The 448,715-nt window shown below is 72.8% G+C and carries 428 protein-coding genes and 8 pseudogenes (2 of these 436 cut by a window edge); 196 read left to right on the top strand and 240 right to left on the bottom strand.

What is annotated here, in order from left to right; translation table 11 throughout:
• The 6 genes in view from ACNF49_RS25405 to ACNF49_RS25380 are tightly spaced (at most 23 nt apart) and all read left to right on the top strand, a layout consistent with a single transcriptional unit that may run on beyond the window.
• Window positions 1-659 carry the 3' end of a CRTAC1 family protein gene (locus ACNF49_RS25405; protein WP_482945216.1) on the top strand. The gene continues 1,288 nt to the left of window position 1, outside the view, so 659 of the gene's 1,947 nt are visible here — the last part of the coding sequence; its start codon lies off the left edge, out of view; its stop codon occupies window positions 657-659.
• A gap of 4 nt (window positions 660-663) precedes the next feature.
• The gene (locus ACNF49_RS25400; RefSeq protein ID WP_357982024.1) at window positions 664-1,635 is read left to right on the top strand and encodes an enediyne biosynthesis protein; all 972 of its coding nucleotides are present in this window, start codon (window positions 664-666) and stop codon (window positions 1,633-1,635) included.
• Complete coding sequence (locus ACNF49_RS25395; protein WP_482945215.1) at window positions 1,632-7,373, top strand: type I polyketide synthase; 5,742 nt, start codon at window positions 1,632-1,634, stop codon at window positions 7,371-7,373. The genes ACNF49_RS25400 and ACNF49_RS25395 overlap by 4 nt, the downstream gene beginning before the upstream one ends.
• Before the next feature lie 3 nt (window positions 7,374-7,376).
• Window positions 7,377-7,805, top strand: a complete 429-nt coding sequence (locus ACNF49_RS25390) for an acyl-CoA thioesterase (RefSeq protein ID WP_352329445.1) — start codon at window positions 7,377-7,379, stop codon at window positions 7,803-7,805.
• Window positions 7,806-7,828: 23 nt separating this feature from the next.
• On the top strand, window positions 7,829-8,368 hold the full coding sequence (locus ACNF49_RS25385) for a flavin reductase family protein (RefSeq protein ID WP_482945214.1): 540 nt from the start codon (window positions 7,829-7,831) through the stop codon (window positions 8,366-8,368).
• Window positions 8,365-9,735: a cytochrome P450 gene (locus tag ACNF49_RS25380; RefSeq protein ID WP_357982033.1), complete on the top strand. Its 1,371-nt coding sequence runs from the start codon at window positions 8,365-8,367 to the stop codon at window positions 9,733-9,735. The genes ACNF49_RS25385 and ACNF49_RS25380 overlap by 4 nt, the downstream gene beginning before the upstream one ends.
• 76 nt (window positions 9,736-9,811) lie before the next feature.
• Here the strand turns inward: ACNF49_RS25380 and ACNF49_RS25375 are convergent, their stop codons facing one another.
• Complete coding sequence (locus tag ACNF49_RS25375) at window positions 9,812-10,567, bottom strand: helix-turn-helix domain-containing protein (RefSeq protein WP_357982036.1); 756 nt, start codon at window positions 10,565-10,567, stop codon at window positions 9,812-9,814.
• Between the two features lie 217 nt (window positions 10,568-10,784).
• Window positions 10,785-11,636 carry a metallophosphoesterase family protein gene (locus ACNF49_RS25370; RefSeq protein ID WP_357982039.1) on the bottom strand — a complete coding sequence of 284 codons (852 nt, stop codon included), beginning with the start codon at window positions 11,634-11,636 and terminating at the stop codon, window positions 10,785-10,787.
• Between the two features lie 210 nt (window positions 11,637-11,846).
• Here ACNF49_RS25370 and ACNF49_RS25365 point away from each other — a divergent pair, with 210 nt between their 5' ends.
• From ACNF49_RS25365 to ACNF49_RS25345, 5 genes are read left to right on the top strand one after another with little or no spacing between them, the layout of a single operon-like run.
• Window positions 11,847-12,374, top strand: coding sequence for a sigma-70 family RNA polymerase sigma factor (locus ACNF49_RS25365; RefSeq protein ID WP_357982041.1), 528 nt, complete (start codon window positions 11,847-11,849; stop codon window positions 12,372-12,374).
• Between the two features lie 14 nt (window positions 12,375-12,388).
• Complete coding sequence (locus tag ACNF49_RS25360) at window positions 12,389-12,949, top strand: DUF5987 family protein (protein WP_357982044.1); 561 nt, start codon at window positions 12,389-12,391, stop codon at window positions 12,947-12,949.
• On the top strand, window positions 12,946-14,598 hold the full coding sequence (locus tag ACNF49_RS25355; protein WP_482945213.1) for a GMC family oxidoreductase N-terminal domain-containing protein: 1,653 nt from the start codon (window positions 12,946-12,948) through the stop codon (window positions 14,596-14,598). The genes ACNF49_RS25360 and ACNF49_RS25355 overlap by 4 nt, the downstream gene beginning before the upstream one ends.
• A gap of 10 nt (window positions 14,599-14,608) precedes the next feature.
• Window positions 14,609-15,682, top strand: coding sequence for a carboxymuconolactone decarboxylase family protein (locus ACNF49_RS25350; protein ID WP_482945212.1), 1,074 nt, complete (start codon window positions 14,609-14,611; stop codon window positions 15,680-15,682).
• A gap of 13 nt (window positions 15,683-15,695) precedes the next feature.
• Window positions 15,696-16,499, top strand: coding sequence for a TIGR03084 family metal-binding protein (locus ACNF49_RS25345; protein ID WP_482945211.1), 804 nt, complete (start codon window positions 15,696-15,698; stop codon window positions 16,497-16,499).
• A gap of 64 nt (window positions 16,500-16,563) precedes the next feature.
• Here the strand turns inward: ACNF49_RS25345 and ACNF49_RS25340 are convergent, their stop codons facing one another.
• On the bottom strand, window positions 16,564-18,066 hold the full coding sequence (locus ACNF49_RS25340) for a benzoate-CoA ligase family protein (protein ID WP_357982056.1): 1,503 nt from the start codon (window positions 18,064-18,066) through the stop codon (window positions 16,564-16,566).
• A gap of 231 nt (window positions 18,067-18,297) precedes the next feature.
• Here ACNF49_RS25340 and ACNF49_RS25335 point away from each other — a divergent pair, with 231 nt between their 5' ends.
• Both ACNF49_RS25335 and ACNF49_RS25330 read left to right on the top strand, forming a co-directional pair.
• Window positions 18,298-19,386, top strand: coding sequence for a hypothetical protein (locus tag ACNF49_RS25335; RefSeq protein WP_482945210.1), 1,089 nt, complete (start codon window positions 18,298-18,300; stop codon window positions 19,384-19,386).
• A gap of 96 nt (window positions 19,387-19,482) precedes the next feature.
• Window positions 19,483-20,469 (top strand): LuxR C-terminal-related transcriptional regulator, encoded by a 987-nt coding sequence (locus ACNF49_RS25330; RefSeq protein WP_357982062.1) that lies wholly within the window; start codon window positions 19,483-19,485, stop codon window positions 20,467-20,469.
• Window positions 20,470-20,614: 145 nt separating this feature from the next.
• Here ACNF49_RS25330 and ACNF49_RS25325 read toward each other — a convergent pair whose 3' ends face one another.
• Window positions 20,615-20,785 (bottom strand): hypothetical protein, encoded by a 171-nt coding sequence (locus tag ACNF49_RS25325; protein WP_482945209.1) that lies wholly within the window; start codon window positions 20,783-20,785, stop codon window positions 20,615-20,617.
• 274 nt (window positions 20,786-21,059) lie between these two features.
• Between ACNF49_RS25325 and ACNF49_RS25320 the strand changes: the two genes are divergently transcribed.
• Window positions 21,060-22,646 (top strand): acyl-CoA carboxylase subunit beta, encoded by a 1,587-nt coding sequence (locus ACNF49_RS25320; RefSeq protein ID WP_482945208.1) that lies wholly within the window; start codon window positions 21,060-21,062, stop codon window positions 22,644-22,646.
• A 9-nt stretch (window positions 22,647-22,655) separates the two neighbouring features.
• On the opposite strand, the gene ACNF49_RS25315 is transcribed toward ACNF49_RS25320, so the two are convergent.
• The gene (locus ACNF49_RS25315) at window positions 22,656-24,095 is read right to left on the bottom strand and encodes an MFS transporter (RefSeq protein WP_482945207.1); all 1,440 of its coding nucleotides are present in this window, start codon (window positions 24,093-24,095) and stop codon (window positions 22,656-22,658) included.
• Window positions 24,096-24,464: 369 nt separating this feature from the next.
• Here ACNF49_RS25315 and ACNF49_RS25310 point away from each other — a divergent pair, with 369 nt between their 5' ends.
• Genes ACNF49_RS25310 through ACNF49_RS25300 form a run of 3 tightly spaced genes read left to right on the top strand, consistent with a single transcriptional unit; the run spans window position 24,465 to window position 26,310 of the window.
• Window positions 24,465-24,800, top strand: coding sequence for a hypothetical protein (locus ACNF49_RS25310; protein ID WP_357982071.1), 336 nt, complete (start codon window positions 24,465-24,467; stop codon window positions 24,798-24,800).
• Window positions 24,797-25,567 carry a 4'-phosphopantetheinyl transferase family protein gene (locus ACNF49_RS25305; protein WP_352354829.1) on the top strand — a complete coding sequence of 257 codons (771 nt, stop codon included), beginning with the start codon at window positions 24,797-24,799 and terminating at the stop codon, window positions 25,565-25,567. Before ACNF49_RS25310 ends, ACNF49_RS25305 begins: the two co-directional genes overlap by 4 nt.
• Window positions 25,568-25,584: 17 nt before the next feature.
• On the top strand, window positions 25,585-26,310 hold the full coding sequence (locus ACNF49_RS25300; RefSeq protein ID WP_357982074.1) for an alpha/beta fold hydrolase: 726 nt from the start codon (window positions 25,585-25,587) through the stop codon (window positions 26,308-26,310).
• Here the strand turns inward: ACNF49_RS25300 and ACNF49_RS25295 are convergent.
• The 4 genes from ACNF49_RS25295 to metK all read right to left on the bottom strand — a co-directional run bounded on the left by ACNF49_RS25295 (window position 26,254) and on the right by metK (window position 29,481).
• Entirely contained in the window at window positions 26,254-26,796 is a 543-nt protein-coding gene (locus tag ACNF49_RS25295; protein WP_482945206.1) for a hypothetical protein, read from the bottom strand. The two genes, ACNF49_RS25300 and ACNF49_RS25295, sit on opposite strands and share 57 nt — an antisense overlap.
• Entirely contained in the window at window positions 26,793-27,350 is a 558-nt protein-coding gene (locus tag ACNF49_RS25290; protein ID WP_482945205.1) for a hypothetical protein, read from the bottom strand. The genes ACNF49_RS25295 and ACNF49_RS25290 overlap by 4 nt, the downstream gene beginning before the upstream one ends.
• Before the next feature lie 145 nt (window positions 27,351-27,495).
• Window positions 27,496-28,143: an isochorismatase family protein gene (locus tag ACNF49_RS25285; protein WP_352354837.1), complete on the bottom strand. Its 648-nt coding sequence runs from the start codon at window positions 28,141-28,143 to the stop codon at window positions 27,496-27,498.
• Between the two features lie 150 nt (window positions 28,144-28,293).
• Window positions 28,294-29,481 (bottom strand): methionine adenosyltransferase, encoded by a 1,188-nt coding sequence (gene metK, locus ACNF49_RS25280; RefSeq protein WP_482945204.1) that lies wholly within the window; start codon window positions 29,479-29,481, stop codon window positions 28,294-28,296.
• Window positions 29,482-29,886: 405 nt separating this feature from the next.
• Here metK and ACNF49_RS25275 point away from each other — a divergent pair, with 405 nt between their 5' ends.
• Window positions 29,887-30,705: an S-methyl-5'-thioadenosine phosphorylase gene (locus ACNF49_RS25275; protein ID WP_357982086.1), complete on the top strand. Its 819-nt coding sequence runs from the start codon at window positions 29,887-29,889 to the stop codon at window positions 30,703-30,705.
• Window positions 30,706-30,788: 83 nt separating this feature from the next.
• Here ACNF49_RS25275 and ACNF49_RS25270 read toward each other — a convergent pair whose 3' ends face one another.
• The 3 genes from ACNF49_RS25270 to ACNF49_RS25260 form a co-directional block, all read right to left on the bottom strand.
• Complete coding sequence (locus ACNF49_RS25270; protein ID WP_482945203.1) at window positions 30,789-31,052, bottom strand: acyl carrier protein; 264 nt, start codon at window positions 31,050-31,052, stop codon at window positions 30,789-30,791.
• 53 nt (window positions 31,053-31,105) lie between these two features.
• On the bottom strand, window positions 31,106-31,348 hold the full coding sequence (locus ACNF49_RS25265) for a phosphopantetheine-binding protein (protein WP_357982092.1): 243 nt from the start codon (window positions 31,346-31,348) through the stop codon (window positions 31,106-31,108).
• Between the two features lie 123 nt (window positions 31,349-31,471).
• The gene (locus ACNF49_RS25260) at window positions 31,472-32,404 is read right to left on the bottom strand and encodes a prephenate dehydrogenase (RefSeq protein WP_482945202.1); all 933 of its coding nucleotides are present in this window, start codon (window positions 32,402-32,404) and stop codon (window positions 31,472-31,474) included.
• Between the two features lie 157 nt (window positions 32,405-32,561).
• Between ACNF49_RS25260 and ACNF49_RS25255 the strand changes: the two genes are divergently transcribed.
• Entirely contained in the window at window positions 32,562-33,347 is a 786-nt protein-coding gene (locus ACNF49_RS25255; RefSeq protein WP_482945201.1) for an alpha/beta hydrolase family protein, read from the top strand.
• Here ACNF49_RS25255 and ACNF49_RS25250 read toward each other — a convergent pair.
• Window positions 33,328-33,921, bottom strand: a complete 594-nt coding sequence (locus ACNF49_RS25250; protein ID WP_482945200.1) for a TetR/AcrR family transcriptional regulator — start codon at window positions 33,919-33,921, stop codon at window positions 33,328-33,330. The genes ACNF49_RS25255 and ACNF49_RS25250 overlap by 20 nt on opposite strands.
• Window positions 33,922-33,984: 63 nt before the next feature.
• Entirely contained in the window at window positions 33,985-35,217 is a 1,233-nt protein-coding gene (locus ACNF49_RS25245) for a serine hydrolase domain-containing protein (RefSeq protein ID WP_357982103.1), read from the bottom strand.
• A 241-nt stretch (window positions 35,218-35,458) separates the two neighbouring features.
• Between ACNF49_RS25245 and ACNF49_RS25240 the strand changes: the two genes are divergently transcribed.
• Window positions 35,459-36,235 carry a MerR family transcriptional regulator gene (locus tag ACNF49_RS25240; RefSeq protein WP_482945199.1) on the top strand — a complete coding sequence of 259 codons (777 nt, stop codon included), beginning with the start codon at window positions 35,459-35,461 and terminating at the stop codon, window positions 36,233-36,235.
• A 28-nt stretch (window positions 36,236-36,263) separates the two neighbouring features.
• Here the strand turns inward: ACNF49_RS25240 and ACNF49_RS25235 are convergent, their stop codons facing one another.
• From ACNF49_RS25235 to ACNF49_RS25215, 5 genes are all read right to left on the bottom strand, one after another.
• Window positions 36,264-37,073, bottom strand: coding sequence for an NAD(P)H-binding protein (locus ACNF49_RS25235; protein ID WP_482945198.1), 810 nt, complete (start codon window positions 37,071-37,073; stop codon window positions 36,264-36,266).
• A gap of 78 nt (window positions 37,074-37,151) precedes the next feature.
• Window positions 37,152-38,099, bottom strand: a complete 948-nt coding sequence (locus tag ACNF49_RS25230) for a cytochrome P450 (protein ID WP_482945197.1) — start codon at window positions 38,097-38,099, stop codon at window positions 37,152-37,154.
• Between the two features lie 9 nt (window positions 38,100-38,108).
• Window positions 38,109-38,423 (bottom strand): hypothetical protein, encoded by a 315-nt coding sequence (locus tag ACNF49_RS25225; protein WP_482945196.1) that lies wholly within the window; start codon window positions 38,421-38,423, stop codon window positions 38,109-38,111.
• 642 nt (window positions 38,424-39,065) lie between these two features.
• On the bottom strand, window positions 39,066-40,001 hold the full coding sequence (locus ACNF49_RS25220; RefSeq protein ID WP_482945195.1) for a MarR family winged helix-turn-helix transcriptional regulator: 936 nt from the start codon (window positions 39,999-40,001) through the stop codon (window positions 39,066-39,068).
• 60 nt (window positions 40,002-40,061) lie between these two features.
• Window positions 40,062-41,036, bottom strand: coding sequence for a TetR/AcrR family transcriptional regulator C-terminal domain-containing protein (locus ACNF49_RS25215; protein ID WP_482945194.1), 975 nt, complete (start codon window positions 41,034-41,036; stop codon window positions 40,062-40,064).
• 168 nt (window positions 41,037-41,204) lie between these two features.
• On the opposite strand from ACNF49_RS25215, the gene ACNF49_RS25210 reads away from it, so the two are divergent.
• The 3 genes from ACNF49_RS25210 (at window position 41,205) to ACNF49_RS25200 (ending at window position 44,056) form a co-directional block, all read left to right on the top strand.
• Window positions 41,205-42,449: an FAD-dependent monooxygenase gene (locus ACNF49_RS25210; RefSeq protein ID WP_482945193.1), complete on the top strand. Its 1,245-nt coding sequence runs from the start codon at window positions 41,205-41,207 to the stop codon at window positions 42,447-42,449.
• Window positions 42,450-42,460: 11 nt separating this feature from the next.
• Window positions 42,461-42,910 carry a VOC family protein gene (locus ACNF49_RS25205; protein WP_482945192.1) on the top strand — a complete coding sequence of 150 codons (450 nt, stop codon included), beginning with the start codon at window positions 42,461-42,463 and terminating at the stop codon, window positions 42,908-42,910.
• 213 nt (window positions 42,911-43,123) lie between these two features.
• On the top strand, window positions 43,124-44,056 hold the full coding sequence (locus ACNF49_RS25200) for a hypothetical protein (RefSeq protein ID WP_498702980.1): 933 nt from the start codon (window positions 43,124-43,126) through the stop codon (window positions 44,054-44,056).
• Here the strand turns inward: ACNF49_RS25200 and ACNF49_RS25195 are convergent.
• The gene (locus ACNF49_RS25195) at window positions 44,038-47,310 is read right to left on the bottom strand and encodes a zinc metalloprotease (RefSeq protein ID WP_482945191.1); all 3,273 of its coding nucleotides are present in this window, start codon (window positions 47,308-47,310) and stop codon (window positions 44,038-44,040) included. The genes ACNF49_RS25200 and ACNF49_RS25195 overlap by 19 nt on opposite strands.
• Window positions 47,311-47,391: 81 nt before the next feature.
• On the bottom strand, window positions 47,392-50,103 hold the full coding sequence (locus tag ACNF49_RS25190) for a helix-turn-helix transcriptional regulator (protein ID WP_498702978.1): 2,712 nt from the start codon (window positions 50,101-50,103) through the stop codon (window positions 47,392-47,394).
• 263 nt (window positions 50,104-50,366) lie between these two features.
• On the opposite strand from ACNF49_RS25190, the gene ACNF49_RS25185 reads away from it, so the two are divergent.
• From ACNF49_RS25185 to ACNF49_RS25155, 7 genes are all read left to right on the top strand, one after another.
• On the top strand, window positions 50,367-51,137 hold the full coding sequence (locus ACNF49_RS25185; protein WP_482945190.1) for a class I SAM-dependent methyltransferase: 771 nt from the start codon (window positions 50,367-50,369) through the stop codon (window positions 51,135-51,137).
• Window positions 51,138-51,730: 593 nt separating this feature from the next.
• On the top strand, window positions 51,731-51,883 hold the full coding sequence (locus ACNF49_RS25180) for a hypothetical protein (RefSeq protein WP_482945189.1): 153 nt from the start codon (window positions 51,731-51,733) through the stop codon (window positions 51,881-51,883).
• A gap of 67 nt (window positions 51,884-51,950) precedes the next feature.
• The gene (locus tag ACNF49_RS25175; protein ID WP_482945188.1) at window positions 51,951-52,316 is read left to right on the top strand and encodes a hypothetical protein; all 366 of its coding nucleotides are present in this window, start codon (window positions 51,951-51,953) and stop codon (window positions 52,314-52,316) included.
• Window positions 52,309-52,671: a hypothetical protein gene (locus ACNF49_RS25170; protein WP_482945187.1), complete on the top strand. Its 363-nt coding sequence runs from the start codon at window positions 52,309-52,311 to the stop codon at window positions 52,669-52,671. Before ACNF49_RS25175 ends, ACNF49_RS25170 begins: the two co-directional genes overlap by 8 nt.
• Window positions 52,672-53,027: 356 nt before the next feature.
• Entirely contained in the window at window positions 53,028-53,531 is a 504-nt protein-coding gene (locus ACNF49_RS25165; protein ID WP_482945186.1) for a hypothetical protein, read from the top strand.
• A gap of 27 nt (window positions 53,532-53,558) precedes the next feature.
• On the top strand, window positions 53,559-54,209 hold the full coding sequence (locus tag ACNF49_RS25160; protein WP_482945185.1) for an Lsr2 family DNA-binding protein: 651 nt from the start codon (window positions 53,559-53,561) through the stop codon (window positions 54,207-54,209).
• A 58-nt stretch (window positions 54,210-54,267) separates the two neighbouring features.
• A complete protein-coding gene (locus ACNF49_RS25155; RefSeq protein WP_482945184.1) occupies window positions 54,268-55,242 on the top strand; it encodes a hypothetical protein in 975 nt (324 codons plus the stop codon).
• A 24-nt stretch (window positions 55,243-55,266) separates the two neighbouring features.
• Here the strand turns inward: ACNF49_RS25155 and ACNF49_RS25150 are convergent, their stop codons facing one another.
• Window positions 55,267-55,572, bottom strand: a complete 306-nt coding sequence (locus ACNF49_RS25150) for a hypothetical protein (RefSeq protein WP_482945183.1) — start codon at window positions 55,570-55,572, stop codon at window positions 55,267-55,269.
• Between the two features lie 45 nt (window positions 55,573-55,617).
• On the opposite strand from ACNF49_RS25150, the gene ACNF49_RS25145 reads away from it, so the two are divergent.
• Together ACNF49_RS25145 and ACNF49_RS25140 are read left to right on the top strand one after the other, a co-directional pair.
• Window positions 55,618-55,980 carry a PadR family transcriptional regulator gene (locus ACNF49_RS25145; RefSeq protein ID WP_482945182.1) on the top strand — a complete coding sequence of 121 codons (363 nt, stop codon included), beginning with the start codon at window positions 55,618-55,620 and terminating at the stop codon, window positions 55,978-55,980.
• Window positions 55,977-56,510 carry a helicase-related protein gene (locus ACNF49_RS25140; protein ID WP_482945181.1) on the top strand — a complete coding sequence of 178 codons (534 nt, stop codon included), beginning with the start codon at window positions 55,977-55,979 and terminating at the stop codon, window positions 56,508-56,510. The genes ACNF49_RS25145 and ACNF49_RS25140 overlap by 4 nt, the downstream gene beginning before the upstream one ends.
• Here the strand turns inward: ACNF49_RS25140 and ACNF49_RS25135 are convergent.
• The 3 genes from ACNF49_RS25135 to ACNF49_RS25125 form a co-directional block, all read right to left on the bottom strand.
• Entirely contained in the window at window positions 56,500-56,856 is a 357-nt protein-coding gene (locus ACNF49_RS25135; RefSeq protein WP_498703835.1) for a DNA adenine methylase, read from the bottom strand. The two genes, ACNF49_RS25140 and ACNF49_RS25135, sit on opposite strands and share 11 nt — an antisense overlap.
• Window positions 56,857-57,094: 238 nt before the next feature.
• Window positions 57,095-57,229: a hypothetical protein gene (locus ACNF49_RS25130; RefSeq protein ID WP_482945179.1), complete on the bottom strand. Its 135-nt coding sequence runs from the start codon at window positions 57,227-57,229 to the stop codon at window positions 57,095-57,097.
• 1,052 nt (window positions 57,230-58,281) lie between these two features.
• Complete coding sequence (locus ACNF49_RS25125; RefSeq protein WP_482945583.1) at window positions 58,282-58,464, bottom strand: helix-turn-helix domain-containing protein; 183 nt, start codon at window positions 58,462-58,464, stop codon at window positions 58,282-58,284.
• A gap of 662 nt (window positions 58,465-59,126) precedes the next feature.
• Between ACNF49_RS25125 and ACNF49_RS25120 the strand changes: the two genes are divergently transcribed.
• The 5 genes from ACNF49_RS25120 to ACNF49_RS25100 all read left to right on the top strand — a co-directional run bounded on the left by ACNF49_RS25120 (window position 59,127) and on the right by ACNF49_RS25100 (window position 62,627).
• Window positions 59,127-59,909, top strand: coding sequence for a hypothetical protein (locus ACNF49_RS25120; protein ID WP_482945178.1), 783 nt, complete (start codon window positions 59,127-59,129; stop codon window positions 59,907-59,909).
• A 421-nt stretch (window positions 59,910-60,330) separates the two neighbouring features.
• On the top strand, window positions 60,331-61,233 hold the full coding sequence (locus tag ACNF49_RS25115; RefSeq protein WP_482945177.1) for an IS5 family transposase: 903 nt from the start codon (window positions 60,331-60,333) through the stop codon (window positions 61,231-61,233).
• Between the two features lie 36 nt (window positions 61,234-61,269).
• Entirely contained in the window at window positions 61,270-61,494 is a 225-nt protein-coding gene (locus ACNF49_RS25110) for a hypothetical protein (protein WP_482945176.1), read from the top strand.
• Window positions 61,461-61,658 (top strand): DUF6461 domain-containing protein, encoded by a 198-nt coding sequence (locus tag ACNF49_RS25105; protein ID WP_482945582.1) that lies wholly within the window; start codon window positions 61,461-61,463, stop codon window positions 61,656-61,658. The genes ACNF49_RS25110 and ACNF49_RS25105 overlap by 34 nt, the downstream gene beginning before the upstream one ends.
• 399 nt (window positions 61,659-62,057) lie before the next feature.
• Window positions 62,058-62,627: a helix-turn-helix domain-containing protein gene (locus tag ACNF49_RS25100; RefSeq protein WP_482945175.1), complete on the top strand. Its 570-nt coding sequence runs from the start codon at window positions 62,058-62,060 to the stop codon at window positions 62,625-62,627.
• A gap of 537 nt (window positions 62,628-63,164) precedes the next feature.
• On the opposite strand, the gene ACNF49_RS25095 is transcribed toward ACNF49_RS25100, so the two are convergent.
• A complete protein-coding gene (locus ACNF49_RS25095; RefSeq protein ID WP_482945174.1) occupies window positions 63,165-63,533 on the bottom strand; it encodes a hypothetical protein in 369 nt (122 codons plus the stop codon).
• 254 nt (window positions 63,534-63,787) lie between these two features.
• Here ACNF49_RS25095 and ACNF49_RS25090 point away from each other — a divergent pair.
• From ACNF49_RS25090 to ACNF49_RS25080, 3 genes and pseudogenes are all read left to right on the top strand, one after another.
• A pseudogene (locus tag ACNF49_RS25090) lies at window positions 63,788-63,883 on the top strand (IS5/IS1182 family transposase); the annotation flags it as partial.
• A gap of 272 nt (window positions 63,884-64,155) precedes the next feature.
• A complete protein-coding gene (locus ACNF49_RS25085; protein ID WP_482945746.1) occupies window positions 64,156-64,371 on the top strand; it encodes a hypothetical protein in 216 nt (71 codons plus the stop codon).
• Window positions 64,372-64,406: 35 nt separating this feature from the next.
• Window positions 64,407-64,943 carry a hypothetical protein gene (locus tag ACNF49_RS25080; protein WP_482945745.1) on the top strand — a complete coding sequence of 179 codons (537 nt, stop codon included), beginning with the start codon at window positions 64,407-64,409 and terminating at the stop codon, window positions 64,941-64,943.
• A gap of 237 nt (window positions 64,944-65,180) precedes the next feature.
• Here the strand turns inward: ACNF49_RS25080 and ACNF49_RS25075 are convergent, their stop codons facing one another.
• Entirely contained in the window at window positions 65,181-65,612 is a 432-nt protein-coding gene (locus ACNF49_RS25075) for a hypothetical protein (RefSeq protein ID WP_482945173.1), read from the bottom strand.
• A 354-nt stretch (window positions 65,613-65,966) separates the two neighbouring features.
• On the opposite strand from ACNF49_RS25075, the gene ACNF49_RS25070 reads away from it, so the two are divergent.
• Together ACNF49_RS25070 and ACNF49_RS25065 are read left to right on the top strand one after the other, a co-directional pair.
• Window positions 65,967-67,439, top strand: a complete 1,473-nt coding sequence (locus ACNF49_RS25070; protein WP_498702972.1) for an MFS transporter — start codon at window positions 65,967-65,969, stop codon at window positions 67,437-67,439.
• Window positions 67,440-67,474: 35 nt separating this feature from the next.
• A complete protein-coding gene (locus ACNF49_RS25065; RefSeq protein ID WP_482945171.1) occupies window positions 67,475-67,894 on the top strand; it encodes a MarR family winged helix-turn-helix transcriptional regulator in 420 nt (139 codons plus the stop codon).
• 15 nt (window positions 67,895-67,909) lie between these two features.
• Here the strand turns inward: ACNF49_RS25065 and ACNF49_RS25060 are convergent, their stop codons facing one another.
• Both ACNF49_RS25060 and ACNF49_RS25055 read right to left on the bottom strand, forming a co-directional pair.
• Window positions 67,910-68,470, bottom strand: a complete 561-nt coding sequence (locus tag ACNF49_RS25060; RefSeq protein WP_357988436.1) for a GNAT family N-acetyltransferase — start codon at window positions 68,468-68,470, stop codon at window positions 67,910-67,912.
• Window positions 68,471-68,502: 32 nt separating this feature from the next.
• Window positions 68,503-68,934 (bottom strand): MerR family transcriptional regulator, encoded by a 432-nt coding sequence (locus ACNF49_RS25055; RefSeq protein ID WP_482945170.1) that lies wholly within the window; start codon window positions 68,932-68,934, stop codon window positions 68,503-68,505.
• 53 nt (window positions 68,935-68,987) lie between these two features.
• Here ACNF49_RS25055 and ACNF49_RS25050 point away from each other — a divergent pair, with 53 nt between their 5' ends.
• Window positions 68,988-69,935, top strand: coding sequence for an SDR family NAD(P)-dependent oxidoreductase (locus ACNF49_RS25050; protein WP_482945169.1), 948 nt, complete (start codon window positions 68,988-68,990; stop codon window positions 69,933-69,935).
• A gap of 114 nt (window positions 69,936-70,049) precedes the next feature.
• Here the strand turns inward: ACNF49_RS25050 and ACNF49_RS25045 are convergent, their stop codons facing one another.
• Entirely contained in the window at window positions 70,050-70,481 is a 432-nt protein-coding gene (locus tag ACNF49_RS25045; RefSeq protein WP_498702969.1) for a peptidase inhibitor family I36 protein, read from the bottom strand.
• Window positions 70,482-70,609: 128 nt separating this feature from the next.
• Between ACNF49_RS25045 and ACNF49_RS25040 the strand changes: the two genes are divergently transcribed.
• The 8 genes from ACNF49_RS25040 to ACNF49_RS25005 all read left to right on the top strand — a co-directional run bounded on the left by ACNF49_RS25040 (window position 70,610) and on the right by ACNF49_RS25005 (window position 78,858).
• On the top strand, window positions 70,610-71,095 hold the full coding sequence (locus ACNF49_RS25040; RefSeq protein WP_482945168.1) for a MarR family winged helix-turn-helix transcriptional regulator: 486 nt from the start codon (window positions 70,610-70,612) through the stop codon (window positions 71,093-71,095).
• Window positions 71,096-71,174: 79 nt separating this feature from the next.
• A complete protein-coding gene (locus tag ACNF49_RS25035; protein ID WP_482945167.1) occupies window positions 71,175-72,614 on the top strand; it encodes a DHA2 family efflux MFS transporter permease subunit in 1,440 nt (479 codons plus the stop codon).
• Between the two features lie 33 nt (window positions 72,615-72,647).
• Window positions 72,648-73,124, top strand: coding sequence for a TIGR03618 family F420-dependent PPOX class oxidoreductase (locus ACNF49_RS25030; RefSeq protein WP_482945166.1), 477 nt, complete (start codon window positions 72,648-72,650; stop codon window positions 73,122-73,124).
• A 76-nt stretch (window positions 73,125-73,200) separates the two neighbouring features.
• Window positions 73,201-74,487, top strand: coding sequence for a hypothetical protein (locus ACNF49_RS25025; protein WP_482945165.1), 1,287 nt, complete (start codon window positions 73,201-73,203; stop codon window positions 74,485-74,487).
• Window positions 74,488-74,555: 68 nt separating this feature from the next.
• Complete coding sequence (locus ACNF49_RS25020) at window positions 74,556-75,638, top strand: NAD(P)H-dependent amine dehydrogenase family protein (RefSeq protein ID WP_482945164.1); 1,083 nt, start codon at window positions 74,556-74,558, stop codon at window positions 75,636-75,638.
• Window positions 75,635-76,171, top strand: coding sequence for a carboxymuconolactone decarboxylase family protein (locus tag ACNF49_RS25015; protein ID WP_357988463.1), 537 nt, complete (start codon window positions 75,635-75,637; stop codon window positions 76,169-76,171). The genes ACNF49_RS25020 and ACNF49_RS25015 overlap by 4 nt, the downstream gene beginning before the upstream one ends.
• A gap of 1 nt (window position 76,172) precedes the next feature.
• Window positions 76,173-77,777 carry a GMC oxidoreductase gene (locus ACNF49_RS25010; RefSeq protein ID WP_482945163.1) on the top strand — a complete coding sequence of 535 codons (1,605 nt, stop codon included), beginning with the start codon at window positions 76,173-76,175 and terminating at the stop codon, window positions 77,775-77,777.
• Between the two features lie 97 nt (window positions 77,778-77,874).
• A complete protein-coding gene (locus ACNF49_RS25005) occupies window positions 77,875-78,858 on the top strand; it encodes an alpha/beta fold hydrolase (protein WP_482945162.1) in 984 nt (327 codons plus the stop codon).
• 48 nt (window positions 78,859-78,906) lie between these two features.
• Here the strand turns inward: ACNF49_RS25005 and secD are convergent, their stop codons facing one another.
• From secD to ACNF49_RS24985, 4 genes are all read right to left on the bottom strand, one after another.
• Window positions 78,907-81,144, bottom strand: a complete 2,238-nt coding sequence (gene secD, locus ACNF49_RS25000; protein WP_482945161.1) for a protein translocase subunit SecD — start codon at window positions 81,142-81,144, stop codon at window positions 78,907-78,909.
• 38 nt (window positions 81,145-81,182) lie between these two features.
• A complete protein-coding gene (locus tag ACNF49_RS24995) occupies window positions 81,183-81,560 on the bottom strand; it encodes a hypothetical protein (protein ID WP_357988475.1) in 378 nt (125 codons plus the stop codon).
• Window positions 81,561-81,615: 55 nt separating this feature from the next.
• Window positions 81,616-83,226: an amidase gene (locus ACNF49_RS24990; RefSeq protein WP_498702964.1), complete on the bottom strand. Its 1,611-nt coding sequence runs from the start codon at window positions 83,224-83,226 to the stop codon at window positions 81,616-81,618.
• A gap of 147 nt (window positions 83,227-83,373) precedes the next feature.
• A complete protein-coding gene (locus tag ACNF49_RS24985; protein WP_357988481.1) occupies window positions 83,374-84,501 on the bottom strand; it encodes an esterase-like activity of phytase family protein in 1,128 nt (375 codons plus the stop codon).
• Window positions 84,502-84,707: 206 nt separating this feature from the next.
• Here ACNF49_RS24985 and ACNF49_RS24980 point away from each other — a divergent pair, with 206 nt between their 5' ends.
• Window positions 84,708-86,570, top strand: coding sequence for an ABC transporter ATP-binding protein (locus tag ACNF49_RS24980; protein WP_357988484.1), 1,863 nt, complete (start codon window positions 84,708-84,710; stop codon window positions 86,568-86,570).
• Between the two features lie 23 nt (window positions 86,571-86,593).
• Here the strand turns inward: ACNF49_RS24980 and ACNF49_RS24975 are convergent, their stop codons facing one another.
• Window positions 86,594-87,136, bottom strand: a complete 543-nt coding sequence (locus ACNF49_RS24975) for a GtrA family protein (protein ID WP_358010678.1) — start codon at window positions 87,134-87,136, stop codon at window positions 86,594-86,596.
• 393 nt (window positions 87,137-87,529) lie between these two features.
• On the opposite strand from ACNF49_RS24975, the gene ACNF49_RS24970 reads away from it, so the two are divergent.
• From ACNF49_RS24970 to ACNF49_RS24925, 10 genes are all read left to right on the top strand, one after another.
• Window positions 87,530-88,540, top strand: coding sequence for an ABC transporter substrate-binding protein (locus ACNF49_RS24970; protein ID WP_482945159.1), 1,011 nt, complete (start codon window positions 87,530-87,532; stop codon window positions 88,538-88,540).
• On the top strand, window positions 88,537-89,577 hold the full coding sequence (locus ACNF49_RS24965) for a methyltransferase (protein ID WP_357988493.1): 1,041 nt from the start codon (window positions 88,537-88,539) through the stop codon (window positions 89,575-89,577). Before ACNF49_RS24970 ends, ACNF49_RS24965 begins: the two co-directional genes overlap by 4 nt.
• Window positions 89,578-89,726: 149 nt before the next feature.
• Window positions 89,727-90,809, top strand: a complete 1,083-nt coding sequence (locus tag ACNF49_RS24960; protein ID WP_357988496.1) for a hypothetical protein — start codon at window positions 89,727-89,729, stop codon at window positions 90,807-90,809.
• Window positions 90,806-91,144: a hypothetical protein gene (locus tag ACNF49_RS24955; protein ID WP_482945158.1), complete on the top strand. Its 339-nt coding sequence runs from the start codon at window positions 90,806-90,808 to the stop codon at window positions 91,142-91,144. Before ACNF49_RS24960 ends, ACNF49_RS24955 begins: the two co-directional genes overlap by 4 nt.
• 20 nt (window positions 91,145-91,164) lie before the next feature.
• On the top strand, window positions 91,165-91,899 hold the full coding sequence (locus ACNF49_RS24950) for a DUF8832 domain-containing protein (RefSeq protein ID WP_482945157.1): 735 nt from the start codon (window positions 91,165-91,167) through the stop codon (window positions 91,897-91,899).
• Entirely contained in the window at window positions 91,884-92,084 is a 201-nt protein-coding gene (locus ACNF49_RS24945) for a DUF8832 domain-containing protein (protein WP_482945156.1), read from the top strand. The genes ACNF49_RS24950 and ACNF49_RS24945 overlap by 16 nt, the downstream gene beginning before the upstream one ends.
• Entirely contained in the window at window positions 92,081-92,467 is a 387-nt protein-coding gene (locus ACNF49_RS24940) for a FixH family protein (protein WP_357988502.1), read from the top strand. Before ACNF49_RS24945 ends, ACNF49_RS24940 begins: the two co-directional genes overlap by 4 nt.
• A 45-nt stretch (window positions 92,468-92,512) precedes the next feature.
• A complete protein-coding gene (locus ACNF49_RS24935) occupies window positions 92,513-93,121 on the top strand; it encodes a TetR/AcrR family transcriptional regulator (RefSeq protein WP_357988506.1) in 609 nt (202 codons plus the stop codon).
• Complete coding sequence (locus ACNF49_RS24930) at window positions 93,118-93,318, top strand: ferredoxin (protein ID WP_357988509.1); 201 nt, start codon at window positions 93,118-93,120, stop codon at window positions 93,316-93,318. Before ACNF49_RS24935 ends, ACNF49_RS24930 begins: the two co-directional genes overlap by 4 nt.
• Window position 93,319: 1 nt before the next feature.
• Complete coding sequence (locus ACNF49_RS24925) at window positions 93,320-94,591, top strand: cytochrome P450 (protein WP_482945155.1); 1,272 nt, start codon at window positions 93,320-93,322, stop codon at window positions 94,589-94,591.
• 122 nt (window positions 94,592-94,713) lie between these two features.
• On the opposite strand, the gene ACNF49_RS24920 is transcribed toward ACNF49_RS24925, so the two are convergent.
• Together ACNF49_RS24920 and ACNF49_RS24915 are read right to left on the bottom strand one after the other, a co-directional pair.
• Window positions 94,714-95,487: a methyltransferase domain-containing protein gene (locus tag ACNF49_RS24920; protein ID WP_482945154.1), complete on the bottom strand. Its 774-nt coding sequence runs from the start codon at window positions 95,485-95,487 to the stop codon at window positions 94,714-94,716.
• A 168-nt stretch (window positions 95,488-95,655) separates the two neighbouring features.
• The gene (locus ACNF49_RS24915; RefSeq protein WP_482945153.1) at window positions 95,656-96,939 is read right to left on the bottom strand and encodes a methyltransferase; all 1,284 of its coding nucleotides are present in this window, start codon (window positions 96,937-96,939) and stop codon (window positions 95,656-95,658) included.
• 370 nt (window positions 96,940-97,309) lie between these two features.
• On the opposite strand from ACNF49_RS24915, the gene ACNF49_RS24910 reads away from it, so the two are divergent.
• Window positions 97,310-98,314 carry a hypothetical protein gene (locus tag ACNF49_RS24910; protein ID WP_482945152.1) on the top strand — a complete coding sequence of 335 codons (1,005 nt, stop codon included), beginning with the start codon at window positions 97,310-97,312 and terminating at the stop codon, window positions 98,312-98,314.
• An 8-nt stretch (window positions 98,315-98,322) separates the two neighbouring features.
• Here the strand turns inward: ACNF49_RS24910 and ACNF49_RS24905 are convergent, their stop codons facing one another.
• From ACNF49_RS24905 to ACNF49_RS24860, 10 genes are all read right to left on the bottom strand, one after another.
• A complete protein-coding gene (locus ACNF49_RS24905) occupies window positions 98,323-98,778 on the bottom strand; it encodes a MarR family winged helix-turn-helix transcriptional regulator (protein WP_352354937.1) in 456 nt (151 codons plus the stop codon).
• Window positions 98,779-98,785: 7 nt separating this feature from the next.
• On the bottom strand, window positions 98,786-99,412 hold the full coding sequence (locus ACNF49_RS24900) for an HPP family protein (RefSeq protein WP_498702959.1): 627 nt from the start codon (window positions 99,410-99,412) through the stop codon (window positions 98,786-98,788).
• Window positions 99,409-100,098 carry a respiratory nitrate reductase subunit gamma gene (narI, locus tag ACNF49_RS24895; RefSeq protein WP_482945150.1) on the bottom strand — a complete coding sequence of 230 codons (690 nt, stop codon included), beginning with the start codon at window positions 100,096-100,098 and terminating at the stop codon, window positions 99,409-99,411. The genes ACNF49_RS24900 and narI overlap by 4 nt, the downstream gene beginning before the upstream one ends.
• Window positions 100,095-100,712: a nitrate reductase molybdenum cofactor assembly chaperone gene (gene narJ / locus ACNF49_RS24890; RefSeq protein WP_482945149.1), complete on the bottom strand. Its 618-nt coding sequence runs from the start codon at window positions 100,710-100,712 to the stop codon at window positions 100,095-100,097. Before narJ ends, narI begins: the two co-directional genes overlap by 4 nt.
• Entirely contained in the window at window positions 100,709-102,289 is a 1,581-nt protein-coding gene (gene narH, locus ACNF49_RS24885; RefSeq protein ID WP_357981326.1) for a nitrate reductase subunit beta, read from the bottom strand. Before narH ends, narJ begins: the two co-directional genes overlap by 4 nt.
• Window positions 102,289-105,966 carry a nitrate reductase subunit alpha gene (locus ACNF49_RS24880; protein ID WP_482945148.1) on the bottom strand — a complete coding sequence of 1,226 codons (3,678 nt, stop codon included), beginning with the start codon at window positions 105,964-105,966 and terminating at the stop codon, window positions 102,289-102,291. The genes narH and ACNF49_RS24880 overlap by 1 nt, the downstream gene beginning before the upstream one ends.
• A gap of 289 nt (window positions 105,967-106,255) precedes the next feature.
• Window positions 106,256-106,672: a MarR family winged helix-turn-helix transcriptional regulator gene (locus tag ACNF49_RS24875; RefSeq protein WP_397174501.1), complete on the bottom strand. Its 417-nt coding sequence runs from the start codon at window positions 106,670-106,672 to the stop codon at window positions 106,256-106,258.
• A 256-nt stretch (window positions 106,673-106,928) separates the two neighbouring features.
• The gene (locus tag ACNF49_RS24870; protein ID WP_482945147.1) at window positions 106,929-107,876 is read right to left on the bottom strand and encodes a CU044_5270 family protein; all 948 of its coding nucleotides are present in this window, start codon (window positions 107,874-107,876) and stop codon (window positions 106,929-106,931) included.
• Complete coding sequence (locus tag ACNF49_RS24865) at window positions 107,876-108,445, bottom strand: RNA polymerase sigma factor (RefSeq protein WP_357981338.1); 570 nt, start codon at window positions 108,443-108,445, stop codon at window positions 107,876-107,878. Before ACNF49_RS24865 ends, ACNF49_RS24870 begins: the two co-directional genes overlap by 1 nt.
• A gap of 102 nt (window positions 108,446-108,547) precedes the next feature.
• Window positions 108,548-109,381 (bottom strand): SAM-dependent methyltransferase, encoded by an 834-nt coding sequence (locus tag ACNF49_RS24860; protein WP_357981341.1) that lies wholly within the window; start codon window positions 109,379-109,381, stop codon window positions 108,548-108,550.
• Window positions 109,382-109,591: 210 nt separating this feature from the next.
• On the opposite strand from ACNF49_RS24860, the gene ACNF49_RS24855 reads away from it, so the two are divergent.
• The 8 genes from ACNF49_RS24855 to ACNF49_RS24820 all read left to right on the top strand — a co-directional run bounded on the left by ACNF49_RS24855 (window position 109,592) and on the right by ACNF49_RS24820 (window position 117,688).
• A complete protein-coding gene (locus ACNF49_RS24855) occupies window positions 109,592-110,797 on the top strand; it encodes a CoA transferase (protein WP_482945146.1) in 1,206 nt (401 codons plus the stop codon).
• A 397-nt stretch (window positions 110,798-111,194) separates the two neighbouring features.
• Window positions 111,195-111,878, top strand: coding sequence for a hypothetical protein (locus ACNF49_RS24850; protein WP_482945145.1), 684 nt, complete (start codon window positions 111,195-111,197; stop codon window positions 111,876-111,878).
• Between the two features lie 4 nt (window positions 111,879-111,882).
• Window positions 111,883-112,671 carry a glycosyltransferase family 2 protein gene (locus tag ACNF49_RS24845; RefSeq protein ID WP_482945144.1) on the top strand — a complete coding sequence of 263 codons (789 nt, stop codon included), beginning with the start codon at window positions 111,883-111,885 and terminating at the stop codon, window positions 112,669-112,671.
• Complete coding sequence (locus ACNF49_RS24840) at window positions 112,668-113,831, top strand: 2-phospho-L-lactate transferase CofD family protein (protein WP_482945143.1); 1,164 nt, start codon at window positions 112,668-112,670, stop codon at window positions 113,829-113,831. Before ACNF49_RS24845 ends, ACNF49_RS24840 begins: the two co-directional genes overlap by 4 nt.
• A gap of 5 nt (window positions 113,832-113,836) precedes the next feature.
• Entirely contained in the window at window positions 113,837-114,460 is a 624-nt protein-coding gene (locus ACNF49_RS24835; RefSeq protein WP_482945142.1) for an HAD family hydrolase, read from the top strand.
• Between the two features lie 8 nt (window positions 114,461-114,468).
• Window positions 114,469-115,215, top strand: a complete 747-nt coding sequence (locus ACNF49_RS24830; protein WP_357981361.1) for an NTP transferase domain-containing protein — start codon at window positions 114,469-114,471, stop codon at window positions 115,213-115,215.
• A complete protein-coding gene (locus tag ACNF49_RS24825; protein ID WP_482945141.1) occupies window positions 115,203-116,456 on the top strand; it encodes a lipopolysaccharide biosynthesis protein in 1,254 nt (417 codons plus the stop codon). Before ACNF49_RS24830 ends, ACNF49_RS24825 begins: the two co-directional genes overlap by 13 nt.
• Window positions 116,453-117,688 (top strand): glycosyltransferase family 4 protein, encoded by a 1,236-nt coding sequence (locus tag ACNF49_RS24820; RefSeq protein ID WP_482945140.1) that lies wholly within the window; start codon window positions 116,453-116,455, stop codon window positions 117,686-117,688. Before ACNF49_RS24825 ends, ACNF49_RS24820 begins: the two co-directional genes overlap by 4 nt.
• Window positions 117,689-117,691: 3 nt before the next feature.
• On the opposite strand, the gene ACNF49_RS24815 is transcribed toward ACNF49_RS24820, so the two are convergent.
• The 7 genes from ACNF49_RS24815 to ACNF49_RS24785 all read right to left on the bottom strand — a co-directional run bounded on the left by ACNF49_RS24815 (window position 117,692) and on the right by ACNF49_RS24785 (window position 124,634).
• Window positions 117,692-118,663 (bottom strand): glycosyltransferase family 2 protein, encoded by a 972-nt coding sequence (locus ACNF49_RS24815; RefSeq protein WP_482945139.1) that lies wholly within the window; start codon window positions 118,661-118,663, stop codon window positions 117,692-117,694.
• A gap of 82 nt (window positions 118,664-118,745) precedes the next feature.
• Window positions 118,746-119,747, bottom strand: a complete 1,002-nt coding sequence (locus ACNF49_RS24810; protein ID WP_482945138.1) for a hemolysin family protein — start codon at window positions 119,745-119,747, stop codon at window positions 118,746-118,748.
• Complete coding sequence (locus ACNF49_RS24805) at window positions 119,744-121,054, bottom strand: hemolysin family protein (protein ID WP_357981376.1); 1,311 nt, start codon at window positions 121,052-121,054, stop codon at window positions 119,744-119,746. Before ACNF49_RS24805 ends, ACNF49_RS24810 begins: the two co-directional genes overlap by 4 nt.
• A gap of 147 nt (window positions 121,055-121,201) precedes the next feature.
• Complete coding sequence (locus tag ACNF49_RS24800) at window positions 121,202-121,639, bottom strand: pyridoxamine 5'-phosphate oxidase family protein (RefSeq protein WP_357981379.1); 438 nt, start codon at window positions 121,637-121,639, stop codon at window positions 121,202-121,204.
• Between the two features lie 27 nt (window positions 121,640-121,666).
• Window positions 121,667-122,359: a DNA-binding response regulator gene (locus tag ACNF49_RS24795; protein WP_352354967.1), complete on the bottom strand. Its 693-nt coding sequence runs from the start codon at window positions 122,357-122,359 to the stop codon at window positions 121,667-121,669.
• Complete coding sequence (locus ACNF49_RS24790; protein ID WP_357981382.1) at window positions 122,329-123,447, bottom strand: hypothetical protein; 1,119 nt, start codon at window positions 123,445-123,447, stop codon at window positions 122,329-122,331. Before ACNF49_RS24790 ends, ACNF49_RS24795 begins: the two co-directional genes overlap by 31 nt.
• Window positions 123,444-124,634: a sensor histidine kinase gene (locus ACNF49_RS24785; RefSeq protein WP_482945137.1), complete on the bottom strand. Its 1,191-nt coding sequence runs from the start codon at window positions 124,632-124,634 to the stop codon at window positions 123,444-123,446. Before ACNF49_RS24785 ends, ACNF49_RS24790 begins: the two co-directional genes overlap by 4 nt.
• 287 nt (window positions 124,635-124,921) lie before the next feature.
• On the opposite strand from ACNF49_RS24785, the gene ACNF49_RS24780 reads away from it, so the two are divergent.
• The gene (locus ACNF49_RS24780) at window positions 124,922-125,686 is read left to right on the top strand and encodes a PP2C family protein-serine/threonine phosphatase (RefSeq protein WP_357981388.1); all 765 of its coding nucleotides are present in this window, start codon (window positions 124,922-124,924) and stop codon (window positions 125,684-125,686) included.
• 74 nt (window positions 125,687-125,760) lie between these two features.
• Here ACNF49_RS24780 and ACNF49_RS24775 read toward each other — a convergent pair whose 3' ends face one another.
• A complete protein-coding gene (locus ACNF49_RS24775; protein WP_482945136.1) occupies window positions 125,761-126,294 on the bottom strand; it encodes a hypothetical protein in 534 nt (177 codons plus the stop codon).
• A 45-nt stretch (window positions 126,295-126,339) separates the two neighbouring features.
• Between ACNF49_RS24775 and ACNF49_RS24770 the strand changes: the two genes are divergently transcribed.
• The 4 genes from ACNF49_RS24770 to ACNF49_RS24755 all read left to right on the top strand — a co-directional run bounded on the left by ACNF49_RS24770 (window position 126,340) and on the right by ACNF49_RS24755 (window position 130,002).
• Complete coding sequence (locus ACNF49_RS24770; RefSeq protein WP_357981394.1) at window positions 126,340-127,950, top strand: PucR family transcriptional regulator; 1,611 nt, start codon at window positions 126,340-126,342, stop codon at window positions 127,948-127,950.
• Between the two features lie 151 nt (window positions 127,951-128,101).
• Window positions 128,102-128,716 (top strand): type III PLP-dependent enzyme domain-containing protein, encoded by a 615-nt coding sequence (locus ACNF49_RS24765; RefSeq protein WP_482945135.1) that lies wholly within the window; start codon window positions 128,102-128,104, stop codon window positions 128,714-128,716.
• Window positions 128,713-129,471: a type III PLP-dependent enzyme domain-containing protein gene (locus ACNF49_RS24760; protein ID WP_482945581.1), complete on the top strand. Its 759-nt coding sequence runs from the start codon at window positions 128,713-128,715 to the stop codon at window positions 129,469-129,471. Before ACNF49_RS24765 ends, ACNF49_RS24760 begins: the two co-directional genes overlap by 4 nt.
• Window positions 129,472-129,654: 183 nt before the next feature.
• Complete coding sequence (locus ACNF49_RS24755) at window positions 129,655-130,002, top strand: WGxxGxxG family protein (RefSeq protein WP_357981400.1); 348 nt, start codon at window positions 129,655-129,657, stop codon at window positions 130,000-130,002.
• An 85-nt stretch (window positions 130,003-130,087) separates the two neighbouring features.
• On the opposite strand, the gene ACNF49_RS24750 is transcribed toward ACNF49_RS24755, so the two are convergent.
• Complete coding sequence (locus ACNF49_RS24750) at window positions 130,088-130,879, bottom strand: putative protein N(5)-glutamine methyltransferase (protein ID WP_482945133.1); 792 nt, start codon at window positions 130,877-130,879, stop codon at window positions 130,088-130,090.
• A 404-nt stretch (window positions 130,880-131,283) separates the two neighbouring features.
• Here ACNF49_RS24750 and ACNF49_RS24745 point away from each other — a divergent pair, with 404 nt between their 5' ends.
• Window positions 131,284-133,383, top strand: a complete 2,100-nt coding sequence (locus tag ACNF49_RS24745) for a S9 family peptidase (protein WP_482945132.1) — start codon at window positions 131,284-131,286, stop codon at window positions 133,381-133,383.
• A gap of 62 nt (window positions 133,384-133,445) precedes the next feature.
• Window positions 133,446-134,063, top strand: coding sequence for a hypothetical protein (locus tag ACNF49_RS24740; protein ID WP_482945131.1), 618 nt, complete (start codon window positions 133,446-133,448; stop codon window positions 134,061-134,063).
• 75 nt (window positions 134,064-134,138) lie between these two features.
• On the opposite strand, the gene ACNF49_RS24735 is transcribed toward ACNF49_RS24740, so the two are convergent.
• Window positions 134,139-135,137 (bottom strand): ArsR/SmtB family transcription factor, encoded by a 999-nt coding sequence (locus tag ACNF49_RS24735; RefSeq protein WP_482945130.1) that lies wholly within the window; start codon window positions 135,135-135,137, stop codon window positions 134,139-134,141.
• Between the two features lie 160 nt (window positions 135,138-135,297).
• On the opposite strand from ACNF49_RS24735, the gene ACNF49_RS24730 reads away from it, so the two are divergent.
• A complete protein-coding gene (locus ACNF49_RS24730) occupies window positions 135,298-135,738 on the top strand; it encodes a hypothetical protein (RefSeq protein ID WP_357981415.1) in 441 nt (146 codons plus the stop codon).
• Between the two features lie 11 nt (window positions 135,739-135,749).
• Window positions 135,750-136,178, top strand: coding sequence for a hypothetical protein (locus ACNF49_RS24725; RefSeq protein ID WP_482945129.1), 429 nt, complete (start codon window positions 135,750-135,752; stop codon window positions 136,176-136,178).
• Between the two features lie 61 nt (window positions 136,179-136,239).
• On the opposite strand, the gene ACNF49_RS24720 is transcribed toward ACNF49_RS24725, so the two are convergent.
• The 9 genes from ACNF49_RS24720 to ACNF49_RS24680 form a co-directional block, all read right to left on the bottom strand.
• A complete protein-coding gene (locus ACNF49_RS24720; protein ID WP_482945128.1) occupies window positions 136,240-136,746 on the bottom strand; it encodes a DUF1707 SHOCT-like domain-containing protein in 507 nt (168 codons plus the stop codon).
• A complete protein-coding gene (locus ACNF49_RS24715; RefSeq protein WP_482945127.1) occupies window positions 136,743-137,546 on the bottom strand; it encodes an ABC transporter permease in 804 nt (267 codons plus the stop codon). The genes ACNF49_RS24720 and ACNF49_RS24715 overlap by 4 nt, the downstream gene beginning before the upstream one ends.
• Window positions 137,543-138,508, bottom strand: coding sequence for an ATP-binding cassette domain-containing protein (locus ACNF49_RS24710; protein ID WP_482945126.1), 966 nt, complete (start codon window positions 138,506-138,508; stop codon window positions 137,543-137,545). Before ACNF49_RS24710 ends, ACNF49_RS24715 begins: the two co-directional genes overlap by 4 nt.
• A 17-nt stretch (window positions 138,509-138,525) precedes the next feature.
• A complete protein-coding gene (locus ACNF49_RS24705) occupies window positions 138,526-139,458 on the bottom strand; it encodes a DUF4097 family beta strand repeat-containing protein (protein ID WP_482945125.1) in 933 nt (310 codons plus the stop codon).
• Window positions 139,459-139,463: 5 nt separating this feature from the next.
• A complete protein-coding gene (locus ACNF49_RS24700; protein ID WP_482945124.1) occupies window positions 139,464-140,015 on the bottom strand; it encodes a toxin-antitoxin system HicB family antitoxin in 552 nt (183 codons plus the stop codon).
• A 59-nt stretch (window positions 140,016-140,074) separates the two neighbouring features.
• Window positions 140,075-140,473, bottom strand: a complete 399-nt coding sequence (locus ACNF49_RS24695; protein ID WP_482945123.1) for a YunG family protein — start codon at window positions 140,471-140,473, stop codon at window positions 140,075-140,077.
• A gap of 258 nt (window positions 140,474-140,731) precedes the next feature.
• Window positions 140,732-141,238: an FBP domain-containing protein gene (locus ACNF49_RS24690; RefSeq protein WP_482945122.1), complete on the bottom strand. Its 507-nt coding sequence runs from the start codon at window positions 141,236-141,238 to the stop codon at window positions 140,732-140,734.
• A complete protein-coding gene (locus ACNF49_RS24685; protein WP_482945121.1) occupies window positions 141,235-142,596 on the bottom strand; it encodes a DHA2 family efflux MFS transporter permease subunit in 1,362 nt (453 codons plus the stop codon). The genes ACNF49_RS24690 and ACNF49_RS24685 overlap by 4 nt, the downstream gene beginning before the upstream one ends.
• Complete coding sequence (locus ACNF49_RS24680; protein ID WP_357981746.1) at window positions 142,593-143,165, bottom strand: TetR/AcrR family transcriptional regulator; 573 nt, start codon at window positions 143,163-143,165, stop codon at window positions 142,593-142,595. The genes ACNF49_RS24685 and ACNF49_RS24680 overlap by 4 nt, the downstream gene beginning before the upstream one ends.
• A 131-nt stretch (window positions 143,166-143,296) precedes the next feature.
• On the opposite strand from ACNF49_RS24680, the gene ACNF49_RS24675 reads away from it, so the two are divergent.
• The 3 genes from ACNF49_RS24675 to ACNF49_RS24665 are packed head-to-tail and all read left to right on the top strand — an operon-like array spanning window position 143,297 to window position 146,130.
• Window positions 143,297-143,497, top strand: coding sequence for a ferredoxin (locus tag ACNF49_RS24675; protein ID WP_352355003.1), 201 nt, complete (start codon window positions 143,297-143,299; stop codon window positions 143,495-143,497).
• Complete coding sequence (locus ACNF49_RS24670) at window positions 143,490-144,866, top strand: NAD(P)/FAD-dependent oxidoreductase (RefSeq protein ID WP_357981446.1); 1,377 nt, start codon at window positions 143,490-143,492, stop codon at window positions 144,864-144,866. Before ACNF49_RS24675 ends, ACNF49_RS24670 begins: the two co-directional genes overlap by 8 nt.
• Window positions 144,867-144,882: 16 nt before the next feature.
• Complete coding sequence (locus tag ACNF49_RS24665) at window positions 144,883-146,130, top strand: cytochrome P450 (RefSeq protein ID WP_357981449.1); 1,248 nt, start codon at window positions 144,883-144,885, stop codon at window positions 146,128-146,130.
• Between the two features lie 44 nt (window positions 146,131-146,174).
• On the opposite strand, the gene egtE is transcribed toward ACNF49_RS24665, so the two are convergent.
• The 8 genes from egtE to ACNF49_RS24625 form a co-directional block, all read right to left on the bottom strand.
• Window positions 146,175-147,311, bottom strand: coding sequence for an ergothioneine biosynthesis PLP-dependent enzyme EgtE (gene egtE, locus ACNF49_RS24660; RefSeq protein WP_482945120.1), 1,137 nt, complete (start codon window positions 147,309-147,311; stop codon window positions 146,175-146,177).
• Window positions 147,308-148,288 (bottom strand): L-histidine N(alpha)-methyltransferase, encoded by a 981-nt coding sequence (egtD, locus tag ACNF49_RS24655; RefSeq protein ID WP_482945119.1) that lies wholly within the window; start codon window positions 148,286-148,288, stop codon window positions 147,308-147,310. Before egtD ends, egtE begins: the two co-directional genes overlap by 4 nt.
• 19 nt (window positions 148,289-148,307) lie before the next feature.
• On the bottom strand, window positions 148,308-149,018 hold the full coding sequence (egtC, locus tag ACNF49_RS24650) for an ergothioneine biosynthesis protein EgtC (RefSeq protein ID WP_482945118.1): 711 nt from the start codon (window positions 149,016-149,018) through the stop codon (window positions 148,308-148,310).
• Window positions 149,019-150,314 carry an ergothioneine biosynthesis protein EgtB gene (egtB, locus tag ACNF49_RS24645; RefSeq protein WP_482945117.1) on the bottom strand — a complete coding sequence of 432 codons (1,296 nt, stop codon included), beginning with the start codon at window positions 150,312-150,314 and terminating at the stop codon, window positions 149,019-149,021.
• A complete protein-coding gene (gene egtA, locus ACNF49_RS24640; RefSeq protein ID WP_357981464.1) occupies window positions 150,311-151,576 on the bottom strand; it encodes an ergothioneine biosynthesis glutamate--cysteine ligase EgtA in 1,266 nt (421 codons plus the stop codon). The genes egtB and egtA overlap by 4 nt, the downstream gene beginning before the upstream one ends.
• An 86-nt stretch (window positions 151,577-151,662) precedes the next feature.
• A complete protein-coding gene (locus ACNF49_RS24635; RefSeq protein ID WP_357981467.1) occupies window positions 151,663-151,908 on the bottom strand; it encodes an anti-sigma factor family protein in 246 nt (81 codons plus the stop codon).
• A 40-nt stretch (window positions 151,909-151,948) separates the two neighbouring features.
• Window positions 151,949-152,542 (bottom strand): RNA polymerase sigma factor, encoded by a 594-nt coding sequence (locus tag ACNF49_RS24630; protein ID WP_357981470.1) that lies wholly within the window; start codon window positions 152,540-152,542, stop codon window positions 151,949-151,951.
• Between the two features lie 229 nt (window positions 152,543-152,771).
• Entirely contained in the window at window positions 152,772-153,170 is a 399-nt protein-coding gene (locus ACNF49_RS24625; RefSeq protein ID WP_357981472.1) for a VOC family protein, read from the bottom strand.
• A gap of 66 nt (window positions 153,171-153,236) precedes the next feature.
• Between ACNF49_RS24625 and ACNF49_RS24620 the strand changes: the two genes are divergently transcribed.
• On the top strand, window positions 153,237-153,725 hold the full coding sequence (locus tag ACNF49_RS24620) for a DinB family protein (RefSeq protein WP_482945116.1): 489 nt from the start codon (window positions 153,237-153,239) through the stop codon (window positions 153,723-153,725).
• Window positions 153,726-153,741: 16 nt separating this feature from the next.
• Here ACNF49_RS24620 and ACNF49_RS24615 read toward each other — a convergent pair whose 3' ends face one another.
• Together ACNF49_RS24615 and ACNF49_RS24610 are read right to left on the bottom strand one after the other, a co-directional pair.
• Complete coding sequence (locus tag ACNF49_RS24615; RefSeq protein ID WP_482945115.1) at window positions 153,742-154,605, bottom strand: SMP-30/gluconolactonase/LRE family protein; 864 nt, start codon at window positions 154,603-154,605, stop codon at window positions 153,742-153,744.
• A 37-nt stretch (window positions 154,606-154,642) separates the two neighbouring features.
• Complete coding sequence (locus ACNF49_RS24610; RefSeq protein WP_482945114.1) at window positions 154,643-155,554, bottom strand: EamA family transporter; 912 nt, start codon at window positions 155,552-155,554, stop codon at window positions 154,643-154,645.
• A gap of 76 nt (window positions 155,555-155,630) precedes the next feature.
• Between ACNF49_RS24610 and ACNF49_RS24605 the strand changes: the two genes are divergently transcribed.
• Window positions 155,631-156,128, top strand: a complete 498-nt coding sequence (locus tag ACNF49_RS24605) for a MarR family winged helix-turn-helix transcriptional regulator (protein ID WP_482945113.1) — start codon at window positions 155,631-155,633, stop codon at window positions 156,126-156,128.
• Window positions 156,129-156,204: 76 nt separating this feature from the next.
• On the opposite strand, the gene ACNF49_RS24600 is transcribed toward ACNF49_RS24605, so the two are convergent.
• The 6 genes from ACNF49_RS24600 to ACNF49_RS24575 form a co-directional block, all read right to left on the bottom strand.
• The gene (locus ACNF49_RS24600; RefSeq protein ID WP_482945112.1) at window positions 156,205-157,416 is read right to left on the bottom strand and encodes an MFS transporter; all 1,212 of its coding nucleotides are present in this window, start codon (window positions 157,414-157,416) and stop codon (window positions 156,205-156,207) included.
• Window positions 157,417-157,460: 44 nt separating this feature from the next.
• Window positions 157,461-157,940, bottom strand: coding sequence for an RrF2 family transcriptional regulator (locus ACNF49_RS24595; protein WP_357981488.1), 480 nt, complete (start codon window positions 157,938-157,940; stop codon window positions 157,461-157,463).
• Between the two features lie 29 nt (window positions 157,941-157,969).
• The gene (locus tag ACNF49_RS24590) at window positions 157,970-158,857 is read right to left on the bottom strand and encodes a pentapeptide repeat-containing protein (protein WP_482945111.1); all 888 of its coding nucleotides are present in this window, start codon (window positions 158,855-158,857) and stop codon (window positions 157,970-157,972) included.
• A gap of 44 nt (window positions 158,858-158,901) precedes the next feature.
• Window positions 158,902-159,669: a GNAT family N-acetyltransferase gene (locus tag ACNF49_RS24585; protein WP_482945110.1), complete on the bottom strand. Its 768-nt coding sequence runs from the start codon at window positions 159,667-159,669 to the stop codon at window positions 158,902-158,904.
• 14 nt (window positions 159,670-159,683) lie between these two features.
• The gene (locus tag ACNF49_RS24580; RefSeq protein WP_357981495.1) at window positions 159,684-160,658 is read right to left on the bottom strand and encodes a small ribosomal subunit Rsm22 family protein; all 975 of its coding nucleotides are present in this window, start codon (window positions 160,656-160,658) and stop codon (window positions 159,684-159,686) included.
• Between the two features lie 184 nt (window positions 160,659-160,842).
• On the bottom strand, window positions 160,843-161,406 hold the full coding sequence (locus ACNF49_RS24575; protein WP_357981497.1) for a TetR/AcrR family transcriptional regulator: 564 nt from the start codon (window positions 161,404-161,406) through the stop codon (window positions 160,843-160,845).
• A gap of 57 nt (window positions 161,407-161,463) precedes the next feature.
• Here ACNF49_RS24575 and ACNF49_RS24570 point away from each other — a divergent pair, with 57 nt between their 5' ends.
• A complete protein-coding gene (locus tag ACNF49_RS24570) occupies window positions 161,464-162,423 on the top strand; it encodes a DsbA family oxidoreductase (RefSeq protein WP_482945109.1) in 960 nt (319 codons plus the stop codon).
• Window positions 162,424-162,482: 59 nt separating this feature from the next.
• A pseudogene (locus ACNF49_RS24565) lies at window positions 162,483-163,226 on the top strand (alpha/beta fold hydrolase); the annotation flags it as partial.
• 134 nt (window positions 163,227-163,360) lie between these two features.
• On the opposite strand, the gene ACNF49_RS24560 reads toward ACNF49_RS24565, so the two are convergent.
• Window positions 163,361-163,675, bottom strand: a complete 315-nt coding sequence (locus ACNF49_RS24560; RefSeq protein ID WP_482945580.1) for a MarR family transcriptional regulator — start codon at window positions 163,673-163,675, stop codon at window positions 163,361-163,363.
• A 249-nt stretch (window positions 163,676-163,924) separates the two neighbouring features.
• Between ACNF49_RS24560 and ACNF49_RS24555 the strand changes: the two genes are divergently transcribed.
• Window positions 163,925-165,361, top strand: coding sequence for an LLM class flavin-dependent oxidoreductase (locus ACNF49_RS24555; protein ID WP_498702942.1), 1,437 nt, complete (start codon window positions 163,925-163,927; stop codon window positions 165,359-165,361).
• On the opposite strand, the gene ACNF49_RS24550 is transcribed toward ACNF49_RS24555, so the two are convergent.
• Window positions 165,285-166,544 carry an MFS transporter gene (locus tag ACNF49_RS24550; protein WP_482945107.1) on the bottom strand — a complete coding sequence of 420 codons (1,260 nt, stop codon included), beginning with the start codon at window positions 166,542-166,544 and terminating at the stop codon, window positions 165,285-165,287. The two genes, ACNF49_RS24555 and ACNF49_RS24550, sit on opposite strands and share 77 nt — an antisense overlap.
• 55 nt (window positions 166,545-166,599) lie before the next feature.
• Here ACNF49_RS24550 and ACNF49_RS24545 point away from each other — a divergent pair, with 55 nt between their 5' ends.
• The 4 genes from ACNF49_RS24545 (at window position 166,600) to ACNF49_RS24530 (ending at window position 169,203) form a co-directional block, all read left to right on the top strand.
• Window positions 166,600-166,989 (top strand): MerR family transcriptional regulator, encoded by a 390-nt coding sequence (locus ACNF49_RS24545; protein ID WP_482945106.1) that lies wholly within the window; start codon window positions 166,600-166,602, stop codon window positions 166,987-166,989.
• A 66-nt stretch (window positions 166,990-167,055) separates the two neighbouring features.
• Entirely contained in the window at window positions 167,056-167,691 is a 636-nt protein-coding gene (locus ACNF49_RS24540) for a GNAT family N-acetyltransferase (protein WP_482945105.1), read from the top strand.
• Between the two features lie 219 nt (window positions 167,692-167,910).
• Window positions 167,911-168,261 carry a hypothetical protein gene (locus ACNF49_RS24535; protein ID WP_357981522.1) on the top strand — a complete coding sequence of 117 codons (351 nt, stop codon included), beginning with the start codon at window positions 167,911-167,913 and terminating at the stop codon, window positions 168,259-168,261.
• A 132-nt stretch (window positions 168,262-168,393) separates the two neighbouring features.
• Complete coding sequence (locus ACNF49_RS24530; protein ID WP_357981525.1) at window positions 168,394-169,203, top strand: TetR/AcrR family transcriptional regulator C-terminal domain-containing protein; 810 nt, start codon at window positions 168,394-168,396, stop codon at window positions 169,201-169,203.
• Here ACNF49_RS24530 and ACNF49_RS24525 read toward each other — a convergent pair.
• The 6 genes from ACNF49_RS24525 to ACNF49_RS24500 form a co-directional block, all read right to left on the bottom strand.
• A complete protein-coding gene (locus ACNF49_RS24525) occupies window positions 169,190-170,320 on the bottom strand; it encodes an aminotransferase class I/II-fold pyridoxal phosphate-dependent enzyme (protein ID WP_482945104.1) in 1,131 nt (376 codons plus the stop codon). The two genes, ACNF49_RS24530 and ACNF49_RS24525, sit on opposite strands and share 14 nt — an antisense overlap.
• Window positions 170,317-170,943, bottom strand: a complete 627-nt coding sequence (locus tag ACNF49_RS24520) for a helix-turn-helix transcriptional regulator (RefSeq protein ID WP_482945103.1) — start codon at window positions 170,941-170,943, stop codon at window positions 170,317-170,319. Before ACNF49_RS24520 ends, ACNF49_RS24525 begins: the two co-directional genes overlap by 4 nt.
• A gap of 114 nt (window positions 170,944-171,057) precedes the next feature.
• A complete protein-coding gene (locus ACNF49_RS24515; RefSeq protein WP_482945102.1) occupies window positions 171,058-172,182 on the bottom strand; it encodes a winged helix DNA-binding domain-containing protein in 1,125 nt (374 codons plus the stop codon).
• 399 nt (window positions 172,183-172,581) lie between these two features.
• Entirely contained in the window at window positions 172,582-173,823 is a 1,242-nt protein-coding gene (locus ACNF49_RS24510) for an RNA polymerase sigma factor (protein WP_482945101.1), read from the bottom strand.
• On the bottom strand, window positions 173,820-174,191 hold the full coding sequence (locus ACNF49_RS24505) for a YciI family protein (RefSeq protein WP_482945100.1): 372 nt from the start codon (window positions 174,189-174,191) through the stop codon (window positions 173,820-173,822). The genes ACNF49_RS24510 and ACNF49_RS24505 overlap by 4 nt, the downstream gene beginning before the upstream one ends.
• A 39-nt stretch (window positions 174,192-174,230) precedes the next feature.
• The gene (locus tag ACNF49_RS24500; protein ID WP_482945099.1) at window positions 174,231-174,878 is read right to left on the bottom strand and encodes a DUF998 domain-containing protein; all 648 of its coding nucleotides are present in this window, start codon (window positions 174,876-174,878) and stop codon (window positions 174,231-174,233) included.
• A gap of 160 nt (window positions 174,879-175,038) precedes the next feature.
• Here ACNF49_RS24500 and ACNF49_RS24495 point away from each other — a divergent pair, with 160 nt between their 5' ends.
• From ACNF49_RS24495 to ACNF49_RS24480, 4 genes are all read left to right on the top strand, one after another.
• Window positions 175,039-175,464 (top strand): hypothetical protein, encoded by a 426-nt coding sequence (locus ACNF49_RS24495; protein ID WP_357981540.1) that lies wholly within the window; start codon window positions 175,039-175,041, stop codon window positions 175,462-175,464.
• 165 nt (window positions 175,465-175,629) lie between these two features.
• Window positions 175,630-176,220 (top strand): RNA polymerase sigma factor, encoded by a 591-nt coding sequence (locus tag ACNF49_RS24490; protein WP_357981543.1) that lies wholly within the window; start codon window positions 175,630-175,632, stop codon window positions 176,218-176,220.
• Window positions 176,213-176,437, top strand: coding sequence for a hypothetical protein (locus ACNF49_RS24485; protein WP_482945098.1), 225 nt, complete (start codon window positions 176,213-176,215; stop codon window positions 176,435-176,437). The genes ACNF49_RS24490 and ACNF49_RS24485 overlap by 8 nt, the downstream gene beginning before the upstream one ends.
• Entirely contained in the window at window positions 176,374-177,228 is an 855-nt protein-coding gene (locus ACNF49_RS24480) for a CU044_5270 family protein (protein WP_482945097.1), read from the top strand. Before ACNF49_RS24485 ends, ACNF49_RS24480 begins: the two co-directional genes overlap by 64 nt.
• Before the next feature lie 119 nt (window positions 177,229-177,347).
• Here the strand turns inward: ACNF49_RS24480 and ACNF49_RS24475 are convergent, their stop codons facing one another.
• Together ACNF49_RS24475 and ACNF49_RS24470 are read right to left on the bottom strand one after the other, a co-directional pair.
• On the bottom strand, window positions 177,348-180,464 hold the full coding sequence (locus ACNF49_RS24475) for a hypothetical protein (protein WP_498702937.1): 3,117 nt from the start codon (window positions 180,462-180,464) through the stop codon (window positions 177,348-177,350).
• Complete coding sequence (locus ACNF49_RS24470; protein ID WP_357981552.1) at window positions 180,461-180,847, bottom strand: hypothetical protein; 387 nt, start codon at window positions 180,845-180,847, stop codon at window positions 180,461-180,463. Before ACNF49_RS24470 ends, ACNF49_RS24475 begins: the two co-directional genes overlap by 4 nt.
• A gap of 285 nt (window positions 180,848-181,132) precedes the next feature.
• Between ACNF49_RS24470 and ACNF49_RS24465 the strand changes: the two genes are divergently transcribed.
• Both ACNF49_RS24465 and ACNF49_RS24460 read left to right on the top strand, forming a co-directional pair.
• On the top strand, window positions 181,133-184,501 hold the full coding sequence (locus ACNF49_RS24465) for an OmpL47-type beta-barrel domain-containing protein (protein ID WP_482945095.1): 3,369 nt from the start codon (window positions 181,133-181,135) through the stop codon (window positions 184,499-184,501).
• An 89-nt stretch (window positions 184,502-184,590) separates the two neighbouring features.
• Entirely contained in the window at window positions 184,591-186,006 is a 1,416-nt protein-coding gene (locus ACNF49_RS24460; RefSeq protein WP_482945094.1) for an amino acid permease, read from the top strand.
• A gap of 15 nt (window positions 186,007-186,021) precedes the next feature.
• On the opposite strand, the gene ACNF49_RS24455 is transcribed toward ACNF49_RS24460, so the two are convergent.
• Together ACNF49_RS24455 and ACNF49_RS24450 are read right to left on the bottom strand one after the other, a co-directional pair.
• Entirely contained in the window at window positions 186,022-187,962 is a 1,941-nt protein-coding gene (locus ACNF49_RS24455; protein WP_482945093.1) for a hypothetical protein, read from the bottom strand.
• Window positions 187,959-189,011, bottom strand: coding sequence for a protein phosphatase 2C domain-containing protein (locus ACNF49_RS24450; protein ID WP_482945092.1), 1,053 nt, complete (start codon window positions 189,009-189,011; stop codon window positions 187,959-187,961). The genes ACNF49_RS24455 and ACNF49_RS24450 overlap by 4 nt, the downstream gene beginning before the upstream one ends.
• 232 nt (window positions 189,012-189,243) lie before the next feature.
• Between ACNF49_RS24450 and ACNF49_RS24445 the strand changes: the two genes are divergently transcribed.
• The 3 genes from ACNF49_RS24445 (at window position 189,244) to ACNF49_RS24435 (ending at window position 194,271) form a co-directional block, all read left to right on the top strand.
• On the top strand, window positions 189,244-192,249 hold the full coding sequence (locus ACNF49_RS24445) for a M4 family metallopeptidase (protein ID WP_498702933.1): 3,006 nt from the start codon (window positions 189,244-189,246) through the stop codon (window positions 192,247-192,249).
• A 170-nt stretch (window positions 192,250-192,419) separates the two neighbouring features.
• On the top strand, window positions 192,420-193,754 hold the full coding sequence (locus tag ACNF49_RS24440) for a hypothetical protein (RefSeq protein WP_482945090.1): 1,335 nt from the start codon (window positions 192,420-192,422) through the stop codon (window positions 193,752-193,754).
• A 31-nt stretch (window positions 193,755-193,785) separates the two neighbouring features.
• A complete protein-coding gene (locus ACNF49_RS24435; protein WP_482945089.1) occupies window positions 193,786-194,271 on the top strand; it encodes a DUF4232 domain-containing protein in 486 nt (161 codons plus the stop codon).
• 18 nt (window positions 194,272-194,289) lie between these two features.
• Here ACNF49_RS24435 and ACNF49_RS24430 read toward each other — a convergent pair whose 3' ends face one another.
• The 3 genes from ACNF49_RS24430 to ACNF49_RS24420 form a co-directional block, all read right to left on the bottom strand.
• Entirely contained in the window at window positions 194,290-194,412 is a 123-nt protein-coding gene (locus tag ACNF49_RS24430) for a hypothetical protein (protein WP_357981576.1), read from the bottom strand.
• 51 nt (window positions 194,413-194,463) lie between these two features.
• Window positions 194,464-194,946, bottom strand: coding sequence for a dienelactone hydrolase family protein (locus ACNF49_RS24425; protein WP_482945088.1), 483 nt, complete (start codon window positions 194,944-194,946; stop codon window positions 194,464-194,466).
• Between the two features lie 141 nt (window positions 194,947-195,087).
• Window positions 195,088-195,405 carry a helix-turn-helix transcriptional regulator gene (locus ACNF49_RS24420; RefSeq protein ID WP_357981582.1) on the bottom strand — a complete coding sequence of 106 codons (318 nt, stop codon included), beginning with the start codon at window positions 195,403-195,405 and terminating at the stop codon, window positions 195,088-195,090.
• 229 nt (window positions 195,406-195,634) lie between these two features.
• Between ACNF49_RS24420 and ACNF49_RS24415 the strand changes: the two genes are divergently transcribed.
• Complete coding sequence (locus tag ACNF49_RS24415; protein ID WP_357981585.1) at window positions 195,635-196,018, top strand: STAS domain-containing protein; 384 nt, start codon at window positions 195,635-195,637, stop codon at window positions 196,016-196,018.
• Complete coding sequence (locus ACNF49_RS24410; RefSeq protein WP_357981588.1) at window positions 196,018-196,413, top strand: STAS domain-containing protein; 396 nt, start codon at window positions 196,018-196,020, stop codon at window positions 196,411-196,413. The genes ACNF49_RS24415 and ACNF49_RS24410 overlap by 1 nt, the downstream gene beginning before the upstream one ends.
• Window positions 196,414-196,434: 21 nt before the next feature.
• Here the strand turns inward: ACNF49_RS24410 and ACNF49_RS24405 are convergent, their stop codons facing one another.
• The 3 genes from ACNF49_RS24405 to ACNF49_RS24395 are packed head-to-tail and all read right to left on the bottom strand — an operon-like array spanning window position 196,435 to window position 198,926.
• Complete coding sequence (locus ACNF49_RS24405) at window positions 196,435-197,001, bottom strand: YciI family protein (RefSeq protein WP_357981591.1); 567 nt, start codon at window positions 196,999-197,001, stop codon at window positions 196,435-196,437.
• A gap of 41 nt (window positions 197,002-197,042) precedes the next feature.
• On the bottom strand, window positions 197,043-198,230 hold the full coding sequence (locus tag ACNF49_RS24400) for a macrolide family glycosyltransferase (protein ID WP_482945087.1): 1,188 nt from the start codon (window positions 198,228-198,230) through the stop codon (window positions 197,043-197,045).
• 39 nt (window positions 198,231-198,269) lie between these two features.
• Window positions 198,270-198,926: a CatB-related O-acetyltransferase gene (locus tag ACNF49_RS24395; protein ID WP_387674139.1), complete on the bottom strand. Its 657-nt coding sequence runs from the start codon at window positions 198,924-198,926 to the stop codon at window positions 198,270-198,272.
• Window positions 198,927-199,017: 91 nt separating this feature from the next.
• Between ACNF49_RS24395 and ACNF49_RS24390 the strand changes: the two genes are divergently transcribed.
• Window positions 199,018-199,638, top strand: a complete 621-nt coding sequence (locus ACNF49_RS24390; RefSeq protein ID WP_482945086.1) for a TetR/AcrR family transcriptional regulator — start codon at window positions 199,018-199,020, stop codon at window positions 199,636-199,638.
• Window positions 199,639-199,695: 57 nt separating this feature from the next.
• On the opposite strand, the gene ACNF49_RS24385 is transcribed toward ACNF49_RS24390, so the two are convergent.
• From ACNF49_RS24385 to ACNF49_RS24345, 9 genes are all read right to left on the bottom strand, one after another.
• A complete protein-coding gene (locus tag ACNF49_RS24385) occupies window positions 199,696-200,151 on the bottom strand; it encodes an SgcJ/EcaC family oxidoreductase (RefSeq protein WP_482945085.1) in 456 nt (151 codons plus the stop codon).
• Between the two features lie 161 nt (window positions 200,152-200,312).
• A complete protein-coding gene (locus tag ACNF49_RS24380; RefSeq protein WP_482945579.1) occupies window positions 200,313-201,314 on the bottom strand; it encodes a Gfo/Idh/MocA family protein in 1,002 nt (333 codons plus the stop codon).
• 47 nt (window positions 201,315-201,361) lie between these two features.
• Entirely contained in the window at window positions 201,362-202,102 is a 741-nt protein-coding gene (locus tag ACNF49_RS24375) for a carbohydrate ABC transporter permease (protein WP_482945084.1), read from the bottom strand.
• Window positions 202,095-202,970: a carbohydrate ABC transporter permease gene (locus ACNF49_RS24370; RefSeq protein WP_482945083.1), complete on the bottom strand. Its 876-nt coding sequence runs from the start codon at window positions 202,968-202,970 to the stop codon at window positions 202,095-202,097. Before ACNF49_RS24370 ends, ACNF49_RS24375 begins: the two co-directional genes overlap by 8 nt.
• An 84-nt stretch (window positions 202,971-203,054) precedes the next feature.
• Window positions 203,055-204,227 (bottom strand): ABC transporter substrate-binding protein, encoded by a 1,173-nt coding sequence (locus ACNF49_RS24365; protein WP_482945082.1) that lies wholly within the window; start codon window positions 204,225-204,227, stop codon window positions 203,055-203,057.
• A 136-nt stretch (window positions 204,228-204,363) separates the two neighbouring features.
• Entirely contained in the window at window positions 204,364-205,203 is an 840-nt protein-coding gene (locus ACNF49_RS24360; protein ID WP_482945081.1) for an IclR family transcriptional regulator, read from the bottom strand.
• A gap of 92 nt (window positions 205,204-205,295) precedes the next feature.
• Window positions 205,296-206,984 carry a dihydroxy-acid dehydratase gene (locus ACNF49_RS24355; protein ID WP_482945080.1) on the bottom strand — a complete coding sequence of 563 codons (1,689 nt, stop codon included), beginning with the start codon at window positions 206,982-206,984 and terminating at the stop codon, window positions 205,296-205,298.
• Window positions 206,984-208,432 (bottom strand): NAD-dependent succinate-semialdehyde dehydrogenase, encoded by a 1,449-nt coding sequence (locus ACNF49_RS24350; protein WP_482945079.1) that lies wholly within the window; start codon window positions 208,430-208,432, stop codon window positions 206,984-206,986. Before ACNF49_RS24350 ends, ACNF49_RS24355 begins: the two co-directional genes overlap by 1 nt.
• Window positions 208,433-208,436: 4 nt before the next feature.
• A complete protein-coding gene (locus ACNF49_RS24345) occupies window positions 208,437-209,825 on the bottom strand; it encodes a thiamine pyrophosphate-dependent enzyme (protein ID WP_482945078.1) in 1,389 nt (462 codons plus the stop codon).
• A gap of 275 nt (window positions 209,826-210,100) precedes the next feature.
• Between ACNF49_RS24345 and ACNF49_RS24340 the strand changes: the two genes are divergently transcribed.
• Window positions 210,101-210,526, top strand: a complete 426-nt coding sequence (locus ACNF49_RS24340; protein ID WP_482945077.1) for a MerR family transcriptional regulator — start codon at window positions 210,101-210,103, stop codon at window positions 210,524-210,526.
• Window positions 210,527-210,574: 48 nt separating this feature from the next.
• On the opposite strand, the gene ACNF49_RS24335 is transcribed toward ACNF49_RS24340, so the two are convergent.
• On the bottom strand, window positions 210,575-212,011 hold the full coding sequence (locus ACNF49_RS24335; protein ID WP_482945076.1) for an MFS transporter: 1,437 nt from the start codon (window positions 212,009-212,011) through the stop codon (window positions 210,575-210,577).
• 128 nt (window positions 212,012-212,139) lie between these two features.
• Between ACNF49_RS24335 and ACNF49_RS24330 the strand changes: the two genes are divergently transcribed.
• Window positions 212,140-212,493, top strand: coding sequence for an ArsR/SmtB family transcription factor (locus tag ACNF49_RS24330; protein WP_357981636.1), 354 nt, complete (start codon window positions 212,140-212,142; stop codon window positions 212,491-212,493).
• Window positions 212,494-212,813: 320 nt separating this feature from the next.
• Here the strand turns inward: ACNF49_RS24330 and ACNF49_RS24325 are convergent, their stop codons facing one another.
• The 3 genes from ACNF49_RS24325 to ACNF49_RS24315 all read right to left on the bottom strand — a co-directional run bounded on the left by ACNF49_RS24325 (window position 212,814) and on the right by ACNF49_RS24315 (window position 215,651).
• The gene (locus tag ACNF49_RS24325) at window positions 212,814-213,185 is read right to left on the bottom strand and encodes a hypothetical protein (RefSeq protein ID WP_482945075.1); all 372 of its coding nucleotides are present in this window, start codon (window positions 213,183-213,185) and stop codon (window positions 212,814-212,816) included.
• Window positions 213,186-213,482: 297 nt separating this feature from the next.
• Window positions 213,483-214,433: a TerD family protein gene (locus ACNF49_RS24320; protein WP_482945074.1), complete on the bottom strand. Its 951-nt coding sequence runs from the start codon at window positions 214,431-214,433 to the stop codon at window positions 213,483-213,485.
• Between the two features lie 15 nt (window positions 214,434-214,448).
• Window positions 214,449-215,651 carry a hypothetical protein gene (locus ACNF49_RS24315; RefSeq protein WP_482945073.1) on the bottom strand — a complete coding sequence of 401 codons (1,203 nt, stop codon included), beginning with the start codon at window positions 215,649-215,651 and terminating at the stop codon, window positions 214,449-214,451.
• A gap of 553 nt (window positions 215,652-216,204) precedes the next feature.
• Between ACNF49_RS24315 and ACNF49_RS24310 the strand changes: the two genes are divergently transcribed.
• Window positions 216,205-217,215 carry a hypothetical protein gene (locus tag ACNF49_RS24310; protein ID WP_482945072.1) on the top strand — a complete coding sequence of 337 codons (1,011 nt, stop codon included), beginning with the start codon at window positions 216,205-216,207 and terminating at the stop codon, window positions 217,213-217,215.
• Here ACNF49_RS24310 and ACNF49_RS24305 read toward each other — a convergent pair.
• Complete coding sequence (locus tag ACNF49_RS24305; RefSeq protein WP_357981650.1) at window positions 217,202-217,747, bottom strand: YceI family protein; 546 nt, start codon at window positions 217,745-217,747, stop codon at window positions 217,202-217,204. The two genes, ACNF49_RS24310 and ACNF49_RS24305, sit on opposite strands and share 14 nt — an antisense overlap.
• Window positions 217,748-217,836: 89 nt before the next feature.
• On the opposite strand from ACNF49_RS24305, the gene ACNF49_RS24300 reads away from it, so the two are divergent.
• A complete protein-coding gene (locus tag ACNF49_RS24300; protein WP_357981653.1) occupies window positions 217,837-218,292 on the top strand; it encodes a MarR family winged helix-turn-helix transcriptional regulator in 456 nt (151 codons plus the stop codon).
• A 124-nt stretch (window positions 218,293-218,416) separates the two neighbouring features.
• On the opposite strand, the gene menC is transcribed toward ACNF49_RS24300, so the two are convergent.
• The 13 genes from menC to ACNF49_RS24235 form a co-directional block, all read right to left on the bottom strand.
• Window positions 218,417-219,535: an o-succinylbenzoate synthase gene (menC, locus tag ACNF49_RS24295; RefSeq protein WP_482945071.1), complete on the bottom strand. Its 1,119-nt coding sequence runs from the start codon at window positions 219,533-219,535 to the stop codon at window positions 218,417-218,419.
• Window positions 219,532-220,290, bottom strand: coding sequence for a GNAT family N-acetyltransferase (locus ACNF49_RS24290; protein ID WP_357981659.1), 759 nt, complete (start codon window positions 220,288-220,290; stop codon window positions 219,532-219,534). Before ACNF49_RS24290 ends, menC begins: the two co-directional genes overlap by 4 nt.
• A gap of 53 nt (window positions 220,291-220,343) precedes the next feature.
• Window positions 220,344-221,951, bottom strand: a complete 1,608-nt coding sequence (locus ACNF49_RS24285; RefSeq protein ID WP_482945070.1) for a PucR family transcriptional regulator — start codon at window positions 221,949-221,951, stop codon at window positions 220,344-220,346.
• On the bottom strand, window positions 221,948-223,498 hold the full coding sequence (locus ACNF49_RS24280; protein WP_482945069.1) for an N-acyl-D-amino-acid deacylase family protein: 1,551 nt from the start codon (window positions 223,496-223,498) through the stop codon (window positions 221,948-221,950). Before ACNF49_RS24280 ends, ACNF49_RS24285 begins: the two co-directional genes overlap by 4 nt.
• 41 nt (window positions 223,499-223,539) lie before the next feature.
• The gene (locus ACNF49_RS24275; RefSeq protein ID WP_482945068.1) at window positions 223,540-225,252 is read right to left on the bottom strand and encodes an oligopeptide/dipeptide ABC transporter ATP-binding protein; all 1,713 of its coding nucleotides are present in this window, start codon (window positions 225,250-225,252) and stop codon (window positions 223,540-223,542) included.
• Complete coding sequence (locus tag ACNF49_RS24270; protein ID WP_357981671.1) at window positions 225,245-226,102, bottom strand: ABC transporter permease; 858 nt, start codon at window positions 226,100-226,102, stop codon at window positions 225,245-225,247. Before ACNF49_RS24270 ends, ACNF49_RS24275 begins: the two co-directional genes overlap by 8 nt.
• Window positions 226,099-227,046 (bottom strand): ABC transporter permease, encoded by a 948-nt coding sequence (locus ACNF49_RS24265; RefSeq protein WP_357981674.1) that lies wholly within the window; start codon window positions 227,044-227,046, stop codon window positions 226,099-226,101. Before ACNF49_RS24265 ends, ACNF49_RS24270 begins: the two co-directional genes overlap by 4 nt.
• Complete coding sequence (locus tag ACNF49_RS24260; protein ID WP_357981676.1) at window positions 227,046-228,605, bottom strand: ABC transporter substrate-binding protein; 1,560 nt, start codon at window positions 228,603-228,605, stop codon at window positions 227,046-227,048. Before ACNF49_RS24260 ends, ACNF49_RS24265 begins: the two co-directional genes overlap by 1 nt.
• A gap of 121 nt (window positions 228,606-228,726) precedes the next feature.
• The gene (locus ACNF49_RS24255) at window positions 228,727-228,945 is read right to left on the bottom strand and encodes a hypothetical protein (protein ID WP_482945067.1); all 219 of its coding nucleotides are present in this window, start codon (window positions 228,943-228,945) and stop codon (window positions 228,727-228,729) included.
• Window positions 228,933-230,282 (bottom strand): serine hydrolase domain-containing protein, encoded by a 1,350-nt coding sequence (locus ACNF49_RS24250; RefSeq protein ID WP_482945066.1) that lies wholly within the window; start codon window positions 230,280-230,282, stop codon window positions 228,933-228,935. Before ACNF49_RS24250 ends, ACNF49_RS24255 begins: the two co-directional genes overlap by 13 nt.
• Window positions 230,283-230,341: 59 nt before the next feature.
• Window positions 230,342-231,196: a M55 family metallopeptidase gene (locus tag ACNF49_RS24245; RefSeq protein WP_357981682.1), complete on the bottom strand. Its 855-nt coding sequence runs from the start codon at window positions 231,194-231,196 to the stop codon at window positions 230,342-230,344.
• A gap of 2 nt (window positions 231,197-231,198) precedes the next feature.
• On the bottom strand, window positions 231,199-232,632 hold the full coding sequence (locus tag ACNF49_RS24240) for an MFS transporter (protein ID WP_482945065.1): 1,434 nt from the start codon (window positions 232,630-232,632) through the stop codon (window positions 231,199-231,201).
• 63 nt (window positions 232,633-232,695) lie between these two features.
• A complete protein-coding gene (locus tag ACNF49_RS24235; RefSeq protein ID WP_482945064.1) occupies window positions 232,696-233,307 on the bottom strand; it encodes a TetR/AcrR family transcriptional regulator in 612 nt (203 codons plus the stop codon).
• Between the two features lie 69 nt (window positions 233,308-233,376).
• Between ACNF49_RS24235 and ACNF49_RS24230 the strand changes: the two genes are divergently transcribed.
• Window positions 233,377-234,708: a M14 family zinc carboxypeptidase gene (locus ACNF49_RS24230; RefSeq protein WP_482945063.1), complete on the top strand. Its 1,332-nt coding sequence runs from the start codon at window positions 233,377-233,379 to the stop codon at window positions 234,706-234,708.
• Here the strand turns inward: ACNF49_RS24230 and ACNF49_RS24225 are convergent.
• From ACNF49_RS24225 to ACNF49_RS24210, 4 genes are read right to left on the bottom strand one after another with little or no spacing between them, the layout of a single operon-like run.
• Window positions 234,674-235,360, bottom strand: a complete 687-nt coding sequence (locus ACNF49_RS24225) for an alpha/beta hydrolase family protein (RefSeq protein WP_357981694.1) — start codon at window positions 235,358-235,360, stop codon at window positions 234,674-234,676. The genes ACNF49_RS24230 and ACNF49_RS24225 overlap by 35 nt on opposite strands.
• A gap of 2 nt (window positions 235,361-235,362) precedes the next feature.
• A complete protein-coding gene (locus tag ACNF49_RS24220) occupies window positions 235,363-236,697 on the bottom strand; it encodes an FAD-dependent oxidoreductase (RefSeq protein ID WP_482945062.1) in 1,335 nt (444 codons plus the stop codon).
• On the bottom strand, window positions 236,694-237,959 hold the full coding sequence (gene kynU, locus ACNF49_RS24215; protein WP_357981700.1) for a kynureninase: 1,266 nt from the start codon (window positions 237,957-237,959) through the stop codon (window positions 236,694-236,696). Before kynU ends, ACNF49_RS24220 begins: the two co-directional genes overlap by 4 nt.
• A gap of 14 nt (window positions 237,960-237,973) precedes the next feature.
• Window positions 237,974-238,834 carry a tryptophan 2,3-dioxygenase gene (locus tag ACNF49_RS24210; RefSeq protein WP_482945061.1) on the bottom strand — a complete coding sequence of 287 codons (861 nt, stop codon included), beginning with the start codon at window positions 238,832-238,834 and terminating at the stop codon, window positions 237,974-237,976.
• Window positions 238,835-238,999: 165 nt separating this feature from the next.
• Here ACNF49_RS24210 and ACNF49_RS24205 point away from each other — a divergent pair, with 165 nt between their 5' ends.
• Window positions 239,000-239,449 carry an Lrp/AsnC family transcriptional regulator gene (locus ACNF49_RS24205; RefSeq protein WP_357981706.1) on the top strand — a complete coding sequence of 150 codons (450 nt, stop codon included), beginning with the start codon at window positions 239,000-239,002 and terminating at the stop codon, window positions 239,447-239,449.
• On the opposite strand, the gene ACNF49_RS24200 is transcribed toward ACNF49_RS24205, so the two are convergent.
• The 7 genes from ACNF49_RS24200 to ACNF49_RS24170 are packed head-to-tail and all read right to left on the bottom strand — an operon-like array spanning window position 239,427 to window position 245,585.
• A complete protein-coding gene (locus ACNF49_RS24200; protein WP_482945060.1) occupies window positions 239,427-240,665 on the bottom strand; it encodes a carboxylesterase family protein in 1,239 nt (412 codons plus the stop codon). The genes ACNF49_RS24205 and ACNF49_RS24200 overlap by 23 nt on opposite strands.
• A complete protein-coding gene (locus tag ACNF49_RS24195) occupies window positions 240,662-241,639 on the bottom strand; it encodes an amidohydrolase family protein (RefSeq protein ID WP_482945578.1) in 978 nt (325 codons plus the stop codon). The genes ACNF49_RS24200 and ACNF49_RS24195 overlap by 4 nt, the downstream gene beginning before the upstream one ends.
• A 2-nt stretch (window positions 241,640-241,641) precedes the next feature.
• On the bottom strand, window positions 241,642-242,184 hold the full coding sequence (locus tag ACNF49_RS24190; protein ID WP_357981713.1) for a 3-hydroxyanthranilate 3,4-dioxygenase: 543 nt from the start codon (window positions 242,182-242,184) through the stop codon (window positions 241,642-241,644).
• Entirely contained in the window at window positions 242,181-242,606 is a 426-nt protein-coding gene (locus ACNF49_RS24185; RefSeq protein WP_352325096.1) for a RidA family protein, read from the bottom strand. The genes ACNF49_RS24190 and ACNF49_RS24185 overlap by 4 nt, the downstream gene beginning before the upstream one ends.
• Window positions 242,603-243,349, bottom strand: a complete 747-nt coding sequence (locus tag ACNF49_RS24180; protein ID WP_357981719.1) for a 2-keto-4-pentenoate hydratase — start codon at window positions 243,347-243,349, stop codon at window positions 242,603-242,605. Before ACNF49_RS24180 ends, ACNF49_RS24185 begins: the two co-directional genes overlap by 4 nt.
• A complete protein-coding gene (locus ACNF49_RS24175; protein WP_358001374.1) occupies window positions 243,346-244,143 on the bottom strand; it encodes a 2-keto-4-pentenoate hydratase in 798 nt (265 codons plus the stop codon). Before ACNF49_RS24175 ends, ACNF49_RS24180 begins: the two co-directional genes overlap by 4 nt.
• 8 nt (window positions 244,144-244,151) lie before the next feature.
• The gene (locus tag ACNF49_RS24170; RefSeq protein WP_482945059.1) at window positions 244,152-245,585 is read right to left on the bottom strand and encodes a 2-hydroxymuconic semialdehyde dehydrogenase; all 1,434 of its coding nucleotides are present in this window, start codon (window positions 245,583-245,585) and stop codon (window positions 244,152-244,154) included.
• Between the two features lie 173 nt (window positions 245,586-245,758).
• Between ACNF49_RS24170 and ACNF49_RS24165 the strand changes: the two genes are divergently transcribed.
• From ACNF49_RS24165 to ACNF49_RS24155, 3 genes are read left to right on the top strand one after another with little or no spacing between them, the layout of a single operon-like run.
• Window positions 245,759-247,069: an MFS transporter gene (locus ACNF49_RS24165; RefSeq protein ID WP_357981728.1), complete on the top strand. Its 1,311-nt coding sequence runs from the start codon at window positions 245,759-245,761 to the stop codon at window positions 247,067-247,069.
• 31 nt (window positions 247,070-247,100) lie between these two features.
• A complete protein-coding gene (locus tag ACNF49_RS24160) occupies window positions 247,101-248,072 on the top strand; it encodes a LysR substrate-binding domain-containing protein (protein ID WP_482945058.1) in 972 nt (323 codons plus the stop codon).
• Between the two features lie 5 nt (window positions 248,073-248,077).
• On the top strand, window positions 248,078-248,737 hold the full coding sequence (locus ACNF49_RS24155; RefSeq protein ID WP_357981734.1) for a GntR family transcriptional regulator: 660 nt from the start codon (window positions 248,078-248,080) through the stop codon (window positions 248,735-248,737).
• Window positions 248,738-248,748: 11 nt separating this feature from the next.
• Here the strand turns inward: ACNF49_RS24155 and ACNF49_RS24150 are convergent, their stop codons facing one another.
• Window positions 248,749-249,942: an amidohydrolase gene (locus ACNF49_RS24150; protein WP_482945057.1), complete on the bottom strand. Its 1,194-nt coding sequence runs from the start codon at window positions 249,940-249,942 to the stop codon at window positions 248,749-248,751.
• Window positions 249,943-250,083: 141 nt separating this feature from the next.
• Here ACNF49_RS24150 and ACNF49_RS24145 point away from each other — a divergent pair, with 141 nt between their 5' ends.
• The 11 genes and pseudogenes from ACNF49_RS24145 to ACNF49_RS24095 all read left to right on the top strand — a co-directional run bounded on the left by ACNF49_RS24145 (window position 250,084) and on the right by ACNF49_RS24095 (window position 262,633).
• On the top strand, window positions 250,084-251,040 hold the full coding sequence (locus ACNF49_RS24145) for a helix-turn-helix transcriptional regulator (protein WP_482945056.1): 957 nt from the start codon (window positions 250,084-250,086) through the stop codon (window positions 251,038-251,040).
• Between the two features lie 374 nt (window positions 251,041-251,414).
• Window positions 251,415-251,789 (top strand): STAS domain-containing protein, encoded by a 375-nt coding sequence (locus tag ACNF49_RS24140; protein ID WP_482945055.1) that lies wholly within the window; start codon window positions 251,415-251,417, stop codon window positions 251,787-251,789.
• 178 nt (window positions 251,790-251,967) lie between these two features.
• On the top strand, window positions 251,968-256,233 hold the full coding sequence (locus tag ACNF49_RS24135; RefSeq protein WP_482945054.1) for a HAMP domain-containing protein: 4,266 nt from the start codon (window positions 251,968-251,970) through the stop codon (window positions 256,231-256,233).
• Between the two features lie 24 nt (window positions 256,234-256,257).
• Window positions 256,258-258,111, top strand: a pseudogene (locus tag ACNF49_RS24130) (PAS domain-containing protein); the annotation flags it as partial.
• 37 nt (window positions 258,112-258,148) lie between these two features.
• Window positions 258,149-258,607 carry a PP2C family protein-serine/threonine phosphatase gene (locus ACNF49_RS24125; RefSeq protein ID WP_482945577.1) on the top strand — a complete coding sequence of 153 codons (459 nt, stop codon included), beginning with the start codon at window positions 258,149-258,151 and terminating at the stop codon, window positions 258,605-258,607.
• A gap of 114 nt (window positions 258,608-258,721) precedes the next feature.
• Window positions 258,722-259,201: an ATP-binding protein gene (locus ACNF49_RS24120; protein WP_482945053.1), complete on the top strand. Its 480-nt coding sequence runs from the start codon at window positions 258,722-258,724 to the stop codon at window positions 259,199-259,201.
• Between the two features lie 19 nt (window positions 259,202-259,220).
• Window positions 259,221-259,565, top strand: coding sequence for a YciI family protein (locus ACNF49_RS24115; protein ID WP_352331477.1), 345 nt, complete (start codon window positions 259,221-259,223; stop codon window positions 259,563-259,565).
• Entirely contained in the window at window positions 259,562-260,788 is a 1,227-nt protein-coding gene (locus ACNF49_RS24110; protein WP_482945052.1) for an RNA polymerase sigma factor, read from the top strand. Before ACNF49_RS24115 ends, ACNF49_RS24110 begins: the two co-directional genes overlap by 4 nt.
• 31 nt (window positions 260,789-260,819) lie before the next feature.
• Window positions 260,820-261,407 carry an ArsR/SmtB family transcription factor gene (locus ACNF49_RS24105; protein ID WP_357977567.1) on the top strand — a complete coding sequence of 196 codons (588 nt, stop codon included), beginning with the start codon at window positions 260,820-260,822 and terminating at the stop codon, window positions 261,405-261,407.
• 1 nt (window position 261,408) lies between these two features.
• A complete protein-coding gene (locus ACNF49_RS24100; RefSeq protein WP_482945051.1) occupies window positions 261,409-262,143 on the top strand; it encodes an SRPBCC family protein in 735 nt (244 codons plus the stop codon).
• 7 nt (window positions 262,144-262,150) lie between these two features.
• Complete coding sequence (locus tag ACNF49_RS24095; RefSeq protein ID WP_482945050.1) at window positions 262,151-262,633, top strand: metallophosphoesterase family protein; 483 nt, start codon at window positions 262,151-262,153, stop codon at window positions 262,631-262,633.
• Here ACNF49_RS24095 and ACNF49_RS24090 read toward each other — a convergent pair.
• The 6 genes and pseudogenes from ACNF49_RS24090 to ACNF49_RS24065 all read right to left on the bottom strand — a co-directional run.
• Entirely contained in the window at window positions 262,626-264,731 is a 2,106-nt protein-coding gene (locus ACNF49_RS24090; protein ID WP_482945049.1) for a molybdopterin-dependent oxidoreductase, read from the bottom strand. The genes ACNF49_RS24095 and ACNF49_RS24090 overlap by 8 nt on opposite strands.
• Before the next feature lie 93 nt (window positions 264,732-264,824).
• Window positions 264,825-266,120, bottom strand: a complete 1,296-nt coding sequence (locus ACNF49_RS24085; RefSeq protein WP_482945576.1) for a M1 family metallopeptidase — start codon at window positions 266,118-266,120, stop codon at window positions 264,825-264,827.
• Entirely contained in the window at window positions 266,117-269,899 is a 3,783-nt protein-coding gene (locus tag ACNF49_RS24080; RefSeq protein WP_482945048.1) for a Pls/PosA family non-ribosomal peptide synthetase, read from the bottom strand. The genes ACNF49_RS24085 and ACNF49_RS24080 overlap by 4 nt, the downstream gene beginning before the upstream one ends.
• Before the next feature lie 217 nt (window positions 269,900-270,116).
• Window positions 270,117-271,055 (bottom strand): adenosine deaminase, encoded by a 939-nt coding sequence (add, locus tag ACNF49_RS24075; protein ID WP_482945047.1) that lies wholly within the window; start codon window positions 271,053-271,055, stop codon window positions 270,117-270,119.
• An 11-nt stretch (window positions 271,056-271,066) separates the two neighbouring features.
• On the bottom strand, window positions 271,067-271,825 hold the full coding sequence (locus tag ACNF49_RS24070) for a class I SAM-dependent methyltransferase (RefSeq protein ID WP_357977548.1): 759 nt from the start codon (window positions 271,823-271,825) through the stop codon (window positions 271,067-271,069).
• Window positions 271,826-272,194: 369 nt separating this feature from the next.
• Window positions 272,195-273,097, bottom strand: a pseudogene (locus ACNF49_RS24065) (RNA polymerase sigma factor); the annotation flags it as partial.
• A 388-nt stretch (window positions 273,098-273,485) separates the two neighbouring features.
• On the opposite strand from ACNF49_RS24065, the gene ACNF49_RS24060 reads away from it, so the two are divergent.
• Window positions 273,486-273,764 (top strand): hypothetical protein, encoded by a 279-nt coding sequence (locus ACNF49_RS24060; protein WP_482945046.1) that lies wholly within the window; start codon window positions 273,486-273,488, stop codon window positions 273,762-273,764.
• A 42-nt stretch (window positions 273,765-273,806) separates the two neighbouring features.
• On the opposite strand, the gene ACNF49_RS24055 is transcribed toward ACNF49_RS24060, so the two are convergent.
• The gene (locus tag ACNF49_RS24055) at window positions 273,807-274,166 is read right to left on the bottom strand and encodes a hypothetical protein (RefSeq protein WP_357977542.1); all 360 of its coding nucleotides are present in this window, start codon (window positions 274,164-274,166) and stop codon (window positions 273,807-273,809) included.
• A gap of 201 nt (window positions 274,167-274,367) precedes the next feature.
• On the opposite strand from ACNF49_RS24055, the gene ACNF49_RS24050 reads away from it, so the two are divergent.
• Window positions 274,368-275,360, top strand: a complete 993-nt coding sequence (locus ACNF49_RS24050) for a hypothetical protein (protein WP_482945045.1) — start codon at window positions 274,368-274,370, stop codon at window positions 275,358-275,360.
• A gap of 519 nt (window positions 275,361-275,879) precedes the next feature.
• Entirely contained in the window at window positions 275,880-276,107 is a 228-nt protein-coding gene (locus tag ACNF49_RS24045) for a hypothetical protein (RefSeq protein ID WP_482945044.1), read from the top strand.
• 87 nt (window positions 276,108-276,194) lie between these two features.
• Here the strand turns inward: ACNF49_RS24045 and ACNF49_RS24040 are convergent, their stop codons facing one another.
• From ACNF49_RS24040 to ACNF49_RS24020, 5 genes are all read right to left on the bottom strand, one after another.
• Window positions 276,195-276,761 carry a DUF4291 domain-containing protein gene (locus ACNF49_RS24040; protein WP_482945043.1) on the bottom strand — a complete coding sequence of 189 codons (567 nt, stop codon included), beginning with the start codon at window positions 276,759-276,761 and terminating at the stop codon, window positions 276,195-276,197.
• A gap of 72 nt (window positions 276,762-276,833) precedes the next feature.
• On the bottom strand, window positions 276,834-277,211 hold the full coding sequence (locus ACNF49_RS24035) for an SMI1/KNR4 family protein (protein WP_482945042.1): 378 nt from the start codon (window positions 277,209-277,211) through the stop codon (window positions 276,834-276,836).
• Window positions 277,212-277,294: 83 nt separating this feature from the next.
• The gene (locus tag ACNF49_RS24030; RefSeq protein WP_482945041.1) at window positions 277,295-277,894 is read right to left on the bottom strand and encodes an SMI1/KNR4 family protein; all 600 of its coding nucleotides are present in this window, start codon (window positions 277,892-277,894) and stop codon (window positions 277,295-277,297) included.
• An 82-nt stretch (window positions 277,895-277,976) separates the two neighbouring features.
• Window positions 277,977-278,552, bottom strand: coding sequence for a 3'-5' exonuclease (locus ACNF49_RS24025; RefSeq protein ID WP_357977523.1), 576 nt, complete (start codon window positions 278,550-278,552; stop codon window positions 277,977-277,979).
• Window positions 278,553-278,663: 111 nt separating this feature from the next.
• Entirely contained in the window at window positions 278,664-279,719 is a 1,056-nt protein-coding gene (locus tag ACNF49_RS24020) for a winged helix DNA-binding domain-containing protein (RefSeq protein ID WP_482945040.1), read from the bottom strand.
• Window positions 279,720-279,728: 9 nt separating this feature from the next.
• On the opposite strand from ACNF49_RS24020, the gene ACNF49_RS24015 reads away from it, so the two are divergent.
• Window positions 279,729-280,907, top strand: coding sequence for a cysteine desulfurase-like protein (locus ACNF49_RS24015; RefSeq protein ID WP_482945039.1), 1,179 nt, complete (start codon window positions 279,729-279,731; stop codon window positions 280,905-280,907).
• Between the two features lie 55 nt (window positions 280,908-280,962).
• The gene (locus ACNF49_RS24010) at window positions 280,963-281,559 is read left to right on the top strand and encodes an NUDIX hydrolase (RefSeq protein WP_357977514.1); all 597 of its coding nucleotides are present in this window, start codon (window positions 280,963-280,965) and stop codon (window positions 281,557-281,559) included.
• A gap of 59 nt (window positions 281,560-281,618) precedes the next feature.
• On the opposite strand, the gene ACNF49_RS24005 is transcribed toward ACNF49_RS24010, so the two are convergent.
• The 3 genes from ACNF49_RS24005 to ACNF49_RS23995 all read right to left on the bottom strand — a co-directional run bounded on the left by ACNF49_RS24005 (window position 281,619) and on the right by ACNF49_RS23995 (window position 285,756).
• On the bottom strand, window positions 281,619-283,274 hold the full coding sequence (locus tag ACNF49_RS24005) for an acetolactate synthase large subunit (protein WP_482945038.1): 1,656 nt from the start codon (window positions 283,272-283,274) through the stop codon (window positions 281,619-281,621).
• 115 nt (window positions 283,275-283,389) lie between these two features.
• Window positions 283,390-283,701, bottom strand: coding sequence for a hypothetical protein (locus tag ACNF49_RS24000; protein WP_357977509.1), 312 nt, complete (start codon window positions 283,699-283,701; stop codon window positions 283,390-283,392).
• Window positions 283,702-283,794: 93 nt separating this feature from the next.
• Complete coding sequence (locus ACNF49_RS23995) at window positions 283,795-285,756, bottom strand: HelD family protein (RefSeq protein WP_357977507.1); 1,962 nt, start codon at window positions 285,754-285,756, stop codon at window positions 283,795-283,797.
• Window positions 285,757-285,822: 66 nt separating this feature from the next.
• Between ACNF49_RS23995 and ACNF49_RS23990 the strand changes: the two genes are divergently transcribed.
• The 5 genes from ACNF49_RS23990 to ACNF49_RS23970 all read left to right on the top strand — a co-directional run bounded on the left by ACNF49_RS23990 (window position 285,823) and on the right by ACNF49_RS23970 (window position 290,318).
• Window positions 285,823-286,437 (top strand): TetR family transcriptional regulator, encoded by a 615-nt coding sequence (locus ACNF49_RS23990; RefSeq protein ID WP_482945037.1) that lies wholly within the window; start codon window positions 285,823-285,825, stop codon window positions 286,435-286,437.
• 239 nt (window positions 286,438-286,676) lie between these two features.
• Window positions 286,677-287,354 carry a lysophospholipid acyltransferase family protein gene (locus tag ACNF49_RS23985; RefSeq protein ID WP_357977502.1) on the top strand — a complete coding sequence of 226 codons (678 nt, stop codon included), beginning with the start codon at window positions 286,677-286,679 and terminating at the stop codon, window positions 287,352-287,354.
• A gap of 79 nt (window positions 287,355-287,433) precedes the next feature.
• Window positions 287,434-289,008: a penicillin-binding transpeptidase domain-containing protein gene (locus tag ACNF49_RS23980; protein ID WP_357977499.1), complete on the top strand. Its 1,575-nt coding sequence runs from the start codon at window positions 287,434-287,436 to the stop codon at window positions 289,006-289,008.
• Between the two features lie 201 nt (window positions 289,009-289,209).
• Window positions 289,210-289,854 (top strand): GntR family transcriptional regulator, encoded by a 645-nt coding sequence (locus ACNF49_RS23975; RefSeq protein ID WP_357977495.1) that lies wholly within the window; start codon window positions 289,210-289,212, stop codon window positions 289,852-289,854.
• Window positions 289,851-290,318 (top strand): OsmC family protein, encoded by a 468-nt coding sequence (locus tag ACNF49_RS23970; protein WP_357977493.1) that lies wholly within the window; start codon window positions 289,851-289,853, stop codon window positions 290,316-290,318. The genes ACNF49_RS23975 and ACNF49_RS23970 overlap by 4 nt, the downstream gene beginning before the upstream one ends.
• Before the next feature lie 79 nt (window positions 290,319-290,397).
• On the opposite strand, the gene ACNF49_RS23965 is transcribed toward ACNF49_RS23970, so the two are convergent.
• Complete coding sequence (locus tag ACNF49_RS23965) at window positions 290,398-290,676, bottom strand: DUF3040 domain-containing protein (protein WP_357977490.1); 279 nt, start codon at window positions 290,674-290,676, stop codon at window positions 290,398-290,400.
• Between the two features lie 134 nt (window positions 290,677-290,810).
• Between ACNF49_RS23965 and ACNF49_RS23960 the strand changes: the two genes are divergently transcribed.
• From ACNF49_RS23960 to ACNF49_RS23925, 8 genes are all read left to right on the top strand, one after another.
• A complete protein-coding gene (locus ACNF49_RS23960; RefSeq protein ID WP_482945036.1) occupies window positions 290,811-291,854 on the top strand; it encodes an Rv2578c family radical SAM protein in 1,044 nt (347 codons plus the stop codon).
• Window positions 291,855-292,003: 149 nt separating this feature from the next.
• Window positions 292,004-293,971, top strand: a complete 1,968-nt coding sequence (locus ACNF49_RS23955) for a GTP-binding protein (RefSeq protein ID WP_482945035.1) — start codon at window positions 292,004-292,006, stop codon at window positions 293,969-293,971.
• Window positions 293,972-294,144: 173 nt separating this feature from the next.
• Window positions 294,145-294,696 (top strand): hypothetical protein, encoded by a 552-nt coding sequence (locus ACNF49_RS23950; RefSeq protein ID WP_482945575.1) that lies wholly within the window; start codon window positions 294,145-294,147, stop codon window positions 294,694-294,696.
• 273 nt (window positions 294,697-294,969) lie between these two features.
• The gene (locus ACNF49_RS23945; RefSeq protein WP_482945034.1) at window positions 294,970-298,080 is read left to right on the top strand and encodes a S41 family peptidase; all 3,111 of its coding nucleotides are present in this window, start codon (window positions 294,970-294,972) and stop codon (window positions 298,078-298,080) included.
• A gap of 134 nt (window positions 298,081-298,214) precedes the next feature.
• A complete protein-coding gene (locus ACNF49_RS23940; protein WP_357977480.1) occupies window positions 298,215-299,549 on the top strand; it encodes a glycosyltransferase family 4 protein in 1,335 nt (444 codons plus the stop codon).
• A 100-nt stretch (window positions 299,550-299,649) separates the two neighbouring features.
• Window positions 299,650-299,976, top strand: coding sequence for a PadR family transcriptional regulator (locus tag ACNF49_RS23935; protein WP_498702914.1), 327 nt, complete (start codon window positions 299,650-299,652; stop codon window positions 299,974-299,976).
• Between the two features lie 162 nt (window positions 299,977-300,138).
• Window positions 300,139-300,852 (top strand): HNH endonuclease family protein, encoded by a 714-nt coding sequence (locus tag ACNF49_RS23930; RefSeq protein ID WP_357977474.1) that lies wholly within the window; start codon window positions 300,139-300,141, stop codon window positions 300,850-300,852.
• A 93-nt stretch (window positions 300,853-300,945) separates the two neighbouring features.
• The gene (locus tag ACNF49_RS23925) at window positions 300,946-304,125 is read left to right on the top strand and encodes a S8 family serine peptidase (protein WP_482945032.1); all 3,180 of its coding nucleotides are present in this window, start codon (window positions 300,946-300,948) and stop codon (window positions 304,123-304,125) included.
• A gap of 133 nt (window positions 304,126-304,258) precedes the next feature.
• On the opposite strand, the gene ACNF49_RS23920 is transcribed toward ACNF49_RS23925, so the two are convergent.
• The 3 genes from ACNF49_RS23920 to ACNF49_RS23910 form a co-directional block, all read right to left on the bottom strand.
• Window positions 304,259-305,125: a CU044_5270 family protein gene (locus tag ACNF49_RS23920; protein WP_357977468.1), complete on the bottom strand. Its 867-nt coding sequence runs from the start codon at window positions 305,123-305,125 to the stop codon at window positions 304,259-304,261.
• Window positions 305,118-305,681 carry an RNA polymerase sigma factor gene (locus ACNF49_RS23915; RefSeq protein WP_357977465.1) on the bottom strand — a complete coding sequence of 188 codons (564 nt, stop codon included), beginning with the start codon at window positions 305,679-305,681 and terminating at the stop codon, window positions 305,118-305,120. The genes ACNF49_RS23920 and ACNF49_RS23915 overlap by 8 nt, the downstream gene beginning before the upstream one ends.
• 154 nt (window positions 305,682-305,835) lie before the next feature.
• Complete coding sequence (locus ACNF49_RS23910) at window positions 305,836-306,666, bottom strand: GDSL-type esterase/lipase family protein (RefSeq protein ID WP_482945031.1); 831 nt, start codon at window positions 306,664-306,666, stop codon at window positions 305,836-305,838.
• Between the two features lie 217 nt (window positions 306,667-306,883).
• Between ACNF49_RS23910 and ACNF49_RS23905 the strand changes: the two genes are divergently transcribed.
• Entirely contained in the window at window positions 306,884-308,119 is a 1,236-nt protein-coding gene (locus ACNF49_RS23905; protein ID WP_357977459.1) for an isochorismate synthase, read from the top strand.
• Between the two features lie 6 nt (window positions 308,120-308,125).
• On the opposite strand, the gene ACNF49_RS23900 is transcribed toward ACNF49_RS23905, so the two are convergent.
• Window positions 308,126-308,746: a YigZ family protein gene (locus ACNF49_RS23900; protein ID WP_482945030.1), complete on the bottom strand. Its 621-nt coding sequence runs from the start codon at window positions 308,744-308,746 to the stop codon at window positions 308,126-308,128.
• A gap of 135 nt (window positions 308,747-308,881) precedes the next feature.
• Between ACNF49_RS23900 and ACNF49_RS23895 the strand changes: the two genes are divergently transcribed.
• The 3 genes from ACNF49_RS23895 (at window position 308,882) to ACNF49_RS23885 (ending at window position 313,916) form a co-directional block, all read left to right on the top strand.
• The gene (locus ACNF49_RS23895) at window positions 308,882-310,909 is read left to right on the top strand and encodes a hydantoinase/oxoprolinase family protein (RefSeq protein WP_482945029.1); all 2,028 of its coding nucleotides are present in this window, start codon (window positions 308,882-308,884) and stop codon (window positions 310,907-310,909) included.
• A complete protein-coding gene (locus ACNF49_RS23890; RefSeq protein WP_482945028.1) occupies window positions 310,906-312,570 on the top strand; it encodes a hydantoinase B/oxoprolinase family protein in 1,665 nt (554 codons plus the stop codon). The genes ACNF49_RS23895 and ACNF49_RS23890 overlap by 4 nt, the downstream gene beginning before the upstream one ends.
• Before the next feature lie 125 nt (window positions 312,571-312,695).
• Window positions 312,696-313,916: a right-handed parallel beta-helix repeat-containing protein gene (locus ACNF49_RS23885; RefSeq protein WP_357977448.1), complete on the top strand. Its 1,221-nt coding sequence runs from the start codon at window positions 312,696-312,698 to the stop codon at window positions 313,914-313,916.
• 21 nt (window positions 313,917-313,937) lie between these two features.
• Here the strand turns inward: ACNF49_RS23885 and ACNF49_RS23880 are convergent, their stop codons facing one another.
• The 9 genes from ACNF49_RS23880 to ACNF49_RS23840 form a co-directional block, all read right to left on the bottom strand.
• On the bottom strand, window positions 313,938-315,443 hold the full coding sequence (locus ACNF49_RS23880) for a PucR family transcriptional regulator (protein WP_357977445.1): 1,506 nt from the start codon (window positions 315,441-315,443) through the stop codon (window positions 313,938-313,940).
• The gene (locus tag ACNF49_RS23875; protein ID WP_357977443.1) at window positions 315,440-316,495 is read right to left on the bottom strand and encodes a DUF917 domain-containing protein; all 1,056 of its coding nucleotides are present in this window, start codon (window positions 316,493-316,495) and stop codon (window positions 315,440-315,442) included. The genes ACNF49_RS23880 and ACNF49_RS23875 overlap by 4 nt, the downstream gene beginning before the upstream one ends.
• On the bottom strand, window positions 316,492-317,433 hold the full coding sequence (locus ACNF49_RS23870) for a hypothetical protein (RefSeq protein WP_482945027.1): 942 nt from the start codon (window positions 317,431-317,433) through the stop codon (window positions 316,492-316,494). The genes ACNF49_RS23875 and ACNF49_RS23870 overlap by 4 nt, the downstream gene beginning before the upstream one ends.
• The gene (locus ACNF49_RS23865; RefSeq protein WP_357977439.1) at window positions 317,430-318,749 is read right to left on the bottom strand and encodes an MFS transporter; all 1,320 of its coding nucleotides are present in this window, start codon (window positions 318,747-318,749) and stop codon (window positions 317,430-317,432) included. The genes ACNF49_RS23870 and ACNF49_RS23865 overlap by 4 nt, the downstream gene beginning before the upstream one ends.
• Window positions 318,750-318,926: 177 nt before the next feature.
• On the bottom strand, window positions 318,927-319,343 hold the full coding sequence (locus ACNF49_RS23860) for a nuclear transport factor 2 family protein (protein ID WP_357977436.1): 417 nt from the start codon (window positions 319,341-319,343) through the stop codon (window positions 318,927-318,929).
• 88 nt (window positions 319,344-319,431) lie between these two features.
• The gene (locus ACNF49_RS23855) at window positions 319,432-320,391 is read right to left on the bottom strand and encodes an alpha/beta hydrolase (RefSeq protein WP_357977433.1); all 960 of its coding nucleotides are present in this window, start codon (window positions 320,389-320,391) and stop codon (window positions 319,432-319,434) included.
• Between the two features lie 108 nt (window positions 320,392-320,499).
• Window positions 320,500-321,255: an ATP-binding cassette domain-containing protein gene (locus tag ACNF49_RS23850; protein ID WP_482945026.1), complete on the bottom strand. Its 756-nt coding sequence runs from the start codon at window positions 321,253-321,255 to the stop codon at window positions 320,500-320,502.
• Entirely contained in the window at window positions 321,252-322,292 is a 1,041-nt protein-coding gene (locus tag ACNF49_RS23845; protein ID WP_357977427.1) for an ABC transporter permease, read from the bottom strand. Before ACNF49_RS23845 ends, ACNF49_RS23850 begins: the two co-directional genes overlap by 4 nt.
• Before the next feature lie 40 nt (window positions 322,293-322,332).
• Window positions 322,333-323,310: a sugar ABC transporter substrate-binding protein gene (locus ACNF49_RS23840; protein WP_482945025.1), complete on the bottom strand. Its 978-nt coding sequence runs from the start codon at window positions 323,308-323,310 to the stop codon at window positions 322,333-322,335.
• Between the two features lie 130 nt (window positions 323,311-323,440).
• On the opposite strand from ACNF49_RS23840, the gene ACNF49_RS23835 reads away from it, so the two are divergent.
• A complete protein-coding gene (locus ACNF49_RS23835; protein WP_357977421.1) occupies window positions 323,441-324,079 on the top strand; it encodes a TetR/AcrR family transcriptional regulator in 639 nt (212 codons plus the stop codon).
• Here ACNF49_RS23835 and ACNF49_RS23830 read toward each other — a convergent pair.
• Together ACNF49_RS23830 and ACNF49_RS23825 are read right to left on the bottom strand one after the other, a co-directional pair.
• Window positions 324,076-324,921 (bottom strand): HpcH/HpaI aldolase/citrate lyase family protein, encoded by an 846-nt coding sequence (locus tag ACNF49_RS23830; protein ID WP_482945024.1) that lies wholly within the window; start codon window positions 324,919-324,921, stop codon window positions 324,076-324,078. The genes ACNF49_RS23835 and ACNF49_RS23830 overlap by 4 nt on opposite strands.
• Window positions 324,918-326,105, bottom strand: coding sequence for a CaiB/BaiF CoA transferase family protein (locus tag ACNF49_RS23825; RefSeq protein ID WP_357977415.1), 1,188 nt, complete (start codon window positions 326,103-326,105; stop codon window positions 324,918-324,920). The genes ACNF49_RS23830 and ACNF49_RS23825 overlap by 4 nt, the downstream gene beginning before the upstream one ends.
• A gap of 60 nt (window positions 326,106-326,165) precedes the next feature.
• Here ACNF49_RS23825 and ACNF49_RS23820 point away from each other — a divergent pair, with 60 nt between their 5' ends.
• On the top strand, window positions 326,166-326,819 hold the full coding sequence (locus ACNF49_RS23820) for a GntR family transcriptional regulator (RefSeq protein WP_357977412.1): 654 nt from the start codon (window positions 326,166-326,168) through the stop codon (window positions 326,817-326,819).
• Window positions 326,820-327,096: 277 nt separating this feature from the next.
• Here the strand turns inward: ACNF49_RS23820 and ACNF49_RS23815 are convergent, their stop codons facing one another.
• Entirely contained in the window at window positions 327,097-327,339 is a 243-nt protein-coding gene (locus ACNF49_RS23815) for a hypothetical protein (RefSeq protein ID WP_482945023.1), read from the bottom strand.
• A gap of 144 nt (window positions 327,340-327,483) precedes the next feature.
• Between ACNF49_RS23815 and ACNF49_RS23810 the strand changes: the two genes are divergently transcribed.
• The 3 genes from ACNF49_RS23810 to ACNF49_RS23800 are packed head-to-tail and all read left to right on the top strand — an operon-like array spanning window position 327,484 to window position 329,121.
• Entirely contained in the window at window positions 327,484-327,654 is a 171-nt protein-coding gene (locus ACNF49_RS23810; protein ID WP_482945022.1) for a hypothetical protein, read from the top strand.
• Complete coding sequence (locus tag ACNF49_RS23805; RefSeq protein WP_357977406.1) at window positions 327,651-328,352, top strand: HAD family hydrolase; 702 nt, start codon at window positions 327,651-327,653, stop codon at window positions 328,350-328,352. Before ACNF49_RS23810 ends, ACNF49_RS23805 begins: the two co-directional genes overlap by 4 nt.
• A 28-nt stretch (window positions 328,353-328,380) precedes the next feature.
• Window positions 328,381-329,121, top strand: a complete 741-nt coding sequence (locus ACNF49_RS23800; RefSeq protein ID WP_357977403.1) for a GntR family transcriptional regulator — start codon at window positions 328,381-328,383, stop codon at window positions 329,119-329,121.
• Here the strand turns inward: ACNF49_RS23800 and ACNF49_RS23795 are convergent.
• The 3 genes from ACNF49_RS23795 to ACNF49_RS23785 form a co-directional block, all read right to left on the bottom strand.
• Entirely contained in the window at window positions 329,065-329,712 is a 648-nt protein-coding gene (locus ACNF49_RS23795) for a DedA family protein (protein ID WP_357977400.1), read from the bottom strand. The genes ACNF49_RS23800 and ACNF49_RS23795 overlap by 57 nt on opposite strands.
• A gap of 114 nt (window positions 329,713-329,826) precedes the next feature.
• Window positions 329,827-330,330: a MarR family winged helix-turn-helix transcriptional regulator gene (locus ACNF49_RS23790; protein WP_352364113.1), complete on the bottom strand. Its 504-nt coding sequence runs from the start codon at window positions 330,328-330,330 to the stop codon at window positions 329,827-329,829.
• Between the two features lie 84 nt (window positions 330,331-330,414).
• On the bottom strand, window positions 330,415-332,265 hold the full coding sequence (locus tag ACNF49_RS23785) for an FUSC family protein (protein ID WP_482945021.1): 1,851 nt from the start codon (window positions 332,263-332,265) through the stop codon (window positions 330,415-330,417).
• Between the two features lie 297 nt (window positions 332,266-332,562).
• Here ACNF49_RS23785 and ACNF49_RS23780 point away from each other — a divergent pair, with 297 nt between their 5' ends.
• Complete coding sequence (locus tag ACNF49_RS23780) at window positions 332,563-332,961, top strand: DUF3592 domain-containing protein (protein ID WP_357977393.1); 399 nt, start codon at window positions 332,563-332,565, stop codon at window positions 332,959-332,961.
• Window positions 332,962-333,291: 330 nt separating this feature from the next.
• Here the strand turns inward: ACNF49_RS23780 and ACNF49_RS23775 are convergent, their stop codons facing one another.
• Together ACNF49_RS23775 and ACNF49_RS23770 are read right to left on the bottom strand one after the other, a co-directional pair.
• Window positions 333,292-335,382, bottom strand: a complete 2,091-nt coding sequence (locus tag ACNF49_RS23775; RefSeq protein WP_482945020.1) for an alpha-galactosidase — start codon at window positions 335,380-335,382, stop codon at window positions 333,292-333,294.
• 16 nt (window positions 335,383-335,398) lie between these two features.
• Complete coding sequence (locus ACNF49_RS23770) at window positions 335,399-335,569, bottom strand: hypothetical protein (RefSeq protein WP_482945019.1); 171 nt, start codon at window positions 335,567-335,569, stop codon at window positions 335,399-335,401.
• 81 nt (window positions 335,570-335,650) lie between these two features.
• Here ACNF49_RS23770 and ACNF49_RS23765 point away from each other — a divergent pair, with 81 nt between their 5' ends.
• Both ACNF49_RS23765 and ACNF49_RS23760 read left to right on the top strand, forming a co-directional pair.
• Window positions 335,651-335,980 carry an STAS domain-containing protein gene (locus ACNF49_RS23765; RefSeq protein ID WP_357977387.1) on the top strand — a complete coding sequence of 110 codons (330 nt, stop codon included), beginning with the start codon at window positions 335,651-335,653 and terminating at the stop codon, window positions 335,978-335,980.
• 39 nt (window positions 335,981-336,019) lie between these two features.
• On the top strand, window positions 336,020-337,435 hold the full coding sequence (locus ACNF49_RS23760) for an RNB domain-containing ribonuclease (RefSeq protein ID WP_482945574.1): 1,416 nt from the start codon (window positions 336,020-336,022) through the stop codon (window positions 337,433-337,435).
• 79 nt (window positions 337,436-337,514) lie between these two features.
• On the opposite strand, the gene ACNF49_RS23755 is transcribed toward ACNF49_RS23760, so the two are convergent.
• From ACNF49_RS23755 to ACNF49_RS23710, 10 genes and pseudogenes are all read right to left on the bottom strand, one after another.
• On the bottom strand, window positions 337,515-337,685 hold the full coding sequence (locus ACNF49_RS23755) for a hypothetical protein (protein WP_352331507.1): 171 nt from the start codon (window positions 337,683-337,685) through the stop codon (window positions 337,515-337,517).
• Window positions 337,686-337,876: 191 nt separating this feature from the next.
• On the bottom strand, window positions 337,877-338,455 hold the full coding sequence (locus ACNF49_RS23750) for a TetR/AcrR family transcriptional regulator (RefSeq protein ID WP_482945018.1): 579 nt from the start codon (window positions 338,453-338,455) through the stop codon (window positions 337,877-337,879).
• Window positions 338,456-338,583: 128 nt separating this feature from the next.
• A complete protein-coding gene (locus ACNF49_RS23745; RefSeq protein ID WP_357977378.1) occupies window positions 338,584-340,233 on the bottom strand; it encodes an ABC transporter ATP-binding protein in 1,650 nt (549 codons plus the stop codon).
• A gap of 578 nt (window positions 340,234-340,811) precedes the next feature.
• Window positions 340,812-343,539, bottom strand: a pseudogene (locus ACNF49_RS23740) (DEAD/DEAH box helicase).
• Window positions 343,540-343,618: 79 nt separating this feature from the next.
• A complete protein-coding gene (locus ACNF49_RS23735) occupies window positions 343,619-344,506 on the bottom strand; it encodes a diacylglycerol/lipid kinase family protein (protein ID WP_482945017.1) in 888 nt (295 codons plus the stop codon).
• Between the two features lie 16 nt (window positions 344,507-344,522).
• The gene (gene tatC / locus ACNF49_RS23730) at window positions 344,523-345,392 is read right to left on the bottom strand and encodes a twin-arginine translocase subunit TatC (RefSeq protein WP_357977369.1); all 870 of its coding nucleotides are present in this window, start codon (window positions 345,390-345,392) and stop codon (window positions 344,523-344,525) included.
• Between the two features lie 34 nt (window positions 345,393-345,426).
• Window positions 345,427-345,771: a Sec-independent protein translocase subunit TatA gene (tatA, locus tag ACNF49_RS23725; protein ID WP_482945016.1), complete on the bottom strand. Its 345-nt coding sequence runs from the start codon at window positions 345,769-345,771 to the stop codon at window positions 345,427-345,429.
• Between the two features lie 13 nt (window positions 345,772-345,784).
• Entirely contained in the window at window positions 345,785-346,003 is a 219-nt protein-coding gene (locus ACNF49_RS23720; RefSeq protein WP_357977363.1) for a hypothetical protein, read from the bottom strand.
• Window positions 346,000-346,968 carry a helix-turn-helix transcriptional regulator gene (locus tag ACNF49_RS23715; protein WP_357977361.1) on the bottom strand — a complete coding sequence of 323 codons (969 nt, stop codon included), beginning with the start codon at window positions 346,966-346,968 and terminating at the stop codon, window positions 346,000-346,002. Before ACNF49_RS23715 ends, ACNF49_RS23720 begins: the two co-directional genes overlap by 4 nt.
• Complete coding sequence (locus ACNF49_RS23710; protein WP_482945015.1) at window positions 346,965-347,927, bottom strand: helix-turn-helix transcriptional regulator; 963 nt, start codon at window positions 347,925-347,927, stop codon at window positions 346,965-346,967. Before ACNF49_RS23710 ends, ACNF49_RS23715 begins: the two co-directional genes overlap by 4 nt.
• Window positions 347,928-347,965: 38 nt before the next feature.
• On the opposite strand from ACNF49_RS23710, the gene ACNF49_RS23705 reads away from it, so the two are divergent.
• The gene (locus ACNF49_RS23705; RefSeq protein ID WP_482945014.1) at window positions 347,966-349,033 is read left to right on the top strand and encodes a DUF3866 family protein; all 1,068 of its coding nucleotides are present in this window, start codon (window positions 347,966-347,968) and stop codon (window positions 349,031-349,033) included.
• On the opposite strand, the gene ACNF49_RS23700 is transcribed toward ACNF49_RS23705, so the two are convergent.
• From ACNF49_RS23700 to prcB, 8 genes are all read right to left on the bottom strand, one after another.
• Complete coding sequence (locus ACNF49_RS23700; protein WP_357977352.1) at window positions 348,979-349,458, bottom strand: DUF3291 domain-containing protein; 480 nt, start codon at window positions 349,456-349,458, stop codon at window positions 348,979-348,981. The genes ACNF49_RS23705 and ACNF49_RS23700 overlap by 55 nt on opposite strands.
• 33 nt (window positions 349,459-349,491) lie before the next feature.
• On the bottom strand, window positions 349,492-350,139 hold the full coding sequence (locus tag ACNF49_RS23695; protein ID WP_352331511.1) for a helix-turn-helix transcriptional regulator: 648 nt from the start codon (window positions 350,137-350,139) through the stop codon (window positions 349,492-349,494).
• Between the two features lie 19 nt (window positions 350,140-350,158).
• Window positions 350,159-351,082 carry an FKBP-type peptidyl-prolyl cis-trans isomerase gene (locus ACNF49_RS23690; RefSeq protein ID WP_357977346.1) on the bottom strand — a complete coding sequence of 308 codons (924 nt, stop codon included), beginning with the start codon at window positions 351,080-351,082 and terminating at the stop codon, window positions 350,159-350,161.
• Between the two features lie 94 nt (window positions 351,083-351,176).
• Window positions 351,177-352,085 (bottom strand): FKBP-type peptidyl-prolyl cis-trans isomerase, encoded by a 909-nt coding sequence (locus ACNF49_RS23685; RefSeq protein WP_357977343.1) that lies wholly within the window; start codon window positions 352,083-352,085, stop codon window positions 351,177-351,179.
• Between the two features lie 119 nt (window positions 352,086-352,204).
• Window positions 352,205-353,563, bottom strand: coding sequence for a Pup--protein ligase (gene pafA / locus ACNF49_RS23680; RefSeq protein WP_125642647.1), 1,359 nt, complete (start codon window positions 353,561-353,563; stop codon window positions 352,205-352,207).
• Window positions 353,564-353,699: 136 nt separating this feature from the next.
• Window positions 353,700-354,260 (bottom strand): hypothetical protein, encoded by a 561-nt coding sequence (locus tag ACNF49_RS23675; protein WP_482945013.1) that lies wholly within the window; start codon window positions 354,258-354,260, stop codon window positions 353,700-353,702.
• Between the two features lie 161 nt (window positions 354,261-354,421).
• Window positions 354,422-355,300: a proteasome subunit alpha gene (gene prcA / locus ACNF49_RS23670; protein ID WP_482945012.1), complete on the bottom strand. Its 879-nt coding sequence runs from the start codon at window positions 355,298-355,300 to the stop codon at window positions 354,422-354,424.
• Between the two features lie 21 nt (window positions 355,301-355,321).
• A complete protein-coding gene (gene prcB, locus ACNF49_RS23665; protein ID WP_482945011.1) occupies window positions 355,322-356,188 on the bottom strand; it encodes a proteasome subunit beta in 867 nt (288 codons plus the stop codon).
• Between the two features lie 152 nt (window positions 356,189-356,340).
• Here prcB and ACNF49_RS23660 point away from each other — a divergent pair, with 152 nt between their 5' ends.
• Genes ACNF49_RS23660 through ACNF49_RS23640 form a run of 5 tightly spaced genes read left to right on the top strand, consistent with a single transcriptional unit; the run spans window position 356,341 to window position 361,531 of the window.
• Window positions 356,341-357,705, top strand: a complete 1,365-nt coding sequence (locus tag ACNF49_RS23660) for an extracellular solute-binding protein (RefSeq protein ID WP_482945010.1) — start codon at window positions 356,341-356,343, stop codon at window positions 357,703-357,705.
• Window positions 357,680-358,606 carry a carbohydrate ABC transporter permease gene (locus ACNF49_RS23655; RefSeq protein WP_482945009.1) on the top strand — a complete coding sequence of 309 codons (927 nt, stop codon included), beginning with the start codon at window positions 357,680-357,682 and terminating at the stop codon, window positions 358,604-358,606. Before ACNF49_RS23660 ends, ACNF49_RS23655 begins: the two co-directional genes overlap by 26 nt.
• Window positions 358,603-359,421, top strand: coding sequence for a carbohydrate ABC transporter permease (locus ACNF49_RS23650; protein WP_352364067.1), 819 nt, complete (start codon window positions 358,603-358,605; stop codon window positions 359,419-359,421). Before ACNF49_RS23655 ends, ACNF49_RS23650 begins: the two co-directional genes overlap by 4 nt.
• Window positions 359,418-360,464: an ABC transporter ATP-binding protein gene (locus ACNF49_RS23645; protein ID WP_482945008.1), complete on the top strand. Its 1,047-nt coding sequence runs from the start codon at window positions 359,418-359,420 to the stop codon at window positions 360,462-360,464. Before ACNF49_RS23650 ends, ACNF49_RS23645 begins: the two co-directional genes overlap by 4 nt.
• Before the next feature lie 32 nt (window positions 360,465-360,496).
• On the top strand, window positions 360,497-361,531 hold the full coding sequence (locus ACNF49_RS23640; RefSeq protein WP_482945007.1) for a DNA polymerase IV: 1,035 nt from the start codon (window positions 360,497-360,499) through the stop codon (window positions 361,529-361,531).
• A gap of 99 nt (window positions 361,532-361,630) precedes the next feature.
• Here the strand turns inward: ACNF49_RS23640 and ACNF49_RS23635 are convergent, their stop codons facing one another.
• Window positions 361,631-361,840 (bottom strand): ubiquitin-like protein Pup, encoded by a 210-nt coding sequence (locus tag ACNF49_RS23635; protein ID WP_132622197.1) that lies wholly within the window; start codon window positions 361,838-361,840, stop codon window positions 361,631-361,633.
• A 149-nt stretch (window positions 361,841-361,989) separates the two neighbouring features.
• Here ACNF49_RS23635 and ACNF49_RS23630 point away from each other — a divergent pair, with 149 nt between their 5' ends.
• Complete coding sequence (locus ACNF49_RS23630) at window positions 361,990-362,394, top strand: hypothetical protein (protein WP_357977321.1); 405 nt, start codon at window positions 361,990-361,992, stop codon at window positions 362,392-362,394.
• Window positions 362,395-362,419: 25 nt separating this feature from the next.
• Here the strand turns inward: ACNF49_RS23630 and dop are convergent, their stop codons facing one another.
• The 6 genes from dop to ACNF49_RS23600 all read right to left on the bottom strand — a co-directional run bounded on the left by dop (window position 362,420) and on the right by ACNF49_RS23600 (window position 371,602).
• Window positions 362,420-363,937 (bottom strand): depupylase/deamidase Dop, encoded by a 1,518-nt coding sequence (dop, locus tag ACNF49_RS23625; protein WP_357977319.1) that lies wholly within the window; start codon window positions 363,935-363,937, stop codon window positions 362,420-362,422.
• A 193-nt stretch (window positions 363,938-364,130) separates the two neighbouring features.
• A complete protein-coding gene (locus ACNF49_RS23620) occupies window positions 364,131-364,937 on the bottom strand; it encodes an acyltransferase family protein (protein ID WP_482945573.1) in 807 nt (268 codons plus the stop codon).
• A gap of 230 nt (window positions 364,938-365,167) precedes the next feature.
• A complete protein-coding gene (locus tag ACNF49_RS23615) occupies window positions 365,168-366,187 on the bottom strand; it encodes a pyridoxal-phosphate dependent enzyme (protein WP_357977313.1) in 1,020 nt (339 codons plus the stop codon).
• Between the two features lie 65 nt (window positions 366,188-366,252).
• Window positions 366,253-368,511, bottom strand: coding sequence for a carbamoyltransferase HypF (hypF, locus tag ACNF49_RS23610; RefSeq protein ID WP_482945006.1), 2,259 nt, complete (start codon window positions 368,509-368,511; stop codon window positions 366,253-366,255).
• Window positions 368,512-368,782: 271 nt separating this feature from the next.
• On the bottom strand, window positions 368,783-370,546 hold the full coding sequence (gene arc, locus ACNF49_RS23605) for a proteasome ATPase (protein WP_125642617.1): 1,764 nt from the start codon (window positions 370,544-370,546) through the stop codon (window positions 368,783-368,785).
• A gap of 204 nt (window positions 370,547-370,750) precedes the next feature.
• Window positions 370,751-371,602, bottom strand: a complete 852-nt coding sequence (locus ACNF49_RS23600) for a tRNA (adenine-N1)-methyltransferase (protein WP_357977307.1) — start codon at window positions 371,600-371,602, stop codon at window positions 370,751-370,753.
• A 55-nt stretch (window positions 371,603-371,657) separates the two neighbouring features.
• Between ACNF49_RS23600 and ACNF49_RS23595 the strand changes: the two genes are divergently transcribed.
• Together ACNF49_RS23595 and ACNF49_RS23590 are read left to right on the top strand one after the other, a co-directional pair.
• The gene (locus ACNF49_RS23595) at window positions 371,658-372,749 is read left to right on the top strand and encodes a GNAT family N-acetyltransferase (protein ID WP_482945005.1); all 1,092 of its coding nucleotides are present in this window, start codon (window positions 371,658-371,660) and stop codon (window positions 372,747-372,749) included.
• Window positions 372,750-372,937: 188 nt separating this feature from the next.
• Window positions 372,938-373,408 (top strand): hypothetical protein, encoded by a 471-nt coding sequence (locus tag ACNF49_RS23590; protein ID WP_357977302.1) that lies wholly within the window; start codon window positions 372,938-372,940, stop codon window positions 373,406-373,408.
• A 339-nt stretch (window positions 373,409-373,747) separates the two neighbouring features.
• Here the strand turns inward: ACNF49_RS23590 and ACNF49_RS23585 are convergent, their stop codons facing one another.
• Both ACNF49_RS23585 and ACNF49_RS23580 read right to left on the bottom strand, forming a co-directional pair.
• Window positions 373,748-375,283 (bottom strand): FHA domain-containing protein, encoded by a 1,536-nt coding sequence (locus tag ACNF49_RS23585; protein ID WP_482945004.1) that lies wholly within the window; start codon window positions 375,281-375,283, stop codon window positions 373,748-373,750.
• A 268-nt stretch (window positions 375,284-375,551) separates the two neighbouring features.
• Complete coding sequence (locus ACNF49_RS23580) at window positions 375,552-376,736, bottom strand: site-2 protease family protein (protein WP_482945003.1); 1,185 nt, start codon at window positions 376,734-376,736, stop codon at window positions 375,552-375,554.
• 116 nt (window positions 376,737-376,852) lie between these two features.
• On the opposite strand from ACNF49_RS23580, the gene ACNF49_RS23575 reads away from it, so the two are divergent.
• From ACNF49_RS23575 to ACNF49_RS23565, 3 genes are all read left to right on the top strand, one after another.
• Entirely contained in the window at window positions 376,853-377,713 is an 861-nt protein-coding gene (locus tag ACNF49_RS23575; protein WP_352364040.1) for a RecB family exonuclease, read from the top strand.
• A gap of 86 nt (window positions 377,714-377,799) precedes the next feature.
• Entirely contained in the window at window positions 377,800-378,975 is a 1,176-nt protein-coding gene (locus ACNF49_RS23570) for a sensor histidine kinase (protein WP_482945002.1), read from the top strand.
• Window positions 378,972-379,655 carry a response regulator gene (locus ACNF49_RS23565; protein WP_357977289.1) on the top strand — a complete coding sequence of 228 codons (684 nt, stop codon included), beginning with the start codon at window positions 378,972-378,974 and terminating at the stop codon, window positions 379,653-379,655. The genes ACNF49_RS23570 and ACNF49_RS23565 overlap by 4 nt, the downstream gene beginning before the upstream one ends.
• 105 nt (window positions 379,656-379,760) lie before the next feature.
• On the opposite strand, the gene ACNF49_RS23560 is transcribed toward ACNF49_RS23565, so the two are convergent.
• The 8 genes from ACNF49_RS23560 to metH form a co-directional block, all read right to left on the bottom strand.
• Complete coding sequence (locus tag ACNF49_RS23560) at window positions 379,761-380,792, bottom strand: ABC transporter ATP-binding protein (RefSeq protein ID WP_357977286.1); 1,032 nt, start codon at window positions 380,790-380,792, stop codon at window positions 379,761-379,763.
• Complete coding sequence (locus ACNF49_RS23555; protein ID WP_357977283.1) at window positions 380,789-381,817, bottom strand: ABC transporter ATP-binding protein; 1,029 nt, start codon at window positions 381,815-381,817, stop codon at window positions 380,789-380,791. Before ACNF49_RS23555 ends, ACNF49_RS23560 begins: the two co-directional genes overlap by 4 nt.
• A complete protein-coding gene (locus ACNF49_RS23550) occupies window positions 381,814-382,827 on the bottom strand; it encodes an ABC transporter permease (protein ID WP_352364030.1) in 1,014 nt (337 codons plus the stop codon). Before ACNF49_RS23550 ends, ACNF49_RS23555 begins: the two co-directional genes overlap by 4 nt.
• A gap of 93 nt (window positions 382,828-382,920) precedes the next feature.
• Window positions 382,921-384,687, bottom strand: coding sequence for an ABC transporter substrate-binding protein (locus ACNF49_RS23545; RefSeq protein ID WP_357977280.1), 1,767 nt, complete (start codon window positions 384,685-384,687; stop codon window positions 382,921-382,923).
• Between the two features lie 63 nt (window positions 384,688-384,750).
• Window positions 384,751-385,749 carry an ABC transporter permease gene (locus ACNF49_RS23540; protein WP_357977277.1) on the bottom strand — a complete coding sequence of 333 codons (999 nt, stop codon included), beginning with the start codon at window positions 385,747-385,749 and terminating at the stop codon, window positions 384,751-384,753.
• Between the two features lie 274 nt (window positions 385,750-386,023).
• Window positions 386,024-386,488, bottom strand: coding sequence for a cellulose synthase (locus ACNF49_RS23535; RefSeq protein ID WP_482945001.1), 465 nt, complete (start codon window positions 386,486-386,488; stop codon window positions 386,024-386,026).
• Window positions 386,489-386,573: 85 nt separating this feature from the next.
• Entirely contained in the window at window positions 386,574-387,215 is a 642-nt protein-coding gene (locus tag ACNF49_RS23530; RefSeq protein ID WP_482945000.1) for an HAD family hydrolase, read from the bottom strand.
• A gap of 21 nt (window positions 387,216-387,236) precedes the next feature.
• On the bottom strand, window positions 387,237-390,701 hold the full coding sequence (gene metH, locus ACNF49_RS23525) for a methionine synthase (protein WP_482944999.1): 3,465 nt from the start codon (window positions 390,699-390,701) through the stop codon (window positions 387,237-387,239).
• Between the two features lie 307 nt (window positions 390,702-391,008).
• Between metH and ACNF49_RS23520 the strand changes: the two genes are divergently transcribed.
• Window positions 391,009-391,863, top strand: a complete 855-nt coding sequence (locus tag ACNF49_RS23520) for a PAC2 family protein (RefSeq protein WP_352325653.1) — start codon at window positions 391,009-391,011, stop codon at window positions 391,861-391,863.
• Window positions 391,864-392,505: 642 nt separating this feature from the next.
• Here ACNF49_RS23520 and ACNF49_RS23515 read toward each other — a convergent pair.
• Together ACNF49_RS23515 and ACNF49_RS23510 are read right to left on the bottom strand one after the other, a co-directional pair.
• The gene (locus ACNF49_RS23515) at window positions 392,506-393,243 is read right to left on the bottom strand and encodes a sirohydrochlorin chelatase (protein WP_482944998.1); all 738 of its coding nucleotides are present in this window, start codon (window positions 393,241-393,243) and stop codon (window positions 392,506-392,508) included.
• A 340-nt stretch (window positions 393,244-393,583) separates the two neighbouring features.
• Window positions 393,584-394,741: a uroporphyrinogen-III synthase gene (locus ACNF49_RS23510; protein WP_482944997.1), complete on the bottom strand. Its 1,158-nt coding sequence runs from the start codon at window positions 394,739-394,741 to the stop codon at window positions 393,584-393,586.
• Between the two features lie 248 nt (window positions 394,742-394,989).
• Here ACNF49_RS23510 and ACNF49_RS23505 point away from each other — a divergent pair, with 248 nt between their 5' ends.
• On the top strand, window positions 394,990-395,454 hold the full coding sequence (locus ACNF49_RS23505) for a peptide deformylase (RefSeq protein ID WP_357977258.1): 465 nt from the start codon (window positions 394,990-394,992) through the stop codon (window positions 395,452-395,454).
• Here the strand turns inward: ACNF49_RS23505 and ACNF49_RS23500 are convergent.
• From ACNF49_RS23500 to ACNF49_RS23490, 3 genes are all read right to left on the bottom strand, one after another.
• The gene (locus ACNF49_RS23500; RefSeq protein ID WP_449923197.1) at window positions 395,390-395,668 is read right to left on the bottom strand and encodes a WhiB family transcriptional regulator; all 279 of its coding nucleotides are present in this window, start codon (window positions 395,666-395,668) and stop codon (window positions 395,390-395,392) included. The genes ACNF49_RS23505 and ACNF49_RS23500 overlap by 65 nt on opposite strands.
• 93 nt (window positions 395,669-395,761) lie before the next feature.
• Window positions 395,762-396,682 (bottom strand): glycosyltransferase, encoded by a 921-nt coding sequence (locus tag ACNF49_RS23495; protein ID WP_357977255.1) that lies wholly within the window; start codon window positions 396,680-396,682, stop codon window positions 395,762-395,764.
• Entirely contained in the window at window positions 396,679-397,272 is a 594-nt protein-coding gene (locus ACNF49_RS23490) for a D-glycero-alpha-D-manno-heptose-1,7-bisphosphate 7-phosphatase (protein ID WP_357977253.1), read from the bottom strand. The genes ACNF49_RS23495 and ACNF49_RS23490 overlap by 4 nt, the downstream gene beginning before the upstream one ends.
• A gap of 173 nt (window positions 397,273-397,445) precedes the next feature.
• Between ACNF49_RS23490 and ACNF49_RS23485 the strand changes: the two genes are divergently transcribed.
• Genes ACNF49_RS23485 through ACNF49_RS23445 form a run of 9 tightly spaced genes read left to right on the top strand, consistent with a single transcriptional unit; the run spans window position 397,446 to window position 406,923 of the window.
• Complete coding sequence (locus ACNF49_RS23485) at window positions 397,446-399,077, top strand: carbamoyltransferase family protein (protein ID WP_357977250.1); 1,632 nt, start codon at window positions 397,446-397,448, stop codon at window positions 399,075-399,077.
• Window positions 399,074-400,135 (top strand): glycosyltransferase family 2 protein, encoded by a 1,062-nt coding sequence (locus tag ACNF49_RS23480; protein WP_482944996.1) that lies wholly within the window; start codon window positions 399,074-399,076, stop codon window positions 400,133-400,135. The genes ACNF49_RS23485 and ACNF49_RS23480 overlap by 4 nt, the downstream gene beginning before the upstream one ends.
• Window positions 400,132-401,349 (top strand): glycosyltransferase family 9 protein, encoded by a 1,218-nt coding sequence (locus tag ACNF49_RS23475; protein WP_482944995.1) that lies wholly within the window; start codon window positions 400,132-400,134, stop codon window positions 401,347-401,349. The genes ACNF49_RS23480 and ACNF49_RS23475 overlap by 4 nt, the downstream gene beginning before the upstream one ends.
• Entirely contained in the window at window positions 401,346-402,536 is a 1,191-nt protein-coding gene (locus ACNF49_RS23470; protein WP_482944994.1) for a glycosyltransferase, read from the top strand. The genes ACNF49_RS23475 and ACNF49_RS23470 overlap by 4 nt, the downstream gene beginning before the upstream one ends.
• A gap of 2 nt (window positions 402,537-402,538) precedes the next feature.
• Window positions 402,539-403,087, top strand: coding sequence for a D-sedoheptulose-7-phosphate isomerase (locus ACNF49_RS23465; RefSeq protein WP_357977238.1), 549 nt, complete (start codon window positions 402,539-402,541; stop codon window positions 403,085-403,087).
• Entirely contained in the window at window positions 403,087-404,430 is a 1,344-nt protein-coding gene (locus ACNF49_RS23460; protein WP_482944993.1) for a PfkB family carbohydrate kinase, read from the top strand. The genes ACNF49_RS23465 and ACNF49_RS23460 overlap by 1 nt, the downstream gene beginning before the upstream one ends.
• Window positions 404,427-405,101 carry an SDR family oxidoreductase gene (locus ACNF49_RS23455; RefSeq protein ID WP_357977232.1) on the top strand — a complete coding sequence of 225 codons (675 nt, stop codon included), beginning with the start codon at window positions 404,427-404,429 and terminating at the stop codon, window positions 405,099-405,101. The genes ACNF49_RS23460 and ACNF49_RS23455 overlap by 4 nt, the downstream gene beginning before the upstream one ends.
• Entirely contained in the window at window positions 405,092-405,964 is an 873-nt protein-coding gene (locus ACNF49_RS23450) for a glycosyltransferase family 9 protein (RefSeq protein WP_357977229.1), read from the top strand. Before ACNF49_RS23455 ends, ACNF49_RS23450 begins: the two co-directional genes overlap by 10 nt.
• Entirely contained in the window at window positions 405,961-406,923 is a 963-nt protein-coding gene (locus tag ACNF49_RS23445) for a UDP-glucuronic acid decarboxylase family protein (RefSeq protein WP_357977226.1), read from the top strand. The genes ACNF49_RS23450 and ACNF49_RS23445 overlap by 4 nt, the downstream gene beginning before the upstream one ends.
• A 120-nt stretch (window positions 406,924-407,043) precedes the next feature.
• Here the strand turns inward: ACNF49_RS23445 and mshC are convergent, their stop codons facing one another.
• From mshC to ACNF49_RS23415, 6 genes are all read right to left on the bottom strand, one after another.
• Complete coding sequence (mshC, locus tag ACNF49_RS23440; protein ID WP_357977223.1) at window positions 407,044-408,261, bottom strand: cysteine--1-D-myo-inosityl 2-amino-2-deoxy-alpha-D-glucopyranoside ligase; 1,218 nt, start codon at window positions 408,259-408,261, stop codon at window positions 407,044-407,046.
• Window positions 408,258-408,596, bottom strand: a complete 339-nt coding sequence (locus ACNF49_RS23435; RefSeq protein ID WP_482944992.1) for a hypothetical protein — start codon at window positions 408,594-408,596, stop codon at window positions 408,258-408,260. Before ACNF49_RS23435 ends, mshC begins: the two co-directional genes overlap by 4 nt.
• Before the next feature lie 62 nt (window positions 408,597-408,658).
• Window positions 408,659-408,913, bottom strand: coding sequence for an NRDE family protein (locus ACNF49_RS23430; RefSeq protein ID WP_482944991.1), 255 nt, complete (start codon window positions 408,911-408,913; stop codon window positions 408,659-408,661).
• A 31-nt stretch (window positions 408,914-408,944) separates the two neighbouring features.
• Window positions 408,945-409,709, bottom strand: a complete 765-nt coding sequence (locus ACNF49_RS23425; protein WP_482944990.1) for an SCO1664 family protein — start codon at window positions 409,707-409,709, stop codon at window positions 408,945-408,947.
• Window positions 409,706-410,254, bottom strand: a complete 549-nt coding sequence (locus tag ACNF49_RS23420) for a DUF3090 domain-containing protein (protein WP_482944989.1) — start codon at window positions 410,252-410,254, stop codon at window positions 409,706-409,708. The genes ACNF49_RS23425 and ACNF49_RS23420 overlap by 4 nt, the downstream gene beginning before the upstream one ends.
• A gap of 9 nt (window positions 410,255-410,263) precedes the next feature.
• A complete protein-coding gene (locus ACNF49_RS23415; RefSeq protein ID WP_352327878.1) occupies window positions 410,264-410,950 on the bottom strand; it encodes a histidine phosphatase family protein in 687 nt (228 codons plus the stop codon).
• 146 nt (window positions 410,951-411,096) lie between these two features.
• Between ACNF49_RS23415 and ACNF49_RS23410 the strand changes: the two genes are divergently transcribed.
• Window positions 411,097-412,044, top strand: coding sequence for an aldo/keto reductase (locus ACNF49_RS23410; RefSeq protein ID WP_352363413.1), 948 nt, complete (start codon window positions 411,097-411,099; stop codon window positions 412,042-412,044).
• 127 nt (window positions 412,045-412,171) lie between these two features.
• Window positions 412,172-413,056 (top strand): hypothetical protein, encoded by an 885-nt coding sequence (locus ACNF49_RS23405; protein WP_357977215.1) that lies wholly within the window; start codon window positions 412,172-412,174, stop codon window positions 413,054-413,056.
• Window positions 413,057-413,063: 7 nt separating this feature from the next.
• Here the strand turns inward: ACNF49_RS23405 and fabI are convergent, their stop codons facing one another.
• Both fabI and ACNF49_RS23395 read right to left on the bottom strand, forming a co-directional pair.
• Window positions 413,064-413,828, bottom strand: a complete 765-nt coding sequence (fabI, locus tag ACNF49_RS23400; protein WP_352327881.1) for an enoyl-ACP reductase FabI — start codon at window positions 413,826-413,828, stop codon at window positions 413,064-413,066.
• Window position 413,829: 1 nt separating this feature from the next.
• Window positions 413,830-414,525 carry a beta-ketoacyl-ACP reductase gene (locus tag ACNF49_RS23395; protein WP_352363417.1) on the bottom strand — a complete coding sequence of 232 codons (696 nt, stop codon included), beginning with the start codon at window positions 414,523-414,525 and terminating at the stop codon, window positions 413,830-413,832.
• A 77-nt stretch (window positions 414,526-414,602) separates the two neighbouring features.
• On the opposite strand from ACNF49_RS23395, the gene ACNF49_RS23390 reads away from it, so the two are divergent.
• Both ACNF49_RS23390 and ACNF49_RS23385 read left to right on the top strand, forming a co-directional pair.
• Window positions 414,603-416,096: a TldD/PmbA family protein gene (locus ACNF49_RS23390; RefSeq protein WP_357977211.1), complete on the top strand. Its 1,494-nt coding sequence runs from the start codon at window positions 414,603-414,605 to the stop codon at window positions 416,094-416,096.
• Window positions 416,097-416,110: 14 nt separating this feature from the next.
• Window positions 416,111-417,469, top strand: a complete 1,359-nt coding sequence (locus ACNF49_RS23385; RefSeq protein ID WP_482945572.1) for a metallopeptidase TldD-related protein — start codon at window positions 416,111-416,113, stop codon at window positions 417,467-417,469.
• A gap of 184 nt (window positions 417,470-417,653) precedes the next feature.
• On the opposite strand, the gene ACNF49_RS23380 is transcribed toward ACNF49_RS23385, so the two are convergent.
• The gene (locus ACNF49_RS23380) at window positions 417,654-417,866 is read right to left on the bottom strand and encodes a dodecin (protein WP_125642491.1); all 213 of its coding nucleotides are present in this window, start codon (window positions 417,864-417,866) and stop codon (window positions 417,654-417,656) included.
• A 99-nt stretch (window positions 417,867-417,965) separates the two neighbouring features.
• Between ACNF49_RS23380 and ACNF49_RS23375 the strand changes: the two genes are divergently transcribed.
• On the top strand, window positions 417,966-418,280 hold the full coding sequence (locus tag ACNF49_RS23375) for a DUF3099 domain-containing protein (RefSeq protein WP_357977208.1): 315 nt from the start codon (window positions 417,966-417,968) through the stop codon (window positions 418,278-418,280).
• A gap of 314 nt (window positions 418,281-418,594) precedes the next feature.
• Here the strand turns inward: ACNF49_RS23375 and ACNF49_RS23370 are convergent, their stop codons facing one another.
• The 3 genes from ACNF49_RS23370 to ACNF49_RS23360 all read right to left on the bottom strand — a co-directional run bounded on the left by ACNF49_RS23370 (window position 418,595) and on the right by ACNF49_RS23360 (window position 420,885).
• Window positions 418,595-419,296: a DUF6457 domain-containing protein gene (locus ACNF49_RS23370; protein ID WP_482945571.1), complete on the bottom strand. Its 702-nt coding sequence runs from the start codon at window positions 419,294-419,296 to the stop codon at window positions 418,595-418,597.
• 90 nt (window positions 419,297-419,386) lie between these two features.
• Complete coding sequence (moaA, locus tag ACNF49_RS23365) at window positions 419,387-420,376, bottom strand: GTP 3',8-cyclase MoaA (RefSeq protein ID WP_482944988.1); 990 nt, start codon at window positions 420,374-420,376, stop codon at window positions 419,387-419,389.
• Between the two features lie 143 nt (window positions 420,377-420,519).
• Window positions 420,520-420,885, bottom strand: a complete 366-nt coding sequence (locus ACNF49_RS23360) for a winged helix-turn-helix transcriptional regulator (protein WP_357977199.1) — start codon at window positions 420,883-420,885, stop codon at window positions 420,520-420,522.
• A gap of 113 nt (window positions 420,886-420,998) precedes the next feature.
• Between ACNF49_RS23360 and ACNF49_RS23355 the strand changes: the two genes are divergently transcribed.
• Window positions 420,999-421,652: an NAD(P)-dependent oxidoreductase gene (locus tag ACNF49_RS23355; protein ID WP_482944987.1), complete on the top strand. Its 654-nt coding sequence runs from the start codon at window positions 420,999-421,001 to the stop codon at window positions 421,650-421,652.
• A gap of 129 nt (window positions 421,653-421,781) precedes the next feature.
• Here the strand turns inward: ACNF49_RS23355 and ACNF49_RS23350 are convergent, their stop codons facing one another.
• The 3 genes from ACNF49_RS23350 to ACNF49_RS23340 form a co-directional block, all read right to left on the bottom strand.
• A complete protein-coding gene (locus ACNF49_RS23350; RefSeq protein ID WP_482944986.1) occupies window positions 421,782-422,276 on the bottom strand; it encodes a hypothetical protein in 495 nt (164 codons plus the stop codon).
• A gap of 153 nt (window positions 422,277-422,429) precedes the next feature.
• Entirely contained in the window at window positions 422,430-423,530 is a 1,101-nt protein-coding gene (locus tag ACNF49_RS23345; protein WP_357977190.1) for a hypothetical protein, read from the bottom strand.
• Window positions 423,531-423,619: 89 nt separating this feature from the next.
• On the bottom strand, window positions 423,620-425,482 hold the full coding sequence (locus tag ACNF49_RS23340) for an AMP-dependent synthetase/ligase (RefSeq protein WP_482944985.1): 1,863 nt from the start codon (window positions 425,480-425,482) through the stop codon (window positions 423,620-423,622).
• Between the two features lie 148 nt (window positions 425,483-425,630).
• Here ACNF49_RS23340 and ACNF49_RS23335 point away from each other — a divergent pair, with 148 nt between their 5' ends.
• Both ACNF49_RS23335 and ACNF49_RS23330 read left to right on the top strand, forming a co-directional pair.
• A complete protein-coding gene (locus ACNF49_RS23335) occupies window positions 425,631-427,121 on the top strand; it encodes a peptide MFS transporter (protein WP_357977185.1) in 1,491 nt (496 codons plus the stop codon).
• A gap of 68 nt (window positions 427,122-427,189) precedes the next feature.
• Window positions 427,190-427,558 (top strand): annotated as a pseudogene (locus tag ACNF49_RS23330) (trimeric intracellular cation channel family protein); the annotation flags it as partial.
• Window positions 427,559-427,572: 14 nt separating this feature from the next.
• Here ACNF49_RS23330 and ACNF49_RS23325 read toward each other — a convergent pair.
• The gene (locus ACNF49_RS23325; RefSeq protein WP_482944984.1) at window positions 427,573-427,761 is read right to left on the bottom strand and encodes a hypothetical protein; all 189 of its coding nucleotides are present in this window, start codon (window positions 427,759-427,761) and stop codon (window positions 427,573-427,575) included.
• Window positions 427,762-427,804: 43 nt separating this feature from the next.
• Window positions 427,805-429,235 carry a MocR-like transcription factor YczR gene (yczR, locus tag ACNF49_RS23320; protein ID WP_482944983.1) on the bottom strand — a complete coding sequence of 477 codons (1,431 nt, stop codon included), beginning with the start codon at window positions 429,233-429,235 and terminating at the stop codon, window positions 427,805-427,807.
• Between the two features lie 62 nt (window positions 429,236-429,297).
• Here yczR and yczE point away from each other — a divergent pair, with 62 nt between their 5' ends.
• From yczE to ACNF49_RS23305, 3 genes are all read left to right on the top strand, one after another.
• Window positions 429,298-429,900 (top strand): membrane protein YczE, encoded by a 603-nt coding sequence (yczE, locus tag ACNF49_RS23315; RefSeq protein WP_357977176.1) that lies wholly within the window; start codon window positions 429,298-429,300, stop codon window positions 429,898-429,900.
• 76 nt (window positions 429,901-429,976) lie between these two features.
• Entirely contained in the window at window positions 429,977-431,737 is a 1,761-nt protein-coding gene (locus tag ACNF49_RS23310; protein ID WP_482944982.1) for a glycoside hydrolase family 15 protein, read from the top strand.
• A 50-nt stretch (window positions 431,738-431,787) separates the two neighbouring features.
• Window positions 431,788-432,951: an NAD(P)/FAD-dependent oxidoreductase gene (locus tag ACNF49_RS23305; RefSeq protein WP_357977170.1), complete on the top strand. Its 1,164-nt coding sequence runs from the start codon at window positions 431,788-431,790 to the stop codon at window positions 432,949-432,951.
• 103 nt (window positions 432,952-433,054) lie between these two features.
• On the opposite strand, the gene ACNF49_RS23300 is transcribed toward ACNF49_RS23305, so the two are convergent.
• Entirely contained in the window at window positions 433,055-433,927 is an 873-nt protein-coding gene (locus ACNF49_RS23300) for a UbiA family prenyltransferase (RefSeq protein ID WP_482944981.1), read from the bottom strand.
• Window positions 433,928-434,053: 126 nt separating this feature from the next.
• On the opposite strand from ACNF49_RS23300, the gene ACNF49_RS23295 reads away from it, so the two are divergent.
• The 4 genes from ACNF49_RS23295 to ACNF49_RS23280 all read left to right on the top strand — a co-directional run bounded on the left by ACNF49_RS23295 (window position 434,054) and on the right by ACNF49_RS23280 (window position 437,702).
• Window positions 434,054-435,166: a type III polyketide synthase gene (locus tag ACNF49_RS23295; protein ID WP_482944980.1), complete on the top strand. Its 1,113-nt coding sequence runs from the start codon at window positions 434,054-434,056 to the stop codon at window positions 435,164-435,166.
• Window positions 435,167-435,200: 34 nt separating this feature from the next.
• Window positions 435,201-435,722 carry an isoprenylcysteine carboxyl methyltransferase family protein gene (locus tag ACNF49_RS23290; RefSeq protein ID WP_357977162.1) on the top strand — a complete coding sequence of 174 codons (522 nt, stop codon included), beginning with the start codon at window positions 435,201-435,203 and terminating at the stop codon, window positions 435,720-435,722.
• A gap of 45 nt (window positions 435,723-435,767) precedes the next feature.
• Entirely contained in the window at window positions 435,768-436,781 is a 1,014-nt protein-coding gene (locus ACNF49_RS23285; protein ID WP_482944979.1) for an NAD(P)/FAD-dependent oxidoreductase, read from the top strand.
• 66 nt (window positions 436,782-436,847) lie between these two features.
• Window positions 436,848-437,702 (top strand): dioxygenase family protein, encoded by an 855-nt coding sequence (locus ACNF49_RS23280; protein ID WP_482944978.1) that lies wholly within the window; start codon window positions 436,848-436,850, stop codon window positions 437,700-437,702.
• A gap of 69 nt (window positions 437,703-437,771) precedes the next feature.
• Here the strand turns inward: ACNF49_RS23280 and ACNF49_RS23275 are convergent.
• A pseudogene (locus ACNF49_RS23275) lies at window positions 437,772-438,275 on the bottom strand (TetR/AcrR family transcriptional regulator); the annotation flags it as partial.
• 99 nt (window positions 438,276-438,374) lie between these two features.
• Here ACNF49_RS23275 and ACNF49_RS23270 point away from each other — a divergent pair.
• Complete coding sequence (locus ACNF49_RS23270; protein WP_482944977.1) at window positions 438,375-439,337, top strand: NADP-dependent oxidoreductase; 963 nt, start codon at window positions 438,375-438,377, stop codon at window positions 439,335-439,337.
• 50 nt (window positions 439,338-439,387) lie between these two features.
• On the opposite strand, the gene ACNF49_RS23265 is transcribed toward ACNF49_RS23270, so the two are convergent.
• Together ACNF49_RS23265 and ACNF49_RS23260 are read right to left on the bottom strand one after the other, a co-directional pair.
• Window positions 439,388-439,729 carry an RICIN domain-containing protein gene (locus ACNF49_RS23265; RefSeq protein ID WP_482944976.1) on the bottom strand — a complete coding sequence of 114 codons (342 nt, stop codon included), beginning with the start codon at window positions 439,727-439,729 and terminating at the stop codon, window positions 439,388-439,390.
• A 128-nt stretch (window positions 439,730-439,857) separates the two neighbouring features.
• A pseudogene (locus tag ACNF49_RS23260) lies at window positions 439,858-440,856 on the bottom strand (glycoside hydrolase family 27 protein); the annotation flags it as partial.
• A 454-nt stretch (window positions 440,857-441,310) separates the two neighbouring features.
• On the opposite strand from ACNF49_RS23260, the gene ACNF49_RS23255 reads away from it, so the two are divergent.
• Entirely contained in the window at window positions 441,311-441,904 is a 594-nt protein-coding gene (locus ACNF49_RS23255) for a hypothetical protein (protein WP_482944975.1), read from the top strand.
• Window positions 441,905-441,964: 60 nt separating this feature from the next.
• On the opposite strand, the gene ACNF49_RS23250 is transcribed toward ACNF49_RS23255, so the two are convergent.
• Window positions 441,965-443,425 (bottom strand): serine/threonine-protein kinase, encoded by a 1,461-nt coding sequence (locus ACNF49_RS23250; RefSeq protein ID WP_482944974.1) that lies wholly within the window; start codon window positions 443,423-443,425, stop codon window positions 441,965-441,967.
• Window positions 443,426-443,659: 234 nt separating this feature from the next.
• Between ACNF49_RS23250 and ACNF49_RS23245 the strand changes: the two genes are divergently transcribed.
• Together ACNF49_RS23245 and ACNF49_RS23240 are read left to right on the top strand one after the other, a co-directional pair.
• Window positions 443,660-444,628, top strand: coding sequence for an NAD-dependent epimerase/dehydratase family protein (locus ACNF49_RS23245; RefSeq protein ID WP_482944973.1), 969 nt, complete (start codon window positions 443,660-443,662; stop codon window positions 444,626-444,628).
• Window positions 444,629-444,661: 33 nt separating this feature from the next.
• Window positions 444,662-445,552, top strand: coding sequence for a M24 family metallopeptidase (locus ACNF49_RS23240; protein ID WP_482944972.1), 891 nt, complete (start codon window positions 444,662-444,664; stop codon window positions 445,550-445,552).
• Window positions 445,553-445,582: 30 nt separating this feature from the next.
• Here ACNF49_RS23240 and ACNF49_RS23235 read toward each other — a convergent pair whose 3' ends face one another.
• Together ACNF49_RS23235 and ACNF49_RS23230 are read right to left on the bottom strand one after the other, a co-directional pair.
• The gene (locus tag ACNF49_RS23235; protein ID WP_482944971.1) at window positions 445,583-446,713 is read right to left on the bottom strand and encodes a helix-turn-helix domain-containing protein; all 1,131 of its coding nucleotides are present in this window, start codon (window positions 446,711-446,713) and stop codon (window positions 445,583-445,585) included.
• 57 nt (window positions 446,714-446,770) lie between these two features.
• Window positions 446,771-448,715 carry the 3' portion of a S8 family peptidase gene (locus ACNF49_RS23230; RefSeq protein WP_482944970.1) on the bottom strand. Its footprint extends 491 nt past the window's final position, so only the last 1,945 of its 2,436 coding nucleotides appear in the window; its start codon lies beyond the right edge, outside the window — the gene reads right to left on this strand; its stop codon occupies window positions 446,771-446,773.

Raw genomic sequence — 448,715 nt, 5'->3', positions numbered from 1 at the left:
AGATCGTCCAGGCGACCGGGTTCGTCAAGGGCGACGTCAACCGCTGGCCGCCGCTGCAGGAGCTGGCCGCCGCCAACGACGGCGTGACCAGCAACCCCAAGTCGTGGCCGAACGTCACCGAGGGCGCCGACATCGCCGGCGCGCAGACGCTGGCCTTCTTCGCCAAGGGCCCCGACGGCCGCTACGCCAACCTGTCGGAGCAGCTCGGCCTGGCCGTGCCCGTGCCGACGCGCGGCATCGCGACCGGGGACGTCAACGGCGACGGCCTGATCGACTTCGCGGTGGCCCGCCAGTGGGAGGCCCCCGCCTTCTACCTCAACACCAGCCGGTCGGCGGGCTCGTTCCTCGGGCTGCGCCTGCAGTACGACACCCCCTCCGCGGCCGGCCCGCTGCCCGCCGCCGGGTCGCCGGTGATCGGCGCGACGGTGACCGCGACCACGCCCGACGGCCGCTCCTTCGTCGGCCGCGTGGACGGCGGCAGCGGCCACTCCGGCAAGCGCGCGCACGCGGTGCACATCGGCCTCGGCGCGAACGTCACCGGCCCCGTGCGGGTCAAGCTGAGCTGGCGCGACCGCGCCGGACAGCGGCACCAGCAGGAGCTCACGCTCACCCCCGGCTGGCACACCCTCCAGCTCGGCTCGCAAGCGAAGGAGAAGTGACGGCATGGCCGCCAAGACGATCACCCCGCCACGTCACGATCCCAAAGTGATCACGGCGCTGCGCCGGTTCGCGATCTCGATCACCATCTTCAACATCCTTGGCTACACCGTGCTGGGGTTCGAGCAGCCGTGGTCGTGGCCGTTCGTGGCGCTGGCCACCGGCTACACCGTGGAGATCATCCTTGAGGTGATCGGCGCCCGCCAGGAGGGCCGCGCGCCGCGCTTCCTCGGCAACGGCCCGCGCGGGCTGATGGAGTTCCTCTATCCCGCGCACATCACCTCCATCGCGCTCAACATGCTGATCTACGTCAACGACCAGGTGCTGGTCATGATGTTCGGCGTGACCGTCGCCGTGGGCGCCAAGTGGGTGCTCAAGGCTCCGGTGCGCGGGCGGATGCGGCACTTCATGAACCCGTCCAACTTCGGCATCGCGATCATCCTGCTGCTGCTGCCGTGGGCCAGCATCGCGCCGCCCTACCACTTCACCGAGAAAGTCGACAACCCGATCGACTGGATCATCCCGGGGATCATCATCATCGGCGGGACCATGATCAACGGGAAGCTGACCGGCCGCATGTGGCTGATCGGCGGATGGGTGGGCGTCTTCGCCCTCCAGGCCGTGGTGCGCGGGCTGATCATCGACGACATCTCCATCCTCGGCGGGCTGTCGATGATGACGGGGGTGGCGTTCATCCTGTTCACCAACTACATGATCACCGACCCGGGCACGAGCCCGTCCAGACCGCTGTCCCAGGTCGCCTTCGGCGGCGGCGTGGCCGTGGTGTACGGCCTGCTCATGGGGATGAACATCCCGTACGGGATCTTCTTCGCCACGGCGGCGGTCTGCCTGATCCGCGGCGGCTTCCTGTGGGCGCTGCACATCGTCAACAAGGCGCGCGAGCTCGACGCCGCCAGGGTCAGCGCAGCCGCCGCCCAGGCGCTGCAGCACGCGCGGGAAGAGGTCGCGAAGGCATGACGAGGATCGCGATCGTCGGCATGGCCTGCCGGTACCCTGACGCCGCCTCGCCCAGGGAGCTGTGGGAGAACGCGGTGGCCGGCCGCCGCGCCTTCCGCCGGCTCCCGGACGAGCGCATGCGGCTGGAGGACTACTGGGACCCCGATCCCGCAGCGCCGGACCGCTTCTACGCCAAGACCGCCGCGGTCATCGAGGGCTACGCCTTCGACCGGGTGGCACACAAGATCGCCGGTAGCACGTACCGGTCGACCGACCTGGCCCACTGGCTGGCCCTGGACATGGCCGGCCGGGCCCTGGCCGACGCCGGGTTCGCGGGCGGCGAGGGGCTGCCGCGCGAGCGCACCGGGGTCGTCGTGGGCAACACGCTCACCGGCGAGTTCACCCGCGCGAACGTGCTGCGGCTGCGCTGGCCGTACGTGCGGCGCACCCTGGCCGCGGCCCTGAAGGAGCAGGGCTGGGACGACGAGCGCCTGGCCGCGTTCCTGGCCGACTACGAGGCCGCCTACAAGAGCCCCTTCCCGCCGGTGGACGAGGACACGCTGGCGGGCGGGCTGTCCAACACGATCGCCGGGCGCATCTGCAACCACTTCGACCTCAACGGCGGCGGCTACACCGTGGACGGCGCCTGCTCCTCGTCCCTGCTGTCGGTGGTGACGGCCGGCAAGGCGCTGGCCGACCACGACGTGGACGTGGCCGTCGCGGGCGGCGTGGACCTGTCCATCGACCCGTTCGAGGTGATCGGGTTCGCCAAGACCGGCGCGCTGGCCAAGAGCGACTTCCGCCTGTACGACCGGCACTCCAACGGCTTCTGGCCGGGCGAGGGCTGCGGCATCGTCGTGCTGATGCGCGAGGAGGACGCGCTGGCCGCCGGGCGGCGGATCTACGCCACGATCGCCGGCTGGGGCGTCTCCTCCGACGGCAAGGGCGGGATCACCCGTCCGGAGGTGAGCGGCTACCTGCTCGCGATGCGCCGCGCGTACGACAAGGCCGGGTTCGGCCCCGAGAGCGTCGAGCTGTTCGAGGGCCACGGGACGGGCACGGCGCTCGGCGACGCGACCGAGCTCACGGCCCTGTCGCGGGCCAGGGCCGCGGCCGCGCGCCCGGCCGCGGTCGGCTCGATCAAGGGCATGATCGGCCACGCCAAGGCGGCGGCGGGCGTGGCGGGCCTGATCAAGGCGGCCATGGCCGTGCACGAGCAGGTGCTGCCGCCGACCATCGGGTGCGTCGACCCGCACCAGGTGCTCACCGACGAGGGCGCCACGCTGCGGGTGCTGCGCACGGCCGAGCCGTGGCCGCAGGGCGCGCCGCTGCGCGCCGCGGTGACCGCCATGGGCTTCGGCGGCATCAACACGCACGTGGTGCTGGAGAACACCGGCCCGCGGCGGCGGGTGTCCAGCCGCGTCAAGGCGCTGGCCGCCGCGTCCCAGGACGCGGAGCTGTTCCTGCTGGACGGCGGCACCTGGGACGAGCTGCGCGGCCTGGTGTCGGAGCTGCTCGACTTCGTGCCCAAGGTGTCCTACGGCCAGCTCGCCGACCTGGCCGCCACGCTGCGCGGGCGGCTGCGCGGCCTGCCGTTCCGGGCGGCCGTCGTGGTCTCCTCGCCCGACGACGCCGTACGGCAGCTCACCCGCGTGCTGACGGCGCTGGAGTCCGGCGAGAACACGCTGTCCACCCCCGACGGCAAGGCGTTCGTCGGCCGCGCCTCGGCACGGCCGCGGATCGGCTTCCTCTTCCCCGGGCAGGGCTCGGGCCGCGGGACCGACGGCGGCGCGCTGGCCAGGCGCTTCGCCGACGTCGCCGAGGTGTACACCACCGCGGCGCTGCCCGCCGACGGCGACATGGCGGCCACCGAGGTCGCCCAGCCGCGCATCGTCACCGGCTCGATGGCGGGCCTGCGCGCGCTGTCGCTGCTCGGCATCGAGGCGGACGCGGCCGTCGGGCACAGCCTGGGCGAACTGTCGGCCCTGCACTGGGCGGGCGCGATGGACGAGGACGCGCTGCTGCGCGTGGCGACCAAGCGCGGCCGGGCGATGCGGGAGCGCAGCGAGCCGGGCACGATGGCCGGCGTGCGGGCCGCGCCGGAGACCGTGCTGGAGCTGGCCGGCGACCTGCCGGTGGTGATCGCCGGGTACAACGGGCCGCTCCAGACCGTCGTCGCCGGGCCGGTGGCGGCGGTGGAGGAGGCCGGGCGCGCGGCCGAGCGCGCCGGGCTGACCTGGACCAGGCTGAACGTCTCGCACGCCTTCCACTCGCCCCTGGTCGCCCCGGCGGCCGAGGCGCTGGCCGGATACCTGGCGGAGGAGCGGTTCGGGCCGGTCGCCCGGCGGGTCGTCTCCACCGTCACCGGTGACGACCTGGCCGCCGGGACCGACGTCCCGGCGCTGCTGCACCGGCAGATCACCGCGCCCGTGCTGTTCGCCCAGGCGCTGGCCGCGCTGGCCGCGGACGCGGACCTGCTGGTCGAGGTGGGCCCCGGCCGGGTGCTCAGCAGGCTGGCGGCCGAGCTGACCGACGTGCCGGCCGTCGCGCTGGACACCGACAGCGAGTCGCTGGCCGGGCTGCTCGGCGTGGCCGGCGCCGCGCACGTGGCGGGCGTGCCCGTCGCCTGCGAGGAGCTGTTCCACGGGCGGCTGGTCAAGCCGCTGGAGATCGGCGCGACGTTCTCGTTCTTCACCAGCCCGGCCGAGCAGGCGCCGCAGGTGCGCGTCAAGGCCGCCGCCCCGCAGCCGGCGGAGCGGGCGGCCGAGCCGGACGGCGGGACGGGCGGCGGGACGGCGGCGCGGCCCGGCGAGTCCACGGTCGAGCTGCTGCGGCGGCTGGCCGCCGAACGCGCCGAGCTGCCGCTGGAGATGGTGACCGAGGACAGCAAGCCGCTGGACGAGCTGCACCTCAGCTCGGTCACCGTCATGCACATCATCGATCAGGCCACCCAGCATCTGGGCGTGCCCGCGGGCATGGCGCCGGCCAACGTCGCCACCGCGACGCTCCAGGAGCTGGGCGAGGCCCTGGACCGGCTGGCCGCGCAGCCGCGCGCGCAGTCGGCGCGGGGCGTGGCCGGCGCGGCGCCGTGGGTGCGCCCGTTCGCCGTGGACCTGGACGAGCAGCCGCGGCCCCGGCGGGCGGCCGCGGAACGCGCGGGATCGTGGCAGGTGTTCGCGCCCGCCGGTGCGCCCCTGGCGGGGCCGCTGCGCGAGGCACTCGAAGGGGAGAAGATCGGTTCCGGTGTCCTGGTGTGCCTACCCGCGCGGTGCGCGGCCGACGACCTGGAGCAGGCGCTGCTCGGCGCCAAGGCGGCCCTGGCCGGCGGGCCGGGCACCCGGTTCGTCCTGGTCCAGCACGGCCGGGGCGCGGCGGGGCTGGCCAAGACGTTCCACCTGGAGAGCGGCCTGCCCACCACGGTCGTGCACCTGCCGCAGGACGCGCCGCAGGCCGCCGCCTGGATAGCGGCGGAGGCGGCGGCCACGACGGCGTTCAGCGAGGTGCACTACGACGCCGGCGGCGTGCGGCGGGTGCCGACGCTGCGGGCGCTGCCGTACCGGCAGGAGCGGGCGGAGGAGCCGCTGACCGGCTCCGACGTGCTCCTGGTGACCGGCGGCGGCAAGGGCATCACCGCCGAGTGCGCCATGGCCATGGCCGGTGCGGCCAAGGTGGCCGTGCTCGGCCGCTCCGACCCGGCCCAGGACGAGGAGCTGGCCGCGAACCTGCGGCGCATGGCCGCGACCGGGCTCACCGTCCACTACGCCAGGGCCGACGTCACCGACGCCGCCCAGGTGCGGACGGCCGTGGCCGCGGCCGAGCAGGCGCTCGGGCCGGTCACCGCCGTCCTGCACGGCGCCGGGCGCAACGAGCCCGAGGGCATCGCCGGGCTGGACATGGACGCCTTCCGCCGCACGTTCGCCCCCAAGGTGGACGGCCTGCGCAACGTGCTGGAGGCGGTCGAGCCCGGACGGCTGCGGCTGCTGGTGACGTTCGGCAGCATCATCGGCCGGGCGGGCCTGCACGGCGAGGGCCACTACGCCACCGCCAACGAGTGGCTGGCCGACCTGACCCGCGAGGCGGGCGAGCGGCACCCGGGCTGCCGGGCGATCTGCATGGAGTGGTCGGTCTGGTCCGAGGTCGGCATGGGCGAGCGGCTGTCGGTCGTGGACCGGCTGGTCGAGCAGGGCATCACGCCGATCCCGGTGGACCGGGGCGTGGAGATCATGCGCCGCCTGGTGAGCGACCCCGACGCGCCCGGCGTCGTGGTGATCAGCGGGCGCACCGAGGGCATCCACACCGTGCGCCGGGAGGAGCCGGAGCTGCCGCTGCTCCGCTTCGTCGGCGCGCCGCTGGTCCGCTACCACGGCGTGGAGCTGGTCAGCGAGGTCGAGGTGAACGCCGGGACCGACCTGTACCTGGCCGATCACCTGCTGGACGGCAACCTGCTGTTCCCGGCGGTGTTCGGGCTGGAGGCCATGGCGCAGGTGGCGTACGCGGCCACCGGCCGTGCCGGGACGCCCGTCGTGGAGCAGGCGGAGTTCGTCCGGCCGATCATCGTACCACCCGACGGGAGCACCACGCTCCGGGTGGCGGCGGCGGTCACCGGGCACGACACGGTCGCGGTCGCCATCCGCAGCCAGGAGACCGGCTTCGACGTCGACCACTTCACGGCCGTGCTGCGCCTGGACGCCGGCGCACCGCCCGCGGGCCCGCCCGAGCAGTCCGGCGACGAGCTGCCGCCGGTCGCGCTGGACCCCGACACCCAGCTCTACGGCGAGGTGCTCTTCCAGGGCCGGCGCTTCCAGCGGCTGCGCCGCTACCACCGGGCCGCGGCCCGCGAGGTGGACGCCGACCTCCAGGTGGCGCAGGAGTGCGACTGGTTCGCCGGGTACCTCCCGCCGGACCTGCTCCTGGGCGACCCCGGCATGCGGGACGCGCTGATGCACGGCAACCAGGTGTGCGTGCCCGACGCCACCCTCCTGCCGACCGGCATCGAACGCGTCCACCCGGCCGGGGCCGCGCTGTCCGGCGCGGACGAGGTGCGCTACTGCGCCTCCGAGCGGTCCAGGGACGGCGACGCCTACGTCTACGACGTCGCGGTCCGGACGAAGGACGGCGAGGTCGTCGAACGCTGGGAGGGGCTGCGGTTGCAGGCCGTGCGGAAGAAGGGCGGGGCCGGTCCGTGGGCGGCGCCGCTGCTCGGCCCGTACCTGGAGCGCACGCTGGAGGACCTGACGGGCGCGCGGGTCGCGGTCGTCGTGGAGCCGGGCGAGGGCACCGGCGACCTGGCCGTGGCCCGGCTCGGCGCGACCCCGGCCGCGACCTCCGGCACCCCGGCGGGCACGGCGGAGGCCGTGCGGACGGTGTCGGCGCACGTGCCGGGGCTGACGGTGTGCGTGGCCGCCCCAGGGCCGCTGGCCTGCGCCGTCGAGCCCGTCACCCCCGCCGGGCCCGGCGACCCGGGCGGCGACCCGGGCGACGGCCGGGACGCGCTCGCCGGCGAGATCGCCGCGGCCTCCGGGGAGGACGCGGACACCGCCCGCGCCCGCACCCGCGCCGCGCTCGCCTGCCTGCGCACCGCCGGAACGGCAGCGGGAACGGCGGCGGGGACGGACGTGCCGCTCGCGGTGACCCGGGCCGGGGCCGACGGATGGGTAGTGCTGACCGGCGGCGGCGCGGCCGTGGCCACGCTCGCCACCCGGGTGAACGGCCTGCCCGCCCCCGTCGTCGTCGCGATACTCACCGAAGGGCGGTCCTAGCCCATGGGCACCTACTACGAGTACCTGCACACGGTCGGCTTCGAGGAGACCAACCTCGTCGGCAACGTCTACTACGTCAACTACCTGCGCTGGCAGGGACGCTGCCGGGAGATGTTCCTCATGGAACGGGCCCGGGACGTGCTGGCCGACCTGCAGGACGACCTCAAGCTGTTCACGCTCAAGGTCGACTGCGAGTTCTTCGCGGAGATCACGGCCTTCGACCAGCTGTCCATCCGGATGCGCCTGATCGAGCTGGCGCAGACGCAGATCGAGTTCGGCTTCGACTACGTCCGGGTCACCCCGGGCGCGCCCGAGGTCCTCGTCGCCCGCGGCAGGCAGCGGGTGGCCTGCATGCGGGGGCCGAACACCAAGACCGCGCCGGCGAGGGTGCCCGAGCCCCTGGTCAGGGCGCTCGAACCGTACCTGGCCTAGAAAACCGGACCCAGGAGGTCACCGTGCAACTCCACTCATCGGCCCCGGCGCCGCAGGTCGCGGACGCCAAGACGCTGCGCGACGCGTTCGGGGCGTTCGCCACGGGCGTCACCGTGATCACCACGGGCGGCGAGGTCCCGCACGCCATGACGGCCAACTCCTTCACCTCGGTCTCGCTCGACCCGCCGCTGCTGCTGGTGTGCGTCGGCAAGGGCGCCGTGATGCACCAGTGCATCACCGCGGCCACGTCGTTCGGGGTGTCGGTGCTGGCCGGGCACCAGGAGGCCGAGGCGCGGCACTTCGCCGACCGCTACCGTCCGCTCGGCCTGGCCCAGTTCGCCGACGTCGAGGTGACGCCGGGCGAGGTCACCGGGGTGCCGCTCATCGCGGGCGCGGCGGCCCGCTTCGAGTGCCGGGTCTGGCGCGCCTACGACGGCGGCGATCACACGATCTTCGTCGGCGAGGTGCTGTCCCTGAGCCGGCGGGACGACTGCGACGGCCTGCTGGTCTACCGGGGCCGTTTCGGGGAGACCTCCCCTGCCCTGCAGGGGGTGTCGGCGTGACCACGCTGGGCACCCGCCCGGTGGCGCTGGGCGGCCGCGTGCCGCCCGGCCCGCCGCCCTGGGCGGCGCCCGTCCTGTACCGGCGGCTGGTCGGCGACCGGCTCGCGCTGCTGTCGAAGGCGACCGCCCGGTACGGCGACGCGGTGCGCATGACGATCGGCCCGAAGAGCATCTACCTGTTCAACCATCCCGACCACGCCAAGCACGTACTGGCCGACAACAGCGGCAACTACCGCAAGGGCATCGGCCTGGCCGAGGCCCGGCGGGTGATCGGCGACGGGCTGCTGACCAGCGACGGCGAGCGATGGCGGCAGCAGCGCCGGACCATCCAGCCGCTGTTCCAGAACAAGCGGCTGGCCCAGCAGGACACCGTGCTGGCCGAGGAGGCCGGCCGTCTGGTCGAGCGGCTGCGGGCCCGGGTGGGCGGCGGGCCCGTGGACGTGGCCGGGGAGATGACCGGCCTGGCGCTCGGGGTGCTCGGCCGCACCCTGCTGGAGGCCGACCTCGGCGCGCACGGCTCGGTCGGGCACGCCTTCGAGGGCGTCCAGGACCAGGCCATGTTCGAGATGGTCACGCTGGCCATGGTGCCGTTATGGCTGCCGCTGCCGCTGCACCTGCGTTTCCGCCGGTCCCGGCGGGAGTTGTACCGGGTCGTGGACCTGCTGGTGGCCGAGCGGCTGGCGAACCCGACCGGCGGCGGCGACCTGCTGTCCCTGCTGATCGAGTCCACCGGGCTGCGGAAGGACCCGCGGGCCGCCCGGCAGCGCCTGCGGGAGGAGGTGGTCACGGTCCTGCTGGCCGGGCACGAGACCACCGCCAGCACCCTGTCGTGGGCCTTCCACCTGCTGGACCGGCATCCGGAGGTGCGCGAGCGGGTGCGGGCAGAGGCCGTCTCGGTGCTGGGCGACCGGCCGCCGGTGTACGAGGACCTGCGCAGGCTCACCTACACGGCGGCGGTGCTGGAGGAGGTCATGCGGCTGTACCCGCCGGTGTGGGCGCTGACGCGGGTGGCGCGGGAGGACGACGAGGTGGGCGGGTACCGGGTCCCGGCGGGCGCGGACGTGCTCATCAGCCCGTACACGCTGCACCGGCATCCGGCGTACTGGCGGGAGCCGGACGCGTTCCGTCCCGAGCGGTTCGAGCCCGGTGCGCCCGCCGACCGGCCGCGGTACGCCTACATCCCCTTCGGCGCGGGCCCGCGCTTCTGCGTGGGCAACCACCTGGGGATGATGGAGGCCACGTTCGTGCTGGCGATGGTCACCCGGGAGCTGCGGCTGACCGGGCTGCCCGGCCGCCGGGCGGTTCCGGAGGCCATGTTGTCGCTGCGGGTGCGCGGCGGGCTGCCGATGACGGTGAGCCCGGCCTAGAGATCGGCCCCGAAGATCACGGAAGGGCCCGCGGACATCGTCCGCGGGCCCTTCCGCACGTGCCGCCCCTTCTTTCTCAGGTGTGGGTGTCGGTCCAGGCCAGCAGGTCGCGCAGGGCGAGCAGGACGGGCGGGTCGAGCGCGTTCATGGGACGCAGCCGCAGGTCGGCGCGCTCGCTGCCGCCGCCGCCCACCTCGATCGGCCCGATCCGCGCGATGCACGTCGCGGCGTCACCCTGGGGCGGGTGGTGCACGGCGTCCTCGCGGGACTCGGCCACGGACTGGGCGATCAGGTACCAGGTGCCCTTGGGCACGTTCTCCAGCACGTACGGGCCGGGCCGGCCGATCAGGGTGAAGCTCGCCGGTCTGCCCTCCAGGATCTGGCCGGGGAACACGCCGGCGAACACCGGCCGGTCGGCCAGCGGCGAGGTCACGACGCCGTGCAGGGTCGCCGCCGGGCCGCCGAACGCGCGCTCGCCGCCGGCCAGGTCCGCCGCCGTGACGCTCAGGAACTGCCGGTACCTGCTCGGCGACAGCCCCACGCTGTGGGTGAAGCGCGAGCTGAAGGTGCCCACGCTGGAGTAGCCGACCTGGTGGCTGATGTGGGTGATGCTGAGCGAGGTGGACACGAGCAGGCGTTTGGCCTCGCGCAGCCGCACCGCGGACAGGAACCGTCCAGGGGACAGCCCGGTCACGCGCTGGAAGACGCGCGAGAAGTGGAACTTGCTGAACATCGCGGTCCGCGCCATGTCGTCAATGGTGAGCTGCTCGCCGTGGTTCTCCTGCATGCTCTCGATGACCCGCAGGACCGCTCGTTCGATGACGTCGTCCATATGGTCTCCCGGAACCCGGAAGCCCTCGGGCGCGCGTCCCCCGTCGATTCTCCGGCCGGAGAATTCCCGGGGGGCGCGACGATTCCGCGGCGCTCCGGATGCATTGCCTTTCGGTTGCCACCTGGTACACGCTCTCGGGCGCGCAGTACGCTGCATGACAAATCGCCCTTTTTTGGGAAATTTTCGGAAATCTCGGCAATTTATCTGAGAATGCGATTTATAGGGCCCATTCGCGGCGGGGGGCCGGCAGCAGTTGCCTGAGCACCCGGCCGTCGCGGTGGTGCGGCCGCCGCTCGTGCGGGTAGCCGAGCGAGACCTCCTCGAAGCGCACCCCGTCGTGCCAGCTCGTGCCCGGGATGTGCAGGTGGCCGTAGACGACCGCGGCGGCACGGAAGCGCAGGTGCCAGTCGGCCGTCTGCTCGGTGCCGCACCACTGCGCCAGCGCCTGGTGCCGCAGGACGCGGGTGGGGGCGCGCAGCAGCGGGAAGTGGTTGACCAGGACCGTGGGCAGGGCGGGGTCGAGCGCGTCCAGCCGCAGCTCGCTCTCGCGCACCCGCGCCCGGCACCACGCCTGCCTGCTGGGATAGGGCTCGGGATGCAGCAGGAACTCGTCCCTGCACACCACCCCCTGTTCGCGGGCCAGGCCGAGCGCCTGCTCCCGGGTGGTGCCGGGCGGGCGGAAGCTGTAGTCGTACAGCAGGAACAGGGGGACGACGGCCACCGGGCCGCCCTCCCCCGTCCAGACCGCGTACGGGTCCTCGGGCGTGAGCACGCCGAGGCGCCGGCAGATCTGCACCAGGCGCCGGTAGCGCTCCTCGCCGCGCAGGCCGGGGTCGCCGGGCGTGGTCCACAGCTCATGGTTGCCCGGCGCCCACACCACCTTGGCGAAGCGCTCGCCGAGCAGGCCGAGCGTCTGCTCGAACGCGTCCAGCCGCTCGGCGACGTCCCCCGCCACCAGCAGCCAGTCGTCCGCGGTGCGCGGGCGCAGCTCCTCGACGGCCGCCCTGTTCTCGGGAAATCCGACGTGGAGGTCGCTGATCGCCAGTAATGCCGCACCGGAGGCGCTCACGTCGCGAGCGTATGTGCGCGAGAACGGGCCGGGCAGCGTACGGAGAGAAGAACAGGGGTCCACGGGGGGCGAATAGGGGGTGGCGCCGGCGCCTTTGTGGATAAGGGCGCGGGGGCGTCCGTTAGGGGTTGTTGCGGCGCACCGCGCATTCAATTCTGAGCATGCCGAAGAAAGCGGAAATTGCACGGCCGTGTTCCGGGGGTGAGGGTGATGGCCGATGTACGGGGGCAGGAATTCGCTGATTTCGCGCGGGAGGCCAGGCCCATGCTGCGCCGGGTGGCCTTCCGGCTCTCCGACGACTGGCACGAGGCCGACGACCTCGTCCAGCGCACCCTGCTGGCGCTGCACCGGCACTGGGACGGCCTCGACCGGCGCGACCGCGCCGAGGCGTACGCGCGGCAGATCATGCGGCGGCTGCTCATCAGCGACCGCAGGTCGCTGCGCTGGTCGCGGGAGGTGCTCAGCGGCGCGCCACCCGACGCGGCCGCGGCGCTGGACCCCTACGACCTGGTGGGCGAGCGCATCGTGCTGATGGGCGCGCTGGCCAGGCTCGGGCCGCGGCAGCGGGCGACGATCTTCTTCCGGTTCTGGGAGGGGCGCAGCGCCGAGGACACGGCCCGGGTCATGGGCAACGAGTCCTCCACGGTCCGCAGCCAGACCGTCAGGGCGCTGAGCACCCTGCGGGCCGCGCTGGCGCGCACCGACCCCGCCGACCGTACCGACCGAAAGCCGACCTGAACGAGGGAGTACCCATGGGTCCACTGCTCTACGAGACGAGGGTGGAGACGCTGGAGGCGCTCGCGGACACCATCGTGCCCGGCCCCAAGCGCGGTCCGGACGACCGGGCGGTGGCCGGCATGAGCCCGACGGGCGGCGCGGTCGCGGCGGGCGCCGTCGAGCTGCTGGAATGGGACGCCACCGGTGTCTCCGAGGGCCTGGACGACTACGCCCGCTCGCTGAACGAGCACGCCCGCGCCCACGCCGACCAGCACGGCATCCTGCTGGAGGCGGGCGTGCCCGCGTTCGTGGCCCTGCCGTTCGAGGAGCGCGGCGCGCTGGTGCGCACGCTGACCGCGCCCGGCCACCCGGAGAAGGCGCTGTGGGTGCTGCTGGTGCTGTTCTGCTACATGGCCTACGACTCCGCCGCCCACCTGCACACCGCCGACGCCATCAGGGCCGGGCATCCCGGCCTGACCGCCATGGGCATCACTCCGCCCGACGCGGACGGGCTGTGGCGCTTCCCCGCCTACTCCTACGGCCGTCCCCTCGCCGACCTCCACCCGGACACGACAGCTTCAGGGAGCCCCGCATGAACGGCGTCGAACGCACCGACGTGCTGGTGATCGGCAGCGGCTTCGGCGGCGCGATCCCCGCCTACCACCTGGCCGCCGGCGGCGCCGACGTGGTCATGCTGGAGCGCGGCCCGTGGCTGGAGTCGGCCGACTACGAGCACGACTTCAAGCTGGGCTCGTCCTACACCCGCATCTTCGACTTCACCGTCGGCGACGGCATGAGCGTGCTGGGCGGCAACTGCGTGGGCGGCGGCAGCGTGGTCTACTTCGCGGCCATGCCCCGCGCGCCGCGGTTCGTCTTCGAGCGCCGCGGCAGCATCAGGCGCCGCATGTGGCCGGCCGCGATCAGCCGCGACACCCTCGACCCCTGGTACGACCGGGTCGCCGAGTCGATCTCCATCACCCAGCAGGGCTGGGAGGACGTCTCGTACTCCGGCGGCCTGTGGGCGGCGGCCTGCCGGCACGCGGGCCGCACCGCCAACCCCGTGCCCGCGGCCGTGGACACCGGGTCCTGCGTCAACTGCAACTGGATGATGGCCGGCTGCCGGTTCGACGCCAAGCAGTCGCTGCTGGTCAACTACCTGCCGGCGGCGCTCGCCCACGGCGCCAGGATCAGGCCGCTGCACGAGGTGCAGAGCATCGAGCGGACGCCCGACGGCTCCTACCGGGTGCACTACAAGATCGTCCATGGCGAGGACTACCGCCTGACCGAGGGCGAGGGCACGATCGAGGCCAAGGTGGTGGTCCTCGCCGCCGGCGCCGCCGCCACGCCGGTCATCCTGCAGCGCAGCGAGGCCGCGCTCGGCGCGATGCCGCACGCCGTGGGCCGCTACTTCTCCGGCAACGGCGAGCGGCTCAACACCGCCGTGCTGAACGAGGAGCGCGTGCGCGAGGTGCTGGGCCTGGAGCGCGGCGACGGCCTGGCGTACGCGGCCAACCAGATCGGCAAGGGCCCGACGGTGGCCAACTGGGACCGGCTGGACGGCTCGCTGCCCGAGTACACCCGCTACTCGCTGGAGCAGCTCTACTTCCCGCCCGGCCTGGGCACGATCCTCGCGCTGGCCGGCGGGCCCGACCCGGCGTGGTTCGGGCTGCGCAAGAAGGAGATGCTGGAACGCTGGCGGTCCTGGCTGATCATCTTCCAGATGATCGAGGACGACAACGAGGGCGTCTTCGGGCCACCGCCCGTACGCGGCAACGCCGACCGGGTCTCCCAGCAGATGCTGGGCGTCGGCCGGCTGTCGTACAAGCCGACCGCGAACACCTCGGCCGCCTGGGCGATGGCCGACGCCGAGTGCAAGGAGATCCTGGAGCGCGACGGGCTGGCCACGGTGACGCCGTGGACGAACGACCTGGTCGGCGCGTACACGGTGCATCCGCTGGCCTCGTGCCGGATCGGCGACGACCCGTACACCTCGGCGCTGGACGACGGGCACGAGCTGCGCGGGCACCCGGGGATCTTCGTCACGGACGGCTCGGCCGTGCCGGGCGCGCTGACCGTCAACCCGGCGATGACCATCTCCGCGCTGGCCGAGCGGGCCGTGCCGGGGATCGTCAGGGCCGCGCGGGAGCGGGGCGTGCAGGTCTCCTACGGCGCGCCCGCCCCGGACGGCTCCACCGCCGGCCGCCGGGCCACCGCGTCGCTGGCCGCCGCCGCGCTGCGCGGGTAGGGCGCCGGCGATGGGACGGCTGCTCAGCCGGATGACGGCGCCCGGCGCGCTCGCCCAGGTGCGGCACGTCCGCCCGGTGCGGCCGGGCGCCGCCCGCGGCCTGGTGGCCCGGGTGTACGAGCAGGTCGAGCGGGACTTCGGCATGCTCGCGCCGCCGGTGGCCCTGCACTCCCCCGCGCCGCGCGCCCTGGCCGCGTGCTGGCTGGTCCTGCGCGAGTCGCTGCTCGCCGCCGGGGCGGCCGGCCGGGTGGCCGGGGAGCTGGTGGCGAGGGAGGTCTCGGCCGGCAACGCCTGCCCGTACTGCGTGGACGTGCACGGCGCGACCCTGCGCGCGCTGACCCCCGCCGATCCCCGGCTGGGGCCGCTGGCCGACTGGGCCAGGGCGAGCGCCGCCCCCGGGGCCGGCGGCCCGCCGGTGACGGGGGCGGCGGCCGTGGAGCTCGTGGCGGTCGCGGTGACCTTCCAGTACCTCAACCGCATGGTCAACGTGTTCCTCGGCGACTCGCCGCTGCCGCCGGAGCTGCCGGCCGGGGCGCGCGGGCCCGTGCTGCGCGTGTTCGGCGCGCTCATGCGGCCCGCCGCGCGGCGGCCCGCGACCCCCGGCGGCTCGCTGGGCCTGCTGCCCGGCGCGCCGCTGCCGGACGACCTGGCCTGGGCGGGCGGCGTCCCGCGGCTCGGCGAGGCGTTCGCCAGGGCCGCGGCGGCGATCGAGGAGGGCGGCGCGCGGCGGCTGCCCGTCCCGGTCCGCGAGCTGGTCGCCGAGCGGGTGTCCGGCTGGGACGGCGTCCCGCCGGGCCCCGGCAGCGGCTGGGCCGGGCAGTCCGCCGCCGTACTGCCGCCCGCGCATCGTCCGGCCGCCCGGCTGGCGCTGCTGACCGCGCTGGCCTCCCACCAGGTGGACGCGCGGACGGTCGGCGAGTTCCGGGCCGCGACGCCGGGCTCGGCCGCGCTCGCCGACACCGCGCTCGCCGACACCGCGCTCGTCGAGGCGGCCTCCTGGGCGGCCATGACCGCCGCCCGCCGGACCGGCGCCTGGTCCGGGCTGCCCGCCACCCCGCTTCCGACCGTATCGACAGCCGACTGAAAGGAACGAGGACGTGACCGAGCTAGAGGTAGTGCTCGACGACCTGGCGGCCGACGGCGACCAGCTCGACGCGCTGGTGTCGGGCCTGGACGCCCAGCAGTGGAAGCTGCCCACCCCCGCGCCGGGCTGGACGATCGCCGACCAGATCGCCCACCTGGCCTTCATCTTCCGCCTGGCCACCGCCGCCGCCACCGACGCGGAGGCGTTCACGGCCATGACGGCCGGCGCCGAGAAGAACTTCGACGGCGCGGTGAACGCCGCGCTCAAGGCGTTCGAGAACGACTCGCCGGCCACGCTGCTGGCCAAGTGGCGGGCCGGACGGTCGGAGGTGCACGCCGGTCTGGCCGCCGTGCCCGCGGGCGAGGTCGTGCCGTGGCTGGTCAACCCGCTGCCGCCGATCGTGCTGGCGTGCGCGGGCATCATGGAGACCTTCGCCCACGGGCAGGACGTCGCCGACGCGCTCGGCGTGCGGCTGGAGCGCACCGACCGGCTGCGGCACCTGGTCGTCTTCGCGGTGCTCACCCGGGACTTCGGCTACCTGTCGCGCGGGCTGACCCCGCCGGCCGAGCAGTTCCGCTTCGAGATCACCGGCCCCTCCGGCGAGGTGTGGGCCTACGGCCCCGAGGACGCCGCCCAGCGGATCAGCGGCCCGGCCGAGGACTTCTGCCTGCTGGTGACCAGGCGGCGGCACCGTGCCGACGTGGCGGTCACGGCGACCGGCGAAGAGGCCGACCGCTGGCTGGACATCGCGCAGGCCTACCGCGGGCCGGCCGGCGCCGGCCGGCGTCCCGGCCAGTTCGCCCGCGCCGGCGTCTGAGAAGCCTCCCCGAACCGCGGGCGCGCCCGTCCGGAACTCCCCCAGTCCCGGGCGCGCCCGCTTCTCACGTCCCCGCCTCCAGCGCGCGGCGGTCCACCTTGCCCGAGGCCGTCTGCGGCAGGCGCTCCACGAACGTGATCCGCCGGGGGAACTTCTGCGCCGCCAGCCGGGCCCGGACGAACGCCTTCAGCTCGGCCGCCTCGACCGCCGCCGAGGCCACCACGTACGCGTGCGGCCGGGTCAGCCCGCGCAGCCGGTGCCCGACCACCGCGCACTCGACCACGGCCGGGTGCTCGCGCAGGCAGTTCTCGATCTCGGCGGGCGCCACCCAGGACCCGCCCACCTTCAGCAGGTCGTCGGCCCGTCCCCGGTAGCGGAAGTAGCCGTCGGCGTCCCTGGTCACCAGGTCGCCCGAGCGCACGGTCCGCTCGCCCACGAACGTGCTCGCGGTCCGCTCCGGGTCCTGCCAGTACTCCAGCGCGACGGCGTCGCCGGTGACCTCCAGCCGCCCGGTCTCGCCGTCGGCGACCTCCTGCCCCTCGGGGTCCACGACCCGGGCGCGGTAGCCGGGGACGACCTGGCCGAGCGTGCCGGGCCGGACCCGTCCCGGGCGGTTGGACAGGAAGATGTGGTACGCCTCGGAGGAGCCGAGCCCGTCCACCACCTCCACACCGAAGGTGTCGCTCCAGCGGCGGTGCAGCTCGGGCGGCAGCGCCTCGCCCGCCGACGTGCACAGCCGCAGGCAGCTCAGGTCCTGCCGGTCGGCGTCGGGGTGGGCGAGCATGGCGCTCATCATCGTGGGCACGTTCACCAGGACCGTGGGCCGGTGCTCGGCGATCAGCTCGAAGATCGTCTCGACCCGGCTGCGCTCGGGGAAGATCACGCCGGCCGCGCCGACGCCGAAGGGGAACAGGGCGGTCAGGTCGCGGGCGTAGCCGAAGAAGAGTTTGGGCACGGGCAGCACCACGTCGTCCGGGCGCAGGTCCAGCACGCCGCGGGCGTAGGAGTCGAAGCTGACGTGCGGGCTCCTGGCGGGCAGCACGCAGGCGCGCGGCGCGCCGGTGCTGCCGGTGGTGAACTTCCACAGCGCCACGTCCCCGGCGGCGACCGGCACCGGGTCCAGCCGCGCCTCCTGCGCGGCGACCAGGGTGTCGAAGTGGTGCTCGCCGGGGCGCAGCAGGTGACGCGGCACGCCGGTGACGAGCAGGCCGGTCAGCCCCGCCGCGCGCAGGCTCTCCAGCGCGGACGGCCCCGCCACCACCAGGCTCGGCCGGGCGTAGCCGGCGAAGTAGCGGTAGTCCTTGGGCCGCAGGAACGTGTAGACCTCGGCGGTGACCGCGCCGATCTTCTGGGCGCCGTACCAGGTGGCGACCGACTCCACGCTGTCGTCGGCGGCGATGAGCACCCGGTCGCCGCGGCGTACGCCGAGCTCGCGCAGCGCGTTGCCGGCGCGGTCGGCCAGGGCGCGCAGCGTCGCGTAGTCGACGCGGCCCTGGCGGGTGACGAGCGCGGTCCTGGCGCCGTCGGCGCGGTCGAGGAATCGTGCGGCGATGTTGAAAGAGTCCATGACATGCCTTCTCGCTGCTCTGCTCGCGGGCTGGTTCCGCCTTCCACGGTGCCGGGCGCGGGCCGTCCGCAGGGGGTCCGGCGGCGTCAGCAAGCTGGCGGTCGTGGCAGCTTGCTGACGGGTTTCTCCCGGATTGCGGGATGGCCGCCGGAGCGTTGACGGGCCCGTCGGGCCGCGCGTGTACTGGGGATGCGGCGGCCGCGACGGCCGTCGCGCTCCGGAGGAGAAGCGATGGCATCCACGCCCGCGGGCTCGTGGCCGGTGACGGAGACGACCGGTGAGGCGCCCGGTGACATGGCCCGCGACATGGCCGGTGACATGGCCGGTGAGACGGCCGCTGGGACGACCGGTGAGATGTTCGCGCCGATGGCCGACTGCCTCGGCGGCGCCGTCCATCTGGCCTGCGCCGAATCCCCGCAGGACGAGCTCGCCGTCATCGTCGCCGGGTTCGCCGGCTACGAGGCCCAGAGCAGGGCGCGCGCCCTGGCCCGGCTCGCCGCGCTGCGCCGCCTGCGCCGCCTGCCCGGCGACGGCCCCCAGACCGCGTGGACGGGGACGGAGCTGCGTCTGTCGGACTTCCTCGCCGACCCGCCCGCGAGCCTGCGGCGGCACGTGCCCGGCACCGGCCTGCTCAGCGGGCGGCGCTACCGGCTGCCCGTCGAGGTCGTCTGGACGGGCGGGCACGAATGCCTGGTCGAGCCGGCCACGAGCGGCGTGGTGGACAGCGGCGTGCCGGAGGCGATCGCCGAGGTGGTCGCCCATGACGTGGTGGCGCGCTGGTGGGCCGAGCCGCGCGAGCCGCTGCTGCGGGTCTCGGGCGCGCTGGACCGCCTGCTGCCGCCCGGCGTGACGGCCGCGGCCGCGGGGCTGGGGCTGCGGATGTCGGCGTTCGTGTTGTCGGTGCCCGACCTCCGAGTCGCCCTGGTGACCGTCGGCGGCGAGGGCGCGACGCTGGCCGCGGCGGCCGGCCGTACCGTGAAGTCGGCCGTGTGCGAGGCGTTCCTGCGCGCGATGGCGGCCAGGGCGCAGCCGTGGAGCACGCTGGAGCTGCCCGACTGCCTGCGCCGGTTCGCCGTGTGGCAGCGGGAGGGCGACTACGCCGCCCACCTGGAGCGCCTGGCCGTCGACGCCGATCCGCGGCTGGTGGACGAGGTGAGCGGGCTGCGTCCGTCCGGCTGGCCGGAGATCGCCGCGCGCCGGTTCGGGCACGAGCCGGTCGCCGTGCGGGCCGACGGCGAGGTCGTCAAGGTGCTGTGCCCGGGGGCCCTGTGCTACCGGGCCGCGCCCGGGGCCACCGTGCTGCCGTGTCCCGTGCCCTGACCTCAGCGAACACCGCAACCTGCGAGGAGCGCCGGCCGTCTGGATTCCGATAATGGAACTGCAAGCTCCGGCCGCCGAACCCCCGGGAGGTGGGGCGTGGATCTGTCCGTCATTGGAGTCACCCCCGAAGCGGAGGCGGTCTACCGCTATTTCCTGCGCCATCGGGGCGAGAGCGTCGGCTCGGTGCCCGAGGCCCTGGACCTCGATCCCGAGACGGTGGAGTCGGCGGTGGAGACGCTCGACCGGCTCGCCATGCTCGACCTAAACGACCGCCACCGGGTCACCGCGACCGAGCCGCGGATCGCCATCGAGCGCCTGGTCGAACAGCGCCTGGAGGAGCTGAACGCGGAGATCCGCCGGGTGTTCGGCGCCCGCGACGCCATCTCCAGCTTCCTGGAGGACAAGCGGGAGGGCGACCGTTCCAACGCGGTGCTGGACATCGAGCGGGTGGAGAGCGGCGCGCGGGTCCGCCAGCGCCTGGACGACCTGGCCTTCTTCTCCTACAAGGAGACGCTCTGCCTGCACCCGGGCGGCCCGTTCAACGAGGTGATGATCGAGTCGGCGCTGCCGCTCGACACGCGCTCTCTGCGGCGCGGCCTGGCCCTGCGCGAGATCTTCCACCCCAAGGCGCTGGAGGACCAGCGCATGGTGTCGTACCTGCGCGAGCTGGCGCACCTGGGCGCCGAGATCCGCGTCACCGACCAGCCGATGGACCGCATGCTCATGTACGACCGCAGCGTGGCCGTCGTCCCGATCGACCCCAAGGCGCACTCCACGGGCGCGCTGCTGGTCCGCGAGCCGGGCCTGATCTCCCAGCTCGTCATCTACTTCGAGGGCCTGTGGAAGGCGGCCGTGCCGCTGGCCGACCACCTCGACCCGCCCGGCGAGGAGCCGACGCTGTCGAAGATGGAGCAGCGGGTGCTGGCGGTCATGGCCACGGCCGACAAGGACGAGATCGCCGCCCGCGAGCTGGACATCTCGGTGCGCACCTACCGCCGTTACGTCGCCGACCTGATGGCCAGGCTCGGCGCGGTCAACCGCTTCCAGGCCGCGCTGCGCGCCAAGGAGGAGAACTGGATCTGACGCGTTTCTTCCGTCGTTTCCTGTAGTACGACATGACGAACCCCCGCGACCCGGTCGCGGGGGTTCTCTCGTGTTCGACCCTTGTTTCTATAAGCAAACCTCCTCGGCGAAATTCACGGTCAATTCCTTTCCGGTGTCGGGGCTTTTACGGCCAGGTGTTGCCCTGCGGGGAGGGCAGCGGGGTGGGCAGCGGCCAGGTGTGGCCGTCAGGGCCGGCCGGCGCGGGCCAGGTGTTGCCGTCCGCCTGCAGCACCACCGTGTCGGCGGCAGCGGCGGCGGCCTGCGCGGCGGTGGCGCCGACGGCCCAGACGAGCATCCCGGAGACAATCGCGATAATCCACTGGGAAATCCTCTTGGCAACAATGCTGTTCGTCATTTCACTGCCTCTTTCTCGGCGGTCCTTGTCGCTGCTTCCTTGCACTTCCAACTTTGCGCCGCGGCGGGGGCGCGAACCAGGCTTCGGCGAGGCAGCAAGCTGCAGGGCGTTTCCGCTTCCTGCCACCTCCGGCGCGGTCAAGCACTGCAGGAGGTGACATGGAACGGCCATCGATCTTTAACTGGACGTACCGGAAGAGTCCGAGGAGGAAACGATGACCATCTCCCCCGAGGTCCTCCAGGAAGCCCCGCCGTCGGCCATGGACCGCCTGCGCGAGGAGCTCGCCGGCGCGCGCGAGGACATCGCGCGCGGCCGCCCGCAGGCCGTGGAGCGGCAGCACGCACTGGGCAAGCGCACCGCGCGCGAACGGCTCGACCTGCTGCTGGACGAGGGCTCGTTCCTGGAGATCGAGATGTTCCGGCGGCACCGGGCCCAGGGGCTCGGCATGGAGGCCCAGCGGCCGCACACCGACGGGGTCGTGGCCGGATCCGGAACCATCGACGGCCGCCGCGTCTTCGTCTACGCGCAGGACTTCACCGTCTTCGGCGGCTCGCTCGGCGAGGCGCACGCGCAGAAGATCCACAAGGTGATGGACCTGGCGCTGTCCAGCGGGTCGCCGTTCATCGGGCTCAACGACAGCGGCGGGGCCCGCATCCAGGAGGGCGTGCTGTCGCTCAACGGCTACGGCGGCATCTTCCAGCGCAACGTGCAGGCGTCGGGGGTGATCCCGCAGATCGCCGTCGTGCTCGGCCCGTGCGCGGGCGGGGCCGCGTACTCGACGGCGCTGGCCGACTTCACGTTCATGGTGCGCGACACCGCCCAGCTCTACCTGACCGGCCCGGACGTGGTCGAGGCGGTCACCGGCGAGCGCATCACGCACGCCGAGCTGGGCGGCGCGCAGGTGCACGCCAGCCGGTCGGGGCTGGCCACGTTCGTGCACGACGACGAGGAGAGCTGCCTGGCCGCCGTGCGCGACCTGGTCTCGATGCTGCCGAGCAACAACATGAGCCGCCCGCCGGCGCTGCCCGCGCGGGCCGCGGCCGGCGACGCCCGGCCCCGGCTGGCCGAGATCGTGCCGGTGGAGCCGAACAAGCCGTACGACATGCGGCTGGTCATCGCCGAGGTGGTGGACGACGGCGACTTCCTCGAACTGCACCAGAGCTGGGCGCCCAACGTGATCTGCGCGCTGGCCCGGATCGACGGCCAGGTGATCGGCGTGGTGGGCAACCAGCCGACGGTGCTGGCCGGCGTGCTGGACGTGTCGGCCGCGGAGAAGGCGGCCAGGTTCGTCAGGTTCTGCGACGCCTTCTCCATCCCCCTGGTCACGCTCGTGGACGTGCCCGGCTTCCTGCCCGGCAAGGAGCAGGAGCACTCGGGCGTCATCCGGCACGGCGCCAAGCTGCTGTACGCCTACTGCGAGGCGACCGTGCCGCGCGTCCAGGTCATTGTCAGGAAGGCCTACGGCGGGGCGTACATCGTGATGGACTCCCGCTCGATCGGCACCGACCTGTCGTTGGCCTGGCCGACCAACGAGATCGCGGTGATGGGCGCCGAGGGGGCGGTCAACATCATCCACCGCAGGGAGCTGGCCGTCGCGGCCGACCCCGCCGCCCGGCGGGCGGAGCTGCTGGAGCAGTACACCCGCGAGCTGGTCCATCCGGCGTACACGGCCGAGCGCGGCCTGGTCGACGCCGTGATCGACCCGGTGGAGACGAGGTCGGCGGTGGCGCGCGGGCTGGCCATGCTGCGCGACAAGCGCAAGCACGTGGCGCCGCGCAAACACGGCAACCTTCCCTTGTAGGGCCGCCCGTCAGCCCTGGTCGGCGCAGGGGACGGCCGCGGCCGTCCGGGCGCGCCGGCCGGGGAGCCCGAGCGCGGCCAGGACGCCCGCCAGCATGACGGCGCCCAGGACATGGACCGCCGCGCGCATCCCCTCGGCGGAGGCGTCGCGCAGGGCCTGCCCCGCGAGCCCTTCGATGCCGTGGTTGGCGACGGCCACCAGGACCGCCAGGCCCGCCGCGGTGCCCACCTGCAGCGCGGTGGAGGCCACCCCGGAGGCCAGGCCCTGTTCGTCCGCCGGGACGCCGGTGCCGGCCGCGATCCACATGGCCTCGTACGTGATGCCCATGCCCAGGCCGATGACGACGACCCCGGGCAGGACGGTGAGGAGCGATCCGTCCCCCTGCATGCCGGGGGCCAGCAGCACGGCGCCCACGGCGTTGACGACGATTCCGGCGATCAGCGTGCCGCGGGTGCCGAGCCGGTGGACCAGCCGCTCGCTGAGGAAGTTGCCGGCCGTGATCGACAGGGTCGGGCCGAGGAACGCCAGGCCGGTCTCCAGGGCGTTGAAGCCGAGGACGTCCTGGAGGTACAGGGTCAGGAAGTACGGCACGGCCTGCATCGTCAGGCCGAAGACGAGGATGACCACGACCGCGCCGCTGAGCGCCCGGTTGCGGAACAGCCGCAGCGGCATCAGCGGCGTCCGTCCGCGGGCCTGGACGCGCAGGAACACCGCCACCAGGACCGCCGCGAGCACGGCCGCCGCGACCACCTCGGCCCGCGCCCACCCGGCCTCCGAGCCGTGCGCGACCGCGAAGATCAGCAGCGTGATGCCGGCGGTGCCGGTCAGCGTCCCGGGCACGTCCACGCTGCCCCGGGTGGCGCGGCCGTCGGGAGGCAGCAGGGCGAAGGCCGCGACGGCGCCCACGGCGGTCAGCGGGACGTTGACGTAGAACACGGCCTGCCAGCCCAGGGCCTGGGTGAGCACCCCGCCGGCCAGCGCGCCCGCCGTGAGCCCGCCGGCGCCCGCCATGGCCCAGACCGTCAGCGCGCGGTTGCGCTCCCTGCCCTCGGCGAAGGCGGTGTTGACCAGGGCCAGCACCGCGGGGAACAACACCGCGCCGGCCAGGCCCTGCAGGCCGCGCGCGGCGAGCAGCACCCCCGGCGCCGTGGCCAGGCCGCCCAGCACGGAGGCCACGCCGTACAGCGCCATGCCGAGCACGAACATCCGCCGGCGTCCGGCCAGGTCGGACAGGCGCCCGCCGAGCAGCAGGAAACCTCCGTAGAGGACGGCGTACGCCGTGACCACCCATTGCAGGGCGTGCGGGGTGAAGCCGACATCGGAGGCGATGTCCGGCAGGGCCACGTAGATGATGGTGAAGTCGAGACTGATGATCAGATGCCCCAGCGCGAGCAGCGCGAGGCTCCACCCCGGCCGCCGGATGCGGGCCGGGGAGCGGGTGATGGACATGGATATGCCTTTCGTCCGTACGGGGTTCGGTGGCCTGTCATGGCTGCACCGGAACCGGCGGACACTTGTTGGCACACCCCCTGAGGGCACTGGGGTGGGCGGCGCCCGGGCTCGGGCCGTCCGGTCCGGTCATCGCCCCTCCCCAGGTGTTCCGCGCCGTCTCCGGGACGACTATGCCGCCCGCCGCGGTCCGCGGGATCGGCCGTCCGGTCAGCGTGCCCCGGGACCTTGGACCTAGGACCAGGAGCGGGCCGGTGACAACATGCGGCGGCGGCCTGCAGCTTCCTGACGTCCCCATCCCTGGATCGCGCCCTTCCCGGATCCCACAGTGGAGGTACGAGAGACAGACCTCCGGCAGACGAGATGGAGATGAGACCCCATGTTCGCCCCTTCACGCCGCACGGCGACGAGGAAGCCATGCTGATCCAGGTGACGATGCGCCAGGTGCGCGGGATGCCGATCCTCGGCTCCCCGATCGACGGGATCCGCATCATGGCGCTCCTGCCGGGCCACTGGCACAAGGACCTCACCCAGGCCGGCGGGGACATCGTCATCCGGATGCGCGTGGACGAGCCCCTGACCAGCGCGCAGGTGCGCGCCGAGGTGACGCAGACCCTCGCCAACCCCGAGGTGGACCGGTGGGAGCTGGTGGCCTGCCGCGTCCTGTCCCACAGCAGCACAGCCGCAAGGGAGGAAGACCAGTGATCGCATCTGTGGTGGCGCCCGGAGAGTGCCAGGTCTGGTGGGCCGGTCCGCGGGACCATCCGGAGGGGACCCTGCTGTCGGTGCTCAGCGAGCCCGAGCTCGAACGGGCCGCGCGGTTCCGCCGCGAGCCCGACCGCAGGCGCTTCCTGACCGGCTCGTGGCTGCTGCGCACCGCGAGCGCCGTGCAGCTGGGTGTGCGTCCAGAGGACGTCGTGGTGGACCGGTCGTGCCCCGACTGCACCCGGTACCACGGCAAGCCGCAGGTCCGGGCGCCCGGCTTCCCGCTGCACGTGTCGGTCTCGCACTCCGAGGACCGGGTCGCGGTGGCCGTGACGACCGAGGGCCCCCTCGGGGTGGACGTGGAGGCCGTGCCCGCCGACCCGGTGGACGACCTGGCCCGCTGCGCGCTCACCGAGGCCGAGCTGGCCGTCCTGGAGGCGTTCCCCCAGGAGGACAGGTACGAGGCGTTCGCGAAGGTCTGGGTGCGCAAGGAGGCGGCGCTCAAGGCCACCGGGCACGGCCTGCGGGTGCCTCCGACGGAGGTGGCGGTCAGCGGGCCGGCCGACGACCCGGCCCTGCTGAGCTGGCCGCTGGACATCCCGCCGGAGAGCCTGCGGTTCCGCGTCCTGTCGCCGGGCCGCGGCTACGTCGCCGCGGTCGCGGTGATCACCGGCCGTCCGGTCGAGGCGGTGGAGTTCCACCTGCCCGCCGCGCGGGCAGACTTCGCACGGGGCCCCCTGCCGGGGCCGCTGGCCGGCGTCGCGTGACGAGGAGGACGATCCAGATGCGAAGGACCTTCCTCCTCCTGCCGGGCTCCTGGTCGGGCGCGTGGATCTGGGAGCCCGTCGTCCGGCGGCTGCGCCTGCTCGGGCACGACGCCCGCGCCGTCACCCTGCGCGGCCTGTCCGGGCCGCGCGACGACGTCGCCGGCGTCGGCCTGCAGACGCACGTGGACGAGGTGCTGACCCTGCTGAAGAACGAGGGGCTGCGCGACGTCGTGCTCGTCGGGCACAGCTACTCGGGGCTGGTGGCCGGTCAGGTCGCCGACCGGGCGCCGGGCCGCGTCGCCCACACCGTCTACGTCGAGGCGTTCCTGCCGCACGACGGCCGTTCGATGCTGCACGCCTTCCCCGACCGGCAGCGGGAGCAGGAGCTGCGCCTGATCGAGACGGGCGGGGGCCGCTGGCCCGCCCCCGACCACACCCTGGTGGCCGAGGGACAGGGCCTCACGGCGGCGCAGGCGCGCTGGCTGGCCGCCCGGTTCGTCGGCCACCCCGGCCGCGCCGTGGCCGAGGCCGCCGTGCTCAGCACGCCGCTGGAGCGGCAGCGGGCCAGCTACGTGGTGTGCGACCTGGACCACTTCCAGGGCAGCCTGTCGCCCGACGTGTCCGCGCTGCGCGCGGCGCCGTCCTGGGACTTCCACACCCTGGACACCGGCTGCTGGCCGATGGTCTCAGCGCCCGGCCCGCTCAGCGCTCTGCTGTCCGACGCCGTCGCCGGCCGCCACTGAGTGGCCGGCGGCCTCCGGGCCCGGTGCTAGCCCGGGCCGCGAGGACGCGGGAAGCAGCCGCCGCAGCGAACCGGCGTGCAGGAACCACAGCAGGCCCAGCGCCACGGCCGGGAGCAGGGCGCTGAAGACCCACTCGTTCGACCCGCCCGGCCCGTAGACGCGGCCGCCGGAGCCGATGTCCACCGCGCGGACCGGCTGCCCGGCCCGGTGGGTGTAGCGGTCGCTGCCGTACATCTCGATGCCCGTCCGGCCGGTGGTGCCGTCGTCGGAGCGGAAGTCGCCCGTCCAGACGCAGGACTCGTGCCCCGGATGCGTGATGCACGCCAGCGCGCGCGGCACGAACACCCCGGGCACGCCGTCGGCGCGGGCGGCGCGGACGACCGTGCCGAGGTTCGGCACGGTCAGGAACAGCAGGAAGCCCGCCACCAGGCTGAGCGCGAAGGAGAAGGCCGGGGAGACCCCGCGGCGCCCGGAGCCCGCCATCACGCGGGCGACACCGCGCAGGCGCAGCGCATGGCCGCCCGCTCGGACGGACGAGGGCTGCGGTGCAGGAGCATGGCCACCACCATGGGCACGAAGACCAGCCCGTTGTAGAACAGGTGCAGCTCCATGCGCGGGACGAGGAGCTGGATGATGCTTGTCGGCACCGGACGGCCCGCCAGGTTGTTCCCGGTGAGCGCCTGCAGGAGCAGCAGCAGGTGCTCCAGGTGGTGCCAGACCTGGATGCCCAGGGAGATGTTCCACCACGTACGGGACCTGCCGGTGAAGCCGGAGCGCAGCATGAGCAGGCCGATGAGCATCAGCAGCGCGTAGCCGTAGTGCATCCACTCGGAGCTGACGAGCCACGGGAAGGGCATGCCGAGGACGCCGCGCGCCTCCTTCAGCGGCCAGCCCAGCACGTAGACCTGGACGGCTCGGGCGACGTGCTCGGCCCAGTGGGCGAGCACGACGACGAGGTAGAGGGTGAGGGCGGGCTTGTGGTAGCGGGTGTTGAGCGCGCTCAACAGGCCGCCGGACGTCGACACCGTGTGGGTGGCCATGCGGGAACCTCGGCTTCCGGGATCGTCGGTCACGCGTCGTCCCGGCACGGCGAGGTCGCCGGCGATTGGTCTTCGGTCCCCTTCGGTTGCGCCTGCTCCGGGAGATCGCGAGTTCAGTGTCCGCTGCGATTCCGGGCCTGACAACTCACAAATTGCGCGGCAGTCCGGCGAGCAGTTGCTTGGTCGTCAGGGTGACCCCGCAGCGGCCGGCGACGTAGCCGAGCGCCTGCCGGTGGTCGGCGGCGGTGAGGTCGGCGACGGCGTCGGCCACCACGTACGGCTGGATGTCGTGGGTGAAGGCGTCGAGCGCGGTGGTCAGGACGCCGATGTGGGCGTAGACGCCGGCGATGAGGAGCTGGTCGCGTCCCGACTCGCGCAGCCACCACAGCAGGGTGGTCTCGTGGAAGGCGCTGTAGCGCCGCCGGGTGAAGATCCAGTCGCCCGGTCCCGGGGCCATCGGCTCGGGGAAGCCGCGCCGGGCGGGCTCCAGCCGGTCGCTGCGCCGCCAGAAGTCCTTGGCCAGCCCCTGCTGCTCGCCGGTCAGCAGGCCCGGCTGGGCCGCGTAGGCGACGGGCACGCCGAGGCGCGCGCACAGCTCGCGCAGCGCCGTCACGTTGCGCACCAGGTCGGTGAGCGGCGCCTCGCCGGGCGGGAAGAGGTCGAGGCAGGCGTGCTGCAGGTCGACCAGCAGCAGGACGGCCCGGCGCGGGTCGGGCGTCCAGGTGACCGCGGCGGGCGGCAGCTCGGCGGCGTCCGGCATCGGGTAGGGCTCGATCTCTGAAACGACCGGCACGGCGACCTCCGAATTTCTCGCAGCTGTTTGAGGCTGTTTCCATGATGTGCCGCCACGGCGTCCGGTGAAATGCGGAACGGCGGCAGGAAGCTGACTTCCCGCCGCCGTTTCCAGCCATTTTCTTTTCCTCGGAGTTCACCGGGGCCACGGTCACACCCCGGCCGCCGCCCGCAGTTCCTCCGTCCGGTTCACCCGCTCCCAGGTGAACTCGTCGCGGCCGAAATGGCCGTAGGCGGAGGTGCCCGCGTAAATGGGACGCAGCAGGTCCAGGTCCCGGATGATCGCGGCCGGCCGCAGGTCGAACACCTCGCGCACGGCGTCGTGGATGCGCCGCTGAGGAACCCGTTCGGTGCCGAAGCACTCCACGAACAGGCCCACCGGCCGCGCCTTGCCGATCGCGTACGCCACCTGCACCTCGCACCGCCCGGCCAGCCCCGCGGCCACCACGTTCTTGGCCACCCAGCGCATGGCGTAGGCGCCCGACCGGTCCACCTTGGAGGGGTCCTTGCCGGAGAAGGCGCCGCCGCCGTGCCGGGCCATGCCGCCGTACGTGTCGATGATGATCTTGCGTCCGGTCAGGCCCGCGTCGCCCATCGGGCCGCCGACCTCGAACCGGCCCGTCGGGTTGACCAGCAGCCGGTGGCCGGTGGTGTCGATCCCCGCCTCGGCCAGCACCGGCTCGACGACCTCACGCGTGACGTCGGGGGTCAGCATGTCGGCGAGGTCGACGTGCGCGGCGTGCTGGGTGGACAGCACGACGGTGTCCAGGCGGACCGGCCGGTCGCCCTCGTACTCGACGGTGACCTGCGTCTTGCCGTCCGGCCGCAGGTAGGGCACCGTCCCGGACCTGCGGACCTCGGCCAGCCGCCGGGCCAGCCGGTGAGCCAGCATGATCGGCAGCGGCATCAGCTCGGGCGTCTCCTCGCACGCGTAGCCGAACATCAGGCCCTGGTCGCCGGCGCCCTGCCGGTCCAGCTCGTCGGCGGCGTCCGCGCCGCGGTGCTCGTAGGCGTCGTCCACGCCGCGGGCGATGTCGGGCGACTGGGTGCCGATCGACACCGACACGCCGCAGGAGGCGCCGTCGAAGCCCTTCTGGGAGGCGTCGTAGCCGATCTTCAGGATCGTCTCCCTGACCAGGCCGGGGATGTCCACGTACGTCTGCGTGGTGACCTCGCCCGCGACGTGCACCATGCCCGTGGTGATCAGCGTCTCGACCGCGACCCGGCTGCCGGGGTCCTTCGCCAGCAGGGCGTCCAGGATGCCGTCGCTGATCCTGTCGGCGATCTTGTCGGGGTGGCCTTCGGTGACCGATTCGGAGGTGAACAAACGACGTGACACCGACGCCTCCTAGTAGGGCAGCCGGCGCCCGGCGGGCGTGCGCAGGTCGAGTGCGGTCACGGGGGTACGCGGTTTCTTCGGCCTCTGCACGCGAATCACTTTGGGCATGGAATGGCTCCACATCTCGGTGGCGGGAAAACTCGAATTTCCCGGACACAGATCATCCAAGATTTCGCGTCGAGCATTCTTCTCCGATGACCTGCGCGACGAAGGTTCGTTTTCGAGAATAACCACGGCCGGGCGCGGCGGGTTCTTTCCCTGTGCGGCGTCGGCACCGGTCGGGCAATCCAGGAGATGCCCCGGACGCGCCGGGAGGCCACGATGCTCCTGATGCCCGGACGGCTCCTTCCGCCGGGCGGATCACCTACGCCGGGTCCCGGCCGCACCGGCGACGAAAGGCTGATCATGAACGGAATCGGCGCGGAGATCGGGATCATCGGCGGGAGCGGGTTCTCCTCGGTCGCCGACGGGGCCCGGGAGGTCGCGCTCACCACCCCGTACGGCGAGCCGTCGGCGCCGCTCTCGCTGGCCCGGGTGCGCGGCCGCACGGTCGCCTTCCTGCCCCGGCACGGTCGCGACCACCGCCGGCCGCCGCACCGGATCAACTACCGGGCCAACCTGTGGGCGCTGCACTCGGTGGGCGTGCGCCAGATCCTCGCGCCGTGCGCGGTCGGCTCGCTCCGGCCCGAGCTGGGGCCGGGCGTGATGGTGGTGCCCGACCAGCTCGTGGACCGGACCTGCGGTCGGGTCCGGACCTACTTCGACGACGCGGCGGTGCACGTGCCGTTCGCGGACCCGTACTGCCCGGTGGGCCGCGAGACGGTGCTCGACGCCGCGGCGGCGACCGGCCAGGACTGCGTGGACGGCGGGACGACGGTGGTGGTCGACGGCCCGCGCCTGTCCAGCCGGGCCGAGGCCCAGTGGTACGCCGCGCAGGGATGGTCGCTGCTCGACATGACGGCCTGCCCGGAGGCGGCGCTCGCCCGCGAACTGGCCCTGTGTTACGTGCCGGTCGCGCTGGTGACGGACCTGGACGCCGGGCTCGGCGTGGGCTCCGGCGCGCGGCGCGACGAGCTCTTCACGATCTTCCACGAGGGGCTGGACCGGCTGCGGGCGCTGGTGCTGGCGACCGTGGCCCGGCTGCCGCGCACCCGTACGTGCGGCTGCGCGCGGGCCCTGGAGGACGCCGCCCTGCCCGCCGACGCGGACCACCTTCCCGCCTGAACCGCTTGCGGTTCGTCGAGTTGCGGTTCGTCGAGCACACGGAAACCCGGGTCCCCGCGGGAACCCGGGTGTGAGCGCGGGGTCTACACCGCCATCGGCACGTGCGCGTCCAGGGCGACGCGTTCGACCAGCGCCTCCAGGTTCGGGTCCGCGTCGAAGACGTCGCCGACGTCGATGGAGATGCCCAGCTCCTCCTTGATCCGCCCGACCAGCCGCGCCGCGGCCGCGAACTCCCCTTCGAGGTCGGAGAACGTCGCCGCCTCCAGCCCCTTGGGCACGTCGAGCACCTCGTACCAGATGTCGCCGACCTTCTCGCGAAGCTCGGCGAGGCTGAGTTCGCCGGTCATGGGCCGTCCCTTCTCAAGGTCTGCTGGTGATTGTCGCAACGGCGCCGCGGCGGCTACATCTTCGAGGATGCCCTGGCCCTGACCTGGCCGAGCAGCGCGTCGAGCGTCCCGTCGCACAGCAGGACGGCCGGTTCGACGGCCACCCCGAGCCGGTCCTCGATCCGGGCGGCCATCCGCAGCGCGGCGAGCGCCGTGCCGCCGAGCTCGCCGAAGGTGGCGCCGGCCTCGTCCGGGCCGGCGCCGAGCACGGTGTTCCAGATGTCGGTGACGTGCCTGTCGACGTCCGCCGGGTCCACGTCGCGCGTCCTCCCGTGAGGCTCCCTTGGGGGGACCATAAGCCGCGGGGGCGGCGGACGCTTGTCCTCACGTGCGCACTCGGGACCGTTCGTCCGCGCGGGCCCGTCAGTCGCGCGGCGGGGTCAGGACGCGGCCCGTTCCGCCTCCCGTGTGCGCGACAGCGCCCGGACGATGCGCGCGTGCCCCTCGTTCCCCCTGGCCAGCACCTCGGCCACCGGGCCGTCGTCGGCGGCGCGCAAAGCGGCGGCGACGCGGCTCAGGTCGCGGGTCAGCGCGTCCAGCAGGTCGGCCACGGGGATCGCGTTGTGGGCCAGGATGTCCCGCCACATGCCGGCGGGGCTGCCGGCCACCCGCGTCACGTCCCGCAACGCCCCGGCGGCCAGCGACAGCCCGCCGGCCTCCTCACCCGCGCTCCCGTCCGCGTTCCCACCGGCGGCCGGTTCGGCGGGCCCGTCCTGGTCGCCGGTCGCGAACCGGGCGGCGAGCGCGGCCGACAGGACGAGCGGCAGGTGCGACACGGCCGCGGCGGCCCGGTCGTGGGCGTCCGGCGCGAGCAGTCGCACCTCGGCCCCGCACGCGGCCGCCAGCGCCGCCACCGTGCGCAGCGCGCGCGGCGACAGGGCCGGATGGGGGCACAACGCCCACGTCCTGCCCTCGAACAGGCCCGCCCGCGCGGCCCCGGGCCCCGACACCTCCCGCCCGGCCATCGGATGGCCGGGCACGTAGCAGGACAGGTCGCAACCGCTGCGCTCCGCCTCGGCGAGGATCCGCGTCTTGGCGCTGGCCACGTCCGTGTAGACCCTCCCCAGCCCGCGGGCCTGCGCCTCCCGCAGCACGGCGGCCACCGACGAGGGCGGCGTGGCGATCACGACGACGTCGGCCGGGCCGGCCCCGGCCCGCAGGGCGGTGCCCGCGCCCATCCGCGCGGCCTGCGCCAGCGCCCACGGATCGTGGTCGGCCAGCTCGACCCGGACGCCCGCCCGCCGCAGCGCGCACGCCACGGACGTGCCGATCAACCCACAGCCGATCACCACGACACGGCGGATTGGGGACATGGCCGAACCTCGCTTCCCTCGGACGTCACTCCCCCATGGTCGCGGCGCGAGGCGCCCGGCGGCGGTACGCGGCCCGTCTTCTTGCTGCCGCCCCGCGGCACGTTCCTGCCAGCGCAACCCCAGGTCAAGCCCCTGGACACGCTCCTACGATCACGACATGTCCTACCAAGACCTGCTGTCCCGACCGGTACGCCCGCCCGACCGCGTGCTCCGCTACGGCGACCGCCACCCCGACCAGGTGATCGACCTCTACGAGGGGACCGGCCGCCCGCCCCTCGTCCTGCTGCACGGCGGCTACTGGATGGCCGAGTACGACCGCAGGCACGCCCGTCCCATGGCCGTCGCCCTGGCCGCGCTCGGCCACCAGGTCTGGCTGCCCGAGTACCGCCGGGTGGGCCAGGAGGGCGGCGGCCACCCGGGCACGTTCGACGACGTGGCCGCCGCGCTCGACCTCGTAGGGGCGCAGTGCCCGTCCGGGGTGCTGCTGGTGGGCCATTCGGCGGGCGGTCACCTCGCGCTCTGGTCGGCGCTGCGGCACCGCCTGCCGCCCGGCTCCCGCTGGCACGCCGAACCGGCGGTCCGCGGCGTGGTGGGGCTGGCCGCCGTCTGCGACCTGGGCGAGGCGTACACGGCGGGGCTCGGCGGCGGCGCGGCCCGCGCCCTGCTCCACGACCGCGCCGACCTGCTGGACGAGGTCGACCCGGCGCGCCTGCTGCCCTACGACCGGGGCCCGCTGGTGCTGGTGCACGGGGTCAAGGACCGCGTGCTGCCGGTGTCGATGAGCCGCCGGACGGCGGCGGCCGAGCCGTCGGCGATGCTGATCGAGCCATCGGACGCCGGCCACTTCAGCCTGATCGACCCCCTGTCGAGCACCTGGCCCCTGATCACCGCGGCCATGGAGGCCGCGGCGGGGCGGAGCGCAATCAGGACGGTCCGGGCGTGAGCGCGCCGACGACGCGGGCGAGCAGGGCGGCCCACTCCTCGTCGTCGACGGCGTGCAGGTCGGGCGTGACCAGGGCGCTGCCCATGGACAGCAGCAGGCAGAAGTGGGCCAGCGCGGCGGGCGACAGCGCCGGGTCGAGCTCGCCCCGGTCCTGGGCGAGGCGGCCCAGCGCGGCCATCGACCCGGCCCGCTCGCCGACGTAGTCACGCATGGGCCGGGCGACGTCCTCGTCCCGGCGGGCGGCGACGAGGGCCTCGACGATGAGGTAGCTGCGGGCGTCGCGCCGCTGCGGCAGCCAGCGTCCGATCTCCAGCAGCAGGTCGGGGACGGACCGGTCGGGGTCGGCGGCGAACAGGTCGGCCAGCCCTCGCCGCCCGTGCGCGCGCAGCGCCGCCACCAGCAGCTCGGCCTTGGAGCCGAAGTGCGCGTACAGCGCGCCGTTGCTCACCCCGGCGGCGGCGGCGATGTCGGCGACGCGGGTGCCGTCGTACCCGCGTTCGGCGAACGCCTCCGCGGCGGCGCGCAACAACCGTTGACGAGTCTCGGCGGCGGTGACGCCGGCGATTCGGCCCATGGCAGCATTAAACAGCCCGTCCACCCGGGGCGTGACCATCGACGGCACCCCCGCTCAAGCCGGTCAGTCGTCGAGGGCCTGGTAGAGCGTGGTCCAGAAGTCGTTGATGAGCCGCATCGAATCCGGGGTGGACATCCCGACCTGGGTGAGCAGGATCCCGGTGAGCCGCCTGGCCGGGTCGGCGTAGGCGGTGGTGCCGGTCCCGCCGTCCCAGCCGAACTGGCCGGGGGAGGCGTAGTCGCCGCGGTGGGTGCGCACCGCCATCCCGAAGCCCCAGCCGCCCTGGAGCCCCTGGCCGGCCGACACGTGGACGATGTTCCCGTACATGGCGTCCCGGGCGGCCTGCTGCGCCGGGGTGAGGCGGTTGGTGGTCATCAGCTCGACCGCGGGCCTGGACAGGATCCGTTCGCCGTCGTGCACGCCGTGGTTCAGCAGCATCCGGAAGTAGGCGTGGTAGTCGTCCACGGTGGAGACCAGCCCGCCGCCGGCTCCCTGGAAGGCCGGGGGCCGCGATGTTCTGCCGCCCTCCGCCTCGTCCCACACCAGGAACTCCCCGGTCGCCGGGTCGGGCCCGTACAGGGGCGGCAGCCGGTCGATCTTCGCGGCGGGTACGTGGAAGGCGGTGTCCTTCATCCCCAGCGGGTCGAGGACGCGTTCGCGCAGGAACGCCTCCAGGGACCGGCCCGCGACCCTGGCGACGAGCACGCCGACCACCTCGTTGCTGAGGTCGTACTGCCACCGCTCCCCCGGCTGGTACGACAGCGGCAGCTCGCCGAGGCGGCGCATCCACTCGTCCGGGTCGGGCGCCGGCCCGGACGCGATGCTGTAGTCGGTCCGCTCGAAGGTGGCGGCCCGGATCGGGGAGTCCAGCAGCGTGAAGTCCATGCCGAGCCCGAACGTGGAGGTCAGCAGGTCCCGCACGGTGATCGGCCGGCGCGCCGGCACGGTGTCGTCCAGCGGGCCGTCGGGACGCCGCAGCACCCGCCGGTCGGCCAGTTCGGGCAGCCAGGGATCGACCGGGTCGTCCAGCCGCAGCCGGCACTCGTCCAGCAGGACCATCGCCGCCGCCATCGTGACCGGCTTGGACGTGGACGCCATCCGGAAGATCGTGTCCCGGCTCATCGGCGCGCCGCCCTCATGGCGCATGGTCCCGAGCGCCTCGACGTGCGTCTCCTCGCCCCGGCCGACCAGGGCGACCAGCCCGGGGATCCGCTTGGACGCCACGTGCCGGGCCAGCACCTCGCGCAGCCGGCGCAGCCCTGCTTCGGAGAAGCCGCTGTCGTTCGCAACCGTCATGGTCCCTCTTTCCGTGGTGGTGGTCGTCGTCCGGCACGGCTCGAAGGTGTGGCGGACGAGGCCACCGGCTCCTTCGAGGTGGCCGTACGACGAGCCTGGACCCTGACCCAAGGTCAAGGTCAACCTCCGGCGCCCGCATTCAAGGCCGCGCGCGCTACCCTCGGCCCTGTGAATGCCCGCAACCCGTACCCGGACGGCGACCGGCGCGCGTCCGCCTGCCGTCCGCAGATGCGCTGAGCCGATGAGGGACGGGCTCACGATCGGTCAGACGGCGGCCTTCGTCGGCGTCACCGTCAAGACCGTGCGGCACTACCACCGGCTCGGCCTGGTCGCCGAGCCCGAGCGCGACGGCTCCGGCTACCGGCGTTACCGGTCGGCCGACCTGGTCCGGCTGGTCCAGGTCCGGACCCTCGCCGCGGCCGGCGTGCCGCTGGCCGAGATCGGCGACCTGCTCGACGCCGATCCCGAGCCGTTCGCCGCCGCCCTGGACGACGTCTGCCGCCGGCTGACCGAGCGGATCGAGGACCTGACTGCGCGCCGCGACACGCTGCACCGCCTGGCCCACGGCGACCGGGTCCTGCTGCCCGACCGGGCCTGCGCCGTCCTGGACCGGCTGACCGCCGCCGGCTTCGACGCCGACTACGTCTCCACCCAGCGGGAGGCCATGGTGCTGACCAGGGCGCTGATGCCGGCGATCTTCGACAGCTTCCTGACCCGGCTCGAACACTCGCTGGACGACCCCGAGCACGTCGAGCTGACCATGCGCGCCCTGGAGGCGAGGTCCTGGGACCCGGACGACCCGCGCATCGAGGAACTGGCCTCCGCCCTGGCCGCCAAGCTGCTGACCGGCCCGGGGGCGCGGGCGATGCCGGCCGGGTTCTGGAACCGGTCCGACGCCGCCGCCCGCTACGAGCTGGTCAACCACCACGGCGAGGGCCGGGAGCCGTCCATCGCCCGGCTGAACGCCCTGGTCGAGGCGGAGCTGCGAGCGGCCGGCATCGACCTCCTCCGCCAGTGACGGCCCCGGCGGGAGCCGTGTGCCTTCGCTACCCCAGGAACTCCCGCAGCGAGCGCGGCGGGCGGCCCAGGAGGTCGGTCACCGTCGTGGTCGTGGTCGCCCAGCGCCCGTCCCCGAGCTGCGACATGAGGGTGGCCAGGTCGTGGGCCGCGGCAGCGGGCATGCCGCGTTCCGCCAGGTGCACGGCGGCCTCCTCGACGGGCAGGTCCACGTAACGCACGTCCCGCCCGAGCGCCCGGGTCAGCTCGGCGGCGATCTCGTCATGGGTGGGCGCCACCGGGCCGGTCAGCTCGTGGACCGCGTCGGCCCCGACGGGGCGCCTCAGCAGCACGGCGGCGACCGCCCCGATGTCACGCGCGTCGATGTACCCCACCCTGCCCCTGCCGTACGAGCCGACGATCCGCCCCTCCTCGTCGACGTCGCCCGCGAGATTCTGCATGAAACCGACGGGCGCCAGGATCGACCACGGCACCCCGGAGGACTTGAGGTGCTCGTCGACCTGCCCGTGCAGGCCGAACCCGAGCAGGCTGCCCGGCGTGACCCCACGTACGGACACGGTCACCACCTGGGCGACCCCCGCGGCCGCCGCGTGATCGATGACCGCCTGGTGGGCGCGCGCGAAGCCCGGCCACAACGCGCTGTTGAGAAAGAGCCTGTCCCCCGGCTCGACCGGGATGCTCTCCGGCCGCTCCAGGTCGCCGACCACGTAGTCGCAGCCCAGCTCCGCAGCCAGTTCCACGCCCTGCTCCGCGCGCCGCACCACGGCCCGCGCCGCGCCGCCCAGCTCCTCGATCAGCGCGCGCCCGATCGTGCCCGTCGCGCCCGTCACCACGATCATCACGCAACCCCCTGAACGGAATGCCGGCTTCCCGTTCTACACCAAGCGGAAGGCCGTCGTCCACTTAGGTGGGGACGGTCAGCCGATGCGCAGGGGCAGGGTGCGGGGGCCCCGTACCTGGCTGGCGGCCCAGGTGACGGCGTCGGGGTCGGCGAGGGTGAAGGTGGGGATGCGCTGGAGCCAGACGTCGAGGGCGGTGCGGAGTTCCATGCGGGCCAGGTGGGAGCCGACGCAGCGGTGGATGCCGAGTCCGAAGGCGGCGTGGCGGTTGATGTCGCGGTCGATGCGGATGTCGGTGGGGTGGTCGAAGTGGTCGGGGTCGCGGTTGGCGGCGGGGAAGGAGAGCAGGACCCAGTCGTCGGCTTTCATGTCGACGCCGTTCCAGTGCATGTCGTGTTTGACGAGGCGGGCCATGGTGACGGGGGCGTAGGCGCGCAGGAACTCCTCCATGGCGGTGGGGAGCAGGGCGGGTTCGGCGACCAGGCGTTCGCGGTCGGCGGGGGTCTTGGCCAGGTGCCACAGGGACGCGCCGATCGCGCTCCAGGTGGTGTCGATGCCCGCGATGAGCAGCAGCGTCATCGTCCCGACGACGTGGACGGGGTCCAGCTTCGCGCCGTTGAGCTCGGCGCCGAGCAGGTACGTCGTGAGGTCGTCCCGCGGGTGGGCCAGGTGGTCGTGGATCTGCTCGACCAGGTAGGACGACAGGTCGGCGAAGCGCTCCAGCCGTACCTCGGTGGGCTCGTTCACGCTTTCCAGGGCGTTCTCCACGAACCCCCGGAACCGGTCGGCGTCCTCGGGCGGGAAGCCCAGCATGTCGGCGATCACCCGCATCGGGATGTACTGGGCGTACTCGCGGGCCGCGTCCACGACCTCCCGCCCTTCCAGGCCGTCGATCAGCTCGTGACACAGCGCCCTGGTGCTCGCCTCACGCCTGGCGACCGCCGTCTTGGTGAAGGCCGGCAGCAGTAACTTGCGCGCGTCGTGGTGGAAGGGCGGGTCGGACGAGATCGGCGGGACCCCGCCCACCGGCGCGAGCTACCGGGGCGGCTTGACGTTGCCGACGACTACGGCCCGGGAGGAGAACCGCTCGGTGTCGTAGGCGACGGCCGCGATGTCGTCGTAGCGGGTGGGCAGCCACACCCCGCCGAACCGGTCGGTGTGCGCGATCGGGCAGCGCCGCCGCAGGTCGTCCTGGATGGGGTACGGGTCGGCGGCCCACTGGGGGTCGACGTGGGAGAAGTCGGTGGCCCAGTCGGAGACCGGATCGGTGACGATCTCGCTGACGGTACCGCGCAGCCGGTTCCTGCGCGCCTCTTCCAGCTCCGGGCCGAAGCGGTCGTCCACGGTCATCTCGCAGCTCCATCCCTGACGTCGATGAACCGGTCGGAGTCGATCCGAGGTGAATCGCACCCTCACCCGAATTAAAAAAGCATTCATTTGATACGTCAAGACACCCCCACGAACGACGCCGATTGTCTGGCATCGCTCAACTTCGGTCCTGGATCTGACAGGCGCCGCGCAGGCGATAAGGAGTCGGTCCGCCGGACCGAGGGCCGTGAGTGGGCGCAGTTCTTCGGCAGCCGGTTATGCCCGACGTGTCTGGTGGCGCCGGAGGGAGCGAGTCTCGCTCACGGATGCCGGCTCCGTTACGATGCGGTGCGCTCCTCAGCGGGACCGAATGCGATCAGCCGATCCCGCAGATCAGCACGAACGCGGCGAGCGACAAACTCGCTGATCAGCAACAGCTCGTGCTTGAGGTGACGATGCGTCGTCGGCCTGCGCTGATCGCAGGTCAGAGGGTAAGGAACCAATCGGCGGCGTGCACAGCGAGCCGGCCGATCATGCGCTGGGGCGCTCGCGCGGCGGACTGACCACCAAGACCCATCCGCCTTGCGAGCAGGGCCGCAAACCGCCGGCCGCGGTGGTGACCGCCGGTCAGCGGGGTGACAGCCCTCAGTTCATCCCGGTGCTGGGCAGGATCGGGGTCTCCCGCTACCAGCTGCGCCACGCTGTGGAGTGCGGCATCAACCCCCGGATCCAGGTCCTGTTCGGTGGTGCGCCGGCAGTTCGGTCGGCAGGCGGGTCAAGATGTGGCGGTCCTCGACGGCGAAGGGGGGCGAGGAGGTCGACTTGGACCTTGTCGATGGCGCGGTCGATGCGGTGGAGTTGACGGCGGCCGGCCGTGGTGAGGGTGACAATGTTGCTGCGCCGGTCGTGCGGGTCGGGGGTGCGTTCTACGAAGTCCTGGGCCGCCAGGTCGTTGAGGGCGGCGGCGACGTCGCTGCGGTCCATGATGGTGCGACGGCCGAGGTCGGCCTGGCTTGCCGGGCCGTACTCCTCGAGGGCGGCGAGGAGCCGGTAGTGGTAGCCGCGTGCGCCCGCATCGGCGAAGGCCTCGGTGGAAAGGCGGCCTGCGTGCGCGGCGACCTGGCCGAGCAACCAGCTGGGCCTGGCGGTCAAGCGTTTAGGAGTCCCCTCCCCTCCGGCCACCTTATCTCGTTGGCACGACCCACGAATCTCCGTACTGTTGGCAGCGCCAACGATGGCTGTGCCAACGAATAGGAGTCGCCATGTCCGCGCAATCCCCACACGCCGACCGCATCGGAAAACCCCCGCGGCGCGCAGCACGCGCATGAACGTGCGTTGCTGCGCGCCTCCCGCGACCGGGCCGCCGAGTCCGAGGCGCGCGAGCCGCAGCAGGACGTCGAAGACACCGCCGCGGTCGGGGCTCATCACCATGGCGGCGCGCATGCCGACCTTGCGCGTGTGCGGGATTTCGGCCTGCTCCTGCGCCCGCTCCCACGCTTTCGAGATCTCAACGCTGTAGGCCCAGTAGCCCGGTACGCCCGGTTCGGCGCCACCGAGCACGCCGGCCGCCTCGCCGTTGGGCGCGTCGAAGCGGTGGGCGTAGACGGTGGCGGTGCTCATCTGCAACCAGACCCGAGGAGGCCGTACGGCGGCCGCGATCGCCTCGGCGGCTGAACACGTTCACAGATGGGCTCGCGCCCAGGAGCCCTGGTCGCCGACCAGGGCTGCGAATCCGTCCAGATGGCGGGCCAGGCCGTACTCGAACAAGACGTCCAGATCGGGCGCCGCATCGCCCGAGATCGTCGCCAGGAGGGGGAATCTTCCGTCGGCGAGGAGCTCCTGCCGGCGCGAGCGCTCGGCTTCCGACCAGCGCTGCAAGGTCATGCCCGTGTTCCGCTCGGCCTCGGCCTCGGCTGCCATGGACAGCCCGACGGTGACGACGAGCGCGTGCAGGGTGAGTGTCTCCTGGAACCGGACGTCCATGGGGAGATGGAGCTCCTCGAGCGCCCGCAGGGTCCACTCGGTTTGGGCCATCATGTTGGGGGCCAGAACGGGCCGCGTGAACGAGACGACATGGGGCAGCCACACGTGCCGCCGGCAGAGCCGCCATTGCCGACGGGCGACCAGTTCGAGCTTGGCGCGCCACCCCTGCGGTCCGCGCTCGGGCAGATCGAGGTCGCCGAACACGAGGTCGGCCATCTGGACCAGCAGTTCCTCCTTCCCGGTGACATGCCGGTACAGGGACATCGGCCCGAGCTCCAGCTTGGCCGCGAGCCTGCGCATCGACAGCGCGTGCAGCCCCTCGGTGTCGGCGAGGTCGACGGCGGCGCGGAGGATGCGCGTCCGGAGCATCTCCTGGTCGGCCGATTCGGCCTGTCGCGCGGCCGTGGTGTCGCGGTGCTGCGGGCGAGCGGGCCGACGACCGGCCTGGGGGCTGACCACTGTGCCCGAACCGCCCTTCGTCTCGACGAGGCCCTCCTCGCGCAGAGCGGCCGTCACCTTGGTCGCGGTGGCGATCGCGACGCCCCACCGCTGCGCGATGGCCCGGATGGACGGCACTCGGTCGCCGGGGCGGAGATCGCCGCCGTCGATCCAGGAGCAGATCTCCGCGACGATCGCCCGGTAGGGCGGCTCCGGGCGCTGCGTCGATGGCACGTGATCCTCCGGTCCGACGGGGGCATGACAGGAATAGCGTACTAGTTCACTTTAACGCTTGCACTAGTTCACTTTTGCTCGCGAACGTGCTTCCACGCCCCCACCACGCTCATACGGTGTACGCACGGGGCGAAGATACGCCGTAGTCACGAACGTGGGGAAGGGCGAATGAAGAACAGGGACATCCTCGTGTCAGGGGGCGGCATCGCCGGGGCGGCTCTGGCGTACTGGCTACGCCGGTACGGATTCCGGCCGACGGTGGTGGAGCGTGCGCCGGCGCCTCGCACGGGCGGTCACGCCGTCGACATCCGGGGCACCGCGCGGCAGGTGATCGAACGCATGGGCCTCGTTCCGCAGATCCGCCACGCTCGCATCGGAGCCCGCGGCATGGCCTTCATCGACGAAAGCGGCAAGCGGGTGGCGAGCCTGGGCACCGACGTCTTCGGGCCGTCCGGCGGGCCGGTCGCCGAGTGGGCGCTCCTGCGCACCGACCTGGCCCGGATCCTCCACGACGCGATCCGCGACGACGTCGAGTACGTCTTCGACGACGCGATCACCGACGTGCTGCAGGACGAGGACGGCATCACGGTGGCATTCGAGAAGGGGGTCTCCAGGCGGTTCGATCTGCTGGTCGGCGCGGACGGCGTCCATTCCAGCGTGCGCCGGCTGACGTTCGGCCCCGAGGAGCGTTACGTCCGCGACCTCGGCTCCTTCATCGCGCTCTTCTCCGTCACGTCCGAGGTGGATCTGGACGGCTGGCAACTCATGTACACCATGCCCGGTGGTGGCGGCCGTGCCGGCAGAACAGCGGGCCTGCGTCCGCTGACCGAGCCGGGCAGGGCCCTCGCGGGGTTCTTCTTCCGTGCCCCCGGGCTCGAGTTCGACCGGCGAGACGTCGCCGCGCAGAAGCAAGTCGTCGCGCGCACCTTCGAGCACGCGGGATGGGCGGTCCCCGATTTCCTGCCGCAGATCTGGGACGCGTCCGACTTCTACTTCGACCGGGTCGAGCAGGTGCAGCTCGGCACCTGGTCGACCCGCCGGACCGTGCTGGTGGGGGACTCCGCCTTCTGCGCCTCTCCCATGTCCGGGATCGGCACCAGCCTCGCCCTGGTCGGCGCCTACGTGCTCGCCGGTGAACTGTTCAAGGCCGGGGGCGACCAGCGGGTGGCCTATGCCGCGTACGAGAGGGGCATGCGCGAGTTCGTCGACCGGGCCCAGCACTTCGCCCGGACCGCCGGCGACGGTGGCCTGATGCCGGACGCGCGGGCACAGATGTGGCTGCGGAACCAGTCCGTACGACTCGTGCGCTTCCTGCCCAGACGCCTGGTCAGCCGAGGTCTGGAGTCGGTGGCCGACACCGTCGCGCTCGACGACTACGCCGATCCGGCACCCCACCGGTCCACCAAGCACTGAAGGAGAGCACCATGCGCGTCAGCACCTTCCTGTGGTTCGACGGCCAAGCCGAAGCCGCGGCCACCTCCTACACTGCACTGTTCGCCGATTCCGGGATCATCGACATCGAGCGCGCCGCGGACGGTCGCGTCATGACCGTCGTCTTCCAAATGGCCGGTCAGCGTTACATCGCTCACAACGGTGGGTCCCGGTATCCCTTCACCAGAGCCTTGTCGATGTACGTGGAGTGCGACGGCCAGGAGGAGGTGGACACCCTCTGGGCGGGCCTCACCGATGGCGGCGAAGAGGGGCCGGGTGGCTCCCTGGTCGATCGTTTCGGGGTGACCTGGCAGGTCATGCCCACGGCCCTGCGGGAGCTCCTCCAAGGCGCCGAACCGGAGGCCGCCGAACGCGTCCTCACCGCCCTGCACGCCATGACCAAGATCGACATCCAGGGACTGGCCGACGCCCGTGACCGGTGATCAGCGCGTACGGGCAGAGCAAGCGATGCGCACGGACACAGCTCGGCGCTCCTGGCTGACGGTAGTCCTGTGCCTGTTGCGCACAGAGAACGCATGTTTCGTACCAGTTCGAGTTCCGCCCGGCGGCAGTCAGACACCGGCCGCGCCTATCGATGGAGGTACGCCCGCCATGGAATCCGCGCGCCCCCGCCTTCGACCTGGCATCGTCGAATCATGGTCGTCGCGCGGACTTTCCGGACCCCACTGGTCCTGATCTCCGGCGCCATCGTGTTGGCGCTCGCCGGGTGGTGGCAGTACCAGGCGGCCATCCCCTCGTTCCCCGTCGTCGCCGAGCCTGGAACGGTGGGAGTGATCATCTTCGGACCGGCCCACGACGTCGAGATCACGCTGCGCGTGTCCGACGGATCAAGCCTGGCAGTCGTGGTCCTGGCTACGTTCGACCCGGACGAACCGGCCCGGCCCGCCATCCCGGCGTCGCGATGCGTTCCGATGCGGGTCTACCACTCCGTCAGCCGCCCGTCGCCGCCGCGAGAGACCGAGCTCTGCCCCCCGGCTCCATCAGCCGGGAAGTACCGGGCCGCGGGAGGGGCCAGCTTCACGGTGTCCGATCCGATGGTAGCCCGGAGCGGGTCCAGCACCGTCGTACGAATGCCCCGGTTGAGCCCGACCTGGTTCGGAACGGATTGGGACTACGCGGTCGTGTACGAGGGCTCCTTCGACCGGACCGGCCAGGACGCTGAAGACCAGCTCAAGCCCGAGGCGGTCTCTCCCGACTACGGGGGCCCCGGCCTGCGATGGACACGCGAGCATCTGCGCGCCAACACGCAGTACCCCGACCCCGGTCCCTACGGCACCTTCACCGACGTCCCGGCCGAGAAGGCGGCGAGCCGCTCGCTGTTCTGGGCCGGCCTGCTCGGTGGGGCCGCACTGTCGGTGCTGGCGTGGGCGGGTGACGTGGCCCTGGCACGACGGACCGAACGGCGGCGCGAGCAGGAGCGGCGGGCCGAGGAGGAAGCCCACCGGCGCGAGATCGCCGACCTGGCCGCGCAGCGGGTGCTGGCGGCTCTCGCCGAACGGGAGAACGAACGACCCGGCGGGTTGCTCCGCCGGGTCGCCCGATGGGCCGGTCAGGGCATGCGGAGATAGGCCAGGCCGAACGAGCTGTCACCGGGGGTTCCCGCGGCGGTGTGGCACCAGACGTCGACCGTCACCCGGGGTGCGGCGGCGTAGGAGTTGACGTTGCCCAGATGGCAGTACCCGCCGCCCGTGCCGGTGGAGGTCACCTGGATACTGTCCCCGACCTTCCCCAGGTTCTCCCAGGTCAGCCGGTAGTTGCCGGTGCCGAGCCGGGTGAGGGCGGGGGTCTCGCCCGTGCTGCTGTAGGAACGGGCGGGGTCCACGTCGCCGGTCACGGTGACATACGCGGCCGGTGTGGTGACGTCCCGGTGGAGTCCCGCGCCTTGGGTGTACGACAGCAGCCAGGGCGAATCGGCGGGAGCGCCGCCGCTGATCGCATGACAGACGACGGTGATCTCCAGGCGATCGTCCCCAGGCTGGGTGGCCGCCGGGTTGCACCGGGCGGGGGTGCCGTTCCCGTAGGGCGTGACCTGGACGTACCCGGTCCCGTCGGCGAACGCCCGGCCGTCGAGGGTGACCTGGTAGCGGCCTGCGGACTCGCGGACGACGCGATCGACGCCGCCTCCGGAGTTCACCGTGCCCGTGTTGAGGACGGGGTTCAGCGTGTGGACGCCGCCGGCCGTGTCGTCGTACCGGATCGTGGCATAGGGGGTCGTGCCGGGGCCGAACTCGGCGAAGAAGACCGTGAACCACCAGTCCGCCGGAGCGCCGTTCTCGTTGAAGCAGCGCACCTGCACCAGCTGGTCGGGCCCGTCGGGCGCGTATCCGGTGACGCCGCAGGTGCGGCCCCGGTAGGCGGTCCGGTACGGGGTGACGTGCGCGATCCCGCCGGGCGACGCCACCCCGGGCAGGCGCACGTCGTAGGTGCCCGTGCCGGTGTGCACCACCGTGGCGCGCCGGTTGGCGGTGGCCGGGTCGAGGCGCCCGGTGCTCCACTGTCCTGAGGTCGTGAGCGAGGTCACCGCCCCCAGCGGGGCCTCGGCGGGGGTGGCTCGGTCCATGTAGGCGTAACCCCAGCGCGGCGACGTCACCGGCTTCGGGCTGTCGGCCGCCACGACGGCGTCGAGGAAACGGGCGCGGTGCGCCGTGATCTCGTCGGTGGTCATCTCCGGCACGTCGCCGGGAGCGGGGAGGTCATCACCGGAACCGGGAGCGATCCGGATCCGCGACCAGTCGTTGGAGCCGACCAGCACACCGTCGTCGACTTTGTACTTGTGCTCTTGGGGGTAGTCGAAGCCCTGGGGCACCACGGCCAGGTCGGTCGGCGCGGGGCTGCTGTCACAGACTCCGTCGAGTCCCGCGTAGATCTTGCCGCCCTGCACGCTGTCGTCGTCCGCCCGCCGGCTCTCCAGGCTCCCGTCGGCGGCCTCGATGCAGAGCTGGAATTCCCCGTTGACGTCGACTTCTACGACTCCGTCGTCCTCGGGATCCCAGTCGATCGGGTCGGAGGCGTCGCCGATGTGACGGACGCCCTTGTTGTCCCACCAGGTGGCCATGGCGTGTTGGCCGGTTCCCAGCCCGTTGCGGCCTTCGTCGAGCCGCCAGCGGCGCAGCGGCCAGAGCGTGCTTCTGGAGTAGTCGATCGTGCTGACCTCCTTGAGGGTCTGTTCGAGCTGGTTGCGGCCGACGGCCGGGCCGAGCTGTTCCCTGCGCTGGTCCCATGCGACGTAGTCGGGGATGCCGATGGACGAGTAGGCGTAGTTCATCACCGACAGATAGTTCGGCTTGTAGTTCACGTGGTCCTGTCCGCCGTGCGCGAGTCCAAGGGCATGTCCGAGCTCGTGGACGAAGGACGCGCTCTGCACTCGTACCGGCGGATTCTGCATGGTGCCGAGGGTGACCACGAAGCCCCATTTCGTGCAGCAACTCCCGCTCCTGTTGGTGTCGTCCGCCCGGTAGCCCCACAGGTTGTAACGGAATAGGCCCCTGCGGACCGCTGAGAAGTGGGCGTCGGCGAACTTGTAGTAGGGCAGCACCTGGTGGGGTGCGTGGACCAGCGGCCGCATCCGTTCCGCCTGGTCGACGGGGATGCCCTCGTCGAGGTCGACGAGCAGTTGGACACCCGCCGTGGGAAGGTGCCCGTAGGGGCAGAAGGCCTGCGGGCCGCGCGGGGCGTCGGCGAACATGGCGATCGCCTCGTCGATCGCGGCGCGGTCGGGCATATCGCTGACGTCGCGGTCGGTGTCGTGGAGCCAGTCGATCTCGACCGCGATGGTCTCGCGGCAGGGGTCGGAGCCGTGGTCGGGCAGCCACGTGTCGACGACGCCCTGGTCGCGGATGCCGTGCAGCTCAATCCGGTCGCTGAGCCCGTCGCCGTCGCTGTCGTGGTCGATCGTGGTGTAGAACTGGTCGGCGTTCTTCTGGAAGAGGTGCAGATCCTTGCCCGAAGACGCGGCGTGGTCGAGCAGGATGCGTCCCGTGTCAAGATCCCGGATGCGCAGGGACCGCAGGCTCCAGTTGTCGGTGCAACAGTCGTCGGCGTAGTTGATGTGCTCGATGGTGAAGCCGTTGGCCAGGTCGGCGGCGGTGGCGCAGCCGGCCAGATGGGCTCGCCAGGTGTACTCGACATCGGGCTGGTCACTGGTGTTGCCCTGGTGGTAGGGGCGGGGTGGGGCGTACGCGGGGCGCTCCTCGAAGAGGAACACGAGGTCGCCGAGCCTGATGATCTCCAGGGAGTCGTTCCGGAGCCCGTACGTGCCGACTCCGATGGTGAACTCCATCCGGCAGAACGTGCGGGCCGGATCGGCCGGCGGGTCGGGCGGGTGCTCGCCGTCGACCGGGATCCGCAGGATCTGACCGGCGTTCTTCTGGAAGTAGTGCACGTACTCCCTGCCGGGTGGGGCGGTGAGTTCGGCCAGGACGGCTCCGCTCACCGGGTCCTCGATGCGCAGGTATTTCAGATACCAGTTGTCGGTGCAGCAGTCGTCGGCGTAGTTGACGTGCTCGATGCTGAAGCCGTCGGCCAGATCGGCGGAGGTGGCGCAGGTGCGCAGATACCCCGTCCACCGGTGTTCGGTGTGGGGCCGGTCGCCTGTGCCGCCCTGATGGTAGGGCCGGGGCGGCGCGTAGAGCGGGCGCTCGGTGAACAGGAACGCCTTCTCACCGAGCCTGACGATCTCCAGGGAGTCGTCCCGGATCCCGTCATCGCCGGTCCCGATGACGAACCTCAGACCGCACAACTCGGCCGCCCACGCGGGTGGGGCCGGGAGTGCCACGAGAACGGCGGCGACCAGCAGCACCATGGCGGCGGCGAGTCGGGACATGGGCAACCTCCGGCGGGTGAGTTCGGCACACCCAGGATCGGATCGGGCCACTCACGCGAGCATCGGGGGAACCACGGATGTTTAGGGCGTCACGCCGCGCAGGATGAGGTCGCGGCGGGACATCCGCAGCTTCGTGTACACCCTGCCTAGGTGAGTCTCCACGGTTCTGACGGTGATCGACAGCCGTTCGGCGATCTCGGCGTTGGTGAGTCCCTGGGCAGCCAGCGCTGCGGTCCGGGTCTCGGCAGGGGTCAGTGACTGTGGGTCGGTCACACGACGGCGGCGGCCGTCGGCGCGGCGGAGTTCTTCGTACGCCCGGTCGGCGAGCCAGCGTGCCCCGGCTTGGGCGGCCGTGGTCGCTGCGTCGGCGAGCATCGGCCTGGCTCGCGCGGGCCGGCCGGTCCGGCGCAGCCAGGCGCCGAAGAGTAGCTGGGTCTCCACCTTCTCGAAGGGCTGGTCGGTGGTGTCGTGCAGGGCGAGAGCGGTCGCGAACTCGGCCTCGGTCACGGCGGGATCGTCGGACAGGAGGGCCCGCCCTGTCGCGGCCGCGATCCGCGGCCAGACGCAGGGGAGCCGGGACGAGACCGCTTCGAGCCGCGCGACCAGCCGCTCTGCTGATGCGCGCCGCCCGATTCTCGTGTACGCCACGGCGGCGTCCCGCGCGAAGGGGACCAGGCAGGGTTCGAGGATGCCGACCCGCTGGGTCGTCTCGTCGAGCAGGTCGAACTGCGCGCACGCGGTGGCGAGGTCGCCCTCATGGAGGGCGCGGCGGCCCCGGACGTACCAGACGACGATCAGGGTGCCGACGTCGCTCAGCCTCGACGCGCTGTGCTCGACCTGGGCGCAGCGTCGCTCGCACTCCTCCAGGTCGCCGGACAGCAGCAGGAGCCAGCTCTGAGCGGCGGCCACGTAGCGCTCCGAGATCGGGGCCAGGTCCTTGAGTGCCTGGGCCTGCTCCACGCTCGCGAAGGCCTCGCGGAGTCGGCCGATCCGCACCATGAGCTCGGCGCGGGAGGCGTACAGCATGCTCAGGGTGCCGATCGCCCCGGCGCGTTCGGCGGCGGTGATCACCTGGGTGAACGCCCTCTCGCACTCGTCGAAGCGCTCGGCCCACTTGGTGGCGAAGGCGTGGTTGCTCAGCGCCCCCCAGGTGCCCTGTACGTCGATCAGCTGGGCCTCCGGGTCGTCCTCGATCTCCCGGGCCGCTCGCCCGACCTCGTCGAGTCCGGCCAGGTCGGCGCCGATGTAGGCGATGTAGCCGTGCGCGGCGGCGACCTTCCGGCGCAGAGCCGCGCCGACGCCGGCCGCATGTTCCCGGGCGTGGTCCCGGGCCCGGGCGGCGAAGGGGAGCGCCCGGCTTCCGTGGATCAGGTGCTGGAAGTTGGCGTGGTCGAGCAGCGCCTCGACGGCGATCGAAGGGGCACGCTCGGCGGCCAGTCCGGCGGCCCGGTCGAGGTCGCGTTCGGCCTGGCGATGGTTGCCGGTGAGGAACCCGGCGCGGCCGGCCATCCAGGCGGCCTGCGCGGCGGTCTCCACGTCGGCGGCGGGATGGCGGGAGACGGCCCCGAGCAGCGCGACCGCCTCAGCGGCTCGGCCGACCGCCATGAGGGCCTGGCCCGCGGCCAGCCCCAGCCCCGGGTGGGCGTGGTCTCCGGCCAGGCGATGGGCGCCCGCCAGGTAGCGCGCGGCCGTCTCGGTCGCGCCGGCGGCCAGCGCGTCGCGGCCGACCCGTTCCAGCGCGGCGACGGCATGCCGGTCGCCGGCCAGGTTCCCGCGCAGCGCGTGCTCGGCCGCCTCGGCCCGCGACCCCCGCCGCATCAGCAGGGCGAACGCCCGCGCGTGCAGCCGTAAGCGAGTCGAGGTCGGCATCTCCTCGTAGAGGAGCTGCTGGAACAGCGGATGGACGAACTCGACCCGCCCGTCGGGAGCCTCCCGCAGGAGGCGCCCCCGCTGGAGACCCGCGACGGTGTCGTCGCCCGCCTCGGTGTCCAGGCCTGCCAGCTCCATCGCCGCCCCTGGATCGAACGACAGCCCCAGGACGCTGCCCGCCCGCGCGCAGCGCATCGCCTCGGGCGTCGCCCCGAGAAACCGCCGGACCAGCAGCTCCCGGCCCGCGAGATCGGGCGATCGCGTCTCCAGTGAGCCCAGGTCCGCGCCGTCGGCGAGCAGCCGCGCGGCGTGGTCGAGCAGCAGCGGGTTGCCCGCGCACATCGCCCACACTGTGTGAGCCATCCGGGCTGGCAGCTCGTGGCCGGTCCGCCGGGCGAGGAAGGCGGCGGAGGACCGCTCACCCAGGGGTTCGAGCTCGACCGTACGCGCGCACCCGCTCTCCTCCAGGTCCCGCGCGAGGTCCAGAGCGGCGGGCGGCCACGCCCGCAGGGCCGCCACGACCGCTACCCGGGAGGCGGCCAGGCGGCGACACAGGAACGCCATCAGCGTGAGCGAGTCGGCGTCGGCCCAGTGGAGATCATCGACGACCAGCACCACAGGATCGCCCGACCACGACCCCAGGGCCTGCCACATGCGGTGACACCGGCCCGCCATGGTGTCGGCCGGCCTGTCGCCGACGCCGAGGCCCGTCAGCGCCTGGGCCATCACGTCGAAGGGCACCCCCGACGCGATGGGCGAGCCGTGGGCGCGTCCGACGTAGAAGCCGGCACCAGCGATCCCGCCGAGCAGCCAGGTCTTCCCCATCCCCGCGTCCCCGAGGACGAACACCGCCCCGCCACGCCCGGCCCGGGCCTCCGCCAGCCGCTCACGAATGGCCTCAGCCGCAACGTTCCGCTCCCGCACAAATTCACAGTGTCGCAAAAAAGCAGTAAGGATTCCGTTGCATCGGTGGCGGGACAACCCTTACCTCTCAGCCTCTGTCGTGAATGAGAGCGTCGGCAAGCGAACAGCAAGATCTGCTGCTGCCGACTTCGATGACACGTCCAGCGACCGGTCACACACGCAGCCGCTGCCACACCCCAGAGGCGTTCCACTCGGCCAGCCGCCGCCGGCATGCTTGACCAGGATCTGCCGTATGTCGGTGCCGCCGAGACCGCTGGGCCAAAATGGCCCGCATGCCTACCATGCCCGAAGATCACGTTGAGACCGCAAACCCCTCCGCACTCAACGACTACGACAGGATGGCTGAGGGTTACGCGGCCGAGAACGAGACCAGTCTTCTCAACGCGTACTACGAGCGGCCCGCGATGCTGGAGCTCGCCGGGAATGTGACCGGACGGCGCATCCTCGACGCCGGCTGCGGCTCGGGCCCCCTGTTCGCCGAGCTGCGCGATCGAGGCGCCATCGTGACCGGCGTCGACGCGAGCGCCGGAATGCTGGAGCAGGCCCGGCGCCGGCTGGGCGCCGACGCGGATCTGCGGGTCGCCGACCTGGCCGACCCACTGCCCTTCCCCGACGAGGCGTTCGACGACGTCGTCGCGTCCCTGGTGCTGCACTACCTGGAAGACTGGGGACCGACACTGGCCGAGCTGAGACGCGTGCTGAAGCCTGGCGGCCGACTGCTCGTCTCGGTCGACCATCCTTTCAGCGTCACTCTCTTTCAGCACATGGCCGGGGAAAAGCCCAAGTACTTCGAGACTCGCAGCCGGACCGAAGAATGGACCATGGGCGGGCAGACCGTCCAGATGAAGTTCTGGAACCGGCCGCTGCACGCGATGACCGACGCCTTCACCGCGGCCGGTTTTCGCATCAGCGTCATCAGCGAACCGCCGTTCGTACCGGAAGCCCGCGAACTGTTTCCCGAGGAACTTCACGAGTTCGAGCCCACCCGCACGAGATTCCTGTGCTTCTTGTTCTTCGTCCTCGAAGCCGACTAGGCACCCCGTAACAATCAGTCGTGGTGACTGAGCGTTTTAGACGGGCGATTCCCGAACAGAAGCGCTCGGTCACAGCAGGAAAGGTCCCTCACCGGCCCTGCTTTTGACAGAATCGGTGGTCCGTCTGCTTTACAAGTGCTGCGGTTGAGTCATGACAGTACGCGACTCCTGGAGGTGCGGTCGGAGTCCTGCGGCTTGGAAGAGCTGTTCTGCGCTCCCTCCCAGAGAGCAGTCGCGGTGTTCTCTGTTGCTGGGCCCGCAGTGGCCACGCCGATGGAGCGGGACGTGGCGAACGCCGGCAGGTGAGCTGGTATGCCCGGCTCCGGAGCCTGACGGCCGTGCCGACGTTGGAATGCGTACTGGTTCGCCTGCTCTTCTGGCGAACAAACCAGCGCCACCGCACAGGGCTGCAATGCTTCCGCGAGCACGTCCCGGATTTCTAGGTGGTGCTGCGAGACGGATCAGGATGGCTGTTCGATGTCCGGCCCTCTCCGTTGATCCGGGATCGCGACGACGTGGCCGTCGCCGCAGCGCGGGAGGTGGCGTGGGCGGTCGGGGGGCGATATGCGGTGGTGGCGAGGTGGCGACCTCACGTGCTGTCGGTGATCGACGCGATGTCCGCGCAGCGCCGCCCGCTGCAAGACCCGCTGGGCTTACAGGGACAGCTGCTGAAAGGGCTGGCGGCCGGGCCAGCCGGGTTCGGCGCGCTCGTGGTGCAGACGGCGCACGCTTGTTGTCACCGATGAGGCGGGCACCTGTCACCTCGGATGGAGCCCCTCGATTGACATCCGCACCACCCATAAAGATCTGCCAGTGGAGCAACCGCTGAACCGAGACGAACTCCTCATGCTCCTCGACACAGCAATCGGAGCATGCAGAGCGGCCCGCGCCGCTCTCGCCGACAACGGCCAGTTCACCATCTGGGACGGAGACGTGCCGGCATCCGAGTTGGCCACAACGTACAGGCGACGACTCCGCTTCACCACGACACGCGGTCCCCGAACCCAGGCCCTTCAGCAGACCGTCGACACTCTCAACAGCCTCGACCAATCCCCGATCCGGCTCGGTTCCATCACTTCAGCCGACCGAACCTGGAACTACATACTGTTCCTCACATCGGACACCACCAAGGTCATAGCCTGCACCGGAGTTCGCCAGAGAGGATCCGAGGATGACTGAACCGACCGACATGAGCGAGCGCGAATACTTCAACCAGTTCGCCAGGCGCACCGGCATGTTCATCGGCCGCCCATCGCTGAAGGGCGTGACAGCCTTCTTGATCGGCTACGACCAAGCTGCTCGCCGACATGGCGGACCAGGACTCGACGGCTGGCGCGAATGGCTGATGGCCCGCCATCAAGTCGGCACCAACCTCGTCTGGGAGGCCCAGATCGCACAGATCGCCCTCGGCGAGTCAGGAGTCGGACGGGACCTCACTCCGGACGAGGAGACCCAGGTCACCAACGTCCTCTTCGACCTGCTCGACAAGTTCTTGGCCGACCAAGAACGAGCCCGCCAGCACCCGCAGGCATGAGCGAACCGCGCCCACTTATCGGAATGCGCGAGACCGCGCCCCATCCGCGGGCCGCGGCCGATCCGATCGCACAGTCACAGATGACATAAATCCTGCCGATATGACCGTGGCTCGGCTCTCCCGGGCAGGGCTCGCCTACTCATCATGGCCAACTATCGCCCCTATGGGCCACTATCGCTCCCATTCTCAGGAGATTCGGCCAGAGAAATGATGACGGTCTGGCGCCGGCGGCCGACGCTGACGATGGCATCGGCGTACGGCGATTCGTTCACGTCGTGGCTGGAGGCGAGCACCACGACGGCCCCGAGCTCAGGATCGATCGGAAATGTCAGTACGTGATCATACTCTTGCCGACCATGACCACCACTCGCACCGTCTCGTTCGACCTCTGGGTTTCCTATGGGCAGGCATATCTCGTTGATGACACTGACGACAACCCGGGCTACGCCACCTTTGCCGATGACCATCCCGATCACCCTGTCGGAATCATCCGTGTGGAGGACGGCGCAGCTCTCCTGCTCACGGGCACACACACGGGCACCCTTGGCTTCTCGGCGACCGTGGCCGACCAAGCCCCGGGAGCGGACACCGACGGGTACGAGGACATTGTGGAGATCAGCTTTCAGTCAGAGGCCGGACGACTCTCGCTATGCGAGTGGGGAGGCGAACGCGTTCACGAGATTCCCCAGCTGCCCTCGGGGCCTGGGTGGTATCGGTTGCGCTATCACGCGGTGAACATGGACGAGGATTCGGCAGCGGACGACCGTTATCTGCTGCAGATCTGGCCACAGCCTGAGTCCATTCCCCAAGTGGTCAAAAGCACGAGCGCGCAACTCGCCTACTGGCGCAGCGCGGGCTGACGTCCCGGCTTCAGAACGTTTCTGACCATGCCCGATGCCCCCCGCATCACCTACCGGGCGCCCAAGCTCGGCCACACCCAGGTCCGGGATTGGACGAGAGCGAACGGCTACCCGGTCAGTGAGCGGGGCCGGACAGCTCCAGAAATCACGGAGGCCTTCTTCGCCGACCATCCTGAGATCCTGGAGCAGGCGGACACGTTCGAGATGGTCCGTGCTACCGCGAGAACCCCCGGCGCGTCACCGGAGGACTATGCGTGGGAAAAAAGCAGCCGACTCGGAGAGGGCCAGCAGTGCTCACCCGCGACCATCCGGTATTCCTGCGGCGCGATCTTCGCCATCATCCCTCCCTTGCCGCCCCCGGAGGGCCAAACAGTCGACTTGCTCGACCTGCGGCCTTACGTGTTTCCGCAGGCCGATCTCCGATGCGATCGTCATCAGCCCCCAGCGTCTCCAGCACAAACCGCCGAAAGATCATCTTCCGCCAGAGAGCGCAGCGCGTACCGGCCCTTGAGGAATGATCACCATTCAATATTCCCGAATGCCGCAGATGGCATCATTTCTCACAATTCGCGCACATTAGAGAAAACCGCCCAATGGGCGATCGAAGGCGCGCATGGCGAACCACCACACCGATATCGGCGAAAGAAGCCAGACAGGGTTGGACGTTGCAACCACTAATGGCACTTCACTTGACCGTCCACTACGATAAGGCCATGTCTGTTACACGATCGGATCTATGCCCATGAGCGAGTCCCGCAAGGATGCGACGAGAATTACTCGCACCGAATTGGAGCATGCCAACCTGAACCGCTACTATAAGTGGTACTTCGACGACGTCGACGCCCCTGAGTTCACTGGACAACATCCTGTCGCCGCATATCGCGATCCACACGCACTCCAGGGCACCATTGATCGCCTAGCTGGACTCGCACAAGACTTCACATGCTATCAGTCGGCATCAAAGCGTCAGCTTGAAGCGCACCGCAAGGCATACCGTGCGGAAATAATACGCCAGATGGAAACGCACTACGACATGGCGCCCATGTCATCCTGGAGTGCCCTAATTCATCGAATAAAGAATCGGGCGAAGGCGAGCGCGGACGGCTCAGTACTTGTCAGTCTTGTCTTCTGCCACCCAAACTCTCTCGTCTTTCGAGATTTAAAGGAAAGCTATACATACCTCAATCTCCGCTCCGGGACTACCTGGGATCTAAATTTCCTTGGATATCACACATCTAGGATAAAGCTCAGCACAAGACCCAGCATACTAGGCGTTCCGCAATGGCGATTCGATGCTAGAGACTTCATAGGCCTGACAGCCGCAGTCGAGGAGCGACACAGAACCACCCTGACCGCATCTTGCAAGGTCCAGAACAGGTCACCATGGCAATTCTCCGGCACTGCCGATCTCGTAAGCTTTATGGCATATCGAGACTTCCCTGGCTTGATCGACTGGCCTTCTCTACAGTCCGTCACGCTCCTGGATGCCCAAGGCGCATATGCCGATAGGAGCTTGGCACAGATTGTCGAGATTCTTTGCGACTGGCGCGAGGATGAGCCAGAGCTTCGGAATCTGGCTCCAGGAGAGGTGCATCAAACGGGAGTTTCAGTCCTCGGACTACGCTCCGCCCTCACAGCCTCCGCCGCTGTTATTGCAGGTGGGATTGCAGGAAACACAGCTTACGATTTGCTCAAGCAAATTATAAGCTGACTCAAGACCTCCACTAATGCACTTCTACTCATCTTTCACGGCAGTCACTGCGTACCGGCGCTCGAAGATCGACTTCGGAATCGGCCAGAATTCGCCCGAACCGTCGTGACACACATAGTCACCCAGGCCGGCACGACGCTTACCCTCCGACGTCTGGATATCCACATACTCGCCAGCGCGGCCACGGATCGCGGTCTGCCCGACGATGCCCCGCAGATTCGAGTACCTGTTGATCCAGGACACGACGTCCTCGACCTGTCCGCCGACGACTTTCACCGCCTCGACCAGTTCGGGCGCGTGCTGGTACTCCTTGATGTCCACGATCAGCATCTCCCTCAGCGCACGGCGCTTTTTTTGAGTAGGTAAGATAAGGGCATGGCAGGTCTACAACGCATCACCCAGCCCACACTGGACGTGCTGGAAGTGCTGCTACGCGCCCACAAGGAGGGCGACAAGATCCACGGCTGGGCAATCATGAAGGAGACGAAGCGCTCCGGTCCGACCGTCTATAACGCCCTTGACCGCCTCGAAGACGCCGGATGGATCACTGGCGAATGGGAAGAGCTCGAACCGGACGCGAATCGGCCACGACGCCGCTTCTATAGGCTGACCGGCGAAGGGGCTCCTGCAGCTTACGCGCTCCTTGCCGAGCGACGACCCGACGCAGTGAAGACCCGGCCGACGTTCGGCTTCGCCCCGCTCAGCCTGTTTCATAGGCTGCTGGCTGGTGGCCGGTGACCAAAGAGATCGTGTTGCTCGTCCTTGGGGCACTGCTAGCAGAAGGGACGGAGGTCGCCCCCTGGCTCGCCAAGCGACTAGTCCGCTGGTCAGCCTACATCCGTCACCTCGATCGGAGGCGAGCCGAGGTTCGAGCCGAAGAGTGGGAAGCGATCATCGAGAGTCGGCCTGGCAAGCTGTTCAAGTTGGCCACATCCTTGCTCTTCGCCCTCCGCGCTGGAGCGGCCTGGGGCTCCCGCTTGCGGATATGGATTCAGTTGCATCGCCAGGTCAAGCGCGACCTTGACCATAGACATCCCGACTCGTCCGCTCGGGCCATCTTTGAAGCCGCCGCCAAGGGCGAACATCTGGTCATTTGGGCAAAGACCGGCTCTGGAAGGACTGTGGCCCTGGCCAGCCATCTAATAGAGACCGGCATCGACATCCGCGATGTGGAGACTCTGATAACGGTCCTTCCCCCGCTTGATTCGAGCTCATGGGTCCAGGCGTCGAGCCGAGTAGGCCGGTGTCACCGATCCTCTAACGATTGACCCACACCGACTCGACGGCGTGCCGCCGTTCATCCGAGCTGGAGGCACGCACCCGGTAGTCGATGCGCCGCCAGTCAGCGAGCAATTCGTCATACAGCTCGGACCGGTAGCCGGACAGCGTGATCGCGGACTTGCACGCGGCGAGCACTTCAAGGAGGCGGCGGTGCTCGGGCTCGCGATCCGTCTCCTTCGCGTATTGGCCGCTACCGAACACGTTGCGGGTCGAGCGCAGGTACGGCGGATCCACGTACATCGCAGTCTGCGGCGAGTCCATGCGCTCGATCAGCTCGAACGCGTCCACCTGCTCGATGAACGCTTCCCGGAGCCGGGCCGCGTGCCAGCGCAGCGTGCCCGGTCCTCCAGGTACCGATCGATCGCGTACCCCGTCTCCACCGGTAGGCAGCGCTTCTTCGGCTTGGCACCCTTGCCGACAATCTGGAGTGTCCGTAGCCCTCGCTCGTGCCCGAGCGCGCTCAAGTCAGCGGAGACCGCTTCCTCGATGCGAATGCCGGTATGCAGTAGGACTCGGACGAACGCCGAGGTGCGCAGCCGGGCCGGCCCGTGGTCAGCGTCGGCCGCACCGATCAGGCGCGGGCCTCGTCCCGCGTGAGCGCGGTTGTCTGGGAGTAGCTTCGCGACACCTTCGGCCGTCGCGTCCGCTTGAACCGGTTGGCGTCGACGATCTCCTCGTCGGCGAGGTAGTCATACCAGGACGACACGGCGGAGATGCGCCGCTGCAAGGTCTTCGGGGGATCGGCTTCTCGGCCTGGAGGTCCAACCACCGCTTGTAGACGTCTCCGTAAGGCTTGCGGGCCTGCAGCGGATCAAGGCCGGTCTCGCTGCAGAACTTGAACCACCGAGCGATTTCCAGACGGTAGGCGTCGCGCGTGTTCTTCGAGTCGAACGACAGCAGCCACGCCATCGTCGTGTCCTGAACGACTCCGAGCAGGGTCGGCGGGAAGGCGATGCCACCAGCGTTGCTCGACTCGCGAACGAGGTCGGCAGTCATGTCTCGACGCTAGCAGAAATGATCTATGGACATAACCTGTGATTATGACCAGCTCTCAATGATCGTGAAAGCTGCATGCGGAAGGTCGCGATTCGGTATCTCCGCCCGACCTCCCCCGCGCGACACGATCCAATGAGGGGCTGAAGGACGACGAGCGACTAACCCGCTACCAACGGCTTTTCTGGCGGCATCGGTGCTCCTGGGACTCATTGGTATGGTCGGCGCAGCCATGGTGATCGTGGGCAGCTACGTGGATGGCCTAGAGAAGTGGACGGACATCGGCCTGCTGCCCCTCATACTCGCCGCTGCATGATGTGGCTGCTGGCACGGAAAGTAGACGCATCGCGACTAGCCGAGGCCAGAGAGGACCCAAAGGAGGTCCTCCAGCGGCGAGTCCAGCGCGTGAACAACGCCATGGCCACCACTGCGGCCGAAATGCAGGCGCTCCAGCGTGACCTCGAAGCACAGCAGGCCGCCAGCGCTGCACTGCTAGCCCAGGCCGAGAAGCAGCAGCGGCTCTTTGGAGATCAACCAGGAGCAGGCAGAGAGGATCCGAACCATCCTCGTCGGCGAGACCAAGGCGCTGGTTCCGATCGAGGTAGACCTGGTCCCAGTTGAAGGACGCGCCGGTTGCGAGGGCCAGGTGCAGCCGGATCCATACGTCGGCGACGGCCACGCTCGACTGGACGTAGGCGTTGTCGAGGAGGTTGTTGGAGGCGTCGTCGAGGAGTTCGGCTGCCTTGGCCGCGGCCTGGTCGGGGGTCACGCGCGCGCTCCGGCCGTCTCGGTCGCCTGCGGAGCGCGGGTGTCGCCGCCGCGGCGGCGTAGTTCGGTGCCGGCCTCTTCGAGGAGGCTGTGGACGAATCCGTAGCTGCGGCCGAGGTCGCGGGCGATGTAGCGGATCGACTCGCCGTCCGCGTACTGTTTGGCGACCGCTGCGGCCAGCTGGGCGCGCTCGGCGCCGACGATGCGCTTGTTCTTCGGGAGTCTTACGAGGGGCCTTCCTGTTCAGGCGGCGCGGCGGAGGTGTGCGCGTAGCTCGTCGCGGTCTTCGGGGGCGGGGGTATGGGGTCGCCGCGCCAGATACAGCCCTCGATGGTGGCGACGTCGTTAAGTCGTAGACGACCTCGCGGCCGGCGCGGCCGAGGACGCGCGCCTTGTAGCGGCGGGCCCACTGGCGGATGGTGCCGGGTTCGCGTTCGAGGCGGTCTGCGGCTTGGCGGGCGGTCGCTGGGTGCACGTCTCACCTCCGCTGGGGTCGCGCATGTGGACGCATCAGGCGATTCCGGACACGCGAGCACGCAAATCGGCGCGCTGTAGTCAACACTGACAGGCGAACTCGCTCACCGAAATCAGAGGGTGGGCAGAAAGATGATCTTGCCAGATGCGCTCTCAATGCTTCATCCGGAATTTCCGCAGGTCACGGACTTGAGCCGTGCGACAGGCACAGATCACCCGCGACACGGAGTGTTACACATCGATACGAGTGGACGCAACAAGAGCCAAATCCCCCTCGGCCTCGATGCACCTGCCGTATGGCGGCAACTCGCACGTGCCGCCCCCTCGTTCAGCCTCGCAGCAGGGATGCGATGCGACAGAATGAGGCCATGGCACGAAAGCGTGCACAGCGCTTACCAACAACCAACCCTCCACGCCCCACAGCACAGCCCAAAGCCCAGCGCCGGTTCAGATTCAAGCTCCGAAATGCCCGCTGGAACGTCCAAGCCTGGGCTGCCATCGCCACCGTCCTGGCCGGACTCGCGTCCGTGCCAGCGCTCATAATCTCCCTCAAGGCTTACAGCCTCGCAGATCAGCAGCGGGAGGACGCGCTGAAGCAGCGGGCTGAGGACCGGAAGCAACGCGAACAAGAAAAGAGCGAAGCCACAGAAGCGGAAAGATCAGCTTTCGCCCGACGTGTCACCATCCAAGGCGGATCTGACCCGGACGTGGAGAAGGGGCCATCACCGTCGGAAAGGACCTTGAAGTTCAAGTGGCATTACCGCAACGGCAATGGCAAGCCCGTTTATTTCTTCCTCGCCTGGCAGGGACCGGACAAGCTGGCGAAGGTCTACCGGTACTCCCTTGAGCCGTGTAGCGAAGGCGTCATCTCACGCCCCGCAAAGCTCTCACCGGGGAAAGTCGAGGCAACGCGGTGGGCTCCGATGGTGTCAGACGTCGAGCTTGCGTGGGCGCTCCCTGATATCAAAGCAGGCTACACGCTGGCCAGCGACACCGGTCTCTTAACCGCTCCTGTTGTTATCCAGGACTGGATCAATACGCAGGGAGGGCTTTCCGCTAGTGGCAATGGCGGAAAAGACACCCCCGGCCCTGGTTTTGATGACGCGAAGGTGGACAGCAGCAAGCAGGGGCTCGCGGCCTGCGTCGCCTAAGCTCGCCAGGTTCACGCCCCAGCCTCGTCGGCGATCAGGCCCCGCTCCTCGACCTCGCTGACGTGATTCCCGCACGCCCCGCACACGAAATACCCACCCGCGCGTCCCAGCGGAGATTCCGGTCACCGCACGAACACCGCGCCAGCGTCCAACTCGGCGGTTCGTCCTCCACCACCCTCCGCAGCCGCGACTCCCAGCCGAGCGCAGATCTACACGATCGTCTTCGTGCGCGGACTTGGCGAGCACGACGTGCTCCACCGACTCGGTGCCGCGGACGAAGACATCCGGCTGATCATCGACGAGGACTACTCCTAGAGCCTGTCTCGAAGTGTTGATCAACGGCGTGTCGAAGCCGGACACGCAAAGAGGTCTCCGGTAAAGGGTTCAACGACCAAGAAGAACCTCATACCCCGGAGACCTCGTGGCCACCTTAGCGGTGACGCGGCGGTTCGACCTCACCGATGCGCAGTGGACGCGGCTGGAACCACTGCTGCCGGTACCCAAAAGGCCAGGTCGGCCGTCGCAGTGGAGCAAACGTCAGCTGATCGATGGAATCCGCTGGCGTGTACAGGTGGGTGCGCCGTGGCGAGACGTACCGGAGTGTTACGGCTCCTGGCAGGCGGTCTACAGCCTGTTCCGCCGCTGGCAGCGTGCCGGCCTGTGGCAGCAGATCCTCACCCACCTGCAGGCCCTGGCCGATGCCACAGGCTTGATCGGCTGGCAGATCGGGGTGGACTCCACCATCTGCCGCGCCCACCAGCACGCCGCAGGCGCCTCCCGGTACAGCGAACAACAGGCTGAGCCGCCCGGTGGCGCCCATCCCGAGCCCGCCGATCACGCCCTCGGACGCTCCCGGGGCGGTCTGTCGACCAAACTGCACCTGGCCTGCGAGCAAGGACAGCGCCTTCTCGCCCTGGTGGTGACAGCTGGGCAGCGCGGCGACGCGCCACAGTTCCCCACGGTCATGGCCGCCATCAAGGTGCCCCGGCTCGGGCCCGGCTGCCCACGAACCCGACCCGAGATCGTCCGCGCCGACAAGGCGTACTCCGCCCGTGCGATCCGGCAGCACCTACGCGCTCGCAAGATCCGATGCACCATCCCCGAGCCGGCCGACCGCATCGCCGCCCGACAGCGGCGTGGCAGCCGCGGTGGCCGCCCGCCGTCCTTCGACGCGGCCGACTACCGCGCCCGCTCAGCCGTCGAGTGCGGCATCAACCGCCTCAAACGCCATCGCGGCATCGCCACCCGGTACGACAAACTCGCCGTCCGCTACGAGGCCACCGTCCATATCGCCGCCATCAACGACTGGCTCACCATTCTTTGAGACACGGCCTAGACTGAAGGCCCCGCGATCATCACCGTGAGGCGCATCGGGGACTGGACCGTCGCCATTGAGGACTGCGGCTGGCCCGCACAGTGGGAGACTCTGGCCGCCTTGTCCGGTGACGGCCGTGAGGCTGTGACAGTGCAGCGGCATGACTACGCCGCCCAGCACCACCTCGCCTACGCCGTCGACGGCGAGCTCGTCACTGACATCAACCCCGCTTTCCCATTGACCGGCGTGGCGCGGATCCCGATCGGCTGAATCGTCACCTCCGTGAACTGAGCATTGATCCGGCCGCCGACGAGCACATCGACAACCCCATACCAGCCGCCCTGGCAATCGCCAGCCGGATCACCGGCGCCCTGATCATCTCAGAGCACCTTCGCCGCCCCGTTCTCGGCGCCGCCATACCCGGGGCCTACTGATCACTTTGACCACCTTTCGTGAGCTCGGCACCATGCCGACATGAGTGCCGGCCTGATCATCGCGATGCCTCTCCGCCAGCGGGGGCTCATCGACGCACCCATGGACAATGACTCCAGCGTCGAGCCAGCGAACGGCAATCGCCAGCGGGCCGACCTCGCGTGCAGCATCCGCAGGGCCGGTTGGGATCAGATCGCCCACTGGACACCCGGCGTTCCCGAATCACGCTCGTGCCCGCCACCGGGCGTCACGAAGCCGCGCCCAAGAACGCGGACTCCGAGAACCGATTCTCTCCCGGCTTAAGCGCACGGGGTCCGAGCGCGGCTACGCCCCCAACACGCGATTTCAAGATCCAGTAGGTGTCTTGAGTATCTTCACCTCCTGGTCTTACCGTCGTGGCCATGCGCCAGATCGACGACGTGGACGTGCTCAAGGTCATGACCAGCCGGTTCCGGATGAAGCTCTACAGCCTCCTGTTCCGGATCGGCCCGGTCACGGTGAGCGAGCTCGCCAGGCGGATGGACGCCGACCCTGGCCAGGTGAGCTATCACCTGCGGCAAATGCAGCCTCATGGGTTGATCGAGGACGTGCCGGAGCTCGCCCGGGACAGCCGGGAACGCTGGGTGCGGGCGGCTTTGAGCGGGTGGGCCTTGGTGAGGGACTTCGAAGCCCCAGAGGCCAGAGCCGCGCTGCAGGCGTGGACTTCACAGTGGGTGATCGACCAGTTCGAGCGACTGCGTGACTTCGAACGCACTCATATGACGCTTCCCGAGGACTGGCGCCATGCGTCCTTCGGAAGCAGCCGCCACCTACGGCTCACCAAGGATGAGCTCACGCAGCTCGACGACCAGCTCAATGCCGTCTTGAAGCCGTGGCGCGAGCTGACCCAGGCGCGCGTCGAGTCGAGCGAGCCTCCGCCGGACACCCGCCCGATCTTCATCTTCTACCACGCGTTCCCGGAAGAACCCTGAGGAGCCTTTCGTGCATCACTTGCAGGAAGAGCTCATCCGCGCAGACCTGGCTGAGCGGCGAGCCGAGGCCGCACACCTGCAGATGATCCCGCCGCGCTCGCGCCGGCGTGCTCTTCGACGCCTCCGCGGGCGGTTCGCGGCCACTCTCCGCCGCCTCGCTGATCACCTCGAACCGGCTTTGGAGCCCCGAGGTCGCCAGCCGACCCGCTGACGCCGAAGTACTCCGGCATGACCAGCCGAGACACCGACCGTCGCATGCTCCCAACGCGGGCCGAGGTGAGCGATCTTCGGCCGGATACTGTCAACGTCGATGACGTGAGCGACGGCTCTTCGACGCCCGCCGAAGCGACAGTGCCCAGGTCGGGAGCAGCTCTCACTGTCATCTTCGCTGCTTCCAGACATCCCTCGGGATGGCGGCCCCCGGGGTTCCGAGTGGTCACCGACCCCTCGAACCCACCAAGGCGTCCTGGGGCCTCTCTGAGCTGCTGTTCCGTCCAGCGATCCATCTGGCACCCCGGAGGCCGGTGTCAGGCCCTGTCACTCCAGTTCTCCGATCGCAGCCAACGCGTGACCACCTTCGCCTTTGCATGTCCAAAGCGCCGCCCTGTCCGCCTGCTTCGGATGCAACCCGAGAGAGTGTGCTGGACAGGTCGGCCAGATCTTCCCGTCCTGCTCGGCGATCACTGCCTGGGCCAGATCAGCGATCAGGACGAGGGTGGCAACCGGCTCATGCTCTTCGTCATCACGCACGCCGATGCTGGAGTATCGACCCTTGTATTCAACGCGCAGGTAACCGAGGTCGTCCCACTCCGGGGTGTCGAATCCGAGTCGTCCAGCGACATCGGTCGCGTCCATGTCGTGCTGAACGGCGAGCACCGCGTTGTCCAGAACCTTGTTGGCGGTCATGTCCCACAGCCTGGCGTAATGTCGGACGGCTTTCGTCGCCGAAATCCCAGCCTGCTGGTCACAACATGATCGCGGGGCAGTAACGGCCGTCTTCGATCGTTCGGAGGACGCGGACAGCCTGGGCGATCGCGCCGGTCATCGCGGGTACGCACGGAGACGGATTGGCATGACAAGAGGCTCTCGGCAGCACAGCGGCCGACCAAGGTTCGATGCCACGGTGGCGGCGCCTGGATGCCGCCCGGCAAGCCCAGCTGGTTCCGGCCCACCTGCGCTGCTGTCCGCACCGTGCCACCCCGATCACGCAGGCCGTTCTCGTCCTGCAGCTCATCGAAGAGGGCCGCTGCTCAGGACGGAAGGCGTTCACTGGACCGCAAACCGCTGATCGCACAAGGCGTCCGGCGTTCACGCTCGCTGACAGCTCATTCGGCAACGTTCGACCACGGTTGACCGGTTGGGGCTGGCCGGGGATGAGCGAACGTGAGTACTTCCCCCTCGTGGCCAAGCGGTTGGGCATGTTCGTGGTGGGGGCGCGTCTTGCCGGCGTGGAGGCGTTCCTGGACGGCTATGACCAGCACGCGCTGCGTCATGTGGTCCCGGCCTGCAGGGTTGGCGGGAGTGGCTGGTGGCCCGGCGGGCCCGGGACTGCAACCACGGCTGGCATGGGCAGGTGCGTCATATCGCTCTTCCTGACGGATGGAAGCATTGGGAACTGGCCCATGACGAGGAGGCCCAGGTCATCGAGGTCCTCTTCACGCTGCTGGATGAGTTCCTCGCTGCCCGGGAGGCATCAGACGCGAGCGGTGCCCAGACCGACGCCGAAACTGGTCGATCTCGATGACGCTCACGGTGGCCTTGTCGCCGATTCTCTGCCACATGGACGAAGTCGCCGAGGTGTTCGATGGCCGCCACGACACCGCACAACCGCTGCCCCGGATGCAACGCCTTCAGACGCCCCTACAGCTGAGGTTTGCGATCACCGGAAACCGTTTCCGACGAGCAGATGGAGGCCGTGTGTCGGTCAGCGGTTCGCGTTCGAGAGCCTTGGCGTTCTTCGGCGTCCTCACCGCTGCGGTCTTCGTGATCGTGGCAATTGTGGCCTTCCGTGGTAGCGATGACCAGCGATTCATCCGCTCGGCGGCGGAGATGGAGACGTTCGCACGCACAGTGAGGGAGGGTGACCGGCTCGGCCCCCGCACCATCGGCGGGATGGATTTCGAAGAGGTCCGCCGCGAGCACGGCGTCGTCGTCTTCCAGCAAGGCGAGGCCCTGCACAGCCCCTACGGCTACGCCTGGAGTCCGCAGGGCGATCCGGCTCCGATCCTTGAGGACGTGGAGTGGTCGGAGGACCACGTCGATCACCATTTCGAGCATCTGGAGGGCGCTTTCTACTCCTGGCAGGGAAGGCGCTGACACACGACTGCCCGGTGAGGGGACGGCACGCGACGTCCGGAACAGCCGGGCACCACAGATCTCCATGACCCCGGGCCAGAACGGTTGATCTTCGGCGCCGTACTGCCGACTTCGATGACGCGAGCGCCGGGTTCTCGACAGCGACCGAAGTGACCGTGCCAAGTTGAAGGCAGGCCATCGCCGTGCTCGCCACGTCCGGACAGCCGTCCGGACGTCCACGGCGTACGGGTCAGCCGGTCAGGCGGGTTCGGACTTGGGCGGCGGAGGGGGGTCGAAGGCTTCCAGGAGGGTGAGGGCCTGGCGCCAGGCGGCGGCGGCGTCCGGGAGTGCGGCCGCGTGCAGGGTGTCGCCGAGCCGGGTGAGCGTGTCGGCCTGGTGGTAGCGGTCGCCGGCCTCGCGGAAGAGCTCGACCGCGCGTCCGTACCAGGAGGCGGCCTCCTCGTGGCGGGCCAGGCGGTGGCAGGCGTGGCCGAGGCTGTCGCAGGCGTTGGCCTGACCGAGGACGTCGCCGAGCCGCGCGGCGGCCGGCGCGGTGGTCTGGACGGCCAGGTGCTCGTGCCGCATGCCGCGCCGATCGAGGAAGTCGGCCAGGGGCCAGGCGAGCTGCCAGGCGTGGGTGTCGAGCCCAGGGCTGCGGCCCGCGTCACCGCGGCGACGAGCACGGCGCACTCGGCCGTGAACCAGGCCAGCGCCCCCTGCCGGTCCACAAGCCCATCACGGCCGCCCCCGCCCGCGCCCGCCGACCTCCTCGGAGGCGGTCCCGACGCCGGACGGCAGCTCGTCGCAGGTGGTCCGAGCATAGGAGGAGGACGGTCGTCGGAACGCCGGCCGTGGTGGACCTGCCGGCGGTCCTCCTGCTGCCCGAGGAGGTGTCGGTGTACGCGGTGACCGCGCTCACGGTGGCCGCCGCGACCTTCCTCGACTAAGCCGTACGGCCCCTGGACGCCCTCACGGGGTGCCAGGGGCCGTACGGCGTTCCGGGGGCGGGCGACATGTGCTTAGTTATGCGAATATAATCGTTATATGCATATAACGAGTAGAGCGCCCCTCTCCCCCGCCCCCGCGCTCAGCCCTCGCCGGCGGATGCTCGTGCTGGCCATCTGCTGCATGAGCCTGTTCATCGTCGGGCTGGACAACACGATCGTGAACATCGCCCTGCCGGCCATCCGCCGCGACCTGAACGCCTCCATGTCCGGCCTGCAGTGGATCATCGACGCCTACACGGTGGTGCTGGCGAGCCTGCTCATGCTGGCCGGCTCGACCGGCGACCGGGTCGGCCGCCGGCGCACGTTCCAGACGGGGCTGGCGCTGTTCACCCTCGGCTCGCTCATGTGCTCGCTCGCGCCGGACCTCGGCTGGCTGATCGCGGCGCGGGCGCTGCAGGCCGTCGGCGGGTCCATGCTCAACCCGGTCGCCATGTCGATCATCACGAACACCTTCACCGAGCCGCGCGAGCGGGCGCGGGCGATCGGCGTGTGGGGCGGCGTGATCGGCATCAGCATGGCGCTCGGCCCGCTGGTCGGCGGCACGCTGGTGGACTCGGTCGGCTGGCAGGCGATCTTCTGGATCAACATCCCGGTGGGCCTGGCCGCGTTCGCGTTGTGCGCGTTGTTCGTGCCAGAGTCGCGTGCGCCGCGCCCGCGCCGGGTGGACCCGGTCGGGCAGGCGCTGGTCATCGTGCTGCTGGCCACCCTGACGTACGGCTTCATCGAGGCGCCGGCAGCCGGCTGGGCGTCACCGCGCACGCTGGGCTGCTTCGCGGTCGCGGCGCTGGCGCTGGCCGTGCTCGCGCCGTACGAGCTGCGCCGCACCGACCCGCTGATCGACCTGCGCTTCTTCCGCAGCGCGCCGTTCGCCGGGGCCACGGTCATCGCGGTGTGCGGCTTCGCCGCGCTGGGCGGGTTCCTGTTCGTCAACACCCTCTACCTCCAGGACGTGCTGGGCCTGTCCGCCCTGCACGCCGGCCTCTACACGCTGCCCATGGCCGGGCTCACCGTGGTCTGCGCGCCGCTGTCGGGCCGGATCGTCGGGAACGCCGGCCCCCGCGTCCCGTTGCTGGTGGCCGGGGTCACCATGGCGGCCAGCGGCCTGATCATGACCGGGCTCGCGGCGGACACGCCGACCTGGCGGCTCATGGCCGCGTACGTGCTGTTCGGGGTGGGGTTCGGCATGCTGAACGCGCCGATCACCAACACCGCCGTGTCCGGCATGCCGCGCGCCCAGGCCGGCGTGGCCGCGGCGGTGGCCTCCACCAGCCGCCAGATCGGCCAGTCGCTCGGCGTCGCGGTCATCGGCTCGCTGGTCACCTCGGCGGTGGCCGGCCCGTTCGCCGCCGGGTTCCCGCAGGCCAGCCACGTCGGCTGGTGGATCGTCGCCGGGTGCGGGCTGGCCATCCTGCTGCTCGGTATCCTGACCACGACCGGCTGGGCCCGCCGCAGCGCCACCCGTACCGCCGAACGGCTCGCCCACGCTCCCGACAGAACGGCGGACGCTTGATAACCAAAACCCCCGGCAGTTCCGGACACGACGCCGTGGCCCGCGTCTGGGCGGCGATGTACGACCTCGTCCTGCGGCAGGAGGACCGCCGCAAGGAGGTGGCCGAGACGCTCGGCATGAGCTTCTTCCGGGTCAAGGCGCTGCGCCGCCTGCTGGCCGGGCCGATGACCATGCGGGAGCTGACCGCCGAGCTGTCCACCGACAAGCCGTACACCACCCTGATGGTCGACGACCTGGAGCGGCGCGGCCACGTGACCCGCAGCGTCTCCCCCGACGACCGCCGCAGCAAGATCGTCACGCTGACCCCGGCGGGGACGGCCGCCGCCGAGGAGGCCGAGCGCATCCTGGCCCGTCCGCCGCGTTCCCTGCTGGCCCTGGACCCCGGCGACCTGGCCGCGCTCGACCGCATCATGGCCCTCCTGCTCACCCCGGAGGAGCCGGCCCGCCCGAGGTGAGGCCGGCCAAGAGGGTCAGCCCTCGAACCAGGACAGGCGGGCGGCGCAGAGGGTCTGCTCGGCGCCGAACTCCTCGAAGCCGGCGACCGGCCGGAAGCCCAGGCGGGCGGCCAGTCTCAGCGATCGTTCGTGCGCGGTCCTGGTGACGACCAGCACCGGCTGGTCGGGCAGTTCGCCCGCCGCGGCGCGCAGCGCGGCCGTCGCCGCCTCGTGGGCGAGCCCGTTCCCCCACGCCGGGCGGCGCAGCACGTAGGACAGCTCCAGCTCCTCGCCGTCGCCGGTCACGTGCCCGGGACGTCCGGCCGCGCGGCGGTCGAGCGCCAGCGTCCCGAGGAGCTGATCGGTGACGAGGTCGGCGATGACGTAGGCGCCCGGGGCGGCCGTCGCGGCGGCGGTTCCGGCGGCGTCGAGGAAACGTTCGACGTCGTCCCGCGGCCGCGGGCCGCCCAGGTGCTCGCGCACCTCGGGGTCGGTCATCAGCTCGACGAGACCGTCACGGTCGCCGTCGTGGGCCTTGCGCAGCAGCAGGCGTTCGGCGCGGATCTCCGTGGCGGACAGCGTGGGCGACGGGCTCATGGGTCCTTGATCCTAGGACAGCCCCCGCCGCTCTACGGTGAATGCGACGGGGGCGGCGTCGGCGACCAGACCCCGGCCGCGGTCCCGTCCCGGACGTGCCGGCGGTAGGTGACGACCTTGCCGTGGATGATCTCCAGGCTCGCCGTCAGATCGGCGATCCGGTCGCGGACGGCCCGCTCGTGCTCCTCCAGGAGCGCGAGCCGCTCCGGCTCGTTGCCCGGCCCCGAGCGGACGAGGTGGGCGAACCTCCGCAGGGTGGCGATCGGCATGCCGGACTCCCGCAGCCGGTTGCACAGCAGCAACCACTCCACGTCGGCCTGGTCGTAGGCCCGCTGCCGTCCGGCGGTACGCGGGATCGGCCGCAGGAACAGCTCCTCCCGCTCGAAGAAGCGCAGCGCGTGGACGCCGAGCCCGGTGGCCCGCGCGACGTCCCCGATGGACAGCCGGTCCGCGTCCCTGCTCATGGCACCTCGCCATAGTTTGACCTAGATTGCAGTCTAGATTCTACGGTCGGGGCATGGCACGTACACAACACAGAATCGGCTCGGGTTTCGGCGCGCACAGCACGGCCGACGACGTCCTGGCCGGCATCGACCTGTCCGGCAGGAACGTCCTGATCACCGGCGGCTACTCGGGCCTCGGCCTGGCGGCCACCCGCGCGCTGGTACGGGCGGGAGCGCACGTCGTCGTGCCCGCCCGCCGTCCCGACGTGGCCAAGGACGCGCTGCGCGACCTTCCCCGCACGGAGGTGCGCGAGCTGGACCTGGCCAACCTCGGCAGCGTCCGCGCCTTCGGCGGCCTGTTCCTGGAGAGCGGCCGCACCCTCGACATCGTCATCGGCAACGCGGGCGTCATGGCCCATCCCCACCGGCCGGTCGGCCCCGGCTGGGAGGCACATCTCGCCATCAACCACCTCGGCCACTTCGCCCTGGTCAACCGGCTGCGCCCGGCACTCGCCGGGGCCCGGGTGGTGTCGGTCTCCTCCTCGGGGCACTTCCTGTCCGACATCCGCTGGGACGACCTCCACTTCCGCCACGGCTACGACCACTGGACGGCCTACGGGCAGTCCAAGACGGCCAACGCCCTGTTCGCCGTCCATCTCGACGCCCTCGGCGCGGCCGACGGCCTGCGGGCCTTCGCCGTGCACCCGGGCAGCATCCTCACCCCGCTGCAGCGCCGCATCCCCCACGAGGAGCAGGTCGCCCAGGGCTGGATCACGCCCGGCGGACGCCGGGCCGACGGCTTCAAGACCCCGGAACAGGGCGCCGCGACGGCGGTGTGGGCGGCCACGTCACCCCTGCTGGACGGGCACGGCGGCGCCTACTGCCAGGACTGCGACCTCGCCGAGCCGGCGACGGGCGACGACATGCTGATCGGCGGCGTCAAACCGTGGGCCCTCGACCCCGAAGCCGCCGCCCGCCTGTGGAGACTCTCCGCCGACCTGACCGCCGAGGCCGCCTGTTGACCCGGCTCACCGGCGGCGGGGCCTGAGCAGGCGCAGGACCGCCGCCACGCACGCGCCAGATACGGCGACGGCCGGCCGCCGCGGGGTCGCGGGGCCGGCCGGAGGGTTCGAAGGTCAGCCGTGGGAGTCGGTGGTCGCGGCGCGCTTGATGGTCAGCTCGTCGCCGCCGATGGAGCAGGACGGCCCGTTCGGGCCGCCGAAGCGGACGGAGTCGAAGAAGTCGCGGAAGGTGATGTAGAAGTTGCCCTTGCCACGCGGGCCGGTGACGGCCGAGCAGCCGCCGTAGTCGGCCTCGGAGTAGAGATGGATGAGCGTGTCGGTGCGGTTCCAGTCGGACTTGGCGCGGTCGCCCATGCCCAGGGCCGCCAGGTTGGCCGTGCTCGCCTGGAGCTGGACGATGTCGCCGGTGCCGTCGAGACCGGAGAACAGGCAGTAGTTGCCCTCCTGGCAGCGGTCGTACCCCGTCGCCGCCTGGGCGGGGGACGCCACTGCGGCCAGCGCGGCCACGGCGATCGGTAACGCCAGAACGTGAAACTTCTTGCCCACCATGCCTCCATGGACGAAACTTTCCTTCGGTCCGAACATACCTAGTGAGATCAACTTGCGCTAGACCGTCAGGACGGACGTTCTTCAGCGGATAATCCGCTACGGGATGAGTTGGTAGCCTCGACGACATGACTTCGATGGCGCCCTCGCGTACCGAGCACGACCTGTCGTTCCTGCTCGACCACACCAGCCACGTGCTGCGCACCCGGATGGCGGCGGCCCTGGCCGAGCTGGGGCTGACCGCGCGCATGCACTGCGTGCTCGTGCACGCCCTGGAGGAGGAGCGCACGCAGATCCAGCTCGCCGAGATCGGCGACATGGACAAGACCACGATGGTGGTGACCGTCGACGCCCTGGAGCAGGCCGGGCTGGCCGAGCGGCGGCCGTCGAGCACCGACCGGCGGGCCCGGATCATCGCCGTGACCGAGAAGGGCGCGCAGGTGGCGCGGCGCAGCCAGGAGATCGTGGACGGCGTGCACACCGCGGCCCTCGGCTCGATCCCGGACGACGAGCGGGAGGTGTTGGTACGCGCCCTGAACCGGCTGGTCACCGGCCACCTGGAGACCCCGGCCGAGGCCCCGCAGCCGGTCCGGCGAGCCAGAGAGCGCGGCTAAATAGTTCCGTCACATATCGTCTGTAACGAAACTATCTGCTACGGTCTCTTCTGTTGCACCCCTCGAACAGGAGACGACCATGTCCCTCACCTCCCGGCACACCGCCCTGGCCGTGTTGTCGACGTCCGCCTTGATGACCATCCTCGACGGCAGCATCGTCACCGTGGCCATGCCCGCCATCCAGCGCGACCTGGGGTTCTCCCCCGCCGGGCTGAGCTGGGTGGTCAACGCGTACCTGCTCGCGTTCGGCGGGCTGCTGCTGCTCGCCGGGCGGCTCGGCGACCTGGTGGGCCGCAGGACGATGTTCCTGGCCGGGAACGCGGTGTTCACCGGCGCGTCCCTGCTGGCAGGGGTGGCGAACAGCGAGGGCCTGCTGATCGCCGCCCGCTTCCTGCAGGGCGTCGGCAGCGCGATGGCCTCGGCCGTCGTGCTCGGCATCCTGGTGACCCTGTTCACCGAGCCGCGCGAGCGGGGCAGGGCGATCGCGGTCTTCAGCTTCACCGGCGCGGCCGGCGCGTCGATCGGGCAGGTGCTCGGCGGCGTGCTCACCGACGCGCTGAGCTGGCACTGGATCTTCTTCATCAACCTGCCGATCGGGCTGGCGACGATCGTGCTGGCGCTGCCCGCGCTGCCCGCCGACCGGGGCCTCGGCCTCGCGCGGGGCGCCGACGTGACCGGCGCGCTGCTGGTCACCTCGGGCCTGATGCTGGGCATCTACACCGTGGTCAAGGTCGAGGAGCACGGCTGGCTCGCCGCGCACACCCTGGCGTTCGGCGCGGTGTCGCTGGCCCTGCTCGCCGGGTTCTTCCTGCGCCAGGCCACCGCGCGCACGCCGCTGATGCCGCTGCGCGTGCTGCGCTCCCGCAACGTGGCCGTGGCCAACGTCGTGCAGATGCTGGCGCTGTCGGCGATGTTCGCCTTCCAGATCATCGTCGCGCTCTACATGCAGAAGGTGCTCGGGTACGGCGCCCTCGCCACCGGGCTGGCGATGCTCCCGGCGGCCGTGGCGATCGGCGGCGTGTCGCTGTTCGTGTCGGCGCGGCTGAGCGCCCGCTTCGGCGCGCCCGCCGTCCTGCTGGCCGGGCTGGTGCTGCTGCTGGCCGCGATGGCCTGGCTCACGCGGGTGCCGGTGGACGCCGACTACGTCACCGACCTGCTGCCGGTCATGGTGCTGATCGCGGGCGGCGGGCTGGCGCTGCCGGCGCTGACCACGCTCGGCATGTCGGCCGCCCGCCCGGACGACGCGGGGCTCGCCTCGGGGGTGTTCAACACCACCCAGCAGATCGGCATGGCGCTGGGCGTGGCCGTCCTGACCACGCTGGCGGCCTCCCGTACGCAGGAGCTGCGCGTCGGCGGGGCGGCCGAGGCGGCGGCGCTCACCGGCGGCTACCACCTGGCCTTCGCCACCTCGGCCGGTCTGCTCGCGACGGCCGTCGTGGTCGCCCTGGCCGTCCTGCGCCGTCCCCGCGCCGCCGCGTCCGCCGAGGCGCCGCGGATCGACCAGCCCGCCGCCCTCTGAACCCCTTCTCACCACGAAACGGAACCGATCATCATGACCGAGCACACGTACGGCCCCGGACAGGGCCCCGGCGCCCGCCCCCTCAGCGAGGACGAGCTCCTGCGGATCCTCGCCCGCCAGCCCTTCGGCGTGCTGGCGACGCTCAAGCGCGACGGCCGCCCCCACCTGGCCTCGATGGCCCTGCGCTGGGACGCCGCCGGACGCGTCCTGCGCATCTCCTCCGCCGAGGGCCGCATCAAGGTGCGCCACCTGCTCGCCGACCCGCGGGCGACGGTGCACCTGCAGGGCGAGAACATCCTGTCGTACGCCGTCGCCGAAGGACGGGCGGAGGTCTCCGAGCCGTCGCTCACCCCGGGCGACGCCACCGGACGAGAGCTGCTGGAGATGGCTGGCGGCTTCCCCGACCCGGCGGACGAGGCCGCCTTCCTGGAGGAGATGGCCCGGGGCCGCCGCCTGGTCATCAGGATCCGGGTGGACCACCTCTACGGCATCGCCCTGGACGCGGCCTGACCGGCGGCCCCGGGTGAGGTTGCCGGGAGCCGGAGGGCGGGCGAGGATGTCGCGATCGACAAGGGGAGGTCGTCGTATGCCGGTCCCGGGCCGTCCGCTCGTGGTACTGCTGGTGGGGGCGCTGACCGCGTGTTCCGCACCGGGGCCCGCCGCCACGCCGGGCACGACCGCCACACCGGCCCACGTCCCGTCCGTGCGGGCCGCGACCCGGCCCCCGGTCGTGCGGCCGGTGCGCAGCGGGTGCGAGGGTGCGAGCGCCCGCGACTTCGACGGCGACGGCCGCGACGACGTCGCCCTCGGCTATCTCGGCACCACCGGCCGGGTGCACGTCCTGTCGGCGGGCCGGGTCATCCACGTCCCCACCCCGCCGGGGAACCGGATGAAGGGCTTCGGCTGGTCGGTGACCATGGCCCACGTCAACGACGACCGCTGCGTGGACCTCGTCGTCGGCACCCGTACCCTCACCGTGGCCGGCCGGAAGGGGGCGGGCGGGGTCTACGTCCTGCACGGCGGGGCCGCCGCGCCGCCGCGCCGGCTCGTCTCGCCCCTGCCGCAGGAGGACGCGGCCTTCGGCGAGTCCGTCGCCGCCTACGGCGACCTCGTCGCGATCGGCGCCCCGCGGGAGCTGCCGGGCGGCGCGGTCTACCTGTTCAGGAAGGGCGTGTTCGTCCGGCGGATCACCCAGGAGACGCCCGGCGTGCCCGGCAGCTCCGAGGTCGCCGACCGGTTCGGCGACCGGCTCGCCCTCGGCCCGCTGGCCGGCGGCGGCGTGGGCCTCGTGATCGGCGCCCCGGAGGAGTACGCGGACGGCGCCGGCCGCCAGGACGTCGGTGCCCGGGACGACTCGCCCCTGGGCGCGGTCACCGTCGTCCGCGACGTCACGGCCCGCAGACTGAGCGCGGTACGGCTGCGGCCACCGCGCGACGACGACGGCGAACCCTGCGCCGGCTTCGGCGACAGCCTGGTGTACGTCCCGGGCACCGGGCCGGCCGTGTTCTCGCCGCCATGCGGCCGGCTGCAGTTCTACGACCTCCGCCTCAAGGCCATCCGCACGGTGACGGACCTGCGGGAGCCCTGGGACGCGGAGCTGGCCGCCGCCGACGGCCGGGTGGCGGCCCTGGGCGGCGACCACGGCGACCCGGCGTTGCTGCTGCTGTCCCCGAGGGACGAGGCGCGGGACCGCCGGCTCACGGGCGACTATCTCGCCGACACGGCGCACCGGGGGATCGCGTTCGGCGCGGGCCGGATCATGGTCACGATGCAGGGGGCCGCCGACGTGGCCCTCGTCGACCCCGCCACCGGGAAGGCCGACCTCGTCAAGACCGCCACCGGAGACCTGTTCATCAAGGCCGTCGAGGGCTGAGAACGCCCGCGCGGCCGGCCGGTCGCGGGGCCCTGTACACCAAACCAAGCGCTTGCTACGCTCCGCCCATGACGTCCACCGTGGTGTGGGGTACCGGCAACGTCGGCCGCGCCGCCATCAGGGCCGTGGAGGCCCATCCCGACCTCAGTCTCGCCGCCGTCGTCGTGCACTCCCCCGGCAAGGCCGGCCGCGACGCCGGGGAGCTCGCCGGACTCGGCCGCGACCTCGGCGTCACCGCGACCGACGACGCCGCCGCCGTCCTGGCCGCGCGTCCCCGTGCCGTCGTGTACGCCGCCTCCGGCGACCTGCGTCCCGACGACGCCCTGGCCGACGTCCTGCGGGCCGTCCGGGCCGGCGCCGTCGTCGTCACGCCCTCCCTGTACGCCCTCTACGACCACCGCGGCGCCCCGCCCGAGCTGCGGGAGCAGGTGCTGGCCGCCGTCGCCGAGGGCGGCGGCTCCCTGTTCGCCTCCGGCATCGACCCCGGCTGGGGCAACGACCTGCTGCCCCTGCTGCTCAGCGGCCTCGGCTCGGTCGTGGACGCCATCCGCTGCCAGGAGATCTTCGACTACTCCGGCTACGACCGCCCGGACGCGGTCCGGTACATGGTCGGCATGGGCCAGCCCATGGACTACGAGCCGCCGATGATCGCGCCCACGGTCCCGTCCATGGTGTGGGGCGGTCAGGTACGGCTGATGGCGCGGGCCCTCGGCGTCACCCTGGAGGAGATCCGCGAGGTCGTCGAGCGGCGTGCGCTCGACCGCACGGTCACCACCGCCCGCATGGGCGTCTTCGAGGCCGGCACCCAGGGCGCGGTGCGGTTCGAGGTGCAGGGCATCGTCGAGGGCGAGCCGCGCATCGTGATCGAGCACGTCACCCGCGTGCACGCCGCCTGCGCCCCCGACTGGCCGCTCCCCCCGGACGGCGGCGACGGCGCCCACCGGGTGATCGTCGAGGGCCGCCCGCGGATCGAGGTCACGATCGAGGCCACCGACGAGGGCGGCAACCGTTCGGCGGGCGGGAACGCCACCGCGGCGGGCCGGCTGGTGAACGCCATCGACTGGCTCGCCGCCGCCCCGCCCGGCCTGTACGACGCGCTCGACGTCCCGCTGCGCCCCGCGTCCGGCCGGCTCGGAAGGAAGCACCCATGATCGTCGACGTTCCCGGCGGCAAGGACCCGATCGCGTACGTCTGGGGCGAGCTGGTCCCCGGCATCGGCACCGCCGCCTCGAAGTTCTCCATGGCCGTCTACGCCCACACCACACTGGGCCTGCGCGAGTTCGAGGCGGCCCGGCTGCGGATCGCGCAGATCAACGGATGCGTCTTCTGCCTCGACTGGCGCACCGAGCGCGACGGCGTCAAGGTCGAGGACGGCTTCGCCGACGCGGTCGCGGACTGGCGCGCCACGGACGCCTTCGACGCGCGCACCCGGCTCGCCGCCGAGTACGCCGAGCGCTACGCCCTGGACCACCACGGGCTCGACGAGGAGTTCTGGTCCCGGATGACCGACCACTACAGCCAGAACGAGATCGTGGAACTGAGCATGAGCATCGGTTCCTGGTGGGCCTTCGGCCGGCTCAACCACGTGCTGGGCCTCGACACGGCCTGCATGCTGACCGGCGGCCCGGCACCCTCCGTCAGACCGACCGAGTCCGCGTCAGACCGACCGAGCGAGGGCACGTGACATGAACACCAGCCGCCGCACCTTCATCGCCGGAACCGCCTCCCTCCTGGGCGCCGCCGCACTGCCCGGCCGCGCCGCCGCCGCCACTGCCGCCGTCGCCGGCGGGCCGATCTCCGACGGCGCCCGCGTCCCCGTCCTGGTGATCGGCACCGGGTACGGCGGCTCGGTGGCCGCCCTGCGCCTGGCCCAGGCGGGCGTCGAGGTGCACATGATCGAGATGGGCATGGCCTGGGACACCCCCGGCTCGGACGGCAAGATCTTCTGCAACACGCGCGAGCCCGACCATCGCTCGTACTGGCTGCGCACCAGGACCAAGGCGCCGCTCAACTACTTCCTCGGCTTCCCCATCGACCGGGACATCCCCCGCTACACCGGCATCCTGGACGCCGAGGAGTTCGCCGGCATCACGGTCTACCAGGGCCGCGGCGTCGGCGGCGGCTCGCTGGTCAACGGCGGCATGGCCGTCACGCCCAAGCGGGAGAACTTCGCCGCCGTGCTCCCATCGGTGGACGCCGACGAGATGTACGGCGTCTACTACCCGCGCGCCAACTCCGGCCTCGGCGTCGGCCTGGTGGACCCAGCCTGGTTCGACACCACCGCGTGCTACCAGTACGCCCGCGTCGGCCGCAAGCACGCCCAGCGCTCCGGCTTCCCGTTCACCTTCGTCCCGGACGTGTACGACTGGGACTACATGAAGCAGGAGGCGGCCGGCACGGCCACCCAGTCGGCGCTGGCCGGCGAGATCCTCTACGGCAACAACCACGGCAAGAAGTCCCTGCAGAAGACCTACCTGGCGCGGGCCCGCGCGACCGGCAGGGTGACGATCTCGCCGCTGCACCAGGTCACCTCGGTCGCCCCGGCGGCGGGCGGCGGCTACACCGTCCGGATCGACCAGCTCGCCACCGACGGCTCGGTCACCGCCGCCAAGACCGTCACGGCCGCCCGGGTGTTCTTCGCCGCGGGCAGCGTCGGCACGAGCAAGCTGCTGGTCAGGCTGAAGGCCACCGGCGCGCTGCCGGGGCTGGGCGACGAGGTCGGCAAGGGCTGGGGCGACAACGGTAACGTCATGTGCGGCCGGGCCAACCACCTGTGGGACCCGACCGGCAAGCTGCAGTCGGCCATCCCGTGCGCGGGCATCGACAACTGGACGGCCGGGGGTGCGTTCGCCGAGGTGGCGCCGCTGCCGACCGGGATCGAGACGTACGCCTCGTTCTACCTGTCGATCACCAACACCCCGCGCCGCGCGCAGTTCTCCTGGAACGCCGCGACCGGCAAGGTGGACCTGAGCTGGCAGACCGCCTGGAAGCAGACGTCCATCGACATGGCCAAGACGATCTTCGACAAGATCAACGCCAAGGAGGGGACGATCTACCGCACCGACCTGTTCGGCGTGTACAAGATCTGGGGCGACCACCTCACCTACCACCCGCTCGGCGGCGCGGTGCTGAACAGGGCCACCGACAACTACGGCCGCCTGACCGGCCACCCCGGCCTGTACGTCATCGACGGCTCGCTGATCCCGGGCAACACCACGGTGAACCCGTTCGTCACCATCACGGCGCTGGCCGAGCGGAACATCGAGAAGATCATCGCCACCGACCTTTAACGCAGGGTTTGCCGAAACGGCAACGGAGTTGGCGGGCGGCGGCACGGGCCGCGCATGATCCTGGTGACAGGTTTGGACTCATGTGCGTGGAGGATCGATGTCGCAGCCCACCCCGGTCGCCGAGGGCGTCCACCGCCTGGTGCCCTCCCCCGCCGGCCGCGTCCATCTCGTGGAGGCGGGGCAGGGGCCGCTGGTGCTGCTGGTGCACGGCTTCCCCGAGTCCTGGTACTCCTGGCGGCACCAGCTCCCGGCGCTGGCCGCCGCCGGGTACCGGGCGGTGGCGGTCGACGTGCGCGGCTACGGCCGCTCGTCCAAGCCGGCGGACGTGGCCGCGTACCGGATGACCGAGCTGGTCGAGGACGGCGTGGCGGTGGTGCGGGCGCTGGGCGAGCGGACGGCGGTGATCGTCGGCCACGACTGGGGCTCCTCGATCGCGGCCCACAGCGCCCTGCTGCGGCCGGACGTCTTCCGCGCGGTCGCCATGCTCAGCGTGCCGTACACGCCGCGCGGCGGGCCGCGGCCCACCGAGGTGTTCGCCACCATGGGCGGGACGGACGAGTTCTACGTCAGCTACTTCCAGACGCCCGGCCGGGCCGAGGCCGAGATCGAGCCGGACGTCCGGGGCTGGCTGGCGGGCACGTACGCGGCCCTGTCCGCCGACACCATGCCGGGCGAGGACGCGCCCCACCCGCTGTTCGTGGCCCCGGGCGGCAGGCTGCGCGACCGGTTCCCGGCCGACGGCACGCTGCCCGGCTGGCTGAGCGAGGCCGACCTCGACTTCTACGCGGCCGAGTTCGAGCGCACCGGCCTGACCGGCGGGCTGAACCGCTACCGCAACATGGACCGCGACTGGGCCGACCTCGAACCCCACGACGGCGCGCCGATCGTCCAGCCCTCGCTGTTCGTCGGCGGCGCGCAGGACGCCACGACCCGGTGGCTCTCCGGCGCGATCGACGCCTTCCCCACCACCCTGCCCGGCCTGGTCTCCTCCCGTCTCCTGGACGACTGCGGCCACTGGATCCAGCAGGAACGCCCGGAGGAGGTCAACGCCATCCTCCTGGACTGGCTCGCCCGGCTCTGACCTGCGACGCCGCGGGCCCGCCCGCGCGAGGCGGGCCCGCGGCGCCGGTCACAACACGGCTCCCGAGCCCTCGCGGGGCCGCCGGGCGGCCTTGGGCGCGGGCGGCTGGGGGGCCGGGCGGCGGTCGTACCGGGCCAGGCCGATGGCCGCGGGGCCGGCCACGAACGACGACGTCAGCGTGCCCACGACGATGCCGGTGACCAGCGCGATCGCGAAGTCACGCAGCGAGTCGCCGCCGAAGACGGCCAGCGCGACCAGCACGAACAGCGCGCCGAGCCCGGTGTTGACGGTCCGCGGCACGGTCTGCAGGATCGCCGTGTTCACCGCCTCGGCCAGCGGCGCGGTGCGGCGGGCGGCCCACAACTCGCGCACCCGGTCGAACACCACCACCTTGTCGTTGACCGAGTAGCCGACCACGGTCAGCATCGCGGCGAGGAACACGCCGTCCACCGGCTTGCCGAGCCAGGCGAACAGCCCGATCACCACGGCCAGGTCCACCAGCAGCGCCAGCACGGTCGCCGTGCCGAACGTCCACCGGAAGCGCACCGCCAGGTAGAGGAGCTGCGCCGCCACGGCCACGCCGAGCGCGATGACGGCGTTGCGGCGCAGCTCCTCGCCCAGCGTGGGGCCGATGAACTCGTCGCGCCGCTTGCTCACCTCGGCGCCCTGCCCCTCCAGCGCGGCCTGGACCTTGGCCGGGTCGAGCTGCCCGGCCCGCACGGTCACGCCGTCGGCGGCGGTCTGCACGACCGCGCCCGGATAGCCGGCCTCGCTCACGAGCCGCCGGGCCGTGTCGGCCTCGACCGGCCTGGAGGTGCCGAACTCCACGAGCCGGCCGCCGGTGAACTCGACCCCGAAGTCCAGGCCGCGGGTGAACAGCCCGGCCAGCGCCGCGACGACCAGGCCGCCCGCGACCGCCAGCCACACCTTCCTGGCCTTCATGAGCTGGGGGTCGCGGCGGGCCAGCCACGTCCGGACGGCGCCCGGCGAGGCCAGGCCCGAAAGGCGCGGCCCGATCCGGCCGATGACGGCCTGGGTGAGCACGCGGGTGATCAGCATGGCCGACACCAGCGAGGCCAGCACGCCGATCGCCAGCGTCACGCCGAACCCCTTGACCGGCCCGGAGGCCAGCCCGAACAGCAGCGCGGCGGCGATGAGCGTGGTGACGTTGGAGTCGGCGATGGCGCTCCAGGCGTTCTTGAACCCCCGGTTCAGGGCCGGGGCGAGGCCGCGGGCCGGAGCCAGGCCGTACTCCTCCCTGGCGCGTTCGAAGACGAGCACGTTGGCGTCGACCGCCATGCCGATGGCCAGCACGAACCCGGCCAGTCCGGGCAGCGTGAACGTCGCGCCCATCGCGACCAGCGCGGCGTAGGAGATCAGGCCGTAGCAGGTGAGCGCGATGGCGGCGAGCAGGCCGGACAGGCGGTAGATCACGATGATGAACAGGGCGGTCAGCACCAGCCCGGCGATCGCGGCCTTGACGCTGGCCTCGATGGCGTCGGCGCCCAGCGTGGGGCCGACCGTCCGCTGCTCGACCAGGTCGAGCGGCACGGGCAGCGCGCCGCCCTTGATCAGCACGGCCAGGTCGCGGGCCTCCTCGTGGGTGAAGGACCCGGTGATCTCGGTGTTGCCGCCGGGGATGCCGGCGCCGCACGGCACGGACGGGTCGAGCTGCGGCGAAGAGATGATCTTCTTGTCGAGCACGATGGCGACGCGCCGCTTCGGGTCGCCGGCCGGCTGGCAGGCGGCCTCGCCGGTCATCCGCTGCCAGGCGTCGGCGTCGCGGAAGTCGACCGTGACCGACCAGCCGGGCCCGCGCTGCGGGTCGCTGCGCTCGGTGGCGTCGCTGACGCCGTCGCCGCTGATCGCCACCGGGCCGAGCGCGAGCGGGCTCCCGCTCTCGTCGGGCAGCGCGGTGGCGTCCCCGGCCTTGCCCGGGCCGGTGACCGGATGGAAGGCGAGCTGGGCGGTGCGGCCGATGACCTCGGCCGCCTTGCTCGGGTCGAGCACGCCGGGCAGCTCGACGATGATCCGCTTCTCGCCGGAGCGGGCCAGGGTGGGATCGACGACCCCCAGCGCGTCCGCCCGGCGACGGAGCACGTCGAGGGCGCGGTCGGTGGCCGAGGAGTCGGCCTTGACCGTCGGGGAGTCTCTGGCCTCGAAGACGAGCTGGGTACCACCGCGCAGGTCGAGGCCGAGGCGTGGCGTGGCGGTGAGGGACAGGATGATCGAGGTCGCGATGACGGCGAACGCCGCCAGCGCGCGCCACATGGGCGCACGTGACATGAGGCCTCCACAGGCTCAGGTGTGCGGAAGAGGGATCTTCAGAGCACCGTGGAGGGAGGCGCGCGCGCCGCCGCCGCGCCCCTGGGGCGGTCGGCGGCGGCGCGGAGGGCGGGCCGCCGTACGACGGCCGACCAGACGTGGAGAAGCCGGGCCGGGGCCGCGGCGGGCAACGCCTGCCCGCCGGGCCCGGCCTGGTCGTGCCCCGCCTGCCTGACCTGCGCGAGCGGAGGCGGCGGCGGTGTGGAGCCGAGCTTGGCGACGGCGGGCCGGTCGGCCGCCGCCTGGATCGCCGTGACCTGTGTGACGGCCTGTGTGACGGCCTGGGCGGCAACCTGGGCGGCGACCTGGGCATGGCCCGTCGCCGGGAGCAGCCACGACAGGACGAGAAGCAGCGCGGCGGGCAGCCTGGTGCGCACCTCGCCTCCCTCCCGTCGTGACCGTCGTCCCTACCGTAGCCCGCCGCCGGGCCGCTCAGGGCAGCGTGCGCAGGTATCCCGGCGGTTTGCGGACCTGAGTGGCCTGCTCGAAGGCGTATCCGAGGGCGATCAGGGACGGCTCGGAGAAACGCCCGCCGAAGAAGGTGACGCCGAGCGGCAGGACGTCCCTGGCGTACCCGGCCGGGACGGTGACGGCCGGGTAGCCGGAGATCGCCGAGGGCGCGGAGGAGGAGACGAAGCCGGTGAAGTCGTCGCCCTTGGTCAGGTCGGTCAGCCAGGCCGCGTGGTTGGTGGGGGCGAGCAGCGCGTCCAGGCGGCCGTCGGCCATCGCCGAGTCGATCGCGCGGCGGGCCAGCGTGGTGGCCTTGTCGCGGAGGGCGCGGTAGGCGGGGTCGTCCAGGTCGCCGGTGGTGGCCTGCGCCTGCTCGAAGATCTCCTGGCCGAAGTACCGCAGCTCGGTCCCGGCGTGCCGCCGGTTGAAGTCGATCAGCCCGGCCAGGTCGGCGGGGTGCCGTCCGGGGGTGGCGGCCAGGTAGGCGTTCAGGTCGTGCTTGAACTCGGTCAGCAGCGCCGGGAACTCGGCCTCGCCGGCCTGGTCCATGCCCTCCAGCTCGACGTCCACCACGGTCGCGCCGCGGGCCTTGAGGGTGGCGACCGTGGCGTCAAGGGCGGCGCGCACCTCCTGGTTGTCACCCGCGACCGAGCGCCACACGCCGACGCGGGCGCCGTTCAGCGCGCCGGGACGCAGGGCCCTGAGGTAGTCGCGGTCGCCGCCCGGGACGGTCGCCGGGTCGCGCGGGTCCTGGCCCTGGATGACCGAGAGCACGGCGGCGGCGTCGGTGAGGTTCCTGGTGATGGGCCCGGCGGTGTCCTGCCGGGCCGAGAGCGGCACCACGCCGGCCCGGCTGACCAGCCCGAGCGTGGGCTTGATGCCGACCACGCCGTTGATCCCGGCCGGACAGACGATCGAGCCGTCGGTCTCGGTGCCGATGGTGACGGCGGCCAGGGTGGCGGCGGCGGCGACCGCCGAGCCGCTGCTCGACCCGCAGGGGTTGCGGTCAAGGACGTAGGGGTTGTTGGTCTGTCCGCCGACCGCGCTCCACCCGCTGGAGGACGGGCTGGAGCGGAAGTTCGCCCATTCCGACAGGTTGGCCTTGCCCAGGATCACCGCGCCGGCCGCCCGCAACCGCTGGACGAGGAACGCCTCCGCGGCCGGCCGGGCGCCGAGCAGCGCCTGCGAGCCGGCGGTGGTGCGGAGCGGCGCGGCGGTGTCGATGTTGTCCTTGAGCAGGACCGGGACGCCTTCCAGCGGCCCGTGCGCGCCCCGGCGGCGGCGCCGGTCGCTGCGCTCGGCCTCGCCCAGCGCGCCGGGGTTGGTCTGGACGACCGCGTGCAGCAGCGGGTCCACCGCGCGGATGCGGTCGAGGTAGAAGCGGGTCAGCGTCACCGCGTCGAAGCGGCCGCGGTCCATGGCGCGTTGCAGGTCGAGCACGGTGGCGCGGTCGAGGTCCAGCCCGCGCAGGACGGTGCCGGCGGACGGCGGGGCCGCCTCGCGCGCGTGCGCGGGGACGGCCGCGGTTAACCCGGCGGCGAGCGCGAGCGCCAGAGCGGCGGCCACCCGGCGTGCGGGCTTCAGGAGAGTCATGGCTGTCGAGCGTAGCCATAATGCTTTCCCGGGAAAATATTCCAATACGTATATATCCGCCACCCTCGGTCCGGGCCTCGCGGGCGCGGGGCCGGACCGGCGCCGGTACGAGCCCCGGCTACGCGGGGCCGGACCGGCGGCGGGGTGTCAGGGGCAGCCCGTGGCGGCGAAGGCCGTGAACTGGCTGACCTCGTTCCTGCTGAAGTTGTCGTCCGAGCCGATCACCAGTGTGCACTCCCCACTGGCCAGGCGCGGCCCCCACGACATGGCCTCCAGGTTCTGCACCGGCGGCCGGAAGTCGCCCAGGTCGTAGACCAGCCGCTTGCTCACCGGCCGGTATCCCGCGCTCAGGTCGTCCTGGTCGAGCACGTCGGTCGCGCCCGTCACGTCGATCTCGTACAGCTTGACCTTGTAGTCGACGCCCTCGATCCAGGAGCGCTCCAGGGCCAGGTAGCGGTGGTCGTCGATGGGCAGGATCTCCGAGACCCCGCTGTCGGACTCCCCGGTGGGCGGCACCGGCGCGGCCGGCAGCGCGTCGACGGGGTAGACGTACTGGCCGCGCGGGACACCCCGCCGGTCCCACACGGTGAGCCGGGCGGGCGCGCCGCGCCGGACCGTGGACGGCTCGCCGTCCTCGTACCGCGGCCCCTCGGTCATCGCCGTGATCCGGCGGGCGGTGACGGCCAGGCCCTCGAAACCGGCGTTGCGCCGCGGGCCGTGCTCGGTGGTGGTCAGGCGCAGGTTGCCCGGCAGGCGCAGGTCGCCCAGGTGCCGGCCCTGGAGGTCGGCGGCGCGCACGCCGGAGGCGGCCAGCGGCAGGCCGGGGTGGCCGGCGTCCGGGCGGTCGCCCTCGTCGCCCCACAGCAGGCGGCCGGACCAGCGGTCGTACCTGATGGACTCGGGGTCGGCCGAGCCGGGCTTGCCGTAGCCGGGGTAGGGGGTGCCGTCCCGCCTGGTCAGCGTGGTCACCCCGGTCAGGCTGATGCCGGTGAACGCGCCCGAGTCCCGGTCGATGTCCAGGCGGGCGGTGTAGAAGCGGGCGGGACCGTAGCGCCAGCGGTCGTCGGAGATCAGGTACCAGGCGCCGGTGCGCGGGTCGCGGTCGATGCCCGACACCCCGCCGACGGTGGTGCCGTCGAACTGCGTCAGGTACGGCAGCCGCTGCTCCCCCAGGTACCGGGTGATGTGGACCTCCTCCCGCGGGGCCGCCCAGGCGGGCTGGGTGACGCTCATGGCGACCGCGCACGCGACCGCGAACCCCGTGATTCTTCGCATTCCGTCCCCTGTGTCGTTCCGGTTACGTGGAGTGACCGGGGGACATGAAATCGTGCCCGCGCCCGCCAGGGCGACCGGGACACGCCGCCGCCCGTGCGTCTTTGCCTGGCGGGCCATGGACAGGCGGGTGGCGCACGGGCCACCGTCCTGTCACCCGGCCGCGCGAAGCGGCGGAAACCGTCGGTGCCCGTCCGCACACTCAGCGCATGCCCGATGAGCCTCTGGAACTCGGTGAAATCACCGTCTCCGACTGGTACGCCCACAACGACAAGATGGCCGAGGTCGGCTTCCTGACCATCGCCAGGCGCCTGCCCTCGCTCGTGACCCAGGCGATGCGCATGTCCTGGCGGGCCGGCCCCCGCGACACCGTGGCCACCATCGCGCTCAACCTCCTCGGCGGCGTCTTCACCGCCTTCGGCCTGCTGGCCACCACCGGCGTGCTGAGCGCCCTGTTCAGCGAGGGCCCGACCCCCGACCGCGTGCTGGCCGCGCTGCCCAGCCTGGCCCTGGTCGGCGCGGCCGCCGTGCTGCGCACGGTGGTGCAGGCCGGCGCGGGCTGGGCGCAGTCACGCCTGACCCCGCAGATCTCCCGCCACACCGAGGAACGCCTCTACGGCCTGACCAGCCAGGTGGAGCTGGTCGCCTACGACGACCCGGAGTTCCACGACAGCCTCGAACGCGCCAACATCCGCGGCGTCAGCGTGGCGAGCGCGGTGGTCAGCTCGGCCATCAACGTCGTCACCGCGACCGTCGGCATCGCGGCGGCGGCCGGCGTGCTGGGCGTGCTCCACCCGGTGCTGCTGCCGCTGCTGCTGCTGGCCGTGCTGCCCGACGCGTGGGCCACCGTGCGCGGCGCCCGTATGCGCTACTCGACGATGTACTCGCTCATCCCCGCCCGCCGGCGCAAGTGGATCATCGCCGAGCTGCTGGCCGACCGCGAGCCCGCGGCCGAAGTGCGCTCGTTCACCATGCGCGGCTTCCTGCTGCGCATGTACGACGCCGTCGCCAGGGCCGAGCAGGAGGTGCTGCTCACCCTGGCCAGGCGCCAGACCCTGGCCGGCCTGGTCGGCGAGGCCCTGGGCGGCCTCGGCACCGCGCTGGTCTACGTCGCGCTGGGCGTGCTGCTGGCCGTGGCGGCGATCCCGCTCGCCGTCGCGGGCACCGCGGTGCTGGCCATCAGGACCGGCCAGTCCTCGCTGGCCAACCTCCTGTACGCCACCAACCGCCTCTACGAGGACGGCCTCTACTTCACCGACTTCCTCCAGTTCTGCGCCGACGCCGAGCGCCGCGTGCCCTCTTCCCGCTCCGCGGCCGTGCCCGAGGGGTTCGAGCGCATCGTGGCCGACGACGTGACGTTCACCTACCCGGGCGCCGACCAGCCGGCGCTGCGCGGGGTGACGGTCGAGATCAAGCGCGGCGAGGTCATCGCGTTCGTGGGCGAGAACGGCTCCGGCAAGACCACCCTGGCCAAGATCCTGTCCGGCCTGTACGAGCCCGACACCGGCACCGTCTCCTGGGACGACGTCGACCTGGCCGACGTGCCCCCCGACGACCTGCGCCTGCGCACGGCCGTCATCGCCCAGGACCACACCCGCTGGCCGCTCACCGCCCGCTACAACATCACCATGGGCACCGACAAGGGCGAGCCCGCCCTGGTCGCGGCCGCCTCGGTCGCCGGCGCCGACGAGGTGGTCGCGGGCCTGCCCCACGGCTACCGCACGCTGCTCGACCGCCGCTTCAAGGACGGCTGCGAGCTGTCCGGCGGCCAGTGGCAGCGCATCGCGGTGGCCCGGGGCTTCCACCGCGACGCCGATTTGCTCATCTGCGACGAGCCCACGGCGGCACTCGACGCCCGCGCCGAGCACGCCCTGTTCGAGCGCATCCGCGACCACTCCGAGGGCCGCACCGTCCTGCTCATCACCCACCGCCTGGCCAGCGTGCGTTACGCCGACCGGATCTACGTCCTCGACCACGGCAAGGTCACCGAGCAGGGCGACCATCAGGCGCTCATGGCGCTCAACGGCCTCTACGCCGACCTCTACACCCTCCAGGCCGCCGCCTACCGCTGACCCTTCCTACTGCTGCGCCTTCCCTACCGCTGCCCCTGCCGGACGCCGGACCTGCGGGGCTTGCGCTTGGCCACCGGCAGGGTGCGGCGTCCGTGGTACCGGGGGACGGCAGCCGGCCGCACGCCGACGGGGTGGGTCTTCTCGTCGGGGAAGACCCACTTCCGCAGCGCCCAGAAGCGGAACACCATGGCGATCAGCGTGCCGACCAGCTGCGCGCTCACGAAGTCGGCGATCTCCTGGGCCGCCACGCTCACGTCGGGGACCTCCAGGCGGAACACGTACCGGGAGATCCACAGCGGCGCCGAGCTGAGCACCAGACCGATGCCGCTGACCAGGAAGAACAGCCCCGCCTCATGACGGCGCTCGCGACCGCCCCTGAGCCGGAACGACCACTCGCGGTTGAGCACGTAGGACACGATCGTCGCCACGAGCACCGCGATGATCTTCGCGGTCACCGGCTTCGGTTCCAGGACGGTCAGCTTCAGCCCGTAGAACACCGCGTTGTCCACCACGAACGTCGCTCCGCCGACCACCGCGAACTTCAGCAGTTCACGGTGCCTCAGCACGAGCGCCTGCAGCGGCGCCGGTAATCTCGCGAGTACTGCTTCTGCGATTCGGAGCACTCTCGATCTTCTCATCCGTCCGGACCGCGGAAGACGCGGACGGTCTGCCGCAGGGTGGTGTCGGCCGGCACCAGCCCGTCCTGCCCGTACGGCGGCGGCATGTTGCCCGGCTCGGTGAGCTGCGGCATCGAGGGAAGCGAATATTTCTCCCGGACGGTCTTCCGGGCCGGGACCCGGGGTCAACAGCCGGGCGCGCTTCTGACACGGCGGCCATCCCGTTCTGACCGGGCGTTGCAAGGCGGGCCTCCCGATGGTGCACTCAAGGACGTTGGTTCCGACCTGTGTTCAGGCCGCCAGCGGGAGCGAGGGCCGGCGGCGGACCTCGAAGGGAGAACCGTGAGACGATTACGTCCCCTACTGCTGTTCCTGCTCACCGCCCTGGCCGCCCTGGTCGCGGCCTGCGGCGGGGCCGCGCCCGGCGGCCCGCGGGCGACCGGATCGGGCGCGCCGCCGGAGAAGATCAGGATCGGCGTCATCCCGATCCCCGACAGCGCGCTGGTCTACCTCGCCCGCGACCGCGGCTACTTCGCGGCCGAGGGGTTGTCGGCCGAGCCGGTGACCGTGCAGGGCGGCGGCCCGGCGATCGACCGGATGAAGGGCGGCGCCCTGGAGTTCGGGCTGGTCAACTACGTGACGGCGTTCCTGTACCAGCGGCGCGAGCCGGGGCGGCTGAAGCTGGTCGCCGACGCCTACCACGCCGCGCCGGGCGCGTTCCAGCTCTTCGTGGCGCCCGGCAGCCCGATCAGCAGCCCGCGCGACCTGCGGCGCTCCGGCGGCGCGAAGAAGAGCGTCGCGGTGGCCACGCTGCGCTCGGTCGGCACGCTGAGCGCCGAGACCGTGCTCGACGCGGCCGGGGTGTCCGCGGACGACGTCGCGTTCAAGGAGATCCCCCTGCCCGACATGCCGGCCGCGCTGGCCGCGCACGCGGTGGACGTGGCCTGGATGACCGAGCCGTTCATCACCACCTACCGCCGGCAGGGCGGCCGGTCGCTGGGCGACGCCATGGCGAACGTGCCCGCCGGGTGGCCGATCGCGGGGTGGGCCACGACCGCCTCGTACGCCGCCGCGCATCCCCGGGCCGTCGCCGGGTTCCAGCGGGCCATGGCGCACGCCCAGCTCGACGCGCGGGACCGGAGGCTGGTCACCGGGGTGCTGGGCACGTACACGAAGATCCCGCGTGAGGTGCTGCCGACGATCACGCTCGGCACGTTCCCCGCCGCGCTGGAGCCCGAAGGGCTGCAGTCGGTGGTGGACACCATGGTGAGGTTCGGTTACCTGCCCGCGCCGCTGCGGGCCGAGAGCATGATCGTCCGGCCGGCCTGGGAGTCGGGGAAGGGGAACCCATGAGCGAGACGCCGGAGCGGGCGCGGGTGCTGCGCCTGATCGACGACTTCATCCTGTACGCCGCCGTCCGCGCCGCCCTGCGGCTGTCGGTCTTCGACCTGCTGGCCGCCGGGCCGTGCGCCGTGCACGAGCTGGCCGACGAGATCTCCGCGGGCGGCACCGGCCGTCCGGACGAGCTGCTGCTGGGCCGCCTGCTGCGGGCGCTGGAGCACCTGCGGCTGGTCGAGCGGGACGCCCGCGGCCGCTACCTGCTCACCGGCGAGGGCGACCTGCTCACCAGCGGCCGGGACGACTCGCTGGCCCCCGCCGCGCTGATGTGGGGCGAGGAGCTGTGGCGCGACTCGGCCGACCTGCTGCACCGGACGATCACCAGGGGCGAGCCCGCCGCGCTGGAGCTGCACCAGGTGGACTCCCCCTACGCCTGGCTGAGCGCCCGGCCCGCGGCCGGCGCCCTGTTCAACGAGTTCATGGCCACCCGCAGCGTCACCGTGGCCCGCGCGCTCGCCGAGCAGGACGTGACCGGCGTGGACACGGTCGCCGACATCGGCGGCGGCACCGGCATCGTCCTGGCCACGATCCTGGCGGCCCACCCGCGGCTGCGCGGCGTGCTGTTCGAGCTGCCCGAGGTGGCCGCCCAGGCCCGCCGCCACCTGGACGGGCGGGCGGGCATCACGGTGGCCGAGGGCGACATGTTCACCGACCCGCTGCCCCGGGCTGGCCTGTACCTGCTGGGCAACATCCTGCACAACTATCCCGACGAGCAGGCCGCCAAGCTGCTGGCGCGGCTCGCGGCCCTGATGGACGGCCGCGCCGAGCTGTGGATCGTGGACGCCGTCCTCGACGACGACCCGCACCGCTCGCCCACGTCGGCGGTCGCGCTGGACATGAAGATGCTCACGCTGTTCAGCGGCGGCCAGGAACGCACGCTGACCGAGGTCGAGAGCCTGCTGGGAGCCGCGGGGCTGCACGTCGCCCGCACCGAGCCGCTCCCCCACGGGCTGCACCTGGTGGTGGCCGGGCAGCGCCCGGCTTCCGCGTGAGGCCCCGGCCGTCGCGCACATCCGGCGGCCGTCGGCGAGACTGGCGGCCACGGGCGGTGGCCCGTGGCCGCTCGGCGATGGTGATCTTGGGCTTTCCGCCACTTCGCGGCTTCTGGAAGTATCCGATCATGGAAGAAGGGAGACGCGAAGTGGCAGAGGCCAACGCGGGCGTACGGCGATTACTTGCGGACTCTGGGGAGCCGCGCGGATGGGTCCCGCTCCGGGCGGATCTCGTCACGGCGCTGCTGGGGGTCTGGTTCGGCGTCGGACTGATGATCGACGCCTGGGCGCACACCAATCGCAGCGACCTGGAGACGTTCTTCACGCCGTGGCACGCGGCGTTCTACTCCGGGTTCGCGGCGGTGTCCGGCTGGATCATCTGGCAGGTGTTCCGCAACGTGCGGCTCGGCCGGCAGGGAGTCGCGGCCGTTCCCCAGGGTTATCTGGCCGGGCTGGTCGCCATCCCGGCGTTCGCGCTCTTCGGGCTGGCCGACATGACCTGGCACACCGTGCTCGGCATCGAGACGAGCGTCGACATCCTGTTCAGCCCGTCGCACCTGGGGCTGATCGTGACCATGCTGCTCATCATCACCACGCCGCTGCGCTCGGCCTGGAACGCCCCCGACGTGGGCGTCCGGCCCTCCCTCTGGCGGCTGTTCCCGGCGCTGGCCGGGCTCGCGTTCGCGGCCACGCTGGTGTCGCTGTTCCTGTCGTACGGCGACGCCCTGCAGTACCGCTCCGCGCACGTCGTCGAGGCGTTCTCCAACGCGGACGGGCCCGGCGCCGGGCATCTGGCCACCTCCATGGTCATCAGCAACGTCGTTCTGCTCGCCCCGGTGCTGCTGGTGGCCCGGCGGTGGAACCTGCCGTTCGGCGCGGTGACCGTCATGTACACGATCGCCGTCCTGATGCCGGGTGCGCAGACGGCGTTCGAGAACGCGCCGACCCTGCTCACGTTCGTCGCCGCGGGCCTGGCGAGCGACGTGCTGATCCGCCTGCTGCGTCCGTCCGGCGCGCGGCGGGGCGCCTACTGGGCGTTCGCCGGGCTGTCGGCCTTCGTCACCTGGTCGCTCTACATCGGGGTCGCCTCGGCGGCCGGGGGCGGCCTGCCCACGGTGCCCGAGCTGTGGACCGGCGCGCCGGTGGTGGCCGGGCTGATCGGCCTGGCGCTCGGGGCGCTGTTCCTGCCGAACGCGCTCCCCGCGGACGCGGCCGACGCCGGACGGGCATGATCCGGCCGCTCCGGGTTCTCTGTCTCGTCGCCGTACTCCTGCTCGCGGGCGCCGCCCCGGCCGCGGCCCACAACGTCACGGCCGGTGCGGACCTGCGCTTCGCCCAGACCATCGCCGGCGCCGAGCTCACGGTCGTGATCAGGGGCACCTCGCGGGTGCCGGGGCCGCTGCTGATAGGTGTGATCGCCTACGAGCCGGCGACCGGGCCGCCGATCGGCCTGGAGGTGCGCTCGGTCGAGGACGGCCACAAGGCGACGGCCACCGCGCAGCCGTCCGCCACCCCCGGTACGTCAAGCTCACGGTCGAGCGCACCGGGCCGCACGAGCTCAGGCTGACGGCGGGGGGCGAGGTCGCCGTGCTGCCGTTCCGCGTCCTGGTGGACCGCGGCTCCGCCGGCGAGTTCCTGATCTACGGCGGCCTGCTGGTCGCCGGGCTGCTGCTGGTGGGCGGCCTGCTCACCGGGGCCCTGTCGCGCAGGACCCCGGCGATGCTGCTGGCCGGGGGCGCGGCGGCCGCGGTGACGGTGGCCGCGATGGTCGTGGTGTTCGAGCCTTCCCTCCCGCCTCCGCCGCCGGACGGCGCCGCGCCGGCGGTGAGCGCGCCGGCCCTCGGACGGCCCTTCGCGCGGGGACGGGTGACGACCGTCCCGGCACGTCCGGCGGCCGGCGAGGAGTTCACGCTGCGCCTCGACCTGACCGACGGCTCGACCGGGCATCCGGTGGACGACCTCGTCCTGCACCACGAGGCGCTCGCCCACCTGGTGGTCACCAGCGAGGACGGCGCCTACTTCCGGCACCTGCACCCGCTGCGCACCGCGCCGGGACGGCTGGAGGTCCGGCTGCGCGCCGACCGGCCGGGCCGGTTCCTGGCCTACGCGGAGCTGGAGCGCGAGGACTCCGGCGGCCAGTTGATCGACGGCGAGTTCCGGGTCGCCGGGCACGCGGTGGCCGCCCCGCCGCCCGTACCGCCCGCGGCGGCGGGGGCACGCCGGTGGTGCGGCCGTCCGTGCCGGTCGCGGGGCGTCCGGCGGCGATCGAGGTGGGTCTCGACGTCACGCCGCGGCAGTGGCTGGGCATGTCGGGGCACCTGATCGTGCGCAGCCAGGACGGCGCGTTCCTCGGCCACGTGCACGAGATGGGCGCGCCCGCGCCGCGGCTGCGCTTCACGTTCAGCTTCCCGGCGCCGGGCCGCTACCTGGCCTGGGCGCAGTACGCGGCCGGCGACCGGATCGTCACCGTCCCCTTCACCGTCGAGGTCGCGGAGGCTCTCGGATGAGGCGGATCCTGGCCGTCGCCGCCCTGCTCGCGGCGGCCCTGGCGGTGTTCCTGTACGTGCGCGGCTCGGCGCCCGGCCCGCTCACCCTCACCAGCACCGGCGAGCGGTACGCCGTCACGGTCCTGATCCCGAGGCCGACGACGGGCCGCGTCACGGCCGAGGTGCGGGTGACCGCCGGCGACCCGCACACGGTGGCGCTGTCGACGGTGATGCCCGGCATGGGCCACGCCACCCCGGAGATCACCGCCGATCCGCGCCAGGCGGGCCGTTACGTGGCCGAGGGCGAGTTGTTCCCGATGGCCGGGGTGTGGGAGCTGTCGGTCCGGCTGAGCGGCGCGGCGGGAGAGGAGGTGCTGGTGGTGAAGGCGCCGATCACGGGATAGGGGGCTGCTCTTGACGTATGAAATGAACGATCTTTTAATTCGTCCATGGGACGTATCGCCGGCGTCACCGCCGCCGAGACGCGGGAACGCCTGCTGCGCGCCGCCGCGGACGTCTTCGCCAGGCGCGGCTACGACGGCACCCGTGTCGCCGACATCGCCGCCGCGGCGGGGGTGAGCAACGGTGCCCTGTACGCCCACTTCGGCTCCAAGGCCGGCCTGCTCGTGGCCGCGCTGGGCGCGCACGGGCGGCAGTTGCTGGCCGGCCTGTTCGCCGACGACCCCGATCGGCCGGTCGCCGACCTGCTCGTCGCCGCCGGCCGCCGGCTCCCCCGCCCCCTGGACGCCGGCGGCGACCTCATCGTCGAGGCGCTGGTCGCCGCCCGCCGCGACGAGGACGTGGCCCTCCCCATGCGCGACTACGTCGGCGAGCGCGCCCGCTGGCTGGCCGGCCTGGTCCGCGCCGGCCAGGACGGCGGCGAGCTGGACCAGGCGCTGTCACCGGAGGCGATCGCCCATTTCTGCCTCCTGCTCGCGATGGGCAGCGCGCTCATCGCCCCGGACCCCCACCAGGTGGACGAGGAGGAGTGGGCCAGGCTGCTCATCCGCGTCGTCGCCGCCCTCTCCCCCGCCCCACCGCACGAAGGAACGCCGTGAGAGTACAGATCGACCCCGAGCGCTGCCAGGGACATGGCCGCTGCTACGACCTCGCCCCCGACCTGTTCGGCGAGGACGACGAAGGTTACGGAACGGTCCTGCGCGACGGCCAGGTGCCGCCCGGCCAGGAGCGCACGGCGCGGCTGGCCGTCTCCAACTGCCCGGAGCGGGCGATCGACCTGCTCGGGGAGGCGTGACATGAGCGTGGACGAGCGCTTCGTCAAGGGCTTCGGCGAGCCCGGCGACGACGAGGAGATCGGCACCCGCAGCGAGATCGTCACCGGCCCGGTCTCGGACTGGGCCACCGACTTCTCCCACCTGGAGCCGGAGTGGGCCGCCGACCCGTACCCCATCCAGGACGACCTGCGGCGGCGCTGCCCGATCGCGCACACCGACCGGTTCGGCGGCGGCTGGCTGCCCACCCGCTACGCGGACGTCGCGGCCGTCGCCTACGACACCGAGCGGTTCTCCTCACGCTCGATCATCATGAGCAACTTCCGGCCGCCGCTGGAGAGCGCGCCGGTGGGCGGCACGCCGCCGATCTCGTCCGACCCGCCCTTCCATCACGACGCGCGCAAGCTGCTGCTGCCGGCCTTCACCAAGACGGCGGTCGCCAGGCGGGAGGCGTCGACGCGGGCGCTCTGCCACGAGCTGATCGACGGCCTGGAGGGCCAGGACGTCGTGGACGCCGCCCGCGACTACGCCCAGCACATCCCGATGCGGGTGATCGCCGACATGCTGGGCTTCCCGCCCGAGGACGGCCCGCGCTTCCGCGAGTTCATCGAGAACGCCCTCGAAGGCGTCAACCTGCCGCCCGAGCAGCGGACCGCCAACATGGGACGGCTCTTCGACTACCTGCTGGACCAGATCCGCGACCACGTGGCCCATCCGCGCGACGACCTCACGACGTACCTGGTCGAGGCCGAGCTGTACGGCCACAAGCTGGAGGCCGGGCACGTGGCGGGCACGATCGCGCTGCTGCTCATCGCCGGTATCGACACCACCTGGAGCGCGATCGGCGCGTCCCTGTGGCACCTGGCCAAGACCCCCGCCGACCGCGAACGCCTGGTCGCCGAACCCGCCCTGCTCCCCACCGCCATGGAGGAGTTCCTGCGCGCCTACGCCCCCGTCACCATGGCCCGCCTCGTCAAACACGACATGCACTGGAACGGCGTCGACATGAAAGCCGACGACTGGGTCCTGCTCTCCTTCCCCGCCGCCAACCGCGACCCCGACCACTTCGACCACCCCACCGACATCCGCATCGACCGCGACATCAACCGCCACGCCGCCTTCGGACTCGGCATCCACCGCTGCGTCGGCTCCCACCTGGCCCGCATGGAACTCCGCACCGCCCTCGACGTCTGGCTCCAGCGCATCCCCACCTTCACCCTCGCCGACCCCGACGCCGTCACCTGGGCGACGGGCCAGGTCCGCGGCCCCCGCACCCTCCCGCTCCGCATCACCTGACCCTCGCCCCTTCCCCTTGGCCGCCCCCGGCCCTCCGCATTCCGCCACCCCTGGCCCTCCGCTTCTCGCCGCCCCTGGCCTTCTTCGCCGCCCCCCGGCCACCGCCAGGGACGGCACGGCAGTCAGCCCACTTCGGCCGTCACCAGGAACAGCAGGGCCGAGGCCAGGAAGGGGCGGGAGCGCAGGTCGTCGAACCACTCCTCGGCGCCGGGTTCGAGATATCCGGCGCCGACGGCCCTGACCAGGTTGCGGCGCAGGCCGAGGACCTGGTCGGCGGTGGCCAGGTCGCGGAAGACCGGCGCGACCGTCACCACCGACCGCACCGTGAGGCCCGCCTCCTCGCACAACCGGGCCAGGCTGCGGCCTAGCGTGCCGTGTCGGATCATCTCGGTGGAGATGAACCGGGCCAGCGTCCGGCCGACGTCCGGGCGTGGGGAGTCGATGAGCATGCCCTCCCAGTCGGGCTCGGCCATGACGATCCGCGCCCCGGGACGCGCCACCCGGCGGAACTCCGCCAGCACCCGCGCCGGGTCGTCCACGTGCTGGAGGACCCGGTCGGTACGGGCCCGGTCGATGCTCCCGTCCGCGACCGGCAGCTCGTGCACGTCTCCGGAACGCACCTCGACCTGGGGCCGTCCGGCCAGACGGGCGCCCGCCTCGGCGACCATCGCCGAGTTGCGGTCGAGGCCGATCACCCGTCCGGCGGGGGCGACGGCGTCGGCCATGGCCGCGAGGTCGGTCCCGGGGCCGCAGCCGAGGTCGAGCACGGTCTGCCCGGGCCGCAGGTCCAGCAGTTCGAGCACCTGCCGCTTGTAGCCCCTGCCGACGTCGGTGGAGGCGACGTGGTCGAGGTAGGAGATCGGGTCAGGACGGGAGGCGGGATCAATGTCGATCATGATCCCACCCAACCAGACGAGTTCGCAGATCCCAGGGACACCATGTGAAGGTTCCGCGCACCCGAACCCCCGACCGCGCATGGCAGCCGGGGCAAGCGGCCCAGACGCGGGTGGAGGGCCCGGCCAGACGCAGGCGGACGGCCCGGCCGGGTGTGGGTGGAGAGGGGGTCAAGTACGGCGGAGGCGCCACAAGGAGGTGATCTCGGTGGCGCGGGCCGCGTGCAGGGGGTCGGTCTGGTCGGAGGCGCGTGGGTGTCGTGGTCGGGCGTGGAGCTGGTCCACGACCTGTAGGCCCGCGCTCGTGAAGGCGGACAGCAGGTCGGCACGGGTCCGTAATCCCAGCCGTTCGGCCAGGTCCGACAGGATCAGCCAGCCCTCGCCCTCCGGTGTCAGGTGCTCGCCGAGGCCGTCGAGGAAGCCGCGGAGCATGCGGCTCCCGGGGTCGTAGACCGCGTGGTCGAGGGGCGAGACGGGCTTGGCCGGGAGCCAGGGCGGGTTGCAGACGACGAGCGGCGCGCGTCCGGGCGGGAAGAGGTCGGCGTCCAGGACGTGGACCCGCCCGGACAGCTCCAGCCGTCGCAGGTTGTCGCGGGCGCAGGCCACGGCGCGCGGGTCGCGGTCGGTGGCCACGACGCGCTCGACGCCTCTGCGGGCGAGGACCGCGGCGAGCACGCCCGTCCCGGTGCCGATGTCGAACGCCCCCGCGCGCGAGACCAGCGGAGCGGCGGCCACCAGGTCGACGTATTCGCCGCGCACCGGTGAGAAGACGCCGTAGTGGGGATGGATGCGGTCGTTCAGGGCGGGCACCTCGACGCCGCGCCTGCGCCATTCGTACGCCCCGACGATGCCCAGCAGCTCGCGCAGCGAGACGACCGAAGCCTCCGTCGCGGGCCCGTAGACCTGCGCGCAGGCGTCCCGCACGTCAGGGGCGCGCCGCAGGGGCACGCTGTGGTCCGGGTCGAGCGGCACCAGCAACCGGCCCAGCGTGACGGCCCGCTGGGAGCGGGCCCGCCGGTACTGGTGGAAGTCCTGCGCGAGCGAAGACGCGGGCGGGTGAGCGGACGCGGGCGCCAGTGAGGGGACGGACGCAGAGCCCGGCGGGGAGTCCGCCGGGCGCGAGGGTGAGGCGGCGGACGCGGGCGCCATTGGAGAGGCGGACGCGGGGGCCGAGGGGGCGGGTGAGGGGGTGTGGGAAGGGTGCGGTGAACGGGTGGGGGTGAGGTTGGGTGGGTGGCGGTCGGCGCGGCGGGCCATGGCGCGCAGCAGCCGGCGTGCGGCGTGGAAGTCTCCGCGCCACAGCAGCGCGGTGCCCTCGCAGGCCAGCCGGTACGCCGTGGCCGCGGCCAGGCGCTCGTCGGCGATCACCACGCGCGCGGGCGGCGGCGAGCCGTTCTCGGAACGCCAGCGGGCCGACCGGGCCTCGCCGTCTTCGGTCCAGCGGATCTCGAGCACTCAGGGCTCCTCATGATCGAACCAGTGATGGCCATGAGAAGCACTTCGACGCGGAGAGGGTCAGCCTGTGGCGGCCCCCCGCGAGGAAGTGCGCGCCGGGGCGTCGCCGAGAACCATGCCGGGCGGTGGGAACGACATGATCAACCTCCTCGCGGTGCTGGAAACGTCCTCATCCTAGCTTCACGGGCGGGCGTCGAGCGCTGTCAGGGTCCTCCTGACCGCGTTTCGAGGACAGATCCGGTCAGGCCGGAATACGGTGGGCCGTTGACGATCAGCCAACGCCCGCAAGCCCTACGGAGTCTCTCCCATGCGTACCGCAGCGGCAGTCCTCTCCTTCGTGCTCGCCCTCGCCCTTATCCCCGTCCAACCGGTGACAGCCGCTGTCGCGGCCACCGCCGCGACCACCGCCGCCGCCCAGACCGCCGCCTCGGCGCTGCCGGGCGGCAAGTCCACCTTCGTCGTCTCGCAGGGCCATCTCCAGGCCGCCTCCCGGCAGAACTGGGTGCGCCTGGGCACCTACCGCTTCGCCGCGAACGGCACGGTGAGCGCCGCCCTGTACCTGTGGTGGCAACGTTTCCCCAAGGCCAGGCAGCGCACCGGCACCGTGCCCGACCCGAGCTGCACCACCAAGGCCGGCGGCGTCGCGTCGCGTCCGCGCGGCTGCGAGGTGCTCACCGCGGGCGGCTACACGGGCGGCCCGAGCGAGACCCGCACGGGGACGTACACGCTGGCGGGCAACGTGCTCACCATCCGGTGGAAGATCGCCCAGACCTGGACCGAGCAGTGGTACGTGCGCACCTCGCCCGACGGCAAGCTGGCCCGCCTCGACCTCAAGGGCAGCAGCCTGGCCACGCACGGCTACGGCTACGGCAGCAACGCCGCGATCGGCACCCGGCGCGCGATGAGCTCGGTGCGGGCCTTCCCCGGCTCGCTCAGGCAGGACCTGACGAGCTGGGCGAGCGGCACGCTGGTCAGGTCGGCGAACCAGCCGTTCGGCCACTCCTCCTTCCGCGCCTGCAAGTCGACCACCTCGTGCCTGACCTACCTGCAGCCGTCGTCGCGGGGGGCGTGCCAGAAGTCGGGCGGCTGCCCCAAGTACGGCGGCGGCACGCGGGCCAACGTCAGCTCGATCCAGTACTACCTGACGACGATCTCCAAGTCCGACCGCCGTGACACGCTGTGGCACTGGTGCACGTGCCTGGCGATGGAGCGCGGCGAGTTCTGCTACACGGGCAACTCCCACGTCAAGCCGCTGATGCAGATCATCGACGACACGGGGGCCTTCCGCGGCTGGGTCGGGGTGGAGGCGTCGTTCTCGACCGGTTCGCGGGCGACGGACATGCTGGCGGTGCTGCGCATCTCCGACTTCCGCTGACCGCCGGGTCAGGAGCCGGAGCGCAGGTCCTCGGCGGCCTCCTGGTAGGCGCGGGCGGCCCGGTCGAAGTAGTCGTAGAGCACGTCGAGGTGCTCGGCCGGGTAGCCCGCGAGGATGTCACCGATCTTCTGCCGCACGGGGGCCATGACCGCGTCGAGCTCGGCGGGCTTGCCGACCGGCTCGACGATCACCTTGCGGCGGTCGTCGGGGGCGGGGACGCGGCGGACGTACCCGGCCTGCTCCAGCCGGTCGATCAGCCGGGTGGTCGGGCCAGTGGTCAGGCCGGTGCGGACGCCGAGCTCGCCGGGGGTCATCGGGCCGGCCAGTTCGAGGATGTTCAGGGCGTACAGGTCGGTGGCGCCCAGGCCGCAGGCTTTGGCGCCGGCGTGGCCGTGCAGCATGACCGCGCTCAGGTAGCGGCGGTAGCGCCGGCCGGCGTCGGACGGGTCGGGGGTGTTCGGCACGCGGTCCTCACTTCCTGTCCTCCTTCTTGGAGAAGATAAATCCCCCAAGAAGTAACTTCTTCTGCGAAGTTACCACGCGGGAGACGCGCAGGCGTCCCAGCGCGAGCAGGACGAGGGTCGTGAGCACCACGGCGGTGAGCAGGACGGCCAGGTTCAGCGGGGTGCGCAGGAAACCCAGCGCCACGATCAGCGTGGTCGCGCCGCCGGGCGGATGGGAGCTGTCGGTGGCCAGCATGCCCAGCGTCGTGCAGGACAGCGCGATGACGACGGCGAGCACCCGGCGCCCGTCGATGTGCCCCAGGTCGGGCGCGGTGCGCGTCAGCCCGGTGACGGTGAGCGCCAGGTAGCCGCCGGCGGCGCTGATGGCGTGCCCGGCGACGGTACGGCGCGGAGCGGCGGCCGGCGCCCCCGGCGCGGTGAGCACCAGGTAGATCGTCGGCCCCAGGGAGGGGAAGACGAACGGCTGGTGGGCCAGCCAGGCGACCAGGGCGGGCACGCTGATGCACACCGCGGCCCTCCCGGCGACCGCGCACGCCACGGCGACCCGCGCCCTGACCGCCCCCCGCTCCCGGGCCCGGCCCCCGGCCGCTCCCTCCGCGCCTTCGGCCCCTTCCGCGGCGGCTCCGGCGCTCATCGGGGCAGCGCGCCACCGCGGGAGCGGTAGACGATGTACGGCCTGGCCAGGTACGCGACGGGCGCGGCGAAGGCGTGGACGAGGCGGCTGAACGGCCACAGCGCGAACAGGGCCAGGCCGAGCAGCGTGTGCGCCTGGAACACGAACGGCGCCGAGGCCATGGCGCCGACGTCCGGCTCCAGTTCGAGCAGGCTGCGGAACCACACCGACACGCCGAGCCGGTAGTCGTAGTGGCCGGACGGGCCGAGCAGGGTGGCGATCAGCCCGGCGAGCAGCACGGTGGCCAGCACCGGGTACAGGACGCGGTCGGAGCGGCCGGTGGCCCGCCGCACGGCCCGTACGCTCAGCCGCCGCCACAGCAGCACGCCGAGCCCGACCACGGTGGCCAGCCCGGCCAACCCGCCGACGACCAGGGCGTTGAGCTGGTACATGGGCTCGGTCACGTGCACGGCCTCGGTGAACCGCTCGGGGACGAGCAGGCCGACGAGGTGACCGGCGATCACGAACAGCAGCCCGAAGTGGAACAGCGGCCCGCCCACCCGCAGCAGGCGGCTCTCGTGGAGCTGGCTGGAGCGGGTGGTCAGCCCGAACCGGTCGTAGCGGTAGCGCCAGACCGCCCCGGCGACGAACAACACCAGGACGACGTACGGCAGAACACCCCACAGGGCGATGTTGAGATGCCTCATCGGCGGACTCCTCCGGGAACCTCGGGCAGGGCGGTACGGCCGACGCGTTCGGCGGGCGGGCCGAGCGCCGTCCGCTCGCCCACGGTCCGGCGGTCGGCGGACGTGGCGCGGGGCAACGTCAGCCGCACGGCCTCCACGACGGCGGCGTAGCGGCTGCGGCGGGCGGTCAGGCCGGCGTGCAGCAGGTCGAGGCCGGGCCGGTGGTCGCGCAGCAGCCGGCCGCCGGGGCCGGGCACGCGGGCGGCGAACTCCAGCATCACCGGCAGGAAGTCGGGCAGCTCGCCGGTGCCGGGCCGCCAGCCGTGGGCGCGGTAGAGCGTCTTGAGCTCCAGCAGGGACTCGCCGCGCCGACGGGTGTCGCCGTCGCCGTAGTAGGTCATGTGGAGCGTGCGCCGGCCGCTGCGGTCGAACGTGGACACGTACGCGGCGCCGGCGTCGAGCGCGGGCAGGGCCGCCGCCTCGGCGCAGAAGCCGCGCAGGCGCTCGGCGGCGGCGCCGCCCGCCGCGCCGAGCGCGTCGCGGACCAGGCCGAGGCGGGCGGGCCAGTCCTCGCCCGGGTAGCTCAGGAGCAGGGACGCGGCCTGGTGGATCAGGCGGGAGCCGTGCCGGTTCACTCGCCCGCCTCGTCCCTGGACGGGAACAGGCCGTCGGGCGTGCCCTTGCCGTCCCAGTTGAGCAGGTTGACCCGGCCGCGCAGCCCGTCGTCCCTGGTGACCGGGGCGCTGTGGAAGCTCTCGGCGAGCATGCCGGGGCCGCCGGGGGCGTCGAGACTGCAGCCGGCGTCCCCGGCGTGGTCGGAGGTGACGTAGGCGGTGGGGATGACGTACCGCTCGTCGTACTTGGCCAGGGCGAGCAGGCGGTACATGCGTTCCAGGTCGGCGGCCGACAGGCCGGTCCCGGCGGCGATGCCGGGGTCCGGCTCGTCGCCGAGGTTGCGGGCCCGCATGTGCGCGCGCATGGCGGCCAGGCGGTGCAGCGCGGCTTCCACCGGGACCGGGTCGCCCGCGGTGAACAGCTCGGCGAGGTAGCCGACCGGGATGCGCAGCGAGTCGATGGCGCCGAACAGGTTGCCCACGTCCTCGCCGTCGTGCCCGGTCTCGGCCAGCGCGTCCACGATGGGCGACAGCGGCGGGACGTACCAGACCATGGGCATCGTGCGGTATTCCGGATGCAGGGGCAGCGCGATGCGGAACTCGGTGATGAGCCGGTACACGGGCGAGCGGCGGGCCGCCTCCAGCCAGTCGTGCGGGATGCCCGCCGCCTCGGCGGCGGCGACCACCTCGGGGTCGGCGGGGTCGAGGAAGCAGTCGAGCTGCGCCGGGTACAGGTCACGCTCGTCCGGGACGGCGGCGGCCGCGCCGATGCGGTCGGCGTCGTAGAGCATGACCCCGAGGTAGCGCAGGCGGCCGACGCACGTCTCGGAGCAGACCGTCGGCTCCCCCGCCTCGATGCGCGGGTAGCAGAACGTGCACTTCTCGGCCTTGCCGGTCTGGTGGTTGAAGTACACCTTCTTGTACGGGCAGCCGGACACGCACATGCGCCACCCCCGGCACCGGTCCTGGTCGACCAGGACGATGCCGTCCTCCATGCGCTTGTACATCGCCCCCGACGGGCAGGCGGCCACGCAGGAGGGGTTGAGGCAGTGCTCGCAGATGCGCGGCAGGTGGAACATGAACGCCCGCTCGTAGTCCAGGCGCACGGTGTCGCTCACCTTGCGCAGGACGACGTCGGCGGCGAGCTGTTCCGGGCCGCCGCCGAGGTCGTCGTCCCAGTTCGGACCCCAGGTGACGGCGGTCGGCCGCCCGTCGATCAGCGAGCGGGGCGGCGCGGTCGGCACGTCGTCGCCGAGCGGCGCGCTGGTGAGGTTGTCGTAGTCGTAGGTCCACGGCTCGTAGTAGTCGTCCAGGCCGGGGAACTCGGGGTTGGCGAAGAGGGTGGCCAGGCGGCGCAGCCGGCCGCCGGCGCGGGGCACCAGGCGGCCGTGGCGCAGCCGCCAGCCGCCCCGCCACCGCTCCTGGTCCTGCCAGCCCCGCGGGTAGCCCTGGCCGGGGCGGGTCTCGACGTTGTTGAACCAGACGTACTCGGTGCCGGGCCGGTTGGTCCACGTCTGCTTGCAGGTCACCGAGCAGGTGTGACAGCCGATGCATTTGTCCAGGTTCATCACCATGGCGATCTGGGCCATCGGTCGCATCAGTAACGCACCTCCTGATCCCGGCGGCGGATGACGGTCACCGCGTCGCGCTGGTTGCCGGTGGGGCCGTAGTAGTTGGGGGCGAAGGAGAGCTGGCCGTACCCGCCGATCAGGTGGGTCGGCTTGACCAGGAGCTTGGTGAGCGCGTTGTGCACGCCGCCGCGCCGGCCGGTGGCCTGCGACTTGGGCACGTTCACCAGCCGCTCCTGGACGTGGTACATGAACACGGTGCCGGGCGGCATGCGGTGGGACACGACGGCGCGGGCCACCACGACGCCGTTGACGTTGACGGCCTCGATCCAGTCGTTGTCGGCCACGCCGATCGCGGCGGCGTCCTCGACGCTGATCCAGATGACCGGGCCGCCCCTGGCCAGCGTCTGCATGAGCAGGTTCTCCTGGTACTCGGAGTGGATCGACCACTTGGAGTGCGGCGTGAGGTAGCGCACGTGCACCGCCTTGCCGCCGTCGGGGGCGGCCGGCAGGCTCTCCCCCAGCGCGTCGAGGTCGAGCGGCGGCCGGTAGACGGGCAGCTGCTCGCCCAGCTCGGCCATCCAGTCGTGGTCGAGGTAGAAGTGCTGGCGGCCGGTGAGCGTGTGCCAGGGTTTGCGGTGCTCGGTGTTGATGGTGAACGGCGCGTAGCGGCGGTCGTGCCCCTCCGCGCCCGACCACTCGAAGCTGGCCCCGGCGGGCACCGGCCGGTCCTGGGTGTCGGAGAACACCGTGCGGTGCCCGGCGACCGACGCGCCCAGCTCCGACAGCCCCGAGCCGGGCCCGCAGCGCTCGGCGAGCCGGTCGAAGCCCTCGGCGGCGATCCTGCCGTTGGTGGTGCCCGACAGCGCCAGGATCGCCTCGCACAGCTTGACGTCGCTGTCCAGCAGCGGACGGCCCTCGGCCGGGCCGCCGGCGGCCGTGCCGCAGCGCGCGGCGAGCCAGGCCGACTCGGGGCCGGGTCGCACGGTGACGCCCTTGACGGTCATGCCCTGCCGCTCGGCCAGTGGGCCGAAGGCGGCCAGCTGGTCGGCGATGGCGGTGTAGTCCCGCTCGACCAGCGTCACCGCGGGCATGGTGCGGCCGGGTTCGGGCGTCGCGCCGCTCTCGCGCCAGTCGGGGACGCCTCCGCCGGGCTGGGCGATCTCGCCGGGCGTGTCGTGCTGGAGCGCGGTGGCCACCAGGTCGTGGGCGACGTCGAGGCGGCCGGCGGCCAGCTCGCTCAGCTTGCGGGCCAGCGAGTGGAAGATGTCGAAGTCGGTGCGGGCCCGCCAGGGCGGGTTGATCGCCGGGGTGAAGGCGTGCACGAACGGGTGCAGGTCGGTGCTGGACAGGTCGTGCTTCTCGTACCAGGTGGCGGCGGGCAGCACCAGGTCGGCGAAGAGCGTCGTGGAGGTCATCCGGAAGTCGAGGGCGAGCAGCAGGTCGAGCTTGCCGCGCGGCGCCTCCCGCCAGGTGACCTCCCGGGGGCGGTCGGGCGGCGGTGCCTCCTCGGCGGTGGCGTTGTCGGGCGCGCCCAGCAGGTGGCGCAGGAAGTACTCGTTGCCCTTGGCCGAGGAGCCGATCAGGTTGGCCCGCCAGACGGTGAGCACCCGCGGCCAGTTCTCCGGCGCGTCCGGGTCCTCGCAGGCGAACGCCAGCCGCCCGGACTCCACCTCGCCGGCGATCCAGCGGGCCGGGTCGGCGCCGCTGTCGTGGAGGCGGCGGCCCAGGTCGAGCGGGTTGGCGGCGAAGGTGGGGTAGCTCGGCATCCAGCCCAGCCGGGCCGACTGCGCCACCAGGTCGAGGGTGTGCCGCCCGGCGAACCGGCGAGGCCCGGCGGGGCTGGACAACGTTCCGGCCGAGAACCGTTCGTAGCGCCACTGGCCGGTGTGCAGGTACCAGTACGGCGTGCCGGCCATCTGGCGGGACGGGCGCACCCAGTCGGCCGCGGTGGACAGCTGCTGCCAGCCGGCCAGCGGCCGGACCTTCTCCTGGCCCACGTAATGGGCCCAGCCGCCGCCGTTGCCCCCCTGGCAGCCGGTGAGCAGCAGCAGCGTCAGGAAGGAGCGGTAGATGGTGTCGGAGTGGAACCAGTGGTTGGTGCCCGCGCCCATCATGATCATGGCTCGGCCGCCGGTGCGCTCGGCGGTGGCGGCGAACTCCCGGGCGATCCTGATCGCCTGCGCGGCGGGGGTGGAGGTGATGCGTTCCTGCCAGGCGGGCGTGCCCGGGGCGTCGGGGTCGTCGTAGCCGGTGGGCCACTGGCCGGGCAGGCCGGGGCGGGCGACGCCGTACTGGGCCATGAGCAGGTCGAAGACGGTGGTGACGAGCCGGTCGCCGACCCGCCGGACCGGCACGCCCCTGCGGACGACGCCCGGCTCGTCGAAGCGCGGCAGGACCACCTCGGCGCCCTCGCAGCCGGGCGCGTGCAGGGTGAGCAGCGGGTCGAGGTCGCCGAGGTCGAGGTTCCAGCGTCCCTGCTCGGCGCTCCAGCGGTCGCCGAGCGTGCCGTTGGGCGCGACCGGGCGGTCCGTCGCGGCGTCGAGGATCATCGGCCGCCAGCGGGCCGCCTCCTCCTGGCCGCCCAGGTCCGCCGAGGTCAGGAACTTGCCGGGACGCAGGCCGCCGTCGTCGTGCTCCTCCAGGTGCACCAGGAAGGGCAGGTCGGTGAAGCGCTTGACGTGGCCGGTGAAGTGCGGGGCCTGCCGTTCCGCGAAGAACTCGCGCAGGATGACGTGCCCCATGGCGACGGCGAGCGCGCCGTCGGTGCCGGGGTGGGGGTGCAGCCACTCGTCGGCGAACTTGGCGGCGTCGGAGTAGTCGGGCGAGACCACGATCACCTTCTGGCCCCGGTAGCGGGCCTCGGTGACCCAGTGGGCGTCGGGCGTGCGGGTGACCGGGACGTTGGACCCCCACAGCACGAGGTAGGCCGCGTCCCACCAGTCGCCCGACTCCGGCACGTCGGTCTGGTCGCCGAACACCTGCGGCGAGGCCACGGGCAGGTCGGCGTACCAGTCGTAGAAGGACAACATCGGCGCGCCGATCAGCGACATGAACCGGGCGCCCACCGCGTGCGAGGCCATGGACATGGCCGGGATCGGCGAGAACCCGGCGACCCGGTCGGGTCCGTACGTCATGAGCGTGTGGACGTGGGCCGCCGCGGCGATCTCCAGCGCCTCGTCCCACTCGATGCGGACCAGGCCGCCCTGGCCGCGCGCCGACTGGTAGCGGTGGCGTTTGCGGGGATCGGTGGTGATCTCGGCCCAGGCCGCGACCGGGTCGCCCAGGCGCGCCCTGGCCTCCCGGTACAGCTCCACCAGCACGCCGCGGGCGTGCGGGTAACGCACCCGGGTGGGCGAGTAGGTGTACCAGGAGAAGGCGGCGCCGCGGGGGCAGCCGCGCGGTTCGTACTCGGGACGGTCGGGGCCGACGCTGGGGTAGTCGGTCTGCTGGGTCTCCCAGGTGATCAGGCCGTCCTTGACGTAGACCTTCCAGGAGCACGAGCCGGTGCAGTTGACCCCGTGAGTGGAACGCACCACTTTGTCGTGCGCCCACCGGCGCCGGTACGGGGAGTCGTTGACCTTGTCCTCGCCGCGGTACACCGCCCGCCGGTCGGGCGTGGTGTCGGCGCGCAGCAGCAGGGTGCCCGCCGCCAGCAACCGTGCGGCCGCCGTGTCGGCGGCGCGTTCGGCTCGTGTCAGATGCATGCGTATTCCACCAGGCACGACGCATGACCCCCTTATGTGGAAATGAGGCTTTTTGGTTTCCCGTGCTGGTCCAGCCGGGATGCGTGCCTTGTCGCGCCCCCGGACACTGGCGAATCGACTGAAAGTGATGTGTGCAGTCAGACGACTGTTTCTAGCATGCGACAGTGTCCATATGGAATCTGTTAGTTCTTCGGGAAGGTTTCATCGCCCCCGAAAACACAATTAGGTCTATCGACCGAAATTTCGCGAAATAAGGCGAAATAGCGGCTGATGTCGGCGGATCAGGCGCTCAGGAGTCGGCCGCCTCGGTCAGCCGCCGCAACACGTGGACGAGCGTCCTGCGGTCGTCCGGGGCCAGCTTCTCCAGCGCCTGGCCGATGCGCTGCCGCCGCGCGGCGCGCAGCCGCTCCAGCACCTCCCGGCCGGCCGGGGTCGTGCTGATGCGGATCTCCCGGCGGCTGTGGGCGGCCGGGGCCCTGCTCAGCAGGCCGGCGGTGTCCAGGCGGTCGACGACCCGGCCGGCCGCCGACAGCGACATGTCCAGGCGGTCGGCCAGGGAGCGGAGGTTCATCGGGCCGTGCCGGTCGACCGCCAGCAGCACCCGCAGCCGGGGCACCGACAGGTCACCCAGCGCGGCCATGGCGTCGAGCGTCGCCTCCACCAGCACCAGGGACGCCTCCTCGATGTGCCATGCCGAGTCGTCCATGCCCGCGCCTTCGAGCGATGTCGTGGAGCGGCCATGGAAAACCGAAGCCGCTGGTCCGACATTTTTCCACATAACGGGCCACCTATTCATCACTCCGCCGACGACCAAAAGGAAAGTCCTAGCAGGCGGCCCGCCCTCGACGCACCCCCTGCCGGTGCGAGCTCGGACGACGTCGCCGTCCGGCGGAGCGACGGTGTTCACTACCCATTACAGTGGATTTCATCTGAGGTTTTCAAATGGTGATGAATTGCAGCCCTCAGGGACGCCGTCCCGGCTCGTCCACCACCGCGGTGCCGAGCTGGGCCGTCCAGGTGACCGGGGTGCCGGCGGGCACGTCCGCACCGCCTCCCGTCCACGTGAAGGTCCGGTCGGTCACGCTGACGCCGTACGTGCCCAGGAAGCGGTAGTCGCCGGGGCTGAGGATGAGGTCATAGCGGGCCCAGTCGCCGGTGTAGCTGAAGGCGACGCCGCGCCGCCCGCCGGCGTCGACCGCGTCGGGGGTGACCTGCACTCCCTCGATGGCCGACAGGGCGCGGAACAGCGCGGCCCGTACCCGCGGGGGCAGCGCCTGCTCGCCCATCAACTGGTAGATCGCCTGGAAGAGCCGCTCGTTCATGGGAGGCGGCGGATCACCGGCCGACTCATCGAGCGGGCGCAGGGCGGCGATGAGCCGGTCGGTCACGGTCCGCGGGGTGACGGGCTCCGCGGCCAGGTCGGCGGCGCCGATGCCCGGGTGGGTGTACTGGACGAGGAGCTTGCCCTTGTCGTCGTACCAGGCGATCTTCTTGCCGTCGACGCTCGTCCACACCTCCGAGGTGATCCGCCTGCTCGTGTCGACCCCGTACCCGCCGTAGGCGCCGGGGGCGGCGTCGAGCTCTTTGACGTAGAGCCACTGGTCGCCGCGGGCGCCCGGGCCTGGGGCGTGCTCCGCCGCACCGGCGGCCCATTCGCTCAGCTGTTGCACGCTCGCCACCGGCGTGGCGCCGGGCTCACGGATGGCGGCCCAGCCGAGGCCCGCCAGGACGGTCAGGACGGCCGCCGTCGCGAGCCGCCACACCGGACGCGCGGGGCGCGGGCGGGGCGTCGTGGTCCGCACCGGCGTCCGTACCGCGGTCAGCAGCCTGGCCCGGGCCGCGTCCTCCGCCTGCGGCGTCATCTCCGGGACGGGGCGGCGCACTCGCCTCACCGCGTTCAGGTCGTCCATCAGTTCTCCTCCTCCGCGGGAAGCACGGCCTTGATCTTCTTGCGCGCGCGATGCATGCGGGAGCGCGCCGTTCCCGCCGGGATGCCCAGGGCCTGCGCGGCCTCCTCCAGGCTCATGTCCTCCCACGCGACGAGCAGCAGGACGTCGCGGTCGCGGGGCGACAGCGCCGCCAGCGCCGCGAGCAGCCGGCGCTCCTCGCCCTGGGCCGCGACGCGCCGGGTGACGACGTCCCCGAGCGGCTCGGGCAGCGGCTCCGCCCCGGTACGGCTCAGCGCCCGCAGGAGCCGTTCCTCGTCGCGCCGGTGCCGGGCGATCAGCCTGGTGGCGATGCCGTACAGCCAGGGCCTGGCCAGGCGGGCGTCGGGATCGTAGGAGCCGCGGCGGCGGAAGGCGGCCAGGAACGTCTCCGCCACGATGTCGTCGGCGGCCTGCGTGCCGAGCCGGCGCGCGACGTAGAGGTGGATCTGCCGGGCGTGGCGGTCGAACAGCGCGGCGAACTGTTCGGGGTCGTCCCGGGAGCGGAGGATCACCTCCGCGTCGTCCTGCTCCGAGAGGTTCTGCAGGGTCACATCGTTCCTTCCACGAGGACGGCGGTCACCTCGCTGTCTCCCGCAGGCCGCATCATCGTTCACGGCGGGGGCGGGAAGGCCGCGGGGGCCGTCCGTGGAAGGTCAGGGGATGCGGGCCACGGCTCCGTAGTTGCCGGACGAGGCGGGGGCGTCCGCGCAGGTGAGGTCGCCGTCGGCGGGACGCCACTCGGGCACCCACACCAGGCCCGGCTCCAGCAGGTCGAGACCGTCCAGCAGGTCCGCGACCTCGGCGCGGGTGCGCACGTTGAGGCCGGGCAGCGTCATGGCGAGCATGCCGCGCACGGCCGGGGCCAGCTCCCCCGGCACGCCGTCGAAGGTGATGTGCAGCAGCCCGAGGAAGCTGCCCTCGGGGACGGCGTGACGCAGCCGCTTGACGACGGTACGGGCGCACTCGTCGTCGAGGCTGTGGGCCGACAGCAGCAGCACGGCGATCGGCCGGTCCCAGTCGAGGAACGTCTGCACCACCGGGTCGCCGAGCATCTCGTCCATCTCGCGCACGTCGCCGTCGACCACCCGCACCAGGTCGCAGAAGGGCTCGATGGTGGCCTGGGCCAGCGTCAGGGCCATCGGGTCGCTCTCGACGTACACGACGCGGACGTCCGGGCCGGGCGAGGTCAGGCGGGCCACCTCGTGCAGGCGGCTGCCGCCCGAAGGGCCGTTCGGCACCCCGCTCCCCACGATCATGAACTGGTCCACGCCTTCGACAGCGGCCAAATGACGGATCACCCGCGACAGGTATTCAAGAACGGCACGGGCCGCGGTGGTGGCGACGGGAGTTACTTGATCGAAATGGCGAACCAGGTCTCTGTCGGCGAGGAAGTTGTTCTTCCCGCCCGCGGCGGCGTCAAGTATCCGCGTGATCCTGGCGTGCGCCGTGCCAAGCCTGGCCAAGTTGCGGACAGCACGCTGGCGCATGAGCGTTGCCCCTTTCCCCTCGCCGCCACCCTCTTGCGGTAGGCGATCTTTGGACTTCACTCGTGACTCAGACCATATGTTCCAACAATTCCAGTTAATGACAATGGGGCAGACCGGTTATTTCGGGAAATGTTTGTTACCAGAACTTCCGGGCGAGATCATCAGGCCGCCGTCCGCGCGTAGGATCGGCGGATCGACGGGGAGGTGGCCGTGGCGGAGGAGCATGCCGCACCGCTGGCCGGGATGCGGGTCGTGGAGCTGTCCAGCTTCGTCGCCGCGCCGCTCGGCGGGATGACGCTGGCCCAGCTCGGGGCGGAGGTCGTCCGGGTCGATCCGGTCGGCGGCGGGCCCGACGCGCGGCGCTGGCCGCTCGCGCCGTCCGGCCGCAGCCTCTACTGGGCGGGGCTGAACAAGGGCAAGCGCTCGGTCACCGTCGACCTGCGGTCGGCCCGGGGGCGCGCGCTGGTGGCCGACCTGGCCGTCGCCGCGGGCACGGTGCTCACCAACGCGCCGCCCCGGGCCGGGCTGTCGTACGAGGAGCTGGCCGGGCGCCGTCCCGATCTGGTGTACGCGCGGCTGCTCGGCCACCGCGACGGCCGTCCCGCCGTGGACTACACGGTCAACGCCGAGCTGGGCCTGCCGTACGTGACCGGCCCCGCCGACCACGACGGCCCGGTGAACCACGTGCTGCCGGCCTGGGACGTCGCCTGCGGGCTGTACCTGGCCGTGGGCCTGCTCGCGGCCGACCGCCACCGGGCCGCGACCGGCCGGGGACGCCGCCTCGACGTGGCCCTGCACGACGTCGCCCTGGCGACCATGGGCAACCTGGGCCTCCTGGCCGAGGCCCAGCTCCGCGGCGCCGGCCGTCCGCGCGTCGGCAACGACCTCTACGGCGACTTCGGCCGCGACTTCGCCACCGCCGACGGGCGGCGGCTCATGGTCCTGGTGCTCACCGAACGCCACTGGCGCGACCTGGTCGCGGCCACCGGGCTGTCGCGCGTGGTGTCGGCGCTGGAGGAGGCGCTGCCCGCCGACTTCCGCTCCGAGTCCGACCGCTACGCCCACCGGGAGGCGCTGGGCGGGCTGCTCGCGCCGTGGTTCGCCGCGCGTACGGCGAACGAGGCCGAGGGGGCGCTGAAGGGCACGTCGGTGCTCCGGTCGCGGTACCGGACGCTGGAGGAGCTGGCCACCGGCGGGGCGCCGGCGCTGCGCGCCGAGCCGCTGATGGCCCCGCTCGACCAGCCGGGCGTCGGCCCCCACCTGGCCCCGGGCGGCCCGCTGCTCATGGACGGCCGCCAGGTCCCGCCGTCGCCCGCGCCGGAGCTGGGCGAGCACACCGAGGAGGTGCTGGGCGAGCTCCTGTCCCTGTCCCCGGCACAGGTGGCCGGCCTGCGCGCGGAGGGCGTGGTCGACTGACGGCAGTTTGAACATGCCCGAAACAAGGGTTACGGGCATGAAATGAGAAGTCGCGGGAGCGCTCCCAACAGACTGGAATGGCCCGCCGAGCTGGACTTATCCAAACATGATGCAAGTTTCACACAAAAAGCGCCGAGCGGAACACCTTTCCTCCTAACTCTCCACCGGGTCTTGACATCGCAGGCAGGCCCTCTGCGGTCACTTTTCTCCTGAATCGTTCCACTAGATGCCTTATGGGCGATGAACTGGACTTTCAGGCGAACTCTACTGTTAGTCAGCATGCCCGCAAGTTCCGGTTGGTCCGTTATCCGGTATTACGGTGGTCGTCGCCGGGACAGGTGACATACTGCGTCGGGCGCTCCTGTCACCCTTCCATGACGCCCTACGAGGATCGGTAGTGAACCATCCCGACCCCCTGCTCGACGCCCCGCGCCCCTGGGCCGCCCACATCTGGTGGATCGCCCTGGCCGTCGGCGCGGCCGGCTTCGCCTTCGTCTGGCTGGCCACCCCGCACGCCCGCGAGATCGACGCCGCCTGGCAGCTCGCCGCCAAGCTGCTCGCCTTCGCCTGCCTGTGCTGCGCGATCGCGTTCTTCCCCTGGGTGTCGCAGCGCCTGCACTGGTTGTTGTACGTGCCGTTCGTGTTCCTGACCGGCTACCTCATCCCGAGGATCAGCTGGTTCTACTACGGGGACGGCGCGCGGGCCCGGGGCGACGACTTCTACACGCACCTGTACCTGCTGCTCTACCCGGGGATCGTGCTGACGGTCGCCGCCGCGTACCGGATCGGGGGCGGCTCGCCGGGCCGCTGCCTGAAGATCATGGCCAGCGGGGTGCTGATCGTGTTCTCGGGCTTCCTCGACGTGATGTGGCAGGTGGTCAACCCGGTCGAGATCCCCGACCGGATCGACGCCCCGCACATCAACCTGTTCACCGGCGGGCCGATCCCGTTCTGGGGGGCGGTCGTGTTCACGTTGGCGCACGTCCCGATCGTCGCCGGGATCAACCTGCTGCCCCTGGACCGCTGGATCGGGCGCCTGACCGGGGCCGGCGCCGACACGGACGCCACCCGGAGGAGGTGACCCCTTGCCGAACAGGCCGGCCGTCGACGTCTCCGTGGCGGCACCCGCGTACAACGAGGCGGACAACATCGCGGCGGCGGTGACGGAATGGCGGGAGTACCTGGAGCGCCACCCGGGGGTGGCCACGTGGGAGATCGTCGTGTGCGACGACGGCAGCTCCGACGCGACCGGGCGCATCCTGCGCGAGCTGCGGCAGGACTGCCCGCAGCTCGTCGTCGTCACCTTCGCGCGCAACCGGGGCGCGGGGGCCGCCATCGCCGCGGCCGTCGCGCGCACCCGGCTGGACTGGGTGGTGCTGCTCGACTCCGACGGCCAGTTCCCGATCGCCAACCTCGACGCGTTCCTGGAGCGCATCCGGGACGGCGGCGGGCCCGCCTTCTCGGGGGCGCGGGTCAGGAAGGCCGACCGGCTGCCGTACCGGTGGGGGTCGGCGGCCAGCGGCGCGGTCAGCAACCTGCTGCACCGCACCCGCTACCGCGACTTCAACTCGATCTTCAAGGTGGTGCGCGGCCCGCTGTTCAGGGCGCTGCCGCTGGAGTCGGCGGGGATGAACAGCTCCACCGAGATCACCGCCCGGGTGGCCGAGCTGGGGCACGTGTGGGAGGAGCTGCCGATCGAGCACCGCGAGCGGGGCGGCGGCAGCCGGGGCTGGAGGTTCTGGCGGGGGGCCCGCGACCGGGCGCTGTTCGTCGGCTACCTCGGGCTGCGCCGCTGGTTGCTGCGCCGGGGCGTGCTGCGGGCGCCGCTCGCGCCGTTCCAGCAGGGCCGCTCCTCGCTGGAGGAGGTGCGATGAGGACGGTGTCGGTGGCCCTGTTCGGCGGCGGGCGCGGCGGCGCCGGCATCGCCCGCGCGCTGCTGCGCACCCCGGGGACGAGCCTGTCGCTGCTGGTCAACGGGTACGACAACGGCCTGTCCACGGGCGCGCTGCGCCGCTGGCTGCCGGGCATGCTGGGCCCGTCCGACTTCCGCAAGAACCTGCTGCTGCACCTCGACCCCGGCGACCCGCGCCACACGCTGCTGGAACGCCGGCTCCCGCCCGGCACCACCCCGGCCGGCCTGGACGAGCTGATCGACGACGTCGCCGCGGCGGGCCCGGCGGGGGCGGCGCGGGAGCTGCGGGTCGTCGCGGACCGCCTGGCCGCCCGGCCCGGCGGGCTCGACCTGGCCGACTGCGCGCTGGGCAACCTGGTGTTCGCCGGGGCGTACCTGCGGCAGGGCGAGGACTTCAACGCGGCCGTACGGGCCTGCGCAAGCACGTTCGGCTCGCCGGTGCGGCTGCTGAACGTGACCGGCGGCGAGAACGCGTTCCTCGTCGCGCTCAAGCAGGACGGCCGGGTGCTGGCCGACGAGGCCGACATCGTCGCGCCGCAGGACGGCGTGGCCATCACCGGGCTGTTCCTGCTGCCCGAGCCGCTGTCGGCGGCCGACCGGGCCGCGCTGGCGGGCCACCCGGCCGAGCGGGTGCGCGAGCTGCTGGCACGGCGGTCCGCCGAGGTCACGCCGAACCCGGAGGCGCTGCGGGCGCTGGGCGGGGCCGACCTGATCGTGTACGGCCCCGGCACCCCCCACTCCTCGCTGCTGCCCAGCTACCTGACCCCGGGCCTGGCCGAGGCCGTGTCCGGGAGCCGGGCCGCGGCCAGGGTGTTCGTCGTGAACGTCGGCGGCGACCACGACGTCCAGGGGCTGACGGCCACCGACCTGGTGGACCGCACGCTGGCCTACCTGGACGACCCGGGCAACGAGCGGGCCACGATCACGCACGTGCTCAGCGGCCGGGGCGCGGGCGCTCCCGCCGTGCCGGCCCGCGTGCTGAAGGGGGGTTCGTGGGCGGGGGCGCGCTGGATCAGCGCCGACCTGGAGGACCCGGCCCGGCCCGGCGCCCACCGCGGCCCGCGGACGGCCGAGGCGCTGCTCGCGGTGCTCGGCGAGGCGCCGCTGGCGCGGGCCGGGTGAGCCGGATGCTGCCCTGGACGGTCTGGCTGTGCGACCTCGACGGCACGCTGGTGGACTCGGCCCCGGCGCACGAGGCCGCCTTCCGCCACGCCCTGGCCGAGCACGCGCCCGGCGCGCTGGAGAGCTTCCGCTACGCCGACCACGCGGGTGCGAGCACCGCCGCGGTGGCCGCCCGGCTGACCGGCGACCCGGCGGCGGCCGGCCGGCTCGCGCGGCACAAGCAGCGGCTCTACCGCGCCTACGTCGAGGCGGGCCTGGTGCGGCCGTTCCCCGGCGCGCGCCGCCTGCTGGACGCGCTGGGCGCGACGGGCCGGGTCGCCTACCTGGTCACGGGCGGCAGCCGGGCCTCGGTGGAGCGGGTGCTGGCCGCGTGCCCGCTGCCGGTGCGCGACGTGCTGACCGCCGACGACGTGCCGGCGAGCAAGCCCGACGCGAGGTTCTACGCCGCGGCCTGCCGCCGCTGGGGCGTGCGCCCGGCCGCGGCCGTCGCGCTGGAGGACAGCGCGCACGGCGTGGCCTCGGCCGTCGGCGCCGGGCTGGCGACGCTGCACGTGCACACCGCCGACCCCGCGCCCGGCGCGGTCGCGGCCCCTGACCTGGACCACATCGTGTCCCTGCTGGAGAGGTGATCGGCGACGTGGATGAACGGCGGGTGTGCGCGGTGATCCCGGCCGCCGGACGCGGGACGCGGCTCGGCCACGACCTCCCGAAGATCATGATCAGCCTGGCCGACGGCGTCACCGTGTGGGACGTCCTGCACCGGCGGCTGCGCCCGGCGGCCGGGCACGTGCACGTCGTGGTGTCCCCGGCGGGCGCGGGCCCGTTCGGCGAGCTGGTGGCGGGAACGCCCGGGGTGTCGGTGAGCGTTCAGCAGCGGCCGACCGGGATGGGCGAGGCGATCTTCGGCGCGGCCGGGCACTGGGCCGGGTACGAGACGATCCTCGTGGTCTGGGGCGACCAGGCGAACCTGTCGGCGCGGACCGTGCGCCGGGTCGTCGCGGCCCATCCGGGCGAGGGGCTGACCCTGCCGCTGGTGCCGATGGACGACCCGTACGTGGAGTACGAGCTGGCCGGGAACGAGCTCGTGCGGGTGCGGCAGTCGCGCGAGGGCGAGGAGTGCCGGCCGGGCGGGCTCAGCGACATCGGGGTGTTCTGCCTGGCCACCGCGGGCCTGCCGGAGGCGTGGGAGCGGTACGCGGCGGGCGCGGCGCGCGGCGCGGCCACCGGCGAGGTGAACTTCCTGCCGTTCCTGGCGCATCTGTCGCGGGCCGAGGGCCGGCCGGTGACGGTCGTGCCGGTGACCGACCCGGCCGAGGCGCGCGGCGTCAACACCGCCGACGACCTGGAGTTCGCCCGGCGGGCGTACGCGCGGTGCAGGGGCTGAGGGGCCGCGCGGCGGGCCTGGTCCGGGGGCACCGGTGGGCGGCGGGCCCGACGCTGGTGAGCACGGCGGCCAGCGGCATCGCGGCGGCCACCACGCTGGTCGTCGCGCGCGGGGCGGGGGCGAGCGCGTTCGGCCGGTTCACGGTGGTGTTGTCGATCGCGCTGATCGTCACCGTGGTCATGCTGACGAGCCTGCACTACGTCGTGCTCCAGGAACTGCCGAGGGCCGCGCCGGGCGAGCGTCCGGCGCTGGTCACGACGGCGCTGGCGGCGACGCTGGCGATGAGCGCCGGGCTGGCCGCGCTGGGCCTGCTGGCCGCCCCGCTGCTCACGCGCGCACTGAACGTGGACGTCCCGGCGCTGGCCCACGGGCTGGCGCTGGCGGTGTCGATGACGGTCAACCAGCTCGCGGACGGGTTCCTGCGCGGGCTCGGCCGGTTCGCGCTGGTGGCCCGGCTCAAGCTGGCGGTCGCGGTCGCCTACCTGGGCGCCGCCTGCTTCTGCCTGCTGGTGCTGGGGATCAGGGACGCCGGGCCGTACCTGGTCGCGCTGATCGTGACGAACGCGGCGTTCGCGGTGGTGGCGACCGCGGGGGCCGGGGTGCGGCCGCGGGCGTTCTCGGCGCGGCTGGCCCGCTCGCTCTACCGGCACGGCGCGTACGTGACGGCCGTCGCCGCGCTGACCGGCCTGCTGTTCGGCGTGGACGTGCTCTACCTCAACCACTGGGCGGCCCCGGCCGACGTCGGCGTGTACGCGGTCTACAACGGCTTCCCCAAACGGCTGCTCGGCGTGGTGTTCACCGACGGCGTGCTGCTGGTGCTGCTGCCCGCGATGGCGACCGCCGACAAACCGGTGCTGATGCGGCGGATCGCCCGGCTGGCCCCGGCCGTGGCGGGGGTGACGGCGGTCTTCTCCTTCGCCGCGAGCACGGTGTTCTTCCTGCTGATGGGCGGCGGGTACCCGTACTCGACCGGGCTGATGACGCTGTCGGCGCTGGGCATCGGGGCGCACACGGCGTTCAACCTGTACTCGGTGGCGCTGTCCATGGACGGGGTGCGCGGCGCCCGCGTGCTGATCGGCTGCCTGCTCGCGAGTGCGCCGGTCGCGCTCGCCGTGCCGGCCTGGTGCGTCCGGTGGCACGGGGTGGCCGGCGGGCTGGCCGGGTTCGCGCTGGTCAACCTCCTCCTGCTGGCCGTCGTGGCCGTGACGGCCGCGCGCGTCTACCTCAAGGACCTGTCATGAGAATCGCCTGCGTCGTCAACCAGTTCCCGCCCAACGTCACGGCGGGGCTCGGCCGCTACGTCGAGCTGATCACCCCCTGGCTGGCCCGCGACCACGAGCTCACCGTCCACACGCTCAACGTCGGCGGCCTGCCCGTGGACGAACGCGTGGACGGCGTCACCGTGCACCGGCCGCGCGTCCGGCTGCCCGGCGCCCGGCGGCGGCTCAACCGCACCCGCCGCGCCGAGTTCCTGCTGCTGGCCGCGCAGGTCGTGGTCAGCGACTGGCGGTACGTGCGGCGGCTGCGCCGCGGCGGGCGGCCGGACCTGGTCGCCGTGCACGACTCGACGAACTTCCTGGCCGTCCTGCTCTGCCACCACCTGCTGCGGCTGCCGGTGGTCCTGCACGTGCACACCACCGAGTACGGCGTGGCGGCGCAGCGCAGCATCCGCGACCCGCTGAACCTGTTCGCGGCGCTGGAACGCCGTCTGGCCCGGATCTCGCGGCGGGTGGTGGTGGCCACGCCCGAGGTGCGCGAGCAGCTTCTCGCCGCGGGGTGGCGGCGTACGCCCATCGACGTGGTGCCGCTCGGCGGCACGTACGAGCGGGTCGTCGCCGATCCGGCCTTCGACCGGGACGCGCTGCGGCGGGGCGCGGCGGCGCTGCGGCGGCGGCTGGGGCTGTCCGAGCGGGACAGGGTGCTGCTGTTCGTCGGCAGGATCGAACGCCAGAAGGGTGTCTACCAGCTGCTGGAGGCGATGCGCGCGGCGTCGGCCGCGGTGCCGGGGCTGCGGCTGCTGATCGTCGGCGAGGGGGACGACGTGGGCGTCCGGCGCATCGTGGCCGCGACCGGGCTGCGCGGGCGGGTGCTCACCTCGGGCCGGTTCGTCATGGGCCGCGAGCTGCTGGAGTACTACGAGCTGGCCGACGCCTGCGTCTTCCCCTCGCTGTTCGAGCCGTTCGGGCTGGTCGCGACCGAGGCGATGGCGCTGGGACGGGCGACGGTCCTGGGCGACGGCTTCTCGCGGATCTTCCTCGGGGACGACCCGGCACGGCCCGCGGCGCGGTTCGTCCGGGCCGCCGAGCCGGCCGACATCGCGCGCGGGATCATCGACGTCATGACGGACGAGGCGCTGCGGCGGTCGCTGGGCGAGCGCGGCGAGCGGTTCGTCCGCGAGAGCCTGAGCTGGGAGCGCGCGGCGGCGGCGACGGCCGCGGTCTACCGGGCGGCGCTCAAGCCGCCCGCCTCCTGAGGGTCAGGCCGGGCCGCCCCGCAGGACGCGCAGGGAGCCGACGGCCAGGCCGGTGACCAGCACCACGTGCACGGCCAGGTGCACGGCCATGAAGTAGGCGGTGAAGGCCGGGCCGCGCTGCCGGTGGACGAACCGCAGCAGCTCCGGATCGGCCACCACGAACCACCCGACCAGCACGACGGGCACCGCGAACAGCGCCGGCGCGAACAGGCCGAGCGGCAGGCAGGCCAGCGCCAGCGCGCAGGCGAGGATCCCGGCCCGGCTGTTGGCGTTCTCCGGCTTGGCCGCGCCCCGCCTGGCCGTGGCCAGCGCGAGCGGGATGAGCGGCAGTGCCCGCCGCCACTGCTCCGACAGCACGGGCAGGAACCGGTGGCCCTCGTCGTGCCGGCCGGCGACGGCGTCGGTCAGCACGATCCGGGTGTGGACGGCCAGGCGGCTGCTGTACTCGACGTCCTCGCAGTCGCGCAGGCTCTCGTCGAGCCGGCCGGCCCGGGTCAGCGCCTCGCGGCGGATGGCGGCCAGGGCGAACACGACGCTGTTGACCTCGCCCAGGTGCCGGCGCCGCCAGTGGACCTGGTGCAGCAGCCGGTACCACTCGACCGGGCCGTCGTCGATCAGCGGCTCGGTGTCGTAGACGCCGTGCACGCAGCCGACGCCCGGATCGGCCTCCAGGATCGCGAGGGCGCCCGCGACCGCGTCGGGCCGCAGCGCCACGTCGCTGTCCAGGAAGAAGATCACCTCGCCGGTCGTGTGCTCGACGCCGGCGTTCCTGGCCGCCGACACGCCACGGTTGACGGGCAGGCGCACGACCCGGCAGCCCAGCTCCTCGGCGATGGCCGCCGAGCCGTCGGAGCCGGCGTCGTCGACGACCACGATCTCGTCGGGCAGGCGGGTCTGGGCCAGCACCGACTCCAGGCACAGGCGCAGGGTCCTGGCCGCGTTGTAGCACGGCACGATCAGCGAGACCGTCGTCACGAGCGTTGCCCTCCGGCGAGTTCCCCGGTCGCGGTCACCACGGCCCGCGGCCCTGCTCCATGATCCCGCACGGACCCCCGCCTCAGCCAGTCAGGATCCCGCCGAGCACGTCGTCCAGGGTGACGACGCCGAGCACCCGCCCGGACTCGTCGGTGACGGCGGCGAGCTGGGCGCGGCGGGCGCGCATGACGGCCAGCACCTGGGCCAGGGTGGCGGTGGCGGGCACCTGCGGCAGGGCGCGCACAGGTAGCGGCTCGCGGGCGCCGTGGCCGTTCAGCGCGTCCAGGACGTGCAGGTAGCCGCGCAGCTCGGCGGGGTCGGCGCCGTGCACGGGGAAGCGGGAGTGGCCGTGGCGGCCGGCGTACCGTTGCAGGCCCGCGCTGTCGATGGTCTCGGGCACGCTGACGACCTCGCTCATCGGCACCATCACCGAGCCGACCGGGCGGGCGTGCAGGGCGAGGGTGGCGATCAGGCGGTCGCGTTCGTCCTGGCGGAGCAGGCGGTGGCGGCGCGACTCCTCGATGAGCACGGGCAGCTCGCCGGAGGTGTAGACCGTACGGACCTCCTCGGCGGACGGGACGCGCAGCAGCCGCAGCACCACCCCCGCCATGGCCTTGACCAGCGTCAGCACCGGCCGGGTCGCCCTGGCCAGCACGAACAGCGGCGGCACCAGCCACAGCGCGGCCACGTCGGGCGCCGACAGCGCCAGGTTCTTCGGCACCATCTCGCCGATGATCACGTGCGCGGCGACCACCAGCAGCAGGGCCAGCGCGAAGGCGATCGGATGGACCAGCCGCTCGGGCAGCCCCACGCCGGCCAGCAGCGGCCCGACCGCCCCGGCCACCACCGGCTCCCCGGCCGCGCCGAGCACGAGCGAGGCCAGCGTCACGCCCAGCTGCGCCGCCGCCAGCATGGTGGGGACGGCGTTCATGGCGGCGAGCACGGCCTGCGCCCGCCGCGACCCCTCGCGCGCCCGCGGCTCGATCAGGGTGCGGCGGGCGGAGATGAGCGCGAACTCCGCGCCCACGAAGAAGCCGTTCACGGCCAGCAGCAGCACGATGACCAGCCCTTGGGCGAGGCTCACCGGCGCTCCCCCGCCCGGTCCGGGGCGGTCAGCGTGACCTGCTCGATCCGGCGTCCCCGCATGGTCTCCACCCGCAGGACCCACCCGCGCACCGCCACCTCGTCGCCCGGGTCCGGGATGCGGCCGAGCGCGGCCAGCACCAGCCCGGCGAGCGTCTCGTAGGGGCCCTGCGGCATGCGGAAGCCGGTGCGCTCCTCGACCTCGTCGGCGCGCAGCAGGGCCGGCAGGCCCACGGAGGCGCCCGGCGCGAGCAGCACGGGCGAGGGCTCGTCGGACTGCTCCTCGGGCAGGTCGTACTCGTCGGCGATGTCGCCGATCAGCTCCTCCACCAGGTCCTCGACGGTGACGACGCCGGCCAGGCCGCCGTACTCGTCGATCACGACGGCCATCTCGGCGCGGGCGGAGGCCAGGCGCTCCTGCACGACCTCCAGCCGCAGCGTCTCGGGCACCTGGAGGGCGGGCCTGGCGATCGCGGCCACCGGGGTCGTGTCGCGTTCGGACGGGGGCACCGCGCAGGCGCCGGGGACGCTGGCGATGCCGAGGATGTCGTCGCGTTCCGCGCCGCAGACCGGGATGCGCAGGTGGCGGCGGCTCCTGGCCAGCTTGAGGAACTCGGTGACGCTGGTGGTGCCGGGGACGGTCACGCAGTCGGTACGCGGTGTCATGGCCTCGGCCGCGGTCTTGCCGCCGAAGCGCAGCGCCCGCTGGAGCATGGCGGCGGTGCTGGGCTGGAGCACGCCGGCCTCGGCCGACAGGCGCACCAGGAGGCCCAGTTCCTCGGGCGAGCGGGCGGAGGCCAGCTCCTCCTGCGGCTCGGCGCCGAGCCATCGGACGATCGCGTCGGCCACCGCGTTGCACAGCCGGATCAGCGGCCCGAACGCCGCCGAGAACGCCCGCTGCGGCGGCGTCGCCAGCCGGGCCACGGCGAGCGGCCTGGACAGGGCGGCGTTCTTGGGCACCAGCTCGCCCAGCACCATCTGCGCCACGGTGGACAGCGCGATCGCCAGCACCACCGGCACGACCGGGACGCCACCGAGCAGCGGGTCGAGCAGGTCGGCGATGGCCGGCTCGGCCACGACGCCGAGCAGCAGCGAGGTGACGGTGATGCCGAGCTGGGCGCCCGACAGGTGGAACGACAGCCGTTGCACCGCGGCCTCGACGCCCTGGGCGCCCCGGTCGCCGTCCTCGGCGAGCTGGCGGACCTGGCCGCGTTCGACGGTGACGAGGGAGAACTCGGCCGCGACGAAGATGCCGTTGGCCAGGATCAGGGCCAGGGCCGCGAGCAGGTAGACGGCGTCGAGGAGCACGTCAGCCCGGGCCCTCGGGTAACGCTCCGGGCAGGGCCGCGGGCGGGCGCGGAAGGTCCGCGGCGGGCCGTCGGCCGTACTCAGACTCCACGGGCGAAAGCTAGCATCCGGCTCGGGCGTGCGGAAGTCATGACGAACCGCCAGTGATCAGACGTTGCCCAGCACGCGCGTCACCTGGATCTCCAGCACCACCCTGGACGGGTTGGGCCGGGGCGGCTTGTAGCGGGCGGTGTACCGGCGTTCGGCGTCGGCGACCTGCTCGGGCTCGGTGCGCACCACGGCCCGCCCCTCCAGGGTGGACCAGCGGCGGCCGTCGACCTGGCACAGCGACACCGCGGCGCCGTCCGCGCCGATCAGCCGGGCCTTGTGGGAGGAGCCGGAGGTGATCACGCGGGCGGTCGCGGTGTCCAGGTCGAGGGTCGCGCCGACGGGCACGACGTGCGGCGGGCCGCCGTCGCGGGCGGTGGCGAGCGTGCACAGGTGCCGCTCCTGCCAGAACGCGGCGAACGCCTCGCCCAGCTCGGCCAGGTCCACGATCCTCCTCGGGCTGTCGGGCGCCTCGTCGGGCTTCCGGGCGAGCGACATCGTATATCGCCCGGTGAAGGGGGCGGCTCAGGAGGGCGGGCCCTGGCGGGCGTGCGAGGTGTAGATCCCGACCTCGTCGGGACGGATCAGGCCGTCCTGGATGGCGCAGATGAGCAGTTTCTCCTTGGTCGGCGCGGGCCGGCCGGCCGCCGCGTACTTGACCCTGGCCCGGTCGATGTACTGGCGCACGGTGCGTTCCTTGATGCCCATGCGGGCCGCGACCGACGCCTTCGACATCGACTGGAACCAGAACAGCAGCGCCGCCCGCTCCTTGTCCGACAGCTGGGGACGGTGGGGGCCCTCGTCCGTGGCGATGGCCTGGGCCATGGGCAGCGTCACGGACGGCCGGTCGGCGGCCACCTCCATGATCGTCTCCAGGCAGGACTCCCGGGTGGCCCGGCCCTTGCCGATGAACGCCGACGCGCCCGCGTCCAGCACCGCCCGGACGATCTCGGGCTCCTCGTGCTCGGAGAAGACGATCACCCGCTGGCCGCCCGCGCACAGGCCGCCCACCCGGTCGGCGACCATCGTGCCGTTGAGGTTCAGGTCGAGCAGCAGCACGTCGGCGGCCACGCCGCGGACCGACTCGATCGTGGGCCCCTGGGCGACCAGCTCGACGCCGCTGCCCGGCCCGAACCAGGAGCGCACGCCGTCAACGACCACCTGGTGGTCCTCGACCAGGGCGACCGTCACGGGCGCTGCCAGATGCTGTTGACCCATACCTCCCCTCCCTGGCGCTGGTAGGTGACCACGACCCCGCTGGGCTCGCGCACCGGGGTGGGGCTGACCGGCAGGTCGTCGTTGTCGGCGACGACGGCCACGCTCACCATGGCCGACATCGCCGACACGGTGACCCTGGCCCGCGAGCGGGCGCCGTCCAGCGCCAGGACGGGCGCCCTGAGCAGATCCTCCCGCACGCCCTCGGGCAGCGCGGGCAGGTTCTCGCCGAACGGCGGCGCGGTCACCAGCACCTGGCGCCGCTCGGCCGCGTCGATGCGCTCGCGCAGCGCGGCCACCAGCGCGTCCGGGACGTCCTCGCGCTCGGTGATCAGGCGGCGCAGCCGCATGGCGCCGGCCGTGCAGTCCTCGCGGACGCGCGGGTCGCCGGGGTCGGCGCCGTCGGCCAGCTGCTGGAGCAGCGACTCGGCCACGTCCCTGATGGCGGCGTACCTGCGGATGCGGTCGGCGTGGATGCTCCTGGCCGACTCCCGCCAGGCGTCGTCGGCGGCGAGCCTGCGGGCCAGCAGCACGGCGTCCTCGGCGCGGGCGCGCAGCAGGGCGCAGCCGGCCGTGTAGCCGAGCTGCATGGTGACGCCGCCGACGATGACCACCAGGTACTTGGCGACCGAGACCCGGTCGAGCGCCCCGGCCACGGCCATCGCGGCCAGCATGACGGCGGCGTTGACGGCCAGGAACGCGCCCAGCTCCGCCCGCCAGCGCGGCCGGTTCCAGGCCAGCATGACGCCCAGCCAGCCGACCGACCCCCATCCCCAGTCGCTGATGCCGAGCAGGTCCTGCGGGCGGCAGGCCACGATCACCGCGACGTCGGCGGCCAGCGCCGCGACCGCCAGGCCGAGGATGCGGTCGGGGCCGCGCGAGGTGCGCGCGAGCGACAGGCCCGCGATCACGCCGACCGCCGTGTAGACGACCCAGGCGGCCGCGGCGAGCAGCGGCCAGCGGAAGGAGCTCCAGCCGGTGACGGTGACGGTGAGGTCGTAGCCGGTGTGCCAGAAGCCGGCGATGACGGCCGCGCCGAGCGCGGTGTAGCGGGCGTAGCGCTGGGCGACCTGCTCGATGTCGTCGGTCACGGCCGCCACCACATGCTCACCCGCGTGCCGGTGTCGCCGGAGGAGATCCGGGCGCCGCCGCCGCGCAGCTCGTTCATCGTGTCGAGGATCGAGCCGCGCACGCCGAACCGGTCGGGCGGCAGGCGGTCCTGGTCGAAGCCGTGGCCCTTGTCGGCGACCTCCACCCGGACCTCGCCGTCGTGCCCGCTGGAGACCAGGACGGCCTCGGCCACGCCGGCGTGCAGCGCGACGTTGGCCAGGGCCTCGGTGACGGCGCGGGCGAAGTGCTCGGCGACGTCGCCGGGGACGGTCTGCGGGATCAGACGGCGGCGCACGTCCAGGCCGGGCACGCGGCCGGCCACCTCGTCGAGCAGGGCGTCCAGGGCGATGAGGGCGGTCTCGGGGCGTGGCCGGTCGCGCAGCTTCTCCAGCGCGGCCAGGTCGGTGCCCACCTGGGAGTGCAGGGTGGGCGACGGCTCGTCGTAGGTGCCGAGGCCGACCATGGTCAGGGTGTGCAGGGCGGTCTCGTGGATGCTGGCGACCTGGCGCAGCTCGTCCTCGCGGCGCAGGCGTTCGACCATGAGGGCGATCTCGGCCCGCGCGCTCTCGCGCAGGAACGCGTCGGCGGAGGCGGCCGAGCGGCGCAGCAGCGTCATCAGCATCACGATCGCCAGCAGCTGGACGAGGTGGATGCCCAGCGTGCCGGCCACGTCCTGGGACGGCGCCGCGAGCCGCACCCCCGCCAGGTACGCCCCCGCCACGGCCAGCCCGGCCGGCACGGCGATCCGGGGCCGCCAGGTCACCCCGATGACGACGATCGTCATGGTGACCAGCCCCGCGATCCAGCTCGACCCGGCGTCGAACGCCCGGACGGGCACGAGGTGGCGCTGGGCCAGGCAGGCCGCCACGGTGGTCGCCGCGTCACCGGCCACCAGCCAGTGCGGCAGCGGCTCCTCGCGGCGCAGCCGGCGCAGGTACAGCCCGGTCCACACCAGACCGGCCGCCAGCGCGGGCGCCAGCCAGGCGGCCGAGACCGGCGGGACCGCACCGAGGCCGGCCGCGACCACCGACACCAGGCCGACGGCCCCGCGCGCGCCCGCGGCGGTACGCGCGACGGCCTTGTCGAGCTGCCGGGTCGCGGAGTCGTACCTCGTGTCGTGTCTCGGGTCGGGCCTCTTGCCGAGACCCGTGGAGCCGGGGAGAGCCATGTGCGATCCGCCCGCGAAGAGGGCACAGGACGGGTCTCACAATATCGACTTCGAACAGGCTTGTTCCCGTCATGACGGTCGGCTGTTTCCATGGCTCTTCCTCGGGGGGCCGGCGGCTCTCCGGTGCGCGTGCGCCGCCCTGCCTCACTGTGGGTCGCGCGGGCCCTGGGCGGCATGACGGCTGATCGGCCGTCGTGCCGCCACGACGGCCGATCAGCCGTCAGTCGCATTCCAGGCAAGAGGGATGTACTGGACGCGTGTCGTCGCGCGCGACGGGAGGGACGATCATGACTGTTTTCTCGATCTCGATTCTGCTCGGCTGCCTCTCGGTGATGGCGGTCCGCGGCCGCCGGGGGGACTGGCCGCCCGGCATGCCGGCGACGCGGCCCCGGCTGGTGACCGCGGGCGGCACGTACGACGGCTCGCACGGCCACCCCTCCGACGCCTACGTCGTCCAGGAGCGGCTGATCGCGCTGGCCGACGGGCAGGGCGGCACGGAGGTCGCGCACACGGCGGCCGCGCTGGCCCTGGGCGCCGTGGTCGCCGCCCGCCCGCAGCACTCCGCCCGGCGGGAGGAGGACATGGACGAGTGCGCCCAGTCCGCCCACCGGGCCGTGCGGCGGGCCGCGTTGCGCACGCCGTCCAGGCCGGCGCTGGTCACGACGATGGACCTGCTGGTGCTCGTCCCCGGGGAGACGCCGTGCCTGCGGTTCGTCCACGTGGGCAACGGCGCGATCTGGCACTGCGCCAAGGGCGGCAAGCCGCGCCGGCTCACCACGTCGCACTCCTTCGACGACGGCCCGCTGCTGCGCGGGATCGGGCTGGCCTCCACGCTGAACCCCGAGGTCGGCACCGTGCCGCTGCGGCCGGGTGACCGCGTGGCGGTGGTCACCGACGGCGTGCTCAAGGCGCTGGGCGAGCACCGGCTGACCGAGCTGCTCGCCGTCGGCCCGTCCCCGGCCGCCTGCCTGGACCGGCTGTACGACGAGGTGGCCGCCGCGGCGCCCAAGGACGACGCCACGATGGTGGTCGCCGACTTCGTCACCGCCTGACCTCCGGCCGCCTCTGGAACGTGCCACCCGACACGAAGGCGGGGGCCGGGTGGCACGGGAGGCGCACCGGGGCGTCAGGCCAGGCGCTGGAAGAGGCCGTACACGAACAGCGCACGGCGGGGCGTGCCCTCGCAGGCGAAGTCGACCGCCCAGTGGTGCGGGGCCGACCCCTCGCCCTGGAAGCTCACCGGGAAGCTCGCGCCGACGTCGGCCACGACGCATCCCCACGGGGTCAGGTCGGCGGCCGACAGCCGCCGGTCGCCGCCGGGCCGCACGAACCACAGGTTCCACAGCTCGCCGCCGGGGCCGGTCAGCGCCTCGAACTCCAGCTCCGGCCAGGACGGCAGCCGCCAGCGGGCCACGTCGCAGGTCAGGCTGCCGAACGGGGTCGCGCCCGTGTACGCGGGCGGGCCGAGCGCCATCCGCAGCGCGGCCCGGCCCTTGGGCGCCGCCGGGGAGTGGGCCAGCCGGGTCCAGTGGGTGTGCGCGGCGCGCAGCTCGGCGCGGGAGGCGTCCAGGTCGGCCAGCGCCTGTTCCACGCGTCGCGGGTTGAGGTCGCGCATGCGGTGCATCAGGGCCAGCTCGAACTGGCGTATGCCGAATCGCATGGCCCCCAGCCTGCCAGGCGTCGTGACCTGCGTATGCTCCCCGTCATGAACAAACGGGGGCAGATCACCCTCCGCGAGCTGCTCGCCTTCGACGAGGGCGGCGTCCTGCGGCTGCTGCTCGCGCCGTCGGGGCAGGACGTGCACGTGTCCGGGATGATCATCGGCGACGAGGGGCCCGCCCGCTCGTACGCCGGCCGGATTGTGCTCGCGGCCGGGCTGTTCCACTCCACCGGCGCGGCCACCGCCTCCATCCGCGAGGCGGCGCGGCGCGGCGCCGCGGCGGTGGTCGTGCGGGCGGGCGAGGACCTGGCCGACGACGCGCTCGACGCGGCCGAGCAGGTCGGCATCGCCCTGCTGGCCCGTGCCGAATGGGCCGACTGGGACGACGTGGCGACCCTGCTGCGCTCGGCCGCCGCCTACGGCGAGGCGGGACGCGGCGACCGGATGGCCGAGGCCACGGCGGGCGGCGGGCTGGCCGCGCTGGCGTCGGTGGTCGCCGAGTTCACCGGCGGCTCGATCACCATCGAGGACACCCAGTTCCGCGTGCTGGCGCACTCGGCCACCGGGCCGGAGGCCGACGAACTGCGCCGCTCCACCATCCTGGGCGGCCGGGTACCCGACTGGCGGGTGGACGAGCTGCGGCGCAGCGGCCTGCTGCGCACCCTGTGGTCCTCCGGCGAGGTGATCCACCGGCCCGCCGACGGCGACACCCCGGAGCGGCTGATCATCGCCATCCGGAGCGGGCGGGAGATGCTGGGCTCGATCTGGGCCGCCGCCGACGGCCGCCGCCTGTCGCCCAACGCGGCCAGCGCGCTGAGCCGGGCCGCGGAGGTGGCGGTGCCGTACCTGGTGCAGCACCGGCTGCGGGAGAGCGGCGCGCGGCTGCGCGAGGAGCACGCGCTGCGCGGGCTGCTGGGCGGCGAGGGCGACATGAGCACCCACGCCTGGACGCTGGGCCTGCCGCCCGACCTGCGCTGCGCCGTGGTGATCGCCGAGACCGGCCCCGACGCGGCGGGCGAGGGCGCGGCGGCCCGGGGCCCGGCCGGTGAGCGGGTGCTGGAGGTGCTCGCGCTGCACGCCGCCTCCTACCGGACCGGGGTGCGGGTGCTGCGGGAGACCGGGCGGGTGCTGGCCCTGGTGCCGGTGCGCGGCGGCGACGAGCGGGACGTGCTCGGGCTGGCCCGCGAGCTGGACGGGCTGGCCGCCTCGACGCCGGGCGCCGCCGCGGTGCTGGTGGGGGCGGGGTCGGTGGCCGCCTCGCCGCTGGTCGCGGCGGGCTCTCGGGAGGAGGCCGACCTGGTCGTACGGGTCCTGCGCGCCCGCGACGCGGGCCCCCGCCACGCCCTGGCGGCCGACCTCGGCCCCGCCCTGGACGTGCTGCGCGTCCTGGACGCCGTCCGCCCGGTGTGGGAACGCGGCAGCGGCCCGGTGTACGACCTGGTCCACGCCGACCTGGCGGCGGGCGGCGAGCTGGTGCGCTCGATCGCCGCCTACCTCGACGCCGCCGGGGACGTCGGCCGCGCCGCCCGCCGGCTGGTCCTGCACCCGAACACCCTGCGCTACCGGCTGCGCCGGGTCCGCGAGCGCTTCGGCGTCGACCTCGACGACCCCGACACCCGGCTGCTGCTCACCCTCGCCGTCCGCCTGGCCGCCTGACCTGGGGCTCCGGATTTTCCTTGGCCGGGTGGACAAAGCCGTAGGCGGGCTTTGTCCACCCGGCTGAAGACTTGGCCTGCGGTCATGGCCGAATCTCGTCTGGCCCCCCTCCGAAACTCCCTCTTTCCCGATGCATCCAGGAGCCTTGGACGTGATCCAGAGCAGTGCCACGCTCGCGCCCGCCCCTGCCCGCGGCACCACCGCCGAACGCGCCGCCCACGTGCTGCGCCACGCCGTACGCGCCGGTGCGCTCGGCCCCGGCGAGCCGGTCGCCGGCTTCGTCGACACCGCCGGCGTGCGGGACTCGGTCAGGGCGTTGCACGAGGCGTTCGGCGAGGTTCCGGACGTGCTGCACACCTTCGCCGCCAAAGCCGCGTCCCTGATCCCCGTCCTGCGGCTGCTCGCCGCCTCGGGCATGGGGTGCGAGGTCGCCAGCCCCGGCGAGCTGCGGATCGCGCTGGACGCCGGGTTCGCGCCGGGCACGATCGTCTTCGACTCCCCCGCCAAGACCCGCGAGGAGCTGCGCCAGGCCCTCTCGCTTGGCATCGCGGTCAACGCCGACAGCCTGGACGAGCTGCGCCGCATCGACGAGCTGCGCGCGCCGGACTCCTCCTCGGTGCTGGGACTGCGGGTGAACCCGCAGGTCGGCACCGGCACGATCGGCGCGATGAGCACCGCGACCGCCACCTCCAAGTTCGGCGTCGCGCTGCGCGACCCGGGGCCCGCGAGGCCGTCGTCCGCGCCTTCGCCGAACGGCCCTGGCTGACCCGGCTGCACGCGCACGTCGGCTCCCAGGGCTGCCCGCTGGAGCTGATCGCGGCGGGCATCGCCGAGACCTACCGGCTGGCCGAGGAGATCAACGCGACGCTCGGGGTCCGGCAGATCACCAGCATCGACATCGGCGGCGGCCTGCCGGTGAACTTCGACGGCGACGAGGTGGCCCCCACCTACGCCGACTACGTCGCCACCCTGCGCGCGGCCGTCCCCGGGCTGTTCGACGGCCGGTACGCGCTGGTCACCGAGTTCGGCCGGTCGCTGCTGGCCAAGAACGGCTTCGTCGCGGCGCTGGTGGAGTACACCAAGGACGCGGGCGGGCGGCGGGTGGCGATCACCCACGCGGGCGCGCAGGTCGCCACCCGCACGGTGCTCATGCCGGACGCCTGGCCGCTGCGGGTCGGCGCGTACGGCCCGGCGGGCGACCCCAAGGACGGCCCCCTGCTCGCCCAGGACGTCGCGGGCCCGTGCTGCTTCGCCGGTGACGTGGTCGCGCACGCCAGGGAGCTGCCGGAGCTGGCCGAGGGCGACATCGTCGTGCTGCACGACACCGGCGCCTACTACTTCTCCACCCCGTGGGCCTACAACAGCCTGCCCTATCCGGCGGTGCACGGCTTCACCGTCACGGCGGACGGCGACGTCCGGCTGAGCGAGGTGCGCCCGGCGCAGACCCTGGACGAGATCGCCGCGGCCAGCGGGCTGGCGCAGGCCGACGCGCTGACCGGCCTCCTGGCGGCCATCGCCTGACGCCCGCCGCCCCAACTATGGCGGTATGTCCTGGTTTGTGCGGATTGTTTTCGCGGGTGAGGGTATGTCTACCAGCGAGTATGGAGTTCTCGCTCCATTTCGGGGGAACCTTCCGGGCCGTTGCCCGGGAGGCGCGACAGGCGGCTCTCCGCCTTGAGGGCCGCCGGATCCGGGGGAACCCACATGCGCAAGACGCTCACCGGCCTGGGGATGGCATTCTGCTTGGCGCTGGCCCCGGCCGCCACCGCTGTGGCGGACACGCCCGTCGTCCAGAGCCAGGCGACGCCGAGCCCGCAACCGACCGAGACCAGATACGACGAGGGCGGCGGCAACGGCGGGCTGTGGGGCCTGCTGGGGCTGCTCGGACTGCTGGGACTCGCGGGCCTGCGCAAGGGCCGCAACCCGGTGGGGACGGCTGAGCACATGACCACCCGTCCCACAGGCACCACAGGTACCACCGGGACCACCGGCACCACGACAGGGACCACGACGGGGACCACCGCCAACCCCAGCCGTCCGCAGCGTCCGTAGGAAGGACGCGGGCGGTGCCCGGCGACGCTCCGGCGCGCCGGGCACCGCGCTGCCCGCCCTCCGGACGCAGCCGGTGCGGTGAGCCTCAGGCGGGGCGGGTGGCGATGACGGCGGTGGCGTCCAGTTCCGCCGAGAGCGTGGCCCGCGCCGGGAGCCCCGCGGCCACGGCGGCCCGGACGGTGGCCGCGGCCTGGCGTTCGCTGGTCTCCACCAGCAGGTGCCCGCCCGGCGCGAGCCAGCCGGACGCCCCCGCGATCACCCGCCGCACCACGTCGAGCCCGTCGCCGCCGCCGTCGAGCGCCGTCAGCGGCTCGTGCAGGCGGGCCTCGGGCGGCAGCAGGCCGACCGACTCGGTGGGCACGTAGGGCGGGCTGGCGATCAGGATGCCGACGCGGCCGCGTAGCGAGCCGGGCAGGGCGTCGTACAGGTCGCCCTGGTGGACGTGGCCGCCGGGCAGGTTGAGCCGGGCGCAGCGCACGGCGGCGGGGTCGAGGTCGGCCGCGTGCACCTCGGTCTCCTCCCCCAGCGCCGCCGTGACCGCGGCGCCCATCGCGCCCGAGCCGCAGCACAGGTCGAGGACGACGGGCGGACGGCCGGCCCGGCGGGCCAGCGCGACGGCCTGACGGATGAGGAACTCGGTGCGCGGACGCGGCACGAACACGCCGGGCTCGACGGCGATGCGCAGACCGCAGAACCGCGCCCAGCCCAGGACGTGCTCAAGAGGCAGACCGCCGGCCCGCCGCTCGACCATCGCGGCCAGCTCGGCGGGGGTACGGGCGGTGGAGACCAGCAGCTCGGCCTCGTCCTCGGCGAAGACGCAGCCGGCGGCGCGCAGCCGGGCGACGACGGCGGACATGGGGGTCGAAGAGGGGGACATGGGGAGCCTTTCGGGATGCCGATGGGCGCTCCCCGCGGTCACCCGACCCCGGCGGGCCGGACGAGTGCCGGAAGGGAGCCCCAGCCTGACGAAGCGGGAATGGGTCTCACCTCCTACGGACGATCTCGGCCAGAGAACCGTCACAGTACCAGAGCCGATCAGGCCCGACGCGGGCGGCCACCGGGGATCTCCCCCGGTCACGCGCCCGCCGCCATGCGGATGATCATGTAGTAAAATATCCGGGAGCTCGGCCGCGGAGATCGTCCCGGCGAGCACGAGGCGGCCCGCGGGAGCCGCGCGAGAGATCCCGCCGATCACACGACACAGACGAAGCGCACACCACTACGGTGTGCGCTTTTTGTCGTGCCAGAAAGCCGGACCGCAGTGAGAGGAACCAGGCACGCATGCCGCACCACGACGACGACAACAAGATCAGCCTGCCCAGGCAGTTCGCCCGCACCCGGCGGTTCACCCTGGGCGCCCCCTCGGCCTTCACCGTCTCGGCGGACGGCTCAATCGTGTTGTTCCTGCGCAGCCGCGCCGGCGACGACCCGGTCACCTGCCTCTGGGCCCTGGACGCCGCCTCCGGCGAGGAGCGGCTGCTCGCCGACCCCGCCGCGCTGACCGGCGGCGGCACCCAGGGGATCGGCTCCTACGCCACGGACGACGCGGCCGGCCTGGCGGTGTTCACCCTGGCGGGCGCGCTGTGGGCGGTGGACGTCCCGACCGGCGCGGCCCGTACGCTCCCGGCGCTCGGCACGGCCCGCGACCCGCGGCCCGACCCGGCCGGGCGGCTGGTCGCCTACCTCTCCGGCGGCGCGCTGCGGGTGATCGGCGCGGACGGCGCCGGCGACCGCGCCGTGGCCGAGCCCGACGGACCGGACGTGCGGTTCGGCGTCGCCGAGTACGCCGCGTCCGCCTCGATGGGCCGCTCCCGCGGCTACTGGTGGTCCCCCGACGGCGCCCGCCTGCTGACGGCCCGGGTGGACGAGGCCCGCGTCGCGCTCTGGCACGTGGGCGACCCCGCCGAGCCCGCGCGTCCGCCCCGGGCCGTGCGCTACCCGGCGGCCGGCACCGCCAACGCCGACGTCACCCTCTGGATCGCCGGGGTGGACGGCGGGGTGGACGGCGGGGAGGACGGCGGGCGCGTCGAGGTCGCCTGGGACCGGGCCGCCTTCGAGTATGTGACGGCCGCCGGCTGGGACGCCCACGGCCCGTACCTCTCGGTGCAGAGCAGGGACCAGCGGACGGTCCGGGTGCTGGCCGCCGACCCGGACTCCGGCCGCACGCGGCTGCTGGCCGAGCAGCACGATCCGTACTGGGTGCAGCTCGTCCCGGGCACGCCCGCCCGTACGGGTTCCGGCCGCCTGGTCGCCCACGCCGACCTGGACGGCACGCGGCGGCTCACCGTCGGCGGCGTCCCGGTCACGCCGCCCGGCCTGCACCTGGAGGCGGTTCTCGGCGTGGACGGCGAGGGCGTGCTCTTCACCGCCTCCGACGACCCCGCGCAGACCCACCTGTGGCTGCACACCCCAGAGGCGGGCGCCCACCGGCTCAGCGTCGCACCGGGGGTGCACGGCGGCATCCGGCGCGCGGGCACCCTCGTCCACGTCATCCGCACCGCCGAACACCCGGGCGAGCGCGTCCGCGTGGAACGTGCGCCGGCCGGGGCGGCGTCCCCGTCGACGCGCGGCGGGGTCGAGGTGGCGTCGGTGGCGGAGCGGCCGGTGCTGGCGCTGCGCCGGCTGTCGCTCGTCACCACCGGCCGCGAACTGCGCAGCCACCTGCACCTGCCCTCCTGGCACCGTCCCGGTGACCCGGCGCTGCCGGTCCTGCTGGACCCGTACGCCGGGCCGGCCGGGCGCCGGGTCACCGACGAGCAGGCGGCGATGATGTTCGTCTCGCAGTGGTTCGCCGAGCAGGGCTTCGCCGTCCTGGTCACCGACGGGGCCGGCACGCCGGGCCGAGGACCCGGCTGGGAGCGCGAGGTGCACGGCGACATGTTCGGCCCCGTGCTGGAGGACCAGGTGGCCGCCCTGCACGCGGTCGCCGCCCGGCACCCGGAGCTGGACCTGCGCCGGGTCGCGATGCGCGGCTGGTCGTTCGCGGGCACGCTGGCCGTCATGGCGGTGCTGCGCCGTCCCGACGTCTTCCACGCCGCCGTCGCCGGCGCCGGCACCAGCGAGCAGCGCCTGTACGACACCCACTGGCGGGAACGTTTCCTCGGCCACCCGGACCGCCACCCCGAACGCTACGACGCCTGCTCGACCCTGGTCGAGGCGCACACCCTGGCCCGGCCCCTGCAGCTCATCCACGGCCTGTCCGACGGCAACGTGTTCCCGGCGGGCACGCTGCGCCTGTCGTCCGCGCTGCTGGCCGCGGGACGCCCGCACGAGGTGCTGCCGCTGTCCGGCGCCTCCCACGCCCCCACCTCGGACGAGGACGTCTTCGAGGGCATGCTCCTCCTCCAGCTCGACTTCCTCCACCGCCACCTGAACCGGTAGCAGGCCCGGCCGTCCCCTCCCCTACGATGCCCACAAATCCAGAAATGGACGAGAAGGGCGACATGGGCGACCAATCTCGGCAGAACGGTCACGCCACGGGCAGGGGCGGGGCCGTCGCCCGTGCGATCACGGAGGTGTTCGCGCCGCAGTACGTCGCGGTCGCGATGCCACCGGTGACCGGCGCGGCCGGGCTCGGCGGGCCGGGACTGGCGTGGGGCCTGCTGGCGGCGGCGATGTGCGCGGGCGTCCCGGCGGCGGTGATCGCGGCCGGGGTCCGGCGCGGCCGTCTGGACTCGATCCATCTGGTCGAACGCGCCTCGCGCCGGGGCCCGATGCTGGTCGGTCTGGTCGCGGTGGTGGTTGGGCTGGCCGTGCTGGTGCTCGCGGGCGCGCCGCGGCTCGTGCTGGCGTGCGCGGCGGTGATGCTGGCCTGGGTGGTGACGCTGGGAGCCGTCACGCTGGCGTGGAAGATCAGCTTCCACACCGGGGTGGCGGCGGGCACGGCGGTCGTGCTGGCCCACGTCCTGCCTCCGGTGCCCGTGGCGGTGTGCGGGACGGCCCTGGTCGTGGTGATCGCGTGGGCCCGGACCCGGGTCTCGCACCACACCGCGGCCCAGACCGTCGCCGGCGCCGTCACCGGTGGCACGACCGCCGCCGCGACCCTGGCCGTCCTGCTGTAGCCGGCCGGAACCCGGGGACGGCGCGGACCGGCCGCGCCGCCCCCCAGCCCTTCGGTCACCGATCGCCCGCCTGCGTCAGGACGGGGTTCCGGTCCCGAGCAGGCCGGCGCCGAGGCGGGTGACCTGGTGGATGACCATGTTGGCGTGCCGGGTGCTGGCGATCAGGCCGGCCCGGTGCAGCACCTGGGCATGGGCGCTGGCCGACGACAACGACGTGCCGGTACGGCGGGCCAGCTCGCTGGTGGTGCAGCCGGTGGTGGCGGCGACGCAGCGCAGGACGCGGGCCCGGTTCGCGCCGAGGAGGTCGGGCAGCGGGTCGCCGGGACCCGGTTCCGGGGCGCGGCGCGGAGCCGGGAAGAGCAGCACGGGAGGCAACGTGGGATCGGCCAGCGCCACCGGGGTGAACCGGCAGAAGTAGGACGGGATCAGCGTCAGGCCGCGACCGCGGAGGTGGATCTCGTACCGGCCGGGGGCGTAGTCGATCTCCAGGACGGGTGACCGCCAGCGGGTGCTCGGCGTGAGGGCGGAGAGCATGGCGTCCACGCCCTGGTCGGTGAGCAGACGGGTGAGCCTGGCGCGTTCGCGGCCCAGCGCGCCTTCCATCGCGGCGCGGCAGGGGGCGAAGGTGACCTGGCAGTAGCGGCCCGCCAGGCGGGCCACGTGGCGGACGGCCCGCCGGTGCCCGCGGGCCAGGCCGTCGAGGCCGGCGGGCAGGGTGACGTGCCGGCGGAGCTGGTCGATCTCGTGCCGCACGCGGAGGGCCGGGGTGTCGGCCAGCGCCTCGACGCCGGTCGTCAGCCCCGACTGGGCCTCGTACGGGGTCAGGAAGTCCGGGAAGTAGGCCTTGATCGGCATCAGCGGGGCCAGCGTCTCGCGCACCGGCCGCAGCAGTCCCGATCCGGCCAGGTCGGCGCGCGCCCGCCGCCGCCAGGCCGCCATGTCGTCGCCCCCGCCGGGTCTCTGCAGCACGTGCAGGCTCATCGCCATCTCCCACAGCTCGTCGATGCGAGAGGCGATGCGCACCCGGGCCAGGTCCTCTCCGGTGAAGATGATCCTCAAGGTTCCCCTGGTCATGCCGGCATCGTCACCCGGCCGGCTGGCAGCACGATCATCATCGGATTGACGGCCTCCGACCTGCGTGTTCCGGCCCGGCCAGGAACAGGGTGACCCGCGGCGCCGATCCGGGCTGAACTTGGTCCCGGACCTGACCCACATCTCATGGAGAGGATCACGCATGACCCGTCGTGTCTTCATCCCGCTCGGCGCCGCCGTGCTCGCGCTGGGCTGTCTCGGCGCGCCGTCCGGGGCCACCGCGCGCGCCGCGTCCTGCTGGGGCGGCCCCACGGTCACCATCCCGAACGGCAAGACGTACGCCACCAGGGTCTGCCCGACCTGGACGCAGACCCGCGTGCGGGAGATCCCCGCGCGCAACGGCGAGACGACCGGCTACCTGTTCCCCGGCGACAACTGGGTGGTCTGCCAGCGCAAGGGGGACGAGAACGACCAGCTCGGCGGCGGCCGCAACAACATCTGGCTCTACACCCAGGGCGACACCCAGGAGCACGAGTTCAACGGGTGGGGCTGGATCCCCGCGACGTCCGTCTCCTACGGCGGCGACTACCAGGCCATCCCCGGCGTGCCGTGGTGCACCGGTACCAACCCCAGATTCCCGTGAGAGGAACCGCCGTGAACCTTCGCTGCGCGCTCGCCGCCGGCGCCGTCCTGGTCGCGTCCCTGGCGTTCGCCCCGCCCGCCGAGGCGCGGCAGGCGTCCTGCTGGGGCGGTCCGACGGTGACGGACTACAAGGGCCGTACGTTCTCCACCAGCACCTGCCCGACCTGGATCCAGACCGCCGTGCTCGACCAGGCCGCGCTGCCCGGCGCCGAGACGACGGGGGTGCTGTTCCCGGGCGACAACTGGATGGTCTGCCAGCGCAGGAGCGGCGAGAACCCCGAGTACGGCGGCGGCCGGAACAACTACTGGCTCTACACCCAGGGCGACACCAGCAGGCTCCACGGCGGGTGGGGCTGGATCCCGGCGACCGCCGTCTCCTACGGCGGCGACTACCAGGCGATCCCCGGCGTGAAGCTCTGCCCGGCCGGCTTCTACGGCTGAGCCGGCGCCGCCCGAGCGCCCGCCCGTGCCCAGCACGGGCGGGGGCTCGACGGGCGCGGGGTCATCGGCGGGCCGGGCGGATGACCAGGCGGCCGTAGGGGAGGTCGCCGGTCACCTGGACGTGCGGCTGGCCGGGGCGGGGGCGGCCGGGGACCTTGCAGCTCACCCGCCCCCACTCGGACCGCACCCCGTCGGCGTTCGCGGTGGCGCCCGCGGGCAGGACGATCGTCGCGCTGCCGTAGGCCAGCAGCAGCTCGATGTCGATGCGCGCGTACGGCACGTGGGCCCGCGACAGGTCGAGCCGCACCTGGCCGTACCTGGAGTCGACGCACAGGCGGCGCGGGACCGCCCAGTCGCCGGTCCGGGTGACGGCGCCGCCGGTGGAGGTCAGCCGGACCACCTCGTCCGGCAGGTCGGCGACGATCGGCTCCAGCTCGCGGGCGGAGGTGGCGGTGAGCGCCAGTTCGAGCCGCTGCTCCAACTCGTCGGGGTCGAGCCGGCCGTCCGCGTACGCCTGCTGGACCAGCTCGACCGCGCGCTCGCGGTCCGCGCCCGAGACGGTGCTCATCGGCTGACGGCCCTCTTGTACAGCCGCGTGGCCAGCGGCACGAACACGGCCAGGAGCAGCACGGACCACAGCAGCGACACCGGCACGGCGTGCCGCAGCGGCCAGGCGGCGGGCTGGGGCAGGGCGGCGCTGGTGTTGCCGAACAGCTCACGCGCGGCCTGGACGAGCGTGGAGACCGGATTCCACTCGGCGATCGGCCGCAGCGGGCCGGGCAGCCGCGTGCTGTCGGCGAACGCGTTGGACAGGAACACCAGCGGCAACGACGTGATGGTGGCGAGGTTGTTGAACACCTCGGGCGTGCGCAGGGCCAGCGCGACCGTGGCCGTCACCCAGGAGAAGGCGTAGGAGAACAGCAGCAGCATCGCGAACCCGAGTGCCGCCTCCGCCGGCGAGCTGTGGACCCGCCAGCCGACCAGCAGGCCGACGAGCGCCATGGTGGCGATACTGGTGACGTTCATGATCACGTCGCTGACGGTCTGGCCGGTGAGCACCGCCGTGGGGGACATCGGCAGGGTGCGGAAGCGGTCGAAGATGCCCTTCTGCAGGTCCTGGGTGAGCGTGTAGCCGGTGATCTGCGCGCTGGTGACGATCGTCATGACGAAGATCCCGGGCAGCAGGTACTCGCCGTAGGACATGCCGGGCAGCTCGATCATGCTGCCGAAGACGTAGGTGAACAGCACCACGAACACGATGGGCAGCATGATCACGCCGCCCAGCAGGTCGGGGGCTCTGCGGATCTTGAGCGCGTTGCGCCTGGCGATGGTCAGGCCGTCGGCGGCGGCCAGCTGGAAGGCGTTCATCGGGCGGTCTCCCTGCTCTTCTCGTCGGCCTGGCGTCCGGTGAGGCTGAGGAACACGTCGTCGAGGGTGGGCCGGCGCAGCCCGGCGTCGCGTACGGCGATCCGCTCGGCGGCCAGGTGGCCGAGCGCCTGGGTCAGCGCGACCGCGCCGCCGGTCACCGGGATCGTCATGCGCAGGGCGGCGGCGTCGATCCGCACCTCCCCCAGGGCCAGCGGCGCCAGGGCGCGGGCGGCGCTCTCCAGGCTCGCCGCGCTGGTCATCGAGAGCTGGATGCGGTCGCCGCCGACCTGGTCCTTCAGCTCCTCGGCCGTGCCGCGGGCGATCACCCGCCCGTGGTCGACCACCGCGATGCGGTCGGCGAGCCGGTCGGCCTCCTCCAGGTACTGGGTGGTCAGCAGGACGGTGGTGCCCTCCCGGACGAGCTCGGCGATGACGTCCCACAGGGCGATCCTGGCGCGGGGGTCGAGGCCGGTGGTGGGCTCGTCCAGGAACAGCACGGGCGGGTCGGCGACCAGCGCGCCGGCCAGGTCGAGGCGGCGCCGCATGCCGCCGGACCAGCCGCGCACCGGGCGGTCGGCGGCGTCGGCGAGGTCGAAGCGGTCCAGCAGCTCGCGGGCGCGCTCGCGGCTGCGCCGGGCGCCCAGGTGGTAGAGGCGGCCGACCATCTCCAGGTTCTCGGCGCCGGTGAGGTGGTCGTCCACGGCGGCGTACTGGCCGGACGCGCCGATGTGGGCACGCAGCCGGTGGGCGTCGCGGACGACGTCGAACCCGGCCACCGTGGCGTGGCCGGCGTCCGGTCGCAGGAGTGTGGTGAGGATCCTCACCGTGGTGGTCTTGCCGGCGCCGTTGGGGCCCAGCAGTCCTAACACCGTCCCCTCCGGGACGGTCAGGTCGACGCCGTCGAGGGCGGCCACGTCGCCGTACCTCTTGGTCAGCCCCTCGACCACGATCGCGTCTGGCATGTCGGTCTCCTCGGTCGTCAGGAACGGTGGATGTCGATGTCGCCGTGGGTGGTGTGGGCGTGGATCTCGACGGTCCGCGCCGCGTCGCCGGGGTCGTCGCCGGGGACGAGGGCGACGTTCACGGTGCCGTACCGGGAGCTGACGTCGAGCCAGGCGGAGGTGCCCTCGGGGACGCCGACGTCCAGGCCGCCGCCGGTGGTCTCCATGACGACCGTGCCGGACGCCGCCTCGTGGATCTCCACACCGGCGTAGGCGGTCTTGGCGACGACGCCGGCCAGCGGGCGCTCCACGGTGATGTCGCCGTGGGCGCTGTTGAGCCGCAGCTCGCCGGTGACCTCGCCGAGGCGCACGTCGCCGTGGGCGGTCTTGACCGCGGCGGTGCCGTCGATCTCGCCGACGCGGATGTCGCCGTGGTTCGTGGTGATCTCGGCGTGCCCGCGGGCACGCGTGACGGAGACGGTGCCGTGGGTGCTCTTCAGGCGCAGCCGGCCGGCTTCCTCGACGCGGATGTCGCCGTACGTGGTGGTCGCCGTGACGTCGCCGAGCGGCCCGCGGCACGACAGGGCGCCGGACGTCCTGGCGTCGAGGCGGGAGCCGGCCGGCAGCTCGATCGTCACCTCCACCGAGCCCGTGCCGAGCAGCAGCGAACGCGCCCAGTCGGCGGGCGACTCGACCAGCTTGCCGAGCGAGAGCCCCCAGCCGAGCGCCGGCGCGCCCTGTTCCTTGTCGGCGCTCACCGTGAGCCTGCCGTCGGCGTAATGGACCTGGACGTGCCGGGCTGCCTGCACGTCGGCGTCGTTGTGCTCGTCGCTCGGGCGGACCTCGACCACGGTCTCGGCGCGGTCGCCCGCGACGACGCGGACGGCGGCGGTCGCCAGGTCGAGGACGGCGACGATGGGGCTGGACGTGTCGAAGGCCGGCATTCCGATCTCCCTGTCATCGGTCGTCATGGTCATCAGCGCACCCAGCCGCTGTAGCGGTTGCCGGTCTGCGGGGCCGGGCGCCGGGTGGCGCGGCGGGTGGCGTCGCCGGGGTCGAGCGCCGCGGAGACGGCGCGGACCAGCCAGGCGTTGACGGACAGCCCGTCGCGCGCGGCCGCCTCCTCGATGCGCGGCTTGAGCGCCTCGGGCACTCGGAGTGAGATCCGGGACGTGCCGCCCTCGTCGGCCTCGGGGGCCGGCGGCGGGGTCGGCGGCGCGGGTGGCCGGTCGCCCGGCCCGGCGCTCGCGGGCGGTTCGTCCTGTTCCGGGAACGAGTGGGCGGCGGGCGGTGACGTCACGACGAAGGCGGGGTCGCGCCCGCGCAGGCGCACCTCGACCGAGCCGGGCGCGAGGTCCTGGGTGATCTCGTCCGCGGCGGCCGACAGGGCCTCCAGCAGGGCGAGCCGGGCGGCCGACTCCAGAGTGGCGGCGAAGCGTTCGGCCAGCGCACGGGCCTCCTCGCCGCCCGTGCCGGCGGCGAGCATGAGCTCGCGCCGGAGTTGATCGACATACGGGGCAAGGTCCATGACGCCATCATGACACGCGAAGTGACGCCATCGCAATCCACAATGACGTCATCATGGCGTCACATGACGCCTCGGGCGGGCGGCCCGGACAGCGCGGTGACGACGCGGTGGCGCAGCAGCTCGTACTCCTCGCGGCACCGGCGCGGCGCGTCCGGGGGACGCTGCTGGAGCTGCGGATTCACGATGACCTCACCGGGGTGGAACTGGTCGGAGGTGAAGTCGATCTCAATGCCGCCGGGCAGCACGTTCCAGTAGTGGTGGCCGACCTTGACGCCGTCGGCGTGCACCTCGGCCAGGATCAGGTCTCCTCCGAGCAGGTCCTGGACCACCAGCGCGGTGATCCCGCACTGCCCCCTGGCCGGGTTGTCGGCCCGCCACTCCTCCCGCGCGGCGGTGTCGCAGGTGTCGGGCCCCCAGGCGGCACGCAACGTCGGCCGCAACAGTTCCAGTATCAGCATCCGGGGAGTGTCCCAGGCAGGACCGACAGTTCACGGGCCGTCCGGGGGCAGGCGTCCCGCCGCCGGGTTCCCGAAGAAGGGAACCGGGCGGCGTCCGCCGGGGTCCAAGTCAAGGGCGACGTTCCGCGCCGGCGTCGGGCGCCCGGGACGGCGACCATGCGTCCCGGCGGCGCCGACGGACCGGCCGGCGCCGCGGGTGGCCCTTCCCGCCCTGCGGCGCGAGCTGGACGCCGCCCCCTCCAGACGATCAGACCCTGATCACGCCAGGGTGTCGTCGAGGATCTTGTCGAGGAAGGCGTCCAGGTTGACCGTGGTCCTGGCGGCGCGTTCGGCCACGCTCAGCGACTCGAACCGGACGCCCAGCTCGGTCTCCTTGCGCCCCCGGACGTACAGGGAGCAGGCCAGGTCGGCGCACATGTAGGCGCCCACCGTGTTGCCCTGCCGCCCCGCCGCGCCGACCCGGGGCGCGGTGAACAGCGCGACGCCGGTCCCGGCGTGCGGGGTCACGCAGACCGAGCAGAGCGTGCTCTTGGTGAAGCTCCTGCGCACCTCCTGGCCGAGCCGCAGCGCGACGCCGACCGGCGCGCCGCCGCGTTCGGCCACCAGGTACGCCCGCTCGGGCGCCCCCGGATCGCGCCAGCCCAGGAAGTCGAGGTCGGGCCAGGGCAGCTCGGGCAGCCCGCGCGGGACGGCGAGCCGGCGGGCCTCGCCCCTGGAGCAGTTGACGAAGGACGAGCGGATCTCGTTCTCGGTGACGGGGTTCATGACGTGCCTGCTTTCGAGGACGGGAGGAACAGGGCGGGCAGGAGGCAGAGCGCGACGGCGGCCAGCGTGACCCAGAAGGCGGGACGGTAGCCGCCGTGCTGGAGCAGCACGGCCACGCAGGCGGTGCCGGCCGCCGCGCCGACCTGCTGGCCGATGGCGTTGGCGGTGGTCGCGGCGGGCACCTTGGCCGGCGGCAGCGAGTGGTAGAGGGTGATCATGGTGGGCGAGACCGCGAGCGCGGCCCCCACCCCGCGGACGAACAGCGCCACCGGCAGCAGCGCCGTGCCCGCGCCGGGATCGGCCAGCGCGAACGGCAGCGTGCCGGCCGCCAGCAGGACCAGGCCCGTGACGACGATCCGGCGCGGGTTGCCGTGGAGGTCGATCAGCCGGCCGGCGGCCAGCACCGCGACGAGCATGCCGAGCCCCTGCGGCGCGAGCACCAGCCCGGCGCCGAGCGCGCCCGCCCCCTCGGCCGTCTGGACGAACAGCGGCACCAGGAACACGGCGGCGAACAGGGAGAAGTTGGCCAGGAAGGCCAGCGCGGCAGAGGCGGCGAAGGCCCGGTCGCGGAACAGGCCGGGCTCGACGATCCGCGGCCCGGAGGTGCGGGCGGCCCGCCACAGGCAGACGGCCAGCAGCAGCGCGCCGGCGGCCGCGGTCAGCGCGGCCACGGGCTCACCGGCCCCGCTCAGCCCGTGCAGCAGCAGGGTCAGGCCGCCGCTCACACCGAGCAGGCCGGCCACGTCGAGGCGTTCGGCCGGGCCGCCGGGCCGGGCGGTGCGGACGTACAGAGCCGACAGGACGACGCCCGCCGCCACGAACGGGACGTTGACCAGGAACACCCACCGCCACGACAGCGTCTCCAGCAGCACGCCGCCGACGACCGGCCCGAGGACGGGCGCGAGCACGGCGGGCACGGCCATCAGCGCCATCATCCGGCCGAGCCGCTCGCGCCCGGCCAGCTCGACGACGATGATCCGGCTGAGCGGGAAGAGCATGCCCGCCCCGGCCCCCTGCACGACGCGGAAGGCGACGAGGCTGCCGAGCGACCAGGCCGACCCGCACAGGATCGAGCCGGCCAGGAACACGGCGAGCGAGGCGGTCCAGGCCGTGCCGGCGCCGAACCGCTGGGCCGCCCACCCGGTCGCCGGGATGACCGCGGCCAGGGCGAGCAGGTAGGCGGTCGTCACCCATTGGGTGGCCGCCAGGTCGGTGGAGAACGCGCGGGCCAGGGTGTGCGTGGCGACGCCGACGATCGTGCCGTCGAGCAGCGCGGTGAACGCGCCCAGGGTGAGCACGCCGGCGACCGTCAGCAGCCGCCGGTCGAGGCCGGGCCGGGTCGCGGTCGTACCGGTCATGGGGAAACCTGCCAATGTCTCAGTGCGCTGTCGAGCGCGTCGATGATCGAGTCCCACGAGCTGCGGACGTCGCGGGCCGCCTGGAAGCCGCCGCGGGCCTCCAGGTTGGTGAAGCCGTGGAAGGTGCTGCGCAGCAGCCGGATGGCGTCGGTGTGGGCCGGCTCGGGCAGCCCGTACGCGGCCACGACCGCGTTGGTGGTGGTGAAGATGCGCTGGACGTCGGCGCACCCGGCGACGATCTCGGGGTCGAGCCGGAGCTGGGTGGCCTCGTACAGGCCCGGGTGGGCGAGCGCGAAGTCGCGGTAGGCGGCGGCGAAGGCGGCCAGCGCGTCCTTGCCCGCCTTGCCGGCCACCGCCGCGGTCAGGGCGTCGGCCTGGATGCGGGCGGCGCGCAACGCCACCCGGACGCGCAGGTCCTGGAGGTTCCTGACGTGGGAGTAGAGGCTGGCGTCCGCGACGCCGAAGCGGCGCGCCAGGGCCGAGACCGTCAGGTTGTCGAACCCGGCCTCGTCGGCCAGCTCCCCGGCCGCCTCCGTCACGCGGTCCGCCGTCAGACCGGCCCGAGCCATCATGATCCACCTCCGCAGCAGGAAACCTAACCTTCCTAGGTTTTATCCTAGGAGTCCTAGGTTTCGCAAATCAGGAAAACTTGGGATCAGGTTGGACCGTGGCTGGAGCAGCCGTTCGTAACGTGGCGGACATGAGAGTGCTCGTCGATCTGAACCGCTGCCTGAGCTACGGCCAGTGCGTGTTCGCGGCGCCGGCGGTCTTCCGGTTCCACGGCGCCGAGTCCCTCGAGTACGACTACGCCCCGGCCGACGCGCTGCGCGAGCAGGTGCGCGAGGCCGCCGCGGCCTGCCCGGTGCAGGCGATCACCTGCTCGCCGGACGACCATGCGTAGCGCGGTGATCGTGGGCGCCTCGCTGGCCGGACTGCGGGCCGCCGAGACGCTGCGGGCCGAGGGCTTCACCGGGGAGCTGACCCTGATCGGCGACGAGCCGTACGAGCCCTACGACCGGCCGCCGCTGTCCAAGCAGGTGCTGGCCGGACGGGCCGCACCTGCGGACACCGCGCTCGTCACGGCTCGGGACCTGCGGGCGCGCCGGCTGCTCGGCGAGCCCGCCACCGGCCTGGACCTGCACACCCGGCAGGTACGCCTGGCCGGCGGGCGCGAGATCGGCTTCGACCGGGTGCTGATCGCCACCGGCACCCGCGCGCGCCCCTGGCCCGAGCCCGCCGAGGCGGCCCTGACCGGCGTGTTCACCCTGCGCGGACGCGACGACGCGGCGAGCCTGCGGGCCGCGCTCGCCGCCGGGCCGAGCCGGGTGCTGGTCATCGGCGGCGGGTTCACCGGCTCGGAGATCGCCTCCGTGTGCCGCGAGATGGGCCTGGCCGTGACGGTCGCGGAACGCGGCCCCGCCCCGCTGGCCGGCGCCCTTGGCGCGGCGGCCGGCAGCGTGGCCGCCCGGCTGCACCGCGAGCACGGCGTGGACCTGCGGGTGAACACCACGGTGATGGCGCTGGAGGGCGACGCGGAGGGCCGGCTGCGCGCGGCGCACCTGTCCGACGGCGACGTGCTGCCGGTCGAGGTCGCGGTGGTGGCGCTCGGGGCCGTCCGCAACACCGAGTGGCTGGCCGGGTCGGGCCTGGCGGCCGACGCGCGCGGGGTGGTGTGCGACGCCGCCTGCCGGGCCTTCGACGCCGACGCGATCGTCACCTCCGACGTGTTCGTGGCCGGCGACGTGGCGCGCTGGCCGCACCCGCACTACGACGGCCTGCTGCTGGCCGTGGAGCACTGGGACAACGCGGTGCGCCAGGCGGCCACCGCCGCGCACAACATGGTCGCCGACCGGCCGCGCCCGCACCGGGGGCTGCCGGCGTTCTGGTCCTACCAGTTCGGCGTCAGCATCAAGTCCGTCGGACTGCCGACGATCGCCGACGAGGTGGTGGTCACGCAGGGCTCGGTGGCCGAGCGCCGTTTCGTGGCCTGTTTCGGCCGCCAGGGCCGGTGCGTGGCGGCGGTCGCGGTGGACGCCCCGCGCTCGCTGCCCGCCTACGCCGGCCTCATCGAGGCGGCCGCGCCCTTCCCGCCCGACCTGCGGGCCGCCGACGGGCCGCGCACGCTGCTCCCGGTGCCCGCCGGCCTGGCCGTGGACGGCCAGTCCACGCACAGCCCGACGGCCGCGGTGACCGGGCAGGGCCCGACCGCGCGCGAGGTGCCGCGCGAGCGCGACCCCCGCTCGCCGCTGACCGCGCCGCCGCTGGAATGAGAGCCGGAGGACGACCATGGCCCACCAGGTGACGCAGAGCCTGTTCGCGCAGGTCCTGGACGAGGCGAGCCGCCCTGACCCGTACCCGCTGTACGCCCGGCTGCGCGAGACGCCCGTCTCCCGCCAGGGGGACGACCTGTACGCCGTCAGCACGTACGCCGAGATCGTCTCGCTGCTGCACGACCCTCGGATCAGCTCCGACGAGCGCAAGAGCAGAAGCGGCTCCGGCTCGTTCGGCGCCTCCGGCAGGCTGATGGCCGGACAGAACGCCCAGGACGGCCAGGAGTCGCGGAAACCGGCGTTCATCTTCCTCGACCCGCCCGACCACGACCGGCTGCGGCGGATCGTCATGCGGCACTTCACCCCTGAACGCGTCAACCGGCTCGGGGAGCACGTGGTGTCGCTGGTGGCCGAGCTGCTCGACCGGCGCGCCGGCCAGGACTCCATGGACGTGGTGGACGACCTGGCCTACCCGCTGCCGGTCACGGTGATCTGCGACCTGCTCGGCGTGCCCAAGGAGGACGAGCCGCGCTTCCACGGCTGGGCCTCGGCGCTGGCCCGCACGCTGGACCCGCCCGAGGGGCTGTCGGCGGAGGAGGTGCGGCAGGCCGAGGCGGCCGCGCCGGAGCTGCGCGCGTACCTGGTGGAGCTGGCCGGCGAGCGGCACGCCCGCCCGTCGGACGACCTGCTGTCGGCGCTGCTCACCGACGGCGAGGCCGAGCGCATGGACGCCCCGGAGATCATCGCGACGATGGCCCTGCTGCTCATCGCCGGTCACGAGACCACCGTCAACCTGATCGCCAACGGCATGCTGACGTTCCTGCGCAACCCGGAGGCGCTGGCGCGGCTGCGCGCCGACCCGGGGCTGATCGTGCCGGCCGTCGAGGAGGTGCTGCGCTACGACCCGCCGGTGCAGTTCCGCACCCGCACGACGCTGGCCGACATCGAGATCGCCGGGGTCACCGTCCCCCAGGGCGCGGACGTGGCGCTGCTGCTGGCCTCGGGCAGCCGGGACCCGGCCCGCTTCCCCGGCGCCGACCGCTTCGACCCGGCGCGGCGGGACAACCAGCATCTGGGGTTCGGCGGGGGCGTCCACTACTGCGTGGGGGCGCCGCTGGCCCGGATCGAGGCGCGGGTCGCGCTGGGCGCGCTGGTGAGCAGGCTGGTCGGGCCGGAACTGGCCGCAGGCCCGCCGCCGTACCGGCACAGCGCGTCGCTGCGCGGGCCCGCGCACCTGCTGGTGGGCTTCGACCGCCTGCTCTGACCCCTGCCTGCTCTGAGGTCCGCCTGCTCTGAGGCCCGCCTGCTCTAGCGCCCGTCGAGGACGCGGGCCAGGGCGTCCAGGGTTTCCTGCCGGGTGCCCGGGGGCGGCGAGACGCGCAGCACCGGCTCCCGCAGGTCGAGCGGGGCGCGGGCGACCGGCGCGACGCCCACCAGCAGGCCCGCCCCGGCCGCCGCCGCGGCCGTCCTGGTGGGGTCCGCGCCGCCGGGCGGGCGCAGGGTGACGATGGCCGTCGGCTCGTCGTACGGCTCCACCACCCGCCAGCCGCCCCTGCCGTCGAGCGTGCGCCGGGCCGCCGCGCCCAGCTCGGCGAGGTGGGCGCGGACCGCGTCCGGCCCCAGCTCGTGGTGCTCCAGGACGGCGACGCCGAGGCCGATCCGCGCCGCCACCGCCGACTCGGCGCTCTCGTAGCGCGCGGCGCCGGGCAGCGGCCCGGTGCGCGGCGGGTCCTCCAGCCAGACGTGGCCGCCGAGCGCGGGGGCCGCCGCGTCCATGTCCTCGGTGAGACCGGGCACGATCAGGAAGCCGACGCCGCGCGGCCCGGCCAGCCACTTGCGGGAGGTGCCGACGTAGGCGGTGGCCCGCGCGCCGGTGACGTCGAGGTGGCCGAGCGACTGGCACACGTCCAGGACCGAGGGCACGCCGGCCTCCCGGCACAGGCGGCCGATCTCGCCGACCGGCTGCGCGGTGCCCCGGTGGGAGGGCAGGTGCGGCAGGGTGACCAGGTCCAGGCCGCGGCGCAGGGCGGCGGACAGGGCGTCGAGGTCGAGGCGGGCGTCGTCGTCGGCGGGCAGCTCGGCGAGGGTCCAGCCGCGCTCGGCGGCCAGGCGGCGCAGCAGCATGAGCGTGCTGCCGTACTCCGACCGGGTGAAGCCGACCCGGGCGCCCGGCGGCAGGCGCCAGCCGCCGAGCAGCGCCGCCATCGCGGCCGTGCCGCTCTCCAGGAAGGCGACGTCGGCCGCGGCCGCGCCGGTCAGGGCGGCCAGCGCGGCCCTGGGCGCGATCAGTCCCGGCACGGCGGCGTACCCGCCGAGCTCGCGCTCGCGCCGCAGGTGCTCGACCGTCGCGGCCAGCGCCCGGTCGCTGGGCACGTTGCAGCCGGCCGCGTCCAGGTGGCCGGACGGTGCGGCCGAGCGGGCGGCCCGCCAGCGTCCGGCGATCACGCCCCGGCCAGCAGCAGCCCGAAGTCGCCGTCGGGGTCGGTCCACGACCGCAGGACGGTGAACCCGGCCGCGGCCAGCTCCTCCCCCAGCGGCTCCAGCCGGAACTTGGCGCTGATCTCCGTCCGCATCTCCTCGCCCGCGGCGAAGTCGACGGTCAGGCCGAGCGCGCCGACCCGTACCCGCATGTCCCGGGTGGCCCGCAGGCGCATCTCGATCCACTCGTTGCGCTGGTCGTACAGGGCGACGTGCTCGAACGCCTCCGGCTCGAACCCGGCCGCCAGCTCCCGGTTGACCACGCGCAGGACGTTCCGGTTGAACGCGGCCGTCACTCCGGCGGCGTCGTCGTAGGCCGCGACCAGCCGCCCGGTGTCCTTCACCAGGTCGGCGCCGAGCAGGAACGTGTCGCCGGGCCGCAGCGTGGCGCGGACCTCCTTCAGGAACACCTCACGGGCGGCCGGTTCGAGGTTGCCGATCGTGCCGCCGAGGAAGGCCACCATGCGCCTGCCCGAGCGCGGCAGCAGCCGCAGGTGCCGCTCGAAGTCGGCGCACACCGCCCGCACCTCCAGCCCGGGGAAGCGTCCGCCCAGCCGGCGCGCCGCCGCCTCCAGGGTGACGGCGTCCACGTCCACCGGCGTGTACGCGCGCAGCGTGCCCGCGGCGGTGAGCGCGTCCAGCAGCAGCACGGTCTTCTCGCTCGTGCCCGAGCCCAGCTCGACCAGCGTGTCCGCGCCGGAGGCGGCGGCGATCCCGGCCGCCCGCGCGCGCAGGATCGTCAGCTCGCGGCGGGTCGGGTAGTACTCGGGCAACCGGGTGATGCGCGAGAACAGGTCGCTGCCCGCCTCGTCATAGAACCACTTGGGCGGCAGCCACTTGGGCGTGGCCGTCAGCCCGGTCCTGACGTCGTGTTCGAGCGCCTGGCGCAGATAGCCGGGGTCAAGATGGTTGGTCACATGGACGGTCGGCTGGGTGACGGGCACGAGATCCTCCTTCGGAAGGTCACAACGGCTGGACGCGTACGTCGTCCGGCGTGGCGGTGAGCAGGCTGCGGTCGGGCGCCGCCTGCCAGCCGGGCCGGTCGTCGAGCGGCTCGCTGGCCACGTACACGCCGTCCTGGTCGGCGCGGAAGAACAGGGTGTCGCCCCAGACGGTCGCGGCGAGCGCCGTGCCGTCGCAGGCGAGCAGGTTCAGGCGGGCGGCGGGGTCCTTCTCCCCGGCGCGCACGACGACGTCGGCCAGCGCCGCGGCCAGGCCGAGACCGGCGCTGCCGCGGGCGAACACGGCGGCGGCCAGCCAGGCCGAGTCGCAGGGGCTCTCGGGCAGGTCGTCGGCCAGGTCCATGACCGCGTCGCGCTCGACCCGGCCGTTGTGGCTGAGCAACCAGCCGCCTCCGGCGAACGGCGCGGTGGCGCTCTCCTCCACCGGCATGCCGGTCGTGGCGCACCGCACGGCCGCGATCAGGCAGCCGGAACGGGCGATCTCGGCGAGCGCGGGCAGGTTGGCGTCGGCCCAGATGGGGATGGCGCGGCGGTAGCGCACCGGCTCCGGCCTGGCCGGGTCGTACCAGGCCATGCCGTAGCCGTCGGCGTTGACCGTGCCGTGGCGCTGCCGCCGGGGCGCGTACGACTGGGCGAGCAGGCCGTGCGCCGGCTCGTGGATCAGCGCGGTCAGCGGGCGCGGGGCGCCCAGCCAGGCGGCGTGCCGGCACATCTAGGCCCGCTCGGCGTCGCGGGCGCAGCGGAAGCCGGTGAAGATCTGCCGCCGGACCGGGTAGTCCCAGTTGCGGAACGTCGTCCGCACCGCCGCCGGGTCGGCCGCCCACGAGCCGCCGCGCAGCACCCGGTACTCCTGCCCGAAGAAGACCTCGCTGTACTCCTTGTAGGGGAAGCTGCGGAACCCGGGATAGGGCTGGAACCACGACCCGGTCCACTCCCACACGTCGCCGACCATCTGCTCGGCCCCGTACGCGCTCGCCCCGGCGGGGTAGGCGCCCAGCGGGGCCGGCCGGGCCGCCCGGTGACCGAGGTTGGCGAGGTCGGGACGGGGGTCCTCGTCGCCCCACGGGTACTTGCGGGCCCGCCCGGCCTCCGGGTCCCAGCCGCACGCCTTCTCCCACTCGGCCTCGGTGGGCAGCCGCCGGCCCGCCCAGCGGGCGTAGGCGTCGGCCTCGTACCAGCTCACGTGCTGGACCGGCTCGTCCATCGGGACGGGCTCGGCGCGGCCGAAGCGGGTGCGCCACCAGGTGCCGCCCTCGCGGGTCCAGAACAGCGGCGCGCCGGCCCCGCTATCCTGCCGCCAGCGCCAGCCGTCCGGGTGCCACCAGCGCGGGTCGTCGTAGCCGCCGGACTCGACGAAGGCGGCGTAGGCGGCGTTGCCGACGGGCAGCCGGTCGATCCAGTAGGCGGGCAGGTCGACCCGGTGGGCGGGGCGCTCGTTGTCGTAGGCCCAGGGCAGGGTGCCGGTGCCCATCTGGAAGGGGCCGGCGGGCACGTACACCTCGTCGGGGCCGGTGGCGCGGCCCGGCGGCAGGTCGCCGTCGCGGACCAGACCGGGCTGCCGGGACAGCTGCCAGGTGGCCAGCATCGTCTCGTCGTGCTGGTGCTCGTGCTGGATGACCAGGCCGAACACGAACCCGTCGCGGTGCAGCGGTGCGGCGACCTCCAGGTCGATCGCGTCCAGCACGTCGAGCACCCGGCCTCGTACGCCGCCGATGTACTTCCTGGCCTCGGCCGGGCCGAGGATCGGCAGGGTGGGACGGTCCTTGCGGGGGTGCTTGAAGGCGTCGTAGATGTCGTCGATCTCGGGGCGCAGCGGCGTGATGCCGGCGGCCTCGCGCAGCACCCACAACTCCTCGTAGTTGCCGACGTGCGCGAGGTCCCACACCAGCGGCGACATCAGCGGGGAGTGCTGGCGCAGCAGGAGGTCGTCCTCGGCCTCGGTGTAGGTCAGCGAACGGTCGCGCACCGCGGTCAGCTCGGCGGCGATGCGTTCCTTGATGTCGTTCATGCCCGTCCTTCTCCGCTCAGCCAGGCCGGCAGGCGCCGCACCGGGTCCGTCATCAGGTCCATCAGGTCGGCCGCCGGGGAGCGGCCCGCGCTCACGTACCGGGCGGCGAAGCCGGACACGCCGTCGACCAGATCGGCGGGCGCGCCGAGCCGGGGCAGCGCCTCGACGGCGGCGCGGAAGGCCGCCTCGGCGGCGCGGGCGAGCCGCGGGTCGGTCAGGCCGCACCTGGCGGCCACCTCCGCCAGGCCCGCGACGGGCTCGGCGGCCGACAGGGCGGCGTCGGCGGCGCGGTCATCGGTGATCAGGGCGTGGGTGACGGCGACGCACACCGGCCAGTCGTCGGGGTGCTGGGCGTCGAGGTAGCGGATCTCCAGCCAGCCGCGCGGCCGGACCGGCGGGAACAGCGTGGTGGCGTGGTAGGCCAGGTCGTCGGGGGTGGGCGGGCGCTCGCCCGCGCCGTCGAGCCAGTCGCGGAAGGTCGAGCCGTCGCCGACGGTGCGGTAGCGGCGCTCGTCCTCGCGGACGAGCATGAGCCGGGCGTCGAGCAGGTACGCCGCCCAGGCCGCCGCCGGGTCGCCGGAGCCGGGGACGGGCGCGGTGCGGGTCGGGTCCAGGTTCTCCCAGACGGCCTGGCGGCCCGACATCCAGCCGCAGGGGCGTCCGCGGCTCAGCGGCGAGTTGCTGAAGGCCGCGATCAGGACGGGCCCGAGCAGCCTGGCGCGCTCCCACCGGACCGCCGGCCGCTCCCCCAGGTCCACGTTCACCTGGACGGACGCGGTCGAGCACATCATCAGCGGCCCGTACGGGCGGCCCAGGAACTCGGCCATGGCGTCGTAGCGCGGCTGGCGGAGCTGCCGCCGGGCCGGGCGCAGCGGGTCGAGCCCCACACCGCCCAGCACCAGCCCGGCCCGCCCGAGCGCGGCGCGTACGGCGGCCACGTCGGCGGCCAGCCGTCCGATGGCCTCGGCGGGCGGCCCGGCCGGGCCCGACAGCTCGATCTGGCCGCCCGGCTCGTACGTCACCCGGCTCCCGCCGGCCAGCGCAGGGACGACCCGCTCGACCCGGTCCATCGGCACCTGCCGCGCCGGGTCCGCCCGGTCGAAGACCAGGAACTCCAGCTCGGCCCCCACCCGGTCGCCCGGGGCGGGGGCGAAGCACCGGCGTGCGAACTCCTCCACCTCCGGCACGCCCCGGAGCGGCTCGCCGGCCGCTCCCGAGGCGCCGGACCCGCCGGCCGCCGGGCCGGTCATCGCGTGGCGCATGTGCTTACAGACCCGCGAGACCCGCCAGCGTTACACGGAAATCTGGGGATCTGCCGAGATTTGCCCTTTTTGCGGCTCCTGGGCCGTCACCCGTGACGGCGGCGGGCTCTGAAGGCGGACATCAGGCGGTCGCGCGTGCCGTCGGACAACTTGCGCTCCGGCGGGAGCTCGCGCAGGGCCCGGACGGTCTCGCGGAACTGGTCGAGCTGCCGCGCGCAGTCGGCGCAGGCCGCCGCGTGCGCCTCGAACCCCTCGCGTTCGGGCCGGTCAAGAGCGCCGTCAAGGTAGGCGGTGATGAGTTCCACCAGCTCGTCGCACGTGAACCGCTTCACGACGTTGACCGCCTCACCTCTGAACGTTGAACCGTTTAACCTATTCTGACCGCTTCACGGACTGGTAGTAGCCTTCGAGCCGGTCGCGGACCGTGGCTCTTGCCCGGTGCAGGAGGACCCGTTGGTTGGCGGCCGAGATCTCCAGGATCTCGCAAACCTCCTCGGACGTGCATCCCTCCAGGTCACGCAGGGTGATGACGATCCGCTGCCGGGGCGGCAGCCCGGCCAGCGCCGCGCCGATGAGACCGCGCGCCTCCGAGGCGAGCACCGCGCCCTCCGGCGTCGGGCCGTGCTCCTTCTGGGCCGGCTCGGCGGGCGGCTCGAACGCGCTCCACGGCAGCGTGCGGCTCTCGCGCAGGCCGCGCTTCTTGGCGGTGTTGACCAGGATGCGGTAGACCCACGTCTTGACCGAGGAGCGCCCCTCGAACGCGTCGATGGCGCCGATGACCGCCAGCCACGTGTCCTGCACGACCTCCTCGGCCGAGTCGTCGGTGGAGACGTAGGACCTGGCCGCCCGCAACATCCCCCGCGACCAGGTGTCGAGGAGCGCGGCGAACATCGACTCGTCCCCGGCCCGCAGCGCCGCGACGACGACGTCGTCCGGGGGCAGCCCACCGCCCGCGAAAGGCCCCACGATCGTTTCCTCCCGGTCGAGCGTCGGGGACATCATGACATCGGGCCGCGCGTCGTCCACGCCCGGCCTGCCGCCGGGCCCGTGCGGGACGTCATGCTCCAGGCTAGCCCTCGCCCCCTCGCACCTGAAGATCGCACACCGGTCCGCGCCCGCACGTCGTACGGCGGCACCGATGGGAACCTTCCCCGGCGGAGGCCGTCCAGCCGTGCGGGACCGGGATCGCCGCAGGTCAGTCGCGGTCGTAGTGGCAGACGGCCTCCAGCATGACGCCGTGCGGGTCGAGCCAGAACGCGGCGTGGTAGGGCGGCGGGTACTCGGGGAACTCCCTGGGCTCGTGCAGCACCTCCGAGCCGAGCTCCACCGCCCGCGCGTGCGCCTCGGCCACCGCGGACCGGCTGCGCAGCGCGAACGCCAGATGTTGCAGCCCGGTGCGGTGCCGCGAGTAGTCCCCGGCCTCCTGCGAGGGGTAGAGGAACAGGTACGTGCCCGGCTTGTCGTCCGCCGGCATGTAGCCGATCTCCTCCTCGCTGCTGAAGAACTCCTTGAAGCCGAGGTACGGCAGGAGGGCGTCGTAGTACTCCTTGGCCGCCCGCATGTCGGGGACGTTGATGCCGATATGACCGATCATGCAGGGAGTATCGCGGCCCCGGCGGGCGACGGCAACGTGTCGGTCCCGGCTGTTACGGTCGCGGGCATGGGAAGAGGAGTGCCGCCGTCCGGCGGTGAGAAGGAGAGCCTGCACACCAGCCTCGACCGCCACCGCGACGTCATCGTCTGGAAGCTCCAGGGCCTGGGCGAGGAGCAGGTCAGGCGGCCGATGACACCGTCCGGCACGTCGCTGCTCGGCATCGTCAAACACCTGGCCGCCGTCGAGTACGGCTGGTTCTGCTCGACGTTCGGCCGCGAGAGCGAGCCGCTGTGGTTCGCCCCCGAGGACGACTTCGCGATCGGCGAACGGGAGACCACCGAGCAGATCGTCGCCTTCTACGGCCGGGCCCGCGCCGCCGCCGACAAGGTGATCTCCGAGCTCCCCCTCGACGAGCCCGGCACCTCGTGGGCGGGCCGCCGGGTGACCCTGCGCTGGGTGCTCATCCACATGATCGAGGACACCGTGCGCCACGCGGGCCACATGGACATCGTGCGCGAGCTGATCGACGGCGCCACCGGCGACCATCCCGGCTGACCACCCCGCGCTCCGGTCACAGGGTGGTGGGCAGCACCGCACGTCCGCGCACGCCGGGGTCGGCCGCGAACAGGGCCCCCGCCTCCGGCTGCTCCCGGGCGTCCACCCCGAGCCTCGACGTGGTGACGAACAGCCGGTCGAGGCCGGGGCCGCCGAACGTGACCGCGGTGACCTTGCCGACCGGCAGCCCCACCACGGCGTCGAGCCGCCCGTCGGGGGTGTACCGGTGCACGGCGAACCCCTGCCAGAGCGCCACCCACACCCCGCCCTCGGCGTCGACCGTCAGCCCGTCGGGCGCGCCCTGACCGGGGTCGATCGTCACGAACGGCCTGCGCCCGGTGAGCCCGCCCGCCGGGTCGTGGTCGAGGACGTCCACCCGGCCGGTGGCGGTGTCGGCGTAGTAGGCCAGGCTGCCGTCGGGGCTGAAGTCGAGGCCGTTGGAGACGGTCACGCCGGTGATCACCGGGCTGAGCGCGCCGTGCGGCCCGGCCACGTAGAGTGAGCCGGCTCCGGGGGTCTCGTCGTAGGGCATGCTGCCGATGTAGAAGCGGCCCTCGGGGTCGCAGCCGCCGTCGTTCATGCGCACGCCGGGGTCGCTCCACGCCTGGCCGAGCGGGCGCAGCGGCGCGTCGAGGTCGTCGGAGTCGGCCAGCAGCAGCTCGCGTTCGCCGGCGACCACGTAACCGCCGGACACGCGCGGGCGCAGGGCCGCGGCGACCGCGCCGACGTGCCGCCGCCGCACGCCGCCGGAGTCGTCGAGGGCGAGCACGTCGCCGGCCAGCATGTCCACCCACCGCAGCCCGCCCCAGCGGGCGGACCACACGGGCCCCTCGCCGTGCTCGGCCACCGGCCCGGTCACGGGGTACGCCTGCACGCTCATACCGGCCTCCTCGGCCCGATCCTAGCGGCGGACGCGATCATCGTTTCCCGCCCGCAGGCACGGGGGCCTCCAGCGGCTCCGGCGCGGCCCGGTGCCGTACCGGCTGGAGCTGCGCCACCAGGAGGGCGGCGAGCACGATGACGGCGCCGGCCACCTGCGCGAGCGTGAGCCGCTGGCCGAGCACCAGCCAGCCGAGCGCGGTGGCGACCACGGGGCTGAGCAGCCCGAGGAAGGTGACCTTGGTGGCTGACAGCTCGCGGATGCCCCGAAACCACAGGGTGTAGGCCAGGGCCGAGCCGATGATCGCGAGGTAGGCGTACCCGGCGAGGTTCTCGCCGGTCAGGTGGGCGGGCGGCGGCCCCTCGACCAGGAACGTCACCGGGGCGAGCAGCAGGCCGCCGGCCGTCAGCTGCCATCCGGTGGTGGCCAGCAGCGGCGCGGGCGACTTCCAGCGCTTGCTGAGCACGACCCCGACCGCCATCACCACCGCGCCGCCCAGGGCGGCGGCCACGCCCAGCAGGTCGAGCCGGGCGTCGGCGCGCAGCACCAGCAGGCTCACCCCGGCCACGCCCGCCGCCGCGGCGAGCGCGACGCGCCAGGTCAGCCGCTCCCCCAGCAACCCCGCCGACAACAACGCGACCAGCAGCGGCTGGATGGCCCCGACGGTGGCGGCCACCCCTCCGGGCAGCCGGTACGCGCCCACGAACAACAACGCGAAGAACAACCCGATGTTGAGCGCACCGAGCACCAGCGCACGCCACCACCAGTTCCCCTGGGGCAGCCGGCGGGTGATCGCGATCAGGATCAGCCCGGCCGGCAGCGCGCGGATCAACGCGGCCAGCAAGAGGCGGCCGGGCGGGAGCAGTTCGGTCGTGATCAGATAGGTGGTCCCCCAGATGGCGGGGGTGAGGGCGGTCAGCAGAACGGTTCCCGTTCGATTACTTAGCACTAAGACAAATTAACCGAACGCCGACGTTCCGGCCAGGTGATTTTCCTCACCGCTAAGAGACTTGTAGGCTGCGAGGGTGGCTGACCAGGTCGACTACATCCTCAGGCAGTGGCACGCGCAGCGCCCTGACCTGGACGTCTCTCCCATGGCGGTGATCGGGCGGCTGTCGCGGCTGTCCCGGCTGATCGAGGCCGAGCTGGGCCGTACGTTCGCCGGGCACGGGCTCGACCGGGCCTCGTTCGACGTGCTGGCCACGTTGCGGCGCAGCGAGCCACCCCACCGCCTGACCCCCGCCGCCCTGATGCGCGCCTCCATGGTCACCTCCGGGGCGGTCACCCAGCGGCTCGACCGGCTGGAGTCGCGGGGGCTGGTGCGGCGTACGCCCAGCGACTCCGACGGGCGCGGCGTGCACGTGACGCTCACCGCCGAGGGGCTCGCGCTGATCGACCGCGCGCTGCCCGACCACCTGGCGACCGAGCAGCGGATGTTGTCGGCGCTCACCGGGCAGCGGCGCGACGAGCTGGCCGCCACCCTGCGCGACCTGCTCGAATCCCTCGGCGACAACACCCCCTGACGCGGGCCGCCCGTCCTGACGCGGGCCGCCCGTCCGGCTGCGGACCGAGCCGGCGAGCGGCCATAGGTCGCGCCGGTCATTCCGAGGTGCCGCCCGCCGATCGGGTGGCCAGGGCGAACAGCAGGGCGACGGCCGCCAGCGCCGCGCCGGTCGCGTACGTGAGGGCCGCACCCGACGGCAGCGTGAGCCCGCCGAGCAGCGTGCCCGCGCCGATCCCCGCGTAGATCGCCGAGGAGTTGAGCGAGACCACCAGCGGCGCCTCCACGGGCGCGGCGGCGATGAGCCGGTGCTGCTGCGGCGGCGTCTGGCACCAGCTGCTCGCACCCCACGCCAGGACCAGCACGCCGACCAGCACCGCCGTGCCGCCCACCGGGCCGTCCGCCGTGCCATCCGCCGGGCCGGCCGCCGCCGTCCAGGCGAGCAGCCCCAGGCTGACGGCCATGACCAGGTACGCGACCGGCAGCACCCGGTGCGCGCCCCACCGGTCGGTGGCGTACCCGGCGGCCAGGTTGCCGAGGACGGCGCCGAGCCCGTACAGGAACAACATGCCCGCCGTCCCCTCCACGCCGACGGCGCGCAGGGCGGGCACGCTGTAGGCGTACACCGTGTAGCTGCCGGCCATCCCGAGCACGGTGAGCGGCAGGATGGCCCTCACCGCCGGCCGCCTCAGCACGTCCAGCCTGGTGCGCAGCGGCACCCGCGGCGCGCCCGGCAGCACCGGCATGATCGCGTACACCCCGGCGGCGACCGCCAGGCAGGCCACGGCCACCGCCCCCAGCGCGTACCGCCAGCCGAGCCGTTCGCCGGCCAGGTCGCCGAGCGGCACGCCGAGCGCCGTCGCGACCGTCAGCCCGCCCACCACCACGGCCAGCGCCCGCGCCCGCAGCTCGGGCCGCACCAGGACGGCCGCCACCGCGCCCGCGCCCGGCGTGTACGCCGCCGCCCCGGCCGCCGCCAGCACCCGGCTGACCACCAGCGCGGGGAACGACGGCGCCAGCGCCGACCCCAGGTTGGCCAGTCCGAGCACGACCAGCGCCGTCACCAGCAGGGCCCGCCGCGGGACCCGCGCGGCGACGGTGGCCAGAACGGGTGACGACACCGCGTACGCGACGGCGAACACCGTCACCGACTGCCCGGCCGCCGCCTCGGTGACCTGCAGCGACGCGGCCAGGTCCGGCAGGAACCCGGCCACCACGAACGCGTCCGTCCCCACGGCGAACGTCCCGAGCGCCAGCACCAGCGTCGGGGCCAGGCCCCGGGACTCCGTCTTATTCGGGACATTCAACATCCCGATTCTCCTTCCAAGTGTGCGCCCGGCGGGCGGGGTCGAGTTCAGCCGCGAAGGCGTTCGTAGTGGCGGCGCGCGCGGTCGGGGGCGTTCGCCGGAGCCGCGTCCATGAGGTCGGCGACCGTCTGGGCGGCCAGCTCGCGCCGCCAGGCCAGCTCGGCCCGGCGCATGGCCGCCGCGACCCCGCACGGGTGCGCGAACTCGCGGGCGGGCGCCTCGGCCCCCGCGCCGCGCTGCCGGATCTCGGTGCACCGGAACGCCTCGTCCGGGCCCTCGACGGCGGCGACGACGTCCATGAGCGTGATCCGGGCGGGCGGCCTGGCCAGCCTGAACCCGCCCTGCGCGCCCGGCACCGAGGTCAGGATGCCCGCGCGGACCAGCGCCTGGAGCCGCTTCTTGAGGTAGACGGGCGGCAGCTCGAACAGCGCCGCCAGCCGCCCGGTGGGCAGCGGGGCCTCGTCCTCCAGCCACGCCAGCACCAGGCAGCAGTGGAGTCCCCACTCGACGCCTTCACCCATGCGCATGAAAGGGGATACTACATGTCCCTTTCAGGTCAGCCGCGGCGGCCCTGCCTGCCACGGGATCCGGCCCTGCCGCGCCGGGCGCGCGGCTCCGGCTCGGCGGCGCCGGCCGTCCAGTGGGCGGGGCGGGTCAGGGCGGCGGGCAGTTTCGTGGCGGGGGTGCCCTTGGCGGCGTTGACCTGGGCCTGGGTGAGGAAGACGCAGCCGGTGAGGTCGGCCCCGGACAGGTCGGCGCCCCGCAGGTCGGCGCCGATCAGGTCGGCCAGGCGCAGGTCGGCCCCGCGCAGGTTCGCGCCGATGAGGTAGGCGCCGCGCAGGTTGGCCGCGCGCAGGTCGGCGCCCTTGAGGTTGGCGCCGATCAGGTCGGCGCCGCGGTGCTCCCTGCCCCGCCGACCGGCCCTGACCAGCTCGCTCGTACGCAGCAGCAGCGTGTTGACCTCCGCCCGGCAGGCGGCCACGTCGAGCCGCTCCAGGACGCCGGGGCTCTCCCGGGTCAGGCGCTCGGTCGCCTCGTACGCCGCCCGCAGCTCGGGGGCGATCTCCGCGGCGGCGTCGAGGGTCAGCGCCTCGGCGAGGTACCACAGCAGCTCGTGGAGCTGCCGCATGACCGGGAACACGGCGAACATCTGCCCGGACGTCTCGGGCGCGGCGCGCCAGTCGCGGCCCTCGAAGGTGACCTGGGAGACCTTCTGCCCGGCGCCGAAGCAGTCGAAGACGGTGCAGCCGGGGAAGCCGCGCTGCCGGAGCTCGGCGTGGATGCCGCAGCGGAAGTCGTCGCGCAGGTTGACGCAGGGGCGGCCGGCGTCTTTGGCGACGGCGAAGTCGGCGGAGGCGGCGAACGGCAGGGCCACGCAGCACAGGCCGAAACAGCTCTCGCAGTCGGCCAGCAGGCCGAGCTCGCGCGGGGTCCTCTCGGGCAACGCTCTCCTTGTCACGACGGGGTGTGCCCAGGGTACCGGCGGGGTCAGGGCCGCACGTACGGCGTGGTCGTGGTCAGCGGGACGAACCCGAGCCCGAGCAGGATCGGCCGGCTCTGGTCGGAGGCGTCGACCTGGAGATAGTCGTAGCCACGCGCGGCGGCCCGCCGGGCCCGCCAGGCGACCAGCGCCCGGTAGAGCCCGCGCCCCCGCCATTCCGGCACGGTGCCGCCGCCCCACAACCCGGCGAAGCTCGTGCCCGGGGACAGGTCGAGCCGGGCCGCGCTGACCGCCCGCCCGCCGGCCACCGCGAGGACGGGGACGACGGTGTCGTCGGCCAGGCGGGCCAGCAGATGGTCGCGCAGCCGGCGGCCGTCGGTGCCGAAGGCCAGCTCGTGCACCTCGACCAGCGACCGCACGCCCGCCGCGTCGGTGACCGGCGCCAGACTCACGCCGTCGGGCGGCGCCACCTCGGTGTCGAGGTCGGCGACCCGGGCGACCATCACAGTCTCGGCGGGTTCGGCGGCGAACCCGGCGGCCAGGAGCCGGTCGCCCAGGTCGGCGGGCCGGTCGTGGGCGTACAGCTTCCACTCGAAGCCCAGGCCGAGGTCGCCGAAGAAGCGCACCTGGCGGGCGACGGCCGCGTCGGCGCCCTCCTCGTCGAGGCCGGACCACAGGACGCCGTTCCACGCGTGCGCGGGGCCGACCTGGCGGACGACGTCGGCGTCCCGCTCGACCCTGACCTCCGGCCCGTCGGGGCGCGCCTCCCGCCGCATCTGCCGGTCGAACAGCGCCAGCACCTCGTCATGATCCATCCCGCCGGGCCTGGTCACTCGGCGCCCGGCCAGTCGTCGCCCCAGTCGACGTCGCGGGCCAGCCGGTACAGCTCGCCCTGCCGCTTGGAGACGACCACGTCGTGCACGCCCTCGTCGGCGGTGCACAGCCGCAGCGACACCAGGCCCTTGCGCTTCTGCGGGTGGCGCAGGACGCGTGCCGCCGCCCGCGGCCACTGCCCCCGCACGGCGGCCACGTAGGAGAACTTCTCGTCCTCGAAGCCGAGCGTGCCGGACTTGACGCGGCGGTGCAGGGTGGTGCGCGGCAGGCGTACGGAGAAGTGGCACCAGTCGCGGCCCGGCTGGATCGGGCAGGGGCCGTCGTGCGGGCAGGGGGCGACGACGGTCAGGCCGCACCCGGTCAGCGCCTCGCGGGCGGTGACGATGTTGGCGTAGCCGGCGGGGGTGCCGGGCTCGATGACGATCACCATCGTCGCGTCCGCGGCCAGCCAGCGCACGACGTCGGCGTGGCGCTGCGCGGGCAGCTCGTTGAGGGCGTACGACATGGTGACCAGGTCGGCGGCGGGCCGGTCGAGCCCCGGGTCGATCGAGGCGCGCCGCCAGGTGACGTCGCGTACGGGCGCGGTCCTGGCCAGCCGCCGGCCGAGCTCGATGATCTGGGGGTCGTGCTCGACGACGGTGACCCGCTCCAGCGAGGGCCAGACCGGCCCGGCCGCCCAGACCGCCGCGCCGGTGCCGCCGCCCACGTCGAGCTGGGTCCGCGGCGCGAAGCCGGGGGTCATCGCGGCGGCCATGCGCATGGCCGTGCCCGCGGCGGCGTACGTGGCGGGCATGCGGTAGGCGGCGTAGGCCGCGATGTCGGCCGGGGTGCGCAGGTGCGGCGCGGCGGCGGACGGGCCGGTGCGGTAGCGCTCGGTGAGCTGTTCCGTCGCGCGGGACAGGTCGTGCGGCGCGAAGCGGGCCAGGGCCGAGTCCAGGGCGGTCCTGAGCTCGTCGGGAAGCATGGTCATCGTGTGGTCCTGGCGGTCGGTCGGGGTCGGGGACGGGGCGGGCGACCGCTGCAGGCGAGGGGCGCTGCCTCGGACCTGTCCGGCGATGTCGCGACGCAGCGTACCAAGCGGGCGGCCCGCGGCGGCATCGGAGCTCAGAGCTGCACCGGTGTTTCCAGAGTGCGGCCCGCGGCGGCATCGGAGCTCAGCCGGGGGCCGGGGGCCGGAACAGGCGCCAGAACGACTGGGCCGCGGCGGCGTCACGGCGGCCGCCGCACACCCAGTGCGTGATCACGCCGATGAGCGCCCCGGCCAGGAAGGCGGCGTGCACGTCGGCGGGCACGTCCGCGAACCCCGCCGGGCGGCTGCCCGCGGCGAAGCGGCCGGTCAGCTCCTCGGTGAGCCGCTCACGCATCCGGGCGGCGAAGCGGGCGCTGCCCTGGCCGCCCAGCATGCGCTCGTACAGGGTGGCGTTGGCGGCCACGTGGTCGAACAGCTCCGCCAGCGGGGCCGGCGGCCGGTCGCGGGGGGCGTCGAGCGGACACAGGGCCGCCGCCCGCGCCACGGCGGTGACGGCGTCCTCCATGGCGTCGGTGACCAGCGCGTCGACGTCCGGATAGTGCAGGTAGATGGTGGCGCGGTTGACCTCGGCGTGCTGGGCCAGCGCCGACATGGTGATGCTGCCCAGCTCCTGCCGGGCGGCCAGCTCCAGGACGGCGGCCTTGAGACGGGCGCGCGTACGCCGCGCGCGCGGATCATCCGGGTTCACGCCGCCACTATACGACACATGTTGACTAATCGACAGTTGTCGCATAGATTGCCGGTCATGCGAATCGAAGTCTGGGCGGACATGGTCTGCGGATGGGCCCACATCGGGAAGCGGCGGCTGGAGAAGGCCCTCGCCTCCTGGGCGGGTGAGCCGGTCGAGGTGGTCTGGCGGCCGTTCCAGATCGATCCGTCGGCGCCGGCCAAGGCCGAGCCGCTGGCGGAGGTGCTGAGCGACCCCATGGTCGAGGAGGCGCTCCAGGTCTGCTCGCCCGGCCTGTCCCCGGCCGAGAACCGGGTGCGGGTGGCCGGCCTCGCCGCCGACGAAGGGCTCGGGCAGCAGTGGGGCGCGGCCTGGCGGCCCAACACGCTGGAGGCGCACCGGCTGATCGCCGTGGCGTACGAGACGGGCGGCGCGGCGCTGCAGTCGGCCGTGGTCGAGCGGGTGTTGTCGGCACACTTCGTCGAGACCCTCGACATCGGCGACCCGGCCGTGTTGTCGGCGATCGCCGCCGACACCGGGGTGCCGTGGGACGGCCGGGGCGCCGACCTGGTGCGCGAGCTGCTGCTCACGGGCAAGGCCAAGGGCGTGCGCACGTCGCCGACCATCGTGGCGGGCGGCCGCGCCCTGGCCGGCGCCCAGCCGCCGGACGTGATCAGGGACTTCCTGGCCGACGCCGCCGGTCACCCGGTCCGGCGGCTGCCCGCCGAGGTGGAGCGCCTGCGCCACGCCGAGTCGCTGCTCGACCAGCGCGACCCGCTCGGCGCGCTCACGCTGCTGCGCCCGCTGCTCGACGAGCACGGCGCGGATCGCGGGGTGCGGCTGCTGGCGGCCCGCGCGTACTTCGCCTCGGCCCAGCTCGGCCGGGCGCGTACGGCCCTGGAGAGCCTGGTCGCCGAGGCGCCCGACGACTCCTACGCCCGCCACCTCCTCGGCCGTACCCTGCACCGCCAGGGCCACCCTGAGCAGGCCGCCCCCCACCTGACCCTGGCCGCCGTCATGACCCCCGACTACGCCTGACGCTGAGCCCGTGGCGAACGCGACCCGCTCCCGCACCCCCGCGGGAGTAGGTTGCGGGGATGAGGATCGCCTATGACCAGGCCGGGCCCGCGTCGGGCGACGCCGTCGTGCTGGTCCATGCCGGGGTGGCCGATCGGCGCATGTGGGAGCACCAGTTCGCGGCGCTGTCGCGGCGCCATCGGGTGATCCGCTACGACCGGCGCGGCCACGGCGGGTCCGGCGACGCCGAGGGCGAGGTGTGCCACCACGAAGACCTGCTGGAGCTGATGGACACGCTGGAGGTCGGGCGGGCGGCGCTGGTCGGCTGCTCGATGGGCGGCGCGTACGCCGTGGAGGCCGCCCTGGCCGCGCCCGGCCGGGTGGCGGCCCTGGCGTTGATCGGCTCCGGCCTGGCCGGCCACCGGTGGCCGGCGGAGATGCTGGCGCAGGCCCGCGAACGTGTGCACACCTCGGTGCCCGCCGACCGGCTGGCCCGCTACCGCGAGGGCGGGGCGACCGGCGTCGATCCGCGTGACGTGCGGGCGATGGCGGAGGCCCACACGGCCTGGCAGGTCGCCGGGCCAGGCCGGAGCCGCGACGCGCTGCCCGGCCCGGTGTGGGAGGCGGCGGTGGAGATGTGCGCCCTGGTGTTCCAGCGGTCCTGGACCGGGCCCAGGTCGTCGGAGCGGTTCCTGTCCCCGCCGGCCGTCGGGCGGCTGCGCGAGGTCGCCGCGCCCACGCTGGTGATCAACGGCTTGTCGGACGTGCCGGGCATCCAGGAGGTGTCGGACATCCTGACGGCGGGCATTCCGGGCGCGCGCCGCCTCGACCTGCCCGAGACCGGCCACCTGGCGCCCCTCGAACGCCCCGAAGAGGTGACGGCGGCGTTGACGTCGTTCCTCGCGGAGGTCTTCCCCGCCCCTGACGCTCCCGCGACCAGCGACCGTTCAGCGGCCGTTCAGCGGCCGGGCTCCAGGCGGCCCCAGGTGCGGCCGGTACGGGCGGTGTCCTCGGCCAGGATCTCCCCGATGGCCGCGGCCAGCAGGTCGCGGTGGCGCGCGGGCAGGCCGGCGGCCAGCGTCTCCAGGCGGGCCGCCACCCCGTCGTGGGCGCGCACCGCGATCTCCGCGCCCGCCGGGGTCAGCTCGATCAGACAGGCACGGCGGTCACGCGCGTCGCGCACCCGGGCCACCAGCCCGCGCTTCTCGGCGCGGTCGACGAGCCCGGTCAGGCTCGACTTCTCCAGACGCAGCGCCCGGGTCAGCCCGGTCATCCCGATGGGCCCGCCGACCAGCAGGCACAGGAGCTGGGCCTGCTGCGGGGTCAGGTCGTGCTCCCTGCTGACCTCGCCGTAGACCTGCTCGACCAGGTGCGCCAGGCGGACGAGCGCCTCGGTGAGGCTCAGACCCGGGGCTTCGGTGGCGACCATGCGACCAGTGTAATTGACAGTAGTTGGCGACACGAACTAAATTTACTTCGCGACACCAACAGTTCGCACAACCAACCAATGGGTGAGCCCCTCATGCCCGACTACGGTCACGACCTGCAGTTCAGCGCCAACCTCGTCCCGGCCGCCGGGCAGGCGGACGAGGTCGTGGCCCTCGCCCAGCTCGCCGAGCGCGCCGGGCTGGACCTGGTGACCTTCCAGGACCACCCCTACCAGCCCGCCCTCCTCGACACCTGGACGCTGCTCAGCTTCGTCGCCGCGCGCACCGAGCGCATCCGGCTGGCCGGCAACGTGCACCCGCTGCCGCTGCGCCCGCCGGCCGTGCTCGCCCAGGCGGCGGCCAGCCTCGACCTGCTCAGCCACGGCCGGTTCGAGCTGGCGCTCGGCGCGGGCGGCTACCGGGACGCCATCGAGGCCATGGGCGGCCCCCGGCACACCCCGTCCGAGGCCGTGGCCGCGCTGGAGGAGGGCATCGGGATCATCCGCGCGGTCTGGGACACCGGCACGCGCGGCAGCGTCCACCACCGCGGCGAGCACTACCGGGTGGACGGGCTCAAGCGCGGCCCGCGACCGGCCCACGACATCGGGATCTGGCTCGGGGCCTACAAGCCGCGCATGCTCCGGCTCACCGGGCGGCTGGCCGACGGCTGGCTGCCCTCGCTCCCCCGCTTCCAGGACGTCGCCGCCCTCGGCGAGGGCAACGCCGTCATCGACGAGGCCGCGCTGGAGGCCGGGCGGTCGCCGTCCGACGTGCGGCGGCTGCTCAACCTGGGCGGCCCGCTGCCCGCCGCGCAGCTCGCCGAGCTCGCGCTCGTCCACGGGGTGAGCGTCTTCATCCTCATGTCCGGCGATCCGCGGGAGATCGAGCGCTTCGCCGCCGAGACCGCCCCGGCCGTACGGGAGCTGGTCGCCGCCGGACGCGGGCACTCACCGGAACCGGAGCCCGCCACCGGAACGCGCGCCGCGATCCAGGTCTGGGACGAGGCCACCAGGCCCACCGCGCCCGACCCCGACCCCGACCGCCGGTACACCCCGGCGGAGCAGGCCGCCGGGCAGCACCTCGTGGACGTGCACGACCACCTGCGCGCCGAGCTGGCCCAGCTCCGCGACCTCGTCGAGCAGGTGGCCGCGGGCACGATCGACGCGGGGGCGGCCCGTTCGCAGATCGCGACCATGACGATGCGGCAGAACAACTGGACGCTGGGGGCGTACTGCGAGTCGTACTGCAGGCTCGTCACCATGCACCACACCGGCGAGGACAGCATGGTCTTCCCGAAGCTGCGCCGCGCCGAACCGGGGCTCGCGCCCGTCCTGGACCGGCTGCAGGAGGAGCACGAGGCGATCCACAAGATCATCGAACGGGTGGACCGGACGCTGGTCGCCTTCGTCGGCGAGCCCGGCGGCCTGGGCGACCTGCGGGCCGCCGTCGACCTGCTCAGCGACGCGCTGCTGTCCCACCTGTCGTACGAGGAGCGGGAGCTGGTGCCGCCGCTGTCGAGGCACGGCTTCTGACGGCACGGCTTCCGGCAACGGGGTGACGGGGGGCCGGGAAGGCGTGCCGGCGGGCGGCGGCCACGACCGCGAGGGCGGCGACCGCCACCGGGAGGGCGGTCCACGGCAGCGCGCCCGCCCCCGCGCCCTCCAGCACCAGCCCTCCGGCGAGCGACCCGGCCGCGATGCCCGCGTTGTAGACGGTGGTCTGCATCGACGTGGCCACGTCGGCGTTCTCCGGGCCCGAGGCCGTGACCAGCGCGGTCTGCAGCAGCGTCGGCGCTCCCCCGAACGCCGCGCCCCACAACGCGACCGCGCCCAGCAGCACCCCGGCGGACCCGGCGTACAGACCGAGGGCCGTCATGGACGCGGCCACCGCGGCCAGCACCGCGAGCAGGGTCGCCCGCGGGCGCCGGTCGATCACCGCGCCGACCACCCAGATGCCCGCCACCGTGGCCACGCCGAACACCAGCAGCACGGTCCCCGGCCGGTCGAACCCCGCCCGCTCCGCGAACAGCGCCAGGTACGTGTACATCGCCTGGTGCCCCAGCAGCACCAGCGCCGTCACCGACAACACGGTCCTGACGCCAGGGACGACCGCGACCCGCCGCAACGGCACCCGCCGCGCCGCCGGCTCGCCGGGGAAGGGCGGCACCTTCCACAGGACCCAGCCCACCAGAATCACCGCCACCGCCGACAGCGACCCGAACGCCGCCCGCCATCCGACGGCCGCCGCGAGCTGCGTCCCCGCCGGGATGCCGGCGCACAGCGCCACCGTGATCCCGGCCGAGACGATCGCGATGGCCCTCCCGCGGCGCTCGGCGGGGACCATGCGGGCGGCGTACCCGACGAGCATGGCCCACAGGACGCCGCCCATCGTCCCCGCGCCCACCCGCGCCGCGAACGTCACCGCGTACGACGACGACACCGCCGTGACCGCGTTGAGCAGCGCGAACCCGAGCAGCGCGGCCACCAGCACCTGCCGCCTGGGCAGTCCGCGCAGCAACGCGGTCAGCGGGATCGCGGCCAGGAAGGAGGCGACCGCGTAGGCGGTCACCAGGAACCCGGCCGTTCCCTCCGGCACGCCGAGGGCGACGGCGAGCTGCGGCAGCAGGCCCGCCGGGAGGAGTTCGGTCATGACGGCCGTGAACGCCGCCGTGAACAGCGCGAGCAGCGCCGCCCACGGGAGTTTCGCAGGAGACATGCCGCCTATGCTGAAACCTTCACATCAGTGTGAAGGCAAATCTCCCGAGGGAAGCATGAAGATCGGACAGTTGTCCCAGCGTACGGGCGTGCCGACGCGCATGCTCCGCTACTACGAGGAGCAGGACCTGCTGCACCCCGACCGCGCCGTCAACGGCTACCGGGACTATCCCGAGTCCGCGGTGTACCGGGTCCAGCAGATCCGCGGCCTGCTCGACTCCGGGCTCACCACGGAGATCATCCGCCGTATCCTGCCGTTCCTGACCAGGCCGGACGAGATCCACCTGCATCCGGAGTGCCTGACGCCCGAACTGGCCGAGCTGCTGCGGGCGGAGGCGGGCCGCATCCAGCAGCGCATCGACTGCCTGGCCCGCAACCGGGACGCCATCCACGCCTACCTGGCCGCCGTACGGTCCGCGGCCGACGGGGGCGTCCCCTCGGCCTGATCGTTCCGCTGGAACTCGGTCTGCTGGAACCCGTTCCGCTGGAACTCGTTCTGCTGGAATGAGGGCATGGAGATCTTGGCCGACCTTCTCTCGGACGCGGCGGCGGGCCGCCCGCCCGCCCCCGACGGCAGCGTGACCGTCCTCCCCCAGCCGTCGGAGCGCGACGCGGGGATCATCGCCTTCACCGCCCACACGGTGGTCTTCGCCGACGTCGACCCGGCTCGGGTGCGCGCGCTGCTGCCCGCCGGCGACCTGTCGGCGCCGCTCATGCCGGCGTTCCTGACGGCGATGGAGGCCGCGACCGGCAGGCGGACCGGCAACCTCGACCTGCTCGCGCTGGCCGCCCCCGCCCCCGGGCCGCCCCCGCTCCCGCTGGCGGAGCTCACCGCCGGCGACCATCCGCGCGTCGTCCGGGCCCGCCGCTACCGGGACGCCGTGCGCGTGTGGGTCACCGGCGACGGCGCCGGCCTGGTCACGCTGGGCCGCGGCGTGGCGGGCCGCTGGGAGGCGGCCGTCGAGGTGGAGCCTGAGCACCGCGGGCGCGGGCTCGGCAGGGCGCTGGCCGCGGCGGCCAGGCACCTGACGCCCGGCCCGCTGTGGGCGCAGATCGCGCCGGGCAACGCGGCGAGCGTACGGGCCTTCCTCGCCGCCGGCTATCTGCCGATGGGGGCCGAGGTGCTGCTCGTTCCGGAGAACCGATGATCCGCAGGCGTCCTGCGCCCGGGGTCCGCCCGTCGGCGGGGCTCCGGAACGGGGCCCGGAAGGCCCGTACGCCCTTGCCAGGCCGGGGTGGCGGGTGTCCGGGAGTTTGCTGGTAGGGGGCCCGCTGTTGGGGGAAACCGGGTGTGGCGCTGCGGAGGGCGTCCAAGATCGCTACGTATAGTGATGGCCGATGTCACTTCGTGATTACAGGGGGAGCTCATGAGAGGTAACCTCATCGCCGCCGGCGGTGCACTGCTCGTCGCGGCCGCGGTGTTCAGCATGGCCGGCGTGGCCGCCGCGGACGCCTGGTCCGACGAGAGGCACTGGCACCCGGACAACTGCAGCCTCGGAACGAACGACGACTCCACGTACCACCACGTCACGAAGTACGGCCGGTTCGCCGGCACCCGTGACGCCGACGCCTGCAAGGGCGGCGAGCACGGGCACGACTCCGACGACGACTGGGGTTGGAAGCACGACCACGGCCGCCACAACTGGCCGGGCAGCGGCAACGGCAACTGGATCGGTCACGGCTACGGCCCCGGCGCGGGCGTGGGGGTCGGCGGCTAGGGCCGACGTCCTCACCCACCTCGATCCCGGCGCCCCCGCGGAGCGCCGGGATCGACGCACGCCCCCGCCCTACCACTCGGAGCGCTGATATCTTCTGCCGTAAAGAGTTCCGGGGCAGAGGAGAGTCGTACCGTGGTCGTCTTCGCCGGGCAGGGGGACGCGCGCCGTTCGATGGCGTTGCTGTGGCGGACCGAGGAGCCGGGCGAGTCGCGTCCCGGCCCCAAGCCGGGCCTGAGCGTGGACCTGATCGTCGACGCCGCCATCGCCGTCGCCGATGCCGAGGGCATGGCCGCGCTGTCCATGCGCAAGGTCGGCGAACGGCTGGGCCGCACCGGCATGGCCCTCTACACCTACGTCCCCAGCAAGGGCGAGCTGGTGGACCTCATGTACGACAAGGCCCTGGGCGAGCTGCCCACCGCCTACGACCTGGCCGGGGGCTGGCGGCCGGCGGTCACCGCGTGGGCCGGGCACCTGTGGGAGTTCTACCAGCGCCACCCCTGGGTGCTCCAGGTGTCGCAGGCCAGGCCGGTGCTGGGCCCCAACGAGTTCGCGCTGCTGGAGAGCCTGGTCGCGATCCTGCGCGAGACCGGCCTGCGCCCGCCCGCGCTGCGCGGCGTGGTGTCGCTGCTGTTCGACTTCGTCCGCGGCGCGGCCCGGACGGTCGCCGAGTCCCGGCAGGCCCCGTCGGCCACCGGCGTGTCGGACGAGGAGTGGTGGCACACCCGTTCCCACCTGCTGGAGGAGGTCGCGCCGGGCTTCGCGGCCCGCTTCCCCATGGTGGCCTGGGTCGAGAGCGAGGCCCATGTCCCCGGCGAGGGCGAGCCATACCTGGAGCACCAGGTGAACGAGGCGTTCACGGTCGGGCTCACCGTGCTGCTCGACGGCGTGCAGGCCGCCGTCGAGCGGACTGATCCGCACGCCGGGCCGGTCAGCGCCCCTTGAGGAAGGACGCCCAGGCTTCCAGGCCCGGCTCGGGGTCGGCGCGGCCCACGCCGAGGCGGAACCGGTCGTCCGGCGTGGACGTGAGCTCCGAGCGGTAGACGCCCGCGGGGAGCAGCAGCACGCCGGCCCGTTCGACCAGCTCGGCGCAGAACGCCTCGACGCCGTCCGGGCCCAGATAGCGGGGGAACGTGACGCAGCCGCCGTCCGGCGCCCGCCACTCGAACAGGTCGCCGAACTCGCCGAAGAACGCCTCGAAGCGCGGCAGGTTGGCGGCGATGATCCCGCGGTTGCGCTCCAGGATGCGGTCCCGTGCCCTGATCGCGATGCGGGCGAGGATCTCGCTGGGCGCGGAGTTGCAGATGGTCGTGTAGTGCTTGGCGCGTTCGAGGCGGGCGCGCAGCTCGCGGTCGCGGCAGGCGATCCAGCCGATGCGCAGGCCGGGCATGCCGAGGGACTTGGAGGTGACGTTCAGCGAGAGCGCCGCCGGCGACAGGTCGGCGGCCTGCGGCAGCGTACGGGCGGGGTCGAGCTCCAGGCCGCGGTAGACCTCGTCGCTGAACAGGTGGATGCCGCGCTCCTCGCACAGCGCGGCCAGCCGGGCGAGGTCGGCCGCGCCGATGACCTTGCCCGTCGGGTTGTTGGGGAAGTTGACCGACACCACGCGGGTGTTCGGCCGGATCGCGGCCTCCACGGCGTCGAGGTCGAGCGCCCAGTCGCGGGCGGGGTCGAGCGCGACGCCGGTGACCTCGCACAACGCCATCGGCACCGTCTCGGCGGACTGGTAGCAGGGCGTGACCACCACGGCGTGGTCGCCGGGGCCGAGCAGCACCTGCATGGCCAGGTACAGGGCTTCCTGGGCGCCCGCGAAGACGAGCACGTCGTCCGCGCCGACGTGCTCGTAGGTGTCCGCGACCGCCTGGCGCAGCCCCGGGTCGCCGAAGGTCTCGGTGTAGCCGAGGGAGAGCGTCTCCCAGGCGTGCCTGTCGTCGTCGCCGGCCAGGGCGAGCAGCTCGGCCATGGTCATGGTCTGCGCGTCGGAGGCGGCCAGGTGGTGGCGGGCGGTGAACTCCCAGCGGGAGAAGTAGACCTCCAGCCGGAAGTCGGGAAGCGGGGTCACGGTCGGCTCCTCCTGAGCTCGGCGAGCAGGGCGTAGAGGGTGGAGCGGGAAGTCCGCAACGCCCCCGCGACGACGGACGGCGCCCGCCGGACGGTGAAGATCCCGGCCTGGTCCAGCTCGGCCAGCACGGCGAGGCGGTCCTCGCGGGTCAGCCGCTCCACCGGCCGGCCGTGCTCGCGGACGTAGGCGCCGACGATCTGCTGCACGCGCTCGGTCCAGTCCTGCTCGAACAGCGCCTCGGGACGGGGCGCCGACGGCGCGGCGAACGCGGCCAGCAGCGCCGCGGCCTGCTCCAAGGGGGTGCGGTCGAGGTTCACGCAGAGCACGGCGGACGGCTCGCCGCCGGGGTCGCGCAGCACGGCGCTCACCGACGACAGTCGCCGCCCGTCGGCCAGCAGCTTCTCGTAGGGGCCGTAGACGCCGTTGGGCGAGGGGTCGAGCCGGTCGAGCTCGCCGAGCAGCGACGGGGCGCCGGGGCCGCGCCCGGACATCGGGTTCCACACGCCCAGGACCTGGTCGCCGCGGACGTCGTGCAGGACCACCTCGGCGTACGGCGCCAGCAGCGCGGCCACCGCCTCGCACACCGGCGACCACAGCCGCACGCGGTCATCCGTCCCTGTCATGCCCCGGATGCTATGTCCAGTTCGGACACTTTGTCCAGCCAGGTCCGGCCTGCGCCCCTACGGCCATCGGGCCGCCGGTCGGGCGTGCGCACCTACCGTGACCGGGGTCGGCGGTCAGGCGTGCGCGCCCACGGTGACCGGGCCGAGGGTCAGGCGTGGCCTGCCCTCCAGGATCTCCCCCACCCGCTCCACCTGCTCATCGAGCTCGCCGCGCTGGGCGGCGGTCAGGCCGGACAGCAGTTCGACCGTGACGTCGATCCGGCTGCCGGAGCGCCGCTGGTGCCAGACCCCGCGCACCTCGCCGTCCACGAGCAGCACGGGGAAGTTGCCCGCCTGCCCGCCGGACAGCGCCCGCTGCCAGGCCGGGCCCGGATAGAGCAGCTCGCGCGGCCGACCCGCGATCAGGTAGGCGTCGAAGTACGGCAGCAGGCGCACGCCGCGCGGCGGCCCGTCCGGCACCGCCGTGTCCCCCGCCAGCACCCGGGCCGGACGCCCGTCGAACGACACCTCCTCGGTCTCCACTTCCGCGAACGCCTCCGCCGCCCACCGCGCCGGCGCCCCGACCCACTGGGCGAACTGCGCCGGGGTCGCCGGCCCGTACGCGGCCAGGTAGGCCCTGACCAGGCCGGCCCGCCCGTCCGGCGGCACGGGGGCGTCCGGCGCGGCGCGGTAGGTGACCTTGCGCCCTCTGACCGGCCCGAACACGAACGCGCCGCGGTGCGCCGCCGTGGCCATCGCCTGCCGCCAGCGCGGCCACATGCCCTGGAACGCGGGCATGACCAGGTCGCCCGCCCACGGCCCGGTGGCCGCGACGACCGCGTCGCTCAGCTCGTCGATCGTCATGTCGGCCCCGGACAACACGTCGCGGACGGCCTGGACGACCTGGTCGGTCTGCTCCGCCGTCAGCCGGACGCCCTCGGCCCCGCCGGGCCCCGCGGGCAGCGACGACAGGGCGCCCAGCCACATGGGCAGGTCGCCCGCCGGCAGCAGATGCACGGTTCCGCGCGGCCCGTGCGTCTTGACCAGGGTCCCCTCGTCCCACAACGCCTCGCGCACGTGGGCGCGGGTGACACCGTCGAACCGCAGGCCGATCGAGAGCTCGGCCGCGGACATGACCTGGGCCTGCGCCCCGCACATGGCGGCCACGACGGCGGCCTGGTCCTTGTCGGCGGCGGGGGCGGCCAGGTGCGCCCGCTCCAGACGCCGCGCGCTGACCTGCGGCCACGACAGTTCGATCACGAATTCCTCCTCGGTGCGGTCCCCTTCACCGTAGAAGGACAAGCGGAAAGGTTCGTTCCGCAGCACGACTCCGCCGAGAACGCCGCGCTGGTCATCGACCGGACGGCCAGGAAGGTCGTCCCCGTCGCGGCCGGCCCCGACCTGACCCGCCTGATCACCCACGCCGCCACCGCCGACAAACCCTTCACGGCCTGGTCGCTTCCCACCTCGCGGGGAGGTCATGGGCGTGCGCGTGGCGTCGGGTCGGCGCCCTGCGGCAGTCGCGCGAGCTCTGCCGAGGCGCACGAGCGCCCGCCCAGGACGGCGCACAGATGCGCGGCCCAGTCCTGCGGCGCGGCGGACATGAGGCGTGCCACGTGCCGCACGTCGACGAGGTGAGCCGAGCGGTGTCGAGGCTGGTCAGCTGAGGTCGCCGGCCTTGCCGAGCAGGTAGCGCTGCTCGACCTGGTTCGCGGTCAGGTCGGCGGCCCGGCGGTAGAGCGCGGCTGCCCGCGTGGTGTCGCCGGTCATCTGGAGCAGGTGGGCGCGGACCGCGTGCTCCCGCTGCCTGGTGAGCGGGTGCCGGTCCAGGTGGTGGCGGCGGTCGAGGTCGTCCAGGAGCGCCAGGCCGCGGGCCGGTCCGTAGGCGTGGGCCACCGCCACCACCCGGCTGAGCTGGACCGGCGCGGTGGGGGTGAGCCGTTCGAGCCACATGTACAGCACGGCGATCTGGACCCAGTCGGTCCGGTCGGGTGCGGAGGCCGCGGAGTGCACGGCGGCGATCGCGGCCTGGAGCTGGTAGGGGCCCGTCCGGTCGCGGTTCCAGACGCCGTCGATGAGAGCGGTGCCCTCGTCGATCAGGTCGTGGTCCCACCGGGTGCGGTCCTGCTCGTCCAGAGGCACCAGGTCACCGCCGTCCGTACGGGCGGCGCGCCTGGACTCGGTGAGCAGCATCAGCGCCAGCAGGCCGGTCACCTCGGCGTCGTCGCCGAGCGTGGCGTGGAGCATGCGGGTCAGCCGGATGGCCTCGCGGGTCAGGTCGACGCGGGCGAGCCGGTCGCCGGCGGTGGCGGTGTAGCCCTCGTTGAAGATCAGATAGAGCACCCGCATCACGGCGGACATACGGCTGTCGCGGTCGGCGTCGGTGGGCGGGGTGAAACGGGCTCCGGCGCGGGCCAGCCGTTGTTTGGCGCGGCTGATCCGGGCGCCCATGGTGGGCTCGGTCGTGCCGTGGGCGTGTGCGATCTCGGCGGTGGTCAGGCCGCCGACCGCGCGCAGCGTGAGCGCCACCTGGGAGGTGGGGTCCAGCGCGGGATGGCAGCACAGCAGCAGCAGCAGGGTCAGGCTGTCGTCGCCGTCGCCCGCGGGGTGTGCCCGGCGTTCGGGTTCCTGCATGGCCAGGTCGGCCACTCCGGCCCGCAGCTCGCGGCGGTGGCGGGCCTGGTCGGAGCGGATCAGGTCCACCATGCGCCGGTATCCGACGCGGATCAGCCAGCTGCGCGGGTTCTCCGGGACGCCCTCGATCGGCCAGGTCCGGCCGGCGGTCAACAGCGCCTCCTGCACCGCGTCCTCGGCGATGTCGAACCGGCCGAAGCGGCGGACCAGCGCGCCGAGCACCTGCGGCGCCTCGGTGCGCAGCAGGTGCTCGATCTCGCGGTTCACGTCGCGAAGTCCGCACCCATGATCGGGCGGATCTCGATCGGTTCGCCGAGCGCCTCGACGATGCGCGCGGCGATCTCGACGGCCCGCTCCTTGCCTGTCACGTCGATCACGGCGAAGCTGGCCAGCACCTCCTTGAGCTCGGCGAAGGGACCGTCGGTGGCGACCACCTTGTCACCGTCGCGGTGGACGGTGGTGCTGACCGCCGGGTGTCCCAGGCCCTCGCTGGTGACGAACTCGCCGGAGGCGATCAGCTCCCGCTCCAGCTTCTGGTACGTCGCGAAGGCGGCCAGCGCCTCCTCGGAGGGGACGTCGGCGGTGGCGGCGTCCCACGCGGCGGCCGGAGTGTAGCCGAGCAGCAGGTATTTCATGGTGAATCCCTTGATCGTCGAAGCCGATTCTAGGCCGCCTCAGGCGGCGCGCCGCAGCGACACCGCGAGGACGGTCGTCCAGGTGAAGGCGACCAGGCCGTTCACCGCGACCTGGATGCTCATGTGGCCGGGCGACATCGGCACCAGCAGCACCAGCGCGGCGACGGCGCTCAGCACGGCGGGCGGCGCCGACCGGCGGCGGGCGCACCGGACGCTCATCACGACGGCCGCGACGGCCAGCGCGGTGAAGGCCACGGCGGCGGCGGCCGAGTGCGCGATGCCGTGCCAGGACATCCGCGCGACCGGCCCCTCGGGGGTCCCGGCCGGAAAACCCTGCTCGGGGTCCATGGTGAAGATCCCGGCCGCCACCAGCCCGGCGCCGAAGACGCCCACCAGGATCGGCAGCGCCCGCCGCCCGATCCCTTCGGTGAGCGTGCGCCTGACGCCGACGGCCAGCGCCAGCGCCCCCGTCCCCGCGAGGACGAAGGTGAGGATCTGGATCCACCCCAGGTCGCCGGTGGACAGCTGGCTGATGGGGTGCCGGGTGATGTCGAAGCCCGCGCGGGTGAGCATCTGCGTGGTCGCCGAGGCGAAGAAGATCGGCCCGGCCAGCGCCCCGGCCAGCAGCAGGCGTCGGGACGTCCGGGCGGTTCCATGGACGGGAACGTCGGCGGCAGTGGCGGTCATGACGTACTTCCTTCCTTGTCGGTGGGTTCTCGCTCGCTACCTCGGACCCGGGTCGGGACTTTTGACGCCGGTCGAGTGTGATTCACGTCACAGCGAGGTCGTGTCAAAGCCCGGCAGGCGGCTCCGAGGTACCGGCGAAACAACCACAGAGGAGGACAACATGATCGAGATCCAGCAGCCCAGCCCCGAGCTGAAGGCCCTGGACCGGCTGGTCGGCACCTGGAAGGTCACCGGCGGCGCGGAGGGGACCGTGCGCTACGAGTGGCTGCCCGGACGGTTCTTCCTCGTCCAGCACGTCGAGCTCACCCAGTTCGGCGAGCCGGTCACCGGCATGGAGATCATCGGCAACCTGCGTCCGTTCGGTGAGCCGACCGGGACGGACGTGGTGTCCCGGTACTACGACTCGGCGGGCAACACCTTCGACTACGTCTACGAGCCGGCGGGCGACAGGCTGACCATCTGGGCCGGGGCCAAGGGCGGCCCGGCCTACTACGAGGGCGTCTTCGACGCCGACGGCACCACGCTCACCGGCGAGTGGGTCTACCCCGGCGGCGGCGGGTACGCCTCCACCTCGACGCGCGTCTGATCGAGAAGGGTCCCGCGGCGAGCCGTCCTGAACGGCTCGCCGCCCCCCGCCCCGGGATGAGCTGCTGTGGCGTCAGGGAATCCGGCATGCTTCCTGATGACGGGAACCGGTCGGCCGCGAGCGGGCAAGTGGGGGTGTCCCGTCCGTGAGCCGAGAGGCCAGAGCATGTCAGATACGAGCCCCGCCGATTCCGCCGTCCTCGCGCGGTCCCGGCAGGAGCCCGAGGTGTTCGCGGAGATCTTCCGCAGGCACGCGCCTGAGATCAAGAGATTCGTCGTCCGCCGCCTCGGGCCCGACGTCGCCGAGGACGTGGTGGCGGAGACGTTTCTCGCCGCCTTCCGCCAGCGTGGCCGCTACGACCCGGCCAGGCACAACGCCCTGCCCTGGTTGTACGGCATCGCGACCAACCTCATCGGCCGCCACAAGCGCACCGAGGCCAGGCAGCTGAAGCTGCTGGCCCGCACCGGTGTGGACCCGGTCACCGAACCCTTCACCTCGCGCAGCGACGAGCGGCTGAGCGCTCAGGCCGTGCGGCAGCGCCTGGCGGGCGCGCTCGCCGCGCTGCCCGCCGGGCACCGCGACGTGCTGCTCCTGGTGACCTGGGGCGGCCTCAGCTACCCCGAAGCCGCCGAGGCGCTCGGCATCCGCGTCGGAACGGTCCGCTCCCGCGTCAACCGGGCCCGCGCGAAGATCCGGCAGGAACTGGGCGGGACCGACCCCACAGCACTCGTCATCGAGGAGGTTCGCCATGGATGAGCTGGCTCAGCTCAACGACTTCCGCTCCGAGGTCCCCGTGCAGGAGGACCTGCGGGCCGAGGCGGAGCGCCTGATGGCCGGCATGTCGGCCCCGGCACCCTCCGGCCTGCGCCGCCTCGCACTGCGCGCCGCGCTGGCGGGGGGCTGGCGGCCGTGGTGGGGGCGGCGGTGTTCGTCGTCCAGAGCCCGCCCGTCCCGGCACCGGCCCCGCCGATGATCCGCACGGTCGCGGCCGTGGAGGTGCTGTCGCGGGCGGCCGAACGCGTCGGCAGCCGTCCGGAGCTGCATCCCAGGCCCGGGCAGTTCCTCGTCTACGAGTCGCGCAGCATGGACACCTCCGAAGGGGACGGGGGGATCTGGCTGTCGCGCTCCAAGCGCACGATCTGGCTGCCGGTCGAGGGCAGCGCGGTCGAGGGCGTCCTGCAGGAGGAGATTCTGGCGCCGCTGCCGTACCCTGGGCACCCGCTCCCGCCGGCCGCACGGGCGGAGCAGGCGCTGGTGGGCAAGCCCGGCCGTCCGGAGCGGGCGGCCGACTTCGACGACCGGGCCGAGTTCCTGCGCAACGACTACGCCTACGTCAGCAAGCTGCCGACCGACACCGAGGGCATGCGCAGGCACCTCTACACGCAGGTGCCCGACGACGGGCTGCAGGACTACCAGGCGTGGAACCGGGTCGGCGGGTTGCTCGACGAGTCCTACCTGCCCGCCGCGCAGCGGGCCGCGCTCTTCCGCGCGGCGGCCACGATCCCCGGGGTGGTGACGGTGAAGAAGGCTCGGGACGCCGCTGGGCGCACGGGCACAGCCGCGGCGATGGTCTCGCCCAACGGGGTCAGGGAGGAGTACATCTTCGACCCCGAGACCTATGACTACCTCGGCCGCCGGGGGGTGGTCGTGGACGCGAAGCTGGCCAACGCACCGGTGGGGAGCGTGGTGTCGTCGAGCGCGCAACTGAAGGTCAGCGTCGCCGACCGCCCCCGAGTGTGGAGTAGACGGCGAGGAAGAACATGAGACCGATCATGAAGCTCGCCACCGCCGTGACAGCGCTCTCGGCGGGCATGGTGAGCACGACCGCGCAGGCGTCGGAGCCGCTCGGCACCACCCGCCGGGCGGCCGGCGGCGCGGCTTGCTCAGCCCGCTGCGGCGGGCGGCTGCTTCAGCCGATCGGGCATGTCCAGGCCGGTGACCTTGCGAAACTCCTCGCACGCGCCGACGGGGTCACCGGCATGGGCACGGCGCAGCAGCTCGACGACCTCGTCCATGACGCCCTGGGCGTCCTCGGGCAGTCGCCGCCCGGCGACGAACGCCTCGGCCAGGGGCACGACCGCCTCCCGGAACAGGGTCCCGCCGCCCAGCACGTACCCGAGTACCGTGAGGCTCTGGACGTGATCGGGCAGGTGGACGTCCGGGTGCAGCGCGGCCTGTTCCTGGCGCAGGCGCGCCGCCTCCCGCGCGGGCGGCACGGCTTGGCCCCAGCGCCCGGCCAGCACCAATCCGCGAACGTGGTTGTGCAGCGAGGTGGCCAGGTTGGGCAGGTAGGCGTCCCGGCTCAGGGCGGCCAGCTCCCGGTACAGGCTGACGGCTGCCGCGGAGACGCGCAGGCCGTCGGCCGCCTGCCCGGTCTCCTTCAGCCGGTTCGCGTGGTTGAGCAATGAAGTGGCCAGGATGGGCAGGTAGGCGTCCCGGTTCAGCGCGGCCAGCTCCTGGGACAGGCCGACGGCCCCTTCCGAGACCCGCAGGGCGTCTGCCCGCCGCCCCGTCTCGGCCAGCAGCACGGCGTTATTGATCAATGACAGCGCCAGGCCCGGCAAGTGGGCGTCCCGGTTCAGCTCGACCAGCTCCCGGAACAGGCTGACCGCCTCGCGCGAGAGGGGCGCCGCCTCCGTCCCCCGCCCCTTCCCGGCCAGCAGCATGGCGTGGTTGTCCACCGACATCGCCAGGTCGGGCAGGAAGGCGTCCCGGTTCCGCGCGGCCAGCTCCCGGCGCAGGCCGAGGGCCTCGTCCGAGACGAGCAGGGCGTCGTCCCGCCGGCCCATCTCCGCCAGGCGGAGAGCGTGGTTGCTCAACGACATCGCCAGGTCGGGCAGATGGGCATCCCGGTCCAGCGCGACCAGCTCGCGGCGCAGGCGGACGGCCTCGTCCGAGAGGGGCGCCGCCTCGGCCCGCCGTCCCATCTCGGCCGACAGCTGGGCGTGGTTGCTCACCGACTGCGCCAGTCTGGGCAGGAGGGCGTCCCGGTCCTGCGCGGCCAGCTCCCGGTACAGGGTGAGGGCCTCGTGCGAGATCTGCAGGGAGTCGTCCCGCCGCCCGATCTCCACCAGCCGAACGGCGTGGTTGCTCAACGAGGTGGCCAGATCGGGCAGGTAGGCGTCCCGGTTCCACTCGGCCAGCGCCCGTCGCAGGGTGACGGCCAGCTCCGAGACGGCCGCCGCCTCCTCCCGGTCCCCGATGTCCGCGAGCCGGGGAGCGTGGTTGCTCAACGACTTCGCCAACGCGGGCAGGTAGGCATCCTGGTCCAGCGTGGCGAGCCGATACCAGAGCTGGACGGCCTGATGGCCTTCAGCCACGGCGCGGGCGTGCAACCCCGCGAAGGTGAGGCGGAAGGCCAGGTCATCGTGGATCCGGGCACGGGCGGCCGGATCGGAAGTGGCGGCCAGCCGAGCCTCGGCCAGCCGGGAGGCCACCGCGGCCACCCCGACGTCGAGGTCGACCTGCCGTTGTGCGGGGAACGTCGACTCGATGGCCTCCAGCAGCCTCGTATCGATGTCGTCCAGGCCGGCCAGCGCGACCAACGCGGCGCCGCCGGCCTGCACAGCCAGGTGCGGGGCCTCGGCCAGCAGCGGATACACCTGCTGCCGTGCCACGTGGGGCCAGCGGCGAGCGGCCTCGATCAACGTGGCCAGCCCATGACGCGCCCACGCAGGCGCCTTGCCGGCCGATCCGTCACCGGTGTCGGTGAGGCCCGCCAGCAGCCGGGCGGGCGCCTTCTCGGCCCACGGGTCAGCGGGGAAGTCGCAGGCGTGGCCGGGCGTGGACAGGGCGAGGAAGTCCTCACCCAGCCGGTCGGGGTACAGGGGCTCCAGCACCGTGCCGCCGGCCCGAGCCACCGATGCCGCCTGCCCCGGCACGGGGCCGGGAGCCGCGGCGGGCGGGTAGCACAGCGCGTGGTCCTTGAGCAGTTGCCCGGCCGCCTGCGTGGATTCGATCTCGGCACGGGTCAGGGCGGCCCTGCCGTCCTCGTAGCCGAGCCGGCCGGTGAGAGTGGCGGTGTAGACGATCTGCCCCATCGCGTCCGGCGAGGTCGCCAACGGTTTCTCCCGGCGCGGGGACGCCATCGCCTCCCAATGATCCCGCTCGCGCGCCAGCAGGAACTCCGACACCTGTGCCGGATCGGCGGGAGCGGCCTGGCCGCGGTCGTGGGCCAGCACCGCGGCCAGGGCGGCCATGTGCACGGTCAGCACCAGCCGATAGGCCTCATGCCGTTCCAGTCCGGGCGGCGCGGGCACCGCCTCCGCGCCGGGCACCTGCAGCAGCTCGGCGAACCGGTCACGGGCCGCGGCGAACAGCGTCCCGCGGCTGATGCCTGCCTCCTGCTCCAGCGGCTCCAGGGCCGTCCTGCTGGGCGTCAGGCGCAGGTCGCGCTGGATGCGGCCGTTCAGGCTGTCCCACCAGGTGCCCGCCGGGCGGGCCAGCAACAGCACCCGCACCGGCATCCGGCCGGACAGGCGGGTGTCGCGCAGCAGGGTGAGCAGGTCGGCGGTGTCCCACCGTTCGGCATAGTCCACCACCACCAGCACCCCGGCCGCCCCGTCGAAGGCGGGCACCTCGAAGTCCTCGGCGGTGGAGCGGTCACGCCGATGGTGGGCGGCGAGCACCACCCAGCCCCGCCGCCGCCACCGCTGCGCCACGTGACCGGCCAGCCGGGTCTTGCCCTGCCCGCCCGGCCCATGGATCAACCGGACAGCCACGTCCTGCCGGGGGTCTGCGTCCCGCCAGCGTGCCAGCTCGGCCAGGAGGGCCTGGCGGCCGGTGAAGCCGACGAGCGCGTGCGAGGCCCGCAGCAGCTCACTGGGCTGCGCCCGCGCCTCGGCCCCCGCCGGTGGCGGCTCCGGAGCGGGCCGAACCGCCCACCGGTACGGCTCCGCGCCCCCGTACACGATCAGGTCGCCGGCGGCCTGGTAGATCCGGGCCAGCCCGGCGCCGTGGGCCTCCTGGATCACCCGCCCTGATCCGCCCGCCCCGCTCATCGTTTGTCGATGTCGCGGCCGGCCTGATACACCTGCCCCCGCCCGGTGGCCTTCGCCCGCTGCCGCACGGAGCGCGCCTCGTCGCCCGCGTCACCGGCCGCGGTCCGCTCCGGCGGCGTGTCGTTGATGTCGCGGCCGGCCTGATGCACCCGACCGTCTCCCATGGCCGTGGCCCTCTGCTCCACCCCGTCGCCGCCGCTGCGCCGCTCCGCGATCAGCCCGTACACCGCCAGCCCCAACCCGGCCACCGCGACGAACAACCCGATCACGCTGGCCAGCCTGTCCGCCTCCTCCAGGCCCACTTTCGAGAAGTAGACGCCCAGCCCTGCCAAGGCCGCCACCGCGACCGCAGCCCCGCCCCGCACCAGTACACGTCCGCGCATATCCGGCATCATCGGGCAGCCAACAAGATCACACAACGCGAATGCGTCGACACGTACCCGTCCCGGGCGAAGTACGCGCGGCCCAGGAGCTCGAAGTGGTGCGCCACCGCGGCTCCCATGACAGTCATCCTTCAGAGAGATCCGATCACCTGGAGGACAAATCGCGATTTTCGGCGCACGAAGAGCTGTAAAGGCTTGATTGATCGGATGAAACGTGACCTCGGCGTGATCGTCTTCACCTGAGGGGTTGGCCACAATGAGGCCATCCCCCGACTGGAGGCCCTTGTGCGCCATGGCAAGCCCTGGCGGCTGCTCCTCGCGGCATCTCTCGCCGCGACCGGACTGACCGCTCTCACCCCCGCCTCCGCCCAGGCGGCCGGCACCGTCTTCCACGTCTCCCCCGACGGCGACGACGGCGCCGCCGGCACCGAGGCGGCGCCGTTCCGTACGATCGAGCGCGCCCAGCGCGCCGTGCGCGCGGCCCTGCCCACCGCACCGGAGCCGCCCCGGGTACGGGTCCGCGGCGGCGTCTACCACCTCGCCGAGCCCCTCACCTTCACCCCCGCCGACTCCGGGGCCGTCTACGAGGCGGCCGCCGGCGAGCAGGTCGTGCTCAGCGGCGGACGCAGGCTGACCCCCGCCTGGACCCCGTACCAGGGCGCGACCCTGATGGCCGACATCGGCGCGGGCCTCGACTTCGACGAGCTCTTCCTCGACGGCACCCGGCAGGTCCTGGCCCGCTACCCGAACGTCGATCCCAAGGAGGCCGTGCTCGACGGGTACGCCGCCGACGCGATCTCGCCCGAACGGGTGGCCCGCTGGAAGAACCCCACGACCGCGCTGGTCCGCGGGCTGCACCAGGGCGAATGGGGCGGGAATTCGTTCAGGGTGACCGGCGTCGGGGCCGGCGGCGCCCCGATCCTGAAGTGGGTCGGCGACAACAACCGGGGCGACGGCCTGCATCCGCAGAAGCGCATGGTCGAGAACGTCCTGGAGGAGCTGGACGCCCCCGGCGAGTGGTTCTACGACAAGGACGCCGGCCGCCTCTACCTCCAGCCGCCCGCGGGCCTCGACCCGGCCAAGGCCCGCGTCGAGACCGCCGAGCGGGAGGAGCTCGTGCGGGTCGTCGGCGACTCGCCCTCCGCGCCGGTGCGCGACCTCACCTTCACCGGGTTCACCTTCACCCAGACCCACCGCACGCTGTTCAGCCGCCCGTACGAGAAACTGCAGCTCGGCGACTGGGCCATCGTCCGCGCCGGCGCGGTCTACCTGCGGAACACCCAGCGGATCACCATCCGCGACGCCCGGTTCGACCAGGTCGGCGGCAACGCCGTCTTCATGGACGGGTACGCCGACGGCAACGTCGTCTCCGGCGGCGAGTTCCGCGGGTCAGGGGCCAGCGACGTCGCGGTCATCGGCTCGCCGGCAGCCGTCCGCGAGCCCTCCACCTGGGACGACATGCGGCGCACGATCACCGACACCACGCCGGGCCCGAAGACCGAGGACTACCCGCGCGACATCACCATCAGCGGCAACCACATGACCCGCAACGGCCGGTTCGAGAAGCAGAGCTCGGGCGTGCAGATCTCGATGAGCCGCCGGGTGACAGTGTCCGGCAACACCGTGCACGACGGCCCGCGCGCCTGCGTCGACATCAACGACGGCACCTGGGGCGGCCACGTCATCGAGGACAACGACATCTTCGACTGCGTGAAGGAGACCTCCGACCACGGGCCGATCAACAGCTGGGGCCGCGACCGCTTCTGGCCGCTGACCGCCGACGACGCCCAGAAGAAGGCGTACGCCAAGCTCGACGCGATGGAGACGACGAAGATCCGGCACAACCGGATCCGGCACTCCTCCCACTGGGACGTCGACCTCGACGACGGCTCCTCCAACTACGAGGTCACCGGGAACCTGCTGCTCAACGGCGGGGTGAAGCTGCGTGAGGGCTTCTTCAGGACCGTGCGCGGCAACATCTTCGTCAACGGCGGCGGCCATTTCCACGTCTCCTACGCCGGCAACGGCGACGTCGTCGAGAAGAACATCTTCGTCACCGACGACCCCTACGACTTCATCCAGAGCGACCCGTCCACCTCCGGGACCGTCTACGACGACAACCTGTTCTGGAACAACGGCAGGCCGGTCGCCGACATCACCGCCGCCTGGCGGGCCCGCGGGCTGGACACCCGCTCGGTGGTCGCCGACCCGCTGTTCGAGGGGCAGAGCCCGTACGCCGACCCGGCCAAGCTCGACTACACGCTCAAGGCCGGCTCCCCCGCCCTCGCGCTGGGCTTCCAGCCGTTCCCGATGACCGGGTTCGGCAAGCCCGGCGCGCCCACGCCGCCGCCGCTCACCTGGCGCGAGCCCGAGACCGGCATGACGATCGGCAACCTGGCCGAGCCGCTCATGGGCGCGACGGCCACCGAGATCCACAGCGACGAGGTGAAGTCCTCGGTCGGGCTCACCGACTACGACGGCCTGTTCCTGGCCGCCGTCCCGGCCGGGTCCCACGCCCAGGGGCAGGGGCTGCGCACCGGCGACGTGATCAGGGAGATCGCCGGGACCAAGGTCACCGGCCGCGACAGCTTCTGGCAGGTCTACAACCGCACGCCCGCCGGGCGTCCGGTGCCGCTGAAGGTCTGGCGCGCGCAGGCGCTGACCGAGCTGAGCCTGACCAAGGCGTACGGCGTGGAGACCATCGACAACGTCTCCGGCGTCACCTACACCGGCCAGGGCTGGGACTGGAAGAACGACCGGCGCGGCGGCGGCGGCTCGACCCTCGACGACCTGCACGCCACCCAGGCCGACGGCGACTCCTTCGAGCTGGCCTTCCACGGCACCGGCGTGGAGTACATCGCCCAGGTCAACTCCGACGAGGGCAAGGTCGACCTCTACCTGGACGGCAAGCTCGACGCCACCGTCGACAACAGCAACCCGACCCGGGAGTACCAGAAGGTCGTCTACACCAGGACCGGGCTGGCGCCGGGCCCGCACACGCTCAAGGGCGTCAAGAAGGACGGCTCGTACTTCATCGTGGACGGCTTCAAGATCCACTCTGCCCCGCCGAGCGAGGACGGCGAGCCTCCGGTGACGACCGCGTCCGGCGTGCCCGCCGGCTGGTCGGACGGGCCCGTTGAGGTGGTCCTGACCGCCGCCGACGCGGGCTCCGGCGTGGCGCGCACGGAGTACCGGCTCGGTGACGGCCCCTGGCAGCCCTACACCTCCCCCGTCCGGGTGGACCGTGAAGGGGAGAGCGTGCTGGCCTTCCGCAGCGCCGACCGGGCGGGCAACGTCGAGGAGCCGAAGTCGGTCACCGTACGGATCGACGCGACGGCCCCCACCCTGACCGTCACGCCGGACCCCGCCCGGCTGTGGCCGCCGAACCGCAGGCTGGTGCCGGTGCAGGTCGCGCTGAAGGCGTCCGACGCCGGGCCCGTCACCGTCACCCTGGTCTCGATCACCAGCTCCCAGGGCGACGCCCGGGGCGACGTGCGCGAGGCCGCCACCGGCACCGCCGACACCTCCTTCGCCCTGCGCGCCGAACGGGACGGCGGCCAGGACCGGGTCTACACGATCACGTACCGGGCGGTGGACCGCGCGGGCAACGCCACCGAGACCCGCGCCCAGGTCACCGTGGGACGCGCCGGATAGGTCGCGGACAGACCGGCTTCTTCGAGCCGGTCTGTCCGACTTCTGCAGTCATGCGCATGGCGGGCTTCCTGTCAGGGCAGGACCCCGCCATGACGTCTGCGCGAGGCTTCGGCGGCGGGTCCGGGATATTCCGCCGCAAACCGGTAGAACAGATCGCCACCGAGCACGAGGGTGAGCTCAACCGCGTGCTCGGGCTCTGGCAGCTCACCGCGATCGGGGTGGGCGGCATCATCGGCGCCGGCATCTTCGCGCTGGCCGGCGCCGTCGCCAACCAGACCGCCGGGCCCGCCGTCGTGATCTCCTTCCTGATCGCCGGCATCGCCAGCGCCGCCGCCGCGTTCTCCTACGCGGAGTTCACCGGCATGATCCCGAAGGCCGGATCGGCGTACACGTACGGGTACGCGGTGCTCGGCGAGATCGTCGGCTGGTTCATCGGCTGGGACCTGCTGCTGGAGTACACCGCCATCGTCGCCGTCGTGGCGATCGGCATCTCGGGCTATTTCGGTTTCCTCCTCGGCCAGTTCGGCATCGACCTGCCCGCCTGGATGCTCGGCGCGCCGGGCACCGGGCCCGGACACGTCGTGGACCTGTTCGCGGCGATCCTGTGCCTGTTCATCGCGTTCCTGCTCAACCTCGGGATGCGGTCGGCCGCCCGGTTCGAGACGTTCGTCGTCGCGATCAAGGTCGCGGTGGTGCTGCTGGTGATCGTGGTCGGCTTCTTCTACATCAAGACCGCCAACTACACGCCGTTCTTCCCCTACGGGTTCGGCGGGGCGGTGACCGGCGCGGCCACCGTGTTCTTCGCCGTCTTCGGCTACGACGCCATGAGCACCGCGGCCGAGGAGTCGAAGGACGCCCAGCGGCACATGCCCAAGGCCATCCTCTACTCCCTGGCCATCTCGATGGTCCTGTACGTGCTGGCCTGCCTCGTGCTCACCGGCATGCAGAACTACCAGGACATCGATCCCGAGAGCGGCTTCTCCTCCGCGTTCGCCTCCGTCGGGCTGTCCGGGCTGGCCAGCGTCATCGCGGTCGGCGCCATCGTCGGCATCCTGACCGTCATGTTCACGTTCATGCTGGGCGTCACCCGCGTGTGGTTCGCGATGAGCCGGGACGGGCTGCTGCCCTCCTGGTTCGCCAAGCTCCACCCCGTACGGCACGTGCCGACCAGGGTGACCTGGATCGTCGGCGTCGGCTCCGCGCTCATCGCCGGGTTCCTGCCGATCAGGGAGGCGGCTGAGCTGACCAACATCGGCATCCTGCTGGCCTTCGTGGTGGTCTGCGCGGCGGTGATCGTGCTCCGCTACCGGCGTCCCGACCTGCCGCGCAGCTTCCGCATGCCGGGCATGCCGGTGGTGCCGGCGATCGGGGTGCTCTTCTCCCTCTGGCTGATCACGTTCCTGGAGCCGCTGACCTGGCTCAGGTTCGTCGTGTGGTTCCTGATCGGGCTGGTGATCTACTTCGCCTACGGGCGCCGCCACTCGGCGCTGAACCGCCGCGACTGACGGCCGGCGGCGGGGTCAGTTCGTGTCCTGGTAGACCTTGGGGCCGATCGCCTTGTACGCCGCCTTGGAGGCGTCCTTGAGCCACGGCCGGGTGCTGGTGGAGTTGGCGCGGTTGGTGTAGACGGCCATGGTGTGCAGCAGGTAGCGGTGGGTGTACCCGACCCATCCCCAGGTCTGGGCCCGGCTCCAGCTCGTCGAGTGGCACAGCCCTGAGCCGGGGCCCTTCTGGGGGCAGACGATCCCCCAGGCGTCGGCGTAGGCGTCGTCGAGCCGCGCGTACGCGGTGTCGGCCCGGCCGTCGTTCTTCAGCGGCACGACCCACACCGAGACCATGATGCGCTTGTTCCCGGGGGCTCCGGGGTTCACGTACGAGCCCTTGACCATCTTGGAGCAGCGTGCCTTGCGCAGGACCGAGCGGACGTTGGCCGCGTGGTAGGCGTCCGGGCACTTGTCCACGCCGCTCGACCGGAGGGTGTAGCGCACGCCCTTGGCCGTGGTGAAGGAGCTGGGCAGCAGGGCGCTCGGCGTGAGCGGGGTCGGGTCGGTGTCCTGGCGGTCGAGGTCGCCCGGGTCGAACGGCTCCTCGGTGGGCGGTTCGAGCGTGGGCGTCTCAGTGGGCGTCTCGGTGGGCGTGTCCGTGGGCTGTGCGCTGGGCCACGGGGTGGCCGGGGACAGCGACGGCGACGGCGTGGGGGCGACGGCGTCCGGCGAGCCGGACGCGGCCGTCAGCCTGCTGTCACCGCGCTCCGGGCCGAGATCCTTCACCACCGAGACCACGAACACCGCGGCCGCCACGACGAGCACCATGCCGACCACTCCCACGCCGGCCCCCAGGGCGACCTTCATCCCCGTGCTGAGGCCCGCACCGGACGGAGGGGGCCCCACGGGCCCGGGAAAAGGCGGCCTCGAAGGCCCCTGAGGTGGTGGCGGTGGCAGAAGTGAGGGTGACGGTGGCAGCAGAGAAGGTGACGGTGGTGGGGATGACGGCGACGGCGGAGGTGGCGGTGGCAGGAGTGGGGAGGGTGGGAGCGCTGCCTGGCTGGGCGTGGTCGTGGCCGACGTGGCGGCCTGCCGCAGTTCCTCGGCCCACCGTTCCGGACGCGGCCGCTCGTCCGCGGGCCCGTGCAGCGCCGCCGCCGCGAGGTCGGCCGCCGCCGGAGCGACGGCGGCCAGCCGGCCGGGGTCCGTGGAGGTCCGGTCGCGGGCCAGGAGCCGGACGGCCAGCAACGCGAACCCGTATGCGTCGCCCTGTGTGGTGCCCTCGGGCCCGTCGGCGGGGATCTCCCGGCCGGACGCCTCCACCTGGGGTAACGCCGCCGCCCCGGCGAGCCGCATCGCGTCGCAGCCGATGAGGAAGCACTCCGGGGAGCCTTCCGTGGCGAACAGCAGGCGCTCGGGCGACAGGTCGCCGACGACGATGTCCATCGTGTGCAGGCGGGCGAGCGTGTCGGCCAGGTCGGCCAGCAGCAGCAGGCGATCGCGATCGCCGACCCGCCGGCCGATCCCGCCGACGTGAGCGCCGTCACGGGCGTGGTCGTGGGCGCCGTCACGGGCGTCGTCGTTGAGCAGGAGCTCCATCGTGGCCGGTCGGCGCTCGGTTCCCGCAGGCGTCCGCAGGTCGAAGGAGAACCGGTGGGGCACCGACCGCATGAGGAAGCCGCGGACCGCGCCGCCGGACACGACGATCTCGGCGGGCCAGGCGGCCTTGTCGCACAACCAGGCCGCGTCCCATCCGGGGAGCCGGCCGATCAGCCCGGCCATCTCGGTGAGGACGCCCGCGTCGATGCCGGGCAGGACGGCGGGGTCGTACTCCTTGTACGCAACCTCGAACTGGCCGTTGATCCGGCGGCCGGGCACCTCGTGGACCGTGCCCCGGCCCCCCTGCCCGAGCAGCCGGCCGAGGACGAGGTCCGCCCGCTCGGTGCCGTTCGTCGGGCCGTTCGTCGGGTCGCTCATCGGGCCACGTCCCTCGGCCACAGGGCCAGCAGCGTGCGGTCGCCGTCGAACGCCTCCCCGGAGAAGTCGAGCAGGTGCGCCAGCCACAGCGGGGACGGCGGCGCGGCCAGGTGCTCGGCGAACAGCGCGCCGACCCGGCCGTCCCCGTCGCCCAGCGGATCACCGAAGCCGTCGGTGCCCACCAGCAGGACCTGGCCGGGCGTCAGCGTCCCGGACCACCGCTCGGGCCGCTCGGGCACCCCCGGCAACACGGCCACCAATGCGGAGGCCACAACGGAGGCCGAAGCGACGACCGCGGCAGAGGCCGATGCAGACGCCGCGGCAGGGGCCGATGCAGAGGCCGTGGCGGGGGCCGATGCAGACGCCGTGGCGGGAACAGAAGCGGCGGCCGAAGCGGGGGCCGCGGCGTCGTCCGGCTTCGGGTCGAACAGCGGGAGGAACCGGGGTCCGGCCAGGTCGAGCGTCCAGGCGCCCGAGTCGCCGACGCGGGCCAGCGAGACCTCGACCCCACGCGCCCCGGCCTCGACCGTGCCGATCACGAGCGTGGTGGCCAGCAGTTCCTCGACCTCCGCCGCGCCGGGCTCGCGCCCCAGCATCGCCGCGGCCTGCCGGTGCAGCGTCCCGGCCGCGTGCCGGAGGGCCGCGACGAGGTCGGGCGCCGGACTGCCCTCGTCGAGCTGGGCATGGACGGCCCACACCGCCGCGCGGCACGCCTCCGAGGCCCCGACCGTCGAGGCGGAGGCGCCGGACAGCCCGTCGGCCACGGCGAACACCACGGTGCCGGTCCCCTCGTGGAGCACGGCGCAGCTGGCGTCCTGGCGGGGACGGCGGTGGTGGCGGTGCCGTTCGCCCCGGACCGAGGCCGACCGCAGCGTCACGTGCGGAGCCGACCACCCGTCGCACTCGGCGTCGGGGCACGTGCCTCCCTGCGGGCGCGGCGGCGCCGGCTCGAACTCCGGGCGCGCCGGCTCGATCTCCAGGCCGGGCGCGTCGAGCACGACCCGCTCCCAGGCGCGGATCCGGTCTGCCTGCTCCGGTGCGTGCCGCACGTGCACTCCCCGCCCTTCGAGCCCGCCCTTTTTCGGAGGATATCAGCGTCCATTTGCTGAAGATCAAGGATTTGTGGACCCGGATGTGCCGGTGCCCCCGGCATACCGTGGCGTTATGGAAATTTGTGAGCTGTTCGCCTGACCACCCTGGGTGACAACTTTAAGCAAGCCCCAGCCAAAGGGCTCCTTCGATCCCCACACCCCCGGGGACATGTGAGAGGAGTCACCCAGAGTGAACAGCACGTTCAAGTCGGGCACGATCGCCGTATTAGCGGCGGCGGCCCTTACCGCCTCGATGACAGGCGCCGCCGGCGCCGCCTCGAAGGCGCACTTATCCACCGCGGCGACCACCGTCGCCAGGACCGAACCCCCGGCGTTCGCGCCGGCGGACCCCAAATCGCGCGACCGCGCGAAAGTGAACGCCGACGCGGCACTCGCCGCCGGCGCCGAACGCCTGCACAAGGGCTCCGGCGACGCCTTCACTCTCTCGTCCAACGTCGCCGGAACCTACGGCCTGCAATATCTGACCTACGAACGCACCTACAAGGGCCTGCCCGTCTACGGCGGCGAGGTCGTCGTGGGCACCGACCGGGCCGGCCAGGTGATCCAGCAGGTGGTCACCGGCCAGACCGCGAAGATCAAGGTCGGCACCGAGCCCTCGGTCACGGGCCGGCAGGCGGCGGCCACCGCCAGAGCCCTCCTGCCGCAGGTGGACGAGGTGACCACGGCGAAGCTGGTCGTGCACGCCACCAGCGCCACGCCCAAGCTGGCCTGGCGGGTCCAGGTCGCCGGGCGGACGGCCACCGGCAGGCCCAGCGTCCTCGACGTGTTCGTGGACGCGCGCTCCGGCTCGCTGATCGACAAGTTCGACAAGGTGCACGAGGGCACCGGCCGCGGCTTCTACAACGGCACGGTGACGATCGACACCAGCGGCTCCGCCGGCTCGTACCGGATGGTGGACACCACCAGGCCGGGCCTGCAGTGCGGCGGCCAGAACGGGTCGGCCTACACCAAGAGCAGCGACTCCTGGGGCAACGGCTCGGGCACCGACCTGGAGACGGCCTGCGTGGACGCGCTGTACGCCGCCCAGATGGAATGGAACATGCTGCGCGACTGGCTGGGCCGCAACGGCCACAGCGGGACGGGCCGCTCGTTCCCCATCCGGGTCGGGCTGAACGACGTCAACGCGTTCTGGAACGGCTCGTACACCACCTTCGGTCACAACCAGGCCGGCAACCAGCAGGCCACCCCGATGGACGTCGTCGGCCACGAGTTCGGCCACTCCGTCTTCACCAACACCCCCGGCGGCGACAACGGCAACAACGAGGTCGGCGGCCTGAACGAGTCCACGGGCGACATCTTCGGCGCGCTGACCGAGGCCTACGCCAACAACCCGAACGACCCGCCGGACTACCAGGTGGGCGAAGAGGTCAACCTCGTCGGGAACGGCCCGATCCGGTACATGTACAACCCGTCCCAGGTCGGCGACCCCAACTGCTACAGCACCGCGATCCCCACCACCGAGGTGCACGCGGCGGCCGGGCCCCAGAACCACTGGTTCTACCTGCTGGCCGAGGGCAACAACCCCGGCGGCGGCAAGCCGAGCAGCCCGATCTGCCAGGGCGGACCGTCCTCGGTGACCGGCATCGGCATCCAGAAGGCCGGCAAGATCTTCATGGGCACGCTGCAGGCCAAGACGCAGCCGTGGACCCACGCCAAGGCGCGGGTGGCCTCGCTCAACGCCGCCAAGGCGCTGTTCCCGAACAGCTGCGTGGAGTTCAACGCGGTCAAGTCCGCCTGGGACGCCGTGAGCGTCCGGGGCACCAGCGACCCGACCTGCGTGGCCAACCCGGACACCTTCTCGCTGCAGGTGAGCCCCGGCTCCGGCGCGGCCGACCCGGGCGGCGCGGCCGCCACGACCCTGAGCACGGTGACGACCGGCGGCAACGCCCAGCAGATCCAGCTCAGGACGGGGACGCTCCCGGCGGGCGTGACCGCCCAGTTCAACCCGGCCACCATCCAGTCGGGCCAGTCCTCCACGCTGACCCTCAACGTGGCGGCGAGCGCGGCTCCCGGGACGTACACCGTGCAGGTGATCGCACAGGGCACGGCCCAGACGCAGACGCAGAACTACACGCTCACCGTCAACCGGCCGATCCCCGACCAGTTCTCGCTGACGCTCAGCCCCACGTCGGGGTCCGTGGACGCGGGCGGCAGCACCGCCTCGACGCTGACCACCACGACCACGAGCGGCAACGCCCAGCAGATCCAGCTCAGGACGGGGACGCTCCCGGCGGGCGTGACCGCCCAGTTCAACCCGGCCACCATCCAGTCTGGCCAGTCGTCGGCGCTGACGCTCGCGACGGCGTCCTCCGTGCCGGCCGGGACGTACACCGTGCAGGTGATCGCCCAGGGCACGGCACAGACGCAGACGCAGAACTACACCCTGACCGTCTCCCGGCCCGGTGACCCGGACGCGTTCTCCGTCCGGCTCGACCCGGAGGCGGGCACCGCGACGGCCGGGGGCACCGTGGCCACCACGGTGAACACGGCGACGACCGGCGGGCAGCCCCAGCAGGTCACACTGTCGGCCACCAAGCTGCCGAACGGCGTCACCGTGGCCTTCGACCCGGCCACGATCCAGTCGGGCCAGTCGTCCAGGCTGACCTTCACGGTGGCCTCGACGGCGAAGAACGGCACGTACCCGATCACGGTGACGGCCACCGGCACGGCGCAGACGCAGACGGCGAGCTACGCGCTCACGGTCACCGGCGGCACGCCGGCGGGCGACTTCACCGTCGCCGCCGACCCGTCGTCGGCCACCGTCACGGCGGGCGCGACGGCGACCACCACGCTGAACACGCAGGTCACCACCGGCCGGCCGATCCCGCTCACGCTGGCGGCCGACGGCGTGCCGCCGGGCGCGACCGTGACCTTCAGCCCGTCGTCCATCAACTCGGGCGAGTCGTCCACGGTGACGGTGACCACGTCGTCGAGCACGCCGGCGCAGACGTACACGATCACTCTCAACGCGAACGGCGCCGCCAGCCACGGCACGTCGTTCTCGCTGACGGTGAACGGTGGCGGCGGCGGTGACACCTGGCAGGAATGGCACGCCTACAACGCCGGCGACGAGGTCACCTACCAGGGTGTCCGCTATCGCTGCGTGATCGCCCACACCTCTCAGCCGGACTGGACGCCCGACGTCGTACCGGCTCTGTGGCAGCGGATCGGATGACGGTCCGCCCGGTGCCCCACGTACCCGGGGGGTGACTGAGGGCCGGAGCGGAGGGGGTCCCACCGGACCCCCTCCGTTCTGGTTTCCGGACGCCCCGGCATGGTTTGATCATGTTCGTGGCCCTTCAGTAGGGTGGGCGCCCCGGTCGCCTGTTCTGGGTGGGAGTGCCCGTGCGCCGTTACCGCTTCGGCCTGGTCGCGATGCCCGTCGCGGTGGCCTACGTGGCCCTCGTCGCCGGCCTCGGGGGCTTCGCACTGGTCACCGGCGAGGTGTCCCTGCTCTGGTTCGCCGTCGTCCGCGGGTGGGGGCCGGGCCCGGCCGCCTCCTGGTGGATGGTGCCGATGCTGGTGCTGGTCGGCGCGGTGCAGGGCTGGGTCTACTGGCAGGTGCTGCGCGGGCGCCGGCGCGACGCGCGGCCGAGCCCCGACCGCCGGATCGCCCTGTTGCGCGCCGTCCTGTACGCCGACGTCGCCCTCTCCCTGCCGCCCTTCTCGCTCCTGTACTCCTGGGAGGAACCGGTCGCCACCGGGGCGCTGGTCACCATGCTGCTCGTCCAGGGGGCGATGGTCTGGCTGTTCTCCGTCGCGGTGGGAGGTGCCCTTCCGGCCTGGGCGCGGGTCCTCATGCTCGTCCTGGGAACGGCGGACGTGCTCTTCGGTCTCGGTCTCACCCTCTCGCAGGCCCTGCTGTTCGAGCCGGGCATGATCTTCTTCAGCATCGCCCTGCTGGGGGGCGTGCCGGGGATGGCGTGGCTGGCGCTGTTGCTGACGGCCCAGGCTCGGGATCCGCGCTGGAGCCGGGCGACCGTGGCGATGGGCGTTCTGTCGCTGGTCACGTCGTTCGTCCAGCCGACGTCGTTCGCGTCCTCCTCCGCCACGCCGCTGGAGGTGCTGACCTTCTGGGTGCTCCACGCGCTCGGCGTCGTCGGCCTGGGGTGGCAGGCGCGCTCGGCGCACGAGCTCGCCGGGCCGCCCGCGTCGCCGTTCGGGCCCCGGCGTGCGCCCGCGCGGATCCCGGCCCGGCCGTGGTGGTGGGTCGCACCGGCGGTGGTGCTGCCGCTGGTCCCGGCGGCCGTCAACCTCGCGGGCGGGATGCCGTTCTGGATCGGCCCCCGGGGCGCGGTCGAAGGGGTGGTCGCCGAGGGCGCCGTCGGCCTGGCGGCGGCTCTTGCATGGCTGGGGCTCGACCTGCTCCCGGGGGTCGGCGGGGTCGCGCTGGTCGTGCTGGTGGCCGTCCTGCGCGGCACCGTCCGCCTGGTGCGGGCGACGGGGGCGGCGCTGGTGCTGCTGGCCGCCGTGGGCGTGGTCAGCGCGCTGACCGCCGCGCCCACCGCGCCGCGCGATCCGCCCTCGGCCGACCTGCCGCTGTATCCCGACGGCCTGTTCGTCACCGGACCGGTGGGTGAGCTCGCCTTCGGGCTCTCGCCGCTGTGGTTCAGCGCCGCCTTCCTCGCCTCCGCCGTCGTCCTGACGCTGCTTGTCGTACGGACCGACTCCCGGCCATAACTTTCACCGCGTTCCCTGCGTCGAACACCACATGAGACGCTTCACCACCGCCACGCTCGTGGCCGGGCTGCTGCTGGCGGGCGGGGCCGCGCCGGCGCTGGCCGGCGAGTCCGCCCCGGTCCGTCGCTGCTCGGCCGCCCAGCTCCAGATACGCCTGGGCACGATCGACGCCGGCGCGGGCAACAGGAACGCGCCGCTGGTGTTCACCAACGGCTCACGCACCGCCTGCACCCTGTACGGCCACCCCGGGCTGATCATGATCGACAAGCAGGGCGACACCCTCCGCACCCGCGTCCGCCGCGCCGCCGGCCCCAAGCACCGGGTGACGGTCCGACCGGGCGGCAGCGCCCGCACCACCCTGCACTGGACGGTCGTCGAGACCGGCGCCGAGACCGCCTGCCCGAGCCCCGCCCGCCTGCTGGTCATCCCGCCGGACGAGCGGTCGTACCTGAACGTGCCCTTCGACGCCGGGCAGGTGTGCGACGGCGGACGGCTCGACGTCACCCCGCTGGCCTGACGACCTCGCGGGGGCGGGTCAGCGCAGCAGCACGTTGACGACGACCGTGAGCACGGCCGACAGCAGCAGCGAGATCAGGATCATCGCCAGACAGCCCGGCCAGCCGCCCAGCGGTCGCACGTCCCAGTTCCCGAACCTCATGCCCGGCCCCTACCCGGGGCGGCCGGGGTCGTACCCGGGCCGGGGCAGGGGTCAGAGGCCGGCGACGAAGTCGAGGGCGACCGCCCAGGCGCGTTCGGCGGCCGGGGCGTCGTAGTCGGGCAGGCCGGGGTCGGTGAACAGGTGGCCGACCCCCGGGTAGCGGAAGACCTCGACGTCGGCCCCCGCCCGGCGCATCTGGAGGTACCAGGCGTTGAGCCAGTCGACCGGCTCGTAGAAGTCGGGGTCGGCGACGTGCAGCTGCACCGGCAGGTCGTCGGCGGCGGCGCTCTCGGCCATGTCGGAGGTGCCGTGCATGAGCAGCAGGCCCTGGGAACGCTCGTCGCCCAGCGCGAGGTTCTGGGCGATGGCCGCGCCGAGGGAGAAGCCCGCGTAGACCAGGCCGTCGCCGGACAGCGGGGCCGCCGCCGTGATGGCCCGCTTCAGCAGCTCCTCGCTGCCGATCTCCTCCTTGATCGCGATGCCCTCCTCGGGCGTGTCGACGACGCGGCCGTCGTAGAGGTCGGGGACGTGCACCTCGTGCCCCGCCCCCGGAGCCTGTCGGCGGCCTGGTGGACGGCGGGCCGCAGGCCGTACATCGAGTGCAGGAGGAGAATCCGCGCCATACGCGCAGCTTAGCGGCCGTGGACGAGTGCGCACCGGCCCGGCCGCGGCGGGTCAGCCGTCCTGGGCGGGCAGGTCGTGGGCGGTGAACATGTCGATCAGCAGACGGACGGGCAGCCCCGCCTCGGTCGGGTAGCGGAACTGCCGGTCGAGGTCGAGGCTGTAGCGGTTGCGGCGGCCGATCCGCTCGCGGGTCAGGTAGCCGGCCTGGTAGAGGTCGGAGACGATGTTCTGGACGGTGCGTTCGGTGACGCCGATGCGGGTGGCGATGTCGCGCAGCCGCACGTCGGGGTCACGGGCGATCTCCACCAGCACGCGGGCGTGATGGGTCAGGAACGTCCACGTCGCCGGATGGTCTTCAGGGTCGGGCACAGCCTCTGACGCTTTCTGCCTGGACGTCCCGGATCCGCGGGGCGGGACGAAAATGCTTACATGAAGATCCTATGACGAAACCTCTTTCCTGTAACCCTCTTCGCCCCTAACCTTGGGTCGTGGGGCGGACCTGACGCCGTCCCGACCGGCCAGGCCCACTTGGGGAACAACAGATGTCCGTCACCCAGACGCACCTTGCCGCCACGTCGAGCGCCACCACCAGGCCGCCATGTCAGTGCTCGACATGAGCTGCCGGCCGGTTCCGGCCGGCGTGCTGGTCACGGTTTCCGGTGAGCTCGACGCCACCAACGCCGATCGCCTGGAGTCCGCCATTCGCGACGCCCATCGCCCCGGCCGCTCCCTGGTCCTCGACCTGGGCGAGCTGACCTTCATGGACAGCAGCGGCCTGCACGTGCTGCTGCGGGCGCACGACGACGTCCGCGACGCGGGCGGGAGCCTGCGCCTGGCCGCCGTACGGGACATCCCGGCCCGCATCCTGGAGATCACCGGGGTGTGGGACAGGCTGCACATCCACGCCGGTGTGGAGGAAGCCGTCGGAGCGGCTGCGGACGCCATGTCTGATCGGCTGCCGGATGATGTGGAGCGGTTGTGATGCACCTGGCCAGCAGCTACCTGCCGGGAATCACCGTGATCACGGTGGCCGGCGAGGTGGACGCCACCGCCTCCGGCCACCTGGAGACCTACCTCGACCAGGTGCGCCGCAGCCTGGACGAGCACCTGATCATCGACGCGCACCGGCTGACGTTCCTCGACAGCTCCGGGCTGTCCGTCCTGCTCGCGGCCGCCACGCTGGCCCGCGCGCACGGCGTCGACGTGCACCTGGCCGGTCTCCAAGCCACGGTGGCCCGGCTGCTGGAGATCACCGGCACCGTCGAGCTCGTGACGATCCACGACCGCGTCTCCCAGGCCGTCACCGCGGTGGAGGCCCTCCGGGACGCCGGGCCCGAGGAGCCCGGTGAGCCCGCCGAGCCTTCCGAGGCCGTCTGACCTTCGCGTGGCCGCCGGTCGTCATCGACGGCCGCCGAACTCCCAGTCGTGCACCTCGATCCCGGCGTACCGGTCGGCGGTGAGGACCGCGCGGGCCGCGTCCGCGTCCGGCGCCCGGACCAGCAGCGCGGTGCCGACCCAGGTGGCGCCGTCGTCGGACAGCAGCGGCCCGTACGCGATCAGCTCGTCGCCGTCGGCCGGCGGGACGAGGTCGGCGGGCTGCCCGGAGCCGAGGCCCAGCACCAGGTACCGGTTGCCGCCCTGCCGGCCGCCGGGGAACTCCCACATGGTGCGCCCCAGCACGTTGCGCCAGCGGCGGAGCAGCACGTCGCGGTAGACCCCGGCCTGGTAGTTGGGCTCGTCGAAGGCGAACGCCCGCGCGGCGGCGGGGTCGGGCAGGTCGACGATGTGCACGCTGCCGGTGGCCGCGTCGGTGTCGCGGTCGAGGGTCGGGCCGCGGGCGATCAGTTCCGCTTCGTACCGGTCCATGTAGGACCAGTGTGCTTCCCCCAACTCCTTGCGCAGGGGGCCCGATCCGGGACGGTCACGGTGGTGGCAGAAGAACTCCATGCCGAGAGTACCTACCACGTGACCTCCTCCCGGTCACAACCGGCGCACGGCCCGGCGGCTCAGCCCAGCATCTGCTCGACGAGGTCGGCGGCGCGGGTGGTGCCGCCCTCGGCCCGCGCCTCCGCCTGCAGGCGCGTCAGGCGGCGGGCCACCTCCGGGTCGCCGGTCAGCTCGGCCAGCGCGGCGCGCAGGGCCTCGGCCGTGGCGTCGGGGGTGTCGATGCGGCGGGCCACGCCCAGCTCCACGAGCCGGTCGGCGTTGGCGAACTGCTCGGCCCCCTGCGGGACGGCGATCATCGGCACGCCCGCCAGCAGCCCCTCGCAGCAGCCGCCCATGCCCGCGTGGGTGACGAACGCGTCGGCCTGGTCGAGGATCGCCCGCTGCGGCACCCACGGGTGCACCTCGACGTTGGACGGGATCTCGCCCAGCTCCCCCACGTCGGTGTACTTGCCGATCTGCAGCACGACGTGCCAGCCGGGCAGGTCGCCGAAGGCCGCCAGGCACCGGCGGTAGAACTCCGGCTGACGGGTGTAGGCCGACCCCAGGGAGATCAGCAGGACGTTCTCGGCGTCGCCGGGACGGCTCCAGCCGCCCTGCCCGCGCAGGTCGTGACAGGGGCCGACGAAGGTCACGGTGGCGGTGTCGACCTGGTCCGCGTGCGGCTGCATCGCCCGCGGGATCAGGGCCAGCGCGCGGGGCGGATGGCCGGAGAAGGCGTCGACGTCGGTGGTGGTGGCGCCGGATCCGGCGAGCCAGCCGGCGAACCTGGCCCGGTAGGCGTCGGCTCCGGGCAGCTGCCACAGCTGCGCCGCCACCTCCTCCTGGTAGCCCTTCCAGGCCACGAACGTCGGCGACAACTGCAGCAGGGGACGGCCCTGCGCCTCGGCCAGGGCCCGCGCGGCGTAGGCGCCGATGTCGTACAGGTAGAGGTCGGCGGGGTCGTGGTCGTAGGCGGCGCGCAGTTGCGGGAGCGCCTGGACGGCGTCGTCCAGGAAGAGGCCCATCGCCGCGATGGGGTCGTCGGGCCAGTCGTTGTCGGCGACCGGCAGCGTCGAGGAGCACGGGAGCAGCTCGGCGCCGGTGCCCGTGACCAGGTCGCCGACCGCCGGGTCGTTGGCGTACGTCACCCGGTGGCCGCGGGCCACCAGCTCGCGGACGATCTCCAGGCTGGGCAGGACGTGGCTGACGGCGGGGATGCCGACCATGGCGATGTGGGCGCGGCGGCGGGACATGGGCGAATCACTCATTTCGGGTTCTGCGCGGCGGGACGGGTGCTGGACGGCGGGTCAGGCGCGGCGCGCGCCCGGGGCGGCGGCCTCCAGGTCGGCGACGCTGCCCGACATGATCGTGCGCACGTGTTCGGTGATGTGCTCGGCGGGCCAGTCCCACCAGGCCACCGCGAGCAGGCGGGCGACGTCGTCGGCCGGGTAGCGGGTGCGGATGAGGCGGGCCGGGTTGCCGCCGACGATCCCGTAGTCGGGCACGTCGGAGGTGACCACGGAGCCGGCGCCGATGATCGCGCCGTGCCCGATGCGCACGCCGGGCAGCACCGTCGCGCCGTGGCCGAACCAGACGTCGTTGCCGACGACGGTGTCACCGCGGTTCGGCAGGCCGGTGAGCAGGTCGAAGTGGTCGGACCACGAGCCGCCCATGGTGGGGAAGGGGAAGGTCGAGGGGCCGTCCATGCGGTGGTTGGCGCCGTTCATGATGAACCGCACCCCGGTGCCCAGGGCGCAGAACCTGCCGATGACCAGCTTCTCCGGGCCGTAGTGGTAGAGCACGTTGCGGGTCTCGAACGCGGTCGGGTCGTCGGGGTCGTCGTAGTAGGAGAACTCCCCCACCTCGATCAGCGGGGACTTGACCAGCGGTCGCAGCAGCACCACCCGTGGCTGGGCGGGCATCGGATGCAGGACGGTGGGGTCGGCGGGGACGCGGGCGTTCATGGATCTCTTCCTTCCGCCACTGCTAATGCGACAACTTGTACATTAAGATGGTGGCATGCCGACGTCCGCCTCGCAAACGGGAAAGGCAACGATGACGCCCGAGAGCCCGTCGCCCGGCCCGCGCCGCCGCCCTGGTGGCCGTACCGGTCGCATCCGCGCGCAGGTTCTCGACGCGGTCCGCGCCGAGCTCGGGGAGCACGGCTTCGACGGCCTGACCCTCGACGCCGTCGCGGCCCGCGCGGGCGTGCACCGCGCGACGGTCTACCGGCGCTGGCGGGACGTCGGCGGCCTGCTCGCCGACGTCCTGGAGGCGACGGGCGACGACGACTGGGAGCCCCGGGACACCGGCTCCCTGCTGGGCGACCTGGCGGCGCTCAACCACGAGAACCAGGCGGCCATGACCGCGCAGCCGTCGATCGCCGCGGCCCTGATCGCCGCCTCGTTCCGCTCGGAGGAGGCCGCCCGCGGCTTGCGGCGGCTCTGGGAGGACCGGTACACCCGTTGCGAGGTCATCGTCAGGCGGGCGGTCGAGCGGGGCGAGCTGCCGGCCGGCACGGACGCGCGGCGACTGCTCCTCGCCGCGACCGCGCCGCTCTACCACCACCTGGTGCTCCTCCGCACGCCCCCCGACCCGGACCTGCCGGACCAGGCGGCGCGGACGGCCGCGCTCGCCGCCGCGGCCGGCGCCTTCGCCCCTCCGCCGGAACAGTGAGCCCGGGTCGCGGTCAGGACGAGCCGGGCCGTGCGGGGTGAAGGTGCGGGCGAGGGTTCAGGCGTGGGCGGCGGGCTTGCTGGCGGGCTGGAACCTGAAGGAGACGGCCTCCATGAGGGCCTGGTGCTTGGTGTTCTGGAACGCGGCGATCTTCCAGCCGCCGTCCGCCTGCCGGACCATCGTGTAGGTCTGGATCTTGTGCAGCTTGCCGGGCTTGCCCTTGTAGGTGTCGCCTCGGGTGACGACGAGGGCGGCGTCGGGGCCGGCAGGACGGATGCCGACGGTCTCACTGGCCAGCCTGGTGCCCTTGACGAAGCTGTCGAACAGCACCTGGTGGGCGTCGCCGATCTCCCGGGCGCCGGTGTAGAGGGTGCCGACGTACGTGATGTAGGTGGCGTCCTCGGTGAACAGGTCGCCGTACGCGCCGCCGTCGGCCCGGTTCCAGGCGTCGGCGAGACGGTCGAGCACGGAGGTGATGGCGGCGGCGTCGGCGGCGGTGAGGGTGTCGCTCATGGTCAACCTTCCCCAGGTAGCTTCCCGAAAGCATTTGCTTCTTAGAAGATTTATCTTCTCTAAAGAAGAGATTAGAAGAGGGGTCGGCCACTGTCAACTCTCGGGAGCGTCCCCGGCGCGAGAGGCCGTGCCGGGGAGCTCGGGATCGGGAAGGCGCGAGGTCAGGGGCGGGAGAGCGCCGGGACGGCCGCGCGGCCGGTGCGGGCCGACTCCTGCGCGGCCAGCGCGAAGGCCAGGACCTCCCGGCCCTGTTCGCCGGTGAGCGTCGGCGGGGTGCCGTTGAGCAGGGCGTCCACGAAGTGGCGGCCCGACCGGACGAAGCTCGTCTCCCAGCCGGTCGGCATGTCGTCGTAGCCGGTGGTGACGCCGTCGCGGTGCAGGACGACCGGGGCGACGTCCAGCATGCGGCCATGGCCGCGGGTGATCCAGATGACGCCGCGGGTGCCGGTGATCTCCACCCGGTCGTCCTGGGCGTAGTGCACGGTGTCGAGCTTGAGCTCCGGCGAGTGGACGACCTCCAGTGCGCCGACGGCGCCGTCGGGATGCGTCCAGCTCACCATGGACGGCGCGTCGATCAGGCCGTCGTAGCTGCTGCCGACGAAGGCGTGGACGCGGTCGGCCATGCCCAGGAAGTGCCAGGCGATGGCGAACTTGTGGTGCCCGTCGTCGAACACCAGCGGGCCGCCGCCGCACTGCTCGGGATCGACCCGCCAGGCGCTGGCCGCGGCGGGCACCTCCCAGGCGGTGGGGCTCCAGCCGGGGTTGGACTTGAGCCGGATGCTGCGCACGTCGCCGATCTCGCCGGCCTCGACGAGCTGCTTGGCCCGCTGGACGGGCGGGTAGAAGACGAAGTTCTCGAACACCTTGAAGACGACGTCGCGCTCGGCGGCGCGGGTGATCATCGCGTCGGCGTCGGCCAGGTTCGTCGCCATCGGCTTCTGCAGCGAGACGTGCTTGCCCGCGTCCATCGCGTCGAGCGTCACCTGGGCGTGCAGGTGGTGGGGGACGAGGATCTCCACCATGTCGACGTCGTCGCGGGCGAGCAGTTCGCGGTAGTCGGCGTGCCGGTCGCGCTCGGCCACGCCCCAGGCCGCCCCGCGGGTGTCGCGGTTGCCGGCGACGGGGTCGCAGACCGCCGTGATCACCGCCTCGGGATGTTCCAGGTACGCCTGCGCGTGCAGGTCGGAGATGCGGCCGCAGCCGATGATGCCTACGCGCCGACCATCACGGTCCGCATGGTGTCGGAGCGGGTGAAGACCAGCGGGTAGAGGAAGTCGTTCCAGATGAAGGTGAACTGGAGCGTGGCCAGGGCCGCCAGCGCGGGCCGGGTCATCGGCAGCACGATGGAGGCCAGGATGCGCGGCTCGCCGGCGCCGTCGACCAGGCCGGCCGCCCGCAGTTCCATCGGCAGGCTGCGGAAGAAGTTGCGCATGACGAGCGTGCAGAGGGAGATGCCGTAGCCGGAGTGGACGACGATCATCGGCCAGAGCGTGTCGTACATGCCGGTCGCGTTGAACCCCTGGAACAGCGGGATCAGCAGGATCTGCGGCGGCACGAACAGCCCGGCCAGCAGGAAGAACCCGACGAGCTCGCCGAAGCGGGGCCGCAACATCGCGATCGCGTACCCGGCCAGCGTGCCGAGCGCGACCGAGATCACCGTCGCCGGGACCGTCACCAGGACCGAGTTGAGCAGGTAGCGCCCGGTGCCGCCGACGGCGAACGCCTGCAGGTAGTTGTCCAGGCTGAGGCTGCCGCTGGGAGCCCACAGGCCGTTGGCGGCGATGTCGGCGTCGGACTTCAGCGAGGTGTACAGCACGCCCAGGCAGGGGACGAGGAACACCACCGCGAAGCCCAGCAGGGCCGCGGCCAGCGGGGCCTTCAACGAACGTTTCCCCGCGGCGGCCGGGGCGGCCGGGATCGCGCCGCGGGTGACCAGGGCGGTTTCAGGCATGCCGGTCCCTCCAGGCATTCCAGGCGAAGAACAATCCGATGATCACGATCGAGACGACGAACAGCACGATCGACACCGCGCTGCCGTAGCCGAAGTCGTAGGTCTTGAACGACACCCGGTAGGCGAGCACGGCCAGCGTCTCGGTCTGCCGGAACGGTCCACCGCCGGTCATGACGTAGACGATGTCGAAGCTCTTGAGCGCGTTGATCAGGCTCAGCGAGATGACCACGACGGACGAGGGCCGCAGGGCGGGCAGCACGACCGCGCGCAGCCGCTGCCAGGCGCCGGCGCCGTCCATGTGCGCCGCCTCGGTCAGGTCGCGGGAGACCGCGGTGAGCCCGGCCAGGAAGATGACCATGGCCAGCGTCACCTGCTGCCAGCCCCAGGCGACCATCACCGCCCACAGGGCCGTGTCCGGGTCCGCCAGCCAGGCGTGTGCCAGTGACCCGAGCCCGACGGCGTCGAGCAGGAGGTTGAGCAGGCCGTCCTCGGGCCGGTAGATCCAGAACCAGACCTGGCCGACCACCACGAGGGACAGCGCGAGCGGCAGGAAGAAGAACGACTTGATCAGCTTGGCGAACCGCGTGACGCGGTTGAGCGCCAGCGCCAGCGCCAGGCCGACGACGGTGGGCACCAGCACGCCCGCCACCGTCCAGATCAGCGTGTTCACCAGCGCTCGCGCGAAGCTCGGGTCCGCGGCCATGCGGCGGAACTGGGCCAGCCCGACGAAGTCGCCGCCACCGACCGCCTTCCAGTCGGTGAAGCCGTGCGCGAAGGAGTACAGCGCCGGCCACACGACGGCGATGCCGTACGCGAGGAGCGGTGCGGCGAGGAATCCCCAGGCCCACCAGGTCCGCCGGATCGTCATCCGCGCATACCTCCTTTCTGTCGAATCTTGTGAATGTCTCGGGCGGGTGGCCCCGGGCGCTCGGCGACGGCCCGGGGCCGCCGGTCAGGAGCCGGCGAACACGCCTTCGGCGGTGCTCTGGGCCTCCTGCAGCGCGGAGGCGGCGTCGGCGGGGTTGTTGACGAACTGCGCGAGCGCGTTGAGCCCGGCGTCGGACATCTCCGGGGTGGTCGCCAGGTCGTAGTTGAAGGCGAACACGGGAGCCTCGCCGACCACCTTGGCGGCCTTGTGCATGATCTCGTTCTGCTTGCTCAGGTCGGCCTTGGGGTTGGGCGCCAGCGCGCCCTGGGTGAGCGCGACGGCCTGCTGCGCCTCGGGCGCGGCCATGCAGGCGAGCACCTTCTCGGCCCCGGCCCTGCTCGCGGCGCCGGCCGAGATCGCGAACCCGTCCACCGGGCCGAGCGCGGCCTGCGGCACGCCGGGGGTGATCTCGGGGAAGGGGAAGAAGTCGTACCCTTCGCCCGCCTTGACCTGGTTGCCGTCCCAGTAGCCGCTGATCCAGGTGCCCATGAGGGTCATCGCGGCCTTGCCGGAGGAGACCATGTCGCCGGCGTCGGGCCAGTCGTAGCCGTTGGGGTTGTCGTTGAAGTAGCCCTTGTCGAAGAGCTGCTTCCACCGGTCGAACGCCTGGGTCACCTGCGGGTCGGTGTACTTGGCCTTGCCCGCCATGAGCTGGGCCCGGTAGTCGGGGCCGGCCGTGCGCAGCAGCAGGTAGTCGAACCAGAACTGGGCGGGCCAGCGGTTCTTGGAGCCCAGCGCGAACGGCGTGATCCCGGCGGCCTTGAGCTTGCCGGCGGCGGCCATCAGGTCGTCCCAGGTCTTGGGCATCTCGGTGATGCCTGCCTTGGCCATGGCCTTGGGGTTGTAGAACATGCCGACGTAGTGGTAGTCCAGCGGCAGCAGGTACTTCTTCCCGCCGTAGGTCGCCGCGGCCTTGGTCAGCGTCTCGGGGATGGCCTGGTCGAGGCCCGATTTGGCCCACATGTCGTCGAGCGGCGCCAGGCGCTGCTGGTCGACGAGGTACTGGGTCTTGGCGCCCGCCCAGTACGACAGCAGGTCGGGCGGGTTGCTGCCGGCGAGCTGCACCAGGATGGCGTCCTTGAACGCCTCCTGCTCGGCCGGGCTGTTCTTGATCTTCTCGCCGGACTGCTTCTGGCAGATCGACAGCACCTGGGCCATCGCCTTGCTGCCGCCCTCGTCGCTGAAGTAGTGGACCATGCTGACCTCGCCCTTGGCCGGGGAAGCGGAGCCCCCGACCCGGCGTCCGACCCGCAGGCGGCGGCGAAGAGCGCCGCGGCCGAGGCCGCCGCCGCCAATTTGACCGCGCGCCGCCGAGCGGCAACGCTGTTGTTCGTCATCCGTGGATCTCCGTGGGTGATGGTGGGTGGGCGTCGAACTTCGCGGGGACACGCCCGCCCACTTGCTGGGTGATTCGGAACGCGGCGACGGTGACCATCCGGCCGAGGTCGCCGATCCTCGCGAGGGTGACCCGCGAGGCGGGCCCGGAGATCCCGATGGAGGCCAGCGGGACGCCGTGCAGGTCGAAGATGGGGGCCGCCACGCATCTGACGTCGAGGTTGAGCTCCTCGTCGTCGATCGCGTAGCCGCGGCGGCAGACCTGCGCCAGGTCGGCGGCCAGGCTGTCGATCCCCGTGTGCGTGCGCATCGTGTAGGCGGTGAACGGGTCGGGCAGCAGCTCGGCCAGCTCTTCGGGGGTGGCGGTGCAGTACAGGGCCTTGCCGGTGGAGGAGGCGTAGATGATCGGCTGGGCGCCGATCTCGGTCTCGACCGTGATGCGGCCGCCGCGCTGCCGCTCCTGGGCGACGTACACGCCGCCGCCGCGCGTCCTGCGGGCCAGGTGCACGGCCTCGCCGGTGGCGGCGGACAGCTCGCGCATGATCGGTCCGGCGCCGGCGACGAGGTCCACGCCGCGCAGCACCTGGCCGGCCAGGGAGATCATCCGCGTCGAGACCCGGAAGATCTTGGTGGCCGGGTCCTGCTCGACGTAGCCGCGGTCCTCCAGGACGCGCAGCAGCCGGTGGACGTTGCCCTTGTCGGCGTTGACCTCGCGGGCCAGCGCGGTGACGCCGAGCCCTTCGGGGCGGCGGGCGAGCCCTTCGAGGAGGTCCAGCCCGGTGAGCAGGGCGCCCGCCGCGCGGGAGGCGGGCAGCGAGTCGGGGGTCGAGTCAGCCATGGGCGTAGTCAACCCGCCTCGTTGTGCGTACGTCAACTCCGTTGTTCCTTGCGCCGTCACATCGTCCTCCTCTCGTGACCTGGGCGGATGCTCTAGCAGACATCGAAGTCGGCGCCTTCGTGGGCCTGCAGCACGTGGTCGTGGTGCAGGCGCCGCCAGCCGCGCGCGGGCGGGGCCGGCGGGGTCCACTCCTCCCGCCTGCGTGCCAGCTCGACCGGGTCGACCAGGAGCGTCAGCTCGCCCGCCGCGGCGTCGAGCCGGATCAGGTCGCCGTCGCGCACCAGTGCGAGCGGGCCACCGACCGCGGCCTCCGGGGACACGTGCAGGACGACCGTCCCGTACGCGGTGCCGCTCATCCGGGTGTCGGAGACCCGCACCATGTCGCGCACGCCGTTCCTGGCCAGCTTCGCCGGGATCGGCAAGGACCCGGCCTCGGGCATGCCGCCGCCGACCGGTCCCGCGTTGCGCAGCACCAGCACCGAGCCGGGCGTGACGGGCAGGTCCGGGTCGTCGATCCGGCGGGCCACGTCCTCGGGCGACTCGAAGACGACGGCGGGACCCTCGTGCCGCAGCAGCTCGGACGTGGCCGCCGCCACCTTGATCACCGCGCCGTCGGGCGCGAGGTTGCCGCGCAGCACCGCCAGCGCGCCGGTGGGCCCGAGCGGGTCCGCGAGGGTGCGGATGGTGGTCTGCCAGCCCGCGGGCGGGGCGACGTCCGCCAGCCGGTCGCGCAGCGTGCCGCCCTCGATCACCGGCACGTCCAGGTCGAGCAGCGGTTCCAGCTCCTTCATCAGCACCGGCACGCCGCCGGCGCGATGCAGGTCCTCCATGTAACCGACGCCGGACGGCTTGCAGTCGACCAGCAGCGGCACCCGTCCGGCGATGGCCGCCACGTCGTCGAGCCCGAACGGCACGCCCGCCCGCCTGGCCACCGCCAGCAGGTGGATCACGGCGTTGGTCGAGCCGCCCAGGGCCATCAGCACGGTGACCGCGTTGGCCAGGGAACCGGCCGTCACGATGGAGGACGGCCGGCGCCCCGCGCGGGCGGCCTCGACCGCCACCCGCCCCGAACGGGCCCCGGCCCGCAGCCGGTCGCCGGTGGGCGCCGGCGCGGTGGCGGTGCCCGCCGGGCTCATGCCGAGCGCCTCGGCCAGGCACGCCATGGTGGAGGCGGTCCCCATGACCATGCAGGTGCCGCCGGTCGTGGCCAGGGCGCCGCGCACGTCGGCGATGTCGCCCTCGTCCAGCTCCCCGGCCCGGTGCCTGGCCCACATCGAGCGGCAGTCGGTGCACGCGCCGAGCCGGGTGCCGCGCCAGGTGCCGGTCAGCATGGCCCCGGCCACGAGCTGCACGGCCGGGACGTCCGCGGAGACCGCGGCCATGAGCTGGGCCGGCACGGTCTTGTCGCACCCGCCGGCCAGCACCACGGCGTCCATCGGCTGCCCCTTGACCAGTTCCTCGGTCTCCAGCGCGGCCAGGTTCCTGAAGAGCATCGAGGTGGGCGACATGAGGATCTCGGGCAGCGACATGGCGGGGAAGGTCACGGGCAGGCCGCCCGCCTCCAGCACGCCGCGGGCGACCGCCTGCACGAGCTGCGGCATCTCGCGGTGGCAGGTGGTGAACCCGCCGCTGGTGTCGGCGATGCCGACGACCGGCCGGTCGAGGTCGTGCTCGTCGTACCCGGAGGAGGCCAGGAAGGCCCGGCGCAGGAAGCGGCTGAAGCCCTCGTCGCCGTAGGAGGTCAGGCCGCGGTCGACGCCGCGCGGTTCGTCGCCGGTCATCAGGCCCCCCGGAGTCGCAGGTTGACGTACTTGGCGACGGTGTAGTCCGCCAGCCCCTCGGTGCCGCCCTCGCGGCCGAAGCCCGACTGCTTGACCCCGCCGAACGGGGCCTCCGCGGTGGCGATCGTGAGCTCGTTGACCCCTACCATCCCGGTCTCCAGCTCCTCGCCGGCCCGGAAGGCGGTGGCCAGGTCCTCGGTGAAGACGAAGCCCGCCAGGCCGAACGGCGTGGCGTTCGCCCTGGAGATCGCCTCGTCGAAGGTGGCGAAGGTGCTGATGGGCGCGATCGGGCCGAACGGCTCCTCGACCATCACCCGCATGTCGTCGGACACGCCGGACAGCACGGTCGGCCGGTAGTAGTGACCGCCCGGCAGGTCGGCCGGGCCGCCGCCGGCCAGCACGGTGGCCCCACGGGTCACCGCGTCCTGGACCAGCTCGTGGACGGCGTTCAGCCGCCTGGCCGTGGTCAGGGGGCCGACGTCGGTGGCCGGGTCGCGCCCGTCGCCGAGCCGGAGCCCGCGGGTCTCGTCGGCGAACGCCTCGGCGAAGGCGCCGGCGATCTCCTCGTGGACCAGGAACCGGCTGGGCGAGATGCACACCTGGCCGCTGTTGCGGAACTTGGCGCGGGCGCACAGCCGGGCCGCGCGCTCGGGGTCGGCGTCGGGGAACACCAGGACCGGCGCGTGCCCGCCGAGCTCCATCGAGACCGACTTGATCCCATCGGCGGCCAGCCGCAGCAGCTCGGCGCCGACCGGGACCGAGCCGGTCAGGCTCACCTTGCGGATCACCTCGGAGGCGATCAGACGGCGGGAGATGGCCGGGCCGTCGCCGGTGACCACGTTCAGCGCGCCGGCGGGCAGGCCGGCCGCGTCGGCGATCTCGGCGATGAGCAGCGTGGACAGCGGCGCCTCGGCCGGGGCCATGACGATCACCGAACAGCCGGCCGCCAGCGCCGGGGCGATCTTGCGGACCGGCAGCAGCGCGGGGAAGTTCCAGGCGGCGAACGCCGCGACCGGTCCCACCGGCTCGCGGCGGATGAGGATGCGGGTGTCGGGGTCGCGTGCCTCGACCGTCCTGCCGTAGACGCGGCGGGCCTCGTCGGCGTACCAGTCGAACTGGTCGGCGGCGGCCAGCACCTCGCCCTCGGACTGGGCCAGCGGCTTGCCCTGGTCGAGCGTCATGACCAGGGCGAAGCGCTCGGCCTGGGCCCGGATGCCGTCGGCGATGCGGCGCAGGATCCGCGAGCGTTCCCAGGGCTGCGTCCGCCGCCAGGTCGCGAAGCCCTCTGCGGCCGCGTCCAGGGCCAGGTCGAGGTCGGACGGGCGGGCGACGGGCAGCTCCGCCAGGAGCTCGCCGTCGGCGGGGTTGTGCACGGGGAACGTCTGTTCCGCCCGGTGCCAGGCGCCGGCCACGTACATCGCGGCGGGCGGGAGCGGGTGGTGGGTCATGGGTTCACAGTCCGATCTCGTGGCGCAGCTCCTGGGTGCCCGCCACCCAGTTGCCGACGTTCCAGCGGCCGTAGGAGGGAAGGCCCCCGTCGGGGTCGGGGCCGAAGTAGACGGGGACGTGCACGAGCGACAGGCCGGGGTGGGCGCGGGCCTTGTCGAGCGCCGCCCGCAGCTCCTCCGGGGTGGTGCCGCCGGACAGGGCGTTCACCCCGCTCACCGACGACGCCCAGGCCACGTAGTCGACGGCGACGTGGTCCCAGGTGGCGTGGTCCGTGCCGTACTGGGCGATCTGGAGGCTGGAGATGGCGGCCATCCGCCGGTTGTCCAGCACCACGACGCAGCCGGTCGCGCCGTGCGCCACGCCGTCGATCAGCACCTGGGGGTTCATGGTGAACGAGCCGTCGCCGGTCACCGCCACCCCGTACCAGTCGCGGCCGGACATCGCGGTGGCCAGCACCGCGCTGGTGGCGAACCCCATGTAGCTGGCGCCGGCCTCGGTGAAGGACGCCTCGGGCTCGTCCTGGGCCGACATCTGGAAGCCGTACGCCTGGACGTCACCGGCGTCGAAGAACGTGACCGCCCGTGTCTCGGCCGCCCACTGCGCGACCGTGTGCACGGCGGCGGGCTGGGTGAGCACCTCGCGCTCCCAGACCGGGTCGTGCAGCCGGGGGCGGGCCAGGCGGGCCGCCTTGACCTCCTCCCAGGCCGCCCTGGCCGCCCGGCACTCGGCCAGCCACGGGCTGTCCCGGCGCGGGCTCCCGCCGGCCGCCCGCACGGCCTCGACCAGGGCGGCCAGGCTCAGCCGGGCGTCGCCGACCAGGGCACTGGTACGGGCGTAGTGCGTGGCCGCGTCCAGGTCGGCGTTGATGTTGACGACGTGCCGGACGCCGGGATACCCGGTGCGTGAGGAGTCCGCCTGGCAGACCGAGCGGGTGCCCACGGCGACCAGCAGGTCGGCGTGCTCCATCGCGTGGTTGCCGCTCAGCGAGCCCTTGGCGCCGCCGACCATCATCTGGCGCGGATGGCCCGAGGGGATGATGCCGAGGCTGACCGGCGACATCACGAACACGCCGTCGACCAGGTCGGCCAGCTCCTCCAGCTCGGCCCGGCATTCCGTGGCGCCGCCACCCACCTTGACCACCACGCGTTCGGCCGCCAGCAGCCGGCGGGCGATCTCCGCGTACGACGTGGCGGGGTTGGCCTCGCCGAGCCGCGGCGGCGCGCCGACCGGGAGCTCGTCGAGGTTGAAGCCCCTGATCAGCTCCGGCTGGGTGTTCAGCGGCAGCAGCAGGTAGAAGGGCCCCGGCCGGTACGGGTGGTCCACCTGGTTGAGCCCGCGGCGCAGCGCCGTGGGCAGGGCGCGGGGTGTGTGCAGCGAGTAGGCCGGGCCCATCGTGGCCGCCAGCCGCAGGAACAGCCACCGGCGCGCGCGATCGCCGCCGCCCGCGCGACGCGTTCAGCAGTCATCCTGCTCGACTCCCCCTCCACCGTTCTCCTTCGACGTCGTCGACGTTGCGGTGAAATTACAACGCCGTTGATGTATCGGCAATACCTTGTATCGGAAAAGGAGCATGAGGGGGCAAAAAGGCGGATTTTGTTGTTCATCTGACAACAAGCACCAGGTCAGGGCCGTTCGGGCCCGGTGAGCTCGCGTATGCTTGCGGTCCCATGAGTGAGCAGTTGACGATCGGCGAGCTGGCCGAACGGACCGGGGTCGCCACCTCCGCGCTGCGTTACTGGGAGGAGCTCGGGCTGATCCCGGCGCCCGAACGCGTCTCGGGGCAGCGGCGTTATCCGCCGTCGGCGGCCGAGCTGGTCGCGATGATCCTGCTGCTGCGCGAGGTCGGCCTCACGTTGCGCGAGATCAGGACGTTCGTCGCGGCCCGGTCCGAGCCGGGCGACGGGTGGCGGGAGCTGTACCGGCGCAAACTCGCCGAGCTGGACGAGCGCATCGCCCGCGCCCAGGTGGCGCGCAACGCCATCGCGCACGGCATGGCCTGCCCGCACGAGAACGTCTTCGAGTGCCCCAACTTCACCGGCGCGGTCAGGGCGCGGCTGGCGGGGGCGTCCCTGGAAGAGGCCCACCAGCACTGAACGGCCGCGACCGCCGCATGACCTGCGGCGGCCGCGGCGGTCGGGCGGTCAGGCGGTGGGCTCGGGGGTGCGGCGGGGCAGGGTGAGGGTGACCAGGAGGCCGGCGATCATCACCGCCGCGGTGAGCAGGACGACCAGGAACTCGCCGTCCGCCGTGGCGGCGCGCAGGGCCTGGCCGGTCCGGCCCGTGGTGCCGAGGTCGGCGATGACGGTGAAGACGGCCAGGCCGATGGCGTTGCCGATGTTGAGCGCGGTGGAGGCGATGCCGTTGGCGACGCCCTGTTCGCGGGCGGGGGTGCCGGTGGCGGCGGCGATCCACATGGCGGTCCAGACGACGCCCTGACCCAGGCCGGAGACGACGAGACCGGGGACCAGCAGGCCGTACCCGGCGTCGGCGTCGAAGCCGAGGGCCAGGACGGCGGTCCCGGCGATGCCGACGGCGAAGCCGATCAGCAGCGTGGCCCGGGTGCCGATCCGGGTGGCCAGGCGTTCGCCGCCCTGGGTGCCGGCGGCGATGGCCAGCGACGGGATGAGGAAGGCCAGCCCGCTCTGCAGGGCGCTGTAGCCGTGGACGCTCTGCAGCAGCACGGTGAGGAAGTACGGCAGCACGCCGAACGTGGCCATGTAGACGAAGGTGACCAGCATGCCGACGGTCAGGCTGCGGTTGCGGAACAGCCGGAACGGCATGAGCGGATCCGCGCTGCGGGCCTCGACCAGCGCGAAGACCACCAGCAGCACGGCGGCCACCGCGAAGGCGCCCGCGACCAGGGGGCTGCCCCAGCCCAGCTCGGGCCCCTCGACGAGGGCGAAGACCAGCAGCGTGGACCCGCCGGTCACGGTGAGCGCCCCCGGCATGTCGAACCTGCGCCGTTCCCGCCCGGCCGGGTCACGCGGGACGACGGCCAGCGCGGCCAGCGCGACCAGCCCGGCCAGGGGGACGTTGACGAAGAAGACGGCGGGCCAGCCGAAGTTCTCGGTGAGGACACCGCCGAGCAGCGCGCCGATCGTCAGCCCGCTGGCGCCCGCGCCACCCCAGACGGCCAGCGCCCGGTTGCGCTGCCGCCCCTCGGCGAACAGGCTGTTGAGCAGCGCCAGCGTCGAGGGCAGCAGCAGCGCCCCGCCGACGCCCTGCACCGCGCGGGCGACGATGATGACGACGGGTCCTCCGGCCAGCCCGCCCGCGAGCGAGGACAACGCGTAGAGGGCCAGGGCGAGCACGAAGACGCGGCGGCGGCCGAGCAGGTCGGCCGCCCGGCCGCCGAACAGCAGGAAGCCGCCGGCGAAGACGACGTACGCGCTGACCACGAGCTGCTGGGTCTGGCCGGGGAAGCCCAGGTCGGCGCCGATCCGCGGGAGCGCGACGAAGACGATGTTGAGGTCGAGCGCGTAGATGAGCTGGGCCAGGGCGAGCAGCGCCAGGGTCCAGCCGAGCCGGGGCTTGACGCCGTCCGCGACGGCCGCGGGCAGCGTGGATGGTGTGGACATGGAACGCCCTTCGGAGGAAGCGGGCATGCAGCAGCCCGTCGCACGAAACGATCGTACGAGGATTAACGTACGGTCGTACTATGCCAGACCGGAAGGGAATTGTTCGACAGTCGCGGTACAGTTGAACCATGGCTTTCCGTCATCCCGACCGCGACCGGATCCGGGTCGAAGACGTGCTGTCGGCCCTGGGGAACGGCGTGCGCCTGTCCGTCGTCCGCATCCTCGACGCCGGGGGTGAGCACAACTGCACCAGCGTCCTGAACACGCTGGGGATCACCGCGAAATCGACCATGACCCACCATTGGCGGGTGTTGCGCGACAGCGGGGTGATCTGGCAGCAGCCGTCGGGCCGGGAGAATCTGCTCGTCCTGCGGCGCGAAGACCTGGACGCCCGCTACCCCGGCCTGCTCGACGCCATCCTGTCCGGCGCCCGCACCGACGACGCCACCCAGCGGCCCGACCGTCCCGGCCCGGCCGCCTGACCTGCCCGTCTGCCGGGCTTCCGCCGCCTCACCTCCGTCCGCCGCTTGCGCGCCGGTGGCGGCCGTGACCGCCGCCCGGCTGGAGGCCGCCCAGGCCGCCGCTGCCCGAGCCGATCGGTCTGAGCTCCGGCCTCGGCGACGGGGTGAGCGGCTCGTGATGCTGCCGGACGCCGCCATCGAGACCGTCACCCGGGAGCCGGACGGCACCATCGTGCTGCACCACCACGACAACCGCATCCGGCTCGGCGACCCGCAGCACGCTTCAGCTCACGTCCTGATCGGTTCCAGACATCGGGTGCGAAGACGTGATCGGGTGGCTCCTATCCCTGGTAACCGGGGATGGAGAGCTCCGGGACGGTGCTGCCGGCGCAGCGGGCGCGCTGGTCGGCGGTGGGGACGGCGTTGCGCATGCCCACGACCGGCACCGCGCGGCCGTCGGCGTAGGTGTTGTCGGACGCGGTGAAGGCCGCCGCGTCCCCGGCGACCTGGGAGACGTCGGGGCGGCCCGGGGTCCCGGCGAGCGGGTCGAGGAAGCGGTTGCCGAAGACGGCGATCGCCTGCTCGGCCCCGGTGCCGGGGAAGTTGCGCCAGTACATGATCCCGCTGTGGTCGGCGGCGGGCGTGACCGTGCGGATGTCGTAGACGTTGCCGCAGACGACGACGTCCTGGAAGACCTTGGGGGCGTTGGTCACGTCGTAGGTGTAGAGCAGCAGCGCGGTGCCGTACAGGAGGTTGCCGGCGATGGTCGCGCCGGTACGCCTGGGGCTTCGACGGCCTCAAGATCACCGGCAACTGGCTGCGTCCTGGGGCCAGCCGCGGAAGGCCCGATGGCTAGATCAGCCAGCTGGCCCTTTGGGGCCCGCACTGGTCCCAGTGAGAAGGAAGCCCTCGGATGGCCTCACACCTTGTATTGCGAGGAAGGCGGAAAGGCTAGAGAACTTTTCGAAGTGAGAAGGAAGCCCTTCCATAGCCTCGCGATCATCACCCTATCAGCCGGGTATCAGCTGGTGCAGAGTCGCCGGTGTGTAAACCCGGGCACCGGGCGGTGGATCGGCCGGCGCATGCAGTCCGATGTAGGTGGTGTGATCCCCCGTCTGGGGCTTGGCCCGCAGCAGGTCGACCAGGTGGCGTACGCGCAGGTGGTCGCGTTCCACGATGGAGCGCACCAGCAGAGCGGTGGTCACCCGGTTGCCCTCCACCTGGTTGAACCCCGGGTGGCCCTTGAGGTAGAGATGCAGCCACTTCACCCGCCAGCCGCCGTCGTCACCACGCAGGAAGGCCAGCGGTAGCGCGACGCGGCCCGCGCCACGCAGGTCGGATTTCATCCGTACCGTGCGCGGCTCGAACGGCAGGCCCTGCTGGTCGGCGTCCCTGGTCATGTAGCCGAAGAACGCCTCTGCGGCCTCGTCGAAGGCCTCGCCGGCGAAGATGTTGACCTGCGGAATGATGATCGGCTTGGTCGCCTGGGCGAGACGGATGTCGATGAACTCGCTCGCCCCGTCGGGAGCCTGGGTGAGGTCGCCGGAGTATTGGGCGAAGTCGTTGCCGTAGTTCGTCCACGAGATGTGCTCGGGCGCGCCGTAGGCGGCGTCCAGCATCAACGCGGACAGGTCGTAGTCGGTACGCCGCTCGGCCTGCCGCCAGTAGACGAAGAAGCGCAGCAGTTCACCGTCCACACGGGTGAGCGAGCCGCGCGGCAGCATGCCGAGCCCAGGAGTGACGGCCTTGGCGGACAACGGCAGGGCGACGTCGAGCATGTCGGGGTCGACGATCAGCCGGCCGGGGGCCGGCAGCCGGCGGATGATCTCCTTGTCCAGGATGGTCGCGGCCCGCGTCACGATGTCGCCTGCCAGCGGTGGCCGCTGGTCGTCGGTCGCCCAGGCCCGGCCGTTCCGGTTGACGAACACGCGACCGGGCGCGGGGATGAGCCGGTTGGTCAAGTGCTCGCGCAGCGACTAGCAGGACTCGCCCCGACGCGCTCGCCGCGGCCTTCTCGGCAGCTTCCAGCACGGGTTCCAGCACGGGTTCCAGCACGGATGCCGGTGCGGTCGCCGCGGTGCCGGTGCGCAGCAGGTGGTCCAGGCGGCGCAGCAGTGCGCCCGGCGTGTTCTGCAGCAGGTCGACGGCTGTGCCGGTACGTCCCTGCGCCAGGGCCGCCTCCGCCGGCTGCCGAGACTGCTCACGCGGCGTGCGCCTCGCGCGGCTTCAAAGACGTGCGCGGCGTGCGGGAACTGCGGGTATTCGTGGGGGTGCAGCCGTTCGCCGAGCCGCTTCCACTGCTCCCGGTGGGAAGGCACGTCGCCGAGCTTGGCGGGAGAGGCGACCGCGTCCAGGGCCTGCAGGATGGCGCGGCGCTCGGCCCGGCGGAAGGAGCGGAACCTGGTCGGGGCGGCCAGCGTGACGTCGCCGCCGGAGGCGGCGCAGGCGAGTCTGAGCACGTCGGTGACCGTGTCGACGAGCAACGGACGGCCGCCTGCCAGGCGGGCCTCGTTGATGACGGCACGGTTCTCGCGTACCGGGATGGTGTCAGGTTCGGCGGCGCAGGAGGCGGCCAGGATGCGCAGCGCGGCCAGGTCCTCGGCCGGCAGCGGCACCGTCGAGCCCGCCAGCGACAAGTAGAGCTCACGCGTCTCCGACTCCAGGCTGCCGCCAAGGTCCAGGACGGTCACCCGGTCGCCGGCCAGCGGGATCAGCTCGGCGTGCGCGGCCAGCAGGTCGGCGTAGGTGTGCTGGTAGCGGCCATAGCCGGGCAGCGCCAGCAGGTTCGGTGCGGACGGTCTCGACGAGCGCCGGAGCCGTTCCACGGCGGCGGGGTCGAGCATGGCCTCGCGCAGCAGAGCGGCCCAGAACTCCAGCGTGTCCGGCACGTTCTTGGGGAAGTCGAGAAAGTAGGCGTTGTGCTCGACATGGTCGCCGACCAGCGTACGCACGGCTGCCAGGATCCGGACGCCGAGATCGATGACGGTTTCACCGCGCAGCTCTGACAGGCGTTCCAGCAACGGCGCCGAGCAGGTGAAGCCGACACTCAGCAGCGCGACGTCGAGCTGACGCGCGGCGACCTGTCCCCACTGCTGCGGGGCTTGCCCGGAGCCGGTGGGAACGCTGCCGATGGGAACTCGCAGACGGCGGGAAATGACGAGCTTTTCCAGATCCTCCACATCGGCACCATAGTGGTGAAGCGTGCCAGTCCACCGCTGCATTTCTCCCACGGCGATCATGCGCGAACCCGGCCGAAGGTTGGACGGTGGCCCAGGGGGCGAGACGACCTAGGTCGCCTCCATGAATCAGGCGTCAGCGCCGGGCGTCAGAACCCCACGCCCCGATATCGAACACTGCCCCAGGTCCGACAGGCGCCGGCGCGCGTCCGGCGGGAGCACTGATGCTGGTCTTCGGTATGAGGAGCGGACGGCTCAGGCGTGCTTGAGCGGGCATGGGCTGATCGGGTCGTAGGCGGCGAAGGTCCGCAGATGGCTGGGAAGGGTGGCGTCCAGTCGCCGAGCTGGCCAGATGGGGCGGATTTCGCCACTCGAGCGGTGTCAGATCCCAGGGCGGCGTCATCGACGTGACATGTTGCGATGTCACGTCGGTGACCACCGCCCGGTCGGCTCTAGCGACCGAGATGTCTAACTCTCCCGGGCCGAGTTCCGTGACATGTGCGTCCAGCACGCCACCGTTTTCCAGCAGGGGGGTTCCGGCGCGTACATTGCTGTCATGTTGCTGCGCGTCGGCCGGGTCGCCGTGAGCGTGGTCGCGCTGGTGCTGGCGGCTGCCGCCGCCTCTCCGCTGGACGCCCTGGGCCCGCGGCCCGGAGCCGGCGGTTGCCCGATCTCGCCCGCCGGCAGATGGGAGGGCGGTGACCGGCCCGGGGAGCTGGTGCCCGCCGACGGCGCGGTGTCGGTGACGATGTGCGAGCTGCCCCTGCCGCATTGGCAAGGGCAGACTGGAGTGCCGGTCAGGAGACTCACCGCCGGGGTCGGCGCGATGGTCTCCGAGCTCAACGGGTTGCCCACGCGCGACGTGCTGGAGTCCGAGCTGCGCCGGCGCGAGTCGGCCAAGGGGCGCGTTCTGGGCGACGACCTCCACCTCGGCGAGGTCTGCGCCCCCGTCGGCTACGGCACCAGCCTGTCCTTCGTCGTGCACTACGGGGACGTGCGCCGGCCCGCCGTCGTGCTGGTCGATCGCAACTGCGGCACCGCCCGGTACGCGGGCCGGACGCGGTTCGGCAACCCGGGCGACGCCTTCCTCCGCCTCTACCGGGCGCAACTGGAGGCGCGGCCGACGCCCGTGTCGCTTCCCGGCTGCGCGGCCGAGCTGTCGGCCGCCGACATGTACCTGACCCGACCAGCCTGCCGGTATCGGCCCGACGGGGACGTGCTGCGGCTGCGGGCCCGGACCCGCGTCCCCGATGATCTTGAATCCGTGCGTTCGCTGATCAACGTCGCGACGGCCGTGAACACGGTGACCGACCGTGGCGGAACGGAGAGCGTCACCAACGCCACCGACTGCGGGCTCGGCAGGTTCACCCGCCCGGCCGCCCTCGACGTGGTGTGGGTGGGCGACACCACCGGCGCCATCGCCGAGGTGTGGGTCTGGCGCGCACCCTGCCGGGCCGTGTACGCCGGATCGACGGGCGGCAGGATCCCCCACCGCGGAACTGCTGTCCCGCCTGGACGCCTGGCTGGGGCGCCGATGAACCTCGGGGGCGTGGTCAGGCGGATCTGACGGCGGAGATGTCGAATTCCAGGGTGATCCGGTCGGAGATCATCACGCCGCCGGTCTCCAGCGCGGCGTTGTACGTCATGCCGAAGTCCTTGCGGTTGATCGCCGTGCCGCCCTCGAAGCCGACCCTGGTCACGCCCTGGGCGTCGACGGCGGTGCCGGTGTAGTCGAGCGGGACGGTGATCTGCCGGGTCACCCCGCGGATCGTCAGGTCGCCGGTGACCTCGAAGGCGTCGCCGCCCGCGTGCTTGACGGACGTGGACTCGAAGGTGATGTGCGGGTGGGCGGCGGCGTCGAGGAAGTCGCCGGTGCGCAGGTGGCCGTCGCGCATCTGGTTGCCGGTCTGGATGCCGGCCACGTCGAGCACCACGCGGACGGCGGAGGCCGCGGGGTTCGCCGCGTCCAGGCGGGCGGTGGCCTCCTGGAGGGGGATGCTGCCGCGCACCTTGGTCACCATGGCGTGGCGCGCGACGAACCCGAACCGGCTGTGGGCCGGGTCGAAGGTGTAGTCGCCGCTCAGCTCGCTGGGGTACATGTCGCGCTCCAATTAGTTCAGCACTGGAATATTCGGCACGACAGTACATAGATTTATTTCAGCACGCAACCTTCCAGTACGATCGGGCCATGACCCGCTGGCTCAACGACGACGAACAGCAGGCGTGGCGCAGGTTCGGGCTGGCCACCCGCCTGTTGACCGACCGCCTGGAGCGCGACCTGATGGCGGCCGCCGACATGCCGCCCACCTACTACGAGCTGCTCGTCCTGCTGTCGGAGGCTCCCGGGCGCACGATGCGCATGAGCGAGCTGGCGCAGTGGACCAACTCCAAGCCGAGCCGCATCTCGCACGCGGTCAACAAGCTGGAGCAGAAGGGGTGGGTGCGCCGGGAGCACTACGCCGGCGACCGGCGCGGGTGGCTGGCCGTGCTCACCGACGACGGGCTCGCCGCGCTCCGGGCGGCCGCCCCGAAGCACGTGGCCAGCGTCCGCGAGCACCTGGTCGACCTGCTCACCGAGGAACAACTGCGGCAACTCGCCGACATCAGCCAGGTCCTGCTCGACCACCTCACCGAGCAGGAGTGAGGGCATCCGCTCAGCCCGCGCCCGGCCGACTCGCCGGGCGAGGGGCGACCCGTCCGGCCGGGTCCTGTCCGGTCACCTCATCAGGCGAGGCGGGACGCGTCCGGCCGGGTCCTGTCCGGTCATCTCACCGGGCGGGGGTGACGCGTACGGGCGGGTCGGTGGTGAAGGCCGCCAGCGCGTCCGGGTCCGGTGTGACGCCGACGCCGGGGCCGTCGGGCACCGTGATGGAGTCGCCGGTCAGCTCGATCGGCGCGGTGATGTCGCGCTCGTAGTAGCGGGCGGTCGCCGAGATGTCGCCCGGCAGCGTGAAGCCGGGCAGGCTGGCCAGCGCCAGGTTAGCCGTCCGGCCGAGCCCGGTCTCCAGCATCCCGCCGCACCACACCGGCACGTCCGCGGCCGGGGCCAGGTCGTGGATCCGGCGGGCCTCCAGGTAGCCGCCGACCCGGCCGGGCTTGATGTTGATGATCGAGCAGGCGCGGGCCCTGATCGCGGCGGTGGCGGAGCGGGCCGAGGTGATCGACTCGTCCAGGCAGATGGGGGTGTCCATGCGGGCGGCGAGCCGGGCGTGGCCGTCCAGGTCGTCCGGGGCGTAGGGCTGCTCCAGCAGGGTCAGGCCGTAGGCGTCCAGGCGGGCCAGGTGGCGGGCGTCGGCGGGGGTGTAGGCGGTGTTGGCGTCGGCGGTGAGCATCAGGCCGGGGCCGAACGTCTCGCGCACCAGCCGCACCGGCTCCAGGTCCCAGCCGGGCTCGATCTTGAGCTTGATCCGGGCGTACCCGGCGCCGATGTGCCGGTCCACGGTGTCGAGCAGGTCGTCGAGGGTGGCGGCGATGCCGACGGACACGCCGACGCGCACGCTGGACCGTACCCCTCCCAGGTGGGCGGCGAGCGACAGGCCGCGCGCCTTGAGCACGGCGTCCAGGACGGCCGTCTCGACGGCGGCCTTGGCCATCGGATGGCCGCGCAGGTGCGCCAGCGCGGGCGCGACGCCGGCCGGGTCGAGATTTGGCACCGCGAACAGGGCGGGCAGCAGGAAGCGGCTGATGAGGTCGGCCGCGCCCTCCAGGTACTCGGGGCTGTAGGTGGGCTCGTCGTCGGCCACGCACTCGCTCCAGCCCTCCTCCCCCTCGGCGCCGCGCACGCGCACCAGCAGCGCCCTGCGCACGGTCTGCGTGCCGAGCGAGGTGCGGAACGGGGTGATCAGGGGCAGCGCGACGGTGCGCAGCTCGGCTTCGGTGATCCTCATGCCGCGCGCTCCAGCACGTACCAGCCGTCCCTGGTGAAGGCGGCGATCCGGTAGCCGCGGGCGAGCGCGCCGCCCAGGGCGGCCCGCTGGGCGGTCCGCCACCGCGCGGCCTCCCCGGGCTGCTCGCGCCGCAGCCGTTCGGCGTCGGCGGGCGTGGCGCAGCGCAGCACGGACGCGCCGCCCGGCTCGCGCGGCGCCCCGGTCTCGTCGAGGATCACCTCGGCCTTCTCGGTCCCGTCAGCGACGAACGACTCCGGGGCCGGGGCCGGGTGCACGGGCCAGTGGGCGAACAGGCGGTCGGTGACGTCACCGCCGTTGATGCCGTCGTTCATCGGCCCGTAGAAGTCGGGCACGTACCGCTCGGCGCGCGCGCCGAGCCTGGCGAGGTTGAAGAAGGCGTTGCGGCGTACGAGCGGGTCGAAGGTCCAGGAGATGGAGTTCAGGCCGCGTTCGGCGGCCCACGCGCGCTGGTGCGCCTTGATCGCCTGGCCGATCCCCCGGCCCCGCGCCTCGGCGGCCACGCCCACGACGTGGGAGTGCAGGCTGCCCCCCTCGGCGAGGAACCCGGAGGCGGCGGCGACGAGCGAGCCGTCGAGGAAGGCGCCGCCGACGTAGCCGCCGGTGTGCTCAAGGGCGCACATGAGGTCGACGGCGACCGGCGGGTCGTCGCCCGCCCTGGTGTTCCAGACGCGGCGTAGCAGCTGGTCGGCGGCCTGGAACTCGGAGGTCCCGTGGAGGATGCGGATTTCGAGCATGGCACCAGCATTCCGCCGGACCGCCGCCGGATCGTTGGCGCGCAAGCCCAACTTCAGCCGCCGCCGTTTGTGCCGGACGCCGGGCTCCGGCCGCTGCTCGTGCCGGACGTCCCGATCTCGGCCAGCCGCAGCTGAAGGCCCAGCACGAGCCGGACGTCGGGGTCGTCGAGCGCGATCAGCTCGCCGATGCGGCGCAGCCGGTACCTGAGCGTGTTGGGGTGCAGCGACAACGCCTCCGCCGCCCTGGGCACGTCGTAGTGGGCGGCCAGCCAGGCCCGCAGGCTGCGGACGTAGTCGGTGCCGTGCCCGGCGTCGTGCTCGGCCACCAGGGACAGCGGCTCGCCGGCCGGCGCCGGACCGGACCGCATCGAGACCGCCGCGTCCATCAGGAACAGCGCGGCGGCCAGCTCCTCGTGCAGGCCCACCTCGCCGCCCGCGAACGGGCCGCCCATCGCGAGCAGCGCCTCGTCGGCCTGCCGGGCGGCGGCGGGGATCTGCCCGAGCGAAGCGGCGACCCGTCCGACACCCGCCCGCCAGTGCCCGCCGAGCCGGTCGGTGATCCGGCCGAGGGTCTCGGCGGTGACGCGCCGCAGCAGCGCGGTCCCGGCGCCGGCCGCCACGATCGCGTACGTCCGGCCGTCCACGGCGCCGACGGCGGCCCTGATCCGGTAGACGGCGTAGGCGGTGCGCAGCAGGTCGGCGGCGTGCGTGGCGGCGAAGACGTCGGTCCGCCCGGCCGGGTCCCCGGTGGCCACGACCCTGATCGGCTCGTCCGGGCGCAGGCCGAAGGAGGCGGCCAGCTCGCCGGCCGGGCCGACGCCGCGCAGCAGCCGGCCCACCCACTCGTCCCTGGCCCGGCGGGCCTCGTCGGCGGCCAGGCTGAGACGGGCCAGATGCGGGGCGGCGGTCCTGGCGGCCTCGGCGAGCACGGCGGCGGCGTCGGGCGCGAGCGGCTCGTCCGCCTGGATGGCCCAGATCGTGCCGAGCGCCTCGCCCCTGGCCCGGACCGCGATGGCCAGCCGGGGCAGGTACTCACGCGGCTCGTGGCTCCACACGGCCTCCTCGCAGCGCAGGACGGCGGCGTACTCCTCGGCGTTCGTCGGGTGCTCGGGCACGCGCCGGCCGAGGATGCCCTCCCTGCGCAGGTCGTCGATCGGCTGGCCGATCGTGGAGTAGGCCAGGACGCGCATGGCCAGGTCCTCGATGGCCACCGCGCCCCCGACGCGGGCGGCGACCTGGTTGGCCAGCGCGAACAGGTCGCCCGCCTGGCCGCCGCCCAGGTCCGCGGCCGGGGCGACGAGCGCGAGCAGCGCGTCCACCAGGGCGTAGAGCTGGCCCCAGGCCAGGCCGGGCGCCGCGGCCAGCAGCGCCACGCCCGCGCCGCGGGCCGCCTCGGTCAGCGCGGCGGCGTCGCCGATCCCGGCCCGCACGACGACCGCGCTGACGCCCGCCCCGGCCGCGCTCTCCAGCAGGGACGGCTCCGGCTTACCGGTGGCCAGCAGCAGCGCTCCGGTGTAGGCGGCCATCGGCTCGTCGGAGCCGTGGATGACCGGCGCGCCCACCATGGCCTGGCGGCCGGCCGGCAGGCACAGCGCGCTCACCGTCTCCGCGCCGAGGCTGTCGAGCAGCACGCCGAGCGTCACCCGGCCCTGGCCGCTCACGCCCGGCCCCCGCGCAGGAGGCGTCCGTGCCGGCCGCCGGTGAACTCGCCGTCGTCGATCACCATGCGGCCGCCCAGCAGCACGTGGGTGACACCGGCCGGACGGGTGCCGGGCTCGTCGTAGGTGCCGTCGTGGCGGATGGCCGCGGGGTCGAACACGCACACGTCGGCCACCGCTCCCCTGCCCAGCCAGCCCCGGTCGGCCAGGCCGAACTGGGCCGCGGTGGCCGAGCCGACCTTCCTGATCGCCTCGGCCATCGGCACGAGCCCGCGCTCGCGCACGTACTCGCCGAGGAAGGTGGGGAAGGTGCCGTACGTGCGCGGATGGCTCGGCCCGTCGGGCGGCCCGCCGTCCGAGCCGATCGACACGAGGGGGTGCCGCATGATCCGGGTGACGTCGTCGTCGTGCATGGTGTGGAAGACGCCGTCGGCGTGCGGGTCGGCCATGAGCAGGTCGCACAGCGCGTCCCAGGGCTCGCGGCCGTCCAGCAGGCCGGCCAGCGAGCGGCCGGTGACGCCGGCGGAGGCGTGCCGCAGCAGCCGCACGTCCTCGGGGTGCGTCTCCCGCCACAGGCCGACGCCGGTCGTGCGCTCCGGGTCCTCGGCCAGCGCGCGCAGCGCCCGCCGTTCCTCGGGGTCGGCCAGCCTCCTGAGCAGCTCCGGCTCGCCGCCTTCGCAGGCCGCGGGCGGCAGCAGCGCGACCAGCCCGGTGCAGAACGCCCGGTACGGGTAGACGTCGGCCCGCACGTCCACCCCGTTGGCCCGGGCGGCGGTCAGCTTGTCCAGCAGCATGGCCGACGAGCCGTGCACGGCCCGGCCCGACGCCTTGCAGTGGGAGACCTGCAGCCGCACCCCGGCCGCCGCCGCCACCTCGACGGCCTCGTCCAGCGCGCCGGCCAGCCCCTCGCTCTCGCTGCGCAGGTGGGTGGCGTAGACGAGGTTCCAGCGCCGGGCCGCGCGGGCCAGCGCGATCAGCTCGCCGGTGCCGGCATAGGCGCCCGGCACGTACTCCAGGCCGCTGGACAGCCCGCACGCGCCCGCGGCGAACGCCTCCTCGGCCAGCTCGGTCATCCGTTCCAGCGCGCCGGGCGGCGGCGCGGCGTCCATGCCGCAGACGGCCGTCCGCAGCGTGTTGTGGCCGACGAGCGCGGCCAGGTTGTTGGTCGTGCCCTCCCGCTCCACGGCGTCGAGGTAGCCGCCGAAGGTGGTGAAGGCGTGCTCGCCGAAGATCCCGGGGGTGAAATGGGCCGACTCCGGGTCGGCCGGCCCGCAGGAGAAGCCGCAGTTCCCGATGATCTCGGTGGTGACGCCCTGCCACAGCTTGAACGGCTGCGCCCCGGCCATGAACGGCACGGTGTCGGAATGGCTGTGCGGGTCGACGAATCCGGGCGCGACGACCATGCCGTCCACGTCCACCACGCGGGCGGCCGGGCCGAGGTCGCGGCCGGTCGCGGTGACGCGTCCGCCGCCGATCGCCACGTCCGCGGTACGGCCGGGCGAGCCGAACCCGTCGTGCAGGGTGCCGCCGCGCAGGATGAGGTCGTGCATGCAGGTATTACCTTTCCCGGGTACGAGATGCGTCGGTCATGTCAGGGGACGGCCGCCACCAGGCGCCTGGTGTAGTCGTGGGCGGGGGCGTCCAGGACGGCGGAGGTCGTCCCCTCCTCCACGACCGCGCCCTTCAGCAGCACCACGGTCCTGGCGGCGACCTGGCGGACGACCGCCAGGTCGTGGGTGATGAACAACATCCCGGTGCCCAGCTCCCGGCCGATGCCGCGCAGCAGTTCGAGCACGTGCGCCTGGACCGACACGTCCAGGGAGGCTACCGGTTCGTCGCAGATGAGCAGCGCGGGCCGGACGGCCAGGGCCCGGGCGATGGCGACGCGCTGGCGTTCGCCGCCGGACAGCGCCTTGGGGCGGCGGGCGGCGTACGCGGCGGGCAGGCCCACCAGCTCCAGCAGCTCGCCCACGCCCATCCGGTCGGCGGGCGCGGCCCTGGCGATCGCCTCGGCCAGCGTCGCGCCGACGGTCATGGCGGGGTTGAGCGAGGTGGAGGGGTCCTGGAAGACGCACTGGACGAGCCGGTGCACACGGGCCCGCTCGCGCGGGTCCAGGGCGGCGCGGTCGGTGACGTCGAGGCCGGCGAGCCGGATCCGGCCGCCGTCGGGGGTGAGCAGGCCGAGCACCGAGCGGGCCAGCGTGGTCTTCCCCGAGCCGGACTCCCCCACCAGGCCGACGGTCTCGCCCGGGTTCACGTGCAGGCTGACGCCGCCGAGGGCGGTGTGGGCGCCGTACCGTTTGCGCAGGTCCTCGATGTGCAGCAGCGGTTCACCGGCGGCCGGGGCGGCGGGGAGCGCGGCCTCGCGCAGCGCCGGACGGGCGGCCCCGGCGGTGTCGTGCACGCAGGCGGTCAGCCGGTCACCGCCGATCGGGCGCAACGGCGGCCGGGCCGCGGTGCAGGCGTCGGCGACCCGGTCGCAGCGGGTGGCGAAGGCGCAGACGCCGGCCACCGCGTCCGCCCGCGGCACGGCGCCCGGGATGCCCACCAGGCGCTCCAGCGTGCGGTCCGCCGAGGGCAGCGCGCCCAGCAGCCCCGCGGTGTACGGGTGCGCTGGCGTCGCGGCCAGCTCAGGGCCGGGCCCCTGCTCGACGACGCGCCCGGCGTACATCACGGCGACCCGGTCGCAGACGGCGAACGCCACGCGCAGGTCGTGGGTGATGAGCAGCACGCCCATGCCCCGCGCCTCCTGCACGCGGCGCAGCAGCGCCAGGATCTCGTGCTGGGTGGTGGCGTCCAGCGCGGTGGTGGGCTCGTCGGCGATGAGCAGCTCGGGGTCGCCGGCCAGCGCGGCGGCCAGGGCGACGCGCTGCCGCATGCCGCCCGAGAGCTGGAAGGGGTAGCGCCCGGCAACGGCGGGGTCGTCGATGCCGACCTCGGCGAGCCTGCGGGCGATCTCCTGCCGGGACGTGCGCCCGCGCAGGGTCTCGGCGATGTGCGCGCCGGCCGTGCACAGCGGGTTGAGCATGGCGAAGGGGTCCTGCATGAGCAGCGAGATCCGCCGTCCGCGCACACCGCGCAGCAGCCGCTCGGACGCGCCGACGAGCTGCGCACCGCCGACCTCGACCGACCCCTCGGCGCGCAGACCGCGCGGGAGCAGGCCGACGAGGGCGCGGGCGGTCAGGGACTTGCCGCTGCCGGACTCGCCGACCAGCCCGACGGTCTCGCCCGCGGCGACCGTCAGGTCCACGCCGTCCACGAGCACCCGGTCGCCGACGACCCGCAGGCCGCGTGTCTCAAGCATCGGAGAGCCTCTCGAAGAGCTGGTCGCCCAGCAGGGTGGCGGCGGTGGCGGCGATGGTGACCAGCGCGGCGGGCACCACCGCGGCCCACGGGTTGAGGTCGAGCAGGCCGCGGTTCTCCTCGATCATCAGCCCCCAGTCGGGCGTGCCGGCCGGCAGGCCGATGCCCAGGAAGGACAGACCGGACAGCGCGACCAGCGCGGCGACGAAGCTGAGCAGCGCGCCGGCCACGACCGTGGGCGCGATGTTGGGCAGCAGGTGCCTGAACATGATCCGGGTACGGCTGAGCCCGAGCGTGCGGGCCGCCTCGGCGTAGGCCAGCTCGCGCTGGGCCATGGTGAGGCTGCGCACCACCCGGATGTCGCCGGGCGTGAACAGCACCGCCATCGCCAGCACCGCCCAGCCGATGCCGCCGCCCAGCACGCCCACCAGGACGATCAGCATGAGCAGCCCCGGCATCGCGATGAGCAGGTCGACCACCCGCATCATGACGGCGTCGATCCAGCCGCGGCGGTAGCCGGCCAGCAGCCCGAGCGAGGTGCTCATCGCGCACGTGCCGAGCGCGACGACGAGCGGCCACAGCAGCGCCGAGCGGGCGCCGGCCAGGCAGCGCGACAACACGTCCCGGCCCAGCTCGTCGGTGCCCGCCCAATGGGCCCAGCTGGGCATCGTCGCGCCGAGCGCGAGGTCCTGCGCGGCCGGGTCGTAGGGCGCGATCCACGTTCCGAACAGGGCGGCGAACGCCATCAGCGCGAGGATCCCGCCCGACAGCAGCGTCAGCGGCCCCGGCCTGGACCGGCGCAGCCGCCGCGCCCGTCCGCCGAGACGCACGGTCCCCGTCACGACGCTCACGCGGCCACCGCCCCGTGGCGCACCCGCGGGTCCACCGCGAGGTAGGCCAGGTCGATCAGCAGGTTGACGGCGACCACCACGGCGCCTCCCATCAGGACGAGCGCCTGGACGACGGGCAGGTCCTTCTGCCCGACGGCGCTGACGAGCAGCTCGCCGACGCCGTGCAGCCCGAAGGCCCGTTCGACGAACAGCGCGCCGGTGAGGTTGGCGGCCAGCAGCAGGCCGCCGACCGTGAGGACGGGCAGCGCGGTGTTGCGCAGCGCGTACCCGATCCAGTAGCGGGCCCGGCCGACCCCGCGCGCCCTGGCGAAGGTCATGAAGTCCTGCCCGGCCAGGTCGAGCGCGGCCGCCCGCATCTGCCTGATGACGACCGCCGCCTGCCCGGTGGCCAGCGCGATCGCGGGCAGCGTCAGGTGCGCGACCCGCTCGGCGAACGTCTCGCCCGCGCCGAAGACGGGGAACCAGCCGAGGGTGACGGCGAAGCCGTACAGCAGCAGGATGCTCATCGCGAACGGCGGGATCGCGAGGCCGACCAGCGCGGAGAGCGTGATGCCCCGGTCGAGCGGGCCGCCCCTGCGCATGGCGGCGGCCAGCCCGGCGGGCAGGCCGACGGCGAGGGTGAGGAGGATCGCGTAGCCGGCCAGGCCGGCGGTGACGGGCAGCCGGTCGGCGATGACGCTCGTGACGGGTTCGCGGCTGTAGAGGGAGGCGCCGAAGTCGCCGCGCACGGCGTCACCGAGCCAGGTGGCGTAGCGGACCGGCAGCGGGTCGTCGAGGTGGTACTGCGCGCGGACGGCGGCGCGCGACTCCGCGGTGGAGGGCCGCGGCCCCAGCAGGACCTGCTCCGGGTCCCCCGGAGCGAGCGCCAGCAGCGCGTAGGTGAGCACGGACAGCACGCCGAGCAGGAGCAACGCGGCGGCCAGGCGGCGGGCGACGAAGGCCATCAGGCACCGGCCGCCGGGCGGATGGTGCTGAAGACGTTCATGGTCCAGGTGCCGAACTGGCCGGTGAACCGCTTGCGCAGCGCGATGGCGGCCTCCTTGGTGTAGAGCGGCACGTACGGCACCTGGTCGGCGATCTCGGCCAGCACCTCCGTGACGGCGGCGGCACGGTCCGCGCCCTCGTACTTGCCGAGGTCGTCGAGCCGGGCGTCCATCTCGGCCGAGCCGTAGCCGCTGAAGTTGAAGCCCTGGGGCCCGGCCGAGGCGCGGCTGACCAGGTCGGGCAGCACCTCGCCCGGGTCGGGGGTGCCGTAGAGCAGGTCGACGAGCTGCAGCGGGGTGTCCTGGTGGCTGAACATGCGCTGCCGGTACTGCTCGGTGGGCAGCGGCTGGAGGTCGAGCTTGACGCCGATCACCGCCAGGTCGGCGGCGATGGCCTGGAGCGCCTTGACGTCGTCGCTCCCGCTGTCGTACGGCGCGGCCAGGGTGAAGCCCTCGGGGTGGGCCGACTTGGCCAGCTCGGCCTTGGCGGCGTTCACGTCGTGGGGGTAGGCGGGCAGCTTGGGCGGCGTGCCGCCGTACAGCGCGGCGATCTGCGGCTTGGGCAGCATCAGGTCGGCGATGCCGCCGTGGCCGCTGGTCATGAGCGTGGCCAGCGCGTTCCGGTCGAGGGCGTGGGCGATGGCGCGGCGTACGTGCACGTCCTTGAGCGGACCCTGGCGGACGCCGAGTGACAGGTAGGCGATGTTGTTGGCCGGGTAGAAGGTGGTGGTGACGCCGGGCAGGGCGCTCCACTTGCGCGTCTCGCTGACCTGGATCTCGTTGGTGCCGTCCACCTCGCCGGAGGAGACGGCCAGGCGCAGCGTCTCGGGGTCGCCGATCGCCTTGAGCTCGATCCTGCGCAGCGCCGGCTTGGGGCCCCAGTACAGCTCGTTGCGCTCCAGCGTCACCCCGGAGGTGAGCGAGAACTTCGTGACCTTGAACGGGCCGGAGCCGAGGGTGCCGACCTCGGGCGAGCCGAGGTCCTTCGGGTGCGCGGCGGCCAGCTTCTTCGGGACGATCTGCCAGGCCAGCGCGGCGGTGGCCAGGAAGGTCGCGCTGGGCTTGCTCAGGGTGACCTTCACCGTGCGCGGGCCGGTGACCTCGACCTTCTTGACCTGCGTGACGTAGCTGGCGGCCTGGGACGTCACGGCGGGGTCGAGGTGGCGGGTCAGGGAGTAGGCGGCGTCCTCGGCGGTGACGGGCGTGCCGTCGCTGAACCTCGGGCCCTCGCGCAGGGTGAAGACGTACGTGCGCGGGTCGGGATGGGTCCAGGAGGCGGCGATGCTCGGGATGACCCTGCCGTCCGGGCCGAGGGTCACCATCGTGTCGAGGACGGCGAACTGCACGGTCGTGGAGGCGTCGTTGAAGCCGTGGGCGATGTCGAGGCTGTTGGGGGCCGTCCCCGTCGCCCAGCGGAGCGTGTCGGGGGCCGCGCCGGAGCTCGCGGCTCCGGCGCAGCCGGCCACCAGCACGAGCAGGGCGCCCGTCGCGAGCCTGGCGAGCGCGGTTGCGGATGTCATGGAACCACCTCGGGGAGTGAGCGGGGGGAATAGTCGGACGCTAGAAGCCCGGCCTCCCTCGTTCACTGACCCGGCAGCCAAACTCTGCGCGCCCCGGCTCGTGCTGCAGGCCAACACGGCCCTAGACCAGACCTGGGGGGACGCCGACGGGCGCGGTGCCCTCGGGCTGGGCGGCGAAGCGCAGGCCGAGCAGTCCGAAGCCGCTGAGCAGCAGGTCGCCGTCCCCGTCGAGGCGCAGGGTGAACGGGCCGGCCCGCCATGTCCCGCCGGGTGCGGGGGCGACGGGGGCCTGGAAGGTCAGGCCGACGCGCAGCGTCCCCTCGTCGATCACGGCGAGCACGCCCGTCTCGTCGTTGAGCCAGGCGCCCCGCGGGGCGGGCTCCTCCCCCGGCGGGTCGCACGGCTCGTACACGTGCGGCCATCGGATCGACCCGTCGTGGCCGAACAGCAGCCGCCCGTCCTCCGGCACGAGCCAGACCCGGCCGCCCGGCACCTGCGCGTACCAGCGGCCGTCGTCGTCGAGGGCGAGTTCGAGGTCGATGGCACCGGTCGAGGAGATCCCGCCGTCGCCGGCGGGTTCGAGCGTGAGCGTGGCGTCGGTCTCCGGGTCGTGCCAGTGCCCGAGCAGGGCGGGCCGCGCCGCCTCTGCCTCCGCCGGGCGGGCGGGGGCGGGACGGGGGCCGGGTCCTGGCCGGTGAGGGCGCGGGCCAGGCCGAGGCTGAGGCCGACCGGGTCCAGGCCGCTGTGGTTGGTCAGCACGGCCACGCCGAGGCCGGACTCCGGCAGGTGGACCAGGTTGCCGACGTAGCCGTGCATGCCGCCGGCGTGGCCGTACCCGGCCGACTCGCCGACGGTCAGGTGGCAGATGCCGCGGGCGTACCGCAGGACGGCGCCGTCGGCGAGCGTGGTCCGCTCCAGCAGCGCGGCGCGCACGTCGGCGCCCAGCACCCGGCCGTCGGCCAGGAAGCCGAACCAGGGGGCGAGGTCGGCGACGCTGGTCACCAGGCCGCCGTCGCCGACCGCGCTCTCCTGCGTGTCGGCCCGCGCGCCGGCGCCGTCGTAGCCGTAGGCCATCCGCGGCAGCGGGACGGAGGCGTCGTCGCGGAAGGCGGTGTCGTCCATGCCGAGGGGGGCGAAGAGCCGCTCGTGGGCGAAGTCGGCCAGCGACCGGCCGGTGAGCCGCCGGACCACGGCGGCGGCCAGGACGTAGCCGGTGTTGGAGTAGGAGAAGCGGGTGCCGGGCTCGAACGTGGTCCGGCGCATGCCCGCCACGATCTTCATCAGCCGTTCCTCGTCCATCAGGGTGAACGGGACGCCGGTGACGGCCTGCAGGCCGTACCACTCCGGCAGGCCGCCGGTGTGCCGCAGGCACTGGTCGAGCGTGACGGGCACGCCGAGCCGCAGCTCGGGGACGTGCTCGCGGACGTCGTCCGACAGGCTCAGCCTGCCGTCGCGGGCCAGCAGCAGCAGGCACGCGGCGGTGAACTGCTTGCTGATGGAGGCGATGTCGAAGCGGGTACGGGAGTCGATCGGGACGCCGAACTCGACGGTGGCCATGCCCCTCGCCGCGGTGTGCAGCACCTTGCCGTCGGCGTAGACCCCGACCGCCAGACCCGGCCCGCCGGGGCGGAGGCCGGGAAGGGCGTCGAGCGCGCGTTCTACCTGCTCAAATTCCATCGTTCAAGTATCTGGATGTCCTGGTTCGAAACGCTTGTCCGGAGCGGCAAACCTGGAGGCTACCTGGTTGGTCTGCCGTACAGGGCCATCCTGGCGATCATGGCGTCCGCCGCCAGGTGGTAGCAGGTCGTCACGCATCCGAGCACCTCCCTCGGGGTGGTGAAGGTGGCCGCGAGCGTCTTGTCGGCGATCCGGCGCACGCCCGGCACCAGCTCGCCCAGCTCGGCGGCGGGTGTGGTGGGCATGTCGATCTCCAGCTCCAGCACGCCGGGCAGCTCGAGCGGCCGCAGCTCGCCGGCCGAGCGCACGGTCTCCGCGGCCGCCTCCTTGATCAGCCGCCGCGCCTCGGCCGGCGAGAGGCTGTCGGCCGCGGTGTGCCCGTGAGCGATCTTCACGGCGACCGTGCGCACCCCGGGGAACGCCTTGCCCGCGACGTCGCAGATGACGTCGTCGCCGGTGAGCAGCCCCACCGGCACGCCGACGGCGGCCGCTTGGAGGGCGTTGACCTCGGCCTCCGAGACGATCGCGCCGTTGAGGCGCACCTCGTAGAAGTGCGAGGAGTAGGTGTGGGCGAGCACGCCCGGCGAGCCGGCGGCGGCGTGGTAGCCGAGGAACATGGCCACGTCGTGCTCGGCCGAGATGCCCTCGGCCATGCAGTCGAGCTTGGGCGTGCCGAAGATCAGCCGGGCGCGCGGGTCGAGCTCCTCGTGCAGCAGGTTGTCCATGGTGCCGTGGCTGTCGTTGACCAGGACGCTGGCCGCCCCGGCCGCGAACGCGCCCTCGATGGCGGCGTTGGCCTCGGCGGTCATCAGGCGCTGCGCCCGCGGGTAGCCGTGGCCGGCCCGGGAGACCTGGTCCATGGTGGCGATGCCCGCCACGCCTTCCATGTCGATGGAGATGTAGACGTTCGTCATCGTCACAGGCTTTCACCGGGGAGGACGGACGGCTTCGTCGCCAGGGCAGAAACCGCCTCCCCCTCTTGCGTCTTCCGCACAGTGGCGGGGATCACGAAGGCGGCGGCGACGGCCAGCAGGCCGAGCGCCGCCGACAGCAGGTACGTGTCGACGAAGCTCTGCTCGGTGGGCACCCCGGCGACGGCGCCGGAGGCCAGCACCATGGCGCCGAGCTGCGCCCCGAACGTGCCGCCGATGCTCTTGGCGACGAAGACCACGCCGCTGACCCCGGCCGCGCGGTCGCCGGGCACGTCGGCGGCCACGGCGTTGAGCCCGGCGGTGAGACCGATGGAGGCGCCCAGCCCGATGACCGTCACCGCGGCCATGACCTGCCAGGCGGCGGAGTGCCACAGGGCCAGGCCGCCGGTCCCGGCGCAGACGAGCACGCTGCCCAGCACCAGCACCGCGCGCCGGCCGAGCAGCCTGGTCATCGGCCCGACCAGCGGCGCGATCACGGTGCCCGCGACGCCCATGGGGAACATGTAGATGCCGATCCACAGGGTGTCGGCGCCCTGGCCGTACCCGGTGCCGGCGGGCGCGGCCAGCATCATCGGCAGGGCGACGACGAGGCCGAAGGAGGCGAAGCCGAGCAGCACCCCCATGGCGGTCACCCCGGCCGGGGTGCGTCCGGCCAGCAGCCGCAGGTCCACGAGCGGGTCGGCGACGCGCAGCTCGACGACCACCCACGGGCCCAGCGTCAGCACGGCGGCGGCGAACAGGGCGAGGGTGGCCGGGGACGTCCAGCCCCAGCTGGAGACGGCGGTCAGGCCCAGCATGACCAGGGCCACGCCGCCGCCGAGCAGCAGCCCGCCCGCCCAGTCGACGCGACCGCCGGCCGCGCGCGGGGTGGACGGCACGGTGAACCAGGCCAGCAGGGCGGCCGCCGCCACCCCGCCCGCGGCCAGCAGGAACAGCGACCGGTAGCCGAGGGCCGAGGTGATCGGCCCGGCCAGGATGAGGCCGAGCGCGCTGGCCAGCGCGGCGACGCCGACCATCAGGCCGTTGCCGGTGGCGGCGCGTTCGGGGGTGAGGGTGTCGCGGAACAGCCCCACGGTCAGGGGCAGCACGCCCAGCCAGATGCCCTCGATCGCCATGCCCGTGATCATCAGGGTGATGTTCGGCGCCAGGGCGGCGAGCAGGACCCCGGCGCCGCTGATCGCCATCAGCGCGAGCAGCACGCGCCGCTTGTCGTACATGTCGGCCAGGCGGCCGACGATGGGGGTGGCGATCGCCGAGCTGATCAGCGAGCCGGTGAAGATCCAGGCGAGCGCGCCGGGCGAGGCCCCCAGGTCCTGCTGGACGAGCGGGAGCGCGGGAGAGAGCGTCATCTCCATGGTCTGGAGGACGCCGATGAACAACACCGGTGCGCCGATGACGCCGAAGCCGGATCTGGACATGGTTCTGCCTTTCGGGGTGGGGTGACGTGCGGCCGTGTGGTCCCCCCGAACCCCGGCCGTGATCTAGGCCGGTCCGAGCACCTTCGGCGTGATCAGCGCCAGGGCGGTCTCGACGAAGAACTCCTCGTCGGCCTCGTGGGCGCCGAGCACGACGCTCTGGCCGAGCCCGGACAGCAGGGCCGACAGCGCGCGGGCCAGACGGAGCGCCTGGTCCTCGGTGACGGCGGCCCCGCCGTGCTCGCGGCCGGTGAACAGCGCGGCGAGCTCGACCTCGGTCGACCTGATCGAGGTGTTGAGCCTGCGGTGCAGGTCGGGGTCGTTGAGCACGAGGTCGAGCACGCGGGCCTCGAACAACATCCGGCCGGTCGCCTGCGGGTCGGCCGACATGCGCAGGAAGCGGCGGGCGATCTCGGCCACGACCTCCGCCAGCAGTGTGCCGAGCCCGCCGGTATCGGGCGTGCGCAGGTCGAGCGGGCCGACGTAGTCGTCGACCATGGCGGCCATCAGCCCGTTCTTGCCGCCGAACAACGAGTAGACCGCCCCCGTGGTCAGGCCGGCCAGCTCGGTGATGTCCTCCAGCTTGGCCTTCGAGCCGTCCCTGCCGACGATCTCGCGGGCGGCCTCGATCAGCGCGCGCCTGTTGGCGGCCTTGCTTTCCGCTCTGGTCAGCCGCATGACATCTCCTGCATGCCGTAAAGATAATCTGATTTACTAGAATAATCCAGATTATCAGGAGGCCCGAAAATGGACGTCGCCCCCCACATGAGCCGCGTGCCCGACTTCACCGCGTTCCCGACGGTGGACCAGATGCACGCCGAGCTCGACGACCTCGCCGCCGCCCACCCCGACCTGGTGCGCCTGCGCCGCATCGGCACCTCCCGCCTCGGCGAGCCGCTGCGCGTGGCCACCATCGGCGCGGGCCCCCACGACGCCGTGATCATCGGCGGCCCCCACCCCAACGAGCCCATCGGCGCGCTCACCGTCAGCACGCTGCTGCGTCAGCTCATCGAGGACACCGCGCTGCGGGAGGACTTCGGCTTCCGCTGGCACCTCGTCCCCTGCGTCGACCCCGACGGCGCCCGGCTCAACGAGGGCTGGTACGCCCGCCCGAGCGACCGCCGCGCCTACGCCGAGCACTTCTACCGCCCGGCCGAGGCCGACCAGGTCGAATGGACCTTCCCGTTGACCGGCGAGGACTACTTCTTCGACCGCACGCTGCCGGAGACCGAGGCGCTGATGCGGCTGATGGACGAGGTCCGGCCCGCCCTCGTCTACTCCCTGCACAACGGCGAGCTCCAGGGCGCCTTCTACTACCTCAGCCGGAACGACCCCGCGCTCGCCGCCCGCCTGACCGCCATCGCCGCGGACGAGGGCCTGCCCCTGCACATGGGCCCGCCGGAGCTGCCGAGCGCCGTCCAGATCGCGCCGGCGGCCTACCTGACCCCGCGGGGCGCCGAGATCGGCCCGACGTACGGCACCGGCGGCGGCAGCGTCGACTACGCCGACCGCTTCGGCGCCCTGCACCTGGTCACCGAGCTGCCCTACTGGGCCGATCCCCGCGTCGCCGACCAGACCCCGACCGGCCGGAAGTACCACGAGTCGATCAGCGACTGCGTGGCCGGGCAGCGCGACCTGATCGGCGAGCTGGCCGCCTCCCTCGCCCGCGTCGAGAGCGACCTGACCGTGCGCTCCGCCTTCCGCCGGGCGCTGGAGGACTTCGTCGGCACCCACGACGAGTTCATCGGCGAGTGGGAGGACCTGCCCGGCACCGACCGCCCGGCCACGGTGGCCGAGGTGGTCGGCGGCCGGCAGCTCGTGCACCTCATGCGGCTGCGGTACTGCGGCACCTACCTGCGCATGCTGGACGCCGAGCTGGCCGCGGGCAACCCGACGCCCGCCGTCCGGGCCGAGCGCGCCCGGCTCGGCGCGCGCTTCGAGGAGTGGTTCGAGGAGGCCGAGGCCGACGCGCAGAGCACGCCGATCCCGCTGCGCTCGCTGGTCGCGGTGCAGCTCGGCGCGGCGCTGCTCGCGGCGGACGCCGTCAGGCGGGCAGCAGAGCGGTCAGCTCACGCCTGACCAGCGGCCAGGTACGGCTCTCCGGGTCGATGAGCACGAAGTGGCCCGCCCCCGGGACGCGCACCAGCGACGTCCCCGGGTGGGCCGCCAGGTACGACTCCGAGACCTGGAGGGGGACCCGCTCGTCCGCCGTGCCGTGCACGATCACCAGCGGGCCTCGCCGGTCCGGCAGCCGTACCGGGTCCAGGCCGGGGTGGTCGTCCGGCGGCCCGCCGAGGAAGTCCGTCACCGCGCCGTCGTCGAGGTCCAGCCGCGCGGCCAGCCGCAGGTCGGCGACCGGGGCCAGGGCCAGGACGGCGGTCCCGCCCGGCGCGGCGCACATGGCGAGATGGCCGCCGGCCGAGTGGCCGACGACCACCGACGGCCGCAGCAGGCCGACCGCGGCCCGCACGTCCGCGACCGCCGCCGCCGGATCTCCCGGCCTGCGGCGGTACTCGACGGCGGCCACGCCGCACCCCGCCCGATGCAGCGCGTTGGCCATGGGCCGCAGGTGCGTCCGGTCGTACTCCGGGCGCCAGAACCCGCCGTGCACCAGCGCCACCACGGGTCCCTCACCCGGCCAGAGGTCGATCACCTGGTCGGCGTCGGCCCCGTACCGCAGGACGCGGACCGGACCGGGCGCCGGGCGGGTCAGGACGGCGCGGTTCTCCACCCTCACCTCCCGCCGGACCGGCGGGAGGTGAGCCGCGCGAGCCCGGCCGCGCCCGCCGCCAGCAGCGCGGCCCCGACCCCGGCGGCCCCGGCCAGCAGCAGGTGCTGCCGCCGTACCCGCCGCCTGACCTGCGCGTACGGCACCGTGGAGAACGACACCAGCTCGTACCGCGACACGTAGCGGCCGGGCAGCGCGCGTTCGAGCCGGTGCTCCACGCTCCTGGTCAGCCGGTGCACCGGGGAGGCCACCTTGTCGCGCATCTCGACGAAGTTGGCCAGCGCCATCTCGGCGATCGCGTCGGTGTCGTCCCTGCGCCGCAGCTCGAACAGCGGCAGCGCGCGGGCCCAGTCGCCGCCGGTCTCGGTCAGGCACCGGTCGAGCACGGTCACGTCCTCGAAACCGCAGTTGGCGCCCTGGCCGTAGAAGGGCACGATGGCGTGCGCCGCGTCGCCGATCAGGCCGACCCGGCCGTCCGTCTGCCATGGCGCGCAGCGGACGGTGCCGAGCCGGCCGACCGGGTTCTCCATGTACTCCTCTACCAGACCGGGCGCGAGGGGGGGCACGTCCGGGTAGTGGGTGCGGAAGTGACGTTCGATCGCGGCCGGGCCGCTCAGCGAGGCGAAGCTCGACGTGCCGTCGGTCGGCCAGAACATCGTGCAGGTGAAGGAGCGGTCGGGGTTGGGCAGCGCGATCATCATCGAGGTGCCGCGCGGCCAGATGTGCAGCGCGCCGGGGTCGAAGGCGAACTCGCCGGCCACGGCCGGGATCGTCAGCTCCTTGTAGCCGTGGCCGAGGAAGTCCAGGCTCTCCCTGATGCCCCGGTGGGCCACCAGCTCGGCCCGTACGGCCGAGCCGGCCCCGTCGGCGCCGAGCACCACGCCGCCCGCCGCGCGCACCGGGCCGGCCGCGGTGTCGAACTCCATCGCGCCGGTCGCCGGGTCCAGGCCGGTCAGCCGGTGCCCGAAGAAGATCTTCACGCCCGGCGCGGACTCCGCGGCGTCCAGCAGCGTGTTGTTGAGCGCGCCGCGGCTGATGGAGTTGATCGAGCGCACCCCGTCGTGGCTGTACGGCTGGAGGTCCAGCGGCCCGTCCACCGGGTGGATCATCCGGCCGCGCATCGGCAGCGCGCCGGCCATGACCTTCTCCTCCAGGCCGATCCGGCGCAGCGCGTCCAGCCCGCGTTCGGAGATGGCCAGGTTGATCGACCGGCCGCGCTCGGCGAGCCCGGCGCGCGGGTCGGGCCGCCGTTCGTACACGGTCACGTCGAGGCCGCGCCGGGCCAGGTAGCAGGCGAGCAGGCAGCCGGTCAGGCCCGCGCCGACCACGGTGACGTTCATCGGTCCTCCTCGACGCACTCGGCCAGTGCGACGGCCGCGCGCCAGCAGTCGTGGTAGGTCGAGTACAGGGGCGTCGGCGCCAGGCGGACGACGTCCGGCTCGCGGGCGTCGGCGATCACCCCGTGCTCGTGGCGCAGCCGCCGGGTCAGCTCGGCCGCGCCGCCGCGCTCGACGCGCAGGGAGAGCTGGCAGCCCCGGCGGGCCGGGTCGCGCGGCGTGACCACCGTGAGCGGCCTGGTGGGGGTGACCCGGTCGAGCAGGCTCTCCAGGTATCCGGTGAGCCGTACGCTGCGGGCCCGCAGGGCGGTCATCCCGATCCGGTCGAAGACGCCGAGCGAGGTGCGTACCGGGCCCATCGCGTAGATCGGCGGGTTGGAGACCTGCCAGGCGTCGGCGCTGGCCGGCGGCCGGGAGACCGGCGCCATCTCGAACCGGGTCGCCTGCTCGGTGCTCCACCAGCCCTCCAGCCGCTGCAGCGCCGGGTCGCCCAGGTGCCGCTGGTGGACGAACACGCCGCCGAGGGCGCCGGGCCCGGAGTTGAGGTACTTGTAGGAGCACCAGGCGGCGAAGTCCGGCCCCCACGCGTGCAGTTCCAGCGGCACGTTCCCGGCGGCGTGCGCCAGGTCCCAGCCGACGGCCGCGCCGCTCGCCCGGCCGGCCGCCGTGATCGCCGGGATGTCCATGAGCTCGCCGGTCAGGTAGTTGACGCCGCCCAGCAGGACCAGCGCGACCGTGTCGCCCTCGCGCTCCAGGAAGTCCAGCACCTCCTGGCCGCCGCCCAGCCGGACCACCGTCTCGTCCGGGTCGAGGCCGTGCAGCCGGGCCTGGCTGCGCACGGCGTAGCTGTCGGAGGGGAACGCGGTGTCCTCGATGAGGATCCGGGTCCGCGTGCCGCGCGGCCGGTAGAACGAGACCATCAGCAGGTGCAGGTTGACGGTCAGCGAGTTCATCACCACCGTCTCCTCGGGCAGCGCCCCGACCAGCCGGGCGGCGGGGCCGGTGAGCCGCTCGTGGTAGGGCAGCCACGGACGGGCCCCCTCCAGATGTCCCTCCACGCCGAGCCGGCCCCATGCCTCCAGGTCCTCGGCCAGCTCCGCCGCCGTCGCCCGGGGCTGGAGGCCCAGGGAGTTGCCGGCGAAGTAGGCGCACTCGGGGTGGCCGCCGCCGTCGGCGGGCGGGATCAGGAAGAGCTCGCGGTGGCCCGGGTCGTCGCGGTCGCGGCGGAGGGCGTCCTGCTCGGCGGGCTTCCAGTCGTCGATCACGTCTCGTCCGTTCTTCACATGTGGGTCCGGGCGGACCACAGCTCGGGGAAGACCACCCGCGCCATGCTGCGCTCCAGCCAGGCCAGGCCGTTGGAGCCGCCGCTGCCGGGCTTGGCGCCCATCGACCGGCGGACCGCCGTCACGTGCTGGTAGCGCCAGTCGCCGAACTGTTCCGCCACGTCGGTCAGCGCCTCGCCGAGCAGCCGCGGCGCGTTGCCGGGGCCGGTGTCGCGGTACACCTCGACCCAGGCCCGCTCGACGGCCGGGTGCGGCTCGTGCTCGACGGCGAAGTCGCGCTCCAGCAGCTCCTGGGGGAGGTCGTGGCCGCGCCGGGCCAGCAGGGCGATGGCGTCGTCCCACAGGCTCGGCGACTCCAGGGTCGTGAGCAGGTCGCGGTGGGTGCGGTCCTGGCGTCTGAACGGGCGCAGCAGGGCCGGGTTCTTCAGCCCCAGCAGGAACTCCACGTGCCGGTACATCGCCGACTGCAGGCCGCTGGCCTCGCCGAGCTCGTCCCGGAAGCGGTTGAAGTCGGCGGGGGTCATCCAGCGCAGGCCGCGCCAGCTCGCGTTCAGGCCCTCCAGGTGCAATGCGGTACGGCGCAGCGGGTCCAGCGCGCCCCACACGTCGTCGGCGCGCAGCCGCTCCTGCGTGTTGCGCAGCTCGAAGGCGATGAGCTTGAAGTACAGCTCCATCACCTGAGTGATCATCAGGAACGACATCTCGCCCGCGTCGTCGCTCATCGGGTGCTGCAGCTCGTGCAGCACGTCGGTGCGGACGTAGGCGTCGTAGGGGGTGCGGGTCTCGAAGTCCAGGGTGGGAGCTCCGCCCGTCGCCCTGGCTCTTTCGGCGCGTTCCTCCGCCGTGGTCGGCCGCACTGCCAAAAACTGTCGCGTCGCGTCCACGCGCTTGCCCTTCTCTTAGCCTGCTGTCCCCATGATGGCGTCGGGATGATGGAGAAGGAATGCCACATGGAAGGCGATATCGCGATATAGGCTTATTTTTTGGTATAAATCTGGATTTGAGGCTTACGAACGGAAGGCATGATCGTGGACGAGACCGACTGGGAGTTGCTGCGCGAGCTCCAGGACAACGCCCGGCTCTCCCTCAAGGAGTTGTCGCGCCGGATCCACCTGTCCGCGCCCTCGGTCGCCGACCGCGTACGGAAGCTGGAGGAGTCGGGCGTGATCACCGGCTACCACGCGACGGTGGACCCGGTGCGGGCCGGCTGGCCGGTCTCGGCCTTCATCCGCATGTCCTGCTACGGCACGCGCTGCGTGCTGCGCGACCCCGAGGTGGCCGGCTGGCCGGAGGTCCGCGAGATCCACCGGGTCACCGGCGACGTGTGCAGCATCCTGCGGATCGTGGCGGTCTCCATGGTCGCCTTCGAGGACCTGATCGACCGCCTGGCGGTCTACGGGCCGCCCTCCAGCACCATGATCCTGTCCACCCCGCTCCCCGGCCATCCCCTCACCACCCCCGACGGCCCGTGACCCCGTCCGCCTCGCGGCCGGCCGGGGTCGTCCACGGGCCCGTGCCGTCGTGGCAGAAGCGGGCGAAGGCGGTGCTCATCGAGTGGGCCAGGGCGTCCACGCGGGGGCCCGTGCCCGTCAGCGGCGTTCCGTGGGTGCCGAGGTAGAGGGGCACGTCCACCAGGTGGCAGGCGCCCAGGTCGACGCCGCCGTGGCTCATGGGTGAGCGGTGCCCGCAGACGTGGTGCCCGGCGGGGCCGTGATGGGCGTCGGCGAGCTCCTGGGCGGGCCCGGCGAAGAGCTCGCCGGTGTCCAGGCCGTCCTGGCCGATCGCGGTGAACAGGCGGGTCTCCTCGGCCGTTGTCGTCACCAGCAGCGGGACGCGCGCGGCGGCGCCCGTGCGGACGGCCTCCACCGGGTGGACGGCCAGCAGGTCGCCGTCCACGACGGGCGCGGCGGGCAGCAGCCCCGCGGCCGGGGCGCAGGCGCGTACGGCGGCCTCCTCGGCGGCCAGCAGCCCGGCGAGCGGCACGGCGTACGGGTCGCCGCCGAGCGCCGAGCGTGCCACGGAGGTCCAGGCGGCGGCCTCGGCGGGCGTGCGGAACCCGTACGGGACGGGGCTCATCGCCGCCGCCCTGGCGAACAGGCCGGGCGCGCACGTCATCAGGGCCAGCACGCAGGTGCCGCCCGCCGAGTGCCCGGCCAGGGTGACGTTCGCCGGGTCGCCGCCGAGGGCCGCGATGTTGGCGCGCACCCACTCCAGGGCCGCGATCTGGTCGCGCAGCGCCAGGTTGGCCGGCACGCCGTCGCCGTGCCAGAAGCCCGGCAGGCCGAGCCGGTAGTTCACGGTCACCACGACCAGGCCGTGGTCACGGGCGAGCGCGGTGCCGTCGTACATCGCCTGGGAGCCCGAGCCGAAGACGAACGCGCCGCCGTGCAGGAAGACCAGCACCGGGCGGCGCCCCTCGGTGGCGGGCGTCCAGACGTTGAGGAACAGGCAGTCCTCGGCCGACGTGGCCGGGTCGATCTCCAGGCCCGGCACCCAGGCCATGCGGCCGGGCCGCTGCGGGGCGGGCGGGCCGGGGGTGCGGGCGTCCGCGACGCCCGGCCAGGGGCGCGCGGGCTCCGGCGCGGCGAGCCGGCGGGCGGGCGCGGCGTAGCGCACCCCCTTGAACGTGCTCACGCCGCCGCCCCGGACGCCGCGCAACGCCCCGAGCGGCGTCTCGGCGACCGTCATCCCCCGAGCCCCAGGAAGGCGGCAGCGTTGCCGCCCAGGACGGCGGCGCGGCCCTGCTCGTCCAGCTCGGCGCAGGCGCGCACCACCGCGCCCGGCTCCTGCTCCCCCAGCGGGAACGGGAAGTCGGTGCCGAGCATGACCCGCTCGGCCCCCATCACCTCGACCAGCAGCCGCAGGGCGCGCGGGTCGAACACCGCCGAGTCCACGTAGAAGCGGTCGGTGTAGGCCGACGGCGGCCTGGGCGAGTGCTCGCGGACGATGTCGCGCTGGTGCCAGGCGTTGTCGGCCCGGCCCAGCAGGTAGGCGAAGCTGCCGCCGCCGTGGCAGAAGCACAGCCGCAGCGAGCTCGGCAGCCGCTCGAACGCCCCGGACAACATCAGCGACAGGATGCCGAGGTGGGTCTCGGCCGCCATGCCGACCAGCCACGGCAGCATGTGGCCGCGCATGCGGTCGGCGCCCAGCATGTCCCAGGGGTGGACGAGCACCGGCATGTCCAGCTCGGCGCAGTGCGCGAGGAAGGCGACGATGTCGGGGTCGTCCAGGTTGCGCTCGCCGACGTGGTTGCCGATGTGCACGCCTCGGTGACCGGCGGCCTTGGCCTCGGTGACGGTCCTGGCGGCCAGGGCGGCGTCCTGCAGCGGCACCTGGCACAGCGGCAGCAGCCGGTCGGGCGCATGCGCGCAGTGGTCGAGCACGCGCTCGTTGACCATGGCGCACCACTCGGCGGCACGGGCCGGCTCGGCCGCGTAGCCGAACAGCAGCGGGGTCGAGGAGACCGCCTGCACGGCCACGCCGATGCGGTCCATGGCGGCCACGCGGGCCCCGGCGTCCCACAGCTCCGGCGTGACCGGGCGATAGTCGTCCTCGCCGCTCATCATCATGCCGTCGCGCAGCCACGGCTCACCGGCCCCGGCGAGCGTCCTGGCCTCCTCGCGGGAGATCCGCGGGAAGACGTGCGCGTGCACGTCGATCATCGTCACCGGACCACCGGCCGCAGGTGGTCCGGCCAGTCCTTGCCGGGGTGCTCGGCGCCGCAGTGGGGGCACGTGCGGTCGCCCTCGTGGAAGGCGCGGAAGACCGGCGGCAGGTCGTCGACGATCGACTGGAGCTGCACCTCGGCGCGGTGGACCAGGCGGTGGCAGTTGACGCAGTACCACTCGAAGGCGTCCAGCGCGCCCTGCGGGCGGGCGAACTCCACGACCAGGCCGATCGAGCCGGGCACCGGCCGCTGCGGCGAGTGCCGCACGTGCGGCGGCAGCAGGAAGACGTCGCCCTCGCCGATCTGCACGTCCACCGGCGGCTTGCCCTCCTCCTCCATGACCCGCAGCACCATGCCGCCCCTGAGCTGGTAGAAGAACTCCTCGATCGGGTCGTCGTGGAAGTCGGTGCGCTGGTTGGGCCCGCCCACGATCGTCACCATGAGGTCGGCGTCCTTCCAGATCTGCGCGTTGCCGACCGGCGGCTTGAGCAGGTCCTGGTGCTCGTCGATCCACTTGTTCAGGTTGAAGGGGGGGATCATGCCTGGCTCCTTTGGGGGATGAGGGCGGTGCAGGAGATCTCGATCAGCAGGTGCGGGTGCGGGAGCTGGTGGACGGCGACCGTGGTGCGGGCGGGGCCGCTCTCGTCGAAGTACTCGCCGTAGACCTCGTTGTAGCCGCCGAAGTCGTTCATGCTGACCAGGTACGCGGTCACGTTCACCACGTCTTCCAGGCCGCCTCCGGCGGCGGCCAGCAGGTCGGCGATGTTCTCGATCACCGCCCTGGTCTGCTCGCGGATGTCGAGGCTGGTGGTGCCCAGCTCGTCCGCGCTCGCCCCGGCGAAGGAGCCGTCGGGGCGGCGCGAGCTGGTGCCCGACACGAACACGAAGTCGCCGGCCCGCTTGACGTGCGGGAACCGGCCGCGGGGCCGGGCCTTGCCCTCGACCAGCAGCGCGTCGCTCATCGGGTGGTCACCTCCACGTGTCCGAGGCCGGCGGCGGCGACACGTACGTGCGCCCCGGCGGGCAGCGGCACCGCCGCTGTGGCCGCCCCGGCCAGGACGATCCAGCCGGCCTCCATCTCGATCCCGGCGGCCCTGGTCAGCCGGGCGGCCGCGGTCAGCGCGCGCAGCGGGTGGCCGAGGATGGCCGCCGACGAGCCGCCGGCGACCTGGCGGCCGTCGATCTCCATGACCAGGCCGAGGTTGCCGATGTCGCCGGCGTCCTTCGGGCGGCGCCAGGGGCCGACGCCGAAGCCGCTGGCCGAGGCGTTGTCGGCGATGACGTCGGGCAGGGTGAAGCTGAAGCCCTCGTAGCGGGAGTCGAGCACCTCGTACCCGACCGCGACGCCGCCGACGGCCGAGGCCACGTCGGCGGTGCCGCGCACCGGCCGGTCCAGCAGGAACGCGATCTCGGGCTCGATCCGCGGGTGGATCAGGCCGGCGGTGTCGAGCCGGGACTCCACCAGCATGGCGTCGGTGAGCAGGCCCCAGATGACGTCGTCCACGCCCATCTGGGCCATCTTGGCGCGGCTGGTGAAGCCCATCTTGACGCCGATGAGCCGCTCGCCGCGGGCCAGCCGCCGCTCGATCAGGGCGCGCTGCACCTCGTACGCGGCGGGCACGTCGAGGTCGGCCGCGTCGGTCAGGCGGGGGATGGCGCGGCCGGTCAGGGTGGCCTCGTCCAGGCGTTCGGCGAGCGCGTTCACCGCTCCTCCTTCTCGTCGTCGGCGGCGAAGGCGGCGCGGACGTCGCCCAGCCCGTCGATGCGGGCCTCCAGCACGTCGCCCGGCCGCACCGGGACGACCGGACCGAGCGCCCCGGTCAGCACGGTGTCGCCCGCCTGGAGCGGACGGCCGAGCGCGGCCAGCGTGTCGGCCAGCCAGACCGCGGCGTGCAGCGGATGGCCCAGGCAGGCCGCGCCGACGCCGGTCGAGACCTGCTCGCCGCGCCGTTCGATGACCATCCCGGCCAGCCGCAGGTCCACGTCGCGCAACGGGACCGGGCGGGTGCCGAGCACGTACAGGCCGGAGGAGGCGTTGTCGGCGACCGTGTCGGCCAGGGTGATGTCCCAGTCGCGGATGCGGCTGCCGACGACCTCGATCGCGGGCAGCGCGAACGCCGTCGCGGCGATCACGTCGGCGACCGTGTGACGCTCGTGCGGCAGGTCGCGGTCGAGCACGAGCGCGACCTCGGCCTCGGCGCGCGGCTGGAGCACCGCGCCGGCCGGGATCTCCTCGCCGTCGGGCACCGCCATGTCGGCGAACAGCACGCCGAAGTCGGGCGAGCCGACGCCGAGCTGCGCCTGCACGGCCTTGCTGGTCAGCCCGACCTTCCGGCCGGTGATCCGCCTGCCCTCGCCGAGCCAGTGCTCGGTGAGCAGGCTCTGCACCGCGTAGGCCGCCTCCAGGCCGTCGACCAGGTCGCGGACCGGCTCGCACGGGCGGCCGGACGCGTACGCCTCCAGCAGCCGCGCCGCGGCGGCGCGATGGTTGTCTGTCACTTCTGTCCTCATATCTTGACGCACACGTTGACGGGCTCGGAGAAGAAGTCGAGCGAGTACTCGCCGCCCTCACGCCCGATGCCGGAGGCCTTCACGCCGCCGAACGGGGTGCGCAGGTCGCGCAGGTTCCAGCAGTTGACCCAGACGATGCCGGCCTGGATCCGGGGTGCCACGCGGTGGGCGCGCGACAGGTCGGTGGTCCACACGGTGGCGGCCAGGCCGTACGGGCTGTCGTTGGCCAGCCGGACGGCCTCGTCCTCGTCGTCGAAGGGGGCGACGTGGCAGATGGGGCCGAAGACCTCCTCGCGGACGGTCCTGGCGTGCGGCGGCAGGCCGGTGATCACGGTGGGCTCGACGTGGAAGCCGTCGTCGCGGGCGTCGCCGAACTCCGGCACGCCTCCCCCGGCCAGCACCGTCGCGCCCTCCTCGACGGCCAGCCGGTAGTAGGACAGCACTTTGTCGCGGTGCTGCGCCGAGATCATCGGTCCGTAGCCGCGCAGGCCCCTGGCCCGCTCGGCCAGCGCCCGGGTGAACGCCTCGAAGATCGGGCGCTGGACGTAGACGCGCTCGGTGCACAGGCAGATCTGGCCGGAGTGGGTGAAGCTGGAGCGGATCGTGCCCTCGACGGCCTCCTCCAGGTCGGCGTCGGCGAAGACCAGGGCCGGGTTCTTGCCGCCGAGCTCGAAGGAGACCGGGGTGACGTGCGCGGCGGCGTTGCGCATGATGGCGCTGCCGGTGGCCGAGGCGCCGGTGAAGGCGATGGCGTCCACGCCGGGGTGCGCGGTCAGGTGCTCGCCGGCCGCCCCCGCGCCGTGGCCGTGGACCAGGTTGAACGCGCCGGCCGGCAGGCCCGCCGCGTCGATCACCTCGGCCAGCAGGGTGGCGGTGGAGGGGGTCTCCTCCGACGGCTTGGCCACGACGGCGTTGCCCGCGGCCAGGGCCGGTGCGACCTTCCAGGTGAGCAGCAGCAGCGGCAGGTTCCACGGCGAGATGACGGCGACCACGCCGAGCGGGCGGCGCACGGTGTAGTTGAGCGCCTGCCCGCTGCCGCTCCAGGCCGGGACGCTGGTGGGGTAGGCACGCTCGGGGCGGCCGTAGGCGAGGTCGGCGTAGGCGCGGAAGTTGCCGGCGGCGCGCGGGATGTCCACCGTCGCGGCCAGCTCGCGCGGCTTGCCGGTGTCGGCGGCCTCGGCCTCGACGAACTCCTCGAACCTGGCCTCGATCCCGTCGGCGATCCGGCGCAGGTACGCGCACCGCTCCTCGGTGGAGGTGGCTCCCCAGGGGCCGTCGAGGGCGGCGCGGGCGGCCCGGACCGCCTCGTCGACGATCTCGCGGGACGCCTCGGGGACGGCCCCGACGGTACGGCCGTCGACGGGCGAGATGAGGGGGAAGTCCGTCCCCGCCGTCGTGAAGACGCCGTTGACGTAGTGCGCGGGCTTCATGGTCGACATTCTGCTGATAGCTCGCCATAACAGTCCAATACCGAAATATCGCCTGGCTATCTTTATTTCGTTATATGTCGGTTCTGCTATGCCTGCCGACCGAATAGGTATTCGTTCTGGCATACCACCAGCGTGCATCCTCTTCCGTACCCTCATTCGGAAGGCACAGAGAGATGGACACAGATCGCCGCCTGGCCGCCCGCCGCGTCTCGCGGGCCGCCTTCATCGGCACCGCCATCGAGTGGTACGACTTCTTCCTCTACGGCACCGCCGCGGCCCTCGTCTTCAACAAGCAGTTCTTCCCCGCCATGGACCCGGTCGCCGGCTCCATCGCCTCCTTCGGCACCATGACCGTGGGATTCCTCGCCCGCCCGCTCGGCGGCATCGTCTTCGGCCACTTCGGCGACCGGATCGGGCGGCGCAACACGCTCGTCGTCTCGCTGCTCATCATGGGGATCGGCACCACGCTGATCGGCGTGCTGCCGACGTACGACAGCCTGGGCGTGTGGGCGGCGGTGCTGCTCGTGGTGATGCGCATCGCCCAGGGCATCGGCCTGGGCGGCGAGCTCGGCGGCGCGGTGGTGCTGACGATGGAGCACGCGCCGAAGGGCCGGCGCGGCCTGTTCGGGGCGTTCCCGATGATGGGCACCCCGGCGGGCATGTTGTGCGCCAACGCCGTCTTCCTCGGCACGTCCTCGCTGCTGGGCGAGGAGAGCTTCATGGCCTGGGGCTGGCGGGTGCCGTTCCTGCTCAGCATCGTGCTGGTGGCGGTCGGGCTGTACCTGCGGCTGCGCATCGAGGAGAGCCCCGACTACGCCGACCTGGTCGAGCGGCGCAAGCCGGTCAAGCTGCCGATCGCGGTGGTGCTGCGCGACCACTGGCGCGAGGTGGTGCACACGATCGGCGTGATCATCGGCAACAGCGCGGTGGCCTACATCTTCATGGTCTACATCCTCGGCTACGGCGAGGCCGCGGCCGGCCTGTCGCGCACGTTCCTGCTCAGCTGCGTGATCGGCGGCGCCGCCGTGTGGCTGGTGACCGCGCCGCTGTGGGCCCACCTCGGCGACCGGCACGGGCTGCGTTCCGTCTTCACCTGGGGCTCGGTGGTGCTGCTGGCCGGCGCCCTGGCGATCCTGCCGGTCGTCAACACCGGCAACAAGCCCTTCATCGCGCTGTTCATGGTGGTGATGGGCGCGGTGCTGGCCATGACGCACGCGCCGCAGGGCACGCTGACCGCCAGCTTCTTCCCGGTCGCGATCCGGTACTCCGGCACGTCGGTGGCCTACCAGCTCGCCTCGCTGCTGGGCGGCGGCATCACGCCGCTGGTGGCCGCCTCGCTGTTCGCCTCGACCGGGACCTCGCTGTCGATCACCGCCTACCTGGCCGTGGTGACGGTCATCAGCCTGGTCGCCGCTCTGGTGATCCCCCGCAACGACGCCGAACGCCTGGGTGACCAGCCGGTTGCCGCCGACATAGCGAAATAGGGCAGGTTAGCCCTGGTCATATGATGATTTCGTGATATCTCGTCCGCTGGACCTGCTGAGCGGCCGGCTCAAGCTGCGGCATCTCGTGCTCGTGACCACCATCGCCGAGCAGGGCGGCGTCCTGCGCGCCGCCGAGCACCTCCACCTGGCCCAGCCCGCCGTGACCCGGGGGCTGCGGGAGGTGGAGCAGATCCTCGGGGTGGAGCTGTTCACCCGCGGATCGCGCGGCGTCACCCCCACCCTCTTCGGCGAGGCGTTCATCGAACACGCCCGCGCCGTGCAGGCCGAGCTGCGCCGCGCGGGCGAGCGCATCGCCGGCCTGGCCGACGGCACGGCCGGCACGGTCACCGTCGGCACCCTGCTGGCCGCCACGAACGTGCTGCTCCCCCGCTCCATCGCCGCGCTCAAGGCCGAGCGGCCGGGCATCACCGTGATCGTCAAGGAGGGCACGTTCGACTCGCTGGTCCCCCAGCTCACCGGCGGCGACCTCGACCTGATCCTCGGCCGGCTCAACCCGATCGAGGACCGCCCGGACCTGCGCCAGATCCCGCTCTACAACGAGCCCGTGCTGCTGGTCGCCCGCGCCGGGCACCCGGCGGCGCACGCCCGCGCGCTGGCCGGCCTGCTGGACTACCCGTGGATCCTGCCGCTGGAGCAGACCTCGCTGCGGCGGGAGCTGGAGCAGGTGTTCCACCGCAACGGGCTGCCGCTGCCACCCGACCGCACCGAGTGCACCTCGATCCTGACGATCCGCTCCCTGCTGCTCGGCACGGACATGATCGCCGCGCTGCCCGCGCTCTTCGTCAGGACAGACCCCCAGCTCCTCGAACTCCAGGTGCCGCTGCCGTCGGTGCGCCGCTCGGTCGGCGCCACCCTGCCCGGGGCCCGCGCCCTGACGCCCGCGGGCAAGGTCATGCTCGCCCACCTCCAGCAGCAGGCACGGCGCCTCGACACCGGGCAGGACGCCGACGACGCCGACGGCCCGGCGCCGGTGGGAGACTGAGGGGCATGGTGGCAGGAGCCGGGTTCGAGCCCGAGTCCGTACGCGTCATCCGGCGGCTGCGCGACGACATCCTCGACGGCGTCCGCCCGCCGGGCAGCAAGCTCGTCGAGCGCGACCTGGCCACCGAGCTCGGCGTGAGCCGGGTGCCGGTGCGCGACGCCCTGGCCACCCTGGCCGCCGAGGGGCTGGTCACGTTGCGGCCCCGCACCTGGGCCGTGGTGCGCGAGTTCACCGCCCGCGACGTCGCCGACCTGGTGGAGGTGCGTTCGGCGTTCGAGGCCGTCACCTTCCAGCTCGCCGCCCGGCGGCACGACGCGCAGGGCCTGCGGCGGCTGCGCGCCGACCTCGACGCGGAGCTGCGGGCGGCGCGCGCCGGCGACGCGATCCGCGCCCGGCGGGCCGCCGCCGACTTCCACGAGACGGCCACCGCCATCGCGGGCAACGACCTGCTGGTCGAGCTGGGGCAGGTGCTGCGCAGCCGGATGCGCTGGCTGCTCGGCCGGCACGACGACCTCCAGGTGGTCGCCGACGAGCACCGCGAGCTCTTCGAGGCGATCGCCGCCCGCGACGTGACCCGCGTCGGCGAGCTGGTCGCCCGGCACGGGGCGACCAGCGGCCGGCTCATCAGGGAGCACGCCGACCGGCGGCGATCCGGCGGTCCCTGACCCCGCGTGGGTCAGGCGCCCAGGAGCACTTCGCCGTCGCGGGCGACCACCCGGCCGCCGGCGACCACGAGCGCCCGCGGCGGCACCCGCACGAGCGCGTCCGGCACGTTCTCGGCGTCGACGAGCACGACGTCGGCCCGCGCCCCCGCGACGAGGTCGTGCCGGTCCCGGTGCACGAACGGCGCCGCCTTGCTCGTGGCCAGCTCCACGGCGGCGGTGAGCTCGTCGTCGGAGCGCAGCCCGTGCAGCCGGGCGAAGCCGAGGGCGATGCGCAGCAGGTCGCCGTCACCGAACGGCGACCACAGGTCCCTGATCCCGTCGGTGCCGAGGCCGAGGCCGATGCCGCGCTCGGCCATGCCCCGCCACGGGAGGGGCGCGGTGCGCACCGGCGCGACCGTCGCCCAGGAGATGCCCGCCGCGGCGAGGTCGTCGAGCAGGCCGCGCCGGCGTTCGGGGGCCAGGTCGCCGAGGGCGAAGCCGTGGGAGACGGTGACCTTGCCCTGAAGGCCGGTCCTGAGCGTGCGGTCGATGATCAGCTCGTACTGGAAGGCGCCGAGCTCGCCGCCGTCGTGCAGGTGGATGTCCAGGCCGACGCCGCGGCGCTCGGCGATCTCGAACAGGCCGTCGAGCTGGGCGACCGGGTCCCGGTCGATGGTCGCGGGGTCGATGCCGCCGATGCTGGTGGCGCCCGCCTGCGCCGCCTGGTCGAGCAGGTCGAGCACGCCGGGCCGGCGGATGACGCCGTCCTGCGGGAAGGCCACGATCACGACCTCGATCGCCCCGTCGAGCCGCTGCACGGCCTCGCGGACGGCCTCGATGCCGCGCAGCCCGACCCCGAGGTCGACGTCGACGTGGGTGCGGGTGGCCGTGGTGCCGTGCCGCAGGAACTCACGCAGCACCGCCACCGTGCCGTCGACGCCGGGGATGCCGTACTTGTCCCGTTCGGCGCGCTCGTGCTCGATGCGGCCCTGCGTGGTCGCCACGCCGCCGTACGACACCCAGGGCCGGCCCCACCAGCTCTTGTCGACGTGGGCGTGGGCGTTGACGAAGCCGGGCAGGGCCAGCAGGCCGCGGCCGTCGATCAGCTCGCCGGCGGGCGGGGTGGTCCCGGCCGGGAGCACGGCGGCGATCCGGGTACCGGCGATGGTCAGGTCCACGGGGGCGCCGCCCCAGGGGCGCACGTTGGAGATCGTCCAGGAAGTCACCCGGAAAATGGTATACCAAAAACGGATCGTCCCTGGCAGGGGGCCCTGTCCCGTCCTCGTCCAGCCGTTGTCGTAGGTGCCTGCGAAAATCGGCACGGGCCGCGGCAGGCGCGGTCTCACCGACCGGAAAGAGGTGGTCCGATGGACCCAGAGGTCTTCGACAGCCGTGACATCGGCCAGACGGAGGAGTTCCTCAGCAAGGCATACGCCAAGATGCGCATCGGCTCCGACGTGAAGAACCCCCGCACCCGGATCTCGCGCCAGGTCATGGGCTCGGTCAGCATCGACCAGCTCCACCTCGAATACGCGATGAGCTACGACGTCAACCCGCTCGGCAAGGTGTGCCTGTGCGCGGTCGAGACCGGCACCATCGCCCAGCAGGTCGCCGGCGGGCCGGACGAGCTCTTCGGCCCCGGCGACACGGTGCTGTTCGCCCCGCACGACCTGCCCTACGCCGGCGAGATCCGCCGCTCGCGCTACGACATCATCATGTTCGACCCCGCGCTGCTGCAGCAGGTGGCCGGCACGCTGCCGGGCCGCCGGGCCGAGCCGGTCCGGCTGGTGGGGCACCGCCCGGTCTCCGCCGCCGCCGGCCGCCATCTGCGGCGCACGCTCGCCTATCTGCGCGACGACGTCCTGGCCGCCCCCGAGCTGGCCGCCGAGCCGCTGGTCGTCTCCACCGCCGGGCAGCTCCTGGCCGCCAGCGTGCTCACCACCCTGCCCACCAACGCCGACGACGCCGCCCCCGGCGCCATCCGTCCCGAGGCGCTGCGCCGGGCGACGGCCTTCATCGACGACCACGCCGACCTGCCCATCGGCATCGACGAGATCGCCACCGCCGCCCGGGTCAGCGCCCGCGCCCTCCAGTACGCCTTCCGCCGGCACCTCGGCACCACCCCGCTGGGATACCTGCGCCAGGCCCGGCTGGCCCGCGCGCACGCCGAGCTGAAGGCCGGCGGTCCCGCCACCACGGTGACCGCCGTCGCCGCCCGCTGGGGCTTCTTCCACCCCGGGCGCTTCGCCCAGCTCTACCGGGCCGCCTTCGGCTGCTCGCCCGGCGACACCCTCCGCTCCTCGGCCGAGCCTCGCCGCGATTGATCCTCTGGTGCCCGTTTCGTTCTATGGACAGGAGTGAGCCGGATTCTTCGTCTCATGTGCTGACCCGCCACCGCTGAAGGCTCAAGGGTTGGAGGCGAGCACCGATCGCCGCGGCACGGAGGAGATGATCGCGATTGAGTCCCGGCCGTAGCGGCGACATGGCGCGTCCGCGGCGAGGGCATAGCCGCAGGCCAGGCGATCGAGAGGCAGCACAGTCGGGGTGGCCGCGCCCTCCGGGCGACCGCGTCGGACATGTGATCGAGCCGATCCCACCGCCGGTCTGTGATGCCTGACCTCCTTCGTCGGCCGCCGCACCCGTCCGCCTGCCGTTCCGGCCGGACGGGCCTTCGTGCTGCCCGGCCTCCGGTGAAAGCGTGACGCCTCTGAGCATGAGCTGCCGCGACCTGCCCGGCGGCGTGCTGGTGACCGTGATCGGCGAGCTCGACTCCTCCAACTCACCGCGGCTGGAGTCCTTCACCGAACGGCACCTGCGGCCCGGGGCGGGGATGGTGCTCGACCTGGGTGGGCTGACCTTCATGGACAGCCGCGGCCTGCACGTGTTGTTACGCCTCAACGCCGCGGTGCTCGAAGGGGGCGGCGTCCTTCGCCTGGCCGGCGTGCAGGAGTTGCCCGCGCGTGTGCTCCAGGTCACCGGCGTGTGGTCCTCGCTGACCGTCCACGCTCAGGTGGGCGACGCCGTGGCCGCGATGGGCGCGCAGCGCCCCGGCAGTCTCCGCGAGTCGTCGTGAGTGGCCCGCGCCGCATCTCGGCGTTCGGGGCTGAAGATCATGAGTGCCGGCTCTAGAATCCGGATGACCAACAACCACGACTGTTCCGTCAGTGACCTCGATCATGGCCTCCTGATTGGGGCCGTTCGCGAGGTCACCGGCAGGACAGTCCTGACACGTCGTAGGACACGAGGGTGACATGAGCGAAGCGATGACCGGTGGCTCCCGTTCCGCGTCCGGGGGCGCCGAGGTCGGCGAGCTTCGGCTGCGTCAGCTGCTCGGCGGGCTGACGGCGGTCCGTGACGGTGATTTCCGTACTCGTCTGCCCGAGGATGCCGACGGGTTGCTGGGTGAGATCGCCTCGGTGTTCAACGGCATGGTCGATCAGTTGTCGTTGTTCACCTCCGAGGTGACGCGGGTGGCGCGTGAGGTGGGCACGGACGGGCGGTTGGGTGGTCAGGCCGATGTGCCGGCGGTGTCGGGCACGTGGAAGGACCTGACCGAGTCGGTGAACGCGATGGCGGGCAACCTGACCGATCAGGTGCGCAGTATCGCGCAGGTGACGACGGCGGTGGCGCGGGGTGATCTGTCGCAGAAGATCACGGTGCATGCGCGTGGGGAGATCCTGGAGCTGAAGAACACCGTCAACACGATGGTGGATCAGTTGTCGTCGTTCGCCGACGAGGTGACGCGGGTGGCGCGTGAGGTGGGCACCGAGGGTCAGCTGGGTGGTCAGGCCGAGGTGGAGGGGGTGGCGGGCACCTGGCGTGATCTGACCGACTCGGTGAACTTCATGGCGGGCAATCTGACCGATCAGGTGCGGAACATCTCGCAGGTGGCCACGGCGGTGGCGCGGGGTGATCTGTCCCAGCGGATCACGGTGTCGGCGCGTGGGGAGATCCTGGAGCTGAAGAACACGCTCAACACGATGGTGGATCAGTTGTCGTCGTTCGCCGACGAGGTCACGCGGGTGGCGCGTGAGGTGGGCACGGACGGGCGGCTGGGTGGTCAGGCCGATGTGAAGGGTGTGTCGGGTACGTGGAAGGCGTTGACGGAGTCGGTCAACGTGATGGCCGACAATCTGACGGCGCAGGTGCGCAGTATCGCCGAGGTGACCACGGCGGTGGCCAAGGGTGATCTGACGCAGAAGATCCGGGTGGATGCGCGTGGGGAGATCCTGGAGCTGAAGGAGACCATCAACACGATGGTCGATCAGTTGTCGGCCTTCGCCGACGAGGTGACCCGGGTGGCGCGTGAGGTGGGCACCGAGGGCAACCTGGGCGGCCAGGCGACCGTCCGAGGGGTGTCGGGCACCTGGAAGGACCTCACCGACAACGTCAACGTCATGGCCTCGAACCTGACGAGCCAGGTGCGCAGCATCGCCCAGGTGGCCACCGCCGTCGCCCGCGGCGACCTGTCGCAGAAGATCACCGTCGAGGCCAAGGGCGAGGTCGCGGCGCTCGCCCAGACGATCAACACCATGGTCGACACGCTGAGCGCGTTCGCCGACGAGGTCACCCGCGTGGCCCGCGAGGTCGGCACCGAAGGCCAGCTCGGCGGCCAGGCCCGCGTCCCGAACGTGGCCGGCACCTGGAAGGACCTCACCGACAACGTCAACTCGATGGCCGACAACCTGACCAACCAGGTGCGCAGCATCGCCCAGGTCACCACGGCGGTGGCCAGGGGCGACCTGACCAGGAAGATCGACGTCGACGCCCGCGGCGAGATCCTTGAGCTGAAGACCACCATCAACACGATGGTCGACCAGCTGTCCTCCTTCGCCGCCGAGGTCACCCGCGTGGCCCGCGAGGTCGGCAGCGAAGGACGGCTCGGCGGCCAGGCCGAGGTCGAGGGAGTGTCCGGCACCTGGAAGCGGCTGACGGAGAACGTCAACGAGCTGGCCGCCAACCTGACCCGGCAGGTGCGCGCCATCGCCGAGGTCACCAGCGCGGTCACCTCCGGCGACCTGACCCGCTCGATCACGGTCGACGCCGAGGGCGAGCTGGCCGACCTGAAGGACAACATCAACTCGATGGTCAAGTCGCTGCGCGAGACCACGACCGCCAACGAGCAGCAGGACTGGCTCAAGTCCAACCTCGCCCGCATGTCCGGTCTCATGCAGGGCCACCGCGACCTGGCGGCCGTCGCCGAGCTGGTGATGAACGAGCTGGCCCCGCTGGTCAGCGCCCAGTACGGCGCGTTCTTCCTGGCCGAGGAGAACGAGCTGCAGCTCATCAGCGCCTACGGCTACCCGGCCGACCCCGGCAGGCCCACGAGGTTCCGGCTCGGCGAGGCGCTGGTCGGCCAGGCCGCCCGCAGCCGCCGGGTCATCGCCGTCGACGACGTGCCCTCCGGCTCCGTCCGGATCTCGACCGGTCTCGGCACGATCGAGCCCGCCTCGGTGGTGGTGCTGCCGATCGTGGTGGAGGAGCAGGTGCTCGGCGTGATCGAGCTGGCCTCGGTGCAGGCGTTCACGCCGGTCCACCGGGCCTTCCTCGACCAGCTCATGGAGACGATCGGGGTCAACCTGAACACGATCGTCGCCAACGCCCGCACCGACGAGCTGCTGGCCGAGTCGCAGCGGCTCGCGGCCGAGCTGCAGGCCCGGTCGGAGGAGTTGCAGCAGCAGCAGGAGGAGCTCCAGCGCTCCAACGCCGAGCTGGAGGAGAAGGCCACGCTGCTGGCCCGCCAGAACCAGGACATCGAGACCAAGAACCTGGAGATCGAGCAGGCCAGGCAGGAGCTGGAGGACCGCGCCCACCAGCTGACGCTGGCCTCGACGTACAAGAGCGAGTTCCTGGCGAACATGAGCCACGAGCTGCGCACGCCGCTCAACTCGCTGCTCATCCTGGCCCAGCTGCTGGCCCAGAACCACACGCGCAACCTGACGGCCAAGCAGGTCGAGTACGCCGAGATCATCCACTCGGCCGGCTCCGACCTGCTCCAGCTGATCAACGACATCCTCGACCTGTCCAAGGTCGAGGCGGGCAAGATGGACATCAACCCCGAACGCGTGCCGTTGCGCCAGCTTCTGGACTACGTCGAGGCCACGTTCCGGCCGATGACGTCGCAGAAGAGCCTCGACTTCACGATCACGAACGCCCCCGGCATCCCGGTGGAGGTCGTGACCGACGACTCGCGGCTGCGCCAGGTGCTGCGCAACCTGCTGTCGAACGCGGTCAAGTTCACCGAGACCGGCAGCGTCGAGCTGCGCATCGAGCCGGCCGCCCAGGACGAGCTGCCGGCCTCGGTGCGCCAGCACGGCGCGGCCATCGCCCTGCGGGTGGTCGACACCGGCATCGGCATCGCCGCCCAGCAGCTCGAAGCCATCTTCGGCGCGTTCCAGCAGGCCGACGGCACCACCAGCCGCAAGTACGGCGGCACCGGCCTCGGCCTGTCCATCAGCCGCGAGATCGCCCACCTGCTCGGCGGCGCGATCGGGGCGCAGAGCACGCCGGGCCAGGGCAGCGTGTTCACCCTCTACCTGCCGATCGCCCGGCCGGACTTCATCGGGCTCTCCCCGAAGAAGGCCCTGGCCAACCCCTCGGTCGTCGTCGAGGCCGCCCGCGTCACCACGCCCGAGCAGGAGGCGGCCGCTCCGGCCAGGTCCCACCAGCCGCAGCCGCGCCGCCTGCTCGTGATCGAGGAGCGGCCGCAGGGCCTGCTCTCGCACGTGGCCGAGAGCGTGGTGACGGAGCTGGCGCTGAGCAAGGACGAGACGATCGAGATCGTCACGGCCGCCGGAGCGCAGGAGGCCGCGGCCACGCTCGCCGCCGACCCCTGCCACTGCATCGTGCTCGACCTCGACCTGCCCGACCAGAGCGCCTACCGCCTGCTGGAGGCCATGGACGGCGACCAGGCCCTGAACTCGGTGCCGGTCCTGGCCTACAACAACTGGCGGGCCAGCTCCCAGCAGGCGGTGCCGTTGCAGACGCGCGAGGGCGGCCAGCCGCTGGAGCTGCTGTCCAGCCTCGACGAGCTGCGCGAGCGCATCGCCCTGCACCTGACCGCCGACCAGCCCGGCGACGTGCTGCCGCTGATCCGGGCCGGGAACGTCAACCAGCTCTCCGGGGCCGAGATCGACACCTCGCTGACGGGCCGGACCGTGCTGATCGTCGACGACGACGCCCGTAACCTGTTCGCGCTGACCAGCATGCTGGAGGTGCACGGCATCGACGTGCTGCACGCCGAGGACGGCCGCAAGGGCATCGACACGCTCGTCGCCCACCCGCAGATCGACCTGGTGCTGATGGACGTGATGATGCCCGAGATGGACGGCTACACCGCCACCGCCCGCATCCGCGCGATGGCCCAGTACGCCGACCTGCCCATCATCGCGGTCACGGCCAAGGCGATGCCGGGCGACCAGGAGAAGGCGCTGGCGGCCGGCGCGAGCGACTACGTGACCAAGCCGGTCGAGGCCGACCATCTGGTCGAACGCATCCGTCACTGGCTCGGCGCCTGACCCGTCCCCCCAAGGAGCAACGCAGTGCACCACCCGCACGATCCGGCGGCCGCCGTGCCGCCGGAGCGTACCGAGCCGCCCAATCTCGGCCGCCTGGCCGCGACGGTCGACCGCCTGCACAGCCAGATCCTGGAGGCCCAGCGGGCCGCCGAGGGCCGCGCCCTGGTCGAGGTGGCCAAGGGCGTGCTGGTCGAGCGCCTTCAGTGCAGCCTGGCCGCCGCCGCCAGGCAGCTCGCCACCCTGGCCGACCAGGCGGGGGTGACGCAGCTGGAACTGGCCGCCGACATCATCAACCAGGCCGCCCACGACCGCATCAGCGAGGCCGCCCGCGACTTCCTGAGCTCGGCCCGCGCCGAGGAGTCCGCGGAGGTGGCGGTGCGGCTGCGTACCGCCGAGAACGGGGCGCTGACCGCCACCGACGCGCAGGCCGTGGCGCAGTCGCTGCTGGAGCACGCCCTGTCCGCGCTCGGCGCGACGACGGTCGCCATCTGGGAGGCCGGGCCGGACGCGTCGCTCACCCTGGCCGGATACGCGGGGCTGGCCGACGAGGAGGCCAGGCGCTGGCGTTACGTGCCGCCGGGCGTCGCCACACCGGCCCGCCGCGCGCTGCTGGCCCGTGGCACGGTGTGGCTGGACGACCTGGCCGCCGTCGGCCTGCCCTCGATCGGGCAGCGCCAGACCCCCGGCGCGCGGGCGACCGCGCCCGCCGGGACGGGCGGCCGGATCCTGGGCGTGCTGGAGATCGGCTGGCCGCACGCGATGCCGCGGCCCGACGCGCGGGTCGTCAAGCAGATCGAGGTGCTGGCCGACCTGTGCGCCCACACCTTCGAGACCACCGACCAGGCCGTCCACGAGCCGCAGGTCCTGCCCGAGCTGATCGACCTGGCCGACGCGATGCCGGACGCGGCGCTGGTGCTGCGCCCGCAGCTGGGCACCGAGGGCCGGCTGACCGACTTCCGCATCGTGCACGCCAACCCGCGCTTCCTCGACCCCGCCGGGCGGCCGCGCGGCGAGGTCGTCGGGAGCCTGTTCCTGGAGGCGTACCCGCTGGCCGCCGAGGAGGGCGCGCTGCTGGCCAGGATCGAGCACGTGCACGCCACGGGCGAGACCTTCAGGGCCGAGAAGATGACGATCACGGCCCTGGTGGACCAGATCCCGCTGCACACCGTCGCGGGCATCGCGATCATCCGGCTCGGCGACGGCGTGCTGCTCATCTGGCGGCTCCAGGACCAGGACGCCCAGCTCGCCAACCTGCTCCAGCACGCCCAGCGGCTCGGGCGCATCGGCGGCTTCGAGGAGAACCTGCTCACCGGCGAGATCGTCTGGAGCGCCCAGCTCCACGACCTGTACGGCATGTCCCTCGACGAGCCGCCCATCCCGCTGGAACGCCTGGCCACGCACGCCCACCCCGACGACGCCGTGGCCATCGGCCGGTTCGTCCGGGCCGTGCTGCACCACCGCCGTCCGGCCTCCACCGCCTACCGGCTGCAGCGGTCCGACGGCACCGTACGGCACATCAGGGTGGTCGCCGAGCCCGTCTTCGACGACAGCGGCCTGCTGCTGTCCATCCGCGGCGCCTACCAGGACATCTCCTCCCAGCACTGGACAGAGGTGGCGCTGGCCGCCACCCGCGACCAGCTCGCCCACACCGAGCAGCAGGCCGCCGAGCGCAACCGGCTGGCCCTGCAGCTCCAGCAGGCGATCATGCCGCCGAGCCGGGAGCCGCTGGAGGCGTTCGACCTGCAGATCGCCGTGCGCTACCGGCCGGCCGAGAAGGAGCACCTGGTCGGCGGCGACTGGTACGACGCCGTCGTGCTGCCCACCAAGCAGATCCTGCTGTCGGTCGGCGACGTCGCCGGGCACGGCATCGAGGCGGCCACCGGCATGGTCGTGCTGCGCAACGCGCTGCGCGGCACTGGCCGCCACCGGCGCCGGGCCGGGCCAGCTGCTGACCTGGCTCAACCTGGTCGCCCACCACCTGACCGCGAACGTCACCGCGACCGCGATCTGCGGGCTGTTCGACCCCCGCACCCGCGTGCTGCGCTACGCCAGGGCCGGGCACCTGCCGCCCATCCTGGTCCGCGACGGCCAGGCCAGGGAGCTCGACATGACCAAGGGCCTGCTGCTCGGGGCGGTCGCCGAGGCCGAGTACGAGGAGACGCACGTGCAGCTCGCCTCCGACGACATCCTGCTCATGTACACCGACGGCCTGATCGAACGACGTGACGTCAACCTGCACGAGTCCCAGCAGCGGCTGCTGGACACCGCCCGGCATCCCGCGGCCACCCTGGAGCAGCGCCTCGACCACCTCCTGACGCACAGCAACTCCGACACCGACGACGACACGTGCATCATCGGCGCCCGCCTCCAGTAACCGTCCGCGCCGCGGCCGGGCGGCCCGGGAGTTTGCCGGGCTCCGGTCTGGTAAGCAACCAAAGCCGGGTTTCCCGCCACGCCACACCCAGGCAGGACTGATCAGACCATGGGCATGGAACCGGAGCTACGCTGTCCCATCAGCACCGATCTCGACGCCATCCGCGGCCTCGTGCGCGACCACGCCGGCCGCGGCGGGCTGTCCGGTGAGCGCCTGGACAACTTCGTGCTGGCGGTCAACGAGGCGGTCACCAACGTCCTCGACCACGGCGGCGGCACCGGCACCGTGCTGGCCCGCACCGACGCCGGCGGCGTCATGGTGGAGATCGCGGACGAGGCCGGCCGGCTCAGCGCCGCCCACCTGGCCGCGGCCGAACACGGCCGCGCCCACTCGGCGGGGTTCGGCTTCGGCCTGTGGCTGATCCAGCACCTGTGCGACCGCGTCGAGCTCGACCAGAGCCCGCGGGGCTCCCGGTTACGCCTGCACATGAGCGTGCGGACCGCCCACGACCGGCAGCCCGGCACCCTCGTCCCGCAGGGCTGCGACCGGCCGGGCCCGCCCGGCCTGGCCCGGCCGGATTTCCCGGAACCCTAGGATGAGGCAGGTGAAATACATGCTGCTCATCTACAGCAACCCCGCCGCCCAGCAGGCCGTCGCCGACGGCTTCGACCAGGTCATGGCCGAGGTCGACGCGCTCATGGCCGAGCTGGAGGCCAACGGCGAGCTGGCCGGGGGCCAGGCGCTGGGCGACCCCGCCTCCTCCAAGACCGTGATGGTGCGCGACGGCGTGCCCGCCGTCACCGACGGCCCCTTCCTGGAGGCCAAGGAGTACCTGGCGGGCTATCTGATCGTCGACTGCGCGAGCGTCGAGCGGGCCACCGAGATCGCCGCGCGCTGGCCGGACGCGCGACTGTGCGCCATGGAGGTGCGGCCGGTCATCGACGAGGTGGCGGAGTGATCGAAGGGCTGCTGCGCGAGCTGGCGCCGCAGGTGCTCGGCGTGCTCGTCCGCCGCTACGAGCAGTTCGACGCCTGCGAGGACGCCGTCCAGGAGGCCCTGCTCGACGCCGCCGTGCAGTGGCCCGACCAGGGCGTGCCGGACAACCCGCGGGCCTGGCTGATCACGGTCGCCTCCCGCCGGGTCATCGACCACTTCCGCAGCGAGAGCGCGCGCCGGCGGCGGGAGGAGAGCGCGGCGGTCGCCGTCCCGGCCGACGAGTTCGTCGAGCCGGCGCCGGGCGAGGAGCGCACGCCGTCCGGCGACGACACGCTGACGTTGTTGTTCCTGTGCTGTCACCCGTCGCTCTCGGAGCCCTCTCAGCTCGCGCTCACGCTGCGGGCCGTGGGCGGCCTGACCACGGCGCAGATCGCGGCGGCGTTCCTGGTGCCGGAGGCGACGATGGCCCAGCGCATCAGCCGGGCCAAGCAGCGCATCAGGTCCACGGGGGTGCCGTTCGGGCCGCCGCCGGAGCAGGAGCGGGCCGAGCGGCTGCGCGTGGTGCTGCACGTGCTCTACCTGATCTTCAACGAGGGTTACACCGCCACCTCCGGGCCCGACCTGCAGCGGCCCGAGCTGACCGGCGAGGCGATCCGGCTGGCCCGGCTCGTCCACCGGCTGCTGCCCGGCGACGGCGAGGTCGCCGGGCTGCTGGCGCTCATGCTGCTGACCGAGGCGCGGCGGGCGGCGCGCACCGGGCCGGGCGGCTCGCTGGTGCCGCTGGCCGAGCAGGACCGCTCGTCGTGGGACCGGCGGCTGATCGAGGAGGGCGTCGAGCTGGTCAGCAAGGCGCTGGCCACCAGCGCGCTGGGCCCGTACCAGTTGCAGGCGGCGATCGCGGCCGTGCACGACGAGGCGCCCACGTCCGCCGAGACCGACTGGCCGCAGATCCTGGCGCTCTACGGCGTGCTGGCCGGGCTGGAGGACAACCCGGTGGTGCGGCTCAACCAGGCCGTGGCCGCCGCCATGGTGCACGGCCCGCGGGCCGGGCTCGACCTGCTCGAAGGCCTGGCCGGCGACGACCGGCTCGCGGGCCACCACCGGCTGGCCGCGGTCCGCGCCCACCTGCTGGAGATGGAGGGCGACGCGGAGGGGGCGGCGCTGGCCTTCCGCGAGGCGGCCCGGCGTACGCTCAGTCTGCCTGAGCAGCGCTATCTGGAGGGCAAGGCCGCCCGGCTGGCTTGACAACGATTTTTTTCGGTGCGATCGTTCAGGCATGCACGAAGTGGCAGTGATCGAAGACGCGGCGGCCGCCGAGGCGTCGCTCGACCCGATGCGGTCGAAGTTGCTGGCCGAGCTGGTCGAGCCGGGCTCTGCCACGTCCCTGGCCGCCAAGGTGGGCCTGGCCCGGCAGAAGGTCAACTACCACCTGCGCACCCTCGAACGCCACGGGCTGGTCGAGCTGGTCGAGGAGCGCAGGAAGGGCAACGTCACCGAGCGCGTCATGCAGGCCACGGCCGCCTCCTTCGTGATCTCCCCCACGGCTCTGGCCGCCGTGCAGCCCGATCCCGCCCGGTCCCCCGACCGGCTGTCGGCGCGCTGGCTGCTGGCCCTGGCGGCGCAGCTCGTCCGCGACGTCGGCACGCTGATCACCGGCGCGGCCAAGGCGCAGAAGAAGGTGGCCACGTTCGCCATCGACGGCGAGGTGCGCTTCGCCTCGGCCGCCGACCGGGCCGCGTTCGCCGAGGAGCTGGCGCAGTGCGTGACCTCGCTGGTCAGCAAATATCATGACGAGTCCGCGGAAGGCGGGCGGGATCATCGTCTGATCGTCGCCGTGCACCCGTCCGTGAAGAAGGGCTCCTGAGGTGGGGCACGAGTTCGAGATCCCCCTCGAGTCCATGGTCGAGGCGACGCCCGAGCAGGTGTGGGAGGCCATCACCACCGGGCCGGGCATCGACTCGTGGTTCATGGGCCGCAACGAGGTCGAGGGCGGCGCGATCCGCACCGCCTTCGCCGGGGCCGAGCTGCCCGAGTCCAGGGTGACCGCCGAAGATCCGCTCAAGCGCTTCGCCCACTCCGGCGTCCCGGGCCCCGACGGCCGTTTCGTGGCCTACGAGTTCCTGCTGGAGGGCCGCGGCCAGGGCAGCACCCTGGTCCGCATGGTCACCAGCGGCTTCCTGCCCGGCGACGACTGGGAGCAGGAGTACGAGGCGATGTCCACGGGCCTGGCCCTGTTCTTCGCGACGCTGACGGAGTACCTCGGCCACTTCGCCGGCCGTACCGCGACCCCGCTCACCGAGTCCGGCCCGCCGGTGGGCGACTGGCCGCGCGCCTGGCGGTCCCTGTACGCCGCCCTCGGCGGCCGCCCCGAGCCCGGCGACACCGTCCGGCTCACGCCGCCCGGCCTGCCCCCGGTCCAGGGCGTGGTCTACTTCCGCAACGCCCAGAGCGTCGGCGTCCGCACCCCCGATGCCCTCTACCGGTTCGTCCAGGGCATGGGCGGCAGCATGCTCGCCATGCACCTGCTGTTCGGCGACCCCGCGCACCAGGCTCCGGCCTGGCGGGCCTGGTTGGAGGATCTGCCCGCGGATCGGGCATGACTCCTGGATGAACGTGGTGGCGCTGTCCGACACCCACGCGCCCAGGCGGTGGCGCACCTGCCCGCCCCGGGTGGCCGCGCACCTGCGTCGGGCTGACGTCATCCTGCACGCCGGCGACGTCTGCGTGCGCCCGGTGCTCGACGAGCTGGCCGCCTACGCCCCGGTGCACGTGGTGAAGGGCAACAACGACGGCCCCGACGTGGTGGCGCCGGAGACGCTGGAGCTGACCCTGGAGGGCCTGCGGATCGGGATGATCCACGACAGCGGACCCGCCAAGGGCCGTCTGGCCCGCCTGCGCCGCCGCTTCCCCGAGGCCGCCCTGGTGGTCTTCGGCCACTCCCACATCCCGCTCGACGAGTCGGGCGACGGGCTGCGCATCTTCAACCCGGGCTCCCCCACCGACCGCCGCCGCCAGCCGCACGGCACGCTCGGGCTGCTGACCGTCGAGGACGGCGTGCTGACCCGCGCGGAGATCGTGCCCGTCACCTGAGCGGCTCGACGGTGACGGGCACGCCGTTGAGCGCCGCGGTGCCGGTGAGCTCGTCCAGGAGGTGGGGGTCGGTGAGGTCGTTGGCGCTGGCGCCGCCGAGCGTGGTCGCGACCGACAGCAGCACGCCCGGCCGGTCGTGGCCGTAGCCGTGGGGCAGGCTGACCACGCCGGGCATGACGTCCTCGCTCGCGCCGACCTCCACCGTCACCTCGCCGCTGCGGGAGCGCACCAGGACCGGCGCGCCGTCGGTGAGCCCGCGGGCGCGCAGGTCGTCGGGGTGCATGAGCAGGTGGTGCCGGGGGCGGCCCTTGGCCAGCCGGGCGGAGTTGTGCAGCCAGGAGTTGTCGTCGCGCAGGTGCCGGCGGCCGATCAGCAGCAGCCCGGCGCGGGCGGTGGCGGGGGCGGGGGCGAGGAGCTCGGCGCGGGCGCGGGCGAGCCCGTCGAGCAGGACGGGCGGCGCGGCCTGGACGCGGCGGCCCGGCGTGCGCAGCCGGCCCGGCAGGCTCGTCTTGAGCGGGCCCAGGTCCAGCCCGTGCGGGTGGCGGCGCAGCCGCGCCACGCTCAGCCGGTACGGCCCCGCCCGCAGCCCGAGGTCCACGATCCGCTCCGGCGAGAGCCGCAGCATGAGCCGGTCGGACAGCGAGCCGGCCCGGACCAGGCGGCGGTATCGCCGGGCCAGCTCGCGCAGGATCTCCCAGTCGTGCCGGGCGCCGGGCGTCCTGGGCAGCACGGCCGGGGTGTAGCGGGCGTGGTCGCGGACCGCGACCAGGTTGAAGACGAGGTCGTAGTGGTCGCGTTCGAGCAGGTCGGTGGGCGGAAGGATGACGTCGGCGTGCCGGGTGGTCTCGTTGACGTAGAAGTCGAGGCTGACCATGAAGTCGAGCCCGGCCAGGGCCCGCGACAGCTCGTGCCCGCCGGGGGCCGAGCGCACCGGGTTGCCGGCGATGGTCACCAGCGCCCGCACCTGCCCCTCGCCGGGCGTGCGGATCTCCTCGGCGAGCGCCGCGGCGGGCAGCTCGCCGCCGAACTCCGGCAGGCCGCGCACCCGGCTCCGCCACCTGCCCTCGTGGCCGGGGTCGATCAGGCGGTTGCGCACCGGGTCGACGGCCGGCCTGCTCATCAGCGTGCCGCCGGGCCGGTCGAGGTTGCCGGTGACCAGGTTCAGCAGCTGGATCCCCCACTGGCACAGGGTGCCGAACCGCTGGGTGGACACGCCGATCCGGCCGTAGGCGGCGGCGGTGGGGGCGGCGGCGAACTCGGCCGCGATCCGGGTGATCACCTCGGCCGGCACGCCGGTGACGGCCGCGGCCCGCTCGGGCGTGAACGCCTCCAGCGCCGGGGCCAGCCGGTCGAGCCCGTCCACGTAGAGCGCGGGACGGGCGGCGCCACCGGCGATGATCAGGCCGACCATGGCCAGGATGAGCGCGGCGTCGGTGCCGGGGCGGACGAAGTGGTGCTCGTCGGCCAGCCGGGCGGTCTCCGTGCGGCGCGGGTCGAACAGCACCATCCGGCCGCCGCGGGCCCGCAGGTCGCGGATGCGCCGGACGACGCCGGGCGCGCTCATCACGCTGCCGTTGGAGACGGCCGGGTTGGCGCCGAAGGCCAGGAAGTAGGCCGTGCGGTCGATGTCGGGCACGGGGAGCAGCCACTGGCTGCCGTACAGGTGGCGGGCGACGTACTGGTGCGGGAGCTGGTCGAGGGAGGCGGCGGAGTAGCGGTTGCGGGTGTCCAGCAGGCGGGCGAACGGCGGCGCGTGCGTCAGCGCGCCCAGGCTGTGGACCACCGGGTTGCCGAGGTAGACGGCCACGGCGTCGGGGCCGTGCACGATGCGCGTCCCGGCCAGCCGGGCGGCGACCAGGTCGAACGCGTCCGCCCAGGAGACCTCGCGCCAGCCGTCCGGGGTGCGGACCACGGGACGGCGCAGCCGGTCGGGGTCCTCGCGCACGTCCTGCAGGGCCACCGCCTTGGGGCACAGGTGCCCGGCCGACAGCGGGTCGTCCTCGTCGCCGCGGATGCCGGTGATCCGGTCGCCGTCCAGGTCGACGCGCAGGCCGCACATGGCCTCGCACAGGTTGCAGGTCGCGAGCCGGGTCACCATGTGACCAGGCTATGAGCGCACGCGCCCGTCCCCGAGGCGCCACCCCGGCGACCGTCCGACCAGGTCGGCGCGGTGTGTGCGGCGCGGGGTGGGTCAGGCGCCGCGGTCGCGGGTCAGGGCGCCGCCCGCCATCGGCGGCAGGGGCCGGTCGTGCAGCCACGCCGTCAGCAGCGCGCCGGCCGGCACGTGCCGTTCGGCGTGCGCGGCGAACTCCCGCGTGGTGACGCTGCCGTACCGGCGGCTGTCGGCCCAGGAGCGCAGGATCGTGAAGAACGCCTGGTCGCCGGCCGCCCGGCGGAGGGCGTGCAGGGTGAGCGCGCCGCGCTTGTAGACGCGGTCGTCGAACAGCGTGGCCGGGCCGGGGTCGGCCAGCACGAAGTCCTGCGGCAGCGCGGCGAGCCTGCGGTGCCAGCGCAGCGCGTGCTCGTCCGCGGGCGGGCCGCCCGAGCGCTCCGACCACAACCACTCCGCGTACGTGGCGAACCCCTCCTGCAGCCAGATGTCGTTCCACCCCGCCACGGTGAGGCTGTTGCCGAACCACTGGTGGGCCAGCTCGTGCGCGACCAGCCGCTCGCAGCCGCGCGCGCCGTCGACGTGGTTCCTGCCGAAGATCGACATGCCCTGCGCCTCGACCGGGATGTCCAGGTCGTCGTCGGCCACGACGACGGTGTAGCCGCTGAACGGGTAGGGCCCGAACAGGTCGCCGAACAGCGCCATCATCTCGCCCTGGCGGCCGAAGTCGTGCCGGACGCGGGCCGCCAGCCGCGCGGGGTGGGCCAGCCGCGTGCCGCCCACCTCCGACAGCTGGTAACGCCCGATCTGCACGCTGGCCAGGTACGTCGCCATCGGCTCGGCCTGCTCGTAGACCCACGTCGTGGTCCCGGACGCCCGCCGCCTGGCGGCGAGCACGCCGTTGGCGATCACCTGGTACGCCGGCGCCGTCGTCACCGAGATCCGGTAGGACGCCTTGTCGTCCGGCCGGTCGTTGCACGGGAACCAGGAGGGCGCGCCGATCGGCTGACCGGCCACGAGCGCGCCGTCGGTCAGCTCCTCCCAGCCGAGCCCGCCCCACGGGCTGCGCACCGGGACGGGCGTGCCCGCGTACCGCACCTCGACGACGGCCCGCCCCCCGGCGGCCAGCGGTCCGGGCAGGGTGAGGCGCAGCTTGCCCTGGCCGTGCGTGTGGCGGACTGCCCGGCCGTCCACCGTGACGCCCTGGACGCGGAAGTGGCCGAGGTCGAGGCCGAGGTCGCCGAGCGGCTCGGCGGCCGAGACCGTCAGGCGGGCCGTGCCGTCGAGCCGGTTGGCCCCGATCCGGTAGTGCAGCGCCAGGTCGTAGTGCTCGACCGCGTACCGGTGGTCGCCGTGCCCCGGGAAGTACGCCGTCATCGCCACGCCGAGACGGGGTTGCCGAACCACCGGCTGCCGCCGGGCAGCACCTCGCCGCGCATGACCAGGGACGCCGGCCCGACCGTCGTGCCCGCGCCCACCCGCGCGGCGGGCAGGACGACGCCGTGCGGGCCGAGCGTCGCGCCGTCCTCCAGCGTCACCGTGTCGATGCTCATGACGCGGTCGTGGAACAGGTGCGTCTGCAGCACGCATCCCCGGTTGACGCACGCGCCGTCGCCGAGTGTCACCAGATCCGCCTCCGGCAGCCAGTACGTCTCGCAGGTGACCCCACGTCCGATGCGTGCCCCGAGGGAGCGCAGCCACACGTTCAGCGGGGCGGTCCCCAGCCAGGGCTGGGCGAACCAGGGCGCCGCCAGCACCTCGACGAAGTTGTCCGCCAGCTCGTTGCGCCACACGAACGAGCTCCACAGCGGCCTGTTCCCGGCCGAGATCCGGCCGACCAGCGCCCATTTGGCGGCCGTCGCGACCGCCGCGGCGAGCACCCCGGCGGCCAGCACGACCAGCCCGCCCAGCGCGGCGGCGACGGCGAAGCCGTAACCGGCGGCCAGCCACTCGAACGCGGCCACGGCCAGGACGGCCAGCGCGACCACGCCCATCGCGGGCACCACCCGGCACGCCTCGACCAGCGCCCGCGCCGCCTTGTACCGCGCGGGCGGGTCGTAGGTCCTGCTGCGGTCGGCCTCCTCGGCCGTGCGGCGCAGCTTCATGGGCGGCATGCCCACGTACGAGGAGCCCGACTTGGCCTTCTTGGGCGTCGCCGAGAGCACGCCGACCAGGCCGTCCTTGGGCACCTTGCGGCCGGGGGCGGTCATCCCGGAGTTGCCGAGGAAGGCGCGTTTGCCGATCCGCGCCGAGGCCAGGCGCATCCAGCCGCCGTCCAGCTCGTACGGGGCCACCATGGTGTCGTCGGCCAGGAAGGCGCCGTCGCCGACGGAGGTCATCGTGGGCAGCGCGAGCACGGTGGACAGCTCGGCGCCGCGGCCCACCTTCATGCCGAGCGCCCGCAGCCAGACGGGCGTCAGGACGCTGGCGTACAGCGGGAACAGCCACACCCGGGCCGAGGCCATCAGCCGGCCGGTGACCCACGCCTGCCAGGCCGGACGGCTGTGCACCGGATGGTGACCGGGGTGCAGCCCCAGGCCGAGCAGCCGGACGCCCGCCAGCGTGACCAGCGCGAAGGCGGCCATGCCGGCGACCGTGGCCAACGGTACGGCGGGCAGGGCGGCGGCCAGCGCGCCGCCGAGCGTGGGCTCGTCCCCGGCGAAGGCGGCCAGGACGGCGAGCGCGACACCGGCCGCGGCCACCGGGAGCAGGCTGAGCACGACCGCGCTCACCCCGTACAGGGCGACCCACGGGCCGGAGCGGGCGGCGCGTTCGGCCGGCCGGGAACGGCGCGGCCTGCCCTGGCGGAAGGCCGGGACGCCGGCCCAGCGCTCGCCCGACGGGACCGTCCCGGCCACCGCGGAACCGGGGGCGACCTGCGAGTTCTTGCCGACGCGCGCGCCGGGCAGCAGGGTCGAGCGGGAGCCGACGGTGGCGCCCGCGCCGATGCGGATCTCGCCGACGTGCAGCACGTCGCCGTCGTACCAGTGGCCGGCGAGGTCGACCTCCTGCTCGACGGAGGCGCCCCTGCCCAGCTTGAGCAGGCCGGTGATCGGCGGGGGCGAGTGCAGGTCGGCGTCCGGGCCGACGGTGGCGCCGAGCAGCCGGGCGTACCAGGCCATCCAGGGCGCGCCGGCCAGGTCGGGCACGCCGAGCCGTTCGGCGAACCGCTCGGCGAACCACAACCGCAGGTGCACGCCGCCGCCGCGCGGGTGGGCGCCGGGGCGCACGCCGCGCAGCAGCAGCCGGGCGACCGCCGCCGACAGGCCCATGCGTCCCATGGGGGTGACGAACGCCAGCGCGCCCAGCGTCACCCACCACCACGACAGCCGCGGCGCCCATGGTGGGGCGAGCACGTTGCCGAGCGCGGCCAGCGGCACGACCCAGCGCAGCGCGCCCACGGTGAGCAGCGGGATCATCAGCGCGATCTGCGCCAGCGCGGCGCGTCCGGGCATGGGGGCGGCCGCGGCGTGCGCGGGGGCGTGGGTCCCGCCCCTGGCGGCCAGCAGCTCGGCCAGCCCGGCGAGGGTCGGGTGCGCGTAGACGTCGCCGACGGCCACGTCGGGGTGGGTGGCCCGCAGCACGGAGACCAGGCGGGCGGCGGCCAGGCTGGTGCCGCCGTCGGCGAAGAAGTCCGACTCGGGCCCTTCCGGGCGCACGCCGAGGATCTCGGTCCACTGCGCGGCCAGCAGCGCCTCGGCCGGGGTGAAGGCGGCGTCCGCAGCTGCCGGGCCGTCCAGCGGCCACGGGAGCGCGTCCCGGTCGATCTTGCCGGAGGTCCTGGTGGGCAGGGCGTCCACGGGGGCCAGGCGGGGCACGAGCGCGGCGGGCAGCGACCCGGCCAGCAGCTCGCGGGCCCGTCCGGCGTCGAAGCCGGGCCCGGTGACGACGTAGCCGACGAGCACCTGGTGGCCGCCGCCCGCGGTGCGGACGGCGGCGGCCGCGCCGGTGACGCCGGGCAGCGCGCTCAGGGCGGCGTCCACCTCGCCGAGCTCGATCCGGCGTCCGCCCAGTTTCACCTGGTCGTCGGCGCGGCCGGCGAAGACGAGGCCCTCCGGCTCGGCGCGGACGAGGTCGCCGCTGCGGTAGGCGCGCTCCCAGCCCAGGGACGGCAGCGGCGCGTACTTCTCGGCGTCCTTGGCCGGGTCGAGGTAGCGGGCCAGGCCCACGCCGCCGATGATCAGCTCGCCGGTCTCGCCCATGGCGACCGGCTCGCCCGCGCCGTCCACGACCGCCAGGTCCCAGCCGTCCAGGGGCAGCCCGATGCGTACGGGGCCCTCCCCCGTCAGGCGGGCGGCCGAGGCCACCACGGTCGCCTCGGTGGGCCCGTAGGTGTTCCACACCTCGCGACCGGGCACGGCCAGCCGTTCGGCGAGCTCGGGCGGGCACGCCTCGCCGCCGAAGATGAGCAGCCGGATGCCGTCGAGGTGCGCGGCGGGCCAGAGCGCGGCCAGCGTCGGCACGGTCGAGACGGCGGTGACGCCCTGCCCGGCCAGCCAGGGGGCCAGGTCCATGCCGGTGCGCACGAGCGCCCTGGGCGCGGGTACCAGGCAGGCGCCGTGCCGCCAGGCCAGCCACATCTCCTCGCAGGAGGCGTCGAAGGCCACCGACAGCCCGGCCAGCACCCGGTCACCCGGGCCGAGCGGCCGGTCCTGCAGGAAGAGCCCGGCCTCGGCGTCGGCGAACGCGGCGGCCGACCGGTGCGTCACCGCGACGCCCTTGGGCCTGCCGGTGGAGCCGGAGGTGAAGATGATCCAGGCGTCGTCGTCCGGGGTGGGCCGCTCGGGCGTGGCCGCCTGCCGGACCGGCGTGGCCGGGCCGCCGTCGAGCACGGCGTCCACGGCGGCCTCGGCGAAGACGAGTTCGGCGCGTTCGTCCGGGTCGTCGGCGTCCACGGGGACGTACGCGGCGCCGGCCGCGAGCACGGCGAGGATGGAGACGTACAGCTCGGCGGTGCCGGAGGGGATGCGCACGCCCACCCGGGAACCGCGCCCGACGCCGGCCGCGGCCAGCTCGGCGGCGACGCGGTCGACCTCGGCGCGCAGCGACCGGTAGTCCAGGCACACGGCGCCGTCGTCCAGCGCGGGCGCGTCGGGGTGGCGGCGGGTGGTCTCGTCGAGGATGTCGATCAGGGTGCGCGGCGGCGGGGCCAGCATGCCCGCCGGGTAGACCGCCGACGCGGTCCTGAGTCTTAAGTCTGCCGAGTCGGTGCGCAAACGCTGCTCCTTCGGTCGGGCGGTCGGCCCCGGCCCGTCAATGCCACGGGCTGCCACTGGCGTGGCGTTCGCGCCACCTCCGTTCGCAACGGTCGTCGATTCGCCAACTATTCCACGATGTGACGGAGATCGCCGTGCCCGGCGGAGGCCGGACGGGTCAGTGGAGCCAGGCGTCGACGGCGGTCAGCAGGTCCGTCTTGAGGGCGTCCGGGGCGAAGGAGGCCCTGATCGAGGCGCGGGCCAGCTCGGCCAGGACGTCGTCGCCGTACCCGAAGACCTCGCGCAGCCGCAGGTACTCGTCGGCCAGCGCCGTCTCGCCGTCGGTGTTGACCGTGACCGCGAGCCCCGCCTCGCGCAGGCGCGGCAGCGGGTGCTCGGCCAGCGACGGCACCAGCCCGAGCAGGACGTTCGACGTGGGGCAGACCTCCAGCGGGACGCCGCGCTCGCGCACCTCGGCCACCAGCGCCGGGTCGTCCAGCACCCGGATGCCGTGGCCGAGCCGCTCGGTGCGGCCGAGGTCCAGTGCCTCGCGGATGCTCGCCGGCCCGGCCGCCTCGCCCGCGTGGTGCACCAGGTGCAGGCCCGCGTCCCCGGCCGCGGCGAACACCTCGGCGAAGGGGGCCAGCGGATATGCCTCGTCGCCCGCGAGCCCGAGGCCGATCACCTCGTCGTGGCGGGTGGCCAGCTCGTACGTCCGCCACAGCCGTTCCAGGGGCCGCCGCCTGGAGTGGTCGAGCAGCACCCGGGACTCGATGCCGTACCGCCTGCCCTCGGCCAGGCCGTCGAGCACCGCCTCCAGCGGCATCTCCGGGGCGCCCAGCCGTTCCCCGTGGGCGGCGGCGGTGAAGGTGACCTCGACGTAGCGGGTGCCCTGGGCGGCCTCGTCCTCGCAGAACTCCAGGGCGACGCGCCGGAAGTGCTCGGGGGTGCGCAGCAGGTCGCGCACCTTGGCCCGCTGGTCGGCGAACTCGCGGAAGCTGGTGAACCTGCCCTCGGGCTCGGGCGGGCCGCCCAGTTCGCGCACGGTCGCGGGCCGTACGGTGCTCTCCAGGTGGACGTGCAGGTGGGCCTTGGGCAGCAGGCGAAGGTCTCTCACTCTCCGGGAGGTTATCGCCGGGTGATACGGATTTTCGACTGTTTATGTGGGGACTGCTCCCAGTCGTCCATGAACGTCGCTTTCAGTCCGTACTGGCGGGCCAGCTCGACCAGCGTCTCGGTGCGGTAGTAGAAGTCCTCGCGCAGGACGTGATGCTCCTTGCCTTCGGTCCGGTCGAAGGTGAAGTCGAACCAGCCGTCCGGCTTCATGACCCGGCCCACGTTGGCGAAGCACTCCTCGATGACCTCGATCGGCGAGTGCGAGAAGACGCTGTGGGCGTGGACGACGTCGAAGTACTCGTCCGGCAGGAACGCCAGCCGCAGGTCGCGCACCGGCGCCAGGTACGGCAGCTTGTCCTGCAGGGCGTGCTTCTCGATCGTGTCCTGGGCGGCCAGCAGGATGTCGGGCGAGATGTCGATGCCGTAGTAGTTGCCGGTGAACAGGTAGCCGATGAACAGGCGGCCGGCGCGCAGGTTCCCGCAGCCGATCTCCAGCATCCGGCAGTCGGGCTTGAGCCCGTGCTCCACCAGGTAGTCGAACTGCATGCGTCCCAGGGCCAGCCAGCGCCGGTGCTTGTGCGACCCCACGGCGCCCTCGGGGTCGCGGGCCGTGTCGGACCTCATGACGGCGCGGTAGTAGGTGACGTGGTCGTGGGTGCGGAGCCGGAACCAGGTGTCGCGGGCCAGCCGGCGCAGGTGGGGGGCGATCCTGTGGGGGTGCCGGAACGCGTATGCGGCCTGGTGGACGAGGCTCGTACGGGAGCGTTTCACGTTGGGCAGAGTAGGTCCGGCCCAACCGGCCCGCCTTGAGCTCCACACACTCCAGAGCCCCCTTTTACCCCCTCTTTCCCACCCCAGGCCCCCTCCGGGCTTCGCCGGTTTCCCGTGGTCCCCGCCGGTGGGTGGCGGGGCGCCTCGTCGCAGTTCGCGGCACGCGGATGCCCGGGGGCCGTCGCCGGGGCGGACGGAGGTCGTGCCTGTCGCTGGTCTCGCCGGCGGCGCGGCGGTCGGTTCGGTCGACAAGGCGGTGACGCTCCACGTCCACACGGCGAGCCCTGCTCGGCGTGTCGCGTGATGCTGCTCCCGGGCGCGAACGATCGGCTCGGACAGCGGCGTACTGCCGCTCCCGGGATCGGGCGGTCAGCTCAGGTAGTCGCGCAGCGCCATGGCCCGGGAGGGGTGTCGCAGCTTGGACATGGTCTTGGCCTCGATCTGCCGGATGCGCTCACGGGTGACGCCGTAGACGCGGCCGATCTCGTCGAGGGTACGGGGCTTGCCGTCGGCCAGGCCGTAGCGCATCGTGATCACGCCCGCCTCGCGCTCGGAGAGCTGGTCGAGCAGGCTGTGCAACTGCTGCTGCAGCAGCGTGAACGAGACCGCGTCGGCCGGGGAGACGGCCTCGGTGTCCTCGATCAGGTCGCCGAACTCGCTGTCGCCCTCCTCGCCGAGCGGCGTGCTCAGGGAGATCGGCTCCCGGCCGTAGCTCTGGACCTCCGACACCCGCTCGACGTCGAGATCGGTCTCGGCGGCGATCTCCTCGGGAGTGGGCTCGCGGCCCAGGTCGGACTGCAGGCGGCGCTGCACGCGGGCCACCTTGTTGATCAGCTCGACCATGTGCACGGGGATGCGGATCGTCCGGGCCTGGTCGGCCATGGCACGGGTGATGGCCTGCTTGATCCACCAGGTGGCGTAGGTGGAGAACTTGTAGCCGAGCCGGTAGTCGAACTTCTCGATCGTCCGGATCAGGCCGAGGTTCCCCTCCTGGATCAGGTCGAGGAAGAGCATGCCGCGGCCGGTGTAACGCTTGGCGATGGAGACGACGAGCCGGAGGTTGGCCTCCAGCATGCGGCGCTTGGCACGAAGGCCGTCGTCGGCGATCCACTCCAGGTCGGCACGCAGGTCGGAGGACAGGCCGGGCTCACTGTCGAGCCGTTCCCTGGCGAACAGGCCGGCCTCGATGCGCTTGGCCAGCTCGATCTCCTGCTCGGCGGTGAGCAGCGGGACGCGCCCGATCTCCTTCAGATAGGTCTTGACCGAGTCGGCGCCGACGGCCGTGCCACCGTCGGCGATGGTGTCGTCCAGTTCGAGAACCTCTGCTGCTTGGGACAAAATTCTCTCCTCGCTCGCGTTGGGTGGACGCTCAGTGACTGAGCCGGCCTGCGGGCAGGGCCGGCGGGAAAACGTAGCGGGCCGATAGGCGTCGGGACCTTCAGGGCATGAGGGAACGGAAGAAGCGGGGCCTGGCAGGGCCGTCTCTGACCAGGCTACCCAACACTTCCTCGAACGTGGCTTCGACGAACACCCGATCATCGCTTCCCCGCCGGCGCCATCCGCCCCCTGACCAGCCCCCAACCCCGTCCCCTCGCCACCACCCCCGCCGGCCGACGGCACTCCAGAAGACGCCCGCCCCCTCACCCCGCCTCTGATCGCGATGTCCGACCCGCACGCTTCGGTGAGAGCCGGTCGCCACGCGTTTGCGAAGACGCCGGCGATCAGGACCCTCGATGACGTCCGCCGCCATGGCGCTCGGGTGCTGGAACGCGAGGCCCGCCGGGCGATCGTCGGGGGGGCCGCATTCGGACAGGAACTCGGACCTCGGGTGCGCGTGCTGCCGTCCGGGTACGACACGGACGTCGACGGCAACCCCGGTTGCGTCATCCGACGCGCCCTTCCGGATCAACACCTGGTCAACCACGGCTTCGCCGCCTGATGGCAGGTGCACCGGCACTGGTCCGCTGGTTGTCTCGATGCACTAGGGGCATTGGATCATGCCGCCGCCGTCTCCTTCGCTGGAGACCTGGCTGAAGTGGATGTAGCGGTCCGGCTGGCCCTGGCCGCCACGCCAGGTGTACCAGCGGTTGTCCCCGCCGCTGTAGTCCCCACGAACCCAGCAGCGCGGGTAGATCTGCGTCCCCACATAGCAGGTGAAGAGGAAGTTGGGCCGTCCGAGCCGGGGAGAGCTGCGGACGTTGCCGTCGTACTTGCACTTGAAGATCAGGGCGGTGGCCGTGCCGGCCGAGGCCACTGCGGGAGTCGCGGTGAACAGCACGGCGACACCACCCAGCGCTACGACGGCGCTGCCCAGACCGGCGGTCAGACGTCGAAGCGGCATTTTATTGATCACGGATTGCCTCTCACGGCTCGATGAGGAGCACGCCCCAGTAGGCGTGTCAGGCTCAGTCTTGGCGGCTGGTGGATTGTCTGGAACCCGGCTGCACCGGCCCAGACAACGTCGTCCGGTGCCCTACGAGGTGCCTGGCACCAGCCACTGACGCTGTTGCGACACCATGATCACGTGCGGTATTGATCACGGATGTCCTTGATACGGGTGATCACGGCCGCGGCCGAGCTGCTCGACAAGACCTCGCGGATGCGTGCGGGCCGGTCGTGGGAGGATCCCGCGCTGGAGCAGGCGCTGCGCCAGGTGCGGGCCGGACGGCTGGAGCCGGGCCTGGAGCTGGTCCGCCGGGCGCGCGACGACCACGAGGTGCGTGCGCTGCGCGTCGAGCAACTGGGGATCGCCGCCCGTGCGCACACCAAGGCGCTGCTCCGGCTGGCCGGCGACGACCCCGACGCGTTGCTCTGGCTCGGCGCCGCCCGGATCAGGCAGGCATGGGCGATCCGCGGCGCCTCCTACGCCACGTACGTGAGCGATCAGCGCTTCGCCCGCTTCCACGAGGTGCTGGCGGACGCCGCCGTCCCGCTGCGGCAGGCCGCCGAGGCCCGTCCGGACGATCCCGTTCCGTGGGAGCGGCTGCAGTGGCACGCGCTCGGCGCGCAGGCCGGCCGGCAGGAGCTCGACCGCCTCTGGACGGAGCTGACCGCCCGCGCTCCGCACCTGTATCTGGGCCACTACACCCGCGTCCAGGTGCTGTGCGGCAAGTGGTACGGCTCCGACGACGAGGTGCTGGCCTTCGCCCGCCGCACGGCGGACGCGGCGCCCCCGGGCGACCCGGTGACGGCAACGCTGGCGCTGGCCCACTTCGAAGTCGCGTGGGGCCTGATCGGCGAATCGGAGCGTACGGCGCGGGAGATCCTCGAAGGCTACTTCGGCGACCCTGAGGTGGCCGGCCCGCTGGTGGCGGCGTCCGACAAGTGGCGCGAGGGCGCCCGGCCGCATCCAAGGGCGCTGGACGCCGCGCACCTGTTCGGCGCGGCGCTCTACCACGGCGGCCACCTCACCGGCGCGCAGCGCCTGCTGGAGGGCTTGGGCAGGCGCATGCCGAAGAACCAGCCGTGGGCGGTCGGCAGCCTGCTGCCGGGCCGCCACTACGCCCGCGTGCGGCGGGACCTCGGCCTCGCCTAGCCAAGCCGTGCGCGCCGGACCTCGTCCTGGCCCGGCACGTCGGCGCGCCAGGACGGGGCAGGGGGTGACGTTCACCGACACCTCGTCCTACGTCGACCTCTCCGGCAAGACCGCCTTTCTGCGGCGCGAGGGCGTGCTGCAGTTCGGCAAGCCGGTCAAGGGCGGCCTGGGTGTCATCGTCGCCTCCGACATCAAGGCGACGTACACGCCGCACGAAGGCGGGATCTTCAACTCCCTCGACGCCCTGCTGGGCGACGAACGCACGATCACCGTGGGCAAGGTGAGCTACAACAAGGGCGGCGCGCTCAACGGCGATGTTCCGTCGGGCAAGCCCTGGCTCAGGTACGACAGGCCGCTCCCTGGCGGGATCAGCGGGCTCTACAGCCAGCTGGTGAACCCGCCGAACCCGCGACCCTCCAGGCCCTCATCAAGTCCGGCACGAAGTCAGGACGTACGTTCAAGGGCCACATCAGCCGGGCCGAACTGTGGCGGGCCTCCCCCTGGTACCGAGCCTCCGCCATGTCCAAGAGCAAGGACCGCGCGTTCGCCTTCGAGCTCACCCTGGGCCCCGACAACCTGCCACAACGGCTCGTCACCTCGCACCCGGCCGCGGAGCACCGGGTGCAGAGCCTGGTGGGCGACGACGTGATCACCGTGGAGTCCCGCTACACCAGATGGGGCGGCAAGGTGCGTGTGACGGCTCCGCCCGCCAAGCAGGTCTACTCGCGCAAGAAGGGCGGCAGCTGATCCCTGGGCGGGCCGTCGGGGTTCAGCTCGCGGCCGATGTGCCCGTCCAACCGCCTCGCGTAGTCGTCCAGCGTCTTCGGTCGGCCGTCATCTGCCCGGGGCAAGGAGGCGTTCCAGCGTTCGCGGCAGGGGATACACCCGCTCGGCGGGGAACAGCCGTTGGGCCTTGGCGGCGTGCCCGGTCTGTGTCAATGCCGTGGCCTTGCGGACCTGCGGGGTGAGGTCGGTGAGGCTGACGATCCAGTCGTCGGTGAAGGTGCGGATCAGGTCGCGGCCGATGCCGACCTGAATGCTGTAGTGGTTCAGCGCCGCTCCGCGCGACGAACGTTCCGGGTCCCACTGGACATGTACGGCTGCCCGGGTCACAGCCGCCGGATCCGCGGTCGTGAGCACGGCCCGGGACAGAGCTTCCTCCCAGCCCCGCCGGGTCATCCGCACTGCAAGAATGCGCTCCTGACCGGCTTTGCGGGCCCAGTTGCTGCGATGCATGAGCCACAGGAACGAGGGCTTGATCCAGGTCATCCTGTGGAACGAGAACGGCGCAACGAAGCGGCCCGCGCGCAGCGCGGCGTCGGCTATGGCAGGTGCGTATGCCTGGTAGACCACGATCGTGTCAGCGTCGTAGTCTGCGCGGATCTCGTACTGGGGTGCCATGCATCGCACCCTGCCACCCGTTGCACTCACATCGCGAAGCCTTTTCCCCCGGTCACAGCGACTCCCCGATGGTCAGCAGAAAGGGACAGGACCGAGCGATTCGATCCAGGACGCGAAGTCCGCGGCCACGACGTCGAAATACGCGGGCTCCAGATCGCCCAGACCGGAGGAGAACACGGCGGAGCCCGGGTCATCGGCACGCAGGAGGAATCCGCGGCCACCGCTGTCATCGCCGACGAGGAGGAATCCAGGTGCATATTTCGCCACTTCGTAGGTGGCGTTGCGTTCACCGATGTCCCCCGCCGAGTACACCGCGACCCCGGACTCCGTGTGCAGGCCGTCCCTCACGCTCCACAGCGCCACCAGCGGAGCTGGAAGGCTCATCGCCGTCTCGTCCCGCGCCCGCAGGACATCGTCCGGCGTTGCCGCCGGCCCCACCGACCCCGCCACCCTGCACCCCTCCCGACAGACTCCGGCCCCGACATGATCACCGACGCGCCTACCCGCAGACGCGGGCGTCGGCTGCACGGGCCCTACTGGTCGGCCGATCGTGGCGAACCGAGGTCGGGGTCCATTTCCGCTTTCCAGCGCCTCTGTTCTTCGAGCCAGTGCACGTAGCGCGGCGAGGCGTTACGCAGGTCGACGCTGAGGGGGTAGGGGTCGTACTCGTCCAGGAGCAGCGTGCGGAGGAATTCGACCATGCCACAGGGGAAGAGGGTGAAGTCCTCGCGGGTGTGCCGGCCGCAGACCAGGACGGGCCACCGGTCGGGGTCGGGGTCGGTGGTCAGCCAGCACAGGATGTCGGGGCCCGACGTGACGCCCCAGGCGAGGATGTCGTTCGGGTCGATGTCGAGACCTTCCTGACCGCCCAGCATCTCCCAGGTGTGACGGGCGTTCTTCGTCTCCTCCTCGAAGGTCCCGGGGTCCCACTGGATGTACTCCTTGGGCAACGGCATGAGGATGACGACCTCGGCGAACGAGCCGGCGCCGTAGACGGACATGAAGGACATGTAGTCACGCGGGAACCGCGTGCCCCACCGCGCCTCTGCTGCCGACCAGTCGATCTCCTCGTCCGCGCCGAGATCTGGAGGCAGGATCTCGGTCAGCGCTGCGACACCTGTCGGGTCTTCCACGGCAATCCCTTCGACGACGTGGCCGGGGAGTCTACGAGATCACGCCGACACAACGCCGCAACGGGGTCAGTCGCACCAGGCTCTAGAGGGCCGGCCATGCCCCGCGGCCCAACAGGTCGAGGACGAGTGCCGCGATGTTCCACGCGTCGTCCTCGCCGCGGTGATGGCGTCCCTCGAGCGGCAGTCCGGCGATCTGCAGAGCGTGGTCCATGCCGGGTTTCCGGCGCAGCCCGTACGCCGCCGCGAACACGGCCTTGGCGTTGGTGTGGGTGCGTTCCGTTGGATGACCGAACGGGTAGGCCACCCCGTCGGCCCGACTCTGCCGAGCGAACTGCCGGCGGTCGTACTCGCCCCAGCTCGCCCAGGGGCGCTGCCCGGCGTCGTACTCCTCGGCAAGGACCCGGCATGCCTCGGCGAAGGTGACGCCCCGTTCCACCTCGGCTTGCGTCAGGCCGGTCAGTTCCGTGCAGAAGTCACTCACCGCCGATCGGACAGGGCGGACCAGGATGCGGTGCCGGGACACCCGGCGCCGCGCCGGCACGTCCACGACGGTGAGGCCGATCTCGATGATCTCGTTGACGGAGCCGGGCGGCGGCTGTCCGTCCCAGCAGGTGGCTTCCACATCGATGACGTTCAACAGGGCGGATTCGTGAGGCATGGGGCCGAGGCTAGGGAGGCACACCCGGCTCCGGCACCTCGATTTCACCAGCACCACAGAGGCGGCGACGCCATCGTGCCCAAGGCCCACAGTCTGCTCCGGGCGGGGTGGTCAGTTGGGTGGGGTGTGTTCGAGGGTGTAGGTGGTCGCGTCCGGTTCGGCGAAGGCGAGGAGCGCCAGCCCCTCCTCCTCCAGGACGTCCAGAGGCGTCGGGGCGGCGAAGGGGCTGATGAGGAGCTTGGCCTTCTTGCCGGACCGCTTGATCTGCCAGGTCCCCGCCGCGAACCCGTCCACCAGGTACGTGGCCTTGATCCGCAGGTTCTTGGTCGCGACCAGCGGCCTGAACTCGTCCGCCAGCACCCGCGTACGGTCGGCGTGCCCCAGGACGAGGTTGTCGAAGTCGGGCAGGAAGCGCACCGGCGCGGGCACGTCGCCGCCCGGCCGCGGCGCGCCGGGCAGGTCGAACAGTTCGCGTCCCGTCTCGTCGGCGAGCCTGTCCAGCTCCATCCCCTTCATGACGGCCCGCATCCCGCCCAGTCCCGACCAGGTCTGGACGTCGGCGGGCGTGGCCGGGCCGAACGCGGCGAGGTACCGCTCGACCAGGCGTTCCATGCTGGGCGCCGGGTCCAGTTCGACGCCGGGCAGCCCGAAGGCGGACTCCCGCGGGAAGCTCCACCGGTCCTGCGTCGGCACCATGACCAGCGGCGTCATCATGCGCACGGCGTACCCGAGCACCCGCTCGTCGGCGCCGGGGAACTCCTTCAGCAGCAGGGGCCGCAGCTCGTTGAAGGTGAGCGGGCCGTCGGCGAGCAGCCGGTCGGCGACCGCGGCGACGGCCTCGAAGTCGACGCCCTCGAACCGGCGCGCCGCGGCGGCCAGCATGGGACGCAGCAGCGGCCGGAAGGACACGAAGTCCTCCGCCGTCACCAGGTGCAGCGTGGCCCGCATCATCGTCGCCCGCACCAGGCCGCCGGCGTGCAGCGAGGCGTGCAGGTCGTCGCGCCGGAACCCGGCCAGCCGCGTCCACACCCCCACGTAGGGCGGCCGCGGCTCCTGGGCCTGCAGCCCGGCCAGCCGGTGCACGACGTCGGCCGGCCGGCCCTCGTGCCGGGCAAGGAGGTGCTGCCTGGCCAAGGTGGCGCGGTTGAGGTCTCTGAGGGTGAGCATCTACTTATCATGCCTTTCCCCCTGGAGTCCGTACGTTCCTCCTATCCCGCGCTTTCCGATGGTTTCGCCTACCTTGACGGCGCGGCCGGCACCCAGACGCCGCAGCCGGTGATCGACGCCATCTCCGCCGCCTACCGGGCCGGGCTCGGCAACGTGGGCGGGGCGTTCCCCGCCAGCCACCGGGCGGACGAGATCGTCGCCGCCTGCCGTGCCGCCGTCGCGGACCTGGTCGGCGGCCGTCCCGACGGCGTGATCCTCGGCCCGAACATGACGACGCTGACGTACCGGCTGGCCAGGGCGCTGACCGGGCCCGGCGACGAGGTGGTGGTCTCCAGGCTGGACCACGACGCGAACGTGCGCCCCTGGACCCAGACGGGCGCCGCCGTCCGCTGGGCCGAGGTGGACGCGGTGACCGGCGAGCTCCCGGTCGACCAGTACGCCGACCTGATCGGGGAGCGGACCAAGGTCGTCGCGGTGACGGCGGCCAGCAACATCCTCGGCACCCGTCCCGACGTGGCCGCCATCGCCGAGCTGGCCCACCGCGCGGGCGCCCTGCTGTACGTGGACGGCGTGCACGCCACCCCGCACGGCCCGGTGGACATGCGGGCGCTGGGCGCCGACTTCTACGCCACCAGCGCCTACAAGTGGTCGGGGCCGCACGTGGGGGCCGTCGTCGCCGACCCGGCGCTGCTGGAGACGATCCGTCCGGCCAAGTTACGGCCCTCCCCCGACACCGTGCCGGAGAGGTTCGAGACGGGTACGTCCGCGTTCGCCGACCTGGCCGGGGTCACCGCGGCCGTCGACCATCTGGCCGCCATGGTCCCCGGCACCGGCACCCGCCGCGAACGCCTCCTCGCCTCGATGGCCGCCGCCGAGGAGCACGAGCTGGAGCTGTTCGCCGGCCTGATCTCCGGCCTGGAGACGATGCCCCACGTCACCCTGCACGGCAAGCCCGCCAGGCGCACCGCGACCGCCTACTTCACCGTCGCCGGCCACGCCCCGCGCCAGGTCGCCGAGCATCTGGCCGGGCTGGGGGTCAACGTCTGGAACGGCCACAACTACGCCTGGGAGCTGACCGGCGCCCTCGGCGTGCGCGACTCGGGCGGCGCCGTCCGCGCGGGCCTGGTCCACTACAACGACCGCTCGGACGTCGACCGCCTCCTGGAGGGAGTGGCCGGCCTCTCCTGATGGGCCTCCTGGGATCACACCGGCCCGCACGGGTACGGCGTGACATCCTGAGGGGATGTTGCCCCCGATCGACGTGCTGCGCGAGCAGGTCACCGCCCATCTCGCCGCCTTCGACCGCCGGGAGGTGCCGCCCGTCACAGGGGTGCGCCGGGCGGCCGTGACGGTGTGCGTGCTGGAGGACGCCGAGCGCGTCCCGTACACGGTGCTGATCCGCAGGGCGGCGCGGGGGCGCAACCCGGGGCAGTGGGCGCTGCCGGGCGGGCGGCTCGACGACGGCGAGCTGCCGGTGGAGGCGGCGCTGCGCGAGCTGGCCGAGGAGGTCGGGGTGACCGGCGTGGCGGTGGCCGGGCTGCTCGACGACTTCGTCGCCGACTCCGGGTTCGTGATCACTCCTGTCGTGGCGTTCGGAGGGCGTCAGGAGCCGGTGGGCGACGCCCACGAGGTGGCCTCGGTGCACGCGGTGCCGCTGGAGCGTTTCCTCGCGCCCGGCGTGCCGCGCTGGCAGGGCGAGCTGCTGCAGATGCCGCTCGGGCCGGACATCGTGATCCACGCGCCGACCGGGGCGATCCTGTGGCAGTTCGCCGAGGTGGCGCTGCGCGGGCGCGAACAGCGGGTGTTCGACGTCGCGCAGCCCCACTGGACGAGAACCTGACCCACCGGGCCCCTCGTTCGGGCCCGGCCGGTCAGAAAGGGCCGGTCAGAAGGGGCCGGTCAGAAGGGGCCGGTGAGTTCGCCCAGCTTGCCGGTCAGCTCCAGGTTTGCCGCGTAGTCGACGGGCACCGCGATCACCGACACCGTCTCGTCGGCCAGCGCCTTGCGCAGCGTGGGCAGCAGCTCCCCGGCGCTGGTGATCCGGTAGCCGCGGGCGCCGAAGCTCTCGGCGTAGGCGACGAAGTCGGGGTTGCCGAAGCGGATGCCCGAGTGGCGGCCGAGCTCCAGGTCCATCTTCCACTCGATCAGCCCGTACGCGTCGTCGACCCACACCAGGACCGTGATCGGGATGCGCTCGCGGACGGCCGTCTCCAGCTCCTGTGAGTTCATCAGGAACGCCCCGTCGCCGGTGGCGGCCAGCACCCTGCGCTCGGGGAAGGCCAGCTTGGCGGCCAGCGCGCCGGGCACCGAGAACCCCATCGAGGACAGCCCGTTGGAGACCAGCATCGTGTTGGGCTCGTACGTCGGGTACATGCGGGCCATCCACATCTTCACCGCGCCGGTGTCGGCCAGCACGATGTCCTCGCGCCCCATGGCCTCCCGGATGTCGGCGACCACGCGCCGCGGCGACAGCGGGAAGCCGTCCTCCGAGCGCCCCTGCGCCAGCTCCTCGCGGATCAGGCGGCGGATCTTCTCGCCGGTGCCGTTGAGCTCGAAGCGGCGCGGGACGGCGTCGGCGAGCGCGTCCAGCGACCGGGAGATGTCGCCGTGCACCCCGACGGCCACCGGGTAGTGGTCGTCGACCTCGGCGGGGAACCGGTGGAGGTGGATGATCTCCTTGTCGCGGTTGGGATTGATCTTGACGGGGTCGAACTCCTGCAGCTCGTAGCCGACGCTGATCAGCACGTCGGCCTCGTCGAAGCCGAAGTTGACGTAGTCGTGCCGCATGAAGCCGACCGCGCCCAGCGCGTGCGGGTGGTCGTCGGGGAAGACGCCCTTGCCGTTGAACGTGGTGGCCACCGGCAGCCCGAGCCGCTCGGAGAAGCGCACCAGCGCGGCGGAGGCCCCGGCCCGGCCGGCGCCGTGCCCGGCCAGCACGATCGGCCTGCGCGCGCGGGCCAGCACGTCGGCCGCGCGGGCGATCTGCGCGGCCGAGGGGTCTTGGGGACGGACGACGTTGACCGGCAGCGGGCCGAGGTCGGCCGGCACGGCAGCCGACTCGACGTCTTCTGGGATGGCCAGGTAGACGGCGCCGGGCCGCTCGGTCTGGGCGGTCTTGAACGCCTTGCGGATCATCTCGGGCAGGGCCAGGGCCGTCGGCGCCAGGTCGGCCCACTTGGTGATCGGCCGGAACAGCGACACCAGGTCGACCACCTGGTGCGACTCCTTGTAGATGCGGTCGAGGCCGACCTGGGCGGTGATCGCCACGACGGGGGTGCTGTTGGTGGTGGCGTCGGCCACGCCGAGTTGCAGGTTGATCGCGCCGGGGCCGAGCGTGGCCGAGGCCACCCCCGCCTTGCCGGTGAGCCTGCCGTAGATCTCGGCCATGAACGCCGCGCCCTGTTCGTGCCGGACGAGGATGTAACGGATGGAGGAGTCGTTGAGCGCGTCGACGAAGTGGATGTTCTCCTCGCCGGGGATGCCGAAGACGTACTCGACGCCTTCCGCCTCCAGGGCTCGCACGATCAGATGGGCCGCGTCCGCCTGCGGGGACATGGTTAACGCCTTCTTCCATGAGCGACTGCGTCCCTGACAGCACCCGGGAGGCGCGCTTCATTCCGGGACGCGGCCCTGTGCCCGCGCGACGGCGGATTCACGCGGGCACAGCGGGTCAGGAACCCAGCGCGCGCGTGGCCAGCGCGCCGAGGACCATGCCGACGACCATGCAGGCCGCGGCGGCGATGGCGGCCCACCTGCCCAGGGACTCGCCGCGGGTGTGGCCGACGATGCCCAGCACGATGCCGGCCAGGCCGAACAGGATCGGTATGAACAGGATGGCCACCGCGGCGCTGACGAACCCGATGATCGACAGGACCTGGGCGCCCTGCCGCTGCGGCGGCCCGCCGTAGGGCGGCGGCTGCGGCCGGCGCCCTTCACGTGTGTGCTCGTCGTCGCCCGGGGGCGGGTCTTGCGAAGCGGTCATTCTCCGGCTCCCTCGTGAAGTGAATCACATCACACACCAGAGCCGTGGGCCTGTCGAGCCGCCGAGTCCAGACATCTGCCCATTTCAGAAGGCTTATGACGGGCGGGAAAACTGAGGGGGAAGGGGTTCGGCGTGGACGACGTCGAGCCGGGAGACCGCGCGGGTGAGGGCGACGTACAGACGGTTGAGGCCGCGCGGTTCGGCCGCGACGACGGCGGCGGGCTCGGCGAGGACCACGTGGTCGTACTCCAGGCCCTTGGACATCGAGGCGGGCACGACGCTCAGCCGCTCGCCGAGGTCCAGGCCCTCGTTCCAGAGCGCGCAGGTGATCGCCTCGACGTGGGCGTCGGCCGCGATCACCCCGATCGACCCCTCGAACCCGCCCGCCTCCCGTACGGCCGCCACGACCCCCTTCTCCAGCTCGGCCGTCGCGATGACGCGCAGCCTGCCGTCGGAGCGGTAGGAGCGGGTGGGGGGCACGTCGGCGTCGAGCGCGGCCAGCAGCGTGTTGGCCAGCTCCACGACCACGCCGGGCACGCGGAAGCCGGTGGTCAGCTCGACGATCCGGCCGCCGGGGCTGCCGAGCAGCTCCAGGTGCTCGGGCCACGACCTGGCCGCCCACGGTGTGGTGCCCTGGGCCAGGTCGCCGAGCACGGTCAGCGAACCGTGCTCGCTGCGCCTGGCCACGGCGCGGCACTGCATGGGCGACAGGTCCTGGGCCTCGTCCACGATCACGTGGCCGTAGCCGCGGGGGCGTTCGAGCAGGCAGGCCAGCTCGTCCAGCAGCACCAGGTCGGCTTCGGTCCACTTGGCGCTCTTGGCGCCGCGCGGCGGACTGGGCCAGGCGAGTGCGGCGCGTTCGGCGTCGGTCAGCAGGCCCTCGGGCGGGGCGCTGAGGACCTCGTGCAGCACGTCCTCGGGGCGGACGGCGGGCCAGGTCGCGTCGAGCGCCGGGGTGAGCGCCCGGCCGATCCGGCGTTCCCAGGCGGCGTTGCAGGTCTGGCCGCGGGCCTCGGCCTGCCGTCGCATCGCCGCCACCGTCCTGGCCCTGACGCGTTCGCGGCCGACCCCGTACGGGAGCGCGGCCCGCCTGGTGTCCTCCACGATGCGGCGCAGCTCGTCCTCGCCGACGCGCCAGCGGTAGGAGCCGTCGGCCACCACGGCGGGCTCGGCGGGCCTGCGGATGCGGCCGTACAGCGCGCGGCGCAGCACTTCGGCCATCCGGACGTCGTGCTTGACCGCCGCGGCCGCCGCGGAGTCGGCGGCCCGTACGGGGTAGGCGCCGAGCAGCACTTCCAGGGTGGTCTGCTCGACGTCCACCTCGCCGAGCGCGGGCAGCACGGCCGAGATGTAGCCGAGGAAGGTGCGGTTCGGGCCGAGCACCAGGACGCCGGAGCGTTCGAGGCGCCGGCGGTGCGCGTACAGCAGGTAGGCGGCCCGGTGCAGGCCGACGGCGGTCTTGCCGGTGCCGGGGGCGCCCTGGACGCAGATGGTGGTGTCGAGGTCGGCGCGGACCAGGTCGTCCTGCTCGGGCTGGATGGTGGCGACGATGTCGCGCATCGGGCCGACGCGGGGGCGTTCGATCTCGGCGGCCAGGAGTGCGCCGCCGCCCTCCTCCCCGGCGCCGAGACGCTCGTCCTCGTACCCGGTCAGCGTCCTGCCCGACCAGCCGAAACGGCGGCGTACCTCGACGCCCTGGGGGTCGCGGGCGCCGGCGCGGTAGAAGGCGCGCGCCACGGGCGCGCGCCAGTCGATCACCACCGGCGGCCCGCCGTGCTCGCCGGTGATGTGCCGCCGGCCGATGTGGTACGCCCGCCCGCGGTGCTCGGCCGACTCCTGGCCGAAGTCGAGCCGGCCGAAGAACGGCGGCCCGTCGGGCTCCTCGCTCAGCTCCTTGGCCAGGCTCTTGAGATGGCGGCCGAGCCGCTCCGCGCTGTAGCGGTCGCCGGCGACGGTCTCGCCGACGATCACGTTCTCCCGCGCGCCCTCCAGCATCCTGCGCAGCCCCGCCCTGCACCGTTCGACGTGACGCCGTTCGTCGTCGAGCGTTCCCATGCCCACCCCCAAAGCGTTAACTCGGTTAAGACATTAACCAGGTTAACACTTTGCTAGACTGCGGTCATGACGGGACTGCGGGAGCTGCAGCGGCAGCGGGTGCACGAGGCCATCTCGACGGCGGCGATCGCACTCTTCCTGGAACGCGGCTTCGACGAGGTGCCGGTGACCGAGATCGCGGCGGCGGCCGGGGTGTCCAAGCCGACACTGTTCAAGTACTTCCCGACCAAGGAGGACCTCGTCCTGCACCGGTTCGCCGACCACAAGGGCGAGGCCGCCCGCGTGGTGCGCGGACGGGCGCCCGGCGAGCACCCGGTCGCCGCGCTGCGCCGCCACCACCTCGACGGGCTGGCCGCCCACGACCCGGTCACCGGGCTCAACGACCACCCCGAGGTGCTGGCCTTCCACCGCATGGTGTTCGACACGCCCAGCCTGGCCGTCCGCCTGTTCCACCACATGACCCAGGACGAGGCCGAGCTGACCGAGGCCCTGGCCGAGAGCATGGACGAGCTGACCGCCGCGCTGCTGGCCGCGCAGGCGCTGACCGTGCAGCGGGTGCTCGCCCGCCGCACCTGGGCGCAGCTCGCCGGGGGCCGTCCCCTGGCCGAGGCCGAGGCCGACGCGATGCGCGCCGCCGAACACGCCTACGCGCTGCTCATGGACGGCCCCGCCCGCCCCTGAGCTGCGGCGCGCAGGTCACGCGCGGCCCATGCGGCGGGCACGATTACCTCCAACGCCAGAGGCTGTGCTTAACTCGGAAATGCCGATGTGGCTGTGTCCCCCGGGCCGCAAATTACCGCCTTCACGGAATACCGTTCGGCTGGAACCGTGTTGTGCACCTCGCCGAGGAGGCGACCACCACATCGGCCTTAAAGCTTTCCGGGTGTCCCGCTGCCTTAGGGTGGCAAGGTTGACTGCCCATGATCCAGGAGAGCCCGTTGCTGTACGAAGTGGTCAAGTTCGCCGCCGCGCCGCTCGCCCACGCGATGTGCCGGCCGCACATCACCGGCGCCGCGAACGTGCCGAGGGTCGGCCCGGCCATCCTGGCGGCCAACCACCTCTCCGTGCTCGACTCCTTCCTGCTGCCCGCGCTGCTCCCCCGGCACGTCACGTTCACCGCCAAGAACGAGTACTTCGACGGCAACCCCGTCTCCGGCTTCTTCATGCGCCTGGGCGGCAGCCTGCCGATCGACCGCGAGAGCGCCCACGCCGCCCAGGCCATGCTCGACGCCGCCGCCGAGCTGCTGGAGCGCGGCGAGCTGTTCGGCATCCACCCCGAGGGCACCCGCTCCCCCGACGGCCGCCTCTACCGCGGCAAGGTCGGCGTGGCCTGGCTGGCGCTCAAGACGGGCGCGCCCGTGCTGCCGGTGGCGCTCAAGGGCACCGAGAAGGTGCTGCCGGTCGGGGCCAAGGTGCCCAGGCCCGCCAAGATCGGCATCTCCATCGGCCGGCCCCTGCGTTTCGAGGGCGACCACACCAAGGCGCGCGACCGGCGCCGGGTCACCGACGAGGTCATGGAGGCCGTCCAGAAGCTGTCCGGGCAGGAGTACGTGCCCGCGTACGCCTCCAGTTTCAAGACCACCAATGGAACGACGTGACCGGTCACCGCTAGGCTCTGACACCTGACGTCGAGGACCGGGGGGCTGACCAGTGGCGCGGGGCCGTACCATCGCGATCGTGTCGGTGTCCGCCGTGCTCGTGGCGGGGGCCGCGGGCGGGGGCGCCTACTACCTGCTACGCACCAAGGGCACACCGGGCGAGACGGCGCAGCGCTTCGCCGCCGCCTGGCAGGCCGGCGACAAGGCCGCCATGACCGCCGAGCTGGCCACCCAGCAGCAGCTCACCGCCTACGACCAGCAGCGCGCCGCGCTCGGCGTCGAGTCGGCCACGGTCAAGCTGGGGCGGGTCGTCGAGGGCGACGGCCGGGCCAAGGTCCCCTACACCGCGACCCTGGCGCTGAAGAACATCGGCTCCTGGTCCTACGACGGGCAGCTCGACCTCGTGGTGGCCGACCGCATGTGGAAGATCGACTGGCGGCCCACCACGCTGCACCCGCAGATGACCTCGGGCGCGGCGTTCGCCGTCAAGACGAGCTGGCCGCAGCGCGCGAAGATCACCGACGCCGACGGCGACCGCATCGACACCGGCACGTCCGGCGGCTCGGTTCAGCAGCTCGTCGGCTACCTCGACAAGGCCACCAAGAAGGACGTCGCCAAGCTCGGCACCTCCTACAAGCCGGGGCAGGCGATCGGGCGCGGCGGCCTGCAGGAGACGTTCCAGAAGCGGCTGGCCGGCACCCCCACCACGCAGATCCAGCTCGGCGGCAAGACCCTCGGCACCATCGAGGGCACCGACGGCAAACCCGTGGAGACCTCGCTCGACCCGCGGGCGCAGGCGGCGGCCGTGGCCGCGGTCAAAGACGTCCCCAAGCCCACCTCCATGGTCGCCATCCGGCCCTCCACGGGCGAGGTCCTGGCCGTGGTCAACAACCAGGGCGGCTTCAACCGGGCCCTCGACGGCCGCTACCCGCCCGGCTCCACGTTCAAGGCGGTCACCGCGATCGGCCTGCTGGCGGCCGGCCTGTCGCCCGCCGACAAGGTCACCTGCCCGATGTACGCCACCGTCGGCGGGCTGAAGATCCGCAATTCGGAGAAGGAGGAGTTCGGCTCGCTGTCGTTCCTCGACTCCTTCGCCCACTCGTGCAACACCACCTTCGCGCCGCTGGCCGAACAGCGGCTGGGCGCCGACAAGCTGCTCAAGACGGCAGAAGGCGTCGGCTTCAACCAGCCGCTCAACCTCGGCGTGCCGGCCACGAAGGCCAGCTTCCCGCGGGCCCAGTCCGACGCCGAGCTGGCCGCCGAGTCCTTCGGCCAGGCCAGGATCACCGCAAGCCCGCTGTCGATGGCCTCGGTCGCCGCGGCCATCGCCGACGGCACGTGGCGGCCGCCGACGCTGGTGCCGTCGATCAAGCAGAAGGCCGGCGAGCAGGCGCTGCCCAAGGGGGTCAAGGAGCAGCTGCACAGCATGATGGCGGCCGTGGTCTCCAAGGGCACCGCCAGGGGCAGCGGCCTGCCCGCGGGCACCCACGGCAAGACGGGCACGGCCGAGTTCGGCACCGGCGACAAGCTCGACACCCACGCCTGGTTCATGGGGTTCAAGGGCGACGTGGCCTTCGCGGTGGTGGTGGAGGGGGGCGGCACGGGCGGCAAGGTCGCGGCCCCGGTGGCGGCGACCTTCCTCAAGGGCCTCTGACCCGCTCCTCCCGCCCGTTCCTCCAAGGGCCTCTGCCCCTTCCTCCTGCCCGTTCTTCCAAGGGCCTCTGACCCCTCCCGCCCGCTTCCCAATGACCTCCGCCCCCTCCTTCGCGAGCCTCCTGTCTCCGTGCGTTCCCCACCGGTCTGGAGCCGTCGCATGCATTGCATGCAATGTATGCAAAGCGCTAGAGTCGTGTCCGTGCAGAGCGATGTGGCTTGGAGCCGGTTGCGGGAGCTGATCCTCGACGGGACCTACCCGCCGGGGGTGAAACTGACCGAGACGGAGGTCGCGGCGAGTCTGGAGATGAGCCGCACCCCGGTGCGCGAGGCGCTGCGAGCGCTGACCGCCGACGGCCTGGTGCGCCCGGCCGGGCGCGGGGTGGTCGTCGTGGCCCTGGAGGCGTCCGCACTGGAGGACGCCTACCAGGTACGGGCGGCCCTGGAGGCGCTCACGGCCGAGCTGGCGGCGACCCGCCAGGGCGAGGGCCGCATCGCCCCCGCCGACCTGGCCTCGCTGCGCGAGGTCGCCGACGCCACGGCGGCCGCCACCGCGCAGGGCCGGCTCGGCGAGGCCGTCGGGCTCAACCGCCGCTTCCACCGGCGGATCGCCGAGCTGGCGGCCAACGCCATCGCGCTGCACACCCTGGAGCGCGTGTGGGACCAGATCCAGGTCTCCACGTTGCGCTCGCTGGCGCCGCCGTCCCGTCCGGCACACGTCTCCGGCCAGCACGAACAGCTTCTCGCCGCGATCACCGAGGCCCGGCCGCAGGACGCCGCGGCCATCGCCCGCGCGCACGTCCTCGACACCCGCGCCGTCACTCACAGCAAGGACGAACCCGCATGACCCGCCACCACACGTACACCACCACCGTCACCTGGACCGGCAACCGGGGCACCGGCACCAGCGGCTACCGCGACTACGACCGCGACCACGATCTGTCCACCGAGGGCCGACAGGTCATCGCGGGCAGCTCCGACCCCGCCTTCCGCGGCGACCCCGCCCGGTGGAACCCCGAGCAGCTGCTGGTCGGCTCGCTCTCCCAGTGCCACATGTTGTGGTATCTGCACCTGTGCAGCGAGGCGGGCGTCGTGGTCACCGCGTACGCCGACCACGCGGTGGGCACCATGGCCGAGAGCGGCGCCGGCGGCCACTTCACCGAGGTCGTGCTCCGCCCCGAGGTGACCGTGGCCGCGCCGGAGATGACCGAGACCGCCGCCCGCCTGCACGAGGACGCCCACAAGGCGTGCTTCATCGCCGCCTCGGTCAACTTCCCGGTACGCCACGAGCCGACCGTGCGCACGGCCTGAGGCGCGACCGAAAGCCGCGAACGACCCGCGAACGACCCGCGAACGATCCGGGACCGGTCCGGGAGCAGCCCCGGAGCGGTCAGCGCGAGGCGGCCAGCGCCACGGCGGTGGCGGCCTCGTGCTGGAGGACCATGATGAGCAGGGTGGCCACCAGCGTCGCGATGAGCACCCAGCTGATCACGATGATGACCGTCGACCGGCGTGGCCGCCTGTGGCCCGGCTGCCCCTTCGCCCGCGCCTCGCTGCGACGGGCCCGCTCGTTGAACGACTCGAGCCGGGCGACGAGACGTGGATCGTCGTCGACGAGGTGCTGCTCGATCTGGGCCAGCAGTCGTTCCTCGTCCTGCGACCAGGCCATAGACGCACCTCCGGAACGCAAGCACTGTGGCGTGTTCCTCCCCAACCATGAAGATCATTAGCCTTGACGTGACCCCCTAATTACCGCCTCTTTTCGGTTTGCGATCACGCTCGAACTTTTGTTCTAATCATGGGATGCGCTGGGACAACCTGCGCCTGACCGGCCCCGGTCAGGCCGATCCGGCCGTGCCGTTGTTCGCCCGCGGCGCGGTCACCCGTACGTTCGACACGCCCGAGTTCAGGGGCATGACTTTCTACGAGGTCCAGGCCCGGACCATCATCAACCGGGTGCCGGGGGCGAGCCGGGTGCCGTTCGAGTACACGATCAACCCCTACCGCGGGTGCGGGCATCGCTGCGTCTACTGCTTCGCCCGCAAGACGCACGAATACCTCGACCTCGACGCCGGGGCCGACTTCGACTCGAAGATCGTCGTCAAGGTCAACGCGGCCGAGCTGGCCCGCAAGGAGCTGGCCGCGGCCCGCTGGGGCGGCCACCACGTGGCCATGGGCACCAACGTCGACTGCTACCAGCGCGCCGAGGGCCGCTACCGGCTCATGCGGGGCATCCTGGCCGCGCTGCGCGACGCCGCGAACCCGTTCTCGGTGCTCACCAAGGGCACGCTGATCCTGCGCGACCTCGACCTGCTCACCGAGGCGGCCGAGGTCACCGACGTCAGCACGAGCATGTCGGTCGGGTTCGTCGACGAGGCGGTGTGGCGCGGGGTCGAACCCGGCACGCCCAACCCGCGCCGGCGGCTGGAGGCGTGCGCGACGCTCAACGACAACGGCGTGGCGTGCGGGGTGCTGATGGCGCCGATCCTGCCGTACCTGACCGACTCCCCCGCCCAGCTCGAACGCACGGTCAAGGAGATCGCCGAGGCCGGCGCCACCCATATCGCCCCGATCGTCCTGCACCTGCGGCCGGGGGCGCGCGAGTGGTGGCTGAGCTGGCTCGGGCGTGAGCACCCGCGCCTGGTGCCGCGCTATTTGGAGCTGTACGGCCGCGGCGCCTACGCCCCCGCCTCCTACCAGGACCGCGTCGTCGCCCAGGTCAAGGAGCTGGCCCGACGCCACGGGGTCGGCAGGGCCACCCCCGCCATGGCCCGCCGCGTACCGCCCCGCCGAACGCCCGACACCGTCGCCGCCGTCGTCGAGCCGGAGCAGCTTCGCCTGTTGTGACCCGGTTTAAATCGGTGGCCCGCCGGCCCGTCCCGGTGTCAGGATGACCGGGCACCAGCCGGACGACGTTCAGGAGCATGAGATGCGGCGCCGCCCAGAGATCTTCCAGCGCCCCATTGGCACGAGAGTTCTCGAGGGCTCCACCACTCATGCACATCCTGAACATCGGCATCCTCGCGCACGTAGACGCGGGCAAGACCAGCCTCACTGAGCGGCTGCTGTTCGAGACCGGGGTCATCGCGCGCCTCGGCAGCGTCGACGACGGCAGCACGCAGACCGACAGCGGCGAGATCGAACGCCGCCGCGGCATCACCATCCGCTCCGCGGTGGCCTCGTTCACCATGGGCGACCTGCGGGTCAACCTGGTGGACACGCCGGGCCACGCCGACTTCGTGGCCGAGGTCGAACGCGCGCTCGGCGTGCTCGACGGCGCCGTCCTGGTGTTGTCGGCCGTGGAGGGCGTGCAGCCGCACACGCGGGTCCTGATGAAGACGCTGCGGCGGTTGCGGCTGCCCACGCTGATCTTCGTGAACAAGATCGACCGGATGGGGGCCCGGGAGGCGGGGGTGCTCGCCGAGATCCGGCGGTGGTTGTCGCCGCGGGCGGTTCCGCTCAACACGGTGAGCGGCATCGGCGGTCCGGCCGCCACCGTCCACCCCTTCACCTTCGCCCCGCCCCCCTTCGGCACCACCCCAAGCGCCCCCACCCCTCATCCCCTCGCCCCCACTCCCCCGGCCTCGGGGGTCACTCTCCGTCCAGGGGTGGCGGGCGGCGGCTCGGAGGAGGTGGTGCGGGCCGGTGGGCCCGTCGAGGTCGAACCCGCCAAGGCGAGGGCCGACGCGGAGGCCGACGCGAGGCCCAAGGCGGGGCCCGACGCGGAGCACAGCGCGGAGCTCACCGCGGGGCCCGAGGCGGAGCACAGCGCGGAGCTCACCGCGGGGCCCGAGGCAGGGCCCGAGGCGGAGGACAGCGCGGGGCCTAACGCGAGGGCCGACCTCAGAGCCGACGCAGGGGCCGACGCGGCGGCTAACGCGCGGACCGACGCAGGAGCCGACGTGCGGGCCGACGTGCGGGCCGACGTGCGGGCCGACGTGCGGGCCGATGCAGGGGTCGACGGGGAGTATGGCGTCGAGGACGCTGGGATGGTGGCGGCTGAGGTGTTGGCTGAGGGGGATGACGGGCTGTTGGAGTTGCTCGTCGACGACGTCGTTCCGGGGGCGGAGCGGGTGCGGGAGGCGCTTGCGGCGCAGTGTGCGGCGGGCGAGGCGCATCCGGTGTTGTTCGGGTCGGCGATCACCGGTCAGGGGGTGGCCGAGCTGCTCGGGGCGGTCCGGCTGCTGCCCGCGGTTCCCCAGCCGCCGACCGGCCGGGACGGAGGCACCGACCGCGCGACGCCGAAGGCCACGACGGCAACGCTCGCGACGACCGCGCCCGCAACGGCGACGGCGACGGCGACGGCGACAGGGACAGCGACAGGGACAGCGACGCCTGCGGCGACGGTGACCACGCCCGTGACGGCCACGTCCACGTCCACGACGGCTGCAGCTACGACGGCAACGCCCGCGACGGCAGCGACGGAGCCGGCAGCGACCGCTCCAGCGGCGGCGGGTGCGGCTGGCGCGGCGGCGGGTGGCGCGGCGGCGGGTGGCGCGGCGGCGGGTGGCGCGGCGGCGGGTGGCGCGGCGGCGGGTGGCGCGGCGGCGGGTGCGGCGGCGACGGGTGCGGCTGGCGCGGCGGTGGGGGTGGTGTTTGGGGTGGAGCGGGGGCGGGGTGGGGAGAAGATCGCGTATCTGCGGATGTGGGGCGGGGAGCTTCGGGCGCGGGAGCGGGTGACGTTTCTGCGGCGAGAGCCGGGTGGGGGCGTCCACGCGTACGAGGGGCGGCCGAGCGGGGTGGCCGTCGTGGGGTCCGGGGGCGGGTGGCGGTGGCGGGTGACATCGCGACGGTCCGGGGCGTGCCCGAGATCAGGGTCGGCGACCGGCTGGGCGAGCCGGGCCCGGTGGGGCAGGCCCACTTCACGCCGCCCAGCCTGGAGACCGTCGTACGCCCCCGGGTCCCCGGCCAGGAGCCGCGCCTGCACGCCGCGCTGGTCGCGCTGGCCGAGCAGGACCCCCTGATCGGCACCCGTACGCTCCCCGGCGGCCAGACGTCGGTCCTGCTGTACGGCGAGGTCCAGAAGGAGGTCATCGGCGAGACCCTGGTCAGGGACTTCGGCGTGGAGGCGGAGTTCGAGCCGAGCCGTCCGGTGCACTTCGAGCGTCCGGCGGGCACCGGCGCGGCCAGGGAGGAGATGCGCCAGGCCCGGGACGCGTTCATGGCGACCGTGGGCCTGCGGGTCGAGCCCGCACCGCCGGGCTCCGGCGTGCTCTACCGGCTGGAGGTCGACCTGGGTTCGCTGCCGCTGGCCTTCCACCGGGCGATCGAGGAGAGCGTGCGGCACAGCCTGGGCGCGGGCCCGCGGGGATGGCCGGTCACCGACGTGCTGGTCACGCTGACGGCGACGGGCTACGCCTCCCCGATCACGACCGCCGGCGACTTCCGCGGGCAGGCGCGGGTCGTGCTGGCCGAGGCGCTGCGCAGGGCCGGGACCAGGGTGTACGAGCCGTGTCACCGCTTCGAGCTGGAGGTGCCCGCCGACGCCTTCGCCGCCGTGTCGGCCCGCCTGGCCGGGCTGGGCGCGGTCCTGGACGGCACGAGCAGGCGGGCCGAGACGTGGGTGCTCGAAGGGGAGATCCCGGCGGCGGCCGTGCACGAGGTCGAGCGGCGGCTGCCGGGGCTGTCGCACGGTGAGGGGGTGTGGTGGTCGCGTCCGTCCGGAGATCGCCCGATTAGCGCACGATAGGCGGTATGTCGGATATCGGGGATAGATGGGTATTAATTCGCCATAGTGTGCCAATCGGGCGCAACCGTTTCAGGGGGAAGACGATGGCTGACACGAAGAAGAAACCGGCCACCAAGTCGGGCAAGGCCAAGAAGCAGGCCATCAAGACGAGCCGGCAGGCCAAGGAGACCAAGAAGGAAACCAGAAGGACCGACGAGGGATGACCCCGTGAGGTGAATCGCGCAGCCGGGGGCCGGCGGCCCCCGGCTGTCCGGTGGAAGAGGAGCTGCGCACATGTCGGCCTATCTCCGCTTTCCCACTGTCTTTCAGGACGTGGTGGTCTTCGCCGCCGAGGACGACCTGTGGATGGTCTCGGCCCAGGGCGGCCGCGCGTTCCGCCTGACCGCCGGCGCGGCCGAGGCCGGCTACCCGCGCATCTCCCCGCGCGGCGACCAGATCGCGTTCGTCGGCCGCGAGGAGGGCCCGGAGGAGGTCTACGTGATGCCGGCCGTCGGCGGCGCCGCGCGCCGGGTCACCTTCCACGGCGCCCGCTGCACGGTCACCGGCTGGGACCACGAAGGCCGCATCCTGTACGCCAGCGACCAGTCCCAGCCGTTCGCCGGGCGCAAGTGGCTGCACCGCGTGGCGCCGGGCGGGGTGCCGCAGCGGCTTCCGTACGGACCGGCGAACTCGATCGCCCACGGCCCCGACGGGATGATCGTGCTCGGCCGCAACACCGCCGACCCCGCGCGCTGGAAGCGCTACCGCGGCGGCACGGTCGGCGACCTGTGGATCGACACCGACGGCGACGGCGAGTTCAGGCGGCTGATCCGGCTGCCGGGGAACCTGGCCTCGCCGTGCTGGAGCGGCCGGCGGGTCTGCTTCCTGTCCGACCACGAGGGGGTCGGCAACGTCTACTCCTGCCTGCCGGACGGCGGTGACCTGCGCAAGCACACCCACCACGACGACTACTACGCGCGCAACCTGTCCGGCGACGGCCACCGGCTGGTCTACCACGCCGGCGCCGACCTGTACCTGCTGGAGCCGGACGACGAGCCCAGGCGGCTGGAGGTGCGGCTGGCCAGCTCCAGGACGCAGCGCAACCGCCGGTTCGTCGACGCCGAGGACTACCTCGACAGCGCGACCCTCAGCCCGGACGGCAGCGCGCTGGCGATCACCTCGCGCGGCAAGGCGTACGCGATGGCCGACTGGGAGGGCCCAGTGAGCCAGCACGGCGAGCCGGACGGCGTCCGCTACCGCTTCCTGACCTGGCTGAACGACGGCGTACGGCTGATCGCCGCGGCCAGCGGCGAGTCCGACGAGGAGACGCTGGTCGTCCTGGAGGGTCACGAGGGCGGCTGCGGCGTCGAGGTGGCCCGGCTGGGCCGGATCAACGAGCTGGTCCCCGACCCCGCGCACGACCGGGTGGCCGTGGTCAACCACCGCCACGAGCTGTACCTGCTGGACCTGTCGACGGGCACGGCCACGCTGGTGGAACGCAACCCGCACGGCCCTCCCGAGGACCCGGCCTGGTCGCACGACGGCCAGTGGCTGGCCTACGCCGGGCCGCTCAACGCCCAGACGACCGCGATCAAGCTGCACCACCCGGAGACCGGCCGGACGGTGGCCGCCTCCGAGCCGGTGCTCAAGGACTCGATGCCGGCCTTCGACCCCCAGGGCCGCTACCTGTACTTCATCGGCCAGCGGGTCTTCTCGCCCGTCTACGACCAGTTGCAGTTCGACCTGGGCTTCCCGCTGGGCACCCGGCCGTACGCGATCGCGCTGCGGGCCGACGCGCCCGACCCGTTCGTGCCCGCGCGGCGCCCGCTCAACGGCAAGGACGAGGAGGAGGACGAGCCGGAGGAGGCCGTCCGGGTGGACCTGGACGGGCTGGCCGCCCGCGTCACCGCCTTCCCGCTGCCGGAGGGCCGCTACGAGGGGGTGGCCGGGCTCAAGGGCAAGGCGCTGCTGCTGACCAGCCCGCTGGAGGGCGAGAACACCCTGCACCTGTACGACTTCGCCAAGGGCAGGAACGAGACGTTCGCCGACGGCGTCACCGCGTTCGAGCTGGGCCGCGACCACAAGACGCTGCTGTACCGGGCCGGGAGCCGGCTGCGCGTGGTCAAGGCCGGCGAGGTGCCCGAGCACGACGACGACCCGCCGGGACGCGAGAGCGGCTGGATCGACCTGTCGCGCATCAAGGTGTCGGTGGCGCCGGAGTCGGAGTGGCGGCAGATGTTCCGCGAGGCGTGGCGGCTGCAGCGGGAGAACTTCTGGACCGAGGACATGGCCGGCGTCGACTGGCCGGGCGTCTACCGGCGCTACGAGCCGCTGGTGGACCGGGTCACCACCCGGGGCGAGTTCTCCGACCTGCTGTGGGAGCTGCACGGCGAGCTGGGCACCAGCCACGCCTACGAGAGCGGCGGCGAGTACCGTCCCGGGCCCGACTACAGCCAGGGCAAGCTGGGCGTCGACTGGGACTACCGCGACGGCGTCTACCACGTGCACGCGATCGTCACCGGCGATCCGTGGGACCCCGAGGCCACCTCGCCGCTGAACCGGCTGGGGCTGGACGTGCTGCCGGGGGACGCGGTGCTGGCCATCAACGGCGCGCCCATCGGCCGCGCGGCCACCCCGAACGAGCGGCTGGTCAACCAGGCCGGCGAGGAGGTGGAGCTGACCCTGCGGCGCGCGGAGCGGGTGTTCACGGTGACCGTGCGCGCGCTGGCCGACGAGCAGCCGGCCCGTTACCGCGACTGGGTGAACCTCAACCGCGCCGAGTGCCACGAGCGTTCCGGCGGGCGCATCGGCTACCTGCACGTCCCCGACATGGGCACCGAGGGGTTCGGCGAGTTCCACCGCGGCTTCCTGGCCGAGTACGACCGGCACGCCCTCATCGTGGACGTGCGCTTCAACGGCGGCGGGCACGTCTCGGCGCTGCTGCTGGAGAAGCTGGCCAGGCGGCGGCTCGGCTACGACTACCCGCGGTGGGGGGATCCGGAGCCGTACCCGCCGGAGTCGCCGCGCGGGCCGCTGGTGGCCATCACCAACGAGTGGGCGGGCTCGGACGGCGACATCTTCAGCCACACCTTCAAGCTGCTCAAGCTGGGCCCGCTGGTCGGCAAGCGCACCTGGGGCGGGGTGATCGGCATCTGGCCGCGCCACCGGCTCGCCGACGGGACCGTGACCACGCAGCCGGAGTTCTCCTTCGCCTTCGACGACGTCGGCTGGCAGGTGGAGAACTACGGCACGGATCCCGACATCGAGGTGGACATCACCCCGCAGGACTACGCCAAAGGCGTGGACACGCAGCTTGAGCGGGCCATCGACGTCGCCCTCGGCCTGCTTGCCGAGCATTCGCCGCATACGCCGGATCCGTCGCATCGGCCAGGTATGCAACCTTAGGAACCTCTTGGGCGTCTAAAGATCATAGGCGGGGAAAGCGCACAGGGGATGACATGTGCACTCCGCTCGCGCGCGGCTTGACGACCGGCCCCGCGCGTATGCGAATGCAACCGAGCACAAGGGGGATCGTCCAGGTGCGCGCACTGGCACGCAGGGGGAAGTCGGCGATGGTCCGGTTGTACCGGGGGTACAACCGCCGCAAGGCACGCAACGCGCCGCCGCCGTCGACCGACCGCATCCGAATCCTGCTCCTGCACGCCAACGGGATGGGCGGCACGATCAGGACGGTGTTCAACCTGGCCGGCTACCTGGCCGAGAAGCACGACGTCGAGATCGTCAGCATTCTGAAGGAGGCCGAGGAGCCGTTCTTCCCGATCGACCCGCGGGTGCGCTTCCGCTTCCTCGACGACCGGCTCAAGCCGAGCCCGGACCCGCTGCGGGCGATGTTGTCGAAGTTCCCCAGCAAGCTGATCCCGCCGGAGGAGACGGCCTACCACCGCTTCAACCTGTGGACCGACTACAAGCTGGCCCGCTTCATCCGTTCGCTGGACAGCGGCGTGCTCATGGCCACCCGTCCCGGGCTCAACCTGGCCATGGCGCAGTTAGCGCAGCCGGGCGTGATCACCATCGGGCAGGAGCACGTGGCCCTGCGCACCCAGGCCGAGCCGATGCAGAAGCTGATCAAGTGGCGGTACCGGCGGATGGACGCCCTGGTCACCCTCACCAAGGCCGACCTGCGCGACTACCGCAGCACGCTGCCGAAGAAGCCGAAGAAGCTGGCGCGCATCCCCAACGCCGTCCCGCCGATGAGCGGCGAGGTGTCCAGGCTGGACGCCAAGGTCGTCGTCGCCGTGGGCCGGATGACCCGGCTCAAGGGCTTCCACCGGCTGATCACCGCGTGGGAGACCGTCGCCGCCGCGCACCCCGACTGGAAGCTGCGCATCTTCGGCGCCGGGCCGCAGGAGGACAACCTGGCGGCGCAGATCGTCGAGGCCGGACTCCAGGGCAAGGTGGAGCTGCCGGGGCCGACCAGTGACGTGGGGGCCGAGCTGGAGAAGGCGTCGATCTTCGTGCTCAGCTCGCGGCACGAGGGCTTCCCGATGACGATCCTGGAGGCCATGGCCAAGGGGCTGGCCATCGTCAGCTTCAACAGCCCGCACGGGCCCAAGGAGATGATCACCGACGAGGTGGACGGGCTGCTGGTCAAGCCGCGTACCAACGCCAACCTGGCGGCCTCGATCATGCGGGTCATCGAGGACGAGCCGCTGCGCCGGTCGCTGGCGGCGGGCGCGCTGGAGACGGCGCGCACGTACGACGTGGACGCGGTGGGCCAGAAGTGGGACGAGCTGCTGGCCGAACTGGTGGCCCGCCGCAACGGCACGTACGTCCGCCCGCCCCGCCCCGCCCCCGAGGCCGCCGAGACCACCGCGCCCGTCGAGGCCACCGAGCCGGCCGGACCCCGGGCTTAGCGGACGGACGTCACACCGCCGAGCCGGGGAAGTCCGCCGGCTCGGCGAAGACGGGCGCCGGGGATCTGGCGGCCCGCGACCCCCTAGGTAGAGTTAGAGCATGGGAAGCCTCCCTCGCATGACCATGCCGACCATGCTCGTTCTCCGCGCCCTGCTCGAAGACCCCGCCCGCGCCATGTACGGGCTGGAGATCCGCTCGGCGGCCGAGCTGCCCAGCGGCACGATCCATCCGATCCTGGCCCGGCTCGAAGGCTTCGGCTGGCTGGAGTCGAGCTGGGAGGAACTGGATCCGCGCGAGGAGGGCCGCCCGCGCCGCCGCTACTACCGCTTCACCTCCGACGGCGCCCAACTGGCCCGGCAGGCGCTCGACCGCGCCGCCGCCAAGCGCGCCGCCCTGCGGCTGCGGCCGTCCGAAGGTGGGGCGTGACCACCTTGGCACCGGCCTGTCCGGCGAGGGGGTACCAGGGCGGATCGGCCACCGCCTGAAAGCGGCGGCAGCGTGATCAGTGAGGGAAGCCTTCCTGTGTCAAATCCGGCGATGGCGGGAATTCTCTAGACAACTTCGCCTACGGGAGCCACGGAGGGCTGCTTGAGCACGAAGGACGCCATCGCGATCCTCGCCGGAGCCGTCATCGTCGTTTCCTTCGTCGGCAGTGCCAAGAGCCCCGCCGCCACCGCCGCCAGCCCCCTGAGCAACGCCAGCGGGACGCTGCCCGGCCTCGCCCCCGTCCTGTCCGACGGCGACAAGGCCAGGGCGCGTACCCTCATCGGCCGCTTACGCGTCAAGGGCCGCGGCCCCAACACCGGCTACGCCCGCAGCCGGTACGGCGAGAACTGGGCCGACACCGCCACCGGCGTCCCCTACGCCCGCAACGGCTGCCGCACCCGCGACGACCTGCTCGCCCGCGACGGCACCGGCGTCGAGTACCGGCCGGGGTCGAGCTGCGAGGTCGTCGCCATGGAGCTGACCGACCCCTACACCGGCCGGCTCATCTCCTGGCACAAGGCCCAGGCCGACGAGGTGCAGGTGGACCACGTCGTGCCGCTCAACTACGGATGGCGCATGGGCGCGCCGCGCTGGCCGATGTCGAAACGCCTCGACTTCGCCAACGACCCGCTCAACCTGTTACCCGTCGACGGCCGCGCCAACGAGGAGAAGGACGCCGCAGGCCCGGCCGGGTGGCTGCCTCCCCAGCGCCGCGTCCGCTGCGCGTACGTCACCCGCTTCGCCCAGGTCGCACTCAAGTACGACCTGCCGGTGACCAGGGCCGACAAGAACGCCATGCTCGCGCAGTGCCGCTAGCCCCGGCCCGCCGCGTCAGGGCCCAGGGAAGAAGAATCCACCTTTCTCGGAACAAGAGGAGAAAGCGATCGATTTCTCTTCTTGCGAGGATCAATGACGTTAGGCAAAGGACTGCTGGCAGCGGTCCTGGCAGGCACGCTGGGCATGGGCGCGACGACGGGGACCGGCACGGCCGACGCCGGCCGGACAGGCCCCGGGCAGCCACGCTCGGGCACGGCGGGCAGTGTGACGCTGCTGACCGGCGACCGTGTCGTGGTCACGGGCCGGAGTTTCCTGGTGGAGCCGGGCACGGCCCGGGAGGTGCACTTCTCCTCCGGGTACCGCGACGGGCACCTGTACGTCGTCCCCTCCGACGCCGCGCCCCTGGTCGCCCAGGGGGTGCTGGACGAGCGGCTGTTCGATGTCACCCAGCTGCTCGCCTGGCGCTACGGCGACGCGGACACCCCCGACATCCCGCTGATCACACAGTCGCCGCACGGCACGGCCCCCGCGCTGCGGGGCGCGGCGACCACCCGGCGGCTGACCAGCCTGAACATGACAGCCCAGCGGGTGGCCAAGACGGGCGCGGGCGAGGCGTGGCGTAGCCTGCTCGGCGGGGCGTCCACGCTGGCCGCGAACAAGGGCAGGATCTGGCTCGACGGCCGGCGTTCGTACACCCTGGACCGCAGCACCAGGCAGATCGGCGCGACCGAGGCGTGGCAGCGGGGATTCACCGGACAGGGCGTCACGGTCGCCGTGCTCGACAGCGGGTACGACCCCACGCATCCCGACCTGAAGGACGTGGTCACCCAGTCGCGGAACTTCTCCGACGAGCCCGACATCGTGGATCGTCTCGGCCACGGCACGCACGTCACCTCGATCATCGCCGGTGCCGGCGAGCGGTATCGCGGCGTGGCGCCGGGAGCCCGCATCGCCTTCGGCAAGCTGGGCACGAGGATCAGCGACTCCGGGATCCTGGCCGGGATGGAGTGGGCCGCCACGGAGGTCAAGGCCAAGATCGTCAACATGAGCTTCGGCGGCCCCGACGAACCCGGCCTCGACCCGATCGAGCAGGCGGTGAACACCCTGTCGCAGGCCACGGGCACCCTGTTCGTGACGGCCGCGGGCAACGACGGCGGCGAGGGCACCGTGAACAGCCCCGGCAGCGCGGACGCCGCGCTGACCGTCGGCGCGGTGGACCGCTCCGACCAATTGGCCCCCTTCTCCAGCACGGGCCCGCGCATCGGCGACCATGCGGTCAAGCCGGACATCACCGCGCCCGGCGTGGACATCGTGGCCGCCGCCGCGGCGGGCACCGCCGACGAAGCCCATGTGGCGATGAGCGGCACGTCGATGGCCACCCCGCACGTGGCGGGCGCGGCGGCCATCCTCGCCCAGCGCCATCCCGGCTGGAGCGGGCAGCAGCTCAAGGCGGCGCTCGTCGGCAGTGCCCGGCCGACCGGCGGCGCCACGCCGTACCAGCAGGGCACCGGGCGGGTGGACGTGCTCCGCTCGCTGGCCCAGGAGGTGATCGCCGCTCCCACCGGCGTGTGGGCCGCGTTCCCCTGGGAGCAGCCGGGCGAGCGGCGGGCCACCGGGAAGATCACCTACAGCAACACCGGGGCCACGCCCGTCACCTTGGACCTCGCGGCCGACTCCGACGTGCTCACGCTGTCGCCGCAACGGCTGGAGGTGCCCGCGGGCGGGCAGGCGGCGGTCACGGTGACGATCGACGCCGAGGGCAAGGGCCCCGGCGACCATCCCGGCATCGTCACCGCCACCGCCGGTGACACGGTGGTCCGCACCCCGGCCGGGGCCTACGTGGAGCCGGAGTCCCATGACGTCACGGTGACCGTCCGGGGCAGGGACGGGACGACCGCCGACGGCGTACAGGGCCGCGTCTACGACCAGGCGACCGGCACGCAGCGCACCCTCGTCTTCCACGGCGACACGGCCACGATCAGGCTGCCGAAGGGACGCTGGAACCTCTACACCGAGATCTGGGGGAAGGCGGAACACAGCCTGACGTTCGCGCACCGGCCGTTCGAGATCGACGACGCCGACGTGTCGCTGACGGTCGACGGGAGCAAGGCGAAGCGGATCACGTTCACGGTCGACGACCCCACGGCCGTCCCCGATCCCGCGCTCTCCCTCTCCGTGGTCAACGGGCCCTGGAGAACCGCGATGATCGCGTTCGGCTACTCCGGCGGCTTCTACCTCGTCCCGGTGCGGCAGCCGGGGCTCACCTACCTGGCCCAGACCGCCTGGACCAAGAAGGACACGACGCCCAGCCCGTACCGCTACGACCTCGTCGACCAGCGTACGGACGGCTTCCCCGACAACCCCGGGTACGCCGCGCGGACCCGGGACATGGTCAAGGCGACCGAGACCTACCGCTCGACCGTCCCGGGTGCCACCGGCACGCTGAACACGGGGCCGGTGCTGCCCGGCGACGTCCTCTCGCCGGGAATGAGCACGTGGGAGGACATGCCGCTGCCGAGCAGCCTGACGCGGTACCTCACCCCAGGGTTCGCGTGGAACGACGAGTTCAGCACGGGCGGCCTGATCGAGCACGGCACCGGCCCGGTGCGCGACAGGAACTTCACCCAGCTCTGGAACGCCGCGGTGACCGGCCCCTCGTTCGCCGTCTCCGGCGGCAGCCGGGCCGGCGACACCCTGGCCTTCCCCGCCGACGGGCTGTACAGCAGCGGAGTCGCCGGACGTACCGGCATGGACGCGGCCGCGACCGGCACCCTCACCCTGACCGGGAACGGAACGGAGATCGCCACGACCGGCATCACCGGCTGCCTCCCCTACCGCAGCGAGGAGTGCACGCTCACCGCCACGTTGCCGCAGGCCGACGCCGCCTACACGCTGACCGCCTCCTCCCGGCGGCCGGAGGCGAATCTGTCCACGGCGGTCGACGCCGTCTGGACCTTCCGCTCCGCCCGTACGGCGAAGCCCGAGCCGCTGCCGCTGATGGCCGTGCGCTACGCGCCACAGGGTCTCGATGACGCCAACCGCGCCACGCCAGGATCGCGGACCACCATACCGATCCAGGTCGGGCGCGCTCCCGGCGCCGGCCGGGCGGCGGTCTCCTCGATCAGGCTGGAGGCGTCCGCCGACGACGGCAGGACGTGGCGACCGGTGCCCGTCCGGGCGAGCCGATCGGGCTGGACGGCACGGCTGGACAACCCCGCCACCGCGGGGTACGTCTCGCTGCGCGCGACCGTCACCGACAAGGCGGGCAACGGCGTCACCCAGACGGTGACCCGCGCCTACGCCGTGGGCTGACCCGTACGGCCGGTGAGCTGAGGCTCCCGGCGCATCACGACTCGTCCGCCCCCGGGCCTTCCAGCCCGGGGGCGGACGAGTGAGCAGGCCCGTCAGCGGCCGCACTCACCCGCGGGGCGCACGGAATCCCGCCTCAGCTCCGCACCGCAGGAAGCTGATCCGTCCACTCGGTGGTCACGGAGATGAAGTCGGCGCTGAACGCCGCGTCGCCGTCGTCGACGAGGACGAGGTTGGCCCGGACCACCCGGGCCGTCTCGGGATCGATGACCAGCTCGATGTCGCCACCACCGTCGGGGTTGGGAAAGCGCAGACGCTGGCCGCCTTCGACCGCGCCCGCGTTCTCCACCCCCGGTGTCGCGGCGAGCGCGCGGAACGCCGCCGAGCGGGCCTCCGCGGGCGTCGGCAGGTCGGTGATCAGCGCGAGCAGGGTGAGCGTGGGATCGCCGCGCAGCTCGGACGCGGACATGTCCCTCCCCTCGCCCTTGCGCGCGACGAGCCACGCCTTCAGCGCCTCCGGCTCCGTCGGCAGCCCTTCGAGCTCCTCGAAGCTCACCTTGGCGCCCTTGAGGCTGAGCGACTTCCAGGCCGGCGCCTGGATGACGGCGCCGGCGGGATCCCCCGGCACGGCCCTGGTCCAGCGCTTGCCGTCGCGCCGGGTCCAGCTCTCTATCGGCGGGGCGTCCGACCCGAGCCACCGACGCGTGACGTGCCAGTACGTCCCGGAGCCCTGGGGCGTACGTTCCGCGCTGACGGCGGCCATGAGCAGGACCTCCTTGCCCGTGACCGGTGCGCCGTCGTTCGTGGGCGCCCCCGTGGCGAGCACGACCGCCGCGACGGCACCGGCGGCGGCCAGAGCCACTCCCGGGACGAACCAGCCGGCACGCCGGCGCGCCCGGCCCGCCAGCGCCCTTCGCTCCAGGCGCTCCCTGCCGCGCGCGACCGCCCCGGCGGACGGCTCCGGCTCCTCCAGCAAGGTGGCGATCTCTTCCAGGTCATTCATGGGTGGTCTCCTTGTCGGTGAGGGCCTGGATCTTGGCGCGGGCCCGGCTGAGCCGCGACCCCACTGTGCCGAGGGAAATGCCGAGCGCCTGGGCGATCTCGAGGTAACTGAGCTGGCCCAGCGCCAGGAGCAGCAGCACGTCACGCTCGCCGCCGTTCAGCGAGGCGAGCGCCATGGCCAGGTACGGCTGCGCGGTCGCGGCGGTGACGACCCGGTTCTCGTGCCCTTCCACGACCGGCACGGGGTCCAGCCGGGCCAGCGCCTTGTACCGGCGGGCCTCCTTGTGGCGATGCCGGGCCACCAGGTTCGTGGCGATGCCGAGCAGCCAGGGCCGCAGGGCACCTCGTCCCAGGTCGAAGCGGTCACGCCGGTCGAACGCCAGCAGAAACGTCTCCGCCGCGATGTCCTCGGCCACCTGGGCGCCGAGGCGTCCCGCCACGTACCGGTAGACGTCATGGAAATACCGGTCATAGACGGCGGTGAACAGCTCAGGGTTGCGCCGGTAGCCGGCGACGAGGTCGGCGTCGGTCACCTGCTCGCCCACGTCGGCGGTCATGTGCCGGTGTCCGTCATGAGTGTGCCTTCCGGTGGGTGATCATCACTTTCACCCATCCTTCGCGGCGCACGCGGCATTTCTTCCCGCGCGCCGAGAGGCGGCCACTCACCGGGACCGGCGGCCCGGACCTACGAGATCTCTGCGGAGGACCGGGCTAGCGCGGGTCCTCCCAGACGAAGCCGTGCTCGAACGTCTGCTCGGCCAGCGCCTTCTGCCCGGCGAGGTTGGGGTGGAAGAAGTCCCACTTGCTGACGTGGTCGAGCGTGAACGGGAAGGAGAAGATCGCGCCCTCGTCGGTGTCGCAGGAGGGCCCCATCGCCGCGCACGCCAGCGCCGCCTCCTTGTTGTAGGCCATCACCCGCGCCCGCACCCGGGCCCGCCGCTCGACGTCGGCCTTCTTCGTCGAGGCCGGGTCGGCCAGCATGGTCTGGCAGATCCTGCCGACGGTCCAGAACGTACGGGCCAGCGGGTTGCCCTTGCCGACCTGCCACAACCGCCGCAGGTCGGGGACGCTGGCGATGAACACCCTGGCCTGCGGCATGCCGGCGCGCAGGGCCGACAGCGCGGCGTCCATGCGCCGGCGGTAGAGCGCGACCGGCGTCATCTCCCGCTCGGTGCGCTTGCACGCGTCCTGGGCGCCTATGAGGATCGTCACATAATCGGCCTTCGCCGCGATCGCCTGGTTGACCTGGCCGAGCAGCTCGGCGCTCGTCGAGCCGGGCACCGCGAAGTTCTCCCGCTGGAGCGTTCCAGCCAGGCTCCGCAGCCGGAAGTAGTGGCTGCCCACCTGCGAGTTGTCGCCGGCCGCCCAGGAACGGGCCGCGCAGGAGACGTACCAGCCGCAGGAGTTGAAGCCCGTGGAGATCGAGTCGCCCAGCGCCGCCATCGTCTCAGGGACGGGCTGAGCTGCGGCGACGGCCTGCGCGGGACCCGAGGCGGCCAGAACGAGGACGGCGGTGACGACTGGGGACAGACGACCGATCATGGCCCCAAGGTAGGGAGTGGATCAAGGTCGCACCATGACCTTCCGGCGAGGTCTGCCATTTCAGGACCGTCTTCGTATCGCCGCTTGACAGTGCGTCCGCGAGCGGGGCGCCCTCAATAAACGTCAAGATCCGGTTATTTCCTGGCTCGCGGGCAGTAACACCGCATTCACGGGGGTCCGAGTCGAACGTGTTCAGTTCCCGCATAGAGTGTCTTGAGTGAGTGTCGCGCTCGGAACAACCCGCCCGCTACCGGTTCGCACCACCCCTGTCGGCGACCCCGGTGACCTGCTGGCATCCCTCCCGAAGACGGCGCCCTACGCCTGGATCAGGAACGGCGAGGGCCTGGTGGGATGGGGCCAGGCCGCCCGCGTCGCCGTGCCGCCGGGCCCCGGCCGCTTCGCCTGGGCCCGCGAGTGGCTGCGCACCGTCCTCGGCGACGCGCCCGCCGACGACGCCGGACGCGCCCCCGGCTCCGGCTCCGGCCCCGTCGCCTTCGGCAGCTTCACCTTCGACGAGGACGCCCCCGGGTCCGTGCTCGTCGTCCCCCGCGCCGTGCTCGCCCGCCGCGGCGGCCGCGCCTGGCTCACCACCGTCGGCGAGGCCCCGCTGGAGACGTTCAGCCCCATCCGCGAGCCCGGCCGCATCAGCTACGGCGACGGCAGCCTCACCGCCCCCGAATGGGAGCACGTCGTCGCCCGGGCCGCCCGCCGCATCCGCGACGGCGAACTGGAGAAGGTCGTGCTCGCCCGCGACCTGCTCGCCACCGCCGAGCACCCCATCGACGTACGCCTGCTGCTGACCCGGCTGGCCCGGCGCTACCCCGAGTGCTACACCTTCTCCGTGGCCGGCCTCGTCGGCGCCACCCCCGAGCTGCTCATCCGCCGCACCGGGCAGGAGATCGAGTCCCTCGTCCTGGCCGGCACCACCGCCCGCGGCACCGGCGCGGCCGACGACGTCGCCCGCGGCGCCGCGCTGTTCGCCTCCCAGAAGGACCGCCACGAGCACGAGTGCGCCATCGCCTCCGTGCGCCAGACCCTCGCCCCCCTCTGCTCCTCGCTGCACACCCCCGACGAGCCCGAACTCCTCGTGCTGCCCAACGTCCAGCACCTGGCCAGCCACGTCACCGGGCGGCTGGCCGACGGCGCGTCCGTCCTCGACGTGGTGGCCGCCATGCACCCCACCGCCGCCGTCGGCGGCACCCCGACCGACACCGCCATCAAGGTCATCCGCGAGCTGGAGGGCATGGACCGCGCCGGCTACGCGGGCCCGGTCGGCTGGATCGACGCCCACGGCGACGGCGAATGGGGCATCGCCCTGCGCTCGGGGCTGATCGAGGGCAACCGCGCCCGGCTGTTCGCCGGCGGCGGCATCATGGGCAACTCCGACCCGGCCGCCGAGCTGGCCGAGGCCCAGGCCAAGTTCCGCGTCATGCAGTACGCCCTGGAGGGCTGAGCGGCCTCAGCCGGGCACGTGCACGCCCTCGCCCAGCTCGACGCGGGCCCGGCCGGCCGTCAGCGCGGCCACCCACTCGCCGAACGCCGCCACCTCGTCCTCCCCCACCGCCACCGAGAACGTCACCCCGGCCGCGTAGGTCACCTCGCGCAGCGCGTAGCGGGAGGCGCGCAGGTCGTTCTCCACCCGGCCGGCCTGGTCGTGGGCCACCGAGACGCTCACCAGCCTGGCCGGGACCATCCGCACCGGCTCCACCAGGTCGAGCGTCTCGGTCACCGCTCCCCCGTAGGCGCGCACCAGCCCGCCCGCGCCCAGCAGGACGCCGCCGAAATAGCGGGTGACCACCGCGACCACGTCGTTGAACCCCCGGCCGACCAGCGCCTGGACCATCGGCGTGCCCGCCGTGCCGCCGGGCTCGCCGTCGTCGTCGCCCTTCTGCAGCCGCCCGCCGATCACGTACGCGGTGCAGTTGTGGGTGGCGCCGGCGTGCTCGCGGCGGCGGGCGGCGATGAACGCGGCGGCCTCCTCGACGGTACGGGCGGGGGCCAGCGCGCAGACGAACCGGGAGCGGCGCACCTCGGTCTCGTGCTCGACGCCGGTCGCGAGGGTGAGGTACGACTGGGACACGCCCGCCAGGCTACCGCCTTTACGTTGTAGATTTTTGGACGGGTAGGCGGGGTTGAGCGTGATGCACGGGAGGCGCCCCTTCCCTGTGCAGGACGCCCATGATCGCGGCGCCGCCCCGCGCATACGGTGCGGCGCATGACCTATCGCGTCGCCATGGACATCGGCGGCACCTTCACCGACGTCGTCTGCTACGACGAGCGCACGGGGGCCGTCACCGCCTCGAAGGCGCCCACCACGCCGGGGGACCTGGCCGAGGGCGTGTTCGCCGCGCTCGGCCGGGTCGTGGACGACCCCGCGGCCATCTCCTTCTTCGTGCACGGCACCACGCAGGGACTCAATGCCCTGCTGGAGCGCAAGGGCGCGCGGGTGCTGCTGCTGGCGAGCCGGGGCGCCGGGGACGTCTACCGGATCGCCCGCGGCAACCGCGACCGCATGTTCGACCTGCGCTACCGCAAGCCGTCGCCGCTCGTGCCGCGCCACGACGTCATGGAGGCCGGCGGCCGCCTCGACCACCGGGGCCGCGAGCTGGAACCCCTCGACGAGGAGGTGGTGCGGCGGGCCGCGCGGCGCGCCCGCGCGGAGGGCTTCGACGCCATCGCCGTGTGCCTGCTGTTCTCCTTCGCCGACCCCGCGCACGAGCTGCGCGCGGGCGAGATCCTGCGGGCCGAGCTGGGCGAGGACGTGCTCGTGGTGCTCTCGCACGAGGTCGCGCGGGAGTGGCGCGAGTACGAGCGCACCTCCTCGGCGGTGCTGGAGGCCTACACCGGGCCGGTCGTGCGCAGGTACCTGGCCAGGATCGAGCGGCGCTTCGCCGAGCGCGGCCTGTCGGTGCCGGTGCACGTGATGCAGTCGTCGGGCGGGCTGGTCAACGCCTCGTACGCGATGCGGCGGCCGTTGCAGACCCTGCTGTCGGGGCCGGTCGGCGGCACGATGGGCGGCGTCGCCGCGGCCCGCATGCTGGGCCGGGAGAACGCGATCTGCGTGGACATGGGCGGCACCTCCTTCGACGTCTCGCTCGTGGTGAACGGGCGGCCCGACGTCAGCGCCGAGGCCCGCATCGAGGGCTACCCGGTGCTCATGCCCATCGTGAACCTGCACACCATCGGCGCGGGCGGCGGCTCGATCGCCTACGCCGAGGCGGGCGCGCTGCGCGTCGGCCCGGAGTCGGCCGGGGCCGTGCCGGGCCCGGCCTGCTACGGCCGGGGCGGCACCCGGCCCACCGTGACCGACGCGAACGTGGTGCTCGGCCGGGTGGACCCGGCCTGGTTCGCGGGCGGGCTGATGACGCTGGACGAGGAGGCGGCGGGCGCGGCCGTGGTCACGCTGGCGCGGGAGCTGGACCTGGACCCGCTGCGGCTGGCCGAGGGCATCTGCGACGTGGCCAACGCCAAGATGGCCCAGGCGATCCGCACGCTGACGGTCGAGCACGGGGTGGAGCCGCGGGAGTTCGCGCTGGTCGCCTTCGGTGGCGCGGGCGCGATGCACGCCGTGTTCATCGCCCGCGAGCTGGGCATCTCCGAGGTGGTCGTCCCGCGGTTCCCGGGGGCGTTCTCGGCCTGGGGGATGCTGGAGGCGGACGTGCGGCGGGACCTGACGCACCCGTACTTCCGGCCGCAGGACACGCTCGACGGCGACGACATGTCCCGAAATCTGGCGGCATTGGAGCGGGAGGCGCTGGAGGCGCTGGCCGGGCAGGGCGTGCCGGAGGAGCGGCGCCGCGTCGAGCACGCCGTGGACATGCGCTACGAGGGCCAGGACTACACGCTCACCGTGCCGCTGCGCGACGCCGCCGAGCCCGGCGAGCCGGGCTTCCTCGCCGCGGTCGCGGCCCGCTACGCCGAGGCCCACACCAGCCGGTACGGCCACGCCACCCCCGAGGCGCCGGTCGAGTTCGTCATGCTGCGCAGCACCGGGTTCGGCTCGTTCCCGCGCGCCGCCGCCGGGGCCGCCGAGCCGCGCGAGGAGACGTCCGGAGACGTCCGGGACGTGATCTTCGACGGGGTGGTGCACCGCACGCCCGTGTTGCGGCGGGCGGGCCTGTCCGGCTCGTTCGCCGGGCCCGCGATCGTGGTCGAGGAGACCGCGACCACGGTCATCCCGCCGGGCTGCCTGGCGGCCGTCGACGACAACGGTTTCCTCATCGTGAAGGTGGACGTCCAGTGATCGACCCAGTGATCGACCCGATGATCGACCCAATGATCGACGCCGTGACCACCGAGATCATCCGGTGCGCCCTGCTCCAGGCCGCCGAGGACATGAACACCACGCTGATCCGCAGCTCGTACACGCCGGTGATCTACGAGGCCAAGGACTGCGCGGTGGCGCTGCTCGATCGGGACCACAACGTGCTGGGGCAGTCGTCCGGCCTGCCGATCTTCCTGGGCAACCTGGAGGTGTGCACCCGCGAGACCGAGCGCATGTACGGCCGCGAGGTGTGGCAGGAGGGCGACGTGTGGGTGCTGAACGACTCCTACGTCGGCGGCACCCATCTCAACGACGTCACCGTCTACGGCCCGATCTTCGCCGGCGGCGAGCTGGCCGGGTTCGCCGCCTCGCGCGCCCACTGGCTGGACGTCGGCTCCAAGGACCCGGGCGGCTCGATGGACTCCACCTCGATCTTCCAGGAGGGCCTGCGGCTGGGCCCGGTGAAGGTGTACGCGGGCGGGCGGCCGTGCCGCGACCTGCACGAGGTGATCGCCCGCAACGTGCGCTTCCCGCACGCCACGCTCGGCGACATGCGGGCCCAGGTGAGCTGCGCGATGACCGGCCAGCGGCGGCTGCAGGAGATCGTCTCGCGCTGGGGCCTGGAGACGATCATGGCCGCCCGGGACGAGATCTTCGCCCAGACCGAGCGCATGGAACGCCAGGCCATCGCCGCGATCCCGGACGGCGTGTACGAGGCGTCCGGCTTCCTCGACAACGACGGCATCGACCTGGCCACGCCGCTGCCGGTGAACGTGCGCGTCACGGTGTCGGGCGAGTCGATGCACGTGGACCTGACCGACTGCGCCGACCAGGCCCGCGGGCCGGTCAACTGCGGCGCGGCGCAGGCCGTGGCGGCGGTGCGGGTGGGGTACAAGCTGCTGGTGTCGGGGGACGTGCCGCTGAACGGCGGCTCCTTCCGCCCGCTGAGCGTCGAGACCCGGCCGGGCTCGATGCTGGCCGCGCGCTCGCCGGCCGCCTGCCAGTACTACTACTCCCACCTCGGGCTGCTCATCGACCTGGTGGTCAAGGCGCTGGCCCCGGCGCTGCCGGGCAAGGCGGCGGCGGCCTCGTACGGGGACTCGATGATCGTGCAGTTCACCGGGACGGACCCGCGTACCGGGAAGTTGTACGTCTCCCAGGAGGCCACGGTCGGCGGCTGGGGGGCGTGGGAGGGCGGCGACGGCGAGTCCTGCCTGATCAACAACGTCAACGGCTCACTGCGGGACATGCCGATCGAGGTGCTGGAGACGCTGTTCCCGGTCCGGGTGCGCCGTTACGAGGTGCGCCCGGACACCGGCGGCGCCGGGCAGTGGCGCGGCGGCAACGGCGTGGTGCGGGAGTACGAGTTCTGCGGCGACACCTCGTTGTCGTTGTGGTTCGAGCGCTCGGTCACGCCCGCGTGGGGCCTGGCCGGCGGCGCGGCGGGCGCTCCCCCGCGGGTGACGCTCAACCCTGGCACGGCGGGCGAGCGCCGGATGCTCAAGGTCAACGCCCTGCCGGTGTCGGCCGGCGACGTGCTGCGCTGCGAGTCCGGCGGAGGCGGCGGCTACGGCCCGGCCGATCGCCGCGCCCCGTCGGCGCGGGCGGCGGACCTGGCCGAGGGCATGATCACGAACTGATCCGCATTCGACCGAAAAACGCACGGATTGTTCTCCGGTCTGTGAAGATGATCGACAACGCGGGGGCACGCGCAAGCCTGGGGAGGCTGTGTCCCCGTCATGACCATCTTCACGAGGGGACTCACATGACTGCGTTACGAACGCGCCTTCTCGCGGGCTCGGCCGCGCTCGCCGCGGGCCTGGCCGGTGTCGCCGTGCTGACGCCGGCCGCGCCCGCCTCGGCCGCCAGGGTGGAGGCCGCCTGCTCCGACGCCCCCGGCGACGCCGCCGCGATCCAGGCCGCCATCGACTCCTCCAAGGACGGCGACGAGATCGTCATCAAGGGGCCGTGCCTGATCAACGCCACGATCAGCCTGGCCGACCGGCGCACCTACCGGGGCGACGCAAAGGCCGGCACGGTACTCAAGCAGGCCGACGGCGCCAACCTGCCCGCCGTGCTGGCCTCCAAGGGCTGGCTGGAGGACACCGAGTTCAGCGGCGAGAGCGTGCGCGTCGAGCGGCTGACCATCGACGGCAACCGCGACCACAACACCGGCACGGTCGGCCTGCTGCTGCGGTCGTGGAACACCCGGGTCTACGACGTGGACATCTACGGCACGCCCTCCGACGGCATCCGCATCAGCAACCCGTCCAAGAACGGCACGACGCTGCGCAACACCATGGTCAACAGCGTCATCAGCGACGTCTACATCGAGGGCGCCGCCGAGGCCGGGATCCGCGTCGTCGACCCCGGCAACTCCGTCACCGACTGGACGCTGCAGCGCTCCTGGATCGGCTTCAGCGGCACCAACGCCATCCAGAGCGACAACGCGGCCGGCTGGACGATGAGCGGCCTGCACCTGTACGGGACGCCGAAGAACGCCATCGACGCCCACCGCTGCTTCGGCACCTCGATCCAGGACAACTACATCGAGGACTTCGGCGCCGAGAGCACGGCCGGCCAGACGTACTACGGCATCCGCTGCGACCTCCAGGGCGATGCCGCCACCACGATCACCGGCAACCGCGTGCACAAGTTCCTGCCGCCCCCGAACGCGCTGGCCGAGCTGCGCAAGGCCCGCCAGAGCGGTTCGGCGCCGCCCGAGCGCAAGATCGCCGCGACCGGCCCGCTCCCCGACGGCGTGGACTTCGTCTACCTGGCGCTGGACGCGGTCAACTACGGCGCGGGCCACGCCGCGATCACCGGCAACACCGTCGTCGGCCACGGCACCAAGCGCGAGACCGGCATCCTGCTGGCCAAGGGCGAGGGCGAGTCGATGTCGATCGCCTCCTCGGGCAACCTCCTCGACGGCGTCGGGAAGCGGCGCAAGGTCGGCGCGGGCGTCCGCCTCACCAGAGGTTACTGACCCGGCGACGCCGCCCCCGGCTCAGCGCAGCAGCACGTGACAGGCGAGCTGGAGCGCCAGGCGGGTGGCGGCGTCGTCCAGGTCGAAGCCGGCGGCCTTGATGCGGTCCAGGCGGGTGGTGACCGTGTTGCGGTGCACGCCCAGGCGTTCGGCGGCCTTGAGCGCGCCGCCCTCGTCCAGGACGGCGGCCAGCGTCACCAGCAGCGTGCCGTCCTTGTCGACGGCCAGCAGCGGCTGGAGCACGACGGTCGCCGGCGCGCGCAGCACCCCCGCCGGGAGCGCGCCGAGCAGCTCGGCCGGTCCCATCCGGTCGGCGCGGGCCACCGTGCCCGCGCCGGCCACGAACGCCGCCGCCTCGGCGCCGAGCAGCGACTCCCCCACCGCCTCCAGCCCCTCCACCGCCGCGCCCACCCCGGCCGCGCACGGCCAGGGCATGCCGTGCACGCAGCGTCGCAGGTGCTCGGCCAGCTCGCCGGGCGGCTCCGGCGACCACCCGGCCCACCCCTCGCCGCGCCGCAGCACCGGCACCTGGCCCAGCGCCGCGGTGACCAGCGCCTGCACCAGCGGCCCGTCGTCGGCCAGCGCCCCCATCGGGCGGACGTGGTAGGCGGTCAGCGTGCCGCGCACCCCCCATCCCAGCGCGACGGCCTCGGCCGGGGCCCCTTCCAGCCAGATGCCGCCGTCGCCGGCCGGTTCGTGGGCCGGCCGGCCCGCCGCGAGCAGCCGCCGGGCCAGCGCCGACTGCAGCGCGAAGTCGCGCGAGGCGCGCAGGCGCTCCTGGGCCGCCCACGCCGCCAGCGGGGCCACCGCCAATCCCAGGACGGTCCGCACCACCGCGGGCCAGCCGGGCGAACGCGACGTGCCGGCGGCCACCAGCGTCCCGAGCGCGGGGCCCTCCTGGCCGGGCACCTCGACCTCGGCCGCCCACCGGGACCCCGGCGTTCGGGCCGGCTCGTGCTCGCCCGGCGCGCGGGTGGCGCTCTGGCGGCCGGCGACGTGCAGGCCGTACCGGTCGAGGAAGGCCACCGACGTGCCGGGCAGCTCGGCGTTGAGCACCCCGAGCACCCGCCGCGCCGAGGGGCCCGCGTCGGCCAGCCGGGTCGCGCAGCGGGCGACGAGCTGGGTGCGGGCCGCCTCCGGTCTGGAGGCCGCCGAGGCGACCCGGACGGCGACGATCAGCGGGTCCTCGTCCACGAAGATCAGGGTCACGCCGAGCCGGTCGGCCAGCACCTCGCCCGACCCGGCGCTCAGGCCGCCCGACGGCGCGATCACGCAGGCCGCCGCCTGCTCCCAGGCCCGGCGCATGGCCATCTCGACCGCCCAGCCGCCGCCGGCCGCCGCCCCGATCAGCACGACCGCCGTGTGCGGCGTCACCGCGCCGAACACCGACAGGTCGTCCACGATGCGGACCTGGTGCACGGGGTTGTCGCCGCTGCCGTACATCCGGGCCCCGGCCAGCGGGCCGGTGTTGACCAGCTCCGCCACCGTGACCGGCGCCTCCCAGCCGGGCTCGCGCAGGCCGCTCACGGCGACTCCGCCCGCTGCTCGAAGGGGATCCCGAACGCCCGCAGCCCGCCCAGCGCGAGCCCCGCGTCCGTGTGCCAGACCGGCGCGGCCTTGACCACCATGACCTCCACCTCCATGCCGGGCGCCGCCTTGTCGACGTCCACGACCAGGCCGTCGGCGGACGAGATCATGCAGACCTGGTCCGGCGCCATCGCCACCGGCGCCCCGTCGGCCAGGGCGAGCACGATCTCGTTGTGCGCCTCCAGCCGGACGAGCCTGCGCAGGCCGCCCGTCTCCTGCACCACGATGCTGGAGGGCAGCGAGGGCATGGCCACGTCGGCGCCGTGCCCCGTACTGCCCTCGACGGCCAGGATGCGGCCCGCGCACAGCGTGCGCACCCCGTACGGGGCGGCCGCCGAGCGCGGCGCGCCGGGCACCCCGGCCGCCAGCAGCAGGCTGACCGTGCCCGGCACCAGCACCCGGGCCAGGTCCCGCGCCGCCATCGGGTAGCAGGCGGCCACCGCCCAACCGCCCACCGCCAGCACGACGGGACGCAGCAGCTCCTCCACCCGGCCGCCCGCGGTCTCCAGCAGCACCAGCTCCCCCGACGCCCCGGCCAGCGCCAGCGGGGTCGCGCTGAGCCCGCCCAGCGTGTACGTCGTCTGCTCCACCAGCGGGAACACCCGGCCCGTCCCGTCGCCGTCGACCAGCGGCACGCCCAGGGCCGCCGCGGCGACCAGCGGGATCAGCGCGTTCTCGGCCGCCAGGTTGAGCGCCGCCACGGCCCCGGCCCGCTCCCCCAGCCGCCGCTCCAGCGCCCGCACCGCCCGTACGGGCTCGTCGCCCGCGGGCAGCTGCTCGCCCAGCGCGGTCGTGGACCCGACCAGGCTGACCACCATGCACAACGTCCCCGGGTCCAGTTCGTGCGCCGCGGCCAGCTCGACGCCGTCGCCGAGCACCGACTCTGCCCAGGCCAGGGTGAGGCCGTAGGAGGACTCGCCCGCGCCCGTGGCGAACAGCCGCGACCCCGCCGAGAAGCGGCGCAGCTCATCGGGGCCGACGAGCCGGGTCACGGCGTCGCGCCTTCGGCCGTGACGCGCACCCGGTAGAAGCCGTCGGGCAGGTAGGACAGCGGGTTGACGGTGGTCTCGGCGATCCGGGCGAAGCCGGGGGCGGCGCCGGCGCTGACCACGCGGGTCAGGGCCTCGTCCCTGGCGTCCTGCAGCGCCCGGTCCAGCTCGGCCCGGCCGCGGGCCTGCACGATGCGCTCCACCTGGGCCTCGGGACGGGCGAGCGCCGCCCCGTAGGCCGCGGCCAGCAGGTCGTCGCCCGCGCCGCCGGGCTCGATCACCTCGAACGGCGCCGGGACGTCCGCCGTGGCCAGGGCGGCCCGGCCGCGGCGCAGGCTGGTCGTGCCGCCGCGGTCGCAGGCCCGCGGGTACCTGCGGAAGTAGTGCGCCGACACCAGGCCGCTGCCGGTGCGGGCGAAGAACACCGGCACCCCGGGCAGCTCCCGCGCCACCCGGTCGGCGATCCGGCCCGCCTCGGGGCCGAGTGCGGCGTTCCTGATCGCGTGCGCCTCGCGTTCCCGCAGGCCGGGGCGGCCGAACTCGTACGACAGCGTGATCCTGGCCGCGGGCACCTCGGCGGCGATGATCGCGGCCACCGCCAGCTCGTGGTCGGCCAGCATCGGCGACCCGGTCGCCGTCACCGCGAAGTCGACCAGGCCGCAGCCGGCGGCGAACTCGCGTACCGCGCCGGTGTCCAGCGGAGCCAGCGGGTGGCCGGTCAGGCTGTGCCCGCCGCGCACGATCGTGGCCACCCCCGGGTCGGCCACCGGCCGCAGCACCGGCGGGCACGGTCCGCCGACGCGGATCGCGGCCACCGGCGCGCGCGGCATCCCGTCGAGGTCGACCGCCACGCAGGCGCGGACGGCCCGCGACGGCGGCGCGCCGTCGCCGACGGCCACCACCGCCGGCGACGGCCCGTCCAGCGCGACGCCGAGGATCACTCCAGCTCGCGCCCTTCGGTCTCGGGCAGCGGCATGGCCAGCAGCGCCGTGGCCACCATGAACGCGTTGATCACCAGCATCGTCGCGGTGAACCCGGTGGCGTGGGCCAGCAGCGCGCCCACGGCCGACGGCGCGACCGTGGTGGCCACGAGCTGGGAGGCCGTGGCCCAGGAGTAGCCGGTGCCGCGCAGGGCGGTCGGGTAGAACTCGCCGTTCCAGGTGTTCCAGACGCCCCACGCGCCCAGGCTGAAGAATGACAGGACGAAGTTGCCCAGGTACAGGCCGGTCAGGCTGCTCGCGGTGGCGAACCACAGGCCGCCCAGCACGGCGGCGACGACGTAGAACAGGAAGACCTTCTTGCGGCCGAACCGGCCGGTCAGCAGGGACGCGCTCACGTACCCGGGGATCATCATCAGCGCGCTGAGCGCGGCGAAGCCGAGCGAGGCCGACAGCGACAGGCCCTTGGCCTGCAGCAGCGTCGGCAGCCAGGTCTGCAGCCCCCAGTAGCCCCAGTTGAAGACGAAGTTGAGCAGCAGCATGAGCACGGTGATCCGGGCCAGCCGGCCGCGGAACAGATCCAGGGGGTTGCCCGCGCGCTCGCTCGCCACCGTCCCGGCCACCGTGAATGTGGCCTCGGCGTCGGGGCTGCCCAGCACGCGCAGCACGGCCCGCGCCTCCTCCTGCCGCCCGCGGGCGGCCAGCCAGTATGGCGACTCGGGCACCCACGCCCTGATCGCGAACGCCCACAGCCCGGCCGCCGCGCTGGCGATGACCACGACGTGCCAGCCGAGCCCGCCGAGCGTCACCGAGGCGGCGATGGCCGCCAGCATGCCGATGGGCCAGCCGATCGACAGGTAGACCGCCGCCCGGCCCCGGTGCCTGGTCGGCAGCAGTTCCAGGAAGAGCGGGAAGGTGATCGTGTAGATTCCGGCCAGCGCGAGCCCGGAGCCGACGCGCAGCGCGACCAGGGTCGCCATGTTCGGCGCGAACGCCGAGGCGAGCGCGATCACGCCGTAGGCCAGCAGCGACCAGAACGCGGTCGGCCTGCGCCCGACGCGGTCGGCGAGCGGCCCCCAGACCAGCACGCCGGGGATCATGCCGAACGCCACCGCCGACAGCACGACGCCGATCCCGGCCTCGTCGATGCCGAACGCCGGCCCGAGGTCGCCGGCGACGTAGACCAGGGCGAGCTGCTCCCAGGACTCGATGACGAAGGCGATGAACAGGGCGAGCGCGATGAGCACGTGCCGGCGGGAGAACGGCATCCGGTCGAACGCCGCCCCGATGGGGAGCGTCGGTGCGTCGGTGGCGGTCATGCAAGCTCCTCGGAGGGGGGCGCGAAGTATTGCCGCACCATAGGGCCGTCCCCCTTCCGCCTCGGTGTGCGCGACGCCCGGCCGGGGCCGCCCCGGCTGTGCGCGGCGCACTGCCGGGGTCACTGCCCGGGTCACTGCCGGGACCGTCGCACGGCGCGCCCGCGCCCGTTCACGTCGTCAGGGCGTGTCCTCGCGCACGTCGTCCGTGTGTGTCCTGGTGCACGAGCTGAGCGTGTTCTCGTGCACGTGGACGATCTTCCACTCGCCGTCCACCAGACGCAGCACGCTCGTCGTCCGGACCAGTTCCGGGTCGCCGTGCTCGAAATCCACCTGCAGCAGGTACCGGGCCAGGGCGGTGTCGCCCCACACGTCCACGATCTCGTCGAAGGCCCGGACGGAGGTCTCCGCCGGGCCGTCCGACGGACGCGCGTCGCGCACTCTGTCGAGCTGCCGCCTGTTGGTGATCAGGCCGGGCTCGGCGGAGTCCCAGATCGTGGCCTCCGGGTGGAGGAGCCGGTCGATGCCCTGCCTGTCGTCTCGCGCGTAGGCGTCGTACATGCCGGTAATAACGGCCCAGACAGCGTCGCGTGCCACGCTTCCGTACTCCTTTGTCTTGGTGGAGAAACATGGTTCTTTCTCACCGTATGGGCAGCGTGGAACGCAGGCGTCTTTACGTTGTAGATCAGGGCCTCAGCCACTCGCGCAGCTTGGCGACCGCCAGGCTCATGGCGGCCTTGTTGGCGTTGGTGTCGCGCAGCAGGTCCACCATGGCGAAGTCGTGCACCATCCCCGCCAGCTCGACCGCCGTGACGTCGTTGCCCGCCTCTCGCAGCCGGGCCGCGTACGCCTCGCCCTCGTCCCGCAGGACGTCGGCCTGGCCGTTCAGCACCAGGGCCGGCGGCAGGCCGCGCAGCTCCTGGTCGCTCGCGCGCAGCGGCGAGGCGTGGCTCTCCGCGCGCTGCGCCGGATCTGTCGTGTACTGGTCCCAGAACCACTTCATGCCGTCCCGGTTGAGGTAGTAGCCCGTGGCGAACTGCTTGTAGGACCCGGTGTCGAAGTTCGCGTCCGTGACGGGGTAGAACAACACCTGGCCGAGCAGCCGCACGTCACCGCGCTCCTTGGCCATCAGCGTCAGCACGATCGACATGTTGCCGCCCACCGAGTCGCCGGCCACGGCCATGCGGGAGGGGTCCAGCCCCTTCTCCGCGCCGTGCTCGGCCACCCACTGGGCGGCGGCGTAGTTCTGCTCGATCTGCGTGGGGTACTTCGCCTCGGGCGCGCGGTCGTACTCGGGGAAGACGACGGCGGCGCCGGTCCGCACGGCCAGCTCGCGTACGAGCCGGTCGTGGGTGTGCGCCGAGCCGAACACCCAGCCCGCGCCGTGGATGTAGAAGACGACCGGCAGCGTGCCCGTGGCCCCCTTGGGCTTGACGATGCGCACCGGGACGATGCCCGTCGGGCCGCCCTGGACCTGGATCCACTCCTCGTCGATCTCCGGCTTGGGCACGCCCGGGTCGGACTGCAGCTTCTCCAGCACCTCGCGGCCCTGCTCGGGCGGCAGCTCGTAGATGAAGGGCCGCTTGGCGTTGGCGTCGGCGAACTCCTGCGCCGCCTTCTCCAGCACGATCTGCTTGCTGATCATCGTCGTCACGGTGGCCGCCCCGGGTCGTCAGTCGTCGTCCACCCCGTTCCTGCCTTGGCGCACCTCGATCCGATCGCCCGGTTCCGTCAAATTCCGATCAAGCGGCTCTCATTCGCGCCGGAGCTCGTGGTCCAGCTCCGCCAGCTCCGCGCCACCGGCCATCAGCGCGGTCAGCTCGTCCTTGCCGATGTCGGCCTTGGCGTACTCGCCCATGCCGGTCCCGCGGTTGAGCAGCAGGAACCGGTCGCCGACCGGGTAGGCGTGGTGCGGGTTGTGGGTGATGAACACCACGCCGAGCCCCCGGTCGCGGGCACGGGCGATGTAACGCAGCACCATGCCCGCCTGCTTGACCCCCAGCGCCGAGGTGGGCTCGTCCAGGATGAGGACGCGCGCGCCGAAATGCACCGCCCTGGCGATGGCGACCGACTGCCGCTCGCCGCCCGACAGCGTGCCGACGGGCTGGTCGACGTCCCGGATGTCGATGCCCATCGCGCGCAGCTCCTCCGCCGCCACCCGGCGGGCCCTGGCCACGTCGAAGGCCAGGCCCCTGCGAGGCTCGGAGCCGAGGAAGAAGTTCCGCCAGACCGACATGAGCGGGATCATCGCCAGGTCCTGGTAGACCGTGGCGATGCCGAGGTCGAGCGCCTCACGCGGGCTGGCGAAGCGCACCTCGGCGCCGTCCACCAGGTACGTCCCCGTGTCGTGCTGGTGCACCCCGGCCAGGATCTTGATGAGCGTGGACTTGCCGGCGCCGTTGTCGCCGAGCACGCAGGTGACCGAGCCCGCCTCGACGCCCATCGACACGCCGCGCAGGGCCAGCACCGAGCCGAACGTCTTGCCGATGTCGCGGGTCTGCAGGATCAATGCCGCACCTCCTCGGCGTAGCGCCGGACCATCCGGTTGGCCAGCGTGGCGAGCAGCAGCATGGCCCCGAGGAAGAACTTGAACCAGTCGGCGTCCCAGCCCAGGAACACGATGCCCTTGTCGGCCATGCCGAAGATCACCGCGCCGATGGAGGCGCCGACGGCGGAGCCGTACCCGCCGGTCAGCAGGCAGCCGCCGATGACGGCCGCGATGATGTAGATGAACTCCTGCCCGATGCCGATGTTGGCCTGGACGGAGGTGTAGCGCAGCGCCAGGATCGAGCCGACCAGCCAGGCGGCCACCGACGTGGTCATGAAGAGCGCGATCTTCGTCCGGGCGGCCGGCACCCCGACCGCCCGCGCGGCCTGCTCGTCGCCGCCCACCGCGAAGATCCAGTTGCCCGGCCTTGAGCGCATGAGCACCCACGTGGCCAGCGCGGTGATCGCGATCCACCACAGGATCGCCACCCGGAACGACGTGCCGCCGATCTGGATCGTCCCGGCGAGGAGCGCGCTGGCGCCGTCGAACCCGGCCGCCCGGCGCAGCCCGCCGACCTGCACGGTCCCGGTGATGGCCTTGGTGACGCCGAGGTTGACGCCCTGCAGCATGAGGAACGTGCCCAGCGTGACGATGAAGCTGGGCAGCTTCGTCCGGGTCACCACCAGGCCGTTGGCGAACCCGACGGCGAGCGCCACGACCAGCCCGGCCAGCATCGCCGGCCAGACGCCGAACCCGTAACGGGTGGCCAGCGTGACCAGGATCAGCCCGCTGGTGCCGGTCAGCACGCCCGCCGACAGGTCGAACTCGCCGCCGATCATGAGCAGCGCCACCGCGACCGCCATGATCCCGAGCGTGGCGGCCGGGTCGAGCCAGTTGGCGATCCCGGCCGGCGAGCGGAAGACCTCCGACTGCGCGGCGAAGAACGCGAACACCACGACCAGCCCCACCACGGCGCCGAGCTCGGGCCGGACGATCAGGCGGCGGGCCAGGCCGACCCGGGCGACCCGCTCGTCGGCCCGCGCGGGAGCGGCCGTCATCGGCGGCCCTCCCCGCCCCGGCCCTCGTCCCGGCGGCCGCTCATCGGGTGCCCGCCTCGGCCAGCTTGGCCACCTGCTCGGCGTTGTCCTTGGTGACGAACCCGGGCCCGGTGTTGACCGGCAGCCCGCCGCCGACGGTGTTGAGGTTGTCCTTGTAGAGCTTCAGGAACGTGATCGGCAGGTAGCCCTGCAGGTACTGCTGCTGGTCGACGGCGAACAGGATCTCGCCGTCCTTGATCGCGGCGACCACGTCGCCCGACAGGTCGAAGGTGGCGAGTCTGGCCTGCGAGCCCGAGTCCTTGATCGCGTCCCGGGCCGCCACGGCGACCGCCGGGTTGAGCGCGAGCACGCCGTTGACCTGCTTGTCCGACTGCAGCTTGGCGGTGACCTTGGAGGTGACGTCGGCCAGGTTGGCGACGTCCACCTGCAGGCGCTCGACCGTGCCGCCGAGGGTCTGCTCGGCGCCCTTGCAGCGCTGGTCGAGGCCGACGTTGCCGGCCTCGTGCACGACGCACAGCAGCTTGGTGACGCCCGCGGCCTTGAGCTGCTCGCCCGCGCCGCGCCCGGCGACGTCCTCGGACTGGCCGACGTGGGTGAGGGCGCCGAACGCCTTGGAGGAGTCGGCCCCGGAGTTGATGGTCACGACCGGGATCCTGGCCGCGACGGCCTTGCCGATGGCCTCCTTGAGCGCGTCGGGGTTGGCCATGGAGACGACGAGGCCGTCCACCTTCTCCGCGACGGCCTGGTCGATGAGCTGCGACTGCTTGGCCGGGTCGCCGTCGCCCTGGTAGGTGACCTTGACGCCGTACTGCTTGCCGGCGGCCTCGGCGCCGTTCTTGACCACGTCCCAGAAGGCGTCCCCGGCGCCGCCGTGGGTGATGACGGCGAAGCTGCCGCCGGCCGCCGGGGCGGCGGCCGAGCCGGGCGCGGCGCTCCGCGCGCCCGGCTCGGCGGAGGAGGAACAGCCGGTCAGGGCCAGTACGCCGGCCAGCGCCAGCACGATCGGGGTACGTCTCATCGAATACCTCCAAGACCAACGGGCTAGCCTGGTTCTACCGCACTGTGATCTCTTTGTATAGACATACGGACCAGCGCTTCGATCTTCACCGGAAGTAGAACGGAATCTTTCGTTCCCGTATGCTGAAGGCATGACCAGCGCACCCATGAGCGGCCGCAAGGCTCAGGCCGCCCGCAACGACGAGTTGATCCTCCAGGCGGCCAGAGCGGTCTTCACCGCCGATCCGGGCGCCCCCATCGCGGCCGTGGCCGAGAAGGCGGGCGTCGGGATCAGCGCGCTCTACCGCCGCTACCCCAGCAAGGAGGCGCTGCTGCAGAAGTTGTGCGGTGACGGGCTGAAGCTCTACGCCGCCGTGGCCCAGCGGGCGATGGACGACGAGGGCGACCCCTGGGAGGCGTTCGCCTCCTACCTGCGCGGCATCGTGGACGCCGACACCAACTCCCTGACGATCAAGCTGGCCGGCACCTTCCAGCCGACGGAGGAGCTCTACCACGACGCCGTCCACGCCGGCGACCTGGCCGCCCGGCTGCACCGCCGGGCGGTCGAGGCGGGCGTGCTGCGGGCCGACGTCACGGTGGCCGACATCGCGCTGCTGTTCGAGCAGATCGCCTCGATCAAGCTCGGCGACGAGGAGCGCACCGCCCAGCTCCGCCACCGCTACCTGACGCTGATGATGGACTCGCTGCGGGTGCCGCCCGCCCACCGCGACCTGCCCGGCCCGGCCCCGGCGGACGAGGAGCTGCAGGTCCGCTGGTACCCGTCCCGCTAGCCGTGCGCCGCCGGGCCCGCCGGGGCCGCGGGGGCGAGCCGGCGGGCCAGGTCCAGCACGCGGCGGGCCCTGGCGAGGACCGGGGCGTCCACGAAGCGGCCGTCGGGCAGGGCGACCGCCCCTGTGCCCGTGCCCGCCCGCTCGGCCGCCTCGACGATCTCGGCGGCCCGAGCCGTCTCCTCGTCGGTGGGGCGGAAGGCCCGCCGGATGGCCGGGAGCTGCGCGGGGTGGATGGCGGTCCTGCCGAACAGGCCGAGCGCGCGGCCGGCCCGGCAGGAGGCGAGGAGACCGTCCTCGTCCTTGATGTCGGGGTAGACCGACATGGGCACCGGCGGCAGGCCCGCGGCCGCGGCGGCCAGGACGACCTGCAGCCTGAGCTGGTTCATGGCGGTCTCGTCGGTGAGGGACAGCTCGGCGGCCAGGTCCTGCTCGCCCAGCGCCACGCCGGCCACCCGCGGGTGCGCGGCCACGGCGCGGGCCTCGACGATCCCGGCCGCCGACTCCAGCAGCGCGTACAGGGGGGCCGTGCCGGGCAGGGCGTCCAGCGCGGCGGCCGACTCGACCTTGGGCAGCCGTACGGCGTCGGCCAGCTCGCCCACGGCCGCCAGGTCGTCCAGGCCGCGCGCGGTCGTCACGTCGTTCACCCGGACGTGGATCCGCTGCCCCGCCTGCCTGGGCCCGCGCAGGTAGGCGACGGCGTGGGCGCGGGCGGCGTCCTTGGCGGCGGGCGCGACCGCGTCCTCCAGGTCGATGATGACGACGTCGGCGCCCGAGGCGACGGCCTTGGCGAAGCGCTCGGGACGGTCGCCGGGCACGTACAGCCAGGTGACGGGGGCGTTCACGCGATCACCCCGGCCTCGCGCAGGGCCGCGACGGTCTCGGCCGGATAGTCCAGCTCGCCGAGCACCTCGTCGGTGTCGTGGCCGAGCGGGCGGCCGGGCCAGCGGATCTCGCCGGGCGTCTCCGACAGGCGGAACAGCACGTTCTGCAGGGTGACCGTGCCCAGCTCCGCGTCCGGCAGCTCGACGAACGTGCCGAGCGCGGCGTACTGCGGGTCGGTCGCCAGGTCGGTGACGTCGTAAATGGGGGCGACGGCGGCCTGGGCCTCCTCGAAGCGGGCGATCACCTCGTCGGCGTCGCGCGCGGCGATCCAGGTGGCGACCGCCTCGTCCAGCTCGTCCACGTGCTGGACGCGACCGTGACCGCTGGCGAACCACGGCTGCTCGACCAGGTCCGGCCGCCCGACGAGGGTGACGACCCGCTCGGCGATGGGCTGGGCGCTGGTGGAGATCGCCACCCAGCGGCCGTCGCGGGTGCGGTAGGTGTTGCGCGGGGCGTTGCTGCTGGACCGGTTGCCGGTGCGCCGCGGCACCACCCCGAGCGCCTTGTACGCGGTCATCTGCGGCCCGAGCAGGCCCAGGATCGGCTCGATGATGGCCAGGTCGATCACCTGCCCGCGGCCGGTCGCCGCGCGGGCGTGCAGGGCCACCATGATCGCGTACGACATGGCCAGGCCCGCGATGCCGTCGGCCAGGGCCAGCGGCGGCAGGGTCGGGGGGCCGTCCGGCTCGCCGGTCATGGCCGCGAACCCGCTCATGGCCTCGGCCAGCGTCCCGAACCCCGGCTGCCCGGCCATCGGCCCGACCTGCCCGAACCCGGTCATCCGGGCCACGATCAGCCGCGGGTTGGCCTTGAGCAGGTCCTCGGGGGCCAGGTTCCAGCGTTCCAGGGTGCCGGGACGGAAGTTCTCGATCAGCACGTCGGAGCGCTCGGCCAGGCGGCGCAGGATCTCCTGGCCCTCGGCGCGGGAGAGGTCGACGGCGGCGGTGCGCTTGTTGCGGGACAACGACTTCCACCACAGGCCCACGCCGTCCACCGAGGCGCCGTGGCCGCGCGAGGGGTCGCCGCGTCGCGGGTGCTCGATCTTGATCACGTCGGCGCCGAAGTCGCCGAGCATCATCGCGGCGGAGGGACCGGCGAACAGCGTCGCCGCGTCGATGACCCGCAGGTCGGCGAGACTTGTCATAGTTTGTAAGTTATAAGAAATAAGTAATAGCCGCGACCGGCCGTGCGAGAGACTGGGGACATGACAGCCAGCGAGCCCACGCCGCCCATGAGCAAGGCCGAGTACGTCTACAGCGTGCTGCTGGACGAGATCCGCGGCGGCCGCATCCCGGGCGGCACCGCCCTGCGCGCCGGGGCCGTCGCCCGGCGGCTCGGCGTCTCGGTCACCCCCGTGCGCGAGGCGCTGCGCCGGCTGGAGAAGGACCGGCTGATCAGCTACGAGGCCCACCACGGCGCGACCGTCATCGACCTCGGCGACGACGCCCTGGCCGAGTACTACGGGCTGCGCGCGGTCGTCGAGGGCCTGGGGGCGCGGCTGGCCGCCGCCCGGATCACCGCCGACGACCTCGCCCGGCTGCGCGACCTGCACCGCGAGATGGCCGCCGACGCCGAGCAGGGCAGGCACGACCGGCTGGCCGAGCAGAGCAGCCGCTTCCACCTGCGCATCGTCGACATCGGCGGCCCGGCCTTCCTCGGCGCCCACGCCAGGTCGGTGCGCAACGGCGTCCCGGTGCCCGCCGAGGCGTCGCTGTGGCTCGACCCGGCTCAGGTCGGGCGGCAGCTCCAGGCGCACGAGCGGCTGCTGGCCGCCCTGGAGGCGGGCGACGCCGAGGCCGCCGAACGCGTCATGATCGACCACATCCGGCAGGCGGGCGAGTACCGCAAGCACCACTGATGACAAACATCATCGTTCACCACCGGTTCATTGATTCACCGTGACGGGTGTTGCACGATGAGTCACTCTGATGGTCTTGCCGCGACCCCGACGCCGAAGGAGCCGACACTGTGGCGGACGCGTGGACGCTCAATCCCGACTACCGCACCCCCCGGGTCCCCGCAGACCAGGCCACCGAACCAGGCCCCTGGCGCCACCCCGACGGCCAGGTGATGAACGGCGCCTACGAGCGCAGGCGTCCCAAGCGGCGCACCGAGGTCGTCACCGTCTGGTACGGCTACGCGCTGAGCCGCTGCCTCGGCCCCCGCATGCCGCGCTTCAGCAGCCCGCTGGTCTCGGCCTGGAACCCGGTGCTGGCCCAGGGCCTGAGCTGCGACCCGGGGTCGCCGACGCCGTACCGCGACGAGCAGTGGTGCGACCGCTGGATCGCCGAGGCCCTGCTGTACGGGCGCAAGCCGTACGGCACCTTCACCCTGCCCGCCGAGGAGGCGCTGCGCTGGTTCGCCAAGAGCGGCGGCACCGGCCTGGTCTACCGGGCACGCGCCGACGGCGCGGCCGTCAGGGTCGTGGCGGGCACCACCGAGCCCTACGAGCGGCTCTTCGACCTCGACTCCCTGATCGCCGACTACCACGAGGCCCTGCCCCCGAGCGGGCCGCGGCCGAGGTGGCGGCGCTGGAGTCGCATCGCGGCCTGTCCCCCGCCCTGGCCTACGTGCTGGGCGAGGACGCCGAGGCCCGCTTCGCCGGCGCGCCGCGCTCGGTGCGCGGCCTCACCCTGGGCTACCCGCCGCGCGAGACGGCGGCCCGCGTCGCCGCCGATATGCTCGCCGGGTGAGCGGCACCATCAAGGGCATCCTGTTCGACCTCGACGGCACTCTGCTCGACCATCGCGGCGCGGCCGATGCCGCGATCACCGCGTGGGCGTCGGAGCTGGTCCCCGGCCATTCCCGCCTGCCCGAGGTCGCCTCGCTGTGGGCGGCGCTGGAGATCCCCCACCTGGCCGCCTGGCAGGCCGGCGAGTGCTCGTGGCAGGAGCAGCGCCGCCGCCGGGTGCGCGCCCTGTGCCGGGAGCTGTCCGTCGAGGCGCCCGCCGACCTGGAGGCCGCCTTCGCGAGCTACGCCGACCACTACCGGCGCGGCTGGGCCGCCTACCCCGACGTGGCCCCGGCGCTCGCCGAGCTGCGCGGCTACACGCTGGGCGTCCTGACCAACGGCTCGCAGGGCGTGCAGGAGGCGAAGGTCCGCGCGCTCGGCCTCGACGTGGGCCCGGTGCTGACCGGCGAGTGCCTGGGCGGGCACTTCAAGCCGTCCGCCGCCTGCTACGCCGCGGCGGCGCGGGCCCTCGGGCTGCCGCCCGAGCAGGTGCTGCTGGTGGGCGACGACCTCGACAACGACGTACGCGGCCCGGCGGCGGCCGGCATGCCCTCGGTGTGGATCGACCGGCTGGGCGCCGAGGCGGCGCCGGCCGGATTCCCCCGCCTCACCTCGCTCGCCGGGCTGCCCGCGCTGCTCGCCACTCGCTATTTGTCTTGACATTCTGACCTCGGTTAGGCTGATCAGCATGACCCCGAACCTGGCCATCGACCTGGACCGATCCAGCCCTGTGCCGCTCTACTTCCAGGTGGCGGAGCAGATCGCCGAGGCGATCCGGCGCGGCGACCTGGCGCCCGGCTCCCGGCTGGACAACGAGATCCTGCTCGCCGACAAGCTCGGCCTGTCCAGGCCGACGATCCGCCAGGCGATCCAATACCTCGTGGACAAGGGCCTGCTGGTCCGCAAGCGCGGCGTCGGCACGCAGGTGGTGCACGGCCAGGTCAAGCGCTCGGTCGAGCTGACCAGCCTCTACGACGACCTGCGCCGCTCGGGCCAGGAACCGGCCACGCAGGTGCTCGCGCTGGAGCCGCGCCCGGCCGAGGAGGACAAGGCGGCCATCCTGGGCGTCGAGCCCGGCACCGAGATCCTCTACCTCGAACGCCTGCGCTTCGCCGCCGGCGAGCCGCTCGCCGTGCTGCACAACTGGCTGCCGCTGGGCCTGGCCCCGCTCTCCGCCGCCGACCTGGAGGGCCGCGGCCTGTACGAGGTGCTGCGCGGCGCGGGCGTGCGCATGCGGGTGGCCAACCAGCGCATCGGGGCCCGCGCCGCCGGCCAGGTCGAGGCCAAGCTGCTCGACGAGCGCCGCGGCGCGCCGCTGCTCACCATGATCAGGACGACGTACGACGACCAGGGCCGGGCCGTCGAGCACGGCTCACACGTCTATCGGGCCTCTCACTACTCCCTCGAGGTCACCCTCATCGAGCGCTGAGGCCGCGCGGCGCTTGAGGTAGAGCGTGGTGCCGATGCCGAAGAGCACGGCCACCCCGAGCCCGACCCAGGAGAAGCCCTTCAGCCATTTCTCGGCCACCATCCCGAGATAGTAGATCACCGCGGTGGTGCCGCCCGCCCACACGATGCCGCCCAGCACGTTCGCCACGGCGAACCGCCAGTACGGCATGCGCAGCGCCCCCGCCAGCGGCCCGGCCAGGATGCGCAGCAGCGCGATGAAGCGGCCGACGAACACGGCCCAGACGCCGTACCGGTGGAAGTAGTCCTCGGCCTTGGCGACGTGGCGGGGGCCGAAGTGGCGGGGGAAGCGGCGGCCCAGCCGTTCGAACAGACGGCGGCCGCCCTTGCGCCCGATGGCGTAGCCGGCGGAGTCACCCACGATCGCCCCCGCGCTCGCGCACACGCCGACGGCGACCGGGCTGACCACGCCCTTGGCGGACAGAATGGCGGCGCTGACCAGCACGATCTCGCCGGGCAGCGGGATGCCGAGGCTCTCCAGGCCGATCACGAGCGCGACCATCGCGCACAACCAGGCGGCGGGGATCGCTTGCAGCCATTCGTCGATATGCACGCGGCCACCCTAACCCCGCTCCCCACCTCCTCCATCCGTCCGCCACCCGACCCTCACTCCCGGGCCGGGCCCGCCGTGCGGCGGTGGGGGTGGGGGTGCGGAGACGGAGGGGGCTCAGCCGAGCAGGCCGCCGAGGCGGCCTTCCAGGACGAGCAGCAGTTCGGCCAGCAGGTCGGCGAGCTGGCGTTCGCGGTCGCGGGGAAGCCCTTCCAGCAGCTCGGTCTCGTAGTCGAGCTGCTCGGGCAGCAGGCGCAGGATCAGCTCCCTGCCGCGTCCGGTCAGCGAGAGGTGGGCGACACGACGGTCCCGCTCGTCCACCCGACGGGCGACCAGGCCGATCTCCTCCAGCCGCCTGACCCGCTTGGTCACGGCGGCTCCCGAGGCGAACGTCTCGCGAGCCAGCCTGCCCGGCGTCAGCTCGCCGCCGACCCTGAGCAGGGCGCACAGCAGGTCGTACTCCGGGCGGCTCACCCCGGCCCGCCCGAGCGGGGCGTCGGCGGCCTGCTGCAGGAGCGCGGCGCAGCGGTTGAGCCTGCCGATGACGGCGATCGTGTCGAGGTCGGCGTCGGGAAGGACCTGCCGCCATTGCCGCAACGCCTTCGCGACGGCGTCCTCCACGTGCTCGTTCCTCTCATCGTGCCGATCTTCCGGTGGCTCCGATCGTACGCGCCGACGGCGCCCCCTCGGCCCCGGGCAGAGCGATCAGGCGTACAGGGTGGCGAGTCTGCGGTGGCCGGCGCGCTCGGCGGCGGCGATGCGCTCGTGCGGGAGCGCCCCGGTCCACCACTCGCCCGCGGCCACGTCGGCCGCTTCGCGGACCTCAACCAGCGCCGCGCGGAGCCGGTCACGCTCCCCCGGTTCCGGCGTCCCGGCCAGGATCCGCTCCAGACGTACGAGCCCCGCCCGTACGCGCCGGGCCGCCCTCCGGTCCGGCACCAGCACGCAGGCCAGCAACCCGGCCACCGCGCCGAGACACGTGTCCAGCCATCGATCGGCCACGAGCTCGGCCACCGGCCGCGTCCCGGCGAACTCCCCCATGAGGATGGCCATCGGCGTGACGAAGACGCTCCCCAGCCAGTGGTTGCGTGTGATGGCCGCCTCCGTCGCGAACTGCAACGCCAGAACGGCCACGACGAGCGCCACCGCGCCCAGCCGGGTCACGGGGGCGACCAGGGTGAACAGCCCGACGCCGAGCAGGTTGCCGACGACACGCTGGATGGCGCGGCTCCAGGAAAGGGTGGTGTTGGCCGCGAACACCGCCGCCGCCGTCACCACCGCCCAGTACGGCCTCCCCACCCCCAACGCCATCGACCCCCATCCGGCCACAGCGGCCCCGGCGAACACCATCCCGACCACCCGCCACCGTCTCGCCACCTCGACCATCACCCGCACGACGCCACCCCCTCCCCCGCACCGCACTCCACCGCCCGCTGCTGCGTGCCCCGGCCTGTCCGCTCCGATCGTCGCGAACTCGTCCCGTTCAGCCGCGACACCGGCGAGTTCGGCCCGCTCGTCCGCGGGGAGCGCGACCCCGGGCGGGGACGGCAGTGGGCGGCCTTTGCGCAGGTCCCGGGCCCAGCCGGCGAACTCTCCGACGACGGCCCGCCGCGCGGCCCCGGAAGGGGCCGGAGCCCCAGAAACCCCCCGCACCCCTGGAACGCCCCGAACGCCCTGAACACCCTGAACGGCACGAAAGCCGCGAACTCCCTGAACACCCGAAGCGCCCGAAACACCTGAAGCGTCCGAAGCCCCGGGAGCGCCCGGAACCCTCGTAGCGCCCGGCCCGGTCTCCTCGGCTATCCCAGCGGCGGCCGACTCTGCGCGGACCAGCAGCCAGGACAGCGCGTCGCGACGCCGAACGGGGACGCCGGAGCGCATGAGCGTCTGCCAGGCGGCGTTGACCGCCGCCGCAGCGGCATGGTGCGCCTGCCGAACCGCGGCGGACTCGCGTTCCTCGGAGAAATCGCCGGCCTCCGAGAGGTCGCGGGGGTCGGGGGACGTCCGCAGGAGGTGGGCGGTGGATTCGAGGGCGCGGGCGACGGCGATGCGTTCGGGGCCGTCGGGGCGGAGGAGGCCGGGGGCCATGCCGACCGTCCAGGCGAGGAGCCCGCCGAGCAGCCCGAGGCCGACGTGGGCGGGCACGTCGCCCAGTTCCTGCGGTACGAACACCGCACTGGCCGCGACGAACGTGAGCACGACGTTCCCCGGCGGCCCGATCCGGGTCGCGTCGCAGACCGCCTTGTGCAGCCCGGCCAGCAGGGCGGCCACCGCAACCCGGACGGCGACCGAGCCGGTGAGGGCCGAGGCGACCAGCGCGACCGCCGTGCCGGACGTCATGCCCAGCACCACCCAGGCCAGCGCCCTGGCACGGGCCGCGTACGGCAGGCCGTGACCGTACAAGGCGCACATCGAGCCGGCGGCGGCGTAGGGCACCAGGTCGAGCCGTCCGGCCCACAGGAGGGCGAGCAGCGGGACGGCGAGGGCGACGACGGCGCTCAGGGCAGGCTTGTGCCAGATGTCGCCAACGGGCCCCAGACGCAGCGCCGCACGCACGGGCAGCCGCGCACGCCACCCCGACGACGCCCCCGACGACGGCCCTGACGGTGATCCCGAGTGGGGACCGGGCGACGGCGAGGGAGGGGACGGCACGGATCGGGCACGAGGTCGGAGGGCACTGGGCATCCCAAAAAGGTTACCAGGTGTTTTACCTGTGAAATAAACCAGGTCGGCGACGGGATCTTGCAACCGGCGATCAAGCGGCGGTCAAGCCGTCCCGGCTAGAAAGTCCTTCGAGATCGAACGGAACGAACCGCCCGGACGCCGGGCGGAGGACAGAACTGGGGAAGCACAGTGACCACGGGAATCTTGCTGGCTGTGGCGATCACCGCCGGGACGACGCTGATCACGGCCGCGGTCGGCGTGCCGTTCCTGATCATGGCGAGGAACGGCCAGCGGCTCCTGGCGACCGGGATTCCCGCGCAGGCCGTGGTGGAGTCGATGGCCGACACCCACATGTCCGTCAACGACCAGCCCGTCGTCAGCTTCGGCCTGGTGGTCCAGCCGCATGAGGGCCCCGCCTACCGGGTCGCCCACCGCCAGACGCTGCCGCGCATCCCCATGGGCCTGGTGGTCCCGGGCGCGGTGCTGCCCGTGAAGGTGGACCCGGCCCGGCCGGACCGGGTGCGCATCGACTGGGCGGCCTGGCGCCCCTCCCCCGCCGACGCCCCCTGGCGCCCGGCCACCCACTGACCGCGTCACTGACCGCACAACTGAGCACACGACCGAGCACGCCGACAGGAACCGGCACCCGGCCCGAGCACCGCGCGACCGGGAGTGGTCCTCACGCAACCGGGGCAGACGGCCGGGCGGCGCCAGGACGGCCGCGGCTGATGCCCGACCGGCCGGTCTGGCGCCCGTACAACCCGAGCTGGCACCCGTACGACCGGGCCTGACGCCCGTACAACCCGAGCTGGCACCCGTACGACCGGGCCTGGCACCCGTACGATCCGAGCTGGTTCCAGGGTGACTCGAGCTGGTGTCCGGGCGGTGGCCCAGCGGCTGGGGCCGGGGCTCGATCGGTCAGGCCTGCCGCCCCGCGGCCACCCGTTCGACCTCGAAGACCAGCGCCGAGGCCGGACGCAGCGCGGGCCCCGGCAACCCCAGCTCGGCCAGCGCCGCCCCCGGCACCCGCGCCGGCGCGAACACCCACTGCGGCAGCCCCGCGCCCTCCGGCAGCGGCCCCGCGGCGCGCACCTCGTACAGCGCGGCCGGGTCGAGCCCCGGCAGCCGCAACGGTTCCGGGCTGACGGTGACCCGGCTGGTGAGCTGGACGCAGGCGAACACGGCCCGTTCGGGCAGCACGACCCCGTGCAGCAGCGTCGAGGGGTCGGGATGGTCGGCCCGCACGACCCGGCCCGCGTGCAGCACCGGCCGCAGCCGCTTGTGCAGCGCGATCCAGACGCCCAGCTCCGCCAGCTCCTGCGGGCTCGCCGAGGTCAGGTCCCACTCCACGCCCATGTGGCCGAACATCGCGGTCGCCGCCCGGAAGGCGAGCGGCAGCGCGCGGCCGGTGATGTGGTCGTGGGGCGCGCCGACGTGGCAGCCCATGCGGTCCGGCGGCACCAGCAGCCCGGTCCAGCGCTGGATGGCCTGCCGGTCGAGGGCGTCGTTGCTGTCGGAGGCCCACACGCGGTCGGTACGGGCCAGGACGCCGTAGTCGATGCGCGCGCCACCCGACGAGCACGACTCGATCTCCAGCCCGGGGTGGCGACGGCGCAGCTCGTCGATCAGCCGGTAGACCGCGGCCGTCTGCGCGTGCACGCCGGGCGTCCCGTCGTGGACGGCCTCGGCCAGGTCGCGGTTGTGGTCCCACTTGATGTAGTCCAGCGCGTACTCGCGGGTCAGCGTGTCGAGGCGGTCGAGGAGGTGGTCGTAGACCTCGGGCCGGGCCAGGTCGAGCACCTGCTGGTTGCGCCAGAGCGCGGGCGGGCGGTCGGCGCGGGCGAGGATCCAGTCGGGGTGGGCGCGGGCCAGGTCGGAGTCGGGGTTGACCATCTCGGGCTCGAACCACAGGCCGAACTGCAGGCCCAGCTCGCGCACGTGCTCGGCCAGCGGGTGCAGGCCGCCGGGCCAGACGTCCTCGTCGACGTACCAGTCGCCGAGCCCGGCCCGGTCGTGGCGGCGGTGGCGGAACCAGCCGTCGTCGAGCACGAACCGTTCGATGCCGGCGGCGGCCGCCTTGTCGGCCAGCTCGCGCAGCCGGTCGAGGCCGTGGTCGAAGTAGGTCGCCTCCCAGTTGTTCAGGGTGACCGGGCGCACCGGGAGCGGACGGGCGGCGCGCAGGTGGTCGTGCAGGCGGCCGGCGGCCTCGTCCAGGCCGCTGCCGGACCAGGTGAAGTAGATCCACGGGGTGCTGTAGGCGCCGTCCTGGGCAAGGGTGATCTCGCCGGGTTCGAGCAGTTCGCCGGCGGCCAGCACGGCCTGGCCCTCGACGAGCCGTTCGGCGTAGTGCACGTGGCCGCCGCTCCACCCGGCGTGCACGGCCCACACCTCGCCGGAGCGGAAGCCGAAGCCGGGCGTGCCGGCGACGAGCAGGCCGGTCGCGTCGTGGCCGGTGCGGCCGCGGCGGCTCTCCCGCGACCACACCCCCTGCCCGAACTCCCTGCGCTGCGGCACCTTCTCCAGCGCCCACCGTCCGGTGAAGTCCAGCAGTTCGCCGGCCCTGGCGGGCAGCGGCAGCGCGCACGTCAACCCCTGCAGCCGGTACGGCGAGGCGGCGGTGTTGGTCACCGTGTGCCGCATCGTGACGACGCCGGAGGCGTCCATCACCAGCTCGCTGAGCAGCCGCAACCCCGCCTCGGCGTCCACGGCGGCGACGGTGACGCGGCCGCCCGCGCCCGGCTCGGCCGCCGTCTCGACGCTCTCGGCGCTCCAGCGCACCGGCCAGTGCTCACCGGCCCGGTCACCGGACAGGCCCGGCCGGCCGAACCAGGACTCGTCCTGGCCGGGCAGCAGCGCCAGCGCGGGGGTCAGCGACAGCAGGGCGGGTGCCAGGTCGGCGCCGGTGACCTGCCCGAGGTCGGCGCCGTAGTGCCGCACCCGCGGCAGGCCGGGGCCGGAGTCGTCGAGCACCAGGGCCGAGCCGGCGGCGGAAAGGATCACGGGGGGCACGTCACGCTCCTCAATGTCAGTACATCAGGTGGAACGAGACGTTACCGGGCAGTACGCCCCCGCCCGCAACGCCCGCGGCGCCGGTCTTGTCGGGCTCTTCGCACGGAGGGGCCTGCTCCGCGAGGCCGGACAGGAGGGCATGTACACTCCTCTTCGGAAACAGACCGTAGCGCTGCGTGACGATCATCGCATCCGGCGCCTTCGGCCAGGGGCGGGTCCCCGTAGTCAGCACCACTTCCCCCGCCCGGACCAACAGCGGGGAGCCGACATGGATTCTCTTCACCTGACCACCAGCCGCCACGACACGACCGTGACCGTCTCCCTGAGCGGCGAGCTCGACATCGCCACCACCGAGGCCGTCCGCGGCCACCTGCTCGGCGTGCTGGAGGAGGCCGGGCGCGCGCGGCGGCCGGACATGTCGGTGGTGATCGAGGTGGGCGGCCTGTCCTTCATCGACGCGGCCGGGCTCGGCATCCTGGTCTCCCTGCACAACCAGGCCGCCCGCGGGCACACCAGCCTGCGGCTGGCCAACGTCCCGCCCAACATGAAGCGCCTGCTGCGCATCACCGGCCTCGACGCCCACCTGACGCCCCAGTAGTGACGGTACGCCCGCCTTGAGTAGGTTGTGGGCGTGTCGATGATTCAGGTTCCTGGCCCGATCCCCGCCAGGCTGGAGGACGGGTTCGACCGCGTGCTGCGCGAGCAGCGGCTGCCCGCCGGGTTCCCCCAGGACGTGCTCGACGAGGCCGACTGGGTGGCGCAGGTGCCCAGGCTTGACGCCGAAGACCTGACCCACGTGCCGTTCGTGACCATCGACCCGCCGGGCTCGATGGACCTCGACCAGGCCCTGCACCTGGAACGGCTGCGCGACGGCTACCGCGTCTGGTACGCCATCGCCGACGTCGGCGCCTTCGTCCGGCCGGGCGGCCGGGTCGACGCCGAGGCCCGTACCAGGGGGGAGACGGTGTACCTGCCGGTGGGCAGGGTGCCGCTGCATCCCAGGGTGCTGTCGGAGGGCGCGGCGAGCCTGCTGCCCGGAGCGATCCGGCCGGCCGCGGTCTGGCGCGTCGACCTCGACGCCGAGGGCCGGATCGTCGGCGCGGACGTGCAGCGCGCCCGGGTGCGCAGCCGCGAACGGCTCGACTACGCCTACGTGCAGGCGGCCGTGGACACCGGCACCGCCGACGGCACCCTGAGCCTGCTGGCCGAGATCGGCGCGCTGCGGCTGGGGCTGGAGCGGGCGCGCGGCGGCGTCACGCTGCCCACGCCCGAGCAGGAGGTCGTCCGGGACGACGACGGCGGCTACCGGCTGGAGTACCGCATGCCGCTGCCCGCCGAGGCGTGGAACGCCCAGATCTCGCTGCTGACCGGCATGGCCGCCGCCTCGATGATGCTGGACGCCGAGATCGGCATCCTGCGCGTGCTGCCCGCGCCGCAGCCGGAGGACCTGGCCAAGGTGCGCAGGGTCGCGCAGGCGCTCGGCGTGCCGTGGCCCGAGGGCGCCGGTTACGGAGAGGTCGTGCACGACCTCGACCCCAAGAACCCGCAGCAGGCGGCGTTCCTGCAGGAGTCGAAGGTGCTGCTGCGCGGCGCGGGGTACGCGGCCTTCGACGGCGCGCCGCCCAAGCTGGCCGAGCACTCGGCGGTGGCGGCGCCGTACGCGCACGTCACGGCTCCGCTGCGGCGCTTGGTGGACCGGTACGCGACCGAGGTGTGCCTGGCGGTCGCGGCGGGCGAGCCGGTGCCCTCGGACGTCCGGGCCGCGCTGCCGCTGCTGCCCGACATCATGTCGGCGACCGGCCGCCGCGCCGGTGCGGTCGACCGGGCCTGCGTGGACCTGGTGGAGGCGTTCCTGCTGCGGGAGCGGATCGGGCAGGCGTTCGAGGCGATGGTGATCGACGTGGACGAGCGCCGCGGCGGCGGCCAGGTGCAGCTCGTCGAGCCGGCCGTGATCGCCCGCTGCGACGGCGTCCTGCCCCTGGGCGAGCGGGTCACCGTCCGCCTGACGCAGGCCGACCCGGCCACCCGCGAGGTCCGCTTCACCCTGGCCTGACGCCGGGCCGGGCGCCCACGGGCACGGCGAGGGGCCGCACGCGGGACGATCTCGCGCACGGCCCCCGGTGGACCCGCCCTCACCGCTTGAGCGGCGACCATCCCGCGCCGACCCCCAGCAGGTGGAGGGCGACGCACAGCAGCCCGGCCGTGGTGAGCGTGCCCGCGGTGAGCACGTTGCCGACGGCGGTGCCGGCGATGTCGAAGATCAGGGCGAGCAGGAAGAACAGGGCGGCGATGAGAGCGAACACGGGTTACCTCCCGAGCTGACCGGACCCCGGCCCGATGGGCCTGAAGGGGAGTCCCTTTCCTACGCCTTGGGGATGTCCGCCGGATTCGGCGGAGAAACTGCCTCGAGGGTGACGATCTGTAGCCATATGACGACACACCCTTGACCGGCCGGTCAGTCGGGCTCGGGCCGCCCGCCGTACCTCACGACCGGTCACCTCACCCCGGCGCGCATGCCGTCGCACATCACGGCCGCCATCCGCCCGGCCGCGCCCCTGCCCCGCGCGCGGCGTTCGGCCGCCAGGGCGCCGCGCAGCAGGTCGCGCACGTCGTCGGCGGACAGGTCGCGGCGCACGGCTCCGGCGCGCTGCGCGCGGGCCAGCAGCCGCCCGATCGCGTCGGCCAGGTCGGCCTCCAGCGTCGAGCCGGGCCGCGGCGCCGGCCCCGCGCCGCCTTCCAGCAGGTCGCACAGCACCTGGTGGGCCGCGGCTTGCTCGACGACCCGGCAGAACCAGCCGAAGAAGGCCCGCCCGGCGTCCTCGGCGGTGGCCAGTGCGCGGGCGTCGGCCACGAAACGTTCGGCCCGGCCCAGCAGCACCGCCTCCAGCAGCGCCTCCTTGGTGGGGAAGTGCCGGTGAACGGTGCCGACCCCGAACCCGGCGCGGCGGGCGATCTCGTCGAGGGAGATGGTCAGCCCGTCGGCGGCCAGCGCCTCCTGCGCGATCTGCAGGACCCGCTCGCGGTTGCGGCGGGCGTCGGCGCGTAACGGCCGGGCGGAGCTGTGGTCGCCCATGGGGAACCTGCCTTCGGCAAGCGGAGGGAGGGCTCCGATTCTACCGGGCGGTAGCCCGGCGTGGCGCGGCCGCCCGCCCTGGCCGGAGCCAGGAGGGGCGGCCGCATGGGACCTGTCACACCGGCCGCTCAGGGCGGCGCCGCCAGCGGCGGCCTGAGGCCGAACGAGCCGACGCGCTTGAGCCGGATGCGCTCCTCGCGGGGCAGCGGCTCCAGCTCCACGGCTCGCGCGCCCTCCGGCACGTGACGCAGGTCGTGGGTGATGAGGATGGTCGTGCGCCCGGCCATCAGCCGCCGCAGCGGCTTCATGACCTGGGCGACGGTGGCGTCGTCCAGCCCGGTCATCGGCTCGTCGAGCACCAGGACGGGCGCGTCGCGCAGGATGGCCCTGGCGATCCCGATCCGCTGCCGCTGGCCGCCGGACAGCAGCCGGCCCCGCTGACCGACCGGGGTGTCGTACCCCTGGGGCAGCAGCTTGACGAAGTCGTGCACGCCCGCCGCCTCGGCCGCCCTGATCACCTCGTCGAGCGAGGCGCCCGGCCGGCCGTAGGCGATGTTGTCGCGTACGGACCCCGAGAACAGCAGCGTCTCCTGGTGCAGGATCGCCACGTTGGCACGCAGCGACTCCCGCGTCAGGCCCCTGATGTCGCGGCCGTCGAGCAGGATGCGGCCGCGTTCCGGGTCGTAGAAGCGCAGCAGCAGCTTGGCCAGCGTCGACTTGCCGCTCCCGCTGGGCCCGGTGCAGACGATCAGCTCGCCGGGCCCGGCGGTGAACGACACATCGCGCACGGCGGGCCGTGTGCGTCCCGGATAGGTGAAGCCGACGCCGTCGAACTCCACCCGTCCCTCGGCCCGGCCGGGCAGCGCCACCGCCCCCTCGCGGTCGGTGACGAGGGGCCGGGCGCGCAGGACCTCGATCACGCGGTCGGACCCCGCCGCCGCCTCCGACACCGTCAGCGCGAGCTCCCCCAGGCTCTGCACGGCCGGGTAGAGCATCGCCAGGTAGGCGGCGAAGGCGAGCAGGCCGCCCAGGGTGAGCCGTCCGGAGACGATCTCCCAGGCGCCGAACCCGATGATGACGATCAGGCAGACCGTCTCGATGACCTGGACGACGGGCTGGTAGAGCCCCGACAGCCAGGCCTGGGACAGGTTGGCGCGCAGCCAGTGGCGGCCCTCGCCGTGCAGGCGCCCGGACTCGGCCCCCTGCCGGTTGTAGGCCTGGACGAGCGCCTGGTTGGCCAGACCCTCCTCCAGCACGCTGTTCATGGCGCCGTTGCTGAGCCGCTCGCGCGCCGCCGCCGTCCTGAACCTGGCCGCGAACAGCTTGGAGACGACCAGGAACGCCGGGATCAGCGCCATCGTGATGAGCGCGAGGTCCCAGCGGATGAGGAAGGCGGCGCCGGCGAAGAACACCACGCTGGCCGCGGTGGTGAACAGCTTGACCAGGCCGGAGCCGACCAGTTCCTCGATGGCCTGGACGTCGTCGGTCAGCCGGGCCATGAGGTCGCCGAGCCGCCGGTTCTCCGAGAAGTCCGGCGACAGGGTCTGGATGTGCGCGAACACGCGGTCGCGCAGGGCGAGCAGGAAACGTTCCGCGCCGTAGGCCGTGGCGTACGTCCCGACGAAGGACGTCACCCCGGCGAAGGCGGCGAGCCCGAGCCAGGTGAGGGCGGGCGCCCAGAAGGCGTCCAGATCGCGTGTGGCGAGCACGTCGTCGGTGATGTGCCCGAACAGGCGGATCGCGGCGACCTCGCAGAGTGCTGCAAGGACGGCGAACACCACGCCACACGCGAAGAACCGGCGCAGACCTTTGGTGTCCGGCCAGAACTCGCGAAATGTTCGGCGGATGGAAACGGCGGGAGCGAGTTCACGGCCGGAGAGCGTAAGGGAGAGCCGGCGGCTGGGCCGCCGGCTCTCACGGGGTTGCTCTACCACCCCCAGCCCCACCACCTGCGGTAACCGCAGCAGCGGCGGCGGGCCCACCGGCGCCGGCGACAGCGCCAGGACTCCTGGAAGCCGGCCTGGGTCAGCTGGTTGTTAGCCATGTCTTCCTCCCCCGTATGGCTGTTCCATTCGACAAATGGGACGATACCCACGAATTCGCCGCAAATCACCCGAAGTTCAGCCGTTAAAGGGAGAATTGACCGGTGAATCCCGGCCACAAAGGCACTTCTGCCGGCCACTTAAATGAGCCGTAAATCGCGAAAACCGCTGATAGCGGTAACGGGACGCTCAAAGATGCTACTCAGAACTGGTTCTCACCTAATCGGAAAACCCGAAGGGCGGGCGGATCCGGCCGGATCCGCCCGCCCTTCGCGGGCATTCCCGCACGTCAGGCGAGCCCTCAGGTGAGCCCCTCAGGTGAGTGACGAGTACGCCACGACGCCACGTCGCATGGCGTCCATCGCCTTGCCCGCGGTCTGCTTGATCTTGCTGCCCTCGGGAGCCGCGCTCCCGAGCTGGCCGAGCAGGTCCATCAGCTGCTTGATCCACCGCACGAAGTCGCCGGCCGCCAGCTCGTTGCCGGCCACGCCCTCCAGCAGCACCGCGTCGAGGCTGTGGCCCTTGGCCCACCGGAACGCCGCCCACGCGAACCCCAGATCGGGCTCGCGGATGGTGGACAGCCCGTGGTCGGACTCGATGCCCTCCAGCTCGCCCCACAGCCGGACCATCGACGACAGCGCATCCTGGGCCCGCCCGGCCGGGATCTTGGGACGGCGCGCGTCGTCGGACTGCCGCGACTCGAAGACCAGCGCCGACACGCACGCGGCCAGCTCGGCCGGTTCGAGCTCCTCCCACAGGCCGCCGCGCAGGCACTCGGCGGTCAGCAGGTCGAGCTCGGTGTAGAGGCGGCCCAGGCGGCGGCCCTCGTCGGTGACGGTCTCGCCGTCGAGGTAGCCCAGCTGCTCCAGCACCGAGCAGATGCGGTCGAAGGTGCGGGAGATGACGTGGGAGCGGCCCTCGACGCGACGGCGCAGCCCCTCGGTCTCGCGCTGCAGCTTGTAGTAGCGCTCGGCCCAGCGGGCGTGGTCCTCCCGCTCGTCGCAGCCGTGGCACGGGTGCTGGCGGATGCGCCGGCGCAGCTCGTTGACCTCGTCGTCGTCGACCGAGTGGTCGCGCGCCCTGACCGGCTTGCCGAGATCGCGGTCGCCCATCTTGGCCAGCAGGGTGGAGACGAGGTTGGCACGCTCCTTCGGCGAACGACCGTTGAAGTTCTTCGGGATGCGCAGCTTCTCCAGCGGCTCGACCGGCACCGGGAAGTCGGCCGGGTCGAGCTTCTTGATCTGCTTGCCGATCGTCAGCACCAGCGGGCTCGGACCGTGGCCGCGCGGGTTGCGGCCGGGGTCGAGCACGATCGCCAGGCCCGCCCTGCGCCCGCCCGGCACCCGGATCACGTCGCCCGGCTCCAGCGCCTCCAGCGAGCGCACGGCGGCCGCGCGCCGGGCCGCGCCGCGCTGCTTGGACAGCTCGGCCTCCCGGTCCGACAGACGCCGGCGCAGCGCGGCGTATTCGGGGAAGTCGCCCAGGTGGCACGTCATGGCCTCCTGGTAGCCCTCCAGGGCCTCCTCGTGCTTGCGCAGCTGCTTGGCCAGGCCCACGACCGCCCGGTCGGCCTGGAACTGCGCGAAGGACTCCTCCAGCAGCGTGCGGGCGCGCTCCCGGCCGAACTGGCCCACCAGGTTGACGGCCATGTTGTAGGACGGCTGGAAGCTGGAGCGCAGCGGGTAGGTGCGGGTGCCGGCCAGCCCGGCCACCGACAGCGGGTCCATGCCCGGCTGCCACAGCACGACCGCGTGCCCCTCGACGTCGATGCCGCGCCGCCCGGCCCGCCCGGTGAGCTGGGTGTACTCGCCCGGGGTGAGGTCGGCGTGGGTCTCGCCGTTCCACTTGTCGAGCTTCTCGATCACCACGCTGCGCGCGGGCATGTTGATGCCCAGCGCCAGGGTCTCGGTGGCGAAGACGGCCTTGACCAGGCCGCGGGTGAACAGCTCCTCGACGACCTCCTTGAAGGCCGGCAGCATGCCTCGCGTGGTGGGCGGCCAGGCCGCGCTCCAGGCAGTCGCGCCATTCCAGGTAGCCCAGCACGGCCAGGTCTTCGTCGGGCAGGTGGGCGGTGCGCTCGTCGACGAGCTGCCTGATCTCGTGGCGCTCGCGGTCGGTGGTCAGCCGGATGCCGGCGTAGAGGCACTGCTGCACGGCCGCCTGGCAGCCGGCCCGCGAGAAGATGAACGTGATCGCCGGGAGCAGCCCCTCGGAGTCGAGCTTCTCGATCACCTGGACGCGGTCGGGCGGGCGTGAGCGGTGGACCTTGCCGTAGCCGCCGCGCCCGCGCCGCCCGGCCATGAGCCGCTCGGCGTCGCGTGTCACCCGCATCAGCGCGGGGTTGATGCGCAGCGTCAGGTCGTCGGTCATGAACATGTCGTAGACGCGGTTGCCGACCATCATGTGCTGCCACAGGGGCACCGGCCGGTGCTCGTCGACGATGACCGTGGTGTCGCCGCGCACCTCGCCCAGCCACTCGCCGAACTCCTCGGCGTTGCTGACCGTGGCCGACAGCGCCACCAGGCGCACCGACTCCGGCAGGTGGATGATGACCTCTTCCCACACCGCGCCGCGGAAGCGGTCGGCGAGGTAGTGGACCTCGTCCATGACGGCGAAGCCCAGCCCGGCCAGGGTGGCCGAGCCGGCGTAGAGCATGTTGCGCAGCACCTCGGTGGTCATGACCACGATCGGGGCCTCGCCGTTGACGCTGTTGTCGCCCGTCAGCAGGCCGACCTTGGCCGTGCCGTAGCGCTTGACCAGGTCGTTGTACTTCTGGTTGGACAGCGCCTTGATGGGGGTGGTGTAGAAGCACTTGCGGCCCTGCTCCAGGGCCAGGTGGACGGCGAACTCGCCGACGACCGTCTTGCCCGACCCGGTGGGCGCGGCCACCAGGACGCCGTCGCCCGCCTCCAGGGCCCGGCAGGCGTCGAGCTGGAAGTCGTCGAGCTCGAAGTCGTAGAGACCGCGGAACGATCTCAGCGCCCCTCCGTCGTCTCCGTGCTTCTGACGGAAGGCCGCGTAGCGTTCCGCTGGCGTTGTCATACCCGTCAGCCTACCGAAATCGCCATTCCGGTCCGTCCCGGCGGACTCGGCCCGCGGCGAACAGCCTTCACGTCGTGGATCAGGTGATCACACGGAGCGCGCCGGGCTGGATCTCGCAGGTGACCGGCACCGGCCCCACGCGCTCGCCGTCGGCGTAGGCCACCACGTCGGCCGCCTCCAGCGTGACCCGGCGGGCCCGCCGCACCGACACCGCCGGGTGCCCCACGTGGGTGCCCCGGTAGACGCCCGGGAAGACGCGCAGGAACTCGCGCTTGGACACCGCGCCGACCATCATCACGTCGAGCAGGCCGTCGTCGGGCGAGGCGTCGGGGCACACCCGCATGCCGGCCCCGTAGGAGCGGGTGTTGGCCACGGCGACCATCATGGCCTCCTGCTCGACCACCTCCCCGTCGTCGAGCGTGACCCGGAACGGGATGGGCCGGAAGGCGCGCAGCTCCTCGGCCACCGCCACCAGGTAGCGGCCCTTGCCGGGCGGCCAGGTGCGCCGGTTGGCGCGTTCGTTGACGCGCGAGTCGAAGCCGCAGCACAACACCCCGGCGAACAGCTCCTCCGACTCCCCGGCCCGTACGCGGGCCGCGTCGACCGGCCGGGCCCGCATCCGCAGCACGGTCCTGGCCGCGGCCAGCGGGTCGCGGTGGGCCAGGCCCAGGGCGGCGGCGAAGTCGTTGCCGGTGCCGGCCGGGATGATGCCGAGCGGCACGTCGGTGCCCGCCACGGCCTGGACGGCCAGGTGGACCAGCCCGTCGCCGCCGAAGGCGACCAGCGCGTCGGGACGCTCGGCGACGGCGGTGCAGGCACGTTCGAGGGCGTCGGCGGCGTCGGTGCCGACGATCACCGACAGCTCGGCGCCGCTGGCGCGCAACCGGCGGGCGACGGGTTCGAGCAGTCGCAGGGTGCGCCCGCCGCGTGCGGCGGGGTTGACGAGCAGGGCGATTTGGGGGGCCACGCCCGGAACCTATCGCCTATCGGGCACCGTCGGAATCCTCGGCGTCGGGCGGGACGTCCGCCAGCGGCGAGGCCTCGTCGTCGGACAGGTGCGAGAAGTCCTCGCCCGCGGGCCTGCGGCGCTCCCGCACGTACATGAAGAGCTCGGCGAGGAAGTACAGGATGATCATCGGCGCGGCCAGCGCCATCATGGTGAGCGGGTCGCCACCGGGGGTGATGACCGCCCCGAACACGAACATCGCGAAGATCACCGTACGCCGGTGCTTCTTGACGGTCGCGTGCGACAGGACGCCGATGACGTTGAGGAAGACCAGCAGCAGCGGCAGCTCGAACGACACGCCGAAGATCATCAACATGATCAGGACGTAGTCGAGGTACTCGTCGATCGAGATCGTCGCGACGGTGTCCTCGAGCGAGAAGCTCAGCAGGATGCCGAGGCTGGTGTCCATGATGACGTAGGCCAGGCCCGCGCCGAACACGAACAGCGGGACGGCCAGGCCGAGGAACGCGATCGAGTAGCGCTTCTCGTTGCGGTAGAGGGCCGGGGTGACGAAGGCCCAGATCTGGTAGAGCCAGACCGGTGAGGCCACCACGACGCCCACCATCGCCGCGACCTTCAGCGTGATGAAGAAGGACTGGAAGATGCCGTTGTAGACCAGGCTGCAGTGACCGTTGAGCTGGCGCGACTGCACCGTCTCGCAGTAGGGCGCGCGCAGCGCCTCCCACACCGGGTCGAACAGGATCCAGCCGACGACGATGCCCACGACCACCGCGAGAACCGAGATGAGCAGCCTGTTGCGCAGCTCACGCAGGTGCTCCATGAGCGGCATCCGGCCCTCGGGGTCGGGGGCCGATCCGGAATCACTCGACCGTTTGAGCAGCGCCATTCGCAGTCCAGGGGTGAAGGAGGAGGAAGGGGGGTCAGCCTTGCTTGTCGGCCTGGGCGGCGCTGGCGCGCAGGCGGGCGGCCTGCTCCTCGAGCTGGCGGGCCTGCTCCTCGGCCGAGAGCGCCGGGGCGGCGGCGGGGGCCGGGGCGGGGGTGATCGGCTGCGGTACGGGCTGCTGGGCCGGAGCCGGGGCCGGCTGCGCCTGGACCGTGGTGTGGGGCGTGTCGTCGTCGTCATCGCGGAGCTTGGCGGTCTCCGACTTGAAGATGCGCAGCGACCTGCCGACGCCCCTGGCCACGTCGGGCAGCTTCTTCGCACCGAACAGCAGGACGAGCACGCCTGCGATGATCAGGAGCTCGGGAACTCCAAGGTTCGACATGAAACGTCCTTTATCAGCGAGTGCCGGTCTTCAGCCCCGATGGTACGCCCCCAGGGGCCGTGGTCTCATCCTCCCGGGGCGTCAATCTGGCCCGCCCCGGCTCCAGACGCGCCTTCGCCGCGGCGACCTCCCTCTTCAGGGTGCGTGCCGCGGCGGCGGCCCTGGCGCCCGCGACGCCGAGCACGGCCAGCCCGGCCAGGACCAGCCCGGCGGCCAAGAAGATCCACGTCATGGGTGCTGAGCGTACAGGGCCAGGGCCCGCTCGGCCTCCCCGCGCACGGTCTCGGCCATCGCCGGCGGGGAGACGACCCGGCCGGTGTCGCCGAGCCGCAGCGCCAGCTTGACGATCCAGTCCTCGTCACGCGCCCGCAACGTTATCTTCAGCCGCCCTTCACCGAGCTCGGCGACCTCCTCGCACGGGTAGTACTCGGCCACCCACCGCCCGGCGGCGCTGACCTCCAGCTCGACCAGCTCGTCGGTCGGCGAGGGACGGAAGACGCCGCGGGTGACGTCGATGGGCTCGGCCTCGGCCGGCGGGTCGGCCGGCACGTCGAGCACGTCGACGCCGAGCACCCGGTCGAGCCGGAACAGCCGCATCGCCTCGGCCCGGTAGCACCAGCCCTCCAGGTAGGTGCGGCCGTCGACGACCACGACCCGGGTCGGGTCGACCTCGCGCGGGGTGACCTCGTCGCGCCCCGGCACGTAGTAGCGCAGCGACAACCGGCGCCGGCCGGTGAGCCCCTCGCGCACCCGGCCGAGGGCGTCGGGGGCGGCCTCGACGTCGAAGGCGACCTGGCTGCTGACGGTGGCCGCCCCCTCGCCCGCGGCGCGCTCCAGCTTGGCCACCACGCGCGGCAGCGCGTCGCCGGCGGCCACGTCGGCCAGCTCGGGCGTGGCGGCCAGCATGCGCAGCGCGACCAGCAGCGCACTGGCCTCGTCGATGCCGAGCCGCAGCGGCCGGGCGATGGTGTCGGCGTTGTCGATGATGATCTCGCCGCCGTCCCAGGAGACGTCGATGAGGTCGCCGGGGGTGTGGCCGGGCAGGCCGCACATCCACACCAGTTGCAGGTCGTCGATCAGCTGCTTCTCGCTCAGCCCGAACACCTCGGCGACCTCGCCGACCTGGGCCCCCGGGTGGGACATCAGGTACGGCACCAGCGCCAGCAGCCTGGGCAGCCGGTCAGCCGAACCGCTCATGCCAGGGCTCCCTTCAGTCGGCGGATGACGGCCTCGCGGGCGTCAGGAGGCTCGACCACCTCGACGTCGGCGCCGAGGCTGGCCATCCAGCCCGCGAGGCGTTCGGGGTCGGCGAAGGCCAGCTCGGCCTCGTCCCAGCCGTCCTCGCGCGGGTGCACGGCCCTGGCGAGCTGGCGCAGGCCCTCGCAGGTGCCCCGGCGCACCCGGATGACGGCCACGCGCTCGTCCACGGGCTCCTCGGGGAAGCCGACCATGGCCCGCAGGTCGACCCCGTGGGGCACCTCGACATCGCCGGCGCGGCCGAGTGCGGTGACCGCCCCGGCGATGCGGCTGAGGCGGAAGGCGCGCGGCGCGTCGCGGTCGCGGTCGAACCCGGCCAGGTACCAGCGTCCGCGCCGGCTGACCACGCCCCAGGGCTCGACGGTGCGGGCGCGCACGGTCTCGCTGCCGGAGGCGCGGTAGTCGAAGCGCACCACGCGGCGGTCGCGCACGGCGTTCCACAGGGCGGGGAAGGCCGGGTCGCGGGTGTCGACGCGCAGTTCCAGGGCGCCGCCGCCGATCGGGCCGCCGACCGGCTCGTCGGTGGCCACGCCGGCGGCGCGCAGCTTCAGCAGCGCCCCCGAGGCGGCCTCGGCCAGGCTGGCCCGCTGCCACACCTGCGCCGCCAGGCCCAGCACGGCGGCCTCGTCGGGCTCCAGGGTGATCTCCGGCAGCTCGTACGACTGCGGGTCGATGCGGTAGCCCGGCTCGTCCTCCCACGGGTCGCGTACGACGTCGATGGGGATGCCGATCTCACGCAGCTCGTTCTTGTCGCGTTCGAACATGCGCTGGAACGCCTCGTCGCCGTCGCGGTCGTAGCCGGGAACCGCCTGGCGGATCTGCTCGGCCGACAGCGGGCGCCGGGTGGCGAGCAGGCAGATCACCAGATTCAGCAACCGCTCGGTCTTACGGCGCGACATCTGCCTCACTCCTCCTTCATCGACGCTACCCTGCCCCCGTGATCAGATGGCGCAAGGGCGAGGTTGTCCGGATCCGACGCGAGTGGCCGGGAGCGGTGGAGCTGGATGTCGCCGTCCCCGAAGGTGAGTGCCGGGCACTGGCCTACCCCCCGTTGGTGGGCCGCCCGGAACCCGGTGACGAGGTCCTGCTCAACACGACCGCACTCGCGATGGGTCTCGGTACGGGAGGTTACGCCATGGTGGTGGCCGTCCCGAACCGTTTGCCGCAAGATCCGGTGGGTCCAGGGCACCTGGTGAAGGCCCGCTACACGCCGCTGCAGGCCACGGTGCTGGGCGCCGACGAGCAGGATTCGCAGTTCCACGACGTCCTGAGCGAGGCCGACGACCTGGCCGGGATGCCGGTGATCGTGGCCGATCTGCACTCGGCGCTGGCCCCGATCCTGTCCGGACTGTACGACGGCGCCCCCGGCCTGCGGGTGGCGTACGTGATGCAGGACGGCGGCGCGCTGCCCGCCTGGTTCTCGATGTCGGCGGCCCGGCTGCGCGAGACCGGCTGGCTGGCCGGGGTGGTGACGACGGGCCAGGCGTTCGGCGGCGACGTCGAGACGGTCACCGTCCACACCGGGCTGCTGGCGGCCCGGCACGTGCTGCGGGCCGACGTGGCGATCGTCACGCAGGGGCCGGGCAACCTGGGGACGGGCACCCGCTGGGGCTTCTCGGGCGTGGCGGCCGGCGAGGCGGTCAACGCCGCCGGGGTGCTGCGCGGCCGTCCGGTGGCGGCGCTGCGGGTCAGCGAGGGCGACGCGCGCGAGCGGCACGTCGGCCTCTCCCACCACTCGCTGACCGCCTACGGCCGGGTCGCGCTGTCGCCGGCCGACGTGGCGGTGCCGGAGCTGCCCGGCGCGTTCGGCGAGCGGGTGCGCGAGCAGGCCGAGCCGCTGGCGGCCCGGCACCGGCTGGTGCCGGTGCCGGTGGACGGCCTGCACGAGGCGCTGCGCGCCGCGCCCGTGAAGCTGTCCACCATGGGCAGGGGCCTGGAGGAGGACCTGCCCTACTTCCTGACCTCGGCGGCGGCGGGCAGGCTGGCGGCCTCGCTGCTGTCGTAGGAGTCCTTGTACGTGAACGCCTCGGGGCTCGGCCCCTCGGTCCTGAGGCGTTCCAGCCGCCGCATGCCCTCGGCCAGCGAGGGGATGTGCCCCTCGGGCACCCACCACATCACCATGTACGGCTCGGCCACGCGCAGGAACCACTCCCTGCGCCGGCGCAGCACGCCCAGGTGGACGCTGCGGTAGGTGAAGTCCCACAGGGTCTCCAGCGACTCCCACACCGAGAAGTTGATCAGCAGGTGGTCGCCGAAGTCGTGCACCACGGTGGCGGTGGGGTCGCTCTCGCTCTCCTTCATCCGCCACACGAAGCCGGGGGCCTCGTCGGCGACGGCGTTGACGGGTTCGAGCAGGGCGACGAACTCGGCGAGTTCGGGGGCGTCGATGGGCGCGCGCAGGTGCGCGACGTTGAGCTGGGCCAGATGCATGGGGCTCAGCACATCACTCTCGCGGCTTCTATGTCAATCTTCATTTGTTTTAGAAAGCGAGACGCAGCACTCCCCCGGCCTCGGATCCAGCCGCGCCCTGCCCGGGTCCTCGCCCATGCCCTCCAGCAGCCCCTGGCACAGCGCCAGGTTCATCGAGCACACCAGCAGCGGCTGCTCCTGCGACAGCAGGTGGAAGGGGCAGTTGCGCAGCCGCAGCGCGCCGCCCTCGTCGTAGGGCTCGTAGCCGCGCTCGCGCAGCACGCGGTCGACGGGCTCGCCGCCGCGCCCCCTGCCGATGCGCGCGCCCGCCCGGCGGGCCGCCTGCTCGGCCTGCTCCTCGGCGCCGAGCAGCTCCACCACATCGGCCAGCACCGAGGCGGGCGTCGCGTAGTCGCGCGGGGGCAGGCTGACCGTGCGCTCGCCCTTGGCCCTGCGGTAGACCTTGGCCGGGCGGCCGCTGCCGGGGCCCTTCCTGTCCTGGGGGCGAAAGCCGCTCTCCAGCAGCCCGGCCTCGACGAGCTTGTCGAGGTGGTGGCCGGCCAGCGTCCGGGACACGCCGGCCGCCTCGGCGGCCTCGCCCCTGCCGACGTCGCCGCCGCCGGCCGTCACGGCCTCGTACAGGCTGCGGCGCACGGGGTCGTGCAGCAGGCCGAGCGCCTGCAGGTCGTCGTCACTGCTCACAGCCGGAGTCTACGGAGCCTCAGTAGGCGGCCAGGACGTCCACGACGAACACGAGGGTGTCGGAGCCCTTGATCCCGTACGCGGGATGGCCCGGCGCGCCGTAGCCGTAGGCGGGCGGGACGATCATCAGCACCCGGCTGCCGACCGGCACCCCGACCAGCGCCTTGTCCCACGCCTTGATCACGGCGCCGTCGCCGATCCGGAACGCCTTCGGCAGGCCGGTCGACCAGGTGGCGTCGAAGACCTCGCGCCGGGCCCAGATCGCGCCCTCGTACTGGGTGACCAGGAGCTGCCCGGCCTGCGCCGGGCCGCCGCTCCCCCGCCGCAGCACCTTGGCGGCGAACGCCCGCGGCGGCGCGGCGGACGGGATCGACAACTCCGGCCGCTCGCCCCCGGTCACGCGGACGCCGGCCAGCGACCCGCCGGCCGCCTCGACCGCGGCGCCCTTGCGGTGGGCGCCCAGGATGTCCACGACGTAGACCAGGTCGTCGGCCGGGCCGACGCCACGCGGCGGGGTGGCGCCGAAGCCCTGATCGGGCGGGACGGCCGCGAGCACCCTGCTGCCGACCGTACGGCCGCGCAGCGCCCTGCCGAGCCCCGGCAGCAGCGAACCCACCGGGAAGGCCGCCGGGGCGCCCCGGTTGAAGCTGGAGTCGACCAGGCGGTTGTCGCGGCCGTCCCAGACGTGCGCGGTGTACTGGACGACCGCGACGTCGTCGTCGCCCAGCCGGTCGCCGCCGCCCGTGGTCAGCTCGTCGACCTGGAGATCGGCGGCGGGCCGGCCGGCGGGGAAGACGATCGTGGGCCGGGCGCCGAACGCGCCGCCCACCTTCAGGTCGAGCTGTCCGCCCGCCTTGGCGGCGGGGTCGCCGGCCGTCGGGCCCGTGCAGGCGGCCAGCAGGAGCAGCGACGCCAGCGACGGCACGATCGTACGGCGGCGCATCTGCCCTCCCACGACGGAGTGGCCCGGCGGCGAGACGCCACCGGGCCACGAGATGCTACCGCGTCGTCGGACGGCCCGTCAGGAGATCACCCGGTCAGGAGGCCGCCAGCACGTCGACCACGAACACCAGCGTGCTCTTGGCGGGGATCTTGTCCTGGGCCTGGTCGCCGTAGCCGAGGTCCGGCGGGATGCTCATGACGACCCGGCTGCCGACCGGCACCCCGGCCAGGCCCTTCTGCCAGCCCTGGATCACGTTCGCGAGCGGGAACTCGGCCGGCTCGCCACGCTCCCAGCTGGAGTCGAACTGGCTGTCGGTGCCCCAGACCTTGCCCGTGTAGTGTACCGTCAGCGTCTGGGTGGGCTGCACCTTGGCGCCGGTGCCCTCGATGAGGGTCTTGACCACCAGCTCCTTGGACGGCTTCTCGTCGGTCTTGGTGGTCAGCGTCGGGGCCTTGTCCCCACCCGGGCTGACGACCTTGACGCCCTTGAGGGTCTGGCCGGTCTCCTTGCCCGTGGCCGCCTTCAGCGCGGCGGGCCGGGCGCCGACCACGTCGAGCACGAACACCTTCGTCGGCTCGGCGCCGGCCGTGGCCTGCCCCGCCGGAGCCGAGTCGTTGGCCAGCACGGCCAGCAGCCGGCCGCCGTGCTTGACCTTCGTGAAGCCGTCGCGCAGCACCTGCGGGAGCTGCTCGTTGACCGGGACGGTCTCGGGCTGCTTGGTGTCGTAGGAGGAGCCCTGGATCGCGTTGCCCTTGCCGTCCCAGTTGTAGACGGTCAGGTTGACGATCAGCTTGTCGCCGGTCTTGACCTCGGGGCCGGTGCCCGGCTGGATCACCTCGTAGGAGGACTTCGTCGCCGGCGAGCCGGCGGGGAAGGTCACCGTGGGCTTGGCGCCCACGTTCCCGGTGACCTTGAGCCCGGCCGAGCCGGTGCTGGTGGCGGCGCCTCCGTTCGCCCCGGCGTCGGTGTCGCCGCACGCGGCGGCGAAGAAGATCAAAGGCACGGCTGCCAGTACGGCCAGAGCGCGGCGCATGGATTTCCCTCGGAAAAGACGTCAGATTCGCGTCACCCTACCCGACATCGAGGTAGGGCCGAGGTAAACACCACGCCCCGGCCGTTTCCTCACATGCCGGCGATGAGCTTGTCGACGCGCTCGTCCACGCTGCGGAAGGGGTCCTTGCACAGCACCGTGCGCTGGGCCTGGTCGTTCAGCTTCAGGTGAACCCAGTCGACGGTGAAGTCGCGCCGCTTCTCCTGCGCCTTGCGGATGAACTCGCCGCGCAGGCGTGCCCTGGTGGTCTGCGGCGGCACCGACTTGGCCTCGAAGATCTTCAGGTCGGAGGCCACCCGCTCGACCGAGCCGCGCTTCTGCAGCAGGTAGAACAGGCCGCGCTTGCGGTGGACGTCGTGGTAGGCCAGGTCGAGCTGGGCCACCCTGGGCGAGGACAGCGGCAGGTCGTACTTCTTGCGGTAGCGCTCGATCAGCTGGTATTTGGTCACCCAGTCGATCTCCCGCGAGACCAGGTCGAGGTCGCCGGTCTCGACGGCGCGCAGCGTGCGCTCCCACAGCTCCAGCACCCGGCGGGTGATGGCGTCGCCGCCGCGCCGGTCGACGAAGTCCTGGGCCTTGGACAGGTACTCCTGCTGGATCTCCAGACTGGAGGCCTCCCGGCCGTTGGCCAGGCGCACCCGGCGGCGGCCGGTCATGTCGTGGGAGACCTCGCGGATGGCCCTGATCGGGTTCTCCAGGGACAGGTCGCGCATCACCGTGCCGGCCTCGATCATGCGCAGCACCAGGTCGGTCGCGCCGACCTTGAGCAGCATCGTGGTCTCGCTCATGTTCGAGTCGCCGACGATCACGTGCAGGCGGCGGAAGCGCTCGGCGTCGGCGTGCGGCTCGTCGCGGGTGTTGATGATCGGCCGGGACCGGGTGGTGGCGCTGGAGACGCCCTCCCAGATGTGCTCGGCCCGCTGCGAGACGCAGTAGACGGCGCCGCGCGGCGTCTGGAGCACCTTGCCCGCCCCGCACACGATCTGCCGGGTCACCAGGAACGGGATCAGCACGTCGGCCAGGCGGCCGAACTCGCCGTGCCGGCCCACCAGGTAGTTCTCGTGGCAGCCGTAGGAGTTGCCGGCCGAGTCGGTGTTGTTCTTGAACAGGTAGATGTCACCCGCGATGCCCTCTTCGCGCAGGCGTTTCTCGGCGTCGACGAGAAGGCCCTCAAGGATGCGCTCGCCCGCCTTGTCGTGGGTGACGAGTTCGATGACGTTGTCACACTCGGGTGTTGCGTACTCAGGATGGCTGCCCACGTCGAGGTAGAGACGTGCGCCGTTGCGGAGGAAGACGTTGCTCGATCGGCCCCAGGACACGACCCGCCGGAACAGGTAGCGCGCGACCTCGTCGGGGGACAGCCTGCGCTGTCCCCTGAACGTGCAGGTCACGCCGTACTCGTTCTCCAGCCCGAAGATGCGACGATCCATCACCTCACACTATGCCCACGGATCGGCGATCGGGAGAGATCTTCACAGGTGTTTTCCGGCGGACGTCCCATTTGCCAGATTTGCTGGGTGGGTTTTACCAGGTCCGCGCCCGCCCCCGCGAAGCGCGGAGCCGGGATCACGGGGTGTAGATCTCCTGAACCTTGACGATCTTGCCCTGGTACACCGTGATGAGGGACGGCTGCCGCTGCTTGTCGTGCCGCTTGACCAGGACGGACGTGGGGCAGCGCTTGGCGCCCAGGCCGGTGTGGCGGTCGACGGTCATGGCCGCCATCACCGGCTTGCAGCCGTAGGCGGACAGGAAGACGACGTCCTTGGCGATCGGGGAGGCGTAGGCCGTCACGTCACCCTCGGGCGGGCCGACGAAGTAGCCCTCGGTGGTCTTGGACCGCTTCCACTTGATGGGCTCGTACTCGGCGACGCCGTCGCGGACGTCGGTGATCCAGCCGCGCAGGATGCCGTTGCGGCGGGAGTGGATGCCCTTGGTGAAGTCGTGACCGGGGTCGGCCTGGAAGCTCGTGCCGAAGATCGCGGGCTTCTTGTACGCCGGGTAGGCCGCGGTGGCCCCGCTCGCCGTGGTGGTGGCGGTGGCGGCGGTGGCCGCGTGGGCGGCGACGCCGGAGGCCAGCAGCGCGGCGGCGGTGCCGCCGGCGAGGAGGGTGCGCATCGTTGTGTTCACGCTTGCTGAGATCCCACCTCGCGCTCCGGGGTTCGCCGCCACGCCGGTGATACAGGTCACACAGCGCGGCCCCCGCGGCCCCTGTGGCGGGCGGGAGCCTCATGGGACAGGGCGGGGGCCGCCATCGCGGCCCCCGCCCTGTCCCGGCGGTCTTCGAAGGCTCAGAGCGGCCCGGAGCCGTCGTCGACGTCGCCCTCGGGGCCCGTGGGCGGACCGGTCGGCGGCGCGGCGGGCGGAGTGGCAGGCGGAGTGGCAGGCGGAGTGGCAGGCGGAGTGGCAGGCGGGGTCTCAGGCGAGGTCTCGGACGACTCCGCGGCGGCCCCGGCCGGCGGGGTCGCGGGCGGGGTGGCGGACGTCGTCGTCTGGGCGAGCAGGCGCTCCAGCCGCGCGCCCGTCAGCCGCAGGAACTTGCGGTGCTCGCGGTTGCGGTCGAGGACCGCGACCTCGAGCTGGGCGACCGGCGGCCGCTCGCCGCCCGGCTCGGTGAGCGCGGCCAGCGCCACCTCAAGGGCGTCGGCCAGCGACATCGACTCGCGGTAGCGCTCCTTGAGCCGCCCGGCCACGGCGTCGGCCTGGCCGCCCATGGCCGCGAAGCCGTGCTCGTCGAACACCGAGCCGTCGAAGGTCAGCCGGTAGATGGCGTCGCCGTCGGGGCTGTCGCCGACCTCGGCGACGACGACCTCCACCTCCAGCGACTTGATCGACTCGGTGAAGATGCGGCCCAGGTTGGAGGCGTAGAGGTTGGCCAGCCCGCGGCCGGTCACGTCGGAGCGGTCGTAGGTGTAGCCGTTGATGTCGGCGTAGCGGATGCCGCCGAGGCGCAGCTCCTCGAACTCGTTGTAGCGGCCGACGGCGGCGAACCCGATGCGGTCGTAGATCTCGCTGATCTTGTGCAGCGCCCGCGACGGGTTGGGCGCCACGAACAGGATGCCGTCGACGTACTGCAGCACGACGACCGACCGGCCCCGCGCGATGCCCTTGCGCGCGTAGTCGGCCTTGTCCCGCATGATCTGCTCAGGGGACGCATATCCAAAAGGCATGGACACGGGCAGTGGTCCTTTCTAGCGCAGCGGGGCGATGGGGCCGTCGGGCGAGATCATCCGGGCCTCCAGCATCTGTTCGACCTTGGCGGCCACCTGCTGGTCGGTCAGCTTGCGGAAGCCGTCGGCGTCGATCACCGACACGATCGGCCAGATCTTCCTCGACACGTCGGGCCCGCCGGTCGCCGAGTCGTCGTCGGCCGCGTCGTAGAGGGCCTGGATCACCGTCATCACCATGTCGTCGGCCGAGGCGCCGTCGCGGTAGAGCTTCTTCAGCGAGCCGCGGGCGAAGATCGAGCCGGAGCCGATGGCGTCGTACCTGTCGCGCTCGTAGGGGCCGCCCGCCACGTCGTAGCTGAAGATGCGGCCCTCGTCGCGGTCGGGGTCGTAGGCCGCGAACAGCGGCACCACCACCAGGCCCTGCATCGCCATGCCGAGGTTGCCGCGGATCATGGTGGCCAGGCGGTTGGCCTTGCCCGCCACCGAGAGCGTGCGGCCCTCCATCTTCTCGTAGTGCTCCAGCTCCACGCGGTAGAGGCGGGCCATCTCGATGCCGGTGCTGGCCGTGCCCGCGATGCCCATGCACGAGTAGTCGTCGGAGCGGAACACCTTCTCGATGTCACGCTGCGAGATGATGTTCCCCGACGTGGCCCGCCGGTCGCCCGCCATCACCACGCCGCCGGCGAAGGTGGCGGCCACGATCGTGGTCGCGTGCGGGACCTGGTCGCCGATCGGAGTGGCCAGCGCCTGGTGACGCTGGGGCAGCAACTCGGGCGCGTACGAGCCGACGAACTCGGTGAACGAGGAGTTCCCTGAGTTTCGGAAAAGCTGGTCCACCAGGCCGACGGGCAGATCCCTGTTCGGTGCCACGCGACTCCCTCCCAACATCAGTGTCTCTAGGCCGACCCTACTCATGTTGCGTTGCTGTCTGCACTTCCCACGATCAGCTCACGGCGAACCGTTCATCAGATCGTTTCTTTACGCCCGCCACACCCCGTGCGATTGTCGGTATGTCTGCACGTCCTGAACAGGAGGCCGACTTGCGACTCCCCAGCCGGCCCGCGCTCGTCGCGGCCGCAGCCGTCCTGGCCCTCACCTCCTGCGGCTCCGGCACCCAGTCCGGGGGCAGCATCACCCTCACCATCACCGCCAACTCCATCGAGGGCGGCAAGAACTCCGAGTCCGCCGCCTGGATCAAGAAGTGGGTCATCCCCGAGTTCGAGAAGACCCACCAGAACGTCAAGGTGCTCTTCCAGGGCAACGGCGTGGACGACGAGCAGTACAAGACCAAGATCGCTCTGGACCTCAAGTCCAGGACCGGGGCCGACGTCATCGACCTCGACGGCATCTGGGTCGGCGAGTTCGCCCAGGCCGGATACATCAAGCCGCTCACCGAGGTCGGCGGCGCCGGCGTCGAGCAGTGGGAGGGCTGGTCGCAGATCCCGCAGGCCGTCCAGGGCCTAGGCATCTTCGACGGCAAGAAGTACGGCCTGCCCCAGGGCACCGACGGCCGCGTGCTGTTCTACAACAAGGCGCTGTTCAGGAAGGCCGGTCTGCCCGAGACGTGGCAGCCGACCAGCTGGCAGCAGATCATTGACGCCGGCGTCAAGCTCAAGGCCGCCGGGGTGCCCACGCCCGTCCAGATCGACGCCGGCACCGCCATGGGCGAGGCCACCACCATGCAGGGCGTGCTGCCCCTGCTGGCCGGCGCCGGGTCGGAGATCTACGCCTCGGGCAAGTGGACCGGCGCCTCCCAGGCCGTCAAGGACGTCCTGGGCTTCTACCAGCAGGTCTACGGCGGCAGCGGGCTCGGCGACCCCAAGCTCCAGCAGGAGGCCAAGGGCCGCGACAAGTCCTTCGCCCAGTTCGCCGCCGGCAAGATCGCCATCCTGGCCGAGAGCGACTACTTCTGGCGCTCGGTCATCGAGCCCAAGGCCGGCGTCGCCCCCATGCCCGACCGCGACCAGGTCGTGGGCTACGCCAAGATCCCGGCCAGGCAGCCCGGCGGCGGCATCCGCGGCCAGGACTTCGTCAGCATGTCCGGCGGGGCCGTCCGCGTGCTCAACCCCTTCTCCAAGAACCCCAAGGCGGCCTGGGAGCTGCTGGCCTTCATGCACTCGGCCGCCGCGACCAAGTCGCAGCTGGCCGGGCAGGCCCGCGTCAGCGCCCGTACCGACGTCAACGAAGAGGTGCTGACCGCCGACCCCATGCTCAAGTTCGTCGCCGACGAGGTGCTGCCCATCACCGCCTACCGGCCGGGCCTGGCCGTCTACCCGCAGGTCTCCACCGCCCTGCAGGAGGCCACCGCGGCCGTGGTGGCCGGCAGGAGCGCCGACGAGGCGGCCGCGGCGTACCGGAGCAAGCTGGAGGGACTGGTCGGTGGCGCGGCCAACGTCGGCGGCTGACGCCGCGGGGCTGGGCCGGGGCAGGGCGGTCGCGTTCGTCCTGCCCGCCCTGATCCTGATCGGCGTCTTCCTGCTCTTCCCGGCCCTGTGGACCATCTACCTCGGCCTGACCGACTACCGGCTGACCGGCCTGGCCGCCGCCGACCCCCAGGTCGTCGGCCTGGACAACTACACCGCCGCGCTCGCCGACCCGCGTTTCCTGTCCTCGCTGTGGCTCACCCTGCTGTACGTCGGCGGCTCGGCCGTCGTCGGGCAGGCCGGGCTGGGTTTCGCCCTGGCCTGGATCCTGCGCTCGCGCACCGGCCCGCTGCGCCGGGTCGTCGAGGGCGCGGTGCTGCTGTCGTGGATCCTGCCCAGCACCGTGGTCGGCATGTTGTGGTTCGCGCTGCTCGACCGCGACGACGGCACGCTCAACGCCCTGCTGCACACGCCCGGGTTCGCCTGGCTGCTGGACTACCCGCTGCTGTCGATCATCGTCTTCAACGTGTGGCGCGGCACCGCGTTCTCGATGATGCTCTACTCGGCCGCCCTGGAGAACGTGCCGCCCTCGCACCTGGAGACCGCCCGGCTGGCCGGCGCGAGCGTGCCGCAGCAGCTGCGCGACGTGGTGCTGCCGGCCATCAGGCGGCACGTCCTGACGAACCTGCTGCTGATCAGCCTGTGGACGTTCAACGACTTCACGCCGTTCGTGCTGACCGGCGGCGGGCCCGAGGGCCGCTCGGAGATCCTGCCCGTGTACGTCTACCGCGTCGCCCTCCAGGACGGGCAGCTCGGCGTCGGCGCCGCCATCTCCTTCCTCATCCTGCTGATCAACCTCGTCTTCGCCCTGGCCTACCTGCGGTTGCTGCGCGGACGTCGCCGCACGCGGGAGGTCGCCGCCGCCGGAGGACCGCCCGCATGATCCGCCACACGCTCGGACGGCTGGCCGCCACCGTGTTCGTCGCCGTCGTCCTGGCCTTCTTCGCGCTGCCCATGCTCTGGCTGGCCAGCGCGCCCTTCGACGACACCCCGACGATCACCACGTCGATCCCCGAGTTCACGTTGCGCAACTTCGCCGCCGTCCTGGACAACCCGTACGCGCTGGGCTCGATCCGCAACTCCCTGATCCAGGGGGGCGGGGCGGCGGTGCTGGTCGTCGTCCTGTCGGCGCTGGCCGCCTACGCCCTTTCGCGGGTGCGGCTGCCCGGCCGTGACGTCCTGCTCTACCTGCTCCTGCTGCTGTCGTCCGTGGTCACCGGCACCGCGGCGATGGTGCCGATCTTCGAGCTGGCCACCCGGCTCGGCCTCATCGACACCCATCTCGGCGTCGTCCTGGTGGTCTCGGCCGGCCTGCTGCCCGCCGCGATCTTCATCCTGAAGGACTTCATGGACGAGACGCCCACCTCCTACGAGGAGTCGGCCCGGGTCTTCGGCGCCTCGTCGCTGCAGATCCTGCGGCACATCGTGGTCCCGCTCGTGCGGCCGGGGCTGGCCACCATCGCCGTGTGGGCGCTGGCCAGCGTGTGGGGCGGGTTCCTGTTCCAGTTCATCCTGCTGCGCGACCCCGAGAAGGCGCCCGGCTCGATCATCCTCTACACGCTCTACACCGAGGGCGGCGCGCCCCGGCTCGACCTCATCTCCGCCTTCTCGCTGCTGTACTCCCTGCCGGTGGTCCTGATGTACCTGTTCGTCTCCCAGCGGTACGGCTTCCGCTTCCACGGAGGAATCAAGCGTTGATCTCCCTGCACGGCCTGACCAGGGTGTTCCCCGGGGGCGTACGCGCGCTCGACGACCTCGCGCTCACCGTCGCCGACGGTGAGTTCTTCGCCCTGCTCGGCCCCTCCGGCTGCGGCAAGACCACCCTCCTGCGCAGCATCGCCGGCCTGGAGACCCCCACGTCCGGGACCGTCGCCATCAACGGCAAGGACGTCACCGCCCTGCCGCCGGGCGAGCGCGACGTCGCCATGGTCTTCCAGGACTACGCGATCTTCCCCCACATGGACGTCACCGCCAACATCGCCTACCCGCTGCGCATCAGGAAGGTCCCCCGGGCCCGGCGGACGGAGAAGGCGGCCGAGGTCGCGGCCCGGCTCAGCCTCACCGAGCTGCTGCTGCGTCGTCCGTCGGAGCTGTCCGGCGGCCAGCAGCAGCGGGTGGCGCTGGCCCGCGCGATCGCCTGCCACCCGGCCGCGTTCCTGTTCGACGAGCCGCTGTCCAACCTCGACGCCCGCCTGCGCCTGGAGGCGCGCACCTTCCTCAAGCGGCTGCAGCGGGAGCTGGCCGTCACCACGGTGTTCGTCACCCACGACCAGGCCGAGGCGCTCGCGCTGGCCGACCGCATCGCCGTCATGTCCAAGGGCTCGATGATCCAGGTCGGCACCCCCGCGGAGATCTTCCACCGGCCGGCCACCACGTTCGTGGCCTCCTTCATCGGCTCCACCCCGATGAACCTCCTGCCCGCCCGGGTCACCGACGCCGGGCTCGAGGTGGCCGGCGCCCTGCGCCCGCTGCCCGAGGGCCTGCCCCCGGACGACGACGCCCCCGTGACGTACGGCGTGCGCCCGGAGTACATGGACCTGTCCCCCGCCGAGCGCCCGGACGCCTTCCCGGGCGTCGTGTCCGTGCTGGAGAACATGGGCACCCACACCCTCATCACCCTGGAGTCCCCCGGCGGGCTCATCCAGGCCGTCGTGCCGGAGGGCGAGGAGCCGCCGCTCGGCGCCGCCCGCTGGGCCGTGCCGCGCCGCTCCCTGGTCTACCGCGACGACCGGCTGCTGTGAGCCTGGGCGACCCGGGCCCGCATACTGGACTCATGGCCAGGTCCTGGATCCTGCACGTCGACCTCGACCAGTTCATCGCCGCCGTGGAGCTGCTGCGCCATCCCGAGTTGCGCGGCCGGCCCGTCGTCGTGGGCGGTTCCGGCGACCCCGCCCAGCCGCGCACGGTCGCCGCCACCGCCACCTACGAGGCCCGCGCGCACGGCGTGCACTCGGGCATGCCGCTGCGCACCGCGCTGCGGCGCTGCCCCGACGCCGTCTTCCTGCCCAGCGACCCGCCCGCCTACGAGGCCGCCTCCGAGCGCGTCATGGCCGCCCTGCGCGAGCTGCCGGTGCTCGTGGAGGTCTGGGGCTGGGACGAGGCCTTCGTCGGCGCCACGACCGACGACCCCGAGGCGCTGGCGGCCGGGCTGCGGCAGGTCGTGCTCGACCGCACCACGCTGAGCTGCTCGGTCGGCATCGGCGACAACAAGCACCAGGCCAAGCTCGCCTCGGCCTTCGCCAAACCGGCCGGCGTCTACCGCCTGACCGGCGAGAACTGGGCCGAGGTGATGAACGACCGGCCGACCGACGCGCTGTGGGGCATCGGCGCCCGGACGGCGAAGAAGCTCGCCGGGCTCGGCCTGCGCACGGTCGCCGACCTGGCCGCCGCCGACCCCGCCGAGCTGGCCCGCGCCTTCGGCCCGGTGAACGGCCCCTGGTACCACTATCTGGCCCTCGGCAAGGGCGAGGCCGAGGTGGACACCAGTCCCTGGGTGGCCCGCGGTCACAGCCGCGAGATCACCTTCCCCCGTGACCTCACCGATCGTGAGGCCGTCGCCGGCCAGGTGGCCGGTCTCGCCGGGCAGGTCGCCCGTGACGCGGTGGCGGCGGGGCGTCTGTGCGCGCGGGTGACGGTCAAGGTGCGCTTCACCCCGTTCCTGACCCGTACCCGGCAGTGCACGCTCCCCGAGCCCACGGCCGACCCCGGCGCGCTGACCGAGGCGGCGCTCGCCGCGCTGGGCCGCTTCGACCTCGACCGCCCGGTGAGGCTGCTCGGCGTGGCGGTCGACTACACGGCGCTCGACTGAACCCTGGCTGAGCAGGGCCCGAGGAGTGAGCCCCGGCCGCATCGGCCGGGGCTCATCCTTCCCCATGGTCAGAGCGGTGAGGACAAGGCCCTACTGGCCCTACTCGCCACCCTTTTGCACATAGGAACGCACGAATTCCTCGGCGTTCTCTTCGAGCACTTCGTCGATTTCGTCCAGGATCGCGTCGACATCGTCAGTGAGCTTCTCCTGTCGCTCCTGCACGTCCGGCGCCGCCGAGGCCTCGGTCTCCTCAACTTCGGCCTCACGCCGGCCGGTCTGCTTCTGCCCGCCGGTGTCCTTGGTTGCCATGTCCTACCTCCGCTTGGGGGACTGCCTCTAAGGCATATCTTCCCCGAACCGGACGACATTTCGCGTCGAACGCCCTGCGATCTTGGCGGCTTGACTGGATAGCACTCCTATCCAATAATGGATCCACCTATACACAAGGAGATCCCGACATGTCGCCCTCTTCGCTGCACACGGCAGGTGTGCTCCTCATCACAGTTCCCGGCGTCGCGTTCGGCGGCGTGACCCTGCTGCGTTTCCTCATGCGCAACGAGCCGGGCTATCTGGACAACCCCGTCCGCAGGGGCCTGTGGCGGGCCGGGCACGCGCACGCGGGCGTCCTGGTGCTGTTCAGCCTGGTCGCGATGCTGTACGTGGACCAGGCGAGCCTGCCCGAGGGCGTGAAGGCGCTGACGCGCACGCTCATCGTGGCCGCGCCCATCCTGATGCCGCTCGGCTTCTTCCTGTCGGTGCTGCGTCCGCGCGACACCAAGCCGAACCGGCTGATCTGGCTGACCGCGGTCGGCGGCGCGTCGCTGGCCGCGGGCACGCTGACGCTCGGCATCGGCCTGCTGTGAGCCCCGGGACGGCCCGGGGCCCCGGCTACTCCCCGGTGCCGGTCAGCGCGGCGACCAGCTCGGCCGCGGTGCGGCAGCGGTCGAAGAGCTCGCCGACGTGGGCCTTGGTGCCGCGCAGCGGTTCGAGCGTGGGCACGCGCTGCAGGGACTCCCGGCCGGGGATGTCGAAGATCACCGAGTCCCAGGAGGCGGCGGCCACCGACTCGCTGTACTGGCTCAGGCAGCGCCCGCGGAAGTAGGCGCGGGTGTCGGTCGGCGGCAGCTCGATCGCGCGCTCGACCTCCTCCTCGCTGATCAGGCGCTGCATGCGCCCGCGCGCCACGAGCCGGTTGTACAGGCCGCGGTCGGGGCGGATGTCGGAGTACTGGAGGTCGACGAGCTGCAACCTCGGGTGGGACCAGGGCAGGCTGTCGCGGGTGCGGTAGCCCTCCAGCAGCTCCAGCTTGGCGACCCAGTCGAGCTCGCGCGAGAGCTGCATCGGGTCCTCGGCCAGGCGCGTGAGCACGGACTCCCAGCGGTCGAGGACGTCCTTGTTCATCTCGTCCTGGGCGGTGCCGCGTTCCTCGACGTACTTGCGGGCCTGCTCCAGGTACTCCATCTGGAGCTGCACGGCGGTGAGCTTGCGGCCGTCGCGCATCGGGATCTCGTAGCGGCAGGTCGGGTCGTGGCTGACCGCCCGCAGCGACTGGACGGGGTTCTCCACGGCCAGGTCGCGGGTCAGGAAGCCCTCTTCGATCATGGCCAGGACGAGCGCGGTGGAGCCGAGCTTGAGATAGGTGGAGATCTCCGACATGTTGGCGTCGCCGATGATCACGTGCAGCCGGCGGTACTTCTCGGGATCGGCGTGCGGCTCGTCGCGGGTGTTGATGATGGGCCGCTTGAGCGTGGTCTCCAGGCCGACCTCGACCTCGAAGAAGTCGGCGCGCTGGCTGATCTGGAAGCCCTCGCCGCGGGAGTCCTGGCCGATGCCGACCTTGCCCGCGCCGACGACGACCTGCCGTGAGACGAAGAACGGCGTCAGGTGCCGGACGATGTCGGCGAACGGCGTGGCGCGCCGCATCAGGTAGTTCTCGTGGCAGCCGTAGGAGGCGCCCTTGGCGTCGGTGTTGTTCTTGTAGAGCTGGATCGGCGCGTTGGACGGGATCGCCGAGGCACGGGTGGCGGCGTCGTACATCACGCGCTCGCCGGCCTTGTCCCAGATGACCGCGGCCCGCGGGTTGGTGCACTCCGGCGAGGAGTACTCCGGGTGGGCGTGGTCGACGTAGAGCCTGGCCCCGTTGGTGAGGATGACGTTGGCCAGCCCGAGGTCCTCGTCGGTGAGCTGGCTGGGGTCGGCGACCTCGCGGGCCAGGTCGAAGCCGCGCGCGTCGCGGAGCGGGTTCTCCTCCTCGAAGTCCCATCGCGCTCTGCGCGCACGGGCCGCCGAGGCGGCCAGGTAGGCGTTCACGACCTGGGAGGAGGTCACCATCGCGTTGGCGCCTGGCTGACCTGGTACGGAGATGCCGTATTCGGTCTCGATGCCCATCACCCGACGCACCGTCATGCAACACCCTCTGTTCGTCCGGATCTGCCTATCCGCCGTTTATATGCCCGAGCCTATGCCCTTCACAGTGCCCCGAGGCCACAGAGTTATGGCACCGACGCCTTCTGAATCTGTACGGCGGAGCTTGTTGTGGTTTGCGGTGATCTGCGGGGCTTGAGGAGTCGCTGGATCGGCCGTTCGGCAAAGGAGTAGATCAGATACGACAGCACGACGGCGGCCACAGTCGTGACCAGGGCCACCGCCCAGGGGGCAGGTCGCCGGTGAGCAGCGGGATGAGCGCCGCCGCGGTGACCCCATGGAAGAGGTAAAGCGGGTAAGTGGTGGCGCCCAGCGCGGTGAGCGTCCTGGAGGGTTTGAGGCGGATCAGGCCGAGGGCGACCAGGGCCATGGCGGCGAAGATCAGGGTGAGGGTGACGATCACGCTGGTGTCGGTGACGGGCATGTTCTTGAACCCGGCGGCGTCGATGCGGCGGTGCACGCGGCCCAGGGCGGCGGGGACGGCCATGGCGTACCCGGCGGCGACGTACAGCCACGGGAGCAGGGCCTTGCGGTTCTGGTGGATGAGATACAGGGCCATGCCGGCGACGAAGTAGGGGGCGTAGTCGGGCATGACGATCTCGTTCAGCACGTCGTTGTCCACGAACCTGGCGGCCAGCGCGGCGGCCAGCCAGACGCCCGAGAAGACCAGCACGCGTGCGTACGTGACGCCGGCGATCACCAGGATCGCGATCAGCAGGTAGAAGCGCAGCTCGGCCCAGAGCGACCAGTAGACGCCGCTGGCGTCGGCCACCTTGAACAGCCGCTGGAACATGGTGGCGTTCACCAGGTACTGGCCTGGTGAAAGTTTTGGGTCCAGCGCGGTGGCGCCGGTCAGCCCGTACAGGGCCGCCACGGCGCCGAGGCTCAGCCAGTACGCCGGATAGAGCCGCACCAGCCGCGACCGGGCGAACGCCCCGAGCCCCCGCCCCCACACGGTCATGAGGATGACGAACCCGCTGATGACGAAGAACAGCTCGACGCCGAGGATGCCCAGCCCGGCGAACGGCGCCAGCGCCGGGAACAGCGCGGCGGGCCTGGCCCCCAGACCGAGGCGAAGGCCACCAGGTAGTGGAAGGCGACGACCGCCAGGGCGGCGAGGAAGCGCAGCAGGTCGAGCTCGGCCAACCGGCCGTCTCCCCGAGCATGCTTTGGCCGGTTAGCTTGATGCACGCCCCTTTGACGACCCGCTGATCACTTTGGTTCCACAGGTCCCTCTGTTCCCACCAGCAACACACGTGCGGCCGGGCCGAGGGCGATCGCCTCGCGGGTGCCCGGGTCGAGGGCGAGCAGCCCGGCGGCCCCCGCCGCGCCGCACTCCGACAGCGACACCCCGCGCTCGGCCAGCAGTGCGGCGGCCTGCGCGGCCTGCTCGTCGGCCACGGTGACGAACAGGTCGGCCTGGCGGCTCAGCAGGTCGAAGGCGATCAGGGACGGTTCGAGGCAGTCGAGCCTGCCCAGGCGCGTGGGCGAGCCCGTCGCGTGCACCGGCCGGCCCGCGCGGGCGCTCTCCAGCAGGCAGGGCGCGCCGTCGGGCTCGACCACGACGATCCTCGGCTGCTCGCCCCAGCGGTCGCGCGTGTACCCGGCCGCGGCGGCGGCCAGCCCGCCCACCCCGGCCTGCACGAACACGTGGGTGGGCGGGATCTCGATCTCGTCGAACAGGACGGTGTAGCCGCGCATCACGTCCAGGGGGATGTCGTCGTAGCCCTCCCAGGAGGTGTCGGCGACCAGGCGCCAGCCGTGCTCCTGGGAGGCGTGCAGGGCGGCGGCCAGGCTGGCGTCGTAGTCGCCGCCCTCGCGGCGGACCTCGGCGTCCAGGGCGCGCAGCCGGTGCGCGAACGGCTCGGGCACCTGCTCGCTGAGGTAGACGACGCAGTGCGCGCCGAGCTCCCTGGCTCCGGCCGCGACCGAGATGCCGTGGTTGCCGGCGCTGGCGCAGACGTACGTGGTGCCGCCGCCGTCGCGTTCGGACAGCCGGTGCACGGCGTAGGCCCCGCCGAGCGCCTTGAAGCTGCCCAGCCCCATGCGGCCGCTCTCGTCCTTGACGTGCACGGTGCCCGCCCCGCCGATGTCGGTCAGGGTGTGCACGGGCGTGGGCCGGTAGGCCGGGTGCCGGGCGAAGTGGGCGCGGGCGAGCCGGGCGTGCTCCACACCGATCAGCTCACGGTCGCGCTCGGCGAACGGCGTGCGGCCGGGGTTGAAGAAGTGCATGATCGCCATGCTAGGACGGGCCGGGCGACGTTCCCCGGCACTTGGCGGGCGCGTCCGGCCGCATGTCACGAGGAGCGGTCGCGGGCGGCGGCCACGGCGGCCTGGCCGAGGCTGAGTCCGCCGTCGCCGGGCGGTACCCGGGTGTGGGTGAGCACCCGGAACCCGGCCGCGCGCAGGCGCTCGACGGCCCGTTCGAGCAGCAGCGCGTTCTGCAGCACCGAGCCCGACAGCGCCACGGTGTTCAGGCCGGTGCCGTCCCTGAGCATGACGCAGCAGCGCACGACAGCGTCGGCCACGCCGTTGTGGAAGCGTCCCGCGATCGAGCCGGTGGCGATCCCGGCCGCGACGTCGGCGGCGGCGGCCCGGACGAGGTCGGCGGCGTGCACGACGAGCAGGTCGCCCTCGGTGATGGTCGCCGCGTACGAGCCGCTCTCGGCCGGGTCGGCGCGCTGTTCGAGCTCGGCGGCCGCCTGCCCCTCGTAGGTGACGGTGTCCCGGATGCCGAGCAGCGCCGAGACGGCGTCGAACAGCGGCCCGGCGCTGGAGGTCATGGGCGCGCCCAGCCCGGTGCGGGTCCGGGCGAGCACGTCGGGCCAGTGGGCGGCGTTGCGGCGGACGACGTCCAGGTGCGGGTGCTCGTCGCGCAGGTAGGCGGCGGCCATGCGCCACGGCTGGCGGGCCGCGGCGGCGCCGCCGGGCATCGGGACCAGGGCCAGGTGGCCGAGCCGCTGGACGGAGGTCAGGTCGGCGCGCAGGAACTCGCCGCCCCACAGCGTGCCGTCGAGGCCGTGGCCGGGGCCGTCGAGGGCCACGCCGAGCACCGGGCCCGTCTCGCCGTTGTCGGCCAGGCAGGAGGCGATGTGGGCGTGGTGGTGCTGGACGCCGACGAGCTCGACGCCGGTCAGCTCAAGGGCGTGCCTGGTGGACAGGTAGCCGGGGTCGAGGTCGTGGGCGACGACCTCGGGACGGATGTCGAACAGGCCGCAGAAGTGGTCGATGCCCTCGACGAAGGAGCGCAGGGTCTCCTGGTCGTCCAGGTCGCCGATGTGCTGGGACAGGAACGCGCGCCGGCCGCGTACCAGGCAGAAGGTGCTGCGCAGCTCGGCGCCGCAGGCCAGCACCGGGCGGGGCGCGGGACGGCGCAGCGTGAGCGGCTCGGGCGCGTGGCCGCGGGCGCGGCGCAGCACGGTGTGCCCGCCGGACCAGGGCCGCAGCACCGAGTCGTCGGCGGGGACGTGGATGGCCCGGTCGTGGAGGAGGAAGGCGTCGGCGATGCCGCCGAGCCGGGTGACCGCGTCGGCGTCCTCGTGGGCGATGGGCTCGTCGCCGACGCTGCCGCTGGTCAGGACCATGGGCTCGGCCAGCTCCGCGAGCAGCAGGTGGTGCAGCGGCGTGCAGGGCAGCATCAGGCCGAGGTCGCGGCTGCCGGGCGCGACGGCGTCGGCGACGGGCGCGCCGGGCAGCCGGGGCAGCAGCACGATCGGGCGCGCGCGGCCGGTGAGCAGCGCGGCGCCCTGCCCGTCGACCGCGCACAACCGGCGGGCCTGGTCGAGGTCGGCGACCATGACGGCGAACGGCTTCTCCGCGCGGTGCTTGCGGGCCCGCAGCGCCGCGGCGGCCTCCTGGTGGGCGGCGGGCACGGCCAGGTGGAACCCGCCCAGCCCCTTGACGGCGACGACGCGGCCGGCCCGCAGCAGGGTCGCGCAGGCGCTGACCGGGTCGCCGCACAGCTCGGCGCCGCGGGCGTCCAGCAGGCGCAGGGACGGGCCGCAGGCGGGGCAGCAGGTGGACTCGGCGCGGAAGTGCCGGTCGCCGGGGTCGTGGTACTCGGCAGAGCAGTCGGCGCACATCGCGAACCCGGCCATGGTGGTCAGCAGCCGGTCATAGGGCACGCCGCGCACGACGGTGAAGCGCGGCCCGCAGTTGGCGCACGCGATGAACGGGTAGCGGTGGCGCCGGCCGACCGGGTCGGCCAGCTCGCGCAGGCAGTCGTCGCAGGTGGCGAGGTCGGCCGGGACGAGGGCGCGGCGCGGGCCGGCCGGGTCGCCGGCGGCGATGCTGAAACCCCGGTGGCCCGCGGGCGGGCCGCTGACGACGGTGACGCTCTCGATCTCCGACAGGGCGGGCGCGTCGCGCTCCAGCGCGGTCAGGAACTCCTCGACCCCGGCCAGGGCGCCCTCGACCTCGATGAACACCCCCTCGACGTCGTTGCGCACGCGGCCGGCCAGGCCGAGCCTGCTGGCCAGCGAATACACGAAGGGGCGGAACCCCACGCCCTGGACGACGCCTTCGACGCGGACGTCCACCCGCTTACGGACGGTCACAGGCCCCAGTGTGCGCCTCGCCGGGGCGGCTTGTACGGCGGATGACGCGTGTCGCGCGCCCTTCTCTCAGAGAGCGCGCGCCCATCCCCCGGAAGCTCCCCCCGACTCTCCCGGGCGCGTTCTCCCGGCTCTCCGCCGGAAGCTCCCCAGGTCTCCCAGGCGGGTTCCCTGTGCTCTCCCCGGGAAGCTGCCCTGGCTCTGTCAGGGGCTTTCCCCGGCGGGCATGGAAAGGGCCGCGCGGACGGCCGCGCGGCCCTTTCCAGACGGTTCCCTACAGGTACTGGCCGGTGTTGGCGACCGTGTCGATCGAACGGCCGGCCTCGGTGCCCTGCTTGCCGGAGACCAGCGTGCGGATGTAGACGATCCGCTCGCCCTTCTTGCCGGAGATGCGGGCCCAGTCGTCGGGGTTGGTGGTGTTGGGCAGGTCTTCGTTCTCGGAGAACTCGTCGACGCAGGCGGTGAGCAGGTGTTGCACCCGCAGACCCTTCTGGCCGCTCTCCAGGAACTGCTTGATGGCCATCTTCTTGCCCCGGTCGACGATGTTCTGGATCATCGCGCCGGAGTTGAAGTCCTTGAAGTAGAGGACTTCCTTGTCGCCGTTGGCGTACGTCACCTCGAGGAAGCGGTTCTCCTCGCTCTCGGTGTACATGCGCTCGACCACACTCTGGATCATGCCGTGGATCGTCGCCTCGCGAGAGTCGCCGTGCTCGGACAGATCGTCGGGGTGCAGGGGGAGCTCGGCCAGCAGGTACTTGGAGAAGATGTCCTTGGCCGCCTCGGCGTCGGGCCGCTCGATCTTGATCTTCACGTCCAGGCGGCCCGGCCGCAGGATCGCGGGGTCGATCATGTCCTCGCGGTTGGAGGCGCCGATCACGATGACGTTCTCCAGGCCCTCGACGCCGTCGATCTCCGACAGCAGCTGAGGGACGATGGTGTTCTCCACGTCGGACGAGACGCCCGAGCCTCGGGTGCGGAAGATCGAGTCCATCTCGTCGAAGAACACGATCACCGGGGTGCCCTCGGAGGCCTTCTCACGGGCCCGCTGGAAGACCAGGCGGATGTGCCGCTCGGTCTCGCCGACGTACTTGTTGAGCAGCTCCGGGCCCTTGATGTTGAGGAAGAAGCTCTTGCCGGACTGGCCGGTCTTCTCCGCGACCTGCTTGGCCAGGGAGTTGGCGACCGCCTTGGCGATGAGCGTCTTGCCGCAGCCGGGCGGGCCGTAGAGCAGCACGCCCTTCGGGGGACGGAGTTTGTGCTCGCGGAACAGGTCGGCGTGCAGGTAGGGCAGCTCGATGGCGTCCCTGATCTGCTCGATCTGCCGCATGAGCCCGCCGATCTCCTCGTAGGAGATGTCGGGGACCTCCTCGAGCACGAGCTCTTCGACTTCGGACTTGGGTATGCGCTCGTAGACGTAGCCGGAGCGGGGTTCGAGCAGGAGCGAGTCACCGGCCCTGATGGGCTGGCCGACCAGCGAGTCGGCCAGTCGCACGACGCGCTCCTCGTCGGCGTGCGAGATGACCAGGGCCCGCTTGCCCTCGTCCAGCAGTTCCTTGAGCATGACGATCTCGCCGACCTCTTCGTAGCCGAGCGCCTCGACCACGTTGAGTGCTTCGTTGAGCATGACCTCCTGGCCACGGCTCAGCGAGTCGACGTCGACGGCGGGGCTGACGTTCACCCGGAGCTTGCGCCCTCCGGTGAACACCTCGATCGTGCCGTCTTCTCGGGCTTCAAGGAAGGTGCCGAAGCCGGACGGCGGCTGAGCCAGCCGGTCGACCTCCTCCTTGAGAGCGACGATCTGGTCCCGGGCCTCCTTGAGTGTGGCCACCAGGCGCTCGTTCTGGCCTGTCACGGCCGCGAGATTCGCCTGTGCCTCATGGAGACGCTCTTCGAGGACTCTGGCCTGACGGGGTGACTCGGCCAGCTTCCGCCTCAGCGCGGTGATCTCCTCCTGGAGGAAGGAGACCTGTGTTGAAAGATCAGCGACCTCCCGTTCGCGCTGCGCGGCTCGAGCCTCAGCATCATCGCGAGCTGCCACGCCCCGTCACCTCCTTCCCAGTCGAGGGCGACTACTAAGGACCTTACCTATCTCGGGCCCCTCCGTAACCTGGCCGGGCAGTGTTCGTCGAGTGACATGCAGTATTCGGTGAATAATCCCCAATGGTGCGTTTAATACTCCCAGCATATGAACACGGCGATCTGTTCCCGTGTCACGCACCAACGCACCCTCGTGGCCAAATCGTCATAGTTCCTCGGTGGTTCCCTTCGGTCGGCGGCGTCGCGGTGGCGGCGTCACTCCGTCTGCCATGCGACGGGCGCTGACGAGGAAGCCGGTGTGGCCGATCATCCGATGATCGGGACGAACCGCGAGCCCTTCGACATGCCAGTCGCGAACCAGGGTCTCCCACGCATGAGGCTCGGTGAAACACCCGTGATCGCGAATGGCCTCCACGGTCTTGGACATCTGGGTGGTGGTGGCGACATAGCAGCAGATGACGCCGCCCGGCGTGAGGGCCTTGGCGGCGGCGTCGACGCACTCCCAGGGGGCCAGCATGTCGAGGATGACGCGGTCGACGTCGGCCTCGTCGATCGAGGAGACCAGGTCGCCGAGGGCCAGGCGCCAGTTGTCGTCCATCGGGCCGCCGAAGAACTTCTCCACGTTCTTGCGGGCCACCTCGGCGAACTCCTCGCGGCGCTCGTAGGAGGTGACGTGGCCCTCGGGGCCGACGGCGCGCAGCAGGAAGCAGGTCAGGGCACCGGAGCCGACGCCGGCCTCGATCACCCGGGCGCCGGGGAAGACGTCGGCCATGCCGACGATCATCGAGGCGTCCTTGGGGTAGATGACGGCCGCGCCGCGCGGCATCGCGAGCGTGTAGTCCTGCAGCAGGTGGCGGAAGGCGAGGTAGGCGGTGCCGCCGGAGGACCGCACGACGGAGCCTTCAGGCTGCCCGATCAGGTCGCTGTGCGGGATGGCGCCCTTGTGCGTGTGGAAGACGCCGTCCTGCTTGAGCGTGATCGTGTGGCGCTTGTTCTTGGGGTCGGTGAGCTGCACCTGATCCCCTGCCTGGAACGGCCCATGCCTGCGGAAACCCATGGCGGCAAGGTTATATGGGTTTCTCACGCGCGCGGACGCACGGTATCTATGGTGGATGCTCCCGCGCGACGTGATCTCCACCGGCCCCCTGATCCTGCGAATGCCCGCCGACCCCGACGCGGAGGCGATCGCGCGCATGATGGACGACCCCGTCACCGCCCGGCATCTGCCGCTGCTGCCGTCGCCGTACCGGATCGAGGACGCCCGCGCCTACCTGAAGTTCGCCGAGGACAAGTGGGCGTCGGGCGGCGCGGAGTGGGCCGTCACCGAGGACGGCCGGTACGCCGGCGCGATCGGGGTCCGCCCGCCCGACCGCTGGGGCACGGCCGAGATCGGCTACGTGGTGGCGCCCTGGGCGCGCGGCAGGGGCGTGGCCGCCAGGGCCGCCAGGGCGGTGTCCGACTGGCTGGCCGACCAGGGCGTGCACCGGGTGGAGCTGCAGGCCGAGGTGGAGAACGTGGCCAGCCTCAAGGTCGCGCTCAGGGCGGGGTTCCGCGAGGAGGGCCGGCGGCGCAAGGCCAAGCGGCTGCGCGACGGGCGGTGGGCCGACCTGGTGTCCTTCGCCAGGATCGCCGGGGAGCCGGCGCCGGCCGAGGAGCCGTACCTGCCCTTCTTCGACGGCGGCGAGCTGACCGACGGCGTGGTGCGGCTCGTGCCGCTCTCGGTGGAGGACGCCCCGGAGTACCACCGGATGATGTGCGACCCGAGCGTGACCGCCTACTCCCTGACCCCGCCCGCCTCCCTGGAGGAGGACGAGCAGCGCTGCCGGTGCACCGGCTACTGGTGGGTCACCGGGCAGCGGATCGAACTGGCGGTCAGGGACGCCGCCACCGGCGCGTTCGCCGGGCACCTCCAGCTCATGCAGGTCGTCCCCGTGCTCGGGCAGGCCATGATCGGCTACTCACTGGTGCCTGACTTCCGCGGCAGGGGGTTCATGACCCGGGCGGTGCGGCTGCTGGTCGACTGGGCGTTCGCGCGCACGGCCCTGCACCGGGTCGTGGCGGGCACCGACGTGGTGAATGCGGCCTCGCACGCGGTGCTGGAACGTGCCGGTTTCAGCAGGGAGAGCCTGCATCGGGAGCTGTTCCCGAAGCCGGACGGCACGCGGGCGGACGACGTGGAGTGGGTGCGGCTGCGCCCGTCGTGAAGGGCTCGACCGGCTCTGCCTGCGAAATGCGGAAAAATCGCAATTTCCTGTTGAGGGGTAGTCAAGAGCCGCGTCGAGGGTGATACTCCGGGGCACCGTTCGGAGATTCGCGTGATCGGGCCGCGCGATCTCTTCGCCCTCCACCCGAGGGAATCACCGCGATGCCAAACAACCGTGTCGATATCGCCATGCGTGAACTCATCACCGCGTTCTCCTGTCTGGAGGTCGCCGACGTGATCGATCGGCTCGCGCGCGCCGCGGCGGCCGTGGCGGGCACCGCGTACGCGGGGTTCGTCCACGTGGACGTGCTGCGGCGGGACGCCCGTCCGCTGCACGTCCACGCGCCGCCGGGAGACCCGCTGCGGGTGCGGCGGTGGTTGTCGGGGTCCGGAGTGCTGAAGGAGCTGGCCGCCGCGGAGGGGGCGCTACGGCTGGCGCGGGACGAGACGATGGGCGAGCCGGGGTTCCTGGCCGTGCCGGTGCCGGCGCAGGTCCGCGACCACACGTTCGTGTGGGTGGCGGGACGGGGGTTCCAGGAGGGGGACGAGCACCTGCTGAGCCGGTTCGCGACGGCGGCGGGGCGGGCGGTGGAGGGGGCGCGCGGGCTGGAGGCGGCCGTGCGGCTGCTGCGCGGCGTCCGCACCTTCCGCCCCGGCTGACCCGCCAGCCGACTGCCCCTCCGGGGCGCCCCCTTCGGAACGGCCGTCCCCTCGGGACGGCTGCTCCATTACGACGGCCCCTTCTGGACCGCCGACCCGTTGGAACCTTTGGGACGGCCCGGATCCCGCCGTCGCAGAGGGCCGCGAACCCGGGCCCACCTTTTCCGGATATGTCGCCCGGCACCCGCGAAATACCCTTTATCGCCTCATCCCCCGACCCCGGCAATTTCCATTCAGCCGTTCGCCTCCGGCCATTCCTGACGCATTTCCCAAAAGGTTTTCCGGAAACACGAACGCCCGCACCCCGGGAAATCAGGTGCGGGCGGACGGGTGCCGGGATCAGCCCCGGTGGGCCTCGAAGCGGAGGGTGCGGGAGACGCCCACACGGACCGTAGTGCCGGGGGCGATGGTGACCGGCTCGTTGGGCGGGATGTCGTAGAAGTTGGGATCGCCGGGCGGCTGGATCTGGGTGCCGTTGACCGAGCCCAGGTCGACCAGGTTGACGTCCCAGCCGTCGAGGGCCACCCGCAGGTGGCGACGCGAGACCGAGCCGTCGGGGCTGGTGACCTTGGCGGGCCTGGCCGAGCCGCCCGCCACCTCGGGCGCGCGCTCGGGGTCACGGCCCAGCAGGTAGTCGCTCTCCAGCGGCAGCGCCGTGCCGTCGTCGAGGATGAGCACCCCGAGCGAGGGCCGCGGCCCCTTGTACGGCACCAGCGTCCGCTGCACCAGGGCGATGCCGCAGACGGCGCAGTACGGCACCCTGGGGTCGTTGAAGTGGTCGTTCTTGCAGTCGACCCCGTAGACCAGCGGGCGGTCGCCGTGGTCGCCCTGCTGCTCCTGCGGCGGCGGCCCCGGGTGGTCGAAGTGCTCCGGCGGGCCGAGCACGGGCGGGGCCGCCTGGTCGAAGTGATCGGGCGGGCCCATGTGCTGCTGCGGCTGGTCGGCCATGCCGTTACCGGACGGCGGCAGCTCGTCGTAGGACGGGAACTGCTGCTGGGGCTTGGGGTGGGGCTGCTCCTGCGCGGGCAGGAAGGGAGGCTGGTCCTGGGGCGGGAGGTACGGCGGCTGCTCGTGCCCGAACGGGGGCTGCTCGTGGCCGAAGGGCGGCTGGTCGTGCCCGAACGGCGGCTGGTCCAGCGACGGAGGGCCCGAGTGGGGACCGGGTTGGGGGCCGGAGTGAGGACCGGGCTGGGGGCCCGGGTGCGGGACGCCGGCCTGCGCGCCCGAGGACGGACCCTGGACGAGCGGCGGCTGGTCGGCCAGCGGGTAGGGAGGTCGCTCGACCGGCCGCTCGGGCGGCGGGGCCAGGTCGGGCTCCATGTGCAGGGCCGTGTTGGGCATCTCGCTGGTGAGCGGCCTGGACCGGTCGGCCGCCTGCGCCTGCGGACGGACGTGCGACGGCTGGTCGGTGAGGTCGCCGATCAGGCCGCCGCCGTGGACGACGCCGCCCTCGAAGCCGACCGCGGGATGCGGGCCGCCGGCGCCGGGCAGGGTGAGCTCGACACGCTCGACCGGGCCGCTGATCAGCCGGTCGGCCCAGGTCAGGGAGTCGCTGCCGGCCAGGCGGGTCTCGCCGCCGGAGGTGCTGACCGAGGCCGAGGCCGAGCCGCTGACCAGCACGGCCACGCCGCCGCCCACCGGACCGGCGACCGCGCACGTGGCCGGGTCGCCCGCCATGTTGGCGGCCAGCACCTGCGCCGCGCGGCGGGCCAGCGCCCGGCCGTCGCCGCCGGAGGCCGCCGTCTCGCGCAGCGCCTCGATCAGGCCGTCGGCGGCCGCCTCGCCCGCGTCGCACACCAGCAGCAGCCCGCCGATGTAGGCGACCAGCCCGTCGCCGGGAAGGGGACGCACCACTCCGAAGCCCTGGCCGCTCATGCGCCCTCCCTCATGACGACCGTGCTGCGCTCATCGGTGCCCTCGCTGCGCTCGGTCACTCAACTCTCCTCCCCGGAAGCCGGCGATATTACGGCACCCGCACTGCCGTGCCGGCCACCAGCCATACGCATACCCAGACGACGACGCCGTGTCGCGGCCCAGGCGTCTCGATTCGGTGAACCGGTGGACCACGACCAACCCGTCAACTGTGCAAGTTCGGCCAAACAGAAGACTATCGGCCTGCCGTCCTGGCATCGAAATCGCCGGGCTACGGGTAGTGGCCGGACAAGACCTTAGCCGCAAACGCGCCGGGCATGTCAGACCCCGGTGAAGACGCGGTTGACGTCGGCGGTGGCGAGCACGCCGTAGATCTCGCCGCCGTGCTCCACCAGCAGGTACTCCCCGCGGGGGCCGAGCGCATGGCGTCGATGAGCGGCTCGCCGGTCAGGTCGGCGGCCAGCACCATGGTCGGTTCGAGCGCCTTGGCCAGCGAGCCCACGTCGACCCACGGGCGCCGGTGCTCGGGGGTGGCCTGGACGGCGGCCTCGTTGACGATGGCGACCGGCCGTCCGTCGTGGTCGACCACCACCAGGGCGCCCGCCCGCTGATCGGCGGCCTGCCGCAGCGCCTCGGCCAGCGGCGTCTCGGCCGCCACCGGGATCGCCCTGCGGGCCAGCGCCCGCGCGTTGACCTGCGGGATGCGGGCGCGGATGCGGGCCACGCGCAGCGACTGGGTGGCGCCCATCCAGATGAAGGAGGCCAGCACCACCGGCCACAGCAGCTCGACGGGGTCGAACTCCTGCCCGCTCGTCATCGACGTCGCGAACGGCAGGACGACCAGCAGCACGGCCAGCACGCGCCCGCCCCAGGCGGCCACGACCGTGCCGGAGCCGGGGTTCCTGGTCAGCTTCCACACGCCCGCGCGCAGCATCCGGCCGCCGTCGAGCGGCAGGCCGGGCAGCAGGTTGAACACGCCGACGATGAGGTTGGCCACCCACAGCTGCCAGATGAGCACCTCGGCGATGCCGCCGTCGTTGATCACGTACGTGTCGGCGAGCAGGCCGAGCCCGGCCAGGCCCAGCGACAGGGCCGGCCCGGCGGCGGCGACCAGGAACTCCTTGCCCGGCGTGGGCGGCTCCTTCTCGATCTCCGACACGCCGCCGAGGAAGTAGAGGGTGATCCGGCGCACCGGCAGGCCGAACATCTTGGCCAGCACGCTGTGGGCCAGCTCGTGCAGCAGCACCGAGACGTAGAGCAGCACGGCGAAGACGAAGGCCACCGCGTAGGCGACGGTGTTGTCCAGCTCGGGCAGCATGTCGCGCATGCGGGGGCCGAACATGACGGTGATGAAGGCCGCGACGATGAACCACGTCCAGGAGACGTACACCGGGATGCCGAAGGGCCGCCCCATCCGAATGCCGGGGAACTCCTGACGGGGGCTCTGCTCGCTCACCGCACTCCTCGTACGTCCATTACGTGCTGTTGCTGCCTCGATGCTACGCGCCCGATCACGTGATCCTCGTCCCGGCGAGGGTTATTCTGTCGGGCTCTTGACCTAGAGTGCGGTGCATGACGTTGACCGAACCGGTGATCATCGGAGCTCTCTCCCCGTCCCGGGCAGGCGATTTCATGACCTGTCCCCTGCTCTACCGGTTCCGGGTCATCGACCAGCTGCCCGAGAAACCCTCCCCCGCGGCCGTGCGCGGCACCGTGGTGCACGCCGTGCTGGAGCGGCTCTACGACCTGCCGGCGCCGCGCCGGTCGGTGCAGGCGGCGCTGGAGCTGCTGGAGCCCCAGTGGCAGCGGTTGCTGCAGGAGGACGAGCAGTACGCGCGGATGTTCGCCGACGACGCCGAGCAGGCCGAGTGGCTGGCGCAGGCGCGGGCGATGCTGGAGCGCTACTTCACGCTGGAGGACCCGACCCGGCTGGAGCCCGCCGAGCGCGAGCTCTACGTGCAGGCGGTGCTGGACGGCGGCCTGATGCTGCGGGGCTACGTCGACCGGCTCGACGTGGCGCCCACCGGCGAGGTCCGGGTGGTCGACTACAAGACGGGCAGCGCGCCCGGCCCCGACTTCGAGGCCAAGGCGCTGTTCCAGATGAAGTTCTACGCGCTGGTGCTGTGGCGGCTGCGCGGGCAGGTGCCCCGGCTGCTGCAGCTGGTCTACCTGGGCGGGCGCGGCGAGGTGCTGCGTTACGCTCCCGACGAGGCCGACCTGCTGGCCACCGAGCGCAAGGTGATGGCGCTGTGGACGGCGATCGAGCGGGCGCTGGAGACCGGCGAGTGGCGGGCGCGCCGCAGCCGGCTGTGCGACTGGTGCGACCACCAGGCGCTGTGCCCGGAGTTCGGCGGCACCCCGCCGCCGGTGCCCGACCGTCAGCCCGGCGACACCGTGCGCAGTAACCGGCGCGCGGCCACCGACGAGCTGTAGCCCTGGGCCGGTAGCCCTCCGACAGGCCGCTCCTTATCCTCCGAAGGGAGGAGTTCCAGGCTCTCACCTGGGCCTACAGTGAAGCGGTGCGGATCGACCGACCCCTGTTCCACGACACGGCCCTGGCCGTCGTGGTGGCCGCGGCCTCGGTGACGCTCTTCCTCCTCTACGGGCCCGAGCGCCTGGAGCCGGCGGAGCTGACGGCGGGGAGCATGCGCGCGCCCGACGGGCTCGGGGCGGCGCTGCTGGTGCTGGCCGCCGCGCCCATCGCGGTGCGCAGGCGCTGGCCGCTGGCGGCGCTGTGCGCGGGCCTGATCCCCGAGACGGCGCTGACCGCGATGGGTTACGGCACCGGCGCGTCGGGGGTGTCCAGCCTGGTGCTGGTGTACTCGGTGGCCTCCAACCGGGGGCTGGCGGTGGCGCTGGGCGGGCTGCTGGTCTCGCTGCTGACGTACGCGGTGGGGGCGCTGGCCGGCCCGGTCACGCCGCCGGGCGCGAGCGGGCACGTGGTGGCGGTCCTGGTGCTGCTGGCGGTCTGGGGGGCGGGCAGGAGCCTGCGGCTGCGGCGGGCGTACCTGGAGGAGCTGCGCGACCGGGCGGCCAGGCTGGAGCGGGCCCACGCGGCCGACACGCGGGCCGCGCGGGCCGAGGAGCGCTCGCGCATCGCCCGTGAGCTGCACGACGTGGTGGCCCACCACGTGAGCGTGATGACGGTGCAGGCGGCCGCGGCGCGGCGGGTGCTGGCCGCCGATCCCGACCTGGCGCGGGAGGCGCTGTCGGCGATCGAGAACACCGGGCGGCTGGCCATGTCCGAGATGCGCAACATCGTGGGCGTGCTGCGTACCGACGCGCGGGCCGAGCTGGGGCCGCAGCCCGGCGTGGGCGACCTGCCGGGGCTGGTGGAGCAGATGCGCGAGGCGGGGCTGCCCACGCGGCTGCGCGTGGAGGGCGAGCCGCGGCCGTTGCCCGCCGGGGTCGACCTGGCCGCCTACCGGCTGGTCCAGGAGGGGCTGACGAACAGCCTGCGGCACGCGGGGGCCGGGGCCGAGGCGGTGGTCACCGTCTCGCACGCCCCCTCCGGCCTGGACGTACGCGTCGAGGACGACGGCAGGGGCACGGCGCCGGCGGCCGACCGGCCGGGCCACGGCCTGGTCGGCATTCGCGAGCGGGTCGCACTCTATGGTGGAATTCTGAACATCGGTCCGCGACCGGGGGGCGGTTTCGAGGTGCGGGCGAGGTTCCCGTTGAAGGACGGCCAATGACGATCAGAGTGCTGCTGGTGGACGACCAGCCGCTGCTGCGCACGGGATTTCGCCTGATCTTGGAGGCCGAGTCCGACATCACGGTGGTCGGCCAGGCCGGCGACGGCAAGGGCGCGATGGAGCAGACCAGGGCGCTGCTGCCCGACGTGGTGCTCATGGACATCCGCATGCCGGGCGTCGACGGCATCGAGGCGACCCGCCGGATCGTGCGGGAGGCCGCGCCCACGGCGCACGTGCCGAAGGTGCTGGTGCTGACCACGTTCGACCTCGACGAGTACATCGTGGAGGCGCTGCGGTCGGGTGCCTCGGGCTTCCTGCTGAAGGACGTGCCGCCCGACGAGCTGGTGCAGGCGATCCGGGTGGTGGCGGCGGGCGACGCGATCGTGGCGCCGAGCGTGACCAGGCGGCTGCTCGACCGGTTCTCCAAGCGGCTGCCCTCGGCCTACGAGCAGGCCACGCCGGCCCGCCTCGACCGGCTGACCGAGCGGGAGCTGGAGGTGCTGCGGCTGATCGCCAAGGGCATGTCCAACGCGGAGATCGCGGCCAAGCTCGTGGTGAGCGAGACGACGGTCAAGACGCACGTGGGCAACGTGCTGACCAAGCTGGGGCTGCGCGACCGGGTGCAGGCCGTGGTGCTGGCGTACGAGACCGGGCTGATCACGCCCGGCGCGATGTCCTGAGGCCGCCGCCCCCGGCGCGATGTCCTGAGGCCGCCGCCCCCGGCGGGATGTCCTGAGGCCGCCGCCCCGGCAGGAGGGCGGCGGCCGCAAGGTCTCAGGCCCGGGTCAGGCCTGCGTCGTCGCGGCGGTCGCGGCGGCGGGCGCGTTCTCCGGGAAGTGGCAGGCCACGCGGTGGCCGCCGGCCAGCTGCTCCAGGGGCGGCTCGACCGTCTTGCAGATCTCCTGCGCCTTCCAGCAGCGGGTGTGGAAGCGGCAGGCGGGCGGCGGGTTGAGCGGGCTCGGCACGTCGCCGGTGAGCCTGATGCGCTCGCGTTCCTTGCGCACCTTGGGGTCGGGCACGGGCACGGCCGACAGCAGGGCGTTGGTGTAGGGGTGCATCGGCGAGCTGTAGAGGCTCTTGCGGTCGGCGATCTCGACGATCTTGCCCAGGTACATGACCGCGACCCGGTCGCTGATGTGGCGCACCACCGACAGGTCGTGGGCGATCACGACGTAGGTCAGGTCGAGCTCGTTCTGCAGGTCCTCCAGCAGGTTGACGACCTGGGCCTGGATGGATACGTCGAGCGCCGAGACCGGCTCGTCGGCGATGATGAGCTTGGGCTTGAGCGCGAGCGTGCGGGCGATGCCGATGCGCTGCCGCTGACCGCCGGAGAACTCGTGCGGGTAGCGGTTGTAGTGCTCGGGGTTGAGCCCGACCAGGGCGAGGATGTCCTGAACCGCCTTCTTGACGCCGTTCTCGGTCTGCACGCCCTGGATGCGGAACGGCGCGCCGACGATGGTGCCGACGGTGTGGCGGGGGTTCAGGGACGAGAACGGGTCCTGGAAGATCATCTGCATGTCGCGACGGAGCGGCCTGAGCCTGCCCTGCCCCATGTGCGTGATGTCCTGGCCCTCGAAGACGACCTTGCCGCCGGTCGGCTCGAGGAGCCTGGTGACCAGGCGGCCGGTGGTGGACTTGCCGCAGCCGGACTCCCCCACCAGGCCGAGCGTCTCGCCCTTGAAGACGTCGAAGCTGACCCCGTCGACCGCCTTGACGGCGCCGACCTGCCGCTTGAGCAGGCCCTTCGTCACCGGGAAGTGCTTCTCCAGCCCTTGGACGGAAAGAAGCGGCTCGTTCGCGGTCACCGTCTCGCTCACTGGCTCTCCAGCACTGGCTTGATCTCGTTCTCCCACAGCTCCCGCCGCTCCGTCCTGGTCATGTGGCAGCGCACCAGGTGGCCGCCCTCGGTCTCGATCAGGCCGGGCACCTCACTGCTGGACTTGCCCCCGGTGCGCTCGGCGTAGGGGCAGCGGGGGTGGAAGGCGCAGCCCGGAGGCACGTTGATCAGGGACGGCGGCGAGCCCTTGATCGGCAGCAGCCGTTCGGTGGGCTCCCGGTCGAGGCGGGGCATCGATCCCAGTAGACCCCATGTGTAGGGGTGCTCGGGACGGTAGAAGATGTCGTCGGCGGTGCCGTACTCGATGCACTTGCCGCCGTACATGACCAGGATGTCGTCGGACAGCTCGGCCACCACGCCCAGGTCGTGGGTGATGATGATCAGCGCGGAGTTGAACTCGCGCTGCAGGTCGACCATGAGGTCGAGGATCTGGGCCTGCACGGTCACGTCGAGCGCGGTGGTCGGCTCGTCGGCGATGAGCAGTTCGGGGTCGCACGACAGCGCCATGGCGATCATCGCGCGCTGGCGCATGCCGCCGGAGAACTCGTGCGGGTAGGAGTCGACGCGGCGCTGAGGCTCGGGGATGCCCACGCGGCCCAGCATGTCCACGGCGTGCTTCTTGGCGACGGACTTGGAGACCTTGTGGTGGATCCGGTACGCCTCGACGATCTGGTCGCCGACCGTGTAGAAGGGGTGCATCGCCGACAGCGGATCCTGGAAGATCATCGCCATCTTCTTGCCACGCAACCCGCGCACGTGCTCCTGCGAGGCGCCCACGAGCTCCTCGCCGTCGAGCCAGATCTCGCCCGAGACGTTGGCGCCCTTGCCCTTGTGCAGGCCGAGGATGCCGAGGCTGGTCACCGACTTGCCCGAGCCGGACTCGCCGACGATGCCGAGGGTCTTGCCGCGTTCGAGGCTGAAGGTCAGCCCGTCGACGGACCTGACCAGGCCGTCGTCGGTCGGGAAGTGGATCTTCAGGTCCTTGACGTCGAGAAAGGGACTCACGCCAGCCTCACTCTCGGGTCAACGACCGCGTAGAGCAGGTCGACGATCAGGTTGGCCAGGATGATGAAGGCCGCCGCGACGATCGTGACGCCCATCACCTGGGGAAGGTCGTTGTTGCTGATGGCGTCGACGGCGTACTTGCCGATGCCGGGCAGCGAGAAGGTGCTCTCGGTCAGGACGGCGCCGCCGAGCAGCAGCCCCAGGTCGAGGCCGAACATGGTGACCACGGGGGTGAGCGTGGCCCGCAGCCCGTGTTTGAGCACCACCTTCCGCTCGGGCAGGCCCTTGGCCCTGGCCGTGCGGATGTAGTCCTCCGACATGGTCTCCAGCATGCCCGCGCGGGTGAGGCGGGCGTAGCCGGCGGCGTACAGGAAGGCGAGCGTCACCCAGGGCAGCATGAGGTTGTTGGCCCAGGTGAGCGGGTCTTCGCTGATCGGCACCCAGTCGGCCACGTCGCCGACCAGCCCGAGCTGGTCGCGGAAGATGGCCAGGGAGACGATGCCGGTGAAGAAGATCGGCAGCGAGACGCCGGCCAGGGCGATGCCCATGGACAGCCGGTCGAAGAAGCTGCCGCGGCGCAGCGCCGACAACACGCCGGTGGCCACGCCGAAGATGACCCACACGACGGCCGCGCCGAGCGCCAGCGACAAGGTGATCGGCAGGCGGTTGAGCAGGTCGGGCAGGACCGGGTTCTGGCTGACGTAGCTGTAGCCGAAGCAGGGCGCCGGGCAGTGCTCGATGCCGGGGCCGTAGTTGCGGTCGACGCCGACGAAGATGCCCTGCACGAAACGTCCGTACTGGACCAGGATGGGGTCGTAGAAGCCGAGGCGCACAGCCGTGTCGTGGATCACCTCGGCGTTGGCCGCCTTGCCCACGTACCGGGAGGCCAGGTCGTCAGCGGACATCCCAGCGAGCCGAGGCACGAGGAAGAAGATGGCGAACGTCGCGATGCTCACCACGAAGAGCAGCATGACGGCCGCTATCAACCGTCTGAGAATGTATGTGAACACTGATCTCGGCAATGGCGGCCGGGCCTTGTGGGCCCGGCCGCCGAAGCCTTCACCTGCTTTCGGTACGGGACGTTCCGGCAGTTAGCGCCGTTGCTACTGGGTGCTCAGCGTGAGGAACTCGTACATGCCCCAGTTCTGGGAGACGAAGACGTTCTTCAGCTGCGGCGGACGGTAGAACAGGCCGTGCGCCCAGACGTAGGGAAGGATGTAGCCCGACTCCATGACCTGCTTGTCGACGGCGGCCCAGATGCTGTTGCGCTTGGTCGCGTCGGTCTCCCCGGCGGCCTGGTCGATCAGCTCGTCGATCTTGGGGTCCTTCACGCCGAGGTTGGTGTTACCGGCGGGACGGATGACCCGGCTGTCGACGATCTGCTGGAAGAAGCCGAAGCCCTCGGGGTAGTCGGCGCCCCAGCCGTAGACCATGAGGCCCAGGTTGTTCTTCTTGGCGAAGTCGGGCTTGCCGGCGTACAGCTTGAAGTAGTCACCCTGCGGGAAGCCCTTGAGCTCCAGCTTGATGCCCACGCGGCCGAGCGACTGCTGCAGCGACTCGGCGGTCTGCTTCTCGGCCGAGCGCTCGTTGCGGAAGGAGATGGTGGTGCTGAAGCCGTTGGGCTGGCCGCAGGCCGCCAGTTCTTCCTTGGCCTTGGCGATGTCACCGGTCGGGTTGGCCTCGACGCCGTAGGGGTCGATCTTCTCGTAACCGGTCATCTTGGCCGGCATGAGGCTGAGGGCCACGTCGCCACCGGCGTCCGGGCCGCCGTAGGCGCCCTGGATGGCCGAGCGGTCGGTCGCGTACAGCACGGCCTTGCGGCAGTGGATGTTGTCGAACGGCGGCACGTCACCGTTGATGTTGGTGAACCAGGTGCGGTCGATCGGGGCCGAGTCGGCGTACTGCTTGACCTTCTCGTCGGTCAGGACCGTCTTGCGGGCGTTGGCCGCCACGCCGGTGCTGTTGACCTTGACGTCGATCTTGCCGGAGAGCAGGCGCTGGTCGAGGTCGTCCTCGTTCTGGCCCAGCAGCACCTCGATCGAGTCGTTGAGCTGCTTGCGGTTGGGGTCGGTCGCCGCGTCCCAGTTCGGGTTCTTGACGAGCTCGATGCGCTTGGTGAGCTCGTGCGCCTTGAACATGTACGGGCCGGTCGCGACCGGGTGCTCCTTGTACTTCGAGCCGGTGTCCTTGGCCACGGGCACGGGGGCCGTCTGCGGGAGCATGGCGAAGTAGTCGAAACCGCCGTACGCCTTCTTCAGGTGGAAGACGATGGTCTGGTCGTCAGGGGTCTCGATCGCCTTGAAGTCGTCGAGCTTGTTCTTCATCTTGTACGGGCCGGTGTAGCTGCCGACGTCGAGCCAGTCGTTGAAGTACGTCGGGCCGCTGGGCAGGATGTCCTTGTCCAGCGAGCGCGCCACGCCGTACTTGACGTCCTTGGAGGTCACCGGGGTGCCGTCCTCGAACTTGATGCCCTTGCGCAGCTTGTACGTCCACGTCTTGCCGCCGTCGCTCGGCGTGCCCAGGCCCTCGGCCAGGTCGCCGACGAGCTGCAGGCCCTCCTCGCCGGGGACCGGCTTGAACATGGTGAGCGCGCGCGTGTAGAGGCGGGCGAAGTTCCAGGCGTAGCCGTAGTACATGTCGCCCGGGTCGACGGAGTCGAAGTCGCCGGGCATGCCCATGTGAAGGGTGCCGCCGACCTTCTCCGACGGGTTGATGACCGCCGTCACGCCCGCGTTGTACTTGCTGGACGGCTTGTCGTCGCTGCCCGAGCCGCTGGTGTTCTTGCTGCCACCGCCGCCACCACACGCGGAGACGACCACGGCGAGAGCGGCGGTCACCGCGATCGCCGACGCCTTAGATCTCATCTTCATCGACCTGACACACCCCTTGAATCTAGGAGTTGAGAGAACTTGCGGATAACTACTCACGAGGCCTTATCGGGCCTTGGGATCGAAGGCGTCCCGAAGACCGTCACCGAGCAGGTTGAACGCCAGCACGGTGATGAAGATCGCGAGGCCGGGGAAGATCATGAAGTTGGGCGCCACATCGTAGTTGTGGACGGCCTCAGCCAGCATGCCTCCCCACGTCGGGGTCGGCGGCCGCACGCCCACGCCGAGGAAGGAGAGTGCGGCCTCGAACAGGATGTTCGACGGGATCAGTAGCGTCGAGTACACAAGGATCGGCGCCAGCAGGTTGGGCAGGATCTCCTTGAACAGGATCGTGTGACTGCGCGCGCCCAGGCTTCTGGAGGCGTCGACGAACTCCCGCTCGCGCAGGGAGAGCGTCTGGCCCCGGATGATGCGCCCGATGTAGGGCCAGTTGAAGAAGCCGATGATGAACACCAGCAGGCTGATCCTGAGGGTGTCGCCCGACATGCCGAACGCCTTGTCGGGGATGACGCCGGCCAGCGCCAGCGCGAACACCAGCAGCGGGAAGGCGAGGAAGATGTCCATGAGGCGGGAGATGACGGTGTCGATCCAGCCGCCGAAGAAGCCGGCGATCATCCCCATCACGGTGCCGATCACCACGCACAGCAGGGTCGCGAAGAACGCGATCAGCAGCGAGATGCGGGCGCCGTACAGGATTCGGCTGAACAGGTCGCGGCCCGTGGTGGGCTCGACACCGAACAGGAAGTCCCAGCTCATGCCACCGAAGGCGCCGATCGGAGCCTGGATCGCCGGGTCGATCTTCTCCCGGTGCCATTCGGCCGGGTCGTGACCGAACCACGACACCAGCAGCGGCGCGAAGATCGCCACGAGGATCAGCAGGATGATGACGATGCCGCCGATCATCGCGATGCGGTCGCGCTTGAGGCGCATCCAGGCGATCTGCCCGAGGGAACGCCCCCGGATGACTGAAGACTCCGCCCCCTCAAGAACGGTCTCCGGCCCGGCCTCGACGGCCGAGTCAGGAACATCGAGCGGTGCGGTCATGCCAGTGGCCCCCTGGATTCCAGACGACGTCGTCCGTGTCGGCGCGACCCGGTCAGGGTAGTGCGCCCGTGCAAGGCGAGTCCGCAGAGTCGCGGCCCCAGGAGGCAGAATCTATGGCCTGAGCTGGTGTGACCAGTCCCTCAGCGCTCGATGTGGCTCAACTGTGATTGACGCGAAACTTATTCGTATCGATCTTGATGTGAATGTCTACGGCCCGTCCCGGTTGGGTCTCGGAACTGTGACAGTGCCGATCCTGGACCGTTTCTGTCCGAAATCAGCTGATGCCGCGGCGCTTCAGAAGCGCTTCGATATCGGCGAAGTCATCGTCGTTCTTGGGGGCCTTCGGGGCCACCGACGGCTGGGGTTTGTTCGCTACGGGCTGAACCGGCGGCTTCCCGCCCGGCTCGGGAGCGGCCTTCTTCTTGCGCCCCACGGACAGCCTGCGGCCGCGCATCACCCCGGAGACCACGAACAGCACGGCGGCCAGACCCGCCACGGCCACACCGGCCCACACCATCGGGTTGAGCACCAGCCCGGTGACGAACCCCACCGCGGTCGCCCCGATCGTCCACAGCGCGCTGAGCGCGCCGGTCAGGTAGGCCGCCACCGGCAGCAGGGACCAGGCCGCCAGCCTCATCCCCGCGGCCGCGCCCCGGCGCCTGAAGGCCAGGAAGCTCAGCACCAGCCCTACCGCCGTCACCCCGGCGCACAGCGGCAACCAGGCGATCTGATTGAACATTACGGCCGCCCCTCGTCTCGACTACGCCTTCCATCCTGGCACGCGAAACGCCGGGAGCCTCTCCTCCGCGAGGACCAGACGCCCCCTAGGGGATCAGGGCGCGCAGATCGGCGACGCCGACGTCGGCCAGCGAGGAGACCACCAGACGGCCGGGGGCCGGCTCGACGGGCAGCAGGTTGGGGACGGCCACGACGGCGCAGCCCGCCGCCGTGGCGGCCGCCACGCCGTTGGGGGAGTCCTCCAGCACCACGCAGCGCACCGGCTCGACGCCGAGCAGCCCGGCGGCCTTGAGGTAGGGCTCGGGGTCGGGCTTGGTCCGCTCGACGTCGGCGGCGGTGACGACGAGGTCGAAGCGATCTTCGCCGAAGCCCTTCAGCACGGCGTCGGCGATCTCCCGCATCGACGAGGTGACCAGGCCGACCGGCACCCCCTCGTCGCGCAGCGCCTCCAGCAGCTCCGCGGCCCCCGGCATGACGGCGACGCCGTTCGCCAGGCGCTCGACCATGCCGGCGACCATCCACTCCTGCACCGTCGGCGCCGGCACGTCGGCCCCGGAGACGGCGAGCATGTAGTCGAGCGTGCGCTCCATGGACCCGCCGACCAGGTGCGCCTGGTGCTGCGGCGTCCATTCGGCGCCGAGCCTGGCCATCACCCTGGTCTCGATCTCCAGCCAGACCTTCTCGCTGTCGACGAGCAGGCCGTCCATGTCGAAGAAGACCGCTTCCACGTGCTTTCCCCCGATGACGAACTAGACGTTGAAGTACTTGGCCTCGGGGTGGTGCGCGACCAGCGCCGAGGTGGCCTGCTCGGGGTGGAGCTGGAACTCCTCCGACAGGCTGACGCCGATGCGGCCCGGGTCGAGCAGCTCGAACAGCTGCTGCTGGTCCTCCAGGTTGGGGCAGGCCGGGTAGCCGAAGGAGTAGCGGCAGCCCTGGATGTTGACCTTGAGCATGTCGTCGAGCGTCTCCTGGCCGCCGATGCCCCACTCGGCGCGCACCCGGGCGTGCCAGTATTCGGCCAGCGCCTCGGTGAGCTGCACCGACAGACCGTGGAGCTCCAGGTAGTCGCGGTAGGCGTCCTTGGCGAACAGCTCGGCGGTGGCCTGGGAGATCTTGGCGCCCATGGTGGCCACCTGGAAGCCGACGACGTCGACCTCGCCGGAGTCCTTGCCCCGGAAGAAGTCGGCCAGGCACAGGTGCCGGTCGCGGCGCTGGCGCGGGAAGGTGAAGCGGGTGCGCTCGTTGCCGTCGTCGCCCAGGATGATCAGCGAGTCGCCGTCGCTGACGCACGGGAAGTAGCCGTAGACGACGGCCGCCTCCAGCAGGCCCTCGGTCTGCATGCGCTCCAGCCACATGCGCAGCCTGGGCCGGCCCTCGGTCTCGACCAGCTCCTCGTAGCCGGGCCCGTCGCCGCCCCTGGTGGGCTTGAGGCCCCACTGGCCCAGGAACAGGGCGCGCTCGTCGAGGAAGGCGGCGTACTCGGCCAGCGAGATGCCCTTGACCACGCGGTCGCCGTGGAAAGGCGCCGCCGGCACCGGATTGTCGGCGGCCACGTCGGAGCGGGCCGGCAGCTCCTCGACCGGGGTGCGCTGCAGCACCGCGCCGGTCTTGACCCGCCGCTCGCGCAGCGGCGGCAGCGTGGCGCCCGCGACGCCGCGCTTGACGGCCATGAACGAGTCCATCAGCCGCAGCCCCTCGAACGCGTCGCGGGCGTAGCGCACCTCGCCCTCGAACAGCTCGGCGAGGTCCTGCTCGACGTAGGCGCGGGTGAGCGCGGCGCCGCCGAGCAGCACCGGGTACTTCTCCGACAGGCCCCTGGAGTTCATCTCCTCCAGGTTCTCCTTCATGATGACCGTCGACTTCACCAGCAGCCCGGACATGCCGATCACGTCGGCCTTCTGCTCGTCGGCGGCCTCCAGGATGGCCGAGACCGGCTGCTTGATGCCGAGGTTGACCACCTGGTAGCCGTTGTTGGACAGGATGATGTCCACCAGGTTCTTGCCGATGTCGTGCACGTCGCCCTTGACCGTGGCCAGCACGATGCGGCCCTTGGTCTCGCCCTCGACGCGGTCCATGTGCGGCTCCAGGTAGGCCACGGCGGCCTTCATCACCTCGGCCGACTGCAGCACGAACGGCAGCTGCATCTGGCCGGAGCCGAACAGCTCGCCGACCGTCTTCATGCCGTCGAGCAGCACCTCGTTGATGATCTCCAGCGCGGGCCGCTGGGTGAGCGCGTCGTCGAGGTCGGCCTCCAGGCCCTTGCGCTCGCCGTCGATGATGCGCCGCTTGAGCCGCTCCCACAGCGGCAGCGCGGCCAGCTCCTCGGCCTTGCCGGCGCGCATGGCCGCGGCGTCGACGCCCTCGAACAGGTCCATGAAGCGCTGCAGCGGGTCGTAGCCCTCACGGCGGCGGTCGTAGACCATGTCGAGCGCGACCTGGCGCTGCTCGTCGGGGATGCGGGCCATCGGCAGGATCTTGGAGGCGTGCACGATGGCCGAGTCGAGGCCGGCGTTGACGCACTCGTTGAGGAACACCGAGTTGAGCACCATGCGGGCGGCCGGGTTGAGGCCGAAGCTGATGTTGGACAGCCCCAGCGTGGTCTGCACGCCCGGGTAGCGGCGCTTGAGCTCGCGGATGGCCTCGATGGTCTCCAGGCCGTCGCGCCTGGTCTCCTCCTGGCCCGTCGCGATGGGGAAGGTCAGGCAGTCGACGATGATGTCCTCGACGCGCATGCCCCAGTTGCCGGTCAGGTCGTCGATGAGGCGGGAGGCCACGCGCACCTTCCAGTCGGCGGTGCGGGCCTGGCCCTCCTCGTCGATGGTCAGCGCGACGACCGCCGCGCCGTGCTCGCGCACCAGGCGCATGATCTTCTGGAAGCGGGAGTCGGGGCCGTCGCCGTCCTCGTAGTTGACGGAGTTGACGGCCGCCCGGCCGCCGAGCATCTCCAGGCCCGCCTGGAGCACGGCGGGCTCGGTGGAGTCGAGCATGATCGGCAGCGTGGAGGCGGTGGCGAAGCGGAAGGCCAGCTCCTTCATGTCGGCCACGCCGTCGCGGCCGACGTAGTCGACGCACAGGTCGAGCATGTGGGCGCCGTCGCGGGCCTGGTCGCGGGCGGTCTCCACGCAGTCGTCCCAGCGGCCTTCCAGCATCGCCTCGCGGAAGGCCTTGGAGCCGTTGGTGTTGCAGCGCTCGCCGATGGCCAGGTAGGAGGTGTCCTGGCGGAAGGGGACCGTCTGGTAGAGGGAGGAGGCGCCGGGCTCGGGGTGGGGGCGGCGCGTGACCGGCTCCTTGCCGCGCACCCGCTCGACCACCTGGCGCAGGTGCTCGGGGGTGGTGCCGCAGCAGCCGCCGACCAGCGACAGGCCGTAGTCGCGGGCGAAGGTCTCGTGCGCGTCGGCCAGCTCCTGCGCCGACAGCGGGTAGTACGCGCCGTCGGAGGTGAGCACCGGCAGGCCGGCGTTGGGCATGCAGGACAGCTTGAGCCGGGAGTGGCGGGCGAGGTAGCGCAGGTGCTCGCTCATCTCGGCCGGGCCGGTCGCGCAGTTGAGCCCGACGATGTCGACGCCGAGCGGCTCGATCGCGGTGAGCGCGGCGCCGATCTCCGAGCCGAGCAGCATCGCGCCGTTGGTCTCGATCGTCACCTGGGCGATGATCGGGACGTCCCGGCCGGCGGCCTCGACGGCCCGCTTGGCACCGATGACGGCGGCCTTGACCTGGAGCAGGTCCTGGCAGGTCTCGATGATGAGCGCGTCGGCGCCGCCCGAGATCAGGCCGGCCGCGTTGTCGCGGTAGGCGTCGCGCAGGCTCCGGTAGGGCAGGTGGCCCAGCGTCGGCAGCTTGGTGCCCGGCCCCATCGAGCCGAGGACGAAGCGCGGCTGCTCGGGCGTGGACCAGTGGTCGGCCCGCTCGCGGGCGATGCGGGCGCCGGCCTCGGAGTACTCGAAGACGCGCTCGCCGATGTCGTACTCGCCGAGCGCGGCCAGGTTGGCGCCGAAGGTGTTGGTCTCGACGCAGTCGACGCCGACGGCGAAGTACGCGTCGTGCACGCCCTGGACGATGTCGGGGCGGGTGACGTTGAGGACCTCGTTGCAGCCCTCGTGCCCCTCGAAGTCGTCGAGCGTCGGGTCCTGCGCCTGGAGCATCGTGCCCATAGCCCCGTCGGCCACGATCACGCGCTGGGACAACACTTCTCGGAAGGACGGGGAGATGCTCATGCCGTAGAGCTTATCGGCTGAGTCCCGACGGCCTATTCTTCCGCCTGCCAATTGACCCGGCGTCCAATAGCGGCGGGCCCGCCCGGCTCCTTCCGTGTCGTTCCGGCGGGCGGTCCGCCCCCTTCCGGGGTGATCCGCTAGGGGCGAACGGAAGGGAGGGGTGAGCGCGGTGGGACGGGGGATAGTCGCGTGGTGGGCTGGGCGAAAGGGGTGGGCCGGTGGCTCGGAGCGTTCGCGGGGAGATCGGTGACGCCGACGCCTGCTTACCGCATAGGCTTAGCGCGATGAGGGAGAGAGGAGGCGACACGTGATCGAGCTCGAAGGGCTCCCCGAGCTCGTCGACCCGGTGCTCATTGCCGCGTTCGAGGGGTGGAACGACGCGGGCGAGGCTTCCAGCGGTGTGATCGCCCATCTCGAGTCGTCCTGGAAGGCCGAGCCGCTGATCGCGCTCGACCCCGACGACTACTACGACTTCCAGGTCACCCGTCCCGTGGTGGAGATGGGCGACGGGCTGACCCGGTCCATCGTGTGGCCCACTACGCGGCTGTTCCACGCCCGTCCGCCGGGCAGCGAGCGCGACGTCGTGCTGCTGCGCGGCATCGAGCCCAACATGCGCTGGCGCTCGTTCTGCGCCGACATCATCCAGGTCTGCCGGGAGCTGGGCGTCGAGCTGGCGGTGATGCTGGGCGCGCTGCTCAACGACTCGCCGCACACCCGTCCCGTGCCGATCCTGGGCGGGGCCACCGACGAGGCGCTGGCCCGTTCGACCAACCTGGAGCTCAGCCGCTACGAGGGCCCCACCGGCATCGTCGGCGTACTCCAGCACGCCTTCGGCGAGGCCGGGCTCGACGCGATCTCGCTGTGGGCCTCGGTGCCCCACTACGTCGCCCAGCCGCCCAACCCGAAGGCCACCCTCGCGCTGCTGCGCCGCATGGAGGACGTGCTGGAGATCCCGATGCCGCTCGGCGACCTCGACGAGGAGGCGCGCGCCTGGGAACGCGGCGTCGACGAGCTGGCCTCGCAGGACAGCGAGGTGGCCGAATACGTCAAGGAGCTGGAGGAGCGCAAGGACGCGGCCGAGCTGCCCGAGGCGAGCGGCGACGCGATCGCCGCCGAGTTCGAGCGCTACCTGCGCCGCCGCGACCGCGACACCGACAGCTGACCCGCGGCACATCGCGGCTCAAGCCGTCACACCCGACGGCCTGCTCCCCTGGCAGTCCCGCGGCACGGTCCTCCACACCCGACGGCTGACTCCGCGAGCAGTTCTGAGCGCCAGGCCGGGGCTTGAAGTCGGGTAGCTACATCCCAGGCCGGACTCAGGAGGTCGCACGTCTGCATCCATGAGGCCAGGGCTGTGAGGTCGCGTGCCTGCATCCCGAGGCCGGAAGGTGAGGGGTCGCTCGGCCACCTCCTAGGCTGGGGCTGTGAGGTCACTCGAGGGCCGCCACGCCTGACAGTTGACTCCGAGACGCACCCCGGCTCGGGCCGCCCGCGCCCGACGGCTGGCTCCGGGGCTCATCCCAGCTCTGGCCGCCCGCACCCGACGGCTGGTTCCGGAGCTCATCCCGGCTCAAGTCATCACACCCGACGGCCTGCTCGCCTGGCAGTCCCGCGGCACGGTCCTTCCCGCCCGGCGGCCGACTCCGCGAGCAGTCCTGAGGGCCAGGCCGGGCTCTGAGGTCGTGTGGCCACATCCCCGGGCCGGACTCAGGAGGTCGCACGTCTGAATGCCTGTGAGGTCGCGTGGCTGGATTCCGGGGCATGTGAGGTCGCGTGGGTGGATTCCGGGGCACTTGAGGTCGGGTTACCTCTGGGCGGGGGCCGGCTGGGGGCGTCGGTGTTTGACGGACTGGTCGTAGCGGTGCCAGATCAGGGCGGTCACGGCGGGGTCCGGGGCGAGCGGGGCGGTGACGAGGTCGGCGCCCGAGGCGTCCAGCCGGTCGTGGAAGAAGCCGGGGGCCAGCACGTACGAGGCCACCACCACCCGGCCACGAGACGTCCTGCGCGCCTGGTCCACCGCGTCGGGCAGCGACGGCGTTCCCGAGGTGGCGAAGGCCGCCGTGACCGGCCGCGACAGGCGTACCGAGAGCCGCCGGGCCGCGGCGCGCACGTCGGCGAGCCCCGCGGGGTCGGACGAGCCCGCCGCGCCCAGGATCACCGCGTCGGCGGCGCGCAGCCCCGCGTGGGCCAACGTGCGGACGAGCGCCGAGGTCAGCAGGCCGTGTGGCCCCAGCCGGCCGGCCACCAGCGCGTCCGGACGGCGGGCGGCGACGACCTCGGGCAGGTCGACGTGCACGTGGTAGCCACCGGCCAGCAGCAACGGCACGACCACCACCGGCCCAGGCACGGCCGGCAGCACGTCGGCGAGGAGCGGCGAACTGATCTCCAGAAAGCTCATCTCGACCCGGCACCCCGGCCGTGCCCTGCGGACCGAACGGGTCAGCGCGGCCAGGGCCCGCTCCCCCGCCGCGCTCCGCGTCCCATGCGCAGCCAGCACCAGCGTGGGCAGCGGCCCGTCCTCGGGCACGGACTCACTCGCCAAAGGGGTCGCACCCACCAGAGCGGACGTGCGCACGAGAGCAGGTGCGCGCACGACATCGCACGCACGCACGACATCGGGCGCACGCACGACACCCGGCGCACTCACGAGACCCAGCGCACGCACGAGGACCGGCGCACGCACGAGAGCTGGCCCGCCGCCCGGCGCCGGGTCGGGGTGGGTGGGGTTGGAGGGGTTGGTCGCGGTTCATGGGGTGGGGTGCCTGGGGTTCATGGAGGTGGCTGGGGTACCTGGGGTGGCTGCTGGGGTTGCTGGGAGACGGGTGCTGGCGTGGCTGGGTGGGTTGAGGTTGGTGGGTTGTGGGTTGGTGGGGTGGTGGGGGTCATGGGGTGGGCTCGTGGGGGCAGGCCAGGCGGTAGCCGCGTTTGACGACCGTCTCGACGATGCCGCTCGGCCCCAGGGCCCGGCGCAGCCGGGTGACGGCCATCTCCACCGCGTGCTCGGCCGAGTCGCGGACGGCGCTGCCCGGCAGGACCGTACGCAGGTCGGCGCGGGAGACCACGTGGCCCGGCTTGTCGGCCAGGCGTTTGAGCACCGCCATCGGCGCGGGCGGCAGCGGACGCAGGTCGCCGTCCACGACGACGGCGTGGCCGCGTACCTCCAGGCGGTGGTCGCCCGCGACCAGCCGGGTGACTCCGTGCTCGGGCAGGTGTCTGGCCAGGGCGCGGGCCAGGGCGCCGAGACGGGAACGGTCGGGCTGCAGGACGCGTACGCCACGAGAGGTCAGCGGCTCGGCCGTCACGGGCCCCACGCAGGCGGCCACGACGGGCCCGCCGAACGCGGCCAGCAGCGCGTCCTCCAGCCCGTCGGAGCGGGCCGCGCCGAGCATGGCGTGGACGGCGGGCGCGCTGGTGAAGGCCACCGCGTCCACGGCGCCGGAGACCGTCTGGCTGATCAGGCGGCGCAGGGGCGAGCCGTCGCGGCAGGGCAGCCACCGGTAGACCGGGATCTCGATCACCTCGGCCCCGGCCGCGCGCAGGTCGGCCACGAAGGCGGTGAGCGGCTCGCCGTGCTGCTGGACCGCGATGCGCCGGCCGCGCAGGTCCTGGGCGAGCAGGTACTCCTTGACCTCGTCGCAGGACTCGGTGACGGGGGTCCAGTGGTCGGTCAGCCCGGCGGCCCGTACGGCTCCCTTGGCCTTGGGGCCGCGGGTGAGCAGGCGGGCCCGGCCGAGGTGGTCGCCGAGGTCGGCGGACAGGCCCCAGCCCTCGGCGGCGGCCATCCAGCCGCGGAAGCCGACGCCGGTGGTGACGACCACGTCGTCCAGGGGGGCCTGGAGGGTGCGCCGGGTGGCGGCGAGCAGGTCGGCGTCCTCGGCCAGGGGCACCAGGCGGATGGCGGGGGCGCTGACGACACGGGCGCCGCGCCGCGCCAGCAGCGCGGCGAACTCCTCCCGCCGCCGCGTGGCGGTCACCCCGATGGTGAACCCGGCCAGCGCGTCGGGCGCCGTCTCGGGAGACCCTTCAGAAAGGGTGGTCATGCCGGTACCTCCGGGCTGGCGGGGCCCGGCCGGGCCCCGAGCGCCCGGCCGGGCATCACAGGCGCGGGCGACGCAAGTGAGATCACCCCCCGATCCTGCTTTCGGGTGGTTTCGCCCTTGGGTCTCCGCTGTTACCGCTGTGCTACAAGGCCCGGCCTTCAGGGTTGAGGGGATCCGGCGACGGGAACCGTTCCGCATGACGATCGCGGCGTTTCGGGGAGTTGCGGGTGACGGTCCGGCCTATTCGCGTGTTCGACGATCCGGTGCTCCGCGTGGTGGCGGAGCCGGTGCACGACTTCGACCGGGAGCTGCGGCGCCTGGTGAAGTCGCTGACGCTCACCCTGCGGGCGGGCACGGGCCGGGCCGGCCTGGCGGCCCCGCAGATCGGCGAGCCGGTGCGGGTGCTCGTCTACTCCTACGACGGTCGTTCCGGTCATCTGGTCAACCCGCGGCTGGAGCTGTCGGAGCGGCGGATCACCGCCGACGAGGCGTGCCTGTCGGCGCCGGGCCTCTGGCGTCCGCTGGAACGCTCCTACATGGTCACGGCGCGCGGCCGCGACATGTTCGGCAAGCCGGTGACGCTACGGGCGCTGGGCGTGCTGGCGAGGGTGCTGCAACACGAGGCCGATCATCTCGACGGGGTGCTGTTCAGCGACCACCTCGAAGCTGAGGAGCGGGAACGCTTTCTTGCCGAGGCACTGCCGGCGAGCTGAGCTCACGCCGCTGTTCGGGGTCGGTGCCGCCCCACACGCCGTGCGCCTGCCGGGTGTCCAGCGCGTACTGCAGGCAGGGCCGGCGCACGGGGCACCGGCCGCAGATCGTCTTGGCCTTCTCGACCTGCGAGCGGCCGGGGCCTTCGAGCGAGATCGGGAAGAACAGTTCGGGGTCCAGTTCCAGGCAGGCTGCCCTGCGTGACCAGTTGAGCATCATCATGCCCATCGCGCCTACCCATGCCTTCCGGCGTCATACCTGTCAGATCCGGGCTCAGTTCCCAGCTCACATCCCGGCTCGGATCCCGGCTCAGATCTCGGCCAGCAGGCGGTCCCAGTCCCGCAGGAACCTGGGCAGGCCGTAGCGGGCCAGCGCGGCGGCCCGCGCGGCCTTGCCCGCCTGGGCGGCCCGCTCGGGGTCGGTGACGAAGGCGTGCAGGGCGTCGGCCAGCACGTCCACCCTGGTGGAGATCACCCCGGCCTCCTGCGGCACCGCCTCGACGGCCTCGGTCGTGGCCAGCGCCACGACGGGCAGGCCGAGGGTCATGGCCTCGATGAGGGCCAGGCCCAGCGACGTCCAGCGGTAGGGGTGCAGGTAGGCGCGTCTGCGGGCCAGGGCGGCGTGCATGACGTGCTGCGGCAGGTCCTCGTAGGTGCCGTACGGCAGGCCGTCCACCTTCATGCCGAACACGTCCAGCGGGACGCGCTCGGCGAAGCGCGGCAGCAGGTCGGTGCCGGCGACCCTGGTACGGCGTACCGGCTCGTTGACCACGACGCCGGCCCTGGCCAGCTCGCCGGTGTACAGGTGGCCGGGGTCGGGGACGCCGTGCTCGATCACGCGGGTGGGCGCCCGGCCGTTGTCCCAGAACAGCTCGTTGAAGTGGGTCACATGGACGATCGTGATGTCACTCTGGCCGGACAGCGGATGCCTCGTGCGCGGGACGTCGCCGGCCGGGGTGTTGTGCTCGACGTACACGCCGGGCACCGCGCGGCCGAGCCATTCGCGGGCCAGGTCGATCTCGTGCGGCCGCTGGTAAACGACCACGTCGATCGGCTCGTCGCGGAGCCGGTCGTAGGGCACCTCGCGGACGTTGTCCGGCCAGTCGTAGGTGGCGGCGCGCCCCCGGCCGTCGGGACCCCGTCCGGGGACGAGCGGCAGCACGTAGTCGTGGCCCCCGCTGACGAAGGCGCTGGTCCACGAGCCGTGGACGTGCCAGATGAGGATCCTCACCAGCGGCTCCAGCCCATGGCCCGGGCCCAGGGCGCGGACGAGGCCGCCGCCACGGGCACCTCGGGCGCGCTGAGCACCCGGTCGACGACGTCGGTGAGATCCTCGGCGACCTCGGCCGCCTGCTCGATCTCCTCCTCCAGCGTCTGCCTGGTCGGCACGAGGATGCCCCGGGCCCCCGCGGCCCTGGCCGCCTCCATGTCCCGGCCGATGTCGCCGACCACCACGCAGTCGCGCGGGCTGACGTCGAGGACGGCGGCCGCCCTGATCACCAGCCCCGGCGCCGGTTTGCGGCAGGTGCAGCCGTCGGCGTCGTCGTGCACGCAGATGGCCCAGGCGTCGAACGGCCCGAGCAGTTCCTCCACCCTGGCGTTCACCTGGTCCATCTCGTCCGGCGAGAGCAGGCCCTTGGCCACGCCGGACTGGTTGGTGACCACCGCGACGGGCACGTCGGCCCGGCGGAGCCTGCCGAGCGCCTCGACCGCTCCCGGCATGGGCTCGACGAGGCGAGGGTCGCCGTTGTACGGCACGTCTTTGATCAAGGTTCCGTCCCGGTCGAAGAGGACGGCCCCGGGACGTCGCTTTTCGAACACCTTTCACCTCCGTCGCGTGATCCGGCAGCTACCCGGGCCGCCACCCGGCAAACAACTACTCAGAGTGACCAACCCCGGGCGATTACGCCCGTTTTCGCATCTCCCGAGGTAGTCCCAGGTTTGAGAGCCGCTTCTCTCGGTAGCGGTTCTTGACATCTGCGGGGGAGGAAACGATGAAGTTTCTCGGCATCAACGCGATCTTCCACGACCCGGCCGCGGCTCTGGTCGTCGACGGGAAGATCGTGGCCGCGGCGGAGGAGGAGCGCTTCAGCCGCCGCAAGCACGGCAAACGGCCGCTGGCGTTCTCCGCCTGGGAGCTGCCCGAGCAGGCCGCCGCCTGGTGCCTGCAGGAGGCGGGCCTGTCCCCCGAGGACCTGGACGCCGTGGCCTACTCCTACGACCCGGCGCTGGTCGTCCAGCGGCCGGAGGGCGACTGGGAGGACCTGCGCACCCGGTACGCCGTCAGGGCCCCCGCCTTCCTGGCGACCGCGCTGCCGGGCCTGGACGCCGGGCAGGTCTCGTACGTGCCGCACCACGTGGCGCACGCCGCCTCGGCCGGCCTGGCCTCCCCCTGGCGCGACTGCGCGGTGCTGGTGTGCGACGGGCGCGGCGAGAACGTCTCGCACCTGGCCGGCCGCTACCGCGACGGCGAGCTGGAGGTGCTGGCCGCCCAGGAGCTGCCGCACTCGCTCGGCCTGATGTACGAGGACGTCACCCAGCACCTGGGCTTCCTGCGCTCCAGCGACGAGTACAAGGTCATGGCCATGGCCTCCTACGGCCGGCCGCGCCACCTGGAGTCGCTGCGCGAGATCATCTACACGACCGGCGACGGGGGCTTCCGCGTCGAGCCGGTCGACTGGAACGTCTACGTCAAGGCGCTGGCCATGGGCGAGCCCTGGACCTCCGACCACGCCGACCTGGCCGCCAGCGTGCAGGCCCGGCTGGAGGAGGTGCTGCTGGAGCTGGCCCGCTGGCTGCACGAGCGCACCGGCGAACGGCGGCTCGCGCTGGCCGGCGGGGTGGCGCTGAACTGCGTGGCCAACACCCGGCTGCTGGACGAGGGGCCGTTCGACGAGGTGTGGGCCCAGCCGGCCGCCGGCGACTCTGGCACGGCGCTGGGCGGCGCGCTGCACCTGGCGCAGACCTACGGCGAGCCGGCCGGTCCCATGCCGGGCGCGGCGCTCGGGCGCGGGTTCACCGACGAGGAGCTGGGCGCCTGGCTGGACGTGGCGCGGGTGCCGTACACGCGGCCGGCCGACCTGGGCGCGGCGGTGGCCGCCGAGCTGGCCGCCGACCGGATCGTGGCCTGGTTCCAGGGCCGGTCCGAGTACGGGCCGCGGGCGCTCGGACGCCGCTCGCTGCTGGCCCATCCGGGGCACCCGGGCAACACCGAGCGGCTCAACGACGTCAAGGGCCGGGAGCAGTTCCGGCCGATCGCGCCCATGGTCCTGGAGTCCAGGGCGCCGGAGATCTTCGGGCGGGGGCCGGTGCCCTCGCCGTACATGCTGTTCGTGCACGACGTGCGCGAGCCCTGGCGGGACCGCATCCCGGCGGTGGTGCACGTGGACGGCACCGCGCGCATCCAGACGATCTCGCCGGCCGACGACCCGCTGATGGCGCGGGTGCTGACCGAGTTCGAGGCGCGCACGGGGCTGCCGGTGGTGGTCAACACCAGCCTGAACACCGCGGGCCGGCCGATGGTCGACGACCCGCGGGACGCGCTGGAGTGCTTCGGCTCCTCGCCGGTGGACGTGCTGGCGCTGGGGCCGTACCTGGTGCGGCGCGGGGAGGTGTTCGCCTCGTGATCACCGTCGTGATCCCCACCATCGGCCGCGCCACGCTGCGGGAGACGCTGGCGGCGGTGGGCCGGACGGTGCCGGTGATCGTGGTGGACGACCGCCGGGCGGCCGCCGCCGCGCTGGAGCTGCCCGACCATGTGCGGGTCGTGCGCTCGGGCGGCCGGGGCCCGGCCGCCGCGCGCAACGCCGGCTGGCGGGCCGCCGGGACGCCCTGGGTGGTGTTCCTCGACGACGACGTGATCCCCGCGCCCGGGTGGGCCGAGGCGGTCTGGAAGGACCTGGTGGACCTGCCCGACGACGTGGGCGGCAGCCAGGGCCGGATCGAGGTGCCGCGGCCGGCCGGCCGGCGGCCCACCGACGCCGAGCGGCACACGCTGGGGCTGTCGGACGCGCTGTGGGTGACGGCCGACATGGCCTACCGGCGTTCGGTGCTGGAGCAGACGGGCGGGTTCGACGAACGTTTCCCCCGGGCCTACCGGGAGGACGCCGACATCGCCCTGCGGGTGGCACGGGCGGGCCACCGGCTGGTCGCGGGCGAGCGGGTGACCACGCACCCGGTGCGCGAGGACGGGTTCTGGGCGAGCGTGCGCTTCCAGCGCGGCAACGCCGACGACGCGCTGATGCGGCACCTGCACGGGCCGCGCTGGCGTCAGGCCATCGGCGGCTCGGGCGGCCGGCTGCGCCGCCACGCCGCCACCTCGGCCGCCGCGTTCACGGCCGCCGCCCTCGGCCTGGCCGCCACCGTGGCCCGCCCCTCCGGGAGAGGGCGCCCGGACCGGTGGCCCGAGAGGCGGCCCGGCAGGCGGCTCGGCAGGCGGCTCGGCAGGCGGCTCGACCAGCGGCCCCGCAGGCGGGGCGCGGCCGGCGGGTGGCGGGCGTTGCCGGTGCTGGCCGCGATCGCCGGAGCCCTGTGGGCCGCGATGACCGCCGAGTTCGCCTGGCGGCGCATCGCCCCAGGGCCGCGTACCCCGCGCGAGGTGTGGCGCATGGCCGTCACCAGCGTGGTGATCCCGCCGGTCGCCTGCGTGCACCGGCTTCGGGGGGAATGGAGGTGGCGGCGATGAGACGTCGCGATCCGGCGGCTCGGTGCGGCCGCAGCCGTGCGAACGCCACGCAGCGCCGCGGCAAGGCCGGACGGGCCGCCCACAAGCCCGCGCCCACGGAGACCACCACGGCGGAGCCCGCCACAGCGGCGGCCGGCACGCTGGAGGCAGCGGTGTGCCAGGCCGCGGGAGAGCACGGCGGCGGCCGGGGACGCGTCCTGGTGGCGCGGCTCGACGACGCCGGAGACGTCCTGCTGGCCGGGCCCGCCACCCGGGCCGTGCGCACGCTCGCCGACGAGCTGGTCTTCCTGGCCGGCCCCAACGGCCGGGCCGCCGCCGAGCTGCTGCCCGGCGTGGACCGGGTGATCGAGTGGCGGGCGCCGTGGATCGACCACTCCCCCGCCGCCGTGTCCAACGCCCAGGTCGCCGACCTGATCGCCCGGGTCCAGGGCGTGGACGAGGCGCTGCTCCTGACCTCCTTCCACCAGTCGGCGCTGCCGCTGGCCCTGCTGCTGCGGATGGCCGGCGTGCGGCGCGTCTGCGCGATCAGCAACGACTACCCCGGCTCGCTCCTGGACGTCCGGCACGTCGTGGACGAGACGCTCGACGTGCCCGAGGCCGAGCGCATGCTGGCCGTCGCGCGGGCGGCCGGGTTCGATCTGCCACCCGGCGACGACGGCAAACTGGCTGTTCGGCGGCCATTGCCGGATATCGGCCGGGAAAGCGGGCATTTCCTAGGCGTCGGCGGCGCTGCCGATGAACGCTCGTACGTCGTGGTGCATCCAGGGACGTCAGCCCCCGCCAGAACGTGGCCGGCCGAGAGACATCGGCAGGCCGTCAGGGAGCTGGTGGACGACGGGCACCAGGTCGTCGTGACCGGCAAGGAACGTGACCTCACCGCCTACGTGGCCTGCGACGCGGCAGTCGACCTCGGAGGCAGGACCACGCTCGCCGAACTGGCCGCCGTGATCGAAGGCGCCAGTGTGCTGGTGGCCGGCAACACCGGTCCCGCGCACCTGGCCGCGGCGGTCGGCACACCGGTCGTGAGCCTGTTCGCCCCTGTCGTCCCCGCCGCTCGATGGGCCCCGTACGGCGTGCCCACGGTGCTGCTCGGTGACCAGCAGGCGCCCTGCTCGGGAAGCAGGGCGCGCACCTGTCCGGTGGCCGGGCACCCGTGCCTGTCCCTGGTGACAAGTGAGCAGGTGGTCAAGGCAGTGAGGGAGCTGACGCAGTGAAGGTCGATCTCATCTCCGAACACGCCGATCCGCTGGCGGCCATCGGTGGCGTGGACGCGGGCGGGCAGAACGTCTACGTCGCGCACCTGGCCGTCGCACTGGCCGAGCGCGGGCACACGGTCGTCGTCCACACCAGACGCTCGGCGCGGTCGCAGCCCGACGCGGTGACCATGGCGCCCGGCGTCACGGTCGAGTACGTCACGGCGGGCCCGGCCGCGGTCGTGCCGAAGGACGAGCTGCCGCCGTACATGCCGGAGTTCACCGAACGCCTGGCCGACCGCTGGGCGTCGGACCCGCCGGACGTGGCCCACGCGCACTTCTGGATGAGCGGCCAGGCGGCCCTGCGGGCCGCCGGGGGCGTGCCGGTGGTGCAGACCTTCCACGCGCTCGGGACCGTGAAGCGGCGCTGGCAGGGCGAGGCCGACACCAGCCCGGCGCACCGGATCGACACCGAGCGCGAGATCGGCAAGCGGGCCGACGCGGTGCTGGCCACCTGCAGCGACGAGGTGAGCGAGCTGTGCGCGATGGGCGTGCCCGAGCGGCGCGTCACGGTCGTGCCCTGCGGGGTGGACCTGACGGCGTTCCGCCCGCAGGGGCCGGTCGCGCCGCGCGCGGGCGCCAAGGTGGTGCTCAGCATCGGCCGGATGGTGCCGCGCAAGGGCGTGGACACCCTGATCGCCGCGCTGCGCCAGATCCCGGACGCCGACCTGGTGATCGCCGGCGGCGGCCCGGACGACGAGGAGGAGACCGAGCGGCTGCGCGACCTGGCCCTCGCCTACGGGCTCCAGAACCGGGTGCACCTGATCGGCAGCGTCCCGCGCACGCACGTGCCGGCGCTGATGCGCTCGGCCGACGTCGTGGTCACCGTGCCCTGGTACGAGCCGTTCGGGATGGTCCCGATCGAGGCGATGGCCTGCGGCGTGCCCGTCGTGGCCTCGGCGGTCGGCGGCCACCTGGACACGGTCGCCGGCTGCGGCGTGCTGGTCCCCCCACGACGCCCGCGGGCGCTGGCCAGGGCGCTGCGCGACGTGCTCGCCGACCCGGGCAGGCGGGCGGCGCTGGGCGCCGCGGGAGCGCGGCGGGCCCGCGAGCGGTACGGCTGGTCCCGCATCGCCGAGCAGACCGAGGCGGTGTACACGCAGGTCATCGACGGCAAGCTCTGCCGCCTGGCCGCTCTGGGGGGTTGATCATGGACAGACATCTGGAAAAGCTCTGGACCACGCTGGAGAAGGTCGACGACCACGCGGTCACCATCCGTGCCTGGGGCGGGAAGCTGGCCGGCGTGCTGTCGGCCGGCGGCCGGCTGCTGGCCTGCGGCAACGGCGGGTCGGCGGCCGAGGCCCAGCACCTGACGGCCGAGCTGGTGGGCCGCTTCAGGGCCGACCGGCCGCCGTACGCGGCGATCCCGCTGCACGGCGACAGCTCCTCGATGACCGCGATCGCCAACGACTTCGGCCACGAGGAGGTCTACGCCCGCCAGGTGCGGGCGCACGGCCGTCCCGGTGACGTGCTGATGTGCCTGTCGACCAGCGGTGGCAGCCCGAACGTGCTGGCCGCGGCCAGGGCGGCGCAGGAGGTCGGCGTCGTTGCCTGGGCGCTGACCGGGCCCGCGCCGAACCCGCTGGCCGACCTGTGCGACGAGGCGGTGGCCGTGCCCGCGCAGGAGACGGCCACCGTCCAGGAGGTGCACCTCGCCATGATCCACCTGCTCTGCGACGCCATCGAGGAGGCCGTCTGATGGGCCCCCTCGTCGTCATCGGCGACACACTGCTCGACGTGGACGTCGAGGGCGACAGCGAGCGGCTGTGCCCGGACGCGCCGGTCCCGGTGGTCGACATCGCGGCCGAGCACGCCCGCCCCGGCGGGGCCGGGCTGGCCGCGCTGCTGGCCGCGCGGGACGGCGCGGAGGTGGTGCTGATCACCGCGATCGGCGACGACCTCGACGGTCACCGCCTGTGCGCGCTGCTGTCGGAGGAGGTCGAGCTGGTACGCCTGCCGCTGAACGGCGGGACCGTGCGCAAGACCAGGGTCAGGTCGAGGGGCCAGACCATGCTCAGGCTCGACAGCGGCGACGGCCTCGCCCGGTCCGACCCGCCCGGCGAGATCCCCGAGGAGATCACGGCCGTGCTGGCCCGCGCCGGCGCCGTGCTGGTCTCCGACTACGGCAGGGGCGTGGCCGGCATGGCCCGGGAGCTGCTGCGCGAGGCCCGCGTACCGGTCGTGTGGGACCCGCATCCCCGGGGCGGGCCGCCCATGCCGGGCTGCACGCTGCTGACGCCGAGCGAGGCTGAGGCCAGGATGTTGTGCCCGGACGGCTACCGCGGCCCCGACCATGCGGCCCGCCGCCTGGTGCGGGAGCTGCGCGCGGGAGCCGTGGCGGTCACCACCGGCGGCACCGGCGCCACGCTGGCCGTCCAGGGCGGCCCGCTGACGCGGGTGCCGCCCCCGGTGACGGCGGCCGGGCAGGACGCGTGCGGCGCGGGCGACCGGCTCGCCGGCGCCGCGGCGCTCGCGCTGCGCGACGGCGCGGACGTCGAGGAGGCGGTCACCATCGGCGTCGGCGAGGCCTCGCGCTTCGTCGAGCGCGGCGGGGCCGCCACCGTCAGGACCCAGGAACAGCGGCTCGGCGACCGGCCGCGCACCGCGCTGGAGGTGGCCAGGCTCACCCGCGCGCAGGGCGGCCGGCTGATCGCCACCGGCGGCTGTTTCGACCTGTTGCACGCGGGGCACGTGAGCCTCCTGCGGCGGGCCAGGGCGCTGGGCGACGCTCTCGTCGTCTGCGTCAACTCCGACGACTCGGTGCGCAGGCTGAAGGGCCCGTCCAGGCCCGTCGTCGACGCGCGTGACCGGGTCGAGGTGCTGCGGGCGCTGAGCTGCGTGGACGCGGTCCTGGTGTTCGAGGAGGACACCCCGGCCGAGTCCATCGAGCTGCTGCGGCCCGACGTGTGGGTGAAGGGCGGGGACTACGAGGGGGAAGTCCTGCCCGAGTCAGAGGTCCTGGAGCGGCTCGGCGCCGAGTTCGTCGCGCTCAGCACGCTGCCGGGACGTTCGACCAGCAATCTGATCAGGGAGATCCAGTGAATATTTTGATCACCGGGGGCGCCTCCGGTCTCGGCCTGGCCACCGCCGAGGCGGTCGAGAAGGAGGGCTGGCGGGCGCTCGTCGTCGACGTGCGCGAGCCGGACCAGCGCTTCGACCACGTCACGGCCGACCTGGCCGACCGCGGGCAGGCCGAGCGGGCCGTACGCGAGCTCGCCGAGCGGGCCGGCGGCCTGGACGGTGTGGTGACCGCGGCCGGCATCGACGCCTGCGGGCGCCTGGAGGACGTGCCCGCCGACGACTGGGAGCGGGTGATCCAGGTCAACCTGCTCGGCACGGCCGCCGTCGTCCGGGCCGCGCTGCCGTACCTGAAGCGGACCCGCGGCAAGGTGGTGACCTGCGCCTCGACGCTCGGGTTGCGCCCGTTGAGCGACGCCTCGGCGTACTCGGCCTCCAAGTTCGGCGTCGTCGGCTTCACCAGGGGGCTGGCGGTCGAGCTGCGCGGCGAGGTGGGGGTGACCCTGCTGATCCCGGGCGGCATGCGGACGGGCTTCTTCGACGGGCGTCCCGAGCAGTACAAGCCGGGCCCGGAGGCGGGGCTGAACGACCCGGCCCACGTCGCCCAGACCGTCGTGTTCGCGCTCCGGCAGCCGGCCGGGTGCGAGGTCAGAGAGCTGGTCGTCTGCCCCTCCACGGAGACGTCATGGCCCTAGAACTGCTGGCGTTGCGCGGGCTCGGCCTGGGCGACCTGCTCACGGCCGTCCCCGCGCTGCGGGCGCTGCGGCAGTCCTTTCCCGGGCACCGGATCACGCTGGCCGCGCCGAGGTCCCTGGAGGCCCTGCTGCCGCTGATCGGCGCGGTGGACGCCCAGGTGGACGTGTCGGGGCCGGGCCCGGTGCCGTTCCAGCGGCCCGACATCGCGGTCAACCTGCACGGCAAGGGGCCGCAGAGCATCGAGGCGCTGCGCGCCACCGACCCGGGCCGGCTGATCAGCTTCGGCGTCGGCCCGCCGTGGCAGGACGGCGTGCACGAGGTGCGGCGCTGGTGCGGCCTGCTGGAGTGGCACGGCATCCCCGCCGACCCGGAGGACCTGACGCTCGGCATCTCCGACCGGACGGGTCCGGTGATCGTGCATCCGGGGGCCGCCTACCCGGCGCGGCGCTGGCCGCCCGAGCGGTTCGGCAAGGTCGCGGCGGCGCTGGACGACGTGGTCGTCACCGGCAACGCCGACGAGGTGCCGATCGCCAGGAAGGTCGCCGAGCTGGCCGGGCTGCCGCCGGAGCGTATGCTGGCCGGCCGTACCGGTCTGGCCGACCTGATCGACCTGGTCAGCCGGGCCCGGCTGGTGGTCTGCGGCGACACGGGGGTCGCGCACCTGGCGACGGCGTTCTGCGTGCCGTCGGTGGTGCTGTTCGGCCCGGTGCCGCCGTCGGAGTGGGGGCCGCCGCCCGGATGGCGGCACGTGGCCCTGTGGGCCGGCCGCAAGGGCGACCCGCACGGCCTGCGCCCCGACCCCGGCCTGCTCAGGATCGAGGTGTCGGAAGTGGTCGACGCAGCTCTGGAGGTCACGTCATGAGGGCTCTGGTCACCGGCGGAGCCGGCTTCCTCGGTTCCTACCTGTGCGAACGCCTGCTGGACGAGGGCGCCGAGGTCATCTGCATGGACAGTTTCCTGACCGGCGGCCCGCGCAACGTCGAGCACCTGCTGGACAACCCGGCCTTCCGGCTCATCGAGAGCGACCTGACCGGGTACGTGCACGTCCCGGGCCGGGTGGACCTGGTGCTGCACTTCGCCTCGGCCGCCTCGCCGGCCGACTACCTGCGCTACCCGATCGAGACGTTGCGGGTGGGCAGCGTGGGCACCCTGCACGCGCTCGGGCTGGCCAGGGAGAAGGGCGCCCGGTTCGTCCTGGCGTCCACCAGCGAGGTGTACGGCGACCCGCTGGAGCACCCGCAGAAGGAGACGTACTGGGGGAACGTCAACCCGGTCGGCCCGCGCAGCGTGTACGACGAGGCCAAACGCTTCGCCGAGTCGCTGACCACCGCCTACCGGCACTCGCGCGGCACCGACACCGGGATCGTGCGCATCTTCAACACCTACGGCCCGCGGATGCGGCCGTTCGACGGCCGGGCGATCCCGACGTTCATCCGGCAGTCGCTGAAGGGCGAGCCGCTGACCATCACCGGCGACGGCTCCCAGACCAGGTCGATCTGCTACGTGGACGACACCGTCTCGGGCATCCTGGCCATGGCCCGCAGCGACTTCACCGGCCCGGTCAACATCGGCAACCCGGACGAGCTGACCATGCTGGACCTGGCCACCCTCATCCGCGACCTGACCGGTTCGGCCTCGGAGATCGAGTTCATCGACCGGCCCGCCGACGATCCGAAGGTGCGCCGGCCCGACACCACCCTGGCCGCCGAACGGCTGGGCTGGCGGGCGGAGGTGCCCGCCAAGGAGGGCCTGCGGCGCACGATCGAGTGGTTCACCGCGGAGCTCGCCGCGAACGACAGGTTCGAGGAGCTGCGTGTGTGACGGAGAACGCCGAGCGATCGGCGACTCCACGGGAGGTCGTGGGCCGGGTGCGAGAACCCGGCCCACGACCATGTCACCCGGACGCCACGCCCCCGCCTGTGCCTGGGGCCGGGCGGCCGGTCAGAGTGCGATGCCGAGCAGGGCGTCGGTCAGGTCCTTGACCAGGCCGGGCTCCTGCGGGCCGCCCTCGGCCAGCGCCCGCTCGGCCCAGGCGTCGATCGCGGCCAGCGCGCCCGGCGAGTCGAGGTCGTCGGCCATCCGCCCGCGGACCGTGGCCAGCAGCTCCTCCGCGTGCGGCGCGCCCCCCAGGGCGACGGCCGAGCGCCACAGCGCGAGCCGGCGCTCGGCGGCGGCGAGCTGGTCGGGCGTGTATTCCCAGTCCTCCCGGTAGTGGTGGGCCAGCAGGACGAGCCGCACGGCCATCGGGTCGTGCTGCTGCCGCAGCCGGCTGACGAACACCAGGTTGCCCTTGGACTTCGACATCTTCTCGCCGTCGAGCGCCACCATGCCCGCGTGCGTGTAGAACTTGGCGAACGGCCACTCCCCCGTCGCCGCGTGCCCCTCGGAGGCGCCGCACTCGTGGTGCGGGAAGATCAGGTCGGAGCCGCCGCCCGCCACGTCGTAGCCGGGGCCCAGGTTGCGCAGCGCGATCGCGGTGCACTCGATGTGCCAGCCGGGACGCCCCCGGCCCAGGCTCGTCTCCCAGGCCGGCTCGCCGGGCCGCTCGGCCCGCCACAGCAGCCAGTCGAGCGGGTGCCGCTTGCCCGGCCGGTCGGGGTCGCCGCCGCGCTCGGCGGACAGGGCCAGCATCTCGGCCTCGTCGTAGCCGGACACCTGGCCGAACTTGGGGGCGTCGGCCACCTTGAAGTAGACGTCGCCGTCGAGGTCGTAGGTGCAGCCCTTGGCGGCGAGCTCGGTGATCAGGTCGGCGACGTGGCCCACGACCTCGGTGACGCCGACGTACTCGCGCGGCGGCAGGATGCGCAGGGCCTCCATGTCGGTGCGGAACAGCTCGATCTCGCGCTCGGCCAGTTCCTGCCAGTCGATGCCGGTCTGGGCGGCCCGCTCCAGCAACGGGTCGTCCACGTCGGTGGCGTTCTGGGTGTAGTGGACCTCGTGCCCGGCGTCCCGCCACATCCGGCCCACCAGGTCGAAGGCGTGGTAGGTGTTGGCGTGGCCGAGGTGGGTGGCGTCGTAGGGGGTGATGCCGCAGACGTACATCCGGGCGGTCGGGCCGGGATCGGTCTGCCGCACCTGCCTCGTCGTCGTGTCGTAGAGACGCAGCGGAATGCTCTCACCTGGGAGCTTGGGGATGTTCTGGGCAGACCACGATCTCATGCCTTTGAGCCTATCCGTGCCGTAAGGTCCGTGAACTCGTAGCCGGTGTCGTCCTGCCCCAGGGTGACCCGCATCACCGACAGCGAGGCGTAGACGCGGCCGTCGGGCAGGGTGTTGCGCACCAGGAGGGCGTCCGGCCGGTCGGAGTGCGCGCCGGTGATCAGCTCCGCCCAGTCGGGCGCGCTCGCGAAGCGCGGCAGGTGGGCCCGTACGCGGTCGGCGTCGGGGTCGAGGCCGGTGTTGACGACCATGCTGGTGCCGTCGGGCAGGGCGGAGGCGGTGAGGCGGTCGCCGTCCCAGCTGAACAGCCGCACGCCGGACAGGTCGGCGAGCACGAGGTGGAAGGGGTCGTAGCGGGTCAGGTCGACGTCCGGGACGCCGCCCGTGGAGACCGCGATCAGGGCCGGTCGCCGCGGGAGACCCTGGTGGTCTCGGGGGCCTGCCTGCCGTGGCCGTTGAGGAGGGCGGCGGCGCGGCAGGCGGACGGGGAGACGGCCATCCAGGTGCCGCCGCCCTTGAGGTCACGGCCGCCGATCACCCCGGGATGCTCGGGCCAGTGCTCCCCCGGCGCTTCCCAGGGGCGGTCGGCGAGCTCGTCCCGCACGCCCATGAGGGTCAGCGGCTCACCGGTTCTCACGATCAGCGTGCACATGCGGCAAAGGGTATAAAACCCCCGCCACTCCTCAGATGGGGGGCCAGGGAACGGCCGGCCACCCTTCCGACGGGTACGGATGCACGCCGGCGTCCAGCAGCCGCCTGACCCGCCGCCAGGTGGCCTCCACCTCGGCCAGCGTGAGCAGTTCGCGCAGCCGCCGCCCCAGCGAGCCCGACTCCAGGTCGCGCTCCAGCTTGGCCAGCACCGCCACCGCCTCGCGCGCCAGCGGCTTGCCCCGCCACTGCCACAGCACCGTACGCAGTTTGTCCTCGACCGAGAAGCAGACGCCGTGGTCGACGCCGTAGACGTGCCCGGTGGGCAGCGGCAGCAGGTGACCACCCTTGCGGTCGGCGTTGTTGACCACCGCGTCGAACACCGCCATCCGGCGCACCACCGGGTTGCGGCTCTTGACCAGCCGCATCAGGTCGATCTCGCGCTCGGTGTCGATCCACAGCTGGCACATGCCGGGCCCGAACGGGCCCTCGCGGTAGACGGTCGGCGGCACGATGCGCCAGCCGGTCGCCTGGGAGACCTCGTAGGCGGCCACCTCACGGGCGGCGAGGGTGCCGTCGGGGAAGTCCCACAGGGGGCGCTCGCCGCGTACGGGCTTGTAGACGCAGGCGGCGCTGCGGCCGCCCAGCTTGATCGAGCAGTAGAGGGTCATGTTGGTGGCCTCGACCAGGCGGCCGGCCACCTCCAGGCGCCCGTCGCGCAGCAGCGTGAGCGCCTCCTCCTCCTGCATGATCGGCCCTTGTGGCGGCTTGACGGCCGGTTCGCTCTCAGGAGCGGTCATGAAGCCGCCTCACCCCCGCGGTAGCCGTTGAGTCGGACGCAGACATGGCCTTCGGCGTCGAGCGGCTGCCCGCACAGGGGACAGGGAGGCCGGCCCGCCGCCACGATCTGGAGCGCCCTGCGGGTGAAGGCACGCGCGGCGCCGGCGCTGATCCGCACCCGCAGCACGGCCGGGTCGGGGCCGTCGAGGTCCTCCTCGTCGATGACCTCCTGCGCCTCTATCACCACCTGGGACTTGTCGTCGTCCCAGGCCAGCGCCATGGTGCCGACCCGGAAGTCCTCCGCGACCGGCACGTCGAGGGGGGCGTCGTCGGCCAGGTCGGCCGGAGCCAGCGCGGGCACGTGCGCGGCGCCCCCGCTGAGCCGCAGAACCTCGTCAAGCAGCTCGTCGAGCCTGCCCGCGAGCGCAGCCACCTGCAGCTTCTCCAGCGCCACGGTGGTCAGTCTGCCCTCGGCCCTGGCCTGCAGAAAAAAGACCCGCGCGCCCGGCTGCCCCAGGGCGCCGGCGACGAACCTCTCCGGTGGGTCGTAGTCGAAGACCGGCATAGCCTGACCTTACGTGGTCCCGGGTCCACCGCCGACGGCGGCATCGCTCCCGGTGATGTTTTCTCCCCCGTCTTTCTCCTCCGAATCCTCGGGCAACCGCAATTCCCCCATATCGTTAATCCTGAGAACAAAGGGACGCAAGGGGGCATAGCGAATCACGGTGAGGGCCGCAGGATCGGCTGTTATCCGCTGAAAATGATCGAGGTGCAGCCCCAGAGCGTCCGCCACGATCGCCTTGATGACGTCTCCGTGGGTGCACGCCAGGTAGACACCCTTCAACCCGAGGCGTCGATTCCACTCCCGGACCGCGGCGACCGCCCGATGTTGCATATCGGCCAGCGACTCCCCTTCCGGAAATGTCACCGCACTTGGATGCGCCTGCACGGTCTGCCAGAGCGGCTCCTGCGCGAGCTCCTTGAGCGGGCGGCCCGTCCAGGTGCCGTAGCCGCACTCGATCAGCCGCTCGTCGACGAGGACGTCCGCCCCGCGGCCCTTCGCGACGGCCTCGGCGGTCTCGCGGCAGCGTTCGAGCGGGCTGGAGACGACGGCGTCGAGCCGGACCCCGGCGATGCGGCCGGCCAGCGCCTCGGCCTGCGCCCGTCCGGCCTCGCTCAGGTGCACCCCCGGGGTGCGCCCGGCCAGCACCGGCCCGGTGAGGTCGGTCAGCCCGTGGCGGGCCAGCAGAAGGGTGGTCACACCAGCAAGTGTCGCAGGCGCGGATCACCATGTTTCACGCACCTGCGAGAAAACTTCGCATCCACCCGCCGCCACGCTCCTCACCAGGCAGGACATTGGAGCGCCGGACTGGCGGGCGGGCCCGTTCTTGGTAACCTGGCGGGATCATGGAGCAGCGCTATGTCGGCCGCAGCGGCCTGTCGGTGTCCCGGCTGGGGCTCGGCACGATGACCTGGGGCCGTGACACCGACCCGGAGGAGGCCGCCGCCCAGCTCCGTTCGTTCGTCGACGCGGGCGGCACCCTCGTCGACACCGCCGACGTCTACACCGGCGGCGACTCCGAGCGGCTGCTCGGCCGCATGCTGCGCGACTCCGTGCCGCGCTCGGAGCTGGTGATCTCCACCAAGGCCGTGGTCACCCCGACCGGCCGCCGGCCGCGCGACGCCTCCAGGCGCCACCTGATCGCCGCCGTCGACGAGTCGCTCAACCGACTCGGCCTCGACTACGTCGACCTGTGGCAGCTCCACACCTACGACGCCGAGGTGCCGCTGGAGGAGACCCTGGCCGCCCTCGACGCGATCGTCTCCTCCGGCCGGGCCGTCTACGCCGGCGTGTGCGACTACGCGGGCTGGCAGCTGGCCGCCGCCGCGGTCACCCAGAAGTCGGTCCCCGGCCGCATCCCGATCACCTCGGCCCAGGTCGAGTACTCGTTGCTGGCCCGCGAGCCCGAGCGCGAGCTGCTGCCCGCCGCCGCCCACCTCGACGTCGGCGTGCTGGCCTGGTCGCCGCTCGGCCGGGGCGTGCTGACCGGCAAGTACCGCACCGGCATCCCGGCCGACTCCCGCGCCGCGACGCCGCACTTCGCCGACTTCGTCCGTCCCTATCTCGACGAGCGCGGCCGCAGCGTGGTCGAGTCGGTCACCACCGCCGCCGACGGGCTCGGCGTCTCGCCGCTGGCGGTGGCGCTGTCATGGGTGCGCGACCAGCCGGGGGTGGCCTCGGCGATCGTCGGCGCCCGTACCCACACCCAGCTCAAGGGCATCCTGTCGGCCGAGGACGTCGTGCTCCCGATCGAGATCCGGGAGGCGCTCGATGACGTGTCCTCGCTCGACTGACGACGAACGAGAATCCATCTCGCGTATCACTAGTCGATACCGAATCGCAACTTTACCGGGAAAAAGCCTGCGTCTGACGGGCCTTGTCCATAAGGATTTCCTCCTGAAGCGACACAGGAGGGGACGGATGGGGAGCAGGACCGCGATCTCGGCCGGGGTGCTCGCGGTGGCGCTGGGGGCGATCCCGGCGGGGGCGCCGGCCGCTTCCGCCGCCGCCGTGCAGGGCTGCCCGGGTGAGGGGGGCCTGCTCTCGGGCGTGACCGACACGCTGTGCGACGTCGTCGGCGCGCTCACGGGCACGGTCGACGACGTGACCGGCGGCAAGGCCGACCCGGTGACCAAGGGCGTCGAGAAGACCACCGACGAGGTGCTCGGCACCGTCGGCGACGCCGTGCCGACCGGCAGGCCCGCCAAACCGTCCCGATCGGACCGCCCCTCCCCCAGCCCCAGCCACACCGACCTGGTGCCCGAGACGCTGAAGGACGTGTGCCTGCCGGTGCTGGCCTGCGGCGACCAGGGCGTGCTCCAGTCGCTGACGCCCCACCCCACCGCGACGGCCTCGCCCGGGACCGAGACCGGACCCGACACCGGGACCGACACCGAGGCCGGGCGCCGCCGGACCGACCGGCCGCGCGGGCGCGAGACCGACGAGGCGACCGCGCCGCTGCCGACGCAGCCGCCCACCCCGCCGCAGCACAGGCCGTACACGCTGGACGACGAGCGGCCGGTCACCGCCGAGGAGCCGACCGCCGATCCCGACGACTCGCGGGTGGAGCTGCTGTGGCCCAACCCGTTCGGGCGTGAGCTGGCCGTGCCGCTGCGCGACCAGCGGGTGGTGCGGCCCAGCCCGCCGGCTCGCGACGTGCTGGGCACGGTGCTGACGATCGTCCTGCTCGGGTCGGCGGTGCTGGCCACCCGGATCGTGCAGCAGCGGCGGCACCGGGCCGAGCCGAGCGAGTCGATCCCGTTCGAGCCGGCCCCGGCGGGCAGCGGCAGGCACCGCCTGGCGTGAGGGGCGCTCAGCCGCCGATCGCGTGCGCGCCGCCGTCGACGTGCACGATCTCGCCGGTGGTGGCGGGGAACCAGTCGGACATGAGCGCCACGCACGCCTTGGCGGCCGGGACGGTGTCGGTGAGGTCCCAGCCCAGCGGCGAGCGCTCGGGCCAGCTCTCCTCGAACTCCTTGAAGCCCGGGATCGACTTGGCGGCCATCGTGCGCAGCGGCCCGGCCGAGACCAGATTGACCCGGATGTTGTGCTTGCCCAGGTCGCGGGCGAGGTAGCGGCTGCACGACTCGAGGCCTGCCTTGGCCACGCCCATCCAGTCGTAGACCGGCCAGGCCTTGGACGCGTCGAAGTCGAGGCCGACGACCGCGCCGCCCTCCTTCATCAGCGGCAGGCAGGCCACGGCCAGCGACTTGAAGGAGTACGTGGAGACCTGCAGGGCGGTGGCGACGTCCTCCCACGGCGTGTTGAGGAAGTTGCCGCCGAGGGCGCTCTGCGGCGCGAACCCGATGGAGTGCACGACGCCGTCGAGCCCGTCGACGTGCTCGCCCACGCGGGCGGCCAGCGTGTCGAGCTGGTCGGTGTCCTGGACGTCGAGCTCCAGCACCGGCGGGGTCTGGGGCAGCCGCTTGGCGATGCGCTCGACCAGGCTCAGCCGGCCGAACCCGGTGAGCACCACCGTGGCGCCCTCCTCCTGGGCCAGCTTGGCCACCGAGAAGGCGATGGAGGCGTCGGTGAGCACGCCGGTCACGAGGATCCGCTTGCCTTCGAGAATTCCCACGTCAGTGCCCCATTCCGAGTCCGCCGTCGACCGGGATCACGGCCCCGGTGATGTACGAGGCGTCGTCGCCGGCCAGGAAGCGGACGACGCGCGCGATCTCCGCGGGGGCGGCCTGCCGCCCCAGCGGGATGTTCTTGACGATGGCCTCCTGGTCGAGGCCGGCCGTCATGTCGGTGGCCACGAAGCCGGGCGCGACCACGTTGACGGTGATGTTGCGCGAGCCGTACTCGCGGGCCAGTGAGCGGGCGAAGCCGACCAGGCCGGCCTTGGAGGCGGCGTAGTTGGCCTGGCCCGCCTGGCCGGACAGGCCGACCACGGAGGAGATGAGGATGATGCGGCCGCGCTTGATCTTCATCATCGGCCTGATGGCGCGCTTGGCCACGCGGTAGGCCCCGGTCAGGTTGGCGTCGATGACGTCGGTGAAGGTCTCCTCCTTCATCATCGCCAGCAGGGTGTCCTTGGTGATGCCCGCGTTGGAGACGAGGACCTCGACCGGCCCCTGCTCGGCCTCGACCTTGTCGAAGGCGGCCTCGACCTCGGCCGTGCTGGTGACGTCGCAGCGGACGCCGAACAGGCCCTCCGGCGGCTCCCCCGATCGGTAGGTGACCGCGACGGCGTCGCCGGCCGCGGCGAGTTCACGGGCGATCGCGAGGCCTATGCCGCGATTGCCTCCGGTGACGAGTACAGAGCGTGCCATGGCATCTGACGCTATCTCTTACTGGCGAGTATCCGCTTGTCCGGGTGGTACAAGATCACAGGGTTAGGATCGTGGACATGCGCCAGATCGATCCCGATTTCCTGGAACTGCCGCTGCGGCAGCTCGCGGACGCGGCCCTGCAACGCGCCCGCGACCTCGGCGCCGAGCACGCCGACTTCCGGCTCGAACGCGTCAGGGCCGAGACGCTGCGCCTGTACGACGCCCGCCTCGAAGGCGCGCTCGACGCCGACGACCTCGGCTACGCCGTCCGTGTCGTCAAGGGCGGCACATGGGGGTTCGCGGCCGGCATCCACCTGACCCCGCAGGCCGCCGCGGCCGTGGCCGAGCAGGCGGTGCGGGTGGCCGAGGTGAGCGCGCCGGTCAACCGGGAGCCCATCGAGCTGGCGCCCGAGCCGGTGCACTCCGACGTGGTGTGGGTCTCCGACTACGACGTCGACCCGTTCGACGTGCCCTCCGCCGACAAGGTGGGGCTGCTGGCCGAGTGGTCGGCGGGGCTGCTCAAGGGCGCCGACCACGTCTCGGCGCGGCTGCTGCAGGTCAAGGAGCAGAAGTTCTACGCCGACACCGCCGGCACCGTGACCACGCAGCAGCGCGTGCGGGTGCACCCGTCGCTCAACGCGATGAAGGCGCACGAGGGCGGCTTCGACGACATGTCCACGATCGCGCCGCCGGTCGGCCGCGGCTACGAGTACCTGACCGGCACGGGCTGGGACTGGCCGGCCGAGCTGGGCCGGCTGCCCGAGTTGCTGGCCGAGAAGCTGGCCGCGCCCTCGGTCGAGGCGGGCGACTACGACCTGGTGATCGACCCGTCCAACCTGTGGCTGACGATCCACGAGTCGATCGGCCACGCCACCGAGCTCGACCGCGCCCTGGGCTACGAGGCCGCCTACGCCGGCACCAGCTTCGCCACCTTCGACCAGCTCGGCGAGCTGGTCTACGGCTCGCCGCTGATGAACGTCACCGGCGACCGCACGGTCACCCACGGCCTGGCCACGGTCGGCTACGACGACGAGGGCGTGCGGGGGCAGAGCTTCGACATCGTCAAGGACGGCGTGCTGGTGGGCTACCAGCTCGACCGGCGGATGGCGCTGATGAAGGGGTTCGGGCGCTCCAACGGGTGCGCGTTCGCCGACTCCCCCGGCCACATGCCGATCCAGCGCATGGCGAACGTGTCGCTGGCCGCCGCGCCCGACGGGCCCTCCACCGAGGAGCTGATCGCGGGCGTGGAGCGTGGCCTGTACATCGTGGGCGACAAGAGCTGGTCGATCGACATGCAGCGGTACAACTTCCAGTTCACCGGGCAGCGGGCGTACCGGATCTCGCACGGGAAACTGGCCGGGCAGGTCAGAGACTTCGCCTACCAGGCCACCACGACCGATTTCTGGCAGTCGATGGACGGCGTCGGCGGGCCGGGCACGTACGTGCTGGGCGGCGCCTTCAACTGCGGCAAGGGCCAGCCGGGGCAGGTCGCGCCGGTCAGCCACGGATGCCCGTCGGCGCTGTTCAGGGGCGTGCGCGTGCTCAACACGGTGCAGGAGGGCGGCAAGTGACTACTCCGCAGGAGATGGTGGAGAGGGCTCTGGAGCTCTCCGCGAACGACGGCTGCGTGGTGCTGGTGGACGAGGGCTCCACGGCCAACCTGCGCTTCGCGGGCAACACGCTGACCACCAACGGCGTGGCCCGGTCGTCCCGGCTGACCGTGATCTCGGTGGCCGGGCAGGGCGTGGGGGTGGTCTCGCGCTCGGCCGTGCGCGCCGACCAGCTCCCCGACGTGGTCGCGGCGGCCGACCGGGCGGCCCGCGAGGCCCGGCCGGCCGAGGACGCGCGCCCGCTGGTCGAGGGCGGCCCGGCCGCGCCCGGCTGGGACGACGAGGTGCGGCCGACCGACATCGGGGTGTTCGAGCGGTTCGCGCCCGCGCTCGGCGAGGCGTTCTCGGCCGCCGAGTCCGGCGACAGGAAGCTCTACGGCTTCGCCGAGCACTCCCTCACCTCGACCTTCCTCGGCACCTCCACCGGCGTGCGGCTGCGGCACGACCAGCCGACCGGCCGCCTCGAGCTCAACGCCAAGTCCGGCGACCTGAAGCGGTCGGCCTGGACCGGCGTGTCCACCGAGGACTTCGCCGACGTCGACGTGGCCGCGCTCGGCGCCTCGCTGGCCCAGCGCCTCGAGTGGGCCAAGACCCGGGTCGACCTGCCCGCGGGCCGCTACGAGACGCTGCTGCCGCCGAGCGCGGTGGCAGACCTGATGATCTACCTGTTCTGGTCCTCGGGCGCCAGGGACGCGCTCGACGGCCGTTCGGTGTTCTCCGGGCCGGGCGGCGGCACGCGGGTGGGCGAGCAGCTCGCCACGCTGCCGATCACGCTGTCCAGCGACCCCCGGGCCGCGGGCATCTCGTGCGCGCCGTTCGTCACGGCGCACGCCTCCAGCCGCGACAGCTCGGTGTTCGACAACGGGCTGCCGCTGGGCCCGACCGACTGGATCAGGGACGGCCGCCTGGAGTCGCTGCTCCAGACGCGCTACTCGGCCGAGCTGAGCGGGCTGCCGGTGACGCCCGGCATCGACAACCTGGTCATGTCCGGCCCGGCGGAGGGCGCCCGTTCGCTGGAGGAGATGATCGCCTCCACGCGGCGCGGGCTGCTCGTCACGTGCCTGTGGTACATCCGCGCGGTCGATCCTCAGACGCTGCTGGTCACGGGCCTCACCCGCGACGGCGTCTACCTGGTGGAGCACGGCGAGGTCGTCGGCGAGGTGAACAACTTCCGGTTCAACGAGAGCCCGGTCGACCTGCTGGGGCGCGTCACGGAGGTGGGGGCGGCCGAGCGCACGCTGCCCCGCGAGTGGAACGACTACTTCCAGCGCACGGTGATGCCGCCGGTGCGGGTGCCGGACTTCAACATGTCGACGGTCAGCCAGGCGAGCTGACCCCGCCGTCCGTCACGGCCCGTACGTCACGGCCGTACGCGCCCGCCGTCCCGCGATCGAGCGGGGCGGCGGGCGTCGTCGTGCCGGCGGCCGTCCTGGAGGCCCCCAGCGTGCCGCAGGGCGGGCCGGGGACGGGACGGGTGTCAGTGTGCCGGGGCGCCGGCCCCGGGCCGTCCGGGGACGGTCAGGAGTCCTCCAGGCGGAAGCCCACCTTCATGCCCACCTGGTAGTGCGCGATCTCGCCTCCGTCGAGGTGGCCGCGGATCTCGGTGACCTCGAACCAGTCCAGGTGGCGCAGGGTCTGCGAGGCCCGCTGGAGGCCGTTGCGGATGGCCTGGTCAAGGCTCTCCCCCGACGTGCCGACTATCTCAGTGACCCGATACGTTCGATCCGTCATCTCCCCATCCTCCTTACTCGAAGGCCATGATCGCATGACCCTCCTCATCGCCCGGCCGCGCCGTCGCGCCCTGCCCGTACGAGGTCTACCGTGGAAGGTATGAAGGGGTGGCGCAAGAAGCCGGACGTCCACCAGGTCACCGACGCCAGACCCTCGCTCACAGCGGACATCCGCAAGCGTGAGGTCGCCTACCTGATCAAGATGGGCATCCGGACGATCTGCCTGATCCTGGCGGTCGTGGTGCCGGTGCCGTGGCCGTACCGGCTGCTGTTCATCGCCGGGGCAGTGTTTTTGCCATACATTGCCGTAATCGGGGCCAATGAGCGCAGCGAGGGCGCGCCGCCGCCCCACTTTCAGTCCCCCGAGGCTAACCAAACCGAGATACCGCTGCATCGACGCGAGATCGGGTCGTGACTAAGTCTTGACGCATCCCATGGGTTGTAGGTGTACGCTTTAGGCAAGCGCTCCGGTCCCCCGTCGGAGTGCTGGTGCCGGCGTTCCGGGCCCCCGTCGGAACGCCGATGAAGCGACGCCGGGTGGTTTGCCCCCGTAACCACCCGGCGTCGCCCTTTTCCTGGCCAGCCCTTTGCATTGGACGATCAGTCCCCCGTGCCGGCCGGAGTCCGATAGGACCGCTTTCCCGAAATCGTTTACACCGGCCTCCTCCTCGTAATTCACAGGAAATCTGGAGGAAGCGGTCGGCTTGACTTCAAGAGTTCGTTCGAGTGTCAGCCGTCAGTCAGCGTCTCGGTGGTCGCCTGCTCCCAGTTCTTCGCCAATGTGATCAATCTGGCCACGGCGTCCTCAGGGGCACTTCCGGCCCCCTGGGCCAGCCCGAGCAGGTAGGCGGTGAGCGGCGCGGCGGGCCTGGCCACCCCGTGGGCGACCTCCTTGGTCAGGTCGAGGACCAGGTCGCGGTCCACCCGGGCGGGGTCGACGCCCAGCTCCCTGCACACCAGCGCCGTCCACTCGGCGAGTACGTTCATGCGAGCCTCCTTCAGGTCGTCCATCGTGTCGCAGTCGAACCACGGCCGGCCCGGCGAGGCCAGCCGCGTTCCGGTCAGGGGGCCGAGCAGGCCCTTGAGTGACCGCCCGGTGTAGGCGTCGAGCGCCGCCCGCAGCTCCGGCACCGGCCAGGCGCCGACGAGCCACTGCTCGCGGCCGTCGTCGTCGACCATGACCGCCCCCGCCCCGGGACGGGCCGCCGCCAGCAGCTCCCGCACGTGCGCGGCCGTCAGGAACGGCAGGTCGCCGGCGAGCAGCACCAGCCACGGCGCGTCGACCTCGCGCAGCCCGGCGGCCAGCGCGGGGACGGGCCCGCCGCCCGGCGGTTCCTCCCGGGTGAAGACGACCCCGGGCAGCTCCCGGCGCGGACCGACGACGACCGTGCGGCGCGCGCCGGACGCCGCCGCGACCACGCGCTCGACCAGCGGACGGCCGCCGACGGCCAGGCCGGGCTTGTCCGCGCCGCCCAGGCGGCGGGCCGCCCCCCGGCCAGGATCACCGCGTCGAAGGGCACCTCAGCCGCCGATGGCCGACATCGGCCTGGACGGCTGGAGGAAGGACGGGTCGTCGATGCCGTGCCCGGCGCGCTTGCGGGCGACCGCGGCGACCCAGCGGGCGGCCAGGTCGTCGTCGGAGGCGCCCGCGCGCATGGCGGTCTTGAGGTCGGACTCCTCGGTGGCGAACAGGCAGTTGCGCACCTGGCCGTCGGCGGTGAGCCGGACCCGGTCGCAGGCGCCGCAGAACGGGCGCGTCACCGAGCCGATCACCCCGACCCGGGCCGGGCCGCCGTCGACCAGGAACCGCTCGGCCGGGGCGCTGCCGCGCTGCTCCAGGTCGTCGGGCGTCAGCTCGAACGCGGCCGAGAGGCGTTCGAGGATCTCGTCGGCGGTGATCATGCCTTCGCGGGTCCAGCCGTGCTGGGCGTCGAGCGGCATCTGCTCGATGAAGCGCAGCTCGTAGCCGCGGTCGAGGCAGAAGCGCAGCAGCGGCACGGCCTCGTGGTCGTTGACGCCGCGCATGAGCACCGCGTTGACCTTGACCGGGCGCAGGCCCGCCGCGTCTGCGGCGGCCAGCCCCGCGATGACGTCGGCGTGCCGGTCGCGGTGGGCGAGCTGCTTGAACGTGGCCGGGTCGAGCGTGTCGAGCGAGACGTTGACCCGGTCGAGGCCGGCCCGCGCCAGCGGCTCGGCCACCCGGGCCAGGCCGATGCCGTTGGTGGTGAGCAGCACCTGGGGACGCGGGTCGAGGGCGGTGGTGCGGGCGACGATGTCGACCAGCTCGCGCCGGAGCAGCGGCTCGCCGCCGGTGTAGCGCACCTCGGTGATGCCCAGCCGCTCGACGCCGACGCGCACCAGCCGGACGATCTCGTCGGCCGTCAGCAACTGGGCCTTGGGCAGCCAGTCGAGCCCTTCGGGCGGCATGCAGTACGTGCAGCGCAGATTGCACTTGTCCGTGAGGGACACCCGCAGATCCGTGGCCACCCGTCCGAACGAGTCTCGCAACATGGGGCGTCACCTCCTGTCCGTTTCGCCAGAGAGCCAGACTACGACGGGTGTCGCGCGGCTCTCAAAACCGCCTGCCTCTCTCCTGGCAGGCAACGCGCCGCGCCTGTGATCGATTCCGCGAAGGGGCCGCCGGGACGGGCCCGTCAGGGGTGGGCGGCGTGCCAGGACTCGCGGGCGTCGATGAGCTCCGACAGGTGCCGCCTGGACCACTCGCAGCCGGCCGCCATGGGGGCGAGCAGGCTGCGGCCGAGAGGGGTCAGCGCGTACTCGACGCGGGGCGGGATCTCGGCGTAGGCCGTGCGGGTGAGCAGGCCGTCGCGTTCCATGGCGCGCAGGGACTCGGTGAGGACCTTCGGGGTGATGCCGCGCAGCGGGACCTGCAGCTCGGTGAAGCGTCTCGGGCCCTGCTCCAGACAGCGGATGATCTTGGCGGTCCACTTGTCGCCGACGCGGACGGGGGTGACGTGGACACAGGCGGCGAACATGTCGGGGTCAAGGGGTTCGGCCATGGCGTCCATGCTAGGCGGCGGGGGCTCACTATCGTTGCGGGAAGTGACCTCAGGGCGTCTACCGTCTGCCGGGCGCGGCCGGGTGTGCCGGCCGCCGGACGGAGTGGTGGACGATGAGCAGGATCGTGGTTTTCGGCGGCGGCGGACGGGCCGGCGCGCGGGTGGTCGGGCAGGCCCTGGAGCGGGGGCACGAGGTGACGGCCGTGGTGCGCGACCCGGCCCGGTACGCGGGGCCGTCCGGCGACGGCGTGCGCGTGGTCGCCGGGGACGTGACCGACCGGGAGAGCGTGGCGGCGGTCGCGGCGGGGCACGACGTGGCGGTGCAGGCGAGCGTCCGGCTGGACGTGCCGTCCGCGGAGTTCTACACGGCGGCGGCGCGGGCGCTGACCGGCGGGCTGGCCGGGGCAGGTGTGCCCCGGCTGGTGGCGCTGGGCATCGGCACCCTGCTGGAGGTCGCGCCTGGGACGCGGCTGGTGGACACCCCCGGCTTCCCCGAGGACGCCCGGACGTTCTCCCTCGGGCACGCCGCCGAGCTGGAGGTGTTCCGCGAGGATGGCGGAGCGCTGGACTGGGTGGTGATCGCGCCGCCGCCGGTGGTGCTCGACGACCGGGCGGAGCGCAGCGGGCGGCACCGGTTCGGCGGGGACCAGGTCATGGCCGCCGAGGAGGGCGGGCCGGTGTTCTCCTACGCCGATCTGGCGGCGGCGGTGCTGGCGGAGATCGAGGACCCGCGGCACCACCGGGTGCAGGTCGCCGTGGGGTACTGACGGCGACGACAGGCCCGGAAAAGGCCTGGAGCGGCCCGTGAAACGCGCAGAACGGGCCCGGAAAAGGGACGGAACGGGCCCGGACATGCCGGAAGCCCGGCCTCGCGGCCGGGCTTCCGCCGGGTGGTGCTAGTGGCGGCGGCCGCCGTAGACCTTCACCCAGTCCTTGCCCTCGGAGGGGGCCAGGTACCTGGAGCCCTCGAAGACGGCGCGCCAGGTGCCCGAGGTGTAGGCCCGCTCGGTGGTGCGGAAGGAGCCGTCCCGGCTGGTCCGCACCGACTCGACGTAGTCCCACTTGTCGCTGCCGTCGGCCTGGAAGAGGATCACGACCCGCTTCCACGCCAGACGGTGCCAGCGCTCGCTGTCCTTGCAGTAGTCGGCGTGGTGCACCGCGACGAACCCGCTGATGTAGTCCTCGTCGCAGGACACCGACAGCTTGCCCTGGATGTCGAGGGCCCTGCCGCGCCGCGCCGGCTCGGGGTTGACGTCGAGCTGGAGGCTCGTGCTCCCGCCCTCGAAGTCGGGATCGGGGTCCGTGTCCGCCAGGGCGGGCGCGGCGGCGGTGGCCACCATCGTGGCGCCCAGAGCGGCCGCGGCCAGTCCGGCGGCTAGACGTCGCATCATCAAAACAAATTCCTTCCCCGTCTCGGACGCGCCCCAGGGACGGGGCACGTCAACGCCTAATGACGCGTCAGGGTAAAGAAAAGTTGCGATACGACAGATCACGATTGAATAACGACAAATACCTCGACAGCTTTTTGTGCGTGTTTTATAACACTAACTGGCGATTTGTCGGGGTTTAGTGGTGTATGGCGCGTAGTGGGGGTTTCCGGGGAAGTGTACCCGCCACAGGCCGCCCCTCCTGGACGGCACCGTCTGCACGAACGCCCCGGCCGCGTCGGTCGTCGTCTCGGCCACGTCCTCCCAGGTCGGCGAGCCCTCCTCGCGCCACTGGAGCCGCAGCCGCTGCTTGGCGTACGGCCCGAAGTCGGTGAAGCCGCGCGGGTCGATCCTGGTCAGCGAGCCGCGCAGCCGTACGCCGCCGGCGGACTTCGGCGACCTCTCCACCCGGACGGACGACAACCTGGTCGCCCTCCTGAGCTCGAAGGAGGCGTATTCGGTGACCGTGGCGCCGTCCGCGTCCCGGGCGGTGGCGCTGATCGTCCAGGTGCCGGTCGGGTAGAAGCGGTTCAGCTTCTTGTCGGGCAGGAAACGCCAGGTCTGCCAGTCGGCCGCCATCCGGGCCGCCCCCTCTCGCCACACCAGCCGGGGCGGCGGCGTGCCCGTGGACGGGGCCTTCTGCAGGTCGATCCGAGGATCGGCGGCGACCGTCAGGGGCAGCGGCATCAGGGCTCGCAGGCCCTCGCCCGGGCCGCCGGAGGCCGGATCCGCGTACGCGCTCCCCGGCGCGACGGCGGCCGGGCCGGGCAGCGACGCCGAAGATCCGGAGGGCCCGGCGGACTCGGCGGATTCAGCGGGCGCCGAGAACGACCCGGGCTCAGAGGACGTCCCAGGCATCGAGGACGTCCCGGGCATCGAGGACGAGGCGGACGACGGCGGCCCGGAAAGGGCCGGCGGCTGGAGGCCGGGTTCGGCGGCGGGCGGGAGATCGGTGGTGTCCTCGACCGGGGGCTTGGCCGACAGCAGCGGGCCGGGCGGGGCGCCGGGCTCCACCTTGACGGTGACGCCGTTCTTGCCGCGCGCGCCCCGCGCGATCACGTCGATCACCAGGCTCACGGAGTCGTGGGCCCCGACGACCGGGTTCGCGGGCCGTACGGTGATGGCGCGGATGGCGAGCTCGGTCGCGGCGGGATACGCAGGCACGGGCGCCGTGAGCGACCCCGCCGCGAGCGAGACGAGAAGGAGGCTTCTGGTCATGAGCGAGACGCTAGGAACCGCCCGGTCATGACCAGGACCGCGACACGCACCCCTTATGGCAAAGCCGACGGGGCCGACGGGGCCGCAGGTCAGCGCGCGTCGCCGTAGAGGGACTCGATGATGTCGGCGTACTTGGCGTGGATGACGCGCCGCTTCAGCTTCAGGCTCGGGGTGAGCTCCTCGGTCTCGGCGGTCCACTCGGTGCCGAGCAGGGCCCACCGCTTGACCTGCTGCACCCTGGCCAGCCTGGCGTTGGCGGCCTCGACGGCGGCCGAGACCTCCTTGAGGACGTCGGGGTGCTCGGCCAGTTCGGCCAGGGAGGTGAAGCCGATGCCGCGGGCCTGCGCCCATCCCGGCGCCGTCTCGCCGTCGAGGGTCAGGACGGCCACCGGGTGCGGGCGGTTGTCGCCGTAGGCGAGGGCCTGGCCGATGAGCAGGTGCTCCTTGAGGTGGTTCTCGATCTCGGCGGGCGAGACGTTCTCGCCGCCGGCGGTGATGATGAGCTCCTTCTTGCGGTCGACGACGCGGTAGAAGCCGTCGTCGTCGACCGTGCCGATGTCGCCGGTGTGCAGCCAGCCGTCGTCGTCGAGGAGTTCGGCGGTGGCCTCGGGGCGGTTGAGGTAGCCGCCGGTGTTGAGCGGGCTGCGGGTGAGGATCTCGCCGTCCTCGGCGATGCGGACCTCGACGCCGGGCTCGGCCCTGCCGACGGTGCCCAGGCGGTAGCAGAAGGGGCTGTTGCCGGTGAAGGCGCCGGTGGTCTCGGTCATGCCGTAGACGTCGATGACCTTGAGGCCGAGGCCGGCGTAGAAGTGCTGGACCTCGGCGGGCAGGGGGGCGGCGCCGGTCGCGGTCCACTCGGCGCGGTCGAAGCCGATCATGCCGCGGACGACCGACAGCAGGGCCGCGTCGGCCTTGTCGTAGGCGGCCTGGATCTCGGGGGTGATCGTGCCGCCGTACTGGCCGGCCTCGACGTAGGCGGCGCCGGCGGCCATGGCCTCGCGTACGGCGGCCTGCTGCTCGGGCGGCTGCGTGGCGAGCACGGCCAGCAGCCGGGCCATCATCTTCTCCCACACGCGCGGCACCCCGAAGAACATCATCGGCCTGACCTGGCCGAGCGTGGCGCCGAGGTTGGCCAGGTCGGTGCAGAAGTGCACGTGCGACATCTTGACCAGCGGGAGGTAGAGGCTGAGGATGCGCTCGGCGATGTGGGCGTAGGTGAGGTAGGAGATCTGGGTGCCGTGCGTCGGCAGCGAGGTGATGCGGTCGGTGGCGGCGGCCTCGTAGAAGACGTTGGTGTGGGTGAGCGGCACGCCCTTGGGCATGCCGGTGGTGCCCGAGGTGTAGAGCACGGTGACGACGTCGCCGGCGGCCACCGCGCGGGCGCGGGCCTCGACGGCGGCCTCCTCCTCGGCCAGGCGGGCGCGGCCCAGGTCGAGGAAGTCGGCCCAGGACATGAACCGCTCGTCGTCGGGGGCGCCGTCGAGCATGATGATCCGGCGCAGGCCGTCGAGCCGGTCGAGCACCGGCTGCCAGCGGGCCAGCTCGGCGGGGCCGCCCAGCACGGCGAAGCGGGCGCCCACGTCGCCGGCCACGAACGCGATCTGGTCGGGCGCGAAGGTGGAGTAGACCGTGCAGCCCACGCCGCCGGCGTGCACGGCGCCGAGGTCGGCCAGCACGTGCTCGCTGCGGTTGACCATCATGATCGCGACGGACTCGCCGCGTTCCAGGCCGAGGGCGGCGAAGGCGGCCGCGATCTCCAGGATGCGCCGCCGCGCCTGGCCGTAGGTCAACGTCGTCCAGCCGCCGGAGCCGCCCGAGCCGTCGGGGGCGCCGGGGTCGGAGTACGCGGGCGCGTCGGGGTGCCGGGCGGCCACCTGCCTGAGCTGTTCGCAGACCGTGCGACCGGCGATCTCCCGCTCGATGTCGGCCCGTACGTCGAGGACTTCGGCCATGGCACCCGCCTCCAGTCAGTAATCACTTGCACAGGTGGCATGCATCGCACCACACCCTCTGGGCAGCGGCAAGACCCAGGCGGGAAACTGTCGGACCGGTCACGTAGAGTGATCGTCCAGGTGCCGTACGTGTCTCGGGAGGGCGTGCATGAGCAAGGGCGGAAGGACCTTCTTCGGGCATCCGTGGGGTTTGGCGACCCTGTTCTCCACGGAGATGTGGGAGCGCTTCAGCTGGTACGGCCTGCGGGCGATCCTGGCCACGTTCATGGCCGCCTCGCCCGCCCACAAGGGTCTCGGCATGTCGCAGGAGACCGCGCAGGCGGTGGTCGGCGTCTACGGGGCGCTGATCTACCTGGTGGCGCTGCCCGGCGGCTGGATCGCCGACCGCGTGCTCGGGGCGCGCAGGTCGGTGTTCTGGGGCGGGTTCGTCATCATGCTCGGCCACATCAGCATGGCGATCCCCGTGACGACCCCGTTCTTCGTCTGGCTCGGCCTGTTGCTCATCATCAGCGGCACGGGCCTGCTCAAGCCGAACATCTCGGTCATGGTCGGCCGCCTCTACGGCGAGGACGAGGACGGCCGCCGCGACGCCGGCTTCTCCCTGTTCTACCTGGGCATCAACCTGGGCGCCTTCTTCGCGCCCCTCGTCGTCGGCTGGCTGGCCGCCGGCGACCGCTGGCACCTGGGCTTCAGCGCCGCCGCGGTCGGCATGGCCCTCGGCCTGCTGCAGTACGTCTGGGGCGGCCGGAACCTGCGCGGCATCGGCGAGCGTCCCGGCGTGCGGCTGACGCCGCCCGAGCGCCGCCGGTTCGGCCGGGTGACCGGGGCGGGCGTGGCGGTGACCGCCGTCGCGCTCGGCGCGTGGGCGGCCACGGGCACGCTCACCATCGACCGCCTGGCGCTGGCGATCACGATCGTCATCCTGATCGTGCCGGTCGTCTACTTCGCCTACATCCTGCTGGGCAGCCACAGCCTCACCGACGAGGAGCGCAGCCGGATGAAGGCCTACATCTGGCTGTTCGTCGCGGCCGCGATCTTCTGGATGATCTACGACCTGGCGCCGAGCAAGCTGCTGTTCTTCGCCGCCGACCACACCCGGCTGGAGCTGTTCGGGGTGCCGATCCAGGCGGCGACGACGCAGTCGTTCAACCCGCTGTTCATCATGATCTTCGTGCCGGTGTTCGCGGCGTTGTGGGTGAAGCTCGGGGTGCGGGTGAGCACGCCGCAGAAGTTCGGGTTCGCGCTGGTCATGGTGGGGCTGAGCTTCGTGGTGATGGCGATCGCCGCCGGGCTGGCGACCGGCGGCCGGGTGTCGGTGTGGTGGCTGGTGCTGGTCTACCTGATCCAGGTGTTCGGCGAGCTGTCGCTGAGCCCGGTCGGGCTGTCGGTGACGACGAAGCTGGCGCCGGAGGCGTTCAAGGGGCAGATGCTGGGGATCTGGTTCATCGCGGTGTCGGTGGGCGACGCGGTCGGCGGCCAGACGGGGCGGCTCACCCACTACCTGTCCGACCCGATGTACTACCTGGTCCTGGCGATCATGGCGATCGCGGCCGGGGTGGCGATGTTCCTGTTCACCCGGAAGCTGCGGGTGCTCATGGCCGAGCACTACCATGCGGCGGCCATGCCGCCGATCCGGTAAAAACATCCAACGTGTCTGAAATTCTCGACCTTGTCGGTATTTTTGTCTTCGCACTGACCGGTGCGCTCATGGGTGTGCGCAAGCGGCTCGACGTGGTCGGGATGGGCGTCCTGGCCGAGATGACCGCGCTCGGCGGCGGCCTGGTCCGCGATCTCATTCTCAACGTGCGGCCGGCCGCCTTCCAGAGCCTGGGTTACGTGCTGGTTCCGGTGGCCGCCACGGTGATCGTCTTCTTCTGGCACCCGCACGTGGCCCGCGTGATGCCGGTCATCCTCGTGCTCGACGCGGCCGGCCTCGGCCTGTTCGCGGCCGTCGGCACCGAGAAGGCCCTGGAGTACGGCCTCAGCCCGCTGCACGCCACCATCCTCGGCGTCACGACGGCCGTCGGCGGCGGCGTGATCCGCGACGTGCTGGCCGGCGAGATCCCCACGCTGCTGTACGACCGCCAGCTCTACGCGGTGCCCGCCCTGCTGGGCTCGGCCGTGATGGCGGGCCTGTCCACGGCCGGGCTGCACGGCTGGCCGGCCACGCTCGCCGCCGCGCTGCTGGCCTTCGGCCTGCGCATCACCGCGATGCGCCGCAACTGGCGGGCGCCCCTGGCCAAGGGCGCCGAGGAGCCCTCCCTAGCCCCCCACCCCACCAGCACCCCTCCTGGCCCCGCACGCCACGCACGAGCGAGTCGCTCACACCATCGGCAGGAGCGAGTCGGGGTGGCGGCGGGCGCCGGTGGGGCCCTGGGAGCGGGCGCGGGCGATGCGGGCGACGGCGTCGGCCACGGTCTCGGGCGGCAGGGTGAACGGCAGGCGCAGGTAGCCCTCCAGGGTGCCTTCCAGGCCGAACCAGGGCCCGGGAGCCAGGCGCACGCCGTGGGAGACGGCGGCGTCGGCGAGCGTGGTGGAGGTGTCGCCGTTGAGCCGCATCCACAGCGTGCCGCCGCCGCGCGGCAGCGTGTACGTCCACTCCGGCAGGTGCCGGGCCAGCGCGGCGGTCAGCGCGTCCCGCGAGGCGCGCAGGCCGCGGCGGCGTTCGGCGCGGGTCTGCGCCATCCGCTCGAACAGGCGGGCGGTGACGAGTTGCTCCATGACCGGGCTGGAGATGTCGACGACCGCGCGGTGCCGGGCCAGCCGGCGGGCCAGGGCGGCCGTGGTGCGGATCCAGCCGATGCGCAGGCCGCCCCACCACAACTTGGACGCCGACCCGATGCTGATCACCCGGCTGTCGGTGTCGAAGGCGGCCATCGGCGCGGTGCGCGGCACGTCGTCCAGGGCCAGTTCGCCCCAGGTCTCGTCGACCAGCAGGATGACGTCGTTGCGGCGGGCCGCGCCGGCGACGGCGGCGCGGGTGGCGTCGTCCATGAGGGCGCCGGTGGGGTTGTGGAAGTCGGGCATGAGGTAGGCCAGGCGGGCGGCCGACTGCCGCATCGTGGCGGCCATCAGATCGGGCTGCCAGCCCTCGTGCGAGATGCCGAAGGGCACGATCCGGGCGCCGTGCTGGCGGGCCACGTCGATGGCGTGCGGGTAGGTCGGCGACTCGACCATGACGGGGTCGCCGGGGCCGATCAGCAGCCCGGCCACGAGCTGGATGGCGTGCTGGGAGCCGGTGGTGACGACGATCTGCTCCGGCCGGGTGGCCAGGCCGCGCTCGGTGTATCGGGCGGCGACGCGCTCGCGCAGGACCGGCAGGCCCATGGGGTCGTAGCCGTTGCCCATGCCGTACCTGGGCAGGTCGTCCAGGGCCTCGGCCATGGCCTCGCGCAGCGCGGACGGCGCGGGCGGGGCGGCGCAGTGGAGCTGGATCAGACCGTCGTCGCCGGTGGACAGCCAGGGGTTCTCGCGGGTGGTGGCCGGGTCGGGCAGGGTGGTCCAGCTTCCCGAGCCCTGCCTGCTGTCCAGGTAGCCGCGCTCGCGCAGCAGGTCGTAGGCGGAGGTGACGGTGGTGCGGCTGACGCCCAGGGTCTCGGCCAGGTGGCGTTCGGCGGGCATGCGCACGCGTACGGGGATCTGGCCGTCCATGATGAGCGCGCGCACGCCGTCGGCCAGGGCGCGGTAGTACGGGCGCGCGGCCGGATCGACGTCGACCAGCCGGGCCACCTGCGCAGCCGACAAATGCCTCATAAGGCCACTTTCCACGATTGGCCCTGTTTTGGCAACCATTGGCCTGCCACGATGAGGCCATCATGAGCGAAGCAACCGTCCCCCGCCTGAGTTCCCTCCCCTCCCGTCTCCTGCGCCTCTACGGCGGCCTGGCCCTGTACGGCGCCGGCATCGGGCTGCAGGTGGAGTCGGGCCTCGGCAACGACCCCTGGGACGTCTTCCACCAGGGCGTGGCCCTGCGGCTGGACGTGTCCATCGGCACCGTCATCATCGGCGTCGGCGCCCTGGTGATGCTGCTGTGGATCCCGCTGCGCCAGCGGCCCGGCCTCGGCACGATCAGCAACGTGGTGTTCCTCGGCCTGTTCGCCGACGCGGCGATCCTCCTGTTGCCCACGCCGTCCCACCTGGCCGTCCAGTCGCTGTACGTGGCGCTCGGCGTGGTCGCGATCGCGCTGGCCACCGTGCTCTACATCGGGGCCGGCATGGGCCCGGGACCGCGCGACGGCGTCATGACCGGCCTGGTGCGGCTCGGGCTGTCCGTGCGGCTGGCCCGGTTCCTCATCGAGCTCACCGTGCTGGCCGTGGGCTGGCTGCTCGGCGGCAGCGTCGGCGTCGGGACGCTCGTCTTCGCCCTCGCCATCGGCCCGCTGACCCAGTTGTTCACCCGCTGGTTCCCCTTGTCGTGATCCCGCCCCGGGTCCGTCCTGACGCGACAGGCCGGACCCGGCGCGGGATCACCCGCGCGCGAGTAGCGTCTTCGGCATGCGGATTGAGGACTACGCGCTGATCGGAGACATGCAGTCGGCCGCACTGGTGGCGAGGGACGGTTCCATCGACTGGCTCTGCCTGCCCAGGTTCGACTCCCCCTCGTGCTTCGCCGCCCTGCTCGGCAGCGAGCGCAACGGCCACTGGTGGCTGGGCCCGACGGCCCGGCGTCCGGCCACCCGGCGCCGCTACCGGCCTGACACGCTCATCCTGGAGAGCGAGTGGGACACCCCGACCGGCACGGTCCGGGTGGTCGACTTCATGCCCCCGCGCGACCGGAACCCCGACGTCGTGCGCATCGTCGAGGGGGTCTCGGGCAGCGTCGAGGTCTCCACCCAGCTGCGCGTGCGCTTCGACTACGGGCGCATCGTGCCGTGGGTGCGCCGGACGAACGGCCACCTGCAGGCCGTCGGCGGCCCCGACTCGGCGTGGCTGCACTCCCCCGTCCCGCTCAAGGGCGGCGACTACGCCCACCGGGCCACGTTCACCGTCGAGGCGGGCGACCGGCTGCCGTTCGTGTTCACCTGGCACCCCTCCCACGAGCCGATGCCGCCGCGCATCGACGCCGAGGAGCAGCTCGCCGAGACCGAGACCATGTGGACCGAGTGGGTCGGCAAGTGCGCCTACCAGGGCCCCTACCGGGAGGCGGTGACCCGGTCGCTGATCACGCTGAAGGGCCTGACGTACTCGCCGACCGGCGGCATCGTGGCCGCGCCCACCACGTCCCTGCCCGAGGACATCGGCGGCGTGCGCAACTGGGACTACCGGTTCTGCTGGCTGCGCGACGCCACGATGACGCTCGACGCGCTGATCAGCTCGGGCTATCTCGACGAGGCCGCCGACTGGCGTTCCTGGCTGCTGCGCACCATCGCCGGGCGTCCCCAGGACCTGCAGATCATGTACGGCGTCGCCGGCGAGCGCCGGCTGCCCGAGCTGCGCCTCGACTGGCTGGACGGCTACGAGGGCTCCCGCCCGGTCCGCATCGGCAACGAGGCGGTCCAGCAGCTCCAGCTCGACGTCTACGGCGAGGTGATGAACTGCCTGTACGTCTCCCGAACCCGCGGCCTGGCCGCCGACGAGCGCGCCTGGTCGATCCAGCGCCGGCTCCTCGACTACGTGGAGGAGCACTGGGACGAGCCCGACGAGGGCCTGTGGGAGGTGCGCGGCCCGCGCCGGCACTTCGTGCACTCCAAGGTGATGTGCTGGGTCGCCCTCGACCGGGCCGTCAAGTACGTCGAGAGCTTCGGCCGCACCGGCCCGGTCGACAGGTGGCGCGCGTTGCGCGACGCGATCCACGCCGAGATCTGCGACAAGGGCTTCGACCCCCACCGCAACACCTTCACCCAGTCGTACGGGTCGTCGGAGCTGGACGCGGCGCTGCTGATGATCCCGGTGGTGGGCTTCCTGCCGCCCGACGACCCCCGCGTGACCGGCACGGTGGCGGCGATCGAGAAGGAGCTCATGTCCGACGGGTTCGTCCTGCGTTACCCGCTGGCCGCCGACAACGACGTCGACGGCCTGCCCGGCGGTGAGGGCGCGTTCCTGGCGTGCAGCTTCTGGCTGGTGGAGGTGATGGCGATGCAGGGCCGCAAGGAGGAGGCGCGGGAGCTGTTCGAACGCCTGCTGGAGCTGCGCAACGACGTCGGGCTGCTGGCCGAGGAGTACGACCCGCGCTACGGGCGCCTGGTGGGCAACTTCCCGCAGGCGTTCAGTCACGTGCCCCTGATCCACGCCGCCCGCGCGCTGTCGCGGGCCTGACCCGGCGGGAACGGGTTTCCCCCACCGCGCCGAGTGGGACAAGACCTCGCATGGGTGAGGAATGGGACCTGGCGGTCGTGGGCGCGGGACCGGCGGGCTCGGCGGCGGCGCTGCGGGCCGTCCAGCTGCGTCCGGACCTGCGCGTGGTCCTGCTCGACCGGGCCGGCTTCCCCCGCGACAAGCCGTGCGGCGACGGCATCGCCGCGCACGGGCGCGACGAGCTGGACCGGCTGGGCCTGCCGGGCCTCATCGACGACTACCGGCCCACGCCCCGGCTGACCGTGGTCTCGCCGGGCGGGCTGCGCGTCTCGGCCGAGGCGGCCCGGCCCAACCACGTGGTGCCGCGCCGGGTGTTCGACGCGCGGCTGGTGGAGGCGGCCGGGGCCAGGGGCGTCGAGGTGCGCCGCCACCGCGTCAGGGAGCTGGCCCACGACGGGTCCTGGGTCGTCCTGGACGGGCGGCTGCGGGCCCGTGCGGTGGTGGCGGCCGACGGGGCCTACTCGGCGGTGCGCCGGCTGATCGGGCTGCCCGCGGCGGGCGAGCGGCACACCGCCCTGGCCGTGCGCGGCTACGCCGACGTGCCCGAGGCCGACGACGTGCAGCTCATCGCGATGCAGCGGGCGGGCTGGCCGGCCTACGCGTGGTCGTTCCCGATCGGCGACGGCACCGCGAACGTCGGGTTCGGCATGCTGCTGCCCCGGCTGCGGGCGGCGGGGGCGCCGGGCCGCCAGGTGCTGCACGGCAGGCTGGCCGAGCTGCTGCCCGACCGGCCCGCACGCGACCTGCGCGCCCATCACCTGCCGCTGTCGACCGGGCGGCCCGCGCCGGGCGCCGGGCGGGTGCTGCTCGCCGGGGACGCGGCGGGGCTGATCAACCCGCTGACCGGCGAGGGCATCTACTACGCGCTGCTGTCGGGGCGGCTGGCGGCCGAGGCGGTGGTCGAATCGGCGGGTGAGGCGGCGGGCGACCCGCTGGCGCGGTACCGGGCCAAGCTGCGCGGCGCGCTGGGGCGGCACCTGCGCACGACCGACGTGCTGGCCCGGCTGGCGCAGTCGCCGGGATTCATCGACGCGGCCATCGCGACCGCCGCGCGCCGCAAGGAGGTGTTCGACCTGCTGGTGGAGGTCGGGCTCGGGGCCGGGACGGTGCCCGCGCCGCTGGCCCTGGCGGTGGGCCTGCGCTGGCTGCGCGGCGCGGCGCGCCTGCCCCGCTGAACCACCGCCACGGCTCGCGCCGGGGAGTGCGGCGGCGCGGCTCAGGGCAGCGCCACGACTCAGGGCAGCGCCACGACTCAGGCCGTCAGGGCGGCGCCTCGGCTCAGGCCGTCAGGGCGGCGCCGTTGGCGAGCAGCAGGAGCACGTCCACGGCCGCCACGGCGACGGCGGTGACGAACGGCGCCCGCGCGGACCGGCCGGCCAGCACCGCTCCCCCGGCCGCGAGCAGCACCGCGGCCGCCATGGCCACCCACCCCGCCACGCCGGGGCCGCCCGCGGGCCCGAGGACGAGCAGGCAGGTGGCGGCCAGCAGCGGCACCGGCACCAGCACCCGGACGCGCGCCGCCCCCAGCCGCTGCGGCCACCCGCGCACGCCGGTCGCCAGGTCGCCCTCGATGTCGGGCAGCACGTTGGCCAGGTGTGCGCCCACGCCGAGCAGCGCCGCCGCCGCGACGGCCCACCACGCCGGCCACGGCTCCCCGGGCAGGCCCAGCGTCACGAACGCCGGCAACACCCCGAACCCGACGGCGTACGGCGCCCACGACAGGACGGTGGCCTTCAGGCCGAAGTCGTACCCCCAGGCCCCCAGCACGCCCACCAGGTGCGCCAGCCCCGCCGTACGGCCCGAGGCCAGCGAGAGCGGCACGCACAGGGCCAGCGCCGCCAGCGCGGCCACCCGCACGGCGGTCACGCTCACCGTGCCGTCGGCGGCCGGTTTGCCCGTGCGCCCGGCGGCGGCGTCGCGCCCTGCGTCGAGCGCGTCGTTGCACCAGCCGATCGACAACTGCCCGGCCAGCACGGCGGCGGCCACCAGGACGCAGCCCGCCGGGCCTCGGCCCGCCGCCACGGCCAGCGCGGTGACCAGGGCGGTCACGGCCACGGTCGGGCCCGGGTGGCAGGCCAGCGCCAGCGCGACGGCCGTACGGACCGGCCCGCCGCGCACGACGGCCGCGGGCACGGGATCCGGGTCGGTCACACGGTGATCGTAGACCGGAAGATCCGGGGCGAGAATTCCCACGCGCCGCGTATGGCTTAAATGACCATCCTTGCGGGAAGCGTGCGGGGAGTGAGTGTTGTGGGCGACCTGTCGAGGGAGCACTGCATGACCCGAATCTCCGCAGTCCGTTGCGCGTTCCCTCCTCACCGTTACCCGCAGTCCGAGCTCACCGACATGGCCGCCCGCCTGTGCCTGCCCGACGGCGCCGACCGCCGCCTCCTCGACCGCCTGCACCGCAGCGCCCGCGTGGAGCACCGCAACCTCGCCCTCCCCATCGACCGCTACGAGAAGCTGAACGGCTTCGGCGCGGCCAACGACGCCTTCGTCTCCGTCGCGGTCGAGCTGGGGCTGGAGAGCGTGAAAGCCGCCCTGGACGCCGCCGAGCTGGAGCCGACCGACGTGGACATGATCATGTTCACGTCGGTGACCGGCATCGCCGCGCCGTCCGTGGACGCCCGGCTGGCCGCCGCGCTCGGGCTGCGCCCCGACGTCAAGCGGGTGCCCGTCTTCGGGCTGGGCTGCGTGGCGGGCGCGGCGGGCATCGCCCGGCTGCACGACTACCTGCGCGGCTGGCCGGACCACGTGGCCGTGCTGCTGTCGGTGGAGCTGTGCTCGCTGACCCTGCAGCGCGGCGACTCCTCGCCCGCGAACCTGGTCGCCAGCGCGCTGTTCGGCGACGGCGCGGCGGCCGTGGTCGCCAGTGGCAGCGGGCGGGGCGCGGCGGGGCCCGCTCCCGGGTCCACTGCCGGGTCCACTGCCGGGCCCGCTGCCGGGCCCGCTGCCGGGCCCACGGTCGTCGCCACCCGCAGCCACCTGTATCCCGGTTCCGAGCACGTCATGGGCTGGCAGGTGGGCGACACCGGGTTCCGGGTCATGCTGGACGCCAGCGTCCCCGCCGTGGTGCGCCGCTACCTGGCCGACGACGTGCACGGGTTCCTGGCCGAGCACGGGATCACGGCCGGGGACGTGACGGCGTGGGTGTGCCATCCGGGCGGGCCGAAGGTGCTGGAGGCGGTGTCGGAGGTGCTGGAGCTGCCCGCGGGCGCGCTCGACGTGACGTGGCGCTCGCTGGCGGCCAACGGCAACCTGTCGTCGTCCTCGGTCCTGCACGTGCTCGGCGACACCCTGGCCGGGGAGCCGCCCGCGCCGGGGAGCTGGGGGCTGGTCATCGCGATGGGCCCCGGTTTCTGCTCCGAGCTCGTCCTGCTGCGCTGGTAGTGCCCCGTCCCTGCGATCCGCTGGTGGTTGGCCTGTGACCTGGTATCTGGTGCTCATCGTGCTCGTCGGCCTGGAACGCCTGGCCGAGCTGGTCGTCGCCAAGCGCAATGCCGCGTGGAGCATGGCGCGCGGCGGCGTCGTGACCGGGCGGGGGCATTATCCGTGGATGGTGGCCCTGCACACCGGGCTGCTGGTGTGCGCGCCGCTGGAGGTGGCCCTGGCCGGGCGGCCGTTCGTGCCCGCGCTCGGCTGGCCGATGCTGGCGGTGGTCGTGGCGGCTCAGGCGCTGCGGTGGTGGTGCATCACCGCGCTCGGGCCGCGCTGGAACACGCAGGTGATCGTGGTGCCGGGGCTGCCGCTGGTGCGGCGGGGGCCGTACCGGCTGGCGTGGTTGCGGCACCCCAACTACGTGGCGGTGGCGGCCGAGGGGCTGGCGCTGCCGCTGGTGCACACGGCGTGGCTGACGGCGCTGGCGTTCACGCTGCTCAACGCCGCGCTGATGGTGGTGCGCATCCGCTGCGAGAACGCCGCCCTCGCCCTGGCGGCCAGGGGGTGAGCCGGTGATCGACGCGCTGGCGGCGGGCCGCCGGGAGGTGGGCCGGTGATCGACGTGCTGGTGGCGGGGGGCGGGCCGGCGGGGCTGGCCACGGCCATTCACGCGGCGCTGGCCGGGATGGAGGCGGTCGTCGTCGAGCCGCGGGCCGCGCCGGTGGACAAGGCGTGCGGCGAGGGCGTCATGCCGGGCGGGGTGGCCGCGCTGACGGCGATGGGCGCGCCGGTCGAGGGGCGGGGGTTCCGCGGCATCCACTACCTCGACGGGCGGCGGGAGGCGCGGGCCGCGTTCGCCGCCGGGCCGGGGCTCGGCGTCCGGCGCACGAGCCTGCACGCCGCGCTCTGGCAGCGGGCCGCCGAGCTGGGCGTCAAGACGGTCACCGGCCGCATCACCCGCGCCGACCAGGACCGCGACGGCGTGCGCGCGATCGGGCTGCGGGCCCGCTGGCTGGTGGCCGCCGACGGCCTGCACTCGCCGCTGCGCCGCTCGCTCGGCCTCGACCTGCCGGTACGCGGCCCCCGCCGGTACGGCTTGCGCAGGCACTACCGGATCGAGCCGTGGAGCGACTTCGTCGAGGTCCACTGGTCGGGGGCGGGCGAGGCGTACGTCACGCCGGTCGGCGACGACCTGGTGGGCGTCGCGGTGCTCAGCGCGGCGCGGCGCGGCTTCGAGGAGCACCTGCGCGGCTTCCCCGGGCTGGCCCGCCGCCTGAGCGGCCCGGCCGTCACCCCGGTGCGCGGCGCGGGCCCGCTGCGCCAGGCGGTGCGCTCCCGCCGCGCCGGCCGCGTACTGCTGGTCGGCGACGCCGCCGGTTACGTGGACGCGCTCACCGGCGAGGGCGTCTCGCTGGCCGTGCGCTCGGCGGAGCTGCTGGTCGGCTGCCTGGCGGCGGACCGCCCGCAGGACTACGACGGCGCGTGGCTGCGCCTGTCGCGCACGCACCGGCTGCTGACCGCGGCGCTGGTGCAGGCCGCCCGCCGCCCCGGCACGGCCCGCCTGGTGGTCCCGGCGGCGCGCCGGCTGCCCCGCCTGTTCGCCGGTGTGGTCCGCGTCCTGGCCTGAGCCTTCCCCGGGCCCCGGCCGGACGCGGATAATGAACCCCCACGGTCCCCGTCAAGGACGGTCGCCATGACAGACAAGCTCGTGCGGCAGGTGCTCGACCAGGTGGACGCCCCCGACCCACGGGTCGGCGAGATCGTCTCCGCGCTGATCGCCCACCTGCACGCGTTCGTGGACGAGGTGCGTCCCAGCGAGGCCGAGTGGCGGGCCGGGCTCGCCTTCCTCACCCAGACCGGCAGGTGGTGCACGCCGGACCGCGACGAGTTCGTGCTGCTGTCGGACATGCTCGGCCTCACCTCCGCCGTGGACGACGTCAACCACGCCGGCCCGGAGAACATGACGCCCTCCTCGGTCGAGGGCCCCTTCCACTCCCCCGCCCCCGGCCGCGAGCCGGGCGCGTGGATCAGCGAGGGGCCCGAGCGCGGTCGCGGGACGCCGATGGTCGTGCACGGCCGGGTGCTGTCCTGCGACGGCACGCCGCTGCCGGGCGCGACCGTGGACCTGTGGCAGGCGGCCGACAACGGCCTGTACGACAGCCAGGACGACGCCCAGCGGCCCGGCAACCTGCGCGGCCTGTTCACCGCCGACACCGAGGGCCGTTACTGGTTCCGCACGGTCCGCCCGAGCAGCTACCCGGTGCCCACCGACGGCACCGCCGGCCGGCTGCTGCGCGCGATCGGGCGGCACCCGATGCGCCCGGCCCACCTGCACTACCAGGTCACCGCGCCCGGCCACCGGCCGCTGACCACGCACGTGTTCCTGGCCGGCGACCCCTACCTGGGCTCCGACGCCGCGTTCGCGGTCAAGGAGGAGCTGGTGCGGCGGCCGGTTCCGCGGACCGGGGGCTGGGAAATGGACGGGCCGTACGAGGAGGTCGAGTTCGACCTCAGGCTGGTGCCGCTCGGGTGGGCGCCGGGCCGGTGAGCCGCTCCGGGGGCGCAGGCCGTCCATGATCAGGCCGAACAGGTGGTCGCCGCGGGCGGCCAGCGAGGGGGCCTGGTCGGCGATCCAGCTCACCGCGCTGGCCAGCGCGAACAGGTCGAGCCCGGTCACGTCGGCGCGCACCTCGCCGGCGGCCTGGGCGCGTTCCAGCAGCCGTCCGCCCGCCTGGCGCATGGCGTGGCAGGAGGCGTGCAGCGGCGAGCCCTCGTCGTTGATCGTGGCCATCATCGAGGCGGCCAGCCCCCGGTAGGCGCCCGCGCCGGCGACGAACGAGCGCAGCCACTCCACCAGCGCCTCGTGCGGCGCGGCGGCGCCGGCCAGCGTCCTGGCGCGTTCGGCGAGCAGGTCGAAGCGCTGCCGCAGCAGCGCCTCCAGCAGCGCCTCCCTGGTCGGGAAGTGCCGGTAGAGCGTGCCCAAGCCGACCTCGGCGCGGCGCGCGACGTCGCGCAGGGACGCCTCCGTGCCCTGCTCCTCGATGACGGCGGCGGCCACGGCCAGGATGCGCTCCCGGTTGCGCTGGGCGTCCGCGCGCTGGTTCCGGGGTGTGGAGGTCATCCGATACCTTCCGGCGATTGACAAACGGAGCAGTGCTCCGATTATGATCCGGAACACTGCTCCGCATCATAGCGGCGCCCGTCTCCCCGAGGAGAATCGATGATGAAGGCCATCCGCGTGCACGAGATCGGCGGCCCCGAGGTCCTGCGGCTCGAGGAGATCCCCGTGCCCGTGCCGAAGCCGGGCGAGGTCCTGGTGCAGGTGCGCGCCGCCGCGCTCAACCCGCCCGACTGGTACGCCCGCCGGGGGTTCGCCGACATTCCGCCCTCGATGCGGCCGCAGATCACGCTGCCCTTCACGCCCGGCTCGGACGTGTCGGGCGTCGTGACGGCCGTCGGCGACGGCGTCACCGAGTGGCGGGAGGGCGACGAGGTGTACGGCCTCGTCCGCTTCCCGCGCATCGGCGACGAGGGCGGCAGGGGGTACGCCGAGTACACCACCGCCCCGGCCGGCCACCTGGCCCGCAAGCCCGCCTCGGTGGACCACGTCACCGCCGCCGCCGTGCCGATGGCCGGGCTCACCGCCTACCAGTACGTCCACGACATCATCGGGCTGCGGTCCGGCAGCCGGGTCCTGGTCAACGGCGCGGCCGGCGGCGTCGGCCACTTCGCCGCCCAGCTCGCCGCGGACCTGGGCGCGTACGTCATCGGCGTGGCCTCCGGCCGGCACGAGGCGTTCCTGAAGGACCTGGGCGTGGCCGAGTTCGTCGACTACACCCGGGTCCGGCCGCAGGACGCGGTGCGCGACGTGGACTGCCTGATCGACACCGTGGGCGGCCCCGGCGGCCACACGCTGCTGCCCGCGCTCAAGGACGGCGGCACGCTCAGCCCGGTCTTCCACGGCGACTACCACGACGAGGAGCTCGCCCGGCGCGGCATCGTGCGCCGCGGCGGCCAGGTGCACTCCGACGGGGCGCAGATGGCCGCGCTGGCCGAGCTGATCGACGCCGGGCGGCTGCGCGTCGGCGTCGACAGCGTCTTCCCGCTGGCGGAGGCCCCGGAGGCGCACGAACGCGCCGAGCGGGGCCACATCCAGGGGAAGATCGTCCTGCACGTGTCCTGAGCACGGCCTGAGCACGGCCTGGGTGCGGCCTGGGTGCGGCCTGAGCCGGGTCAGGCCCGGGTCCACCGCTGGTTGGCGCCGCCGTTGCAGGTCCAGATGACGAGCCTGGTCCCGTTGGCGGTGGCGTTGCCGGGTACGTCGAGGCACTTGTTCGCGCCGACGGCCGTGACCGCGCCGTCGGCGCCGAGCCGCCACTGCTGGTTGCTCTGGCCGTTGCAGTCCCAGATGATCACGCGGGTGCCGTCGGCGGTGCCGCGGTCGTACACGTCGAGGCACTTGCCGCCGTAGACGCGCAGTTCGCCCGCGGCGGTGGGGGTCCACTGCTGGTTGGCGCCGCCGTTGCAGTCCCAGATCTGGACCTGGGTGCCGCTGGTCTGGGACGCGCCGGGCACGTCCAGGCACCTGCCGGAGCCGGCGCCCTTGAGCGCGGTGGCCGCGGGGGCGTGCCGCCGCCGGTGACGACGTACATGGCGGCTCCGTGGGCGGGGACGGAGGCGCTGATCGTGCCCGCCGAGGAGCCGGTCGTGTGGGCCCACAGGTCGCGTACGGAGTAGGTGGCGGCGGCGCCGAGGCCGAGCGCGGAGGCGGTGGTGGAGACGGTGGCCGCGGCGCCGCCCCGGTTGAGCAGCACGACGGCGGCCGAGCCCGTGCCCGTGCCGGTCGCGGCCATCGGCTTGCGCCAGACCTCCAGGTCGCCGCTGTCGGCGATCTTGTGGCCCTGGCGGCCGCCCCAGTCCTGGTCGACGGCGATGACCTCGCCGTTGGTGAGGATCGTCCGGGTCTCGGCGCTCATGGAGCGCAGGTCGTTGCCCGCGACGAGCGGCGCGTTGAGCAGCGCCCACAGGCTGAAGTGGGCCCGTGACTCGGTGGCCGTGAGCCCGGCGTTGCCGACCTCCAGCATGTCGGGGTCGTTCCAGCCGCCCGGCCCCGAGTACGCCGCGAGCCCCGCCTGGCTGTCCAGAATGCCCATGACCGAGCCCCAGTTCGCCTGGATGTCGCCCGTGGTGCGCCAGGAGTTGCCGACCGGCATGCCCCAGGTCCAGACGCTGTCCTGGCCCCAGTTGCACAGGCTGTAGAGGATGGGCCGGCCGGTGGCGGCCAGCGCGTCGCGCATGGCGGTGTAGCGCTGCTGCGCGCTCTGCCCGAGGTGGTCGCCGCAGTTGTCGTACTTGAGGTAGTCCACGCCCCAGGACGCCCACAGGGCCGCGTCCCTGCGCTCGTTGCCCAGGCTGGCCGGGTAGCCGGCGCAGGTCGTGGTGCCGGCCGAGGAGTAGATGCCGAGCTTGAGCCCCTTGGCGTGCACGTAGTCGGCGACCGCCTTGACGCCGCCGGGGAACTTCTGGGGGTCGGGGACGAGGTCGCCGGCCGCGTCGCGGGTCCTGGTGGACCAGCAGTCGTCGATGTTGACGTAGGTGTAGCCGGCCGCGGCCATGCCGGAGGCGACCATGGCGTCGGCCGTCTGCCTGACGAGGGTGTCACTGACCGAGCAGCCGAAGCTGTTCCAGTCGTTCCACCCCATTTGAGGCGTTCTGGCCAGGCCGTTCTCCAGGGCGGCGGCGGGGGGCGCGACGGCGGTCAGGCAGGTCGCGGCAAGGGCCAGGGCGAGGGTTGACCGAAGGATCGCACGCATGGGACTCCTTCAACACCGAGCGGGGGAACCCAACATGATCCGACTAAATCAAACAGGATCGTCCGGCGGTTCGCGTGTGAAGTCAAGGGGTCTTGAGGGATTCTGTTGCCTGCCGTTCAGCGCGCAAAGGGCTTCCGAAGGGGTGACACGGAGCCCTCCGGGCCGCGTTTCAAGTCGCTGACCTGCGGTTACTATCTGTAGCGGTTAGATCATCGACAGTGATTGGATCGGTGTGATGCGACGACTCATCGCAACACTTGTCTCTTGCGCCACCGCAGGCGCTCTTCCGCTCGTCACCGCCGGTCCGGCTGCCGCCGACCCGGGTCCGGAGCCGTTCTCGTACGTGGCTCCGGACTACGACGTCAGGGGTCCGTACATCCTCGCCGACGACCCGTGGTGGCACAACCACCACAGGCACCACGGCGACCACCACTGGGACGGCGACCGTCCGTGGGACGGCGACCGCGACAAGGACGACCGGCACAAGGACGACCGCTGCAAGGACGACGACCACGGCGACGACTACTCCTGGTGGCAGGACGACGACCGGCACAAGGACGACCGCTGCAAGGACGACGACCACCACGGCAAGGAGCACGCCTGGTACAAGGACGACGACCAGTGCAAGGACGACGACCACCACGGCCAGGAGCACGCCTGGTACAAGGACGACGACCGGCACAAGGACGACTGCAAGGACGACGACCGGTACGACGACGACCGCTACCGGGACGACGACCGCTACCGGGACGAGGAGCGCGACGACGACCGCTACCGGGACGGCGACCGCGACTGGGGCTACAACTACCGGTACGTGACCTCGCTCCGCTGCCGCCTCGGCGGTGGCGCCGTGGTCCGTAGCTGGCACAGCCCGACCAGGCTGGCCTGCTACGGCGGACGGTACAACGGATACTGGGTGGTCAGCTACGGGCTGTGATGCCCGTGGCTGCCATCAGGGCGGGTCCGCACCACGCGGGCCCGCCCTTCTCGTGCCCGCCTACGGCGCGCACATGGTGAACCTGACCGCCTTCGTCCTGGGCGACGGGGTCAGGATCCGGTAGGCGACGGTGTGCCTGCCGCCCGCCGGGGTGATGAGCCTCCTGGAGCTCACGTAGCCGCTGCGGCTGTCCGCGGGGAAGCGGGACGAGCCGCGCTCGATGACCCTGCCGTCGTAGAGCCACTGGTAGGAGTAGGCGGCGCCGGGGCGGGTGGCGTTCACTCCGGCGGCGAAGTTCACCGCGCCGGTGTAGCAGGTGACCCCGGCAGAGTTGATCTTCGAGGAGCCCTGCACGCGCACGTACGCCAGGGCGAACCCGGCCCTCCGCGTGGTGGCGGGCGGCGTCGTGGAGCGTTCCGCCGGGACCGTGGCGGTGGGGGTCGGGCGGGTCGCGCGGCCCTGCGGCGTCCTCGTGGGCCTCGACGCGGCCGTGCCGTGCCTCGACGGTCCCGCCGAGGCGGACGTCCGCACGGGCTCACGGGCGGAACGCACCTCGGCGTCCGCCTGGCGCTTGCCGGAGTTCCACACCACCACGCCGGCCGCCACCGACACGGCCACCGCCCCGGCCGCCAGCACCAGCACCGGCGACCGCCGTCCCACGGCCCACCTGGACCGCTCCGCCGGTAGTGGGACCGGACCATCGGCCGCCTCCTCCGGAGCGTCCCGGCGGTGAGAGTCCTCGGCGGGCTCCGCGGCGGCGGCGTGCGGCTCGCCCAGCACGAGGGGCAGGACGGCCGTCATGGGCGGGCGGGCCTGCGGATCCTTGGTCAGGCAGGCGCGGACGATGTCACGCAGCGGGTCCGGGAGGTCGCCGAGCTGGGGGTCGCCGCGCAGGATGCGTCCGGCGACCGCGGGCGGGGCGTCGTCGCCGAACGGCGGCCGGCCCGTGGCCGCGAACACCATCACCGACGCCCAGGCGAAGACGTCCGCCGCCGCCCCGGCCGCGCGCCCGTCCAGTTGCTCCGGCGCCATGTAGGCCACCGCGCCGCCGTCGGACCCGTGCCCGGGGCCGGTGCCCGCGCCGGCGCGGCCGGAACCCGGGCCGGTGCCCGCGGTGCCGAAGCCGACCAGGCGCGCGCCGTCGCGGCCGAGCAGCACGCTGGACGGCTTGAGGTCGCCGTGCGTGAGCCCCGCCCGGTGCACCGCGGCCAGCCCCGTGGCCGTGCCGACCGCCAGGTGGCGCAGGTTGCCGCCGCCGAGCCGGCCCACCTCGGCCAGCGACGGCCCCTCCACGTACTCGCTCACGATGTACGACAGCCGTCCCCAGGCCGCGTCGAGCACCCGCGCGACGCCCGGCGAGTCCACCCGGCGGGCCGCCTCCGTCAGGGCGGCGAACCGCTCACCGGCCACGATCCCGTGCAGGACCTTGACGGCCACGGGCCGCCCGTCCGGCCCCTGGCCGAGGTAGACGACCCCCTGCCCGCCGGAGGCCAGCCATCCGGTGATCCGGTGGGCCCCCAAGGACGTGGGATCTCCTGGACGTAAGGGCTCGGCGTTCGGCATGAGGCGGTGACTCCCGGGACAGCAGCGGTACCGAATCATGAACTTTAGCGGGATGAATCAGGATCCGCCGCCCCCCGGATTCACCTCGGCCTTCGCGCGTGAGCCCCGGCTGGACAGCCGCCAGGTCCTCGCACTACGTTAATCATCAGTGCTACTGACGATCAGTTGCACTGATGACAAGGAGTTGGGGTAATGATCCTCATCACGGGCGGGCTCGGCTTCATCGGCACGCACACCGCGCGAGCGCTGCTCGACCTCGGCGAATCCGTCGTGCTCGTCCAGCGCCGGGCCCCCGAGGTGCCCGCGCCGCTGGCCGGCGAGGCCGAAGGGCGGCTCGTCGTCGAGCGGGCCGACCTCACCGACCGGGCGGCGCTGCTCGCACTGGGCGACCGGCACAAGATCACCGGAATCGTGCACCTGGCGGGCTCGGTGCCCTGGCCGGTCGGTGCGTACGAGCCGGTCGAGGGGGTCGAGAAGTCCGTCGCGAGCCTGCTCAACATCTTCCACGCCGCCACCGAATGGCAGGTGTCCCGGCTCGGCCTGGCCAGCACCATCGGCGTCTACGGCGGCGTCGAGGCCCCGAGCCCGCTGGCCGAGGACCTGCCGCTGACGATGGCGGCCGGCCACCCGATCCCGACGTTCAAGAAGATCGGCGAGCTGATGGCCGGCCATCTGGCCGAGACCGCCGGGCTGGAGCTGGTCAACCTCCGCATCGGCGCGATCTGGGGGCCGCTCGGCCACGCGCGTTCGCCGTTCTTCCTGCTGCCGCAGCTCGTGCACGCCGCCGTGCGGGGCGCCGCGCCGGACCTGACGAGCCCCGCCTGGGGCGCGTACGCCGGGGACGGCGGCGACCTGTGCCACGTCAAGGACTGCGGGCGGGCCATCGCGCTGCTGCAGACGGCCGAGCGGCTGCGCCACCGCACGTACAACGTCGCCACCGGCCGGATGACCACCAACGGCGAGGTCGCCGCGGCGATCCGGCGGGCCGTGCCCGGCGCGCACGTCGAGCTGCGCGAGGGCCGCGACCCCGCCGGCCCGGGCCGCGACATGTGCCTCGACATCACCCGGCTGCGCGAGGACACCGGCTTCGAGCCCGCCTACGACACCGGGTCCGGGGTCGCCGACTACGTCTCCTGGCTGCGCGCGGGACACGCCCGCTGACCGGGCCGGCCCGCCGGGCCGGCCGCCCGGCGGGTGGCGCGCGCGGAGGACCGCTCAGCCGTCGTCGGCGACTGGTCCGGGGTGATCCCGTACGGCGAGTGGACGCGCGTGCTCTCGCTGCTCCCCGACGTCACCTGGGTCGACATCTCCGGCGAGTACGAGTCGCTCGCGCTGGTCAAGAGCCCGGAGGAGCAGGTCCTCCTGCGCCGGGCCGCGGCGCTCGGCGAGGCCGCCTGCGCGGCGTTCGTCGGGCAGGCGCGCGAAGGCGCGAACGAGCACGAGATCGCCGCCGCCTCCTTCCAGGCGGTCATCGCCGGGGGCGGCTGGACGCGCCGGCCGTTCATGCTGGAGCGCGCGGGACGGTCGGGCTTCGCCTGGAACATCTCCGAGTGGTTCGGCATGGGCGGCGCGCCGCACGTTCTCCGGCGCGGCGACACCATCGCGGCGGAGATCTTCGCCTTCCACGGGGGCATGGAGTCGCAGCAGCAGATCGACGTGTGCGTCGGCGAGCCGGACGCGCTGCTGCGCGAGCTGGAGGAGGTGTGCCGGGAGTGCTGCGAGGCGGGGCTAGCCGCGCTCCGTCCTGGGCTGCGCTTCTCCGGGCTCGCGGCGGTCATGGAGGAGCCGCTGCACCGCTCCCGCACCTGGAACACCGGCCCGATGGTGCAGACGGTCTCGCCGCTCTACAACAGTGCCACCCGCCTGCACCCGGAGGTCGACCCGGCGCTGTCGCGCCTGGAGAGGCTGCCGAGCGGCATGGGGCTCGACGGCGACTTCGAGATCACCGAGGGGCACGCCTTCGCGTTCGAGCCGAACGCCCTGCGCGACGGCAAGCGCGTCTGCATCGGCGGCACCGTGCTGCTGACGGCGGACGGCCCGGAGGAGCTCAACACCATCCCGAACCGGCTGAACGTGGTCGACTGACGGCGCCGCCCGCCGCGGCCCGCCGAATGCTCAGCGCCGCTCCAGGCAGCCCTGCCGGCCCAGCAGCCGGAACGCCCGCGCGGCCGGCGGCGGCAGGGCGCGGTAGGACCTGGGGAACACCGTCCGCACGGCGGCGGCGTCCTCGCGGGCGGGGAGCCGGTCCTGGGCCCCGCCGGTCGTCCGGTGTTCCGCGGGGAGGTCGCCGTCAAGGTCGCTGACGAGGTCTTTCATGGTGAGCGACGGGTTCACGACCAGGTGCTCGGCCACGATGCGCAGGGCCAGCGGGAGGTATCCGCACAACCGCGTCATGCCGGCGACGGCCCGGGGCTCGGCGGCGATGCGCTCGGCGCCGGCGGCGGCGGCCAGCAGGTCGGCGGACTCGGCGGCGGTCAGGGTGCTCAGCGCGATGTGGTGGGCGCCGTCCCGGGCGACCAGTCCGCCCAGCCGGTGGCGGCTGGTCACCAGCACCAGGCATCCGGGGTTGCCGGGCAGCAGCGCGCGGACCTGGTCCGTGGCGGCGGCGTCGTCCAGCAGGACGAGCATGCGCCGGCCGCCGATCAGGCTGCGGAACAGGGCCGCCCGCTCCCCCACGTCGCCGGGCAGGCGCCGCAGGTCCGGGGCGAGCGCCCGGACGAGCTGGGCCAGCGCCTCGGCGGGCGGCAGCGGCCCCCGTTCGGCGTCGGAGCCGCGCAGGTCGAGGTGGAGCTGGCCGTCCGGGAACCGGCCGGCCACGCGGTGCGCGAAGTGCACGGCGAGCGCGCTCTTGCCGACGCCGGCGACGCCGTCGATCACCGCGATCGCGATGGCGTTGCCGGAGTCCGGCATCAGGTCCGCCAGGCGGGCGAGCTCGGCGGAGCGGCCGGTGAAGCCCGGCACGTCGTGCGGGAGCTGCGCCGGACGCCGCCGCTCGGGAGGACCGGCCACGGCCAGCTCCCACAGCGCCACCAGGCGCGCGGTGTCGCCGCGGCACGCCTTGCTGATGGCCTCGACGGCCTGGCGGGGCGGCAGCAGCTTGCCGCTGAGGTAGCGCTGGAGCGAGGACTTGCTGCAGTGCGTGTGCCCGGCGAGCTGCACCAGCCCGAGCCCGGACGCGGCCTTGAGCAGGCTGAGTTCGGCCGCGAGCATGCGGGCGTGGATGCCGTTCACCACTGCGGGGCTCATACGCCCGCCTCCTTTTCCGGTGTTCGCATGACGTTCCGGGCGCGGGTGACCGGGGGGTCAGGCGTTCGCGAAGTAGGCGTACAGGTCGACGTCGACGCTCACCTGCCCGGTGCCCTCGTTCTTCAGCACCACCGACCCGTCGGCGCGCAGGGCGGCGGTGGTGAACCCGACGGCGTCCTTGCCCGCCGGGTAGGAGACGACGCGGGCGGTCGAGGGCCCGCTCTGCGGCAGCACCGAGACGGTCCCGGCGGCCGCACCCCGCGCGGCCACGGTCAGCGCGACCGCGGTGACGCCGGAGGCGGGCAGGCCGGTGAAGCGCACGGTCCTGGTGCCGCCCGCCGGGATCGCCAGGGCCCGTCCCGCCGACGTGGGGCGGACGGCCTTGACCGGCGCGCCGCGCCGCTCGGTGGTGAAGTAGCCGGTGACGTCCACGGAGATCTCGACGTTGTCGTAGCCGAGGTTGTGCACGTTGATCTTGCCGTCCTGGCCCGGTTTGACGATCGTGTGGAACTGCGTGGTGACGTTCGCCGGGTAGTCGACGTTGGCGTCGACGGGGTAGGCGTCCCCGGCGGCGTACACGCGGACGGTGCCGGTCGACGGGCTCTTCAGGACGACCGTGAGGGCGACCTGGGCGACCCCGGTGGCGGGCAGGCCGTTCATGCCGGCGACGGACAGCTCGTGGTTGCCCAGCGCGGGGATGACGGTGTGGTCGGCCACCCGGGCGGGCGTGACGGGCAGGTAGGTGCCGCCCACGACGGCGGCCGCCTTGTCGAGGGTGTGCCCGTGCGCGTCGAGCGTCACCTTGACGGGGCCCGTCCCGCGGTTGACCACCTTGACCTTCCCGTCGGCGCCGACCCTGGCGATGATCATGGTGGAGGCGTAGCGGGAGGTGTCGTAGGCGAGCACCTTGCCGTCCGGTTCCTGCTCGTCGGAGGCGTGCACGGTGATCGTCCCGGTGTTGAAGAAGTCGCCCTTGGCGCTGACGTTGAGCGCGACGGCCCGCACGCCCTGCGCGGGCAGCCCGGCCACGCCCGCCACCTGCACGGCCATGGTGGAGTTGGCGCTGATCCGGACGTTGTCCAGGATCCTGCCCCGCGAGTGGAAGTACTGGTCGGGCCCCGGCCTGGGCGTCGCGTCCAGGGCGGCGGCGTCGAGCTGGAGGCGGGGAGTGGTGGCGCCGGTGTAGGCGATCGCGCGCCCGGTCTCCTTGAGCTTGGCCTCCAGAGCCGCCGGGCCGAGCCCCGGGAACGCCTGGCCCAGCACGGCGAGCGCCCCGGCGACGTGCGGCGCGGCCATGGACGTGCCGCTCATCGAGGCCCAGCGGTCGCCGGGCACGGAGGAGACGATGTCGCTGCCGGGGGCCAGGAGGTCCAGGAGCGGCCCGCGGTTACTGAAGGAGGACAGGGCGTCGGCGTCGGTGGTGCTGCCCACGGCGACGGCCGACGAGACGCAGGCGGGGGCGGCCACCGCGTTCGGGTAGCCGTCGTTGCCCGCCGCGACGACGGTGGCGACCCCGGCCGCCAGCAGGGCGTCGATCGCGGCCTTGCGCGGGTCGGTGTCGCAGGCCGCGGTGTGCATGCCGCTGCCCAGGCTCAGGTTGACCGCCACGATGGGCAGGGTCGCCTTCAGCGTCTGGACCTTCTCCAGCGCGGCCAGCTGGGCGCTGGAGAAGCTGAGCAGGCACGGCGCGCCGCTGGAGCCGCAGAAGTCGTCGGAGTCGAACCTGCTGAAGATCTGGATGGCCACGAGGTCGGCGCCCGGCGCGACCCCGCTCCCGTCGTCGCCGTCGATCCCTTCGCCGTCACCGGCGATGATCCCGGCCACGTGCGTCCCGTGGGAGCAGTCCAGCAGCTCGTCGGAGCAGCCGCCGCGCTCGGCGTCGGCCGAGCCGGGGCCGTCCTGACTGGCGGCGCCGTCCGGGCACAGGCTGGTGGCGGAGTAGTCGGGGTCGGCGGGCGAGAAGCACGCCTCGGCCACGACGCGGCCGCCGAGGAAGGGGTGG

The organism is Actinomadura sp. ATCC 39365 (assembly GCF_054392275.1).
The sequence above is the reverse complement of the archived record's forward strand: the minus strand, read 5'-3'. Positions and strand labels throughout refer to the sequence as shown.

What these genes read in the sequence shown, in the direction of transcription:
- ACNF49_RS25400 (WP_357982024.1), top strand. Translation starts at nt 664, where the DNA reads ATGGCCGCCAAGACGATCACCCCGCCACGTCACGATCCCAAAGTGATC.
- ACNF49_RS25395 (WP_482945215.1), top strand. Translation starts at nt 1,632, where the DNA reads ATGACGAGGATCGCGATCGTCGGCATGGCCTGCCGGTACCCTGACGCC.
- ACNF49_RS25390 (WP_352329445.1), top strand. Translation starts at nt 7,377, where the DNA reads ATGGGCACCTACTACGAGTACCTGCACACGGTCGGCTTCGAGGAGACC.
- ACNF49_RS25375 (WP_357982036.1), bottom strand. Translation starts at nt 10,567, where the DNA reads ATGGACGACGTCATCGAACGAGCGGTCCTGCGGGTCATCGAGAGCATG.
- ACNF49_RS25365 (WP_357982041.1), top strand. Translation starts at nt 11,847, where the DNA reads ATGGCCGATGTACGGGGGCAGGAATTCGCTGATTTCGCGCGGGAGGCC.
- ACNF49_RS25360 (WP_357982044.1), top strand. Translation starts at nt 12,389, where the DNA reads ATGGGTCCACTGCTCTACGAGACGAGGGTGGAGACGCTGGAGGCGCTC.
- ACNF49_RS25355 (WP_482945213.1), top strand. Translation starts at nt 12,946, where the DNA reads ATGAACGGCGTCGAACGCACCGACGTGCTGGTGATCGGCAGCGGCTTC.
- ACNF49_RS25350 (WP_482945212.1), top strand. Translation starts at nt 14,609, where the DNA reads ATGGGACGGCTGCTCAGCCGGATGACGGCGCCCGGCGCGCTCGCCCAG.
- ACNF49_RS25340 (WP_357982056.1), bottom strand. Translation starts at nt 18,066, where the DNA reads ATGGACTCTTTCAACATCGCCGCACGATTCCTCGACCGCGCCGACGGC.
- ACNF49_RS25335 (WP_482945210.1), top strand. Translation starts at nt 18,298, where the DNA reads ATGGCATCCACGCCCGCGGGCTCGTGGCCGGTGACGGAGACGACCGGT.
- ACNF49_RS25325 (WP_482945209.1), bottom strand. Translation starts at nt 20,785, where the DNA reads ATGCTCGTCTGGGCCGTCGGCGCCACCGCCGCGCAGGCCGCCGCCGCT.
- ACNF49_RS25320 (WP_482945208.1), top strand. Translation starts at nt 21,060, where the DNA reads ATGACCATCTCCCCCGAGGTCCTCCAGGAAGCCCCGCCGTCGGCCATG.
- ACNF49_RS25315 (WP_482945207.1), bottom strand. Translation starts at nt 24,095, where the DNA reads ATGTCCATCACCCGCTCCCCGGCCCGCATCCGGCGGCCGGGGTGGAGC.
- ACNF49_RS25310 (WP_357982071.1), top strand. Translation starts at nt 24,465, where the DNA reads ATGAGACCCCATGTTCGCCCCTTCACGCCGCACGGCGACGAGGAAGCC.
- ACNF49_RS25300 (WP_357982074.1), top strand. Translation starts at nt 25,585, where the DNA reads ATGCGAAGGACCTTCCTCCTCCTGCCGGGCTCCTGGTCGGGCGCGTGG.
- ACNF49_RS25290 (WP_482945205.1), bottom strand. Translation starts at nt 27,350, where the DNA reads ATGGCCACCCACACGGTGTCGACGTCCGGCGGCCTGTTGAGCGCGCTC.
- ACNF49_RS25275 (WP_357982086.1), top strand. Translation starts at nt 29,887, where the DNA reads ATGAACGGAATCGGCGCGGAGATCGGGATCATCGGCGGGAGCGGGTTC.
- ACNF49_RS25270 (WP_482945203.1), bottom strand. Translation starts at nt 31,052, where the DNA reads ATGACCGGCGAACTCAGCCTCGCCGAGCTTCGCGAGAAGGTCGGCGAC.
- ACNF49_RS25260 (WP_482945202.1), bottom strand. Translation starts at nt 32,404, where the DNA reads ATGTCCCCAATCCGCCGTGTCGTGGTGATCGGCTGTGGGTTGATCGGC.
- ACNF49_RS25255 (WP_482945201.1), top strand. Translation starts at nt 32,562, where the DNA reads ATGTCCTACCAAGACCTGCTGTCCCGACCGGTACGCCCGCCCGACCGC.
- ACNF49_RS25250 (WP_482945200.1), bottom strand. Translation starts at nt 33,921, where the DNA reads ATGGGCCGAATCGCCGGCGTCACCGCCGCCGAGACTCGTCAACGGTTG.
- ACNF49_RS25245 (WP_357982103.1), bottom strand. Translation starts at nt 35,217, where the DNA reads ATGACGGTTGCGAACGACAGCGGCTTCTCCGAAGCAGGGCTGCGCCGG.
- ACNF49_RS25240 (WP_482945199.1), top strand. Translation starts at nt 35,459, where the DNA reads ATGAGGGACGGGCTCACGATCGGTCAGACGGCGGCCTTCGTCGGCGTC.
- ACNF49_RS25235 (WP_482945198.1), bottom strand. Translation starts at nt 37,073, where the DNA reads ATGATCGTGGTGACGGGCGCGACGGGCACGATCGGGCGCGCGCTGATC.
- ACNF49_RS25225 (WP_482945196.1), bottom strand. Translation starts at nt 38,423, where the DNA reads ATGACCGTGGACGACCGCTTCGGCCCGGAGCTGGAAGAGGCGCGCAGG.
- ACNF49_RS25220 (WP_482945195.1), bottom strand. Translation starts at nt 40,001, where the DNA reads ATGAGCACCGCCACCGTCTACGCCCACCGCTTCGACGCGCCCAACGGC.
- ACNF49_RS25210 (WP_482945193.1), top strand. Translation starts at nt 41,205, where the DNA reads ATGAAGAACAGGGACATCCTCGTGTCAGGGGGCGGCATCGCCGGGGCG.
- ACNF49_RS25205 (WP_482945192.1), top strand. Translation starts at nt 42,461, where the DNA reads ATGCGCGTCAGCACCTTCCTGTGGTTCGACGGCCAAGCCGAAGCCGCG.
- ACNF49_RS25200 (WP_498702980.1), top strand. Translation starts at nt 43,124, where the DNA reads ATGGTCGTCGCGCGGACTTTCCGGACCCCACTGGTCCTGATCTCCGGC.
- ACNF49_RS25195 (WP_482945191.1), bottom strand. Translation starts at nt 47,310, where the DNA reads ATGTCCCGACTCGCCGCCGCCATGGTGCTGCTGGTCGCCGCCGTTCTC.
- ACNF49_RS25185 (WP_482945190.1), top strand. Translation starts at nt 50,367, where the DNA reads ATGGCCCGCATGCCTACCATGCCCGAAGATCACGTTGAGACCGCAAAC.
- ACNF49_RS25170 (WP_482945187.1), top strand. Translation starts at nt 52,309, where the DNA reads ATGACTGAACCGACCGACATGAGCGAGCGCGAATACTTCAACCAGTTC.
- ACNF49_RS25165 (WP_482945186.1), top strand. Translation starts at nt 53,028, where the DNA reads ATGACCACCACTCGCACCGTCTCGTTCGACCTCTGGGTTTCCTATGGG.
- ACNF49_RS25160 (WP_482945185.1), top strand. Translation starts at nt 53,559, where the DNA reads ATGCCCGATGCCCCCCGCATCACCTACCGGGCGCCCAAGCTCGGCCAC.
- ACNF49_RS25155 (WP_482945184.1), top strand. Translation starts at nt 54,268, where the DNA reads ATGCCCATGAGCGAGTCCCGCAAGGATGCGACGAGAATTACTCGCACC.
- ACNF49_RS25150 (WP_482945183.1), bottom strand. Translation starts at nt 55,572, where the DNA reads ATGCTGATCGTGGACATCAAGGAGTACCAGCACGCGCCCGAACTGGTC.
- ACNF49_RS25145 (WP_482945182.1), top strand. Translation starts at nt 55,618, where the DNA reads ATGGCAGGTCTACAACGCATCACCCAGCCCACACTGGACGTGCTGGAA.
- ACNF49_RS25120 (WP_482945178.1), top strand. Translation starts at nt 59,127, where the DNA reads ATGGCACGAAAGCGTGCACAGCGCTTACCAACAACCAACCCTCCACGC.
- ACNF49_RS25100 (WP_482945175.1), top strand. Translation starts at nt 62,058, where the DNA reads ATGCGCCAGATCGACGACGTGGACGTGCTCAAGGTCATGACCAGCCGG.
- ACNF49_RS25095 (WP_482945174.1), bottom strand. Translation starts at nt 63,533, where the DNA reads ATGACCGCCAACAAGGTTCTGGACAACGCGGTGCTCGCCGTTCAGCAC.
- ACNF49_RS25080 (WP_482945745.1), top strand. Translation starts at nt 64,407, where the DNA reads ATGGACGAAGTCGCCGAGGTGTTCGATGGCCGCCACGACACCGCACAA.
- ACNF49_RS25070 (WP_498702972.1), top strand. Translation starts at nt 65,967, where the DNA reads ATGCATATAACGAGTAGAGCGCCCCTCTCCCCCGCCCCCGCGCTCAGC.
- ACNF49_RS25060 (WP_357988436.1), bottom strand. Translation starts at nt 68,470, where the DNA reads ATGAGCCCGTCGCCCACGCTGTCCGCCACGGAGATCCGCGCCGAACGC.
- ACNF49_RS25055 (WP_482945170.1), bottom strand. Translation starts at nt 68,934, where the DNA reads ATGAGCAGGGACGCGGACCGGCTGTCCATCGGGGACGTCGCGCGGGCC.
- ACNF49_RS25050 (WP_482945169.1), top strand. Translation starts at nt 68,988, where the DNA reads ATGGCACGTACACAACACAGAATCGGCTCGGGTTTCGGCGCGCACAGC.
- ACNF49_RS25040 (WP_482945168.1), top strand. Translation starts at nt 70,610, where the DNA reads ATGACTTCGATGGCGCCCTCGCGTACCGAGCACGACCTGTCGTTCCTG.
- ACNF49_RS25035 (WP_482945167.1), top strand. Translation starts at nt 71,175, where the DNA reads ATGTCCCTCACCTCCCGGCACACCGCCCTGGCCGTGTTGTCGACGTCC.
- ACNF49_RS25030 (WP_482945166.1), top strand. Translation starts at nt 72,648, where the DNA reads ATGACCGAGCACACGTACGGCCCCGGACAGGGCCCCGGCGCCCGCCCC.
- ACNF49_RS25025 (WP_482945165.1), top strand. Translation starts at nt 73,201, where the DNA reads ATGCCGGTCCCGGGCCGTCCGCTCGTGGTACTGCTGGTGGGGGCGCTG.
- ACNF49_RS25020 (WP_482945164.1), top strand. Translation starts at nt 74,556, where the DNA reads ATGACGTCCACCGTGGTGTGGGGTACCGGCAACGTCGGCCGCGCCGCC.
- ACNF49_RS25015 (WP_357988463.1), top strand. Translation starts at nt 75,635, where the DNA reads ATGATCGTCGACGTTCCCGGCGGCAAGGACCCGATCGCGTACGTCTGG.
- ACNF49_RS25010 (WP_482945163.1), top strand. Translation starts at nt 76,173, where the DNA reads ATGAACACCAGCCGCCGCACCTTCATCGCCGGAACCGCCTCCCTCCTG.
- ACNF49_RS25005 (WP_482945162.1), top strand. Translation starts at nt 77,875, where the DNA reads ATGTCGCAGCCCACCCCGGTCGCCGAGGGCGTCCACCGCCTGGTGCCC.
- secD (WP_482945161.1), bottom strand. Translation starts at nt 81,144, where the DNA reads ATGTCACGTGCGCCCATGTGGCGCGCGCTGGCGGCGTTCGCCGTCATC.
- ACNF49_RS24990 (WP_498702964.1), bottom strand. Translation starts at nt 83,226, where the DNA reads ATGACTCTCCTGAAGCCCGCACGCCGGGTGGCCGCCGCTCTGGCGCTC.
- ACNF49_RS24985 (WP_357988481.1), bottom strand. Translation starts at nt 84,501, where the DNA reads ATGCGAAGAATCACGGGGTTCGCGGTCGCGTGCGCGGTCGCCATGAGC.
- ACNF49_RS24980 (WP_357988484.1), top strand. Translation starts at nt 84,708, where the DNA reads ATGCCCGATGAGCCTCTGGAACTCGGTGAAATCACCGTCTCCGACTGG.
- ACNF49_RS24965 (WP_357988493.1), top strand. Translation starts at nt 88,537, where the DNA reads ATGAGCGAGACGCCGGAGCGGGCGCGGGTGCTGCGCCTGATCGACGAC.
- ACNF49_RS24955 (WP_482945158.1), top strand. Translation starts at nt 90,806, where the DNA reads ATGATCCGGCCGCTCCGGGTTCTCTGTCTCGTCGCCGTACTCCTGCTC.
- ACNF49_RS24945 (WP_482945156.1), top strand. Translation starts at nt 91,884, where the DNA reads ATGTCGGGGCACCTGATCGTGCGCAGCCAGGACGGCGCGTTCCTCGGC.
- ACNF49_RS24940 (WP_357988502.1), top strand. Translation starts at nt 92,081, where the DNA reads ATGAGGCGGATCCTGGCCGTCGCCGCCCTGCTCGCGGCGGCCCTGGCG.
- ACNF49_RS24935 (WP_357988506.1), top strand. Translation starts at nt 92,513, where the DNA reads ATGGGACGTATCGCCGGCGTCACCGCCGCCGAGACGCGGGAACGCCTG.
- ACNF49_RS24925 (WP_482945155.1), top strand. Translation starts at nt 93,320, where the DNA reads ATGAGCGTGGACGAGCGCTTCGTCAAGGGCTTCGGCGAGCCCGGCGAC.
- ACNF49_RS24920 (WP_482945154.1), bottom strand. Translation starts at nt 95,487, where the DNA reads ATGATCGACATTGATCCCGCCTCCCGTCCTGACCCGATCTCCTACCTC.
- ACNF49_RS24900 (WP_498702959.1), bottom strand. Translation starts at nt 99,412, where the DNA reads ATGAGCGCCGGAGCCGCCGCGGAAGGGGCCGAAGGCGCGGAGGGAGCG.
- narI (WP_482945150.1), bottom strand. Translation starts at nt 100,098, where the DNA reads ATGAGGCATCTCAACATCGCCCTGTGGGGTGTTCTGCCGTACGTCGTC.
- narH (WP_357981326.1), bottom strand. Translation starts at nt 102,289, where the DNA reads ATGCGACCGATGGCCCAGATCGCCATGGTGATGAACCTGGACAAATGC.
- ACNF49_RS24880 (WP_482945148.1), bottom strand. Translation starts at nt 105,966, where the DNA reads ATGCATCTGACACGAGCCGAACGCGCCGCCGACACGGCGGCCGCACGG.
- ACNF49_RS24875 (WP_397174501.1), bottom strand. Translation starts at nt 106,672, where the DNA reads ATGGACGACTCGGCATGGCACATCGAGGAGGCGTCCCTGGTGCTGGTG.
- ACNF49_RS24870 (WP_482945147.1), bottom strand. Translation starts at nt 107,876, where the DNA reads ATGGACGACCTGAACGCGGTGAGGCGAGTGCGCCGCCCCGTCCCGGAG.
- ACNF49_RS24860 (WP_357981341.1), bottom strand. Translation starts at nt 109,381, where the DNA reads ATGCGCCAGCGTGCTGTCCGCAACTTGGCCAGGCTTGGCACGGCGCAC.
- ACNF49_RS24840 (WP_482945143.1), top strand. Translation starts at nt 112,668, where the DNA reads ATGAGGACGGTGTCGGTGGCCCTGTTCGGCGGCGGGCGCGGCGGCGCC.
- ACNF49_RS24835 (WP_482945142.1), top strand. Translation starts at nt 113,837, where the DNA reads ATGCTGCCCTGGACGGTCTGGCTGTGCGACCTCGACGGCACGCTGGTG.
- ACNF49_RS24820 (WP_482945140.1), top strand. Translation starts at nt 116,453, where the DNA reads ATGAGAATCGCCTGCGTCGTCAACCAGTTCCCGCCCAACGTCACGGCG.
- ACNF49_RS24800 (WP_357981379.1), bottom strand. Translation starts at nt 121,639, where the DNA reads ATGTCGCTCGCCCGGAAGCCCGACGAGGCGCCCGACAGCCCGAGGAGG.
- ACNF49_RS24795 (WP_352354967.1), bottom strand. Translation starts at nt 122,359, where the DNA reads ATGGGTCAACAGCATCTGGCAGCGCCCGTGACGGTCGCCCTGGTCGAG.
- ACNF49_RS24785 (WP_482945137.1), bottom strand. Translation starts at nt 124,634, where the DNA reads ATGGCTCTCCCCGGCTCCACGGGTCTCGGCAAGAGGCCCGACCCGAGA.
- ACNF49_RS24780 (WP_357981388.1), top strand. Translation starts at nt 124,922, where the DNA reads ATGACTGTTTTCTCGATCTCGATTCTGCTCGGCTGCCTCTCGGTGATG.
- ACNF49_RS24775 (WP_482945136.1), bottom strand. Translation starts at nt 126,294, where the DNA reads ATGCGATTCGGCATACGCCAGTTCGAGCTGGCCCTGATGCACCGCATG.
- ACNF49_RS24770 (WP_357981394.1), top strand. Translation starts at nt 126,340, where the DNA reads ATGAACAAACGGGGGCAGATCACCCTCCGCGAGCTGCTCGCCTTCGAC.
- ACNF49_RS24755 (WP_357981400.1), top strand. Translation starts at nt 129,655, where the DNA reads ATGCGCAAGACGCTCACCGGCCTGGGGATGGCATTCTGCTTGGCGCTG.
- ACNF49_RS24750 (WP_482945133.1), bottom strand. Translation starts at nt 130,879, where the DNA reads ATGTCCCCCTCTTCGACCCCCATGTCCGCCGTCGTCGCCCGGCTGCGC.
- ACNF49_RS24745 (WP_482945132.1), top strand. Translation starts at nt 131,284, where the DNA reads ATGCCGCACCACGACGACGACAACAAGATCAGCCTGCCCAGGCAGTTC.
- ACNF49_RS24740 (WP_482945131.1), top strand. Translation starts at nt 133,446, where the DNA reads ATGGGCGACCAATCTCGGCAGAACGGTCACGCCACGGGCAGGGGCGGG.
- ACNF49_RS24735 (WP_482945130.1), bottom strand. Translation starts at nt 135,137, where the DNA reads ATGACCAGGGGAACCTTGAGGATCATCTTCACCGGAGAGGACCTGGCC.
- ACNF49_RS24730 (WP_357981415.1), top strand. Translation starts at nt 135,298, where the DNA reads ATGACCCGTCGTGTCTTCATCCCGCTCGGCGCCGCCGTGCTCGCGCTG.
- ACNF49_RS24720 (WP_482945128.1), bottom strand. Translation starts at nt 136,746, where the DNA reads ATGAGCACCGTCTCGGGCGCGGACCGCGAGCGCGCGGTCGAGCTGGTC.
- ACNF49_RS24715 (WP_482945127.1), bottom strand. Translation starts at nt 137,546, where the DNA reads ATGAACGCCTTCCAGCTGGCCGCCGCCGACGGCCTGACCATCGCCAGG.
- ACNF49_RS24710 (WP_482945126.1), bottom strand. Translation starts at nt 138,508, where the DNA reads ATGCCAGACGCGATCGTGGTCGAGGGGCTGACCAAGAGGTACGGCGAC.
- ACNF49_RS24705 (WP_482945125.1), bottom strand. Translation starts at nt 139,458, where the DNA reads ATGACGACCGATGACAGGGAGATCGGAATGCCGGCCTTCGACACGTCC.
- ACNF49_RS24700 (WP_482945124.1), bottom strand. Translation starts at nt 140,015, where the DNA reads ATGGACCTTGCCCCGTATGTCGATCAACTCCGGCGCGAGCTCATGCTC.
- ACNF49_RS24695 (WP_482945123.1), bottom strand. Translation starts at nt 140,473, where the DNA reads ATGCTGATACTGGAACTGTTGCGGCCGACGTTGCGTGCCGCCTGGGGG.
- ACNF49_RS24690 (WP_482945122.1), bottom strand. Translation starts at nt 141,238, where the DNA reads ATGAACCCCGTCACCGAGAACGAGATCCGCTCGTCCTTCGTCAACTGC.
- ACNF49_RS24685 (WP_482945121.1), bottom strand. Translation starts at nt 142,596, where the DNA reads ATGACCGGTACGACCGCGACCCGGCCCGGCCTCGACCGGCGGCTGCTG.
- ACNF49_RS24680 (WP_357981746.1), bottom strand. Translation starts at nt 143,165, where the DNA reads ATGGCTCGGGCCGGTCTGACGGCGGACCGCGTGACGGAGGCGGCCGGG.
- ACNF49_RS24675 (WP_352355003.1), top strand. Translation starts at nt 143,297, where the DNA reads ATGAGAGTGCTCGTCGATCTGAACCGCTGCCTGAGCTACGGCCAGTGC.
- ACNF49_RS24670 (WP_357981446.1), top strand. Translation starts at nt 143,490, where the DNA reads ATGCGTAGCGCGGTGATCGTGGGCGCCTCGCTGGCCGGACTGCGGGCC.
- ACNF49_RS24665 (WP_357981449.1), top strand. Translation starts at nt 144,883, where the DNA reads ATGGCCCACCAGGTGACGCAGAGCCTGTTCGCGCAGGTCCTGGACGAG.
- egtC (WP_482945118.1), bottom strand. Translation starts at nt 149,018, where the DNA reads ATGTGCCGGCACGCCGCCTGGCTGGGCGCCCCGCGCCCGCTGACCGCG.
- egtB (WP_482945117.1), bottom strand. Translation starts at nt 150,314, where the DNA reads ATGAACGACATCAAGGAACGCATCGCCGCCGAGCTGACCGCGGTGCGC.
- egtA (WP_357981464.1), bottom strand. Translation starts at nt 151,576, where the DNA reads ATGCGCCACGCGATGACCGGCCCGGCGGCCGGCGGGTCCGGCGCCTCG.
- ACNF49_RS24625 (WP_357981472.1), bottom strand. Translation starts at nt 153,170, where the DNA reads ATGATCGGTCATATCGGCATCAACGTCCCCGACATGCGGGCGGCCAAG.
- ACNF49_RS24620 (WP_482945116.1), top strand. Translation starts at nt 153,237, where the DNA reads ATGGGAAGAGGAGTGCCGCCGTCCGGCGGTGAGAAGGAGAGCCTGCAC.
- ACNF49_RS24615 (WP_482945115.1), bottom strand. Translation starts at nt 154,605, where the DNA reads ATGAGCGTGCAGGCGTACCCCGTGACCGGGCCGGTGGCCGAGCACGGC.
- ACNF49_RS24600 (WP_482945112.1), bottom strand. Translation starts at nt 157,416, where the DNA reads ATGTTGAATGTCCCGAATAAGACGGAGTCCCGGGGCCTGGCCCCGACG.
- ACNF49_RS24595 (WP_357981488.1), bottom strand. Translation starts at nt 157,940, where the DNA reads ATGCGCATGGGTGAAGGCGTCGAGTGGGGACTCCACTGCTGCCTGGTG.
- ACNF49_RS24585 (WP_482945110.1), bottom strand. Translation starts at nt 159,669, where the DNA reads ATGGATCATGACGAGGTGCTGGCGCTGTTCGACCGGCAGATGCGGCGG.
- ACNF49_RS24580 (WP_357981495.1), bottom strand. Translation starts at nt 160,658, where the DNA reads ATGACCATGCTTCCCGACGAGCTCAGGACCGCCCTGGACTCGGCCCTG.
- ACNF49_RS24570 (WP_482945109.1), top strand. Translation starts at nt 161,464, where the DNA reads ATGCGAATCGAAGTCTGGGCGGACATGGTCTGCGGATGGGCCCACATC.
- ACNF49_RS24560 (WP_482945580.1), bottom strand. Translation starts at nt 163,675, where the DNA reads ATGACCGGGCTGACCCGGGCGCTGCGTCTGGAGAAGTCGAGCCTGACC.
- ACNF49_RS24555 (WP_498702942.1), top strand. Translation starts at nt 163,925, where the DNA reads ATGCCCGACTACGGTCACGACCTGCAGTTCAGCGCCAACCTCGTCCCG.
- ACNF49_RS24550 (WP_482945107.1), bottom strand. Translation starts at nt 166,544, where the DNA reads ATGTCTCCTGCGAAACTCCCGTGGGCGGCGCTGCTCGCGCTGTTCACG.
- ACNF49_RS24545 (WP_482945106.1), top strand. Translation starts at nt 166,600, where the DNA reads ATGAAGATCGGACAGTTGTCCCAGCGTACGGGCGTGCCGACGCGCATG.
- ACNF49_RS24540 (WP_482945105.1), top strand. Translation starts at nt 167,056, where the DNA reads ATGGAGATCTTGGCCGACCTTCTCTCGGACGCGGCGGCGGGCCGCCCG.
- ACNF49_RS24535 (WP_357981522.1), top strand. Translation starts at nt 167,911, where the DNA reads ATGAGAGGTAACCTCATCGCCGCCGGCGGTGCACTGCTCGTCGCGGCC.
- ACNF49_RS24520 (WP_482945103.1), bottom strand. Translation starts at nt 170,943, where the DNA reads ATGACAGGGACGGATGACCGCGTGCGGCTGTGGTCGCCGGTGTGCGAG.
- ACNF49_RS24505 (WP_482945100.1), bottom strand. Translation starts at nt 174,191, where the DNA reads ATGAAATACCTGCTGCTCGGCTACACTCCGGCCGCCGCGTGGGACGCC.
- ACNF49_RS24500 (WP_482945099.1), bottom strand. Translation starts at nt 174,878, where the DNA reads ATGACCGCCACTGCCGCCGACGTTCCCGTCCATGGAACCGCCCGGACG.
- ACNF49_RS24495 (WP_357981540.1), top strand. Translation starts at nt 175,039, where the DNA reads ATGATCGAGATCCAGCAGCCCAGCCCCGAGCTGAAGGCCCTGGACCGG.
- ACNF49_RS24490 (WP_357981543.1), top strand. Translation starts at nt 175,630, where the DNA reads ATGTCAGATACGAGCCCCGCCGATTCCGCCGTCCTCGCGCGGTCCCGG.
- ACNF49_RS24485 (WP_482945098.1), top strand. Translation starts at nt 176,213, where the DNA reads ATGGATGAGCTGGCTCAGCTCAACGACTTCCGCTCCGAGGTCCCCGTG.
- ACNF49_RS24475 (WP_498702937.1), bottom strand. Translation starts at nt 180,464, where the DNA reads ATGAGCGGGGCGGGCGGATCAGGGCGGGTGATCCAGGAGGCCCACGGC.
- ACNF49_RS24470 (WP_357981552.1), bottom strand. Translation starts at nt 180,847, where the DNA reads ATGCGCGGACGTGTACTGGTGCGGGGCGGGGCTGCGGTCGCGGTGGCG.
- ACNF49_RS24460 (WP_482945094.1), top strand. Translation starts at nt 184,591, where the DNA reads ATGACGTCTGCGCGAGGCTTCGGCGGCGGGTCCGGGATATTCCGCCGC.
- ACNF49_RS24455 (WP_482945093.1), bottom strand. Translation starts at nt 187,962, where the DNA reads ATGAGCGACCCGACGAACGGCCCGACGAACGGCACCGAGCGGGCGGAC.
- ACNF49_RS24435 (WP_482945089.1), top strand. Translation starts at nt 193,786, where the DNA reads ATGAGACGCTTCACCACCGCCACGCTCGTGGCCGGGCTGCTGCTGGCG.
- ACNF49_RS24430 (WP_357981576.1), bottom strand. Translation starts at nt 194,412, where the DNA reads ATGAGGTTCGGGAACTGGGACGTGCGACCGCTGGGCGGCTGGCCGGGC.
- ACNF49_RS24415 (WP_357981585.1), top strand. Translation starts at nt 195,635, where the DNA reads ATGTCAGTGCTCGACATGAGCTGCCGGCCGGTTCCGGCCGGCGTGCTG.
- ACNF49_RS24410 (WP_357981588.1), top strand. Translation starts at nt 196,018, where the DNA reads ATGCACCTGGCCAGCAGCTACCTGCCGGGAATCACCGTGATCACGGTG.
- ACNF49_RS24400 (WP_482945087.1), bottom strand. Translation starts at nt 198,230, where the DNA reads ATGAGTGATTCGCCCATGTCCCGCCGCCGCGCCCACATCGCCATGGTC.
- ACNF49_RS24395 (WP_387674139.1), bottom strand. Translation starts at nt 198,926, where the DNA reads ATGAACGCCCGCGTCCCCGCCGACCCCACCGTCCTGCATCCGATGCCC.
- ACNF49_RS24390 (WP_482945086.1), top strand. Translation starts at nt 199,018, where the DNA reads ATGACGCCCGAGAGCCCGTCGCCCGGCCCGCGCCGCCGCCCTGGTGGC.
- ACNF49_RS24385 (WP_482945085.1), bottom strand. Translation starts at nt 200,151, where the DNA reads ATGAGCGACACCCTCACCGCCGCCGACGCCGCCGCCATCACCTCCGTG.
- ACNF49_RS24375 (WP_482945084.1), bottom strand. Translation starts at nt 202,102, where the DNA reads ATGCCTGAAACCGCCCTGGTCACCCGCGGCGCGATCCCGGCCGCCCCG.
- ACNF49_RS24370 (WP_482945083.1), bottom strand. Translation starts at nt 202,970, where the DNA reads ATGACGATCCGGCGGACCTGGTGGGCCTGGGGATTCCTCGCCGCACCG.
- ACNF49_RS24365 (WP_482945082.1), bottom strand. Translation starts at nt 204,227, where the DNA reads ATGGTCCACTACTTCAGCGACGAGGGCGGCAGCAAGGCGATGGCCCAG.
- ACNF49_RS24360 (WP_482945081.1), bottom strand. Translation starts at nt 205,203, where the DNA reads ATGGCTGACTCGACCCCCGACTCGCTGCCCGCCTCCCGCGCGGCGGGC.
- ACNF49_RS24355 (WP_482945080.1), bottom strand. Translation starts at nt 206,984, where the DNA reads ATGACCGGCGACGAACCGCGCGGCGTCGACCGCGGCCTGACCTCCTAC.
- ACNF49_RS24350 (WP_482945079.1), bottom strand. Translation starts at nt 208,432, where the DNA reads ATGACCCACCACCCGCTCCCGCCCGCCGCGATGTACGTGGCCGGCGCC.
- ACNF49_RS24345 (WP_482945078.1), bottom strand. Translation starts at nt 209,825, where the DNA reads ATGGGCCCGGCCTACTCGCTGCACACACCCCGCGCCCTGCCCACGGCG.
- ACNF49_RS24340 (WP_482945077.1), top strand. Translation starts at nt 210,101, where the DNA reads ATGAGTGAGCAGTTGACGATCGGCGAGCTGGCCGAACGGACCGGGGTC.
- ACNF49_RS24335 (WP_482945076.1), bottom strand. Translation starts at nt 212,011, where the DNA reads ATGTCCACACCATCCACGCTGCCCGCGGCCGTCGCGGACGGCGTCAAG.
- ACNF49_RS24330 (WP_357981636.1), top strand. Translation starts at nt 212,140, where the DNA reads ATGGCTTTCCGTCATCCCGACCGCGACCGGATCCGGGTCGAAGACGTG.
- ACNF49_RS24310 (WP_482945072.1), top strand. Translation starts at nt 216,205, where the DNA reads ATGTTGCTGCGCGTCGGCCGGGTCGCCGTGAGCGTGGTCGCGCTGGTG.
- ACNF49_RS24305 (WP_357981650.1), bottom strand. Translation starts at nt 217,747, where the DNA reads ATGTACCCCAGCGAGCTGAGCGGCGACTACACCTTCGACCCGGCCCAC.
- ACNF49_RS24300 (WP_357981653.1), top strand. Translation starts at nt 217,837, where the DNA reads ATGACCCGCTGGCTCAACGACGACGAACAGCAGGCGTGGCGCAGGTTC.
- menC (WP_482945071.1), bottom strand. Translation starts at nt 219,535, where the DNA reads ATGAGGATCACCGAAGCCGAGCTGCGCACCGTCGCGCTGCCCCTGATC.
- ACNF49_RS24290 (WP_357981659.1), bottom strand. Translation starts at nt 220,290, where the DNA reads ATGCTCGAAATCCGCATCCTCCACGGGACCTCCGAGTTCCAGGCCGCC.
- ACNF49_RS24280 (WP_482945069.1), bottom strand. Translation starts at nt 223,498, where the DNA reads ATGCACGACCTCATCCTGCGCGGCGGCACCCTGCACGACGGGTTCGGC.
- ACNF49_RS24275 (WP_482945068.1), bottom strand. Translation starts at nt 225,252, where the DNA reads ATGCTTGAGACACGCGGCCTGCGGGTCGTCGGCGACCGGGTGCTCGTG.
- ACNF49_RS24265 (WP_357981674.1), bottom strand. Translation starts at nt 227,046, where the DNA reads ATGGCCTTCGTCGCCCGCCGCCTGGCCGCCGCGTTGCTCCTGCTCGGC.
- ACNF49_RS24260 (WP_357981676.1), bottom strand. Translation starts at nt 228,605, where the DNA reads ATGACATCCGCAACCGCGCTCGCCAGGCTCGCGACGGGCGCCCTGCTC.
- ACNF49_RS24250 (WP_482945066.1), bottom strand. Translation starts at nt 230,282, where the DNA reads ATGGAATTTGAGCAGGTAGAACGCGCGCTCGACGCCCTTCCCGGCCTC.
- ACNF49_RS24245 (WP_357981682.1), bottom strand. Translation starts at nt 231,196, where the DNA reads ATGACGAACGTCTACATCTCCATCGACATGGAAGGCGTGGCGGGCATC.
- ACNF49_RS24240 (WP_482945065.1), bottom strand. Translation starts at nt 232,632, where the DNA reads ATGTCCAGATCCGGCTTCGGCGTCATCGGCGCACCGGTGTTGTTCATC.
- ACNF49_RS24235 (WP_482945064.1), bottom strand. Translation starts at nt 233,307, where the DNA reads ATGCGGCTGACCAGAGCGGAAAGCAAGGCCGCCAACAGGCGCGCGCTG.
- ACNF49_RS24230 (WP_482945063.1), top strand. Translation starts at nt 233,377, where the DNA reads ATGGACGTCGCCCCCCACATGAGCCGCGTGCCCGACTTCACCGCGTTC.
- ACNF49_RS24220 (WP_482945062.1), bottom strand. Translation starts at nt 236,697, where the DNA reads ATGAACGTCACCGTGGTCGGCGCGGGCCTGACCGGCTGCCTGCTCGCC.
- ACNF49_RS24205 (WP_357981706.1), top strand. Translation starts at nt 239,000, where the DNA reads ATGATCGTGGACGAGACCGACTGGGAGTTGCTGCGCGAGCTCCAGGAC.
- ACNF49_RS24200 (WP_482945060.1), bottom strand. Translation starts at nt 240,665, where the DNA reads ATGACGGTCGCCGAGACGCCGCTCGGGGCGTTGCGCGGCGTCCGGGGC.
- ACNF49_RS24195 (WP_482945578.1), bottom strand. Translation starts at nt 241,639, where the DNA reads ATGATCGACGTGCACGCGCACGTCTTCCCGCGGATCTCCCGCGAGGAG.
- ACNF49_RS24190 (WP_357981713.1), bottom strand. Translation starts at nt 242,184, where the DNA reads ATGATCCCCCCCTTCAACCTGAACAAGTGGATCGACGAGCACCAGGAC.
- ACNF49_RS24185 (WP_352325096.1), bottom strand. Translation starts at nt 242,606, where the DNA reads ATGAGCGACGCGCTGCTGGTCGAGGGCAAGGCCCGGCCCCGCGGCCGG.
- ACNF49_RS24170 (WP_482945059.1), bottom strand. Translation starts at nt 245,585, where the DNA reads ATGAAGCCCGCGCACTACGTCAACGGCGTCTTCACGACGGCGGGGACG.
- ACNF49_RS24165 (WP_357981728.1), top strand. Translation starts at nt 245,759, where the DNA reads ATGGACACAGATCGCCGCCTGGCCGCCCGCCGCGTCTCGCGGGCCGCC.
- ACNF49_RS24155 (WP_357981734.1), top strand. Translation starts at nt 248,078, where the DNA reads ATGGTGGCAGGAGCCGGGTTCGAGCCCGAGTCCGTACGCGTCATCCGG.
- ACNF49_RS24145 (WP_482945056.1), top strand. Translation starts at nt 250,084, where the DNA reads ATGGACCCAGAGGTCTTCGACAGCCGTGACATCGGCCAGACGGAGGAG.
- ACNF49_RS24135 (WP_482945054.1), top strand. Translation starts at nt 251,968, where the DNA reads ATGAGCGAAGCGATGACCGGTGGCTCCCGTTCCGCGTCCGGGGGCGCC.
- ACNF49_RS24120 (WP_482945053.1), top strand. Translation starts at nt 258,722, where the DNA reads ATGGAACCGGAGCTACGCTGTCCCATCAGCACCGATCTCGACGCCATC.
- ACNF49_RS24115 (WP_352331477.1), top strand. Translation starts at nt 259,221, where the DNA reads ATGCTGCTCATCTACAGCAACCCCGCCGCCCAGCAGGCCGTCGCCGAC.
- ACNF49_RS24105 (WP_357977567.1), top strand. Translation starts at nt 260,820, where the DNA reads ATGCACGAAGTGGCAGTGATCGAAGACGCGGCGGCCGCCGAGGCGTCG.
- ACNF49_RS24095 (WP_482945050.1), top strand. Translation starts at nt 262,151, where the DNA reads ATGAACGTGGTGGCGCTGTCCGACACCCACGCGCCCAGGCGGTGGCGC.
- ACNF49_RS24090 (WP_482945049.1), bottom strand. Translation starts at nt 264,731, where the DNA reads ATGGTGACCCGGCTCGCGACCTGCAACCTGTGCGAGGCCATGTGCGGC.
- ACNF49_RS24085 (WP_482945576.1), bottom strand. Translation starts at nt 266,120, where the DNA reads ATGACGGCGTACTTCCCGGGGCACGGCGACCACCGGTACGCGGTCGAG.
- ACNF49_RS24080 (WP_482945048.1), bottom strand. Translation starts at nt 269,899, where the DNA reads ATGCTGGCCCCGCCGCCGCGCACCCTGATCGACATCCTCGACGAGACC.
- ACNF49_RS24060 (WP_482945046.1), top strand. Translation starts at nt 273,486, where the DNA reads ATGTCCGACCCGCACGCTTCGGTGAGAGCCGGTCGCCACGCGTTTGCG.
- ACNF49_RS24055 (WP_357977542.1), bottom strand. Translation starts at nt 274,166, where the DNA reads ATGCCGCTTCGACGTCTGACCGCCGGTCTGGGCAGCGCCGTCGTAGCG.
- ACNF49_RS24050 (WP_482945045.1), top strand. Translation starts at nt 274,368, where the DNA reads ATGTCCTTGATACGGGTGATCACGGCCGCGGCCGAGCTGCTCGACAAG.
- ACNF49_RS24045 (WP_482945044.1), top strand. Translation starts at nt 275,880, where the DNA reads ATGTCCAAGAGCAAGGACCGCGCGTTCGCCTTCGAGCTCACCCTGGGC.
- ACNF49_RS24040 (WP_482945043.1), bottom strand. Translation starts at nt 276,761, where the DNA reads ATGGCACCCCAGTACGAGATCCGCGCAGACTACGACGCTGACACGATC.
- ACNF49_RS24025 (WP_357977523.1), bottom strand. Translation starts at nt 278,552, where the DNA reads ATGCCTCACGAATCCGCCCTGTTGAACGTCATCGATGTGGAAGCCACC.
- ACNF49_RS24020 (WP_482945040.1), bottom strand. Translation starts at nt 279,719, where the DNA reads ATGCTCACCCTCAGAGACCTCAACCGCGCCACCTTGGCCAGGCAGCAC.
- ACNF49_RS24015 (WP_482945039.1), top strand. Translation starts at nt 279,729, where the DNA reads ATGCCTTTCCCCCTGGAGTCCGTACGTTCCTCCTATCCCGCGCTTTCC.
- ACNF49_RS24010 (WP_357977514.1), top strand. Translation starts at nt 280,963, where the DNA reads ATGTTGCCCCCGATCGACGTGCTGCGCGAGCAGGTCACCGCCCATCTC.
- ACNF49_RS24005 (WP_482945038.1), bottom strand. Translation starts at nt 283,274, where the DNA reads ATGTCCCCGCAGGCGGACGCGGCCCATCTGATCGTGCGAGCCCTGGAG.
- ACNF49_RS24000 (WP_357977509.1), bottom strand. Translation starts at nt 283,701, where the DNA reads ATGACCGCTTCGCAAGACCCGCCCCCGGGCGACGACGAGCACACACGT.
- ACNF49_RS23995 (WP_357977507.1), bottom strand. Translation starts at nt 285,756, where the DNA reads ATGGGAACGCTCGACGACGAACGGCGTCACGTCGAACGGTGCAGGGCG.
- ACNF49_RS23990 (WP_482945037.1), top strand. Translation starts at nt 285,823, where the DNA reads ATGACGGGACTGCGGGAGCTGCAGCGGCAGCGGGTGCACGAGGCCATC.
- ACNF49_RS23985 (WP_357977502.1), top strand. Translation starts at nt 286,677, where the DNA reads ATGATCCAGGAGAGCCCGTTGCTGTACGAAGTGGTCAAGTTCGCCGCC.
- ACNF49_RS23970 (WP_357977493.1), top strand. Translation starts at nt 289,851, where the DNA reads ATGACCCGCCACCACACGTACACCACCACCGTCACCTGGACCGGCAAC.
- ACNF49_RS23965 (WP_357977490.1), bottom strand. Translation starts at nt 290,676, where the DNA reads ATGGCCTGGTCGCAGGACGAGGAACGACTGCTGGCCCAGATCGAGCAG.
- ACNF49_RS23960 (WP_482945036.1), top strand. Translation starts at nt 290,811, where the DNA reads ATGCGCTGGGACAACCTGCGCCTGACCGGCCCCGGTCAGGCCGATCCG.
- ACNF49_RS23955 (WP_482945035.1), top strand. Translation starts at nt 292,004, where the DNA reads ATGCACATCCTGAACATCGGCATCCTCGCGCACGTAGACGCGGGCAAG.
- ACNF49_RS23950 (WP_482945575.1), top strand. Translation starts at nt 294,145, where the DNA reads ATGCGCCAGGCCCGGGACGCGTTCATGGCGACCGTGGGCCTGCGGGTC.
- ACNF49_RS23945 (WP_482945034.1), top strand. Translation starts at nt 294,970, where the DNA reads ATGTCGGCCTATCTCCGCTTTCCCACTGTCTTTCAGGACGTGGTGGTC.
- ACNF49_RS23935 (WP_498702914.1), top strand. Translation starts at nt 299,650, where the DNA reads ATGGGAAGCCTCCCTCGCATGACCATGCCGACCATGCTCGTTCTCCGC.
- ACNF49_RS23925 (WP_482945032.1), top strand. Translation starts at nt 300,946, where the DNA reads ATGACGTTAGGCAAAGGACTGCTGGCAGCGGTCCTGGCAGGCACGCTG.
- ACNF49_RS23920 (WP_357977468.1), bottom strand. Translation starts at nt 305,125, where the DNA reads ATGAATGACCTGGAAGAGATCGCCACCTTGCTGGAGGAGCCGGAGCCG.
- ACNF49_RS23915 (WP_357977465.1), bottom strand. Translation starts at nt 305,681, where the DNA reads ATGACCGCCGACGTGGGCGAGCAGGTGACCGACGCCGACCTCGTCGCC.
- ACNF49_RS23910 (WP_482945031.1), bottom strand. Translation starts at nt 306,666, where the DNA reads ATGATCGGTCGTCTGTCCCCAGTCGTCACCGCCGTCCTCGTTCTGGCC.
- ACNF49_RS23895 (WP_482945029.1), top strand. Translation starts at nt 308,882, where the DNA reads ATGACCTATCGCGTCGCCATGGACATCGGCGGCACCTTCACCGACGTC.
- ACNF49_RS23885 (WP_357977448.1), top strand. Translation starts at nt 312,696, where the DNA reads ATGACTGCGTTACGAACGCGCCTTCTCGCGGGCTCGGCCGCGCTCGCC.
- ACNF49_RS23865 (WP_357977439.1), bottom strand. Translation starts at nt 318,749, where the DNA reads ATGACCGCCACCGACGCACCGACGCTCCCCATCGGGGCGGCGTTCGAC.
- ACNF49_RS23855 (WP_357977433.1), bottom strand. Translation starts at nt 320,391, where the DNA reads ATGATCAGCAAGCAGATCGTGCTGGAGAAGGCGGCGCAGGAGTTCGCC.
- ACNF49_RS23845 (WP_357977427.1), bottom strand. Translation starts at nt 322,292, where the DNA reads ATGACGGCCGCTCCCGCGCGGGCCGACGAGCGGGTCGCCCGGGTCGGC.
- ACNF49_RS23840 (WP_482945025.1), bottom strand. Translation starts at nt 323,310, where the DNA reads ATGAGACGTACCCCGATCGTGCTGGCGCTGGCCGGCGTACTGGCCCTG.
- ACNF49_RS23835 (WP_357977421.1), top strand. Translation starts at nt 323,441, where the DNA reads ATGACCAGCGCACCCATGAGCGGCCGCAAGGCTCAGGCCGCCCGCAAC.
- ACNF49_RS23825 (WP_357977415.1), bottom strand. Translation starts at nt 326,105, where the DNA reads ATGACAAGTCTCGCCGACCTGCGGGTCATCGACGCGGCGACGCTGTTC.
- ACNF49_RS23820 (WP_357977412.1), top strand. Translation starts at nt 326,166, where the DNA reads ATGACAGCCAGCGAGCCCACGCCGCCCATGAGCAAGGCCGAGTACGTC.
- ACNF49_RS23800 (WP_357977403.1), top strand. Translation starts at nt 328,381, where the DNA reads ATGACCCCGAACCTGGCCATCGACCTGGACCGATCCAGCCCTGTGCCG.
- ACNF49_RS23770 (WP_482945019.1), bottom strand. Translation starts at nt 335,569, where the DNA reads ATGATCGTCACGCAGCGCTACGGTCTGTTTCCGAAGAGGAGTGTACAT.
- ACNF49_RS23765 (WP_357977387.1), top strand. Translation starts at nt 335,651, where the DNA reads ATGGATTCTCTTCACCTGACCACCAGCCGCCACGACACGACCGTGACC.
- ACNF49_RS23760 (WP_482945574.1), top strand. Translation starts at nt 336,020, where the DNA reads ATGATTCAGGTTCCTGGCCCGATCCCCGCCAGGCTGGAGGACGGGTTC.
- ACNF49_RS23750 (WP_482945018.1), bottom strand. Translation starts at nt 338,455, where the DNA reads ATGGGCGACCACAGCTCCGCCCGGCCGTTACGCGCCGACGCCCGCCGC.
- tatC (WP_357977369.1), bottom strand. Translation starts at nt 345,392, where the DNA reads ATGGCGCTGCTCAAACGGTCGAGTGATTCCGGATCGGCCCCCGACCCC.
- tatA (WP_482945016.1), bottom strand. Translation starts at nt 345,771, where the DNA reads ATGTCGAACCTTGGAGTTCCCGAGCTCCTGATCATCGCAGGCGTGCTC.
- ACNF49_RS23720 (WP_357977363.1), bottom strand. Translation starts at nt 346,003, where the DNA reads ATGACGTGGATCTTCTTGGCCGCCGGGCTGGTCCTGGCCGGGCTGGCC.
- ACNF49_RS23715 (WP_357977361.1), bottom strand. Translation starts at nt 346,968, where the DNA reads ATGAGCGGTTCGGCTGACCGGCTGCCCAGGCTGCTGGCGCTGGTGCCG.
- ACNF49_RS23710 (WP_482945015.1), bottom strand. Translation starts at nt 347,927, where the DNA reads ATGTCGCGCCGTAAGACCGAGCGGTTGCTGAATCTGGTGATCTGCCTG.
- ACNF49_RS23700 (WP_357977352.1), bottom strand. Translation starts at nt 349,458, where the DNA reads ATGCATCTGGCCCAGCTCAACGTCGCGCACCTGCGCGCGCCCATCGAC.
- ACNF49_RS23690 (WP_357977346.1), bottom strand. Translation starts at nt 351,082, where the DNA reads ATGCGCCGCCGTACGATCGTGCCGTCGCTGGCGTCGCTGCTCCTGCTG.
- pafA (WP_125642647.1), bottom strand. Translation starts at nt 353,563, where the DNA reads ATGGATCGTCGCATCTTCGGGCTGGAGAACGAGTACGGCGTGACCTGC.
- prcA (WP_482945012.1), bottom strand. Translation starts at nt 355,300, where the DNA reads ATGCCTTTTGGATATGCGTCCCCTGAGCAGATCATGCGGGACAAGGCC.
- prcB (WP_482945011.1), bottom strand. Translation starts at nt 356,188, where the DNA reads ATGTTGGGAGGGAGTCGCGTGGCACCGAACAGGGATCTGCCCGTCGGC.
- ACNF49_RS23650 (WP_352364067.1), top strand. Translation starts at nt 358,603, where the DNA reads ATGATCCGCCACACGCTCGGACGGCTGGCCGCCACCGTGTTCGTCGCC.
- ACNF49_RS23640 (WP_482945007.1), top strand. Translation starts at nt 360,497, where the DNA reads ATGGCCAGGTCCTGGATCCTGCACGTCGACCTCGACCAGTTCATCGCC.
- ACNF49_RS23635 (WP_132622197.1), bottom strand. Translation starts at nt 361,840, where the DNA reads ATGGCAACCAAGGACACCGGCGGGCAGAAGCAGACCGGCCGGCGTGAG.
- ACNF49_RS23630 (WP_357977321.1), top strand. Translation starts at nt 361,990, where the DNA reads ATGTCGCCCTCTTCGCTGCACACGGCAGGTGTGCTCCTCATCACAGTT.
- dop (WP_357977319.1), bottom strand. Translation starts at nt 363,937, where the DNA reads ATGACGGTGCGTCGGGTGATGGGCATCGAGACCGAATACGGCATCTCC.
- ACNF49_RS23615 (WP_357977313.1), bottom strand. Translation starts at nt 366,187, where the DNA reads ATGCACTTCTTCAACCCCGGCCGCACGCCGTTCGCCGAGCGCGACCGT.
- ACNF49_RS23600 (WP_357977307.1), bottom strand. Translation starts at nt 371,602, where the DNA reads ATGGGTTTCCGCAGGCATGGGCCGTTCCAGGCAGGGGATCAGGTGCAG.
- ACNF49_RS23595 (WP_482945005.1), top strand. Translation starts at nt 371,658, where the DNA reads ATGCTCCCGCGCGACGTGATCTCCACCGGCCCCCTGATCCTGCGAATG.
- ACNF49_RS23590 (WP_357977302.1), top strand. Translation starts at nt 372,938, where the DNA reads ATGCGTGAACTCATCACCGCGTTCTCCTGTCTGGAGGTCGCCGACGTG.
- ACNF49_RS23585 (WP_482945004.1), bottom strand. Translation starts at nt 375,283, where the DNA reads ATGAGCGGCCAGGGCTTCGGAGTGGTGCGTCCCCTTCCCGGCGACGGG.
- ACNF49_RS23575 (WP_352364040.1), top strand. Translation starts at nt 376,853, where the DNA reads ATGACGTTGACCGAACCGGTGATCATCGGAGCTCTCTCCCCGTCCCGG.
- ACNF49_RS23565 (WP_357977289.1), top strand. Translation starts at nt 378,972, where the DNA reads ATGACGATCAGAGTGCTGCTGGTGGACGACCAGCCGCTGCTGCGCACG.
- ACNF49_RS23545 (WP_357977280.1), bottom strand. Translation starts at nt 384,687, where the DNA reads ATGAAGATGAGATCTAAGGCGTCGGCGATCGCGGTGACCGCCGCTCTC.
- ACNF49_RS23540 (WP_357977277.1), bottom strand. Translation starts at nt 385,749, where the DNA reads ATGACCGCACCGCTCGATGTTCCTGACTCGGCCGTCGAGGCCGGGCCG.
- ACNF49_RS23535 (WP_482945001.1), bottom strand. Translation starts at nt 386,488, where the DNA reads ATGTTCAATCAGATCGCCTGGTTGCCGCTGTGCGCCGGGGTGACGGCG.
- metH (WP_482944999.1), bottom strand. Translation starts at nt 390,701, where the DNA reads ATGAGCATCTCCCCGTCCTTCCGAGAAGTGTTGTCCCAGCGCGTGATC.
- ACNF49_RS23510 (WP_482944997.1), bottom strand. Translation starts at nt 394,741, where the DNA reads ATGACCACCCTTTCTGAAGGGTCTCCCGAGACGGCGCCCGACGCGCTG.
- ACNF49_RS23500 (WP_449923197.1), bottom strand. Translation starts at nt 395,668, where the DNA reads ATGCTCAACTGGTCACGCAGGGCAGCCTGCCTGGAACTGGACCCCGAA.
- ACNF49_RS23485 (WP_357977250.1), top strand. Translation starts at nt 397,446, where the DNA reads ATGAAGTTTCTCGGCATCAACGCGATCTTCCACGACCCGGCCGCGGCT.
- ACNF49_RS23475 (WP_482944995.1), top strand. Translation starts at nt 400,132, where the DNA reads ATGAGACGTCGCGATCCGGCGGCTCGGTGCGGCCGCAGCCGTGCGAAC.
- ACNF49_RS23465 (WP_357977238.1), top strand. Translation starts at nt 402,539, where the DNA reads ATGGACAGACATCTGGAAAAGCTCTGGACCACGCTGGAGAAGGTCGAC.
- ACNF49_RS23460 (WP_482944993.1), top strand. Translation starts at nt 403,087, where the DNA reads ATGGGCCCCCTCGTCGTCATCGGCGACACACTGCTCGACGTGGACGTC.
- ACNF49_RS23450 (WP_357977229.1), top strand. Translation starts at nt 405,092, where the DNA reads ATGGCCCTAGAACTGCTGGCGTTGCGCGGGCTCGGCCTGGGCGACCTG.
- ACNF49_RS23445 (WP_357977226.1), top strand. Translation starts at nt 405,961, where the DNA reads ATGAGGGCTCTGGTCACCGGCGGAGCCGGCTTCCTCGGTTCCTACCTG.
- mshC (WP_357977223.1), bottom strand. Translation starts at nt 408,261, where the DNA reads ATGAGATCGTGGTCTGCCCAGAACATCCCCAAGCTCCCAGGTGAGAGC.
- ACNF49_RS23430 (WP_482944991.1), bottom strand. Translation starts at nt 408,913, where the DNA reads ATGTGCACGCTGATCGTGAGAACCGGTGAGCCGCTGACCCTCATGGGC.
- ACNF49_RS23425 (WP_482944990.1), bottom strand. Translation starts at nt 409,709, where the DNA reads ATGACCGCTCCTGAGAGCGAACCGGCCGTCAAGCCGCCACAAGGGCCG.
- ACNF49_RS23420 (WP_482944989.1), bottom strand. Translation starts at nt 410,254, where the DNA reads ATGCCGGTCTTCGACTACGACCCACCGGAGAGGTTCGTCGCCGGCGCC.
- ACNF49_RS23410 (WP_352363413.1), top strand. Translation starts at nt 411,097, where the DNA reads ATGGAGCAGCGCTATGTCGGCCGCAGCGGCCTGTCGGTGTCCCGGCTG.
- ACNF49_RS23405 (WP_357977215.1), top strand. Translation starts at nt 412,172, where the DNA reads ATGGGGAGCAGGACCGCGATCTCGGCCGGGGTGCTCGCGGTGGCGCTG.
- ACNF49_RS23395 (WP_352363417.1), bottom strand. Translation starts at nt 414,525, where the DNA reads ATGGCACGCTCTGTACTCGTCACCGGAGGCAATCGCGGCATAGGCCTC.
- ACNF49_RS23390 (WP_357977211.1), top strand. Translation starts at nt 414,603, where the DNA reads ATGCGCCAGATCGATCCCGATTTCCTGGAACTGCCGCTGCGGCAGCTC.
- ACNF49_RS23385 (WP_482945572.1), top strand. Translation starts at nt 416,111, where the DNA reads ATGGTGGAGAGGGCTCTGGAGCTCTCCGCGAACGACGGCTGCGTGGTG.
- ACNF49_RS23380 (WP_125642491.1), bottom strand. Translation starts at nt 417,866, where the DNA reads ATGACGGATCGAACGTATCGGGTCACTGAGATAGTCGGCACGTCGGGG.
- ACNF49_RS23375 (WP_357977208.1), top strand. Translation starts at nt 417,966, where the DNA reads ATGAAGGGGTGGCGCAAGAAGCCGGACGTCCACCAGGTCACCGACGCC.
- moaA (WP_482944988.1), bottom strand. Translation starts at nt 420,376, where the DNA reads ATGTTGCGAGACTCGTTCGGACGGGTGGCCACGGATCTGCGGGTGTCC.
- ACNF49_RS23360 (WP_357977199.1), bottom strand. Translation starts at nt 420,885, where the DNA reads ATGGCCGAACCCCTTGACCCCGACATGTTCGCCGCCTGTGTCCACGTC.
- ACNF49_RS23355 (WP_482944987.1), top strand. Translation starts at nt 420,999, where the DNA reads ATGAGCAGGATCGTGGTTTTCGGCGGCGGCGGACGGGCCGGCGCGCGG.
- ACNF49_RS23350 (WP_482944986.1), bottom strand. Translation starts at nt 422,276, where the DNA reads ATGATGCGACGTCTAGCCGCCGGACTGGCCGCGGCCGCTCTGGGCGCC.
- ACNF49_RS23345 (WP_357977190.1), bottom strand. Translation starts at nt 423,530, where the DNA reads ATGACCAGAAGCCTCCTTCTCGTCTCGCTCGCGGCGGGGTCGCTCACG.
- ACNF49_RS23340 (WP_482944985.1), bottom strand. Translation starts at nt 425,482, where the DNA reads ATGGCCGAAGTCCTCGACGTACGGGCCGACATCGAGCGGGAGATCGCC.
- ACNF49_RS23335 (WP_357977185.1), top strand. Translation starts at nt 425,631, where the DNA reads ATGAGCAAGGGCGGAAGGACCTTCTTCGGGCATCCGTGGGGTTTGGCG.
- yczR (WP_482944983.1), bottom strand. Translation starts at nt 429,235, where the DNA reads ATGAGGCATTTGTCGGCTGCGCAGGTGGCCCGGCTGGTCGACGTCGAT.
- yczE (WP_357977176.1), top strand. Translation starts at nt 429,298, where the DNA reads ATGAGCGAAGCAACCGTCCCCCGCCTGAGTTCCCTCCCCTCCCGTCTC.
- ACNF49_RS23310 (WP_482944982.1), top strand. Translation starts at nt 429,977, where the DNA reads ATGCGGATTGAGGACTACGCGCTGATCGGAGACATGCAGTCGGCCGCA.
- ACNF49_RS23305 (WP_357977170.1), top strand. Translation starts at nt 431,788, where the DNA reads ATGGGTGAGGAATGGGACCTGGCGGTCGTGGGCGCGGGACCGGCGGGC.
- ACNF49_RS23295 (WP_482944980.1), top strand. Translation starts at nt 434,054, where the DNA reads ATGACCCGAATCTCCGCAGTCCGTTGCGCGTTCCCTCCTCACCGTTAC.
- ACNF49_RS23280 (WP_482944978.1), top strand. Translation starts at nt 436,848, where the DNA reads ATGACAGACAAGCTCGTGCGGCAGGTGCTCGACCAGGTGGACGCCCCC.
- ACNF49_RS23270 (WP_482944977.1), top strand. Translation starts at nt 438,375, where the DNA reads ATGATGAAGGCCATCCGCGTGCACGAGATCGGCGGCCCCGAGGTCCTG.
- ACNF49_RS23245 (WP_482944973.1), top strand. Translation starts at nt 443,660, where the DNA reads ATGATCCTCATCACGGGCGGGCTCGGCTTCATCGGCACGCACACCGCG.
- ACNF49_RS23235 (WP_482944971.1), bottom strand. Translation starts at nt 446,713, where the DNA reads ATGAGCCCCGCAGTGGTGAACGGCATCCACGCCCGCATGCTCGCGGCC.